The sequence below is a fragment of the Thermococcus sp. AM4 genome (genome assembly GCF_000151205.2).
Taxonomy (GTDB): domain Archaea; phylum Methanobacteriota_B; class Thermococci; order Thermococcales; family Thermococcaceae; genus Thermococcus.
On record NC_016051.1, the window covers coordinates 1 to 441513 of the forward strand.

Consider the following 441513-nt stretch of genomic DNA (forward strand, 5'->3'; position numbering starts at 1 on the left):
CCCCCGGCAACCTTTGCTTGCGCAAAGCTTGACCAAAATAGTTTAACTGTCCAGAAGGGCAGAGGGAAAGTTGCATGCGTTATTAAAAAGTCGAATGGATTCAGGTTTACTCTCATGATAGCGTGTGGAGGGAAGTTTTTAGTTTTAAACAGCGCCCGGAGGGCGCTAACGGGAGGAAAACACATTCAAAACTGGCAGGTTTGGAAGTAAACCCCCTGAGAACAAACTATTCAAAAGGCATGCCAACTTTGATGAAACTTTGCTTGGCAAAGTTTCTTAACGTGGGGCGAAGCCCCACTCCGGGGGTTTGAGAGTACAGAGAGATAAGGGGGCGGAGCCCCCCTTGTCTTTCGTATGGCGGGCCGGGCGGGATTTGAACCCGCGGCCACGGGGTTAAAAGCCCCGCGCTCTAACCAGGCTGAGCTACCGGCCCACCCGCGACTGATATTCCAGGAGCTTTTATAAGCTTTGCCCCATCATTTGAAGACCCTGACGTCCACTACGACGTGCCACACTCCCGGAGCGTAGCGTTTGATGATCAGCTCGTTCAGCTTTTCGACCTCAACCCCGTATTCTCGGGCGATCTCCCTGAATGTCTTAAACGGCTCCTCCGGCATTAGCCTCTCTGGGACCGTGTTGTGGTAGTGAATTACCGCCCCGCTCTTGGCTATGCTCAGAGCTTTGGGAATGAACTCGTGAGTTCTTACAACGTAGCCCATGATCACCCTATCCGCAACGTTCTCGCCGGGAAAATCCCTGTTGTCGATGTTGTATGCCGTCATCCGATCCCAAACGCCGTTGAGCTCTATGTTCTCCACGAGGAATTTGAACGTGTAGGGACTTTTCTCGATCGCAATAACCCTCGCACCCCCATGAACGGCCATGGGAAGACTCAAATGTCCAATCCCGGCGAACATGTCCACGACCATCTCACCAGGTCGAGCGACCTTTGCCATCCTAACGCGTTCTTTAACGTTCGCCGGCGAGAACATTATCCTCGCCACGTCGAGCTTGTATTTAACGCCGTTTTCCACGTGAACGGTTATCGTATCGCTTCCGTAGAGAATTTCGTAGTTCGTCTCCCGGAACTCCCCCGAAATCCGCCCTTTCCTGAGAACGGTTTTAACCCCAAGTACCTCGGCGTAGACTTCGGCTATTCTGTGCTTGTAGGGTTCAAGCTCCGTCCTGAGGGGAAGGATGAGAACGTCCCCTATCCTGACCCAGTGCTTTGGCAGGAGATCCATGAGCTCACCGGGAAGCTCCCTGCCCAGTATCTCGCGTATCCTTGGTTTTATTACCTGCGTCCCCCTCTTCATCGAGTTTAACTCCCCTATGCAGGTTATTATGCTTTTCTGTCGCTTCGTCAAAAAGCGATGAGAAAGCCTTAAAAAGGAAAAGGCCGGAGTTAGTGTGAGAACGTATCGACCGGAGGTCGATGAGGAATATGGATGAAGACCCCTCAGGCAGTAGTTGGTTTTCGAGACTGTTTGGTGGAAAAAAGGAGTTCCTTCTTGAGCAGGATCTCAGCAGCAGGGCGTACGAGGAATACCGCAGGCTTCTCATGAAAGCAAGACCCGAGGTTAATGGAAAAGAGCTCCGCCTTCAGCTCCCCAGCGGCGAGGTTGTTCTCTCCGAAGGAAAGCTGAGGATAAGGGCGCGCGACAAAAAAACCGCCGAGAAGATCCTGAGGAATCTCCACCACTACGAGCAGCCCCCGAGTCTCTGGCCGGCCTACGGGCTCAGCTACTCTCTGAAAAAACACGACAAACCAAGGGTTCAGACCTAAGGGGCTAAGGTTTTAAAATGCTTCCTCCATCCTATTTTGGATGACGACCCTTGCCCAGTCTGATCTGTGATGACGTCGGTATTAGCTGACAGCGGGCGGGGAGGTTGCGGGCCGATGAACCGCCCGACGGAGGGAAGGAAATGGACGGGGAGCTCATTGAGTTCTATGCAAGCGAGGCGTTGAGCTGTCCAAGGCGTATTTACTTCCGGCTGATGGGTTATCCCGAGAGGTGGCCCGAGTTTGTAAAGGTCAGGCTGAACCAGGGAGTAAACACGCACGGTGTCCTCGGGGAGATACTGAACAAGAGGTTCGGCTTTGAGCTGGAAAAGCACCTCGTCTTGAGATCGAGAAAGCTTGGGTTTGAAATCCACGGCAGAATAGACGCCTTTCGGGAGTTTCCAATCGAGATCAAGGGCAAAACGAGCCTCCCCCGGGTTCCCTACGAGTCTCACCTTGCTCAGCTCAACGTGTACCTCAGATGGGCTGAGGCCGAATACGGGTACCTCTACTACGTCAAACTCCACGAGAGGCCTTTAACGGTGATAAGCAAGCTTGACTTCTCCAATTTCCCAGTCATCAAGGGGCCCAACTTCAGGGCGTTTGAAATCCCGTACGATGAGAAGCTCTTCAAGGAGACTCTGCGCCATTTCTATAACGTCAAAAAGGCCTATGAGCGGGGTAAACCTCCCAAGGGGGAGTACTCTTACCTGTGCCGGTTCTGTCCATACAGGTATCTGTGCTATCCCGACGGAAACGGGTTTGAGAAGGATTGACTCGTCTCGGTTTTTGATCCCTGATCCGCCCGCTGGAGGGCAAAGCTTATAAAAGACATCCCTCTCTATGAGTTCGAGGGCCCGTAGCCTAGCAGGATAGGGCGCCGGCCTTCTAAGCCGGAGGTCGCGGGTTCGAATCCCGCCGGGCCCGCCATACCCTTCGAAAGTTCCTGAGGGTTCTCCCCTGGAACTTTAGAAGAATTAATCTCATTCTTTGAGGCCTTTAAGATAGGTTTTCTTGGAAGTTAGCCTTCTTTAACGCAAAGCCACTGACAGAACAGCACACGGAAGAATTCTGGTGCCCCGGCCGGGATTTGAACCCGGGGCGCGGGCTCGAAAGGCCCGCATGTTTGACCGGGCTACACCACCGGGGCTCGATATTAGGGAAGGGCGAGCGTTTAAAAATCTTTCGTCAGGTCTCGGCAAACCTTTTTAAACCTCCACCCGAGCCTCAAGCGATGGCCATGAAGACCCTCGCGGACGTTCTCAGGGATGCACTGAGGGAGAAGGGCATAGAGAGCATCGGAACCCTCTCGAAGCGTTTCCGAAAGTCTAAAAACAAGCTCCAGGACATTGCGATTGAGATAGTCCACGGCAAGGGTGCAATCTTCCGCGTTCCGGAGAAGACGGCAGTTGCGTGGGACCTGAACGGAAACCGCGTTGAGGGCTCTTACTACGCCTACGCCCCCCTCTGCATGGCAGATAAGTTCGAGATGGTTCTCTCCCCGGAGGAGCTCCGCTCGAAGCTTCCGGAGTGGCCCTACTTCATAATCGACCTCCAGCTCTGGGATAAGCACACTCAAAAGGAGAAGGGCAAGGTCTGCCTCCAGATTAACCAGAGCTACGGCCTTCTACGCGACTACTTCACCGGGAGAGAGCTGGCCGTGACGTGGGCCAACGAGGAGTTCCGAGAGATGTTCCACGGCCCCCTTGACAGGATTACCTCCTACGAGGGTCCGACTGCCGAGTTTTTAAAGGAGAAAGGAATAGATGAGGTCGTTCTCCTTGACCCCTGGGCGGACGAGGTTTTAAGCGAAAAAGACTTCGACGTTAAGGCCTTTGTAATCGGCGGAATCGTGGATACTGGTCATGATAAAAAGCTGACGCCGAAAATAGGCGAGGAGCTTGAAAGGACAGGGATAAGAGTTAGGCGGAGGAAGATAGTCCTCAGGGGCGACATCACAGGCGTTCCTGATAGAATAAACAGAATCCTCGGGATAATTCTCAAGATGATGGTGGAAGGAAAGTCAATGGACGAGGCCGTTTACGAGTTCCAGGAACCGCTTCACGCGCGCTGGAGGCTCAGAAAGGAGCTTCCTAAGAGGGCAACCCGCTACATGGTGGACGGAAAGACCTACCGCGTCGTCGAGAAGGAACTCTTCAACGAGTACTCGAAGTGGCTCAAAATCCGCTGGGAGGACTTTGTTAAAGTTCTTAGGGAGCTGGACCTGATAGCGCTTGAAAGGAAGAGGATTCACCACCTCAACAAGATTTCGAACGCGAGGATAATAAAGGGGAAGCTCTACCGCGTGATTCTGCTCAAAAAGGCCGCGATGTTATGCTACAATTGTTGAGATCACTTTATGTATCCCCTTTTGATTCCAATGATGAGCGTCAACATGATTACGATGATCTTGCTGAGAAAATGCGTTTTGTAGGAACTTCCGGCAGAAGGTTCATCACTGACGACTCCAAAGTGGAGGAGAATAACCAAAAATACAACCGCGACTGCAAAGAGCTTGGCTTTTCTAATCCACCATGGTTCGCCGACCTTTATTTTTCCCTCGAAAAGATCGTTGACGAAGTTTTCAAGGCCTTTCTCACTTGTTATTAGAACCTCCTCAACTCTTGCTTTTAACAGTTTAACAGTGGTATCCTTCAGGGTCTTTTTCTTTTCTTCGGGCGTACTCAGCTTGAGGTTGGGAATCACATAGAGGCTCTGACCTATTCTTAAAACGATGATTTCATCGTATTCTCTACACAAATTCATCAAAACCCTCTTCATTTCGTGGCGTTCGTACACTGGTAGGGGTTTTATCTTCATACCCTCAAGTTTGCCTGAGAGAGAAGGCCATTCCTCAGGCCTTTTCGCCTTTTCGATTAAATAAATGGAGCAGATTCCCATACCCACCCCCCAGGTATGGGGATCAACCCTCTTAAAAAATTAATTCTTCAGTAAAATTGGGAAATCAAAAAGAACTTCAGAAGAACACTATAACCGCGTCCCCAACGACGGCAGTCTCGACCTCTTCTCCTTCGCTGAACACCGCCTTTCTGATGACGACGTCGTCCTTGCCGAGCTCGACCTTTTCTCCATCGACCTCGAACTCGACCTTTCCGGTCTCCTTGAGGGCCTTCGCCACCTCATCGGCGTGCTCCTTGAGGTAGGCGGTAATCTTCGGCACGAGCTTGCCGTATCTCGGCCCAACGGTTCTGAAGTTGGGCTTTATCTCGGTTATGCGCTCCTCTAAAGCCGGCTCGCCCCTAATGACCTCAAGCCTCTCGATGTTCATCGTTCCGGCTATGTCCCTCTCGATGGTCTTGAGCTTCTCGTAGGAGTCTGTTGCGTAGATGGCCACGTGCTTGAGCTTGGCGTTGAGGGCGAGGCCGTGAGAGTTCTTGTAGCGCCTTATCGCGCCGACTATTTCCCTCGCCAGCTCGCCGAGCTTCTCGGCCTCTTCGTCAATTCTGTCCTCCCTGAACTTCGGCCAGTCGAGGAGGTGGACGCTTTTAGCGCCAATCTGCTCGCGGAAGAGGTTCTGGTAGAGCTCTTCGGTGATGTGCGGGACGAACGGCGCCATCAGGAGCATCAGGTTGTAGAGGAGCTCGTAGAGCGCCGTCTTAGCCTTCAGCTTGCTCTCCTCGTCGTCGCCGTAGAGACGGTACTTAATCATCTCGATGTAGTCATCCGCCACCTCGTGCCAGACGAAGGTTATCAGCTCGCGCGTGAGCAGGTTGAAGCGGTAGCGCTCCATCTCCTCGGTGGCGAACTTGATGAGCCTGTGGAGCCTGCTGAGAATCCAGCGGTCGAGCGGTTCGAGCTCCTCGGGCGCTTTGGCCGGGTCAAAGTCGGCCAAATGGCGCTCGGCGAAGCGGTAGATGTTCCAGACCTTCTGCAGGAAGCGGTAGTTGTAATCGACGGTCTCCCACTTGAAGGGATGGTCTTCTCCGGGCGGCGCTAAAGCAGTCCAGAGGCGGAGAGCGTCGGCGCCGTACTTCGGAATGACCTCGTCTGGGGCAACGACGTTGCCGTAGCTCTTGCTCATCTTCCTGCCGTCGGGCCCGGCAACCATTCCGTTGATGAGAACGTCGCGCCAGGGCTTCTGGCCGGTGAGCATGTAGGTCCTGAATATCGTGTAGAATGCCCACGTCCTTATGATGTCGGTTCCCTGGGGCCTGAGCGCGGTCGGGAAGTTGTGCTCGAACCAGCGCTTCGCTTCCTCGTTGCCCTTAATCGCGTCGTGCCACCTGCTTATTATCAGCGGGGTTATGCTTGAGTCGACCCAGCAGTCGAGGACGTCGGTGACGGGCTTCGGTTCGCTTCCGTCGGAGCACTTCCTCGGAGGCTTATCAAAGCGCGGGTCAACCGGAAGCTTATCCTCGTCAGGCAGTATTATCTCGCCGTTATCGCAGACCCAGAAGGGAATCGGCGTTCCAAAGACCCTCTGCCTGCTTATGACCCAGTCCCAGTCCATTGACTCGGCCCAGTCCTTGAGGCGGAGGAACATGTCCTCGGGATACCAGTTGATTTCCTTTGCGACCTTGACTATCTCGTCCGTGAAGTCCTTGACCTTTATGAACCACTGCTTCTTGGGCAACAGCTCAATCGGGGCCATACAGGAGCTTCTCTCGGTGTGTCTCAAAACTCTGTGCCTTATCTCCTCCTTCTTGTACAAGAGCCCCATCTTCTCAAGGTCTTCCGCAATCTTCTTCCTCGCTTCCTCGGTCTTGAGGCCCGCATAAGGCCCGGCGTTCTCGTTCATCGTTCCATCTTCGTTGATGGCTATGATGACAGGCAGGTTGTAACGCTTCTGCCAGACGACGTCCTGCTCGTCACCGTAGGTACAGTTGTAGACCGCTCCGGTTCCAAAGCTCGGGTCAACGTCCTCGTCAGCCAAGACCGGCACCTCGCGCTCGAATATTGGCAGTTTAACCTTCTTGCCGACGACGTCTTTGTAGCGCTCGTCCTCGGGATGGACGAAAACTGCCACACAGGCGGGCATGAGCTCGGGCCTCGTCGTCGCTATCGGAACGTAACCGGAACCGTCAGCGAGCGGGAGCTTGATGTAGTAGAGGAAGCCGTCCTCCTCGACGTAGCCGACCTCAGCCTTGGCAAGGCTCGTCCTACAGCGCGGGCACCAGTAAACGGGGTGCTCGGCCTGGTAGAGGAGGCCCTTCTTGTAGAACTCGATGAGGGACTTCTGGACGGCTGCCTTGTACCAGTCGTCCATCGTGTGGTATTCCAGGTCCCAGTCGGCCGAGTAGCCTATCCTGATGAACTGGTTGCGCATGGCCTCGATGGCCTGCCAGGTCCACTCAACGCACTTCTGGAGGAACTTCTCGGGCTGGTCCTTGCTTATTCCGAACTCCTTCTCGACCTTCAGCTCGGTCGGAAGCCCGTGGTTGTCGAAGCCCTGCGGGAAGAGCACGTTGTAGCCGGTCATTCTCTTATAGCGCGCGATGATGTCAATCCACGTGTGGCTGAGCACGTGACCGAGGTGGAGCGTTCCGCTCGTGAACGGGGGCGGAGTGTCAATCGCGTAGCTCGGCCTCTTCTCGTCGAGCTCGTACTTGTAGATTTTCTCATCGAGCCAGAACTTCTGCCACTTGGGCTCAATCTCGTTCGGGTCGTAGTTCTTCGGGAGCATCCTATCACCTTCCACCGGGTTTTTCCGGGATGTTACACCCTTCGCAGGGGGCGCTTAAAAAGGTTAATCCCCAGATTGGCAGGGCCGAAAGGGCCCCGGTCAGGCCGGCCACGAGGTAGGCCGTGCCGAGTCCGGACTTTCCGGCGAGCAGGCCTACCGCGACGTTTGCAATCGCCGTGAACCCGCTTCCTAAGGTGCTCAGCGTCGAGCTGACCGTCGAGCGGACTTCCGAGGGAATGAGGTCGTTCCTGAGGACTGCCATCAGCGGTCCCCTCGCCCCGAGGGTAACCTCTACCGCGAAGAGGAGAGCCACGCTCTCCCAGAGGCCGGGGGTGAGGCCGAGGAGGGCAACCTCAACGCCGAGCAGGGCAGACGTCAGGGCGACTGTTTTCGGGGACGGTTCGAGTTTCCTCGCAAGCAACGCACCGAGGGAAGTCGAGAGCAACATCGTCGCGAAGAGAGGTCCAAGGGCTTCGTCCGGCAGTCCCCGGCCCTTCAGCAGGAGCATCCAGAACGTGAAGAACGCCCTGCCCGTGAAGCTCAGCAGGAACGAAGAGAGGAGGAGCAGGTGCAGTCTCCTGTCTCCAAGGACCACATGCAGGCCCCTGCGCAGTATTCCAGAGTAGCCGAGTTCCGCCTTACCCCTGTTGTCTGGCAGAAGGATGACCGCCATAACGCCGGAAGCCATCGCGAGAAGCCCCGCGATGACCACCGGGGCGTTCGGAGCGAATCCAGCGAGTGCACCGCCGAGGAAGCCACCAACAAACCTGACCGGCCCGGAGAGGGCCTTCAGCCTGCTCAGGACGTCCTTTACCCGCTTTCTATCTCCAAGGGCATCGTAGAGCCAGGGGACCATCGTTCCGCTGACGAGGGCGCTTCCGAGGCCGGAAAGGGACGCGCCAGCGAGAACGCTCCAGAGCCCTCCTGAGAGGCCCACCACGACCAGTCCGAGGCCGAAGAGGGAGCTTCCTAGGGAGTAGACCCTGACCCTGCCGTACCTGTCCGCGAGACCGCCGGTCGGGAAGTCCGTGAGAAGCTGGGCAATCTCTGAAACGCTCTGAGCTAATCCAATCTCAGAAAAGCTCAGGCCAACCGACTTAAGCCAGAGGCTCAGGTAAGGCCCAAGAACCGCTGAGCTCAACGAGCCCACTAAAGCCGTCGCCGTGTAGCGCCATTTCAGACCACGCTCCCGTCTTTCCGTGGACGATAGGCATCACCCGTGCACTGAAATGGGGAGGGGTTTAAAAAGGTTTTTCACTTTCGGGCAAGGTAGCATCGAGCTCCTTTGCAAGCATGGTGATAAGATCCTCTTTGCCCATGAGGCTGGATAGCTCTCCATTCCCGTCCCTTAGCTTCTCTATTATCATCCCAACTGTATTTGCCGCCACACTCTCCACCTCTTCTTTCTTTACCCCAATGACGGAGCCCGTTTTAACGTTCACAAAAACAAGCTCACTACCCTTCTTGAACACAAACACCGTTCCCGGCCACTCTGCCCCAAACCAGAGCACGAGGTAGTCGGAAACCTTCTCATCGCCAACTAACGACATTGCCCTTTCAACGATGTCATTATACGGCGTCATGTCAACCTCACATCCGACTTCTATTCCCTTAGCGAGCTTCAGGAGATTTATCAGGGCTCCGGCAAAAGCTAAGGGTTCGACGAGCCCGCTGAATATTTCCCTTCCACAGCTCACAACGGTGTAGACCAGCGGGAGCCTTTCTCTCCTGCAGTTAACCTCTCCAAGCCATTCGACCTTGATTTCAAACTTTTCCTCAGCAGGAAGCAGGCCCTCCCTCCTCGCCAGCTCCTCTGCAATTTCAAGCTCCCTCATTAATTCCTCATCCGGAAACGCCTCAAGGGAAGAACGAAGGAAGCTCAGGGCAGATGAAACGAACTCTCCACGGGGGATTTCCACAGTTTCAATATCTTTTCCCTCCTCCCAGTATATCTCAAGCCTGAGGAGGTCGTCCACAATTTTAAAGCGGACGTGGGATAGAGGTTCATAAGTGCCGAACTTCAGGACAATGCTATTGTCATGACAATACTTACCGGGGAATAACAAAACGTCACACCGTCCACTTCTTAGATACAGCTCCTTAACGCCCCTGCATGAACCGGCTGCAAAGGCCGTTGCTTCAATAACATCCTTAACTGCGTCCCTGGTAAAGCATTGGCCCAGGAGTATGGTCCTGTCTCCGTATTTAATAGCGATGGTTAGTGTGTCCTCCGAAATTTCCCCACGGAGAGTCTCTTCCAAACCGAAGAAAATAAAGGAGAAAGACAACACGGCTCACCTCCCTAACCACTCTAAGTACGCAGTAATAATTTCATATTGACCTATGCATCATTTCACCGCCACCAGCCAGTACCTTCTGTCGTTGGGCCTCGGCTCGTGAAGGTTTCCGTAAATTTTAACCCGCCTGAAGTGCCTCTCAGCTAAAAGCCTCATCTCCCTCGGCGTGTAAATGTTGAGTTCATCGTCCACCATGAACGCTTTAATGCTCCCGTTGGGCTTCACTATCTGCACGAGTCTCTTAAATCGGAGCTTCTGGAAAGCCGGCTCCACCTCACGCCAGTCGGTTATGACCAGCCTTTCTTCGCCCCTTCTCTCATCCCATACTATTGGACCGTCCCTTCCGCCGTAGTACCAGCACGGGAAGTCCGCTATGAAGATTCCCCCGGGCCTTAGGGCACGAGCTATGGCTTCAAATAACCTGTGGAGGAGGGACTCGTCAAAGTACATGATGGACGAGAAGAAGGTCGTTACCGCGTCGAACTCCTCCTCGAAGTCGAGCTCAAGCGCGTTTCCCCGGATAAACTCGATGCTGAGCCCTTCCCTTTCGGCCTTTCTTCTCGCAACTGCCAAGCATCTCCTCGTGGAGGTCGAGGCCCATAACTTCGTAACCGTGCCTCGCGAGTTCGAGCGTAGGAATCCCGGTTCCGCAGGCCAGGTCGAGGATTTTCTCTACTTCCCTTTTGGCCTCTTTCCGGAACAGCTCCTCCACGAAGTCAATCTCCTTACCAACCCGCTCGGCCCTTCGCCTGTAAATCGCGTCGTAGTACTCGGCCAGAACGGTGTAGAGCTCGTGCATGGCACCACCAGAAAAGTTTCAGCGTTTCCCAATAAAAAGCCTGTCTTGAAATTGACGGAAAACAAAAAGAGGGGAAAGGCTCACTTTCTCCTCCTGAGGAGGAGCGGGATTATTGCGAGGCCGACTATGGCGGCCGGACCGCAGAAGCCCTTGCCACCACCGGTAGTGGTCGTGGTAGTGGTAGTCGTTGTGGTGGTTGTGGTCGTCTGGAGCGGGGTGAGTTTGTAGTTGAGCTTGAGCTCCTTCCCTGCCTCAACGGTTATCTCGTGGGTCTCCTCCTTGTAGCCGTCCTTCTTGATGACAATAGTGTGCTTGCCGACGGTCAGGACGTACTGCTCAAGCGGTGTGGTTCCAACTTTCTTGCCGTCAATGTAGACTTCAGCACCGCTCGGGTCGGTGGTTATGGTCACCATTCCGGTCTGCGGGGAGAGCTCAACGTTGAAGGTGAGCTCCTTGCCCTCCTGTATTGACACGTTGAAGACCTCGTCCTTGTAGCCAGGCATCTTGACTATGACCTGGTGGAGACCGATCGGGAGGACGTAGTGCTCGAGCGGGGTTGTTCCGACCTTCTGACCGTCGATGTAGACCTCGGCACCGGTGGGGGTGCTGTTGATGGTTATCATTCCCGTCTTTGGAGAGAGCTCGACGTGGAAGGTCAGCAGCTTTCCGGCCTGTATTGACACGTTGAAGACCTCGTCCTTGTAGCCAGGCATCTTGACTATGACCTGGTGCAGGCCGACGGGCAGGGTGTAGTTCTCGAGCGGGGTCTTGCCGACCTCTTTACCGTCGATGATCACCGTGGCGTTAGTGGGTTTGCTTGTTATGGTGAGCTTACCGGTGAGCACCTTGAGCGTGGCGTTCACGAGGGTAACTTCCTTGGGCTTGACAGTAACGGTCTCCTTGTACTCGTGGTAGTTGTGCATGCTCACGGTTACGTTGTGCTCTCCAGCCGGGACGAGGTAGTACTTGAGGGGTGTGGTTCCGACGCTCTTGCCGTCAACGCTGACGTCGGCCCCGCTCGGGGTTGAAATGACCGTGAGGAAGCCGTAGTTCTCTGAGACGGGTATCATGTCAACGGTGGCAAGCTTCTTGTCCTTGGCATCGTAACTGCTCAGCTGCTCCTCCTGGGTTGGGTGGAACCAGCTTGGGACGAGGAGGTCCATGACGCGCGGGGCAACGCCAGCTATAATAGCGTCAGCGTCACCACCACCAATCCTCCACTGGGAAGCGTTAACCTGAACATCACGCCACTCGTCAACGCCGTAACCGTCCTGGCTGCCAACGAGGACTGCGTAGAAGGTGTCCGGGGTTATGTTGAGGTACTCCCTCGGGACCTTGACGATAACGGTGTTGGTGGAAAGGTCGGCACTGGCCTCAATATCGACGGTGCTCATGTTCGGGAGGACGAGCTTTGACGTCCAGCCGGTTACCCTGAATGCGACGTCCCAGGGCCTGTTGAACTGCACGTTCGCTCCCGGCCCGTTGTCGGCCAGTTTGATGGCTGAGGTGTTGCCTCCGTCCTTGAAGTCGAAGTAGGCTTCGATTATCTGCAGGCTGAAGCCGTTCGGTCCGTTCCACGGGTTGCCTCCGAGGTTCTTGAAGTGGAAGTAGAAGACGTAGTCGTTTGGAGTCTCGTAAACGTCCATTCCGGTTATGTCGAAGAGTCCGGTCTTGTTGAAGACGGGGTCGGTCGGATAGGTGTAGGTTCCCGGACCGTGGTCGTCACCAACGGGATCTGAAACGCTGAGAACAGGCGCTATCGCCTTCAGCGAGTTGAACTCCGCGGTGGTGTTCACGAACTCGGCACTGGTTTCAACGACGCTTGACTCAACGGGGCTGAGGATCAGGTGGGCTTTGCTTACGCTAACGTTGGCGTCCTCAACGGTTACCTCGACCGGGGCGGCGAGTCCGCATGCGGGTATGGTGAGATCGCCCGCGGGAACGGCCATGGCGAGGGCGTTGTCGTTCATTACACCCGCGAGGAAGACCTTACCGCCAATGGTCACTCCGTTGAAAGCTCCGGTGCCGTAGGTGACGGCCTTTATGACGTTTCCGTCCTCATCGAGCTTCATAACGAGGGCCTTTCCGTCCATCTCGCCCGCGGCAATGATGTAGTCACCGTCCTTGTAGAGGGCCCTTATCTGAACGCCCTTGTAGAGCTTCTCCCACTTGAGGTTTCCGAAGTAGTCAAACTTGATGAGCATGCTCCCATCGCCGGTTACGGCGGCGGTGATGGTTCCCTTTGTTGCAGGGACTATTGCAACGGCCTTTCCGCTGGTCTCGATGACGTTCTGCCAGTAGGTCCTGCTCCCGTCTCCCTTGAACTTGACGACGAGAGGAGCACCGTTGAGCCAGCCAACGGCGTAGTAGTACTTGTAGTCCTTGAGAACGTTGGTGAAGCCGTAGCTTCCCTCTCCCTTGAGGACGGCCTCCCAGTTAACGCTTCCGTTCTCGTCGAAGGTGACTATCCACGGGAATCCGTTGTAGGTTCCAACGAACGCGTCTCCAGAAACCGCGACCGCCTTCTGGTCTCCATCGCCGCCGATGGCCTTCTGCCACACCACGTTTCCGTCCTTGTCGAACTTAACGATCCAGGCATCGTTCTGTGCGATATCGGCTCCGTTGGCCCAGCCAACGGCTATGTACCCATCTCCAGCCGCTTCAATATCACTGAAGCCGTAGTTTCCACTCGCAGCCTTCTGCCAGGCTATGCTTCCATCGTCGTTGACCTTGACTATCCAGGCGCTGGAGTGGTCAACACCGGCCCCGTTGAGCCAGCCGATGAAGGCCAGGCCCGAATCAGAGTAAGCCAGTGAAAGTGCTTCGCTCCTCTCGGCCGTGTACGTGGCGGCCCAGAAGAAGCCCGTTGATCCGGAGGCGCTGACGAATCCGGTATTCGCTCCGAACCCTATAATACCTCCAAGCAGCAGAAGCATCAGCGGAAGCGCTTGTAATTTCCTGCGCCAAATCTCTTTAAATCCCTTCTTGGATTTCACGACACTTCACCTCCCCTGAGGGGTTCAGTTCTCTTTAAGGGCGTTTGTGCTTTTAACTCTATTGCCCATGGCCAGCTGGGCCGGACTAAGGTTTGGGGACGACCTAAATAAAATTAACGTTCTTCGGAAAATTTTGACGTTCCGGAGGAAGTTATAGCCGAACCGCAATCCCTTAAAACCCTCTCGCGGTAATTCCTCAGGTGAATGAAATGGAGATAGGCGTTGTGGGAAAGCCAAACGTCGGAAAGTCAACGTTCTTCTCAGCGGCGACGCTCGTTGACGTTGATATAGCGAACTACCCCTTCACCACCATCGATGCCAACGTCGGCGTGAGCTATGCCATAGCGGAGCACCCCTGCAAAGAGCTCGGCTGTAAGCCGAACCCCCAGAACTACGAGTACCGCGATGGGAAGGCCCTGATTCCGATAAAGATGATTGACGTCGCCGGTCTCGTGCCAGGAGCTCATGAGGGGCGCGGTCTGGGCAACAAGTTCCTCGACGACCTGAGAATGGCCTCTGCCTTAATCCACGTCATAGACGCCACCGGAAAGACCGACGCCGAGGGTCAGCCGACGGATTACCACGACCCAGTTGAGGACATCGAGTTCCTTGAGAGGGAGATAGACTACTGGATTTACGGAATCCTCAAGAAGGGCTGGGAGAAGTTTGCGAAGAGGATTAAACTCCAGCACATGAAATTAGAGCAGGCAATAGCCGACCACCTCTCCGGAATTGGTGTAACCGAGGAGGACGTCTGGGAGGCTATCCACAAGGTGGGCCTTCCGGGCGACCCCACCAAGTGGAGCGACGAGGATTTGCTCGCCTTCGTCCGCGAGCTGAGAAAAATCAACAAGCCGATAATAATAGCCGCGAACAAGGCCGATGCCGCCACAGACGAGCAAATCAAGAGGCTCATCGAGGAGGGAAAGAAGAGGGGCTACATCGTCGTCCCCACTTCAGCGGCAGCGGAGCTGACCCTCAGGAAGGCGGCAAAGGCGGGCTTCATCGAGTACATTCCGGGCTCGAGCGACTTCAAAATCGTCAAGAAGATGAACCCCAAGCAGGAGAAGGCCCTTCAGCTGATCAAGGAGAAAGTCCTCGACCGCTTCGGCTCGACCGGCGTTCAGGAGGTCATAAATCGGGCCGTCTTCGAGCTGCTCAATCTCATCCCGGTTTACCCTGTTCAGGACGAGAACAAGCTCACCGACCAGTTCGGCAACGTCCTGCCCCACGTCTACCTGCTCCCGAAGGGCTCGACGCCGAGGGATTTGGCGTATAAGGTCCACACCGACCTTGGAAGGACTTTCCTCTACGCGGTGAACGCCAGAACGAAGAGGCGCGTCGGGGAGGACTACGAGCTTCAGTTCAACGACATAATCAAGATAGTCGCGACGGCCAAGTGACCTCCAAACCTTTATAAATTTCCCTTTTCTATGCCCCTCGGCGAGAGAATAGGGGTGATGCTCATGTCTCACAAGTCAGCGGAAATGTACGAGCTCAAGAAGAAGGTTGAGGAACTCAAGAGCTATCGAGGTCGAGCGACCGAACTCGTGAGCCTCTACATCCCGGCGGGCTACGACATCAACAAGGTCATGCAGCAGCTTCGCGAGGAGTACGGAACGGCCCAGAACATCAAGAGCAAGTCCACTCGAAAGAACGTTTTAGGAGCGCTTGAAAGGGCGATGCAACACCTCAAGCTCTACCGCAAAACTCCGGAGAACGGCCTTGCCCTGTTCGTTGGTAACGTCAGCGAGCAGGAGGGAGTCAGCGACATAAGGCTCTGGGCTATAGTCCCGCCGGAACCGCTCAAAGTCCGCCTCTACCGCTGTGACCAGACCTTCGTCACCGAACCGCTTGAGGAGATGCTCCGCGTTAAAGATGCGTACGGCCTCATAACCGTCGAGAAGAACGAGGCAACGATAGGCCTCCTCAGGGGCAAGAGGATTGAGGTGATAGACGAGCTCACCTCGAACGTCCCGGGAAAGACGAGGGCCGGTGGTCAGTCGGCGAGGCGTTACGAGAGGATTCGTGAGCAGGAGACGCACGAGTTCATGAAGCGCATCGGAGAGCACGCCAATCAGGCATTCCTCCCGCTCCTTGAGAAAGGTGAGCTGAGGGGAATCATCATAGGCGGTCCCGGACCGACCAAGGAGGAGTTCGTTGAAGGTGATTACCTCCACCACGAGCTGAGGAAGAAGATTATCGGTGTCGTCGACATAAGCTACCACGGCGAGTACGGCCTGAGGGAGCTCGTTGAGAAGGCCAGCGATATACTCAGAGACCATGAGGCGGTCAAGGAGAGGAAGCTTATCCAGGACTTCTTCAAGCACCTCGTCAAGGACACGGGGATGATAACCTACGGTGAGAAGGAAGTTAGAAACGCCCTCGAACTCGGCGCCGTGGACACGCTCCTCATCAGCGAGGGCTACGACAAGGTCCGCGTCAAGGCCAAGTGCAACAACTGTGGCTGGAGCGAGGAGAAAACGATGAGCGAGCAGGAGTTCCACGTCTACAAGAAGAAGCTGACCCACTGCCCGAAGTGTGGTAGTCAGAACATAACCTTCGAGAAGTGGGACGTCGCGGAGGAGCTCATAAAGATGGCGGAGGAAGCCGGCTCGAACGTGGAGATAATCTCCCTCGATACCGAGGAGGGCCAGCAGTTCTATACGGCTTTCGGCGGGCTTGGAGCGTTCCTGAGGTACAAGATTCATTGAGCTACCTGCGGGCTTCTTTTTTACACCTTCATTATATATCGCTGTTGTTTGTCTCGTTTGTCTCAGCAACATTTAAGTATCGGTACCGATACTTAGTATCGGGGGCGATACCTATGCTGTTTGACCCGAGGCCGAAGAGCAGGAGGGAGGAGATTTTCGACAGGGAGAAGGAGCTGAACTCGCTGATTAAAGGGGTTGAGGAGTATCCAATAACGGTTCTCATCGGAATCCGGAGGGTGGGGAAGAGTTCCCTCCTGAGGGTGACTCTTAATGAATTTGACGGTCTCGGCCTTTACCTCGACGCGAGGAGACTCTATGCATCCGGTGGAGGGATGATAAGCCCCGCCGTTCTTGTGGATGAGATTAGAAAGATACTCCTTGGAAAGGGCAGGTTTGGTTTTCTGAGCGGGATAAAGCTTGAGAGCGTTAATTTGGCCGGGATAAGACTCAAACCTAAGGAGACAACGATAATAGATGTCTTTGAACTCCTGAACGGCCTCGGGGAGAAGTTCGGGAGGGTCGTCTTGGCTTTCGATGAGGCCCAGTATCTTCGATTCTACGGACCGAGGGGTGGAAAAGACCTCTTAGCGGGGATAGCCTACGCCTACGACTCCCTGCCAAACCTCGGGTTCGTGTTTACCGGCTCAGAGGTCGGCCTCCTCCACGATTTCATAGGTATAGACGACTACTCAAGTCCGCTCTTCGGCAGGGTCTACGAAGAAGTTGAAGTTAAGCCATTTCCGAGGGAACTCTCAGAGGCTTTCCTGCGGGAAGGATTTGAAGAAGTCGGCTTAAGAGTTCGGGAAGAAGAAATAAAGAGAGCTGTCGATGAGCTCGACGGCATTCCGGGCTGGCTCGTGGAGTTTGGGTTTAACTACTGGAAGAGCGGAAGTTTCGAGAGGGCCATGGAGAGAACCGTTGAGAGGGCCCGGGCAATGATACGGGAAGAGCTCCTTGAACTCGAAAAGCGCTCTCCAAGGTACTCCCTAATCCTCAGGGCGATAGCAATGGGCCTCTCACGCTGGAGGGAGGTTAAGGACTACGTGGAAGCAAAAAGCGGGCCGGTAACGAACGCGAGACTATCTGCGCTCCTGAAGAACCTTGAGAAAATGGGCTGGGTGAGGAAAGAAAACGGGGAGTACAGGATAATAGACCCCCTAGTGGAAAAAATATTGAAGGGCTAATCACATCTTCTCCGGCGCCTCTATGCCGAGTAACTCCAGCCCGTTCCTGAGCACCTGCTTCACAGCTAAAACGAGGAGCAGGCGCTCCTCTTTTACGCCCTCCTCGGCCTTGAGCACCGGGTGGTCCATGTAGAACTTGTTGAAGAGTGAAGCCAGCTCGTTGAGGTAGGCCGGAACCAGGTGGGGCTTGATGTCCCTGCCCGCGCTCTCTATTACCTCCGGGAACTTCGCGAGGAGCTTGATGAGCTCCTTTTCGCGGAGGGTGAGCTTTGAAAAGTCAGCCTTCTCAAGGAGAGCCTTCCAGTCGGTCTCGACTCCGCTCTCCCCGGCCTTCCTCAGGATTGACGCACAGCGGGCGTGGGCGTACTGTATGTAAGGCGCGCTCTCCCCCTCAAAGTTAAGCACATCCTCCCAGCGGAAGGTTATGACCTTGTCAGGGCTGTACTTGACGAGGTTGAAGCGAACCGCGCCGACTCCAACGGCTTCGGCTATCCTATCCTTCTCCTCCTCGCTCAGGTTCGGGTTCTTCCCCTCAACCAGTTCCCTCGCCCTCTGAACGGCCTCGTTGAGAACCTCGTCAACGGTGAAGCCGACCCAGGTTCCCTTTCTGCCCGAGAACTTGCCCTCTGGCCTAACGACGTGCTCGTAAGCTAAGTGGTGGAAGTTCTCCGCGCTTTCCTCGAAGCCGAGGAGCTGGAGGGCGTACTTAATCGCCATCTGGGGGTGCCTCTGCTCCGCTCCGATGACGTTTATCACGATGTCCCCCCTGCCGAACCTGCCGGGCATCTTCTCTCCGTCAGGGGCGGTGGTCCAGGTCTCATGGCTCTCCGTTTTGTCCCAGAGCTTGTAGAGCATGTCAGCCTTTACCTTGCCGAACTTCCAGAGGTGATAGGCTATGTCCTTGCCGGTGTAGGTTGCCGTTCCATCGCTCCTTTTGAGAACGAGGAAGGGGTTCTTCATCTCCGGGAAGAGCTTCCTGAGGTCCATTACAAACGCTCCCTTGTACTTGCCCTCTTTCCCCCAGAAGAAGTTCTCGTTGGACTCGATTAGTTGGTAGGCCTCCTCGAAGATTCCGCTCCGCATTATGTCGCTCTCCCAGCTGAGCAGGTCGTAGGCGATGCCCATTCTGTAGGTCGTGAGCATCTGAGCTTTAACGACGCGCTCCGCCAATTTTCTTCCGATTTCGGCTATCTCGTTGTTTCCCTCTTCGAGTTTCTTCATAAGCTCACGAACCTCTTTATCCACCTCTGGGTTCTCCTCGATGCGCTTGTTGACCTCGACGTAGAGCAGACCCATGACGTGGTCTATGAAGTCCTCCTTCAGGCCCTTCTCCCTCAGCTCTGCCTCAATCCTCTCGAACTCCTCCTTCATGTTGAGGTAGCCCCAGAGAACCTGCGCGAACTGCACTCCGAGGTCGTCGATGTAGTTCTGGACTTCAACCTTGTAACCGAGCCTGCGCATAATCCTCGCCATCGTGTCGCCGAGAACCGCGTTCCTCGCGTGCCCCATGTGGAGCGGTTTGGTCGGATTGACTGAGGTGTGCTCGACGATGACCTTTTTGTCCCTTCCGATTTCGCTCTCACCGTAGGCTTCGCCTTTGCCGAGGATTTCCCCAACCAGCTCGCGCCCGAAGTAGGAGTAGTCAACGTAGAAGTTAATGTAGCCGTTAACCGCCTTAACCTCGACTATGCCCTCGGGCTTCTCGATGCGCTCGACGAGCTCCTCCGCTATGAGCTTCGGGGCCTTCCTGAAGACCCTTGCGAGCTGAAACGCTATGGCCGTTCCGAAGTCGCCGAGCTCGAGGCTTGGCGTGTCATCAAAGGTTATCTCGCCGTCCCACTCCTTTCCGGCCTCGGTGAGCATCTCGTCGAGTGCCTTCTTCAGAGAAAGCCTCGCCCTCTCCTGTATCTCCTTATAGACCATCTTCACCACCGCCGGCACTACTACCTAACCTTTAAAAAGTTCTCCCGCGAGTTTACAACGGGGATGGGTATGAAGCACCACGTCGGTGAGCACAAGGCCAAGAAGGGTCTCATTAGGATTGAGTTCGACGAGGAGAACGGGATAGCCGAGCACGTTAAGATTACGGGGGACTTCTTCGTTCACCCGGAGGAGACCGTCCACGAGCTCGAGAAGAAGCTTGAAGGGCACCGCCTTGACGAGCTCGAGCACCTGATTGACGAGTTCTTTGCTATGCGCCTTGACGTTGAGATGCCCTACGTGAACGTCGAGGACTTCAAGATTGCCCTTAAGAAGGCACTGGAGGGGTGAGGGTGAGGCTCTCGCTGGGAGAGAGGGCCAAGGAGCTGGTCATAAATCAGCTCATTCGACTGGCGATCGGGTTCGTGGTGAGCGCCTTTCTGGGCGTTCTTGTTGCTGTCGTTTTTCCCAAAACCGCTACGAACCTCTTCGTTGATATCGGGAAGTCTATAGCCGGTAAAGTTGGAGATCGGGAGGGTTTTGGCGCTTTCCTGTCGATATACGTCAACAACCTCACCGTCGCAACCTCCGCGTACGCCCTCGGTATATTCTTCGGCATCGTGCCCTGGATCATCGTTCTGATAAACGGGTTCATCCTCGGCCTCGTTTTGGCAGTCGTCGTATCAATGGGTCTCATCAGTCCGGTAACGGCGATGCTAGCCGTGCTCCCCCATGGGATACTCGAAATTCCCGCGATACTGCTGGCAGCGGCGGCTGGAATTCTGGTTTACAGGGGAACTTTGAAAAGGGAGGGCCTTGATGTTGTTTACGACTCGCTGAAGCTCTACGCCCTCTCCGCCGTCCTGCTCCTCGTGGCGGCGTTCATAGAGGCGTTCATAACGCCCAGGGTCGCCGGACTCTAAACCTCTATGGTGAGGGTGGCGTGAGGATTGGATTCCAGCAAGAAAACGGAAAGACGAGGACGGGAACTCAGGATCCCTTAGGGTGTAGGGTTTTTGCCCACCCTTCAATTTCCTTCCCGATTTTCTCTGCAAGGGCGCTCCAGCATTTCTCCTCGGAGGTACCTGCCGTTCTAACCTTCAGCTCCTTCCAGTAAACCACCTCCAGGGAGTAGGGCCCGACCTCTCCCATCTGCGCTCTTTTGAACAGCTCCTCCGCTAAGCGCTCCAGATCGTGGTCGCTTGAGGAGTAGTCACCCGCCATACTGAAATAGTAGCTGTCCAGATCGGGGTTGGAGTTCATGTATAGTAAGACGGTTGCGTGGCACTCTTCGTAGAGAACCATGCTCTTTCTGCCATAGGAAGGAATGAAGATGACGACCACGGGCCCCTCAGGCTCTGGCAATTGAACCCCCGGGATGTAAAGGTTGAGGGCCTCTCCCCGGAACTCTGCTTTGAGACCCCTTGATTCTAGCGTTCCGTTCACCTCGCTGAGGATGGTGTGGGAGAACTCATCGAGTGTCCCCTCGTCCATACCTGCCGAGAGCGTTACAACGGGTATGAACACCGAAACGTTGCCATCGACCGTTACATTTTCGTAGTGTTTAAAAACGACCTTGGAGTCCTCGGAGACGTTAACAGTCACATGTACCGCGGCAAAAACGAGGGAAACGACCAAACCGAGGAGGATCAGGGTTTTCGGCTTCATGGTATCCCCCGGATTCAGGAGCTTTTAAGGAAGTTATCGAGCTGGGCCGCTATCTCTTCCGCTATCATTTTGTAGGGATCCCCGTCTTTGAGTTTTCCTACCTTGGCCTTCAGGTTCCACCAGTAGGCTACGGAAACCGTCTGGTTGAGAATGTGCTCTTTGTTAAGCCTCCTAACGCTCGAAAACTTCAACTCAAGGGCGAGCTTTTCGAGTGTATCCGCTGTTTCCTCAGGGACATTCCGCTTCATCATGATATCGACGAAAGTTTTGGCGTCGCCGGGGTAGGAGTAGTAGAGGATTCCCGAAACGCCGCACTCACGGGAGAGGAGGTCATCTCTTGAAAAGGCGTGGGGCAGGTAAACTACAACGACCCTGCCCTTCAGGTCGTAGTCCTCTATTGAGCCGTTGACGTAAACCGGCTTTAGGTTGTGGGCGCGGATCACGTTGGTGAGGGCCTCTCTAATGGCCTTCTTAAGCCGAACGTTTGGGGCGACGATTTCAATGTAGACCGTTTGCGGATCCTCCGGAGCGCTCCTCCATCCGGATTTGTTGAGGATTAGAGAACCACCGTACTGGGATTCCCCAGAGAACTCGGAAACAACGGTCGATTCACTGGCGACTGCCACGGCGAGGATGGAGAGGACTATCAGGATTGAGATGCCTATGGCAAGGATTACGCGTTTCATACGCCCTCACCGGGAATAGTCGAAAAAATTACTTTAAAAAGTTTTTCAGACTTCCCTTCCGATGTAAATCCCGTGCCTCGTCCTCACTATCCGCACCCTTATCCTGTCGCCGACCTGAGCCTTCGTTCCAACGACCTCGATGAGCCTGTTCCTGGCTTTTGCGAGCATTTCACCTTCAATCCTTCCAGGGAGGACGACCTCCGCCTTGACGACTTCTCCGGGCCGGAAAGCGAGGGGAATGAACTCCCGCTTTTCCATGCCGAAGTGGCTCGGCTTCAGGACGAGGGGCCTCATCCCGGTTTTCTCCTCCAGTCCTCTCAGCCAGGCGTAGAACTCCTTGAAGGGGACGGTCTTGGCTATGACGGGGTTCCTGCCGAACTTGTAGGGGACGTAGTTCTGGAAGCCGAGGGCAGGCCAGCGCTTTCCGGCACCGATTTTTCTGGCGAACTCTATGAAGGCCTCCGCCTCGTCGTCGTTGATCCCGAAGATTATGACCGGGGCGATGAGGACGTCTATTCCAGCATTCACAAGAGCCTCGGCCATCTCCAGAACGTGCTCCAGATCATAGCTCTTCATTCCCATTAGCATCTTCGCCTTTTCAGGGTCGAGGGAGTGGATTGACAGGTTCACCCTGTCGAGGCCCGCCTCGGCTAGCTCTTCAACGAGCTTGTCAGTTAAAAGCGTCCCGTTGCTCTGCATGGAGATTACTGAAACGTTCGGGTGCTCCCGCAACGCCTGAACGAGCTCGACGCGGAAGGGGTAGATAAGAGGTTCCCCTTGACCGTCGAGATGGGCCTCCAATCCCTTTCCCTTTATCCTCGCGACCTCGTCGAACCACTTCATCAGGTAGTCGATATCGACGACGTAGTCGAGCTTTCTGGTTCGCGAATACGGCCCCTCATCAACGGAGCAGAAGATGCAGCTCAGGTTACAGCCGCTCACGCCCCTTATCTGGATGAGGTTCGTTCCCCGGTCTATTAGGCCAAAGGCGTTGTAGCCGAGGAGCGGGACATCAAGCCCTTCATGGATGTAGAGGACCTTTCTCTTCGTGTAGCGGTTCCTCAGCAGGGCTCCGAGGTTGTTCTGGATGTAGAGCGCTATGAAGCCTTCAACCTTCTCGTAGTCGGTGTCTATGATCAGCGCGCCTTCTCTGGCAGTTATTTGGGGCGAGACGCGGTACTTCTTCCGAATGACCCGTTCAAGCTCTCGCTTTGGGAAGTCGGCGTAGAGGGTCTCGCGCCAGATCAGCCTTACGCTATCACCGAGATCCTCAAAGCGTGAGTTCGGCAGGCGGAGCTCTATCATGGCCCTTGTTCGGGGACGGGGACTTAAAAAGCAAACGATGGATGAAAAATCCATCACTGTCACCGCTGGATGCATGTGAGCATGGAAACATTTTAATATCAGTGATGCAAAACGGTTAGTGATGAACTACTATGGGTGATGAGTATGTGGGGAAAGATCGAGCACTACTTTGACGAGTACCCCGTGAGGAAGCTCATAGCGAAGACGCTCCTTAAGTATGGCCTCAGGGTTTCGGACGACCTCAAGATAAAGGCCGGTGACATCGAGGTGCCCTACACGAAGATAGCCAAGGCCCTCGACGTCGACAGGAGAGTCGTCAAGGAGACCGTCAGCATGATACTCAAGATCCCTGACTTGAGGGAGATCTACACGAACCTTGAGCCAACGGTCCATATGAAGCACGTTAGCAGGCACGTTGGCTACGGTGTCATCGAGATCGAACCCGAGCCGAGGGCCGTGGGGATACTCGCCAAGATAGCACAGAAAATAGCGGACAGGGGGATAAACATCGTCCAGGTCGTTGCGGAGGATCCAGAGCTCTATCCCGAGGCGACGCTCACGATAATCACGGAGAAACCGATTCCGGGCGATCTCATCAACGAGCTCTCCAAACTTGAGGGAGTGAAGAGGATTTCGATATACTGAGCTCCCGTTCTTTTCTTCCAGCCCTTGGTTTAACCATGGAGCCTGAAGAACCCTCCGATGCATTAAAGGACAAATTTGCTTCCTCCAATCAAACCAAAAGTTTCAAACCTTTGTTCTCCTCAAGCAAGGTTTATAAGCAATTGTTTTCAACCCTCGGTAGCTCACGGTTAAACTTCCACCACCTCTGGAGGGTTGATAAATGGAAGAAGCGGGCAAAATAAGCAGGTACCTGTACACAGTGATCGTCCTGTTCTTGATATGGCTGTTCCTAACGGCAAGCACGGATCCACAGGAACTTGCGATGGGATTGGTGTTTTCCCTGCTGATAGGGGCCTTCACGTATCCGATCTTCACGACCAGAGGCCTGGCAAACCTCCATCCCCGAAGGGTCGCCTACGCGATAGCGTACGTACCCTACTTCCTGTGGGCCATGATCATGGCCAACCTCGACGTGGCTTACAGGGTTCTCCATCCGGCAAGGCCGATAAGGCCGGGCATAGTCCACTGTAAGACCGTCCTGAAGACGAACCCCGGCAAGCTCGCCCTGGCCAACTCGATAACCCTCACGCCGGGAACCATAACCCTCGACGTCGACGGTGAAAACTACTTCATCCACTGGATCTGGGTTCCTGATGAGGTTCTCCACGCGGAGAGCGATGAGGAGCACGTTGAGAGGGCCTCCTCCAGCATAACGGCCCCCTTTGAAAAGTTCCTGAGGGTGATCTTCGGATGATAGGGATAAACGTCTATCTCGCACTCATAGCGATTGCAACGCTCCTGAGCATGTACAGGGTCTTCAGAGGGCCAACGACCGTGGACAGGCTCGTGGCGGTTGATATAATGACCACCATAACCACGGGCCTGATGGTGCTATTCGCCCTCTACTACAAGCGCATGATCTTCCTGGACGTGGCTCTGGTTTACGCAGTTCTGGCGTTTGGAGGCGTTATAGCCTTCGCGCGCTACATGGAGGGAGGCCTATGAACGCTCTCGCAATCATCGGTGAGATCCTGGTCCTCATAGGAACGTTCTTCTACTTCCTCTCGGCGCTCGGTCTGATCAGGATGCCCGACGTTTACAACAGGATGCAGACCTCGACGAAGAGCGCGACCCTCGGAAGCCTCGGCGTCATGATAGGCGTTGGCCTCTGGGCCCTCGGAAGCAGCTTCGGAAGCGTTGCCTGGCTCACCAAGACGATAGTCATCGCGGTTTTCCTGCTCCTCACCAACCCGATAAGCGCCCACGCGCTCATAAGGGCCGCCTACAAGAGCGGAATTCCCCTCTGGCACGGCAGCGTCGTTGACAAGTACCACGAGTACATAGCGAGCAAGACCGGGGCCGAGAATGCTGAAGAGACTGCTGAGGAGGTGAGCGAATGAACTGTATCACCTGCGTTGAGTACATAATCGTCGCCCTCATGATCCTTTCGGCGGTTCTCGCGGTCGAGTGGCGCGACCTCTTAGCGGCAGCCGTTGGAATGGCCGCGGTTAGCCTCTTCGCGTCGATCCTGTTCTTCATGCTCCAGGCCCCGGACGTGGCAATGACCGAGGCTGCCATAGGCGCTGCCCTCAGCGGTGCCGTGTTCATCTTCGCAATCAAGAGAACCCAGCGCTTTGAAACCGAGGATGAGGAGAAGCCCGGCTGGTGGGTGAGGTGGTGAACATGATCAAGCGCGCACTCGCGATAATCACCCTGCTCATAATCGGTTATTGGCTTGCCCAGGGTTTGGCAGGCGTTCCCTTCGGGCAGGACAAGATGCTCGTTGGCAGGTACTACCTCGAACACGTTAAGGAGCAGACCGGTGCGGTAAACGCAGTTACAGCCGTTGTCGTCAACTACCGTGGTTTCGATACGCTCGGTGAGGTTACCGTGCTCTTCATAGCATCAACCGGTGTTGGTGCACTTCTCTGGAGGAAGAAGAAAAAGAGAACTGCCAGAACAGAGGGTTCCGTTGTCCTGACGACGGGGACTTCTCTGCTGTTCCCCTTCGTGGTTCTCTTCGGTGCATACATCTTCATTCACGGACACCTCACACCGGGTGGAGGATTCCCGGGAGGAGCGACCATCGCCACCGCCTTCCTGCTGCTCTACATGGCCTTCGTCACCTACGAGATCCCGCACAAGGTCTTCGAGAAGACCGAGGGGCTGGCGGGAATGGGCTACGTTGCGGTCGGTCTCATAGGCCTAGCCATAGGCGGCTACTTCCTCTTCGACTGGATATGGCAGACCTGGGGCTGGGGGCAGAGCAACATCGGCAGGCTCTTCAGCGGCGGCTTCATACCGATAATCTACACGCTGATAGGCATCAAGGTGGGAACTGAACTGAGCGGCATCATCGACAACATGCTCAAGGAGGGGGTGAGCGAATGAACGTTCCCCACATAAGCGTCTACTACTTTGGCGCGATAGCCCTCGTGCTCATTGGCCTCTACGCGGTCCTCGTCAAGAAGAATGTCCTTAAGATGCTCATCGGGCTCAGCATTATGGAAACCGGCGTTAACCTGCTCCTCATAAGCATAGGCTACGTCTCGGGCAGGAGTGCGCCAATCCTGAGCGAAGGAATAACGGCTTCAAAGGCCGTCGATCCGATTCCGCAGGCGCTGGTTCTCACGGCGATAGTTATCGGTGTTGCCACGACCGCCATGGCCCTGAGCGTTGCCATAATCCTGTACGAGAAGTACGGAACGCTTAACGTTGAGGAGATAAGGAGGTTGAGAGGATGAACGCGCAGTACGCTTCGCTCCTCATCGCGGTTCCGCTCATAAGTGCCTTCTTCGTTCCCCTGATCAAGGGATTCGGCAAGAGGGCGGTTAAGTACTACCTCATAGCGGTAACCCTGATCCAGACCGCAATCGCTGGAGCCGTCTTCGTAAACGTCTACCGCACCGGCAAGCCAATGATAGTCATGGCGGGCGGATGGAAGCCACCGGTTGGAATAAACCTCTACGTTGGTTCCTTCGCGGCACTCTTCGTCCTCATCGTCGCGATCATAAGCCTTTTCATGGCCGTCTTCAGCCTCGAGGCGATTGAGACCGAGCCCATCGACAAGTACGCCATGCTCTTCCTCCTGCTCATGCTCGGTTCGACGGGCATGATAGCGACCGGCGACATCTTCAACCTCTTCGTCTTCATGGAGATAACCGCAATAACTGCCTACGCGCTGACCGCCTACAACAAGACCGGTGAGGCGGCCGAGGCTTCGCTCAAGTACATGATCCTCGGTGGAATCGGCTCGAGCTTCTTCCTCATCGGCATAGCCCTGATCTACGGCGCGACCGGGACGCTCAACATGGCCCAGCTGGCCCAGCTAATCGGGGGAGTAAACGGCACGGTTGCCCAGATAGGCCTGGCCCTCCTCATCTTCGGCTTAGCGGTTGAGGCCGAGCTCTTCCCGCTCAACGCGTGGGCGCCAGACGCTTACCAGGCCGCCCCTCATCCGGTAACGGTCATGTTCTCTGCCTTCGTCGTCAAGGCCGGCCTTTACGCGGCCGCGAGGCTGCTCTACATAATGCAGAACGCCAGCGGCTGGGGTTCAGTGCTCAAGATGGTCGTCATAATGGCGGCGCTTACGGTGTTCGTTGCCGAGTTCTCGGCTCTGAGGCAGAAGGACGTCAAGAGGATGATAGCTTACTCCTCGATAAGCCAGGTTGGAATGATAGCCTTTGCCCTAGCCTTGGGCACGCAGGCGGGCGTCGAGGCTGGAGTCTTTCACATGATCAACCACGCCATAGTTAAGGCCCTCCTCTTCCTGACGGTCGGCTACGTTGGAATAACCCTCGGCGGAACCGGGATCGAGAAGTTCTCCGGCCTCGGCAGGAGGATGCCCCTGACGGCCTTCGCAATAACGGTCGGCTCCCTTGCCGCCGTTGGAATACCGCTGTTCAACATCTTCTGGAGCAAGATCAGGATCCTCATAGCGGGCGTAGAGGCGGGCTACACCTGGGGAGTCGCTTTGATCCTCGGTGCGAGCGTCGTCGAGGCCGTCTATTACATCAGGCTGATACACACGATATGGTTCGGAGAGGGCGAGGGAAGGATCAGGGAGAACCTCGCGATAGGCACCATCGCGCTCTTCCTGGTGCTGCTGATACTCTTCATAGGAATCTACCCCAACTACTTCTGGACGGTGTCCCAGAAGGCTGGAGAGGACATCTTCAACGTGGTTAACTACGTCAAGAACGTTCCGTTGATGGGGGTGGGACCATGATGTTCGTTGACTGGATAGTTGGACATGCCATCCCTCTCCTCCTCTTCATCCCAGCGGTCAGCGGAGTCATCGCCTGGCTCCTTGACAGGGATTCATTCGGAGAGCTTAAGGACGTCTTTGGGCTCATCGGTGGCCTTTCGCCGCTCGTGATCATAGCCATCACCTACGGAAGGCTCGGGGACGGAATAAAGTGGACCGTTGACACCGGCGTCTTCAAGCTGTTCTTCCACCTCGGCTACATGTCGTGGTACCTTTCAGCGGTTGCCGCCGTTGTCGCCGCCGCCATGGCCTTCGGCATGGTCTCGACCTCGAGGAGCGGCTACGAGTGGATGTTCGCCCTCTTCAGCGTCTCCGGACTGCTAGGTGTGTTCCTCAGCGGGGACTTCGCGGGCTTCTTCCTGTTCTGGGAGCTCATGACCTTCGCGAGCTTTATGATGGTGCTCCGCTACAACAAGGGGGCCTCGCTCAAGTACTTCGTGCTCAGCATAATCGGCGCCTACGCAATGCTCCTGGCCATAGCGATCCTCTACGCCAAGACCGGAACGCTGGAGTTCCAGTCACTCAGGGGGATGATCTACAACTCCATCTACGGCATGGTTCCACTCACCAAGACCGACACGATACTGGTTTACGCGCTATTCCTCCTTGCCTTCGGCGTTAAGGCCGGGACCTGGCCGCTCCACGTCTGGGCGCCCGATGCCTACAGCGAGACCAACCAGAGCTACACGAGCTTCTTCAGCGGCGCTTTAAGCAAGGCCGGTGTCTACGGTTTCGTCCTCATGTTCATACTCCTCGGCATCAAGCTCTACGTCGACATGGGAACCTTCCATGGGCATATGGTGTTCACGTACATCCTCGCGTGGCTCGGAGCGATAACGGTTGTAGTCGCGGGTTTCTTGGCGGTTCTCCAGGAGGACCTCAGGAAGCTCCTCGCTTACTCCTCTGTCAGCCAGGTCGGTTACATAGTCCTCGCCCTTGGAATCGGAAGCGGGATCGGTTTCGCCGGGGCGTTCTTCCACATCCTCAGCCACGCGGTCTTCAAGGGCCTCTTCTGGCTGATCACCGCCGCCTTAATCCTCCGGACGGGCAAGACCAAGTTCGAGGACTTCGGCGGCTTAGCTGAGAAGATGCCGGTGACCTTCGCCATGGCCCTGATAGCGGTTCTCAGCCTGGCGGGAATTCCGCCGATGGCGGGCTTCGCCAGCAAGTGGCTGATCTACGAGGCAGCGATCAGTGCACACATGCCGCTCGTCGCCGGCGCCATATTCCTGGGCAGCGGTTTAGCTTTTGCCTACGTCGTCAGGTTCCTCTACTCCATCTGGTTCGGCCAGAGGCCCAGCGATCTTGAAGACGTTGAGGAGGCCCCGCTCCCGCTCCTCATAGGCATGGCGATACTCGCGATCCCCAACATCGTCTTCGGCATAGCCCCAGGACTTGCGGTGAAGCTCATCAACAAGTTCATCCCCAACAGCGGCGTTGCTGCCAACGGCTACTACTCGATAAGCACGGGAGTTGGAACCTACAACGCGCTCAGCGTCACCCTGATCCTCGTTGTCGGCCTCGCCATAGCGGGACTGATCTACATCTACGGCGCTAAAGCGAGGAAGATCCCGGTTACCGACACATACCAGTCTGGTAACCCCGTAACGGAGGACTACAACCTCAGCATAAGGAGGAACTTCTACAGGCCTCTAGCCGAAGCCCTTGAGTTCTGGCTCAGATACAGCTTCGACAGGTTCTACGCCAGGCTGGCCAGGATGGCGGAGGACTTCGCAGACTCACTGAGGGAGGGCTTCTACAACGGAAACGTCCAGAGCTACTCATGGTACCTCGCGATCGTGCTGCTGATCTTAGCGCTGTGGGGGGTGTTGTGAATGTTCGACTGGAAGCTGATCCTCGAGGCTATAGGCATGATAATCTACGCGACCTTCGTGGGCTTCATCTTCATGGGTATCGAGAGGAAGGCCATGGCGAGGATACAGAGGAGGATCGGGCCACCGATCTACCAGCCCATAATAGACACGCTTAAGCTTCTCGGCAAGAAGGAAAGCGTCAGCCACGGCTTCATCTACGACTTTGGGCCGATATTCGCCCTTGGGGCTAGCATAACGGCTTTACTCTTCCTTCCGATAGCCAACTTCCAGCTCTTCAGCAGCAACGCCGATTTAATCGTCGTTGCCTACCTCCTCGAGGTGCCGATGCTGGGAATAATGCTCGGTGCCATGAGCTCTGGAAACCCCTACTCTGCCGTCGGTGTCCAGCGTGGCCTGCTCACGATGGTGGCCATGCAGTTACCGTACGGCCTCGCGCTGATAGCGCTGATCCAGTACTACGGCAGCTTCAAGCTCAGCGACATCGTCGCCCTCCAGAGCCTTCACGGCTGGAGCATTCTCGTCCCGGCTCTCCTGATAGCGATGGTGGTCTTCGACATAGTCTTCCAGGCGATGCTCGGCCTCGAGCCCTTCGACATAATCACAGCTCCCGCGGAAATCTCGATGGGTCCGATGGTCGAGTACGGTGGAAAACACGCCGCTTTGCTCTTCACACAGCACGCGGTTCAGCTGTTTGCGGAGACTGCCTTCTTCGCGATACTGTTCCTCGGCGGGGCCAGTAACCTGCTCGAGCTCCTCGTGAAGCAGATAGCGGTGCTCTTCATCGCGATATTCATAGCCAGCATCTACCCGCGCTTCACCATCGACCAGGCCGCGAAGTTCTTCTGGAAGTGGCCGACGATACTGGGAATAATAGCCGTGTTGCTGACGATGTGAGGTGGTGTGGATGAGCGAGAACGATGGTTTCATAAGCTATGAACTTCAGGAGTTCAAGCTATTCGAGCCCCTGTTCAGGTGGGCGAGAAAGAAGAGCCTCTGGATAGTGGCGTTCTGTACGGGCTGCGGCGGTATAGAGATGCCGCCCCTCTTTACAGCTCGCTACGACCTCGAGAGGTTCGGTATGATGCCCAACCCCGCCCCGAGGATGGCCGACCTGTTCCTGATTACGGGCTACGTCACTCCAAAAACGCTGAAGAGGATCATCATAACCTACGAGATGATGCAGGATCCCAAGTACGTCTTAGCTCATGGCTCCTGCCCGATCAACGGCGGCGTCTACTGGGACTCCTACAACGTCGTCAAACAGCTCGACAAGTACATCCCGATCGATGTGGCGATAGCCGGCTGCATGCCGAGGCCCGAGGCGGTGATGGACGGTATCAGGGAGATAATGAGGAAGATAGAGACCGGGGAAGCCGACGGCTGGAAGAGGTATAGAGAGAACTACGAGTGGTACAGGAAGAACCAGGACGAGCTCTTTGGAGAGGGATGGCGTGAGAAGGACGCCAAGAGGTGGTTGGCATGGCTGTGAACGATAAGGAAGTTAAGAACAAGGTTGAGACCGTTGAGGAGGCTCCTCAGGAGACACAGGAGGCCAAGCCCGAGTTCCCGGACACCAAGGAGGGCAGGCTCGTGAGGGAGCTCCTCGGAAAGGCCCCTTACGCTGAGGGAAGCGTCAGGCGCGAGAGAAGGGTGGAGTTCAGGGTCCCTGCCGAGAAGATACACGAGTTCCTCGAGCTGGCGAGCGAGAGGTTCGAGATGCTCATTCAGATAAGCGTTGTCGACTGGCTCAAGGAGGGTGAGTTTGAGCTTGTCTACCAGCTTTGGAGCGTCAGCGAGAGCGTTCACGCCTTCGTCAAGACGAGGATTCCAAGGGAGAACGCGGAGATGCCCACTGTAATGGACATCTGGCCGGTGGCGGAGACCTACGAGAGGGAAGCGCACGAGTTCTTCGGCATAAACTTCAAGGGCAACCCGAGACTTGGGCCGTTCATCCTCGAGCCGCGCGAATACGAGAAGCACCCGTTCAGGAAGGACTTCAACACGCTGAGCTACGTCAAGGCCATCTACGGTGACGATTTCGACAGGTACGACGAGAGTAAGACGAACTACGTGATATGAGGTGATGCTCATGGCGAATTTGGAGGTTCCAAAGGAGCTTAGGGAGGAAGCGAGAAAGCACGACATGTATCTAACACCCATAGCGAAGGACACCTACGAGTTGTTCTTCGGTCCGCAGCACATGGCCACCGAGAACTTCAGCATAATCCTCAAGATGGACGGCAACAGGGTTGAAAAGGCCATAGTCAACCCCGGATTCCTTCACAGAGGTTTCGAGAAGCTCGCCGAGCAGAGGCCCTACTTCACCAACATCGCCCTACTGCTTAGAATCTGTGTTCCCGAGAGCGACGTGCCCGAGAACATCTACTCTATGGCTGTCGATGAAATCATCGGCTGGGAGGTTCCCGAGAGGGCGATATGGATTAGAACGACCGTTCTCGAGATGGCGAGGGTTTCAGCCTGGATGTTCTGGATAATGGGCTTTGGAAACGAGATAGGCCTCTACACAGCGGGTCAGTGGGCGGCCGCCTACCGTGAGAGGTTCATGCGCCTCTTCGAGGAGCTCACCGGCGGGAGGGTTTACCACATCTACACCGTTCCCGGAGGAGTCAGGAGGGACATACCGGGTGACAAGTGGCTGAGGCAGTTGAGGGACACCGTTGAATACGTTAAATCCAAGCTCAAGGACTTCGATGAGATACTCTTTGACAACTACATAACCTTCGAGAGGACTGAGGGCGTTGGCGTTATGGACAAGAAGTTCGCCCTCAAGCACGCCGTCACGGGTCCGAATCTTAGAGCTGTCGGCGTTCCCTACGACGTCAGGAAGGACGACCCCTATTACCTCTACCCCGAGCTCGACTTCGAGGTGCCCGTTCTCAAGGAAGGCGACAGCCTCGCGAGGGTTCTCGTCAGGAGGTACGAGCTGGAGCAGGACCTCTACATACTGGAGCAGCTCCTCGACATGGGGCCGCCGAGCGGGCCCTACATGGTAAAGGACCCCAAGCTCAAGAACCTGCCGAGGTTCAAGGTTCCGGCAGGAGACGCCTACGCCCACGTCGAGAGCACAAAGGGCGACTTCGGAGCCTACGTCGTCAGCGACGGAAGCCACAAGCCCTACCGCGTCCACATACGCGGACCGAGCCAGAGCCATGGGGTTACTGTGCTTGAGGAGCTCCTCAAGGGAGCCCGCCTCGCCGACGTGCCGGTCATATTGAAGACCCTTGACAACTGTCCGCCCGACATAGACAGGTGATGAGTATGGCGAGAGTCGTTGGTGAGGAAAAGGTCAAGCTCAAGAAGTCCTTCGTCAAGCCCTGGATGGGCATCAAGTACCTCTTCAAGAAGCCGGTAACGATAAAGATACCCTTTGAGAAGATAGAGCCGGCTCCAAAGTACAGGGGATTCCACACGCTCGACTGGAAGAAATGTGTAGGCTGTAACTTCTGCGGCCAGATATGCCCGGCAAGGGCAATAGAGATGACCTGGCTCGAAGTGGACGGCAAGATGGAGAAGAGGCCCCACCCGAAGGTCGACTACGGGCGCTGTACCTTCTGCCAGTTCTGTGTAGACGTCTGCCCGACGGGGGCGCTCGGCTTCAGCGAGGCCTACATCCTGACGACCGACGGAACTGAGGATGCCCTTGAGCTCTTCAACTGGGTGCCGATTCACCCGGACAAGGTCAGGGAGCTCAACGAGAAGTACGGCGACTACCGCTTCCCGGTCGTCAAGATCGAGAGGAAGGCGGACGGAACCTACGTCTACCACCTCCGTGACGGCGAGACAATAGAGTTCAAGATAATCGGCTACGGCATAAGGCCGCCCAAGAAGCCCACCCCCGCCAAACCCGCCATCAAGTCCACTGCAAAGAAGGAGACCAGCAAACCCGCCGAAAAGAAGGAATCAAAGCCGGCCGAGAAGGAAGAGAAATCCTCCCAGTGAGGCTTTTTCTTTTGCCGGCAAATTTTTAAATCGTTCTTTTTTCGTTTTCCGGGGATGGCGAATGGTAAACGTGAGAACCGAGAAGATGCTCGGTGTCTCTGGTTTCAGCCTGATGCTCCTCACCAGAATCGCCCCTCCTGGAATGGATCTTCTCCTCTACATAGCTGGCGTTATCGTTCTGCTGATGGCCCTCAGGGATATAGGGAACAAACTCGACGACGGGCGACCCTTCCGCTACGGGCTCATTGGTTTTGTCGGCCTGTTTGTGCTCGCGATTGTCTTTGCGGTGGCCCTTCTCTTCACTGGCTACCTGGACGAGTTCCTCGCCGATGTGCCGCCTGACGTTAGCTGGGGGGCAATAGTCGCGATGTTCCTTGGGATGTTTTCGCTGATTGCCCTTCATTCCTACTTCCTGATGAAGAGTTTCTCGGCGATGCACGAGATCACGGGAGTGGGGGAGTTCGGATGGGCCGCGAGGCTCTTCAAGTGGGGTGCCGTGTTGATATTCGTGATCGTTGGGGCGTTCCTGATCCTGCTCGGCTACGTCTTTGCCCTGGTTGGCTTCGCAAAGATGCCGGATGAAATAGAAAAGGTAGAAAAGGGCTCACCCGAGAACCACCTGGAGGATGGCCTCTCCCCCGGGTTCCAGCTCGTCTATGCTCCAGACGACCTTTGATCCCTCGATCTTTGCGTTTCCTTTCGTCGCCCTGACCTCGACCGCGTTCATCCCCTTCTCCCACCGGAAGTTCCGTAGGGGGACGAGCCTCGGTGCCCTGAGCTTCACGAAGTAGTACTTCCCAAGCTCCTCCTCTATGATATGGGGCCTCAGGAAGGCCAGGTAAAAGCTTCCACCGAACACTGCCAGTCCAAGGAGAAGTGAACCTACGAGACCCCAGCTGATGCCGGCCTGCTTTTCAGAAGTACGCCCGGAGGGAAGTCCCGTTTCAGTTGTTGAACTGCTCTCTGATGTGCTCGTGGTGCTTGATGATGTCGTCGTGGTGGTTCTGATGGAGGTCGTCGTCGACGAGGGGGGCGGCACAGCGATGGTCAGGCTGGATCCAACGTAGTTCTCGGCGCTGGCGGTTATCGATATCGTGCCGTATCCGAGCGCGCTGAGAGGGAGCGACGCCCTGCCTTCTCCGTCCGTTACGGCCTGGTACTCCCCCTTGGGGCCGGCTATGCTAAGGGTTACGTTGGGGACTGGGTTTCCGTTGGAGTCGAGAACCCTCAGTTCAAGGGTGCTGCCTTTCACCTCGTAGTTTATGAAGAGCCTCCCCACGTAGAGGGCTGTTTTCTCGACGACGCCGTCGAGGTTGAGCTCTATCTCGTAGAGGCCGGGCGAAGTGGTTGGATACCGAACGAGACCGTTCTCATCGGTCTTCAGCTTTAACCCGTTCACGGTGACCTCGATGCCCTTCACGGGCGAGCCGTTGATGAGCTTGACCTGAACCTTCAGCTCGCCGTCGGAGTACCAGGCCCGGTAAGTGAACCTCCGCCGGTAGACCACGAAGGTTTTCTCGACCTTCCTGTAAACGCCGGACATGTTCGCAGACAGAGTGACGCTGTAGATGCCGATCTTGGGCTTGGTGAGCACGAGGGTGTAGTTCCACTTCTCTCCAGGGTCCAGGTACGTTATCTCCGTCTTCTCGGCGACGATAGTTCCGTTCCTGTAGACCTTCATCCATATCGGCCCGATTATCCTATCGTTGGAGTGGGAAACCAGTGAGAACCCTATCTTCACGTTGTTCCCGTAGATGTAGCGCTCTCCGACGTCGATTGACAGGGTGTAGAGGATCTCCTTCTCAACGCGGAGGACGAGCTTTCTCTCGACGCTGACGTTTCCGAGGGTTCCGCGGACGGTCACGTTGTAGTCCCCTGAGGGCAGCTCGGGAACCTTCAGCGTCAGGTCGAAGACCCTGCTCTCGTTCACCCCCACGTAAACGGTCTTGTTCACCACGTAGAGGCCGTTCTCCATGTTCCAGACGAGGGACAGCGTCAGGTTGCTCAGCGGCTCGCTCCCCGTGTTGGTAACCCTTACCGGGACGGAGACTATTGACCCAGGCGGCGCGCTGATGACCTCCTTAACGGGTGAAACGTCGAAGGACACCGAGGCGGCAACGCCGCTCAGGGGAACCATCGAGGCGAGGAGGACGATCAGGAGGATCGAGGCTTTAACCTTCATTCCCACCACCCTTTATTACATCGAGAAGGCTCTTCTGCTTTCCCACAACCTCCTCCAGGCTCATGCCGGCATCACCGTAGTCTATGCGGTAGTTCTTGCCCGTTCTCTTTCCGGAGATGTCCTCCGCCCGGAAGAACCTCCACTCCCGTCCGATGAACTTTACCGCTATGTAGGGCTTTCCCCCGAACCTTTGCGAGAACGAGAGGAGCTTTTCGAGGTCTTCCCCGCTTAGGTAGATTCTCCTGCCCTTGGTGCTCTTGACCTCTATGCAGAGGTACAGCTTTCCGTTTCCGGCTATAACGTCAACCTTCTTGCTCCCCGCGGATCTGACGACCGCGAAGCCGAGCTCTTCAAGTTTGTGTATGAGTTCCCTCTCCGCGCTGGCCCCTCTCCTGTACCTCATGGCTCAACACACCCCTATTCGATCACCCGGCCTTATATACCTGTTCCCGGTTAGGTTTATAAGCCGTCCATCCAACTCACGCGGGGGTGGGTGAAATGGCCGTTTACGAGCTGGAAGGAAAGAAACCCAAGATTCATCCGACGGCTTTTATCGATGAGAGCGCTTCCATCATAGGCGACGTTGTTCTTGAGGAGAAAACGAGCGTCTGGCCTTCCGCGGTTCTGAGGGGGGACATAGAGCAGATATACATCGGCTGCTGCTCGAACGTTCAGGACAACGTGAGCATACACACCTCCCACGGCCAGCCGACGATAATAGGCAAATACGTCACCATAGGCCACAACGCCGTCGTTCACGGGGCCGAGATAGGTGACTACGTCATCATCGGCATGGGCGCGGTCATACTCGACGGGGTCAAGATAGGCAAGCACGTGGTCATCGGCGCGGGAGCGCTGGTTCCACCGGGCAAGGAGATCCCCGACTACAGCCTCGTCATAGGTGTCCCAGGGAAAGTTGTGAGGCAGCTCAGCGAGGAGGAAATCGAGTGGACCAAGAAGAACGCTGAGATCTACATGGAGCTGGCGGAGAAGCACCTCAAATCAAGGAAGAGGATCGAGTGAGGGAAATGCTCTACAGACTGCTCTCCCACGTTCCCCACGTTGTTTTCAAACCCTTTTACGACTTTTACGAGAGGTACCTGTTTGAGAGGGTCAAATCGGGGAACATTCCGAGGCACGTGGCAATAATCATGGATGGAAACAGGAGATGGGCGAGAAAGCTCGAAAAGCCGCCCTGGTACGGCCATTTCTTCGGATCGAGGAAGCTTGAGGAGATCCTCGACTGGTGCAGGGAGCTCGGGATAAGGACGCTGACCGTCTACGCCTTCTCAACCGAGAACTTCAAGCGCTCCCGGGAGGAAGTTACCGCGCTTATGAACCTCTTCGAGGAGAAGTTCAAGGAGCTGATAGAGGACGAGAGGGTTCACAGGTACGGAATAAGGGTGAACGTCCTCGGAAGGAAGGAACTCCTGCCCGAGAACGTTAGAAAAGCTGCCGAGGAAGCGGAGAGGGCAACCAGGAAGTACAACAATTACACCCTCAACATTGCCCTGGCCTACGGCGGGAGGAGCGAGATCGCCGATGCGGTGAAGGACATAGTTAACGACGTCTTAGCCGGAAGGCTGAAGCCCGAGGAGATTGACGAGGATCTGATAAAGCGCTACCTCTACTACCCGAACATGCCCGACCCGGACATCGTGATAAGAACCGGCGGGGAGGTCAGGATAAGCAACTTCCTCCTCTACCAGATAGCCTACAGCGAACTCTTCTTCGTGGACGTCTACTTCCCGGAGTTCAGGAAGATAGACTTCCTCAGGATAATCAGGGAGTACCAGAAGAGGCAGAGACGCTTTGGGCGCTAAAGCTCGACGGATATGTTGAGCTTCTTTTCCTCTTCGAGCCTTACGAGTATCTCGTGGGCCTTTCTCTGTTCCAGGGGAATTCTCTTGAGCTGCTCGTAGGCGGCCATTATCTCCCTCTTCTCGTCCCCAAAGGCCTTCTGTCCCATGTAGAGCAGAACCGCGAGCAGGACGCCCTTCATTGTCCTCTCCGGGAGGGGGAGCAGCTTCCAGCCGTTGTCGTAGACGTAGGCGACCTTCGGGTTCTCGTGCCCCTCCAGCAGGTGTATCGGAACTATTCTCTTCCCCCGATCGACCTTGAGGTACTCGAAGAGGGCCTCCCTCGGGTAGCCTTCCTTGACGAGCCCCATGAAGCTCAGCTCAAGGGCCTTTAGAAGGGAGGAAATGCGCTCCATTTCGAGGATCCTCGACTTGGAGAAGAGGGAGAGCTTGAGCGCGGCCTTCATCGGGGGTTCGTTGAGCAGGTTCACCTTGACGAGGATTCTCTCCCTCAAACTCGAGCCGACTTCAAAGGCCTTAACCCCTATCCACACCGCTCCATTGGTGAGTATGCCGTACCTCACGCCGGTGTTGAAGCAGTACTTGGCGAGCTGTCTCAAAGGCTCCTCGCGCTTCTCTATGTTCACGCCGAGGTTCTTGGCCTCGACGTACGCCACTATCTCCCCGCCTAGGATGAGCGCGTAGTCGGCCCTTCCCTCCTCAGTCCTCGATTCGGGCCTTACCTCCTCCGGGTTGTCCCACTCCCAGCCGAGGGTTCGCATTATCTCCCCTATGAGGTGCTGCTTAACCGCCTCTTCGTTCGACTCGTAGAGCTTCCTGTGGGCGTTTATCTTCTTCAGAACCTTCATTATGCCCTCGGCTATCGGCCCGATGTCGGAGGATCCAGTTTCAATCCGCGCCAGTTCGTGGGTTGAACTCAACGCGTCAAGGTTGCTCTCGGCCATGGTTTCCGTCCCATAAACTGTACCCCTCCCGCTAAAAAACGTTTTTGGTGGGAAACCTTTTATCCACTCCCGAGTACTGGCGAAGGTGATCGTGGTGTGCAGAGTTCTCTTCGCGGTTGGAGACGGGGACAAACTGGTCCCCCTCGTTGAGGCCATCGTCCGTGCATCCGAGAACGATCCCTACAAGGAGGCCAGGGGGAGGGGAAGCCAGCACCGCGACGGCTGGGGCTACGTTCTCCTTGGAGATGGTTCCGTTCGCCACTACCGCTCGGTCAGGCCCGTTTTTGAGGATGAACCCGGAGTGGAGGGGCTCGTTGGATCGCTCGACGGGTTCTCGGTTCTCCTCGTGCACACGAGGGCCGCGTCCCAGGGAAGCAAAGGACTGCTTAACACCCAGCCCTTCGCGCTCTCTTCAGCCGGATTCTCGTGCTGGCTCTACCACAACGGCGACCTCAACAAGTCCGGTCTACTCGAGAGGATGGGCCTTGATAGAGGCTCCCTGGAGAAGGCCTCGGACAGCTACGTCATGGCCCTTCACGTTTGCGGGGCAATCCGCTCGGTTGAGAGGGACGAGCTCCTCCGAGTCTACTCCTCGCTGATGCCCCTGGTCAACACCAGCCTTAACACGGGTTCGCTCTTCCTCGGCCCCGACTGGGTGAGGGGCTTTATAACCGCCTACTCCCGGCCCGAGTACCTGCTGAGAAGGGAGAACTGGGACTACGTGAGGCAGATGCTCCTCAGGGGTGAAGACCTCTTCGCGGTCGCTTCTTCGACCCTCGAACTGTATCACCGGGCCGAGTGGAGCCCCCTGAGGAACGGAACTGCCCTTTACCTTGAGATCTCGCCCGGGGAGGAACGCTTTACCGTCGAGGAGCTGGTGATGGGATGAGCTACCGTTTTATACTTTCGTGCCCTATTCCCTCGGGTGATCACGGTGGACATGAAGGCCCCCATCAGGGTTTACATGAGCAGGAAGCTCATAGGCATAAGGCCCGACGACACGGTTAAGAGGGCCGGCGAGGTCATGACCGAGTTCGAGATAGGCTCCCTCGTCGTGGTGGACGAGAACGACAACGTCGTTGGATTCCTCACCAAGGGAGACATCATAAGGCGCCTCGTGGTTCCCGGCCTTCCGAACACGACACCGGTTAAGGAGATCATGACGAAGGACCTCGTTACGGTGCCCGCTGAGACACCCCTCCAGGACGTCCTCGACATAATGGCAAAGAAGGGGATAAAGCACATCCTCATAGAGGAAAACGGAAAGATAGTCGGGATATTCTCGATAACCGACCTCCTTGAGGCGAGCAGGAGAAAGCTTGAAACGGCGATAGCAACGGAGTGATGGCGATGATAAAGATAGCGCACATAAGCGACACCCATATAACCAACGAAGGGGCCTTCAAGGGCTACGCCTTCGACCTCATCGTCGAGGAGATCAACAGGGGAGACTTCGATTTCGTCGTCCACACCGGGGACATAACCAACCAGGGGCTGAGGGAGGAGTACGAGCAGGCCGCCTACCAGCTCGGCAAGATTAAGAAGCCGCTCGTCGTCATCCCCGGCAACCACGACGTCCGGAACGTCGGCTACAAGCTCTTCGAGAAGTTCATAGGGCCCCTAAACGGCGTCTACGAGTTCGACAACGGGGTTCTGATCTGGGTTGACTCAACGATCCCCGATCTGAGCGACGGCAGGATAGGCGGCCATAAATTCCGCTGGCTCAAGGCGAAGCTTGAGGAATATTCCAGCAAAAAGTTCAAGATAGTCGCCGCCCACCACCACCTCGTGCCCCTCCCCGATACGGGAAGGGAGAGAAACGTCCTGTTCAACGCGGGCGACGTCCTCGACCTTCTCCTACGCCACGAGGTGACCCTCTACACCTGCGGCCACAAGCACGTCCCCAACGTCTACCGCGTCGAGGATCTAGTCATCGACAACGCGGGCTGCACCTCCTGCCGGAAGACGAGGAGGGGCGACGTGAACAGCTACAACATCATCCGGCTCCACGACGACGGAAGGGTTAGCGTCACGATAAGGCGCGTTACCGGCGACGAGGAGAGGAAGGAGCACAGGCCCATAAGGCCGAAGATCTTCGTTCCCTCCGGAAAGAGGGTTCTCCGCATCGTCCAGATAAGTGAGAGCAACGTTTCCGACAGGGTTTACTTCAGGAGGAAGGTCTTCGAGAACGTCATCCGGATGATCAACGAGAGGCTTAAGCCAGATCTGGTCATACACAACGGCGATGTCGTGGATGCCGGCATAGAGAGGTACTACGAGCGGGCCTACGAGTACTACCGCGCGATCTCCACGGAGAAACTCGTCGTGCCGGGCCACAACGACATAACCTACCTCGGTCACGAGCTCTTCGAGGAGTACTTTGGGGAACCCCAGCTCATTGAGTTCGACGGGTACGTTATAATCCCCGTTCTGAGCGCCCAGTACGAGACTCCCATCGGGGTCGTCGGCAGGATGGGCCAGAGAAAGCTGGAGAGAACGCTCGAGGAGTACAACGACAGGTTCCGCATCGTCGTCATGCACCACAACGTCATCCCCATCCCGAGGAGCAGGGAGATCGGCTTCCTCGAAGACGGAGGGGATGTACTCAAGCTCCTCACCAGGGAGCGGACCGAGCTGGTTCTCACGGGTCACGGGGGCAACGCCTACGGGGTTAAGGTTGAGGGAACGCCCATAGTCAACGCAGGCTCCGTGAGCTGGGAGCTCCACAGAAACCCCTTTGGAAACAGCTTCAACCTGATAGACATCTACGAGGACATGGTTGTCGTCTGGCAGGTTCAGGCCACGTGGGGCAGCAGGAAGCTCCTGGGAATATGGAAGAGGAAGGGCAACTAGGCTTTTCCTTTCAGCCTTTTCATCAGATCCTCCATTATCGTTGCCACAGCCCTCTCCAGCTCGACGTTCTCAACAACGGGGATTCCCATTTCCCGGGCCCGATCGACGACGTAATCCTGGATGCGCATGATCCGCTCAAGGTTCTCGACGTACCTCTCGGCCCCCCTCGTGGAGTACCTGGCCCTCTCGTAGAAATGCGCGAGTAAGCTCTCCCTCCCCGGGACGGTGATAACGTACATGAACTCGTTCTCCTCGAGCTCTATGAAGCCCGGAACCACGTGGATACCTTCTATGATGGCGTTCAGGCCTTCCCTCCTCGACCGCTCAAGAACCGCTTTAATGCCAACCGATACGTGCTTCACCTGCGTTTCAAAGCCGTAGATGAGCGGATCGACGCCCCTCGGCGCGTTCACCACGTTGCCCGCCATGAACGAGGACACGTGTATGTCGGGCAGGAGCTCCCTCGCTATAACCTTTCTGAGGACCTCCCGTATCGTGTCGGTTCCGATTATGCTCCTTATACCCAGCCTGAAGGCCAGCTCCGTTGCTATCGTGGACTTCCCAACACCGGTCGCTCCCCCTAGGAGAATCGTGAGCCTCACCTTCCTCCGCCTCAGGTTGCGCCAGAAGAGGTACCTCTCGGCCTCTTCCTTCAGTCCCCGCTCGAGGAGGGTGGAATAGGTCAGTTCTCTTATCTCATCGGTCGTCACGAACCGCTTTCCCCGCCTTATCAGCTCCTTCTGAACCTCGGAGGCTATCGCGTAGGCGACTCCAACGTCCACTCCCGAGAGCGTTATCGACCTGGTCAGTATTCCCCTCGAAAATGGCAGCTTCGCCCCGGTTTCCCTGTCAACGACGATTATCATCGCCCCGCCTCCCTAAGACGTTCCTGCCCAGCCTCAAAACGGCCTCACGGAGGTTCTTCCCATCGACGTTAACCGGCTCGTTGTCGAGATAGATGACCTCAACTCCACGCTCAAGGGCCCATCTGGTGACTACATCGACCGCGGCCGCCTTGAGCTCCACCGCCACCGCATCTATCCCCCTGAATTCCTTGAGATCCTCGAGCAGGGCCTTTCTCCTCGACAGGTTTCCAGATAGGTGAAGCACCTCCGCCCCCAGCGATTCCAAGTGCCTCGCGGAGCTCTCGAGGGCCTCTTTGGACGTCATGACGAGCCCTATTCTCTTTCCCGAAACATCCCCCAAGGGCCTCGGCCTGAAGGCCGTTACGTGCACCTCTGCCCTAGGGTTCACCCCTTCAACGACCCCCAGTATCTTCTCGATCTTCTCCTCAGTCACGAGATCCGCCATCGTGACGACGACGAGATCGGCGAGGGAAATCCTGAAGGGGCCGAAGTAGTTCGCTATCGAGCTGAGCTCCTGCTTCGCCCCGACGACCACGATCGACGCATCGGCCCTGTACGGGGGGAACGTTGCCCCGCTTCCCTCAAGGACTATCAGCTCGTGGGGGAGCGATTCCGCGAGGGAAACACCCTTCTCAACGGCATCGAAGAAGGGAAAACCGGCCATTCCCCCGCCGCATCTCCTGCACCCTATCGTCGTAACTCTCGCCGTAAGGGCGTCCTCGAAGTGATCCGATGCCGCGTGCCTTCCGCTCTCCGCTATCCTGAGGAGGAACTCCGGCGTTATCTCGAGCTTTTCTCCATCTATAACTTCCGGCTCCTCAGGTCCTCCCCTGCCCATCGTGACAACTACCGGTCTGGTTATCTCCTTGAGGGTTCTCGCGACGAAGCCGCTGACGGCCGTTTTTCCCACCCTCTTCCCGGTTCCTATGACGGCTATGCTCGGTTTTGAAGTTCTCCGCAGGGGCCGGGGTTTGAACACGAAATCGGCCCCCCTGTAGGCAACGCCGTGGAGTAGGCAGAGAGAGGCTATCCTGAACCGATCCTCGTAGCTAACCACCGGCTCGTCGCTTAGATCCACAACCTCCTCAACTCCAGGGTTCTCCGCGAGGGCCTTAGCAAGGGCCGTTAGGTAGTCATCATGACGGTAGAGGGGTACGCCGAGGCGCCTTTCAACTTCCTCCAGACTGCCTATTTTCTCCGAACCTCCGAGGAAAACCGCGCAGCAAACGTTTCCAAGCTTCTCAAGGGCCCATTCGACAACATCCGGGTAGTGCTCGCCGTCTATGAGTGCCATCCTCATGGGGCCCACCAATGGGGTTACCGGGGGAGAAGATTTAACCTTTTGTGTTGCGAGACCTTAAGGCCCTGCCTCCTCCAATGGGAAGAGTTATAAACTCTCCGTGCCAGATATAGACGGCGCTGTCCACTGGACAGCCCGCAAAGGAGGTGTTGAGAAATGGCCGAGATTATAGTTAAGTCAAAGGTTAAGGAGTTCGTTAAGAGCCTCGACGCCGAGATGAGGGTCAGCCCGGAGTTCTACGACGCCCTCGAGGCCGAGGTCAAGGCTCTCATCGAGAAGGCCGTCAAGAGGGCCAAGGAAGAGGGCAGAAAGACCCTCTACGCCAGGCACGTCTGATTTTGGATACCCTTTTATTCTCCCTTTCCAATATTCTCCGGTGGTTTCATGGCCCTGAGAAAGTTGTCCGATTTTGCCTACCTTTACCCCGGCAGTCCCTCAACGCTCCTCCGCGTCCATGAAGGGAAGCTCGTGATCGTTGATCCCGGGCACGGAAAGGGAAGGCACAAGGATCTGAGAAGGGAAGCTAAAAAGCTAGGCCTTGAGCTCAAAGCCCAGCTCGTCACCCACGGGCACGCGGATCACGTTGCGGTTGCGCCGAGACTCGATGTTCCTCTCTACGCCCACAGGTTCGAGTTTTCGGTTGCCGAGAGCCCCCTCTCCCGTGAGATCCTCACCTTCGGTTCGAAGGCACCTAAGGGGTTCCTCGCCTTCCAGTTCCCCGGGGAGGTGAAGGTCCACGCGGTTTTCGAGTGGGGCGATGATCTCTTCGGTCTCAAGGCCCTGAACCTTAGCGGCCATTCACCGGGAATGACCGGTTTCTTGGACCGGGAGAGCGGGCTGGTCTACGCGGGCGATGCCTTCTTCGGGGAGAGGGTTCTCGAAACCGTTGGCCTTCCCTACTTCGTCGATCTGGCCGGGTTTAAGGACTCCCTCGGGAGACTACTCCGCTACGCCGATGAAGGCTGCCTCCTGATACCCTCCCACGGCAGACCCGTCGATGGGGAGGAAGCGCGATCCCTGATCCGGAAGAACCTCGAACGGGTGGAGGAGATCGAGGAACTCATTCCAGAGCTTCTTGAAAGTCCGATGGGAATCGACGAGATAGCGTTCAAGCTGATGCGCCGTTATTCTATCGAGGTAACGCCCCAGAAACTCGCCCTGAACCTCGTCCCGGTTAGGGCCGTTATAGCGGAACTCTACAACGGTGGAATAATCGAGGCGGTTGTGGAAAAGGGGTTGAAATGGAAAACCGTGAGGAACTGACCTCACGGATACAGCCTGCTCGGCGTCCTCGGGAAGAGCGTGGCCCAGCGGATGTGGTCGAGCTTGAGGACCCACGCGACGAGCCTCTCAAGGCCGAGACCGAAACCGCTGTGCGGAACGGAGCCGTACTTCCTGAGGTCGAGGTACCACTGGTAATCTTCGGGGTTCATTCCCTCCTCCAAAATGCGCTGCACGAGCTTGTCGTAGTCGTCCTCACGCTGGGAGCCACCGATTATCTCGCCGTAGCCTTCGGGCGCGAGCATATCCGCCGCGAGAACCTTCCTCGGGTCCTCCGGGTCCTCCTTCATGTAGAAGGCCTTGATACCCTTCGGATAGCCGTAGACGAAGAACGGGGCCTCGAACTCCTCGGTAAGAACCCTCTCCTCGTCGGCACCCATGTCCTCGCCCCACTCTATCTCGACGCCCTTGCTCTGGAGTACCTCTATGGCCTCGTCGTAGCTTATCCTCGGGAACGGCGGAACGGCGTTCTTGAGCGTGGTCAAATCCTTTCTAAAGGTCTCAATCTCGCTCTTCCTGAGCTCAAGCGCGCGCTGAACCATGTAGCTTACCAGCTCCTCCTCGACCTTCATGATGTCCCAGAGGTCCATCCACGCGGCCTCAAGCTCGAGGTGCCAGAACTCGGTGAGGTGCCTCCTCGTCCTGCTCTTCTCGGCCCTGAAGCTCGGCGTGAGCGACCAGACCTTTTCGAGGCCAAATATTGCCGCCTCAAGGTAGAGCTGGGCCGACTGGCTCAGGTAGGCGTAGCGGTCAAAGTACTTGAGCTTGAAGAGCGTTGAGCCGCCCTCCACCGCCCCGGTGACGAGTATCGGCGGGAAAACCTCGTACCAGCCGTCTTGGAGGAGCCACTCACGAGCGGCCTGAACGAGCGTGGCCTTCACCTTCATTATGCTCGCGACCTTGGGCGAGCGGAGGTGCAGGTGCCTGACGTCGAGCAGGAACTCCGGGCTCGCGTCCTTCGTTATCGGGAAGAAGTCAACGTTCTGGAGTACCTCGAGCTTGTCGGCCCGAACCTCGGCGCCGGTTGGGGCGCGCGGGTCAGCTTTGACGGTTCCCTCGATGATGACGCTCGACTCGATGCCAAGCTTCTTGGCCTCCCTGTAGGCCTCTTCGTTGAGTTCCTTGGAGAAAACCACTTGGACGATTCCACTTGAGTCCCTGAGCACTATGAAGACCTTCTTTCCGACTTCCCTCTTCCTGTAAACCCATCCGGCGAGCTTAACCCTCTTCCCTTCCATTTCGGGCTTAACGTCGGCACAGTAAACCTTATCAATCACCTTTACCACCTCCAAAAGCTTTTCAGCGGGGTTTATAACGCTAACCCAATCAGAAGAGGCTATTCAGCCAGAGCGACAGGACCCTTAGCCTTGACTCAATCCGAACGAGCCGGGGCATGGTAGGGATTTTTCGTTTTGGGATTTAAATCCTTTGGGCGTTTGAATGTCACAACGTCAAAAGGTTTAAGTTCTTCCCTGCCGTATGTTCAACGGTGGAGGATGTTCGCGCTGGTCGGAAAGCTCGTCGATTACCGCTCCGTTCGAGATGGGGCCGTCATCGTTGAGGATAACGTCATTCGGGCCGTCGTTCCGGTGGGAGAACTGGGGGAGTGGGGCGTTGACGAAGTTTACGGCGGAGAGAACTACCTCGTGATTCCCGGCCTAATCAACGCCCACACCCACGTGGCGATGGCGCGCTTTAGGGGTCTCGGTGAGGACCTGCCGACGGAGGAGTGGCTTGGGAAAATCATCTGGCCGATGGAGATGGAATGGACGCGGAAGGAAATCCGCGAGTGGGCTGAAATCGGCCTTAGAGAGGCTTTGATGAACGGCTCGACGACGGTAAACGACCACTACTTCTTCGCGGACGAGATAGCAAAGGTCGCCGAAAGGCTTGGCGTAAGGGCCTTCCTCGGGCAGACGGTTATGGACGAGGTCGATTTCCCTCTCGCGAGTCCTGAGGAGGGCTTCAGATTCTTCAAGCGCTGGAGCCGGAGCGAGCTCGTAACGCCCACCCTGGCACCTCACGCAACGAACACCGTCTCGCCTGAGCTGATGAAAGAACTTGCCGAACTCTCCCGGGAAAGCGGCGCGAGGGTTCACATCCATCTCGCCCAGAGCAGGGCGGAGGTTTCCGAGGTTAAAAGGCGCTACGGCCTTTCGCCCGTTGGCCTCCTCGAAAGGGCCGGGCTTTTGAACGAAAGTTTAATCGGCGTTCACGGCGTTTACCTGAACGATTCTGACTTCGAGAGGCTGGTCGGGGCCGGCTCGACCCTCGTTCACTGCCCGACGAGCAACGTCAAGCTTGAGGCCCGGACGGTAAACCTGAGGAAACTCCTTGACCTCGGTCTCAACGTGGCTCTGGGCAACGACTCGCCGAATCCAACCGGAATCCTCGACCCCTTCCTTGAGATGAGAACCGCCGGAATCATCGCGAACCTGACAGCCGGAAAGGCGCATGCGGTTCCAGCTCGGGAGCTCTTCGGAATGGCGACCGTTGGAGGCGCGAGGGCCCTTGGATTAAAGGCCGGACTCATTGAGCCCGGCTATCTCGCGGATTTGCTCCTGATAAACGCCAATAAGCCTTGGTTCAGGCCGCTGGAGAACGTTTACTCGCTCATCGTTTATTCCACGAGGGGAAGCGACGTTGAGATGACTGTGGTTAACGGCCGGGTTGTCCACCGCAAAATTTATTAACCTTAATTAACTAAAATCCCCGCGGTTGCAAAGGTTTAAATCCCCAGAGAACCAATATATAAATTGCAGGAGGTGGCAGAAATGGTCGGAATTCAGGTGCAGGAGGTAATGACGGACAGGTTCCAGAAGATAGACATCGACGCCCCCCTTTCTGAGGCGATAGGAATCTTCGAGAAGGAAGACCCCGACCTCATTCTCGTGTTCGATGGGAACCTGTACAAAGGTGTCCTAACGCAGGATTTGATCATACGCTCCCACCTCAAGTGGGACCCGACCAAGGCCAAGGTTAGGGACGTTTACAAGCCCGCCCCGGTCATAAAGCCGGATGAGGACCTGAGCAAGGCGGCAAAGCTCATGATGGAGGTTGACCTCCGCTCCCTCCCCGTCGGGGAGAGCAAGGCTGAAATCATCGGTGTTATAAACGATATAGCCCTCCTCGAGAGGGTTGCCGAGGGCGATTTCGGAAAGAGAAAGGTTGAGGAGTTCATGACCAAGGAGGTCATAACCCTCGGACCTAACGACACGGTCGCCAAGGCCCTCGCGACGATGCGCGACCATGCTATATCGAGGATTCCGATCGTTGACGAGGAGGGCAAACTTGAGGGCCTCGTAACGCTCCACGACCTAATCGTCAGGTTCATAAAGCCCCGCTTCAGGGCCAAGGCAGGTGAGCTGGCCGGCGAGAAGATCCCGCCCTTCAGCATGCCCCTCCGCGATGTTATGATCCGGGGCGTCATAACGATCCTCCCGGACGCGAAGGTCAGGGAAGCCGTTGCCACGATGAGGGACAACGATATAGACGGCCTCGTCGTCGTCAACGAGAACAACAAGGTCGTCGGAATACTCACCGTCAAGGACCTGCTCCTGCCGATTTCGAAGATGACCGAGAAGGAGGCTCGCTTCTACCTCCAGCTCGGCGGTGACGCGGCGATACTCAGCGACTTCACGAGGGAGAGAATAATAAGCGACATCAGGCGCTTCGTCGACGGCTACGAGGACCTGCTCGGTCAGGAGGGCATAATCTACCTCCACATCAGGCGCTTCAGGGAGAAGTTCAGGGGAGTGCACCTCTATCAGGCCAGGATGAGGGTCGTTACAGACAGGGGCGTCTTCGTGGCGACTGGCGAGACATGGGGTGCGATTCAGGCGGTTCACGACGCCCTCCGTGCCATCGAGAGACAGCTCCTTCAGAAGGCCGAGCTCGAAAAGGACATCAGGTACGCCAAGAGGTTCCTTGAGAAGCTCGAATTCTGATCCCCTTTTCTTTTGGGCTTAACTTTAATAACCCCTTCTTCCCTATCACCCCCGGTGATAGGTATGAAGAAGAGGAAGGGACTTCTCATAATCCTCGACGGTCTCGGCGACAGACCGATTAAAGAGTTTGGAGGAAAGACCCCGCTGGAGTACGCAAAGACCCCAAACATGGACAAGCTTGCGAAACTCGGAATCCTCGGCCAGCAGGACCCGATAAAGCCCGGCCAGCCGGCAGGGAGCGACACGGCACATTTGAGCATCTTCGGCTACGACCCCTACAAGGTCTACCGCGGAAGGGGCTTCCTTGAGGCCCTCGGCGTCGGGTTGGATTTGGATGAGGACGATTTGGCCTTTAGGGTTAACTTCGCAACAATCGAGAACGGGATAATCGTTGACAGGAGAGCGGGAAGGATAAGCACCGAGGAAGCCCACGAGCTCGCGAAGGCGATACAGGAGAAGGTAAAGCTCCCGGTTGACTTCATCTTCGTTGGGGCCACCGGTCACAGGGCCGTTCTGGTCCTCAAGGGCATGGCCAAGGGCTACCGCGTCGGCGAGAACGACCCCCACGAGGCCGGAAAGCCACCCCACAGGTTCACCTGGGAGGACGAGGAGAGCAAGAAGGTCGCGGAAATCCTCGAGGAGTTCGTCAGGCAGGCCCACGAGGTTCTTGAGAAGCACCCAATCAACGAGAAGCGCAGGAAGGAAGGAAAGCCACCGGCGAACTACCTGCTCATCCGCGGTGCCGGAACATACCCGAACATCCCGATGAAGTTCACCGAGCAGTGGAAGGTCAGGGCCGGAGCCGTCATAGCGGTCTCGCTCGTCAAGGGCGTCGCGAGGGCGATAGGCTTCGACGTTTACACCCCAGAGGGAGCAACTGGAGAATACAACACCGACGAGATGGCTAAAGCAAAGAAGACCGTCGAACTGCTCAAGGAGTATGATTTCGTGTTCCTCCACTTCAAGCCGACAGATGCTGCCGGCCACGACAACAACCCGAAGCTCAAGGCTGAGATGATTGAGAAGGCCGACAGGATGATAGGCTACATCATCGAGCACGTTGACCTTGAAGATGTCGTGATAGCGATAACCGGCGACCACTCAACTCCCTGTGAGGTCATGAACCACAGCGGGGACCCCGTTCCGGTTCTCATAGCCGGCGGTGGCGTCAGGCCGGACCACACCGAGAGCTTCGGCGAGCGCGAGTGCATGCGTGGCGGACTCGGCAGGATAAGGGGCCACGACATAGTGCCGGTAATGATGGACCTCATGAACCGCTCCGAGAAGTTCGGGGCTTAAGTTGGTTCGCCCTTCACTCCTTTTTTCATCAAATACAGGGACATCGGGATAAGGGTCAGGGTGAAGGCCCATATTATCAGGGCATAGATGCCCACGCCGATTCTGTTCTCCCTCAGAAGAAAAGTTAGTGCTCCCAGGGTTATCAGATACGCTCCCAGTTCCAGAGTGAAAAGCCATGAAAGCCGGGATGCCCTTTGTGGAGTAGAGAACTTGTGTTTGAGCTCAACCAGGAGATAAACGGCCCCCATGAGCACGGCAAGCAGTGCGGCGAGCAGACCCGTGTCCATTATCTTTCCCCTCAGGCTCTTTCTCGCGATCCGTTAAAAGGTTTCCCGACCGAAAACTTTATAAACTCTGCATGCATATGTAATATTGAAGTTACACATGCAGAGGTGAAGAGACATGCGGAAAATATGGATGGGTGTGGGGCTCATTGCCCTCCTTATAGGTACGGTGTTTGGACTCGCGGCGGCGTGGAGGGGCCAGCCGGGACCCAGTCCCTACGCGGCAGTGGATTCCCAGCAACTCAACGGAACGGTTAGCACCTACTACTCCGATCTCAGCCAGGATGAGATCGACGGCCTGCTCTACATGGTTGAGGAAGAGAAGCTCGCCAGGGACGTTTACATTACCCTCTACAACCTAACGGGTCTTCAGGTGTTCGACAACATCGCCAAGAGCGAGCAGAGGCACATGGATGCCGTGCTAAGCCTGATAGAGAAGTACAACCTGACCGCGCCGGACACGCTCGACCAGGTCGGGGTCTTCCAGAACGAGGAGCTCCAGAACCTCTACGACCAGCTCGTCCAGATGGGAAGCCAGAGCACCGAGGACGCCCTTAAGGTCGGTGCCCTCATCGAGGAGACCGACATAAAGGACCTCGAGGACTGGATCGCCAAGACCGACAACGAGGACATCAAGACCGTCTACAGCAACCTCATGGCCGGCAGTGAGAACCACCTCAGGGCCTTCGTTGGCCAGCTCGAGAGGCTCGGTGTGGACTACACGGCCCAGGTGCTTCCTCAGGAGCAGGTCGATGAGATCCTTTCAAGCGAGTGGAGCCACGGAAAGGGCATGGGAATGGGAGCCGCTCAGGAGATGAGGAAGAATGGAATGAGGGGAGGTGATGCCCCAGGACATGGAAACGGAATGTGCGATGGCCAGATGGAGATGAAAAAGGGTGGACATGGAGGACACGGAAAGGAACACACCTGCGGATGCGAGGATCGTGCCTTCAGGGGGCACCGCTGAACCCCTTTTCTTTTCTTTGGGGTGATGGAGATGATATGCCGATTTAAATGCCCACCGGAGGTGGTCCCATGAGGGCATCTGCGCTGGTGAGGAGCATCGTCGATCTCCTGCTCACCGTAACGTTCATCGTTATAGCCATCACGGGTATAGGTCTGTACCTTGCCCCAAGCGGAAGGATAGCCCACACCGTTAACTGGACCTTCCTCGGAATGGATAAGGATACCCTTACCCTGATCCACACGTACTTCGGGTTCGTGATGATCGCCCTGGTGGCGGTTCACCTGATAATAGGTTTCCGCAGCATGCTGATCATGCTCAAGTCCGCCCTGCGGAGTTCAAAGCTGAAGGTCGTTGCCGCCCTGCTGGTACCCCTCCTGCTGATAGCGGGCGGTTATTCGGTCTTCGCGGCCTACAGCGGGGAGGAAGAGGAGCAGTCCACAGGTCTGGAGGAGTACAACACTACCGAGGGCGTCGAGGGAGTGTATATTACCGGCACCATGATGAAGTACTACACCGTTCAGGAGCTCGCCGACGAGTTCCACGTTCCCGTCGATGGCCTCATCGAGAAGCTGAAGGAGAGGGGAATCGAGGCAACGCCCGACGAGAGCCTCGCCGAGATCGAGTACAAGTACGATCTGGACAGGGAGGAGTTCAAGGCCATGCTTGAGGAGATAATAGCGGAGCTTGGAGGGGGTGGTTCATGAGGAAGGTACTCGGCATCCTGCTGGTCGGTTTGATGGTGTTGGCCGTCTTTGGAGCGGGATGCATCACGGGGGAAACAACAACGACCGGTGAGGGAACGGGTTCCTCGATGGGGCACGGTCCCCCGGAGGGTAAGGGATACGGGGGTAGGGGACCAGGATCATCCACCCAGGAGGTCACCAACGTATCCTCGTATCCGGCTCAAAACCTGAGCCAAGATGAGATTGAGGCAATCCTCTACATGAGGGAGGAAGAGAAGCTCGCCAGGGACGTTTACCTCACCCTCTACAACCTGACGGGCCTCCAGATATTTGACAACATAGCGAGAAGCGAGCAGACTCACATGGACATGGTGCTCGGCCTCATCGAGAAGTACAACCTCACGGACCCCGTTGCCGGTATGGGAGTCGGGGAGTTCAACAGTACTGAGATGCGGGACCTCTACGAAAAGCTCGTTGCGCAGGGAAGCAAAAGCGAGGTCGATGCCCTCAAGGTAGGGGCCCTCATAGAGGAGATCGACATCAAGGATCTCGACGAATGGCTTGAGAGGACTGACAACGAGGACGTAAAGGTCGTCTTTGAAAGCCTCAGGGAGGGCAGCGAGAACCACCTGCGGGCGTTTACGCGGATACTCTCCAACCGGTACGGAGTGACCTACGAGCCCCAGGTGCTCAGCAAGGATGAATACGAGTCCATAGTCGGTTAGTCGGAAAGCTTTTATCTCCCTTTTCTTATTCCCTCCAAGGGAACCAGCGGTGTTGAAAATGGTGCAGAGTGTCGAGGAACTTGCAACGGTTTGCGAGGCATTGGCCAATCCCGTTCGAATACGGTTACTCAAGCTTCTCTCCCAGAAGGAATGGTACGTCTACGAGCTGGCCAAAACCCTCGGGATATCGCGGCAGCTTCTCTACCTTCACCTGAAAAAGCTTGAGAAGGCGGGACTCGTTGAAAGCGAACTCAGACTTGAGCCGGACGATCCCAGAGCCAAGAAGTACTACCGAGCAAAGCCCTTCAGGCTGGTTATAGACAACCAGACGATAATGAATTTGGAGGGATGAAAATGCCTTGGGGAGGTGAGCACATGTCCACGCCAAGCGGATGGATAAGCATAATCCTCGGTTTGATCATTCTCGTAGTTCTCGTGTTCGCGTTCTACCAGGTGAACAAGACGCTGAACGAGTTCAAGGTTGAGATTGAGCGGCTTAAGAGCGCCCTCGAGGAAACAAAGAGGAACACCGAAGAAGTGAAGAAAAAGCTCGAAGAGGTTTAACTCCTCAAAAGCTCCAGCTCCTTTTTCATTATGCCTCTGTTCATGATCAGATGGATAATTATCAGAGCCATCATGATCAGGCCGTACTTCGACCTGAGCTTGAGGAAGTCCATTTGGGTCATCCCCATAAAGCTTCCATGCTTCGCCGAAATGAACGTCCCGATCGTTATGAAGATAACGCCGAGGAACGCCACGAGCAGTATCAAGGAGAATGTGGCCTTGATCTTCAGCTTCTTTTTCATTTTCGGGTTTTTCTTCGCCTCTTCAAACACCTTCGCCATTGGATCTACTTGTATCACCGGAAGGTTTACGGGGCCGGCTTTAAAAAGGTGCTGCTACACGTTTCTGTCCATCTTAGCGTTCAGACCCAAACTTTAAAAGGATTAAATGCCTCTATCTTACCAAGGTGATAGCGTGGGCGTTTTTAGGGACTTAAAGGTTATAGGCTCGGACAGGGTAACTGCGATAGGCCTCGGCACCTGGGGAATAGGTGGCTACGAGAGCCCTGACTACTCGCGGGACGAGGAGAGCGTCGAGGTTCTCCGCTACGGCCTCGAACTCGGCATAAACCTCATAGACACCGCCGAGTTCTACGGCGCCGGCCACTCGGAGGAGCTCGTCGGAAGGGCCATCGAGGGCTTTGACAGGGACGAACTCTTCATCATCAGCAAGGTCTGGCCCACGAACTTCGGCTACGAAAGGGCGAAGAGAGCGGTAAGGGCGAGCACTAAGAGGCTCGGCACCTACATTGACCTTCACCTTCTCCACTGGCCCGGCGAGAGCTGGAGGAAGATAGAAGAAACTTTACACGCGTTGGAGGAACTCGTTGATGAAGGCCTCATCCGCTACATCGGCGTCAGCAACTTCGATTTGGAGCTTCTGAAACGCTCTCAGGAGGCAATGAAGAAGTACGAAATCGTCGCCAACGAGGTAAAATACTCCCTCCGCGACCGCTGGCCCGAAACGAGTGGACTTCTCGACTACATGAAGAAGGAAAAGATTGCGCTGATAGCTTACACCCCGCTGGAGAAGGGTTCCCTCGCGAGGAACCCATGCCTGGCCGAGATTGGGAGAAAATACGGAAAAACATCGGCCCAAGTCGCGCTAAACTACCTGATATGGGAGGAGAACGTTATAGCGATTCCCAAAGCCAGCAGGAAGGAGCACGTGGAAGAGAACGCCGGAGCTATGGGCTGGAGATTGAGCAGGGAAGATAGGGAGAAAGCCCGGAGGTGCCTTTGATGTATGGATACAAGAACAGGATAGCGAGAGTAAACCTGACCGAGGGAAAGGTCACCTACGAGGAACTGCCCGACGAGGTGATAAGGAAGTTCGTCGGCGGAAAGGGCCTCGGCTACTACCTGATTTATCGGGAGGTCCCGCCGGGAACCGACCCGCTCAGCCCGGCCAACAAGTTCGTTTTCGCCACCGGTGGATTGACAGGCCTGATTCCGGGTTCGAGCAAGGTCATAGCCGTTAGCAAGAGCCCTGAGACGAGACTTATAAGCGATTCAAGCGGTGGAGACGCCTTCGGACCCAAGCTCAAGGGGCACTTCGACGCGATAATCATCGAAGGTAAGGCGGAAGAGCCGGTTTACCTCTACATCCATGATGGGGAGGTCGAAATCCGGAATGCGAAGCACCTCTGGGGCAGGGGCAACTACGAGGTTGCCAAGGAACTCTGGAAGGAGCACCCGAAGGCAAGCCTAGCTTTAATTGGCCCGGCCGGCGAGAGGCTCAGCAGAATTGCCAACGTGATTTACGACACCGAGCGCGCGAGCGGAAGGGGCGGTCTTGGAGCCGTCCTCGGGAGCAAGAAGGTTAAGGCCGTTGTGGTTGAGCCGGGGGAGAAGCCAACGGTTGCCAGCCCGGAGGAGTTCCAGAAACTGTGGCAGGAGTTCTACGAGCACTTCGCGACAGACCCGAAGTACGAGCACCTGAGGAACTACGGGACGAGCGACGGAGTTAGGAGCTCCGCCTCGCTCGGAATGAGCCCGGCCTATAACTTCTCAAGGCCATACATCCCGGAGGAGCTGGCGGAGAAGCTGAGCGGGGACGAGGTCAAGAAGTACGAGGTAGAGCCGGAGTGGTTCGTCCACGGCAAGAGCTGTCCGATTAAGTGCGCCAGGTATGTAGAGGTCGAATACAAGGGCAGGAGAATCCGCGTCAAGCCCGAGTACGAGAGCATCGCGATGCTTGGAGCGTCAACGGGCGTCTTCAACTTTCCAGCGGTAGCCTACTTCAACTGGCTCGTCAACAACCTCGGCCTCGACAGCATAGCGACCGGCAACACAATAGCCTGGTTCTTTGAGCTGGTCGAGAGGGGCCTCATAAGCGAGGAGGAGATAGGGTTCCCTGTCAGGGGCTTCGGCGACGAGGAGGCCGAGGAGAGGCTCATCAAGCTGATGGCCGAGAGGAGGGGCATTGGAGCGATTCTCGCCGATGGCGTGAAGAGGGCCTGCGAGAGGCTCGGCAGAGGTTGCGAGTTCGCCGTGCACGTGAAGGGCATGGAAGCGCCCGCATGGGACCCGCGCGGAAGGAGGACCTACGCCCTCAGCTACGCCACCGCCGACGTTGGAGCGTCTCACCTGAGGGGCTGGCCGAGGCCCCATCAGCTACCGAACCAGGGGCCGGCGAAGGAGCTCGTGCCGTCGATGATAGAGGGCAGGGACGAGAGCTACATCACCGACATGCTCGGAACGTGCAAGTTCGTGTCCTACAAGATGGAAGACCTGGCTAAGTTCTACTCGCTCGCGACCGGCGAGGAATGGACGGTCGAGAGGCTAAGGAAAATTGCTCAGGCCGTTGAGAGCATCGCGCGCATACACGACGCCCTCGACTGGGTGACGCCTCCGCTCGACGACACGATTCCACCGCGCTGGTGGGAGCCGGAGCCGGACGGGCCGGCCAAGGGCAACAAGGCCTTCATCGACTACAACGACTTCCTTGAGGCGAGGAGAGAGTTCTACAGGCTCAGGGGATGGCACGAGGAGCTCGGCGTCCCGTTGCCGGAGACGATGGAAGAGCTCGGCTATCCGGAGTTCAGGGAAGATGCCGAGAAGGCTTTGGAAGTCGTAAAGAAGAGGGCTGGCATCCAGATCTCCTGAGGTTTTGTTTTTGTTATTTTTATGCGTGGAGAACCTGGTTCGGCTGGATAAAAAGGGAAAAACTCAATCTTCTTCCTCTACCTCTTCACCGGCGAGCTTTCTGAGCTTGTCGAGGTCGGGGCTGACGGCGATGAGGACGTCGCCTTCCTCTATAATGTCGTCCTTTCCGGGGTTGTAGATGTACCTGCTGCCCCTCTTTATCGCCAGGATTCTCGTTCCGATCTTGCTGGGGAGTTTGAGCTGCTTGAGGGTTTTGCCTATGAGTATCGAGCCGGGCCTTACCGTAACGCGGCCGAGTTCCTCCTCGGTGTCCTCCATTATGACGCGGATTATCGGGTGGGGCTCTATATCCCTCAGGATTATGTCCGCTATCGCGTAGGCCGCGTCGCTGATGCGCTCGTTGATGTCCGCGAGGTCGATTATGCTGAGCAGGCTCTCGGGGTCTTCCTCGTGTTTGGCCGCCCTGAGCGCCAGCCTCTTGACCTTCAGCGTTAGATCGTCCATCTTCTCCTCCAGCAGGTAGACCTCCTCCGCTATGTCCTCGCTGTTGTACAGCACCGAGGAGAAGGCGAGATCGACCATCAGAGCGGATAGATCCTTCATCTCTATCAGGCAGTTCCTGATCTCGTCGAGCTCATTCATGTTTCATCACCTTCAGGATCCCCCTCGCTATCTCCTTCAGGTAATCGAGGGCCGTTCTCGTGCCCCTGCCTATGATTATGTCCCCGGGCATTATCTTGGTGTCCTCGTCGGGGTCGAATATCCAGCGCTTGCCTCTCCTTATCGCCGAGACCCAGACGCCGGTGTTCGTCGCCAGGTCAAGCTCCTCCAGGGTTTTGCCGACCAGTATCGAGTCAGGTGACACCTGCACCTTTCCGATGGTCTCCTCGCTTTCGAGGATAACGTCCCTGACCACGGGATGGAGCTTCTCTTCGAGCACCATCTTGGCGAGGTCCGCGGCCGCGTTGGAGATGTCGTCTATGGCCCTGCCCATCTGCAGGATCGCCGTTATCTGCTCCGCTTCCTTCGGGCTTCTCGCCGCGAGCACGGCCTTTACCATGAGGTGGTAGTTGAGCAGGTCGAGGTACTCCTCAAGCTCGAGAACCTCCTCCGCTATCTCCTTCTCCTGGAACAGAACGGAGGAGTACGCCAGATCAACCATGAGCTCGGCGGTGTTCTTCATCTCTATGAATATCTCCTTGACGTTGTTGGGAACCTCAATCTCGTCCCATTCTTCCATTCCCGTTTTCACCAGACTGTGAAAGGGGTGAAATCTTATTTATTTTTCGCTTCGAAAGGTTTAATACCTGCCTTGGCCGTTAACCTTTGGGTTTCAACGGTGTCTTCGATGGATGGTGAACTGAAGGAACTGAAGTCAAAGGTCAGAACCGCCTACAGGGTAACCCTGCCGTCGCTCGTTACGTCCCAGGTGTTCGGGTTATTCGGGGGTACCTTCCTCGGCAAGTACTTCGGCACAATTCGCAGCAGGTTCCCCGGCCTTCTCGTCGTCCTGCCCGGTATAATGGGCCTCCGCGGGAACGTTTTTGGATCGATGGCTTCCCGCTTCTCCACGATGCTATACCTGGGTGAGCTCAGCCCCTCGATCAGGGACAGGAAGGTTCTCAAGGAGATAGTCCTCAGGATGCTGCTCTCCCTCATACCAGTGATCCTGCTGTGGGGAATTGGCGTTCTAACGGGCATAAAGAAGAACGCCTTCGACGTCCTGCTAATAGTCATAACCTCGACGATACTCGTCTCTTTCATCCTCGGCTACTTCACTTCCTTCGTGACCATATTCTCCTTCCGGAGGGGCACCGACCCGGACAGCGTCGCCGCTCCCCTCGTTGCCTCGATGGGCGACTTCCTGACGGTTCCGTCCCTCGTCCTCTTCATTCTCCTCATCGAGGACTCGCCAGCCCTGTTCAGGACCTTCAACTACGTCATGATAGCGTTCTTCCTGTTCGTCACAGCTCTGAGCAGGGTCCGCTTCCACGAGTTCATGGAGCTGAAGCAGGTTTTCGTGACGATAACGGCACTCGCACTCCTCTCAACGATCTCCGGCTCCCTGCTGGCCAAGTTCGGCGGAATAATTCAGGCCTCGGGGATACTGAGCTTCATATACCCCTCCCTCCTGAGCTCCTTCGGGAACTACGGTTCTGTTATAGCGGCGAAAACGTCCACCAAGCTCCACCTCGGTGAGATAGAGGAGTTCCTTTCGATCAGCGCGCTCACCGACGTTTTAGCTCTTCTCTCGACGACCCCGGTCATAGGCCTCCTGATGGTTCTCCTCGGTGGCGGGCTCATGCACCTCACCACCGGTGCTCCGATACCTTCCAGCGTCATCTGGCTGCTCCTGACTTACCCCCTCATGGCGCTCTTCATAATGGCCTACGCCTACACGCTCTCCTACTTCATGTTCAAATACAACATAGACCCCGACCACGTGGCGATCCCCCTCATCTCCAACAACAGCGACATATTCGGAACCCTCTACGTGGTTTTAATGGCCAAGCTGATGGTGGGAGCATGATCGGGCTCTCCATGACCGCATTCAGGGGAAAATGGCCCGGGGACTTTGAGGAGTGGCTGAGCGGGGTTGAGGGGCTCGGCTTCGAGTTCGTCGAGCTGGTCAGCGAGTGGCCGCACTACCTGACTCCTGAGACGAAGGCCCTCTTCGAGGATGCCCTCGGCTCCCACAACCTCAAACTCACCGTCCACGCCCCCTTCAGCGACCTCAACATAGCCTCCTTCAACGAGAGTATCAGAAGCGCTTCCCTGGGAATTCTCAGGGAAACCCTCTCACTGGCGTCGGAACTCGGAGCTATGGTGGTTACCATTCACCCCGGGCACTGCTCGCCCCTCAGCAGGAGGTACAGCGAGGAGTACCTCACCATCCACCGGCGGTCGCTCGAAATGATAGCGGAGTGGAGCGAGGAGTTCGGCGTTAAGGTCGGCGTTGAGAACATGCCGAGCTTTCCGATACTCGATGCACAGACGTGCCTCCGCCTCGCTGAGCTCCTCGATGGGGTCGATCTGGGGGTTACTTTCGACGTGGGGCACCTGAACACGACCACCCGCGACTTCCGGGGGTTCCTCAGGACTTTCGGGGACAGGATAGTGCACCTTCACCTCCACGACAACCACGGCGATAGGGACGAGCACCTGCCGCCGGGCGACGGAACGGTTCCCTGGGGAGAGCTTCTCCCCCTTTTACCGGAAGCTCCCATTGCTCTGGAGGTTACGGATCTCCCCTCCGCGGAGAGGGGGCTCGCGTTCCTTAGGCGTTCAATGAAGCTCTAATAAGTTCATTGAAGCTCGTTTTTACAAAACGCAACCCTTTTATACATTCCGGGCGAATTTTTCACGAGAACGGGTTTTTGGAGGGATAGGAATGGTGGAACGAATAGTCGAGGAGCTCAGGCCCTTCTTCGACCCGAAGGCGGTCGCTATCATCGGTGCAACCAACAAGAAGGGGAAGGTCGGCAACGTCATCTTCGAGAACTTCAAGATGAACAAGGAGAGAGGCATCTTCAAGGGGAAGGTCTACCCCGTGAACCCCAAGCTCGATGAGATTGACGGATACAGGGTTTACCACAGCGTTAAGGAGCTTCCCGATGACACTGATTTGGCCGTCATATCGATTCCAGCTCCCTACGTCCCGGCCACGATGAGGGACATAGCGGAGAAGGGCATAAAGGCCGTCATCATCATCACCGGCGGTTTCGGAGAGCTTGGCGAGGAAGGAAAGAAGCTCGAAAGGGAAATCTACGAGATAGCCAAGGCCAACGGCATACGCGTCATCGGTCCGAACTGTGTTGGCGTTTACGTTCCAGACACCGGCGTTGACACCGTCTTCCTACCGGAGAGCAAGATGGACAGGCCCGAGAGCGGGCCGATAGCGTTCGTCAGCCAGAGCGGTGCCTTCGCCGCTGCGATGCTCGACTGGGCGGCAGGAGCGGGCATAGGTATCGGCAAGATGGTCAGCTACGGAAACAAGCTCGACGTTGATGACGCCGATTTGATGGACTACTTCATCCACGACGACGAGATAAACGTCGTTACGTTTTACATCGAGGGCGTCAAGGACGGAAGGAAGTTCATGGAGAGCGCCAAGAGAATAACGAGGGTCAAGCCCGTCATCGCTCTCAAGAGCGGAAGGACCGAGTACGGAGCCAAAGCGGCATCGAGCCACACCGGTTCTCTGGCTGGAGCTGACACGATTTACGATGCAGTCTTCAAGCAGACGGGCATTATAAGGGCTGAGGACTTCGAGCACATGTTCGACCTGGCTAAAGCCTTTGCCCAGCTCGTTCACAAGCTCCCGAAGGGCGACAGGATAGGCATCATCACCGACGGCGGTGGCGCCGGAGTCATGGCCAGCGACGCGGTGGCGAAGTTCGGCCTCAAGATGGCCGAGCTGAGCGAGGAAACCGTCAAGTTCCTCAAGGAGAAGTTCCCACCGCACGCGGTCGTTGGCAACCCCACTGACGTCGTTGGAGACACCGACGCGGAGCGCTACAGACTCGCTTTGGAGGCCTTCACCAAGGACCCGAACGTTGACGCGATACTCGTCATAGTACTCTTCCAGGTTCCGCTCCTCGAGGAGGAGAAGGTCATCGACATCATAGCGGACTACCAGAAGAAGAGCGACAAGCCGATTGTGGCCGTTGCGATGGGCGGTAAGAAGACCGACCGCTACGCGAGAATGCTGGAGGAGAAGGGCGTTCCCGTTTACCCGACCCCCGAGAGGGGCGTCCGCGCCTTAGCGGGCCTCGTTAGGTACGCCCAGTACCGGGAGAAGGTGAAGGAGTAAACCCGGTGGTGGTAGCATGAAGGAGGAAGCCCTTAAAGTTATTGAGTCCGTCCTGTCCCAGGGCAGGACGGCCATGGTTGAGTACGAGGCCAAGCAGGTTTTAAAGGCTTACGGCCTCCCCGTTCCGAACGAGAAGCTCGCCAAGACCCTCGATGAGGCTCTCAAGTACGCGGAGGAGATAGGCTACCCCGTTGCCCTGAAGTTGATGTCGCCCCAGATACTCCACAAGAGCGACGCGAAGGTCGTCATGCTGAACATAAAGAGCCCCGAGGAGCTCAAGCAGAAGTGGGAGGAGATACACGAGAACGCAAGGAGATACCGCCCAGATGCAGAAATCCTCGGCGTCCTCGTCGCCCCGATGCTCAGGCCGGGCAGGGAGATAATCATAGGCGTCACCGAGGACCCGCAGTTCGGCCACGCGATAATGTTCGGTCTCGGCGGAATCTTCGTCGAGGTTCTCAAGGACGTGACCTTCCGCATTATCCCAATTACGGAGCGCGACGCGAGGAAGATGATTAGGGAAATCAAGAGCTACCCGATTCTGGCAGGAGCGCGTGGAGAGGAGCCAGCTGATATAGACGCCATCGTTGACCTGCTCCTCAAGGTCAGCCAGCTCGTCGACGAGCTCAGGGACTACATCAAGGAGATGGACCTCAACCCCGTCTTCGTCTACGAGAAGGGCAAGGGCGCGGTCATAGTCGATGCGAGGATTATCCTCAAGGAGCCGAAGGAGAAGAAGCCCGAGATAAGCTCGGAGTACAGGGAGAGGTGCGCCTGAGCCTTTGTTTTACCATTTGCGATTATTTTTCCTTCAATATTCTCGTCTCTATCTGGCCTTGACTTCTTCTTCAGACCCTGGGATCGATCTGAGGTAGTGGAATCTGTTTTTATAATTTTTAGTAATCGAGACATTATGCACAACAAGCCGAAAAGTTTTTGAAATATGCCGGGTTACAGATTAATGTGCCCCTGGAGGTGAGGGCCATGGGAAGAAAAAGGACTTACCTCAAAGCGGGACTCATCATGCTGGCTCTTGCATTTCTGATAATCATTTATCCCGTAGCTTCATACTACTTTGGCATCTACCTCGGATCAAATCACACAATTCATAAACCGGGGTCCTCTTTCACCTATGCCGGGGGATTGATGACAAAGAATTATGTCTATCACTTCGAGGTTCTCAAGAACGGGAGCTATAACTTCACGGCTATTCTCTATGGAGGGAAGCCCCTCCCCGGCTACGGATTTGGCCACCATGGGAGACCTCCCAGGGACTGGAGGTGGCCTTTCTTCGGGAAAATGAACTCCTCCGTTGTCAAGATCTGTGAGGTAAACCGCATACTCCCGCCCAACGATCCGCTTGTTCAGTTCCTGTTCCCCAAGGATCGGGTTTACATATTCAACAAGACAAGGGACATAGTTAGGTTGCCCGGTCCCGATGAGGGCGTTTTAGTTGTGAACTGGTACTTCCTTCCCCACTACCTCGGATTTCCCCGGCTTTATGCTCCACAGGGATTGGAGCGCTTTGACCGCAACCTGGCGATTAAGTTTGGAACTTCCCTTTACTTCCCGGTCGTTAAGTACGTGAAGGGAAGTGATGGCTATTATGCACTTGAGGTATACCCTAGGTTCTACGGAACAGTTGAGTTGCTTCAGCTGGAGCGCTTTTTCAACTCCTCCTGTCTTGGAAACGAAATTGAAATGTACGGAACGGAGCCCGGCGGTTTTCCGCCGTTAATGCTCGTCAAAACTAACGTACAGCCAGTCTCACAGGATTGGTTTAGGGCCATTAAATGGAGTGCAACACAGTATACAGCCCCGGTGGATTACGTCTTTGCTCTCGTTGGGCTCGTCTTACTGATACTTGCTGGGAGGGTGAAGAATTAATGAGATTAACCGGGGGTGCCGCAATGAGAAAGAAAAAACTGTATCTCAAAGCCGGCCTGTTTTTCTTGGCGTTCTCCTTTCTCATCGTGATGTATCCCATAGCGTCATACTACTTCAGTATCTACCTCGGGTCAGATCATGCCGTTCACAAACCCGGATCATCCTTCACCTACGCCGGCAATTTAATAACACGGAACTACGTCTATCACTTTGAAGTGCTCGAAAATGGGAGTTACAACTTTACGGCGATAATGTACAGGGGACTTCCCCTTCCCGGGTATGGCTACAGTCAGAGAAAAAGTCCCCCAAAGGACTGGAGATGGCCGTTCTTCGGCCCGAAGAATCAAAGTGTCATCAAGGTGTGTGAAATAAACCGCATACTCCCACCCAATGATTCACTTGTGCAGCTCCTCTTTCCAGCCGATGATAGTGTGTACATCTTCAACAAGACTCGCAGGATAGTTAAGCTTCGAGGCTTCAGCGAGGGGGGCTACATAAACTGGTACTTCCTTCCCCACTACCTTGGTTTTCCCCAGCTTTATGCCCCAGAGGGTTTGGAGCGCTTCAACAGGACGCTGGCTCTCAAATTTAATACCACCGAGTACTTCCCTGTAATCAGGTACCTCAAAGGAAGTGATGGCTACTATTCCATAGGTGTTGTTCCATCAACTCCGGAGAACCTCAAGCTTCTCCAGCTCCAGAGGTTCTTCAACCAGAGCTGTATTGGGGTTAACCTCTCAATGTACCTCCGCGGAGGCTTTCCGGAGATGATGCTCGTTAAGACCAACGTACAGCCAGTCTCGCAGGACTGGCTCAGGGCAATTAAGTGGAGCGCTACCCACTACACGGCCCCGGTGGATTATGTCTTCGCACTCGCGGGGATCGTGCTCCTAATCCTCGCCGGGAGGGTGAAGGGTTGAGGCTCAGCGTTCAGAACCTCGGGGTAAACTACGGAAGGGTCTGGGGAGTTAGGGGGTTGAACTTTGAAGCCAAAGCCGACAGGATAGCGATAGTCGGCCACAACGGAAGCGGGAAAACTACCCTCCTTTCGGTTCTTTCTGGCCTCAGGAAGCCGACGGAAGGGAAAGCGTTCATAAACGAATGGGAACCGTACCGCAGGGACGACAGGTGGACGGTGATAAGGTACTCCTTTGAGAAGCCTCAGTTCTCAATTCCTGTCAAGGTCTCGGACCTCGTTGAGGTTTTGGAGGCCAATGAAAGCTGCGACCGTGTCGATGATCTCGTGGATATGCTGGGCATACGCGAATTCCTTGACCACCGTCTCGACGGACTTTCCAGCGGTCAGGCCCAGCTCTGCAACCTCCTAACTGCCCTCGCATGCGATTCGGAGGTGTTGATACTTGACGAACCCACAAGTCACCTCGACGCCTACCGCGCCGGACTTATCGACGAGATGCTGTCAAAGAGAAAGGGCCTCATCATAGCCACCCACGATCCAGAGGAAGGTGAGGCGGTCGCGGACTACTTCGTGATCCTCAAGGAGGGCCGGATCGTCTGGGAAGGGAGCAGGAGAAAGCTGTTTGCCGAGGGCATCTACGAGGTCACCCTGAGTGGAATCGACGAGCCCATGCCGGGCAACGTGGAGGTTCTCCATCGCTTTGGGGCAATTGTCGTCGTCAGGACGGGAGAAGACGAGCTGACCGAACTTATGAGGAGTGGAAAAATAGCGGGGTTTAAGAGGGCGGGGTTGCGCTATGCCTACGTGGAAAGCCGTTAAATGGTACTTCCGGGGCCTGTTTCCCCCGGTTACCACGGCGGTCCTCTTCCTGTTCATGTTAGCGGCCGCTTACTCTTCCCTCGGCTCAATCAAAAATCAGGGCCCGGGTCAGTTCGTCACTCTCATGGAGTACATATTCCTCCCGGTTTACGGCGTCCTCATCGCGTCCCACATAATGAGGGACTCAAAGACGACGGTTTTTGAACTGTCGATATTCAACGGACCGAGAACTGTTTACTGGGTTAGGGTTTTCATCGTTGCTCTTGGCCTTGCACCGGGCATCGTTGGAATTGCAGCGATGACATGGCTCAGGGGATACCACAGCTTCGCTGTTTCACTTCTCCTCAAGCTTCCGGCTTACACGGCCTTTGCAGCGATCATAGCCGCTGTCCTCGACTCCCTCGCCGGCTCGATAACCTTCTTCATCCTGACCTCGGCCATCCCCATGTCCTTCAGGGTTCTTCTCCAGAGCAACGGGAGCACTGGAGGGATAATGGCCGCGCTCTCGTACGTCTTCGCCCCCATGACCACCGTGGAATTCAGGAAAGCAATTTTAATGCCCAGAACAACCGGTTACGTCATCTTGATCAGCCTTTCGGCACTTCTGCTCCTTTTAGGATACGCGATGTTCGAGAGAAGGGAGTACTCGCCCTGATCTCCTATCTTTCTGCATTTGAACGTGCCCTCCGTGGCCGATTTACTCGCCAAGATCACCACGATCTCCCTTGATACCGATCTTATCCCCTCGAACTTCCCGTGCTTCCTACCGATCCGGGCGTAGATGTATCGAACCCTCAAAAACCATTCCTCTCAAACTTTGGCATCTGGAGAAATAAGCCTTTCGAAGTCCAGCAGATTGGGGAAATTCAAAAGCTATACAAGCTTCAGAGCCTCGTTCAGCGTGAGGATTTTTATTCTTCCCTCGAGGCGATCAATCAGCTTCTTATCTCCGGTTAAAAGCGGTGTGGCCGTCGCCATGGCGAGGGCAACGTAGGGGACGTCCTTTGGGTCGGGGCATATCCTTTGAGCCTCCGGCAGAAAGTCCCTGTAAACTCCAATCTCAACGGTTGTTATCTGCCCCCCAATCTTCTCCAGGACGAACTCCATTTCCTCCGGGCTGAGTCGTGTTATCCGAACTAATTTGTCCTTTAATCTCTCCAGCTCCTCCCAGAAGTAAGCTGGTACGAGGAACTCGAACGTCCTCGACACGTGGTTCTTTACAAAGAGCTCTTGGGCGGTTCCCCTATTGTAGAGGGCGGAGAAAACGATGTTGTAGTCGAGGACTGCCTTCATCACAACACCCCGTGTCTCCTCGCTACAGCCTCTGCTAGCTCCTCGGCCAGCTTTCTGCCTTCTTCCTCGGACATCCTGGACTTTTGGAGAATCTCCATGAGCCTCTCGGCTTCCTTTACCTTCTCCTCTATTCTTTCGGCTATCTCAGTGGCTATCATGCGTCTCACGATTCCCTCGAAGTCCTTTCCAAGTCCTTCGGGAATCCTAACCTTGATAACAACCTCAACCTCCCCCATGCCGTAACCTCCAGTGAGAAATCACAAGGCATACTCAAATACCTTTCCCCGTTTTCTCCAATAGAAGATAAGCCTTTTCGAAGTTCACCAAATCCCAGACCAGCCAAAACCCTCATTCCTTAAACTTCTCTTTCCTCTTGCGCCCTTCTCCACAATTCCATCTCCCTTCTCTCATCCTTCCAGCCCCACGAGCTCGGCTTTCCTCTCCAAAACTTCAAGCCCTTAAGTGTTGAAGGATTAAGAAAAAGAAAAGCCTCACTCGATCTTCGCGCCGCAGACTGGACAGAACTTCGCACCCTCCGGAACGATGTGGCCGTTGGGGCAGCGCTTGATTTCGTGCCCGCAGTAGGGGCAGAAGCGTGCCCCCGGCGGAATGGGCTTGCCACAGTAGGGGCAGATCTCCTGCTGCCCGGTCTGCGCAGGTGCCGCCTGCTGCGGGGCTGGCGGTGCGGCGTAGGGCTGTGCCGGGGCCTGCTGGACGGGTTGTGCTGGCTGTGCCGGTTGCTGGAAGAGCTGGGGGACGAGAACCATCCCGGTTCCCATTCCGGCTCCTGGGCTTTTGCCGAGCTCCGCCGCGACCTGCTTCACCGTGTCCATCTGCATTACAGCTTGAGCGTTGCCCGTCTGCATGAGCCAGAAGAGCCTCTGGCGCCACTCATCGGTGGTGTTGACACCTTCAATCTTGACATCGACCAGTTCTAGGCCCAATCTGCGGAAGTCCTCCATGAGCTTTACCTTAACCTGGGTGCTCACCATGTCGAGGTTCTGGAAGAGGTCGACGATGGAATAAGTCGAGAGGTGCTTCATCATGCCCTCGTTGAAGTAGGCCCTGATGAACTTCGTAACGTCCTGGGCGTCGTAGAGGCTCTGGCCCCCGACAACCTCGGTGATGAAGAGAACCGGATCGGCGACCTTGAACCAGTAGACGCCGTAGTACTTTATCGGTGCCAGCTCTCTCGTCTGAGTTTCTCCTCCGTAGCGACCCTGGAACTGCTTCATGCTGACGAAGATTACCGTCGCCTTGAATGGACTGTTGCTCCCGCCGACCAGCTTGTAGAGGAGCGGCAAATTCTGCGTCGTCAGCGTGTGCCTTCCGGGGCCGAGAACGTCGTAGATTTTGCCGTCGCGCATGAAGACGGCCACTTCGTACTCGTGGACTATTAACTGGGCGCCCCACTTTATGACCTCGTTCGGGTAGCGCCAGATTATCTCGTCCTCTCCGGGATTCACCCATTCTATGACCTGCACCATCTCACTCACCCACCGCGAAGCTCATCCTCTGGCCCAGAACCTCCTCGAAGTTCACGAGCTTGTCGTCAAGGCTTAAAACAGCCATGCCCAGAGCTTGAGGATTGGCGATCTGGGAGTTTAAGGCCTTTGCCTCGTTGAGTATCTCCTCGGCGAGCTCGATCATCTTTGCGTCGTACTCTATCAGCCTCTTCAGTTCTTTCTCCTTGAACTTGATCCTGTCGAAGTAGCCGCGGTAGCCGGCCTCGGCGTGCCTGACCCTGCTCTCCAGCATCATGAGCTTCTTTCTCATGCCCTCTATCGCCATCAGCTGCTGGCAGTTCACCATGGCGCATCTCTGAAGGGCCCTTTCCAGCTCTCTCTTCGCCTGGCCCAGGAGGTCGGCCACCTTTCCCCTGATCAGCCTGTCGTCTTCCCTCAGGAGCTCCTTCTTCTTGTAGCCGTGGAAGCCCGGAACCAAAAGCTCGAGCTTTTCAACTATCGACGTTTCCTTTCCCATGCTATCACCTCAAACGGGCTGGAAATAAACGTTACCCCTACCAGCTTTCATAACCTCGCTGACGGTTCTCTTCTTGACAGAGCCCTTCATGAAGATTCCAATCCCTCCGGCGATTCCTCCTGCAAGGCCTCCGATGATGCCCCAGGGGGTGCTTCCCATCGCCGATGCGACGATTCCCAGCACGAGGCCCGCCCCTATCACTCCGGAGCCGAGCATGGTTGCCTTTTTCCGGGCCTCGCTCATGAGTGGATACTCTCCCCTGATTACCCTTCCATCGGTTCCGTCCACGAAGTTAACGAACCTCTCGCCCCCGTACTCGTAGTGGATCTCCCAGAGGGGGTAGTGAACCAAACCCTGGAACTTCACGTTGAGCTCCAGCTCCCCGGCGTAGGCGCCCTCCTCGCTGGCCTCTTTCTTCAGCGCGCTTTCAAGCCTCGAACGCGCTATCCGCTCCGCTTCCTCCCGGCTCATGTCGGGCTCGTAGTACTTCCCCTTCTTCACGACGGCCTCATCGAAGAAGCGTTTCCCCCTGATCGGGAAGGGGTAATCCATGAGCAGGGTCTTGAAGGGTGAACCCGCCGGGATGCCGAGGAACTCGACCTCCTCGACCGTTTCCCTGCTCTTGCTCCTCCCGTGAAGGTAGAAGAAGTACACGGGAACCCAGTGGAGTTCCTTTTTCGTAACCTTCGCATCGACGATGTCAGCTGGGGCTCCGTACTGCCTTGAGAGGAACTTCAAAAGCTTTCCGGCCGGGTCTTCCCTCATCGGCGGGAAGAAGAAGTGGTCGACCTCGCTCTCCTCGCCGGTGTGGACGTGGAACGTGGTGCCGCAGTAGGGACAGGTTGCTATGCTGACGGTGTCGGGAACCTTGAATTTGGCCGAGCACGTGGGACAGGTAACCTCCATGCTATCACCCCAGCAGACCCCTCTTTTCCCTCTCGATCCTCTGCCCTTCGAGCACCTTGCTTCCGGCCAGCCAGCTCACGGCCGAACCGCCGACGATGGCCAGAATGGCGAAGACCGGTGAACCCGAGAAGAACGCCGCGCCGAATGAGGCTATGGCCATGCCAACGCCGGCCCCTGCCAGGTACTGGGCCTGTCTCAGCACGTTCATCGGCTCTGTTGCGGCCACCCTCTTCCCGTCCCAGCCCGCAAAAACCGTCTGGAATATCGAGTTGCCGTAGCGGTAGTAAACCGTCCACATTGGCAGAAGGATCAGCCTGACGTTTTCGGGCTCGTCGGCGTGGATGTCAAAGAGCTCTATCCTGTCCGACTTGGCCAGGAAGCGGTTTCTGATAACGTCTATCGCGTCCTCGCGCATTATCAGCTTTGCCTGCCTCTCGTCCATCTCTGTGTTCAGGATCTCAAGTTTTATCCGCTCCCACTCACCCTCTTCCAGATCGAGCAGTCTCTTACCTTTGGGCCACGTCTTCGAGTAGTGGGTTATCAGGTCGTCGACGCCGAAGCTCTTCACCTGCCTTCTGGCCGATCCGAGCAGTCTCATGTTCTCATCGACCCTCTCGGTGTAGTGCCTCTCCACCGTGCGACAGCGGGTGTTTCCCTTTGAGTCCGTGTGGCACTCTTCTTCCCTTCTCATGTAGCGAACGGTTCCGTAAACGTGAACCAGACCGCTCCAGTAGGGGGCGTAGTGGCCCTCTATTCCGACTATCTCGATCTCGTCCTTTATTCTCTTGAGGTCGAAGTCGCTCTCAACGTTCTTCCAGAAGGCCTGGGCTATGGCGTTCTTGTCGAGGGAGGGGATGATGTGGATTTCATCGGTTTTGATGTTGCCGCTAACGTGGTTCGGAAAGCCGCAGTAGGGGCAGACCGCAACTATCGTCTCGGGCGACACCTCAAGGGGCGCGCCGCATCTTTCACACTTAAAGGCCAGGGCCTCCATCGGCATCACTCACAATTATTACGTTGTTTGAGTATTTAAGAGCTCTCCTCGTGTTTATTTATGAGGATCGTTCGACAATCGATCTATACTTTATTTAAGGGACCATGATTACAAGGCACAACGGAATCTGAATAGCAAAATCAGAAGGTTTAAAAAGCGAACTTCCTGATTTTGCATAACATTCCACAGGTTTGGTATGGTGATGGATAATGATGGCGACTGAAATGAAATCGGCTGGGAAAGAGGCTTTCATCTGGAGCATCAACCCCTTTGAGAGTATTGCCGCAGTATGGAAAGACGTGGTTGCTGGCTCTAAACTTGCAATTCCTCATGTAGTGGGGGTTATGAAAATGCACCACAATACAATCGTTGAGCTGGAACTCGATGCGGTTCCTCACTCTTTCGAGAGTAGAGTCATAGTGAAAGATGTTGATTCGATTTACTTCCTGTTTCCTGTAGATCCCGCTGAGGGGCCAGAGGGTATCTATGTGAAATTGATAGAGAGCCTGGGGATGGGAATATGAAAAGAAGGGAAACAACCATTGAAATTGGGACTGCGAGGAGGGCAGTTGAAACGATTCTCCAGGATCCCGCTCAGTTCATAACAAACTGGCCGTACGTGGTTAAGGTTAGGGGGAAGAGCCCCGTTGTGGCCGAGATAATGCTGCCCCGCTTTGTGTTCAAGTTCCGCGATACCTACGAGTTTGAATTTCACGAGGACTACAACAGCCATATCTACGAGGGAACGGGCAGGAGAGGAACACTTACCGTGGCCATAACCCTCAAAGAGTGGCAGAAGAAGACTGCGGTAAGCGTGGAGCTTTCGTATTCCGGCAAACGGGAGTTTCTGCTGGGAAAACCCCTGGAACTGCTGACCGAAGGGATAGCAAAGTCCCTTAAAGAACTTGCCGAGAGCTTCGGTGTTCACCGGCTCTCGGAGAAGACAGAAGAAGCTATCGTTGAGGTCGACTTCTCGGACCCCATGAGCGTTGCAAACTTTCTCGCCAAGGCGAAGATGTTCCACAGCGGGCTTCACGTGATAGCCGAGGGCAGAATCTTTGAGTTGCTCCACGATCTCATGGAAAAAGCCGGCAGTGAAGTTCTGTACGTCTCGGGGGTTACCTCCGATGGAACTAAGGGGTTTAAGGTGCTCATGAGGGGCACCCAGATAATGGCCGTTGAGGTCCGCGGGGGCGAGGTCAGGACGATAAAGGTGGTTGATGAGAAGAGTGCCAGAGAAGCGGTGAGTCTTCTATCGGGCATCTCTGGTGCATACATGCTCAACGCTTGGATTCCTGCGGGAGGTGTTTGAGTTGATCCGGAACATGAACAGCTATCCCCTCTACGATGACGGGGATCACAAGGTGTACTGGCTTGGGATAGAGGAGAGCGAAGACGAACGCGGAATACTGACGAACCAGTACCTTATCATCGATGGAGACGAGGGGGCTTTGGTGGAACCCGGGGGATTCTTCGTCTTTTCGAGGGTTCTGAAGAACGTGTCCTCCCTGATCCCTCCAACCCAGCTCAGATACCTACTCTACTCCCACCAGGATCCTGATGTTGTGGCCGGCTTGAACCTGTGGTTTGAGTACGCCCCTCTGGCAAAGGTCGTCATTTCCGACCTGTGGGTGCGGTTCATTCCCCACCTGGCCGTTATGAGCGCCGGCAGGACCTTGGGAATACCAGATGAGGGCATGGAGCTCAAGCTGGGCGATTCAACCATACGGGCCGTTCCGTCCCACTACCTTCACAGCCCCGGAAACTTCTCGTTCTACGACGAGAAAAGCGGGATTCTATTCAGCTCGGACATAGGCGCCGCCGCGTTTTCAAAGGATGAGTGGTACCTTTTCGTAGAGGACTTCAACGAGCACACTGCTCACATGGAGGCGTTTCACAGGCGCTACATGAGTTCGACGAAAGCCCTTCAGGCGTGGGTCCGCTCCGTTAGGCGGCTTAAGCCCAAGATTATAGCGCCCCAGCACGGCGCGATTTTCAGGGACGAACACGTTGGCAGATTCCTCGACTGGCTTGAGAACCTCGAGGTGGGGATAGACGTTTTTGAAAAGAAATTCTACGGGGATTAGCCCCGCATTTTCTCCCTGTATTCTTTGAGCTTTTCCCTCAGTCCTTCATCCTTCAGCGCGAGGATCTCTATGGCCAGGAGGGCCGCGTTCTTTCCGTTGTCTATTCCCACCGTCGCCACGGGAACCCCCGGTGGAAGCTGTGCTATACTGAGGAGCGCGTCGAGGCCGCCCAACTTGGCCGAGACCGGAACGCCGATGACGGGCTTAACCGTGTGGGCGGCGATGACCCCCGGTAACGCGGCACTCAGGCCGGCTATCGCTATGAACACGTCGTAGTCCTTCTTTGCCAGCTCCTCAACTTTTTTCGGGTTTCTGTGGGCAGATGCGACCTCAACGTCGTACTCCACGCCGAACTCATCGAGAACAGAGGTTACCTTCTCTGCGATGTGGCTATCGCTCCTGCTTCCCATAACCACCAGAACCTTCACCGAAACCACCGTTTGCAAAAACATGCTCAAAACTTAAAAAATTTGCGAGTAAGTTGACGTAAAAGTGTTAAAATCATCCGAAGCGAATCCGCCCGTTCTTGAACCTGTACTCCAGCGTTTTAACGTTTCCAAGCTCTGGGGCCTTGATGAGGTGGAGGTACCTCTTCGTCTCTCCGTCCTCAACTCTGCTCTCCGTCTTGAGAACGTAATCGGCCTTGCGGTAGAGGAGGGGCAGTACTATCGTATCCTCGCCGGTGTAGGTCCAAACGTTCGTTCCGGCGGGGTACTTCCTGTACACCTCGGACCTGCTCCTCTGGAGATCAGAGATCTCAAGGTACCGCTGGGTTGCCTTGGGGGTGAATATCGAGAGGTAGTCGGACATGGAAACCGTAATCCCCCACAGTTCCCTTCCCTCGAACATTCCCATCTCCGCCCACTTCTGCTTGTGGGCGCCGATTACCTTGATGTACTTCTCGTTCAGGGTGTCGATGTCAATTGGCTTCCTTAGATACCACACGTTCTCAAGATCGCTCTTTATGTCGTAGATGCTCCCGAAGGTGTCGATGATCATGAGCCTGCCCTCGTGGAGGTGCCTCCTCCAGTCGATCCCGGCCTTTTCCATAACGCTCAGGACAAGCGAGAGGGGCGTGCCTATGTTGAAGTATCCCACGAGGTTGTCGGAGTCGAGCTTCTCCCTCATGATCTCGAAGGCCAGAAACTTTCCCAGGGAGCGGGGATCGGCCTCGTGAATGAGAATAAGGCTCTTCTCGACCACACCCCCGAGGATCTCATCGAGTTCCTTAATTCCAAGCGCTAAGGTCATTCCCCATCACCCTTTGTCATTATAACCCTTCTGAGGCCGTTCTCGATGACGCCCTCAAAGACGTAGTCGGAGTAGAGGTAGATGAACTCCTCGAGGGCTGGGCACTCGGACTTGATGTAGGTTATTATCCCCGCGGTCCTCACACCAGACTCCTCCCGGAGGCTCCAGAGGAGTTTCTGAGTCCTCACTGGGTTGTCAAAGAGTCTGCACATCCCGGATTCGAGGTAGCCGACAACGATTACCTCCTCTGGACTCAGCTCCGCCAGCAGGTCCCTTATCAGCGTCCTGTACTTAAGGATGAACACCCTGTCATCAAGATACCCCGATAGAACGAACACTCCATCGACACCAGAATCTATGTGCCTCATCGATCCAAAAACGTCCAGAACGTAGAGGTTTTTGCCGAGATGGCCTTCGTAATCCAGTCCCGCCCTCCTGAAATCCCTGAAAAGGCTCTGAAGGGGTTCATAAGACACTATCCATACGTACTTGCCCTCCTCCAGCGGTTTTTCGAGGCTTCTAAGGGCCGGTACGTAGGTGAATGATGAAAAATCCTGGTCCACGATGCCCACGATCTTACCTTTGAGAAATGATTCTGATATTATCGCCATTAGTTTCTCCTCGCCGTCCATAGTTTGTCCCTCCTGTAATGATCAGTCTAAATACCTAAATACTTTATGGTGGATGAAAAGATCTTTTGGTGTTGCTCCGGCCCCGTTAATTGACTATTTACTGTAAAAACAAACCTTAAAAATCCAAATTTTTGACAAATAAATGGTGAAGTTCATGAGGGTTCTGCTCGTTGGTGGAGGAGGGAGGGAGCACGCGATTGGGGAGGCCCTCGTAAGGGGAGGCGCCGAACTCTACGTGGTTTCGAAGCACAGAAATCCGGGCCTCGCGAGGCTCGCGAAGGGCTATGGTCTGGCAAAGGAGACCGACGTCGAGAAGGTTCTGGACTACGCCGAAAAATTTGGCGTCGAGCTGGCGTTCATCGGCCCCGAGGCGCCCCTGGAGAAGGGCATCGTTGACACCCTCGAGGAAAACGGGGTTCCAACCGTCGGCCCGAGCAAAGAGGCCTCTAAACTTGAAACCGACAAGGCCTTCGCGAGGGCCTTCATGGAGCGCAACGAAATCCCCGGAAGAAAGGCCTTCAGGGTCTTCACGGACGTTGAGGAGATGAAGCGCTGGATTGACGACTTCGGAAGGCCCGTCGTTGTTAAGCCCATCGGCCTGACCGGGGGAAAGGGCGTTAAGGTCGTCGGCCACCAGCTGAGGGACAACGAGGAGGCCAAGGCCTACGCCGCGGAGCTAATCAGGCGTGACGGCAGGGTTCTCATCGAGGAAAGGACAGACGGCGTCGAGTTCACGTTACAGGTCTTCAGCGACGGAAAAAGGGTTCTCCCCATGCCCCTCGTCCAGGACTACCCCCACGCCTATGAAGGTGACGAAGGTCCGATAACCGGCGGAATGGGGAGCTACTCCTGTTCCAACGGCCTGCTTCCCTTCGTGACGCGGGAAGACTACGAGAAGGCCCTTGAGACGCTCAAGGCAACTGTCGAGGCCATGAGGAAGGAGGGAACGCCCTACAAGGGACTCCTCTACGGCCAGTTCATGCTCAGCAAGGACGGGCCCGTTCTCATAGAGTACAACGCCCGCTTCGGCGACCCTGAGGCGATAAACGTCCTCCCGCTCATCAGGACGAGCCTCGTTGAAATAGCCGAGGGAATAGTTGACGGCAACCTTCGGAGGGCAGAGTTCAAGGGCAAAGCGACGGTCGTCAAGTACCTCGCGCCGAAAGGTTATCCAACGAACCCCGTCAAGGGTGTGAAGGTAGAGGTCAACGAGAAGGCCGTTGAAGAGGCCGGTGCGAGGCTTTACTACGCTTCAATTGATGAGAACTACACGCTACTCGGCTCAAGGGCCATAGCGGTCGTTGGAATCGCCGATAGCCTTGAAGAAGCAGAGAGAATAGCGGAGAGCGCGGTTCCCCACATAAAGGGTGAGCTGTTCTACAGGCGCGACGTCGGAACCCGGGAGAGCGTTGAGAGGAGGATTGAGCTGATGCGGAAGCTTGGAAGGGACTTTGAGCCGAACCCGTGCTGAGGTGGTGGGAATGATAAGCCGGAACGAGATTCTGGAAATCCTCGAGAGGTACGACCCCGAGAAGATAACCGTCGGCGTTCTCGGGAGCCACTCCGCCCTGGACATAGCCGACGGTGCCAAGGAGGAAGGTTTGCCCGTTCTCGTCGTTGCGCAGAGGGGCAGACACAGAACTTACGCCGAGTACTTCAGGCTGAGGAAGACGAAGGACGGCCTGACCAAGGGCTTCATCGACGAGGTCATCATCCTTGAAAAGTTCGCCCAGATAATAGACGTTCAGGATGAGCTCGTTAGGAGGAACGTCATCTTCGTCCCCAACCGCTCCTTCGTGGTCTACACCGGCATAGAGGGGGTTGAGAACGACTTTAAGGTTCCGCTCTTCGGGAGCAGGAACCTGCTCAGGAGCGAGGAGAGGAGCGAGGAGAAGAGCTACTACTGGCTCCTTGAGAAGGCTGGACTCCCCTATCCGGAGCCCGTCAAGCCGGAGGAGATTGACGAGGTCGGCCTCGTCATAGTCAAGCTTCCGCACGCCAAGAAGAGGCTCGAGCGTGGATTCTTCACGGCCGCGAGCTACAAGGAGTTCCGCGAGAAGGCCGAGAGGCTCATTAAACTCGGCGTAATCACGGAGGAGGACCTCGCGAGGGCCAGAATCGAGCGCTACATCATCGGGCCTGTGTTCAACTTCGACTTCTTCTACTCGCCGATTGACGGTGAGATTGAGCTTCTGGGAATAGACTGGCGCTTCGAAACGAGCCTTGACGGCCACGTAAGGCTTCCCGCTTCCCAGCAGTTGACCCTCCCCGAGTGGCAGTTCGAGCCGGAATACACCGTAACGGGCCACGCATCATCGACCCTCCGCGAGTCGCTTTTGGAGAAGGTCTTCGACATGGCTGAGAAGTACGTTAAGGCGACGCAGGAGTATTACGAGCCCGGAATAATCGGGCCGTTCACGCTTCAGACGGCGGTTGACAAAGACCTCAACTTCTACATCTACGACGTCGCCCCGAGAACCGGCGGTGGAACGAACATTCACATGGCGATGGGACACCCCTACGGCAACGCCCTCTGGAGGAAGCCCATGAGCACCGGACGGAGGGTCGCCCTCGAGATAAAGCGCGCTATCGAGCTGGACGAGCTTGAGAAGGTGGTAACCTGATGGTTCAGATAGCCGTTGCCGGTTCCGGCGACTCGGAGCTCATCCCAGAGGCCGAGAGGAAGGCGAGGGCCTTCGCCAGGGCCCTTCCCCTCGACGTCATACTCCTAACGGGTGGAAAAGGAGGAATAATGGCGGTCGTCTCGGAGGAGTTCAGGAAGCGCGGTGGGACGGTCGTGGGAATTCTCCCGGGGGACGAAGAGGGGAACCCGTACAGCTCGGTGAGGATAAAGACGGGCTTCAATCCGGTGGGCAGGAGCGTCGTCCTCGTTACCTCGGCCGACGTCCTCGTCGTTCTCGGCGGCGGCTCGGGAACGATGGTCGAGGCTCTTATGGCCTACAACCTCGGAATTCCGGTTGTTGTCCTTATCGGAACCGGCTACAGGAGCGATGAGCTTAGGGCCCTCGCGAAGGACGGCTTCTTCGACCACAGGAAACGGGCGAAGGTTGCCTTCACAGGGAGCCCTGAGGAGGCAGTTAGGCTGGCGATGGATTTGGCTGGAAACCGTTAGGTGTATCGGGACGAATTTCGAACCCATTTCTGTTTTGTTATTTTAAACCGTACTGCCTTCGGGAAACGTTTTTAAGAGAGAAGAGGCCGCTTTTCCTGTCGATCAACGATCTGGGGGTTGAAACCATGGATAACCGCTGGAGAACGGTCATTCTCAACACCCTCGTTGTTGCCTCCGGTTTTGGAACGATGCACATGCTCGAGAAGTTCAAGGACGTTGTTTTAACGCACTACGGTATTACAGAGGCAATGATGGGCTATCAGCAGACAGCCTACGTCGTCGGCCTCTTCGTCGCATTCCTCCTTGGCGGGACGAGCCTGTTCAAGGGCTCCTTCAAGAGGAGCGTTGCTTTGATCGTCAGCTTTGCCGCAATACCCCAGCTCCTGATTCCCTTCATGCCGAACTGGTGGGGAGTCGTTGCCTTGCGCTTCTTCCAGGGCTTCATCGTTGCTCTCATAGCGGTCTTCAGCAACCAGATTGGAAGGCTGTTCGTAGCTGAGAGGCCCTTTGCAAAGGGCATAATCCTGTCGGGAATCTTCTGGGGCGGAATCTACGGCATAAGCCTTGCCAAATGGGCCGGCGGAAACGAGGCGAACTGGTCATCGGTCAGGGAAGCTTTCGTGATCTCGGCGGTTCTTATGTACGTTATGCTCGCGATCTGGTGGCTCTTTACTGAAGACTTTGAGATCCCCAAGGAGAAGCGCTCGTCCAGGGCCAACGTCTGGAAGATGCCCTTCACCTGGGTCTTCGGCTTCACGTTCTTCCCGGCCCTGTGGATCATCTTCACCCTGGGTTCCTTCACGCTCCACAACGTGGACTTCAGTGATGCTCAGGTTTCCAACCTCGTCATGGCCCTCGAGGTCTCGATGGGCCTCTGGTCGATAATAATGGGCTACCTCGGCTACCGCCTCTCGGTTAAGAACACCAGCAACCGCGGTCTCTTCAGGGCCATCGTCAGCGTCATGACGCTCTCCTACGCGGTAACATTCCTCGGAATCTTCATCGTCTGGAAGGCGATACTCGCGAACGACTACACCCTCGCACTAATCGGCATAGCTGTAACGGGAATCGTCCAGGGAACCGGCCCGGCCTTCTGGACGACGGCCCCAGCCGCCTATCCGAAGGAGATCTACCCGGAGGCCAGCTTTGCCCTCGGCCTAATCTCGAACTCCGCCAACGCCGTCGCTCCGAACGTCATGTTCGTCCTCGTTCACAGTGTGAACACGGGAATGATAATCTACCTGGTCATGGCGGCGCTCGGCATTGTAACACTCCTCGTCTCGAGCAGGATGAAGCTCCCGGTTGAAGAGCTCTCGGCATGAGCGGTCTTTTGTTTTTCATTTTCTTGTCAAAATAAGCCTTAAAAACTCTCAATTTTTACACTTTTCTGGCAAGGGTGGTCGCTATGAAGTGGAAGGTTACCGTCACCGTTCGCCTCAAGGAGGGACTCAACGACCCTGAAGGGAGGGTCATAGGGAAGGCCCTTAGAAACCTCGGCTACGCGGTTGAAGGCCTGCGTGTCCCGAAGTGCTTCGAGTTCGAGCTTGAGAGCGAAAAACCTGAGGAAGAGGTCGAGGAGATGTGCCGGAAGCTCCTCGCCAACCCGCTCATCCACAGCTGGGAGTACAGGATAGAGCCGGTGAGCTGAGATGGTGCGCTTTGCCGTGGTGGTGTTCCCGGGAACCAACTGCGACTTCGAGACAGAGAGGGCCATAAGGAAGGCCGGAGCCGAGGCAGAGCGCGTCTGGTATAAAACGAGCCTCAAGGACTTCGACGGTGTCGTCCTTCCAGGGGGCTTCAGCTACGCCGATTACCTTCGCGCCGGTGCGATAGCCGCCCGTCAGGAGATAATGGAGGAAGTGAAGGAGTTCGCCGAGGAGGGACGGCCTGTCCTTGGAATCTGCAACGGCTTTCAAATCCTCACCGAGGCGGGCCTTCTGCCCGGGGCTTTGAGACCCAACAGGGTTCCGCGCTTCCTCTGCAGGTGGGTTCACCTCCGCGTAAACGACGCGGAAACACCGTTTACTTCCCTCTACGAGCCGGGAGAGGTCATAAGGATGCCGATTGCCCACGCCGAAGGAAATTACTACACAGACGACCCCTCGAAGGTCAGAATAGTCTTCCAGTACAGCGACGAAAAGGGAAACGTGAGCGAAGAAGCCAACCCCAACGGCTCGGTTCTGAACATAGCGGCGATAGCCAACGAGCGTGGCAACGTTCTCGGGACGATGCCCCATCCTGAGCGCGCGAGCGACCGCTTTCTGGGGAGTGAGGACGGCCTGAGGCTGTTCAGGAGCATGGTTGAGTGGGCGAGGAGGTGAGGAAATGTTCCCGCACGAGGAGAAGCTCATCCGTGAGCGCCTGAGGAGGGAACCGAACGAGCTCGAGTGGGCGATGCTCGAAGTTATGTGGAGCGAGCACGCCTCCTACAAGTCGAGCAGGCCCTGGCTCAGGCTCCTCCCGACGGAGAACGAGCACGTGATTTTAGGCCCCGGCGAAGACGCAGGAATAGTGAAGTTCGACGACGAGACGTGGATAGCCGTTGGAATCGAGAGCCACAATCATCCGAGCGCGGTCGAGCCCTATGGCGGTTCTGCAACCGGAGTCGGCGGGATAGTGAGGGACATACTCTGCATGGGCGCGAGGCCAATAGCGCTTCTCGACCCCATACGCTTCGGCCCGCTGGAGAAGGAGCGCAACCGCTACCTCTTCGAGGGGGTCGTTAAGGGTATAGCCGACTACGGCAACAGGATAGGCGTTCCGACCGTTGGGGGCGAGACCGAGTTCGACGAGAGCCTCGATAACTACACGCTCGTCAACGTCGCCTGCGTTGGCATCATGAGGCCGGAGCACCTCGTCCACAGCTACGTAACCGAACCTGGCCTCAAGCTAATCCTCGTCGGCAACAGAACCGGGAGGGACGGGATTCACGGGGTTACATTCGCGAGCGAGGAGCTGGGCGAGAACGCGGAGGAAGAAGACCGCTCGGCCGTTCAGATTCCCGACCCCTTCACGGAGAAGCTCCTCATCGAGGCCACCCTCGAGGCCGTTTACACCGGCAAAGTTAAGGCGCTCAAGGATTTGGGAGGCGGGGGACTGACCTGCGCCTCCTCTGAAATGGCGGGCAAGAAGGGCTTCGGGGCAGTAATATACGCCGACAGGGTCCCTCTCCGCGAGCCGGGAATGAGCCCGACCGAGGTCATGATTTCCGAGAGCCAGGAGAGGATGCTCTTCGCGGTTAGGCCAGAGGACATCGAGGAAATAGGCAGAATTTTCGAGGAGTACGAGCTCGAGTGGACCGTCGTCGGCGAGACGATTGAGGAGCCACGCTTCGTCGTCTACTGGAGGAGTGAGAAAGTTGCGGATTTGCCTATAGAGCTTTTGACTGAAGTTCCAACGATAGAGTGGGAGCTGAAACCTTACAGCGCCGAGAGACCGGTCGAGACGCCGGACGTTTCCTTTGGAGAAGCCTTCGACCTCGTCTGGGGCAGTCCGAACATCCTGAGCAAGCGCTGGGTCTGGGAGCAGTACGACCACGAGGTTCAGGGGAGAACCGTTCTTAAACCGGGTAGGGACGCGGCGGTTCTCAAGATAAACGACGAATATGGTTTGGCTTTCGTTGCCGACGGGAATCCGAACCACAGCTACCTGAACCCCTACCACGGCGCGATGGGGGCCGTTGCAGAGGTGGTGAGAAACCTGGTCAGCGTTGGGGCCGAGCCTCTGGCTCTGGTTGACAACCTCAACTTCGCCTCGCCCGAGAGGCCCGAAGTTTATTGGAGCTTTGCCGAAACTGTTAAAGGCCTGGCGGACGCGGCGAGGGCCTTCGGCCTGGCGTACGTCAGCGGGAACGTGAGCTTCTACAACGAGGTCGTTGACAGGCCGATAAAGCCGACTCCCGTCGTAGCTGGCCTCGGGAAGGTGAAGCTTGAGGAGATTCCATCCGGGGCTTTCGAGGAGGGCCTTCTCATTGGAGTAGTTGGCCTCACGAAGCCCGAACTCGGCGGCTCCGAGCTCTTCGCGAGGCTCGGCGTTGAAGGTGGCCTCGCACCGCGCGCGGACCTTGAGGAGGAAAAAGCCAACGCGAGCGGAGTCCTCGAGGCGATAAGGAGGGGCCTCGTCAAAGCGGTTCACGACGTGAGCGGGGGTGGACTCGCGGTCGCTTTGACGGAGATGGCCGTTGCCGGGAATACTGGCTTCACCATAGACCTCTCGAAGGTTCCCTCTGAAACCTCCAGCCCAATCGAGGTCGCCTTCAGCGAGAGCCACTCAAGATACATCGTAGCGTTCCCCGAAGAGAACCTTGAGGAGCTTGAGGGCCTCTTCAAGCACTTTGCCATCATTGGAAGGACCGGCGGGGGCGACGCGGTCTTCCTCTGGAACGGGCGGGAACTCCTCAGAAAACCCGTTTCGGAGCTCAGAGCCGTTCACGAGTCCCTACCAAGGCTTTTGGGTGAGGAGGAATGAAGGTAGCAACGTATGCCTCCCACTCGGCCCTTCAGATTTTGAAGGGGGCGAAGCAGGAGGGCTTTGAGACTATAGCTTTCGGAAAGGCCCGGGTTAGACCGCTCTACACAAAGTACTTTCCGGTTGCCGATTACTTCATCGAGGGGAGCTATCCCGAGGAAGAACTCCTCGAGCTTGACGCTGTGGTTATTCCCACCGGTTCCTTCGTGGCGCACCTCGGCGTTGAGCTCGTCAAGAAGATGCGCGTTCCCTACTACGGCAACAAAGAGGTGCTGAGGTGGGAGAGCGACCGCTCGCTTGAGAGGAAGTGGCTCGAGGAGGCGAAGCTACGCCTTCCGAGGGTCTACGACGACCCCGACGACATAGAAGGACCGGTAATCGTCAAACCCTTTGGAGCCAAGGGCGGGAGGGGCTACTTTTTGGCCAAGAATCCAGAGGACTTCTGGAGGAAGGCCGAGAGGCTCGGCATCAGGGACAAGGAAGACCTGGGCGGAATCCAGATTCAGGAGTACGTAATCGGAGTTCCGGTTTATCCGCACTACTTCTACTCAAAGCTGAATCGCGAGCTTGAACTGATGAGCATTGACAGGCGCTACGAGTCGAACGCCGACGCAATAGGCAGGATTCCAGCGAGAGAGCAACTGGACATCGAGGTAAACACCAACTACACGGTCATCGGCAACATTCCACTCGTCCTGCGCGAGAGCCTGCTCATGGACGTCATCGAGGCGGGTGAAAGGGTAGTGAAGACTGCTGAAAGGCTCATGGGCGGTCTCTGGGGTCCTTTCTGCCTTGAAGGCGTATTCACCGAGGAGCTGGAGTTCGTAGTCTTCGAGATTTCGGCGAGGATAGTTGCCGGAACGAACCCCTTCGTCCACGGCTCCCCCTACAGCTGGCTCCGCTATGATTTCCCGGTGAGCACCGGCAGGAGGATGGCGATGGAGCTGAGACAAGCCGTTGAAGAGGACAGGCTCGGCGAGATCGTTACGTGAGGATTCTCGTTAAAAGACTGAACTCCTTCTTTTCCCATGCCTTTTCGTCCAGCACAACGATTAGGGTCCCCTCGTTAACGCTCACGTAGTCCTTTAGAGTCGCGAGGAACTTGGCTATGCTGCTGAAATCGTTGTAGAGCCTCAAGTACTCGAGACCCTCTATCAGTATAACGGGTCTGAAGGAATCCCCGTTTTCCCTTGCCCTCTTCATGTACTCAACGGCGGTCTCTAGGATTCTGGGCAGGTTCGTGGGCTCTATGGTGAGCTTTCCCGGGACGTTGCTCAGCTTAAACGTCGTCCATTTCTCGGGAGTGCTTATGGTTCTGACGAACGCGAGGACAGGATAATCGTTGAGGAGATCAACGTATCCCCCAATTGAGTCCGGCCTGAGTATCAGAACTCCTCTCTGGATTTTCTCCCGAACTCTGGGCGATTTTGAGCCAAGGGGGATTACCAGAACGAACTGGATCATTAGGAGCGCCGAGACCACAGTTAAGACCAGTCCGAGGGCAAACCCTATCGTGACGAACCACTGCTCGTTCCTCAGCGCAAGGTAGTCGACCTGATGAATGCCGTAGATTATCAAAGTGATGCCGAGGTTCTTGGCCTTCTTTCCGTATATCTCCCTGAGCTCAAGGAGGAGAAAGCCTGAGAGTATCATGAAAAGGCCGGAAACGGCATGGGAGACGCCCATTATCAGAAGGTTGAGGTTCCTTGGGAACATTAACGCACCCGACACTAGGAGAATGACGAAGAACACGGGGAGTAACGCAATGATTCGCGAGACCTTTCCAATGTAGAACTCTGCCCCTATGAGCCTGGTTGTTCCATAGAATATGAGCGAGGCAAAAATCGCGACGGAGAGGGCACCCAGGATGTAGTTTCCCGATATATCCCCTGCAATTGCGTAGGCGTACGCTATCCAGGCCAGTCCCCAGGGAATAGCGGTCTTTCTGTGTTTTATCTCCGCGAAGAAGAGGATCATTCCCCCGGCGACGAGCTTGATGGCTATGCTGAAGGCCGCCGCTACGAACCCATAGTCCATCTTTGCCCCCGGGGATGTTGGAAGAACTGCCTTTAAAACCTTCCGCAAACCTTAAAAGATATGTACTTCTTCAAGTCAAAAAGGACGCGGAGGTCCGGCGAAAATGGGAAAGTTTGAACACAAACTTGTTAATGCCCTTAAGGGCTACACCTTCGACGACGTTCTTCTTCTGCCACAGCCGACAGAGGTCGAGCCGAAGGACGTTGACGTCTCGACGAGGATTACGCCGAAGATAAGGCTCAACATTCCGATTCTCAGCGCCGCGATGGACACGGTGACGGAGTGGGAGATGGCCGTCGCGATGGCCCGGGAAGGCGGCCTCGGGGTAATCCACAGGAACATGAGCATAAGCGAACAGGTCGAGCAGGTCAGAAAGGTCAAGAGGGCTGAGCGCTTCATCGTCGAGGACGTAATCTCCATTTCACCCGACGAGACAATTGACTACGCCCTCTTCCTCATGGAGAAGAACGACATCGACGGCCTGCCGGTTGTCGAGGATGGAAAAGTAGTTGGCGTCATCAGCAAGAAGGACATAGCCGTCAAGCCCGGGAAGCTCGTGAGGGAAGTGATGACCGGCGAGCCGATAACGGTTCCCGAGAGTGTAACGGCCGAGGAAGCTCTCAATCTAATGTTCGAACACAGGATTGACAGGCTTCCGGTTGTGAACTCGGAAGGGAAGCTCGTTGGCATAATCACGATGAGCGATTTGGCGAAGAGGAAGAAATGGAAAAACGCCGTCAGGGATGAAAACGGTGATTTGGTGGTTGCTGCCGCCGTTGGTCCATTTGACCTTGAAAGGGCGAAGGCCCTCGATAATGCCGGAGTAGACGTCATCGTCATCGATACAGCTCACGCCCACAACCTCAAGGCCATTAAAGCCATGAAGGAGATAAGGAACGCGGTCGACGCCGATTTAATCGTTGGAAACATCGCCAACCCGAAGGCCGTTGACGATTTAACCTTCGCCGACGCTGTTAAAGTCGGAATAGGGCCGGGAAGCATATGCACCACCCGCGTCGTCGCTGGCGTCGGCGTCCCGCAGGTTACTGCAATAGCGCTCGTCGCCGACAAAGCGAGCGAGTACGGGCTTCACGTTATCGCTGACGGCGGAATCCGCTACTCCGGCGACATCGTCAAGGCGATAGCTGCAGGAGCCGACGCGGTCATGCTCGGCTCTCTCCTCGCTGGGACGAAAGAGGCGCCGGGCAAAGAGGTCGTCATCAACGGACGGCGCTACAAGCAGTACCGCGGAATGGGCTCGCTTGGAGCCATGATGAAGGGCGGGGCCGAGAGGTACTACCAGAAGGGTCATATGAAGACGAGGAAGTTTGTGCCCGAGGGGGTTGAGGGTGTTGTGCCCTATAAGGGATCGGTTAGCGATGTTCTCTACCAGCTCGTGGGTGGTCTGCGCTCGGGAATGGGTTACGTTGGCGCCAAAACCATCGAAGAGCTGAAGGAGAAGGGCGAGTTCGTGGTCATAACGCAGGCCGGCGTTAGGGAGAGCCACCCGCACGACATACTCATAACCAACGAGGCCCCAAACTATCCGATTAACAAGTAAATGCTAAAATCGCCAAATTTTTAAGCCATTTTTGCCATTTAAATGCGAAAGGTGATGATCATGTGGGAGGACTTCATCAGGGAGAAGGTTGAGGAGATAAGAGAAACCGTCGGCGATGGGAAGGCAATTATAGCGCTCAGCGGTGGTGTTGACAGTTCAACTGCCGCGATACTCGCTCACAAGGCAATAGGGGACAGGCTTCACGCGGTGTTCGTGAACACGGGCTTCATGAGGAAAGGCGAGCCGGAGTTCGTGGTGAAGACCTTCCGCGACGAGTTTGGCCTCAACCTGCACTACGTTGACGCGAGCGAGCGTTTTTTCAAGGCTTTGAAGGGTGTTACCGACCCGGAGGAGAAGAGGAAGATAATAGGGCGCGTTTTCATCGAGGTCTTTGAGGAAATAGCCAAGGAAATCAACGCCGACTTCCTGATTCAGGGAACCATCGCACCAGACTGGATTGAGAGCAGGGGGAAAATCAAGAGCCATCACAACGTCGGAGGCCTGCCGGAGAGGCTCAACCTCAAGCTCATCGAACCGCTCCGCGACCTCTACAAGGACGAGGTTCGGGAGCTGGCGAAGGAGCTCGGATTGCCTGAGAAGATTTACAACAGAATGCCCTTCCCCGGACCGGGGCTGGCCGTTCGCGTCCTTGGGGAGGTCACGCCGGAGAAGATAGCGATAGTCAGGGAAGCCAACGCGATAGTCGAGGAAGAAATCGAGAAAGCCGGCTTGAAACCCTGGCAGGCCTTTGCCGTGCTTTTAGGCGTCAAGACAGTTGGCGTTCAGGGCGACATAAGGGCCTACAAGGAAACGATAGCGGTTAGGGTCGTCGAGAGCCTCGACGGAATGACCGCTAATGCCATGAACGTCCCCTTCGACGTCCTCCAGAGGATAGCGTTCCGCATAACCAGCGAGATTCCTGAGGTCGGAAGGGTTCTCTACGACATCACCAACAAGCCTCCGGCAACGATTGAGTTCGAGTGAAGGCTTATTTACCTTCGTTTCCAACTTTATGCGGTGGGAGCATGGGCGAGATTATTGAGGTGGTTTACGAGAACGGCGTGCTGAAGCCTCTCAAGCCCCTCAAGCTGAAGGAGGGGCAGAAGCTCAGGGTGAGGATTTACCACGAGGACTTCCTTGAGCTGGCAAGGGAGATGAGGAAGAAGGTGACGCCCGAAAAGTTCAGGGAAGACCCGACGGACTATCTCCTTCGCTTAAGGGAGGAGGAAACATGAGGGTCGTAGTTGATACCTCCGTTGTTTTCCACCTGTTTTCCAGCTTCTATCCTGAGAGAGCAGAAGTCGCTGAAAGAATCATAGAGCATGCACAGTTGGGCTCGCTCGAGCTTTACGCTCCCCGCTTGGGGGAAGTTGAGTTCGTTGCTGTTCTCTCAAGGTATTTCGAGCGAGAGCAGGTTGAAAAGGCGCTAACCTACTACAGCGAAATAGTTGCGTGGGTTCCTGAGGAACTGCTCATCGAAGAGCTCCGAGAAGTGGCCTTTCAGACGCATCACAAGGCTTCTGATATCTATTTCATCGCGACCGCCCGTTACCTTGACGCGGGTCTTGTTACGAACGACAGGAAGATGGCCGAGCTGGCCAAGTCCCTCGGTTTGAGGGCTTTTTATCTCGTTGAGGAATCAGATGCCTTCTTCAAACTCCTGGAGGTGGGCTCATGATAATTATAATGGACAACGGGGGCCAATACGTCCACAGGATTTGGAGAACGCTCCGCTATTTGGGAGTTGAAGCGAAGATAATCCCCAACACCACCCCGCTCAAGGAAATCAAGGCAATGGAGCCAAAGGGGATAATCTTCTCCGGCGGGCCAGATATAACCAAAACGGGCAACTGTGAAGCCGTTTTGGAGCACTACGACGAGTTCAACGTCCCAATCCTCGGGATCTGCCTCGGCCACCAGCTCATAGCGAGGCACTTCGGCGGGAAGGTCGGCAGGGGCGAGAAGGCCGAGTACAGTCTTGTTGAGATTGAAATAATCGAGGAAAACGACCTCTTCTCCGGCTTTCCAAGGAAACTGAAGGTGTGGGAGAGCCACATGGACGAGGTGAAGGAGCTCCCGCCGGGCTTCAAACTGCTCGCGAGGAGCGAGACCTGCCCGGTTGAGGCCATGAAGCACGAGAGCCTTCCAATCTACGGCGTCCAGTTCCACCCGGAGGTTTCCCACACCGAGCGCGGGGCCGAGGTTTACAGGAACTTTGCGAGGCTCTGCGGAGAGCTCTAGCTCAGCTAGTCGGTCCTCTCTTCACCTTTCCGCAACGGATTCACTCATCATCGCATCCCATGCTCCTGCGAAAACTTTTTAAGGTTTGCTAATTACTATTTTTGGTGATAGTTTGGGACACACTATCTACTATAAAACCTCGATCCATCGGTGGGAGGATTTCCTGGGTTTCATGCGCAGGATCTGCTGGGGACTTGGGTACGAGCTGGTATCCCTGGGTGAGGCCGTTAGAGTACTTCCCTCCTGTCCCCTGGTCGAGCCCCTCTTCATCCCGCGACGTGGAGAAGGCTTCACAAAGACGAATCTCGTTGAGCCCTGCCACTCGATCTATCTCCTTATCCTTCACTCGGCCTCGTCCTTTGGCTCGGTCTCGGTGTGGGAGGACTGATCCAGGTAAACTTCGAGAACCCTAACCGGGACGGAGCCCTTCAATGTTCTCTCCTCAACCAGTAACTTCACGACCCTTCCGGGCAGGGCGTCGGGAACCGCGGGAACCCAGTACCTGCCGGGCTTTACGTTCGCCGCGAGATCGTCGTTCACGAAGACCCTTATGAGATCCCCTCTGATTTCCTCGACGATCCCATATGTGTACTCCCTTCCGTACCGCTCCTTAAAGTACCATCTGAAGAGCAGGACCACTATCAGAACGCCTATGAGGTAGCCATAGTAGTAGTAAACGCTCGTTGCAAGCTTTCTCAGGAGGAGGTATCCCAGAAACGAAAGAAACGATATCACTGAAATCACGCTGTAAAAGAAGTAGTACGGCTCGGCCTCAACGAAGAAGTTCCAGTTCCTCTTTATCAGGTACCTTACGTAGGCTATCTCTCCGATGAACAGAAGGACAAGGAGGTACGGACTCCGTGAGGTCAGGACTATCAGGAGGGAGAGCAGGAGATACCCAACGAGCACGAGCTGGAGCTTGAGGCTGAGGAGCTCATGAACCGTTACCTCCCTCCTCACGAGCCGCCGTAGGATTCTGAATTCCGGTGGTTTGGACTGGGGGGTCGGGCTTACAAGCTCTCTGATACTGTGAACGGCTTTTCTGGAAAGCCCCTCTACAGCCTCGCCGATTGAGTAAAAAAGATCCAGGGGGGACATTTGATCACCTCACGGACAGGTGTATCCTTCTAATAAATCACATGTTCCTTCCGTGCCGAGGATTTCTTGAGCAGTTTGGGGATCTATGTAAAAGTTCATATCGTTGGATATTCCGATAACTTTATATCCCTCTTTCTTTGGGGCGTTTTTGAAGTAATGGAGCATAAAGTAGTAGTCTGTGCTCGTTTGATTATCTTCAAGCCCTATCCCAAGTGATACCATCAGCGAGACAAGTTTTGGATCATACGTGGTTTGTGGTATCATGAAACTTACCAATCCGATTGGCCTTCTTGAGTAACCCATTTGGTTTTGAATTGTATAGGAGACGTTGACGTATTCATCATGGTTTGTATTTGTCCCTTCCAATCTCTCAAAAAATGACCAGCCGTCTTCTATAGCAAAGTATCTCATTCCCTCAAGGCAATCTTTGAGTGGTTGTATATCATAGACGTGGGCAGTGGAACTTGAGCTTGGAGTGGGCGAGGAGCTTGATGATTGTGGTTTATTTTCGACTGTACTAGAGTATTCCAAAGTGGGGGTATTGGGGGAGTACTTTCTGATTCTCAAGGAGTCTACATAGTAGACGTACCCTCCGTGGATTACCACCCTATCAAATGTGTTGTATGTTGTATCTGAAACACTTACACTGGCATCGGGTACAGCTCCTAGTTCATATCTGTTCCATGTATTTTTATTATAGACTTCAAGTATGAGGTCACTTTGTTTGATTATCATTCTGAAGAAGTACCAATCGTCCTCGGGGGGATTCCAATATTTCCTTGATGAAATTATGGTTGGGATTCCCTTGATTCTCTTATCTATCCAAATGTCATCCTTGCTGTGCCTAATAGATATGGAGTATCCATTAAAGTTGTCATCCTCTAAACCAATTCTGTCAACTGGTCCTCCCTCCCACTTTTTCGGCCGGTATACGTAGCCCTCTAAAATTATGTCACGTCCCATATTTTTGCCTATGAGTTTATACCCTCCATTGGGGTCATTATATTCATCTTTTCTGAGTGAGTATCTACCAGTGTAAGCTACATCACTGGATTGTTGCACACTTCCATGGTTATACTGGTTCCATCCTTTCCAATTTTCAAAATCCTCATAAAAATCAAACACAGTGTAGGGATCGCCTTTAGTCTCCGTACCCTGTGAATCAAAGTATATTTCCAATGTAATCTGAGAGTACTGCGGAATCGTGACTTTTACCCACAGCAAAGCCTGCATTGATTGAGTGTTCCAAGTTTCTACCCAGAAGCTCACGGGATTGCAATTCTGGTCATAGACTGCCAGTATTGGGATGTTATCCCCATCCGCATCTGCTGTGTTGAATAATTTGTTCAAAACGTCTGACGTCAGGTGGGAACTATCCAAATAAATTGGAATCTGAAAATCAGTTAATTGCGGGCCGTTGTTCTTTATTGTTATGTTAAACCTGTACCTTAACGAGGAGCACCAGCCAGAGATTCCTCCAGAACTACCCCCATTATTGGAAGTGGTGTTGAACATAACTACCCCTAAGTCCCCGTCCTTGAGTACGATTGCATCAGTTGTCACGGGGGTTCCACCGATCGTGAAGTTGGTCACACTGAACTCACTGCTCCATATGTGAGTTAAATTATAGTTGAACTCCTGTCCAAACCTGCCGATGTAATATCCACTACCCGTACCTGAAGCGTTTGCAAATGTTATGGGGCGTATTCCAAGCGTTGGAAACGCGAACTTACACGATCTTATTGAGCGATGATACCTTCCTCCTGTTATGGCCGAGAAGAATGGATCTTCAAGATCACGTATGTCCACTGTCGCATATATGTATCCACCGTTTGAGGGTAATGGCCCATCATAAACAACAGTCCTTGATGAGTCCATTATCCTGATCTTTGGAATACGAGCTTTGATAACTACAGTGAATGCATCAAGAAGGGCCACTTCTATGTCCATTGACTTTACGATATCATCAACAGAGGGTGAAATCGTAAATCCCTGTTCATTCAAGAGTTTGCTGACGTTGGATAACCAAGTTTTCATAGTTTGTTTGCCCATTACCCGTAGGGTATCATATCCCTCTGTTGATGGGGAAGTTCCTGTTTTCATGAAATCGCGGATGGTGTTGTTCGCCTTGTACGTTGGGCTTATGAAGTTGCCAGTAACGGCCACGTAATCGACCGCGGCAACAACGGCCCTCTTTCCTGACAGCTCTAACGCCTTCTGGAATTCGAGGTTCAGGAAGTTGATGACGTCATAGGTTCTTTCAAACTGGGTTCTCTCACTCTGAGCTTTGATTATCGAGGAAGATACGTCCTCGTAAGTAGCTAGGAGAAGGAGGAGGGGAATAAGGAGCACAATGACAGCCGAATTAAGAAGGAATCCTCTCCTTTTCATTAACCCTCCCTCCACACGCGCAGGGTTATCTGAATCGGTTTAAAGAGACCCGGTATATTCCCCATTGATGCAAAGTCTATGTTGACCGTTGAGGGAAGCTCCACAAGGATGGGATTGTCTTCGGTTCCATCCCCGCCAAGGTTGTTGAAAAGCCTTACTATAGCGTCATCAACAGCGTAGGTAGTTCTATTCTTCAGGAGATCCTCTGCAGTAACGTCGCAGTATGGGGGATCCCCTGCAGTGATGTAGTGTGGGTTCGAATCCCCAACCCAGTAGTAGGTTATGTTGTACCCCTTGCACCCGTCGCGGATGTATTTGGGAAAGACGTCGCCGTAGCCGGCGTATGCCTGTATCAAGTAAGTGTACGATCCTTGGGAAAATTCCTTTGAAATGTCATAGCTCCCCGTTAGAGATACATCAATGTAATTATCGCCAGATGCGAATGTTGGAATTACAAGTCTCCCAGTGGTATCTCTTGTGGGGTTAGGTATTCCCATGTACCAAATTCTATAGTTTTCATTGAAAATTTCCGTCCATGGAATTTCGCTATTTTTAATCTTAACTTTCATGGTTCCTCCAGAATAACCGGTGTATACATCGAAATACATCAGGGTCCAAACTGGGATCACATTTTTAGGAATATCATATCTCCAAGTTAAACCTGTACAAAGTGTTAATCCCCCAGATGGAGCCGAACATCCAGTGCTTGAAACGATATTATTTTGATTGATTTCTTTGGTTATGTCTATGGTGTAAGGTGTTAAAGTAGCCAACTTGTAAGTGTAATCTATCTTGATAAATGACAAAGTTTTGTCGTAAACTATCTGAACCGGAGGATTAATGGCTTTATCAGTGTAATCATGGGTGTTGCTATTAATGTAGATTTCTACAAAAGCATAGTGTCCAGAGAGTGTGGAGTAATTCAAAACGTTCGCTATGGTACTGTTTGACCATGAGAACACACCATTTGAGTTAGGGGACACCACAGATATCTTTTTATTGTTGATGTAAAGAGTGGCCTTGGCGTCAGAGGGTAAATTCTTTACATGAATACTAACCTCAAAATTTGTGAGGTTTCCCGGAATGAAAACGTGCTTTCCAACGACTATTGGCAGATAGTAGGAGGAGAAGCTATCAAAATACGTTACTTTGGGGTACCTAAATGTGGAAAGCTTGGACGTGGTATAAGTTAAAGTTATAAACTGAAAAACAGGACCTATATTTATATCGTCATAATAGGGTAAATATTCTTTAACTTCAAAGACATGATATCTCTGGCTGCTGTGTCTTTTTATTATGTCGAGCATGTTGCACGAGTTCGAAAGAGAATCATCGACAAGAATTTCTTGTTTCGTAACCTTAACCCATGTGTTTGCTTTATACTGCCCACATGTTACCCCCTCTCCGTCTATGTATAGTTGAACCTTACCTCCAAACATGGGATCAACGTAGGGCCACCATTTTACCTCGATTATGTTAGCATCGTCCGGTAGAAGTTTCTCGTTAGGAACAATCATTTTAACGTCAATTGGAGTGTTGGAGTTGGTATAGTATCCGTATCCCATATATTCCATGCCTGTGTAAATATAGCTTGTTTCCTTGCTACCTAATTTTGTCAGATACGCCCTCGCCATATAGCCCCTAGGCGTTTGGTTGTAGGCGTAACCGCTCATCACCAGCGTCGCCGGGGAAACCTCCGGAACTTTCGAGGGATCCGCACCGACTTTTCTCAGGTAGGGACTTGTGTAATTGTTTATCAGCAGCTCGTAATCGTAGCCCTTAAGCGTGCTGTTCAGGATGTATCCAAGGATTATCTCCGCCTTATGCCTCAGGTCTCTCTTTGGATAAAGGGGCCCCGTTGCCCAGTAGGTTGCCACTATCTCAAGGGGGCTCATATCTGGGCTTACGAGATCGGAATAAAGAACGGCGCTTTTCTCATCTCCCGAAGACCAGTTCTCTATAATATCGGGGGGAACCAAATTGCGTAATGGGACCGTTCTAAGAATCTTGAGGGTATTCTCGGCGGTGTACTTGCTCTCCCCCCTAAGATACGTCCCGTAGACGTTCTGACTCTGATACAGAGACGCAACGATCCCCACTAAAAAGAAAGATATCAGCACAAGTGATAGCAACGCATCCAATGTGAAGACGAATCCCCTCCTCATAGTTTCATCACCTCTCCCACATTTTGAGATCAATCTCCATGACCGAATACCTACGGTCGAGAACCGCGTTGAGGTTGCTCTCGTCCTCTACCCTTACCCAGGAGAATCCATCAACGCTGTAAACCCACAGCGCGAACTGGATGGGGGGATTCACATCTGCGATCAAACAATCAATCGGGATTTCAATAACGCCGCCTCCTCTGAAGGCTACCCTGCATACGCTTGGATATTCCGCGTATATTTCGCCGCTTTCGTTAACTAGGAACTGTTTGCTGACAACCTTTATCCTCTCTCCGTCTCTGACTATATAGACCGCAGTGATCCCGCTTTTCACTGATGAAAACGCAGATACTAGCAGAAGGTTTCCATCCCCTGTGGGGGGTAAGATTATTCTTAAATTGCCCTGAATGCGATCGGTTATAGTACCGTCGTACAGTCTCAAAGGAAGTTCCTGATCGGGTGTCACTGTGTACGAACGGTTATAAATCCGTATCGAAGCTGTGACGATTCTCTTTGTGGTTTCAACCCATGATGCGTTTTTCATGGAGTTCTCCGCGATGGTCTCCGTTGCAATCTTTTCATTCACTATTATTATATCTCCTATGGAGGCAAAATCCGCTGGGTAGAAAATCTGAGAGAGGGAACTAGGGGAGGAGTTTATCTCGATTGTAGGTTCTCCCGATGCCGCTATGCACGGGGGCAACTTTATAGGTGGCATCTGAGCGTCAAAACTTGGTTTTGTTGCCCCTGATGGAATCGAATGAGATAGGTTTCCTCCAATTGAATAAAACCTATCGGGATTGCTGTTATCGGGTATAATTATTGAGCCTGTTACGTACAAGTTGCCATCAACCTGAAGTTGTCCACTCCAAGTTATAGTTATGCTTCCTTCAACATAGAGATCGCCGTGGACTATCATTTTCCCGTTGTTTATGTTCAAGTTTCCAACAATGTACGCGTCTCCATTGACTTCGAGAGTTTTCCCTTCATCTATAGTGAGCCCGTTCCCTACGTAGAGTTCACCAACTGTTGTGTCTCCTATCACCCTCATGCTATCCCCTACGTACATTAGTCTGTTTACGTTGACAGTTCCTCCGGGGAACATGTCATAGCTACCTTTCACGTAAAAGTCTCCGTTCAAAGTAAGTCCCTGTGTCCCAATTTTAGCATCACTGAACACGTATATTGAATCCTCAACCGAAACTGAGGATCCACCTTCCAGAGTGAGTTTTCCCCGTGAGTACAGGTTCCCCGATACGTAAAGGTGTCCACTATCATGGACATATGTTTGCCCACCAACGTAGAGGCTTCCATCAACGGTGTAGTAGCCGCTACGCTGAATCTCTAGGTCGCCTCCTATGTATGCGTTGCCGTGAGATGTGGCATAACCGCTATTGCCAATATTAGTGTCGCCTGTTACATACCATTCTCCTGCGGTAACGTGACCGTCGCTTCCAACCGTTAGACTCCCGTTTACTCCAAAGTAATCTCCGATGTTTAGATAAAACTTGCTACCTACGAAGGTATCTGATAGAACACAAACGAAGTACTGGTTCGAGTAATTATTCAACCACCATGGGGGTGGATTTAGGGGCTGATATCCCGAGAATTCGAATTCTCCATTTTCACATTTTACCGTTACAGGGCTGTCCGTTGGAAGACCTGCAGGGGAACAAGCGGGAACGTAACTGGGAGTCCCTGGATTTGTAACTACCTCAACATTGGGAGGTTTCGATAACGTTCCCTTGACTCTGAACGAAAGCCACGAATTCTTTCCTCCAGTGAGGTTTATAAGGGACGAAAACACACTTTCTGAGTTCCTTTCGTGGAGAAGGGCCATGACCTTGTTGTACGACAGGAAGTTCCCAGTTTTTTCAGCCAGTCCAACAACTACTACTCTGCCTGGATTTTTATCCCAGTCCACCGGATCACCCGGACTTCTCGTGAGGACGTTGAGCATGTTGTCAGCTACGTTCGACCTCTCGTACCAGCCGATCATCGATGTTATCTCGCCCTTTAACATGGTGGACGTGTTTATAACCGCGGCGAACACGAACATCATGATTATCAGCGACAGCATCGCGTCGAGGGATAACAGCTGGGCCCTCCTCATGCTCTCACCGCCTTCACGGTTATGCTCATGGTTTTACCCCCGTAGGTAAGGGCCCCTCCCACCAGAGAGAATCCCTCCGATTCAAGCCGGTTTTTAATGAACTCCGAGACCGCGCTCTCAACATCTGCCGCGCTCAGCGGTCCGGAGTAGATCACGGTAACGTTGAGGCTTATAGAGTCGCCCGTCGAGGAGACAATGAAAGTTCTCTCAACCCGGCACTGAATCGACGAGTAGTTGACCTCTTCTATCAGCGTGTTGAGGGGGGAATAAGCCGGATCCTCGACCTCGACGCCGGTTCCGAGGTATGAGCAGGCGTTGTCGGCCGCGTTCTTGACGTGCATCAGGACAACCGTGTCGGTGTTGGTGTTCATGTACCCCGGAAGAATTATGGCCGCGCCGATGAGGATGATCCCCGCTATGAACAGGACCTCAAGGGCCGTCTGGCCTTTAGCCCTGAAGGGTGACATAGATCTCACCCCCCACGCTCCGGGCGGTCACGTTGAAGGCCCTCTGGCCTGGCCCTAAGGTTATTGAGCTCGTTGTGTATAGCGGAACCTGCAACCTCTGCGCGACTTTGAAGGTCTTGCTCCCGAGCGTTGCCGTTATCTCAACCCTGTTGGTCGTCGAGTTCAGGGTTATGGTTATGCTGTCTCCGGTTTTGAGCTCAAATGGGAGCTCCTTCCTCACCGTGAAGCCGTCGCCGGCCGCGTAGACCTGGGCGACTGTATCCCTCAGATCAACCGCGAGGATCTTCAGCTTGGCCGCGCTGTCGAAGGTTCTGGCGTTTGCAGTTTCTCCCGATGCAACGGAGACAATACCGGCTACCGTGACGGTTATGAGCATTATTGCAATGAGGAAATCAAAGGTTATCTGGGCCGGCCTCATCTCACCCACCGGGGTTTATGTTTATCCTGAGCTCTCCGGACGTCGAGTTGAACGCCCACGAGTTCGGAAGGTCAGGATTCCACTCCACCACAACCTTGATGACAGGGGGAATTGTTGAGGGGTTCAGCCTGAGGCCGTAGACGGTCGTTGCCCCGGTGCCAAAATCAACGCTGGCACTCGATCCGCCCCAGACCGTTGAGTTCCACATGAGATCCCTCTGGTAGAGCGCCCTCGTCCAGAAGGCGTTCTTGTCCCCACCGGTCAGGACTACGTTCGTTGTTCCCGTGCCGTTGATGACGATCACGTACGTTCCGTTTCCGTCGGTGAGGTGCTGGCCGTACGTTACGAAGACAACTGGATCGGTGACGCCCCACACCTTTTCCAGGTAATACGGCTTCCTGAGGTAGACGAGCTTCACGTAAACGGTCGTCTTGGAGCCCGGGCCCTGGGAGTACGCCTGGCTTATGGCCCCCGAGATGGTGTTGGCGAGTTCCTTTTCCTCGAGGGCGATCTGTACACTCAGGGTTTCGATCGACTGGGAACCCTGCTGGAACGTCGTGTTTCTGACGGAGTAGGCTAACAGGATGAGCAGGATTGCGAAGACGAACAGGAATTCGAGGGAAACCTGACCCTTCTTGCCCATAGTCCTCACTCTTAGTATGTTATGGATTTTGCCTATTTAACGCTTGCCCAACAAAAATGAGGGATCATTCCACATCATTGAGGGGTTCGGCCACGGCAAAGGACTCCCTGCCGATTTTAATCCGCCTAACGCCGAAATAATCATCGTTGAACAGCTTGAACCTGTACCTCTCTGGCTCGAGGTTGTACCTGCTCAGAAGGGCCCTCATCTCGTCGATGAAGAACTGGGTCAGCTGGTGGTATATCAGGTCGCTCTTCTCCCCCGCACGGTCAAGGACCCAGACAACTAAGGGCAGTATCGCCAGTCCGGGAATGGCAAAGTACCACGAGAGGAACGCCCCGGCCGCTATTGAGAGGACGACTCCAATTCCTATGAGTGACAGGAGGAAGTACTTGGCCTTTCTGACGTCCTTCAGCTCCTCGACCTTGGCCTCCCATATGTCCAAGAGGGCCGGGTTGTAGAAATCGAAGGCGGTGTGCCTCTTTCCCTTCCTGATGCGCTCCCTTATCAGGTTGTCCCAATCGTCGTGGTAGTAGACGAAGAAGCCCCTCTTCTGGGCCCGTTCGGCGTCTATCGACGAGATTATCCGCCTTATGTCCTCGGCGCTCTCGTGGGCTATGTGGGAGTACACCTCCCTTTCGTCGAGCTCCAGCGCAACCTCCACTGAGTCCCTTATCTCCTCAGTCGGCATCCTCACCACCGGGGTAGAGGTCATCGAAGTCCGGAAGACCGGAGAGGAGCTCCTTCTTCTTCTCCTCGGCTTCCTTCTTTGCCCTCATGAAGGAGCTCGCGTACTCCTTGGCGGTTCTGATGATGCGCTCAATGCTCTCGCTGTCGTAGATACCGCTGAGCAGGGTTACGACCTCAACCTCTCTCGTCCTCGGGTCCGGGTAAAAGCCCCTGAATATCTGCTTCCCCTTGATCCTGTCGGTGAGCTCGTCAAGGGCCTCGAAGATCTCCTTCGCCTTGAGAACCTCCGGCGGGCCGTGAACGGCAACGAGGCCGTAGAGGGCCGACTCGACGTTGGCCTCTAAGTAAAGCCCCTCGCTCTCGAACGACCGGACTATGAGCTTTGAGAGGCTCTTGAGCTGATCGGCTCTCGCTTTGGCGTAGCCAACCGTCGCGAAGCTCCCAAAGGCTTTGAGGACGAACTTCAGGTCGCTCGCGTCGAGCGTCTGCTCCCCGGGAACGTCGATCAGGGCGAGAAGGGACGCTATCCTCTCCACGATCGTGTAGTTTATCCTCTCGTAGGCCTGGGAGATGTCCAGATCGCCTTCTTTGAGCTTGTTGTTGTCTATCGCTATTATCGAATCGGCCACCTTGGAGAGCTTGTCTATGGTTATCGCCGCGTTGATCGTCGGTCTTATCCCCTCCTCCCTGAGGGGGAGCGCACCGATGGCAACGACGAGAGAATCCGGGTACTCTTCCGTGAGGGCCTCGGCAAGGACCGGCGTTCCGCCGGCACCGGTTCCGCCGCCGAAGCCGAAGGTCAGGAAAAAGATGTCAACGTCCTCGTAGCCGACCATCGAGGAGATCTTCCTCATGACCATTGGGAGGTCCCTCTTCATGGCCTCCCTGCCGAGAACCGGGTTCGCGTTGACGCCCTTTCCTCCCGTCAGGCTCTCCCCGATGAGGATCCTCCTGTCCGGGGGAATGTGCTTGAGGTAGTCGAGATCTCCCCGGGACGTGTTTATAGCTAAAGCCTCAAAATCGACGAGGGAAAAGAGGTCGGCTATCTTGGTTCCGCACTGGCCGACCCCTATGATTATAGCCCTCACGCTCTCACCTCATCCCACCGTCTCGGCGGTTACCTCGTTGAGCTCTATCTTTCCATCCCCGTTCCTGTCCTCGTAGTGGATCACTACAGCTGGCCCCTGCATGTACTTGACGTAGCCTATCTTGAACACGAGCTTCGCGATCTCCGAGGAGTCCTCGTCGTACAGGACGAAGAGTATAACGCCCTTAGCGGTTCTTCCCGGGATCAGGAGGACCGTGTTCTGGCGCGGGTAGGTGGAGTTGTTGAGCTCCACGGTGTTTCCTGCCACGTCCAGGGCTATGTAGCGGTTGTAGCGGGAGACGTTCACGTCGCTAAATCCGGCGAGCACTATGGCGTTGCCCTCTTCGATCAGCGAGAGGGGTCCGAGATCGAAGCGGTAGCCGAAGGTTTCGCGGAGGTAGTTCAGTATCTCCTTGGCGTCCCCAATCCTGTCCTCTGAACAGAGCACGTTGAAGGTCGACGTCTCAAGGGCGTTCCTGACGTCCGAGAGATCAACCATCGGCATCTTGTTGAAGCTTGAGAGGTATATCACCGCGAAGGCCGTCTCCAGGGTATCGTTGGCGATCAATCCTGAATCCCTGGCCTTCTTCACGAAGTCGAGCGTCTGCTGGCTGTAGTCAAAGCCGTAGTGCAGGAGGAGAAGGGTTGCCTCGACGGTCAAATCCACGCGGGGCCTGCCCATGAGTTCCGTCCCGTTGATGTCGGTGTACTCCTTCGCGTAGGGCCAGCCGCCATCGACCCTCTGGGATATGAGCCAGTTTAGATGGCTCTCAACCTCGGGTTTGGTCGCTATTGGCTCCAGCGCCTTCAGAACGGTAAGCGTGTCGAGGACGTTCACGTCGAGCATGAAGGGATATATCCCGCTCTGGTAGTAGAGGCCCCATCCCGTTGAGCTTATCGAGAGGAGCCAGTTCTTGGCGGCAACTACGTCGGGATCGGATTTATTGACGCCAAGGGCCAGTAGAGCGCTCAGGGCCATTGCCGTCTCGGCCGGCTGGGGACCGAGGTCCTTGATCCCCCACTTCCCGGTGTCCATCCTGATGGACTTTATCACCTCTATCGCGTGCTCCCTCTCGCTCTCGTTGAGCCTGTTGAAGTGCAGGAGCGTCATCAGGGCGTAGTAATACCCAACCGTGAGCCTGCTCTCGTTCAGAACAACGCGTTCGTCTTCTTTAAACCTCTTCTCGGTCCAGTTCAGGGCTTTTTCAACCACATCCGGAGCAGGATAGCAGGCCTCGACGGCGAGGAGGGCGTAATAGGTTGCCTTTTCGTTGGACGGTGAGCCGCGGTAGATTCCCCATCCACCGTCCGGGTTCTGGTAGGAGATAAGCTGGTCGCAGGGCATCTCGTTGGGGTTGACCCTAACCTCCCTTATTGGGGGCACGAGCTTGGAAACGGCAAGGAGCGCGTAGGCGGTCGGCGTTACGGTGTCGGTTACCGAGATCGGGTACTTTGGCGTGTCCGCCCAGAAAACCATGTTTGCCCCGGTGTGCTTTATCTGATCGAGCCTCGCTATCGTCGCCACGACCTCGAAGGTCGGCTCGGAGTAAAGGGTCAGGGCGTAGGTCAGGAGCGCCCTCTGGGTCGGCGAAAGCTCTTCCCCGTTGAGGATCCCTATGAGCTCGCTTACCTCGGACCTGTCAACGGGCTCTCCCACTGCCTTGAAGGCTATGAGCCTGAGACCGAGGGCGGTGTAGTCGTCGATGTACCTCGGCAGGTCACCGAGGGATGAAATCGCGGACGAAACCACGGGGCTGGACGAGTTGTAGCCGTTCTCCCCCAGGGCCCAGAGTGCAAGAACCGTCGGGTAGAACATGGGTGTGCTGTCCGGGATGTAGCCCCAGGCGTTGCCCGTCTTGGAGTTCAGCAGGAAGTTAATTCCCCTCTTACGGGCGTCGTCTACCGTGAAGAGGTCGTCGGTTCCCTCAAAAAACTTCTCCGCCTTTGAGAGGGCTATCAGGGCGTAGGAGGTATCGAGGACGTTGCTCACGCTCTCCGGGAAGTAGCCCCATCCACCGTCCGGGTTCTGATAGGAGAGCAGTTCCCTCGTGAACTCCCTGATCTTCGGCGTCAGATCCTCGTTTACCTTGCCGCTCGCCTCGGCGAGGGCCACTATTGTCAAGCTTAGAGTTCTTACCTGCCCGCTGCTGTCTCCAAACTTCTTGAGAAAGTTCACGGACCCTTCCGTCATGGAAAGGGCCGCGGTGAGGGGGGCGAAGACGATCACACCGATGAGAATCAGGGGAATAATTTTCAGGGCCCACCGTTTCATCATAGTCCACACCTCTAAAATCGCTAAACGGCGGCGGAATAAATAAAGTTTTCCTCGGGGCAAAAAATGGAGGTTCAATCGGCGATGAACCTTCCGGTCAATCCCCTTCCCCTTGGATCTACGTCGTCGCGCATGATTAACACGACCCTGCTCGGCTCGTACTCGTCCTCGATGTGGTAGCCGGGCAAATGCTTCACGAGCTCCTCGGCGAAAGCTTTGATTTCCTCGTGCCTCGGCATGTTGTTGATTGTGAGCCTGTTCCGCGAGAAGCCGACGAACATGTAGGCTTTGGCCTCGACGAACATCGGGTTGGCTATCTTAATCAGCTTGGCGTACTTTTCAGGACTGTGCATGTTCTCGCCCTTCACGAGGGTGAGCCTTATTACCGTCCTTGTTTCCGCGTCGCGCATGAGCTTGAGAGTCTCCTTTATCTTCTCCCAGCCGTCGGGAATCATCGGGACGTTGACGCGGTTGTAGGTCTCGATGTCAGGAGCGGTCAGCGAGACGTAAAACTGCGTTGGAAGTTTGTCCTCCCTAATCATCTCCTCCAGCCTCTCCGGAACGGTTCCGTTGGTGACTATGAAGGTCGTGAAGCCCCTCTTGTGGAACTCCTCAACAAGGTCGCCCATGTACGGATAGAGCATCGGCTCACCCGATAAGCTAATCGCCGCGTGCTTCGGGTTCCACGCTTCCTCGAACTTCTCCTTCGGAACTTTCGGGTTGCCCTTGTAGCCAACGAGAAGCTTCCTCTGGGCCTTTATGCTCTCCTCGACGATGAAAGCCGGGTCGTCCCAGGGCTGGGGCAGTTCAGTTCCGAGGAAGCCCTCCATCGGGCGCCAGCAGAAGATGCAGTTGTGGGTGCACCAGGCCAAGACCGGCGTCATCTGAAGGCATCTGTGGCTCGCTATGCCGTAGAACTTCTGCTTGTAGCAGAAGCGGCCCTTGGTAAGGCTCTCCTTGAGCCAGTGGCAGAGCTTAACGCCGCTGTGCCTGCCGACGAGCTCGTAGTGCTGTTTCCTAAAGAGGAGCGCGATTTCCTCGGGCATGTTCGGGTTTGCCTTAACCACTATCGCCATTAGTCTCACCTAATTCTCTTCTCTGGCCTAAGTGCGCGGAGCGTTTTAAAAATCTGATTGGTCAGTATTGTTCAGGGTGTTACCAATGGTCGTGAGCGAGCTCATCAGCGCCGCCCTTAAGGCTGCCGATCCCTATTTGGCCGTGATTGAGGCCCTCAGGTTTCGGAAAGGGACTCTCTCCATTGGCGGCGAGAGTTTTCCGGTGTGCGGAAGGGTCCACGTTCTCGCGGTTGGTAAGGCCTCCTGCAGGATGGCGAAAGCGGTCTTCGAGACCCTTCCCCGTGAGCTGATCGGAGAAACGCTTGTGGTTACAAAGCACGGCTACGCTATAGACTGCGAGGGAATTGAAGCGAGGATAATCGAAGCAGGTCACCCTATTCCGGATGAGAACTCCCTGTTGGCCGGAAAGCTGGGCCTTGAGCTCGCGGAGAAGGTTGGTAGAGACGATATCCTTCTCACCCTCATCTCGGGAGGTGGAAGCGCTCTCTTCGTTTACCCTGCTGAAGGGGTAAGCCTCGAAGACCTCATCAGGACGAACGAGCTCCTTTTGCGGAGCGGGGCGACGATAAGGGAAATCAACACCGTCAGAAAGCACCTGTCTAAGGTCAAGGGAGGAAGGCTTGCGAAGGCCGTGAAGGGAACCGTGGTAAGCCTAATCGTCTCGGACGTCGTTGGCGATGAAATCAGCTCGATAGCGTCCGGAATAACTTCCCCGGACCCGACAACTTACCGCGACGCCTACGAAGTCCTCGTGAGGCGCGGAATCTGGGACAGAGTCCCGGAGAGCGTGAGAAGAGTCATCGAGCGGGGCATGCGCGGGGAAATCGAGGAGACACCGAAGGAACTCGGCAACGTCCACAACTTCCTAATCGCGGGCAACTCAAAGGCGTGTGAGGCCGTCGCAAGGAAAGCTGAAGAGCTCGGCTTCAACTCGACGGTGATAACAACCACACTGGAAGGCGAAGCTAAGGAAGTCGCTTTGGCGGTCGGCTCGATAATAGAGGAGATAGTGAAGCGGGACAGGCCTCTCAAAAAGCCCGCCGTCCTTGTCTTCGGGGGCGAGTGGACGGTGACCGTTGGGGATGCGAAGGGCCTCGGCGGGCCCAATCAGGAGTTCGCGCTGAGCATCGCCCGGAAAATAGCGGGACTCAACGTTACCGTTGTGGCCTTTGACACCGATGGAACGGACGGGCCGACCGACGCGGCCGGGGGAATAGTGGATGGAGGTACTTTGAAAAGGCTTGAGGAAGCGGGCGTTGACGTTGAGGAGGCCCTCAGAGACCACGACAGCTATCGCGCTCTCGAAAGGGCCGGCGCGCTTCTCAAGACCGGCCCGACCGGGACGAACGTGAACTCGATGGTCATAGCGATTATACCAGATCCTTCCATTCCCTCTGGAGGTACAGGATTGCGAGGGCCAGAATTATCACAGGGCCGTTGAGGATCAGAAGGACTACCAAAAAGTCCCGGGGGTTCCCTGTATCGCGGTAGATTTTTTGGAATTCTGGGATCAGTGATGTAAGGTACAGGCCCGCCCAGATAAGCGATCCAATTTGAACGGCCCGCTTGTTTCTTTTGAATACCGTGATCTTCTCGCCTTTCCTTAATACGAATTTTGTATCTCCCGGAATTGCCCCAAGAACTGTTAGTAGAACGGTAATGCCGAAAAGGTAAGGGTTGATCCACAGAAGGGCTCCGGATAGAACCGCTACAATGGAAAGCCTGATGAGATCAACCCGGATGTTCTTCTGAATGCCAATCCTTCTGTTCAGGGGGTCAATAAAATGGAGCTTTGTCCTCTTTGCAACGGATTCTCGGTTTCCCTTCAGGATCAAGAGTTTCCTGTTTAGTAGTGGAATTTTAAGCGGAACGGTCGAGGCCAGCAGAAAGCTCTCCCCATCGAAATCCACCAGATAAAAGTGTCCCTCGTAGCGCTCCCGGATAAAGTTTGGTGCAAGGTTCCATATCTCCCAGTTGGGTCCTTTAACCCAGTAGACGAAGCTGTTCTCTCCGAGGAACTTTTCGAGCTTTTCTGGACCTCCTTCGAGGACAATCATGCGCTCAAATGTTACTCGCATATGTGTCGATTTGATTATTCCTTTTTATAGTTAACGCCCAGCGAGAAAACCGATAAATACTCCAGCCCCGATTATGGTGGGGTGCAATCAATGGGATTGAGCAAGAGGGAGCTAATAAGAAAGCTCTGGCACGTTTCGCCCGGAATCCTCGGGGCGCCGATAATACTCTTCACGCCGAGATGGGTCACTTTACTCGTCGTCTGGTCGCTGGCTTTCCTCTACACGCTCCAGCACCTCAAGCTCCTCCGGGGATGGAAGTTCACCGTTCCGGTAGCTGACCTCAGCTATCGAACGATGGCGCGGGAAGACGAGCGTGACAACTTCCTCGGAAGCTTCCTCTTTTGGGTGACGATGGGAATCATCTGCACGGTCTTTCCAAAGGTTTCTGCCCTGGGAGCGCTCTGGGTCTCGACCTTCGGCGACTGCTTTAACGCCATAACCGGGCAGGCCCTCGGCGGACCGAGGATTCCTTGGAACCCTCGGAAGACCCTAATCGGAAGCGCAACGATGTTCATTGTTTCAGTTCTGGCCCTCTGGGGTGCACACAGGGTCCTCTCGCTCGACCCGAGCTGGGGCATTATCGCAGGCGTCGCCCTCGTCGCCACTGCCCTTGAGAGCCTTCCCCTCCGCTCGGCCTACGACGAGTTCACGGTTCCCTTCGCGACAGCTCTCCTCCTGTGGCTCGCTTACGGCGGACCCCTGCTGTCGCCGGTGTGGTGATGTTTGTCCTCACGCAGGGACGGAATGCAAGCGTATCGTTCTTGTCAGAGGACAAACTTGCCATCAGACGCTCAAAATAGGAACAAAATTAGTCAATAATAACCAAAGTTTGGTAACGCTGTCTAAGAAAGAAGGAACTCAACGATGGAATGACCTCCTAACTATGTGCATTCAAATTCTCACAAACCCCCAGCCCCTGAAGTGCGTCTCTATGCCCTCTGTTTTTATCCCCAGCGAACGAACCTCGTCGCGGAGCTCCGAGATGAAGGCCCTGAAGAGCTCCTCTCTGGTTAGGACGCTGTAGCTCTCGGGAAACTCGGAGCGGAGCGTTTCCCGAAATTCGTTTCCGGCATTTCGGAGGTTTAGCACCTCGAAGAAGTAGTAATCGACAAAACCTTTCGTTTCTTCAACAATCCGTGAAACGTCTGTGACTCCGGGAATTATCGGGCTGACGAAGGCGTACGTTCTTATTCCATCATCGTGAAGCCTCTGGAGGGCGTTAATGCGGGCCTTCATGGTTGGTGTCAGCGGTTCGAGTACGGTCTTTTCATGGTCCTCAAAGGAGTTGAGCGTCAAACCGACCTCAATCGAACGGAAGAGCTTGAAAAGGTCTATGTCCCTCGTCACGAGGGGCGATTTGGTGAGTATTGAGATCTCGTTCCTCTTGTCCATGAAGCGGAGCGTCGAGCGGGTGAGCTTCAGCCCGGCTTCAACCGGCTGGTAGGGGTCGCTGACGGTTGACATCACAACTTTCCCCTTCACGTGCTTCCTCGCAAGTTCGGGCGCGTTAATTTTGGCTATCACCCAGCTCCCCCATTCCCTCTCTCTGAACTCCCGAACGACGCTCTTGGCGTAGCAGTAGGGGCAGGCGAAGGAACAGCCAACGTACTGGTTGACGCTCCATGAAACGCCGGGAATCCGCGAGCGCGTGTAGAGGTATTTGGCCCTTCGCCTTACGACCTCAACCTTCATAAGCACGGGTAGGGACTACACCTTAAAAGGTGGTCCCATGGAAGTCGAGGTTCGCCACAGGCCCGTCCGCTATGCGAGGCTCGAAATCAAGCCCGACGGGAGAATCGTCGTGACGGCGCCGAAGGGCTTTGACGTTAGCGCTTTCCTCAAAAAGCACGAGAGGTGGCTGAGCAACCGGCTGAGGGAGCTCGAGGAAGTCAGGAGGGAATCGGCGAGGGGCTTTCCATTCTTCGGCGAGTTCTATCGGCTCGAGCTGGGGAACGTTCGGAAAGTCACGCGCAGGGACGATAAGCTAATCCTCCCGGCCGAGCGTGAGCGGGCGCGGAAGGTCCTGAAGGAGCTCCTGCGGGGCAGGGTAACGGCGCTCGTCGCTCTATACTCTCCCCAGATGGGCCTTTCCCCCGGCAAAATCTACATCAGGAACCAGAAGACGAAGTGGGCGAGTTGCTCAAGCAGGGGAAACCTGAGCTTCAACCTCCGCCTCGCGGCCCTTCCTGAGAATCTGGTCGAGTACGTCGTAATCCACGAGCTCGCCCACCTGCGCTACCTCGACCACTCCAGGGCTTTCTGGAGGCTCGTGGGGAGATTTTATCCGGACTACAAAATGGCCAGACGAGAGTTGAGGCGCTGGTGGGGGATAATCGAGGTCAACGAGGGGTGGAGATGGCTGGAGGGAAGGGAGTAAGACTGCTTAAGCTCATCGCACTGATGGCGGACGAGATAATCGTTGCCATAGTTCTGCTCGCGGTTCTGCCCGCCCTTGGGATAGAGGTACCCATCTTTATAACTGGCTTCATTCTGGGAGTTCTCATCGTCAAGGACGTTTTGGTTGCCCCCTACGTTCTCGGGGGAGGCCTCGAAAGGAAGCCATCGACGGGAGCCGAGGCGCTCGTTGGGCGGACAGCAGTCGTTGTCGAAGACCTATTACCGGAGGGCCTTGTGAAGCTCGACGGCGAACTCTGGCGCGCGAAATGCCTTCACGGGACGGCGAGGAGGGGCGAGAAAGTGAGGGTTGCGGGTGTTGAGGGGACTAAACTTATTGTCGAGCCCTGAACTGTTGCTGTACTTCGGCATAACCCTGTTCGTCCTCTACGGAAAGCTCAGGTTGCTAACAGAATGACAAATTATGAATCCAAACTTTAACAAAAGGTTAACAGCGACAACGGCAAGGTATATTTATTCCGCAGAAAACGGCGTTTGTACTGCGAGGGAAGGCTCATGGTTCACCTTTACATCATCCTCGACGAAGCGGGCGACATGGGCTTCGCAAAAGGCAGTAGCAGGTACTTCGTTATGGGTGCCATCGTAGCTAAAGTGGAAGACGTTAAGAAAATCCGCAGGATTCCCAAAAAGGCCAGAAAGAAACTCGGCAAGAAGAAAAAGGACATACCTGAACTCAAGGCCTCAAAGAGCAATGACAAAATAAGGAAATTCGTTCTTGATGAGCTTTACAAGTGCCAGAGCGCTCACGTCTCGGCGGTTTACATAAACAAGGCGAACACTTACGGCTACATCAGGGAAAACAGTTTCCAGAAGGCAGTTCACTACAACTATCTTGCGAGGGTTCTGATAGTCGAGTCGCTAAAGAGCTACCTCGAGAGCATCGGTTACACCTCTGACAAGGCCCTAACCGTTGAGATATTCCTTGACAGGTACCACACAACAAAATTCCGGAAGAAGAATCTGGAGGAGTATATCAGAAAGATGATAAGGGACGCATTCCCCTACGAAGTTAACGTGCTCGTGCATCAGAAGGACTCCCAGGGAGAACCGCTGATTCAGGTTGCGGACTTCGTTGTCAACGCGTTTTACAGAAAGCTCAACGGAAAGGGAAACCTCCTCACAAAGTTCGAGAGTTCAGGAAGAGTCCTAAAGTTCAAGCAAATCTACTGAAACCAAACGAGAAGCAGGAATCGGACCCCGGGCCGCCGTTTGCGCGTACCTCAGGGTACGCGGCGGACACCGGGACTTACCCTCATCTCCATACGTACTTTACGTGCACTTTCTTTTAAAATTTTGGGTGCAGGTTTGTGTAGCTACGCTCCTCGTTGAACGCCCAGCGAGCGGAGAATCTCGGTGATTTCCTCAGGCCGATTGGTCGAGAAAGAGACGTCCCAGCCCTTCCGCCTCTTGAGGTAGACGCAGGCTCTCGCAGGCAGGGTGAAATGAATCTTCGCCGGACAGCCCGTCCAGCCTTCCCTGACCGCGAACCACTCGATTTCGTCAATCCTGATGGTTTTTCTGATGAAGAGGCCGAGGAAACCGCTGAGAAAGATTACCTCCTCGTAAACCCTCACACGGAAGGCCATCGCCTCAAGGATTACCGCTATCGTGAGGGTCGTTGCAACGGTCATTATGAGGACGCCCTGGCCGGTGGCGAAGCTCTCGTAGAGGCCAATGGGCATGATGACCAACGGCGGGAGGAGCAGGAGGATTATCCACTTGGAATAGAGCGTTTCCTCGTAGAGCATGGCTCATCGGTAGAAGTTCCCGCCAACGCTTTAAACCCCTTCTCAAACCTATGGTGGTGATACGATGGTTAGGGTAATGCCCGTTGACAGGCTGACCGACGATGACGTGAGGGAGATTCTGGCGAAGTACCGGAAGATAGCCCTCGTTGGAGCTTCTCCGAAGCCCGAGCGCGACGCGAACGAGGTCATGCGCTACCTCATCGAGAAGGGCTACGAGGTCTATCCCGTCAACCCCCGCTACTCCGAGGTTCTCGGGCGGAAGTGCTACCCGAGCGTCCTCGACATTTCCGACGAGGTCGAGATAGTTGACCTCTTTGTAAGGCCGGAGTTCGCGAAGGACTACGTCGAGCAGGCGATAAAGAAGGGCGCGAAAGTTGTCTGGTTCCAGTTCGGGACCTACGATAGAGAGGCCTTCAGAAGGGCAAAGGAGGCGGGCCTTATCGCTGTCGCCCACCGCTGTATCAAGCAGGAGCACGCGAGGCTCATCGGTTAGCTCCTCTTCCTTATCACGTAAATGTCCCTGACGAGCCTGTGCCTCTCCTCGTAGTCGAGGTATCTCCCCAGAACCTCGAAGCCCAGCTTCCCGAGCCACCTCCTCTCCTTCCGGTAGATGCTCCCGTCCCTCAGCCTGTAGGCGGGGAAGACGAAGACTATCCTTCCGTTCCTCTTGAGCACATCGCTAAAGCTCTCGAAGACCGAAAAGTACAGCCTGTCCAGCTCGTTGGCCAGCTTTATTGCCTCACCCCTGCCAGGGTTCCTCTTCAGGGGCTTCCCGAGGTAGGGCTCGGTAACTATCGCGTCAAAGCGCTCGCGGAAACAGCGCTTCAGCTTCCTCGCGTCGCAGACCTCTATCCTCGCCGAGTTCCTGAGCCTGAACTCTTTTCTGAGCCACTCGATGTTCCGCCTCGCTTCCCTGACCCTCTCGGGGTCGCGGTCGCTCCCGTAAGCGGGCAACCCCTGCAGGACGAACTCCTGAAGGACCGTTCCGATACCGCAGAAGGGGTCGAGGAAGAGGCCCTTCCTTATCTCCGTGAGGTTCACCATTATTCGAGCGAGCCTCGGCGGAATCGAGAGGATTGGCCTCTGAACTGGCCTTTCCACGTCGAGCTTCTTCAGCTCGAAGGGGTTGGTAACCTTGACCGTCTCGCCCACGAGGAAGCTCCCGTCGTCCCTGAACAGGAAGACGATGTCCTTGACCTCGGGAAAACCCTTCAGAATCAGCTCTGCCGGCATGGAGTAGACCTTTGCCGGCTTGAAGAACTTGGCCGGGCCTGCCCTCTTGAACTCCCTCTTTACGGCGCTCCCCAGCTTCCGCCAGAGCCTCCAGTCGTCCCTTCCGTAGAGGCTGACCGTGAAGAGCTTAGCGTATTCGAGGTTCTTTATCGCTTCCTCTCCCTCGCCGACGATTCTCACGAGCTTGAGCGACCCGCCGAGCCAGCGGAAGTGCCTCTCTATCGAGGGCTTCGCCTCGACGAGCAACCAGTTAGGGTGTTCCTCAAATGGTTTAACCTTTAGACCGAATCTCCTGCCGAAACTGTAAAATTCCGCCCTGCTCAGCTCTGGATTCTTGCCAAGAATTACCCCGTACATGAAAAAGCCTTTACTCGGGCTTTTAAAAGCCTTTGGGCCGATAACGTTAAGAACCTTAACTCCGTAGGGATTTTACGGGGGTGTTTTGGTTGCTCATCCGTGAAATAATCGAGACCGTTGAAGTCATCCGCGATCCCTATCTCCGGGCAACCACCTACGCTAAAATCGGAGAGCGCCTCGCCCGGGTTAGGGACGCGAAATTCAAGCTCGTATTTCTCAAGGCAATCGAGACTACGAGAGAAATAGACGATCCCGTCAAGACCTTCAGGGCGCTTCTCTCGATAGGCTACTCCATGAAGAAGGCCGGCCTCCGTTCGGCGAAGAAAATCTACCAGCGGGTTCTTGAGGACTCCCGCGAGCTTCCCGATCCGGTTAGGGACGAGCTCATGGTTCTGGCTGCGAGGTACATGCTCGGCCTTGGCGAGATAAACGAGGCGATAATCTACGCGATGGAGGTCAAGAACCCCTCGCTCAGGGACACGGTTCTCCTCCAGATAATAAGGAGAAACACCTCCCTCATAGGCACCGAGAAGGTCAGGGTTGCCTACAGGATACGGAAGAGCAAGATGGCCCTCGAGAACATCTCCACTGAGCCACACCGCTCAAAGGCCCTCATCGAGATAATGAAGTCCTACTTCCTCATGGGCAGCTACGAGAACGGTATAGCCACCATCAGGGAGATCGAGCAGAGGGAGTGGGCCAAGTACGCCTTTAAGGAGGCCCTCTTCTTCCTCAAGGAGAGGGGTGTGATAGAGAAGTACGTTCCGAACCTCAAGGAGCTCGCCAAGTACCTCGTCGAGAAGTTCGGGGACGAGTTCAAGATAGAGCTGGGCGTTGCCTTCGCGCTGGCGGAGGAGCCGGTCGAGGCCGCCGACCTGCTGAGGAAGCTTGATGGGGACAAGGCCCTCGTTGAGGTTGCGATAAGGCTCCTTGAGGTCGCTCCGAGGTATCTTCCAGCGTTCATCCGCGTTCTGAACGAGCGCGAGGCAACCGAGGTTGGAAGGGCAGTTATGAACCGCTTCCTTGAGAACCCCGATGAAGGTGACTGGGAAACGATCAGGGCGATATGGGAGCGCTCCCGGAGCGAGGAGGTCAGGGTTAAGATAGCGCGCTACTCACTTGTTAAGGGGGACATAGACGGGGCAATGAAGGTCGTTGAGCACATAGAGAACGAGAGGCTTCGCTCCATAGTCTTGGCGGATATAGCCCACAGGCTCCTCAAGATGGGGGACGTTTCAAGGGCCATCGACGTTGCCCTCGAGGTCAGGGATCCGAAGTTCTCCTCCATCCTGATAGCCGAGATTCTGATCGGTGCCCTCGACAGGGAGATAGAGGCCAAGGTGGTAGTCAATGGAAAGGCTAAGAATCACTCTTAGGCGGAAAAAGAGCGATCCCGTTGATTACGTCAGGGACCTCGCGGCAGCTCTGCTCGAGGGGAGGGTCATCGGCGAGGACGTTCTCTTCAGGGACGCCGTAAACGAGATCTACACGACCCTTAGGGAGGTTCTCTTCAAGGGGAAGGGCGGAAGCGAGAACCTCATCAGGGCCTACGAGCTCGCCGTCATACTCCGCTACCTCGTGCAGGACGGTGTTAAGACTTCGAGGGAGATACTCGAGGAACTGGTTCAAACCCTCGAATGAGTTTTAAGCTCTTTTTCCAAACTTCCCCCGGTGGTTCCATGCTGCTGAGTTTCGAGGTGCCGACGAGCGAGAGGTTTCAGATCGTAGACATCACCGACGAGGTTCAGCGGCTCGTGTGGAGGGGAAAGCTGAGGCACGGCATAGCGGTCGTGTTCACCAAGCACACGACGACGGGCCTGATGATAAACGAATCCGAGGAGGGTCTTCTCGAGGACATAAAGGCCAAGATGAAGGAGCTCGTCCCCAAGGGGGCAGGTTACAGGCACGACAGAATAGACAGCAACGCCCATTCCCACCTCAGGGCGAGTCTGTTCCTCAACACCGAGCTTGTCGTCCCGGTTGATGAGGGCGAGCTGGTTCTCGGCACCTGGCAGAGGATACTCTTCGTTGAACTCGACGGACCGAGGCACAGGAAGGTTATGGTGATGCTCTGCCCCTGTCCAGAGTATCCGGAGGAGGAGTGAAAATGAGGGCGTTTATTTCGGTCGATCTTGAGGGTCTCCCGCATATCGTCAGCAGGGAGCACCTCTTCGTCAAGGGGGCACTCTACGGTGAGGCCCGCAGAATAGCGACGGAAATCGTCAGAACCGCCGCCGAAGCCCTCTACGAAAACGGTTTTGACGAGGTCGTTGTGGCCGACAGTCACGGCCCGATGGTGAACGTCATCCCGGAGGAGATGCCCGATTACGTGGAGCTCGTGAGGGGCTTTCCAAGGCCCCTGAGCATGGTGGCCTTCGCGAAGGGAAGTGACGCGGCGGTTTTTCTTGGCTATCACGCTAAGGCGGGAACCGGCTACGCGACCTTCGACCACACCTACAGCAGCTCGACCATAGATCGGCTCGAGATAAACGGAGTTGAGGTCAGCGAGTTCCTCCTCAACGCCTACCTCCTGGGAAGCTGGGACGTCCCGGTGATCCTCGTCGGAGGGGACGCGAGGCTCATGGGGGACGTCGGGAGGTTCACCCCCTGGGCGGTCGGGATAACCTTCAAGGAGAGCCTCTCCCGCTACGCCGCCAAGAGCCCGAGCCTTGGAAGGGTGAAGGCCCTCCTCAGGGCCGGCGTCACCGAGGCGGTAATCAAACTTGAGGAAGGTGAGGCGAAGCCCCTAAAGGCCAAAGAACCCGTTGAGGTTAAGCTTCGCTTCCTGAGCAGTGCCCTCGCCGATGCTGCCGAACTGTTGCCCCTCGTTGAGCGCCTCGATGGAAAGACCGTCAGGTTCGAGGCGGGGACGATCGAAGAGGCCTACAAGCTGGTCGAACTGCTCATCCTTGCCGGGGCGGGCGTCAACGCCATAGTGCGTTAGCGAAAAGCTTATGCGGTGAAGTGGGTAATTCGAACCGATGAGGATAGTTAAGGTTCCGCGCGACGATCGGGTTGGTGTCATTCCCTACGGCTCCGTTCCGGAGGTCGAGCTGATCATCGACGTTCTTCCGAGGAAGGGTGAGCTGCTGATCCGAACAACGAACCCAAACACCGTGAAGGTCGAGATAACCAACGAGGTCGAGCTGTATTACTTCGGGGGCTTCTGGCAGAGGCTCGATCCCGGGATAGTTTTCATCGAGCGCAGAATAGTCCTCCTTCCCGGCGAGACCTACGAGCAGAGGCTTCCCGTCGATTTAAGCCCCGGCCGCTACAAGGTCGTCAAGTTCGCCTACGTGAACGGGGCCAAGGTCAGGGTCGAGAAGGAGTTCACCGTGAGGTGAAGGAGAGGGAGTAGAGGTTCCTGAGCGTTTCCTCCATCTCATTAACCCCTCCCTCGGCCACCAGTTTCCCGCCGGCTATCACGTAGACCCTGTCCACTAGGGGCAGGAGGGGCTCCCAGATGTGGCTTATCAGCAGGAAGTTGGTTTTCTTCCTCAGGGTTCTGATTATCTCGACGACCCTGCCCATCGCCTCGAAGTCGAGGTTAGCGAGTGGTTCGTCGATCATAACGAGCTCTGGAGAGCCGATCAGAGCCTGAGCGAGGCTCAGCTTCTTCCTCATTCCCGAGGAGTACTCCCTGATTCTTCTGTCGAGGAAGTCGATCCCGAGCAGTTCTGCCACCCCGTCGGGATCGCCGCCCCGATACTCCGCGAAGAGCTCCAGCCACTCCCTGCCGGTAACGAGCGGTGGAAAGCCTGCTGGATCGAAGGAAATGCCGACCTTTCTCTTGAATTCCGCGTCCTTCCAGGGATCCTTCCCGAGAACCAGTATTCTGCCGGAGGTCGGTCGGTAGATCCCGGCCGCTATCTTGAAGAAAGTGCTCTTTCCGCCGCCGTTCGGGCCGACGATGAGGTTAACTCCCTCCGGGATCTCAACGGTGATTCCATCGAGGGCCCGTATGCTCCCGAAGTACTTCTTCAGCTCAACCGCCTCGATCAACGGGACCACCTCCTTATTGCGACCGCGAGCAGGACCGAGGCAGTTATTCCGATAAGGGAGTAGCGCTCTTGGGTTCTTTCAGGCGCGTGGAAGTCGGTCACCACGAGACTGCACGTGGCAGAGCCGTTGCCCTCAATGCCGAGGGTGTAGGTGCCCTCATAGGGGACCGGGAAGCTGGCCTTCAGACTGCCGTGAACCGGGGCCTCGAAAACGACCCTTCCAGTGAAGGCGTTTTTGATGTAGATCCTGCCTTCCCCGTTTCCGCAGGTGAGGTTCACCCTCGACCACGCGGGGATGTGGAGGGAGAGCGTGCTCTTCATGGTGTAGTTCCCGCCCTCGGCTCTGCTGATCCGAACAGGAGGGACCGTTATCACATCGCCCGACTTGAGGGGGTAAACGAGGGCAACCGCGAGGGCCGAGAGGATGAGCGTGAGGAGCAACCCTGCCAGAAACCGTTTCAAGTTACATCCCTCCTTTCGACCAGTGCCAGTGAGAGCGTTACAAAAACAGCGGGGATGACGATCCCCTGGAGGAGGTAACCGGGGCTGAAGACCTCGTGGAGGTGCATGGGAATGGCGCTGACGAAACTGAAGGGTGGAACGTTGAGACCGAGGAAGCTGGGGAGGATGAGGAGTACGAACGAGGCCATTATTGCCTGGGAGGAGTTGGGGAGCACGAGCGAAACGAGGACCGAAAGGGAAGCCGAGTAGAGGACGAAGTAGAGGGCAAAGATCAGAAGGTACCTGAAGCTCCCCCAGCCAAAGAGCGCGGGGAAGAGATGAGGTACGCTGGCGAAGGCTGTCGCGAGGAACAGGAACATGGGAAGGTATAGGAGAAGGAGCGAGTGCACGAGGAGAGCTAAGAACTTGGTTCCAAAGATCTTTTTCTTCGAGAGGGGAAGGGTGAAGACCGCCCCCGCGTAGCCGCCCTCTCTGTCGGCCCGGAAGATCATGGCGCTCATGACGATCACGAAGATCGAGAGGAGGACCCAGAAGTGGTCCAGCCCGAAGGTGGAGAGTATGACGCTCCCGGTGGGGCTCTTGGGGAGTGATATGGCCTCGCTTCTCCCACCGAGATACCCGGTGGTTGAGTAGGAAAACGCCCCGCCGTGACTCAGCAGATCTGAGATTAAAACCATGAGGAGGACCGGAACCCCGGCGACGAGCATTGAAACCCTCAGGTGCTCGGAGAGCTCCCACTTGAACAGTCCCTTCAAGCTCTCACCTCCTCGTATAGGCCACGAGCGGAAGGATCATGGAGGCGAGGAAGATGTAAACCAGGGGCGTCCTCGGAGGTTTGCCGGGGATATAGAGGCTGCCGATGTTGATGTTTGCGTCGTAGAGGCTCAGGCCCTGCGGTCTAATCGTCTTCAAAGTCCCCCTAGCGAGCTCGTTCCTGTGGAGATGGGCGTAGCGCTCCGCCTCGGCGTCGTTCGGGGATATTGAGACTATCCCGATGGCCCTGAGATCCGGGGAGGAGCCCATTATGACCTCCGTGATGTCGAGGGCCGGGTTGTAGTAGTAGATGTCCGCGAAGCTTGTCTTGTAAAAGGGCAGGGTGATGTGGGACCAGTTGGTTATGAGGTCGCCGTTGGGGCGCTGGAACGTCTTCCAGTAGGTTATAACGTCGTAGTCGGTGTTGTCGTTTCTAACGACAGTCACGGCGCTTCCGTTGAGGATAGCGAAAACGTCCCCGGGTTTGAGCTCCCGCAGGCCCCAGAGGACGGTGTGGCCGAGGTATGTTCCCGAATGGCTGTAAACCTTCCCGTCGGGCGTCACGGTGTAGGTTCCCCTCAGAGTTAGTGCATGGTCCACTATCACCGTCGTCATGTTTGTCGAGACGTTTTTCCCGTCTTTTTCAAGTGGAACCTGCCCGATTAGGGTCTCCCCGGATCCCCAGAAGTTGCAGTGCGCTTTTCCCGTTAGAAACGTAATGTGAAGACCCGGACTCCTGGTCGTTGAGTTTCTGGAGGGTCTGAGAAGAACGGTAATCCCTACTTCAACTCCCTTCTTGGAGACGTTCAAAACCGAGAAGTTCACGGTGATGCCCGAGATCCCAACTATCAGGAATTCCGTCCCGTTGCAGGAGTAGAGGAGCAAAGTCCCGCCGGCTGGATCCTCGGCGTGATAAACCAGGTAAGTTCCCGGTCTCAGCCATGAGGGATAGGCGAGAACCCCGGGAAGGAAGAGGAGGGGGAGGAGCAGGAGAAGGCGTTTCATAGGCTTCCCCGGACAACTTTGGAGAAAGTCCTTAAGTACTTTTCCCCGGTTGAAGTATTTAACCCTTCGCGGGGGTTCCCCAAAATCTTCTCAGGTAAAGCCGCATCCTCGCCAGATCGACGGGTTTCATCGTTTCTACCATCCAGTCGGGGAAGTCCTTTCTAACGTTCCTCCACAGAACCCTGTAGTCGAGGATTATTATCGAGCCCTTCTCCTCCGCCGAGCGGTGAACCCTTCCGGCGGCCTGGACGAGCTTCCTGTGGGCCGGCAAGTAGTAGCCGTAGTATCGGCCCTTTCCCGGGAACTTCCGCTCGAAGTACCTTATCTGGGCCTGGACGCGCGGAGTTGGCCTCGCGTAGGGAATCCCGACCAGTATGACCCCGTTCATCTCGTCGCCTGAGTAATCCTGTCCCTCGCTGTTCCTCCCGCCCATGACGCCGAGCAAAACCGCTCCTCCGCTCCTCGCGTGGGCCTTGAACTGGGCAACGAGGAGGTCGTTCTCCCTTGAGCTCGCCCCCTGCTTCTCGATAAAGACCGCCTTTCCCGTCTCCTCAAGTCTGACCTGAAGGTTCGCCGAGAGCAGGCCCTGGAGAACCTCATAGGAGGCGGTGAAGACGCCGACGTTCTTGGGGATCAGCCGAACGGCCTCGACGATATAATCGCCCATCTTTCTGTAGAGCTCCATCGAGCGCTCCTCGCCGCGCGTCGAGACGTCCTTGGCCACCAGAACCTGCGCGTTTTCGCGCTTCACCATTCTTGGAAACTTCTTCAGCCTGGCTTTTTCGATGCCCATGACGTCGCGGAATGCTTCCAGAGGTGTCAGCGTGCCGGACATGAATATCGCGCTCTGAACGTCCCGGATGAAGCTCAATGCCCTTGAGGGATCCAGAGCAACGAGCTCAAGGCTTAAGCCCTTCTCCCTGCTGAGAAGGAAGAGGTAATCGTCCCTGCCGATGAGGGAGAGCCACAGCAGGAGGAACTCCCCGACCCTTCCTATGTAGCTCCTCGGCGGCTTGTTCTTGTTTATCCTGTCTTCCCTTATCGCATCCCCAACGGCCACCATCTCGTTCAGGGTTTTGACGAGCCACCTCGTATCGAGGCCGAGGACGTTCATGAGGTGGCCGAATATTAGCTCGGGCGCTATCGGTGTTTCCTCAACATCCCTGTTGCCGAGCTTCTCCGAGTAGAGGATCTCAAGGCCCTTCCCGAATATGCTGAGGAAGTTGGCTATCTCGTGCTCCCTGTACTCGTCGGCCTCTTTGATCGCCCTGTTCACCGTGTGGATGCTCATCCTGTCGCTTAAGGCCGAGATCGCCTGGTCGGGCAGGTTGTGGGCCTCGTCAAAGATCACTATCAGGTCGGAGTAATCGAGGTCGAGGTATGTCAGGAAGTTCTCCCTTATTGTGGGGTTGAGGGCGTAGAGGTAGCTCGCGACGATTACATCGGCTTTGTAGGCTACCAGCCTGGTAACGTCGTAGGGGCATATCTCAAGCGTTTCCGAGTAGTTGAGCACCTCGACCGGACTGGCCGGGGTTTCGAGGAAGAAGTTAACCAGTTCATCGAGCTCGGCCTTTTTCTTCTTCTCGTTCTCGTAGAAGGGGCACTTCCCGCTCTTACGCAGGTTCTTGCAGACCACCATGGCGGTGTAGGCGTCGGTGGTGTACTCCCTCAGGTAGCTGTGAAGGCACAGCTCCTTCCTGCTCCTCATCTCGACGCCCGAAACCTTCGCCTTCCCGTTTATCGCCTTGAGCTCCTCTATAACCCTGTCCATCTGCCTGTGCGTCCTTGCCAGGTAGAGGACCTTTAAACCGAGCTCTTTGGCGACCGGGAGGACGCCCGCCAGAACGCTGACGGTCTTTCCAAAGCCCGTCGGCGCCTCGATGATGGCGTTCTCGCCCCTCTCAACTGCGTCCCTAACCAGTTCGATGAACTCCAGCTGATGCGGCCGGGGCCTGTAGGGCAGGTACTCGAGTTCGGTCATGGTTCTCCCGGGGAGTACGTCCGGCGGCTTTTAACCTTTCCCGCTCAGCCCTTCCATATGTAGAACCTTATCTCGCAGGGGAAATAGCTCTCGGGGACGGGAGTCCAGTAGTTGGCCCAGTAGTTGACGGGTTCGAGCGGCCCCTCGTGGGTGATGACCTGATAACCCGCCACGTCGGGGGGCTTGTTCATGCAGATCAGAGCGAGCTGGGCCTTTCTGATCGGTGCCTTGAGCGCCCAGATCTTGTACTCGACCTTGTAGGTTCCGTCGCCGTTGTCAACGAGGTACGCGTCTATCCTCACGTCGCCGTAGTTCGCGGTGGCGTTCTTGAAGATCAGCGGATCGAGGACGAGCTGGTTGTAGTAGGGAACGTCCTTCGCGGTGCCCCTGAGGTAGTGAACGCCGATTCCTATGATTATCAGAACCGCAACCGCAACCAGGAGGTACTCGAGGGCCGACTGTCCCCTCCTCAAGCCGCTCACCAATCGGAGTACGGTGAGGTGCCCTTAAATTTACCGGGGCCAAGTTTTTTAAGTGCCTGCCCCACTCAATACGGCGATCAAAAATGGACGAGGAAAAGGCACTGGAGCTCGTTGAGTACGGGGTTGAGGCACTTCTCCTCGGGGCGTTCACATACCTCTTCGCCTACCAGAACTACCTCCTCTACCGCTGGCACAGGGGCCTTCCCCTTCCGGCTAAATGGCCCTTCATCCTCCTAGGACTGGCGGTGGGCCTCGGGTTCTTCCTGTATAAATCGTGGCGCATCCTGGAGGAGAACGGAGAAAAGCCAGGAAAAGTGGAGCCAGAACCTGAAACCACGGACAGCGGGCAATCCCCTCAGGGGCCGGCGTAGTAGAGGTTCCTCAGCACTTCTTCCATCTCATCGGCCTCGCCGTGGGTTACGAGCCTTCCATCGGCTATCACGTAGACCCTGTCCACCAGGGGCAGGAGGGGCTCCCAGATGTGGCTTATCAGCAGGAAGCTCCGCTCGTCCCTCAGTTCTTTGAGGATCCTGACGACGTCCCTTATCCCGTTGAAGTCAAGGTTTGCGAGTGGTTCATCGATCATAACGAGCTCGGGATCGCCGACCAGAGCTTGGGCGAGGCTCAGCCTCTTGAGCATTCCGGATGAGTAGGAGAGAATCCTCCTGTCGAGGAAGTCGATGCCGAGAAGCTTGGCAACCTCGTCGACGTTCTCCTTTCCCCTTGCCCGGGCGAAAAGGGAAAGCCACTCCCTGCCCGTCACGAGGGGAGGGAACTTGGGAGGATCAAAGGAAACCCCGACGCGTTCTTTAACCGAGCCGTCTCTCCAGGGGTCTTTTCCGAGAACCCTCACGGTTCCGGCGGTGGGGCGGTAGACACCGGCAACTATCTTCAGGAAGGTGCTCTTTCCGCCGCCGTTCGGGCCGACGATGAGGTTAACTCCCTCAGGAATCTCAACGGTGATTCCGTCGAGGGCCCGTATGCTCCCGAAGGTCTTGGTGAGGTTTCTAGCCTCTATCACCACCTCCACCCCCTCAGGAGAAGGGCGGAGAGTAGCAGGCTCGATGCCACGCCAAGGGAGTAGTAAAACCTCTGGGTTCCGAGCGGCGCGTGGACGTTCCGCATAACGAGGGCGCAGGTCGGCGTTCCCGAGCCGTTGAAGGTGATTTCGTAGATGCCCGCGTGGGGGAAGGCGAACTCTGCTGTTAGCTGGCCGTCTATCGGCACTTCTAGGAGGGTTTTGTTCAACGCCTGGTCGGCGATTCTCATCGTTCCCGTCCCGCCGGAGCAGGTCATGTTTGCCGCCATCCACCCGGGGACGTAGAGTTCCAGGGCCTCATAGTGGCCGGACCTCAGGCTTCCTATCGGCGTCGGGAACGTGTTTATCTCCACCCCGGACTTCAGGGGATAGGCCAGCATCGGGGCAATGGACGAGAGCAGGAGGGCGAGGACGGCGGTGAGGATGAACCTCCTCATAGAACATCCCTCCTATCCATGAGGACGAACGCCGCCAGGAGAAGGAGCACCGGAAGGATCATGCCCTCAAAAAAGTTGGCCTTCAGGGGCTCGTAGGGCCTGAAGTAGGTAACCGGCAGTTTCCTTATTGCGTCGGAGAAGCTGAAGGGCGGCGCGTTTATCCCGATGAACTTCGGGACGGCCAAAAGGAAGAAGGAAGCCATGAAATCGAGGAAGGCGTTCCGGAAGAGGAGCGAGACGAGTATCGAGACGGAAGCCGCGTACAGAACGAAGTAGAGCGTCAGCACCATGGCCGAGATAAAGATCCCCCCGCTCATCGCCTCCCTGAGCGCCGGCCAGATGTCGGCGTGGGTTCCGGCGATGGCAATGAGTATTGGGACATATGCAGTCAGGAGGCTCAGCAGGAGGACGACGGCGGTCTTGACGAGGAAGATCCGCCCCTTTGAGAGGGGAAGCGTGTAGAGGGACTGCGCGTAGCCCATATCCCTCTCGTACCTGAAGGTCAGGATTGCAAAGATCGGGATGAGAAGAGCCAGCATCGTCCAGGGGGAGGGATCGCCCAGGGGCGAGAGGATCGCGTGGGTTAGCAGGTTAGGGCCGAGGAACCTGCCCGTCCCGCTTGGCACGGCTGAGACCCTCGTTTCAAGAACTTTAGCCGTGAGGACGAGGGTCAGTCCAGAAACCGAGAGGGCAAAAACGATCAGGCGGACGTGGTCGCCGAGCTCCCACGCGAGCACGTCACGCAGCCTTCCCATTGAGAACACCTCCCTTGAGCAAAGCTACACCGAGAACTATCAGTGAGACGAGGAAGGCAACTCTAAGGCCGCTCCTTGGCGGCCTGGCTGGAAAGACGGCCCTGTTCTCGCGGACGTTCGTGTCGTAGAGGGAAAGCCCCTGCATCCTCATGAGGGGTATCTTCGTGAGCTCGTTCTTGTGCTCCAGGTTGAACCTCCTTGCGGCCCCGTCCGATGGATCGACAAAGATAACCCCAACCGCTATCAGGTCCGGAACAGGCCCCAGAAAGGTCAGCGTGAGGTCGAGCTGGGGGTTGTAGAGGGCGAAGAACACCGCCTTCCATGCCGTCCAGAGTTCGTCGTGGCTGCAAAACTCACTAAAGAACATGCCGTTCGGTCTTTCAAAGCTCCCGTAGTAGGTCAGGACGGTCTTGTTGATTATCCGGTTTGAGGCGACCCTCACCGGCGTGCCGTTGAAGACGAAGAGCGTGTCGTTAACCTTCAGATCCCTGAGTCCCCAGAGGATGGTGTGGCCGATGTACCTTCCGTCAAGCGTGTAGACGCTCCCGTTGCCGAGCTTGATGAAGTATTCACCCTCTATCACGAGGGGCTTTTTCGTTCTCGCCACGGCGCTCAGCAGGGAGACGTTTCCCTCGTGGATCCAACCCTTCCTCAGGCCGGAGTAGTTGAGCCACGAGAAGAGCGGCTCCGGGTCCTCCCCCCTGGTTGCAGTGTACACCATTACGGAATCGTTGACTCCCTTCCCGGGCAGGAAAACGAGCTTGACCCCAACCCGCGCCGTGTTTCCGGTAACCTCTAAAACAGTGAAGTTCACCAAGAGCCCGTCCGCCCCTATGGAGTAGTAGGTTCCGTTTCTGATGTAGTCCGCTATGGGCCCCTGGCTTTCATCATCGAAGGCGTAGTAGGAGAGATAAACCCCCTCCCTGAGCCAGAAGGGTTTTGAGGCGGTAACGGGGGACGATAGCAGAACGGCGAGCAGAGCTACGAATAGAAATCGCTTCGTCGGGCTCACCCCCATATCACGTTTGCTTTGCCAGTACTTAAAATTTTCGACAGGAGATAGTTATGAAGAAGAAAAGCCTGCATAGTTGGGGACAACAACGGCAATGAGGAAAAAGAGGGATCAGAGCTTCAGCCCCGGAATCTCCTCAAGAATCTTGACCGTGAGCTTAACGGCCGCATCGACGTCGCGCTCGTCAACGACCTCGGTGTTGGAGTGTATGTAGCGCGCTGGAATGCTTATGCCGCCCGTTGGGACGCCGGCCTTGTTGAGGTGTATGGCTCCTGCGTCGGTTCCTCCGCCGGTGAGGATGTCCCACTGGTAGGGTATCTCGTGCTTTTTCGCGAGCTCTTCCATCCACCTGACAATCGTCGGGTGGCAGATGACGGAGCGGTCCATTATCTTAATCGCGACGCCCTTTCCGAGCTGGCTTATCTGCTTGTGCTCCGGGGTTCCCGGGACGTCGGCCGCTATGGTGACGTCGAGGGCGAAGCCGTAGTCCGGGTCTATGCCGAACGCCGAAACCTTCGCTCCCCTGAGTCCTACCTCCTCCTGAACGGTTGCGACGAAGTAGACGTCCGCGTCGGTCTCGCTCAGCTGCCTGGCCGCCTCAACGAGGGTGTAAACGGCTATCCTGTCGTCGTGGGCGATGCTGACGAGCCTGTGCTTTCCAAGGCGCTCCAAGCGACCGTCCCAGGTGATGACAGTGCCTATCCTAACGCCCATCTCCTCGGCTTCCTCTTTGCTCTCTGCACCGATGTCGATGAAGACCTGCTCCCAGGTCGGGGCTTTTTTCCTGTCCTCGGGCTTCTGGATGTGAGGGGGAACGCTTCCACCGACGCCGTAGATGAACTTGTTCTTGCCTATCCAGACCTTGAAGCGCTGGGCTATCAGCGTCCTCGGGTCAACGCCGCCAACCGGTGCCACCCTTAAGAACCCGTTCTTCTCGATGTGGGTCACCATAAGGCCGATCTGGTCCATATGTCCGGCGAGCATGACCTTCGGGCCCTTCCCTTCCTTGTGCGCTATGACGTTTCCGAGCTTGTCGACCCTGATCTCGTCGACGTAGGGCTTGAAGGCCTCGATTACAACGTCCCTAACTCCCAAAAACTCGTAGCCAGAAACTCCCGGGGCTTCAACAATCTTCTTCAGCAGTTCGAAGTCAACCATCGGCACCACCGTTTAGATAGTCATCGTAATGGGCTTTTAAGGGTTTAGGTGGGTGAGCAGTTCCTCAACCGTTACGCAGTCCTCGCACCTGCGCCGGAAGCCCCTCGCGATCAGCAGGTAATTCCTCTCACCTTTCCACGGGGCCAAGCTGGCCTTGGCGATTAACCTGCCAAGCTCCCTCGGACCATCGACAGACGTTCCCCACTTGGTCTCTATGAAGGTCGCCCTCTTCTCCGCTCTATTGATTGCCACGAGGTCAATCTCGTAGTTCCTTCCCCACTGGGGACCGAGCTCGTCGAAGGTCAGGAACTTTCCGTTCAAATCCCACAGGACGTCGGCAACCGCCCTCTCAAAGACCCTTCCAAGGAAAGAGGCCAGGTTTTCATCGAGAAAGCGTTCGAAGGAACCGATGTCGCCGGCTTCAATGTTCTTGAGCTGGGGTTCAATCATGCTGAACCAGAAGTTAAGGAAGTTGTCCCGTATTACGTATCTCGAGCGCCTGCCCCCCAGCACCGGAACCTCGCGGGCAACGATGCCGTAGTAGCCGATGAGGGAGTCGAGGTACTTCGAGAGGCTACCCGGTTTTGTCCCGAGAACGTTTGCAATCTCCACGAGCCGGTTCTTTCCGCTCGCTATCGCCCGGAGTATCGAGTAGTAGGTCCTGTACGCCCGTCCGAACTCGTCCATCAGAAGGCCTTCACCCTCCGAAACAAGAAACGTGGAGTATCGAACCGCCTCAAGGAGGAGCCCCCGAAGGGTCTTCTTTCCGAGGAGCTCAACGAGCTCGTAATATTTGGGAACCCCTCCGAAGACCGAGTAGAACGCCAGCTTCTCCCCCGAATCCTCAACGCCGAGGTCGTCGAGCATCTGGAAAACGTGGCGCGGTCGAAGGGGCTTCAATTCCATGAAAACGGTGCTTCTCCCGTAGAGGGGCGCCTTCTTAGATGCAAAGAGGCGCTTCATCATGCCGATGTACGAACCGGAAATCACCATGAGTAACGGCTTGGACTCGTTGCGGTCTACGAACCTCTGGAGGTCAAAGGCCATCGCCGGGTTCACTCTGAGAACGTTCTGGAATTCGTCGAAGAAGACCGCCCTCACATCGAGGCGCTCTAAATATTTCAGGAACTCTCCAAAGTTCTCAAACCTCGGCGAATAGCCAGTTAGTCGCTCGACTTCACTGGCAAAGTCTTCCATAAGGAGCTTTTCGCTTTTAACGCTGACGAACAGGTCCAGGAAGTCTATCCCCTCCCGCCTGAAGAACTCCCTCACGAGCCTCGTCTTTCCAACCCTTCTCCTGCCCGTGAGGACGACGAGGACGAGCCTTGAATCCGAAAGTGCGAGGGCTTTCCTCAACGTTTCCATCTCGCTGGCCCTGTCGTAGAACCTCATTATTATCCACCAACTGGATTATCCTGTTTCTGGATAAAAATGTAGCGGTCAAAGTTTATATCCCACCCCTCAAAGGTTGAAGCATGAAAGGGGTCCTGCTGAAGCTCAATGTGGTTCCTTGTAAGTTTGTGGAGAGGCTCAACCGCTTCGTTGCTCTGGTCGAGGTGAACGGCGAAATCAGGAGGGCCCTCCTCACCAACACCGGTCGTCTGGAGGAGTTTATGATTCCGGGACGAAAGGCCTTCTGCACGCCTAAGAGCGGGGGAAAGACCGACTTCGTTCTGATAGCCTTCGAGGATTTAGACGGAAAGGGAGCGATAGTGGACACGCGGACTCAAGCTAAAGCCTTTGAAAGGGCGGTTGAGCTCGGCCTCGTTCCCTGGCTGAAGGACTGCTGGATAAAGCGGAAGGAAGTCCGCGTCGGCAACTCCCGCCTCGACTACCTCTTCGAGTGTCCCGGTGGAGAACTCTACGGCGAGATGAAGAGCGCCGTCTTGAGGGGAGGAGATAGGGGCGAATACGCGATGTATCCCGACTGCCCGACTTTACGCGGACAGAGGCACGTTAGGGAGCTAATCGAGCTCGTCAAAGCCGGAAGGGACGCGATAATCTTCTTCATCGGGGCGATGCCCGGCGTTGAGAAGTTCCGGCCCTACGAGAAAGGTGATCCCGAACTCGCGAAGCTTTTGAGGGAGGCGAAAAAGGTTGGAGTTAGAATCGAGGGCCTCTCGATTTCGCTCCTGGCCGACGGGAGGGTGATTTTAGAAAAGCCAGAGCTCGAGGTTGAGGTTTAGATCGCCTTAACCCTTCTCGCCACCCTCGGACGGGGCTTGTAGAGTATTTTGCTCCCGCAGTAGGGGCAGCGGACTTCCCTGGTCGTCTCGAGGTCGAGCTCGACCTCCCTACCGCACTTGGCGCAGCGGTATGTGGCCTTGACCATTCTATCACCCCAAAATGGGAGAATCAGGCCTTGGAAGCGACGACGCGCTTCGCGACCTTTCCGGCCGGGGTGGTCGGGAGATAGGCACCTCCGGCGAAGGTGGCACCGCACTTCTGGCACTGCCATATGCCCGTGCTTATCCTCCTGACGGCCTTCCTTCCGCAGACCGGGCAAACGTGCTTCTGCTTCATCTTGGCCTCAACGGCCGCGACCCTTCTTCTGATCTTGAGACCGTACCTCGGACCGAACCTTCCGGCTGAACCGACCTTAACAGTCCTTCCCATGAGCATCACCCCTGATTAACTCCACTCCTGAGACTGTTGGGTTTTTTAGGGGACGTTTTATAAACCTTTGCATGATCCGAAACCGCCACTGGGTTTATAAATGCTCCAGAGCAGGGAGGGGAGGTGAGCGGGATGATAAGGGTTAAAGTCCTCGGAAGGGGAATCGAGAGGGAGCTTGAGTGGAGGAAGGGGATCCTCGTTAAGGACGTTCTCAGGGAGGTTGGCTTCAACACGGAGAGCGCGATAGCGAGGGTAAACGGAAAGGTAGCCCTTGAGGACGATCCCGTTGAAGACGGGGACTACGTTGAGGTCATTCCCGTCGTTTCGGGCGGCTGATCGACGAGTTCCGAGAACAGCTTCGGGGTGTAGACGTTTGCCAGGATCGTGTAGTGGCTGACGACGTCGCTTCCTATCATGAACTCCTCTATTTTCTCCTTGAGGACCTTGTAGTTCCTTTCGAAGAACCTGAAGAGCAGATCGTACTCCCCGATGTACTCACTGACCTCGTATATCCTCGGCTCCTTCAAAGCCCGCTCAATGAAACCCTTTACCGCCTCCGAGGAGCAGCCTGGCTTGAGCTTCACGAGGACGTCTGCCGATGCGAGCTTGAGTTTGTCGAAGACGAGAAAACCCCTGACCCTGATGAAGCCCTTCTCCTCGAGGGCCATTCTCCTTCTCCTCGCTGTTGGTACCGAGACCTTCGCGATTCGCGCCAGATCCGTGTCCGAAATTCGCCCGTTCTCGCGGAGGGCGAGCCATATGAGAACGTCCACCTCGTCCATGTAGTCCTTCAGTATCTCCCTGAAGAACTCGAACTCCCCGTTTGCTTCCACCAAATTTTTCACCTCCGCCTTGGTTGAAGGTCATGCCCTCGATTGAGCTGACCAATTTTAACGCATATAGGCCCGGGATTTAAAAAGCTATTGGGGCAAGGCTTTTATTCCCGGGTGGAGATCCGGAATCATGCAGGTGTTCATCCCCCTTCTCGCGGGCGTTTTGCTTGGCTACATCCTTCGGCGACTCGGGAAACGGCCAAACCTCTCGAACCTGACGAGCGCGGTTCTCCTGCTCATGATATTCTTCCTCGGCGTTAAGACGGGGGAAGTAAGGGTAAACGGCCTCTGGCTCCTCTCCGTTTCCTTGGCCTTTGCGGTTCTGACGATAGCGGGGAGCCTCTTGATGGTGGTGAGAGCGTGAGGTTTCTCTACCTCCTCCTAACGGCTCTCGTTGCGGGGATCGTCCTCGGGCACTACCTTGCCCCGGATTTCGGCAACGCGTACGAGGTCATGCTCTACGTCCTCATCTTTCTGATAGGTCTGGATCTGGGCGTGAACTTCAGGGTTGAAGATCTCAAACGGGTCGGGCGAAGGGCCCTCGTCCTGCCGTTTCTAACCCTCGTTGGCTCCCTCCTCGGGGCGCTGGCTGCATCGCTTCTCCTTAACGTGCCGCTCCGCTGGGGTATGGCCATCGGGGCCGGTTGTGGATGGTACTCACTTACAGGCCCACTTATAGCACAGTATTCGGCGATTTACGGTGCAATTGGCTTTCTGGCCAACCTGGCCCGGGAGATCCTTACGATTTTGCTTTACCCTGTTCTATCGAGGAGGATCGATCCGGAAAAGGCCGTTGTCATAGGGGGAGCGACTACAATGGACACTACCCTTCCGATCATAGCGAGGTTCGGGGGCAGGGATGTAGCGCTCGTTGCCTTCGTTCACGGCTTCATCCTGACCGCGATCGTTCCGTTCGTGGTTCCCATTTTCCTCTCGCTCTTCGACTATTGACGAGTTCGATATTGGCATTAAGCGAAAACCTTTTAAGGTTCGAGGCGGGTATAGTTCTTCAGGTGAAGGCGTATGGAGTCGGGAATAAAGTTGCTGAAGCGCAGGCTTGATGTGGTCAAAAAGCAGAAGGAGTACCTGATTCTCGAGGAGGCCAAGCTCGTCAGGATGGCCCGCCAGAAGAAGAAGGTTGCCCACAAGCTTGAGAGGGTCAAGAGGGAGAAGTTCCGCATTCTCGCCGAGGAGGCAAAGCTTCTCAGGGTTATAAAGCAGAGCGCCAAGCCGGCTTGAAGTCTTTCCTTTTAGAGCTCGCTTTTCTCCACTTCCACCAAGCTTAAAAAGGTCTTTTCCATAGACCTTCCGGGATAAAAAGGAGAGGTGATTCTCATGCCAAGGAAGGCCAGAGAGTATCCTGAGGAGGGTGAGTTCGTCGTCGCCACCGTCAAGAACATTCACCCGTACGGAGCGTTCCTGATACTTGACGAGTATCCCGGAAAGGAGGGCTTCATGCACATAAGCGAGGTTGCACCGACCTGGGTCAAGAACATCAGGGACTACGTGAAGGAGGGCCAGAAGGTAGTCGTCAAGGTCATCCGCGTTGACCCCGAGAAGGGGCACATAGACCTGAGCCTCAAGAGGGTGAACCAGCAGCAGAGGAAGGCCAAGCTCCAGGAGTACAAGAGGGCCCAGAAGGCGGAGAACCTCCTAAAAATGGCCGCCGAAAAGATAGGGAAGGACTTCGAGACGGCCTGGCGCGAGGTCTGGGTTCCGCTCGAGGAGGAGTACGGCGAAGTTTACGCCGCCTTCGAAGATGCAGCCCAGAACGGCATCGAGGTTCTGAAGGGCCTCATTCCAGATGAGTGGCTCGACGCGCTCAAGCCAATCATCGAGGCCTACGTCGAGATTCCGACAGTTACCATCGATGCGGAGTTCGAGATAACCGTTCCAAAGCCCAACGGAATCGAGATAATCAAGGAGGCTCTGATTAGAGCGCGCGACAGGGCCAACGAGGAGAAGGACATAGACGTTAAGTTCACCTACCAGGGCGCTCCCCGTTACAGGATTGACATAACCGCCCCGGACTACTACAAGGCAGAAGAGGTTCTCGAGAGCATAGCCGAAGAAATCCTCCGCGTCATAAAGGAAGCGGGCGGAGAGGCGACCCTCATTAGGAAGGAGAAGCGCATAAGGAAGATTAAGAGGAGGTAACCATGAAGTTCCGCATAAGGAAGTGCCCCGAATGTGGCAGGTACACCCTGAAGGAGACCTGCCCGGTCTGCGGGGCCAAGACCAAGGTAGCCCACCCACCGCGCTTCTCGCCGGAGGACCCTTACGGTGAGTACAGGCGCAGGTGGAAGAGGGAAGTCCTTGGGATAGAGGTGAGAAAATGAAGGAGACGATGATCTACCTCCTTGAGAGGCCCCAGCTCAGGGACCCGGTGTTCATAGAGGGGCTCCCGGGCATAGGCCTCGTTGGAAAGCTCGCCGCGGAGCACCTCATCCAGGAGCTCAACGCGGTGAAGTTCGCCGAGCTCTACTCACCGCACTTCATGCACCAGGTCATCATAAAGAAGGGCTCAATCGTCGAGCTCATGAAGAACGAGTTCTACTACTGGGTCAATCCCGACGAGAACGGAAGGGACCTAATCATCATCACCGGCGACCAGCAGGTTCCGCCGACGGACAGCCCCGGCCACTACGAGGTGGTCGGCAAGATGCTCGACCTCGTTCAGGAACTCGGCGTCAGGGAGATAATAACGATGGGCGGCTACCAGGTGCCGGAGCTCCAGGGCGAGCCGAGGGTTTTGGCGGCTGTAACCCACGAGGAGCTCGTTGATTACTACAAGGAGAAGCTCAAGGACTGCTCCGTCGAGGTGGTCTGGAGGGAGGACGAGGGCGGGGCCATAGTGGGAGCGGCCGGCCTTCTCCTCGGCATGGGCAAGCTCCGTTCGATGTACGGCATAAGCCTGCTCGGTGAGAGCCTCGGCTACATCGTTGATCCAAAGGCCGCAAAGGCCGTTCTGACTGCAGTTACTAAGATACTCGGCATTGAGGTCGATATGACGGCCCTGGAAGAGCGCGCCAAAGAAACTGAGGAGATACTCAGGAAAGTCCAGGAGATGCAGAGGGCGATGCTCGAACAGACGATGCCCCCGGCCCCCGAGGAAGAGGACAGGGGCTACCTCTGATACCTTTTATTTCCCGACTTCTCCGGGCATCTTCTGAACGCCGCCCTTCTCTTCCCGTTGTAAACCTGAGGTTGGTAACACTCTTTTCAAAAAGTTTTTTATAGAATAACACCATTTTAGCTTTTGATAACACCAACCGGGAATGAGGGGTGGTGAAATTGCACATACCGGACGGATACCTTGGGCCGTACACATGTGCGTTTTTCTATCTGATTATGATACCCGTTTGGTACAGGGCCTTCAAGTGGCTCAAGAACCTCAAGCCAAGCCAGGTGCCCCTGCTGGGAGTGCTGACGGCCTTTTCGTTCCTCGTGATGATGTACAACATGCCGGTCCCCGGAGGAACAACTGCCCACATCGTCGGCGGAACGATAATAGCGATACTCGTTGGCCCCTGGGCCGCAACGGTGTCGCTGACAATAGTCCTGCTCATTCAGGCTCTGTTCTTCGGCGACGGCGGAATAACAACCTACGCAGCCAACGTCTTCAACATGGGCGTCGTCCTGCCCTTCGTCGGCTACTACACCTACAAGTTCCTCACCGAGAAGTTCAAGCTCAACGAGGTCCTCTCCGCTGGAATCGGTGCCTACGTTGGACTCGTCGCGGCGGCGATAGTGGCGGGCATCGAACTCGGAATACAGCCCTACATTCAGCCCGGCTACTGCCCGTATCCCCTCAGCGTCTCCGTTCCTGCGATGGCGATAGCACACCTCGTCACAGCGGGCCCCGCCGCGGCGGTCGTTACCGCGGCGGTCGTGTGGTACGTCAGGAAGAGCAGGCCAGACCTCTTTGAGATGAGGACGATCCTCCATTCACGGGGGTGATTGAATGGACAGGGTAACAAAGACCCTCCTCGCAATCGTCGGCGTCATGATAATCCTCTCCCCGATTGGAATACTGCTCGTGTGGAACTACGACGATGCCTGGGGCGAGTGGGACGTCCAGACAGTGGAGCACATGGTCGGCCACAAGTTGCCCGGCATGGAGAAGCTCGCGGACGCCTGGAACCATGCGATTTTGCCCGACTACAACATCCCGGGCTGGGAAGACAAGCTCCACGCCTCGATAGGCTACATAATCTCCGCGATAGTTGGAACGGCACTCGTCGTTGCCTTCTACTACGCCCTCGTCAAGTTCGTGGTCGGCAAGGGCGCCTCCTCCTGAATTTATTTTTTGGTGGTGGGAATGGGGTTCCTCGAAGAGACCGCCAGGGAAGTCCTCGAGTTCACGGTAAAGGCAGTCTTCTCCGAGAGGTACGCGAGAATGGACGGCCTGCTTCAGAGAATCGACCCAAGGGTTAAGGTGTTCTCGCTCGTTGCGATAGTCGCGACGGTGGTTTCCCTCGGGAGGATTGACGTCATTCTGGCCTTCTACTTCCTCGCGCTGGCCCTCGCGGTTCTCTCCAGACTGCCGGTAGTCGAGTTCACGAAGAGGGTCTGGGTCTTCATTCCGATTTTCACGGGGGTTATAGCGCTCCCCTCGATATTCATGATTCCGGGCGAGCCGGTTTTTCATCTGTTCGGCCTCACCGCGAGCAGGGAGGGAATACACTGGGCGGTTCTCTTTACGCTACGCGTCGCGACTGCGGTTTCCTACGCGATACTCTTCACGATGACGAGCCGGTGGAACGATATCGTCTCGGCCCTCGCGTTCTTCAGGGTTCCCGGAATGGTGATAACCATAACGACCTTAACCTACCGCTACATATTCCTCCTCGCCAAGCTCCTGCTCGACGCGATGCACGCGAGGAGGGCGAGGTTAGCTGGAGAACTCGGCATGGTCGAGAGCTGGAAGGAGGCCGGAAAGCACATCGGGGCAACCTTCATAAAGGCCAACTCCCTCGGCGAGGGCCTCTACTACGCCATGCTCTCCAGGGGCTACGCCAACGAAATCGAACCGCTGAGGGAGTTCAAGGCTGGAAAGGTTGACTACGCCTTCTCGGCTTTCACCGTTCTCCTCGTCGTACTAACGTTTGCCTTCACGAGGGGATTGCTATGAAGGTTTACGAGCTCAGAAACGTTTCCTACCGCTATCCAACAGGAGAGTGGGCGCTCAGAGGAATAAACATGGAGGTTGAGAGGGGAGAAACCCTGGCCATAGTCGGGCCGAACGGCGCCGGAAAGACCACACTGCTCAAGCTGATGGACGCGCTGGTCATGCCAACGGAGGGCGAGATACTGTTCGAGGGAAAGCCGATAACGGAGGACACGATGACAGACAGGGAGTTCCGGCGGAAGGTCGGCTTCCTGTTCCAGAACCCGGACGTGATGCTCTTCAGCGCAACCGTTCTGGAAGATGTAGCTTTTGGACCCGTTCACCTGTGGGGCAAAGAGAGGGGCCTTGAGAGGGCGCGGGAGGAACTCAAGAAGCTCGGAATCGAGAAGTTGGCCGATAGACACCCGTACAGCCTGAGCGGTGGCGAGAAGAAGAAGGCTTCGATAGCCTGCGTGACGGCAATGGAGCCGGAAGTTCTCCTCCTCGACGAGCCGACGAGGGATTTGGATTTGAGGAACAGGAACTTCGTGCTCGATATGATTCGGAGCTGGAAGGGGGAAGGAAAGACCGTCGTGGTGGTTACCCACGACCTGAGGCTGATTCGCCTCGCCGACAGGGTTTACGTGGTGAACAAAGAAATCCTCTTCGAGGGAACGCCGAGGGAGCTGTTCTCAAGGCCGGAACTCATAGAGAGGGCGAACCTTGACGTGCCCGAAATAGTGAGGCTCTTCCACGAGCTTGGAATCAACGAAATCCCGTTGAGTGTAGAGGAGGCGGTGGAGATTCTAAGGGGCCTCCTCCGGAGGTGAGAAGTCCACTCACCGCCTTCCCGGCTCCGGCGCCCCGGGAACGTCCCTCAGCTCCCTCCCCAAAATCCTCTCCATGAGCAGGCCCATTGCCAGCACGAAGACTATCGTGAGGGCCAGCCTCGTTACCATGAACCTCAGCCCAAGGAACTGCAACTCAACCAGCTCCTGCGGAATCTTTATGCAGGCCCAGGCCGAGAGGAAAACAACGACGCTCGCGACGCGGGCGCCTTTCCTGAGCAAAGACGCCGCTATAGGGAAGGCCACGTAGAGCGGTCCGGTCGGGAAGGTACCGATGAGTATCGCTATCAGCATGCCTTTAAGCCCGGAGCTTTTCCCGAGATACTTCACGATTAGTTCATCGGGGACGAAAACCGAGAACAGGCCCATCAGGACCATTACCGCCGGCATTACGAGGAGCATCTCCACGAGGTAGTCCTTCGACGCCGAGAAAACCGGGGCCCTCTTCTCCGGGAACACGAGGAGGAGCACCGCGGTTATCGCCACGACGGCACCGAGGAAAGCCAAATCGCGCAGAAGGGCCTTCTTCTGGTTTTTCATTGCCCCCTTCCCCGGACCCTTTGGAACTTTGCCGTCGGCCCTCAAAGCAACACCCCCATTAAAAGACCTATCAGAATCGCGATTGCGAAGCTGAGGGCGTTTCTCAGCAGGGTGAAGCGCTTCCCGAGGATTCTAATCTCGAGCGGCAGCATCACGAAGCCAATCATCGTCAGCGTCGTTATGAAGACCGCCACCGAGGTTAGCGAGGCCCCCATCTTGAGCAGGGAAGCGGCGAGGGGGAACGCTATCAAGGACGGTATCTGGAGTATCGCCCCAAGAACCGCTACCGTTAAAACGCCGATGAACCCCGCTTCCTGGCCGACGACACGGGAAATGGTCTTCGGAGGCACGAAGCCGGACATAAGGCCGATTATCAGGATTATCGCGAGCATCGTCGGAAGAATCCGCACGAAAAACTTCACGGAGACCTTCAGAGCCTGCCTTGTCTTTGCCCGGTCCTTCATGAAGCCGAGGGCGAGGCAAGCAAGGGCGAGGGCGTTTATGAAGAGCGTCGTTCCGTTCATGGCTTTCCCCGGAAAAGTTGAAAAAGAGTTTATAAAAACCAACCGGTGGCTCAGCTCAGAGCTTCTTCAAGCAACTTCAGCCCGAGCTCGAGGTACTCCTTGGCCTTCTCCTCGCTCTTGGCCTCGCTGAAGACCCTTATTATCGGCTCGGTCCCGCTTGCCCTGACGAGGACCCAGCCGTCGGGGAAGAGTATCTTCGTTCCATCGGTCGTGTCTATCTCGTAGCCCCTTGCCCTTGCAAGCTCCGCTACTTTTTCAACTATCGCCTTCCTGTCGCCCTCCACGTGCCTCTTCGTCTTGAACTGGTAGTACTTCGGCAGTTCATCAATCAGCTCGCTGAACTTCTTTCCGCTCTTCGCGAAAATCTCGACCATCTTTGCCACGGTCATTGCCCCGTCCCTTCCAAGGACGAAGTCCGGGAAGATAACGCCACCGTTCTCCTCGCCACCGATGGTTCCGTTGTGCTCGAGCAAAGCCCTCGCGACGATGAGGTCGCCGACTTTGGTTCTCATGACCTTCGCGTTGTTCCTCTTCGCGATGTCATCAAGCAGATTCGAGGTCGCAATGGTAGTAACGAGCAGTCCACCGCCGTTTTCCCTGAGAACCGCGTCGGCAACGAGGGCGAAGGTCTTGTCGCCCTGGATGAAGCGCCCGTTCTCGTCTATGAAGACGGCCCTGTCAGCGTCGCCGTCCTGGGCAACTCCGAAGTCGGCACCGAGGGCCTTCACAATCTTCATGAAGTCCTTAAGGTTCTCCTCGTTAGGCTCCGGGTTTCTGGCCGGGAAGTGACCGTCCGGGTGGGCGTTAACGCTCACAACTTTACAGCCGAGCTCGCGCAGGAGATACGGGAGTGTTAAGCTTCCGGCGCCGTTGGAAGTGTCAACGACGACAAACGGTTTTCTCTTCCTGATTGCCTCAACGTCCACCCTGCTCTTTATCGCCTCGATGTAGGGCTTGATGATGTTCTCCTCGCGAACCTCGCCGATTTCGTCCCACTTCGCCCTGTCGAAGTCCTCCTTAAAGAAGACCTCCTCAACGACCGCTTCGCGCTCCTTCTTGAGGCCCATTCCGTTCGGTTCGAGGAGCTTTATGCCGTTGTACTCCGGTGGATTGTGGGAAGCGGTTATAACCGCCCCGCCGTCGGCCTTGAAGTGGTTGGTGGCCCACTGTATTGCAGGGGTGGGTGCTATTCCCACGTCGATGACGTCACAGCCAACGCTGAGGAGTCCGCTGATGAGGGCGTTCTTCAGCATCTCACCGCTCACCCTCGTGTCCCTGCCGACGACGACCAGCGGTTTCTCCCTTCCCTCGCGCTTGAGCATCGTCCCGAAGGCCATACCCATCTTGAGCGCGAACTCGGGCGTTATCTTCTCGTTAGCTATCCCGCGGACGCCGAAGGTTCCGAACAGCTTTCCCATGTCCATCACCTCACGTTAGGGAGCTTGCGAACTTGATTATCACGGAAACGAAGATGTAGAGCCCGTAAACGAAGGCACCTGCCTGAACGAGGCTGACCAATATCTTCAGGGGCTTGAGCTTTCCGGAGAGCAACGGGACCGGAAGTCCGATAAGGATTGCCCCGAACAGGTAGAGCACCGCGCTCTTTATCGCGCCGTAGTCAATCGGTATGCTCACGTTGGGGTAGCTGAAGGTCACCTGCTGACCATTGACCATGAAGGTGAAGTTGGCGTTCTTGAGGCCGACGACGATGACGTAGGACATTATGAGGACGAAGAGCAGTGTCGGGAGCAGGCTGAGGGAAAGGGAGGAAACGGAGGAGCTGAAACGCTCCCAGGAGTCCGAACAGTTCTTGTCACCCATTTCAAACCCTCCCAAACTCGTCGTCAAACCTTACAATATCGTCCTCACCAAGGTATTCGCCAATCTGAGTCTCTATGACCTCCAGAACGACCTTTCCGGGGTTCTCAAGGCGGTGCTTAACGCCAGCGGGAATGAACGTGCTCTCCCCGGGCCGGAGGAGTATCTCCCGGTCTCCGACGATGACCTTGGCGGTTCCTCTAACAACTACCCAGTGCTCGCTCCTGTGGTAGTGCATCTGGAGGGAGAGCTTCTTGCCCGGCAGAACGGTCAGGCGCTTTATCTTGTAGCGGTCGCCCTCTTCAAGCACTGTGTAGCTTCCCCAGGGCCTGTAAGCGGTTCTGTGGACGATGACGCGCTCGTCGCCGAGCTCCTTAAGTGCCTTGTAGACCTCCTTAACGCGCTGGCTCTCGCCCTTCTTCGCCACGAGCAGGGCGTCGCCGGTGTCTATGATTATCAGGTCTTCAACGCCGACCGTCGCGGTAAGCCTTTCTGTCATTATGAGGTTGTTCCGTGAGTTCACACCTATGTGGTAGCCCCTCTTTCCGCGAATCCGAACCGCGTTCCCGTCGGAGTCCTTCTCAAGGACCTCGTAGATGGCGTCGAAGCTTCCGAGGTCGCTCCACTTCGTGTTGAGGGGAACGACGGCCGCTTTGTCGGTCTTCTCCATGACGCCGTAGTCTATGCTTATCTCCGGGACGCGGTTGTAGGCTTCTTCAACGTCGCCGCTCTCCTCAAAGGCCTCCCAGACGTCGGGGGCGTGCTTCTGAACCTCCTCGATGAAGAGCGAGCTTGAGAAGGCAAACATTCCGCTGTTCCAGTAGTAGCCACTCTCGACGTAGCGCTTTGCCGTCTCGAGGTCGGGCTTCTCCTTGAACTCCGCAACGGTGTAGCCGATTATCCTTCCGTCCTCTTCAATCTTCTCGCCCGGCTTTATGTAGCCGTAGCCCGTGTGCGGTCTGGTCGGCTTGATTCCGAAGGTGACGAGGTGGTCACTAGCTAACTTCTCAGCGTTCTCGAAGGCCCTCTCGTAGGCCTCGTTGACCTCTATGAGGTGGTCGCTGGGCAGGACTGCAACGACCGAGTTCCCGAACTCCTCCTCTATCCTGAGCGTCGCCCAGAGGATAGCAGGTAGGGTGTTCTTGGCGCTCGGTTCAAGGAGTATGTTGTCCTCGGGGATTTCAACGCCCAGCTCCCTTAAGTCGTCCAGAACGCGGAAGCGGTAGTTTCTGTTTGTTACAATGAATATCTCGCTCGGCTTTGAGAAGAGAAGTGCCCTTTCAACGGTCTTCTGGAAGAGGCTCCTATCGTCGAGGAAGCGAACGAACTGCTTCGGCATCAGCTCCCTGCTCAGGGGCCACAGCCTCGTTCCCTTTCCTCCCGCAAGGATTACGGTTTTCACGGTATCACCCCCAGGAGTTCTTCAATCGAGCTTATATGCTTAGCCTTTGGGTGGGAGAGGTTCCCAACTATGAAAGCGTTATCAACGACCTCAAACAGGGGAAAGTCGTTCTCGCCGTCCCCGAGCGCGTAGCTCTCAACCTCGTCGAGGAGGGAGTAGAGTTCGAGGAGGGCCCTGGCCCCTTTGCCCTTGTCGGTGTTGCCGGTGACGTTCAGGAACCTCGTCCCCCTGCTTACTCTAAATCCAATCTTTTCAAGCTCCTCCTCGAACCCATCTTTCGTCCACCTGAATATCGTCTCGCTGTATTCGCGCTTCATCGCGAGCTCTGCAAGCTCCTCGGGCAGGCCCGTGAAGGCCCTAACCTCGTCGAGGGTTGAGTTGCCGTAGTACTTGAGCCCGTACTCAGGGGGCAGTTCGTCGAGCGCGCGCTTTATCTCCGAATAGGGCCTCCCGAGCTCAATCACGCGGTACTTTCCGCGTCTCACCCCGAACTCGCCGACGACCGGGGAGGGGAAGTAACCGGCGGGAACGTATACCGCGCTCCCGTTTTCAACCACGAAGGGCTTCTCAAGGTTCCAGGCCTTCAAGTAGTACTCGACCTCGTAGCGGGTCTTTGAGGTGTTCACGACGACCTCGTAGCCCCGCCCCAGGAGTTCCTCAATGAACGGGCGGGTTCTCTCGGGCGAGTAATCGCTTCCCAGGAGGGTTCCATCAAGGTCGAGGAAAATGACCCTAATCAACGCTCACACCTCGAACTCGAGGAGCGTCTCGGCCTCGTCCTCAAGCGTTCTCATCCACTCGTTCACGTCTATTCCCTCAACCGGTGGCATCACCCTGGGCTTCGGAGGCTCCTCGTTCTCACCGAGTAAACCGTGAATCCTGAGCTCGTGGAGCACCTTTTCCCTGAGCTCCTCCGTGGCGAGCTCGGAGTGGTATATCGTGCCGAGGGAACTCAGCAACATCGACCTCACGTGCTCCTTGCCCTTGTCCTCGTGGAGGTGCGGGTTCAGCGTTTCAATCTGGAAGACCTCGACGCCCTGGTCGTAGACCTCTTCCCTGCCCCTGCCCCACCTTCCGAAGGTCTCGAAGAGGTAGACCAGCTCGTAGGGCTCTATGGCGTAGCCCGTTGCAAAGGGCATTATCTCGGCGAGCTTTATGCTCATCGCGTGCTCGCCGGCGTTGGCGGTCGCTATGATGTTGGTCTCGAAGTTGGTGGCAACCCCAAAGAGGGCGTTCATGTAGCGGTTGGTTATCTCGCTTACGCGCCCCCACTTCTTGAAGTAGAGCCCCTTCGTCGTCACCTTGGGCTTGTGGCGCCAGCTCAGCCTGACCATCGTGTAGTCGCTCTCGCTCATGAGAAAACCAGCGGCGTAGTCCTTGACGTACTCGTTCACGGAGCCGGGGATGTAGTTGTCGGCATCAACGAAGCCGACGTATTTTGCCCCAATCGCCTTCGCGAGGAGCAGGCCGATTAGCATGCCCTCCCCCTTACCGCTCCTCACCGAGTCGCCGTCGAGTATCTCGGTGTAGCCCGTCCTTTTGAAGGCCTCGGCCAGGCCCGGGTCCTTCTGGTGAACCATGATTATCCGCGAGCGCGTGAGGTTGTAGAAGTGCTTTACCAAATCCACCTCCTGCTTGAAGAGGTTCGGCCCCTCCCTCTTGCTGTTCGAGACGATTATTATCGGGCACTGGTGCGGAATCGCTTTGAGCACGCCGTCGACGAGCTGGAGCTTCTCGTCCTTCATCGGGACGACTATCGCTATGTCCTCGAGGATTCGGTAGATGTCCTCCCTCGGAACGTTTCTGACGGTGAAGGTTCCAACGTCCCTCGTCTCGCTGTCCAGCTTTATGACCTTCTGAACCTCGTAGATTTCAACAGCCCCGAAGAGCTCCTTATAAACCGGCGCCTCAAGTAGCAAAGCATCACCTCCAAAATCCTTTCAAATGAAAAATACGGCGGGGAAAATTAAAAGCTTGCCCTCAGCGGAGGGCGAACTCCCCGACGAAGGCCGAGCTCGATATTGTGTCGCCTATACCGACCGTTGACTTCGGCTTGACCACTATCTTTGTCGGAACGAAGGCGAGCTGGTAACCGTTGACCTCAGCTATGCCGTTTCTCATACCGTACTCACTGGCGAGGGCTTCCTCGACAGGTTTTGCCCTCCCGTTCACGGGCACGTCCATGGCCCTGACTATCTCGTCTATCGAGGGAACGTCACCGAGCTTGGCCTTCGCGGCCGCCGCTAAAGCCGCGAAGAGCAGAGCATCGCGGACGAACTCGCCCCTGTAAGCGGTCAGCGCGAGGTAGTAACCGTAGGTGTGGAAGTGAATCCTCCTAACGCCAAGCTCAGCTAACTTGAGCATCGCCTCGGTAACAGCTATCGGGTCAACGGGGTCGTTCGCGAGGAGCTTTTCCGCCAAATTCCTCTCGCCCATCACTTCCATTATCGAGGCCAGCTCGACCTCGTTGAGGCCGACGCTCCAGAAAGCGGGAAGCAGGTCGAGGATGGCCTTCCTAACCGTCTCGTCCGGTGTAAAGGCGAACTCAAGGTGAGCGGGAATGCCTTTCTCGTTGAGGACCTTCAGGTGCTCCCGTATCACCTCGAAGGGCTCGCGATAGTTGTCCTTGGTCAGAGCCTGAAGCCCGCTGATTATCGCGAGGCTGACGCCGGATGCAATCTCGTCAAAGCGCTCCCTGAACTCGTCGCGGATGAAGAGGTTCGTGTTGTAGTCGTCGGCCGCTCCAATAAAGCGGTTCTCCCTCGGAGCCTCGAAGTCGAGAACCTTAAAGCCCCTGGGAAACTCGTAGATGTAGTGGAGACAGCTCTCCTCGTCGCCACCGAAGTCCCTCGGATGGACGAGCCTGAGCCCATCGTTTTCGACCTTCGGCACGTAAATCGGCCCGTCCTTGAAGAGGCCCGCCTGGAGCTTCGAGAGCTGGGGAACGTGCGCCACAACAGGAATCCCGTAAACTCCGCCGAGGAGGTTGGCCATTATGCCGACCTGACCGCCCATCCTGAGCTCGTCCCATCCCCAGCGCCTCATGTAGAAGCGGACGGGACAGCTCTCAACGAACAGCTCAGCCGCCTTGCCCCTCCTGACGCTCCAGAGGATTGAGCCGAGCAGCTGAGGAACGCTCGTTATCTTCTCGGGCAACTCCTCGGAGTAGCGAAGGACCTCCTCTTTTCCGGCCCTTTCAATCCTCGCCTCGAGGTCGCCCCTCTCAAGGTATTTGATGGCGTCGATGTTGGTGTTGTAGGCCAGGAGAACGCCCTTAACGTTGCCTACCTTAGCCCTAACCCTCTCGAAGGCAGAAGCGTAAAGCCCGTCCCACATTATGTATCACCGAGAGTGAAAAGTGCTGAAAACTAATAAGGGTTTCGTTTCAGCCTACAGAGGAACCACAACCGGAACTCCCCTTACCTCCCCTATCTCCACCTTAACGCCGTAGACTTCCTCAAAGAGCTCCTCGCTCAGGACTTCAAAGTTACCGTCCGCTATTTTTCTCCCGTCCTTCATGAAGACGAACCTCTTCGCGAAGCGCAGGGCAAGGTTCACGTCGTGCATGACCGTTACGACCGCCTTCCCTTCCTTCGCCAATTCCCTTGCGAGCCTCATCACCTCAAGCTGGCTCTTGAGGTCGAGGTTGTTGGTCGGCTCGTCCATCAGCAAGACTTCCGGTTCCTGAGCCAGGGCCCTCGCTATGCTGACCTTTTGAAGCTCTCCACCGCTTATCTCGTTCGTCCTCTTGAGGGCTAACTTCTCAATGCCGAGCCTCTTTAGGGCTTCTTCAACGACCTTCAAATCCCTCTCCGACGGCGTCAGCCCCATGTAAGGTCTCCTGCCGAGGAGGACGGTGTCGAAGACCGTCAAAAACCCTGGCTCGACCCTCTGCGGGACGTAGGCGAGAACCCTCGAGAGCTCCCTCGGAGGGTAGTCGTTAATCGGTCTGCCCCTGACGAAGACACCGTCGCACTTCAGGATTCCTGCGAGACATCTGAGAAAGGTACTCTTTCCAGCTCCGTTCGGGCCGAGGATTGCCACGAACTCACCCTCGCCGACTTCCAGGCTTATCCCCCTCAGGACCTCCCGCTCGCCGTAGGAGAAGCTTATGCCTTTCGCCTCAATCATCGCCGGCCCTCCATCTTCACAAGGAGGTATATGAACGTCGGCGCGCCGAGGAACGATGTTATGACGCCAACGGGAAGGTTCATGGGCGAAACTATAAGCCTCGCGACTGTGTCAGCCGAAACGAGGAGCAGTGCCCCTGCTAACGCCGAGAGGGGAATGAGCGAGCGGTAGTCGCCTCCAGCAATTAGGCGCATCGAGTGGGGGGCGATTAGACCGATGAAACCTATGACACCAACGAAGGCCACCGTTACGGAGGTTATGAAGGCCGAAAGCAGTGTCCCGATTAGTCTCTCCCTCTCGATGTTGACTCCAACGCTCTTGGCTATCTCATCGCCCAGCGTTGAAGCGTTCAAATCCCACCGCTTGACGAGGAAGTAGGCGAAAACGAAGGCGAACGCGACGGCCATTATGGCGTTCTCCCGCCACGTTGCCCTCGCGAGGTTTCCGAAGCTCCAGTAGACCATCGCCGAGAGCTGGAGTTCGTTGGCGAAGTACTGGACGAGGGTAGTTAGAGCAACGTAGAGGGAGCTCATAGCGACTCCGGCCAAAACTATCGCCTCCGGACTCAGACCGCGGAGCCTCGCCAGAGCGAGAATGACGAGGGTAGCGCTTATCGCCCCGAGGAACGCGAAGAGAACGACGGCGTAGGGGTTGTTGAGGAAAACCTGCCCCGAGTTGAGGGAGTAGCCGGCACCGAGGATTATGGCCAAAGAGGCGCCGAACATGGCGCCGTTCGAGACCCCCATAGTGAATGGCGTGGCGAGGGGATTTCTCAGGTAGCCCTGAAGAACCGCTCCGGCAACTCCCATCGAAGCCCCTACGAGGATTCCGGCGACGATTCTCGGGAGCCTTATGCCGAGGATTACGAGGCGGTCGTCCTTGGTTCCACCGCCGAGGAGAACCGCGAGGACTTCCCTAACCGGAACGTGGTAGGGTCCGCTCGAGAGGGAGAACAAAGAGACCGCTAACAGGGAAAGGAAAAGGGCGAGGCCTATGAGGAGCTTTCGCCTCAGGTACGCCCTGTAGTCCATGACCATAGGCATCACGGGTTGGTCGGCAGGCCGTAGGTGACGTTCCCGCTGGCGAGGTCTATCTTTCCGAACCCGCCGAATTCCTCCGCGAGCTCGCCGTAAACCGGCTTCCCGACGAGGAACGTGAATATTTCGTTGGCCTTCTTAACGGGGTCTATATTCTTGAAGCGCTCCGGGTAGATAACCTTTCCGATGTAGTAGGCGTCAGCTATGGCAATTCCGATGTTGGTGTTGTAGAAGTTGTAGGGCAGGACTCCGTAGACGTGACCCTCCTCCACGGCCTTGAGCGAGTTGTAGAAGTCGGGATTGCTCCTGTAGTCCTCGAGGATTATCTTCAAACCACCCTCGTCGATGAAGATGTAGTCCGGGTTCTCCTTCAGCAGAAACTCCTTGTCCACCTGCACCCAGCCGTTTTTACCCCTCAGGTTCGAGGCGACGTTGTCGAGATGGAGAACAGTGAAGGGCGCGTAGTCGGTGAAGGTGCTCGTTATCCCGTGGGCGCCCTTGAAGCCTATTCCACCGACGTAAACCCTCGGACTCTTCAGGCCCTTCGTGAGGTTCTCAAGGTAGCTCTGCTGCTCCTCGATGAACTTTATGACTTCCTCGGCCCTCTTCTCCTTTCCGAGGATTTTTCCGGCCAGGAGGAGCGACTTGAAGAAGACCGGGTCTGTGAAGTTCTTCAGCGTTCCGTAACTGAGGACCACGACGGGGATTCCCGTCTTTTCCTGAACCTCATCGGCGGTCTGCCTGCTCACGAATACCATGAAGATGACCTGTGGGTGGACCTTAATCAGGGCCTCCATGTCCGGAAGCTTTCCGGGACCACCGGGGCCGATGACCGGCAGTTTGAGAAGCTCGGGGTGGGCCAGTATGTATGGCCTCCCGTAGGGGAAGCGCTTCTCGAACTCCTCGATTCCGACGACGTCTTTGGTAGCGTTGAGGTAAACGAGGATTCTCAAAGCTCCCGGCCCAACGGCAACGACCTTGCTAACGTTTGTCGGAACCTTCACGGTTCTTCCGAGCATGTCGGTGACGGTGATGTAGCCCTGGCCCGTGCTTGAGCTCGTCATCGTTGAAGAGGAGCTGATTGAGGAAGTTGTGTAATTCGATGTTGATGTCCCTATGCATCCGGCAACCGAAACGACCAGCAGGATCACGAGGAATGCCAGAGCTTTCCTCATCTGTATCACCAATATTGAATTTAGTGTTACCCTTTAAACCATTTTTGGCCAGTGGGGTAGCAAACAAAGAGAAAAGTTCAGTCGGCGTACCTCAGGAGGATCTCCTTCAGCTCGAGGGCCTTTCTGTAAGTCGGGGAGTCCGGGTTTCCAAGTATGGCCTCGATTTCGGGGTCGTATTCCTCGACAAGCTCATCGTACGGGATTATCGTTTTCGTCGTGAAATCGTTGAATCCAAGCTCGTCGAGTATCCTCTCGACCTTCTCGATCTGGCTCTCCTTCTTCACCTTGTTTATCACGAGGTGGACGTGCTTAATGCCGAGCTGCCTCGCCAGCTTAGCCGCATCAACCGCCACCTGGACGGAGTTGTAAGTCGGCTCTGTGAGGACAACCGCCTGCTTGAAGCCCTTGGCGAGGGCCCTTCCAAAGTGCTCCAGTCCGGCCTGTGTATCCATCAGGATGATCTCGCCCTTCCTGAGGTTTATGTACTTGACGACCGCGTCGAGGAGGGCATTTTCAGGGCAGAGACAGCCGGCGGCCGCCTGAACAACGCTTCCCATGACGAGGAGCATGACGCCATCCGGTCCGACGACGCCGAACCTGTCAACCACGTCCCTCACATCGGGGGTCAGCGAGAAGTACAGTCCCCAGTTGGTCCCGGGCCTCGCTCCAGTTTTCTCCTCGATGTAATCGAGGTTCTTGTTGAGGGGGACTATCTTGTCCCTGATCTCCTTGGGGACACCGAGGGCATGCGCGAGGTTCATCTGGGGGTCCTCATCAACAGCCAAAACGCGGTAGCCGTCGCGTGCGAGCAATCTTGCGAGGAGGGCGGTCATGGTGGTCTTCCCGACTCCACCTTTCCCCGTTATCACGACCCTGAACCCCTCCTCCGGGGCCTGTTTTTTGGTTCGTTCTCGCAACTCTTCGGCTATCTGGAATAGCTTTTTTCGTCTTTCGTCTTCAACCGATTTGAGGGGTTTCCCCATGAGCAACACCGGAGGATTTTGGAAAGCCCGCGTATAAATGCTTTTAGGTTTGGATATAAAACCTGAGGATTACCCATTTTCGTGGAGTGGAAGGAACGTATCTGACCTTCAATGTTCATTTATGTACCGATGATTTTTTTCATGCATTGGTGTGTAACCTTGGGTTTCACACTTTTGGATAATTTGACCTCTGACTGCTTGGTCAGTCAAGGAGAGGGGACAGTACTAAATAAAATGTGCAGATTATGTTACATTCTGTTCTTTATTATCCCGGTTTTTACCTGAAACGGAAACCCATTTATATATAAACCTGTTACATATGTTCCGGTGATCCCTATGCCACCCGATTCAAAGCCTACTATCTTCATAAACCCAGCGAAGTGCATTGGCTGCCGGCACTGTGAAATAGCCTGTGCAGTGGAGCACTCACAGAGCAAGAACCTCTTCTCAGCGATCTTCGAGGACCCGCTGCCAAAGCCGAGAATACACATCCTCCCGATGGGGGCCTACAACGTCCCAATGAACTGCCGCCACTGCGAAAAGGCACCCTGTATGGAGGTCTGTCCCACCGGGGCGATTTTCAAGGACGAAGATGGTGCCGTTCTCGTCGATGTGGACAAGTGCATCGGTTGCAAGATGTGTGCGATAGTCTGTCCCTTCGGTATCCCGGAGTTCGACGCCCTCAACGGCGTGATGTTCAAGTGCGACATGTGCCCCGACAGAAGAGCCGAAGGAAGGCCCCCAGCCTGTGTTGAGGCCTGTAAGACCGGCGCACTTATGTTCGGAACCATAGACGAGGTGGTCTCAAAGGTCAGGAAGGAGACCGCCGAGAAGATAATCAAGCTGAAAGAGGGCGAATACGGGGAGGAATACAACGGTTGGGACCTGTTTAGGTCTTTTCAGGCCGAGGTTATTCGGATTAATGAGGGGGAGTCGAAATGAAGAAGTATAAGGAAGTATCGATAGACCCCACCACCCAGAAGATGTATGAACGCGCCCAGGAGCTGGGCATCGAGACCGTCTGGGAGAGGCTCGAAAAACAGCAGCCCCAGTGCGGTTACGGCCTGCTTGGAATCTGCTGTAGGAACTGTCTAATGGGTCCGTGCAGGATCAATCCCTTCGGCGGTGAGCCCAAGAGGGGTGTCTGTGGTGCCGATGCAGACACGATCGTTGCCAGGAACCTCCTCAGGATGATTGCCGCCGGTGCGGCCGCCCACAGTGACCACGGGAGGCACGTGGCTTTAACCCTTCTCGTCGCGGCCGAGATGGCCGAGAAGTTCAAGAAGGAAGGAAAGCCCGTCCTTGAGCTCGACAACATGGCCTCGAACACCCTGCCTTATCAGGTCAGAGACCCTGAGAAGCTCAAGGCGGTTGCGAAGAGGCTCGGAATCGAGACCGAGGGCAAGAGCATAAGGGAGCTCGCCAAGGAAGTCGCGGAGGTGGCCCTCAACGACTTCGGAAAGCAGGATGAGGAGCCCTTGGCCTTCCTCAAGGCTTACCTCAACCCGAAGACCTACGAGATATTCGAGAAGGCCGCTGAAAAGGCCGGGATGCCGTGGTTTGAAAGCGGTATTCTCCCGAGGAGCATAGACAGGGAGATAGTCGAGAGCCTCCACAGGACACACATCGGAACCGACCACGACCCGGTTAGCATACTCCTCCACGGACTCAAGACGGCCCTCGGCGACGCCTGGGGTGGCTCGCTCATAGCAACTGAACTCCAGGACGTCCTCTTCGGCACACCGAAGGTTATAAAGGCCGAGGCCAACCTCGGCGTCCTGAAAGAGGACTACGTCAACATAGTCGTCCACGGCCACGAGCCGGTCCTCTCGGAGAAGATAGTCGAGGCGGCCCAGGACCCCGAGCTGATAGAGCTCGCCCAGAAGCTTGGAGCCAAGGGCATAAACGTCGTCGGAATGTGCTGTACCGGCCTTGAGGTCCTCATGAGGCACGGAATTCCGATAGCGGGCAACTTCCTCCAGCAGGAGATGGCCATCGTTACAGGTGCCGTCGAGGCCATGGTCGTTGACGTGCAGTGTATAATGCCCGCAACGGTCGACGTCGCGAGGTGCTTCCACACCAAGATAATAGACACGAGCCCGATAGCGACTTTCCCAGGGGCAATTCACATCAAGTTCGACGAGAGGAGGGCCGACGAGATAGCGAAGGAAATCGTCAAGACTGCAGTCGAGAACTTCCCGAACAGGTCGAAGCAGAGGGTCGAGATACCGAAGGAAAAGATGTCGGGCTACGTCGGCTTCAGCGTCGAGGCCATACTCGAGCACTTTGGAGGCTCCCTCAAGCCCATCGAGGAAGCCATCGTCGAGGGCAAGATAAAGGGCGTCGCCGGCCTCGTCGGCTGTAACAACCCGAAGGTGAAGCAGGACCACAACCACATAAAGATAGCCAACGAGCTCATGAAGAGGGACGTCCTCCTCATTGGAACGGGCTGCTGGGCCACCGCGGCGATGAAGTACGGCATCTTCCTGCCCGAGTACGCAGACACAGAGAACGTCGGTCCGGGCCTGAGGGAGTTCGCCAAGGAGTGGGGCATTCCACCGGCGCTCAACATGGGATCGTGCGTTGACTGTACGAGAATGCTTGTCTTGGCCGACCTCATAGCGAGGGACCTCAATGTGCCCATCTCGGCACTGCCGGTCGTTGGTTCGGCCCCCGAGGCAATGACCGAGAAGGCGGTCTCAATAGGAACCTACTTCGTCGCCAGCGGAATAACAACTCACCTTGGCGTCGTTCCGCCGGTTCTCGGCGGGCCCAAGGTCGTGAAGATTCTCACACAGGACCTCTACGACATCGTTGGAGCGGCCTTCATAGTGGAGCCAGACCCGTACAAGGCGGCAAAGCTGATGTACGAGCACATCATGAAGAAGAGGAAAGAGCTTGGAATTTGATTTCTCCTTTCTTCACTCTTTTTGAGGTGATACCATGGGGGAGGAATTCGAGGGGGTTAAAGCCGACGCCTGCATCGGCTGTGGACTCTGCGCTCAGGTGTGTCCACACAACGCGATATTCGTTATGGATAATGATAAACGGGTCGTTTCCTTCCACCCAGAACTCTGCAAAGAGTGCAACTACGAGTGCAACAGCATCTGCCCCACTCAGGCAATCAAAGGAAAGCCCATGAGAATTGACCTTGAATTTGAATACGCCCATTGTCAGGTCTGCGGTAAAAAGCTCGACTACACGGTCAAGACCGCGGAGTTCCTTTACCGCAAGCTGGAGAGGTTCTACGAGCATCCGGAGATAGTTTTCATGTGCGACAGGTGCAAGCATGAGCGCGTTAAGGAGTTCCCGAGTGAGTACCTGAAGTTCTTCGGAGGGATGCTCAAATGAGGGGCATGAAGTTTTCGTTTCTCTGCAGGAGCAAACCGGAGAAAACCGGCAAACGGGTGGCGATAATCGGGGCCGGCCCCGCGGGATTGACGGCCGCCGGTTACCTTGTCTGTAAGGGCCATGACGTTGATATCTACGATAAAATGCCGGAACCCGGCGGGCTCATGCTCTTCGTTATCCCGGAGTTCAGGATTCCGGTTGAGAGGGTTCGCCTCGGAGCTAAAGAACTTGAGGAGGAGTTTGAGGTAACATACTATCCAAAAACGAAGGTCATGGAGGGTGAGAGACAGGACGAGGGCGACGAGTTCTACGAGAGGATTGTCAAGCTGAGCGAGCTGAAGGAAAAGTACGACGCGGTACTCATAGCGACGGGAATATGGAACGTTAGAAGGATAGGAATTCCCGGAGACGACCTCGAGGGCATACTCTCACCGCTCGAGCTGCTCTTCTGGATAAAGGGGCACGAGCTGGGTTACGTACCAAAGGAAAAGGTTCCTGATTTAAAAGGCAAGAAGGTTGGCATCATAGGAGCCGGACTGACCGCGGTCGATGTTGCCTTTGAGTGCAACCGCCTCGGAGCCGAGGTTGAGATATTCTACCGCAGGACGATAAGGGAAGCTCCGGCGGGAGCCTACGAGATAAACATTTTGAGAAACAGGGGAGTTAAATGGTTCGAGCTCGTAACACCGAAGCGCGTTATAGGTGAGAACGGCAGGGTTAAAGCCATCGAGCTCCTGAGGACGAGGCTCGGTGAACCGGACGAAACCGGAAGGAGGAGACCCATTCCCATTCCCGGCTCCGAGTTTCAGGTCGAGCTCGACTACCTCGTCTTTGCCATAGGAATGGTTTCAACTCCACCGGTGAACGGGGGTTACATAGCAACAGACAGGAGGGGAAGGATAGTTGTGGATTCGAGGCACATGACGAGCGCCGAGGGAATCTTCGCGGCCGGTGACGTCGTCAACGGCCCGACGAAGGTCGGCAGGGCCATAAAGGACGGCCTGTACGCGGCGGTTTCAATAGACAAATGGCTCAGGGGGGAGCTCTGATGGAGCGAAAGTACCTCTACCTCGACTACCTCACCTGCATCGGATGTGAGACCTGCGAAACCGTCTGTGCATTCATTCACGATGGCAATCCCAACATCAGGATTTACGTGACCGAGAACAAGCAGTACGTCCCGATAAACTGCAAGCACTGCGACGATGCCCCCTGTCTCAGGGTCTGCCCAACCCACGCGATATACCGCGACGAGGACGGTGCAGTTAGAATCCACGAGGAGAAGTGCATCGGTTGTCTAGCCTGCCTGCAGGTCTGCCCCTACGGCGTCCCCTTCTACAGCCTCAAGGTGAAGGCGATAACCAAGTGCGACATGTGCGCCGACAGACGCGAGGAGGGACTCGAGCCGGCCTGCGCCCTTATGTGCCCGGCAGAGGCGATTCAGTACGGCCCGCTTGAGATGGTTCTCGAACTCGTTAAGGAGAGGCGCGCCAAGAACATTCCGGAGCACCAGCGCGAGCTAAGCGACGAGGAGCTGAAGAGGAGCGTTACCTCCGGCTACTCCGTTCTCTGACACCTTTTTGTTTCGGTGGGGTGAAAATGAAAAGGATAGGGCTGAGTGACGTTATCGGAAATGCAAGGAGAGTAGTCCTGTGGGGGATAGGAAACGAAAAGCGGGGCGACTACGGCTTTGGGGCCTACCTTGCCGAGGCCCTTATGATAGCCATTAGAAACCCGAACTTCCTCGTCCTCAACTGCAGGGAGGTCCCGGAGAGCCAGGCCGGGGTCACGGTTAGATTCGCCCCTGAGCTTCTTATCATCGCAGTCCCCCTCGAGCTCGGTGAGGAACCAGGAAAGCTCGTCGTTGCCGGGCCCTGGGAGGCCATTGAAGACGTTCCTGAGGAGTTCAGACCGCAGCTTGAGGTCACCCTGAGGCATGTGAGCGAGCTCTTACCTGAGACGAGAATACTGATCCTCGGCTGCCAGCCCGGCAGTGAAAAAGAGGTAACGGAGCCCGTGAAAACCTGCGTGCGGGCCCTTTCGATCTCCCTCCACGAGCTCTTTGACTAAGCGATATTTTTATAGGTGAACAGTGTTTCATTAATTCTGGTGGTGACCTTGAGGATCGCGGTCCCCCTTGAAGAACCGGGCTTTGAATCAAAGGTTTCGGAGCACTTTGGACGGGCGAGGTACGTTGCGATATTCATGGTGAGCGGGAGCAAGTTGAGCGGCGCTGAGCTCGTTGAACTGCCCGAGACCCACGAACCCGGCGATCTCCCGGCACTCCTCAGGGAGAAAGGTGCCGACGTTGTCCTCGCCTACGGGATAGGGAGGAAGGCGATTGCCCACTTCGAGGCCCTCGGCATTCGTGTGGTTGCGGGGGTGCGTGGAAGGGCGGTGGACGTGGTCAAGGAGTTCCTTCAAGGAACGATTGCGACCGATCCCAACTGGGGAGAGCGCATAGTCCGGGAGCACAAAACATGATAAAATTTTTAAATGAACTTTTCTTCACTTCTTTGGTGGTCGCATGGGAGTTAAGGACTTCGCCCCGAGCTGGTTTGCGAGCGTGATGGGAACCGGAGCGCTGGCTTTAGTCAGCAAAGTCTACTCATCGAGGCTTTCGGCGTTAAACGGTTTCGCGGAGTTCCTCGTCTACCTCAACACGCTCCTGTTCTTCGTCCTCCTGATTCCATGGACGCTGAGGTGGGTAAAGTACCGCGAGGAAGCTATGAAAGACCTCTACCACCCTGTCCTCGGCAACTTCTACGGCACGATAGGCGTCGCCTCGCTCGTCCTCTCGGCCGACTGGCTGTTCATCTTCGGGAATGAAAGGCTCGCCTGGGCCTTCTGGCTCTTTGGAGTGCCCTTCGTCCTGCTCTTCGCCTTTCTGATTCCCTACATCGTATTCACAGGAGACGGAATTGACACCAAGAACATAACGCCCGCCTGGTTCATTCCCCCGGTCGGGCTCATAGTAATCCCCATCAGCGGGGCGAAGCTCATGGCACTCTCCCCGGGAACGGTAAAGGAGCTGATGGCCTTCATCAACTACTTCGCCTGGGGCGCGGGCTTCTTCCTCTACCTGGCCCTCTTCGCGATAGTCCTCTACCGCTTCATAAAGCACGAGCCGATGCCCTGCGGGATAGCTCCGTCAATCTGGATTAACCTCGGACCGATAGGGGCCGGGACGAGCACGCTATATTCTCTCGTGAAGGCCAGCGACTTCCTAAAGATAAAGGAGCCGTTCCTGGCGTTCGGGTTAATCTTCTGGGGCTTCGGCGTCTGGTGGTTCGTCATGGCGGTAATACTAACGCTCCACTACATCAGGAAGCTCAACCTGCCCTACAGTCTCGCGTGGTGGGCCTTTATCTTCCCACTTGGAGCCTATGTGAGTGCGACCTTCAAGGTCGGGGCGACCTTCGGGATAGGGGCCATAGGAGACTTCGGCTTCGCCCTCTACTGGCTCCTGCTGGCGATGTGGCTGGCTACCGGAGCCTTAACGCTCAGGAACTTCGTCTTCAGAGGCCCAGCGCGACGAGGAGCGTCTTGAGGGCTATGACGTACATTATAACTCCTATTACCTTTTTTACCTGCGCCGAGCTCATCTTGAAGTGCATCAGGTGGGTTCCCAGCCAGCCACCAGCTATAGCAGGAAGCGAAACCCAGAGTAGCAACTCCCAGTCAAGGGTCCCGAGCTTCCAGTAGGTCAGAAAACCGCTCAGCGAGGAGAAGAACACTATTAAAGCGGTAGTGCTGGCGACTTTCTTCGGCTCGTAGCCGAGGAGGATTAGGGCCGGGCTGATTATCCCGCCTCCGCCGACGCCGAGGAGACCGCCGAGGAAGCCCGCGATTCCACCGATGAGCGAGCCCTCAACGATGTGGTTGCCCTTTCCTTCTCGCTCCTTTGGCCTGAAGAATATCATCATCGTCCCGGAGTAGATGAGAAACGCCACAAAAACCCACAGAACATATACTTTGGGGATGAACTTACCGGAATACGCTCCGACAGGGGCCATCAGGGTTGCAACTACCAAAATCGGGAGCCCAAAGCGGTGATCGAGCTTTCCGTGGCGTATGTTCTTCAGCGTGGCGGAGAACATCGAGAGGGTGTTGATGAAGAGACCCGTTGGCTTGGCCGTCATTAACGGCACACCCAGCCAGCCCATAACTGGGACTATGGCTATGGCAGAACCCACGCCGCCTATCGAAAAGACGACGCTCAGGATGAAGGCTATGAGCGCTAACTCCGGGTAGTTCGTTTTAGGTCACCCGAAGAAAATGAGAAGAGCCTCATTTAAAAGGTTTTTCATCTTTGAGTTCGTCGCGGAGGTAGGTCTTCCTGAGCTCCTCGGCCTCAATCTCTATGAGCCTCAGGAGGGCGTATTCGAGGAGTCTTAACTCCACGAGGAGCTCAACGAGCTTTTTACGCCTTCCCTCCGAGGATTCTCCCTCGAGAAGTTTCCTGACGGTTTCTTCAAGGGGCATTACTTCCTTCTCAAGGATTATCTTTGGCTGTTCAAGGAACTTCTCGAAGAGGGCAGGAATCGCCGTGAAGTACTTCGTCCGCCCCTTCTTTTGAACCTCAACGAGGTAGTCCCTCTGAAGCCTGCTCAGGGCCGTTGACACCGCCGACCTGCTGAAACCTGTTTCCTCGACGAGCTCAGATATCGTCATGGGTTCTCCGCTCAGGAGGAGCAACGCGTATATCCTCCCCTCAACGTGAGAGTACTCCCAGCGTATCATGAGCTTCTCAACGAGATGAACGAACGCCTCTTTATCCCCCACAGAGCCCACCAAGGGGTGGATAGGGCGCGGAATCTTAATAAGTTTGCTATTGTTATGTCAGAAATTTCTGACATTTCCGAAAACTTTAAACGCATTTTGCCGAACCCATAATCGGGGGTGGTGGAGATGAAGACTCCGAAAGCGATAAAGGAGCCGTTTCCAAACGCTATGAACCCTTCAACCGATGTCGGGGAGGTTGAATCCGAAGAAAACGAAGGGAACCAGCTCACCACCGCGCTGAAGGCCTTCAAGCTCATACTCGGAAACCCGATAGCGAGGGCGCTGATAAGGCCGACCCTGAGGAAGTACGAAATCAACGGACGAGAACTCCCGGCTCTCTACTGGGCCCTCAGCATCTACGCGGGCGAGAGCATAAACGCGCCGATGATGGTCCGCTTCCAGGCGGACACGATAAAGCTCCTGCTCAAGCTCGGCATAAAGCTCGCCCACGGCGATGAGGAGGCCGTCAAGGAGGCCCTGCTGAGGGACCCCCACATAAGGCGCGGAATCTGGGTCGTCCTCGAGGGCATAGCGAAGTACGGCGTCACCGTTCCCCAGCGCCTTGCCGGGCCGTTCCTGATAGTCTGGAACTTCACCAACATGTGCAACTTCCGCTGTCAGCACTGCTACCAGAGGGCCGACAAACCGCTCGCGAGCGAGCTATCCCTCGAGGAGAAGCTGATGCTCGTTGACCAGCTCGACAAGGCCGGCGTCGCGGCGGTTGCAATAAGCGGGGGCGAGCCGACGATACACCCGCATTTCCTCAGAATCGTCAAAGAACTGTCGAGCAGGGGAATTCACACGTCGGTGGCAACCAACGGCTGGACGTTCGCGAAGAAGGAAGAGCTTGAAAAGGCCGTCAAAGCTGGAATAAAGTACGTCGAGGTCAGCGTTGACTCGGCGAAGCCGGAGAAGCACGACAAGTTCCGCGGGATTCCCGGGGCGTGGGAACACGCGGTAAAGGCCCTGGAGAACGCGGTCGAACTCGGGATAAGCCATGGAATGGCCACGATAATGGACAAGGAGACCTACCAGGAGATAGACGACATACTCGACTTGGCTGAGAGCATAGGCGTGAGGCGCGTCATCTTCTTTAACCTCGTGCCGACGGGAAGGGCCGAGGACATGGTTAAGGTGGACCTCTCACCTGAGGAGCGCGAGGAGTTTATGAAGGAAGTTTACCGCCAGATGAAGAAGCGGAAGCTCGAGATACTGACGACCGCGCCACAGTACGCGCGCGTCACCCTGCTCATGAGCCAGGGCAAGAGCGTCACGCCGGCGCACTTCTACATCGGTGAAAACAACTCCGTGAAGACTCTCGCCGAGTTCATAGGCGGTTGCGGTGCCGGCAGGATTTACGCCGGAATCGAGCCCGACGGAACGGTAGTTCCCTGCGTCTTCCTCCCGCTCCCCGTCGGAAACGTCAGGCACAGACCGTTCAAGGAGATATGGGAGAACAGCAGGATATTCAACCTCCTCCGCGACAGGGATAGCTGGGAGGGCCAGTGCGGGAGGTGTCCCTACAAGTACATCTGCGGGGGCTGTCGCGCAAGAGCGTATCACTACACGCTGGACATTGCGGGCGATGACCCCGGGTGCGTTATCAACAGACGCCTCTGGGAGGAGATCGTTAAGCACGGAAAGCCGAAGGCCCTCACCGAGGTCAACTGGGTGGACGAAACGGTTGTTCTCCGCGGGCCGAGCCTCTACGTGCCGAGTTACTATCTTGCCGTTGAACGCGTTGCTGAAAAACTGATTGGAACCCGGGGAAAGCAGGAAGTTCACGCCTGATTCCGTTTCCTGAAGTATTTTCTTCCCTTCACCTCGACCATCCTGTAAACCTCTCCCTCGCCAACCTCAAAGGGCGGTCTGTTGAGTTCATACGTCTCGTAGCTCTCCATGTCCATCAGCTGAACCTCACCGGGAGTAACGCTCGTAACCATCGCCTCGCTCTCCTCGTGCTCGACGGTGTCAACTTTCTCCCTCTTCGCGGTCTTCCAGTCAAGGTGCTCGCTCTCCCAGTTCTCGAGGTTTTTGAGCGTTAAGCCCTTGCCGTCAACGCGCTCGACCTCGTAGACGTTGCCCCTCCTGTCGGTCACTATATCGCCCTTCCTGAACTTCGGAATCCTCACGCTCACGCTCGTCCTGTAAACTTCCCTGCTCGTCTGTCTGTCGAGGCCCACCAGTTCATAGGCCTCGCTTATCGTTCCCCCGAACCTCTCGCGGATTGCCTGCGCTATCTTCCTCGCCGAACTGGTGGAGCCCATGTAGAAGTCGAGGCCTTCCTCCTTCTCTATGGTGTCCTGGATGAAGCCCATCCTGTCCTTCCGCATTATCTCGTCCACCTTCTCCTCGACGAGCTTTCCAATGGCCTTCCGTTCCTCCTCGCTCAGGGGCCTCCCCTCGGCGCGGACCTGAAGGATGGCCTCGAAGTAACCACCGAGGAACTTCTGACAGCGGGGACAGACTGTCTGGCGGACGTAGACGGTAACGCGCTTCCGCTCATCGTGGAGCTCCCTCTGTAGCTCGTGGGTCCGGGCCTTAACGCGAACCTCGTAGACGATTATCGCCGGAAAGTGCTCGATGTGGAAGTCCAGGGGCTCGAAGGAAACCACCGCCCTGCCGACGGGCAAATCCTCTATCTCCTCCAGCTCCTCGGGCAAAACGACCTCGTACTCCCTGATTTTCTCGCTGAAGGAATCCTCAAGCTCCTCGAGAAGGGCATTTTCGGCGACCTCGAAGATGAGCTCCTCAAGCTCGTAGCTCTTTGGGTCAACCCACACTCCCCTCTTCTTGTAGCTCCCGCAGTTCTGGCAGAGCTCGGTGTTCACCTCTTCCCCTGTGAGCAGGACCGGGTTCTCCTTGCGGTAGCAGACCTGACAGAGGCCCTCGATGAGCGGACCGCCTTCCTCCTCGCTTATCCCACAGCGGTAGCAGAACCTCATCTCTCTCACCCGTTTCGAGTTGGGCTGAGGGTTTAAAAAGTCTCAGAAGAGGAGCTTCGCCATCTGCGCGTGGGGAACGCCTTCAATCCTGAGAACCCTCTCCGGGTCGACGTAGCCGAGCTCGATTGCCTTGGCGACACAGCGCTCCCCGGTTAAGTTAGCTATGGTTGCCTCTTCAAGGAGTTCCTCAAGTTTCTCCTCCTCAACGAGTTCGCCCTTGTAAAAGCGCTCCTTGACCTCGAGCTTGAGCTCACCCTCGCGGAAGGTCTTCCCGATTAGCTCCTCGTCGCAGGCCGCGAGGAGAACCTCCCCCTGGACGCGGTAGATTTTAACGTATATCATCCCCATCCCCCGCTGTAGTGTGCGGTGCGTCTTATAAACCTGAGCCAACCAAAAAACTTAAAGGCACTTTTTCTAACATTAAGTTAGTAAGTGGGTTGGGGGTGAGATGATGGAATCAGAGATGGGAAAGCTCCTCGATATCCTCGGAAACGAGACGAGAAGGAGGATACTCATCCTTCTCACCAAGAGGCCCTATTTCGTCAGCGAGCTGAGTCAGGAACTTGGTGTCGGCCAGAAGGCGGTGCTGGAGCATCTGCGGATACTTAAGAGCGCCGGCCTCATAGAGGAGAGAACCGAGAAAATCCCCCGGGGGAGGCCCAGGAAGTACTACACCATAAGGCGCGGCTTCCGGCTTGAGGTGATGCTCACCCCGTACATCTTCGGAACCGAGCTGTACGAGCCCAAGGAAGTCAGGAAGACAAGCGTTTATTCAGAGGCCCAGAGGCTGATAAAGTCAACGGAACCAACGGAAGAGAAGGTGAAAGAGCTGGTTGAGTTCCTCGACAGCCTTGAGGCGAGGCTCAACGAGATGCTTGAAGTCAAGAGGGAGCTCGAAGAGGTCAGGCTCATGGTCGAGACCTACATCGAGAACCTCCTCAGAAGGGTTGCTCAGGAAGACGAGCGGCTCTTCGAGGAGATAATGCACGAGCTTGGTCCAAAGCTTCCGAAGAGAATCGCGGCGAACCTCAACGATTTTTAGGAAGCGGAAAAAGCTGAAAAGCAAAGAAACCACATGATCCAGATCAGAGGATCTTGCCCTCTTCCTTCATCCTGACGAGCCTGGTTATGTAGCCCGCTATTCTGTTCCTTATGGTCTTGCTGGTGACGTTGGTGAGCTCCTGGACCATCCTCTTGTTGTGCTCGAAGTCCCTGGTGAACTTGTCCGGATACCTGTCAAAGAGCTCGCGAGCGGTTCTCTTGATGAAAGCCTGCTTTATGTTCCCCATTCTCATCACCTCGATTAGCCTAAGCCGTAACCCAATCCGGAGAATCTTTTTAAAAGTTTTCCCCGCGGAAAGAAAAGGCGCCGTTTTCTCAGCCTCTCTCAAATCCATCAATTCCTTTTGGGTTCTCGTTTCAGCCTCTAAACTCACCATGTTCCGGGCCTAAAAATTTATAAACTCCCTCCCTTTTCTCGTCATTGGTGAGCGCCGGGGTAGCCTAGCCTGGGAAGGCGCGGGACTCGAGATCCCGTGGGCGTCCGCCCACCAGGGTTCAAATCCCTGCCCCGGCGCCAAACAAACTGCCGAGCCCGTGGGGGTTCCTTCCCACACTTCTCTTACATCCCCAATAGAAGCACGGGACTCGAGATACCGTGACTATTTTCAAGCAAACAAAAGAGAAGGGAGTTCACGTCGTTATGTAAGCCCCGTCCTTTTCGACTATGACCGTGTGCTCGAACTGGGCCACCGTGCCTCCCCTGACCTCGCGCAGTATCGGGTAGCTGTATATCGCGCCGACCTTGTCAAGCTGTGCCAGTGCCATCTTGAGCTGTCCCTCTGGCAGAAATCCCTGAAGCCAGCGGTACGCGAAGGGGAGCGTTTTGTACTCGCGCTTGATGTGCATGAGCAGTCTTCTCGCCTGGAGCATCCTGACCGGCCTGTCGCGGACGTACATGAAAATCAGCGCCGGCGGGACCTCTATCACCTGCCCCGCGCCGGTCGTCGCGAAGGGCTCTATCGCGAAGACGTCTCCTTCCTGGAGGACGTACGTGTCCGCCTGCCTGTAAACGTTCGGAATGCTGACTCCAGCGTGGAGCTTGTAGCGCTCGACCTTGTGACCGCTGAGATTGACTATCGGGTTGAAGCCCTTGCCGCGTATCGTTTCCTCGATGGCCTTCGCGACGTCCCTGACCATGACTCCTGCTCTGACGGTTGCTATGGCGTTCTCAAGGGCTTCCCTCGCCGCTTCCATTAGCTCGTCTTCCTCCATTCCGACGCGGAACGTCACTGCCGTGTCCGCTATGTAGCCGTCAACGTGAACGCCGAGGTCGAGCTTGAGGTAGTCTCCCTCCTTGAGGGCGGTATCGTCGCCCCTGTACGGGGTGTAGTGCGCCGCCACCTCGTTGAGCGAGAGGTTGCAGGGAAATGCGGGCTTCCCGCCGAGTTCGACTATGCGCCTCTCGACGAACTCCGCTATGTCGTAAAGCTTAGCTCCGGGTTTGATCAGATCAACGACCTCTTCCTTGACCTTTCTCGCTATTTCGCCAGCCTTCAGCAAAGCCTCCATGGCGTCCATCTTTCAGCACCGCCACTCTTAGGAGGACCTAACCCTTAAACCTTTTGATCTCGAAAACCTTTTATTCCGGCCCTTCCTCTATATCCCGGTGGGCGGATGTTTGAATTCAAGAGGTACGTTAATCTCGGCGAGGATCTCTTCGTCGTCAGGAATCTAATCGGGGCCATCCTTGAGGGCGTTGGAATAGCATATTTGATCCCCGTCCTGCTGATCTGGTTCTATCCGTCCGAGGTCAGGTACGTTTACTACTTCGCCATACCCGGCTTCATGAGCATTCTCCTCGGGGCATGGCTTTCGAGGCATCAGGAGAGCATCGAGGACGTTAACCTGAGGCAGGCCATGATATCGGCAGCCTTCATCTGGCTCTTTGCTTCCCTCGTCAGCGTCGTGCCCTTCATGAAGATAGCCGGAATGAGCTTCATAGACTCGTACTTCGAGAGCATGAGCGCATGGACCGGAACGGGTTTGACCATGATGAGCCACCTTGAGAGCTATCCCAGGGTTCTCCTCTTCTGGCGCGCGTGGATGCAGTGGCTTGGTGGCATAGGCATTGTCCTCGTCGCCCTGACGGTTCTGATCCGCCCGGGGGTTGCGGCGGCAAGGCTCTACAAGGCGGAAGCGAGGAGCGAGAGAATCCTCCCGAACCTCGCGAACACGGCGAAGGTTATCTTCCAGATATACTTCGTCCTGACCCTCGTCGGTGCTTACCTCTACTACATCAACGGCATGAACCTCTTCGACGCGATAACGCACTCGATGACCGGCCTCGGCACCGGTGGAATGAGCAGCCACGACGCCAGCATCGGCTACTTCCACAGCATGAGCATAGAGGCCATCACGATCTTCCTCATGATCCTCGGTGCCGTTAACTTCACCGTCCACTACAAGGTCTTCAAGGAGAAGAGGCTCGGGCCCTTCTTCGACGATATCCAGGTTCGCTACATGTTCATTTTCCTGATCCCGGCGGTGTCGCTCATAGCCTACGGCCTGATACAGTACGGCGACAGCATTGCAGAATCCCTCAGGCAGGCGATCTTCCATGCAGTTTCGGCGATAACATGCACCGGTTTTGGCATAGCGGATCTCTCTAAGTACCCCGAGCTGTCCAAGTTCATCATCGCCCTCCTTATGGTCATCGGCGGTGGGGCCGGAAGTACGGCGGGTGGAATCAAGCTCATCCGCTTCACCCTAATGTACGAGAGTCTGAAGTGGACTGTTCAGCAGTCCCTCCTTCCCAAGGGTGCAGTTATCAAGAGAAAGGTCGGAAACTACGTCTTTACCGTGGAGGACCTCCAGGAGGTTACCAGCTTCACGATGACCTACCTCGCCTTCCTGCTCATGGGCACGCTTTACGTCATGATTCGGGTGAAGGCCTCGCTCGTGGACGCGTTCTTTGAGGTTGCCTCCGCCCAGGGAAACGTTGGCCTGAGCGTTGGCATAACCTCGCCCCTCCTTCCTCCGGACGTTAAAACCGTCCTCATATTCCTAATGTGGGTCGGAAGGCTTGAGATATTCTCAATCCTCGTGTTCCTCGTCAGCGTTGCTGCCATCTTCAGGAGGAGGTGACGATCTTAGGATATCCACGAGGCTTATCCCTTTTCCCGTTAGCTCGGCCTTGAGATCGTTCAGCTTTATCAGAAGCTCCAACCTCGCGTGTCTGTTCTCTATCCTCTCCGCGTTCTCTATCGCCCCCTCAAGGAACGCGAGGGCTTTGAGCCTGTTCTTCGGAGCCTCGTGGAGGGCCAGCCGGTACAGGGCAACCGCCTTGTGGAACGGGTCTTCGATCGCGTTGAGGGCTTTTCTGGCCTTCTCGTAGTCGCCGGAGAGGTAGAAGAACTCAACGAGCTGGCTGAGGAGGAAGTCTATCCTCTTCCTGTCCCTGACGAGGGAGAAGGCGTAGGCCCCTTTCTCCAGGAGGCCGTTTCTTATTAGCTCTCTGAGTATCTCAACGAGCACGTCTTCCCCCGATGCGTAGGCGAGGTTTATCGCGGTTTTCAGTGCCAGATCCCCGTTGAAGTCGTCTCCTGCCCGGTAGAAGGCCATTGCTATGTCCGCCATGAGGATCGCTCTGTACCTCCAGCTTGAGAGCCCGTTGACTATCGGTATCAGTGCCTTCAGGTATCCAACGACTTCTCCTTGCTCGAGTTCGAGCTTTGGAAGGCTCCTTATGATCATCTCGGCACCAACGTAGACGTTCTCGTCCTTACGGACCTTTTCGAGCTCCTTTATGGCCTGCTCCACCTCACCGGCATCCAGCATGTCCTCTATCCTTTCGAGTCTGTCCAGATCGGAGCCTTCGTTCGAGAGGCCGAGGAGCTTTTCAAGGGGCTTCATCCCCAGCTCTCCCGAGGAGTAGCTCAAGGTAGGAGCGCCTCTCGAACCTCTTCACCCCGAGACTCCGGAGGAGCGAGGTGAGCTTTTCCACCAGCTCGGGAACCCGCTCTGCCTCGTCGGTCAGAGCCTCCGCCTCTATGAACTTTCCGAGGCCCTCAACCTCGTCGAGGGTTATCGTGATGCCCTTCTCGACGTAGTACTTCTCCCGAACCTTCTCAACCGTTAGGACCTCGGTAAAGCCCAACGCCTCCAAGATGCGGGCGTGGCCGTCGGGATCGCTTATCTGAACCTCTATCTCCTCCCTCGTCTTCGAGACCGAGTCGAGCTTCGGCCCCTTGTAGGTCAGAAACGCCTCGAAGTGGCCGTTGAAACGCCTTATCCTGATCCTCAGCGCCTCGTCGGTTTTTGAGAAGTCCCTGCACGGATGCTGATAGTATGTGTCCTCGTGGTACTCCTTCCTTATCAGTCTGAACTCCTCGCGAACCCTCTCAAAGACCCTATCGTCAGCGTAGCCCTTGACCTCAACTTCGATCATGGGAGCACCCCCATTTTCTTCAGGTTTTCCTCCAGTTTTCCCTCGCACCTCGGGCAGTAGAGGGGACCCTTGATGTCAGTGTCGTGGATTGAGTTTGAGAAGTGCATAACGCACCTCCGGTCAGGACAGTGGTCCAGGCCGAAGACGTGGCCCAGCTCGTGCATCGCCTCCTTCACCGCCCTCTCGAGGAGGAGATCCCTGTCTGGAGGCAGGCCGTAGAACTCGTTTCTCAACCGCCGGGTGGAGATTACGGCGCTTCCGAGGGAGCGGTTGGCGAGCCCGAAGATGAAGTTCAGACCTTCCTCGTAGAGGTCGAGGTCCGTAACTCCGAGTATGGCCTTGGCCCCCAGCTTCCGCCGCAGGGTGGCAAGGGTTGGTAGAAAGACCCTGCCGAGGTACTGTCCCCTGGAGGGATCCAGTGCAACCGAGAAGGGCTCCCCGGGAAGCTTGCCCGAGAACTCAGCCCTGAGGTTAAAGCGTGAGTAGTAATCGCCAACGAAGTCGATTATCCCCTCTATGAGCCATTCCTCAACCGGACCGATAGAAACGACCGCTATCATTCGCCTCCCCAATAGGAAGAAGAAGGAAAGGCCAATAAACCTTTCCCTCAGGGTATGAGCTCCATCGGCCTGAGCTCCTCAAGGAAGTGCTTGGCGAACTCTATCGTCTTGTCGATGTCCCTTATGTCCGCGGTCTCGACCTGGCTGTGCATGTACCTTATCGGTATGCTGAGAACGGCAGTGGCAACGCCCTCCCTGTTGATCTGCATTATGTTGGCGTCCGTGCCCGTCGGTCTCGGTGACGCCTCGACCTGGAGCTCTATGCCGTACTTCTTGGCGACCTCGTCGGCAAAGGCCCTAACCTTGGGGTTGATGTTCGGACCGACGTCCATAACCGGTCCGCCGCCGAGTTTCGGAACGATCTTGCCCTTGTCGCCGACCTGCTTGGCGAAGGTGACGTCCATCGCTATGCCGATCTCTGGATCAATCGCGTAGCTCGCGACCCTCGCACCCCTGAGTCCAACCTCCTCCTGAACGCTCGCGACGAAGTAGATGTCCGCCTCGTGGCTCTCGAGGGCCTTGGCGGTCTCTATCATTGCGTAGAGGCAGACGCGGTCGTCGAGGTAGGGAGTAGCTATGCGGTTCTTGGTGAGCTGAACGAACGCTGGAGCGAACTCGCCGACGGTCCCAACGCGGAATCCCATCTCCTCGGCTTCTTCCTTGCTGTCCGCACCGACGTCAACAACAACAGTGTCCCAGTCAGCGGCCTTCTTTCTGTCCTCCGGCTTCTGGATGTGGGGCGGTATGTGGCCGACGACTCCGTAGCGCTCACCCTTCTCCGTGAAGAACCTTATTCTCTGGGCAACGAGCGTTCTCGGATCGACGCCTCCGATTGGAACCAGGTGAAGGTAGCCGTTCTTGTCGATGTGGTTCACCATGACGCCGATCTTGTCCATGTGGGCCGCGATCATGATCCTCGGCCCGTTCCCCTTCTTGTGGGCTATTACGTTGCCCAGCTTGTCCACCCTGATCTCGTCCACGTAGGGCTTGAGCTCCTCTATAACGACGTCCCTTATCCCGAGGAACTCGTAGCCAGAAACGCCCGGGGCTTCGACGACCTTTTTGAGCAGTTCGAGGTTCACCATGGCTTTCGCCTCCTTTAGATAGTCATCTGAATGTGTTCGGCTGGCTTAATAAGGTTTACCTTTGAAAATTCAGTGAAAATGCGGAAGCGAATCAGAAAAGGGAGAGATCAGGCTTCCGGCTCGGCCAGAACCTTGATCTTCCTGATCTCCGCTCTCTTGATCGGGTAGATCTTCCTCGCTTCCTTGGCTATCTCGCTCGCTATCTGGCCGTTGACCGACTGGAGGACGAAGTCGGCGAAGTTGAGCTCTTCAGCTTTCTTGTATATGATGTCCTGGATGATCCTCCTGATTGCCCTCTCCTGGCTGGTCTGAATGCGCCTGTAGGCGATGACCATGCCCATAACCCTCAGCTTGTAGCCGTCCTTGGTGGTGATGTTGAATATTCCGTCAACGCGGGTCGTCCTCCTCCTGACGAGCGAGCGGATGTAAGAGCGGGCGAGGGTGTGGCCCTTGAACTTGGTGTAGGCGTTCTGGCCCTTGACGTCGTAGACCTGGAAGTAGAGCTTGACGTGGCCCTTGGTGAAGTCCCCGGTGAGGTCCTTCAAAGTTGTCTCGACAACCCTTCCTATAACCTTCTCCGGTTCGTCTGCTGGGGTTAGGCCGATCTCCTTGCTCCCGAAGAAGTCGGGAGCGTAGACGACGAACCACTCTTTCATCTTCCACTTATCCTTGGCCGCGGTGGCCCTTCTTCTCGGGTTAGCTCTTGCCATCTTAACACCTCCACTTCACACCTTTTCGGCGATTTCCTCGGCGATCTTGACCGAAAACACAAGGTCATCGAGGGCTTTGATGAGGGTCTCAATCTCCCCCGAGTATTTAATCTTTGTCCTTACGATCCCATCAACCCATCGGGTTTCCACATTTAAACTTTTCTTTAGTTGAGCTGGCATGGACTCGTTATCGACCTGAACGGCCTCGGCAACGGCCCTCGCGGTTTTCCCGTTCCCGTATCTCCAGGTGATCTCGACCCTCGCTTCAACCTTCACCGTCCTTTCCTCCAGCCACTTGCTTCGCCAGAACTTCGTTGAACAGCCTTATGAACTCGTCTATCCTGCCCTTGGGGAACCGTATCCCAGCCGCGATGGCGTGGCCGCCGCCCTCACCGCCGAGCCTCTCAGCAACTTCCCTCAAGGCCTCTCCGAGGTGATAGCCCTTGGCCAGGGCCTTCTCCGTAGTCCTCGCCGACGCTTTAACGAGGCTCTCGTCCTCCTCGCTGTCCGCTATCACAACAACGGGCTTCTCAGGATCAGCCAGGCCCGCGTTTATCGCTATGTTGGCCGCTATGCCCACCAGTGTATCGCGTATGTTTTTGCCGGCGTAGAAGACGTAGGCGTGCTCCCCCTCCTCGACCATGCTCCAGTTCTGGATTATGAACTTCCTCGCCTCTATCTGCTCCCTCTTGTAGTCATCGAGCATCTTCTTGGCCTTTCTGTATGCATCCTCGTCGCCGAGGCATATGGCAACTCCGAGCGTTCCGGCGTTTAAGCGGCCGGTCGCGTTCAGGAGCGTTGCGAATTCCCTCGCCTCGTGCCTGACGTCGCCTTCCGGGTAGAGCGGGCTTATCACAACGTCGCCTATCAGCCGGTCTATCGTCTCCTTGGGGGCCCCGTGCTTTATCAGGTGGAGGACGAGGGCGTCGTGGAGTCTTTTCTTCTCCTCCTCGCGGAGCTGCCAGTAGTGCCTGTCGGGATCAAAGCCCTTGGCCCGGAGCCATTCGATCGCCTTTCTCTCGTCACCGGTTATGCCGGGCAACTCGGGGTTGGTGGCGTAGGCGAGCATCTGTCTGAGCGGCCTGCTCTCCCGTCCGAAAAGGCGGAGCTCCTTCCTGACCTCGAGTATTCCGAGCTCTTTGCCGTCCTCTATTATATCGAGGTTCATCCCGTGAAAGGTTCCGTCTATCTCCTGCATGTCCCCGACGGCGCCGACGATCGCCACGTAGGCGAGCTCCCTGTTGGCCCTGTTCATCTCTCTGGCCACGAAGTAAGCTGCCCCGGAACCGCTTAGATCGCGGACGCTGTTGGCTCCAAAGGGCACGGGGTTGACGAGAAGGTGAGAATCAACCGAGAACTTCTCCCTCTCCGGGGGATGGTGGTCGATAACGACGACCGTTGCAAAATCGAGGTACTTGTCTATCAGCTCGATTGAGCCGCTTCCGAGGTCGCTGAATACGTAGATCTCCCTCCTCTCCTCGGCGAGCTCTTTGAGGAGCTCCTCGCTGACCTGTTTGACGATGCTGAGCTGAAAACTGCCACCTTCCCTCGCGATTGCCTTGGCGAGAATCGCCCCGGCGGTTATGCCGTCGGCGTCGCGGTGGGAGATGAGCCTTATCGTGTGCCCTAACTCGATGTGCATTTTGATTAGCTCGGCCCCTTCCCTCGCCCGCTCCAAGAAGGCGTTCTTATCCACTGGGCATCACCGAGAAGAAGGAAAGGGATCAGCGGACGAGCAGCTTGGCCTGCTCCGGATCGTAGCGCCACTTCGCCGGGAGCTTTCCGGTTCTCCTGTAGTACTTGACGAGTCTCCTGATCTTGCTCTCCGTGAGCTGGAGGCCCCTCCTGGAGTGCTTGTCCTTCGGGTGCTGCTCCAGGTGCTTCCTGAGGTTGACGGCCTTCCTGATGAGGGCCATCAGGTCCTCCGGGATCTCGGGCGCGAGGCCGTTCTCCTCAAGGATCTTGGTGATCTTCTTTCCGGTTATCAGCTTGACGCTCGGTATCCCGTACTGGTCGCGGAGAATCGTCCCTATCATTGCCGCGCTGTAACCTTCCTTCCTGAGCTTCACAACCAGAGCCTCGACCTCCTCCACCGTGTACTCAACCCACGCCGGCGGAGCGCTCCTTGGAGGCTTCTTTGAGCCTGACTTACCCCTCTTTCTCGCGTGCATTCTTGCCATACAACCACCTCCCGGTGACGGCCAGCTCCCGCCAGCCGCCCCTTCGGCTCAGAAAGTGGCCGGAAATTTAAAAACCTTTCTCCTCACTCAATCGGCACGCCGTCCTTGGTCCTGGGGGCGAGCCACTTCATGAGCTTCCTCGGGTTCTTCGTGCGGATTATTATCGTTATGGGGCCCAACGGGGATTCCTCGTTGAAGTTCACAACTCCAGCGTAAGCGGCCTGCTTGTTCACCTTGACGATTATCTCCTCACCGAAGTAGCCCTCCTCGAGGAAGGAGCGCGCGGTGTCGAGTATCGCCTGCCCGCGGAACAGCTCGTAGAGCCTGCTCAGCGCCTTCCTGCTCCTCGTCCTCCCGGTGAGGATTACGTAATCGCCCCGGTCGAAGGCCTCGAACTCCAGATCCGGCACGAGGTTCAGCATGGCCCTCTTTACCTTCTCGATGTCCTCGGTCGGGTAAACGTACGCCTCAAGCTCGACTTCCTCAAACAGCTCCTCCATGCTCCCACCGGGCTAAGGTCGAAAGAAGGCTTATAAACCCAACCGCCCAGATAATTAGGGTGGCCTAAATATGTTAGAAGGTTTCATCGAGGGGCTCGCGAAGTACCTCCTCGAACTCAGCGGGGGAAGCCTAATCTGGGTGTCCTTCTACGCGGGCCTCTTCGTGGCTTTGATGACATCACTCGGTGCTATGGTGGCCCTCTTCGCCAAAAAGCTTCCGGCTGAAGGCGTTGACTTCTCGCTCAGCTTCGCGGCCGGGGTTATGATTGTCGCCTCGTTCACCTCGCTCATTCTGCCGGGAATAGAGAGCACCGGGTTTCCGCCCGTGGCCCTGGGAATAGCCCTCGGCGTCCTACTGATTTACGCCGTTGACAGGCTTCTGCCCCACGAACACCTCGTCAAGGGTTATGAGGGGCCGAAGGGGATGAAGGAACGCCTCAGAAAGGTCTGGCTCCTCGTTTTCGCACTAATAATCCACAACCTACCCGAGGGGTTGGCGGTTGGAACGTCCCTCGTCTACAACCTTGAGGTCGGCCTCATCACGGCCATAGCGATAGGTATACAGGACTTTCCGGAAGGAACCGTTGTCTCGCTCCCGCTCGCGGTCATACAGAAGAAGAGCCTCGGCCCCGTTCTCATCGGCGTCCTGAGCGGTTTGGCCGAGATGGTCATGGTAATCCTCGGCGCGGTCTTCTTCACTTCCTTCGCGTGGACGCTACCGTATGGCCTCGGCCTCGCAGGAGGGGCAATGCTCTACGTCACCGTCAAGGAAATGATTCCGGAGATATACAGGGGAGAGAAGAGCGAGACCCTCGTCACGCTGGGCTTCTTCGCTGGTTTTTACGTCATGCTCCTCCTCGATTCAGCCCTCGGATGATTTCCCCGACGAGGGCCTCTACCTTTTCCTCGTACTCCTCCCTGCTCCCGTCGTTTATCAGCATATAATCGGCCATCGCTATAACGCCACCGATTCCAAAGCGGAGCTCCTTCCAGTCCCTCTCCTCGAAGTCCTCCCAGCTCTGAGGGTCGTCGTGCCTTCCCCTGGCCTTCAGCCTCTCGAAGCGGAGCTTCGGCGGTGTGTGGACCGCGACGAGGATGATTTCTTCCTCAGGAAAGGCCCCCCTGAAGGTTCCCACCTCGTCGAGGGAGCGAACGCCGTCTATGACCACGAGCGGGCTTTTCTCCAGAAGGGCCCTCACCTTCTCGACCGCGAGCTTGGCAACGGCGTTCTGACCGAGCTCCTGCCTCAACCTTATACTCACCTTGGCGACGTTCTCCTTGGTGAGCTCGAGGCCCCGCTTTAGGGTCTCCTCGCGGACGATGTCTCCGAGAGAAACGCTTGGAAATCCCCTCTTCTCGAACTCCTTCACGATCCTGCTCTTTCCAGAACCTGGCATTCCGGTGACTATTACTATCATTGAGCCCACCCCGAGTAGCTCGAATGGGATTTAAAAACCTTGAGTTTTGTTAGGGTAGCAAAACTTTTTAAGGTTCAACCTGAAAACCGTTATGGTGAGAAAGATGAACGTGAACTGGTTCATCATCGGTCTCGTAGTGACGTTCCTTGTAAACATACCGTTCGGCTTCTGGAGGGCCCACGCTAGGAGAACCGGGGACAAGCTTGAGTGGGCCCTGGCGGTTCATCTCCCTGTCCCGCTGGTCGTGCTGATGCGCTATCTGGCAGGCCTCAGCTGGAATCTAAGCGGGGCACCGCTGATACTCGTCTTCGTCCTGGCCTACTTCCTCGGCCAGAGGACGGGTGGAAAGCTCTACTGGAGGGCCCACGAGAGCGGTTTGAACCCGGGCAGAAACGTTTTCGTCCTCTGGAGTGGAAGGGGAGAGGGGGAGGCTATCTGAGGAAGTCCTCCAGCGTCCCCTTTCTCTTCGGCTTTTCTTCAGCAACTCTTTTCTCGATTCCGAGGTAGCGGTAGATTCCGTCGAGGATTTTGGCACCTATGCCCTCGACTTCGAGGAGTTCAGCGGGCTTCGCGTTCGCTATCGCCTCAACGTTCTTAAAGCCGGCGTTGTAGAGAGCTCTCGCCCTCTTCCTTCCGATGTTCGGGAGTTTAACAAGCTCCAAAAGCTCTTCCCTAACGCCGTGCCTCAGGCGAAGGTGAAGGTCGCGGAGGTAGTTAAGGATTTCCTCCTTCGGCTCGAAGAGCTTGTAGAGCTCGATGAGCGAGTACATGAGCCAGTCGGCAAGCTCAAGGAGCCGGTAGAGGTCGCCGGGGTCTATGAGGTATGTCTCGTAAATCCTCGCCTCGGGAACCTCGTTAATCCAGTCGAGTAGAACCTTCGCCGTCTTCACCTGCCCGAGGAAGCCCTGGAAGCGCGAATCCTCGTAGTAGGGTATGCTCGCGTAGAGCTTGTCCTCGAGCTCGTAGGCCAGGTCAAGGTAGTCCTCCATCTCGCGCCTCCTCGCGTTCAGGGTTGCCATGTCGGGGGTTGAGGCTATGAGCTGGAAGATTCCGAAGGGGTTCGGATTCCGCTCGATTGCCGGAAAGGCGTCTTTAAATTTTTTCGCAGTGAGCGGGTCTATGTAGAGCTGAGAAGTTCTCTTGCCGAAGGGCAAAGGCATGAAGCTGTCGTCGAGGTCAAGGTCGATAAACTCGTTCTCTATGAGGAAGTAAACCACCTCTTTCGCCTTGTACTCGAGCGAGCTCAAATCCTTCCTCTGGTGGGCGTAGAAGGTTTTCTCAAGGAAGCGGACGAGCTCGGGGAAGCTTTTGATTCCGAAGTTGGTGATTAAAGCCAAGACCTGACTCCTGAAGGCCTGCTCGTTGGCGAGCATCGAAAAGAGCTTCTCGGGCTTCCCGCGGATGTAGCGCTCCATAAGCTTGCCCGGCTCGTCGGTTCTCGCAATGATTATCGCCTCGCCGTACTTGTCGTACCTCGGTCTTCCTGCCCTTCCCATCATCTGCTGGATTTCCAGAACGGGAATGTCCGTCCAGCCGAAGCCGGCGTAGCGCTTGGTGTCGCGGATTATTACTCTGAATGAAGGGAGATTGACACCCGCTGAGAGGGTCGGCGTCGCCGTGATTACCTTGATTAAACCTTCCCGGAAGGCGTCCTCGATGAGGGTTCTCTCAACCCTGCTCAGACCGGCGTGGTGGAAGGCGACGCCACCGCGTAAAGCCTTCTTCAGCTTCTCGCTCGTGGGGTTGTCCTCAAGCTGGCTGGCGAGACTTTCTAAGGCTCGCTTCTCGGGCTTGGTAAGGTGAGAGGATACGAGCTTCGAAATTGCTAAAGCTTCCTTTTCAGCGGAGCGCCTCGTGTTGACGAAGACGAGCGCGCCCTTGCCCCTCTTTACGGCATCGGTGACGAGGGAGTACCAGTTCTCGGGATAGCTTTGAACCTTCCCGTCCTCCCAGATGAGCGTTCCAAGGTGGAAAACACCTCTTCTCAGCTGAACCGGTCTCCAATCGCTGACGACGAGGGAAGCGTCGAGCCACTCAGCCAGCTCCTCCGCGTTGCCGACGGTGGCGCTCAAGGCCAATATCTGCGCCCTGCCGAGCATGTGCGTTAGAATCATCTCGAGCGTCGCTCCTCTATCGTAGGAGCCGATTAGGTGAACCTCGTCGGCAACCACGAGCTTAACGTCGTCAATCCACCTCGCGCCGTGCCTTAAGAGGGAGTCGAACTTCTCAGCAGTGGCGACTATTATGTCGTACCTCCCGAGCCAGTCGTCGGTCGAGTCATAGTCTCCTGTGGTTGCCGCGACCTTCAGGCCCAGCTTCTCCCACTCCTTGAACTCGCGGTACTTCTCCTCGGCGAGGGCCTTGAGGGGGACGAGGTAGACTGCCTTGCCTCCCTCACGGAGGAGCTTGTTCACCATGACTATCTCGCTCACGAGGGTTTTTCCGCTCGCCGTTGGAATTGCTAAAACGAGGTTTTTACCTTCTAATACACCACTCTTCAAGGCTTCAGCCTGCGGTGGGTAAAGCTCCTCTATGCCCCTCTCCTTGATGACGGCCTTGAGTCTCTCGTCAACGGGAAGTTCGTCGACCCTCATTTGCCCTCAGCTCCACATCCCTTTGACCGGCGGTTTTATATGTCTATTGTCCTAAACGCGATGGGATGAGGGATGGAGGTTGAGGTGCCCTACGTGCTCTTCAGAACGAGATCCGGGGTCTATGGAATCGACGGCTACTTCTACCCCGCCCTCGAGAGAGTCGAGCACAGGGCGGCCCTTCTGAGGAAGATGGAGCCGAAACCTCTTCCTCGGGAGTTGAAGGGAGCATACGTAACTCCTGACAACGTGCGGGAAATCCTCAGGGGGCTGGCCCTTGAGCTGTACGAACTCACCGGCAGGAGTTTTGAGGAGAGGAGCAAGCACATGAGGCGTTGGAACATACTTCGCTTCCTTGGAATCCCATCTGGATACGTTAAGAACCTGAAACGGGATGAGGAGCTTGCCGGGAGGGTAAGGCGGGCCCTGCTGGCCCTTTCGATAGTGGAGCACGTTCTCGGAATAAAGGGGCCCTCCGATCTGGGTGACCTTTTCGTTGAGCCCCTTGGATGGGCGGTTTTCAGGCTTGAGGTTGTGAACGGAAAACCCGTGGATCCCCTCTATTCACAGCTTTACGAGGATGACGCGGGCTTTAGAAGGGCTTTATCTGAGCTGTTGAAAAAAGAAAGGGGATCATGACCTGGCGTAGAGCCAGCAGGCGACGTAGTGGTCCTTTTCGACCTCCACAAGCGGAGGCTCTTCCCTTCTGCACCTGTCCATGACCCTGGGGCACCTCGGGTGGAAGCGGCAGCCCTTCGGCGGGTTTATCGGGCTCGGCGGTTCGCCTTCGATCTTCATGCGCTTCTTCTTGAGCTCCCGGGCCAGTTCAGGATCGGGAACGGGAATAGCGGACAGGAGCATCTGGGTGTAAGGATGGAGCGGGTTCTCAAAGATCTTCTCAGCTGGACCGACCTCAACGAGCTTTCCGAGGTACATCACGCCCATTCTGTGACTCATGTACTTAACGACGCCGAGGTCGTGGCTTATGAAGAGGTACGTGAACCCGTACTTCTTCTGGAGATCCTTGAGCATGTTGAGTATGTTCGCCTGAACCGAAACGTCCAGAGCTGAGGTCGGCTCGTCGAGCACAATGAACTCCGGCTTGAGGGCCAGGAGCCTTGCGAGGGCAATCCTCTGCCTCTGTCCGCCGCTGAACTCGTGGGGGTAGCGGTAGAGGTGCATCTCGTTGAGGCCGACGCTCTCGAGCAGGTCTATGACGAACTCCTCCGGGTCGTCAACGGGTATGCCGTGAAAGCGAACGGGCTCCATTATTATCTCAAAAACCGTCTGCCTGGGGTTCAGCGAGGAGTACGGATCCTGGAACATTATCTGGGCCCTTCTCCTGAAGACCTTCATCTCCTCGCCGCTCATCTTGGTGACGTCCTTTCCGTCGAAGATTATCTTTCCCGAGGTTGGTTCGATGAGCCTCAGTATCGTCCTTCCCGTTGTGGTCTTTCCACAGCCGCTCTCGCCGACGAGTCCGAAGGTTTCACCGCGGTTTATCTCGAAGCTCACTCCATCGACGGCCTTAACGTACCCTATGGTCTTGAAGAGCCCCCTGACGGGGAAGTACTTCTTGAGGTTTTCAACCTTGAGCAGGGGTTCCATCGTCATCACCTCAGTACAGGTGGCAGGCCACGAAGTGACCCGGTTCGATCTCCTTCAGTTTCGGAACTTCCTTTCTGCAGATCTCGGTCGCGTAGGGACACCTCGGGTGGAAGCGGCAGCCCTTCGGCGGCGTTATCAGGTTGGGCACGGTTCCGGGTATCGCTTCGAGCCTCTCAATCTTTGCCAGCGGGTTCGGAACGGCCCTCAGCAGTCCCTTTGTGTAGGGGTGAAGCGGGTTCTTGAATATCTGATCCACCGAGCCTATCTCCACGATCTTGCCCGCGTACATGACCGCGACGCGATCGGCCATCTCCGCGACGACTCCCATGTTGTGGGTGATCAGGATCACCGTCGTGTTGTACTCCTTCTTGAGCTTGTTCATGAGGTCTAGGATCTGGGCCTGAACGGTAACGTCGAGGGCCGTCGTCGGCTCGTCCGCTATGAGGATCTTTGGATCGTTTGAGACGCCAATTCCAATGACGACACGCTGCTTCATACCACCGCTGAGCTCGTGAGGATAGTTCTTGACCCTGTTCTCCGGATCTGGAATGAGAACGCGCTTGAGTATATCGACGGCCCTCCTGAATCCCTCCTTCCAGTCCTTCACTGTCTTGTGAACCACCATCGCCTCCGCTATCTGGTAGCCGACGGTGTAGAGGGGATCCAGCGAAGCGTGGGGATCCTGGAAGATGTACGCTATCTCCTTGCCCCTGATCTCCCTGATCTCCTCCTCGCTGAGCCTGAGGAGGTCCACCTCTGAGCCGTCCTCCCTGTGGTAGATGACCTTTCCCCTGACTATTCTTCCGGGGCTCTCGATGAGCTGGGTCAGCGCCCTCGAAGTCACGCTCTTTCCGCAGCCGGTTTCGCCGACCAGGGCGAAGGTTTCTCCCCTGTAGACGTCGAACGAAACGCCCTCTATCGCCTTGACTATGCCGGCGTAGGTGTAGAAGTGAACCGTGAGATCGCGAACTTCGAGAACCGGTTCAGGCATTCTCCTCACCCTCCTTCTCCTCCATCTGCCTCTGTTTCTTCACCTTGAACTCTATGCTCCTCCTCATCTTGGGATCGAGGATGTCCCTGAGCGTGTCACCGAGGAGGTTCCATCCGAGGGCAACCAGCATGATCATCAAGCCCGGATACGTCACGAGCCACCAGTGCTCCGGGAAGTACTGGGAGCCGTCGTAGACTATCCTTCCCCAGTCCGCTATGGGCGGCGTTGCACCGAGGCCAAGGAAGCTCAGGCCTGCCTCCATGAGGATGACTCCACCGAAGTCGAGGGTTATGTAGACCAGGATCGGCCCGATGATGTTGGGCAGTATGTGTTTGAACATTATCGTCCGGGAGCCGAGGCCGACCGCCCTCGCGGCCTCCACGTAGAGTTTCTCCCTCTCCGTTAGCGTCGATCCCCTCGTTATCCTCGCGTACGCGGGCCACCAGACTATGACCATTGCCAGTATAACCGCCAGCAGTTTTCCGAGGTTCCCCGCTTCCTGGGGCTTCAGCGCGAATATCGTGAGGAACAGGTGCTCGAAGAACTTGTGGGTGCTGATGAAGGATTGAAGCCTCTCAGGCAGAACGGCCGAGAACGCTATGGCAAGGATCAGGGCGGGGAAAGCTAAGAACATGTCGGTTATACGCATTATCAGCTCGTCGATCTTTCCTCCGTAATAGCCGGCTATGAGGCCGAGGATTATGCCGAGGGGCACTCCGAGGACTATGACTATGATTGAGATCACGAAGGAAGTCCTCGCTCCGTAGAGGATGAGGCTCAGCAGGTCCCTGCCGTAGTCATCGGCGCCGAGCGGATAGGTGATCGTCTTGTTGGAGAGGGGGAGGTAGGCGTGGGAGCCGGGGGGTGCTAGGTAGGTGGACATGTTCTCGAGGGCCGGGAAGTAGCGGTAGCTCCAGGGCGCGAGGGTTGGGCCGAAGATGCCGAGGAAGATGAACATGCCGATCAGGGCCAGGCCTATCAGTCCCGGGGGTGAGCGGTTGAGGGCGTAGAGCATCAGCTTCCATTCTTCCATCTTCGAGCGGTTTTTCTTCTTCCAGTCCTTCTTGAAGAGACTGATGAACGAGCCTATCCCCTCGACGAGCTTATCCGCAAACCTGTCGAGGATTCCCCTCTTGTACTCTTCCTGTGCCATTTTATCACCACCTCAGTACCTCACCCTCGGGTCTATGACCGCGTACAGTATGTCCACTATCAGGTTGGTCGTCACGAAGATCAGGGCGAAGATGAAGGTTATCGCCACCACCGCAGGGAAGTCGAGGTTGCTGATGGCGTCGAGGACGTAGGAACCCATTCCGGGCAGGCCGAAGACGGTCTCGGTTATCGGCGTTCCTCCGAGCAGTCCACCGAACTGGAGACCGAGAACCGTCACGATCGGCACGAGGGCGTTTTTCAGGGCGTGTCTGTATATCCTGAGCTTTGGAACACCCTTCGCCTTGAGGAAGCCCACGTAGTCGCTGCTCAATGCCTCGAGGAACGAGTTCCTGACGAACCTCGCGAGAACGCCCGAACCGGTGAACCCGAGCGTGAGGCCCGGAAGCCAGAGTCTGTGGATGTGCTGGCTGAAGGTCTTGAAGTCGCCGGTGAGCAGGGCGTCTATCATCGGGATGTGTGTTATTTCATGGGCAGGGGGTGCGGGAAATCCTGCGAGGGTTATAACACGCCATTTAACGAAGAAGATGTACATGAGCATGTAACCGAGCCAGAATATCGGCATGGAAACTCCGGTCAGGGCGAAAATCCTGACGAGGGTATCAACCCACGTGTTCCTCTTGAGGGCGGCCAGTATACCGAGGGGGAGGCCTATTATCAGAATGAAGAAAAACGCCACCAGCGTCAGCTCAAACGTCACCGGGAACCTTTTTCCTATATCATCAAAAACGTAGTTCGAAGTTCTCGGATCAACGATTTTGTTTCTTGCGAGCCCGCTGATGAGGAACCAGTACTGCTTGTACCAGGGGTCGTTCATGTGGTACTGTTCCCTTATCTTCTGGATTGCCTCGGGGGTGGCCTTCTCTCCACCCGCCCACGCCCTTGCCGGATCGGCTGGGATGACGTAGGCGATTATAAACACGATGAGAGTAACTCCGATGATCGTCGGAATGAAGGTCAGAAGTCTCCTCACAAGGAACTTCTTAAGGTTCGCCAACTTTGCTCACCTCTCTGGTTTATTGTCCCGATAAGAAGGGGAAAGAAAAGAAACGCATCATCCGGAGACGTTGATCTCGAGGCTCTTGAACTTGGTGTCTCCGTAGAGGAACGGCCCAACCCAGTTGTCCGAGTCGAGGTAGTCCGGGACCCAACCGACGATGTAGACGTCGTAGTCGCCGTGCTCGGTCTTGCTGAGGTAGGTGGGCCAGTTGTAGCTGTTCACTGTGACCTGGAAGCCGAGCTGGCTCCAGATGTTCTGGAGCAGGGTCATGATCCTCTCACGGGCCTTGTTGCCCTCGTTGTAGATGAGCTCGATCTTGTACTTGGTCGGGTCAATACCCGCCTCCTTGAGGAGCTCCTTGGCCTTGGCGACGTTGTAGTTGTACTTGATTATTCCCTCGTCCATGTAGCCCGGCCACGGCTTGGGTATCGGACCGTAGTTCCTCTCGAGGAGTCCCCTGTAAACGAGCTTAGCGATCTGGTCGTACGGAACCGCGTAGGCGAGGGCCTCCCTGACCTTCGGGTTGTTGAATGGCTCCTTCTGGGTGTTGAAGACGAGGAACGTTAGCACGGGCTCGAGGATGTCGGTCTTGACGACCGAGTGGAAGCCGTTGAGCTCAAGTCCCTTCACGCTGTCCATCTTCTCGGGCGGTATGGCGACGGCATCGGCAGTTCCAGTCTGGAAGAGGTTGATCCTCGCCTGCGGGTCCTTGTTGATGATGTAGATAACGTACTTGTGGCCTGGGTTGCTGGTGGCGTTCCAGTAGTGCGGGTTGTACTCGAGGACTATGTAGCTGTTCTCCTGGTAGTCCTTGACGTAGAACGGTCCGGTTCCAACGGGCTTCTGGTGCATGAGCTGGTGGGTCGGGTCGTCCTTACCCTGCTTGAGGAACTTCCACCACGCGCTCGGGTCGTGGCCGTTGTTGCTGGCCTGGAGGGCCTCCTGGTACTTGTCGCCGAGGACGTACTGCATCGAAACGACGCTAAGGAACGGGTCGGCGAGTATGCTCAGGACTGGGGCGTACGGGTTCGGAAGGACGAGCTTGAAGACACCGGCGGTCTCGCCGTTGTAGCCGAAGAACTGCTTGAGCTCGTCGAGCGAGTGGATCTCCTTAACCTTGCCCTTGTACTCGGCGACGAGCGGGTGGTCCTTGAGGTAGTTGTTGAACTCCTCCTCGGTCATGGCCTGGGAGTGGTTCACGTCCATGAAGCTGCTGACCATCCAGCTGACGCTGTGTCCAAGCCTCTGGACGCGGAGGAACGTGAAGGCAACGTCAACCGCGCTTATCGGGTAGGTCTTGTCGTCCCACGGGTCGTAGGCCTTAACGCCGCCGCGGATGAGGAAGTACCACTCGGTGCCGTCCTTGTTGTGGGCCCACGCGACGGCCAGATCGGGGCTGACTTCCTCGGTGTTCTCCTTCCAGTAGGTGACGAGGGTGTCTCCGATCTCGTGCCAGATCTCCCATCCGAAGGTCTCGTAGGTCATGGCCGGGTCAAAGCTCTCCGGCCAGCCAAAGGTGGCTATGACGTAGGTCTTCGGGTCGTTCTTGTAGTTCTTGATTCCTATGTTCACAACCGGGGCGTTCGGGTCCTCGCTGAGGAGGTCGTAGCGCTCCGCGAGGGTCGGGTGGTAGTAGCGGCCCTTCACCCAGTCCCAGTAGACGCGGAGCTGCTTGTTCTGACCGAGGATTACCTCCGGCACGAGCTTGTTTCCGAGCATGTAGAGGGCCTTGAAGATCTCAGTTCTGATCTCGGGGTTGGTCTCGCGCCTCGCGGCTATAACGAGGGCATCAACGTGCTCGTCACGGAAGAAGGCGGGATCAATGGCACCGAATCCCTGACCCTGATCCATGAGGGTCTTAATATCGGGGGTGTTCTCGGTGTCGACCTCGTACTGGATCTTTATGGTCTTCACGCCGCTGGGGATCTGGACGGTTGGGCTCTCGCCCTTCGGACCGACGATTACAACGCTCTTGTCAGTCTCTATGACGTAGACCTTATCCATTTCAAGGATCTTGGGGGTTATCTTTGCCTGGGTCGTTGTGCTGGAGGTTTGAGTCTGGCTTGGGGTTGAGCTCTGCGTTGGGCTTGAGGTTGTACCTCCGCCGCCCCCACCGATACAGCCGCTGGCCACGACTGAAAAAGCCACCAAAAACACTACCAAAACAGCCAGTACCTGGCTTTTGGTTTTCATTGGGCATCACCTCAGGGGTATCTGCACTATAAATGTGCCTCATGACTATAATAAATCTTTCGATGCGCACATATGGATATAAGAGCCGGTAATTTGACACGGAGATGTAACCTCCCCTCGGTGAAAGCTGTGTTCCAGTAAGTTCTCGCTTCTCTGCACTCCGGGAAGAGATTGCGAAAAGCTTAAATTGCTCCCGAGACAAAAGAATACCGTAAAAACTCTGCGGGTGGTTTGATATGGTCAAGGCCTATGTTTTGTTGACGATTGAGATAGGAAAAGTTGAAAGCGTTATAGAGGCCCTGAAGCAGATACCCGGCGTTCTCAAGGCGGACGCGGTTACGGGCCCGTACGACGCGATCGTCTACATCGAGGCGAACGACCCCGGAGAACTGACCAGAAAGATACTCCACGACATCCACAACATCGACGGCGTCATAGACACGACGACCGCGATAGTAGTCGAAATGGAAGAGGAGTGATTCAGCGCTTCTTCCGCTTGCGTTTCCTTACCTCTGTCCGTTTCCTTAGTTCGCGTATCTTTTCGGCGATCATTTTGAGGCTCTTCCCCTTTCCGTGCGGCGCCTCTATAACGAGAACGCCCCTTGAGCGGTACTCCTCGTCGAGGCCAGAAAGCCTGGGGTTGAGCTTTGAGGGATCCTTCTCGACAACCCTGAAACCCAGGGCAACTGCGGCGTCCTCAACTTCCCTGAGGGTCGGGGACTTGAGGGCGATGTTCCTGGGAACGCTCCTCCCGTACTTCCTGGAGAGCCTTTCGTCAAACTCGCTGGGCCACACTACGAACCGCGGCATTTCACCACCCAAACTTTTAAAATTTCGAAGCTTTAAAAACCATTGTGGTGAGGGCGATGCTAAAATATGAAAAGATCTCCAAGGTGATCCCCCTCTTCCAGCCGGGCGATAGGGTTCTGGTTGAGTACACCTCAAACGTTCCCATCTCCAGGATACTGTGGCAGAGCATAACCCGCCACATTCTGGACGATGAAACCGTCATAATCTTCGACTTCTACGGGATAGGGGACATCACCTTCCGGAACTACCTCAGATCGGCCGTTGGTGAGGAGTACAAAAAGCTGATAGAATCAAAGAAAAGCGTCTACATCTTCAAGATTGGACCCGGAGGGGCGAGCTACGGCGAGACAGTTGGCCAGGAGAAGGTTTACACTGACGCCGAGAGTTTCCTCAAGGCTTACTACTCCATGATCCACAGGGCGTTGAGCCTGCCCAGAAAGCCGAGGTACGCCGTTGTCTTCGGCCTGTCGGAGTACCTCTACTTCACTGGCGCTTCCGGCCTCTTCAACCTCCTGAACGTCGTCAGCACGATTCCAATCGAGGACTGGGTAACCGTGGTGCCCCTCAACATCGACGCGATAGACGAGCGCCAGAGGGCGATACTCGAAGAGATATCCTCCTGGGTCATCAGGATAACAGAGGAAGGCTGCCGGATCATAAAGGGAGGTAACGAGTGTGACGATACGGAGCGGTGACAGGGTTCTGCTCGTCGATAAGAGGGGAAAGCGCTACCTCGTTAAAGTTGATGATAGGGAGTTCCACACCGACCTCGGAATCCTCAAGCTAGGAGAGCTCATAGGAAAGCCCTACGGGAGCAGGATAGAGAGCCACAAGGGTGAGACCTTCGTGGCCCTCAAGCCGGACATCAACGACATCATAGCGAAGATGAAGCGCGGACCGCAGATAGTCCACCCCAAGGACGCGGGCATAATCATAGCCTACACCGGCATTTCACCCGGCGACACCGTCATAGAGGCCGGCGCCGGGAGCGGGGCATTGACGATATTCCTCGCCAACGCCGTCGGGCCGGAGGGAAAAGTAATAAGCTACGAGGTCAGGAAGGACTTCTACGAGATAGCAAAGAGGAACATCGAGTTAGCGGGTTTCTCGGACAGGGTTATCCTCAAGAACAAGAATATCTACGACGGCATAGAGGAGGAAACCGCCGACCACATCGTTCTCGACTTACCGCAACCGGAGAACGTCCTTCCTCATGCGATCGATGTCCTAAAGCCCGGGGGCTACTTCGTTGCTTACACGCCCTGTATGAATCAAGTCCACCGCTTCTTCCAGGCTTTGGAGGACTACAGGGAGCACTTCATGAGGCCGAGGGTCGTCGAGGTTCTCGTCAGAGAACACGAGGTAAAGAGGGAATGCATGAGGCCGAAAACGACGATGCTGGCCCATACCGGCTACATAACGTTCCTCAGGAAGCTGTGACCTCTTCTCTTTCGCCGTTTTCGTCGTAGGTTGCGTACGCGAGCAGTCCGAAGACGAGGGTTCCTATCACGGCCTGGAGGGTCGGGTTCCCTGGGATTCTCCTGAGTGCCTCCAAGCTTCCGTAGAGCACGGGCCAGAAGATGAATATCGCGGTGAGGATTACGAATATCCTGTAAAGCTCACGCATCCTTCTCCCCCAGCACTCCTCTCAATCAGGCTTTTAACGTTTACCGTCCCGGCGGTCTTTCCTTATCTGGTCCGAACTTCTTCTCGTACAACTCCTCAACTTCTCGGTAAAGTTCCCAGAGGTAGTCGTACCTCTCGGGAGTTTCCCCATGCTCAATCTGAATTTTTGCAATAAGCGGAGCGTACTTCTCCAAATACTCCCTGCTGATTTTCAAAACGTCCTCAACGAACTCTTTGAGGGGAACTTCAACAACACCCTTATGCTTACCCCTGTATTCCGGACAATCAGTGAATTCGAGGAGTTCATTGTGGTAGTAGATTCTTGCAAGGTCTTCAGTGGCACAGAAGTAATACAGTCCTCCCTCCGAATTAAGGGTTGTCCCAAACACTACTGGCTCGTTCCCCAGCTGGAACTTATCCCACTCGGCGAGTTTTCTCTCAGACTGAGAGTACTTTTGAACTTCTGGATCTTCTGGCCTTAACATGTGACTGCTTGCCATCAATAACTCCTGGAAAAACCCATGAACGGCCACGTTTGCCCCGTCGAGTCCATTTTTCCAGCAGGCTCCTAAGAGTAAGTGCTCATCAACAGTAAAAATCAAAAAGAAGGGAGAGGGAGTGCTAACATACCTATCAAGGTCTATTTTTACGGTCAAGTGTTTTCCCTTCATTGTGACCCACATTTTCCCCACCTCACTGCCAGCCTCCCCTGCCCGGAATGAACGTCTCAACAGCCCAGCCCTCCTTAGGATACGCAGTCCTTAAGACAAACACCCCATCCTCAAAGCTCAAGACTCTGGCTTAAACCTCTTCTCATACAACTCTTTCACTTCACTGTAGAGCCCCCAAAGGCTATCGTAATTATCAGGCTCTTCTCCATGCGCAAGCCTGATTTCCTCAATAACAGGAACGTACTTCTCCAAGTACTCCCTGCTGACTTTCAAAACATCCCCAACGAACTCTTTGAGGGGAACTTCAACAACACCCTTATGCTTACCCTTGAATTCTGGGCAATCGGTGTAAGATAGAAGCTCGTTATTGTAATATATCAGCAAACTGCTCTCATCCTCACATTTAAATAGATAATCACTGAAGTATATGAACAATGTTGTTCTATATTCGGCTTGTTTTTGTAGCACTGACTTCAATACGTTTAGGAGTTCTTGGAGTAACCCGTAGGGGTCCCCGGGCTGTCCGGCTAGTTTCCCACCTTCCCTGCTCCAGCATGTCCCGGCCAAAATTTGTCTGTTTACGATCAAAATAATTGGAAAGGGAAAGGCAGGCTCTGCTGTGTTAAAGGTTGAGATGTCTATGATTATCTCGATATGGGTTCCCTTGAGAGTTATGGAATTGGCTAGATTTTTCATGTTTAGCTCACCCACCTACCAATTGTTGAGACGTACTTTGCAACCGCTTAACCTCACCGTTCACCATGATTTTTTCCAGACTTCTCCCTCAGTGCCCTCAGTTCTTTCAAATACTGCTGGTACTCCATTAGAAACTCCTCATAAACGTCCATTCTGTTGTATCCGTAGGCTTCTTGTCTGACTTCTTCAACGTGCTTGTAATGCTTCTCCAGGTACTCGCCAAAAACCCTCAAAACATCCTCCCCAAACTCGATTAATGGAACCTCAACAGTACCCTTGTACTTACCCTTATACTCCGGACAATCAGTCCCCTCAAGAAGACCATTATAATAATGGATTTTCACAGTATCCCCAATCCTCTCAAAGAAAACCTCCGATTGTATAGCTAAAGAAGCACAGTATAATGGGCTGTCATCGGCAACGTTGAAACCCATATCCCTGGCCATTTCTCGAGGGCTACTACAGTCTCCTCGCTCGTCTGGTTCAGTTAATAAAGCTTCATCAAAGCCAAAGATTAAACCGTCAAGGACTTTCAATGGGTCTGTGTATGTTCCTTGGAGTTTTCCGCCCGTTGGAGTCCAGCATTCCCCAACGAGAACATGATCGTCAAAAAGCAAAATAACGGGGAAGGGCCAGTAAACTTCAGCCCCCTCAAACCAGCCCAAACCAACCTCAAAGTAAATATGCTTACCCTTAACTGTGATCCTCTCCACAAGCATCACCCGTCTCCACTCAAGACAAACACCTCATTAAATCACATTTGCCTTCAAAATTTCAATTCTTTTTTGTGTGACTCTTTGATTTCTTGGTACCATTTCCAGAGGACATCGTGATCATATGGTTCCTCCCCTCGCTCCATCATGATCTGTTCTATTATACTTGCATAGTTTTTGAGATATTCCTCTGAAATTCTGAGTACATCTTCGATAAATTCCGCAAATGGTAGTTCGATGGTGCCTTTTTGCTTTCCCTTGAATTCCGGACAGTCAGTTTCGTCAAGCAGTCTGTTGTAATAATGCACATTCACGATATCCTTCGTTCTTTCGAGGAAAATGTAGACAGAGTCCGCTATGGATGTTGCGGAGTAAATTAGAGAGTCTTCTTCCACATGAAAGCCGTATTCCCTAACTGTGTCCCTCTTTACACCCACAAGCTCTCCTGGTTTTGCCCTCATAAAGAACCTGATGCTGTCAAGCAAGTCCTGCACAATCCCGTAAGGATCCCCGGGTGCTCCAGTCAGCTTTCCAGAACTCCATTTTTCCCAGCACATACCTACAACAACGTGACCGTCCAGTAACATAACAACAGGAAACGGATACGCTCCTCCGTAAAACTTCCTTAAATCCACTTCTATATGGATGTGTTTGCTTGATAGTTTAAGTGTGCTCGTATTATCACCCCCATATCGATGAAATAATGAAATGAGGGTCTATCCAGTTACTACCCATTCACTGCTCCATTTCCGATATTCGAGAACTTTGTTGCCTCTTGTGGGATATGCTGTCTTAAGGTAGTAGTTGGAGGAGCCTTTTGCTTTTAGGAACACTAATTCGACTTCTTCGATTCCTTCTACATTTATTCCAAGCTTTTTAAGATCAACTGTCAGTACAACCTTCCCTCCACCATTGAACTTACTTGCATAATCTGGATCCTTGAGCGCCTTGTTCACCACTTCCTTCAAAAACTCCACCAGCTCCTCCTCACTGTTAAAGACCTTCGGCAACTGCTTAACCTCACCGTTCACCATGATCCTCTGACCCAATGGCCAGAAAGCTGTAACGGGCTTCTTTGGACTTGTCATCTCATATCCCCAAACGTGCCTCAGGAGTATGTGAATGAGGCCCTTTTTCTGATCCCCCTTTATCGTGCCGACGACGTATTTTGTGGAGTCATCAAGTCCGACTTCTCCCAACTTGTACAGGGTCGTTTTCTTGCCGTCCACCGTGATCTTCAATTCACCGAGGCTGATGTCCTCGAGGGTTTCGAGCGACATCCCAAGCCCCTGAACCAGGCTGCTCGCCGGGGTTCCGTGCTTCGCAGTCTCCTCGATGACGTGCCCGACCTGGTCCCTGGAGACGCCCATCTCGACGAGGTCGTCCGCGTAGCGCCTCAGGGCCTTTATCGTGATCCCGTGCTCGGCCTCGTACTTCACGACGGTTCCAACGCTTTCCTCCTTCATTCCCGTGCTAAGAAGGTACTTCACGTTCTCGACGGTTTCCTCGATGGTCGCCCCGTGCCTGACCTCGTTGTTTATGACCTCCGGAGGAATGCCGAGGTCGAGGAGGTAGTCTATCTTCTCTTTGAGTTCACTTACCGGCACACCCCTCTTGGTCTCCCTGGTTATGGTCTCCTTGGAGATGCCCTTTTCGAGGAGCTCGTGGACCTCGTCGTCGACGGCCTTCGATGTCAGACCTTTCTCAACGTCCTTTTCGATCGTGTCCAGCGAAATACCGATGCTCTTCAGGTCCTCCAGTGCATCCACTGCCTCCCTGCCGTTCTTTGCAACGTCGTCAAAGACTGGACAGTAGCCGCCGGGAACTACGTTCACGCTCTTCGTGAGTTCCGGAAGGTTAGTCACGACGGACGCTTAGCACAATGGAACAACGATAAGATTGAAATCCCCACATTTCTCGCAGCCCGAGCTTTCGGTGAATCATCTTTACGTTTCCGGCCGATTGGCTGAAGAGATATCACAATTTTGAACCTTTGGTTGAGCACATCTTTATAAACACTAAAGGTTCTGAACCTTTAGATGTCCAACTTTGGGCTCATGCACGGAGGTGTTCATCGTGTACCGGATACTCGAAAAGAAAGAGCTCGCAATGAGGAATATCTGGTATAAAATCGAAGCCCCCCACGTGGCCAGGAAAGTCCAGCCCGGCCAGTTCGTAATCGTCAGGGCCTTCCCGAACGGCGAAAGGATCCCCCTCACGCCGGTCATCTGGAACCGTGAGGAGGGCTGGATCGTTCTGATAACCTTCATCCGCGGGAAGACAACCATGAGAATGGCCAACGAGCTCAAGCCCGGCGATTCAATCCTCAACGTGGCCGGCCCCCTCGGAAACCCGGCCGAGATGGAGAAGTTCGGCAAGATTCTCGCCATTGGAGCCTACACCGGAATAGTCGAGACCTTCCCGATTGCGAGGGCCTGGCACGAGCTCGGAAACGACGTCACGACGCTCCACGTCACCTTCGAGCCGATGGTAATCCTCAACGATATGATTCCCGACTACGTTGACAGGCACATCGTCAAGCCCGTCCCGCTCGACCCGAAGGAGGACTTCCCGACCAACATGAAGAACGTCACCAAGGTCCTTACCGAGACAGTCCGCGAGATGCTTGAGAAAGAGAACTACGACCTCGTCTTCATGGTCGGCCCAGCCGGCGATCAGAGGGCCGTTTTCAACGTTGTCAAGGAGTTTGGAATCCCGATGAAGGCTGACCTGCACCCGATTATGGTGGACGGAACCGGTATGTGCGGTGCCTGCCGCGTAACAGTCGGCGGCGAGGTGAAGTTCGCCTGCATAGACGGTCCCGAGTTCGACGCCTACCAGGTCGACTGGGACGTCCTCATAGCGAGGACCGGTTACTACACGGACATGGAGAGGAAAGCCATGGAGGAGTACATGAAACTCTTCGAGCAGGCCCTCCAGGGAGGTGAGCAGTGATGCCGAGGAGGAAGCTCATCAAGGAGCGCGTTCCGACGCCGGAGAGGCCGGCAGAGGAGAGGATTAGGGACTTCAAGGAGGTCAACCTCGGCTACACCTTCGAGCTTGCCGTCAAGGAGGCTGAGCGTTGCCTCCAGTGTCCGGCAAACTACGCGCCCTGTATAAAAGGCTGTCCCGTCCACATAGACATTCCGGGCTTCATCGGAAAGCTCGTCCAGTACCGCGACGACCCGGATAAGGCTGTAAAAGAGGCCCTCCAGGTCATCTGGGCCTGCAACTCCCTCCCTGCCACGACCGGTCGCGTCTGCCCGCAGGAGGACCAGTGTGAGATGAACTGTGTTATGGGCAAGGTGGGAGACAAGGTCAACATCGGCAAGCTTGAGCGCTTCGTTGCCGACTACGCCCGCGAGAACGGCATAGACGAGGAGCTCCTCTTTGAGATGGTGCCGAAGATAGAGAAGAAAGGACAGCGCGTAGCAATCATCGGAGCTGGTCCGGCCGGACTTACGGCAGCGGGAGAGCTGGCGAAGCTCGGCTACGACGTTACAATCTACGAGGCCCTCCACGAGCCCGGAGGAGTCCTGATGTACGGAATTCCCGAGTTCAGGCTGCCAAAGAGCATCGTTGAGAGCGAGATTGACAAGCTCAAAAAACTTGGCGTCAAAATATTCACCGACCACATCGTCGGAAAGACCGTAACCATCGAGGAACTCCTTGAAGAGTACGACGCCGTCTTCATAGGCTCGGGCGCAGGAACCCCGAGACTTATCAACGCCCCCGGCATAAACCTCAACGGAATCTACACGGCCAACGAGTTCCTGACGAGAGTTAACCTCATGAAGGCCTACCTGTTCCCCGAGTACGATACTCCGGTCAAGGTCGGGAAGAGGGTAATCGTCATCGGAGCCGGAAACACCGCTATGGACGCGGCTCGTTCAGCGAGGCGCTTCGGCGCCGAGGTCATCATCGCGTACAGGCGCGGTGAGGAGGACGTTTCCGCCAGGGAGGAAGAGGTCGAGCACGCCAAGGAGGAGGGCATAAAGTTCGAGTACTTCATCAACCCGGTTGAGTTCATCGGCGACGAGAAGGGCAACGTTAGGGCGGTCAAGTTTGAGAAGATGAAACCGCTCGACGAGCGCGACAGCAGGGGCAAGAGGAAGATAGTCGGAACCGGCGAGTACGTGACGATTGAGGCAGATACAGTCATAATAGCAATCGGCAAGCATCCCAACAGGCTTATCATCAACACGCCCGGCCTGAAAGTCGAGCGCGGAAGAATCGTCGTTGACGAGAACCTCATGACGAGCATTCCTGGAGTCTTCGCGGGTGGCGACGCAATAAGGGGAGAGGCGACGGTTATCCTCGCGATGGGCGACGGAAGAAGGGCCGCGAAGGCAATCCACGAGTACCTCACGAAGAAGAGAAACGAAAACGCGTGAGGGTTTCGCCACACCCTTCCTCTCTTTTCCCGGTTTTCATAATCTTTCCCGAAAGTGTTTTTAGGGGCTGTGCTTCAGTATCGAACATGGGAAAGCAAGAGGCCGTTGAGTACTTCGTGGAGCTCCTGAAAGAGAGGTTTGGAGAAAGAATAAAGGAAGTTATCCTCTTCGGCTCCGTAGCGAGGGGAGACGCCGAGGAGGACAGCGACATAGACGTTCTCGTCATAGGAGAGGGGATAACCCAGAGAGAAATCTCGGAACTGACGTGGGAGGTTCTAATGGAAACTGGGGAGGTCGTGTCCGCCATAGTGGAAAGCCCAGATGAGTTCGAGCGGACGAAGAACAGTTCGTTTCACAGGACGGTTCTCAGGGAGGGCGTTCCAGTTGGATGAGGTTTCCAGGAACCTGGCTCTCTCGGAGGAGAACCTCAGCGAAGCGAGACTCCTCTTGGAGCACAGCTACTACAGGGGAGCGGTTTCACGGGCCTATTACGCCATGTTTCACGCCGCAAAGGCGCTCCTCCTGATGAAGGACTACAACCCCAGAAAGCACGCGGGAGTTCTGAAGATACTTGGACTGGAATTCGTGAAGGAAGGCTACATTGAGGAAACCTACGCAAAGGCCTTCAAGTACGCCTTTGATATGAGAAGCAAGGCGGACTACAACGTGATGGTCGAGATTGACGAAGAGACAGCGGAAGAGATAATCGAAGAAGCCGAGAGATTCATTGAGGCAGTTAAAAAAGCCCTGAAAAAGCTCACTTGAACACGGCTCGGAATGCTACTACTGCCCCAGTAGTTAACTTCTGCCCCAGAAGTTGGCGCTATGTTTTTCAGTCAAAGTTCCCAGTCTTGGTGGCGATGACGAGCCTCACGGTAGCTGAAGAATGATGAGGGGTATACTGACCGAGCCGTTAGGCTTTTATCCTTCCCTTCTTGAAAGAAACCGAGCGATGACGACCTCTAGGGTATCTGACAAAATGATGAGAGCCAAGGGCCGAGCTCACTCCTCCTCAAGCTCTTCAATTTCCTCAAGGATTTCCTCAAACTTCTTGAAGTCCTCGGTTTGGGCGAGGAGCGTTATGAAGTCGTCTATCTCCCTCTTCTCGAGGAACGCTCCGGCAAGGAGCTTTCCGGTGTAGCGGTTGTTCTTAATCTCCCAGAACATGTAGAACTCGGGGAAGTTCTCCTTTATCTTCCTGTAGGCGACGCCGTACTTTGAATCTTTGAGCGGGTTCTGTTCGAGGTAGAAGTGCCCCGGCTCCAGTTCAATCATGTGGAGAATCGCTCCCCTCTTTGTCCTGACAAGCTTCACCTTAACGTCCCATTCCTTCAGAACCTTCATGGCAATCACCGGAAAGAATAAGCAAGAAAATACTTAACAGTTGCGTTCAGAGGCTCAAAGGCTCTCCAGGTACTTCGCGTAGGCCTCGGCGTCCATGAGCTCCTTGAGCTCTTCCTCGAGGTTGCTGGGCTTTATCTTGGCGATCCAGTGCTCGTAGGGGTCCTCGTTGAGGAGCTCGGGGCTGTCTTCGAGTTCTTCGTTGACCTCGATTACCTCGCCACTGACCGGGGCGTAAACCTCGCTGACGGCCTTGACGCTCTCTATCTCACAGAGAACGTCGCCCTTGCTGACCTCGGTTCCGACCTCGGGAAGCTCGACGTAGGCCAGATCGCCCAGCTCCTTCTGGGCGTAGTCGCTTATGCCGACGAGAACGGTTCCGTCGTCGAGGACCTTCGCCCACTCGTGGTCCTTCGTGTAGTAGAGGCCTTCCTTAACCTTGTAGTCTCCGACTTCGATCATGAACATCACCGCTTGAGGTAGCAGGTTTGGGCATTTAAACCTTTCTCGAAACGGAAGGCTTATAAAACCGTCTCCGAAAAATTTTCACCGGCTTTTGGAGGTAGAGTGATGAAAAACGTTCGAATTGGCCTTGTGGTGTTACTGCTCCTTGCTGTTTTGGTTCAAACGCCCATGACTGCTGGAGAAGGCTTCGTTGATGTGAATCTGAAGCTCAGTGATTTCAGCTCGGTGGAGCCTATAACCGCGGTTCAGGACGGAAGCTCGATTGTAATCGTGGGAGAGGGACAAAGAGTCGATGAGCTCAAAAGGTATTTCCTGATAAAGCTCGATAAAGACTGGAACCTCGAATGGGTGTTTTCGCTTCATCATGAGGGGGCCGATGTTGTAATAAACGACGTTGCCGTTGTGAATGGCGACATCATCGTGGTTGGAACATTCGAAACCGGTCCCTCCCGCGACCCAACGATGTTCGTCGCCAGGTTCTCGGGAGACGGAAGGCTGAAGTGGGCAAAGCTCTATGGAATTTACGACGGAGAGAAAGACATGAGCGTTCTCTCAAGGGGACTTGCCGTTGATGTACAGGGAAACGATATCCTTGTGGGCGGGACCTACGGTTACCCCGGCATCGGCGATGCTTACGGGTGGATCCTTCACCTGGACGGGAGTGGAAACGTTCTCAGGTCAAAAACGTTCCGGAGCATGGTCTATAGAATTCACCCAGCTTTCGTAAGGCATCTTGACGACGGGAGAATTCTCGTGGGAGGGGCCTCCCGAGGGGGCTTCCTGATGGTGCTCGATAATGACAGCGTCCAATGGGCCAGGTTATACGGGGGTGTTCTATCGGTTAATGCGGGCATTAAAACCGAATCCGGCTTTCTTGTGGTTTTCACGGCTCCCGGAAAGAACTGGCAGGGAAACGGCGAGAAAAAGATCGTTCTGGCTGGTCTTGGCAGTGATGGCAGCGTCCTCTGGGCCAAAGGCTACGGCGTTGAGGTGATGGTCAACAGGAAGTCCCACCTGCTCCCGTTTTCAGGGGAAGTACTTGTGCAGACGCCCAGATGGATTGCAGGGGTAGATGAAACCGGAAACCCCTTGTGGTTCTGGAAGACCTACGCCTGCGCCGTCTTAATCCAGGAGGATAAAATCGTCTCAGTTAACAATCCCTCCAGGATTACGTTGCTTGACATTGTCCGCAACATGACCCACTTTCCAGAGATCAGCGAGATTGAAATACCCTCCGAGCCGCTCGGGCTCAAAGAGGTTGTTCCGAACTTTACTGTCAAGGAAACCGGGCTCGAACTCGTGGATGAGAACATAGACGTCGAGAAGAAGGGCTCCATCCAAAAGGTCGTGCCAAAGGTTCTCGGCCGCGAATACAAGTTCACGGGTAAAAGCGCCAGCAAGTTCGGTGGAACGGACATAGAGGGCATCGGGCGCGTTGATGTCGGCACGGAGATAAGTGCTATCTCCATAAAGCTCGACGACGGCTGGAGGGACGCGACGCTCGTGAACTTCAGCGTGAAGACGGGTTACACAGGAAGGCTCAAAATTGACGTGGTGTTCTACGATGCATCTCCAGATGATCTCCTCGTTCCCGATGACGCAAAGGTGACCAGCGACGGAACTTTTACGCACGTTGAGCTCACGAGGCAAGGGGACTCGAACTTTGCGGTGGTTTACCTGAAGGACACCGACCCGATGGAGTTCGGCACGGAGTTCGAGGTCAGGGTGGAGAAGTTAGTGGAATCCAGCGAATCTCAAATCGAAACGTACCCGTCGCACACAACGGAGAACCATACTCCTGACGTCGAATCTCAGGACAAAGGGAACGACTCCCAGAAGAGCGAAGGGTCTGGGGGCATATGCGGCCCTGGCATGATACTGTTTGGATCATTTGTTCCCGTGCTTTTGCTATCGCGCCGGCGGTGATGGCTTTTCTCTCTTTCTTCCTTCATGGAAGAAGCCGTTCCCTCGAAGGTAAACCTCGATGTCGAGGACTTCCTCCGGAGAGAGCTGAAAGACGCGCTTTTCAGCGTGGGGAAGTGAGGGGAGATAGCTTTTGATCGATCTTTTGTCGGTCCCGAGCATGTGGGCCGACTTCCTGAGGGCGGAGGAAACGGTGCTCCTCCTGTGCTGAAAGAGCGCTTTAACGAGGTTTTCGTTCAGTTCTATTCGCTCTTCCTTTGGCTTGGGTTGGATCAGAACGACGGCGGAATCGACCTTCGGCCTGGGCCAGAATGCTCCCCTGCCGATCCTCTCCACGAGCTCGACGCTGGCCTTGGCCTGAACCATCAGCGAGAGGCGCGAGTAGTTCTTGTCCCCGGGCCTCGCGATCATCCGCTCCGCGAACTCCAGCTGGTAGATGAGGACGGCCCGCTCGAAATCCCTTCTCAGAAGCTTGAAGGTAACGGGCGAGGATATCTGGTACGGAAGGTTGGAGACCATCTTGTTGAACTCGGGCCAATCGACTTTGACGGCGTCGCCCTCGATAAGCTCCACGTTGGGCCAGGAGTACTCCTTCCGGAGGATCTCGATCATCCTGTTATCGGCTTCGATCGCGTACACCTTCCCAGCCCTTCTGGAGAGTTCGTCGGTTAGAACGCCTAACCCGGGTCCTATCTCCAGGACGGTATCTCTTTCGCTCAGTTCCGCCCTCTCAACGTTTCTCTCGATGATATCGGGCACTATCAGAAAGTTCTGGCCGAGGTTCCGGTTCGGGCGGAGGTTGTATTTGTAAATAAAGGAGAAGAGACGATCCCTCATTCCCTAAAGAGCCTCCTTGAGCCCACGAAGAGCCTGTACCTGTCCTTCCCCTGGAGCTCGTCGATCACGCGCTTGGCGATCATGTCACAGGGGTCGTGAAGGCCCTTGACCCTTGATTTGAGATCCTCGAAGCTTTTGAACGGCTCTTTCCTCCTCTCCTCGAGGATCTCCCACATCAGTTTTTTCCCGATGCCGGGCAGCAGTTCAAGGCTGTGGAGTCTGTTGGTTATTGGGGGAGCGATGTTGAAGAACTTCACGAACCTCTCTTCATTGTTCTTGACGATCTCCTTGACGACGTAGGGGAGCTCGGCCTTCGCCGTCGCGGTCAGATCGTCGTAGCTTATCTTCCTGTTTATCATGAGGACCTTGTCGCGGTTCCCTTTGCCTATGAAGACTCTCTCGTAGAGCATTAGATCAACCTTTGGCGTGACCTCGAGGAGCGTGAAGGCTTTCTCCCCAATGACCTGGGCAACGGGCTTGCCTGTTCGCCTGCCGGTCTTCAGGTCAGTGTAACCCTCGGGAAGGTAATCGAGCACGTAGGCGTACTCCTCATACTCCTTGTTGTGCCTCTTCTTCTGGAGGCTTTCCCTATAGGGATGACGTCTCGTGTAGTCCATCTTCTCTCCCCCAGAAATCTACTCCCCGGAAGTTTTTATACTTTGTGAGGAAAAAGAGAAGAGTTACTCGAGGGGTCTGTACTCGTCTATCAGGCCGATTATCTCCTCGGCCTCTTCCCTTGTGGGCATGTGCTCCTCCTTGGCGAAGATGACCCTGATGTCGAAGTAGTCCTCAGGGAGCAGGTCAACGAGCTTGGCCGCGATCCTCTCGTCGATCCAGTCGAAGAGGTTAACCAGCTTCTCCTTGAGCTCCCTCGCCTGCTCGGGCTTCAGTTTGGCGAAGCGCTCCGCGTGCTCCAGGCTAACCCTGGCCTCATAGAACATCGGCTCCTCTGGGTTCTCCTCCATGCCCTCCTCTTTCCTGCGCTCGAGGAGCTCCTTGGCCTCCGCCAGCGTGACGTAGTGCTCCTCAAGCTTCTTTCTCCCGATCATGCTCATCCCTTCTGGGGCCTGAGGTGGACCGGGTGTATGAAGAAGGTCTTAACCTTGCCGCCGTCCCTTATCTCGACGATGTAGGCGTCGCCGCGCTTTCCGACGACGGTTCCGGTCCTTCCGTGGAACCTCGGGTCGGGCATGCCCTTGTGGTAGCTCGGCTCGATGACGATGTGAACTCTCTGCCCGACTTCAAACTCCTGGAGGAACCTGGTGAGCGGGGGAAGGCCCCTTCTCCTCGGGTGCTTGCTGAGCTTTCCCCTCGTCTTTCTCCTGAAGCTGTGCGCCTTCTTAACCATTCCAACCACCTCTCAACGTCCGGTATTATCCAGCGGGATCAACCAGGGATCTAATTTTTCAAAGGGGGAACCTTTTCGCTCCGTTTAGACCTACGACTAACCCCCTTGAGTCACTAAAAGCCTCTTCGACCAATTTATAAAACTTTGCCCTCAGTCGAGGATGTTCAGCACGTCGAGCCTTTCGCACCAGGCTTTCTTTCCGAGCAGATCGCTGACACTCGGCTTTGTTCTTCCCCTATCCCCCGAAACCAGCTCCTTGATGTAGAGCCCTCCGTCTGTGATAAGGCGAAGCTCGAAGTGCTTCTCGTCGATCCACCTCGCCTCGGCCTCGTGAACCTTCCTCACCCGAACTTTGTCTGCCCTCGCCTTTCTGACGCGCCAGGGCGTTCTCTGATGTATCTCAAGGCCCATTAGCTTTCTCGCCACTTCCTCTGCTTCTTCTGGCGTTACGCCCTCCTCAACGAGAACGAGCGCGAGGTATTCCTTCATGTGGTTCTTCGTGAGGACTTCCTCGGCCTCCTTCGCCGAGACGAAGCGAAGATTAAGAACCTCCACCTTTCCGCTCGCGTTTATCTCCTCCGCTATTTTCCCCAGATCGACTTTCCTTCTCTTTGGGCTCTTAACCTCGACGATGAAGGGTCTTCCATTGCCGAGCATCCTAACATCAACGTCCTCCCTTCCAGCGCCTTTGAAGACGCATTTGCCTTCAAAGGCCTTAGAAAACGCCCGGCAGATTATCGAGGCTACGCTGTCCTCGAAGTCGGGTAGAGGTGTCTGAGGAATCCCGCGCACGAGCTTCCTGTAACGCCCGTAAACATAAACCGGGTTGATTTGAAGCTCTATCTCGCCAGAGAACGGCTCGACTATGAAAACAAGGTCGGGGTTCTTCGAGGTCTCCTTTCCCGTTGCCTTCCCGAAGGCCTTGCCGAGCTCGCGGTTGAACTCACGGTTTATCGGCTCCGCGGTTTCGACCTCGAACTCCTCCCAGATGGCCTTTTCCTTCTCCCTGATTTCCTCCGGGAAGCGGGAACCGACGAGAAACGTCTCGAACTCGATTCCTTCGCTGGCTTTCTTCATGGCCTCTACGAGCTCGGGAATTCTCTCAAAGACGTTGTGGCAGAGCTCGCACTCCTCTGGCTCAGCTATTGGATCCAGTCCCCTCGCGGAGCGCTCCATGTTGAGGACGAACCTTATCGCCTTTCCACGCTCCTCGTTTGTCCCCTTACCGAGCTTGGCGAAGAGCCTGCCGAGGCAGTGATCGCAGAGTTTGTGCTCCTCAAGAACCCTTTCGGCCTTCTCGACTATCATCGTCCCACCCTAAAGCTTTTTATTCCTCCGCCCAAGTTCCTTCGATGGCCACTCGACGGGAACGGATAATAAGCCTTTTGGAGGAGCGGGACTATTCCGTGAGCGAGTTAGCCCAGGTTCTTGGTATCAGGGGCAAGGGTAGCAAAAAGCTCATCTTAGAGGACCTCAAGGCGATTCAGAAAATCCTGAAGCGTGAGGGAAAGGTTCTGCTCGTCAAGCCAGCCGAGTGCAGGAACTGTGGCTTCGTTTTTAAGCCGGAGATAAAGATCCCTTCCCGCTGTCCGCGCTGTAAGAGCGAGTGGATCGAGGAGCCGAGGTTCAAGATCGAGCCGAAAGGCTTATAACCACGACGTGTTTTCTACCTAAGGAGTAAAAAGAACATCCTGCCGAGGGGTACTAATGTCCGCGGTGAAGTATCTCCTCGTGTTTACCATCGTGCTTGTTTTCGTCGCCCCTACGGTCAACGCGGCGAAGGTCGTGTGTCCAAGGGAGATAGACCTTGAGAAAACCTCCGAGCTTATCTGCCACGTCTACGGTAAGGGTAACGCCTCCGTAAGGGTAATTTACATAAACGGGGTAAACCTTTCACGTTCAGGATCTTCGTATCTTTACGCGTACGATTTCAGAGGTGAGTACCTGGACAGAGGGGAAGCGGGGAAAATGCCCTTAAAGCTCAGGGTTTTTATGAGCTGGCTGATTGAGTTATCCCCTCCTAGAACGGCTGAGGGGCTGTATTGGGTCTACTACAACAAGGTTAACCACGTTGGGTTTTTAATCTCGGAGGAAAACGGAAGCGAGATAGTTGACGTTCCGGTGTACGTGAAGGGAAGCGTATGGGATGAACTCAGGTATTTTCTGTACATAGGATTGCTTGGGGTTCTCGTCCTTCTCGTTCTTTACCTAATCTCCCTGCTCAGGGGCAGGAATAAGAAGGCCGAAAAGGCCGCCGAGTCCATAACGAAGATTGGCTATTTCTTCCTCGTTATGGGTTCAACTAAAATCCTCAAGGTCTTTGCCGCAGGTCTCGTTTACTACCTCGGCAGGTCCGGGCTTGATGTCCCCTCCGATCTTGTCCTGAGCTGGTCCTCGGTAATCCTTGGCATGCTACTTTTAACAGTCCTTGATCTGGCGAAGACACCTCCGGAACGTAGAAAACAAACGTGGCTGACTGGTCTTGAGTGGATTCCGGTTTCGCTGTATATGCTAAGCATTAAAATGGCCCTTCTCAGCTTCCTGTTTCTGGTGGTCTACCTCGTGCTGGTCAGGATAAAACCCCTTGTCGAGGGTATGAGGAGGGTTTCTCTCCTGGCTTCACCGCTGTGGGCAATTCTCCTCTACGGGTACGTTGGAGGAGAAGCGGTGTTCTTCGGTCTGTTACTGTTTTTGTCCCTTCTGATACCCTACTTGATTCACGTTCTCATCCCCGGGGAAGATGAGGGGTTCGTGGAGGAGGACGGCATCATAAGGGTTTACGGCACTTCTCCAACAGTGATCGCCGAGAGCCTTCCGGTTAGGGATGAAATCCCGTTGATAGACGAGCCCAAGAAAAAGAAAGTGCTGAACACTGAACCCCCGACTGCTAAAGAACTCGTGGCCCGATTTGAGTGGGTTATCCGGGACAGGGAGTTCGAAAACAAGTATCTGAAGAATAACCGAACTTCTGAGGATCTCCCGGACGTTCCTGAGAGTTCTCCCGATTCAAACAGGGTCTTTAGCCTCGAGCACTATACGGGATACCTCGGAATTGGTGGGGAAAGGGGGGAGTAGTCAGTCCTCTTTGGCCTTAACGAGGATTATATCGCCGATTGCAATGACCCTCTCGTAGGGGATGCCCACCTTCTCCCCCGGAAGCGCTAGGGCCAGAACCCTTCCGTAGCCGGTGTCTATCTCTATCAGAACCTCATCAACGTAACCGACGTAGTTCCCCTTGGTGTTGTAGATCTGCTTTCCGTATATCCTCGACAGCCTCATGACCATTTAAACCACCCCCTGGATTCTGCTTTTCAATCGTATTTAAGGTTTCGGTTTCGCGAAGAGCAGCCTCGCGGCGGCACCGGTAACGACGCCTATCATCCCGAGGAAGCCTATGAAGACGGTTGCCATCGCAGTCCCCAGCATGCTCCCAAAGAGGTTTAGCGCCCCTCCAACGGCCAGAACGGTCATCGCTCCTGAGAAGTACAGGGGCCCCGCGAGCAGGACGTCAGCAACACCACTCGGAGTGGGGTAGAGCACAACCAGCAGGGACAGTGCAATAACGAGTAGGATAACCCCCATCCCAACGTCCACGTGCCGTGAGAGAACCAGCACTAGGCTCACTCCCACGAGTCCAGCGAGGTAGCTCAGCGCGGACGTCCTGAACCGCCATTCCCTCGTTGAAAAGACGAGAGCGAAAACCGCCATCAGGGCAAGGTACATTCCAAGAACCGCGTGAACGTCCGTCTTGTCGGGCAGGACTGTGACGGCAAGAAGGAACGCCACCAGCGCTCCGGTTCCAGCTCCGGTTATTGCTTTAAAGAGTTTCTCCAACTTCACCTACCTCCCAGGGCCTTTATCCTGATTTTACTGCCATCCTTAAGGTTGAGGGCCTCCCTGAGGTTCACGGGAGCTATTATCTCGGCTATCTTCGGCGGATGAACACTCCGGGAGGGAACAACGATTGCGCCTTCAACGTCCTCTATCTTCACGGGATAGGCCTTGACGTCCCCGAAGGTTCTGCCGTCCCGAACGAAACCGGGAATGAGGATCGGCCTCACGTCCACGAGGGCGTCGAATATAGTCTTGGGAAAGAGCACCCTCACGTTGAGCGTTCCGGGGAATGGATCGAAGCCGAGGTACTCCCTGATCCTATCCCGGTAAAGCCTGACGTAGTACGAGCCCTCCCCGAGGCCGGACACCACCTCCCCGAGGATGAGGCCGCAGTAGAGGGCCCTTTCGAGCCTTTCGTAGAGATCCTCAAGAACTCTCAGCCCCTTCTCCGTCAGGCCAACCCGGGTCTTCCTACCGGAGGTCTCCCGGGAGATCAGCCCTTCCATCTCCATTTCTCGGATGAGCCTGAGAACACTCTGGGGTGAGGTGTTGAGTAGAGATGCAAGTTCCCTGAGCGTTACCTCCTTCTTCCGTCCGATCGCGCCGAGTTCGGCCAGCTTAACCAGAAGTTCAATTCTCTCGCCCATTTCGCTTCCCCTTGGAGAGTTCGTCCGCCAGCTTCAGCGGTAGTGGATAGCCTCCCCGGCTTAAAGCCTTAACTATGGCAACGGCTGAGGGGAGATCTATGAGGTGCCCCACGCTCACGTAGGCCTTGCCGACCTTTGCCAAGGATCCCTCCGGGGCGCCCCTGAGGGGCCTCTTTGCAACTCCTACCGTGGGTATTCCCGTGATCAGACCGATGTGGGAAGCGAGTCCGTATCCCCGGGGATGCGCCCGCCCGTGCCCCTCGACGATCAGAACGTCTGGTCTCTCCTTCCCAAGGGCCATGAGAACCGGTTTGGTTTCGCGAAGGAAGAAGAAAGTGGGAACGTACGGAAATTTAACGGTCGTTTCGATGGTCCGGACTTTTAAAAGCCTGCACTCCGGAAAACTGCAGAGGACGAAGGCGCCCCTGGCCTTCTCTCCCCGGTATGAAACGTCAACGGCTCCAACTGTCGAGATCACGTTCGGATCCACAGGCTCTTCCACTATCCTCTTGGCCAGTCTGAGCTGAACCTCCGCAATTCGTTTCAGGATCTCATCCATTCCCCATCGCCGCTTTCAGTTTTTCCTCCAGGCTCTTGTTCAGTTTTGCCCTCGTGAGGTCTTCAAGGGTTCTTTCAAGGGCGTATCTGGCCTGATCCTGCTTCACCCTGACGTTCACGACGCCCTTCGGGTATTCAAGCGTCATCAGCTCACCGTACAGCTTTTCCATAAACTCGTACACACCCTCTGCCCTCTCTATCTCGCCCCTCAGGAGCAGGTGGAGGAAGTGCCTCCTCAGCTCGCCTATGAAGTCTCCGAGACCCAGTAGGTAGTCGGCCTCCGGAACTCCTAAGTCCCACGGGGAAGGCAGTTCTTCCTCCGTCAGGTACGCCAGCAAAAGGCTTGCCTCCACAAACTCCTGATGGGCGCTCTGCACGTAGCCGGAGTAATAGAGCATCGGATAGGGGGATAACAGATCCCTCAGCTCGCCAACGAGGTTTCCGGCCAGTTTAAGCCTTTCCCGGGCTTTGTCAACATCTCCCCGGTGGAGGGCCTTGACCGCATCGCCGCTCAACCGGACTATCTCGCGCGTTATCCTCAGGGCCTCCTCCCTTGCTCCATCAACCTCATCGAGCCTCTTCCTTATGCCCTCGATTATCTCCTCGATCCTCATGTTCCCACCGGTTCACATTCGAAAAAGAACTTATAAGGGCCCCGGCGTTGTTTATACTGTGTTGAGGGCAAGTGCGGGGGAAGGAAGATGAGGAAGGTTGAGGAGTTCATGAAGAGACATGGACTTGAGGTAGGCGACCTCGTGAGGGTCGTCAAGAAGGAAGGGGACGAGAGAATTACCTTTGAGGGCCTCGTGATGCCACCCTACGAGCTTTCGCCCGGCGAAACGCTGACTATAAAGCTCGACAACGGCTACAACGTCGGCGTTCTCATCGATGCGATTGAAAGCGTTGAAATCCTTGAGAAGGCCGCTGAGAAGCCGAAGATGGAGTTCAAGGAAGTTCTCCCGAGGAAGGAGGGCCTCCCGAACGTCAGGATTCTCGGAACCGGAGGAACAATAGCGAGCAGGATTGACTACAAAACCGGCGCCGTTCACCCTGCTTTCACCGCTGAAGAGCTCGCCAAGGCCGTTCCCGAGATATTCGAGATGGCCAACGTTACGCCCGAGCTCATAATGAACATTTTAAGCGAGGACATGAAGCCGGCCTACTGGGCGAAGATAGCCGAGGAGGTAGCCAAAGCCCTCAATGGCGGTGAGGACGGCGTTGTAATAGCGCACGGAACTGATACAATGGCCTACACCGCCTCGGCCCTGAGCTTCATGCTGAGGAACCTTACGAAGCCGGTCGTCCTCGTTGGCGCGCAGAGGAGCTCCGACAGGCCGAGCAGTGATTCGGCCATGAACCTCACCTGCGCGGTCAAGATGGCGACGAGCGACGTTGCCGAGGTCATGGTTGTGATGCACGGCGAGACGAGCGATACCTACTGTTTAGCCCACCGCGGAACGAAGGTCAGGAAGATGCACACCAGCAGGAGAGACGCCTTCAGGAGCATCAACGACGTCCCGATAGCGAGGGTATGGCCCAAGGGCGAGATAGAGTTCCTCAGGAACGATTACAGAAAGAGAAGCGAGGGAGAAGTCATAGCCGACACCAGGATGGAGGAGAAGGTTGCAATCCTGAAAATCTACCCAGGAATCAGCGGAGAGCTCCTTGACTTCCTCGTTGATAAGGGCTACAGGGGTGTTGTGATAGAGGGAACGGGTCTCGGTCACGTTCCGCAGGAGTTTATCCCCCACGTCCAGCGCGCGGTCGAGGAGGGCGTGGCAGTTTGCGTCACGAGCCAGTGCCTCTACGGCAGGGTGAACCTCAACGTCTACTCCAACGGCAGGAAGCTCCTTAAAGCTGGAGCGATACCCTGTGAGGACATGCTCCCGGAGACGGCCTACGTCAAGCTCATGTGGGTCCTCGGCCACACCGATGACCTGATCGAGGTAAGAAAGATGCTCCTCACGAACTACGCCGGTGAGATTACGCCCTACACGAGGTACGACACGTTCCTGAGGTGATTGGGATGGGAATCCGGGCCGTTTACAAGAACGGCGTTTTCAAGCCCCTCGATAACGTCAACCTGCCCGAGGGGACCGAGGTTGAGGTGGTTATAGCAAACCCCCTGGAGATTGTGAGAAAGTACGCGGGGGCACTCAGGGAGCTTAAGGACACTCAGGACGTTGATTGGGAGGAGGCGTACCATGAGTATGTTCTCAAGAGAGCCAGTAATGGTTGATTCAAACGTCTGGATAGACTATCTGCTTGGCGAAGAGCGTGGAGTTGAGCTAATGGAACGTTTGGTTAGCGAGTATAGCCTTGCAATAACCCCCACAATATACGGTGAGGTCGTCTTTCAGCTACTCGCGAGGAACTACACGAAGCTCAAGGGAAGCTACAAGTTCTACTCGCTCAGAAAAGAGCTTTCCAAAAACCCCGACCTCTACAAGCCAGTGGATACCTTTGATGAACTCCTAACCTCGCTCTTGGCCTCGAATGCTTTGGTTTTCCTCGATGAAACCTGGGAAGTAGTGCGCCTCTCCCGCGAAATACGGAAAAAGTTTGGTCTGCTCCCGAACGATTCCCTGATCGCGTCCGCCTGTGAATACTACGGGATAGGTAAGATTGCAACCTTTGATGATGACTTTTTGAGAACCAATCTGGAGGTGTTGAGATGACCGAGAAGTTCGATTACAGGGAGCTCGGCCTTAAGGTCGGCCTTGAGATTCACAGGCAACTCGATACCAAAAAGCTGTTCTCGCCCGTTCCGAGTGAGCTGACCGAGAAGGTTGACTTCACCTTTGAAAGACACCTCAGGCCCACGATGAGCGAGCTCGGCGAAATTGACCCCGCGGCACTTGAGGAGTTCAAGAAGGGAAGGAAGTACATCTACGAGGGCAACTACGAGCTGAGCGACCTCGTTTACATGGACGAGGAACCGCCGAGGGGACCTGACAAGGAGGCTTTGGAGGTTACCCTCCAGATTGCCTACCTGCTGAACGCTAAGCCCGTTGACGAGGTTCACTTCATGCGTAAAATCGTCATTGACGGCTCGAACGTCTCCGGCTTCCAGAGGACGGCGATAATAGCGCTCGACGGAAAGGTTGATACTCCGTGGGGAAGCGTTGGAATCCCGACCATATGCCTTGAGGAAGACGCCTGCAGAATCGTCGAGAGGAAGGAGAAGGAGGTAATCTACCGCCTCGACCGCCTCGGCATTCCGCTCGTCGAGATAAGCACGACCCCCGACATACACCACCCGGAGCAGGCCAAGGTGGTCGCGAAGTACATCGGAGATGCCCTCAGGGCGACGAGAAAGGTCAAGCGCGGCTTAGGGACGATAAGGCAGGACCTGAACGTCTCGATTAAAGGCGGCGCCCGCGTCGAGATTAAGGGAGTGCAGGAGCTCGACATGATTCCGCTTATCATCGAGAGGGAAGTTGAGAGGCAGCTCAACCTGCTCAAGATAAGGGACGAGCTCCGCGCGAGGGGCGTTAAGCCCGAGGACATCAGGGAGGAGTTCTACGACGTTACCGACGTCTTTGAGAACACCGAGTCCAAGATAATCGCCCGGACGATAAAGAAGGGCGGTAAGGTTTTGGCAGTCAAACTGCCGAAGTTCAGGGGTTTAATCGGCAGGGAAATCCAGCCCGGCAGGAGGCTCGGCACTGAGATGGCCGACAGGGCTAAGAAGTACGTGAAGGGCATCTTCCATATCGATGAATTGCCGAATTATGGAATTACAGAAAAAGAGGTTAATGCAGTTATTGAAAAACTCGGCCTCGGAGAGCTCGACGCATTCGTTCTGGTCGCGGCGGACGAGGAGACTGCAAAGAAGGCCCTCCGCGAGGTGATTAAGCGCGCGAGGGAAGCCATTGAGGGCGTTCCAGAGGAGACGAGGAGGGCTCTACCGGACGGAAACACCCAGTACATGCGCCCGCTCCCCGGAAAGGCCAGAATGTACCCTGAAACGGACATACCCTCGATTTTCATTCCGCCGGAGGAGAAGAAGAGGATTAAGGCGAACCTGCCCGAGCTCCCGCAGGAGAGGATTGAGCGCTACGTGAAGGAGTACAAGATTGACAAAAGTCTTGCCGAGACCCTCGTAAACGACGAGCGCGACGAGCTCTTCGAGGAGCTCGTGAAGAAGGGAGTTAAGCCGTCTTTAGCGGCTTCAATCCTCGTGGTCGTCCTCAAGGGCCTCAAGAAGGAGGTTCCGATTGAGAACATCACGGACGAGCACATCAGAGAAGCATTTGAGCTCTACCTCGACGGTAAGATTGCCAAGGAGGCCTTTGAGGAGATATTCAAGGAGCTCGCGAGGAACCCGGAGAAGACCGCCGAGCAGGTGGCAGAGGAGAAGGGCCTGACGCTCCTCAGCGAGGAAGAGGTTGAGAAAATCATCGACGAGGTAATTCAGGCAAACATAGACGTCATCAAGGCCAAGGGAATGGGCGCGATGGGCATGATAATGGGAAGGGCAATGGCGAAGCTCCGCGGAAGGGCCGACGGCAAGCTCGTGAGCTCGCTCGTTAGGAAGAAGATTCAAGAGCTGAGCTAATCTTTTTATTCTTCTCTTCGAACTTCTTCCATGAAGTACCGGTACCGAGTGCTCTATTACACCTATCCCTCGGAGCCTGAAGTTCTCTCGCGGCTGAAGGAAAAGCTCAAAAACTACACACTCCTCATTAACCCCGACAAGACTTCCCTCTATGATGCCCTTCTAATGACGGCCGCGACGAGCGGAGAAGTAATCATCGTGAAGTCTGGGGAGACGTTTCTCGTAGCACCGTTTCAGGAGGTTCCGCCCGGCTGGAGCTCGGGTGAGGAGTTTCTGGTTGGGAAGGAGAGGGGCCTTGAGAAGGTGGCGGAAGATATTGTCGGGAGAGACCAGAGAAGCACCGCCGTGAAAGGCTTTGTGATAGCTGGCCTCGTTCTCATCGCCCTCTACGCTAGCTACCTCTATCACGTTCTGGATCTCGTCAACAACGTTTTCTTCCTCGTCGGTCTCATTCTAAGCCTCTTTGGTGGTCTGTTGCGGGGCTATCGGAAGAGAAGGGTCAGAGCATCGGCTCCTCATCACACCTCAGAGTGAGGGAAACTGCTCATCATCCCCCACAACGTTGGAGTAGCCTTTTAAATGCCTTTGCCCGAGGTTGAGTGATGCTGGTCGAGATCCTCCTCTCCCTCATCCTGCTCTGGGACGGCTACTTCTTCCTCCGATACCTGTTCAGTCTCAGAAAGGCCTACCCCACGCGGGAGTGGAGGCCGAGGGTCAGCGTTCTCATCCCAGCCTACAACGAGGAGGAGAACATCGAGGATGCGGTTAAAGCTGCCCTCTCCCAGGAGTATCCAAGCTTCGAGGTAATCGTGGTGGACGACGGCAGCACAGATGGAACTTACGAGAGGGCCCTCTCGATCAATGATGAGCGGCTCAGGGTCATCAGGATTGACCACGGGGGAAAGACCAGGGCTCTGAACAGGGGGCTCCAGATTTCCGGGGGAGAGATTGTAGTCACGACCGACGCTGATGGCATCCTCGAGAAAAACGCCCTTTCCCGGCTTGTTGAGAGGTTCTACTCCGATGACGTCGTCGCGGTTGGCGGCCAGGTGAGGGTTCGGGGAAAGACTTTCCTGGAGCTCGCCCAGGACATCGAGCACCTGAGAATAGCGACCTTCAGGAGGGCAAAGGAGCTTGATGACCTCAGCCTTGCCCCAGGACCCATCTCGGCCTTTCGGAGAGAGGCCCTGCTTAGAATTGGGGGCTTCGTCGATGATCTCGTGGAGGACTACGCGACCACGCTGGCCCTGAAGAGAATTGGCCGGGTGGTCTACGCTCCAAAGGCGAGGGTGTGGGTTAAGATGCCCTCCAGTCTCGGGGCCCTGTGGAGGCAGCGGAAGAGGTGGTTCCTCGGCGATCTGCCGAAGCTCTCGTCAAAGCCCCTCAAAGAGAAACTCGTCTTCGTCATGAGCGATCTGGTGGCCCTCTCGGACGTTCTGTTTCCCCTGGCCGCGATCCTAACGGGAAAGTTCCCCCTGCTGCTGTTCTTTCTGGTTCTTGAATGGGCCATGATGTACCTTATAGTCCGGGAGGAAGGGGGCACCATCTTGGAGGTTCTCCTCTTCCCAATTATCCTCTGGTTCTGGGCGGCCTTTTACCTCAGCCTGCACATCTACGGCCTGATCCGTTATACCTTCGGAAAGGAAACCAAGATTCGGTGGAATTGATCCGGGAAACGGTTAAAAACCCTTAGTTTGGGAAACTCTTTTTATGGGTTTACCGAAGTGTCCATGGTGAGTACGATGAAAACAAAGACGTGCGAAGTCGAACTTCCCTACGGCTGGGACGTGGTCGTTGGTGTAATCAGCAAACCCGAGAAAACGCTTCCCTTCTTCCCCTACTTCGAGAGCCTTGAGGGGGACACCGTCAGGTTCAAGGTCTCCCGCTTCATGGCGAAAATAGGTTATGAATTCAAGCTCAGCGTGGCCGTTCAGGAGAACCGCGCGGTCTACACCTTCACCGGAGACAGGGGTATACTGACGGTAGTCTTCGAGATGAAGGGGAAGCGCTTGAGGGTCACCGCCAGCTGGTCCGGGTTTGCAGAGCTCATTATGGGGAAACCCCTCCAGAGGTTTGTGGAGGGAATTGCAAACGCCGTGAAGGAGTTCTGCTCCGCGGAGACGTGTCCGCTTGCCCCCACGGGAGGCGAGGGTTATCTGGATTTTAGAACCGTGTGCTCCCTCTTCAAGAAGACAGCCATGGAAATGGGCGGCGACTTTGAGGTGGAGTGCACCTCGGAAGACGGCACGGTTCTCAGGGGCAAGGTTCGCGATGGAAACCTCGTTGAGGTCGAGGTAATTGAACCCTCCGGCAGGAAGACGACGATCCAGGCGGAGATACCGGTTCTTGAAGTCGATGCCGATATGTTCAGGGATCTTCCCCTCGATAAGAGGTTCAAGATAAGGGTGAAAAAGGACTAAGCTTCCTCCCTCAGGACCTCTTCTATTGCTTTTTTCAGCTCATCGTACGCCTCCTGCAGCGACTCTGGAATTACCTTGGTGTCCGCTATTACCGGCATGAAGTTCGTGTCACCGTTCCAGCGCGGCACTATGTGCAGGTGGACGTGGTCGTCGATCCCGGCCCCGGCAACCCTGCCGAGGTTAACCCCCATGTTGAAGCCATCGGGATTCATGGCCTTTCTTATCGCCTTGATCATGAGCTGTGAAAGCTTCATTATCTCAAGCAGCTCCTCGTCACTCAGCTCCTCCCATCTGCCGACGTGCCGGTAGGGGGCGATCATGACGTGGCCGGGGTTGTAGGGGTAGTTGTTCATAATGACGAAGCTGTGCTCTCCCCGGTAGAGAATGAGCCGCTCTCTGTCGCGGTTTTCCCGGGGGAAGTCGCAGAAGATGCAGCCATCGTGCTTGGGAGACCGGATGTACTCGATCCTCCAGGGAGCCCACAGTACCTTCAACCTCTCACCTCCGGTGGGAAATAAATGGAGGGGTTAAAAAGTTTCCTGGGATCCGCGAACCCTGCGGAGGATAGGTGCTATTGCGAGGAAAAGGAACGCCGCCGGCCCGCAGATCCCGTGGGTGCTTTTCCTCCGGGTCTTGGCCTGATAGAGCAGCGTTCCGTTTTTGAAAGAGACTGGGGTAAACCTTACCATAACCTTCGTGCCGTTTGCGGGAACGATCTTGAGCTGCGGTTTGAATTCACGCTCTATCACTCCCGCGATCTTTGTTGTGGTGACGTTGCCAAGTTTGCGGTAGTAGGCATCCCGGTAGAACTCCTCCGGTGGGATTTCGCTTAGGCTCGTCTTGGACCCCCGTAGGTTGCCGCTTTCGATGTCAACATGAATCGTGTCTTCGGACACTTCTACCCACTTGCATTCCGGCAGGGCTGGCAGTTTCTTCCCGGGTTTAACCTCCACGATCCCATCCCTGCCGTAGGCAACAACCGTTGAGTCCGTGACATTTAGGATTCCCAGGAGGGGCAGCTCAACCATTGCTTCGTTTATACTCCCTTTCTCGTGGATCAGGATAATCTTCGTCTGATTTATGCCCAGAACCGGGTTGTAACCCCTCGCCAGAATTGCCAGCGATCTCCGAGCCATCGCGATGGAGACGTTCCCGCCCCATCCCAGTGTTGTGGTCCTGTACGTGCCGTCCTTTTCAACCGTCACGAGACAGAGCATTCCCCCGCTTTCCACGAGGACATCTAGAGTCCCGTTGAACCTGAAGGCCCCCAAGACAGCACCCCCGGAGATGGAGTACCTCCTGGCAGTGCCTGGTTTCTTCTCTCCCACTGCTATAACGTACCCGCTGCCCCAGAGCACCGTCTGGTTGCCCCCTATGATTCCTCCCGCTATGGGACCCTTGAGAAGAGCCTCAAGGGGCATCACGAGTTCCTTGAAATTGCTGGGGGATTCTATGTAATACGGCCAGTAAAAGGAGTGGAATTTCACGAGGAGTCCATCTCTCGTGCCGCTTAGAAAGCTCCCCCCTACGGGGTACGGGCCGGAGGTTTCCCCTCCCTGAGGCGAGTAGGATTTTCCTTCCGTCAAAACCTCAAGGGTTTCGCTCCCGTTGCGCGACAGCAGAACGTAGACGTCACCCCCGTAGTGAGCGATCCCCTCAACGACGCGCCCTTCGGGTATTTTGAAGACGTTCTCAACGGTGCCGTTGGAGGAATAATGAACCACATAACCCCAGGGCCAGGAGTTGGTCTTCAGGTACGCCCAGTAGCCATTGTTGTGGACAACCCCTTCCAGGATAAGCTCCTTCATGAACGTTCTGGCCCATTTCAGCTTCATATCCCTGGAGAGCAGGTAGACGTTTATCCCGTCCCGGGAGGCCGAGGCGATTGCGAGGTAGTCTCCGTATCTGCCCAGCTTCCCGGGGTTTTTCACATCGAGGGAGATTCCCCTCAGGAAGTCCCCTCTCTTCGAGAACTCCATGAGGTATGTCTTGTTATCGTTCCCCCGCAGGAGTATCGCGAGGTTTTCGCCGAGGAGCGTGAGGGACTCGGGGATTGGGTTTATGGAGCCTTTGCTCCCTGATCTGATGAGGTAATCCATGCTAAACTTTACCTGGGGTTTTCCTGTTGGAGTTCCTGTCATTATCGGTCCGAAATCGTTGGGCTGGAAGGCAACGATTCCAAGGGCGGTGCCCTCATCTGAAAAGGCAGTGCCGATTAGATAAACGAAACCTTCCATTTCCACCCCGTAGAAACCTGCTATCCCGTCCATTTGAACGCTCCAGTTGACTTCTCCGCTGGGTGTAACGAAGACGAGTCTTGTGAAAATCCCCGGAACGCTCTCCAGAACGTATGCTCCAAAGGGCGTTGGGATCACGTCAAAGGTTGAGCCCACCCAGTGTGTTGCTAGAATGCCGTTCCCCTTTTCTAGCTCAACGGTCCATTTCGTTCTCAGATCCGGTAGCAACTGGCTGAGGTACAGGCCGTCTCCAGCCCAGAGAACGTACAGAAAGTTACCAGATTTGGCCACGGTTATGCCATTAACGATTGCATCACTAACGGGTTTGACGGCACCAACAATTCCGCCGGTCTCGTTTATTTCGATTATCTTCCCATCAACCGTGAGCACGTAGAGGTTTCCTCCCAGAACGACCGCGTCCTCTGCAATGAAGTTGTCATAAGCAAGGGCCTTTCGGAGTATTCCATCTTCGGAGATCAGCAAAAGGAGCGTTCCCTGGCCGGATGTGAGAACCGCGAGATCGTCCCCTAGTTCGCCTACCCACACCACCTGGCCCTCGTATTTGCCCGGGTTTTGAAGTGGGGGCAGGTGTCCGGCATTAACACTGGGAATGAGTGTTCCAAATACGATCAGGATCCACGCAATGGCAGTCACTCCACGTCTCCCCATTATTTCCACCACAATTAGTACTCCCATGTTCTTAAAAAGCTTTTCACGACCAAACGTTCGGTTGCATTCTCGGGGATTGCGGAGAAGAGAAGACGTAACTACAACATGCTGCTCAACGAACTGGTGGGCCCGCGGGGCTTCGAACCCCGGACCTCCGCCTCGTGAGGGCGGCGTCATAACCAGACTAGACCACGGGCCCGCCCGGTTATGGGAGGAAAGGCCGGGTTATAAATTTTTCGTCAGCTGGCCTCAACTTTTTAAAGGCCCCGGGCGATTTTCCTCCGATGCTCGCCGTCAGAGTCCCAAAGAGAGAGGCCGAGAAAGTGCGGAGAAAGCTCCTCGAGCTCGGCGTTTTAGCTAAGGAATACGCCGTCAGACGAGAAGGTGAGTTCGTTCTGTTTCCCGTGACGGAGGAAGTTGAGGGCTTTGAGCTGGTCGAGGCCGAGTTCGAGAGGCTTGAAAAGCGGCCCCACAGCTACCGCGAGGTCGTTGAGGTTCCCGACGGAGTTAGACCGCTCCTCCCGAGCTCTTTCGACATAATCGGCGATATTGCAATAATCGAGCTCCCCGAGGAGTTGATGCCCTACGGAAGGGCCATCGGCGAAGCAATCCTCAGGGTTCACAGGCACATAAAGGCAGTCTTCGCCAAGGGGAGCAAGGTTGAGGGCGAATACCGCGTTAGGGAGTTAATTCACCTCGCTGGGGAGAAGAGAACCGAAACCCTCCACCGCGAGAACGGGATACGGCTCAGGCTCGACGTCGCCAAGGTCTACTTCTCGCCCCGCCTCGCCACCGAGAGAATGAGGATTTTCAGGAAGGCAAAGCCCGGAGAAGTCGTTTTTGACATGTTCGCCGGTGTTGGGCCGTACTCAATACTCCTCGCGAGGAAGGCCAAGCTCGTCTTCGCCGTTGATTTGAACCCTTGGGCGATTCGCTACCTCGAGGAGAACATCAGGCTGAACAAGGTTTACAACGTCGTTCCAATCCTTGGAGACGTGAGAAAAGTTGCCGGAAAGCTCATGGCCGACCGCGTTATAATGAACCTGCCCAAGTTCGCGGACCGATTTTTGAGGGAGGCTATGCTGAGCGTTAGGAACGGGGGTGTTGTTCACTACTACGGCTTCGGCCCGGAGGAGGACCTCTACTCGGAGCACGAGGCGAAGATTAAAGCGGTTGCCCGGGAGCTGGGCTTTTCGGTCGAGTTCATTGAGCGGAGGAAAGTCCGCCCCTACGCTCCGAGGCAGTTCAACATCGCGATTGACTTCAGGGTTCTGAAGTGATGTTTTGCGTGGAGAACAAAGTTTTTAAAAAGAATGTTTTATATATAAAACATGATTGAACGCGAGACGTGGGAGGAGGTCATAGCGGACTACCTTGAGCTCAGGGTTGATTACGTTCCCCGGCAGGTTGAGGTCAAACTCCCCCTGTCGAGAGCTCTAACAATCGTTGGACCGAGGAGAGCGGGAAAGACCTACTTCCTCTTTCAGCTGTGGGACGAACTCGACGATGAGAGGCGGAAAAGCCTGTACGTGAACTTCGAGGACCCCCGGCTGATTGGAGCGACTTCAAACGACCTCATGGAAATGCTCAGGGTCTATTACTCCCTCGTCGAACTCCCGAGAAACGAAAAGCTGACCTTCCTGCTTGACGAGGTTCAGGCGGTTGAGGGCTGGGAGCGCTTCGTCCGCTACCTCCTGGACAGGGGGCACAGGGTTATCCTGACCGGCTCATCTTCAAGGCTTCTCTCGAAGGAGATAGCGACAGTCCTGAGGGGAAGGTCTGTAACGCTGAATCTCTATCCCTTTTCCCTCCACGAGGTGCTGAAACTCAAAATCGGAAACGAACTGCCGAGCCTTGAGGTAAGGGGAAAGGTCCTCGGCGTTTTAAGGGAGTGCCTTGAGTGGGGCTTGTATCCGGAAGTCGTTCTTCAGCCAGAGCTCAGGAGAGAGCTCCTCAGGGAGATTCTCGACGTGACGATTTACCGGGATATTGTGGAGCGGTGGCGCGTGGACAACATCAAGGCCCTCCGCTTCCTCTTCAGGCTTCTCGCAAGGTCGAGCCACACCTCGGTAACGAAGCTCCACTCCACGATGAAAAGCCTCGGGATAGCGGTTGGAAAGCCGACGCTCGCCAACTACATTGAGTACCTCAACGATGCCCTCGTCCTTTTCCCGCTCAGGGCTCACGTCAAGTCCGAGAAGAAAAGGGAACTCCTCGGTTTCAAGCCGTACTTCGTGGACAACGGCCTTCTTGGCGTTTTGGGAGTTACTGACCGGGGCAGGCTCTTTGAGAACCTCGTCTTCACGGAACTTCTCAAGGCCGGCCTTGAACCCAACGAGGAGCTGTTCTTCTACGTCACCGAATCCAAACGAGAGGTTGATTTCATAATTCCCGGGGAGGAGCTAATCCAGGTGACGTGGAAGCTCTCACCAGGGAACGAGGGCAGGGAGCTCTCGCCTCTAATCGAGGCCTCAGCTGAGACAGGGATTGAAAGACTAACCGTTGTCACGTGGGAGGGCAGAAAAACGCTCGAAATCGGGGGAAAGATAGTTCAGGTAGTCCCACTCGATAAATGGGTGAAAGAGAAAAGGGTTACTTCCCCGCTATCTTCACGTTCTCAAACCTTATGAACGGCGTCGTTATGGTGTTCATGAAGGGCATCACGGTCTGCTCCCTGCTTACCTCGCTCGCCTGCCTGAGGAGCTCGTAGACGTTGCCGGCGATGAGGAAGACGCTTGAGCCGACGACCTCACCGTCCTCGATGAGGAAGGCGGGGTTGGCAGTTACGGCAAAGTTTCCGTTATCTGGGTTGCTGGAGTGTGCGCCCTGGAAGCCGTCCACAAAGTAGCCGCGCTCGATTTCGGCTATCATGTCCTCAAGGGAGCGCTTGCCCTTCTCTATGACGACGTTGTGGAAGCCGATGTTGATTCCACCGCTCCTTAAGTCCCTCTTCCCGTTTCCGGTGCTCTCGGTTCCGTAAACCTTCGCCCAGTAGTTGTCCCAGACGAAGCCCTTGAAAGTTCCGTTTTCGATTAGGACGTTCTTCCTCGTCGGAACGCCCTCGCCGTCCGCTATGACGGGCTCAAGCGACAGCTCGTGGAAGGGGTCGTCGTAGAGCGTTATCACGTCGCTCGCAATCTTCTCGCCTACCTTTCCAGCTAAGGGCGTTGTTTCCTTGACCAAGCGCTCGCCGCTGAAGGCCGGAAGGAGAGCGTAGCTGAAGAGGCCTGCAATCGCCCATGGACCGAGGATTACCGGTACTTCCTCGTTCCTGCTCGGCTTGACGCTGTAGGCCCACTTGACCTTCTGGACGGCCCTCTCGACAACCCCTTCAACGTCGAGGTTCAAATTCCTCTTCGCGTCGAAGTCGAAGATGCCCGGCGTTACAACGTCGCCCTTCCTGCCTACCAGCTCAACGAAGAAGAACGCCGCGCCGCCCTCCTGAAAGACGTCTATCCCGTGGGAGTTCACTACATGCCTCTCCTCCCAGCTTACGCCGCCTTCCCCGCCGGCCACGACCGCGTGGGGATCCTTCTCGCGGGCGAGCTTTATGGCCCTGACGAGCATCTCAACGAGAACGTCGGGAGAGGTTTCCTTCAGCTCGTAGTTGGACTTGGGCTTCTCCCTGTATTTCCCCGGCTCCGGCAGGGAGACCCACTTCTCGTCCCTGCTGTTGAGCCTCGCCATCTTCGCGGCCTGCTCTATCGCCTCCTTAACGCGCTTCTCCTCGTCGCTGTCCACTATAGCCAGACCGAGGCGCTTGTCCTTTATACCGCGGATTATCGTTACGGCACCGCTCCTCGTCGAGGCCATTGAAATCTCGTTGAGCTCGACGCTTGCGCTCACATCCCTTGAGCGGTAAACTGCAATCTCAACCTCGTCGAAAAACTTCTCGGCGTAGCGTATGAGGTTCTCCATCGTCACCACCTCACCCGATGAGAATTCCCCCGTCAAACCTCATGTGCGGGCCGCCGGAGCTGACGAATGCCGTCTGTCCCTTGCCGCAGAAGCCGACCTCGAGGCCGAAGTCCTTGCCGACGGCGCTTATCTTCTTGAGGGCCTCTATCGCGACGCCGGTAATCGAGGTGTCCCTTATCGGCTCGGCTATCTCTCCGTTCCTGATGACGTAGCCCTCCTGGATTCCGACCTGGAAGGCGCTGTTGAGCTGGGCCTGCCCGCCGCGGAAGTCGACGACGTAGTAGCCGAACTTGATGTCCTCAATGAGCTCCTCAAAGGAGTGGTCGCCCGGCTCAAAGACTGTGTTGCGCATCCTGATTATCGGCGGGTAGCGGTAGCTCTCGGCCCTCGCGTGGCCATTCGGCTCCATGCCCCACTTGTGGGCGTACTCGCGGTTGAGCATTATCTCCTTCAGGATTCCGTTCTCGATGATGTGAATGTCCTTAACCGGAACGCCCTCGTCGTCGTACTTGTCGTTTCCGAAGCCGCCCTCAACGTAGCGCTCGCTCATCATGACGTACTCCGGTGCAATCTGCTTGCCTATGAGGTCCTTGAAGGGCGAGTTTATCGTAAGGTCTGCCTCTGCGAGGTGCCCCAAAGCCTCGTGGGCGATGATTCCGACGACTATCGGGCCGGCCACGATCGGCCACTCACCGCGCTTTGGAGCTACACCTTTCAGCTGGCTGTGCATCTTCCTGAGGAGTCTCTCCTTCACCTTCTCGTTCGGCTCTATCTCGGTCATGAGCTCCCAGCCGTAGTCAACGGCTCCAATGCTGTCCCTCGCCATCGCGAGCTTTCCGTCGGCCTTACCGGTGACGTATGTTCCCTGGTAGAGGTAGTTGTAGTCCCACTCTATCCTCGTTCCCTCGTTGGTGAGGAGGATTTTCCTTCCACCGCCGTCCTCGTAGCGAATCTGGACGCTTTTTACGGCTTTATCCTCCTTGAGGAGTCTCTCAAGCTCCCTGAGGTGGGAAACCTTCTCCTCGATGTCCACTTCCCTTGGCTTGATGCGCATCTTGCTCTCCACGAAGTCCTCGACCGGCTTTATCTCGGCCAGCTGGATTTTCTCCTTCTTCGTCTGCGCGGCCGCTCTGGCGAGCTTGTAGGCCTCTTCAATCTTCTTCTCGAGGTTCTCAAGCTCGCTCGTCGAGGCGAAGCCCCAGGCACCGTCCGCCAGAACCCTTATGGCAACGCCCCTGTGAAGTTTCCCCGTGAAGCTCGTGAAGACGCCGTCCTTGAGGCCGAGCGTGGTCTTCCTGAGGTCCTCGTAGCGTAGCTCGATGTACTCAGCCTTCAGGTTTTCCTCAGCCCACTTAAGGGCCCTTTCAAGTGCCTCCATGTTCACCACCGTTGACGTTTGTCCAATCCCTTGTGGGGTGGACAACTATAAAAGCCTTTTGAGCATTTCGATGAGCATCTAAACTTAGTCAGGACGTTGGGGAATAAAGTTTTTAATGGGGTAAGAACTAGAACGCTGGGGATGCCATGATGAAAAAAGTTGTACCATTGGTTATCCTAGTCGTTGCCCTTTCCCTCGTTGCTGCCGGTTGTGTGTCCGTTGAGGAGCACGTGAAGGTAAGTTCCGACGGGAAAATAGCTCTCCTCAAGATGACCATCAACATGAGCAAGGATGTGTACTCTCTCGCGCTCTCCAACACCAGCGAGGGCTCCTTCTGCGCGGACTTCAGGAAGAACCTGACGGATTACGAGAGGGAGCACTTCACCTGCGAGGAAAAGGTTTCCGGGGAGACAGCGACGATCGTTATAACGGGGAAGGACATAGACCCCTCCAAGCTCACGGGAGACACTAAAATGAAAGTGGAGAGGCAGGGCGATTACATTGAGTTCTGGGACTACACCTGGTACGATGAGGGCAAAAAAGAGGAGAAAAATGAAACCGACTGGGATAAAGAGATCGCAAGCCTTTTCACGATAGACTACTACCTTGAAATGCCTGGAGAGATCGTCGATTCCAACGCTCAGGTGGTTAACGGGAACAAGGCCGAGTGGCACTGGAACCTGTACGTGGCCTCAAAGCATCCGATCTACGCCAAGGCAAAGGTTGAGGAGAAGAAGGGTCTCTGCGGGCCGGCTTTCCTCGTGGGTCTGGCAATAGTGCCGCTTCTCTTCAGGAGGCACTGATGGCTTCCTTTTCTCTTTACCTGGAACGGCACTCAGCTGGAACAGTTCAGGGAAAGGGCCTTCCTCAGCTTCTCAATCTCGCTCTGGCTTAATTCGTGCTCAAGGTATTTGAAAGCCTCGCAGGAAACCCGTTCCTTGTGGGAGTACGTGTACTCGAGTGATTCATCATAGAGTTTCTCATACAACTCATAGTAGCGAACTCTGAGGCATTCATGGTTATGGGTGCTCGTCCATCCGTCATTTTCTCCCAAAACGGCCTTTGCCACTTGGACAACTCCCCAGCCCGCGGCCGTGGAAATTAGGACGAAGAGGGCAAACGCGACAATCTGTTTGAGCACCCTGGGTCTGATCCTCATTTTGGCCACGATGATGAGCCAGAGGAAGAACGCTGCGAATATCGCAAAGGTGAGGAACGTTGCCAGGAACACGACTTTCAGCCCCATGAGGGAAGCGAGCTCCCTGAGGCCCTCTTTTCCCATCAAAACCCATCCGAGTGGGGGAGATGGCTTTAAAATGACCTCGGTGAGGTTCCTTCTTCCGTATTCGCGGGCGAGCTTTAGGACGACGTAGTTCCTCTGGAAAAATTCAAAGCTAAGCCTTATGTGGTCGGGATCCCCCTTCGCGATGTTCTGCCTGAGGGATTCAATTGAAGCGTTCAGGTAAAGCGATGCCGCGTACAGCAGGTCATCGTACCCGGGGCTTTTTCTACCCAGTTTTTTCGCGATCACGAACTCAAGCTCACCAGAATAATCGTAGCGATGGCCGATGCCCTTCTTCAGGAGTTCCTCCGGCGGCAGGAAGGATGTAACCTCGGCCCGGTAGGGGGTCACGTTCGGATCGCAGGGCAGCGATAGGATCTCTTTTTTCGCGTTCTCGTAGGCCCACCACTGGACGGCTGAGATGATAAAGATAAGCACGAGGGCCATCAGCAGAAGTGCGGGGACAAACCTCGAGGTGGACCTCATGGACTATGGATCGGGTTTGTATTTATTACTTTTTTGGTGAGGATTTATGTTAGATTTCGGTCGAAACGCTAAGCTTTTATACGAAAAGAGCCGATTTACCTCGGTGGTTTTCATAGCCAGGGGATTGAGTGTTAAAGACCTCGGAAAGTTCAAGCTCGTCGGCAACCTCGACGCCTTCAGGCGAAAAGTGGTTTTTCAAGTTACCGAGATAAGCGTCGAGAAGGACGACTACTTCTCAAAGCTTTACCTCTACGACGGCAGAAGGGTTAGGCCCTTCACATCGGGGAAGAAGGACTCAAACCCGAGATTTTCGCCAGACGGGAGGCTGATAGCCTTCACCTCCAAGCGCGATAAGGAGGGCAAGGAAGCCGAGCTCTACGTTATCCCAACCGACGGCGGCGAGGCGAGACTCTTAGCGAAGTTCAAGTACGGTATTAAGAACCTCCGCTTCACCGAGGACGGCAAGAGCATAGCTGTTATAACGCCGATAGACATTGAGAAGAAGCCAAAAGATGACGTTCACCTTATCAAGGAGATTCCCTTCTGGTTCAACGGCGTTGGCTGGGTCTACGGGAAGAGGAGCGTCGTCTATCTGGTGGACGTTGAGACTGGCAAAAAGAGGCGCGTAACGCCCAAGAACCTCGACGTCTCGCAGGTCCGCTTCCACAAAGGGAAGCTTTACTTTATCGCCCAGGAGGACCGCGAGAGGAAGCCGATGGTGAGCGACCTTTACCTGCTCGAAGGCAGGAAGGCGAAGCGCCTGACTCCAGGAAAATGGAGCGTGAGCGACTTCATTCCGCTCGACGACGGCACTTTCATCCTCAAGGCCAACACGCGCGAGCGCGGGATTCCGACGAACACGCACATCTACCACTACAACCCCGAGACGGGAGAGATGAGAAAACTCACCGCTGAACTCGACCGCTCGGCATACAACTCCCTCAACAGCGATGTAAGGGGAAGCCAGAGGGCCGAGCTGGTCTTCAGGGACGGCTGGGTTTACTACGTCGCAACCGACGGCCCGAGGGCGAACCTCTTCAGGGTAAACCTTGGGGGGGAGATAGAGCGCGTCATAGGTGGAGACAGGAGCATCGAGAGCTTCGCAATCGGCGACTACATAGCCTTCACCGCCCAAGACGCGGTCACCCCTCTGGAACTCTACGTCCTCCGCGACGGCAGGGAGAAGAAAATCACGGACTTTAACGGCTGGATTAGGGAATACAGGCTCTCCAGACCGGAGCATTTCACGGTTAAGGCCAGCGATGGAGTAGAGATAGATGCCTGGATTATGAAGCCCGTTGACTTCGAGCCTGGAAAGAAATATCCGGCCGTTCTCGAAATCCACGGCGGGCCGAAGACGGCCTACGGCTACGCCTTCATGCACGAGTTCCACGTTTTGACGGCCAAGGGCTTCGTGGTAATATTCTCCAACCCGCGCGGTAGCGACGGCTACGGTGAGGAGTTCGCCGATATAAGGGGCCACTACGGGGAGAGGGACTACCAGGACCTCATGGAGGTCGTTGACGAGGCCTTAAGGAGATTCGACTTCATCGACGGGGAGAGGCTCGGCGTTACGGGCGGTTCCTACGGAGGTTTCATGACCAACTGGATAGTCGGCCACACCAAGCGCTTCAAGTCTGCTGTAACCCAGCGCTCAATCTCCAACTGGGTGAGCTTCTTTGGCACAACGGACATCGGCTACTTCTTCGCCCCAGACCAGATAGGGGGCGACCCCTGGAGCAACGCCGACGGCTACTGGGAGAAGAGCCCGCTGAAGTACGCGCCGAACGTCGAGACTCCTCTGCTCGTCATCCATTCGATGGAGGACTACCGCTGCTGGCTTCCGGAGGCGTTGCAGTTCTACACCGCTTTGAAGTACCTCGGCAAGACCGTTGAGCTCGCCCTCTTCCCGGGCGAGAACCACGACCTGAGCAGGAGTGGAAAGCCGAAGCACAGGGTCAAGAGGCTCGAACTCATCGTAGAGTGGATGGAGAGGTGGCTGAAGGATTAACGATTAACTTTTCTCCATTTCCCTCTCCTTTAGTACTCTCTCGAAGGTGTTTAGGATTCTCTCGACTTCAGGACTTCTGAAGACGGGCTGAACCTCTTCTAAACTGGGAGCAGTTTCTGCTTTCGACTTAATCAGGTATGGATAGAGGTATGAGAGCAGGAGAATTCCGGCGATGAAGGTGAAATCTCCTGTAAAGCAGACGATAAGGAGCAGAGCAGTGATGGGAGATATTATCACGGCTACCTTAATGAGTTGCCTGCTGAGCTTTCTGTTCATGCTGAGTGCAAAGGTGGCGAGATACCCAAAAAATCCAGCGAGGACAACCCAGCCCCTGAATGAAAGGAGCGCAAGAGGTATCCATTCGATTCCCGTAACAGGTGGAGTCCTGAGCAGATAAGCCCTGCCACTCTTCTCGGCTACGCTTGTAAATGCCCTCCATTCAATGATAAGGCCGAGCATAGCCGTGATTGGGATGTAGAGAACGACATCGCTCACCATCTTTGGTGGGGTTGCAAACAGGTACAGTGCCCACGGGAGCAGGAAAAGTCCGAAACCAACCCCTATAAGACCAGAAAATGCAAAGGACGTTCTCAACTTCCCAAGCTTCGGTATTTCATCGTCTTCCTTTTCCTCACTCTCCTCGCTTTCAAGGGAATTCCATCGAATAAACCTGTAGACCTGATACGCAAGAACTATGAGCAACAACAGAATGTATGGAAGAGCCAAATGAAGTAAAAAATCTCTCGTTTCCCTGTCTCTGAGTGGAGAGGGCACCTTCCCGGAAATGTAAACTCCAACCTGTGTTTCTTTGGCCGTCCCGTTTGGATAGCTGAGCTCAAAGGTCAGCGTACTAACCTTGTTGTAGAGAATCCACTTATTGCTTGAATTAAGGTAGAGACGGTCCATGAACTGCTCTATGGGGGAGTTTAAACCCAGCGAGATACTAAAGGGCACTTCTACGAATTCTTTTTCGGGGTTAATTTGAACTTCCTGGCCATTTACAAGTTTTGTTCCTGCGAGTTTGAAGTGAACTGGAACACCGTTGAAGGACTTTAATTTAACCTTAACTTTCTCCACTGGACTTCCCGAGATTGTGCATTCTAAGACGGGGTGGGTTGCGTTTATCATTTGAGAACACACAATATCCGCTCCAAACACGGGTTTAGCAGATGGGACGGCTACCATTATGACAATTAGCGTTACGACAAGCTTCCACCAGTTTCCTTTCTTCATATCTCCCACCTCTTATCACTTCCCAAGAAGAATGGAATGTCCTTGCCAGCAACCATTGCACACAGGATCAAAAACGCCGGCCCGAGCCAGAGAATGGCCATTGGTGGGAAGGCTCCCATTACGAAACCGAGACCCAACCACAGGGCTGATACAATCGGTGAAACTTTTCTCAGGGCAGTTCTCGCTCGGTCGAATCGTCCTAAGAGCACAAGTAAGGGAAATCCCATCGGCGCTCTCCAGGTACAGCTTTCCCGTTCCGTTGCCCTCCAGCCTGCAGACTACCTTCTCGGCCGGGGCTTTGGCGGGACAGTTCAGAGTTGCACCCTCAACGAGCGGGAGGAACATGAGGAGCAGGATTACCACTACGAAGGGGCTTCGTCTCACCCAATCACCGCTCGGGGTATGCTGTGGTGCTTATAAATGTTTCTCCCCAAGCGCGTAAAGAATGGTAACTCGAAAACAGAAGAAAGCCTCAGAGCGGGTAGTTCAACTTGGGGCTTGTGAAACCAAAACTTAAATACGTGAACTCACATAATTCCGTGCGGTGATGACATGCCGAACATAACCCTCTCAGTCCCGCCCGACCTCTACCGGAGAATGAAGAAGCACCCGGAAATAAAGTGGAGCGAGGTGGCGAGAAAGGCCATAGCGGAGTATCTGGCCAAAATCGAGGCCGAAGAACTCAGTTCGGACGAACTGCTCTCGCTCCTTGGTGAGGACTTCAGGAAAGAGCTCGAGAACACGCCAGTTGATGAGTACGAGAAGGCGCTCAAGAAAACGAGGGATGTCGAATGGAAAAGGCTCTCTACGACACCAACGTCCTGATTGATGCCCTAAAATCTCGCAGGAAGCTCGAAGGGTACACAACGATTCTCAATGTCGTGGAGTTTCCAAGGGCGCTTGAGCTCGGTCTGACCGTGATAACGCCGAGCCTCGAAGACTACCTGCTGGCAATCAAGATATCGCAGGCGATGGTCAAAAGAGGAACGCCCGTTCCGGCAGTGGATGCTATAGTTGCTTCGGTTGCGATAAACAGGGGGCTAACTCTTGTTGCACGAGACAAACACTTTAAGTGGATAAAGGAAGAGTTTGGAGAGCTAAAACTTCAAAGCGTGTAGTCCAGAACCTTCTTGGCCTCCTCGATGTGCTCGGGGTAGACGTTCTTAATCTCCGGGTGGAGGGCCTTGATGACCCTTCCGATGAGCACGAAGAGGGTTCCCGCGATAATCGGGAGCTCGTTGACTACATCTTCCTCGAGCGGGATGTCGCCGGGTATCTTCTTCAGCAGGAACTTCCTGATGGGGTCTATCTGGACCTTCTCGTCCTCGATGACCGCTCTAAAGAGGTTCAGGCTGTTCTTGAAGCCCTTGGTAATCGGTATGTGGCGCATCTTTATCGTGCTCGAGCGCTCGGCCTTGGCGTTCTCGTAGGCAACCTCAAAGAGGTCGCTGAGCTTCTTTTCGACTATCTCCATCATCTCCTCTGCCCTCGGCTTGATGACCGCGAGCTCGCAGGTCCTCTCCAGGATCTTCTGGAGCTGTGGGTAGGGTATTATCATCTCTGCCATTTCCCATCACCTCCGCGTTCTTGCCGGTGAATTTTAGTAACCCGGGGTATATAAAACTTTCGGGCCGGGAGATTTTTAAAGAAAACCCTTTAGTTCGCACCATGCTCGGCGTTATACTGGCGTTTCCGGAGAAGCGGTGGGAGAACTACACCCTGCCCGTGAATGGAGAACCAGTCGTCAGGCTCACCGAGAGGAGGCTTTTGATGAGCAAGAGAATCAACGAAACGCTCACAATTGTTAGAAAGGACAAGCTGAAGACTTACTCCCTCCACGTTTCCAAACCCATTCCCGTGACCGCGAGAAGCAAGATGGAAGCGCTCCTCAAAGCCCTTCCTGACGAGCCCTTCTTCCTGGTCGAGGGCAACATGCCCCTGATAATGCCCTTCCTCGTAAACTACCTCATAGGTCTCTTCTACGAAAGCGAGCCGGAAGCTCTGATCCCCGTCTGGAACGATGGGAGCACCGAGGTATTTCACGCGGTCTACGAGCCGGACGCGCTGAGGGATGCAATAGAATCGGCCCTCGCCGAGGGCTATCGGAGTTTTTCGAGGGTTACCGAGTTCCTCGACTACGAGCCGGTTTCGATAGAGGAGCTGGCGAGGAGGAACCCCAAGGTTACGCTGAGCTTCTTCAGGGTGAGGAGCGGGCTCGACATCAGGTTTGCAGAGGAGACCCTGATGTCTGGAGTTTAGCGACCATAACGTTTAAGGCCTCCCCGCTTGAGTTTCCCCGGTGGTTGGGTTGAAGGGTGCGTACCTCACGGCGATAACGTTCATGCTGCTCTTCTCTACCTTGGCAGGGGCCTCCGACTACTGGGTGGGCTTCTACGGCACGACCGGCTACGACGAACTCAGGGCAGTTTCGGTCATGCCGAACGGGGACATCGTGGCCGTTGGAAAGGTTTCCCTCAACGGCACAACCGCTCCCTGGGCGATACGGCTCGACCGTTACGGAAGGGTTCTTTGGTCGAGGTATTATCGGATCCAGGGCGTGGAGGCCGATCTTAGGGCGCTCGCGGTGGATAACGACGGCAACATCGTAGCGGTTGGGTCGGTTAGAAGGAAAGTCGGCGAAACGCTGACCTCTGACATGCTCGTCATGAAGCTTGACGGAGACGGAAACGTCCTGTGGGCGAGGGATTACGATGCGGGATCGCTTGAAGTCGGGAATTCCGTCGTGATCGAGAACAACGCAATCTTTGTCGGCGGCTACGCGACGCCCGAAAGTCCCGAGCTCTGGGTTCTCCGCCTGAATCCCTACGGCGACGTTGTCTGGGGGAAGCTCTATCTGGGGGTATACCCTACCTTCAAGCCCTTCCTCGCCCTCGACGGGAGCGAGGTTTTAGCCCTCGGCATTCTCGGATCGGGAAGTCCCGTTTTGATGAAGCTCAACCCCCTCAGCGGGGGAGTAACAACTGCCATGGAGTACCTGAACCTATCCCTCTCATCGCCCGTCCTCGCAGTTGGAGGAAACCCCTCGATACTGAACGGCAACGGAACCTGTTTGACAGTTCTCCTCCCCTCCGGAGAATGGAAGTGCTACAATCCGGGCTTTGGGGGCGTTGACGTTGTCGGCGCCGCCTATTCCAGCGGGGGAACCCTCTACACCCTTAGCGTTGCGAAGCCCTGGCCGGGCATCAACTTCTACATTCTGGGCCTCAGCGGCGGCTCGGTTGCGGTCAGCAGGGCCTATCGGCTGAGCGATCTCGACGTTCCGAGGGGGATAGATGTTTCAGCAGATTCCATTCTCGTCGCCGGTTCAAGCGAACGCTTCTCTTCTGCCGTCAAAACAGAGGGTTTCGTAGCGAAGCTGCCCTTCAACGGGGCCATCGGAAACTACGAGTCAAAGGACGTAAGCCCGGCTGTTTTCACAGGGAGTTCTGAAGTCCGGGCGATAAGGGTCTCGTCCAGAACGCTCCTGCCAAAGGTCTCTTCCCTCGAGGTCAGGGCCCGGAACGTCAAACCCGTTGGGTTCCTGAGGGTCGAGGTTGGAATAAACGAACCCGTCAGGCTTTACATCGACGGAAACTTCAGGGCGCTCCTGAGCGGGGAAGGGGTTCTCGCCCTTAGCCCTGGGGAACACGTGGTGAAGCTTACGGCCAATGGATACAGGGACTACGAGGCGACGGTTTCGATACGGGACGGGATGGAAACCCTTCTCAAGGCCGAACTCGAAAAGAAGATCGAGCACGGCACGCTCATCGTCAATTCAAGCCCGTCTCACGCGGCCGTTTACCTCAACGGCACTTTAATCGGGTGGACACCCATGGAGATGAACCTCACTCCCGGTGCGTACGTTGTTGAGATCAGCAAGGGAGGATACCGTCCGTACAGGGAGACCGTGAGGATTTCGCCGGGTGAGAAAAAAGTACTCTCTGTGGAGCTTGAAAAGATCCCGGTTTCGAGCACTTCAACCACCAGCGTCCCCACTACGACCTCAGCAACGAGCACGAGCAGGACGACTTCATCTTCGACAATTCCAACGGGCACCCGGGAGGGGACGAGTTCATCGACGACCAAAGGGAAGGGGGGCTTCTGCGGGCCCGCGGCAATCGTTGCCCTCTCGGTTTCCCCACTCGTGCTGAGGAGGATGTTTCGGAGGGAGGACCGGTAGAAACTCTTTTAACGAGGGGCAGTTTATGTAACCCAAGCGTAAGGGACAAAAGGTGAGATCATGTGCGGGATCATCGGTTACATAGGCGATAGAAAGGCCTGTGAGGTCATAGTTAAGGGTCTGAAGAGGCTTGAGTACCGGGGCTACGATTCTGCAGGCGTCGTTACGGCCAGCGGCGACAGGATTGAGGTCAGGAAAGGTGCCGGCAGGATAGACGAGCTGACCCAAAGGCTCGGCTTCCTTGAGATGGAGGGCAACAGGGGAATCGGCCACACCCGCTGGGCGACCCACGGCGTCCCCAACGATGTAAACGCCCATCCCCACACCGACTGCACTGGCAAAATAGTCGTCGTCCACAACGGCATCATCGAGAACTTCGCCGAGTTACGAGAGGAACTCCTGGCAAAGGGTCATACCTTCAAGAGTGACACCGACACGGAGGTCATAGCGCATCTCATAGAGGAGGAGCTAAAATCGAGCGGGAACTTTGAGGAAGCCCTCAGGAGGGCCCTCAAGCGGCTGAAGGGTTCCTTCGCCCTGGGCATAATCTACGCGGACGAGCCCGACAGGATATACGTCGTCAGGAACGAGAGCCCGCTCGTGATCGGGGTCGGAAACGGGGAAAACTTCGCGGCAAGCGACGTTCCCGCCTTTCTCGAGTACACCAACAGGGTGGTTTTCCTCGACGACGGTGAGTACGCGATCCTCAAGAAGGACTCCTATGTGGTCAAGAGACTCGACACGGGCGAGATCGTTGAAAAGCCGGTTCACGAGATAGAGTGGACGCTCGAAATGGCCGAGAAGGCCGGCTATCCTCACTTCATGCTCAAGGAGATATACGAGCAGCCGAGGGCAATCAGAGACGCGATACACGGCAACAGGGAGGTAATAGGCAGGGTAGCGGAGGAAATAGCGAACTACGAGAGGATCATCTTCGTTGCAATGGGGACGTCTTATCACGCGGCCCTCGCGGGCAAGTACCTTTTCCAGAGGCTCGTCAAGAGGGTCCCCCTCGTGGAGGAGGCCAGCGAGTTCCGCTACGAGTTCGAGGATCTGATAGACGAGAAGACTCTCCTGATAGCGATAACACAGAGCGGGGAAACGGCCGACACGCTCGCGGCGATGAGGCTGGCGAAGAGAAAGGGGGCAAGGGTGCTGGCGATAGTGAACGTCGTTGGAAGCATGGCCACGAGGATAGCCGATCTGACCCTCTACACCCATGCCGGACCGGAGATAGGCGTGGCCGCGACAAAAACCTACACGACCCAGCTCACGGTTTTGACCATGCTCGCAATGGAGCTCGCCAAAAGGCTCGGCACCGCGGACGAGGACTATCTCAAGAAACTTGAGGAGGATCTTTTAAGGGTCCCCGAGCTCGTTGAGAGGGCTCTGGCCCATGACGAAGCCCTAAGGGAGCTTGCCGAGTCCCTCGCTGACAGGAGGGATTTCTTCTACATAGGCAGGAGCATAGGCTTCCCAACGGCCTTAGAAGGGGCGCTGAAGCTCAAGGAGATCAGCTACATCCACGCGGAGGGCCTGAGCGCCGGAGAGCTGAAGCACGGCCCGCTGGCGCTCCTTGAGGAGGGCGTTCCCGTCGTTGCGATAGCACCGAGCGGTAGGACCTTCTCCAAGATGGTGAGCAACATAGAGGAGGCCAAGGCAAGGGGTGCCCTCATAATAACGCTCTCCGACAGGGACGATGCCAAGAACTTCTCGGACGTTTTGATCGAGATGCCCCGGCTTGATGAACTCCTAACTCCGATTACCTACGTCGTCCCCCTCCAGCTCCTCGCGTATCATCTGGCCGTACTGAGGGGCAACGACCCCGATAAACCGAGAAATCTTGCCAAATCCGTTACCGTTGAATGAGGTGATCGAGATGGTTAAGAGCAAGGTAAAGAAGAAGGAAAAGGTCAAAAAGTCAAAGGGGGCGCGTAAAGAGCCCGAGAGCCTCAAGAAGATAGCCTCCGTTTATCCCAAGCTGAAAACCTACGGCCTGGCAATAGTCACGCTGATAATCGCCTACTACGGCTACATCATAAGAATGAAGACCGCGAAGCTCAAGTACTTCATCGACCCCGATACCTTCTACCACTTCGAGATCTTCAGGGAGGCCGTTAAGCACGGCATACCGAGCTACTTCTCCCGCGCGAATCCCCCAACGGGCATAAAGCTGGGTGGATCTCTCGGTCTTTACGTCATCCCGGCCAAGGTTTACAGCTTGATCTTCAGCCACCTCGGCTACACTGAGCTGGAGTTCTTCAAGATGTGGACGCCGCTCGTTGGGGCCATAACGATAGTCGGAATATACCTCCTCGGGCGCAAGCTCCACTCCGACTGGGCGGGGTTCTGGGCTGCGGCGTTCCTGGCTTTCTCCTACGCCAACTACTCCAAGACCTACTCCGGAAACGCCAGGGGTGAGGCACCGTTCCTCATGTTCTTCGTCTTCGCCCTGGTTGCGATGACCTACTACCTCGACGAGAAGGCAGACTGGAAGAATCTCTCCAGGTCCTGGAAGAAGATCCTCTGGGGAGCCCTATTCGTGATCCTCAGCTGGCTCTTCATGATGAGCTGGCAGGGAAGCGAGTTCGGTCTCGGTGTGCTGCTCGTCTTCATGGGCCTCTATCCGATACTCCTCTTCGTCTTCGGGAAGATGGAGGAGCTCAAACGCTTCGCCTACGAGTTCTACCCGCTGATGCTGATCGTTCTCTTGGGCGCGCTTCCGCTGACGGGAATTCCCCTCATAGGGTACAGGTCCTTCCTGATCTTTGCGCTCGAGGTCTACCTAGCGATAGCGGCACTCACCGCGATAATGCTCTTCGGCGAGAGGATAGGCCTCAACTACTCGGACAAAAAGCACAGGTTCGGAACCGTTCTGGCGATCGGCGTTCTGGGCTTCGCCGGGGCTTACCTCTACTTCGGCCCGGACCTCTGGAAGTTCCTTGCCGGAGCCTATCAGTCGAACCCGCTCTACCAGACCGTTGCAGAGCTGGCCAAACCCAACTGGGCGTACATTAAGAACGTCTTCAGCATACACTACGTCAGGGGCGCGGGTCAGGACGGAATGCTCTACGTGTTCTCGATCGTTGGCTTCCTCATCCTCCTCAGCAGGATTTCCTGGAAGCTCTACCGCGGGGACGTTACCGGCTACAAGGAGGTCTTCTTAGCTGTCTACTACGGCGCGGCCACTTACTTCCTCTGGACTGCCGTCAGGTTCAGCTTCCAGGCTTCCGGAGCGGTCATACTCCTCGCGGGCGTTTTCCTCGGGGAGATAATAGTGGCCATCGAGAGGATGGAGGAAACCCTCGGAACCAAGGCGATGTTCGCGGTTGTGCTCATCCTGCTCTTCATCCCCCTGCCGGTGATAGCGGCGAGGGACATGGGCACGCTCGCAAAGGCTCAGGCTTCCGCCGAGGCCGTTCCCAAGTCCTGGCAGGACACGCTACTCTGGCTGAAGAACAACAGCAACCCCCTCGACAGCGCGACCAGCTGGTGGGACTACGGCTACTGGATTGAGTCGAGCCTCCTCAGCGACAGGAGGGCCTCAACCGATGGAGGACACGCCTACGACAGGAGGTACATCCTAGCGAAGTTCTTCTCCCACAGCGGGGATAAGGGCGAGGTGGACTTTGAGGCGTGGGGTCTCAACTACCTCATAGCCTGGCAGAGCGACATCTTCAAGTTCAACGCCATAAGCTATCTCGGCGGTGCGATTACCTACGGTGAATACCGCGGAAACCCAATGTTCATGCCAGTAGGCCCGCAGTACGGCTCGACGATAGTCTACGACAACAAGACCAAGACCTACTACGTGCAGGTCTCCTACGGCGGCAGGGTCTACCAGTACATCCCCGACACGATAATAGACATGGGGACCGGTTCCGTTTACCAGAACAAGCAGCCGAACGTTCCCTACGTCCTCTACAAGTACCCGGGCAACTGGGGCGTTCTCGCCTACGACAAGATAGCCTTCAGCAACTTCGTCCAGCTTGCCTTCAACTACCTCAACCCCAAGAACATAACCGAGTCCATGAAGCTCCGCTCCAACTTCGTCCCCGTGAAGATGGAGAACGGCGTCAACACCTACCGCTTCAGGCCCTTCGCGGTTTACAAGATAGACCTCCTCGTGAACGGTACCCCCTCAAACGGAACGTGGAGGCAGGTCTATTCCCCGTTCTTAGCCATGAAGCTGCCCGTCGGCAACCACACCTTCAGGATCTACATTTCGGCCTTCGGAAGGGACGTGAAGAACGCGACCCTGATCTTTGAGGCCTACAGGAACGGAACCCTCGTGAAGAGGGAAACCCTCGCCGAGAACCTCTACATAAACCACCTCCACGAGACCCCGATCACAGTGAGCATGGACATCCCCAACGCCACGAACTACCGCATGGTTCTCATCCAGAAGGGACCAGTCGGAGTGCTCGACGGCCCGGTTAAGGTCGATGGAAAGGAGGTCAACCCGAGCTTCCCGATAGCCCCGGGCAGGAGCGGCGACATCGATCTGAGGGCGGCCTTCAGAAAGGACTACAACGTCACCTTTGCCCTCAGGGCGATGGTCACCTACTACGTCACTCCCAACGGAAGGGACATCTACAAGAAGGACTTCTACCTCGAGCCACACCAGGACATCATCGCCTACATCCCGATCAAGGAGCTGAGCGTCAGAGCCGGCGACAACAGGATAAGCGCCCACGTCAGCGTTCCGAGTGACGTCTTCAGCAATTACATCGAGAAGCTGAAGCAGAAGTACGGCGACAACTTCGTGGTTTACAGGAAGAGGCTCGAACCTGTCTTCATAACGGAAAAGGCCTACGTGATATGGAACGGGAGCTAAGGCCTGACTCCCCGGACGGCTATGAAGGCCCCGAGCCCCTTACATTTTTTGTAACATTTTTTATCCACCCTTTCCGCGAGATCTAGAAACGGCCAGAACGATGGGAAGAATATCACCCCGGCGCTCTCGATGTTCTTAAAACCGGCGTTTGTTAAGAGGGCCTCCAGTTCTCCGGGCGTGTAAAAGCGGGCGTAGCGATAGGCCGTTTCAACGAAGAGGCTTTTGAGGCGTTTGAAGAGGAACCACGCGCTCCTGCCGTTCATCGTGCCGATGAGCGCCTCGCCGCCGGGTCTCAGAACCCGGTAGATCTCTTCCAGAACTTTCTCCGGCTCGTGGATGAACTCAAACATTGTAACGCTCAGCACGAGGTCAAAGCTCTCGTCCGGAAAGGGAAGAGAGTAGGCGTCTCCTCTGATGCAGTTCAGCCCCTTCGAGCGCGCTATCCTGAGCATCCCCTCGCTCGCGTCGAGGCCGATCACGTCGAAGCCCCTTCTCCTGAGTTCGAGCGTGTAGTTGCCCGTTCCGCAGCCGAGGTCGAGCGCTTTTCCCGATCTCGTTCTGAGCATGGAGAAGACCAGCCACTTCTCAATCCTGTCCACGTACCGTCCGGTTCTCGTCCTGTACCAGGCATCGTATCTATCCGCGATCCTGTCGAAGTACTCCATCTACCTCCCCAGCTTGCCCTCTATGCTGAGGGGTTTATCAACCCTGTCGTCTATCTTCAGGCTGATGACGACGCGCTTCGCTCCGGCCTTCAGTATTGCCTCGTGGCATTTTTTGACGAGCTCAAGTATCTCCTCAATGGACCCCTCGACCACCGTCCCCATGGGGCACACCATGTACTTCAGGCCGCTCTTTTCTATGACCTCGATGACAGGCTCCAAGTACTTTCCGACGCTCGGACTTTCGGTTCCCAGGGGGAAGAGGCATATCTCCGCAACGGCCATAGGTATCACTCGTGCTCCTTTCTCTTCTTCTCCCTCTCGTGGATGTAGTCGAGGAGGGGTTGTATTCTCTTCCACACGTCGGGGATGAGGCCGTGACCGTCGACTCTAACGTAGATGCCCTTGGCCCGGTAGAACTTGATTATCGGCTCCATGTTCCTGATGTAGATGCGGTAGCGCTTTCTTACAACCTCCTCCCTGTCGTCAGCCCTCTGCACGAGCTTTGAGCCACAGAGGTCGCAGACCCCCGGAACCTTCGGGGGATTGTACTTGACGTGATAAACAGCCCCGCAGTTCGGGCATATCCTCCTGCCGGAGATCCTCTCCACGCTCGCCTCCTCGTCGATGAATATCTCCAGGGCCAGGTCGAGCCTTATCCCGTGGTCGTAGAGGTAGTTTTCGAGGGCTATGACCTGCTCGGGCGTTCTCGGATAGCCGTCCAGGATGAAGTTCTCCCTCTGGCGCCTCAGGCGGGAGATGATGAGAGTGTTCACTATCGTGTCGGGGATCAGGTCGCCCCTGCTCAGGTAGGCGGCCATCTCGACTCCGAGCGAGCTTTTTCTCTCGATTTCCCTCCTGATCAGGTCTCCGGACGATATGTACGTGAGGCCGTACTCCTCCACGATCCTCCTCGAATGGGTGCTCTTTCCCGAGCCAGGGGGTCCGAAGATCAGAATGTTCATGGGTAGCCACCAATAAGCATTTATGCACTGAAGTTGAATAATCTTTTGGTGATCGCTATGAAGCTGAGCACCGGTTACGTCCGGGCATCTGGCTACGCCCACAAGGTCAGGAGGGTTCTCTTCGCCCTTACCCGGGGAAAAGTTGACCCCAAGGAAGTTGTGAGGGCGGCCGGGGAGCTGAACCAGTACATCTTTGAGAAGTTCCAGGAGCTGAAGGTTGATAAGGCCGACGTCGTGAGGATAACGGTTCCCTTCGAGATCAGGGACGGGAAGATCGTCTGGGATTACGAAAGGCTCAACATAGAGGTTTACAGAAAGAGCGAGGAGGAGAGACTGGCGAAGGCCCTTGAGGAGGTGGAGGAGAGGGAGAAGGAACTGGAAGAACGCATCAGCGAGATCGAGAAAACCGCGGTAAAGCTCAGGGACCTCGCTGAGGAGCTCCTCGAAAGGATAGAGCGGCTGAAGGAGGAGCACACATCGCTCAGACTGAAGGCGGAGGAGTGACCTTTTATCCAATTTTGGCTTTCTTACTCTGGGAGAGTTCAATTTTCAAACTAAAGTCCCTCATAGGAAAGGCCTATCGCCAAAATACACCGTGAGGTTCTTTAAAATCCAACTCTAAGTTTAAAGCCGAGGTATTTTCAGTTTTTCGCCGAAAAGCATTTATATTTCAAAAATGTACATTGGAGTGCAAAACTTTAATGGAGGTGCAGAGATGAACTCCGCTGTTATAATCTTGATAGCGGCGGCCATATACGTCGGTATGTACTTTACCTACGGCAAGGCCCTTCAGAACAAGGTCGTTAGGGCCGATCCCAACAGGCCAACTCCCGCCCACAGGCTCTACGACGGTGTCGACTACGTTCCAGCGAACCCGATAGTGCTTTACGGCCACCACTTCGCTTCTATAGCCGGTGCCGGACCGATTGTCGGTCCAGCGGTTGCGATGGCCTGGGGATGGCTTCCGGGACTCCTGTGGGTCTGGTTCGGAAACGTCTTCATCGGTGCGGTTCACGACTATCTGGCCCTGATGTCATCGGTTCGCTACGATGGAAAATCAATACAGTGGATTGCAGGAAAGCTCATGAGCAGGAGAACCAGCCTTGCATTCGAGCTCTACGTCTGGTTTGCTCTTGTCCTCGTTGTGGCTGCCTTTGGCTGGGTTATCAGCAGTATATTTGTTGGCAAGCCGGGTGCTGCGACTGCCTCATGGCTCTTCATGCTGGTGGCAGTGATCCTGGGACTTCTCCTCTACAAGTGGCAGGTTGACTTCAAACTTGGAACTGCTATCGGAATAGCCTTGCTCATACTGGCAATATACATTGGCTTTAAGTTCCCGATAAATGCCAGCTACCACGCCTGGCTCATTGCCCTCGGAATCTACGTCATCATAGCCTCTTCCCTCCCGGTGTGGATCCTTCTTCAGCCCAGGGACTACCTTAACGCCTACATCCTGTGGTTCGGCCTTATACTCGGTGGCCTTGCATTCATTGTAGTTGGGCTGAAGGGCACCGGGACGTTTACTGCCCCCGCATTTACGACCTGGAGTGCCAGCGTCGTCGGCGGAAAGCCCTCACCGTTCTGGCCAACAATCCCGCTCGTCATTGCGTGCGGTGCTCTCAGCGGCTTCCACTCAATCGTCGGTTCTGGTACAACCAGCAAGCAGCTCGACAACGAGCTCCACGGCCTTATGGTCGGCTACGGTGGAATGTTCACCGAGGGCTTCCTCTCAACGCTTGTCATATCCTCAATAGCGGTCTACGGTCTCCAGATCTTCCAGCAGAAGGGAATCCCCGTTAACTACAACAACTGGGGAAGCCAGTATGCCATTCAGGTCATTGCCCACAAGCTGAAGGTTGGAATATTCTCACAGAGCTACGCTATGGGTGTCCACGATGCCTTCGGAATCTCAACCTCCGGAGCGGCGCTCTTTGCCAGCCTCTGGGTTGCAGCTTTTGCACTGACGACCCTTGATACCGCCACCAGGCTTGGAAGGTTCACCTGGCAGGAAGTCATGGACATGGTCAACGCCCCGGAGATCCTTAAGAACAAGTGGGTTGCCTCCTTTATACTTGTGGCATTCGGCATCTACATGGCATGGGGTAAGGACTTCCTGGTTCTCTGGCCGGCCTTCAGCGGAATGAACCAGATGCTCGCGAGCATTGCTCTAATGACTGCTTCCCTCTGGGTTGCAAAAGTTCAGAATCCGAAGGGGGCATGGAAGTGGGCAGTGCTTATTCCAGCGCTCTTCCTCTGGATTACGGTGACAGCAGCACTTATATGGTTCCTCGTCTACGTGGCCCTTCCGAAACACCTGATCTGGGTCAGCATAATAACCTTAATTGGCCTGCTCCTGAACATAATGCTGGTCATCGACTGGTACGCGGCATGGAAAAAGCCGGCTGAGGAGTACGCCGCGATGGCCAGCTGAAGCTTTCGTTTTTTCATTTTCCTTCTGGGGGTGAGAACTTGCAGAAGATTCGGGACTTCTTGAAGGGATTCGGTGAGGCCTTCAAGCATCAGTCGACTGAGTATATTGAATTCGAATTGCGGGAGCTTGAGAACGTCTTCGCGCTCATCCTGATGGGCTCGTTCATAGGAATACCCAGCCCGCCGACCACGCTTGTTATGAGACTCATGCCTCATATGGTCAAGGAAATCCGGGTCATGGAAAGTCGAGCGATAAATCTCGACGACGTCTTTGCTGAGGTTGCCGGAATGTTCGATATAGACTGAGGTGGTATCATGAGAGAGTACCTTATCCCCAAGGAGGGTTTCAGGGTTCTGTTCGTGATAGGAAAGGGTGGAGTTGGCAAAACCACGACGAGCGCTTCAATAGCCGTTGGGCTGGCCGAGAGGGGATACAAAACACTGATAGTTTCCCTTGACCCCGCCCACAACCTCGGCGATGTCCTCATGGAGAAGCTGAGTGATAAGCCAAAGAAAATCATCGACAACCTCTACGCGAGCGAGCTCGATATGGAGAAGCTGATTAAGGCCTACCTCAAGCACCTTGAGAAGAACCTCAAGAACATGTACCGCTACCTTACCGTTATAAACCTTGAGAAGTACTTCGAGGTCCTCAGCTACTCGCCGGGGATAGAGGAGTACGCAACGCTCGAAGCCATAAGGGAGATCCTAACAGAAGGTGATCAGTGGGACGTTATAGTCTTCGACACGCCCCCCACGGGTTTAACGCTCCGCGTTCTGGCCTTGCCGAGGATTTCTCTTATCTGGGCCGACAAGCTGATTGACATAAGACGCAAGATACTCCAGAGAAGAAAAGCGATAGCGAATATCAAGGGTGAGGAAGAGTACGAGATTGAGGGTGAGAAGTTCAAGCTTCCGAAGGAGGAGGCTGAAGATCCGGTTATGAAGGAGCTCCTCCAGTACAGGAGCGAGGTTCAGTTCGTCGAGGACGTTATAACGAATCCGAACAAGACGAGTGTCGTTGCCGTTATGAACCCAGAGATGCTCCCGCTCTACGAGACCGAGAGGGCCTACGAGAGCCTGAAGAAGTTCAAGGTTCCTCTGCGGCTAATCGTTGTGAACAAGGTAATTCAGCTAAGGGAAGAAATTCCTGAGTTAAAGGTTAAAATGGAAGCCCAGAGGAAGGTTCTCGAAGAAGTCGAGAGAAAGTTTAGAGGGGTAGACGTGATAAAGCTCCCGATGTTTGCAGAGGAACCCAGGGGAATTGAGTGGCTGAGAAAGCTTGGAGGTATGGTTCTTGAGGACTGATGCCATACTAGAACTCCTCAGATCCGTGAAAAATCCATTTACGGAGGTTGATATAGTCAGTGAGGGACTGGTTTCAAAGATCCAGGTTGATGAGGAGGGTGTGAAGATTTACCTAGCGTTCGCTAGAAACACCCCCCCAGGTCCAGTTTCAAGTGCACTAGCTTGGCCCGTTCAGGCTAGGATAATTCGAGATATTGTGAAAGTACTTGAAGGAGCAGGAATCGGAAATCTTGAAATACTTGACGATACAACCCTTCAGAGGTACTATCCGGAGGGCGATTGAAATGGAGATAACCTCAACCCTCTTCCTTGCCATCATGGTTGTGGCAGCTTTAACCTCCATTCAGTTCTACAAGGGGCGGAAGCTCAACCTCCAGCTGATGCAACACTATCTCCGCACTATTGAGGACGTTGTGAAGCCCAAGGACAAGGACTACGTTTGGCTCGGTGGTTATATCGGGTTCAGGGCTAGCTATAAAGTCAACCGGGATAACATTAGAAAGTTTGAGTACACTCTGACACTCCTTCCGAGACAGAGCCTCCTCTACTTTCCTATAGCCCTGCTGACGAGCAGGCACGATAAGATTTACTTCGTTATAAGGCCTGAAAGTCAGATAAAGCGCGAGGCCCATTTGATTCAAAAAGGTTACTACCGAATGAAACCCAGCATTGAAAACGAGGATTTTCTCCAGAGGGAGACGATTGAGATAGCCGGCAAGGAGTACGAGGCCCTCTACGAGAAAAAGAGGGATATTGTCAAGCTCAAAGAGCTCGTTCAAAATCTTTCAAAGCCCCACAACGTCAAGCACGTCTCACTAACTCCAAAAACCAACGTCTTCTACGTTCTCATGAAGCCCGAGCCCGAGACGATTGGAAAAGACGTCGAAAAGCTCGTCCGCTTCACCAACGAGAAGCTCAGGGAGAGCCCGTTCTCCTGAACTCTTCCTTTCTCCGCTTTCTTCGAAAGCTTTATTTTGTTGAACCGTGAGTTATACAAGGTGATACCTTTGGTTAGCATACGCCTGAAGGTCGGCCCCAAAGGACAGATCGTCATCCCCAAGGTCTTCCGCGAGGCCTACGGCATAAAAGAGGGAGGAGAAGTTATAGTCGAGCCGACGGAGGAAGGCCTCGTCATCAAAAAGCCGCCGAGCAAAGAGGAACTCCTCAGAAAGCTCAAAGAGTATCACGAGAAGCGGAAAGGCACCAAACCGGCGAAACTGGGGGAGCTGAAAGGGATAAGCCTCGAAGACGAGTTCGACGAGGTCTGGGGGATTGAAGAATGAAGCTCTTCATCGATACAAACCTTTTCGTTTATCTCAACTCGCGGATTCCAGAAGACATTGCCAACGAGCTCGATGAATTCTATGCCGATCTTACCCAGAAGCATGAACTCTACACGGACATGCTGGTTCTCGATGAGTTAATCCATGTCTCAAAGCGCAAGTATGGAATAGCTTACAAGGATACAATCGAGTTTATAGACGACATCGTTCTGCCCGCGGTTAGAGTTCTTCCACTAACGTTTCAGGACTACTTAACAGCCAAGGGGGTTATCTTCCAGTACAACCTCCGTCCCTCTGACGCCCTTCACGTTGCGGTTATAGAGAACAACGGCCTGCAAGCGATAGTTAGCGAAGATGAAGACTTTGACGTTCTCCCTCTCAAACGGGTCTGGCTGGGTGATTGAAATGGAGGTTTACAAGGCCAAGTTCGGCGAACCGGAGCTCGGTTGGGTCGTTCTCGTTCATGGCCTTGGGGAGCACAGCGGGAGGTACGGACGGCTGATTAGGGAGCTCAACGAGGCCGGCTTTGCCGTTTACACCTTCGACTGGCCTGGACACGGCAAGAGCCCCGGGAAGAGGGGGCACACGAGCGTCGAAGAGGCTATGGAAATAATTGATTCCATAATTGAAGAATTAGGTGAGAAGCCCTTCCTCTTCGGCCACAGCCTCGGCGGTTTAACGGTTATCAGATACGCTGAGACGAGGCCCGATAAGATTAGGGGAGTAATCGCTTCGTCGCCCGCCCTTGCCAAGAGCCCGGAAACGCCTGGCTTTATGGTGGCCCTCGCGAAGTTCCTCGGAAAGGTAGCTCCTGGCCTTGTCCTCTCCAACGGCATAAAGCCTGAGCTTCTCTCAAGGAACAAAGATGCCGTGAGACGGTACGTTGAGGACCCGCTCGTCCACGACAGGATTTCGGCGAAGCTCGGCAGGAGCATCTTCGTTAACATGGAGCTCGCTCACCGAGAGGCTGAAAGAATAAAAGTTCCTATTCTCCTACTCGTTGGAACAGGGGACGTGATAACGCCTCCAGAAGGCGCGAGGAAGCTCTTTGAAAAGCTGAAGGTGGGGGACAAAACGCTCAGGGAGTTCAATGGAGCCTACCACGAGATATTCGAGGATCCCGAGTGGGCGGACGAGTTCCATCGTGCAATCGTTGAGTGGCTCGTGGAGCGTTCGAAGTGAAAAAACGTCCTCACTTTTGTTTTTCCGGTGTTTCAATTTGGAGTGCTCCCCCTAACGGAACGCGCCGACACAGTTTTATCCTTCCGGGCACTATTAAATGCTGTGATGCCCATGAAGTGGGACGAGCAGGTAATCCTCATGGCTCCAAAGGACGTCATTCTCGAGGGCCTCGTTGAGCTCCTCTCCAGGGCGGGCTTCACCGAGCAGTCTAGGGAGTACAAACGGAAGGGCGGTCTTGAACTGGTCGTTCTCAGGGGGGTTCGTGAAAACCCCTTCACGGGCAGGGACGTTATGAGCGTTGCCTTACTCAGCGGAAGGGCAGATGAAAAGGCCCTGGAGGAGCTTTTGCCGGTAATAAAAGACTCCGGAGTTGTGGTAAATCTGATCCCGGGCCTGGTTCTTTCAGAGGGAAGGGCGATAGGCCCAAAGGAACTTGCGGAGGTCTTCAACCGCTACTCGATCAAACCCCCTGTGAGCCTCGTTGAAAAGCTCCTGCCTGACGTCGTGGAGGGTGAGGAGGAAGGCTTAAAGGAGTTCGTGCTCGACGGCCCCCTGCTGGAAGAGGTTAAGCATGGAGAACTGCTTGAGAGGGTCAAGAGGGTGCTGGGATACAGATACAAGATACCGGGGGAGCGCGTGCACCTTGAGAAACTCACGATAAAGCTCCGGCCCCTGTACGTGACATCCTGGACGCTGGGGGACGGTAAGGTAAGGAGATCCCTTGTGAACGGCGAGAAGGTCAGGCTAAACGCCGAGATCGGAAGGCTCAAGGGGCTCACAATGAGGATCCTGCTCGAGGAGGACGGTAAGGTTCTTGCCTCCGGGCTGGAAGTTGAGGGGCCCGGGGCAAAGGGGGCCGAGGCACTTCTGAGGGAAGAACTCGGTAAAAAGTACGATGACGTGAGGATCCTCGAGACCAAAAGGGCCTACGTGCCGGTTGAGGCTTTCATCGAGTTCTCGGCCGGAAGGAACCGGGGGTCAGCGAGGATAAGGCTTCCGAAGGGAGCTCCATCCGTTTCCCTCAAGAAACTGGAAGAGCCGATCCTCAGGGAGATCGTCTTGGAGCACGTTAAAGGGGTTACCGGTGAAAAACCGCTCAGCCTCACGGTCAAAAACGACAAGAGGCGGCTCCTTAGGGAGTTCATTGGAAAGACCGAGCGCTATCTTTTCGACGTTGCGGTGAACTCGTATTCCGGAGAGGTGGTTGCATCGACGATTTCCCTAACCGAGGAAGCGGTGCTGGCGATAGTTCACTCCAGATACCCCGGCGCAAAGGTCATCGGCGTTGAGAGAAGAAGGGGCGTAACCCTCGTCGATCTGCTGGCGGATGGAAGCCTGTACGTTGTCAGGGTGAACTCCCTCACCGGTGAAGTTGAGGACGTCAAGGCCCTCTACCATCCGAAGGAGATCCTGGAGGAGGGACTCAGGGAGCACGATGGCGTTGTAACTCCCGGTTCCCTCGATCTGGCCGAGTGTCAGGTTAAGAACCACGAGATCGTGAGGGCGGTTTTCAGGGGCGGCGACGGGATCGTTGAGTTCACGTACAACGGGCATAGCGGCGAGATAATTGAGTGGAAGCTGGAGATAAGCCAGGATAAGGCCCTTGAACTGGTCTCGTCCGCGTACCCGGAATTCAAGCCGGTTTTCACCGGCGAGTTTGGGGACCATTACATGATGACCCTCGAGAGCGAAGACCGCATCCTGAAGCTGAGGGTTTTCAAGGACGGAAGGATGGAGAAGCTCGACGAGTTTCTCCGCGAGGCCGCCGTTGAGAGGCGTGCCCTCGAGTACCTCCGAGAAATCGAGCCAAAACCCGTCATAGAGAGCCTCAAGCTTGAGGAGAACTGGGTGGTTGAGTTCACGGGAACGAAGTGGACGGGAACGCTCGTTCTTCACAGATCGAGCGGTGAGCTCTTGAACAGGGAACTTAACCTCACCGAGAAGTTCATGGTGAAGAGCTTCCTCGGCATGATCGCGGAGGAGTACGGGGACAGCGCAAAGGTCGAGGTCGTTTCCCATCACGTTGAGGAGGGCATAGCCGGTCTGAAGGCGGTTGGGGAGAAGGGCTACTACTTCGCGAAGATCGACGTAAGGAGCGGCGAGATAATTGCCCGGGACTTCGTTCCCAAGGGATTGAAGTCGAAGCTGAAGCTCTCGCAGGTGGAGGGGAGATACGTGCGGTGATAGCATGAGGGTGCTCGTTTACAGGAGGTACTCAAAGAGGTACGTGCTTTTCCTGTTCTCACTTCTTCTGCTCGTCGCGGTGATCATCCTCAAGCTCGCCCTTTCCGCGCCTCCTCAGGCTTCAGCTGCCTTCCGTGCCCTTGCAACGGCCCTTGTGGTGGTCTCCCTCTCGGTTTCTCTGTTCGCGGTCAGAAACTACCTCGCCGAGGATCGTGCGCTCAAGGCCTTTCCAGATCAGATGATTGATGGAAAAATACCGTTCCCCACACAGGTTGAGTACGAGCTCGGTGTCTACCGGAGCAGGGGAGAGTGGAAGAGGGGCGGAAGGGGAAGCTACGTAAGTTCACACTCTTTCGACGTCCGGTCGAGGGGCAGTGGATCGGTGATAGAGCTCCCGGAGGGGCCCTTCATCGTCACTATCAAGAGAAACGGCGACGGTTTTATGGAGTTCCCGGCTCTGAGAATTGTTTCCGGCCCGGCTAAGGATCTGCTCTTGCTCGTGGCAACAAAGGATGGGGAAGTTACCGGCTCGGGCAGGATAACACTCACCTGGGAAAGCGACGGGGCGGAGCTCGTGTTCGAGGGTAGGGGCAAGCTGATAGAGGGCAGGGTCTACGCGAGCCTCGTGAGGGCCCGGAAGGCCAAGGCTGAGATCTTCCATTCGGCACTTGAGTCGAACGTTTTCGGGCTCGGTGGGGGGATAAACTTCTCCTTTTCGAGGGAGCTTCTCCCTGAGGAGGACGTGCTGATAGTTGCACACCGCGCCATCTCTCCCAGGGAGCTCCTTCGCCTGCTCGTGAGGGAAAACCCCTTCGGAGGGGAGGGCTTCGAGTGCATCGCCGGTCACGGGAGGTACGGAATACGGCTCGCACTCGACGCCCCCATGAGGCCGGACGTTGGCGAAGAGGGCCACTTTGAGGTGGTGTTAAAGAAAAGGAGCTAAATAACCTCTCTCCTGTCGATGATGTGCCCCAGCTCGGGCCCGGTCTTTATGAGGGCCACTGGAACTCCAACGCGCTCCTCTACCTCCTCCACGAACTCCTTTGCCTTTTTCGGCAGTTTGTCGTAGTCTGTCACGCCAAAAGCATCTTTGTCGTACTTGTCAAGCATCGTTAAAGCGAGCATCGTTGCCCCGTTGATCCTGGCGGAGTAGCGGGCGAACTCGAAGTCGAACCAGCCGACGCGCCTCCTCCTGCCTGTTACAGTCCCGTACTCGACGAGACCGAGCTTCTCCGCTTCCTCCTGGCTCATCTCCGTCGGAAACGGCCCGGCACCGACCCTCGTCGGGAAGCTCTTGAAGACGACTATGACATCATCAACCCTCGTCGGTCCCACTCCGACGTCGCTCGCTATCGCTGAGGCGGTTGTGTCCTTGGAGGTAACGTAGGGATAGGTGCCGTAGTAGAGGCTCAGCCCGAAGCCCTGCGTCCCCTCGATGAGGACGAGCTTCCCCTCGTCGAGCGCGTCGTTCACTTCCGCGGCAACATCCGTCAGGTAGGGCTCAAGCTCGGGAATATCCCTCGCGAGCCTTGCCTTCCTCATGACCCTGTCCGCGTTAGCCGGCCCGCAGCCGCTTCCCGTCGTCCCTATCTTCTCATGTAGGTGGCTGTTGGAGCGGTCGAGTTGCCTGTGCCTCTCCTCGATTATCGCGCAGCGGTGGTCTATTCCAACCCTCTCGGCGACTTTGAAGTCCCCGAGGTGTTCGAGTTCGTGGAAGAAAACCTCCGGGTCAACGAGAACGCCGGCCCCGACGAGGAGCCTCGCCTTGGTCTGCATGAAACCCGTTGGAAGCTGTCTCACCGCGTACTTCTTTCCGTTGATAAAAACGCTGTGGCCCGCGTTCGTCCCAACGCCGCCGCGCGCTATGACCTCGGGCTCGTCCTTCAGGGCGAGGTACGCTATGATAGAACCCTTGCCCTCGTCACCCCATTGACCGCCAACGACTATGTAGCTCGGCATGGCTCCTTACCAACGTTTAAGTCAAGAGGGCCCTTATAATGCTTTCGAATTAGGCATTTTTGCGTCAATGCCTGAGGCGGAACACCTGAAAAAGGTTAAAACTCTTGAGTAACACCAACGGTTGGGGATCGGAATGAGGAACAAGCTGATCGTCGTCACCGGCGGGGCTGGATTCATAGGTTCTCACATCGCCTGGGAGCTCGTCAAGGACAACGATGTGATCGTTATCGATAACCTTTACACCGGCAAGCCTGAGAACGTTCCGCCCGGGGCGAAGCTGGTTAAGGCCGATATAAGGGACTACAGCGCAATAGCCGAGCTGATAAGCCAAGCTGACTACGTCTTCCACGAGGCGGCGCAGGTTAGCGTCGTTGAGAGCATTCGCGACCCTGTTTTCACGGAGGAGGTAAACGTTCTCGGAACCCTCAACATCATCAGAGCTCTCCTCGAAGGGCACGGAAAGCTCATATTCGCCTCCTCGGCCGCCGTCTACGGCGACAACCCCAACCTTCCGCTGAAGGAAACCGAACGACCGAGACCGCTCTCGCCCTACGGCGTGACGAAAGCTACCGCTGAAGAGTACCTTCGCGTTTACCACGAACTCTACGGTTTGCCCGTCGTCGCGCTCCGCTACTTCAACGTCTTCGGGCCGAGGCAGAGCTTTAATCAGTACGCGGGAGTGATAAGCATATTCATCAACAGGGCCTTGGCAGGAGAACCGCTCGTAATCTTCGGCGACGGCAAGCAGACGAGGGATTTTATCTACGTGAAGGACGTCGTCAGGGCCAACCTCCTCGTGGCCGAGAGCAGGAAAGCGAACGGGAGGGTCTTCAACGTCGCCACAGGAAGGCAAACGAGCATCCTCGAGCTCGCGATGAAAATAATCGAGATAACCGGGACGACGAGCTCGATAATCTTCGACAAACCGAGGCCTGGCGACATAAGGCACAGCCTCGCGGACATAAGCGAAATCAGAAAGCTAGGCTTTGAGCCGGAGTTTTCACTGGAGGAGGGGCTTAAGAAGACTGTCGAATTCTTCCGGGAAACTGGGAAACGTGCTGAGTGAGGTTTATCCGGGTGGTGAGGGGTAGAATACCAGTGCCCCATACCAGTGGCCAACTGTGACAGTCGGTTCGGGGGAGGCATGCTTCCTTATGGCTATCCAATCGTACTCGCTTGGGGTTCTTCCCGTTATTTGACCGAAGCCGAAGGGCCCGCTCATTACGTACGAGGAATTTAGGGTGTACCCGACTACAAGAGTTCCATCTTGATACGTATATACTGTACCGTTTGAGTTTACGTAGATTTCAAATATGCTCCATGTGTTGAGGGAGTAGGGATTGTTTATATAATCCAAAACTGTCCCGCTTCCATTTATTATGCTCCTCCTGGTCAGGGCATCGTATTCGTTCAGGTTATTGTCGTACTCTATGGTTTCACCATATCCTATCCCGGAGGTTGTATTTATATAAATCGCGTAAAAAGGGCCCGGGGTAAAGCTAGTACTGCCAAAGGCAATCCACCCGTCAGGATAAGAAAGACTCGCATTCATTATAACTTCATATGAGGTGGGTAGGTTTATCTTGGTCCAAATCCACGTAGGGCTCCCATACGCCCACCACAATATTTTATAAACACCGCTCATGTAAAGGATCCCGCCACTCACTGAGGGGGTTCCATGGACGTTCCATATAGTTGTGTTTACGCTGGTTCCATCGAAGTCGTCGAAGAGCAGGAACGTCCTGTACGGGTCATTGTAGGATGAGTATGGATTGGTGCCACCGTAGTGCATGCACACCACAACGCTTCCACCCGCTGGTATGTAGGGAACCTTCACCCAGATGATTGCCTGCTCGTTTGTGGAGTCCAGCTGTTGCACCCAATAATAGAGGGGACTTCCCGCGGATGTCGTGAAATATACGTTTGTCGAGTTGATATAACTCCAGAGAACGTCGGAGGTTGAGTTGAGGACAACCTTTAGGGTGTAGTTGTAGAGAGGGGTTATACCCGGGTTGTTTACGGCTATTGGATTGCAGATATCCCCTGTAAACAATCCAGCTCCTATCTTCTTAACCACAAGCTGGAAACTGCCGGAACCGGAAACGTAGTCTGGAGAATTGAGAACGACGTGAATGTCCGAAACGTCGTAGATGCTGACTTGACTGGATGGGGAGACGTTGATCTCTTCCAGAGCTGGGAGAACCTGCGTCAAAGTTCTGCTCCAGACCGCTATTAAGTCCCCGCTCGAGTTGTAAAGCTTGACGTATATCGTCGTTCCAGCACTCAGGTTGTCGGCAAACATCAGTGTAACGTTCAGGATGTTATACGTTGCCGTTGAGATCCAGAAGTAGAAGCCCCCTGAACCCGTGGGGCTGTACACTGGTGTTGTTGAGCTTCCAATCCCCTGAACCTGAACGCTGATGTTGGGCACGGCTAACCCGAGAACGGCAATGGCTGTGAGAATGAGCATCAGCACTGTTGCGGATTTTAGGGCCCTCATTAATTACGGATATGGATCGAGGGTCTTAAAACGATTCCTCAAGGTTTATTAACCCAAACCCCGGAATATAACCGGTGGTCATTACGGTGATCATACCCCGGCCCATCGATCCCTCAGTGATCAGGAAGATCAGAAAGGAACTCGGGATAACCCAGGAAGAGCTCGCCAGAAAAGCTGGGGTTACGCAGGCGTATATAGCGAAGCTCGAGAGCGGCAGAGTCGATCCCCGGCTGTCCACGTTTAACCGAATTCTCCAGGCCCTCCTTGAGTGCAAGAAGGCCCTCCCAAAGGCCCGCGATGTAATGTCATCCCCGGTTATATCGGTCAAGCCCTACGAAAAGGTCGAGACCGTGATAAAGCTCATGAACTCCCACAACATCTCCCAGATCCCCGTCATAAGCGGGAACAAGGTCGTCGGTTCGGTTACGGAGCGTTCCCTCGTCCGTCGAAGCCTCGAGTACGAGGACATCTACGACAGGAAGGTTCTTGAGGTAATGGACGAACCGTTCCCCATCGTGAACGAGGAGGAGGATCTGGAGGTCGTTAAGTACCTCCTCGAGGAGCACCCGGCCGTTCTCGTCCAGGACAGGACCGGCAGGATCGTGGGGATAATAACGAGGGTTGACATCTTCAAGGGCAGAACCGCTGCGGAAAGCCTTTAAACCACCCCTCCCAATTTCTGGAGGTGATTCGGATGGAAGAGAACGTGAAGAAAAGGGAAGAGCTTGAGAAGCTCGCGTACGAGTATCAGCTCCTTCAGGCTCAGGCTCAGCTGCTGGCCCAGAACCTCGAGCTCCTGACCCTCGCGAAGAACGAGCTGACAGCCCTCAAGGAGACCCTGGAAGGGTTGAAGAGCATAGACTCCGAGAACCCGGAGATCCTCGTGCCTATCGGGGGCGGTTCCTTCCTCAAGGGAACCATAGCGGACAAGGAGCGGGCTATCGTCAGTATCGGAGCTGGCTACTCCGCGGAAATGCCCGTTGAGAACGCCATAGAGTTGATTGACAGGCGGATCAACGAGTACGATACAGCTATCCAGAGAACCCAGGAAGCACTCAGAAGACTTGAGGGACAGCTTCAGGACCTGGCAAAGCGCGCCCAGTCACTCGAGAAGTGATTTTTCCGTTCCATTTTCAAACCTTTGTAGAAATTCTAATTGTTCTTGATGGCTGGACTGGAAATGTTGGATTTATCCTAACGGGCTGGCCGAATATGTAGGCATTTATGTAGGTACATGGTGAATTTCCAAAGAAAATCCTTTTGCCCTGGATATCTCGAACAAAAAAGCTTATATAGAGCTTTTTCTACCGTTTTGCGACTGAGTAATCCTTAAAATCAGAATCTCGATAAAATTGGCGGCGATCCCACCCTTACCGGGGTGGCATGATCTTGGTGGATCAAATAAGGGGCTAAAACTCACGATCCGTTAGAATAATGAAAGCTCAACTGCGTCCTTTTGTTTGCTTTTGTCTATCATTTCATTCGTATTTTTCCGAGATATATCCCTTCAGGTAGGAAAACGTCAACGTATTCAACGTCCTTTAGAAACGGCACCATTCTCAGGCCCTCTTCGATGGGGAACCCCTCTATGTACGGGTTCACCGTCGGCAGCACGAGGTAACTTCCAACCCTCGCGAAAACTTTCACCTTTCTCCTAACTCCCCGATCCTTGAACACGTACGCGGGATGGATGTGCCCGAGGTAAACCTCCCTGAACTCGCCCTCCGGAAGCTGAGTGTGGCCGTGGAGGAACAGCATCCCGTCGAGGGTGAAGTACTGAACAACCCTGACGTCCCTGAAGGCCCCAACGGCATCCTCTATCCTGCCGTCGTGGTTTCCCTTCGTGATGATCGTTGGAATTCCTTTAAGCTCCGAGAAGAATTCCATGAGGATCTTTTTGAGCCCGAAACTGAGGCCCAATGGTTCCTTAACGTCCCCGAGGAGTATCAGAAGGTCAGGATCTTTCTCCACGATAAAGCCGGCGAGGAGTTCCTCAAACCTCGTTCTGATCCGCAGTCCCCGGGAGAACTCGAACCCGATGTGAAGATCCGCGAGGAGAAGGGTTTTTCCGCGCGAAGTCCGGAGCTCAAGTGAGAGGTCATTGAAAGAAAAGGGAGAAATCCCCATACCACCACCGGGAAGCGGGATCAGATGAGACCGCGCTCCTTCTTCCTCTGCCTCTTGAGCCTGCGTATCCTCTTCTTGATCCACTTCCACCTCATCCTGCCCTTCTTCTTCCACTTCCTTGGACGCCTCTTCATGATCGTCACCAGCTCCGGGTTCCCGGGAGGGTTTTTAAGCTTTTTCCCTTTGGCTTTTCCCCGCGTATCCTCACGGCCCTCTAAACCGGAAAAAGCCGCCCATCCATCCTTTTACAGTCGGCCGAACAAAACTGAATTCAAAGGCTCAATCCTTGATTTTTTCCGGTAAAACGCTCTATATTAACCAATGCGTTGAGATATAAAACGCACTCATGGTTTAATGCCGTTATCTTGGCTGAAAATCTAATTTGCCCTGTTAAAACCTTTTCAGCAATCCCTTTCCTTCCACGACAACTTTATTTACTCCAACCGCGTAGGTGCTCAAGGTGGGAGAAATGGTAAAGGTCGCTTTCGGCCAGATGAGACCCGTCCTTCTCGATCCCGAGGCAAACTACTCCAAGGCGGAGAGACTGGTTGCCGAGGCCGCTGAGAACGACGTCAGGCTCATAGTTCTTCCCGAGCTCTTCGATACTGGCTACAACTTCAGCAGCAGGGCCGAGGTGGAGGAAGTCGCCTCCCCCATACCCGACGGCAGGACGACGCGCCTTCTCTTGCGCCTCGCCAGGAGGTACAGGATCTTCATAATCGCCGGAACGGCCGAGAAAGATCGCTTCGGCAGGCTCTACAACTCGGCGGTTGTGGTTGGCCCGGCCGGATACCTCGGGAGGTACAGGAAGGTTCACCTCTTCGCCAGGGAGAAGGAGTTCTTTGAACCCGGGAACCTCGGTTTTGAGGTTTTTAACCTGGGCTTTGCCCGGGTAGGGGTGATGATATGCTTCGACTGGTTCTTCCCGGAATCGGCGAGAACACTCGCCCTTAAGGGGGCCGAAATAATAGCCCATCCCGCAAACCTCGTCATGCCCTACGCTCCCAGGGCCATGCCGATAAGGGCCCTCGAAAACCGGGTTTACACGATAACCGCGGACAGGGTTGGTGAGGAGAGGGGTCTCAGGTTCATCGGCAGGAGCCAGATCAACTCCCCCCTCGCCGAAACCCTCGTGGAGGGAAGCGAAGACGGGGAGGAACTCGGCATAGCTGAGATAGACCTGTCCCTAGCCAGGAACAAGAGACTGAACGACTACAACGACGTGTTCCGCGACAGGAGGCCCGAATACTACGCCCGGTGAGGGAATGTTCCGTAGATCACATCGTCCACTCCAACGATCCCGTGTTCGCTCTTCGAGACGATGCCAACCCGCTCAAAGACCATCGAGAGCATTCCCGCGATTCCCGCCAGATCCCAGAACCTGATCTCGATTTTCTCAACGGGCTCCCAGCCGGGGAGTTTGTAGAACCCAACGAGGGCGGTTCCCTTTTTTCTGGAATAGCCCTCGTCGAGGGAAACTAAGGTCCAGTCGTCTCCCCTGGCCTCGACGTGGGGACTGCGGTACCTCCCCCGGTAGAAGAGCCTCTCGAAGTTGTCGGTTTCCTCTATCAGGAACACCCCCTCGGGACCGAGAGCTTTAGCGACCTTCTGGAAGAGCTCCGCCGCCTGGAAGGGGTTGAAATGGGCCATGCTGTGTCCCCACAGCAGGGCAACGTCGTAGTCCCTCAGCTTCGGAAGCTCGGTGAGACAGTCCCCGATGATTCCAATGACTTCCCTCTCGCCGGGCAGCCATTCCTCCACGAGGAGCAGGTCCTCTTTCCTCCTCTCGATCAGGGTCAGCGAGGCCTCAACGCCCCATTCCCAGAGGGTCTCCAGAAGGGCTGCTCCCGCTATACCGGTTCCCGCACACAGATCGAGGATTCTGAGCTCCCTCTTCCTCGGTACGAGCTCCTCCTTGAGGGCCCAGTTGAAGAAGCTCCTTATGGCCACGTACCTCCTCTGGGCGAGCTCGCTGGACGGATCCATCGGCCGCCTCATGTAATCGTACAGGGAAGTCATGGAACCACCGGATAAATTTGGAGAAAAGGGTTAAAAACTCAACCCATCTGGAGCGCCTGCCCGCGCAGTTCTCCGCGCTCGAAGCGGTACGGGTCGTACCACTCGACTGGCAGGTCTGTTCTGCCCCTCGTAATAAGGTCCGCCACCATCTCTGCCACAGCCGGGGCCATCATGAAGCCGTGCCCGCTGAAACCCGCGGCAATGTAGTAGTCGCTCAGCTCCTCGATTTTCCCTATGGCTGGATTGCTGTCGGGTGTCTTTGCGTAGTAGCCGGCCCAGGTTCTCAGGATTAGGAGCTCCCTTAAAGCCGGAATAATCTTGGTGAAGTAGTAGCTCACCTCGCGCAGGAACTCGTAGGTCGGGCTGAGGTCGTAGGTTGGCCCGAGCTCGTAGCCGACTCCGCCGACGACGCCGCCGTGGGCGGTCTGGGTGAGGTAGGCGTGCCCGTACTTGAAGGATATGACCATCGGCTTAATCGCTCCCTTCTTTATGGGCTGCGTGATAACAGCTTGATGCTTGTAGGGCTCTATCGGAATCCTCGTGCTTATTCCTGCCATCGCGTTGATGAGCTTGGCCCAGGCGTTGGTGGCGTTGACGACTATGCCCGTCTTTATGACTCCCCTGCTCGTCTTCAGCCCCTTAATCTCGCCGTTCTCGATGATGAAGTCCTTGACCTCGGTATACTCGACGAGCTTGGCCCCGAACTCCTCGGCCTTTATCGCGAACTTCGCGGTGGAGTGGAAGGGGTCCGCCTTTCCGTCGGTTGGGTTCCAGGAAGCGGCAATGACCTCGCTGATGTCGAGGAGCGGCACTATCTCCTTGGCCTCTTCCGGCGTTATGAGCCTCGTCGGGACGCCGAAGCGGTTCTGTATCGCGATGTTGCGCCTGAACTCCTCGACCTCCTCGTCGTCGTAGAGCAGGAAGAGGTAGCCGGTCTGCTCGAAGGAGAAGCCGTACTCCTCGCTGTACTTCTTCCACAGCTCGACGGAGCGCTTCATAACCTGGACGTTGGCCTCGTCGTTGAACTGCTGTCTTATTCCTGTTCCGCAACGGAAGGTGGAGCCCGAGCCGATGAAGCGCTTCTCTATTACAGTGACCTCCTCACCGCGCTTAGCTAACTCGTGCGCTATTGTAACGCCGACTATTCCGCCACCGATAATCGTTATCTCGCTCCTCTCGGGAAGTTCCCTCGTCGGCATCTTCAATCCCTCCTCGCGGGAACCTTCATCTTGATGTTCTTGAGCGGGGGCCTCGCGACGGGAATGTCGAGTTTATCCATCGGCGTTCCGGTTCTCTGGGATACAACGATGGCACCGTTGAAGAGGCAGAAGCGTCCCTGGCAGAAGCCCATGGCGAGGTGGGTCAGCCTTTTGATTATCTGGAGGTCGGTGATGCCGGACTTCACGACGTCGTCGACCTTTCTCAGCGTCACGTCGCAGCCGCAAATCTGGACGTCCTCGCCGTTGAACTCGTCGAGCGGAAGCCTGTGGACTGGGACAGCTATCGGCTCGTAGTTCTTCAGCCTCTCCTCGTATATGCAGGGCTCGGCCTCGAAGCCGAACTCCCTGAGAATGTAAGCACCTACGAGCCTTCCCTCGAGGTAGTTCGCGTAGTGGGGCTTTATCGAAACCGCACTGCCTGCAACGTAGATTCCCTCGCGGATTCTGTGGTTTGAGTCGAGAACCGGACGGTAGTAACCGCGCTTGAAGTACAGCTTTCCGCCGGCCTGGGTTACGGGGTTTATGTCGGGTCTTCTGCCGTCGGAGACTATGACGGCGTCGACCTCGTAAACGTTGCCGTTTGCGTCTATGAGCCTCTCGACCTTCTCTTTACCCTCAACGCGCTTCGGGTTGGGCACGACGACGTACTCAATCCCCCAGCGGTCGAGCTCGGCCGTCAGCTCCTCCGGAAAGGCCCCGACGACGGCCACCTTCTTTCCTGGCGCAACTCCCCAGACGTTCATGACTTCGAGCGCGTCGCTCCTCCTGAAGACGCCGGGATAATCGTTGTTCTCGAAGAGCATGATGTTGTCAACGGCTCCGGTAGCCAAAACCACGCGCTTGGCGAGGAGCTCAATCAGCTGGTCGCCCCTAACGATAGGCACGAGGAAGTACTCGCCCTTGTCGAAGACACCTATCGCGACGCTCTTCAGGAAGATGCGGGTGTTCTCTGGCAAATCGGTGAGCTCCTTCAGGGCCTCCATGGGGTCTCCAAAGCCCTCCTGCTCGACGCCCTTGAGCTTTAAGTCTCCGCCGAGCCAGCCCTTCTCCTCGATTATCGCCGTCGTGAGCCTTCCGCCGATTTCCTTGACGACGCCAAGGCCAGCCGGACCGGCGCCGATAACGGCCACGTCAACAACATAGCGGAGAACGGGCTTGCTCTCGTCGATTTCTACAGTCTCCTGGAAGTCGCCGTAGCCCTGCTTCTCAAGCCTCATGCCGTCTCTAACCGTTGTCTTCCTCGCGTTGACGTTCTTGACGCCGTTGACGACCATCGGAACCGGGCCGAAGGTGAAGGCACCCCTCTTTCTGCCCTCGGTGCTCGTCGTGAGCCAGTAGACCCCGTTCGCGAGAAGCGCGACGGTAATCTTCTCGCCCTCGTAGGCCTCCAGGGGTTGTCCCTCAAAGTAAATCGTGACTCTCTTAGAAGGGTCCTTCTCGGTAAGGTCGAGCTTTCGCATGCTCCCACCCCGAAAATTTTACGGTAAGCGTTCGACCTTATACACCAATGCTTATAAACGTTAGGTTGTACACTTAAGGTGGAACAAGATAGAACGCAGGAAGAAATGGCATGTTTGAACATCCGAGGGAGATAGAATACAGTAAAATAAAAACTCACCCAACAATGGCCTCGTGTACCAGTATCTCCGCCTTCTCGATAAGCTCAACCGGGAGTTCAAGGCCCTTCTCCATGCGGAGCTTTATCTGCTCCCTCACCTCTTCGAACTGGACTTTTGAGCTAAAGTTCTGGGAATGGAAAAGATTGAAGAGGGATGATGAGACGCTTTGATAGTCGCTTTATGATTCTAGTATCTCTCTTATCGCGCTGATGATTCTATTCTTAGTGCTCAGGTACTCGTCTCGGAGTCTTGTCACTTCGTGAAGCTTTCTTTCGATGCTTTCGAGGAGTTGCACGGCCTCTTCCTTTTCCTTCTTCCTGCGTACCTTCTCGTCTGCGATCTCTATCATCGACTTAAGCTCTTCGTAGACGGACAAAGCCTCCTCGGGAAGTTCCAACGGCGAGATTCTTGAGTATTCTTTCCTGAGAACTTTCAGCCGTTTTTTGGGCGGCAACTTACTCAATTCCGTCTCACTTTCTTTGGAATCTTCCACTTGAAACGTTGTGAACATGTTGGGAGACAACACAAGGAGAAGAACTGAAGGCAAGAGTACCATGAGAACTCCGAAAATAATTCCCTCGATATTATACTCGCCATAATGGAAAACACTACTGGAGAAAATGATGGGGAGAATGAGGGTTGTGTACTTTATTCTGGAGTTGCGCACCGGGATGATGGAAAAAGCAGGCATCGTCATAGGCAAAATGATCCCGAGTATACCTTTTACATCTCCCATTAAAACGGTGAACAAAACGGAGGCTAGGAAGGAAACAGTAAATAGGGTTAATAGGATCTTGGTGGATGATTTTAAAGCTCTCCAGTGGAGAATTTCTTCAATCATCGGCAATTCCCAAGCCAAAAACATCAAAGAAAACAGCATTAGCTCAACTATCGAATTCCTCGTGAGGTGGTATTTCCGGAATGTAATAACAATGAGCATTTGGAAAGCCAATGCAATGACGGCCAAAAGGAGCGCGGCGATTCTTCTGGCTTTTGACCCTATTTCTAACATGTAACACGCCACAAAACCAAACACACTCATAAAGAATGCAATGTAACCACTCCAAATTGGCAATTCCCACTCTACTGTATGTATAATTGAGAACCAAATAATCCACATAATCCGCCAGTGATAGACCGTCCACCAGTAAACGATCAGCACGTTGGTTATAGCCAGTGCAATTACTGGTAGATACTTCGAAATATTTTTTGCTCGATTGGTAAGTTTAAGAACCGGATAGACAAACATAAGAATAGTCACAAGATAGAATGTAAAATCTACCAACTTTTCGAGTTCTCCCCAATAGCTAAGTTCTATGAAAATTTTAAACACCGTAAGGAAAGTTAGAATGGAAAAATATCCAAGCACGATGTTTTTTCTGTTTGGTGTGTCCTTAGACAGCACAAAGAGGAAAACTGGGGGCAGTAGTGTCATAAAACTCCCGAAAAGGATTGTCATTGCAGTGTACCAGTTCCATTCTTTGGGCATGAAGAAAACATTAATAATGAAAAAAAGTGGAAAAATAAGGGTAGTGTACTTTATTCTGGAGTTGCGCACTAGAGTAACGGAGAAGACAGGCATCATCATTAGAGCGAGTGTAATTCCTAGTGCAATCTTACTCACAGAGTAACAGTATAAATAAGATGGGGTTACTAACGTAATATCGGCTTTATTCGGTCCTTGAGCTACGAAGAAAACAAGAACCAAGAAAGAAACCCCAAAGAGTACCAACAGAATCTCAGTGGTGAATTTTAAAGCTTTCCAGTGGAGAATTTCTTCAATCATCGGCAATTCCCAAGCCAAAAACATCAAAGAAAATAACAAGAGTCTCCCCCAATCCAGCCACACATGCTCTTTCCATGTGATAATAATAGCGAGCACTTGAAAAACCAAAGCGAAGACAGCCAAAAGGAGCGCGGCGATTCTTCTGGCTTTTGACCCTATTTCTAACATGTAACACGCCACAAAACCAAATGCACCAATGAAAAACGCAATAGAGAGAAATGCAACAGAAAAATAATCTACAAAGTACAATGGGTGCCAATATTGTAACGATGGTGAATGCAGATCGCCAAAAAGTACTGCACTAAGTACTTTAAGCCTGATTAAGTTTATATGATGGGGATTGTAATAACCCTTGGCTACCTGATAGGCTTGGTACCATCTGTAAACGACCAGCACGTTGATTATGGCCAGTGAGGTTACTGGTAGATACTTCGAAACGTTTTTTGCTCTATTGGTGAGCTTGAGGATTGGAAAGAGGAACATTAGGATAATTGTCAGGTAGAACGCAAATATCATCCAAGTTATGCCCTGACTTTTGAATTCCTCGAAAATTTCAAGCACCGTAAGGAAAATTAGGACGAAAAAGTATCCAAGGGTGACGTTTTTCCGGTCCATCTTTATTCCTCCATTTGGACGCTTTGTCTCTTGAACTTCTCTACCCATCTTTCTCCCTCCTTATCATCTTGGAACTACAATCGATGATAGGATGAGCGTTATGAACAGTGCCGCCTTATTCACAACCACCACCCAAACTTACCATGACGTTTAAAAACATAAGAGATTTTCGATCGACTCAGCGTCATCCCCAGCACTTTTAACATACCTCCCAATTTTTAGGTTTCTTTTCGTTCATACACTCCAACGTGCCATCTCAAAAAGTTCAAGAAATTATTCTCCAAACTCCTCCGCCCACTTCTCGTATTTCTCGATGTTTTTCCGCGTCAGCGGGCTCTTAATTCTCCTAAAAGATGTCTCAAAATCCTCCATTTCAAGGGGCCTGACCTTCAGCCTGAGATCCTTGACTTCCATGCTCGAGAGCCTTTCCAGGTCGGCGAGCTCTGGATTGACGTCTTCGAGCATGTGATGAATGGCCATGCTACACAGGTTGGCTATCTCCCTGCCCGAGTACAGCCGTCTAACGCTCTCCTCAGCTATGACATTGAGGTCAAGCTTTGAGATGTCCAGCCCCCGGGTGTGTATCTTCACGATTTCCCTGGCGGCTTCTTTGTCCGGTAGGGGCACGTATATCCTCAGCGGAAACCTGCTGAGTAAAGCCTCATCTAAGTCCCACGGCGTGTTCGTCGATGCCAGTGTGAGAACGAACTTTTCTTCCCCTCCCTTGAAGCCGTCTATCTCTGCCAGAAGAGTGGCCAGAGTCCTCCGGGTCGCCTCATGGACGTTCTCCCTTTTTAGGCTCAATGCATCAACCTCATCGATGAAAATTATGCTCGGTGCTTTTTCTTTTGCAATCCCATAGAGGGCGCTTATCAGTTTCGATGACTCACCGTAGTATTTACTCAGAACGTCGCTGGCCTTGACGTTGAAGAACGTCGCCTTCAGGCTTCCCGCGGCTGCACTCGCTAGGAGGGTCTTCCCCGTCCCCGGCGGGCCGAAGAGCAGGATGCCCCTCCAGGGCTTTATTGCTTCAGGCTTCTTCGCGAAGGCGAGCGCGACGTTTTGGGCCAGAAGCTTTTTCACCTCGTAGAGTCCACCGATGTCCTTCCACGTGACGGCCGATTTTGATATGAGCCCCTCAACGTAGGAACGGTACTCATCTTCGAGGCCCGTCCGCTGAACGTTGCCAGGGGATGCCGTGCTTGGAGGCTTTGATTTAATCTCTTTAGCAGCCCTCTCCCAGCTCTCCGCCTTTTCCAGGTAGAACTCCCTCTTCCCCGGGACTTTCTCGGCGAGAACCCTGAGGATCCGGGCGCACTTGAGGGCGTATTCCCTCGCGGCCTCAAAATGGCCCCGCCCGAGGGCCCTTTCGTACTCCCTTTTGCACTCCTCAAAAAGGGATAGGTAGAGGGACTGCATGTCAACCCCTCATCGCATCTTCGATCTGCTTCAGCCTGCTCTTTGGCTCGAGATCAGAAGACGCCGAGGCTTCAAACAGTGCCGTTGCCTCCTCCACAGTCTCGGCGTCAAAGTCTCCCGTCAGGATGCTCTCGCTCGTCAGGTCGAGCATCGTGCTCAAAGCCTCATCCAAACCTTCAACCTTCGTCATGGCCTTCTCGAACTCCACCTGCATCTTTGCTATGTCCTCCGCCCCGGGCCCCTCCGCTATGCTCTCCACGATGTCCCTGCTGAACTGGATGAAGTTGGCAGAGACCTTTACGAGCTCCCTCTGGATTTCCGCCTCCTCCATGAGGAGGAGCAGCCTCTTCGCCTGTTTTATCCTCTCCTCAAGCGCGAGGTACTTCATTGCGCTCCGCTTTAGGAGAGCCTCGTCACCGAGTTTCGCCGCCTCCTTTCCCTGGAGGAAGACCTTCCTTTTCAGGGCTTCGAGGTTGTTGATGTACTGTTTGAGGGCCATTTTGGCCTTCCTCATCCTGACCTTGCGCTCGATCTCCTTTTCCTCTTTGGACTTCCAGAACCGAACCACGCTATCACGCCCCGTTCTCCCTCTTTATGTTGTGAACCAAAACCTTAAGCCTTTCTATGAGGTCGTCGCTCAAGGGGAGGTTCTCTTTGATGAGAAGCTCCACCGTGCTTATCGCGTTGGTAAGATCGGCAAGGTTCTGAACCGTGTAGAACTTGAGGTCGTTGAGGGTGTTCAAAAGCTCGGCCTTTCTGTTGAGCTCTGCGTAAGCCAAAGCCAGCCTGCCGAGGGTTTCGACCACGAGCCTTCTGTTCCTGAGGGCCTCTTCCGGAGTGGTGCTCCGTTTGAGGGCCTGAATGCTCTTTGAGAGGGTCTTCTTCAGCTCCTCAACCTCCTTCTCCAGCTCGGCCCTCTTCCTCTCGATCTCCTCAAGTCTTTCGAGGTCCCTCAGGAACTCGTCAACGGACTGGTAGCGATCCTCCTTCCTCTTTGCCAAAAGCTTCTCGAAGATACCGTCGTACTTGGCAAGAGCGGGGTTGATCTTCGAGGGCGGCGTGAAGCGGTAGCTTTCATCGGTTATCTTGCCGAAGACCTCCTCGTAGGTGTAGCCCTCGAAGGGCAGTTTGCCGGTTAAGAGTTCGTAGAATGTAACGCCCAATTGCCAGATGTCCGTTCTATGGTCTGTGTGCCCGTACTTGCCCGGCATCAGGTGTTCGGGAGAAGCATAGAGCGGCGTGTAGCCGAGGACGCTCCTGCTTGAGCTCATTGTCCCGAGCTTCGCCAGCCCCCAGTCGGTTATCTTGGGTGTTAGGTCGGCTTTGAGAAGGACGTTGAGCGGTTTGAGATCACGGTGATAGATGCCCTTTGAGTGCGCGTGCCTGAGTCCCTCGGCGATGCCCCTGATGAGCTTTAGGGCAATCTTTTCGTCTACAGGCTTGGGGTAACCTCCGAGATCCCTGACGGTTTTTCCATTAACCTTCACGCCCTCGACGTACTCCATCTCAAGGTACGGGATGGGGAGTATGTCCACGTCGTAGAGTTTGACAATGTTCGGGTGATCAAGGTGGAGCCAGGTTGAGACCTCTTTGATGAAGGTTTTGCTGGTTCTCTCGTCTATGCGCGGGATTTTCAGGGCGACGATTTTACCGTCTTTCTTCTTCTTGGCTTTGAATACTTTGGCGAAGCCTCCTTCGCCTATGAATTCGAGGGGTTCATATTTATCCAAGAGCGCAGACGGGAAGCCGGGGATGGGTGATTCCTTCCGTGGGACTGGCTTTGAACTTCCTTCTGTTCCATCTCTTTCTTGTTTTTCTGCTGTTTCTTTTGTCTCTTTTGGAGGTTTCTCAGGTTTCTTCCTCACGGCTTTTGCTGCTATGCCGCCGATGAGGATGAGGCCGATAAAGGCTCCTGCAAGGTAGAGGGGGTTAAGTTTTGATCCTCCTGAGGTTTGGGCTGGTAAAGTTTCTGAACTGGAGGCAGGAGGAATCGTTGTAGTGGTAGTTGTTGGTGTCGAGCTTGTGGTGGTAGTGGTTGTTGTTGAACCGGTAGTGGTCGTAGTTGTAGTGCTTGACGTGGTTGTAGTTCCTGAGGTTGTGGTGCTTGAAGTTGGTGGAGAGATGAGTACGAGGGAAGCACTCAACGTTTTCTTTTCTCCTGCCGTGATGGTTACGATTTTCGTATACTCCTTGTAACCGTCCTTTTTGATCTTCACTTCATGCTCGCCTGGAGAAAGCTTGTAATCGGTTATGGGGGTCTCGCCGATGGAGTTACCGTCAACGTAAACTTCTGCACCAGAGGGGGAGGAGTCAACACTCAGATAACCATATGCTGGCTTTAAGGTCGCCGAGATAGCTTTTGTTTTCCCGGGGGAGATGGTTGTTGTCGTTGTGTAGTCCTGATAACCGTTCAGGGTGAGCCTTATTGTATAACTCCCGGGTTCGAGTTCTAAAGTCAATGGAGTCACGCCCTTGTAAGTGCCGTTGATGTAAACTTCAGCCCCACTGGGCTGGCTGGTGATTTTTAGCGTTCCAGGAAGGAGTGTTAGGGTTGCCTTCACACTGGCGGTTTCACCGGGTTTGATGGTCACGCTCTTTACGAACGGCTGATAACCACTCTTCTCCACTTTCACCTCGTGCTCGCCAGTGGGGAGTTTGTAATCCTCCAAGGGTGTTTCTCCGATGTAATTCCCATCAACGTAGACTTTAGCGCCTGAGGGTTCTGACGTGACGCTCAAAAATCCGAATTTCGGAGTTAGCGTTATTGATAGGCTCTTAACATCTCCCGGCGAGAGGGTTACAGTTTCAGTGTAATCCTTGTAATCTTGCCTGGAGAGTTTTATCGAATAAGAGCCGGCCATTAAATCAAGAGTCAAGGGTGTTTCACCCTTGTAAGTACCGTTAACGTAAACACTCGCTCCAGATGGGTCAGATTCAATAGTTAAGTGTGCATAATTTGGATTTAGGGTAATGTTTAGTGTTTTAGTCTCGTTTGGCTGGAGGGTGATGGTTGTTGAGTAATCGTAGTATCCATATTTGGTGAGTTTTATCGAGTAAGTCCCCGGCTGGAGTTCGTAGTTTGAGAGGGGGGTCGTGCCGGCGTAAGTTCCGTTGATGTAAACTTTGGCTCCTGGCGGGTTTGAGTTAATCGTTAAATGCGCTGGAAGGAGTGTTAGATTGACGTTGAGGGTCGTCTCCTCTCCGGGTTTTATCGTCACGGTTGTGGTGTAGTCTGTATAGTTTTCTTTTTTGAGCGTGACCTCGTAGGTTCCTACTGATAGGTTCGTGGTGAGTGGGGTTGTTCCGGCGTAGGTTCCGTTAATGTAAACTTCAGCTCCAAGGGGATTTGTGGTGACGCTGAGGGTTCCGATGGAGATGTATTGAGTCTTCACTGTAGGATTCCACGGGTTGAAATAGGCATAGGTGGTTTGCACGTTTGCGTTGGTATCTTGAACTGTCGCGCTGGAATCACTCACCTGAACACTCGGAGTGGTAATCCGTGCATTGTAATTCCCGCAGAGGTTGCAGTAGAGCAGGTTTCCATCCGGCGGGAGACGGAGAACCCAAACGTCATAACCACCAGCGCCGAAGCTCCAAGTTTCACCTGCGGCAATAATATCCCCGTTTTCTGCAATGGCAACCGCGTTGGCCCGATCATAATCGCTTCCGCCGTAGGTTTTTTGCCATTTGATGTTTCCGTTCTCGTCAAGCCTAAGAACCCAAAAGTCATAATCGCCAGCGCCAAAGCTGTTAGTGTAGCCAGCCACTATAATGTCCCCGTTTGGCGCGATAGCAACCGCGCGAGCCTCATCCCCCCAGCTCCCGCCGTAAGTCTTCTGCCATTTTACGTTCCCATTCTCGTCCAGGCGAAGAACCCAAACGTCGCCACCATAACCGCCAGTAACGATTATATCCCCGTTTTCAGCTATTGCAACCGCGTTGCCATTAATATTTTTTGTCCAGATTACGTTTCCGTTCGCATCAAGTCGCATCGTAAAAGAACCCGTGACAACAATATCTCCGTTCTCAGCGAGAGCAACCGCAGAAGCCCCACTTCCTCCGTATGTTTTTTGCCATTTCACGTTTCCCTCGCTGTCAAGCCTGAGAACCCAAATGCCTCCAGCACCGAAGCTGTAAGTTCTTCCAGCCACGACGATGTTCCCGTTGGGAGCTATAGCAACGGCGTGGGCGCCATCAATATGACTTCCTCCGTATGTTTTTTGCCATTTCACGTTACCATTCTCGTCCAAACGAAGAACCCAAACATCACTACTAGCGCCGAAGCTGTCAGTGTAACCAGCTACTATAATGTCCCCGTTCTCTGCAATGGCAACCGCGAAAGCCACGTCTCCCCTACTTCCGCCGTAAGTCTTTGCCCATTCCACGTTACCCTCAGACGAAAGCTTCATTACAAGGACATCGTCGCTACCAGCTCCATTTGAATCAGTGGAACCCACAGCGATAATGCTCCCATCCGGTAGAACCTTAACGTCATTGATAACGTCATCACCGCTACCGCCATAGCTCTTGACCCAGTAAACCTGACTCCCATCGGCTTTAATCCCGGGGGCACTGACTCCCAACAGGGCAACCGCGATCAGCAGGACCAGCGCAACTGGGAGTTTCCTCATACCACCACCCCCTGACTACTGTCATGGAGGATAATAAAGCAAAAGCGAAAATGCTCATTCCTCCGAATTTTCAGGATTTGCGGTTTCGGTGGCTGCCTGTCCGGGGTTCAGGATGGAGTCTATCTCCCTGAGGATGGCCTCCTTGAGCTTCTGGTATTCCCTCCTCTTCTCCTCAATGGCGTTGATCTGGGTCAGAACCTCCTTCCTAATGCGCTGGAGCTCACTTCTGTTCTTTTTCCTGTACTCACGGTTTGCCGATTCCAGGAGGGATTCAAGCGCTTTCCTGTTCTCCTCGGCTTCCTCAGGGATGAGGCCGGCGAGGGCCGCGTTCACCGTTGCCACAATGCTCCTGTGGAGTCCTCTAAGGCGCTGTCTTCTCACGAGGAGTGCCCCAAGGATTATCAGCAACAGCAGAACAACCCCAGCCGCACCGTAGACGACGTAGTTGTTGATCGACGGGAACGGGTCCTCATCATTGGGAATACCATCTCCGTCAACGTCGCGGGCCTTCTCCGCCGCTTTTAGTGCGAGCGACTTCGCCCCGTTGAAGTCTCCGCTCCGCAGTTTTCCAAGCGCCTCGTTCAGGATTTTCTCTGCTTCGGAGGGATCAAGCCCTAAGGACTTTGCGGAGTCTATTGCCTTCCTCGCCTGATCGATATCGGTCAGTACCTCGTTGCACCTCTTTTCTCTCTCGCTGAGCATACCCTCGGCGTTCTGGAGTTCCTCCTTTGATGCGTTGAAGTTCCCCACTTTGAGGGACTCAAGGGCCCTGGTCAGGCTCTCCTCAACGTCCGAAACGGGGCAGCCCTTCCCCTTCATGTCCTCTGCCTTGGAGAGAACGCTTTCTATGTCCCCCTTTATTGAGGTGCCATCATCTCTGCATCTTTCAATCTCATCAAGGGCCTTCATCGCAAGGTTGAGGGCCTCCCTGTAATTCCCTTCATTGAAGCGTTCCACCGCCAGTTTTAACGTGGAGTTTCCGAGGGGACATCCGATACCGTCTTTCTGAAGGGATGTGAGGTTTGCGGTAGCTCTCTCAATAACGTTCTTTGAGTAGGTTTTCTCAACTTCCCCGAGCTCTTCCAGTATTGAGAGTGCCGCGTTCCTGGCCTTTACCGCGTTGGTTACTGCGTCAGGGTAGTTTCCTTCGTTGTACAGGGTTCTGGCGGAATCGAGCTCTGATACGGCTAGCTGGAGTTTGTTCCTTTCTTTATCCACGGGGAAGCCGAGCTTCTCGAGCGTTGATAGTGTTTTTGACACGTTTTCTATAGTCTCGTTGGCGAGATCGATCGCGTTTTTGGCCTCGGTCTTGTGGCTCTCTATCGTATCCCGTGCCATGTTCAGCGCCTGTTTGGCCAGGTTGGAGGCCTCAAGGTACAGACCCCTCTTAAGTTTCTCAACGGCCTCACTTAGGAGGTTCTTCGCGTTCCCAACGTCGAGTCCGTGCTTCACAGCCCATGTTATGGTCTCGTTGGCCTCGGCTATGCTGTTAAGGGCTTCTTCCCTGTACGACTTGAGCTTATCGTTGAGTGATGATACCACGGCCTCAGCCTTCGTCCTCGCGTTCTCGGCCTTTGTTATGGCGTCGGTGTACCTGCCAGCGTTGTAGAGATCTACGGCCGTTCTGAGGATTTCCTTGGCCTCATTGAGCGTATCCTCGTACGTTTTGGTATCAATGCCTGCGTCCTTGGCCGAGGAGATCAGGCCTTCAGCCTTGGCGATTGACTGGTTCGCCGCGTTTATCGATTCTGTGGCATGAGTCCTAACCTGAGCGACCGTGTTCAAACAGCTTTCCTTGGCCTTTTGGGCATACTCCTTTGCCTGCTCGTATTCACCGTTGTTGAAGGCTGCCTTTGCCTGACTCAGTAATGAATACGCCTCAGAGACATCTATCCCCTTTTCAACGGTTTCGTTTATTGTAACTTCAGCGTCCCGAATCGCGGCCGCTGCCTCCGCCCTTAGGGCTGCGAGTTCAGCCTCTTGCTTGGCTCTATTTGCCTCTTGGGCCGCCCGTTCCGCCAGTTCTCTGGCCTTTGTGTAGTTTCCGCTGTTGAAGGCTTCCCTTGCCTGGTTTAGGAGATCCTCGGCGGGGGTTGTGTTCGCTCCCGCTGCCTTGGCCGCTTTTATCATCTCCGTTGCGTTTTCTATGGCAACAGACGCGTTGTATCTCTCGATGAGATTCATCGCTATGTTCTTTGCCTCTTTGGCATTCTGCTCTGCCGCGGGGTAGTACTCCTTCGTGTAGTTCTCAAGGGCCTTCGAGAGAAGCGACTCCGCCCTTGAGGTGTTGAGACCGAGGTTTCTGGCCTGGCTTATGGTTTCGTTGGCGTCCTCAATCGCGCTCCATGCGTCCGTCCTCGCCTTGGAAATTGCCTCCTGAGCCAGGCTGTATGCCTGGTCCGCATGGTCCTTCGCAGCGGAGTACAGACCGGAAGAGTACTCACTTTTTGCAACGTTGAGCATGTTCTCTGCGTCGGTCACGTTTATCCCGTGATCCGCGGCGTATGTTATGAGGTTCTCCGCCCGCTGAATGGCGTTTTCGGCGTCCACCTTCATCTGGATCTCTTCGATCGGGTTCATGTAATACACTTTGTCCGCACCTATGACGACGTTTCCGGTTTCCCTGGCGAGGGCCATGTCCCACACTCTTGAACCGAGGGTGTTTGCCCAGATTCTGTTTCCGTCTGAGTCAAAGAGGGCAACGAGTCCACGCTGCGTTCCTGCAATGGCGTATTTCCCATCAGGAGTCAGCAGCACTTTGGTAACGCCGCCGCTGTTGAGGTTCTTCTCCCACAGTAGCTTCCCGGCCTTGTTCAGCTTGTAAACGTGGCCGTTCCAGTTCCCCGCGAAAACTTCACTTCCGTCTGAGGTTATCGCCACAGTCCCAACGTCGTTCCCGGTGTAGTATGTCCACAGGAGACCTCCGGATCTCGTGAACAGGTATACGTAATCGGAGTATGAACCAACGGCGATGTACTCCGCATTGCTCGAGAGGGCGATGTCCTTAACCTCTCCCGGGAGCACGCGCGACCACAATAAGGTTCCGTCCGTCTTCAGGAGGTAGAGCTTACCGTCCTGCGTTCCGGCGGCCACGTAATCGCCCGATATCTCCACGTCGAGAACACCCGCGTTCGATGGTATGCCCCCTCCTGATGGGTACCTCCACAGCAGCTCCCCTGTTCTACCGTCGAACATGTACACCGAAGCGTCGCGGGAACCCGCGGCCACGTACCTTCCATCGTCAGACACCGCGACGCTCCACACCTCCCACTTGGTTGTGCCTTTCCAGAGGAGCTCTCCGTTCCTGTTGAAGGCGTAGACGTTGTGATCCACCGAACCAGCGACGACCATCGACCCGTCGGGTGTGATGGCGACGTCACTTATTGCGTCCCCGGCTCTGAAGCTCCACAGGGCCGACCCGTTGCCGTCGAGAAGATAAACATCGTTTCCAGAACCCACCACGACGTACTTTCCATCCGGGGTAGTGGCGACGGCCGAGACGGATGAGGGACTCGGCCACTGCCATGATTCATTTTCAGGACTGTCTCCATTAGTGATATACTCGCCACTTACATTGTACATGCTCACCCTGTAGTCTCCAGAATTTTGAGCCTTAACTGGATGTGGGGAGAGGAGACTCAGCAGTAGAAAAACGAGAAGAAGAGTGGAGTACCTCATATCACCATCCCCCAAACTCCTCCGCCCACTTCTCATAGCGCTCGATGTCCTTCCGCGTCAGCGGGCTTTTGATCTTCTTGAAAGCGGCCTCGAAGTCCCTCATCTCAAGCGGTCTTGTCCTCAGCGAGCGCCTCCTGAGCTTCTCGTAGGGCAGTTCCGCCAGCTTGTGGAGGTCCGGGTTCTCCTCGCGGATCATGTTCCATACCGCCTCCTGGCAGAGGTTCTTGATGTCCCTTCCGGAGTAGAGCCTTCTGACGCTCTCCTCCGCTATGGCATCGAGGTCGAGCCGGCTTATGTCGAGCCCGCGTGTATTGATCTTGATGATCTCCTTCGTGGCTTTCTTGTCGGGCAGGGGAACATAGATCCTCCTCGGAAACCTCGACAGTACGGCCTCGTCGAGATCCCAGGGCGTGTTGGTTGCCGCCAGCGTCAGGACGAGTACATCACTTCCCTTGTCCTGGAAGCCGTCGAGTTCAGTCAGCAGGGTGGAGAGCATCCTCCTGCTCGCTTCACTCTGATCGCCGGAGCGCTTCGTCGTCAGCGCGTCTATCTCGTCCATGAAGACTATGCTCGGCGCCCTCTCCCGCGCCACCTCGTAGAGGGCCGAGATTATCTTGGTGGACTCGCCGAAGTACTTGCTCAGAACGTTGCTGGCCTTAACTGAGAAGAAGGTCGCGTTCAGGCTTCCGGCGGCGGCGCTCGCGAGGAGAGTCTTACCGGTTCCAGGCGGACCGAAGAGCAGAATACCCTTCCAGGGCTGGATGGACTGGGGCCTCTGAAGGGCCGAGATGACGACGGTCTCCATTATCAGCCTTTTCACCTCATCAAGCCCACCGATGTCGCTCCACTTGACCTTCGACCTTGCGATGAGGTTCTCCACGTAGCGCTTGAACTGGTCTTCCTCGTCCACGCTCGCCTCACTTCCTCCTTTGCCGCCTTTCCCGCCTTCCTTCACCGGCTTGTGTTTCCTCTTCGCCCCGTAGCGGCCCTCCTCGACCTCCTTCGCTATCACCTCCCACTTCTTCGCCTTCTTCAGGTAGCTCTCGCAGTTGAACTCGTCGTACTTCGAGAGCTGCTTCAGTATCCTCGCGCACTCAAGGGCCTTCTTCCGGGCGGTTTCCTTATCCCCTTTCTTTATGGCATCCTCAAACTCCCTCTTGGCCTTCCTAAACGCTGACAGCAGGGGTCCGGACAGATCGACGGGCATCTCAAACACCTCCTTCGTCAGGGCTTTTAGCTTATTTGAGCGGCTTATTCCACTAAATCTGCTCAAAGCCCAGGCCCACCTTGTGCGCTATTACCTCGGCCTTCGCGAGGAGTTCCTCGCCTGCGAAGTTCAGCCCCTCCTCAAGGCGGACCTTTATCTGCTCCGCTAAAGCTTCCACGTCCCCGCTGAGCTCTCCTCGCGCGTAGAACTTCAGATCGCTCGCGTACTTGTAGGCTTCCCTGAGGTTGCCCATCTTGAGGAACATCAACATCAGCTTGCCCGCGTAGAAAGCCGCCCTTGGGGCGTCGTTTAGGGTTATTGAGCGCTTCAACGCCTCTTTATAGCGCACGCCGAGGTAGGTCGCCAGCTCGAACTGGAGCTCGGCAACTGACTGGTAGCGCTCCTCCATGTCCTTTCGGAGGCAGGTGAGGATGATGTGCTCGACGTCTTTGGCCTCCGGATTGAGCTCGCCCGGCGGGATTGGCTCGTCGGTGGCTATCCTCGAGACGACCTCAATCAGGTCGTCGCCCTCGAACGGCAGCCTTCCGGTGACGAGCTGGTAGAATATTACTCCTAACTGCCAGATGTCGCTCCTGTGGTCGGGCTTTCCAAAACGGCGCGAGGTCTGTTCAGGAGAGGCGTAGAATGGAGTGAAGCTGGCCAGGGTTGTTGAATGGGTCTCGGCCATGGCCTTGCTCAGTCCCCAGTCGGAGATTTTTGGTGTGCCGTTCTTGAGGAGAATGTTTGAGGGCTTTAAATCGCGGTGGATTATGCCCCTGCTGTGGGCGTACTTCAGGCCTTCCGTTATGTTGAAGACGATGTATGAGGCGACATCAACGGGTAAAGGCTTGGGGAGCTTTTCAAGTGAAGATTCGCAGTACTCCATCTCGAGGAATGGAATCGGGAGAATGTTGGCATCGTAGAGGCGAACTATGTTCGGATGCTTCAGGTGGAGCCAGTTGGTTATCTCTCTGAGGAACGCCCTTCCGGTGTTCTCGTCGAGGCTGAGCGGGATTTTGACGGCGACTATCTTTCCGTCCTTTCTCTTTGCCTTGTAAACCCTTGCGAAGCCGCCCTTTCCTATCAGCTCGACGTCGGTGTATCTGTAGGCCAGCTGGGGCGGGAAGTCGGCAGGAAGCTGAACTCCAGCGGGGGAAGGTGTTGGAGTTGGGGTGATTGGCTGGGGTGTCGGCGTGGCCGGGGTGACGGGTGTTGGTGGTGTGGCATAGGCTTGAGCCGTCCTCTCTGCGACCTCAACTGGAATGACCTTTTCAGTTTCAAGCTCGATGCCGTCCGCGATGGCTTTGATTTTAATACGGAAGTCGAAGTTGCCGGCGTACTTCGGCGTTACGGCGAGGCTCTTAGAGACCTTTTGGCCTTTCTTCAGCTCGGGGAATTCCAAAGTTGTGGTTTCGAGGTCGAGGAAGTCGTTGGCTGAGAGGTCAAGGGTGAGTTTTAGGGATTTGGCAAAGTCGTTTTTTGCAGTGAGCTTGAGGATTGAATCAACGCCTTCGACGAGCCCCGGAACCGAGAGGGTGAGGGAGTTTTGAACGTTTTGTTTGAGGGGTTCCAAATCGAGGTAGTACTGGACATTGGGGGTTACGTTGAGGGATTTAACGACGGCTTTTGAGTCCATGACGATAAGAGAGACCTTCTTGGTGCGCCACTCTTTTCGTTTTTTCATCTCTTTCTTTGTTCGTTTGAAGATTGTTCCAACTTTAACTTCAACTTCGTATTCCACTTCAACCTGATACTTACTGACACCGCTCAGGACTTCACAGTGGGTGTTGTGAATTTGGACATTAGTGTCCATTACTTGAGCGTCAGAATTACCACAAAAGTCACACTCAGGCAGGTTTCCGTCCGGCGGAAGCCGAAGAATCCAAACGTCACCATAACCAGCGCCGAAGCTTTTAGTCCAGCCTGCTACGATAATGTCACCGTTCGGTGCAATGGCAACCGCGTGAGCCTCATCCCCGTTACTCCCGCCGTAGGTTTTCTGCCATTTCACGTTACCATTCTCATCCAAACGAAGAACCCAAACGTCACTCCTACCAGCGCCGAAGCTGGTAGTGCCTCCAACCACGATGATGTCGCCGTTAGGAGCTATTGCAATCGCTTTAGCCTTATCGTACCATTCTCCTCCGTAGGTTTTCTGCCATTTCACATTACCATTAGCATCAAGCCTGAGAACCCAAGCATCATCTTTGCCAGCGCCGAAGCTGTCAGTCCAGCCGGCCACGATGATGTCGCCGTTAGGAGCCAAAGCGAGAGCATACGCCTCATCCCACTTAGAGCCACCGTAGGTTTTCTGCCACTTAACGTTACCATTATTATCCAACCGAAGCACCCAAACATCATACTCACCAGCGCCGAAGCTTTTAGTCCAGCCTGCTACAATAATGTCCCCGTTTGGGGCAATGGCAACCGCGTAAGCCTCATCATAATCGCTTCCGCCGTAGGTCTTCTGCCACTTCACGTTACCGTTGGAATCCAACCTAAGAATCCAGGCATCCCAACCACCGGCGCCAAAGTGATCAGTATAACCGGCAACTATAATGTCTCCGTTCGGAGCAATGGCAACCGCCTCAGCATGATCGGTGTAGCCTCTCCCGTAGGTTTTCTGCCACTTAACGTTACCATTATTATCCAACCGAAGAACCCAAACGCTGCCGGCAGCGCCGAAGCTTTCAGTGTAGCCTGTTACTATTATGTCCCCGTTTGGGGCAATCTTCACATCATTGAACCAATCATTTTTGTCCCCACCGTACGTCTTGAACCATTTCACGTTCCCGTCCTTGTCAAGCCGAGCCACGAAGCCGTCTCCTTCCCTTTCCCCAACAACAATAATGTCCCCGTCCATATCAACAGCCACAGCCTTAGCTTCGCCCGGCCCGTACGTCTTGGCCCAGTACGACATCAAACCACCTCCAGCCCAAGGGCCTCTTTAATCTCGTCAATCCTCATGAGAAGGCCTTCCCTATCAAAGGGAAGACCGACGTGGTTCATGATGACGGTTGCAACGTCCATAAGCTCCCTGCTTTCCCCTGAAAAGAACCTCTCAACGTGCTCGAATGAGAACGGCTTAACCCTGTAAAGCTCCTTAAATACATCGAATTTCAGCTCTGGAGCGCCCATTAATAGCGAGTACAGGTCAACCATGTCCTTCCAGTGTTTCTCCCTCTTCTCGTCTGGATATGCGGGGTTGGAGTATATGTCGAGCTTTAGAACTATGAGCGCTTCAGGGAGAACCATGTTAAGGTCTCCGGAGAGAGCCTCAAACTTGAAGGTTTCGAGGGAATAGTACTGCTTTTCAAATATCGGCCCAACGTAGGGACTCTCGAAGCTCAGCTCGCTCGGCTTCCTGTCAAAGAGCAAATCAACGTTAAGTCTCTCTTCAAGGAAAGGAAGCTCTTCATCTCTAATTGCCTTGAAGTACCTAAAGCCCGAACTTTGATAGCCAAGCTCCCTTAGCCTTGAATCAACTCTCTTGAAGTCCTCCAGCCTAACGAGGAAGTCCACGTCAATCGAGGGAACTCCTGTTAAGCCCCACTTGGTGACCCAGTGATAAACCCCCCATCCCCCAGCAAGCAGAATGTTCAATCCCTTGGCTATACTGAGCATGTCCTCTATCGAAGCCCTGATTAGGGGACTGCTGGGGTTTCTCAAGGTTTTAATCTCCTCCATCCCTTACAACCTCCTCAAACACCTCATCGAACAGCCGCGTGTACATGCCCTGGGCGAGCAAATCTGCCAAAACCATCCCCCAGGGCGGCACCCTAAACCTCCCCACGGCCTTTGCAAAGCGGAAGGCAAAGTCGTCGTAGGCGTAAACCGAGAGGACGTAGCCCCTCCCCAACCTCATTTCCAGAGCCTCTTCCGGCGTTTTTACGTACGCTATCCCTCCCGCCGGGCTGAGAACCTTCCCAATTGCCCAGAGGGCGGCGGAACCAGAGAGCAGGACGTCGGGAGAGGGCATAATCTTCACCCTAACCGGCTTAACCCTCTCGAATATCCTCCTCTTGTCCTCGGCCCAGAGCATCACGAAGGCTTTCCTGTCGAGGATTTCAACGGTTCCGGCGTTGTTCACCACCACTCCCTGCTCCTCAAGCCTCCTGACCTCGCGGTGAACGTAGGGATACTTCAGCTCCGTAACCCGCGAAAGCTCCGCTACCCTAACCTTCCCGAGTTCCCAGAGCGCTATGTATATCCTCTCCCTCCTCGTCGGCGGACGCATCTCAACCACCACAACAAATATAACAAAACTTTTTAAGAGATTTGTTAGTTTTGCTATGGCTAGTTTTTGAGTCCCTCTGCCCTACCCGTGGAGACCCTCCCCACGTCAGCGTTCCGATGGCGTTCAGATCCCGCATCCAGCCCCTTGCCATACGAACCACCCAAACGTTTCACGATGAAACGTTTATGAAATGTTTATGATATGTTTGAAATGTTTAGCTCGTACCTGACGCTCCTCCCGGTTCCGCCCATTCTCTTGAGTATCCCTTTTTCAACGAGGTCTTTCAAATCTCTGGCCGCTGTAACCGGCGAAACTTCAAACATCTCCCTGTACTCCCTGTTCGTTATGCTTCCCTTCTCCTTCACGTAGAGAACGGCCTTAACCTGCCTCTCGTTGAGCCCAAGCTCCCTCAGCCTCTCCTCGGTCAGCCAGTCCCTGTAAAAGACCACCTGAAAGCCCCCGAAGGCCTCCTTAAACTCTGGCCTCGGCAGTTTGGCCTTCTCAAATGCCCTCAGAATCCTCAGCGTTCCGCTGCCCCACTTCTCAACGTAGCCGGCAAGATGGAAAACCTCGGCGATGAGCCTGTTCCTCGGCTTCGATGGGTGCTCGCGGTAGAGGTCTTCCTCGGTCAGACCGATGGGAAGACCGCCGGGGTTCCAGAAGATTATCCTTTCGTCGAGAATCTTTATCTGCACCTCCTCGGGCATCCTGTAGTCCCTGTGCATCACGGCGTTTACCACTGCCTCTCTCATGGCCTCAAGGGGATAGTCCCAGATCTCTTCCCTCACCAGCCCCCTTATCACGTACCTTCTGCTCATGTGCTTCTTTATCGCGCTCACCGCTCCCTCGACCTGCTCGAAGAGGTTTCCTTCAACGTCAACCGAGTCGAGGATTTCGCTGCCCTTAAACCTTCCAACCCTCACCTTCGCCTGCGGGAAGAACCACTGGGGGTCTCTGCCGAAGAGCAGAATCAACGCCCTCGTAACCTTCCCGTCCCTAATCGGCCTGAGCTTTTTGAGAACCTCAATCTCGTCGTCGCTCGGCAGGTTCGCCCTTCTGATGAACTCTCTCACCTTATCCAAATCAACGTCGTCGAGCGTGGCATCAACCGGATAGGCATCCCAGCTCAGCCCGACGCTCTCCTCGAACAGCTCCGAGATTTCCTTTGGGGTGAGCTTTCTGTTCGAGTTGCCAACCCTCCTGTAGGCTCTGCCCTTCACCATCACGGGCTTCACGGGATGCTCATCAACCTCTATCACTATCACGTCCTTACCGCCGCACCTCTCGACCCTGAGCCTCGGTATAACCTCCGGTTCGGTGTTCTGGGCTATCTCGTTGGCGAGCTTCGATAGCGTTTCCTTTCCAAGCTGAACGCCCATCACTTTCTTATCTTTATCGCGGACGCCGATGATTATCACGCCGCCGTGAGTGTTGGCGAACGCCGAGACCGTCTCCAGTATGCGCTTTACGTCGATGTTTTCCTTGAACTCGACCCGCTCATTTTCTCCCGGTTTTATAAGCTTGCACACGTTCATTTCGACAGCGCCTCCCCCTCAATCCTCAGCACAAGCGCCCTTACCTTCTCTTCAACCTCCGGGCCTATTGGAATGCCCTCTTTGAGAAGAAGCTCCACCTGGGCTATCGCACTCAGCAAATCGTCGAGGTTCTCGCGGGTGTAGAACTTTAGATCGTCCAGCGCCGCCAGAAGCTCCGCCTTGTCGTTCAGCTTGGCACTTAGAATGGCAATCTTCACGGTTTTGCGAATGCTCTCAATCCTCAACCTTTCAAACTCTTCACGTGAGCGGCTTTTCTTCATGGCTAAGCTCGTCTTCCTAAGCTCCTCTTTCTCCCTCTCCAGCTCTGTTAGGGATTCCAGAGCGGACAGAAACTCCTCAACGCTCTGATAGCGCTCTTCCTTCCTCTTCGCTAGGAGCTTTTCAAAGACTCCGTCAAACCTCTTGAGCCCCGGCTTGAGCTCGGAAATGGGCTTTGGCTTTGCGTAGAGGATTTTACCGACGAGGGCACCGGGAGAAGTTGCCCTATACGGGAGTTCGCCTGTCAAGAACTCATAGAGAATTAGACCAAGCTGGTAGATGTCAGTCCTGTGGTCCGGCTCCCCGAAGGTCTCCTCGTCAAGCTGTTCGGGAGCGGCGTAGAGCGGGGAGTAGCCGTAGTGCCTGCTCAGCGAGCTCCTCGCGCTTATCTTCGCCAGTCCCCAGTCCGTTATCTTGGGCGTCAGGTCGGCTTTGAGAAGGACGTTGAGCGGTTTGAGATCGAGGTGGTAGATGCCCTTTGAGTGAGCGTGGGCTAATCCCCTGGCAATGTCCGTGATGAGCTTTAAAGCGGTCTTCTCATCAACGGGCTTTGGATACTTCTCAAGGTCTCTGACGAGCTTCCCATCAACCTCAACGCCCTCGATGAACTCCATCTCAAGGTACGGAACCGGCAGAATGTCTGCCCTGTAAAGTCTTACTATGTTCTCGTGGTTAAGGTTGTACCATGCAGCAACCTCCTTGATGAACAGCCCGCTGGTCTTCTCGTCTATTCTGGGTATCTTGAGGGCAACGATTTTGCCGTCCTCTTTTCTGCGAGCTTTGAAAACTTTTGCAAAGCCGCCTTCACCGAGGAACTCAAGGGGCTCATAGCGTGAGAGAAGGGCAGAGGGGAAGCCTTCCACCGTCTTGGTCTCTTTTGCTGGCTTTGATTTTATGGCTTCATCAAGTTTAGCCTTGACCTCCGGCTTCTCAGCTCTAGCTTCGGGAAGAGATTGAGCAAATGCCTCTGCAACCCTCTCCGGCACCTCAATCTCCGGGATTACGGCCTTCTTTATCCAGTCGAGAATTTCTATGAGCCACTCTGATGGGATAATGCCGCTCTCTCCCGGCCCACGGGAGACTATGTTCCGCGTCACGAAGAGGTTTTCGCCCTCGATGATGTCCTTGAAGGGATGAACTGTGATTTCGTCGGGAAGGGGTTGGATGAAGTCAATACTGCTCAGCTCTTTGTCCAGCTCTTCCAGCGCCGACTTCAGACCGGCTTCGTCCATAACCATGGCCTTCACGATGTAGCAGCGATTGTTGATGAGGTAGCCGGGGCAGGGTTTTTTGATCGATTTTTGTTTCTGTGGGTGTATTACTTCTGTTTCTTTAATACCTTCTACCTCGATTCTTTTTGGGACATTCTCTAGATCCTTTAACAGCTCGTTCACGTTTTTGTATCCAAGTCTTATTTTGTGGGTTATTATTTCGGCTTTTTCTATTATTTCAGGCGGTATTGTCAAACCATCTTTGAGCCTGAATTTGATTTGCTCGACAAGTTTTTCCACTTCTTGCTTTAACTCGCCCCTTGTATAAAAAACTAAATCACTCGCGTACTTGTAAGCCTCACGAGCATTGTTCGTCTTCAAGTTAATCAGCAAGAGCTCAGTAAGGTAGAAAGTAATCCTCCCGACATCACCCTTGCTCTTTCTCAAGCTTTCAGAGTAAGTCAAGTTCAAAATCCTCGCAAGGTCACGCTGAAGCTCTTCAACACTCTGATACCTCTTACTCTTATCCTTCTCAAGCATCTTCATTATGATTGGCTCAACTTTCTTTGCCTTGGGATTAATTTGGCTTGGTGATGTTGGCTTTTTGCTCAGAATCCCGTGCAGAACTTCACTCAATGAACCCTCAAAGGGTAACCTGCCAGTAACCAGTTCATAGAAGATTACTCCAAGCTGCCAAATGTCCGTTCTCTCATCGATCGAGCCAAATCTTCTGTTTATCTGCTCTGGTGCGGCATAGAGTGGCGTGAAGGAAGTGATTGTGGAGTCGCTTTCTGTGACGACCTTGCTGAGTCCCCAGTCACTTATCTTTGGAGTTCCATCCTTGAGAAGAATGTTGCTGGGCTTTAAATTACCATGAATTATACCTTTCGAGTGAGCGTACTTTAAGCCCTCGGCAATGTTAAAGACGATGTAGGAAGCTACCTCAACGGGTAAAGGCTTGGGGAGCTTTTCGAGAGAGCTTTCGCAGTACTCCATCTCAAAGAACGGGATTGGAAGGATGTTGTAGTCATAAACCCTGACGATGTTCGGATGCTTGAGCTTAGTCCAGTTCCCTATCTCACGAAGGAAGGACTTTCCGGTTGTCGGGTCAAGGCTTATTGGGATTTTTACAGCCACTACTTTGCCGTCCTTTCTCTTTGCCTTATACACGCGAGCAAAACCACCCTCGCCAAGGAATTCTAGCGACTCATAGCGGAAGAGAAGGGCCGATGAAATGTTGTCCTCGACTTCAACCTTTCTGGCTGAAGGGGAGAGGGAGAGCCTCCCTTCAGGCTCCCACTCGCAGAGGATTTTGACCTTTGGAATCGCCGTTCTGATGGTGGCGGTTGTGTTGGTGATTTTGACGTATTCCTTGCGGAAGAATCCGGGCTTGAGCGGCGGAACGGTTACCTTGCATTTTGTGTTCTTGACGACAGCGTTGGTGTCCATGACTATTGCGTTCGAGTCTTGGCAGAGCTTACAGCTGGGCAGGTTTCCATCTGGTGGAAGGCGGAGAATCCAAACATCGTCACCGAAGCTCCGAGTGTAGCCAGCCACTATAATATCTCCGTTCTCAGCTATTGTAACCGCATTGGCCTCATCGTAATCGCTTCCCCCATAGGTTTTCTGCCAGATTACATTACCATTCTCATCAAGCCTAAGAACCCAAACATTACCCTTTCCAGCTCCAAAGCTTCCGGTGTGACCTGCTATGATTATATCATTATTTGGAGCTAAAGCAATAGCATTAGCTACATCATAATTGTTTCCTCCGTATGTTTTTTGCCATTTCACATTACCATTCTCATCTAGGCAAAGAACCCAACTATCCCATTTTCCAGCTCCAAAGCTTCCGGTGTGACCTGCCACAATAATGTCTCCGCTAGGAGTAACAACAGCCATAGAAGCCTCGTCTTGATTACCCCCGCCATATGTTTTTTGCCATTTTATGTTCCCATTACTATTCAGCCTGAGAATCCATGCATCCAATGTTTTAGCCCCAAAGCTGTAAGTGTATCCTATCACAATGAGGTCTCCATTTGGAGCTAACACAATGGAATTAGCAAAGTCATCTTTATTCCCACCAAAAGTCTTCTGCCACTTAATGTTTCCTTCGCTATCAAGCCTGAGAACCCATATATCACAATTCCATCCAGTACTAAAGCTCCAAGTATAACCAGCTACAATAATGTCCTCGTTCTCAGCTATTGTAACCGCATTGGCCTCATCGTAATCGCTTCCTCCATAGGTCTTCTGCCATTTTACGTTGCCATTCTCATCAAACCTAAGAACCCAAACGTCACTTTTTCCAGCGCCGAAGCTCTCAGTGGAGCCAACAATAATAATGTCTCCATTTAGAGCTATCTTCACATCGTTAAACTTATCATCCTTGCTTCCCCCTAGAATCCTCACCCACTTTACGTTCCCCTCTTTATCAAGCCTTGCCACAAGCCCGTTGCTCTTAGTGTTTTCCTTTTTCGGCTTAATGCTCCCGGCAACCACTATATCCCCATTCGGCATCAGCGCAACGGCCTTAGCTTCAGCTTCCATCCCCTCAAACTCATACGCCTTAATCCAGTACTTCCTATCGGCGGTCTCCGAGATTGTGACGGGCTTCATCCCTCCGACCCCCTAACGAGCCTTTCCAAATCCGCCAAATCCATCATCTCCCCGGTTTTGTCCCCGATCTTCTTGGCGATGAGCGTGAAATTTCCAAATGATGTAGACAAAGTATAATACTTTTCCTACAGCGTCTCATCTTCAACCAGCACCACCCCCAACCTTTCGGCGGCCTTCCTGGCTTTTTCCGTGAAACTGTAGAAAGAACTGAGAGCCTGCGGGTGTGCATTACAGTTTTATGCGTTACTGTTTTATGTGCTGAGGTCATGCACGAGCACCTCCACGCGCTCAATCAGCTCTTCGGGAATCGGAAGCCCCTCTTGGAGCCGGATTTCAAGCTCTTCAATGAGCCTTTCAAGTTCCTTCCTCGCTTCTCCTCTCGCGTACCTTCTCATTTCGAGGGCGCATTTGAGGGCCTCTTTCGTATCGTTGAGCTTCATGTGGAGGAGGAGCAGCTGACCCGCGTAGTAGGCCGAGCGTGAGAAATCAACGCTTTTCCTGAGCTTCTCGCGGTATCTGCCGCCTAAAAGATCTGCCAGGTCCTTTTGGAGCTCCTTGACCGATTGATAGCGCTCCTCCTTCCTCTTTCTGAGGCACCGTAGTATTACCGGCTCGAGGGGCTTTGCGTCGGGGTTCAGCTCGCTCGGCGGCACTGGGTCTTCCATCGTGATTTTCCCGGCTATCTCGACGAAGTCCTCGCCGTCGAAGGGAAGCCTTCCGGTGACGAGTTCGTACATGAGAACACCGAGCTGCCATATATCGGTCCTCTCGTCGGTTTTTCCGAAGCGTTTGCTTATCTGCTCCGGAGCCGCGTAGAGGGGTGTAAACGACGTTGTCGTTGAGCTGCTCTCCGTTACGACCTTGCTCAGTCCCCAGTCGCTTATTTTGGGAACGCCCTTCTTGAGCAGAACGTTGCTCGGCTTCAGATCACGGTGGACTATGCCCCTTGAGTGTGCGTACTTCAACCCCTCGCAGATTCCGAAGGCAATTTCCGCAACCTTCTCCCAGTGAAGGGGTTTCTCCAGTCTCGCGAGCGAGCCCTCGCAGTACTCCATCTCTAAATACGGGATTGGAACGATGTTTGCGTCGTAGAGCTCCACGATGTTCCTGTGTTTCAGTCCGCTCCAGATTGATACCTCGCGCAGGAACGTTTTTCCAGCCTGCTCGGTTAGATGGTGGGGGATCTTGAGGGCGACGATCTTACCGTCCTCTTTTCTGGCCTTGAAAACCCTCGCGAAGCCACCCTCTCCTATCGGCTCGACCTCTGAGTAGCGGGAGAAGAGTGCCCGCAGATCCGGGACGACGTAGCCCTCTCCCCCTTCTATCGGGACTTCACGGGCCTTTCTCCTCACCTTCACGCTCTTTTCCGTCTCGACCCCGATCACGACGGGAACCCTGACCCTTGTACTCCCGGATCTCACCTCAAGGTCCACCGTGAGCGTTCCCCCGCTCCTTGGAGTGAACCTGACGAAGGAGTACTCCATCTCTCCCGGCCCCAGCGAGAACCTCAGCCGGGCCGGGAAAACCTCGCCGTACCCTTTGAGGCGTTCGAGGTTGATCTCAACGTCTATTCTCCTGGAGGAGCTGTTTCTAAAGCCCACCTTGAGCTTCCCCTCGTTTCCGGCCCTGAGCCCGCGAGCCTCGAATATCAGGCCCCTTCTCAGCAGGGCCGGAAGGGTGACGGCGGATAGAACGTCCTCGACCGGGGAAAAGCCGGATCTCTCAAGCTCCCGGATGATCTCGCGGATGAGCGGCATAAAGATGAAGATCGAGATGAGTAAGCCTAACTCCTTCAGGAGGTACACGAGGAAAATGGAAATGAGGAGGCGACGGAGGAAGTCTTCTCCAAGGTTTTGTTTTTGTGGCATGTGGTTCCCCCACTGAACTGTAAGGATAAACAAAAAAAGAAATCAGTGGATTGCACTTCATCTTTTGAGTCTTGGATGTTTATAAAGCACGACAGTGATGTTGTCCGTGCTACCGAAGCTGTAAGCCTTTTCTATTAGCGTCTGCACGGCTTCTTCTAGCGATGGAGAAGTAACAACGGTTTTTGCTATCTCCTCGTCTGTCAAAACGTCACTGAGACCGTCCGAGCATAGTAGAAGGTAGTCTCCCTCCTTCAGTTGAATTGTGTTGATATCCCCTGGATCGATTCTTATTTCTGGGGAGATCCCTATGGCTTTTGTTAAAACGTTCTTCTGGGGGTGTACCCTCGCCTCGGCTTCGGTAATTTCTCCTCTGTCCACGAGCTCTTGAACAAATGAATGATCCTTGGTCAGCCGTTTGATCGTTCCATCTTTTTTGATCAGGTAGGTTCTGCTGTCTCCAATATTTCCAATAGTTGCGTTATTTCCCCTGATGATTGCGGCCGTTAGCGTTGTCCCCATGTTGTATCTCTCCGGGTGATCCGGATCGTGGCCCATAATGTATATCTCATCGTTGGCCTTTTTGATGGCCTCTTTCAGAATCTTTTCTGGATTCTCAGCCTTATTGCGCTCTAAGGTTTTCTCCAAAATTTCAATGGCCTTTCTGCTGGCGACCTCTCCTGCGAGGTGTCCACCCATTCCATCGGCAACTGCAAGGAGGATATTACCGCCAATTTTCTTGGCGATGTAGTAGTCCTCGTTATTGTCTCTCCTTCCAATGTAGCTTTTGGCTGCAACGTGCTTCTTAAACTCTTCGTCTGTGAGGCTAAATGTTGTCTCGTAGGCCGCGATTATTGAGTTTAGCTTGGCAGCCTTGACGCTGAATGTGTCCCGTATCCTCGTTGGCGTCACGTAGTCCCCCCTCCTAAAGCTGGAGACCGCCCGGGAATAGAGTTGTTGCATTTCGTTTAGCAATCCGTATACTGTGGGGGAATCTGTTATCCCCAACTGTTTTGCTTTTTTCTGTAAATCCCTTAGGATTTCACCCATTATCTTCACGGCCTCTTCCGCAGCCTTTATCCTGGCTTTCTGCTGTCTCTGTTGTTTGTAATTGTAGTATACTTCCGGCCCGAACCATGCTGCGGCCAAAAGTACCAGTATTCCCAGTAGAACTAAGATTACAATTTTCAGAATTGACGTCCAGTTAATCCCCCCAGAATGCTTGGCGGAAGTAGTAGAACCGGTCATGTTTCCGGCTGTTGAGTTCGTTGTCGTGGCGTTCATGGACGGTTTTGTAGTTATCGGAGTTGTTGTAGTTGTGGTGTTTATGCTGGTAGTCGTGGTTGTGGTAGTCGTTGTCCCTCCCGGGAAGGGAGTGGGTGAACCTGAGAAGGTCATACTCAGCACATCATCAAGTTTCTCGGTAACAGAAGGGTAGTTTTTCTCCATTATGCGCCAGGTCAGCTGCTTTAGCTCTTCTCTGATTGTCCGGTTCTCTGTTTCCGCGGCAAGTTTATTTAAAGAATCCGCCGTGGTATTCCAGAACCGTTCCAGCATCAGCTGGCTTAATGTCAAGTTGCCCCCTTTTATCCCGTTGAGGGCCTCGTTGAAATAGCCCTCCAGAATTGTCATGTTGAGTTTGAGGTTGTTCTGGTATTTTTCGAGTATTGAGAGGGTTCTGTTCGCCAGTTTGATATTTTCTTGTAGGGAGATGCATTGCTCAAGCTCATCTTTGGTCCTGTTAATCTCCCGTATCCTGCTGATCACTAAACTCCGGTTATTACTATTCATGACTTCTCGGATGTCTATGGTCAGGAGGGGTTTGATGTACGGACAGGAAGATTTAATTTTGCCGTTGAGGTTCTCTATTTTTTCGTTGATCAAGCTAAGTAGTTGTTTCTGCTCTGCGATTACATCGTTGAAAGCCCTAGTTATATCTCCGGACTTAATGAGTCCGTCTATCTCTTTCAGCTGGTTTATGAACTTCTCACTTTCGTTCTTTGATAGAAGCCCAGAACTTGCTTTTAATACCATGTCTATGAATGTCTCCTTGGTTTTTATCCTCCTAATTTTGTCAACTCTTTGAATGCACGAATTTAGTTCATTTCTAATGTCCTGGATCTTCGAGTTGAGTGAAGCGAGTTGTTTTAATGTTTCGTTAACTTCCGTAACGTTATAGAACGTTTTAGGTAAATCTGCAAGCTTTTCTGTTTCGTTTTGGATCTCTTTCATGACACTAGAACATTCCATGGAGTAATTCAATGCCTTCTCTTTCAGTGTTGAGAGGCTTTCATTCAATGCTCTCACTTTCGAGTTTATGATACTGGTTATGCTGTTCCATACCGAGGAAATCGTTTCATTGGCGAGGGTGACGTTTCCTTGTGTCAGGAGTATCCTGGCCCTGAGGGTTTCGTTGCGAAGCTTTTCGATTTCAGTTATATTGAATTCAAGTGTGGGTGAATAGTTCTCAAGCAGTATCAGGCTTAAGTTTGCTTCCGAGATGCTTTGGTTTACCTTCAAGGCGAGATCTCCAGAGGAGGCAGGGGCAGCAACCGCTGGTGTGGACGGTACCAGACTGGAGATGACCAAGAAGATAAAAAACCATGTCCAGTTCTGCTTAAGATTTTCCGCATCTTTTTTCAGTATCCTCATCTTTTGGCACCCCCTTTATACCCACCTCTTGAGTATCAGCTTGGCTTCCTTAAGAGTCTCCTCTGAAGGCTTGGCCTCCATCTCTGCCATCGTTTTCAACTGTTCCATCAGGTTTTTGATCGATGGATCCCCTGTCTCAAGGTGCAGCTCTTCAAGCTCTTTCACTATGTCAGCGAATTCCTCGGTGATGTTCTTTGCTGATCCTTCAATAACTGTGGTCAGTCTGAGCATAACGTTTTCAGCGATAATCCTAACACGCTCCCTCGTCCCCAAGCTCGCCTTTATTCTCACCCCCATTTTGATGAGGACGTCCTTTATGTCATTCTGGAGTTCCTTAACTGTCTGGTAGCGTTTTTCTGGATCCTTTTCAAGCATTTTCATGACGATATCGTCGAAGGGCAGTGACTTGGGGTTGTGGTGGGATGGGGGAACGGGATTCTCGTTGAGTATCTTGTGCATAATGGTACCCTCGTAATCAGCGCTGAACGGGTGAATGCCCGTTAGGAGCTCGTAGAATACTATGCCCAGCTGGAAAATATCGCTCCTCGCGTCCAGATTCTCTGGGTTGACTATCTGTTCTGGGGATGAGTAGAGTATGGTCTTGTGCCTGACCAGCGAAGACTTTCTCGTGGCCCGGGATGCCAGTCTCGCCAGTCCCCAGTCTCCCAGCTTTACCCTTTCAATGGAGCCAAAGAACAGCATGTTGCTTGGCTTTATGTCTCTGTGAATTACGCCGTTGGAGTGAGCGTGGTGGAGTGCCCTGCTGACCTCAAATATTATTCTGCCCGCAATCACGGGTTCCAATGGCTTCCGCACGTCATCTATGTTGCCGCTTGCGAGTTCCATTTCAAGATATCCCAGTCTCGGGTCGGCTCTGTAAACTTTGACGATGTTTTCATGGTTCAGTTTCTGTGCTGCTGCAAACTCACGCATAAACGATGATGTTGATTCCTTGTCGAGATACTTCAACACCTTTAGGGCTATCCGCTGACCTCTCGGATTTTTAGCTTCATAGACGTAGGAGAATGCACCCTCACCGATGAGCCGCGTTATTACGTACTTCTCTTTGATCTGCTCCAAGCGGGTCTCGAAGTTTATGGAGTGGTCGAAGAACTCCTCTTCAATGCTTTCCTCGGTTACCTTAAAGCTCTCCTTGCTCGGGATGCGCAGTTTCCAGCCGTTGGGGGCTTCACCGCTGTACAGAAGTTCTTCAATTCCACGGAGGTCTTCATTACATGCTTTCAGGAGTTCGCCGATCATGCCAACTTCTTCCTCGAGCTGGTACTTCTTGGCGGTGGTGAGAAGGTTCTCGAGTATTTGTTTGGCCTTTTCGAAGGCTTTCTTGGCCGAATACCAGTTTTCCTCCCTGAACTTTGATGCGGCATCGGTCATGAGGTCTACAACACCTTGGAGCTGGAGGCGGATTATCTTCTTGTGTGCCGTTAAAATTGCATCAAATCTGTCGTCCTCCATGGGGACTTCTGCTCTTTCAAGTTCTTTGAGCGCATCCCATAGCTCCTTCTCGGTTTTTGCATCTTTTATCTTTTTGAATATCATTCTGAAGTTGGCTATGTTGCGAAGATTTCTTGTGGTTTCAAGTGTGTTCTGTAGTTTTCTGGCTCTTTCTCCGTTCTCTTCTTCTTTTATAGATACAATTTCAATTGCCTCTAAGTATCTGGTTATTGCCTCGTCAAATTTCGCAATGGCATCTTTGAACTTTTTTGATCTGAGAAGCTTTTCCCCATCGTGCCTTAACTTTAGAGCATTGCTAAGGATAAACTCCGGATCTGGAGCAACGTGGTAGAAAGCCTCTCTGGCGAGTTTAAGCGCGCGCTCCGTATCATCGAGCTGAAGGGCGGCTTTTATGTCCTCAAGGTATTTTTTTGAGGTTTCTGGATCTGAACCCGGAAGGTCAAGCCGCATATAGCGGGCTATTCTGGGAAGGTATTTCTCCACCTCTTTCAGCTGTCCCAAACTTGCCATTCATATCCCCTCCATATAAAAATTAACCTTCACGATTTTCACCTCCTCCCGAGGCTTCTATCTTGGGAGCGGAGCCTATGCTTAGTATGTTGGTTATCTGGTTAATAACCTCTTCCTTTGTTGTATTGTACTTGGAATATATTTCCTTTACCATGGAAACATATTGAGATAGCTCCTCTCGTATCTGCGATATTTTTTCCTTATCCTTACTCCAATACGCATTGTCAAGCTCGGCACGAAGTTCCCTCAGTTTTGTGAGAACTTCCTTGGTTTCCTCGATAAAGACGGATTTTTCGGCTTCTTTAATGAGTTTTATTGATTCAAGATAGCTTGCCTTTAGAGCCCTTCTCTGGTTAAGCCTCAATCCAATTCCGCCAAGTCCAATAAGTAGTAGTACTACACCTATCAATGGAAATTCCGAATTTTCTGAATTGAGATCGGACTGGGCAGATACAGTTGGCAATTTAAATCCAAATGTCAAGATCATTGCTCCTAGAAGGATAATCGATATCATTGCTATAATCTTTCTTCTCATGCTCTCACCGCCAACTCCGAAGATGTTTAGCTGATTTAATATGGGGCTTATTTCAAATCTCCTCTTCAAGAGAAATAAAGATCAAAACTCCTCCATCCACTCCTCCTTTTTCTTCTCGCGCTCCTCCCCCGTCACCTTCTCGGCCGCGACCTCTGGCTCAAGTTCACCCTCTTTGACCGCATGGATGGTCTTCATGATCTCCGCTAATTCTTCGTCCTCCTCGAACTCAACGCCCGCCCCGATCGTCTGGTCGGTCATACCGAGCATCTGGTTGAGGTTCTCGTTGAAGTTCTGGGCGTCGAGCTGCATCTCCGCCAGGTGCCTTTCGAGTTCCTCAGGGGACATGTTCCTAAGCAGGTCCCAGGTCGGTGTTCCCTTCAGTAAGGCCTCGTTCTCCTTGATTATCGCGAGGTTGCTGACCAGCATGAGCTGTTTGTTCAGTTGCATGTGCGTCTTCTGGAGGTTCTGCTTGCGTCTGTTGAGGGTCTTGATCTTGGTCGCTATCGTGAGTTCCTCACTCTTGGTTCTGGCTCTCTTTGCCTGTTCGAAAAGCCGGGCTATCTCGCGGTCTATCGCGGCTATTTCCTCCTCAATCTTTTGGATCTGGTATTCCAGCTTTATCCTGCTCTCGTTGAGCTTGCCAAGGGGTATGTCGAGGGGGTTCTTCTTTCCAAAAAATCTGGAGAAGAAACTCATAACTCCTCTTCCTCCTCAATGCCCCTGTCGAGCGAAACGACTTTCTCCGCGACTTCCTCTACGTCGGCCTCCCCTGCCTCGACCTGGCTCCAGGCCTTCATGAGCTCCCTCTCGGTCTCGTCTTCGCCCTCCTCGAACTCCGCTATCTCCATCTCGAAGACCCTATTGAGACCCTCGACCATCTCGTCGAACTCCTTGCCGTCGAGGTTGATCTTTATGAGCGCCTGCTCAAGCTGCTCGGGCTCCACCTTGCTGAGCTTCTCCCAGAGGCCGACCTTCCTGAGCTCCTTTTCGTACTTCTTGACGATGATGAGGTTCTTCACGAGGGTGTACTGCTTCTGGGCCATTGTGAAGTCCTTGAGCTTGAGCTTCTGCTCCATGTCGAGGCTCTTGATCTCCTGAGCCAGCATCTTCTTCTTGAGCTTGTCCGCCCCGATGCCCTCCTGGAAGAGCTGCTTCTTTTTCTTCTCGATCTGGTTGAGGTCCTTCTTAAGGCGCTCAAGCCTGTTCTTCAGCCGTATCTCCTCTGCCTGGAGTTCCCTAAGGGAGAGCTTCTCGATAGTGTTTTTCCTTCCAAACATGTCCCGGATTCTCATTTCAAACACCTCCATGAGCGTTAGGGTGAAAAACGAAAGCTTCACCCGGCGAGGAGTTCCTCCTTGCGGCCCGTTCGAGGGGCTCGAAGTCGAGGTACTCTTCAACAGTTCTCTCGACGAAGTTCAGCCTCCTCTCCTCGTCCCTGCTCTGGATCACCTCTCCCCTGCTCACAACCCTGTACCGGAAGGCGGGCGGCGTGTCGTTCAGTATCCTGAAGTCCGGGTGCTTTTCGAGGGCTCTCCTGAGCCTTTCCTTAACCTCGATGACGCTCGGCATGCTCAAAACCCCTTTCACCTCAGAGGAACCCCTCCTTCACGAGGACGTAGCCGACCCCCTCGATGAACTTCGTGAGGTAGCCCTTCTCGTTCCTGAGCTCCTGGAAGGCCCTTTTCACAAGGTCCTCGGCGAAGTGCTCAACGGCCTCCTCAAGCCTGACGTAGCCCCTCTCCAGAATTCTGCCCTCAAGGAACTCCTTGACCTTGGCGAGGAGCTCTTCATCGCGCTCAAGGCGGAGCATCGGTTCGAAGGCTTTGGCGTACTCGTCGTGCGGGTTGTAGATCAGCTCCCCGCTTTCGAGGTCGAGCAGGGCCAACGAGACGTTCTCGGAGATGAAGTTCCTGTGGAACTCGTTCGAGTTGATGTAGTTCGCGATTCTCTTCTCGAAGCCAGTCGGGGACGCAACGAGGAGGACGACGCGGCCGTTCTTGGCTTCCCTCTTCGCGTCCACGAGGAGGGCGTTGATGTCCGCCAGTTCGAGCGGATCGGTGTCGAAGCCGACATCGGCGTAGCGCTCCGGCCTTCCGTAGAAGCGCGCCCTGACTGTTATTTCCTCCTTCTTGCCGAGGAGCTTCTTCTCCCTCAGCCTGACGACGACCTCGGTGTTGTCCGGGAGGTTCTTGATGTCCCTCTCGCTCAGCTTTCCTTCGTAGCGCCCCTTGTCGAAGGTCGCCCTCTCCTCAACGGCCTCGACCTTGAACGTCCTCCCGAGGAGCTTTACCTCATCCTTGAACTTGGCCAGCATTCTGCCCGTGAAGTTCATCTCCAGCATCTTGGCCTCGTCGACCTTCACGAAGCGCGAGCCCTTCTCGACCTTTCCGGCGAGCTCCATTACCTCCCTGATCCGCCTCGAAACCTCGTCCTCCTTCTCCTTCAGTTCGAGCTCCTTCCTGCGGAGCTCCATCTCCTTCTGCCTGAGTTCGAGCTCTCTTCTCCGTATCTCCTCCTCCATGGCCTTAACGCTCGCCATCATCTCCTCCTGCATCCTGGCCAGCTCTTCCTCAAGGGTTCTCCTCGCTTCCTCGTCCTTCATCCTGCTGATCTCCTCGATGAGCCTCGCCTTCTCCTCCTCGAACTGCCTCCTGAGTTCCTCTTTCTCTCTCTTCAGTCTCTCGATTTCCTCGGCCTTTGCGCTCTCTATCTTCCTCCTTATTTCCTCTTTCTCCCTCTCGAGGTTGCCCCTGAGCTCTTCAAGCTGTCTCCTCAGGTTCTCCACCTGACGCCTGTAGGTTTTCTCAACAGCTTCAGTCCTCTCGTCCTCCATCATGAGGTAATCTCTCATCCAGTCGAAGCGCTCGATCGCCTCGCCGAGGGCGGCGTTTACCTTGCCCCTGTAGGAGTCCCACTTGGATTTAAGGAAGGACCTCAGCGCCAGCCTGACCTTTGGATCCCTGAGGAACTCGTCTATCCACCTGTCCACGCCCCGGTAATAGTCCCTCAGAAGGTTCAGGACGTTGGTGTCCCTGTGCATTATCATCTTCATGATGTCTTCCTTTGTGTAGATTTCGAAGACGTTGTAGCTGAGAACCCTCTCAACCGCGTCGAGCTCCTTGTCCTTGTACCTCCTGCTGGCCGGAAGGTAGGTTTCCCCGTTTTCTCTGAAGGCCCAGGCGAGTATCGCCAGGGCCCCCTCGAACTTGGCCTGAAAGTGTCTGTCGAGGTCTTTGAGAAAGTCGCCGCATTCTCCGTCAAGATAACGGTCGTAGTTTTCCTTTATCTGCCTCCAGAGCCTTTCCCTTCTCCCGTAGTCCTCGGTTGCGATGTCCAGCCCTTCCTTCAGAACCCTCTCCGCCGGGCGGAGCAGTTCCTTAACGCAGTCAGTCCTTCCTTCCTCGAACAGCCCCATCTCAACCACCCGCGAACAGCCTCATTTCCTCATCTATCCTATCTGCCAAAAGATCAACAACATCTCCATACCCCTCGATCTCGAAAAGCACAAATGTTCTTCCCCCATTTTGGATCCTGAGCCTTATTGTCCCCCTGCCTTTTCGGGTGTAGACGCTGTACGTCTTCTCTTCCCCGCTCGATTCCACCTGGGTCGCGTTCATCTTGGAGAGCAGGTAGTCTAAGAAGCGCTCAACGACCTTCGGTTCCTCCTCTATGGTGTATTCAAGCCTTCTCTTCCTCGCCTTCACGGTCTTCCTTACCTCTTTTGCCTCGTAGACTTCAACTTTCTCCTCGGCGTTCCCTTCGAGCCTTGAGAAGAGCTCCTCAAGGAAACCCTGGGCTTCGTCGGTTTCAATGTAGAAGACCATGCCCTTTGGCTTTTTGACGGTGGCCTTAGATGACCATTTGTCGAGGAGGTAGTCGATGCGCTTCCTCTCGGCGTCGTTATCGTACGCGACAAAGAGGATGTATCCCATACGCACCACTGCCACTTATTTGTTGTTCATCCTATTTAAACTTTTCTCCATTTTGGAGATATTTGGTTGTGGGCTTTTGGCACTATATCTGGATTTCGCCAAAGCCCTTCCGCCATGACGAGCGGGTTAGGTTCCTGAGTATTATGGCGTTAGAGAATAAATGGTTTTTGCTTTCCGCCGGTTGAATCAGTCCTTCCGGGACATTTTAACTCGAAATCGAGCGGAGATGTTCAATAAAGTATCAACAAAGTACGGGAGATCCACATGGTTAAAAATCTGCCAAAAACGTTGCGATTTTTAATTAACTCGAAGGAGTAAAAAACGGGAGTGAGGGCTCAGGGCTTTCCGAAGCCGAGCCTGATCCTGTGGATTATTATCCCGGCCTTCTCGACAAGCTCGGGCGGAACCTCAAGGCCCTCCTCAAGCCTGAACCTGATCTGATCCGCGAGCCTCTGGACCTCATCCCTCAGCTCACCGCCAACGTAAAACGCTAAATCGCTCGCGTACTTGTAGGCTTCTCCCGCGTTGTTCGTCTTCAGGTTGATGAGGAGGAGCTCCGTGAGGTAATAAACCGCCCTCCTCCTGTCGCCGAGGGTCTTGCTCTTCCTCAGGCTCTCGGAATATGTCATGTTGAGAACCCTCGCGAGGTCGCGCTGGAGTTCCTCCACCGACTGGTAGCGATCCTCCTTCCTCTTGGCGAGCATTTTCATGATGATCTGCTCAACCTCCTTGGCCGCGGGGTTAATCTGGCCCGGCGGAACCGGATCGTCCCTGAGGATGCCCATCATAACCTGACTGAGCGAGCCCTCGAACGGGAGCCTTCCAGTTACGAGCTCGTAGAAGATCACCCCGAGCTGCCAGATGTCGGTCCTCTCGTCCGTGTGGCCGTACTTCTTATCGATCTGCTCCGGGGCGGCGTAGAAGGGGGTAAAGCTCGTCGTTGTCGTCGCGCTCATGCTCTCCTCAAGAACCTTGCTCAATCCCCAGTCGCTAATCTTCGGCAGGCCATTCTTCAGGAGGACGTTGCTCGGCTTTAGGTCGCGGTGAACGATCTTCTTGGAGTGTGCGTACTTGAGACCTTCGGCGATGTTGAAGACGATCAGCGAAGCTTCATCAACCGGCAGGGGCTTCCGGAGTTTTGCGAGGGAGCCCTCGCAGTACTCCATCTCCAGATAGGGAACCGGGATGACGTTCACGTCGTAGAGCTCGACGATGTTGGGATGCTTTAAGTGGAGCCAGTTGGTTATCTCGCGCACGAACGCCCTTCCAATAGCCGGGTCGAGGGTCTTCGGGATCTTGAGGGCGACGACTTTACCGTCCTTGCGCTTGGCCTTGTAAACCCTCGCGAAGCCGCCCTCTCCAATGTACTGGAAGTCGGAGTAGAGCTCTTGGAGTGCTTCAACCGGGTTGAGGATGGGCGTGCTCGTTAACGGCGTTGGGGTTCTCGCGGAGACCCTGGCGGTCCTGCTCACCCTCACCGGGAAGGTGTGGGAGAGCGAGCCCTTCTCCGATTCGACCTTCATCGTGAAGTCGAAGTCGCCGAGGAACTTGGGCTTAACCGTCACGCTCTCGCCTATCGTCTTGCCGGGCCTTATCCTCGGGAACTCTACTCTTTCCTCGCTCAGCTCGAAGTAGTCGGTGTTCTCGCTCAGATCGACGGTTAAGCTCAGCGGATCCGAGAACTTGTTCGTCACTATTATCGAGACCTCGTTCTCGGCCTTATGGAGCATTTCCTCCGGAACGGTGATCCTGACGCTCTCCCTGAGGAGTTCGAGCTTCCTCTTCTCTTCGAGCTTTGAGAGGCGATCCCTTATGGCCTCTTCGCCCTCGCCTATTGCCTGCGCTATCTCAAGCGCCTCGGTGTAGAGTTTCTGGGCCCTCGTGAGGTCGTTCTCTTCGAGGGCCCCGTCCCCCTGCGAGACGAGGTTGTCCATGCGCGTCCGGAGGGAGTCGAGGAGCGACTCCACCTCCTCCGCCCTTCCGAGGGCTGGAGCAAGGACCATCGCCTCGTTGAGGACCGAGACGGCCTCGCCGTAGGATCTCCTCTCGATGAGCTCTTTCGCCTTGTTTATGAGTTCTGAAAGCTTTTCAAGGTCTCTGGCGAGCTCTTTCTGGGCTTTCACCCTGTCAATTCTCTCTTTGATCTCTTTCTCCTTTCCGAGGAGTTCGGCCAGGGGCATGGCCTTCAGGTATGTGGAGACAGCCCGGTCGTATTGCCCGCTTGAGGCCAGTGCATCCCCCTCCTCAAGGAACTTAGAGATCACCGAGTTCACCGCGTTGTTGAGCTCCTTCTTGAGGGAGGGGTGCGAGTTTGCTATCCTGAGGGCTTTCCTGTACTTTCCTTTTGCCTCCTCAACCATTCCCCGGGCGGTTAAGTTCTCGATTTGGGCTGTTATCTCTTTGAGTTGTTTTTCGAGCTTGAGGAGGAGGTTTTCTTCGATCCTGCGGGCGCGCTTCTCCATTCCCGCCCCGGTCAGTGCCTTTTTGAGCCGGTTCAGGTTTTCTAACGCCTCCTCCGGCTTTTCTCCGGCCATTGCGAGGAGGAGTTCCTCGGCCTCGTCGAGGGTACTCGTGAGGTTCGCCCTGATCTCGGCCTCTTTTTCGGGTGAGGTCTTTCTGGCCACCGGGAGGGCTTCCGCGAGGGCTATGGCCTTTTCAACTGGGTCGAGGGTTTCCGCCCTGGTGAGAAGTCTTTCGAGGTCGTTTTCCCTTGGCGCTGGTTTCTGGGGTTTTGGTTTTCCGCCTCTGGTTTTAGCAGCGACGCCGCCGATTAGGAGGAGTCCGATGACGGCGGCGATGTAGAGGGGGTTGAAGCCTGAACTGTTGGAGGTTTGGGCTGGAGAAGTTTCCGAGCTGGGGGCGGGGGGAGTTGTGGTTGTAGTAGTTGTTGGGTTTGTGGTGCTCGATGTGGCTGTGATTCCCGAGGTTGTTGTGGTGCTTGAGGTTGGTGGGGGTAGGAGTACGAGAGAAGCGCTTAACGTTGTTGTCTTGCCAGCTGTAATGGTTACGGTTTTTGTGTACTCCTCGTAACCGTTCTTTTTGATTTTCACTTCATGCTCGCCCGGAGAAAGCTTGTAATTGGTTATGGGGGTTTCACCAGCGTAAGAGCCATCGATGTAAACCTCTGCTCCAGAAGGATCACTCTCAATGCTCAAATAACCGTAGGCTGGCTTTAGGGTCGCTGAGATTGTTTTGGTTTCTCCGGGTGAAAGGGTTATTGTCGTCGTGTAATCCTCGTAATCGTCCTTGGTGAGTTTTATTGTGTATGTTTTGGGAGTCAGGTTGAGGATTAAGGGTGTTGTTCCGGCGTAGGCGCCGTTAATGTAGACTTTGGCTCCTGAGGGGTTGGAGGTTATTTTCAGCATTCCCGGCTCTTTTGAGAGCGTCACCTCAAGCTTCTCAGTTTTGCCCGGTTCGATAGTTACCGTTGTTTTGTAATCCCGGTAATCGTCCTTAGTGAGCTTTACGGTGTAAGTTCCCGGCGTTAGGTCAAGGGTTAGCGGTGTTTTCCCTTTATAATCCCCATCAACGTAGACCTTCGCTCCAGAGGGATCTGAGGTAACTTCGAGCGTTCCCGTCCCCCACAGCGTTGTTACCTGAGCGTTCGTGTCGGTGATTACGGCGTTAGTGTCGTGTATTTCGGTGTCGCTTTCTTTCACCTCAGCGTCCGTTGATTCCACTTGAGCGTTTGTATTCTTAACTTGGGCGTTTGAATCTTGGCAAAAGTCACAGTTGGGCAGGTTTCCGTCCGGCGGGAGGCGGAGAACCCAAACGTTATCCCAGCCAGCGCCGAGGCTATCAGTGTAGCCTGCCACAATAATGTCCCCGTTTGGAGCTATGGCAACAGCGGTAGCCCAATCCCAACCATCCTCACCGTAGGTTTTCTGCCATTTAACATTACCATTCTTGTCCAAACGAAGAACCCAAACGTCAAAACTCCCAGCGCCGAAGCTTTTAGTCCAGCCAGCGACAATAATATCCCCGTTCTCTGCAACGGCAACTGCATGAGCCACATCACTCTCGCTCCCGCCGTATGTTTTCTGCCATTTCACATTACCATTCTCATCAAGCCTAAGAACCCAAACGTCTTTATTGCCAGCGCCGAAGCTTTTAGTTTCTCCAGCTACAATAATGTCCCCGTTTGGGGCAATGGCAATCGCGTAAGCCTCATCCCAATCACTCCCGCCGTAAGTCTTCTGCCATTTCACGTTACCATTAGCATCAAGCCTGAGAACCCAAACGTCTTCTCTACCAGCGCCGAAGCTGAAAGTGTAACCTGCCACAATAATGTCCCCGTTTGGGGCAACGGCAACCGCATTAGCCCACTCCAAATCGCTCCCGCCGTAGGTTTTTTGCCATTTCACGTTACCATTCTCGTCTAGGCGAAGAACCCAAACGTCATAATAACCAGCGCCGAAGCTATCAGTGTAGCCTGCCACAATAATGTCCCCGTTTGGGGCAATGGCAATCGCGTAAGCCTCATCCCAATCACTCCCGCCGTAAGTCTTCTGCCATTTCACGTTACCATTAGCATCAAGCCTGAGAACCCAAACGTCCCTACCACCAGCGCCGAAGCTTTCAGTTCTTCCAGCCACGATAATGTCCCCGTTTGGGGCAACGGCAACCGCATTAGCCCACTCCAAATCGCTCCCGCCGTAGGTTTTTTGCCATTTCACGTTACCATTCTCGTCCAAGCGAAGAACCCAAACGTCATAATAACCAGCGCCGAAGCTTTCAGTCCAGCCTGCCACAATAATGTCCCCGTTTGGAGCTAAGGCAACCGCAGTAGCTTCATCATGGTTAAAGCCGCCATAACTCTTAACCCACCACGGCCCGCCATCACTCGCTTTAACCACGGGAGAACTCACTCCAAGGAGGGCCGTTAGGAGCAGAAGGATAAGAAACAGCGACCCCTTATTCACAGCACACCACCCGGCCTACTACGGCACTTCAGGATAAGAGGTTTTCGGCTTCCTGATGATGTCCTCAAGATCGCTTAGGTCGTAAACCCCTGCCGGCTTCCTCCCCCTTATCCCCCTCGCCACGAGGTAGAGGTGGATTCTCTTTTTCGTCCCGAGAGCCTTTGCCTTCTCCCTCAACCACTCAAGCTCTCTCCTTGCTTCTTTTCCGCTCAGCGTCTCCCACTTGACCTCGAAGAGCGCTATATCTTCCCTCCCAACCGCCACAACGTCTATCTCGAAGGAGTCCCTTCCCTTCTCCCTGCCCTTGAACCTGCCCCAGACCTTGCCTGTCGAGAGCACTTCGAAGGGAACCATCCTCGGAGCCAAGAGCTCCACGAGGGACTCGAACTTCCTGCCGATGTAGGAGTTGAACTCCCCCCGGTCGAACCTCAGTTCGCCGCGCTCAAGCTTCGAGTAGTTTCTCCAGAGGAAGCGGAACCAGAACTCGACGAGGCTCTGAACTATGTAGTACCGGTTCCTCCCCCTGCCGAAGGCGTCCTTCCTCTTGGTTACCAGCTCGTAGTCCCGCTCAAGCGAGTGCAGGTACTTGGTCAGGCTCGTGCTCTTGACTGAGAGGTGCGACGCTATCTCCCCGAGGGTGTGCTTCCCCTCGCTCATTGCCTGAAGGATGCTGAAGTAAGTCCTGTATTCCTTTCCTAACTCCTCCTTGAGCATCATCATTACCTCTGGGAACATTGGATATGGCTCCTCGAAGAAGAGCATTCTGATGAAGTCCTCAACCGGGAGGCGGAAGCGCTCAAGCGTCTCGTAGTACTTTGGCAGGCCGCCGAAGACAGACCACATCACCACGGCGTCTTCGATGCCGTAGCCTAAATCCTTCATAATCTCTAAAACCGTCCCGAAGTCCAGTTCCCTGAGCTTTATTACGAAGTCGAACCTCCCGTAGAGGGGGCTTGAGTAGTCCTCGATGAGCTTCTTGCTCATGGCTATGAGTGAGCCGGTGACGACGAGCTTGGCCTCGCGGTATTTGTCGAGGAGCCTCTGGAGGTCGTAGAGGAAAGAGGGGTTCACCTTGAGAACGTTCTGGAGCTCGTCTATGAAGACCGTTTCTCCCTCTCTCAGGAGGAACTCCACTATCTCCTTCATCGAGGTCAGCTCTGGAATGTAGCGCCTCTCCCTTACCTCCTCAATCCAGTCACGGCATATCAAGGCCTCGCTCTTCTCAGCCGGGACGAAGAGCGTTATCGGGTTTAGGGCTTCCTCAACAAGCCTCGTTTTGCCCACCCGTCTCCTGCCTATGATCGCTATTCTCTTCGCCTTTCTCAGGAGTTCAATCTCGCGCTCCCTGTCGTAGAACCTCATAGTTATACCCCACAGGTATTATACCTGTCAGGTATAAAAAGGTTTTGAGTTTCATGCACTTGCCGGTCAAGAACCGACAAGGGTTTATAAACAGGTGGCGATCGTCATTCGGCAAGACTTTATAAACCCTTGCCGAACGGCGTTCCGCAAGGTATATAAACCACGGGGCGTACGTGATCTCATGGTTGATCTCGAAGAGTACAACCCCTGGTGGGTGCACGAGGAAGACCCCGACGTCGAGGAGTGGATAGACTTAGAGTACCGCTACGTCCCCTCGTGGATAAATGACCTCTCGCTCGAACCCTTCTCGGTGAACTTCCTCGTCGGGCCGAGAAGGGTCGGCAAAACCCTCGGGGTGAAGCTCCTCATAAAAGAGCTCCTCCGTGAGAGGGAGAACCCCTACGAAATCTTCTACTTCGACTGCACGATGCTCGACGACCAGAACGACTTATCAGAGGTCCTCAGGGAGTACCTGAAGCTCAGAGACGCCAAGGGGATAAAGGGCTCCCTCATATTCCTCGACGAGGTGACCTCGGTCAGGAACTGGTGGAAGGCGATAATAGACCTGATAAACAGAAAAAAGCTCATGAACGACGTCGTCACCGTTATGGGCTCCGTCTCCGTCAACCTCGACCGGGCGGTTGGCCGTTTCGCCGGCAGGAGGGGTAACGGGAGGATCCTTGAGGTAATGCCCCTCGGCTTCAGGGATTACTACAAGCTGGTTGCAGGCGTTGAGGACTACTTCGACGGGAAGGGCCGGGACGCCTTCGAAAGCTACCTCCAGACCGGCGGCTACGCCGCTTACCTGAACAGGAGAATCAGGAAGGGTGACATAGTCGGCTCGCTAAAGGCCGACCTGAGGAGCCTGGAGAAGGAGAAAGACCCCGAGATAGCGAGGGAGATACTGGGGGCCATCATATCCAAGGCACCCAGCCCGCTCTCGTACCGCGAGATCGGTGAGGAAGCCGGAGTCAACAGGGACACCGTGAGGAGCTACGTTTCCGTTCTTTCCGAGCTCAAAGTGCTCTTGGAAATTCCCTTCTCCCAGTGGGGAAGGGAAGTCGTCCCGAAGAAGAACAGGAAGTTCGCCATCAGGGACCCGCTGATGGCGAGGGCCTTCGCCGAGTGGAGCAGGGTTAGGATCGAGGACTCGGTGCTCTACGAGTGGGTCGTTCAGGAGCACCTCTACCGGAAGTTCAGGGAGGTTTATTACTTCAGAACCGGCGAATACGAGATCGACGCCGTTGTTCCTGGGATGAGGGTCGAGGTGAAGTCCGGGAAAAAGAGCGGCAGGTATCCAAAGGACGTCATCGTGCTCGGCGGGAGAGACGTTCCCCGCTTCCTCTACGGCATAGATTACAGCCCCATCATCGAGTACGAGAACGTTTAAGGGAACTTATCTCGCGTGAATCTCCACTATGTCCCCATCTTCAAGCACGTGGTCGGCACCAACCCTCTGGCCGGGGAACTTGACGCTCTTGCCCCAGACCCTTGCATAGCGGAAGTTCTTGGCGAAGTCCTTGTGAATCCTCTCGGCCAGGTCCATAACGGTGGAGCCCTTCTTGAGGGCGACCGGCGGGTAAGCCGGCTCCTCGCCGGGGCTCTTGGTGAAGACGCGGATGATTCCGGCCAAATCGTAGAGCTCGTCCTTCAGCTTGTCGAGGTTTATGCCCTTCTTCGCCGATATCGGGATTATCTTGAAGCGGTCGCCGTAGGCCTTGACGAGCCTCTCGTAGTTCTCCTTACTGCCGGGAGCGTCGCCCTTGTTGGCTATGATTATGGCCCTCCTCCAGACGAGGCTCTCATCTATGGCATCGGCGAACTCTTCAAGCGTTACGGGCTCCTTGACCGTTATCTCAGCCGAGTGTATGCGCTCCTCGCGGAGCATCTTCATAACTTCCTGAATGTCGCCCTTTATGTTCTCCTGGCCGTTGATGACGATTCCGCCCATCGCTGTTCTCTTGATTTCGACCCTCGGCTTCCTCTTGTTGACCTTTATTCCGGCCCTCTCGAACTCCCTCAAAAGAATCTCCATCTGCTTGACCGGGTCCTGGGAGAGGTCAACGACTATCGCTATGGCATCGGCGTTCCTTATGACGCTTAAAAGCTGTGGGCCCATTCCTTTACCCAGAGCGGCGCCCTCAACGAGGCCGGGAACCTCAACGAGCTGGATTTGAACGTCCTTGTGGTGCATCATTCCCGGAATCGGCTGAACGGTTGTGAAGGCGTAATCTGCAACGTCCGCATCGACGTTTGTTAAAGCCTTGAGGAGGGAGCTCTTGCCGACGTTTGGCAAGCCAGCTAAAACTATCTGCGCCGCGCCCTCTTTCCTGATGGCCATCGAGGGCCCGCCACCGCCCTTCCTCATCTGCCTCTGCTTCTCCAGTTCCTTCCTGAGCTCCGCTAACTTGCGCTTTATCTGGAGGCGGAGCTTTTCAGTCCCCTTGTGCTTTGGCACGGTAGCGTACATCTTTTCAAGGGCTCGAATCTTCTCGGGAATTGTCTTTGCGTTCCTGTATTCCTCCTCCGCGGCAAGGTACTCCGCTGTTACGTTCGTTGGCATCCTACCCCTCCCGGGATTATGGGAGGGGGCGGTTTTATAAAAGTATGGCCTTTCGATGATCGGCAACTTTATATAGCCTTTCGAAAATTTTTTAGGGGTGGTCCCTATGCGCGGCAGGATGGATGAGATAGACCGGAAGATACTCATGATCCTGCAGAAGAACAGCCGGTCTTCCCTCAGGGAGATCTCCAAGGAGGTTGGCCTCGCGGAATCGACCGTTTACGAGAGGATCAAGAAGATGAGGGAGCGGGGGATAATCAGACGCTTTACGGTTCTTCTGAATCCCGAAGCGCTCGGCCTGGGGATGCTCGCCTTCGTTCTGATAAAGACGAAGGCCGGAATGTACGCCAAAGTTGCCGAAGAGCTCAGCAAGTACCCCAAGATAGTCGAGGTTTACGAAACGACCGGTGATTACGACATGATAGTTAAAATAAGGGCCAAGGACAGCGATGAGCTCAACCGCTTCCTCGATGCGATAGGTGATATAGAGGGCGTTGAATCGACCCATACAATGGTCGTCCTCGAGGTTCACAAGGAGAGCAGCGAGCTGCCGATCGAGGAGTCCGCAACCTTTTAAACCGCTGACCGTAATCTATTCCGCCGACGGCGAGGGTACAATCCCTCGCACGGGCTCGGTCAACCCGCCTCCGCGAGGTGGTCGGGTTCGATGAGCGGAGCGTGCTCACGCCGAGCCCACAGGGCCGGGAGCATCCACCCGCGTGAGCGGTGAACGCGGGCCTCTGTGCCCGGCCCACACTCAGGCCATCTTTCGAGAAATCCTCCGAGAATTGAAAACCTCTTCAGAAAACCGCTGCCTTTTCTCAATCCCTTTCATAAAAGCCCTTAACTCCGCAAGCCTTTTAAGGGTCATGAAGCAAAAATTTCATAGGGGTGAATACATGGCTGCAAGGGACGAGGTCTACGAGAAGCTTGAGGGCCTGCTGAAGAGCCTCGGTTTCAAAAAGACCGAACTCAGGGTGTACAGGCTTTTGCTTGAGAAGAAGAGGCCCATGAGGATCACGGAGATACAGAGGGAGCTGGGCCTCAGCGAGCGCTCGGTCAGGGAACACGTCCTCAGCCTCTACCGGAAGGGGGTCCTCAAGAGAACCCTGATCGAACAGGGCTGGCTCGGGTACGTCTATACCGCCGCCTCTCCAAAAGAACTCATAGAGCGCATTAAGGAGGGCATAATGCAGCGGATAAACGAAATAGAGAAGGAGATCTCAGACTAAGCTTTCTCCACGATTCCCGTTTCAAAGAGTATCCCCATAAGCCTTTCCAGCTTCTCTCCGTCGATCTCGCCGTATTCCTCCCGGAGGGCTTTGTAGGCCTTCTCCTCGGGCAGTTTCTCCCCGAGCATCACGAGTTCGTGAAGGGGAGTTATGATCTTCCTGTACTCGGTAAGCCTCTCGAACTCCTCTGAGAGGGGAGCGCTCCTGCTCCTTATGAACTCAGCGGAGATCCTGCCGCGGACGCTCCACCTGAGCCAGGGCTTCTCCTCGAAGTCGTGGCCGAGTTCTATACCGAGGAAGCCCGAATCCCTCGCGAGCCCCTTCATTACTAATCTCTCGGCCACCTCGGTTTCCCTCTCCATCGCCAGCTCTCCTAAGTACTTCATCGCGTAGCCCCTCGCGAAGCGCTGGAGGTCGCTTTTCTCACCCTTGGCCAGGAAGAGAACGGCCGAGAGGACGCCCCGCCCGATTACATCGAGCGTCTCCCTGCTTATCTTCTCGGGGCTGTCCTCGCTGGAGTGGTAGAAGCGGTCCGGCCACGTTATTGGCATCACCGAGGGAACGCCGAAGAAGTTGAAGACGTCGTGGTCGCTCCCCATCTCGTAGGGGTAGGCCTTCATCGGGAGCAGGGGCATTGGAGAGCCCGAAAAGCTCCTTCCCCCTCTCATGTTCGCAAGGGAAAGCGAGGCCTCGAGCACTCCAGACAGGATCGAGAAGTTCGAGAGGGGCGTTCTAACGACCATCACCGTCGAGCCCGAGCGGTCAACGCTTCCGCCGACCATGTCGAGGTTTATGACGGCGTAGTAGTCTTCCACCCTCGCGTGTTTCTCAAGGAAAGCCTGTGTGCCGTAGTACTCGGGGATCCAGAGGAAGGCGAAGCCAAAGCGGAAGGAATCGTTCCAGAGGCGGCTCAAAATCCTCGCGAGTTCTATTAGCATTGCGCTTCCGGAGGCGTTGTCGTTGGCGCCGGGCTTTGGATGGCAGATGTGGGCCGTGAACAGTACGTAAGGCGGCTCCCCTATCTCGGCGTAGAGTATCGGTAGGGTCTCCCTCTCCTTGGCCTCGGCATCAACGCGGAACCGTACCTTAGGGGATTTCCCGGAGAGGTGCTTTCCTATCGCCTCCTCCGCCCACGTTTCCGGAACGGCCAGGGCAGGAATCCTGGCCCACTCGAGGTCGTCCTTCGAGAGGAACAGGCCTATGTACGGGAGAGCCTCCCCGGTTCCCTTCCTGTAGGCGAGAAACGCCGCCGCCCCGCTCTCGTTGGCTCGTTTGTAGGCCTTCCTCCAGTTTTTCCCGACGAGAACAACCTTCCCCTCAGCCCTTTCCCAGTCCTCTTCCCGGATTATCGGCAGGATCTCGCCCTCTCCTTCTCCAGGGGGACTGTGGGCCATGGCCACGAGGGGCGTCTTTGATGAGTCCAGTCTCTTTCCACCGAACTCGATCTCTGCCCCAACGAGATCCCACGCTATCGGGGATCTAAGGGTTAGGTACCAGCTCTCTCCGTCGTATTTCTCGCGGATGAGCCGGCCTGAAACTCCCCACGCGGACAGCTCCTCCTCGATGTACTTAACTGCCTCAACGAGCTCTTTCGAGCCCTGTATCCTGTGGAACTGGCTTATCTCAACGATGTCGTGAAGAACCCGCTCGGAGCTCAAAACTTCAGACTCCTTGAGGAACGGCTTAATTCCCATACCTCATTCCTCCCCCAGCTTGAGCATCCTCGGTATTTCGAGGTGTTTGAGCGTGTCCAAAAACTCCGGGGGAAGTATGAGCCGGGTCGTCTGGAGGAAGCGGGCGAACTCCACCTCGAGCGGCTCCCCTTCCTCCTCCGCTTCCATCACCTCGACCCTGGGCTTAACTTCCTCCTCTGTTAGCTTACCCTTCTCGATGAGGCCGAGGTTTATCTCCTCCTGCCTCCTGTTCGAGCCCTCCAGCTTTCCCCTGTTGTAGGCGCTCTTGACGAGATCGTAAACCCCGAGCTCCTTTGCCCTGCGGTAGATCTCCTCTTTCCTGTCCCTCACCCAGGAGATCCACTCACTGTGCCCCCGGTAACCGATGAAGTAGCCGAACTCGTAGGCCTCCTGCAGGAGCTTTCTTATCTCCGCCTTCTTCCCCATGCTACCACCTCAGAACGGCGCCTCGTTGTACACCTTTATTCCCTCGTCCGTGAAGCGTATCCTCTTGAGGTTGCTGTCGTGGGGGACGCCCCTCATCTTCAGCACCTGCATCGCCCTGACCATCTGGTAGTTGCGCATGAAGTGGTGGATCACGAGGACGCCGTCCACTAGGTAGTGCTCATCGGTGTACCTCTCGCCCTGGAGCATCTCTGAGGTTATCAGCGTTGTCGTTTCGAGCTCCTGGAGGGCCCTTATGAACCTCCCCAGGGCCCAGCGCTTGTTTTCAGGATCCTTGACGAGGTGCTCCATCGAGGTGAACGAGTCGATGACGGCCCTCTTTATTCCCTCTTCGCTTATTATCTGGAGGATGCTGTTGAAGAGCTCGTTCCAGGTCAGGCGGTACTCCGTTCTGAGGAGGATCCGGCCCAGGTCGTGGAAGGTTATTGTCTTCGACTTGACGTAGCCGAGCAGACCGAAGTTGTACCTCAGCATGTCCTGGAGGATCACCCTCGGGTCCTCGACCAGGGACACGAAAACGCCTTTCTCACCGTTTCTTGCACCCTCAACTAAGAACTGAACTCCCATCGTAGTCTTTCCGCTGCCGGGAGGGCCGGTTATCAGGTAAACCCTTCCCGGGAGAAAACCGCCGCCTATTATCTCGTCGAGGCCCGGCACTCCAGAGGGAACGCGATCGAGGCTCTTGAGAATCTCACCCACGTACAATTCACGTCACCGGTTTGAGATACGCACTCCACGTATTTAAGCTTAAGCTCCGCTCGGTTTATAACGCCAAGCCCGGAAAGGGTAGGGGGTGAGGGAATGCCGGTCAGGTTGATAGCCTTCGACCTCGAGGGAACGCTCGTGAAATCGGTCTCGGGATGGGTGGAGCTCCACAAACGCTTCGGCACGTGGGAAAAGGGCCGCGAGTACGCCGAGATGTTCTTCAGGGGTGAGATCGACTACCCCACGTGGGCGGACCTCGACGCCTCCCTCTGGCGGGGGCGGAGACGGGAGGAGATAATGGAGTGGGTGGAGAGCGTTGAGTACATGGACGGGGCCTTTGAGCTGATCGAGTTCCTCAGGGAAAGGAACTTCAGGATAGCGATACTGAGCAGCGGGCTCATGTGCCTGGCCGAGAAGGTGGGGAGGGAACTCGGGGTCGATTACGTCTTTGCCAACGAGCTTGAGTTCGACGAAAACGGCGTAATAACCGGAAGGGTGAGGCCGCACGTTGATTTCCAGGGCAAGGGGAGAATACTGCGCGAGCTCAGGGAAAAGCTGAGGCCAGAGCTCACCGTTGCGGTCGGGGACGGCTACAACGACCTGTCGATGTTCCGCGAGGCCGACGTGAGCATAGCGATAAACCCCCACGAGGGCGTTGAGGGTGACCACGTGGTCGAGAGCCTGCACGAGGTCAGGGAGATAATAGAGGGCCTGCTCGAGGAGTGAATTTTTTAAGGCCAAGCCCCAATCCCCGTCGGGCCCGGCTGCCCGCCCTCTCCGCTGAGGAGTGATGCGGGGGTTCCGGTCGGGCCTACAGGGGATGATGACCTTTTGCTTTGCCGAGCGGTGACGATCACGCCCTTCCCTGACCCCTAAAGTCCGGCCGTCTTCAGCACTAGCCACCAGAACACGTCGCCCCAGAAGAACGCTATCAGGAAGCCGATGAAGATGCTCGGGGCGAAGGGCATGGCCTTTTTCCTGAGGAACCTGTTCTCGATCTTTCCTTCCTCAACGAGTTTCCTCAGCCTTTCAATCTGCTCCCTGGAGAGCCCCTCGGCCGTCGGGGACGCTATAACCTCCTCTCCGGCGGGGGAGGTGAGGGCCCCCAAGTTGCCCTCCTTCAGGGCCCTAGAGAGCAGCTCCAAAAAGCCCGACCGGTCTCGCTTAACCTCGCCGTTCTCGAGGTAAATGGTCTCGCCGAGGATGTCCCACTCCCTGAGCTCCTCAACGGTCACCTCCTCAACGAGGGCCTCCTCGCGGAGAACCTTGACGATCGAGAAGAAGACTTTGAAGAGGTAGAGAACCACGAGGAGCTTGAGGAAGCTGTAAACTGCATCGGCCCCGATGAGGTAGGTGAGGTAGGCGAAGGAAACCAGACCGAGGGCATCGCCGACGCGCCGGTACTTTCCAAAGGCTATCAGGAGAACCACCGTTATGAGGTAGCGCACGGGGGATGGAACGCTCATCCCGGCCTTCTGGAGGAGGACCGAAACCCCTATTCCGGCCATGAGCCAGAGGGCGACTTCAACGGACAGGTTGGCCTTCTCAAAGAGAACCTGTTTGAGTTTCTCCGTCTTTCTCCTCGCTATCAGTACGCCCAGGGCGTAGACGAAGAGGAACGGGAACACCGCGAGGATGCTGTTGAAGAGTATCGCGATCGGATAGAGTGGATACCTGACTTCGTAAGGTGCCACAACGCCCGCGTAATGGAGAGGGTACGGTAGGAGGGCTGAAAATCCGGCCAGAACGAGAACGTCGCCCGATGCCCATGCCCCGGCGTAGTAGAGTATCAGACCGAGGATCAGGCCAACGAAAAAGCCTATTATCCCTGCCAGCGCCAGCAGGACATCGCCCGATCTAATCCCCAGGTACAGGTAGAGGAGTATTCCAACCTCAACGGCCGGAACCGGGATCCTGGTTAGGATGGGGTTCAACGGGACTTCTTCCTCTTCCTCAAGCCCCTTGAGCCTCTCGATCAGGGCTAAGAGGGGAAAAACGTGGTTGTCGAAGATGAAACCGGTCTTGAGGTCGGTGTAAGATGTTAGAAGACCCGCCAGTGACCCAACTAACAGAACGAGGAAGTCCGCGTTCATGCCTTTACCTCCGGATCAGAGGTCTTCCAGAACGTTCTCGCGAACGGCCTTTGCGTAGCTCGAAACCGTCTGCTGGAGCTGCTTCGTCGTGTTGAGCACGGTTCTAAGGGCTATCGCCACGAGTATCAGCGCGGCCGCGAGCATGAACAGGTATTCCAGAGCGGTCTGGGCTCTCCTCATACTCTCGCCTCCACTTCTATTTCGGGATCATTAGATTTAAAAGTTTCCCCGAAACTCTTTCCGGGGGCAAAGATGAAAGTTTACAGACTGTTCGTTCGCGATGAGTACCTCGACTTCATAAAGTCCGGGGAGAAGAGGATAGAGGTTCGCGTTGCCTACCCTCAGCTCAGGAAGATCCAGCCCGGGGACAAGATAATCTTCAACGACTCCGTTCCTGCCGTTGTTACCGAGGTCAAGCGCTACGAGACCTTTCGACAGGTTCTCCGGCAGGAGCCGATAAAGAAAATCTTTCCCGACGAGCCGAGCTTCGAGAGGGCGGTAAAGAGGTTCCACAACCTCTACCCCAAGTGGAAGGAGAACCGCTACGGCGTCATAGCCATAAAGTTCAAGCTCATCGGTGAGGGGCGATGAGGCACCTCGAGTTCGATGGTCGCTATGCTGATGCGATACTGAAGGGGAAGAAGAGGGCGACCGTCAGGCTGGGTAGGAAGCCGAACCTCAGGGAAGGCGACACCGTCCTAATCCACGCCGGTGGCTACGCCCTCGGAAAGGCCGTAATCGAGAGGGTCGAGAGCAAAACGGTGAAGGAGCTCACCGACGAGGATGCCTTCCTCGACGGCTTTTCCAGCAGGGAGGAGCTTATTAGGGCTTTGAAGGAGCACTACAAGTACGTGAACGACGACTCCAAGGCCCACGTTATAGTCTTCCGCCTCGTGGAGAAGTTTGACAAACCGGTTATGAGCTCGGACTACGCCTACGAGGGCAACCTGCCGGTCGAGATAGCCGAGAAGGCGTTAAAGTACCTCGACCTGCCAGAGGAAGATAGGAAGCTGATAGAGCTTTTCCTCAAAACCGGGAGCCTTAGGAAAGCCGCCTACAGGCTTGGCGGCCTGAACAAGCGCTACCTGATAAGGGACGCGCTGAGAAGGGCCTACGAGGAGCTCAAAAAGAAGGGCATCATGGGGCCGAGGGTTTAGAGGGACAGCCGCTCCCCTATGAGCCTCAGCAGTTCCCCCAGGGCCAGGCCGAGGGCTTCCTTGCCCCGGTAAGGGTGCAGAACGTCCTCGGTAAAGCTGGCCTTCAGAACCTCAACGGCCTCTTCTATCGTGAACGCTCCCTCCAGCCACGCGTACGCTATTATCGCCTCCGCTATGTCGCCCCTTCCGTGTTTGTCGGTTCTCGGAGGGACGAGGTGCCGCAGCTTGGCCCGCTCTATCGCTATCGCCAGGGAAGCGTTCGGAACCCTTCCTCCGGTTGGCCGGCCCGTGAACTCGCTCAGGGCTAGGGAGTAGATGAGGTTGACGAGGGAATCGCCGAGCGTTGCGAGGCCCTTATCAGTGAAGTCACGCCGGTATTCCATTTGCCTTCACCCGAAGAAAGCCTTCATATGCCATAGCCCAGTGTAGTGAATCGTTATGAGCAGGAATATCACGACGGGGATAAAAAGGTAAGTCTTCCGCCCAAGTTTCTCCCCAAGGACGCACCATGATGGAAACGCTGGAAGGAGGAGTCTTGAGGCACTGACGGAGGGGATTCCAGTAATGAGGTACTCCAGCAGTATTGTAGGGGCGGAGAGTAGGGCCTCCTGAAATCTCTTTTCCCAGATTAACAGAAGAAGACCTATTGTGTACGGGATAACAAAAATCCAGTGGAACACCAGCCATCTGAATCCCGTCAGCTTGAAGTCGTCTATGTGCCAGTTCTGGTTTGAGAACCAGCTGTCAAGGAGCCATTTTGCCTGTTTTATCGGCCCCGCGAGTTCTGAGCCCCATCCCTTTTCTAGAGAAAAATACACGAAGGGACTGCCTGCTTTTAGAGTGAAGAAGATTGCTATCACCAGTCCAGAGGCTGCAACGGGGGCGACAACCTTGATCATTTCCCTAAGGGGCTTTCTATCCATTAAGAAGGCCGGGAATAGAAGCACCATGGAATATTTCGTCAATATGGATAGCCCAAGCACAGCACCCGCGGCTATAGAATTTCTGTCTTTTAGCAAGTACGCAAGGATCGCAAATGTAAGGGCCATTGATTCACTGTAGGGTGCAGTCGTGAAGAGCACGTAGGCTGGGTTAAGGGCAAAGAATATCGCAGGTTTCAGACCATACTTCCTTAGGATAAGTAATGGGGGCCAGATGCTGAAGAAGTTCGCCACGATGAAAGCTGCCTTCCAAGTTGCCATTCCGATTGAGCTCACCAATCTTACCGAGAGGGGGAATGCCGGGGCAAAAACGAGCTGGTAATCCTCTTGGTATCCAGATTTAGCCAGGCGTATAAAATGTTCTCCATCCCACCTCATACAGAACTTCTCAATTTTAAAGTCCGCTGCATGAAGAAGTACGAGCTTGGATATGAGAACTATAACAATGATGATGGCAATGTCTCTCCAACGTAAATTGACCATGATTCTCACCGCTAGAAGGAACAATGAGAAAGTTAAAAATTTTTCTATTCCGCTTCATAAGAGGAGGTATCACCCTCCCTGCTCTCCAATCGCGGATTTCCACGCTTCGAGTACCGCCCTGGCCCTGTCAAAGATCCTCTGGGCGGCCTTTTCGAGCGCCTCCTCCGGGCTCTCCTTTCCGTCGGTCACGATCTTGAAGCGCGGCTTTCTGGCCATGAGGATCGGGTGGTCTATCGAGTAGGCCGCGAACTTGACGTGCTCGTCCTCGTGAAGGGTTTCAACCAGAAGGTTCGCGAAGGTGTGGTCTTCCCCCTCAAGGTAGAACTCGAAGGTGTTACCTTCCCTCTTGATGACCTCAATCTTCATCAGCATCACCCCTGAGATGCTTTAATACCTCCTCCAGAGCCTGCTCCTTGTTCTTCACCAGTTCGTATTTAAACTTATCCTCCTTCCATTCCGCCACTCCGAGATCAACGAGCAGCTCAAGAACCTCCTCAGGCTCCATATCGAACGCAACCGAGACGGGAAGGACCACCTCCCTGATCTGCCTCGTTGTCTGAAGGGCTATCTCCGACAGTGCCAGGCCCAGCCTGCGCACGAGCTCAACGATCTCGTTCCAGGGCAAAGAGGTAACCAGTTCCCCCTTGGCCTCGTCGAGTTCCGCCTTCTCCCCGAGAAGCTCCAGGGTTTTGAGTATGACCGGTAGGGACACGCTCGTTCCCGCCTCGCGGAACACGTCGTCCGGGGAGTAGTGGTAGAGGCCGCGCCTGTCCGGATAGAGCTTTGCCTTCACCCTGTTGTGTATGGCCCTGATTTTGGCTATCGCCTCCCTGATCTCGTCCTTTGTTCCCTGCACGTTCACCTTAATGGAGTCGAGCTTGCCGTGGACGTAGATGAAGGCCGGAAGGGAAAGCCTCTGCAGTTCCTTCATGAACTCCTCCTTCTCGAGCTCGCTTTTCACGTGTATCGTTATGACGCGCTTTGCCCTCATTCAGATCACCATCTTGCGGTAAAGCGTTGACAGTTTTCTCGTCTCGACGTTGCCGCACTTGGGACAGATGAGCTTGTCGCCGCGCCTTATGAGCGGTGTCCTGCAGCGCGAGCAGAAAGCGTAAACCACGCCGAGCTCGGGGGCCCGCGTCGTTAGCTGGATCGGGCTCTTCTCGTTCGAGATGACCCTCGCCCGGACTATGTCCCCCACCTTGAACTCTTTGCCCATGTCCTCGACGAAGCCGTTCTTCACCTGCGAGACGTGTATCCCCGCGAGCTTGGACGTTGCTATCTCCCTGCTCCCCTTCCCCTCGATCCTGAGGAGCTGGACTATAACGACCTGCGGCTTTACCTCAAGAACCTGCGCCAGAACGGTGTCTCCAACCTCCGGAAGCGGCGGCGTGTCGGTCACGGGTTCAACGCTTATCTCCATCCGCTCCCTGTTTATCCTGACCTTCCCCGCCCGGGTTGCGATGAGGTTTCCGTTCTCCTCCTTAACCCCCTCACCGGGCAGGTACTCCTCGATTACACCCAGATAATCCCCCGGGAGAACAAGCTCTCCTTCTTTGGCCGGTTTTTTAGCTTCCATTCCCCCACCTCCGTTGGAATTCCCCCAAAGATCTTTTAAGTCTTTGCCAGCCCGATAACCTTAAATCGTCCCCCGCCAATTAGAGATCATGTTCGGATCCCATGAGCTGAAAACCCAGTTCATAAAGGTTCACGGGATAAAGATTCACCTGCTCGAGGATGGCGAGTTCGTAAGGTACCGGAGGGGGGAGGTAACGAGGGCTATTAAAAGAACCCCCGGCGGCAGGATAACCCTTCTTCCGGCCCCGGCGACCGGTTACGGGGTTGGACTTCTGATGATCCGCCTTAAGAGTCCCCTCGTCGTCCCCCCCGGCGAGAGAGTTGAGGGCTACGTCAGCGCCCCGGTCGAGCTCGACGTCCGCGTGGGGGGCCTCTCTATAGACCGGTTCTCCTTGACCCGGGAGAAGTACGCCCTCTACGGCACGATAGAGACCGGGGCGATAGCCCGCTACTGGATCTCGGACTTCTCGGAAAAAGAACCCGAAAGCGTTTGCGTTGCCAAATTGAGCGTTGTGAACGTTTCCACCGACTGGAAGGCCATAGACAAAGTAGTTTTTCCGATAAACGGCAGCACAATGTACTATCGGGGGGATAGAGCTTACTACCCCCTCATCACAGTCAAGCTCGGTAACGGCTTTCCTGAGATTGACAACACCGGCAGGGCCCCGGAGGATAACCTCGTACGGGTTGGAAAGCTGAAGGACTTTCCAGACTTCCTCATGAGGTGGTGACCGTGTTCTCGAACCTCAGCAACGCGACCAACATAACGATAAGCCTCGGTCCGACGAAGATAACCATAAGCCTCTGGTCCGCCTTCGAGGCCGTGCTGATACTGGCCATAGGTTTCGTTATCGCGAGGATCCTGCGGCACCGCATAGTTGAGCTCTCCTCCAGCGTGAAGCACGTGTGGATAATCAACGAGGACACCGCCAGAACCGTTCACAACATGGTGGTTCTTATAGCGCTCTTCTACGCCCTCAAAGTCCTGGGACTGCTCAATTACAAGGTCGGCGGTTCATCGATCAGCGATATCCTCACCTCCTTCGTGGTCTTCTACTCTGTCTACGTTCTGGCGAAGAAGTCCAAGGATTACCTAATCATGCACGCCGTCCCCTCTGAGCTCCCGGAGATCCAGATAAAGGCCAAGATCCTCTACTACACCCTCATAACCATAGCCTTCTTCATAGCCCTCAACATAGCCGGGCTGAGCGGCAGGCTCACCACGATAATAGCGGCCGCTGGAATTACGGGTATCGTCCTCGGTTTTGCATCTCAAACGGTCATAGCGAACTTCATTTCCGGCCTCTTCCTTTACTCAGACAAGCCTTTGAAGATAGGCCAGGCCATACGGCTCGACATGGGGGGCACTGTAGTCGAGGGCGTCGTGGAGGACATAAGGATACTCTCAACGAGGATACGGCAGTGGGACGGAACCCTCGTGAGGGTCCCGAACGAGAAGCTCTTCAACAGCAACATAATAAACCTCCAGAAGTTCCCGGTCAGGAGGGTGGACATCGTCGTCGGCATCGCCTACAAGGAGGACACTTCGAGGGCGATAGAGGTCATCAGACAAACCCTGGACGGAATGCCGCTCGTTCTGGCCGAGCCGGAGCCCTGGATTTACGTTACGGATCTCGGCGACAGCAGCGTGAACATCTCGGTCAGGGCGTGGGTCCCGAGCGAGAGGTGGTTCGACGTCCGGAACGAGATCGTCGAGAGGATAAAGCGCGCGCTCGACGAGGCGGGAATAGAGATACCCTTCCCGCAGAGGGTCAACTGGTTCCCCGAGCCCATACGGATAAAGCTCGAAGAAGGGGAGGAACGCTGAGCCAATTTCCTTCTTTTGGGCAGGCTTTATAAGCCCAGGGGAAAACTTTTAGTAATTTGCGTCCAGCTATGGGTGGTGGTAGGAATGAGAATGCTTCTGATACACGCCGACTACCTCGAGTACGAGGTCAGGGATAAGGCCTTGAAGAACCCCGAGCCGATAAGCGACGAGCAGAAGAAGGGCAGGCTCGACGAAGTTTTAGCGGTTTTCATAAGCGTTGAGAAAGTTGACGAGGCAAACCCCGACGAGGTCGTCGAGAAGGCCATAGCCGAGATAGAGGACGTTGCGAAGCAGGTCAAGGCCGAGAGGATATTCGTTTACCCCTTCGCCCACCTCAGCAGCGAGCTTGCGAAGCCGGGCGTCGCCCTTGAGATACTCAAGAAGATAGAGGAGAAGCTCCGCGAGAGGGGCTACGAGGTCAAGCGCGCTCCCTTCGGCTACTACAAGGCCTTCAAGCTGAGCTGCAAGGGACACCCATTAGCTGAGCTCAGCAGGACCATAGTCCCTGAGGAGGGCGTTTCAAAGGAGGAGCGCAACATAGCCCTCGAGAAGGAGGAGAAGGAGCTCGTCAGCTACTGGTACATTCTCACCCCCGAGGGAGAGCTCATAGAGGCTGATAAATTCGACTTCACCGGTCACGAGAACCTGAGGAAGTTCGTCAGCTATGAGATACACAAGAACAGGATAGCTGACAAGGAGCCCCCGCACGTCAAGCTCATGCTGGAGCACGAGCTCGTTGACTACGAGCCGGGAAGCGACGGCGGAAACCTCAGGTATTATCCAAAGGGACGCCTTATAAAGGGCCTCCTCGAGCAGTACGTCACCGAGAAGGTCGTCGAGTACGGCGCTATGGAGGTCGAGACCCCGATTATGTACGACTTCGAGCACCCAGCTCTGGAGAAGTACCTCAACCGCTTCCCCGCGAGGCAGTACATCGTCAAGAGCGGTGACAAGAAGTTCTTCCTCCGCTTCGCGGCCTGCTTTGGCCAGTTCCTCATCAAGAAGGACGCGATAATCAGCTACCGCCACCTTCCGCTCAGAATGTACGAGCTCACCCGCTACTCCTTCAGGCGCGAGAAGAGCGGCGAGCTTTCCGGCCTCAGACGCCTCAGGGCCTTCACGATGCCCGATATGCACACCGTTGCCAAGGATCTCAAGCAGGCGATGGACGAGTTCAAGAAGCAGTACAAGCTCAGCATGGAGGTTCTCAGGGGCGTTGGACTCACCCCGGATGACTACGAGGTTGCCATAAGGTTCACCCGCGACTTCTGGGAGGAGAACAGGGATTTCATCGTTGAATTGGCCAAGATAATCGGCAAGCCTGTCTTGATAGAGATGTGGGACCAGAGGTTCTTCTACTTCATCCTCAAGTTCGAGTTCAACTTCGTTGACAACCTCGACAAGGCGGCCGCTCTGAGCACCGTCCAGATTGACGTGGAAAATGCGGAGCGCTTCGGCATAACCTACTACGACGAAGAAGGCAAGGAGCGCTACCCGCTCATACTCCACTGCTCGCCGAGCGGAGCCATCGAGCGCGTTATGTACGCAATCCTCGAGAAGCAGGCCAAGCTCCAGGCCCAGGGCAAGAAACCGGCCTTCCCGCTCTGGCTCAGCCCGATACAGGTTAGAGTGATTCCCGTCAGCGATGACGTCATGGACTACGCGCTCTACGTGGCAGGAAAGCTCGAAGGGGCGAAAATAAGGGTGGACGTTGACGACACTAACGACAGGCTCAACAAGAAGATAAGGAAGGCCGAGAAGGAGTGGATTCCCTACATCATAGTCGTCGGCAAGAACGAGAAGGAGCAGAACACAGTAACGGTCAGGAGGAGGGAGGACGGCAAACAGCTTGAGATGCAGTTGGAGGACCTTATCAGGGAAATCCGGCAGAAGACCGAGGGCTTCCCCTACAAGCCGAGGCCCCTGCCGCTTCTTCTCAGCAGAAGGCCCAAGTTCAGGGGCTGAAACTTTCGATTTTTCTTATTCCAAACCTCTCCCTTCCCGTCTTTCCAGTCTTGATAAGGAGGTACTCCTCCGGCCTGAAGTCACGGATCGGGGCCTTCAGGAAGTAGAGATGCTCCTCTATCCGGTTTCTCCCGATGAAGACCTTTGAGAGGAGAACGTAATCGCTCAGCTCGACGACCCATGCGGTGAAGCTCTTGGAGACTGTATCCCTGTTCAAAGAAACCACCATGAAACTTTCAACTGGAATCTTGGAGTAGTGCGCTAGGACCTGGCCGAACATTTTGACTGTTGGCTCTTCGCCCGCTATCTGTGTGACGCCGTGTAGGGAGTAGACGATGCGGAGCAGCCGCTTTCCTTGAGCCCGGGGGATTATTCTCTCCCGGTATATTCGGAAGATCTTCGGGTTGAGGGTTTCCGGGTCAACTGAATCAAGGTAGAAAACGTTCTTTCTGTCACTTCTCAACCCGTAGCGGGATCCAAAGACGTCGATGATGAAGAGCCTGTCCTCGTTGAGGCTTTCTTCGGCGTTTAGACCAGCCAGCTTGAGGTCCCGGAGGAGGTACTCAACGGGCCGGATGTAGTTGGTGATAACCACGGCCCAGTCGCGCTCAACGAACTCCTTGGCCATGACGAAGGGGAGCTCCCAGACGTTTGAGTACGTCTCGTAGATGATCGCGAGGGTGGAACCCGGCATGAAGTTCTTCATGAAGTGCTCCAGGGGGAACTCTCCCCCTTCACTCATAGGCACCCCCACTTGAATGTTAGTCCTTTCATCCTAAAAAGATTTTGAATATGTGGCCAAAACGATAGAAAGAAATGGCAATCCGTTCAGGTCATGAGCATATTCTCGATTATCTTTATGGCCTCTGCTATTCTCCTGTCCGGCCGCTCGTCGTCCTTCGGTATTTCAAGGTTTATGACCAGCCTCTCGTCCCGCTCGTCTTCGAGGTCGTAAACCTCCAGCTCTTCAACCTCAACGTCCCCGAAGACGCTCTGGATCTCGGGGCCGAGGATCTTGCCCTCGTTGCCGTACACCTCAACCCTCACGACGTTGTCCGTTGTGGAGACGACGACCACTATCTCGTACTCGCCAACGCGCTTTATGAAGCGCAGGGCGTTACCGTAGCCTATGACCTCCTCCTTAAACCCCATCTGGAGCATTGTGCTCCTTATTGAAGCTGTTTTAACCTTAATCCGGTTCATAATCCTCTCGCGAAGCTTGGCGCTCTCCTCAAGGGCCTTCTTAATACCCTCTCCCGCTCTCTCAACCGGTCCCTCCCAGATGCCAACTATCTTTATCCCAGAAGAGGTCGGCCTGAACTCCAGCCGGAGGGAATCGACGTCAAAATCGCGTATGTCCTCTACCCTGAGCTCGCCGAGGGTCATTATGTCGAACTCTATCCTCGCGGTGCCCCCGAAGGCCCTTCCTCTGAACTTCAAGCCCATCACCACTCACGGCTCACGGCCATTCCTTTAAAAACCTTCCTCTGCCCCACTCAGATCTCGATGTATTTACGGATTATCCTCTAGTTTTGTGAAATTTTTCCAAAATTTTCGGTGAAAATTGAAGGAACAACGGGAAACCATCGGGGTCATCAAAAACGTTCAGCCTAACCAGCTTCTCTCCCTGTACCGGCCCCTGCTCTCTATCTCCTCTATCTTCTCCTCGATTTCCTTCCTCGCTCCATCGCCGAGCACATCCCCATAGCCCTCGAGAACAGCCTTAAAGCCCTCCTCGAACCAGGTGTAGTGCGTGCTCTCCATTGCCCTCTTGAGGAGGTGAAGATCAACGCCCCTCGCCTCGAGCGTCGAATCGAAGTCCGCTAAGCCGAAATCTATGAGGTAGACCCTTCCGTCGCGGAGGATCATGTTGCTCGTTGTCAAATCGCCGTGAACGATGCCGGCCTTGTGGAGCCTGCCTATCTGTCTTCCGATTTCCCGGCAAAGTTTCAATCTCTCCTCCATCGGAACGCTTTCAAGGTGCTCCTTCAGGCGTTTTCCCTCTATGAACTCCATCACTATTACCATGTCGCGCAGGTTGACCTCGTAGACGTACGGGCAGTTCACGCCGAACTCCTTGGCCCTGTGGAGGATCCGGGCTTCCCTGACGGTCCGTTCCTTTCTCAGCCTAATGTCTATCTCCGGAATTCTGTACCTCTTCGGGATTCGATGCTTCACAATTACCTTCTCCCTCAGCAGGTCAACGCCAAATACCTCTTCAAAGCTCCCCTCGTAGATTCTCGCCTCGGCACCCTGTGCTATGAGCTTCATTCCACCACCGCTTTTAGCTCTCGGTCGGGGTTTTAGCCCTTTCCATAATCACTCCAGCTTTTTTCTGTCGATTGACCAAAATTAAACTGAAAATTTGAACAATTTGAACCAAAAGTTTATATAGAGCACTGACGAACTGATCCCGCAAAAAGGTAAAAGGTTTGGAGGAATGTCAAAATGAGCATGAGCGGACAGCCCGTTATAATACTCCCGGAGGGAACCCAGAGGTACGTTGGAAAGGACGCCCAGAGGCTGAACATCCTCGCCGCGAGGATTGTCGCCGAGACGGTTAGAACAACCCTCGGCCCAAAGGGAATGGACAAGATGCTGGTTGACAGCCTTGGAGACATCGTCATCACCAACGACGGTGCCACCATTCTCGACAAGATCGACCTTCAGCACCCTGCCGCCAAGATGATGGTTGAGGTCGCCAAAACCCAGGACAAGGAGGCCGGTGACGGAACTACCACCGCCGTCGTTATTGCCGGCGAGCTTCTGAAGAAGGCTGAAGAGTTGCTTGACCAGAACATTCACCCGAGCATAATCGTCAAGGGCTACACCATGGCGGCCGAGAAGGCCCAGGAGATACTCGACGAGATAGCCATCAAGGTCAATCCGGACGATGAGGAGACCCTCCTCAAGATAGCCGGCACCTCAATCACCGGAAAGAGCGCCGAGGCCCACCGCGAGCTCTTGGCTAAGCTCGCCGTTCAGGCGGTTATGCAGGTCGCCGAGAAGGAGGACGGAAAGTACAAGGTCGACATCGACAACATCAAGATAGAGAAGAAGCCCGGCGAGAGCGTTGACGAGAGCGAGCTCATTCGCGGTGTCGTCATCGACAAGGAGGTCGTTCACCCGAGGATGCCAAGGCGCGTTGAAAACGCCAAGATCGCCCTCATCGGCGACGCCCTCGAGGTCAAGAAGACCGAGACCGATGCGAAGATAAACATCACCAGCCCGGACCAGCTCTTCGAGTTCATCGAGCAGGAGGAGAAGATGCTCAAGGAGATGGTCGATGCCATAGCCGCAACCGGGGCCAACGTCGTCTTCGTCCAGAAGGGCATCGACGACCTGGCCCAGCACTACCTGGCCAAGTACGGCATAATGGCCGTTCGCAGGGTCAAGAAGAGCGACATGGAGAAGCTCGCCAAGGCCACCGGCGCCAAGATAGTCACCAACGTTAAGGACTTGACTCCTGAGGACCTTGGTGAGGCCGAGCTCGTCGAGCAGAGGAAAGTGGCTGGAGAGAACATGATCTTCGTCGAGGGCTGCAAGAACCCGAAGGCGGTAACCATACTCATCAGGGGCGGTACTGAGCACGTGGTTGACGAGGTCGAGAGGGCGCTTGAAGACGCCATCAAGGTCGTCAAGGACGTCATGGAGGACGGTGCGATACTCCCGGCCGGCGGTGCTCCTGAAATCGAGCTCAGCATCAGGCTCGACGAGTTCGCCAAGCAGGTCGGAGGTAAGGAGGCTCTGGCCATTGAGGCCTTTGCGGAGGCCCTCAAGATAATCCCGAAGACCCTCGCCGAGAACGCCGGACTCGATCCGGTTGACATTATGGTCAAGGTCATCAGTGAGCACAAGAACAAGGGCCTCGGAATCGGCATAGACGTCTTCGAGGGCAAGCCTGCGGACATGCTTGAGAAGGGTATCATCGCCCCGCTCCGCGTCCCGAAGCAGGCCATCAAGAGCGCCAGCGAAGCTGCCATAATGATACTCAGAATCGACGACGTCATCGCCGCCAAGCCCAGCAAGTCCGAGGGAGGACAGGCCGGCGGAATGGGCGGTATGGGTGGAATGGGCGGCATGGACATGGGCATGTGAGGCCCTTTTCTACCCAATTTTGACCAAAAGGTTTTATTTTCCACTTCTTCCACTGTCTTTGGGGTGAGAGCTATGGGACTTGAGATGTGGCTCAGAACCGGTTTGCTCATGGCGATCCTCACGGGTCTGCTGATGGGGATAGGCTACGTCTTCGGCGGGCCAAACGTTGCGTTCATGATGTTCCTCTTCGCAATGATCTTCAACTTCATCACCTACTGGTACAGCGACAAAATCGTGCTTAGCTGGTACAACGCGAGGATAGTCGATGAAACAGAGGCGCCGGAGCTCTACGCGATTGTGAGAAACCTCGCCGAGAGGGCCGGCCTTCCGATGCCCAGGATAGCGATAATCCCGACCGAGACGCCGAACGCCTTCGCCACAGGAAGGAATCCGAAGCACGCGGTCGTCGCCGTAACTAGGGGGCTTTTGAGGATCCTCGACAGGGACGAGCTTGAGGGCGTTCTCGGCCACGAGCTGACCCACATCAAAAACAGGGACATACTCATCGGAACCATCGCGGCCGCGATGGCCGGAGCGATAATTCAGCTCGCCTACTGGGCGCGGTGGATAGCGATATTCGGCTCCTACGACGACAGGGACGGCGACAACATCCTTGCGGCGATTCTCATAGCGATACTCGCGCCGATAGCGGCGATGCTGATTCAGGCAGCGATAAGCCGTTCGAGGGAGTTCTTAGCGGACGAAGGGGGCGCGAAGCTCAGCGGAAAGCCCTGGGCCCTGGCAAGGGCTCTCCTCAAGATTGAGCAGGCCGTTCGCTACAGACCGATGCGCGAGGGCAACCCGGCAACGGCCCACATGTTCATAATCAACCCCTTCAGGGGAATGAGCATAGCCAGCCTCTTCTCAACGCACCCGCCGACGGAGGCGAGGATCGAGAGGCTCAGGAAGCTCGCGGAGGAGATGGGCTACGTCCCCAACTTTTGATTTCTCCCTTACGTTTTTGTGTCGAATAATAACACAATTAGGTAAAGCTTCAATTAAACAATTGTGCAAATGTGAAAAAGGTCAGGAAAGCCTCACGAGCACACCGTGGGTTATCCTCAGGTAAACTTTGCTCCCCTCCGGGTGGATTTTCGTCGCTTTGGTCTGCACCCTTATCGTCTCCCCCTCGACCTCAACGAGGTAGTCGACTATGTCCCCGAGGAATGTTGCCCTCTTTACCGTCCCCTCAACGGTGTTATCGGCCGGACTTTCGAGGAGGTCTATTTCGGAGGGCCTCACGACGAAGATCAGCTTCCCGTCTTTCTTCAGCGGTGGGGCGCAGATAACCCTCACCCTGCCCCCGAAGAGCACCACCTCGGCCCTCTCTTCCTCGATCCGGGCCTCGTCAAACTCCAGGAAATTGGCCAGTCCGATGAAGCCCGCAACGAACGCGTCGGCCGGCCTCTTGTAGATCTCCCACGGTGAGCCGGTCTGGTGTATTACACCGCTGCTCATGACCGCTATCCTGTCGCTCATTGCCATTGCCTCCGCCTGGTCGTGCGTAACGTAAACTATTGTAATGCCGATCTTCCTCTGGAGTTCCTTTATCTCAAAGCGCATTTCCTCCCTCAACTTGGCGTCCAGGTTGCTCAGGGGTTCGTCGAGCAGCATGACCTCCGGTTCCATGACGAGGGCCCTCGCGAGGGCGACGCGCTGCTGCTGGCCGCCGGACAGCTGGTGGGGATAGCGGTTCTCAAAACCGCTCAGCCGAACCATCTCGAGGGCGTGTTTGACCCTCTTCTCTATCTCCTCCTTTGGCAGCTTTCTGATCTTCAACGGATACGCGACGTTGTCGAACACCGTCATGTGGGGCCAGACCGCGTAGTTCTGAAAAACCATCCCTATGTTTCGCTTTTCAGGTGGCACAAAGACCCCCTTGGCCGGTGAGGACACGAGTTTGTCCCCTATGTAGATCTCCCCGTCTGTGGGCTCCTCCAGGCCGGCTATCATCCTGAGCGTCGTGGTTTTTCCGCAGCCGCTCGGCCCGAGGAGCGTCATGAATTCCCCATCCTTAATATCGAGGTTTATCCCCTTAACGGCGGTAACCTCTCCGAACTTTTTAACCAGATTAACAAGCCGTATTCCCGCCAATTTCACAACCCCCTTGCCCCCATTTTTCCCGTGATCCTGTTAACCGCGAGCTGGACCAGAATGACGACCACCGCGACAACGGCTGAGAGGGCGTATGCCGCGGTGTACTGGCCCTCCTCCATGAGGTTGTAGGTGGCCACGCCTATGGTCGGGTGGTTCGGTGGGTAGATTATGATCGAGACCGTCAGTTCGCTCAGGGTGGGCATGAAGACCAGTATCCAGGCCGCTATGAGGCCGGGCTTGATGAGGGGCAGGACTATGTTCTTCATCGTCGTGAGCCAGTTCGCTCCGCACATCAGCGAGGCTTCCTCGAGGGTTTTGTCTATCTGGAGCAGAGAACCCACCGTTGTCCTGACGCCGTAGGAGAGGTAGCGGATGAAGTAGGCGAAGGGTATGATCCACAGCGTGTTGAAGATGGGCGTCTTAATGAAGGCGAGGATTATGGCCACGCCGACCACGGTTCCGGGAAGGGCGTAGGGAACCGAGGAGAGCCAGTCCATGAAGAGGCGGCCCTTCACGTTGGTTTTCACGATCATGTACGCTAACAGGGCCCCGAAGAGCGTAACTATCGTTGAGGCCGTGAATGCCGAGAAAACGCTGGTTTTCAGCGCCGCGGTTGTGGTTTCATCTTCGAGCAGAACGAACTTGAAGTTGTTGAGGGTGAACGACGAGAGGCTGGTGAGGGGTGAGTATAGGTTCTTGAGGAACGCGCTGAAGAACAGCGAGAGCAGGGGAATCACGGAAGTCAGGGCCAGGAACAGGAAAACAAAAAGTGCCACAAGCCCCTTACGCCGGCCGAGAGCTATAACCGCTGGACGCACGGTCTTTCCTGTGAGGGTTGTGTACCTCTTCCGCCCGAAGGATCTCTTCTGGATGAGGAGGGCAAACCCGGTTATGATGACGAGTATCAGGGAATAAGCTATGGCGCGGTCTATGTCTGGGATCGAGAGCGTGCTGTAAATCCTCGTTGTCAGGACGTAATACCTGGCCCTATCCCCTATGAGTGCAGGGATGCCGAAGTTCGCACACGTGGCTACGAAAGCCAACAGGGCCCCCGAGGCAATGCTGGGCATGACCAGTGGTATGGTAACGTCCTTCGCGACTTTGAAGGGGCCCGAACCGCTCATCCTCGCCGCCTCTTCGAGCGATGGATCCATCTGCTCAAGGGCCGCCGCCACCGTGAGGAAAACGTACACGTAGAACTTGAGCGTCATGACGAGAACGAGGCCGGGGAAGGAGTATATGTTGACCAAGTTACCGCTTCCCCCCAGCCCGTTCCAGATCCGGTTTATGTAGCCCACGTATGGAGCCGCCAGCTGGATCCAGGCTATGGCGCTGACGTAGGGCGGCAGGATGAAGGGCAGAACCGCGAGGAAGCGAACAACCTTTCTCCCGGGCAGGTTCGTCCTGACGACCAGGAAGGCCAGCGGGACGCCTATGATGACCGCGAAGAACGTGACTATCACGGCGAGTTTGACGGTGTTGAAGGTGTAGACCCACGTGTTGGGGTCGGAGGCGATGACTTTGTAGGCGTAGCCGAAGCCCCTCTCGCCGAAGAGGCTCTTGTATATCAGCACCGCGAGGGGATACGCTATCGTGATCAGAAGAACCAGGAGGGACAGCAGCCACATGGCCTGGGTGAACGTTATCTTCCTCTCCATTTTAGCCCCCTCCAAGAAAGAAAAAGGAGATCAGCCCATGATCTGGGAGAACTGATTCCTGACGTCCTCAAGCTGGGAGGAGAGCTTTTCCCAGTCTATCTTGATCTGGGGTATGTTCTCTATGCTCGGCGTTCCCTTCGGGGGTGTCACATCGGTTCTGGCAGGAATTATGCCGTACTGAACCAGCAGTTCCTGAACGTCCTTTGAGAGGAGGAAGTCCACGAAGGCCTTGGCCGCCGCCGGATTTTTCGTGGTCTTCATTATCGCTATCGGGCTCGGTATCACAACGGTGCCGTCCTCGGGATAGACGTAGTTTATTGGAGCCCCATCCTCCATCGATTGTCTGACCATGTAGTCGAGCGTCACGCCGATGGGATCCTGGCCCTCTATTATGGCGTTTTTAACCGCGCCGTTGCTCTTCAGGACGACGATTCCCATCGACCTGGCCTTCTTGAAGTAGTCCCATCCGTACTTCTGGCTGATGCCGTAGACCCACGCCGTGGCGGCGCCCGAGTACAGCGGGTTCGGAACCGCCACCCAGCCCTCGGCGTTGTTCCACGGGCTCGGGAGGGAAGACCTGTAGTTGGGGTCGATGAGATCCGTCCACTTCTTGGGCGGGTTCTGTATTATCTTCGTGTTGTACGCTATAACCGGGGCTATGAACCTGCCGGCGATCCAGTAGCCATCCGGGTCTTTGGCGAAGTTGGGAACCTTGTCGGCATCTTTGGGCGTGTACTTCATCAGAACTCCTTTGTTCTTCAGGTAGATCGTGTTTCCGGGGTCGGCGAGCCACACAACGTCGGCGATGATCTTCCCGGACTCAATCTCTGCGTCCAGCTTGGTCATGACCTTTGAGGCCCCGCTCCGGTAGACCTCAACCTTGACGTTCGGGTACTTCTTCTGGAACTCGTCGGCTATCTTGATGGCAATGTCCTTGGGAATGGATGTGTAGAAGTGGATCGTTCCCCTTATCTGGGTTTCACTTCCGCTCGGCGAGGAAGTCGAGGTGCCGCTGCCCCCGCTTATGCAGCCGCTTCCGGCTAACCCAAGCGCCAGAACAAAAATTAACAGAGAAACAAATAGCTTTTTCACTGGGATCACCCAAAACGTATGGAAGTTTTAACAATATAAAAATTTTGGAAACCTTACGTTCTGGAGCTAGGGTTTGGGGTCATGGTGTATCCTCTACGAACTCGAGAACTGTCCGATGCCAGTTTCGCGGAGTGTGAGCTTATTCACGAGGCGGACTGGTGAGTTAAAGCCTTTTACCTCTTTTATTCTGTTGCTTCAGAGGTCAACGCTCCTCGTCATCGCGCCGTCTATGACGACGGTGGAGCCGAGCATGTATTCGGCATCATCGCTGAGCAGAAAGGCCACGAGCGAGCCGAGTTCTTCCCACCTCCCGGTTCTGTGGAGGGGTGTCCTGCCGAGCACCTCGCGTTCCCATGTCTTCTCGAAGGGCTCTCCCCTCGCCTCGGCAACCGCCCTGAGGTTCTCCCGCGCACCGGGCGTGTCGAAGCTGCCAAGCAGAACGGAGTAGGCCCGAATTCCCTTACCCCCGTATGTCCTCGAAACGCTCTTGGCTAACTGAACCAGCCCAGCGCGCGTTACATCGGCGAGGACGAGCGGCGGCATGGGCTCCTTTATCGAGACGGAGTTAAGGTAGACGAGAACACCCCTCCGCTTCTTTTCGAGCCATTCCCTGATGAGAAGGGTCGTTAGATAACCAGGAGCCACCGTGTGGAGTGCCGAAGCCTCAATCCAGTCGAGGTAAGTGGCTTCGTGGAGGAGGCACGGCTCACAGCGGACGTTTCCGGCGTTCCAGACGAGGGCGTCAACCCCACCGAGGAGCTCCCAGCCTTCTTTCACAATGTTCTCAAGGTCCCCCTGGTCAAAAAGATTGGCCTCAACGGCGTAAATCTCACCGTAGCTCGAGAGCTCGTCGAGGGCCTTTCTCAGGTTTTCCCGGCTTCTGGAGCTTATAACAACCCTCGCGTTCCTCCTCAAGAGCTCCCGCGCGACGTTGAAGCCTATTCCTCGCGAGGAGGCCGTTACTATTATGCCCATCCCCTTCAGGTCGACCTCAATCATGGTAGCGCATACGGGGACGGGCTAATAACCTTTGTCCCGATGACGAATTAGGTTTCCCGAATTTGGGAAATCCCTGTCATTGTGGCAACGTTTTCGGGAAAAGAAACTTAAGGTGCAAAACCTTCGGTTTTCAACAGGTTTCTTGAAAAACTTTGGGGGTGATACGGTGAAGTTCTACATCTGCAGGGAGAAGAGCGAGCCGAAGCCCTTCAAAATAGCAATCATCGGAGCCGGCCCGGCTGGGCTGACGGCCGCCGGCTACCTCGCGTGCAGGGGCTACGAGGTTCACGTCTACGACAAGATGCCAGAGGGCGGTGGAATGGTGGCCTTCGCGATTCCAGAGGCGAGAATACCGATAAAAACCGTTAGAGAAGGTGTCAAGGACCTCGAAAAGCTCGGCGTGAACTTCCACTTCAGGACGAAGGTAGTCTATGACTCCCCCCGGGAACTCGGGGACGAGTGGGCCGAGCACTTCGTATCGCTCGAGAGACTGCTCGGCGAGTTCGATGCCCTTCTCATAGCCACGGGCGCCTGGCGTCCAAGGAAGCTGAAGGTTCCGGGCGTTGATTTGCCGGGCGTTTACGATGCGCTTAAGCTACTCCACCACATAAAGATGGCCAGGATAGGCTACTATCCCTGGGACAGCGTTCCCGACTTGAAGGGCAAGCACGTCGTCATAATTGGAGCGGGCTACACCGCGGTTGACGTTGCCCTCGAATCGAGGCTCCTCGGCGCTGAAAAGGTCACGATGGTCTACCGCCGCTCCCTGGAGCAGAGCTACGCAAAGGCCGAAATCAGGAAGCTCATCGAGGAGGGTCTTGAGTTCATTGAGATGGCCTCGCCCGTGAGAATCATCGGCGAAAATAGGGCGGAAGGGGTCGAGTTCGCGAGGACGAAAATCGTTGAGGGAAGCGTCGTTACAACGGACGAAAGGTTCATCGTTGACGCCGATGTTGTGGCTTATGCCATCGGCCAGTTGCCAACGAGTCCGATTCGCGAAGTCGTTTGTGCGAACGAGGAAATCCTGAAGGAGGCCGGGATTTTCTTCGCCGGAGACGTCGTCGCGCCGAGGAACATCGGAACGGCGATGCGTGAAGGGAGAGCGAGGGCGAAGGAGATAGAGGAGTGGCTCACAAAGAAGGCGCCGAGAAAGGTCTTCCCCGTCCCCGTTACCGCCAGGCTGATAGGCTCAGTCCTAAGCGGGAAGTGCTGACGAAAGCTTTAAACGCCCCCCTTCCAACCCCTCCCCATGACGGAGCCGAAGGACATCGTGCTTAAGGAGAGCGAAGAGGTTGAGGGAGTTCCGATTGAGGGGCCGTGGCTCGACGACGTTTCAAGCCTCGAGGATGTTTTGGATTATTACGAGCGCATAGGTTTCCAGGCGACACACCTCGGACGGGCGATAGAGATATGGCGGAAGGTCGAGGAGAAGCGGGCAAAGGGAGAAGAAGTCCGCGTTTTCCTCGGCTACACTTCCAACATAATCTCCTCCGGTTTGAGGGAGATAATCGCGTGGCTGGTCAAAGAAGGCAAGGTTGACGTTATCGTAACCACCGCCGGCGGAATCGAGGAGGACTTCATAAAGGCCCTCAAACCCTTTATCCTGGGCGACTGGAACGTTAACGATGCCCTAATGCGCGAGAAGGGCATCAACAGGATAGGCAACATCTTCGTGCCCAACGACCGCTACATTGAGTTCGAGAAGTACATGATTCCCTTCTTCGAGCGGGTCCTTGAGATTGAAAAGGAGCGTGGGGTTTTGACGGCGAGCGAGTTCATCTACGAGCTCGGTAAATACATGGACGAGAAGCTCGGGAAGGAGAAGGAGAAGAGCGTTATCTACTGGGCCTACAAAAGGAACGTCCCGATTTTCTGTCCCGCTATAACCGACGGCTCGATAGGGGACATGCTCTACTTCTTCAAGGAAGAACACGGGGACAGGGAGCTAATCATAGACATCGCCAACGACATAGTGAAGCTCAACAACTTAGCGGTTACCGCAAAGGAGACCGCCTCGATAATCCTCGGCGGTTCGTTGCCGAAGCATGCGATAATCAACGCCAACCTCTTCAGGGGCGGAACGGACTACGCGATTTACGTGACGACCGCAATCCCCTGGGACGGCTCGCTGAGCGGTGCACCGCCGAGCGAAGGCGTCAGCTGGGGCAAGATAAGGGCAAAGGCAGACTACGTCGAGATATGGGCCGATGCGACGCTCGTCTTCCCGCTGCTGGTGTGGAAGGTGATGAAGGGGTGAACCTCAAACAACTTTGACTCAATGCTCTGCGGAGATATCTGCCCGTTAGGTCCAAGACACGGAGAAAGAAAAAGCCCGCAATTGAAGCTTACATGGGAATATTCGGTGAGGCCTCCCCTGGGGAGCTCGATAAATACGCCCTTGAGCTCTGGTTTTTTGGATAGTTTGCACTCGCACTGCAAACTCTTTTTAAATTCCTTTGCAGTAGAAATGCAAAATCTTTATAAACATCTTTGCACTACAACTGCACATGCTTGAGATACAGAACCCGTGGTGGTTTGGCGAATCTGACAGAGACTGGGAGCTCTTCGAAAAGCTCACCTATAAGGTCAGGCCGAAATGGCTCGACGAACTCTCATTGGAGCCTTTTTCGCTCAACTTCGTCGTCGGACCGAGAAGGGTCGGGAAAACCATCGGAATAAAGCTTCTCATTAAAGAGCTCCTCAAAAAAGTCAGTACTCCCTATGCCGTCTTTTACTTCAGCTGTGACGTGCTTGAGGACTACAAAGAGCTTTTGGAGGTTCTAAACGAGTACCTCCAACTGAAGAGACGAAAAAACATTAAAAAAGCTTTCATATTCCTCGATGAGGTTAGCTTAGTTGAGGACTGGTGGCGTGCCCTGAAGTTCCTCATAGACAGGGGCGAGCTGAGGAACGATGTCGTCACCGTAACGGGCTCGATTTCCCTTGCTCTTGGACGGCACTTTGAGACGTTTGGGGGCAGGCGGGGGAAGGGAAAGACCGTCGAGGTCATGCCGCTGAGCTTCCGCGATTATTACCAGCTCTTTTACGAGGACTTCTTTCCGTTGAAGGGGAACGAGGTCTTCGAGAACTACCTTGAAACCGGCGGCTATTTGGCCTATCTAAACGGCACCCTTAAGGTTGAGGAGCTCGTGGGCTTCCTGAAGGCGGACCTGAAAGCTTTAGAGCGCTCGACCGACCTCGCGAGGGACGTCATGGGCGCTATACTCGATAAAGCGCCATCACCGACTTCCTTCAACGCGATAGCGAAGGCCGTCGGGGTTTCGCCCCACACCGCGAGGGATTACGTTGAGCTCTTCGAGGCGCTTCACGTCCTCCTGCAGGTTCTCTACCTCGGAGGCGATGGGAAGGTCTATCCGCGGAAGGAAAGAAAGCTGATTCTCCGTGACCCGTTAATCGTGAGGGCCATGGAGCTCTGGACGAGGAGAAAGGTTGATAGGGCCGCTCTCTACGAGTGGCTCGTTCAGGAGCACCTGCACCGGAAGTTCGGGGAGGTTTACTACTACCGGAACTCCTACGAGGTCGATGCAATCGCTGGAAACCTGAAGGTCGAGGTGAAGTCGGGGGAGAGAAGGGGAAGGTACCCGAAGGACGTTAAAGTCCTGAAGGGCCCGGAGGTTCCGGGATTCCTTTACGACCTCACTTAGCGAACTCCCTTATCCCCTCCACGTCCCTCCGCTGAACCAGCCTGAGGAGCTTAACCGTGTAGGCTATCTCAAGCGCGTTCTCCTCAGGGTTTTCGAGGAGTTCGTCAAGTCGATTGAGCAGGTCTCCCTCCGCCCGCTTCATGGCCTCGCCCGAGAACCCCGCGTATTCGAGGGCCTTTGCTATGGTGATGAGCTCAGTGAAGACTTTCGTTCCCTTCTCCTCCGGAATCCCTGCCTTTCTGAGTTCCTCCTCGACGGCTTTCTTCGTTTCGGGGAAGGTTGGTTTCGCCGGTTCTTGTGACGGTCTGACTGCCGCAGATGGAATTGCTGCTCGCGTCGCTGTGGTGCTTCTCGGTTTCGCTCCGTACTCTTCCCCGAAAAGTGTGTCCAAGTACTTGTTAAGTTTTTCCAAGTTTTTATACTCCTCCGTCTCTATCCAGTTCCTTCCTTCGGGTCCCAAGTACTTTACCAGTTCTTCGACCGCTTCCATTGCAAGAGGGAGATACTTGGTGAGTATGCGGCTCTTCTTTATCCAGATGTTGTGGCTGTCGACGAATCCCGTTACGAACCTTTTTCGGAACTCCGGATCCTTCAGCTTCTCGTACTTTGGGAGGATGTATCCCTCATAAGGGAGCAAGTTCTTTGGCAGTTCTATTTCACCTGCTATTTCCTTCACGTTTTCCTTGTGGTAGTATGCGACCTCCTCCTCCGCGAGATTCTTCAACAGGTGTTCCTGCCGCTTCCCGAGCTCCTTCCATCTTCTTATTTTGTTTTCCATTGCCGGCAGGATGCTCAGCAGCTGGAGGAGGAGCGTCCAGCGCTGGGCGTCCTCCTTCGTGGGGGCGATGTACTTCGCGTGCTCCTCGCTTATCAATCCACCGAAGTAGTTATGTGTGTGTTATGGCGTTCACCAGTGCATCATGCCTCACGTCGGCACTGGCGTCCTTCGGCCCGGGTACCTCTCCGTAGCGCCTTATGATATGCTTTTTTAATGTAGCATTGTGCCTATGTAGTGTGTGTGTTATCGAGGGAGTCCACCACCACGATCTCCCTCGATGTAGGCTTGATTCCCTCGAACTTTTTATGCTTCTTGCCCGTCCGGGCATAGACGTATCGGACTACCAAGGAAACCACCCCTCAATCTTCGCCCTTGGAAGAGATAAGCCTTTCGAAGTCCTTCAAGTCCCAGATCAAAAATCCTTCTTCTCTCAGATCCTCTTTCCCCTCAACGTTCTTCGCCACAAGCCCGTAGCGTTTCTCCCAGTCATCAAGTCCCACCAGCCCAGCCTTCCGTTCCAAGTCCTTCAAAACGCCCCGCGCTTCCCTCTCGCTCAGGCTCTTCCACTTCACCTCAACAAAGAGCGCTTTCCTCTCGCGTTCGTTCAAAGCAACCAAATCAATCTCCTCGCCCTTACGCCACCACCTGCCGATTTTTGTAAAGCGGAACGGCAGCTTTCCAGCTTTATTGAGTTCGACGAGGAAATGCCGAGCAACTTTCTCAAACACCGGGCCAAGGTAATGGTCGTAGTCTCGCTTGATCTCCTCAACGTCAAAGATGCCCTCCTCGATGGCCGAAAGGTTTGGATAGACGAAGCGGAACCAGAAGGCGAGGAAGTTGTCGGCCACGTAGTAGCGACCCCTCTTTGAGCTCGGCTTTTCCGTTATCGGGACTTCCCTCACCACCAGCCCAGTTTCGATGAGGTTTCTCAGGTAGGGCGTTACATCCGAGTGTCTCATGCCGATAAAGTCCCTTATCTCCTTTGGCGTCGTTTTGCCCAAGGCTATTGCCTCCAGTATGCGCCGGTAGGTTCTCGTCTCCGTAAACTCGTACCTAAGCAGAAAATCAACCTCGTCGCGGAAGAAGCTCACCGGGTTCCTCAGCTCATTATTGAGCCACTCCCAGAAGGGCAACCTAACCTGCGTTATGTAGAACGGAATTCCATCGGTCATGCCGTAGACTTCTACGAGTTCCTTCCAGTCGGCATCAGGGAAGAACTCCCTCAGATGGAGAAATTTCAAGGGCTTGAGCTTCATTGAGCCTGTTCTCCTGCCGTAAAGAGGGCTCTTGTAGCTGAGAACTTTCTCCGTCATCATGCTCACGGAGGAGCCGAGGAGAATGAGTTTTGTGTTCGAATCTGAAAGTTCCGTGTCAATAGCCCTCTGAAAAACGCTCAAAACGGTGGGGTCTTCCTTTATGATGTTAGGGAACTCGTCGATGACAATAACCTTTCCCCTGAGGGCGTGGAGAAGGCCCTCCCAGTCTCCCCGGGCGTATCTCACCTCCGGAAAAACTCTCTCAGCAGTCCCCCGGAAGTGCCTCAGGTTACCCCCCTCGACGGCGAGGTAGTAAACGTGGGGAACGTCTTTCACGGCTTCGAGGACGAGACGGGTCTTCCCAACACGCCTTCTCCCATAGATGATGATTAGCTCGAAATTCTCGCTTGAGAGCCGTTCTCTCAGTGCCTTAAGCTCCTCATTTCTATTTACGAACTTGGTCATGTGATAATCACCGTTATGATAATGGTGATTATCACTTTAAGCCTTTCGCTTACAGGAGTTCTAAAACCCTCTCCTCCCCTCCCGGTAGCACCAGCGGCCTCGACAGGTGCTTCCTCGCATCTGGAGGAACCTCGTAAATCTTCCTCTCCAGCTCGCGCGGGACTTCAACCGGAACCAGCTTCTTCGGCATCTTATAGCCGCAGCGCTTGCACTTCAGGTAGTCGCCCTTGCTCTTCATCGTTCCCCCACAGCGCGGGCACCTCGGCTTTCTGTATTCGATTTTCGGGACGAGCTTCACCAGATAGAACTTCTCAAGGTTGAGGGTCAAGATTCCCTCGTGCTCCTTAACCCCTCCAGCGGCTATGATTTCATCACCGGGCAGGAGCTTCCGAACGTAGTTCCTGAACTTCTTCGTCGGCTCGAAGGCTGCCACCCTGATTTTCCCGGTCTCGTCCTCAAGCTCGAAGAAAACGTGCCTCCCGCGCTCCCAGTATGGCCCGGAAACCCTTCCCCTGACAACCGCGCTGTCGTATAGCCTCAGCTCGCCAATTTTTTTGGGAGTCAGATGGTCGTCGGTGTTCTGGTTCGTCTTGTAGAGCTGGTAGAAAGCTATCGGCTCCCCAAAGCGGACCATCTCAAAGGCCTGGAGAACCTTTCCCCGGTCAATTCCCCTGATTCCGACGAGAACGGGGTCCTTGCCGTGGGGGGCTATGAGGACGGTTCTCTTGTAATAATCCACGTTATCGTAGGTGAAGGGGTAGCTCCACCTGTCGGCCAAAAACACGCTTTCGGCGTCGACTTTTCTCGGCTTTCCCCAGTTCTCCGGTTCGCGGTAAGCTAAAAGCTCGTAGGTGAAGGTCTTTAAGGGATAGCCGATTGAAGCTAAAGCTCCGATTATGCCCCTGCCGAGCTTGAACTTAAAGATTTCAGCTCCTACCTCCCTCGCAACATTCTCAGCTTCCTCGATGGTAACGTGCTCCCTCAAAGCTTTGAGCGAGAACTCCCTCAGTCTTTCGGGGATTTCGCCCTCGAGAAAGGCGACGCCGGGGTTGGTGTTCTCGTGTGTGAAATCCGCAAGCTGATTAACGTAGAACAGCACGAGGTCCTTAATCTCTGGAAGGGCCTCCTCATCGACCTCGAACGTCATCGCAACCGCTCCGTTCCCGCGCGTCTTGTAGGGGATGTTCGGGTTCAGTCGTATAAGCCTCGGCAGGTCGATGGGCTCAGCTAAGCGCGACAGCTCGCGGTACAGGAGCGCGCCGAGGTAGGTCGTGCACATGCCGTTGGGTGAATCAGTGTCATCGATTCCGATGTGGAGGAGCATGGTTGGAGAAAAGAGTTGAGGCTTAAAAATTAAACGCCTCCGCGAGGGCTTTCCTGAACTCCTCCCTGCTCATGCACGGCCCGTTCCTCTTCAGCCTGACCGCGGCGATCTTGTAGTTGCCCTTTCCGACGAACCGGCAGGCCTTCTCGGGCTCATCAACCAGTCTCGCGACCGCGTAGGTTACCCCGTCGCGCTCGATGTAGTCTATCACCGTGTCCTGGAAGCCGGTGAAGACTACGACGCACTTCCTGCCCGGGTTGAGGGGCTTTAAGTCCTCGTCGATTGGAGGAAGTCTCTTGACGACGCACTCGCCCGGGAAGTCGTGGGCCTTGAGCCTTCTTATGAGCTCGGGCATCTCACCTGTTTCCTCGAAGCGTTCGAGCTCTTCCCTTGAAACCTCGACGGGCTTGGTCGAGTAGCAGAGGAACTCCTCGTCGTGGAACATCAGGTAGGTTCCGTCCTTCAGGAACATGAAGGCTATCCTCTCCCTCGGAAGGTCGAAGATGTAGCCTGATCTGCTCTTCTTGACCTCGTACATCCGAACCACCGGCCCAACTGCGCGTGGACACTTATAACCCTAACTGGTCATTTTTGTTTAATCTTCTCCACGACATGGACGTCATCTATCCTCGTCACCGGGTACTGGCCGTTCTCGTCCTTCTCGACGGCCTTCACCATGTCCCATATCGTGAGCAGCGCGACTGTTACGCCCGTTAAAGCCTCCATCTCGACGCCGGTCTTGTAATAGGCGCGAACCTCGCAGGTTGCCTCGATGTAGTCATTACCAAACTCGAAGGTTATGTCAACGCCGGTCAGCGGTATCGGGTGGCAGAGGGGTATCAACTCGGGCGTTTTCTTGACCGCTAAAATCCCGGCAATCTGGGCCGTCGCGATGACGTTGCCCTTCTTCGTCTTGCCGGCCTTTATGAGCTCTATCGTTTCCGGTTTGAGCCTTATCCTTCCCTTCGCGACGGCCTTTCGAAAAACCACGTCCTTGTGGCCGACCTCGACCATCTTGACGCCCCGCTCATCGACGTGGGTCAGCTCCATTCCGATCACCGGGGTGAGTTCGCTCCGCCCCACTAAAACCTTTGGGTTAACGCTATAAACGACTTTGGCGATCTGTTTGAGGTGGTGGAGTTGAAGAGCACGAAGGCCCTCACGCTGTTCATCGCGATCCTTCTCATCGCGTCCCTCGGATGCATAGGTGGCTCAAACGGCGGGGTGTCCTCCACGCAATCTCCATCGACTTCGGCGGGAACTCATTCAAGCCTCTGGACGAGTACGCGGGCGACCTCAAGCGTTTCAAGCACCTCAAACACCGAAACAACCGCCTGGCACCCGCCCCAGGGGGAAAAGAACGTGACGGTAACTTTCATCGTTTCCGTGCCCGGCTACACGCCTCAAAACGCCAGCGTTTACATAGCGGGCGACTTCAACGGCTGGAATACGGAGGACGAGCGCTTCAGGCTGAAGAGACTTCCGGACGGGAGGTGGGCGATAAACCTGACCTTCCCCTACGGGACCGTTATAAGCTTCAAGTTCACGCGGGGCTCGTGGGAGACCGTGGAGGTCGGGCCAGCCGGTGGAGAAATCCCGGACAGGCACTTCGTCTTCAGGAAGAGCGGGGTGTACGAGCTCAGGGTGTACAACTGGCGCGATCACTTTGAGAAGGCTACCCATACGATAAGCGGCAACGTGAAGGTATTCAAGATGTTCTCCCCCCAGCTCAACAGAACCGTCCGCGTCTGGGTCTACCTTCCGCCGGACTACGGCAAAAACGAGAAGAAGAGGTATCCGGTTCTCTACATGCTCGACGGCCAGAACATCTTCGACAACGCAACGGCCTTCGCAGGCGAATGGGGGGTTGACGAGACCCTCGAAGAGCTCTACAACAAAACGGGGTTCTCGATAATAGTGGTTGGGATCGACAACGGCGGGGAGAGAAGGATAGACGAGTACGCCCCTTGGAAAAACGAATGGTACGGGAAGGGCGGCGAGGGAAACGCCACGCTCGAGTTCATAGTGGAGAACCTCAAGCCCTACATAGATGCCCTCTACCGCACGGAGCGCGGGGAGACGGGGATAATGGGTTCATCCCTCGGTGGACTTCTTGCCCTCTACGCAGGCTTTGCATACCCCGACACCTTCCGGTACGTCGGAGCGATGAGCCCCTCGCTCTGGTTCAACCCCGAGATATACGGGTTCATCGAGAACGCCGAGCGGGGCCCGGAGAAGATCTACCTCTACTGGGGAACCAGCGAGGGGAGCAATCCTCAGAAGATGATGGAGGACGGCCGTAAACTCGTGGAGGTACTGAAGGAAAAGGGATACGTTGAGGGACGGAACCTCAAGGTGGTCGTCGAGGAAGGTGGCGAGCACAACGAGCGTTACTGGGGCAGACACTTCGCTGAGGCCGTGACCTGGCTCTTCGGCGGATAAACTTTTTATCCCCTTTCCCGTCCTTTTAACGATGAAGCTGAAACTCAACCCGGAGGCTAAAGCCGTACTGCGGGCGATAAAGGAGGAGATAAAGAGGAGAACGCTCCTCCCGGAGAGTTCGGCCCTTCTTGAAAGATTCGAGCCCACCTCCGATCCGGAGGAGATACGGAGGAGGCAGGAGTATTTTCGGGGGATGCTCCCGCTGATCCGCGAGGACATTGGGGAGCACATAGCGCGCGTAAAGCCGATCCGCTTTAAGAGGGACTACCTCCACGACAGGATTCTGGTGGTTGATGAAAATGAACTCGAGAGAGCGGAAGAGCTCGGCCTGTGCGGGGTCACCACCGAGCCGGTTGAGCCCGGGGAGTACCCCATCGTCCTCAGCACCGTTGGTTACGGCATCGACGTTGAGTTAAGTCCCGCGCAGATAGCACCGGAACTCTACGTCCTGCCCCTCTGGGAGAACAGGGAAACCCTGAGGGCTCTATCGAGAATAGGGGAGATCCTGGGGAGAAAAAGCGTTGCAGGCGAAATCCTGCGCGAGCTCAGGCCTCTCGGAGAGGTGATGGAGAGGAGGAAGGTCCTTGAGGCCCTCGAAGAGATCGTGGCGGAGAAGGAAAGGGAGCTGAACGAGAAGATCTCCGAGAGGCTGGAGCGCTTCAGTCTGACCCTGACGGGTAAGGAGCTCGTGGCGTTTCTGAGCGAGCTGAGGGCCGGTAATTACGAGGCAATATTCAGGCACTTCGGGGGGATCGAGGGCGAGATCCTCGACCTCATCAACGAGGCTGAGAGGGAGCTGAGCGAGAGGCTTGGAGTTGCGGTGGAACTCTTCTCCCGGGACGAGATGTACCCCGTTCGTGCGGTTCCCGAGCGCGTTGAGGCCCTCTACCGCGAACTCGACGGAGAGCTCAAGGTTGAGCTCTACATGAGGGGCAGGGAGATCCTGGAGAGAATAGCCCCTCTCCTTCCCGAGCTCAAGAGGGAACTCGAATCCGTCAGGGAGCTCGACTTTCTGAGGGCCGTCAAGGATTTCGCGGGGGACTTTTCGTTTCCCGAGCTCTGGAAGGGCGGCATCGCCTTCGTAAACGGGAGGCACCTTTTCATCGAGAACCCTCAGCCCGTCAGCTACGTTATCGGCGCCAAACCGGCGGACTTCAGCGTTCCCGGTTCAGAGAGGATAGCCGGCGAGAGAATAGTCATCCTCACGGGCGCCAACAGCGGCGGAAAGACGAGCCTGCTCGAGCTGATAACCCAGATCGAGGTGCTCTTCCACATGGGCTTTCCGGTTCCAGCTGAAAGGGCGTGGCTCGAACCCCTCGACGAGGTTTTCTTCTTCAGAAGGAAGAGGAGCGCCTATGGGGCCGGAGCCTTCGAGACCGCGCTCAGGTCATTCGTTCGGGCGCTCAGGGGAGGCGGAAAAAAGCTCATACTCATCGACGAGTTCGAGGCCATAACAGAGCCGGGCGCGGCTGTTAAGATAATAGGCGAACTCCTGCGGATAGCCCATGAGAGGGGCTTTTACGTGGTTATAGTGTCCCATCTCGGCGAGGATCTGAAAAAAGAGCTCCCCTTCGCTCGGGTGGACGGAATAGAGGCCAAAGGGCTCGACGAAAGCCTGAACCTGATAGTTGACAGGCAGCCGCGCTTCGGGAGGATAGGGAGGAGCACTCCGGAGCTCATAGTGGAAAGGTTAGCCCGGAAGAGAAAGGGGGCCGAGAGGGAGATATTCGAGAGGATTCTGCGGGCCTTCAGACCTTGACGTACTTCCAGCGCCCCCTTCTGAATATCCACCAGTACATCGCGGCGCTCGTGAAGGTTTCGAGGCTCATAGCTATCCACGCCGCTATGACGCCCAGCCCCTCGAAGGTAAAGCCCGGGAAGGTAAAGCCGAGAACCCTGAAGGCCGGGATCTCGAAGCCGAAGCCGAGGAGGTAAGCCGGGAGGATCCTGAAGAACAGCTTGCTGACGGCCGTAACGTACATCGGGCTTTTGGTGTCTCCGGCACCCCTCAAAGCCCCGCTGAGAACGAAGACCCACCCGAGGGGAATCTCACTTATCCCAACTATTATGAGGTATATGCTCGCCAGCCTCAGAACCTCGCCGTAGTGCGGATCGTTCGGGTTGAGGAAGGGCATGACGAGGTAGCGCGGGAAGAGTATGAGAACCACCGCCATAACGCTCATGAAGGCCGTTATCATTTTGAGGGCTTCCTTCACAGTTTTTTCAGCCAAATCTGGCCTTTTTGCGCCGAGACTCTGGCCGACGAGAGCTGAGGAAGCCACGTTGAAGCCGAAAGCCGGCATGTAGGCGATGCTCTCTATCCTCAGGCCTATCTGGTGGGCGCTGAGGGCTATGCTTCCAAACCTCGTGACTATCGTCATGTACAGGAAGTTGTAGAAGCTGAAGAGACCGCGCTCCACCAGGGCGGGGATTCCGATCCTCACGATCCTCTCAATAAGGGGTAGGTCAAGCCTCCAGCTGGGCCTCAGGTGGAGCACGAGCCGGCCGGTGAGAAGCAGGTAGAAACCGATGAGGAACGATACGGTTATTCCAATTCCTGAGGCCCAGGCTGCACCCACAGGGCCGAGCCTCGGAAAGCCGAGCTTGCCGTAGATCAGCAGGTAGTCGAGGACCGCGTTTATGACGTTCATCACGATGCCGAGTTTCATCGGGGTTTTTGTGTCCCCCGCTCCCCTGAGGGCGGAGAAGAACGTGAACCCCACGAACCTTATGGGGTAGAACAGGAAGAGAACCTTGAGGTAGGAGTAGGCTATGCTGAAGGTTTCCCCCTTTGCGCCCATTATCCTCAGCACGTCATCGCCGAGAAACCAGCCGAAGAGAAACACGGGGATGCCGAGGAGGAACGCAAGGTAGAGGCTCTGCTCCAGAACGAGCTCGGCCTTTTCAAAGTCCCTCGCGCCCACGAACCTTGCGACGAGGGCGAGGGTTCCAACGGAAACAGACATCATTATCGGGAACATGAACCAGCTTATCTGCCCCCCGAGGCCGACCGCACCGACCGCTATTGCGCTGACGTGGCCGACCATTAAAGTATCGACTAGGTTGAGCAGGGTCTGGGAGATGTTCCCGAGTATTGCAGGCCACGCCAGGGACCACAGCTTCCTCCGGAGGTTCTCTTCCATGGCGATCTAAACGATAAAAGAAGGGTTGATATTTAAGGCTTTCTGAAGAAGCGAGAAGAGAGGGGCTCACTCGCCCCTGACCTTCTTAATCTGGATCCTGCCGAGGGTCTCCCAGTACTCGACGGTGATTCCTTCCTTGAGCTGGTCCTTGACCTCGTCCTCGACGCCGGTCTCGATCGGGACGTCGTAGAGCTCGTAGGTCTCCATGTCCATAATCTGGACCGTGTCCGGGGTTATCGCTATGACCTGGCCGACGCGCTTGTCGATAATCGGAACGTCAACTTCCGCGCTGGTCGGCTTAACGATGCTCCTGACCTTTCTGTCGAAGATTCCAACGGCCTCAATCCTGGCCTTGGCGGAGCCGTGCTTTCCTGGCGAGGAAACGGTTATGTTCACGATCCTGCAGGGCTCGCCGTCGATGATTATGTACCTTCCGGGCTTGAGCTTGCTGACCTGAACCTTGGTCTTGTCTCCCATCTTCCATACCTCCCGTAAGCGTTCTATTCCAACTCGGAAAGGCCATTTAAAAAATTTTTGAAGGGCTCAGCGGCCCCTCCTGGAGCCCGCCAGCAGGTAGTTGTTGAAGAGAACCGGCAGGAAGAGGAGCAGGCCAACCAGTATGCCCAGCTTCACGTAGGAGCTCGGGAAGCTCAGCATCGTTTTCAGGGCCATCAGGCCTATAACCACCGAGGCCAGCACTCCAACTCCTATGAGCCTCCTGTCGACGGGGGACACACCGATCAACAGGGGCACGCCTTCGAGGGCTATTATCAGCCCGCCAACGCCCAGGAGAGCCCCTAGGAAGAGCACCTTGATCCCGCTCACCATCATCGCGGCGGAGAGAACTAGAATCGCCCCGCTGACGAAGGAGACGCTCGTGTTCCTCTTCATCTGGAAAGTCTCAGCCGAGATCTGGGCGCCTATCTCGACGAGCACTATGAGCGTTGTGAACCCTGCGAGGAAGAGCGAGCCCATGAGGAGGAATATTATCGCCGAGCTTCCGCTTATTCCGCTCTCGCGGATTATGTCGGGGATGAGGTAGAATGTCTCGATTGCCCTTATGGGGTTCTCATCGCTGAAACTCGCGTACCTCCTCACCTTCTGGAAGTTGCTGAGCGTCTGGTCAATGCCCTTTAAAACCTCCTGGAGCTGGTTGTACTTCTTCATCGCCTCCTCCGCCGTGAGGTTGGGGTTGGCGAAGACCTTACCGAGTTCCTCGTGGATCTGCTTGTACTTGATCTGGTTGTTTTCGTAACTCTGGTAGGCCGCCCCAATCGCGTAAACCGTCGTGAATGCGGCCGCAAAGCTCAGAAGTATCTGGAGGAGCAGAACGACACCGAGGAGTTTCCGGAAGTCCAGCTCAGAGGGGGCAAAGCTTCCGAGGACGTAGTAAACTCCCGCTCCGAGACCGAGGCTCAGCAGAACGGTTATCAGCATGGTTATCGTGCCCTTGGCCGTGAGGGAGTGGTCGAAGGACAAAACCGCGTGCCTGTAGGAGTTGAGGTAGTTGAGAGCGGCCTCGCTCTTGACGAAACTGTAAACCTGCTCCCTCATCAGGAAGAGCGAGACAAAGGCGAATATTATAAACAGAACAGCGAGGGCCCCGATGAACTCAACGGAGCGGCTCCTCAGTATTATCAGGAACAGCCAGATCAGTGCTATAACCACCAGGAGGATCCCGATGAGGGCCGTGGTTCCGAGGTTGAGGAGCTTCAGAAGGGCGAAACCGGAGTAGTAGAGGTTTATTGCACCGAAGAGCATCAGAAACATCAGCAGGACTATCGTTATCGCCGGGAGCCGCGAGACCTTCACCATGAACTCGTGGATGAGATAGCGCGTCTTCCTCGTTGCCTCAAGCTCGCCGTAGATCAGGATCAACCCAACGCCCAGTGCCAGGAGCGACAGAACGAAGCCCTTGAGACCGAAGGCGATGTAGTACTTCGGCATCAGCAGGAAGTTCAGCACCCCCAAAATGTATCCAGTTATTAAGAGGGCCATCAGGGTTGACATCTTTCTCATTTCAATCCCTCCCTTCGAACAGACTGGAATTAAAACGTTCCAAAAATATAAAAGGGTTGTGGGCTATGGGGCGAATTCGGGGGATGGGAATGCTCGCGGTGGCCGTAACCGACATACACGGGGATTCAAGGGTCACGAGAGAGCTCGCCCGCAGAATAGAGGCCATGGAGAGGAAACCGGACGCGATACTCATAGCCGGGGACGTGACCAACTTCGGCACAGCCGGCATCGCGGAGAAGGTTCTAAAACCCCTGCTCGGGCTGGGAATAAGGGTAGTGGCCGTTCACGGCAACTGCGACGGCAGGGACGTTCCGGAGTACCTTGAAAGTCTGGGAATAAGTGCGCACGACAGGAGGATCGAGATTGAGGGGATCGGGCTGGTCGGGATTGGGGGCTCGAACGTGACGCCATTCCACACGATATGGGAGCTGAGCGAGGAGGAGATCGAGGCGATCCTGCGGAGGAACTACCGCCCGGGGGACATAATCCTCTCCCACGCTCCGCCCTACGGAACCAAAGTGGACTTGACCCGCTCCGGCCTCCACGTCGGAAGTAAAGCTTTGAGAAAGTTCATCGAGGAAAACCAGCCCCCCATAGTGATCACAGGCCACATCCACGAGGCGAGGGGGGTTGACAGAATAGGCGGGACCATCGTTGTGAACCCCGGGCCGCTGTTCAGGGGCTACTATGCGGTCGTAGATCTCGAAAAGCCCAGGGTGAGCCTGCTTAGCCTTTAGCAATTCTTTTATATCCACTGTGCTAACGTTAAGACGGTGATTTTCATGGACGAGTACATCTGGGCCGAGAACCTGAAGGACGAGCGCGTTCTGAAGCTCGTCGAGGAGGAGAATAAACGCTTCAGGGAGTTCATAGGAGGGCTGAGCGACGAACTCTTCCCCGAGGTCTGGGAGTACTACTCGATTCCAACCCTTGTTTCTGCGAAGCTGACGGAGAAGGGCGTTGTGGCGATGTACCGCGAGAGGGACCGGCAAATCATCAGGTGGCTCGGCGGAGAGGTGATAGTTGACTCGAAGGAGCTTGAAAAGGAGCTCAACGACGAGGTTCTCCTTCAGGGCTTCACCGCCGATGAGAAGGGCAAATTTTTGGCCTACAGCTTCTCGATAGGCGGTGCCGACGAGGGGATAACGAGAATAATAGACCTCGAGACCGGCGAGCTAATCGAGGAGTTCAGGCCGTCGGTGTGGAACGTTACTTTCCTCGATGACGGCTACTACTTCGCCCGCTTCTACAGGCATGGAGAAACACCCGACGGAGTTAAAGCCCCCGCCGTGAGGCTCTTCAGGAAAGACAGGAGCGGAGAAAAACTCGTCTTCGGCGAGGGCCTCGGATCGGGCTACTTCATCGGACTAAGTAAAAGCACCGACGGAAAGTGGGCGATGATCACGGTAACCTTCGGCTGGAACAGCGCGGAAATCTACGTTGGTCCAATAGACGAGCCCGAGAAGTGGGAGAAGGTTTACTCGGCGGACGTTCCAGTTGAGCCGGTTGACGTCCGCGACGGCAAACTATACCTCCTAACGAGGGAAGGGAAGGGCTTAGGAAAGCTCATCGCAGTCGGTGAAAAAGTCGAGGAGGTAATCCCCGAAGGTGAGTTCCCTCTTGAGTGGGCCGTTCTGGTCGGGGATAAAATCCTCGCGGGCAGGCTCGTGCACGCGAGCCACAGGCTTGAGGTCTACTCGCTCGACGGGGAGAAGCTCGACGGGATAACCTTTGACCTCCCGGGAAGCGTCTACCCGCTCGATACCGATGGGAAGAGGGTTTTGCTCCGCTACGAGAGCTTCACGGTTCCATACAGGCTCTACGAGTTCGACGGAGAGCTCAAGCCCGTCGAGGGGCAAGAAATCGAGGGGAACTTCAGGGTCGAGGAGGACTTCGCCCTCTCGAAGGACGGGACGAGGATCCACTACTTCCTCGTGAAGGGCGAGAAAGATGAGAAGAAAGCCTGGGTCTTCGGATACGGAGGCTTCAACATCTCGCTGACGCCGCGCTTTTTCCCGCAGGCGATTCCCTTCATAAAGCGCGGGGGAACCTTCGGAATGGCCAACCTGCGCGGTGGAAGCGAGTACGGCGAGGAGTGGCACAGGGCGGGAATGAGGGAGAACAAGCAGAACGTCTTCGACGACTTTATAGCCGTCCTTGAGAAGCTCAAGCGCGAAGGATACAAGGTTGCCGCTTGGGGCAGGAGCAACGGTGGCCTCTTGGTTTCGGCGACCCTCGTCCAGAGGCCGGACGTCATGGACTCGGCGCTGATAGGCTACCCCGTTATAGATATGCTCAGGTTTCACAAACTCTACATCGGCAGCGTCTGGATTCCGGAGTACGGCAACCCCGACGACCCGAGGGACAGGGAGTTCCTGCTGAAATACTCCCCATACCACAACGTGAAAAAGCAAAAATACCCGCCGACGCTCATCTACACAGGTTTGCACGACGACCGCGTGCACCCGGCCCACGCCCTCAAGTTCTTCCTGAAGCTGAAAGAGGTAGGGGCGCCGGTTTACCTCCGCGTCGAGACCAAGAGCGGGCACATGGGGCGCTTCACCCGAGACGAGGGCGAGAGAGCTTACCGATTTGCTCGCCTTCGTGCTCAGGACCCTTGGTTGAGCTATTCTTCCTCTATTATCCTTTTCATCCAGCTCCCCTGAGGACCACAGGAGGGCAACGAGGGCCGCTAAAAGTTGCTCATTCCCATCCCGAAGAACACGCCTTTGCTGCTCATCCGAGAGCTCTGCCAGGGATCCTCACGCTGATCTCGTGACGAGTCTGCAAGGAGAGCATACCGCCGGGACGTAGCGAAGCGTAGCTGAGGGGATCTCAACCCAGAGCGAGCATGCTGAGGATCATGCTCTCTTGTGTGCCCGCGGAGCTGAAGGTTCTCGTCACGACTACGAAAATTCCGTTGAAGAAGGGAACCGAGATGAGAAAGTACTTGAGCACGTACTCGCTCTGGGCTATGACCGCGGGATCGTTCAGGAACACCTTGAAGACGGGCACCCGAAAGATCCCGATTATGAGAATAGCTGAAGAGGCTATGAGGAAGTTGACCACCATAGTCCTCTCCGCGATCCTCTTGGCCCTTTCGTAGTTCTCGGCACCGACGTTCTGGGCTATCATCGTTCCCATGGCCATGCTTATCCCGCGGGAGATGCTGGTTATGAAGTTGACGAGGCGGGTGGTTATGGTGTAAGCAGCGTAGACGACGTCGCCGTAACCGTAGATTATCCTTGTTAGAACGACGAAACCGAAGTTGTTGGCGGACTGGCCGACGGCCGAGGGCAGGCCAACCCGGAATATCCTGGAGTAGAACTCGAAATCCGGTTTCAGAGCCTCGCGAGTGAGGTGAAGGCCGGCTTTCCCGCTGGTAAGCAGCCTTAGGCCTATTAGAGCACCGGTCCCGTTGGACAGAACAGTCGCTATGGCGGCTCCCTCAACTCCCAGACCGAGGAGGAATATGAAAATGGGGTCCAGGATTATGTTCATGAAAACCGTCAGCATGCTGACCTTGACGGGCGTTTTTGTATCCCCCGCGGCCCTCATGAGCGCTGAGAAGGCCATGAAGGAGAACGATAAAGGAACCCCTGCAAAGACGACGGTGGCGTAGACCTTTGCGTAGGGGTAAACGTTGGGAGTTACCTTCATGAAGCGGAGCGCGTAGGGAAGGACTGCGAGGCTTACCATAGCAGTAAGCGTGGAGAAGATCAGCATGAGGGAGTAGAGCGCTCCAGCCGAGCGGTTGGCCTTTTCGTAGCGTCCGGCCCCTATGTACTGGCCGACCAGGGCAAAGCCTGCCATTGCAAACCCCATGCCGAGGGCCATGAGCGTTCCTATTATCGGCCAGCTCGTTCCAGGGGCCGCGAGCGCTGCACGTCCTATTTTGCCTAGCCAGAAGGTGTCGGTTATGTTGTAGAGGACCTGCACGAGGTTGCTCACTATGAGAGGATAAGCTAAGCGGAGAAGCGTTTTCTCTATGGGGCCGTTGAGTATCTCCTCGCGCATTCGCTGAACCTTTCCCCGCTCCATTAGTATCACGGTGAGACCATTGTCGAAACGTACCTATAAAAACTTACTCCTCTATTATCCTCTTCATCCAGCTTCCCCTCAGAAACCAGGCGAGGGCAACAACAGCGCCGAGGACGTTGCTCAGGCCCATACCGAGCCACAGCCCAGCGGTATCCCTCGTTAAGACGCCGAGACCGTAGCTGAGGGGGAGCCTGAGGGCCCACAGACGGATCAACCCGAGTATCATGCTCTTCTTCGTGTGGCCCGAGCTCTGGAAGACGTTGTTGACCGCTGAGAATATTCCGAAGAAGGGGAGCGAGGCGGAGAAGTACTTGACGACCTTCGCGCTCTCGGCTATTATCGCGGGATCGTTTATGAAGAACCTGAAGATCTGGACGCGGAAAAGGGCGAAGAGGAGCGTTCCAACGCCAAGGATCGTGAAGTTTATCGCCATCGTCTTCTCCGCTATCTCCTTCGCCCTGTCGTAGAGTTTCGCGCCGACCGTTTGGCCCACCATGGTTCCCATGGCCATGCTTATCCCGTCGGAAAAGGCGAACATGAAGTTGGTTAGCCTGTTGGTTATGCTGTAGGTTGAAAAAGCAACGTCCTGAAAGTCCTTTATGCCGTGGCTCTGGCCGTAAAGCCCTCCAATCGTGAAGATTATCCTGGCGAGGATTACAAAACCCAGGGCGGTCGTCGAGGAGCCCACGCTGGAGGGCAGGCCGACGCGGAAGATGCGCTTGTAAAATTCGGGGTCCGGTTTTAGGTTCTCAAGGGTTAGATGTATACCCACCCTGCCCGTGAAGAGTAGATAGCCGCCGACCAGGGAGCCGAGGCTGTTGGAGAGCATGGTCGCGACGGCCGCGCCGACGACGCCGAGCCTTGGAAACGGGCCGATGCCAAAGATGAAGAACGGGTCCAGGATCAGGTTCAGGAGAACCGTGCCGATGTTTATCTTAACCGGTGTCTTAGTGTCGCCTATCGCCCTCAGGAGGAAGTTGAAGGCGAACAGCGTGAAGGCAAAGGGTATGCCGCCAAAGATAACGCGCGTGTAGGCGAGTGCGTAGGGATAGATGGTCTCGCTCACGTTCATAAACCTCAGCAGATAAGGCGCCGAAAGGATTCCAAAGACTCCAACTCCCGCCGCGAATATCAGCATGAGGGAGTAGAGCGCTCCAGCCGAGCGGTTGGCCTTCTCGTAGTTTCCAGCGCCGACATACTGGCTCACGAAGGCGAAGCCAGCCGTTGCGAACCCCATTCCCATTGCCATGAAGAACCAGACGAGGGGCCAGGCAGTTCCCGGCGCCGCCAACTCCTCCCTGCCGAGCTTTCCGAGCCAGAAGGTATCTGTGAGGTTGTAGAGGACCTGCACAAGCTGGTTTATGATTAACGGGTATGCTAACAGGATGAGCGTCTTTACAACGGGTCCCTTGAGGATCTGCTCGCGCATTGCCTCGACTCGCTTCATTGAGATACTTGTCGAAACGTTAGTATAAAAACCTTAGCATGGATAAAGGAGCCACCCTATGGAAGAACGCGAACGTTGAGATTCAAGAAATGCCTGTCAAACGTGTAGATTTCGCCAATGTCAAGTTCAATCATCTTCAGGTATGCGAGGGCATCGTTTATACTCACTCTTTTCTCAGACGCAACGATGGTTGCCTTAATGTAGTCCTCTGCGGTGGCCGAAAGAACCCGAACGTTTTCGGCCGTTAAGAGTTCTTCAATGAAATCTATCGCCGTGGAGAGATTCACCTTGGCTTCGATTATGTTGGCGACCTCACTTAGGTGCACAACGGTTGTTGCAACTTCCTCCCCGTTTTCAATCTGTCTCAGGATTTCCATTGCCCGCTTCTTCTTTTCAATGACTTCTTCCGGTAGGTTCGGCTTTGGCTTTAGCAGGGCGTACAGGAAGACGTTTGCGTCTATGAACCTCATAAGAACACCTCAGTAGGGACTTTCAAGCAGTTCTTTTTCGATGTCCTCCCCTTTAACATCTGCATCGATTATGTCAAAGAACCTTGAGAGTCGCGGTCGTTTTCGGGGGATTATCTCTATCCGGTCGTCGAGCTCTATGAGAATAACTTCGTTCCCCCACCTCTCGCGCCACGACTTTGGTATAACGAGCCTTCCCTGGGAGTCGATTTTCTTAACTTCCACAGAGGACATCTTATCACCATTTAAGAATAGGAAATGGCATTAAATAAACCTTGTGCCACAAAACCGGGAGTTGCAAGAGAAACTAAGAGATGAGAAAAGGAAGGAAATCAGAAGTCGAGCTCGTCCTCATCCTCGAAGAGCCTCTTGCGAGCGGCCTCGAGGATGAGCTTCTGCTCCTCCTGGGCGACGGTCTTCCTGATGAGCTCGACCGCATCCGGGTTGGCGCTGATGCTGTCGATGCCGAGCCTGACGAGGATCTTGGCCATCTTCGGGTCACTGCCGGCCTGTCCGCAGATGCTGGTCTCGACGCCGTACTTCTTGGCGACCTTGATGACGTGCTTGATGAGCTTGAGCACTGCCGGGTGCTTCTCGTCGTAGAGGTAGGCAATCCTGTCGTTGTCCCTGTCGATGGCGAGGGTGTACTGGGTGAGGTCGTTGGTACCGAAGCTGACGAAGTCAAGGCCCTCCTTGATGAGGTCCTCGATGATGAGCGCGGCCGCTGGAACCTCAACCATGATTCCCCACTCGACGTCCTTGTGCGGCTCAAGGCCAACTGAGCGGGCTATCTCCTTGGCCTTCCTGATCTGGTCCGGGTTGGCGACGAGCGGGAGCATGACGCCGATGTTGTCGTAACCTTCTTCGACGACCTTCTTGATGGCCTTGAACTCGGCCTTGAGGAGCTCCGGCTGATCGAGGCTCCTCCTGATTCCGCGCCAGCCGAGCATCGGGTTCCTCTCGTCCGGCTCGTCCTCTCCACCTGGCATCTCCTTGAACTCGTTGGTCGGGGCGTCAAGGGTCCTGTACCAGACCGGCCTCGGGTAGAATGCAGCTGCAACGGTCCTGATGCCCTCGGCGAGCTTCTCGACGAGCTCCTCTTCCTTGCCCTCCTTGATGAACTTGACCGGGTGCTGGCCGATGCTGAGTATCATGTGCTCAGCGCGGAGGAGTCCGACACCGTCGGCTCCGGTGGCGGCGGCTCTCTCGGCGACCTCGGGCATGGAGACGTTGACCTTGACCTTGGTGGCGGTGACGAGCGGGGCACCGGCAACGACGACCTGTCCGCCCTCGGCCTTCTCCTCCTTCTTCTCGACGAGGCTCTTGACTATGCCCTTGTAGACGACACCGCGGGTACCGTCAACGGTGACGTAGTCGCCGGTCTTGAGGACCTTAGTGGCGACCTTGGTACCGACGACGGCCGGGATACCGAGCTCCCTACTAACGATGGCGGCGTGGCTGGTCCTTCCACCCTCGTCGGTGATGATGGCGCTGGCTCTCTTCATGGCCGGAACCATGTCCGGGTTGGTCATGGTGGTGACGAGGACGTCTCCTTCCTTGACCTTGTCGATCTCGCTGGCGTCGAAGATGACGACGACCCTACCGGCGCCGATGCCCGGTGAGGCACCGAGACCCTTGAGAATGACCTCGGCCTCCTCGGTGACCTCCTGAGCCTCTTCGCTCTTCTCCTCCTTGAGCGTTGTTATCGGCCTGCTCTGGACGATGTAGAGCTTGCCGTCGTCCTTGTCGTAGGCCCACTCGATGTCCTGCGGCCAGCCGTAGTGCTCCTCAATCTTGGCACCGAGCTTGGCGACCTCGACAATCTGCTCATCGGTGAGAACCTGCTTCTCAACGTATTCCGGACCGAGGTATTCTGCCACCTTGACGTAGACGGTGCCCTTGCCGGTCTCGGGGTTCCTGACGACCATAACTTCTTTCTTGGCGATGAACTTCTCCTTTATCTTCCAGGTGCCCTTCTCGACGATGTACTCATCGGGGGTGACGCTTCCGCTGACGACGGCCTCACCGAGGCCCCAGCTGGCGTTGATCATTATCTCGTTCCTGTCGTTGGTGACCGGGTTGGCGGTGAACATGACACCGCTCTTCTCGCTGTTGACCATCTTCTGGACGACGGCGCTGAGGTAGACCTTGCTGTGGTCGAAGCCCTGCTTGGCCCTGTAGAAGGTAGCCCTCGCGGTCCAGAGTGAAGCCCAGCACTTCTTGACCTTGTCTATGACGTCATCAACGCCGTAGACGTCGAGGTAGGTCTCCTGCTGGCCGGCGAAGGAAGCCTCCGGAAGGTCCTCGGCGGTAGCAGAAGAGCGGACGGCGACGTAAACGGCCTCTTTACCAAAGCGCTGGCTGAGCTTCTTGTAGGCGTCTTCAATCTCCTTGGCGATCTCCTCCGGCATGGGCATCTGAATGATCTTCTCCCTGATCTTGGCGGTGTTTTCCTGGAGTTGCTTGGAGTCATCAACGTTGGTCTTGCTTATGATGTCCATAATCCACTCCTGAAGAGTTCTGCCGTCCTCGACCTTGACGTTCTCAACAAAATACTTGTAGGCCTCAGCGGTGACACAGAATCCGGGCGGGACTGGGATTCCCGCGTTGGTAAGCTCACCGAGGTTGGCTCCCTTGCCCCCGACGAGGGGGACGTCCTTCTTGCTGAGCTCCTCAAACCACTTTATAAACCTGTATTCGCTCATGGCGATTCCCTCCTTTAGGTACTTACCGGAGGTGATATACAGAAACCCTATTTAAAATTAACCCCCAAAAGGGCGAGGGATATCTTTTTAAAGCGATTGAGGAACTCATAGGAAAAATCTTAGGTAGATCTAACTACCCATGCCTGCTCTTTTGTATCCACCAGTTCTGCGTCAAATTTTAGGGGATTGATGAATTACTCTTGACGCTAATGGATATAGTAGTTCTGCGAGCTGGATCCTGTACAGTTCACGATGGATGTAATAAGTAATTTGGATCAATTGAGAAGTATTTGGAGCGTTGCCGGGACAACAGGAAAAATTTAATAATCCCCTGTGTGTATACACCATTGCACAATACCGCATGGAGGTGTCCTGAGTTATGAACAGAAAGACTCTAAGTGTCTTGATTGTTTTAATTATGGCCTTGGCCATCGTTCCAGTGACCTCAGCGCCGGTTTCAGCCACATCCGTTGGCACAACTTCACCGCAGGTCTCAAATAGTGGTCTTCTTCCGGTTGACAAGCAGGTCGAGAAACTTCTGAATGGCAACGAGAAGGAAGTGAGGCTGATCATCGCACCGGCCAGGGACAAGGCTATGGAGGTTTACAAGGAGATAGCCAAGATCGGTAAGATCGACCCCATAAGCAGGCCGGAGGACAGCTTTATCGTCGCGACCATCCCGAGGGAGAACCTTGTCAAGCTGAAGTCGATAAACGGCATCGTGGGAATTTGGGAGGACAGAATGGTTAAACTCCCCGAGCCCGTTAAAGAGCCCGATCACCCCGCGGTCATCGGTTCCAACGTTCCGAAGCCCGACATGTTCTTGAGCATCTACACCACCCAGGCTTACAACACTTGGGTTGACTACGGCGTCTACGGTGACAACGTCACCGTCGCTGTTCTCGACACCGGCGTTGACGTCGGTCAGCCCTTCCTCCAGAGAACCCTCGACGGAAAGAGGAAGATCATCGACGTCTACGATGCCAGCGACGAGGGATTCGCCAAGATCTACTACAGCACCAACGCCACCGACAACGGCTACATCGTCGTTAACAAGACCGTCCAGGTTTACTGGGGTGCTTATGCAAGGTACTATGGACACAAGCCGTATACCAACTATACCATGACCGAGTACTACGTTGGAAACATCAGCGGTGACGAGTACTACATCGGCCTCCTACCCGAGAGGTACTTCGACCTCAACAACTTCAACGGAAAGCCCTATGACCCGTACGACCTTCACCTCTTCGGAGACCTCAGCGACGTTTACCCGGTTCTCGTCGTTGAGAAGAACGGAACCTACACCGTTTACCTCGACATAGACCTCGACAACAACTTCACAAACGACCAGCCGCTCACGCTCTACGACCAGACCGGGGCCTACATCCAGGTGCCGACGACCAAGGTTGACATAGCCCTGGCGGAGGTTGAGCCTGAGTACGGATACGTTAGCTTCATGTGGGATGCCCACGGCCACGGAACCCACGTCAGCGGAACGATCGCCGGTGTCGGCCTGCCAACCGACCCCGTCTTCAACGGAACCTACGGAATGGCCCCCAACGCCCAGCTCATAGAGGTCAAGGTTCTCCCAGGCGAGAAGGGCTTTGGTAGGCTGAGCTGGATAATCTACGGAATGATCTACGCGGTCCACCACGGTGCCGACGTCATAAGCATGTCCCTCGGATCCTCCCCAGTCTACAACGACGGTCTCGAAAGCCCCGAGAACTACTACGTTAACTACCTCACCGACTACTACGGAGTTACCTTTGCAATAGCCGCAGGAAACGACGGTCCAACCACCAACACCGTTGGATCGCCCGGCGACAGCGACCTGGCCATAACCGTTGGAGCCTATCGCTCAAGCCTCAGGTGGAAGATATTCTACGACGTCGATGGTGTTGCCGACACCGTTGCCAGCTTCTCCAGCAGGGGACCGAGGATGGACGGTCTGCTCGACCCGGACGTTATCGCGCCGGGTGAGATGATATTCTCGAGCCTCCCGCTCTGGTACACGGTTCTCTACAACAACCCGTACCGCTACTACGGCATCTGGGATGGAACCTCGATGGCCACACCTCACGTCAGCGGAGCCGTGGCTCTTCTCATAAGCTACGCCAAGGAGCACAACCTTACCTACAACCCGATCATGCTCAGGCGCGCCCTTGAACTCAGCGCCAAGCCCGTTGAAGGTGCAACCATGATCGACCAGGGCTTTGGACTCATACAGGTTGAAGATGCAATAAAGGTCCTCCAGAACCTCAGCAAGGAGCAGACGATCTACATCTACGGCGGAACCACGTACACCGGCTTCAAGGACCTCCTTGGAAAGAAGAAGATCCCGCTCAGCCCCGCTTACGTTCAGTTCAACAGCTACTTCTACAACATGTTCGATCTGCCGTACCTCTACCGCGGCGTTTACATCAGGAACGAGAGGCCCGAGGGAATACCGCTGTACTTCTACCCGCTTGAATACTCTGAGTGGGGCCTCTGGTACACCGAGACTCCCAAGATGTACCACATAAGCACCAACGTCGACTGGATCATACCCAACACCAATGAAGTCGTCGCCGGTGGATGGGGCAAGGGCGGTGTTACGATCGGTTCATTCAGCATCCAGATAGACTACTCCAAGCTCAAGCCGGGCCACATCTACATCGGCCTCGTTTACATCGACGATCCGAACACCTCTGTCATCGACGGATTCATCCCGGTCATCGTTGACATGCCGATGAACCCGAACGGCGAGAGCGAGGCTTCACTCAGCGACACGGCTCTGCCGGGCGTTGCCAAGCACTACTTCTTCCAGGTGGCGCCGGGAACCAAGGAGCTCCGCGTTACCCTCAAGGTCCCGCTCGACGAGAACGGCACCCCGATGGGCAGGACAACTCTCATGATCGCCAAGCCCGATGGAGAAGTCGTTGCGGCCTACGTGCCGAAGTACTGGTTCGTCGGTCCAGGTCTCCCCGAGTACACCTGGGTTATCAAGGATCCCGAGCCGGGCAACTGGGAGATAACCGCCTACACGAGCACCTTCACCAAGGCCAGAACCGGTTACGACGAGTCCCACTACAAGATCTCGGTCAAGGCGGTCTCGGTTACCCTCAAGCCTGAGAGAATACAGATAGACACCCAGACCGGCGGAACCCTACACACCTTGGTCACGGTCAAGAACGACAACTACGGAACCTTCATGGCCAAGGTCTATGGCCTCGGTATGGGCAGGCTCGATAGGGTCAACGCAATGATCAGGAACGTCAGCCAGGATGAGTTCGATGTAATCGGTGTCATACCCATAACCTCAAGCGACTACTACCTCAGAGTCGGTATAACCAATCCAGAGAACTCCAGTGCAGATCTTGATCTGTACGTGTTCTACTTCAAGACTTACGAGAGCCTCCTCAAGTTCATGAGAGGAACTGGCCAGCCAGATGAGACATACACCGACCAGATCGGGCCGACCTCGTACGAGGAGTTCGAGAAGTTCATGCCAGAGCCGGGCTACTACCTCATCGCGGTTTACGGCTACGACACAGTTGGCTACAACCCGATACACTACGTCTTCTACTGGCAGATCCTTGGGGACAACGGCGATGTGACCGCAACGCCCAGCAACATAGTAGTTTCCAACAACCAGGTGACCTCAACTTACCTCAACATCAAGGCTTACGATGCCGGCACCTACCTTGGTGTCGTTGGTGTCAAAGACGCATCGAGCGGAGAGCTGCTTGACTATGCCCCGATCATCGTCCAGGTCGGCATGCCGAAGATGGTCATGATGGCCTACGCTGAGAACCCGATAACCATCGGACAGCCCACGAAGATCAAGGTGCTCCTCTTCGACGCAACCATGATGATGCCGGTTTACGGCGAGACCAAGGTCATAATCAACGGCCAGACATACTACACCGACAACGGTGTCGTTGAGTTCTACTTCACCCCGAAGAGCCTCAGCGACGTGCTCAGAATAAAGGTCATCAGCCCGAACTACCAGGATATGGAGAAGACTTTCACGCTCTCAGATCTTGATCAGGCAGCGGAGTTCAGGTACTACTCGGCCCTTTACTCCAGTGAGGTCTCCCAGTACAACCAGCTCGTTCAGGAAGTCCAGAAGATACTGCCAGACCCATACAGGACGATAGCTCTCCTGGTCGCGGGCAGGTACCACAACAAGGCAGCCTACTACAAGAGCAAGGCTTATGACGCCCTTGACAACGACCCGGCAAAGGCAGCGTACCTGATGAAGAAGGCCTACATCATCGAGAAGAGGGCCAACCTGATCCTGAACGTGTTCCTGAACAAGTTTGGCAGGGCGTGACCTTTCCTTCTTTTCCATTTCCTTGAGTTTTGCAGGCTTTATTAAAAGTTAAAATGTTATGCGAATTTTATGGGCGACTCCCCTCTTGAGGAGAACCTCACCAACGCTCTTTGGCAGAACCGCTATATCGCCGGCTTTGATCGGTCCGTACTCCCTCAGCTTCTCATCGACTATTCTCGGCAGATCGATGGAAACGAGATAAGCCTCTGAAACCGGGTTTCTCGTCCCAGCCTCGCGGTCCGGCTCAGGCTCCTCCGCGAGCTCTTCCTTTGCCTGTTCGGGGAGTCCTACCTGCTGAAGGGGAACTTCACCCCTCTCTATAAACTCCTTTAAAATGAGAAAGATCGCCCTTTCCTCTTCAACGAGGTCGCTTAAAACCCCAGAAAAGGCCATGTCAACGAGTTTGTGAAGCCTTATCCTCAGGATCTCCCGCATAAGTCCTTCGGCTATCTTGAGCTGTTCCAGGTAGAGCATCTCCTCGACGCTCTCACCCCTCTCCCTCGAACTCTCGGCACCGATGCGGAGAACCTTGAGGAGGCTGTCGTAGTCGGAGTAAAAGCTCTCGTCGATCGGAGAAAGTTCCGGGTTTGAGAGCTCCGCTTCGAGCATCTCCCTGAGCTTAACGATGTCCATGGGCAACACCCTAAGAAATAGAAAGGAAATCACTCCTCAACGCGGGGCGCCAGAAGGAACGTCAGCTTGCCCTCGTCCCTTATGAAGTAGTCCATCTGGAGGGGCATCTCGGTTCCAAACCTCAGAGTGACCTCGTCGGCCTTGCCGATTCCCTTGACCATATCGGCTAGGTAGCTTATTCCGTAGGCGCTCCTCGTTTCCTCCTCGACCTCAAGGTCGAGTAAGCCCTCGTCCTCCAGCGTGAGCTTGATCTCGACCTCGTTGGTCTCGCCCTCTGCCCTCATCGTGAACTCGTCCTCTTTGGCTATGAACTTGATCGCATCGCTGACGAGGGAGGCGTCCTTGATTGCCTCCTTCAGAACCTCGCCGAGGAGAACGACCTTCGCGGTGAAGGGGAGCTCCGGAAGTTCGAGCTCAAGCTCCTCAACGTCTATGAGCGGAAGGCGGAACGTTCTCTTCGCCGTCCCCTCAAAGGTTATCTCGAGGAAGTTCTCGTCGCCCTTCCTGAGTATGAGCGTGTCCTTGCTCTTGCCCCTCTTGAGGATCTTCTTGAAGTGATCCATGTTGACCCCTATCGTTTCGGGCTCCTCGACCTCGTACTTGGAGAATATGCTCTCCGGGAGGTTGAGGTCTATGAGAACGACCCTGCTCGGGTCCATGGCGCGCATGCTGACCCCTTCCTCGGTGATCTTAAAGGCGGCCTCGTCAATGAGGTTGCTGGCCGTCGCTATAAGGTCCGCAAACTCCTTCGCTCCGTCAAAAACGATCTCGAACGGCATCTTTACACCCCCTTATTGAGCACCTCAAGCATGAGCCTAACCCTTTCTTTTCCCCGGAATAGATAAGCTTTTCCATTGTCCACATCAGGTATCCTGCGGTAGGCCTCCTCCAGCTCTTTGAGGGCCTTCTCAGCGAGCCTCTTCACGACCTCACGCTCAAGCTCGTTCACTCGTAAGACCTCCAGACGTAGCCGCACTTTGTGCACTTGTAGAATATCGTGCTCGGCTCATCGCCGGCCCTCGTCTGGAGCTCCCACCAGTAGGCGGTGTCGTTGCCGCACTTCGGGCAGGTTACCTTCGTTGTTGGGAGCGTTTTCACGTCCTGCTCTACCACGATGATGCCCTCGTCCGGCCTGTGCTCCACCTTCTGGGTTATGCGGGTCTTTTCCCTGTCCTTTTCCTCGTCGAAGGGCTCTTCGTAGCCACATGAGCGGCAGACCCACACCTTCCTCTTTCTGTCCGGGAGCATGAGATTACCGCACTTGGGACAGAACTTCATCCTCTCACCCCCGCCGGGGGTGGTATATGGGAAGGAAATAAAAACCTTTGCAACGATCGTCTTACGGTGGTGGTTATGGACGAAGTGGACGTTTTTGAGCTGGCGAGAAGGTACCACCGGGAGCTCAGGATAGAGGAGCCTAGTTTAGCAACCCTCGCGGCCGAGCTCTTTGGCGATCTGGGCCTGAAGATGAGGGATTTTCTGGAAAAGGAGGGCTACTCCCTCACCGGGGCGAAGTTCATAGACTACGATAAAAGCCTCGTGCTGGGAGTGATGAAGGGCGACAAAACCTATGAAGTCATACTCAGAAAAACCTGAGACAGATTTTTAACCTAAGGTTTTGAACCTTTCCTGGTGATCCGAAAATGGGAAAGAGAGTTGTTATCATCGGCGGCGGAGCCGCTGGAATGAGCACCGCCTCACGCGTCAAGAGGCTAAAGCCGGAGTGGGACGTCAAGGTGTTTGAGGCAACGGAATGGGTCAGCCACGCGCCCTGCGGAATCCCCTACGTCGTTGAGGGCATCTCGCCGACGGAGAAGCTCATGCACTACCCGCCGGAAGTCTTCATCAAGAAGCGCGGCATAGACCTTCACCTTAAGGCTGAGGTTATAGAGGTCGGCCAGGGCTACGTCAGGGTCAGGGAAAATGGAGGGGAGCATACCTACGAATGGGATTATCTCGTCTTCGCCAACGGGGCCTCGCCCAGGGTTCCAGCGGTTGAGGGGGTCAACCTGCCCGGCGTCTTCAAGGCAGACCTCCCGCCCGATGCCGTTGCGATAAGGGAATACATGGAGAAGAACCGCGTGGAGGACGTTGTAATCATCGGGGGCGGCTACATAGGCGTTGAAATGGCTGAAGCGTTTGCCGCCCAGGGCAAGAGGGTTACCCTCATAGAGCGCAACGAGAGGGTCATGGCGAAGGCCTTCGACAAGGAAATCACGGACGTCCTCGAGGAGGAGATGCGGAAGAGGATAAACCTCAGAACCCAGGAGATAGTCCTCAAGATCGAAGGTAGCGAGAGGGTCGAGAAAGTACTCACAGATGCCGGCGAGTACAAGGCCGATCTCGTAATCCTAGCCACCGGAATAAAGCCCAACGTCGAGCTGGCGAAGGAGATAGGCGTCAGGATAGGCGAGACCGGAGCGATATGGACGAACGAGAGGATGCAGACGAGCGTTGAGAACGTCTATGCAGCGGGAGACGTCGCCGAGACGAGGCACATCATAACCGGGAGGCGCGTCTGGATTCCGCTCGCTCCCGCTGGAAACAAGATGGGCTACGTTGCCGGGAGCAACATAGCGGGCAGGGAAATCCACTTCCCCGGTGTGCTTGGAACGAGCGTCACCAAGTTCTTCGACGTCGAGATAGGCAAGACCGGTCTTACGGAGGCCGAGGCGATAAGGGAAGGCTACGACGTCAGGACGGCCTTCATAAAGGCCAGCACGAGGCCCCACTACTATCCGGGGGCGAGGCCGATATGGCTGAAGGGCGTTGTGGACAACGAGACCAACAGACTTCTCGGCGTTCAGGCGGTGGGCGCTGAAATCCTCCCGAGGATTGACACGGCGGCGGCGATGCTGACGGCGGGTTTCACAACCAGGGACGCTTTCTTCACGGATCTTGCCTACGCACCGCCCTTCGCGCCGGTCTGGGACCCGCTCATAGTCCTTGCAAGGGTCCTCAAGTTCTGACCCTCTTTTCTTACTCCCCTTTAACACCTGAAAACCTTAAAAGGAGCTTTTCCATTTCAGCCCGGGTGGTGATTATGACCAAGGTGAAGCGTGAGAAGTGGAGCAACGAGTTCAGCGAGTGGTACAACGAGCTCCTCGAAACGGCTGGAATTATCGACAAGCGCTATCCGGTCAAGGGAATGAACGTCTGGCTTCCGTACGGGCTGAAAATCATGCGCAACATCGAGGCCTTCATAAGGGCCGAGATGGAGCGAACAGGCCACGAGGAGGTTCTGTTTCCGGCGCTCATCCCCGAAACCGAGTTCCAGAAGGAGGCTGAGCACATAAAGGGCTTCGAGGACGAGGTTTACTGGGTAACGCATGCAGGTCTCGACCCCCTCGACGTCAGGCTCATTCTGAGGCCCACGAGCGAAACTGCCATGTACTCGATGTTCTCCCTCTGGATTCGCTCCCACGCGGATTTGCCCTTCAAGGTCTACCAGATAGTCAACGTCTACCGCTACGAAACCAAGCACACGAGGCCCCTCATTCGCGTTAGGGAAATCAGCAGGTTCTTCGAGGCCCACACGGCTCATGCCGACTTCGAAGATGCCGAGAGGCAGATAAAGGAGGACCTCGAGATATTCGACCGCCTCGCGAAGTTCCTCGCTTTACCCTACATAATCTCCAAGAGACCCGATTGGGACAAGTTCCCCGGCGCCTTTTACTCGCTCGGCGCCGAGATAATGATGCCCGACGGGAGGACGCTCCAGATAGGCACGATGCACAACTACAAGCAGAACTTCGCCAAAGCCTACAACATCCAGTACGAGACCGAAACTGGAGACCACGAGTATGCCCACCAGACGACCTTTGGAATGAGCGAGCGCCTTTTAGCGGCGGTCATAGCGGTTCACGGCGACGACAGCGGAATGGTTCTCCCGCCGACGATAGCGCCGATTCAGGTCGTTATCGTGCCCATTCCGAAGAAAGACGCAAACGTTGACGTCTTCGCCTACGCGAGGGAAATTGCTGAAGAGCTGAGAAAAGCGGGCTTCAGGGTGCATGTGGACGAGCGCGACATAAGGCCCGGAAGGAAGTACTACGACTGGGAGCTTAAGGGCGTTCCCCTGAGAATAGAGGTCGGCCCCAGGGATGTGGAGGGAAGGAAAGCCGTCCTCGCGAGGCGCGACACCTTCGAGAAGGTAACCGTCGAGCGCGATGCCATCGTCGAGGAAGTGAAGAAGACCCTCGACGCGATTCACGAGAACCTCTACAACCGCGCCAAGGAGTTCCTTGAGAGCCACATCAAGCGCGTTGACACGATTGAGGAAGCCAAGGCCGTCTTCGAGGACAGACGTGGCATAGTCGAGATTCCCTGGTGCGGTGACGAGGAGTGCGGGCTTAAAATGGAGGAGGAGCTCGACGCAAAGATGCTCGGAACGCCCTACCCCGAGGAAAAGGCCAGAGAGGGCATCGAAGGCAAGAAGTGCCCGGTCTGCGGCAGGGAGGCGAAGTTCATAGCAAGGTTCGCGAGAACCTACTGATTCTTTTTCCCTTTCGGTGGTTTCCAATGATTCTCGGAGTCCACGACGGCCACGACGCCGGGGCTGTTCTGATAGACGGCGAGAGGATTTTCGCGGTGAACGAGGAGCGCCTAAACCGGGTCAAGAAGTACAGGGGCTTCCCCGAGCTGAGCATCAAGGCCGTTCTCGAGATGGCAAACGCCGACCCGGAGGACGTTGAGGTAATAGCCGTCGCCGGGATTTTCAGGAAGCAGAAGCGCCTCGTCGAGCTTGAAAGAAGGTTGAAGGCCATCTTCGGCCCGGAGTTCAAGAGAAAGGTTCTATTCGTCGAGCACCACTTGGCTCACTCGGCGAGCGCCTACTACACCTCTGGCTGGCGCGAAGCTTTAGCGGTTAGCATAGACGCGGCCGGAGACGGTTTAAGCTCCTCGATTTACGTGGCGAGGGACGGCGAGATGATTAGGATAGCCCAGAGCACATACATAGACTCCCTCGGCGACTTCTATGCCTCGGTTACGGAGCTTTTGGGCTTCAAGCCGATGCGCCACGAGGGAAAGGTTATGAGCCTTGCCGCCTACGGGCGGCCGACCTACGATTTGAGCGCGATAATCGAGCTCAACGGACTGACCTTTGAAAACCATCTCAAGGTCATCGGCGTCGAGGCGACCAAAAAGCTGGCCGAGTTCTTCGGCTATCCCCTCTCAAAGGCGAAGGAGATAGCCAGCCAAATGAAGCGCGGAAAGCTCGACGGCGAGCTCCAGAGGAAGGCCATTGAGATAGCGGCGAGCGCGCAGAGGCACCTTGAGAAGCTCCTCGAGGAGCTCGGCGTTAAGCTGAGTTCGAAGGGCCTTCCTTTAGCCTACGCCGGCGGTGTTGCCCAGAACGTCAAGGCCAACGCGGTTTTGAGAAAAATCTTCGGGGACGATAACCTGTGGGTCTTCCCCGCGATGGACGACGGTGGGCTGGCCTTTGGAGCGGCAATCTTCGTCAAGGCTCAGCTCGAGAGGCTCGACGGAAGATGGAAGCCCTTCAAGCTCAAGCACGTCTACCTCGGCCCGTCCTATGAGAGGACTTACGTTGAGGAGCTCCTGAAAAAGGAGGGGCTCGAGTTTGAGGAAGTCGACGAAAAGTTCGTTGCCGACGTCCTGAGCGAGGGGAAGCTCGTCGGCTTCTTCCAGGGGGCGATGGAGTTCGGACCGAGGGCCCTTGGCAACCGCTCGATTCTGGCGAATCCTTCCGACGAAAAGGTTAAGGAGAGGCTCAACTTAGCTCTCAAAAGGGACATCTTCCAGCCCTTCGCGCCCTCGCTCCTCTGGGAGAAGGCCGAGGAATACCTTGAAGACCTCGAAGGCAGGCCGAACGAGTTCATGACGATGAGCTACACCGCGGGCGAAGAGTTCCAAAAGCTCGCTCCGGCTGTCGTTCACGTGGACGGCACGACGAGGCCTCAAGCTGTGAGGAAGGATGTGAATCCGAGCTACTACGAAGTCATTAAGGCCTTCGAGGGGAGAACCGGCATCGGGGCCGTGCTGAACACGAGCTTCAACATGCACGGCGAACCGATAGTCTGCTCGCCAGGGGACGCGCTGAGGACGTTCAGGAAGGCCGGACTGGACGTTCTGGTTATAGAGGAGTTTGCCATCGAAGGGCAGTGAGGGAGAGCTCTCCGTCCCTATCACTCGAAATTGACAAATTCAAGTCCAAACGCGATTAGTTAACTTTTTAAACCCGCCCCTTAAGTTATGGACGGAACTCGTGAGGTCCCCCCGAAAAAGGCGGGTTTCCCGCCCGAGGGGACCGAGGTTCGAAAGATTTAAAAAGCCATCCTAGTCAACGAGACTAGACCAAAATCTGGAGGTGTTTGGAAATGGCTAAGGAGAAGCCACACGTTAATATAGTCTTTATAGGCCACGTCGACCACGGAAAGAGCACCACCATCGGAAGGCTGCTCTTCGACACCGCCAACATACCGGAGAACATCATCAAGAAGTTCGAGGAGATGGGTGAGAAGGGTAAGTCCTTCAAGTTCGCCTGGGTCATGGACAGGCTCAAGGAGGAGCGCGAGAGGGGTATCACCATCGACGTCGCCCACACCAAGTTCGAGACCCCGCACAGGTACATCACCATCATCGACGCTCCGGGCCACAGGGACTTCGTTAAGAACATGATTACCGGTGCCAGCCAGGCCGACGCTGCCGTTCTCATCGTCGCTGCCACCGACGGTGTCATGCCCCAGACCAAGGAGCACGCCTTCCTTGCCAGGACCCTCGGTATCAACCACATAATCGTGGCCATCAACAAGATGGACATGGTTAACTACGACCAGAAGGCCTTCGAGAAGGTCAAGGCCCAGGTCGAGAAGCTCCTCAAGATGCTCGGCTACAAGGACTTCCCGGTCATCCCGATCAGCGCTTGGGAGGGCGACAACGTCGTCAAGAAGAGCGACAAGATGCCCTGGTACAAGGGTCCGACCCTCATCGAGGCCCTCGACCAGATACCCGAGCCGCCGAAGCCGACCGACAAGCCGCTCCGCATCCCGATCCAGGACGTCTACTCAATCAAGGGTGTCGGTACCGTTCCGGTCGGCCGTGTCGAGACCGGTGTCCTCCGCGTTGGAGACGTCGTCATCTTCGAGCCGGCCTCAACGATCTTCCACAAGCCCATCCAGGGTGAGGTCAAGTCCATCGAGATGCACCACGAGCCGCTCCAGGAAGCCCTTCCGGGTGACAACATCGGATTCAACGTCCGTGGCGTTGGTAAGAACGACATAAAGCGCGGTGACGTCGCCGGACACACCACCAACCCGCCGACCGTCGTCAGGCCGAAGGACACCTTCAAGGCCCAGATCATCGTCCTCAACCACCCGACCGCCATTACCGTCGGCTACACCCCGGTCCTCCACGCCCACACCACCCAGGTCGCCGTCAGGTTCGAGCAGCTCCTCGCCAAGCTCGACCCGAGGACTGGAAACATCGTCGAGGAGAACCCGCAGTTCATCAAGACCGGTGACTCCGCCATCGTCATCCTCAGGCCGACCAAGGCCATGGTCATCGAGCCGGTCAAGGAGATCCCGCAGATGGGCCGCTTCGCCATCCGTGACATGGGCCAGACCGTCGCTGCTGGTATGGTTATCTCCATCCAGAAGGCCGAGTGAAGGCCTTCTCTGACTTTTCCTATCCTTAACTTTTAGGAGGGACGGAAATGCAGAAGGCAAGGATTAAGCTCGCGAGCACGAACATCAAGGCCCTCAACGAGGTCACAGACCAGATCAAGCAGATCGCCGAGAGAACCGGCGTCAGGATGAGCGGTCCGATACCGCTCCCGACCAAGAGGATAAGGATAACCACCAGGAAGAGCCCCGACGGAGAGGGCACCGCCACCTTCGACAGGTTCGAGCTTCGCGTTCACAAGAGGCTCGTCGACATCGAGGCCGACGAGAGGGCCATGCGCCAGATTATGCGCATCCGCGTTCCTGAAGACGTTACCATCGAGATCGAGCTCATCTCCTGATCCCTCTCATTTATGCGCCGGGGTAGCCTAGCCTGGGAAGGCGCGGGCCTGGAGAGTCCGTGGGCGTTAGCCCGCCAGGGTTCAAATCCCTGCCCCGGCGCCAAAACCCTTCTTCCTCTGCTTATAGTCTTTGATGCTCCCCTTTTGTGCAGAAATTGTTCATCGTGGGCTTTCTCTGTCTCTTGAGGGATTTAAGCGGACACTTGTGTCTCCGGAATTATTTCCGTCCTTTACTTTACAAACAGAAAGATTAGGTCGCCCTTTTGAAGAAAAGTTTATAACCCTTGGGTCCGAGTTACCTATGTACAGCTCCGTACTAATGAACTTGAATGATCATTGAGGTGGTGGGTATGCAGAAAAAACTCGAAAGGAAGCTCGCGTCCGAGCCCCTCAATTTCGAGTCCTTCTTCTCCGAGAAGGCCCTCGGTATGAAGGCCTCGGAGATTAGGGAGCTCCTCAAGCTCGTCGAGACGAGCGATGTTATCAGCTTGGCGGGAGGTTTGCCCGCTCCCGAAACGTTTCCAGTTGAGGTCATCAAGAAGATCGCCCAGGAGGTTCTCACGAAGCACGCCGACAAGGCCCTGCAGTACGGAACGACAAAGGGCTTCACGCCCCTCCGGCTTGCCCTCGCCAAGTGGATGGAGAGGCGCTACGGCGTTCCGATGAGCAAGGTCGAGATAATGATGGTCGCAGGCAGTCAGCAGGCCCTCGACCTCATCGGAAGGGTCTTCATAGATCCCGGCGACATCGTGGTTGTTGAGGCGCCGACTTATCTCGCGGCGCTCAACGCTTTCAAGTACTACGACCCCGAGTTCGTGAGCATTCCCATGGATCACGACGGAATGAGGATAGACCTACTCGAGGAGAAGCTCGAGGAGCTGAAGAGGGAAGGCAGGCGCGTTAAGTTCGTCTACACCGTCTCGACTTTCCAGAACCCGATGGGCGTCACCATGAGCCTCGACAGGAGGAAGAAGCTCATAGAGCTCGCCAAGGAGTACGACTTCCTCATCGTTGAGGACAACCCCTACAGCGAGCTCCGCTACTCGGGTGAGCCCGTTCCGCCGATAAAGCACTTCGACGACGAGGGCCGCGTCCTCTACCTCGGAACGTTCTCCAAGATACTCGCCCCAGGCTTCCGTCTCGGCTGGATCTCGGCCCACCCGCACTTCATAAGGAAGATTGAGATAGCCAAGCAGGCAGTTGACCTCTGCGCCAACACCCTTGCCCAGGTCATAGCCTGGAAGTACGTTGAGGACGGCCACCTCGACGAGCACATACCGGAGATAATCGAGTTCTACCGGCCGAGGCGTGATGCAATGCTTGAAGCCCTCGAGGAGTTCATGCCAGAGGGCGTCGAGTGGACAAAGCCGGACGGAGGAATGTTCGTTTGGGTCACCCTGCCCGAGGGGATAGACACCAAGCTCATGATGGAGAAGGCCGTCGCTAAGGGCGTCGCCTACGTTCCCGGTGAGGCCTTCTTCGCCCACCGCGACGTCAAGAACACCCTCAGGCTGAACTTCACCTACGTCCCCGAGGAGACCATACGTGAAGGCGTCAAGAGGCTCGCGGAGACGATTGAGGAGGAGCTTAAGAGGCTCAAGAGGGTCTGAGGCAACGTTTTTATAACCCTTTTTCTATTTGGTTATCCTGTGGGGGATGCTTATGAAACCTGTGATCGTGATAATAGCGGGCAGTTTCAACGATGTTAAATCGAAGTGGATCCTCCACCACTCCCGTGCCATCGACCGCGCCGGTGGAATCCCCGTGATTTACACGAGTCCGGGGGATCCAAGGGACGTTGTTGAGATAGCGGACGGAATTCTGCTGACCGAGGGGCCGGACATACATCCATATTTCTACGGTGAGGATCCCTCCCCAAACATCAAGAACGTCGATTACAGCAGGGACAAGTTTGAGATAGAGCTCTTCCGCAGGGCCCAGAGCATGGACATTCCCGTCCTCGGCGTGGGCAGGGGAATGCAGATAATGAACATCGCAATGAACGGAACCATGTATCAGGATCTCCAGCGGGAAATTCCCAAGGCGATAAAGCACGACTGGGATCCCCTGACCGTCGATCCGGGCCAGAGGCTTCACAGCATAAGGCTGAAAACCTCATCAAAGCTCTACGATATACTCAAGGATAAGCTCGACGTGTCGAGCACCAACGAGGTGTTCATCCACGTCAACAGCTTCCACCACCAGGGCATAAAGCGGGTGGGAGAAGGCTTCAGGGCCGTCGCTTTTTCAATAGACGGTATTGCCGAGGCTATTGAATCTAAAGAAGGTTTCTACATAGGCGTCCAGTGGAACCCCCAGTTCCTCCCGGAGATGATAGCCCTCTACGAGGCCTTCGTCAGGGCCGCAAAGGAGAGTCAGAGGAGGAGAATAGAGAGGGAGCAGATTGAGGTAGAGGCAGAGGATCAGGGCACTAGGTGAGACCCATCGCAGCTCGGATACGAGCGGTAGCCCTCCCTGCACGAACCGAAGGTTATCCCCAGTTTTGTTATCTCCCTTTCCGCCTCGCGCAGGATACGGAAGCGTAGCTCCCTCGGCAGGTAGTAGTAGCCGCCGATTCTTTTTCCCTTCTCGTACAGCGGCCACAGCCTTTTCATTAACTCGGGAAACTTGGCGAACATTCTCGCCTTGGAGTCGGGTCTAAGCTTGAGGGTTGAAACCGTTATGTGGCTGACAAAGCTCAGGGCCTCAAGGGTCTCTTTGAAGTCCTCCCACGTGTAGAAGGGTATTATCGGATCGATTCTCGCGTAAACCGGTATTCCCGCCTTTTTGGCCTTTTTTAAAGCCCGTATTCTGGCCCTCGGTGAGGGAGCGTTTGGTTCGAGGAGTTTAGCTTTTCTCTCGTCAACCGTCGTCACGGTGATTCCGACGGCACAGCGGAGCTCGCTCAGAAGGTCTATATCCCGCTCGAAGACGTCCGATTTGGTGAGGAGCAGACAGCGGACGTCGTAGCGTTTGAAGAGCTCAAGGACCTTCCGCGTTATCCCGAGCTCGCGCTCGATCGTTGGATATGGGTCTGATGAGTAGGAGAGGGCTATGATGTAGCGCCTGTCGAACTTTCTGAGTTCCCTCTCCAGCTTTGGTAAGAGGCCCTCCTTCGTCCTCACGCGGAAGGCGTTGGGGATATAGCTCGTTATGTAGCAGTAGACGCAGGCGTGGTCGCAGCCGGTGTAGACGTTCAGGGTGTACTTGAAGGGGCATGTGCAGAGCTTCGCCTTCCAGGGGTCGAAAGGACGGATGTAGCCCATGACAGGAAATACGAAAACACCTTAAAACCCCTATCGATACCCCTACGGTGGTTGAAATGAGCGAACCTGTTAGGGGAAGGGTGGAGTGGTTCAAGGACTACCAGTTCATCGGCAGGATAGAAGACGACAAGTGTTCCGTGATTCTCGGAGAAGGAGGAATAAGCCCCATGAAGCTCCTTCTCCTGAGCGTTGCCGGCTGCACCGCCTACGATGTGGTGATGATCCTCAAGAAGATGAGGGAACCGGTTGAGGGGCTTGAGGTTGAGATATCGGGCGAGAGGAGGGAGGAGCACCCGAGGGTTTACAGAAAGGTTCACCTCCACTACCGCATTTACGGAAACGTGCGGGAGGAGAAGGCAAAGCGCGCGATAGAGCTCAGCCAGGACAAGTACTGCTCGGCCTCGGCCCACATGAAGCTCAGCGGCACGGAGGTTACCTATTCGCTCGAGATAATCGGGCGGTAGCTTTTTAAACCCCCACCTTATCCGGGGCTGGTGAAGCTCATGATCGAACTCCTCAAGACATTCATAATCCTCTACGGCGGTCTCTTCGCGATAACCAACCCGGTCGGGGCGGTTCCGGTCTTCCTCAGCGTCACCCACGACCTCTCGTGGAGGGAGAGGAGAGAGATAGCCACGAAATCGGCCATAACCGTCGTGGTGACCCTCATCGTCTTCGCCCTCATAGGCCAGTGGATATTCCGGTTCTTCGGATCAACGACCGATGCCTTCGCCATAGCCGGGGGCATACTCCTCTTCAGGATGGCAATGGAGATGCTCTCGGGAAAGCTGTCGTCGGTTAAGATAAGCAGGGACGATACCGAGGAGCTGGACGATGAAACGGTAACTCTCGAGGAAGTTGCGGTGATCCCGCTCGCCATCCCCCTCATCTCGGGTCCGGGTGCGATAACGACGGTGATGCTCTACATGGCGAACACGAATACAATGGCCGAGCGGGCGGTGCTGATCCTCGTTATACTCGCCATCGGACTAACGGTGTGGGTCACTCTTTGCTCGGCCAACAGGATAAAGCGCGCTCTCGGCCGGGTGGGGATAAAGGTCATGACGAGGATGATGGGTCTCATATTGACCTCGATGGCGGTTCAGATGATAATCAACGGGATAAAGGGGGCCTTCGGGCTGTGAACTTCCTTTACTCTCCAAGCTATTGTTTTAGTTTTAAATAGAAATAGCCTAAAACTTGGTTGATCATCTAAAGTCTTAGTTGTATGATTCTCCATTAGTTAAGTTATCACTTCGAATGATAAAGAAATCTTTAAATAGGATAAAGTTCAACCCCGTAGTGAAGTTCCCACAGGAGGTGTGTAAGGTGAAGAAAAAATTCTTGGTTGTATTGTTTCTTGGAGTCCTCCTGTTGGGGGGGGTCGTGATCTCGACACCAGTCAAGGCAGGAGGGAATAACAGGAAGGACATTCTACCGGTTGTCCGGAAACTTGCAATTCGAGAACTCCATAAGTTCCCGGAATTTTCAGGTGCGATTCCTACAAACCCAGTGCCTCTGTACTTTCCAGATGGTGAACTCGCGGCATACGAGTTCAAGGTTGTTAGGAGAGGGCAAACTATTGGTTACATAATAGTTTCAGCCAACAAAAAGCTACCCCCCACAATTCTAGAAGCCGGGATGGGCCCAGAAACCCCAAGTGAGATCATGAAAAAGCTTGCCAAGAAAAAAGGTCTTCACAACTATAAGGTTGTTTACTTCGCAGGGCTCGAGTATGGCCTCCTCTCAAAAGACAAGGTCATTGACTCAAGAGGAATGGAACATAGGAAACCCAACTACTACCAGTTCATCGCTGGTGCCTCTCCAGACAGCATCAACAAGTGGGCCACTATAGAATCTACTTCATACTCATCATCCTACACGTCAACTTCCACTATAACCTCGGAAAAGATACTTTATGACGTTCCAGCTTGGACCTCAACCGATGAAGGCGGTGCAAGTGAGCCCCTGCCGCCGGGGGCCAATTCAATCAATCCCAATTTGATGTCAGTTTACTCGTCAACCTCGAATCCATATGATTACATAGGACCTAACCCTGATCCATGGAAGGAGTATGACGGATGCGCCCCAATAGCGGCATCAATGGTAGTGGCGTACTATGATACTCAATACAGAAACGACTGGTACAGGGAAGCGATAATAGACATTCTGCACGAGACAATGAAGACTGACTATGAGGGATGGACCGATCCAAGTAACATTGGGCCGGGTATTGAGGACTTCTATGATCGTGCAATGTACCTGTACCACGAGGGGGTTATCGGGATTGCGCCCACCTACTCATACACAACAAGTACAATTACAGACCCAGACAATTCTCTTATCTTCACTTATGTATGGCTGGAAATCTCAACTGATACCCCATTGTTGCTTACCGCTAGTGCTGCTAATGGATCCGATTTTAAATGGGCTGGTGTTCTGCATACGGTAACTGTCACAGGATACCGCACTTACAGTGACGGCGAAAAGTACCTTCTAATTCACACAACCTATGGTTCTCCGTATCCATTGAAGGCATGGATACTGTTAGACAGCATTGGTGAAGTGAGATCTCTTACACTAATCAACCCGGTTAAAATGGGATAATATTATGGAGGTGCTGTCCATGAAAAAAGTCCAGATACTTGCCGCCCTCCTGGTTCTTGCCCTCCTCTCGGGAGTGGTAGCCATTCAATTTAAGGGAGGATCCGGAAAGAAGGCGACGACAGAGAATATATCCTCCCCAGGAACCAACCCTCAGGACTCAACTCCGATCGAAACTGAAAACCCGAAGTTCCCACCTGCACCCTCATCTCAAACACGAGCTTCAAGCCGATAAACGGGGTCGTCGGATGGTGGATAAAAGACATGACCGGGAGGGCAGTCTACGGCAAGGACATTGAGATCACTCCAAAGGTGAACCTCAGCGAGATGAAGAGCTACGGTAAGTTGCTGTGGGCTGACTGGCCGGCGGAACTCGGTATAAAGCCGCCCTGCCCTCTGGCGGGAGATGCCTTCATCTCGGTAAGCGAGGCAGAGGTCAATGCTGATTTCAAGCCTCCCTGCCATTCCCTGAAGAGGTCGGCCAAGTTGCCCCCTGGGAAGGTCTATCTGGCGAGCTACGTTGTCCCGGTCAGGAACTCAAGCTGGACCGTCTACGAGAACATCCCAATTGGCAACGGAACTGATTTCCTGAAGACGGGCGGTATACAGGGTGGAAAGGTGACAAATCTCACCGCCGTCTGCTCCTGTGGAAGCGAGGGTCTTATTGAGGCCCTTAAAGCGTCTATACAGGCGGCTGGTTTTGAAGAGGTTCCCCTATGGAGGACACCGAGGGAAAACGACTGCTTCAAGCCGCTGATGGCTGGACTTTACAGGAAAGGTAGCAGGTACCTCTACGTCGAGGTGGCCGAGGTAAAGGGCCGCGGTCTGCTCAGGATTTTCATGGCAATGGGAAAGGAGGAAACCCTAAAACCCTACGTTGAGGTTTTCTCGGCAGGGTGAGCAACCCTTTTAAGGCCGCTTCCCCACTTTTTTCGGTGTTCAAAATGCGCGGTGATCTGATACGCGTTCTGAGCGATATCGAGGAGAAGGCCAACGAGCTGAAGCTCGACGGCTACGAGCCAGACGTCGTTCTGGTCGGCCTGGAGGCCTACGACTTCATAAAGGAGCAGGTGAAGGAGGAGTTCGGGGGAGACGAAGAAGTGCTGGAGCTTTCCGGGGTCAAGATAAGGCTCCTCGAAGAGCTCGGCGGCGATGCGGTGGTTATAGACACGAAGGCACTCGGCTACGCTCCAGCTGCGAAGAGGCTCAGGATCGTCCAATAACTCCAAAAACTCTTCCGTTTCTCATCTCTATTCTCAGCCCAGAGAGGGCCAGGAGGCTGAGGGAGACGGCCATTACATCGGCCAGACTGCCGGGGTTCCTCAGATCGCCCTTCTCGGCCATGAATGACTCAAACTCCTCCGGGCTTATCTCCCCCTTCAGGAGTCCCCGTGCCTTTTCCCGCACCAGCTCTGCTTCCTCTTTTCCGGCCTTCCTCTCGATGAGGGTGTCCCTCCGCTCAGCCAAGAGCTCAACGAAGGCCGTCCTAACGGCATCTTCAAGCGGCTTCTCTGAGAAAAGCTCCACGAGCCTGTCGGCGGTTGAGTATGTGAGTTTATAGCCGTTGATCCACTCGCAGAAGATCAGCTCCCGTTCGCAGCTTATCTCGGCCAGTTTCCACAGGTTCACCCTGTCCTCGAAGAGCTCCCGGAACGAGTCGTCGCTGTACACGTCGTACTTCTCGGCCTTCCCTATTCCCTTTGGGTTTATTGTCCTGATCGCCCGGTAGAGCTCCATCGTGTCCCTAACCGTGGATTCACGGAGGAGAAGTAGGGCTTTTTCCCTGCCCTCAAGAACGTTCCTTCCCATTGCGAGGCCAGCCATTAGGGGAATTGAGAGAGCTATGACGCCGAAGTTCGGGTTTGCGTCCTGAACCCGTTTAACCGCCTCGGTTGCCCTCCTTATGAGATCCCCCAGTCCCGCCTCAGAGGGAGAGAGGATTCCCTTACGCACCAGCTCGCCAACCTTAACCGCCTCGTGATAAACTGGAACGACGGCGGTGTTCCCGAAGAGGAAATGGTATATGCTCAGGTCCTCAAAGTCCCTATGCCTGCTCACGTTTCCGGGTTTTGGAACGGTGGCCTCGATAAGCGGTCCCAGCAGAAAGGCCTTCACGATGCTCCATCTCTCCATCGGGATCACCGCTTGATGAGCAATACCAGGACTAGCGCGGCCAGGAGAAGGCCGAGGGGGATCGAGATCATCACGACCGTCCTGGAGGGAAGGACGAGCATGAGGGGCAGGAAGAACGTGATGAGGTACAGGGCGGCGATCACAACGACGACAGCTATGACGGCCTTTATCAGGCTGTCGTCACTCGACACAACGCGGTTTACCTCCTCTCCGATGTCCTTGATGCCCTCGCTCAGGGGTTTCTCTTCCTCACCTTCCTCGGGTATCACGAGGGCCGCAAGGAGGTACAGGAGCGTCATCGTCACCGGATTGAACACGAGCAGAACCACGAAGATTACCCTGAGGATCGTTGGATCGACGTTCAGGTACTCCGCCAGTCCCCCCAAAACACCGAGGAACATCCTGTTCGTTTTTGACCTCTTCAACTTTTTGCCGCCCTCTGTCATCGTAACCACCATCCTTCCATCGTTACCACAGGGAGTATTTAAAAATTTCGAGGCATTAATGACTTCACACGGTTGCGGAGAAGAGCTTATTCAAGCCCCTTATTCGAGCGAACGCACCAGAAGGTCTGATTTGAGGGAGGTGGGGGAGGACTGCCAGAGTTTCGGTGAGAACAGCTCGAAGAGGAGAACGTGTGGAGTTTCCTCGTACAGTTCAAGGTTGGAGAGCACGGTTCTCTTGACTTCCTCGTCTCCCAGGGAGTACACGTCGGCGATCACGGGAAAGCTCAGGACGTCAAGGAGGTACCTGATCGCGGATTCTCCCCTGAGCCTGCCCCCTGTTCGTATGAAAACGACCTCCGCAAGGAGGAGCTTCTCCTCGTCGAAGAGCAGGTGGACGTAGGCGCTTCTCTCATCCTTTGAAAAAATTCTAACCAGGACTCCCCTTCCGAGCCTCAGGGCCTCCTGAATGAGCAGGAACAGATCCTCAGGGGATTTGCAAACTATGTTCTCGAACAGCCTTATGCCTTCCCATACCCTCATCTTCATCACCGATACCCATTGCTCCCTCATCCTATTTAAAGATTTTCCAAAATTTTTGGTAAAATCTTGGATTTATTCCATCGATCAATAATAGAAATTGCAAAAAATCCAAATATTGTTAGAGAAAATCCAAAAACTTGAAAGTGCTTTGGAATTGTGAGAATTTATGAAAACGCCAAAAAAGTTTGGAAAGCCATCAGGCGGAGTCGTAGTATATGACGTAGGTGTCGCCGTCGTCGTAGACTTCCTGCGGGGCGACGCCGTAAAGGTACTTCCAGCTGAAGCCGGGGTTGGCGTCTATGTCAGGCCCTCCGACGGCCATGTATGAGGCCCAGACCAGCTCGGAGCAGTAGTACTTGTCCCCGTATACGTGCTTGGTGTACCAAGCCCAGTCGTAGGGCTTTCCAAGCTGCTGGAGGGCAAAGTTAACGGCCGCCTGCCTGACCGCATCTGTCGTGGCGACGCGGAGAACCGCAACGGCATCGTACCTCTGGAGGAAGTCCGAGAGGTAAACCAGCCTGACCTCGCTGGGGTTGTCCCAGGCCTCGATGACTATGTACTCTCCAACTGAGGCATCGTAACCGACGATCATCCCGGTGTGGGTCCAGTAGCCGGGAATGAAGAGATCGCTTATCGGGTTGTGGCCGATAACGATGTCACCCGGTTTGAGGCCCGTTGGATACGGGTGGTAGTAGCCACCGCTGCTCCCAATGGCTCCGGCCGGCTGGAGGCCAATCGAGAACACAACAAACATGGCCAGTATTGCCATCAACCTCTTCATTTTAGGCACCTCATGGAGTTGTTCGTACACAATAGGCGTTTGATACTTATAAATGTTTCTTTCTGTACATTAATGAACGTTGAGAGACACCACAGAAGGGTACACCATTGGAATGTATTCAAAAATTCACAGAACAGTTATCAGATTGAATAAAATGAAAAACACTTCAGCGAAGAAGTCTCACGAACTCCCTCATCCAGGCGTAGAGATCACCGGGGTGCCTTGAGCTGACCCAGTTTCCATCGACAACGACCGGTTCATCGATCCACCTGACGCCGGCGTTTATCATGTCGTCCTTTATCCCGGCGTAGCTTGTTCCCGTTCTGCCTCTGAGAACTCCCGCCGAGATGAGTATCTGCGGCCCGTGGCAGATTGTGGCCACTGGCTTTCCGTCCTCGAACATCTTCTTTGCTATGGCAACTGCCTTCTCATTGAGCCTGACCCTCTCAGGCGCCCGACCACCGGGGAGAACGAGGGCGTCGAACTCGTCGGGATCCACCTCCTCGAACCCCAGGTGAACCTCTACGGAATAGCCGTGCTTGCCCGTTATGGTCCCCCTCTCGAAGCTCGCTATGTAGACCTCGTGTCCATCCTCCCTTATCCTGTGGAGGGGGTATATCAGCTCAACGTCCTCGAAGTCGTTGGCACTCAAGAACAGCACCTTCATTCCCATCACCGGACTCAATTTCGCGGGCATGTATTTAAAATTTCGGCCGCAAAGCCCTTAAACCGATCCTCGTTTTTACAGTAGGTGGAGCGAATGGACGTGGAAAGGAAGATAGAACTGATAAAAAGGAAACCAACTGAGGAGCTTTTGACGGAAGAGAACCTCAGGCACCTCTTCGAGGTTGGAATTCCGATGCAGCACTACATCGGATTTGAAATCAGCGGTTACATTCACCTCGGAACCGGACTCATGGCTGGGGCGAAGATAGCCGACCTCCAGAAGGCCGGGATAAAGACGAGGATTTTCTTAGCCGACTGGCACAGCTGGATAAACGACAAGCTCGGTGGCGATTTAGAGACCATACAGAAGGTCGCCCTCGGCTACTTCAAGGAGGGCATGAAGCAGAGCATCAAGGTCATGGGGGGAGACCCCGACAAGGTCGAGTTCGTCCTCGCGAGTGAGATACTGGAGAAAGGTGATTACTGGCAGACGGTGATAGACATCTCCAAGAACGTAACCTTAGCGAGAATGATGCGCTCGATAACGATAATGGGACGCCAGATGGGTGAGGCCATAGACTTCGCCAAGCTCATCTACCCAGCGATGCAGGTTGCCGACATCTTCTACCAGGGCGTTACCATAGCCCACGCCGGAATGGATCAGAGGAAGGCCCACGTCATAGCCATCGAAGTGGCCCAGAAGCTGAAGTACCACCCGCTCGAGTGGAAGGGCGAGAAGCTCAAGCCGGTCGCTCTGCACCACCACCTCCTCCTCGGCCTGCAGGAGCCGCCGATCTGGCCGATAGAGAGCGAGGAGCAGTTCAAAGAGCTTAAGACCCAGATGAAGATGAGTAAGAGCAAGCCCTACTCGGCAGTTTTCATTCACGACACGCCGGAGGAGATTAAGCAAAAGCTCAGGAAGGCATTCTGCCCGGCGAGGGAAGTTAGGTACAACCCCGTCCTCGACTGGGCCGAGTACATAATCTTCCGCGAGGAGCCGACCGAGTTCACCATACACCGCCCGGCCAAGTTCGGCGGCGACGTCACCTACACCACCTTCGAGGAGCTTAAGAGGGACTTCGCGGAAGGAAAGCTCCACCCGCTCGACCTCAAGAACGCCGTCGCCGAGTACCTCATCGAGCTCCTCAAGCCGGTTCGCGAGTACTTCGAGAGGAATCCGGAGCCGCTTGAGCTCATGAGGCAGGTAAAGATCACCCGCTAACGACCGGTGGAAGGAATGGTCCGCTTCGACGAGAAGGACAGGGAGATCCTCGAAACTCTCAGGAAGGAAGGCAGGATAACGCTCACGGAGCTGGGGAGAAGGCTAGGCCTCTCCCCAGCCAGCGTCAAGAACCGCATTGATAAGCTGAAGAAACTCGGGGCAATCAGGGGATTTTCGGCCGTTATCGATCCCTCTTTTCTTGAGAGGTACGTGAAGGTGTTTATGCTCCTCAAGCTCAAGGCTGAGGATCCTGAGGTCGACAGGATACTCTCCAAGTTCGCGGCTCTGGACAACGTTCAGGCCGTTTACAGGACCACCGGGAGAACGCAGGCACTCATCATAGCGGAGTTCGAGGACATGGACGAGATGAAGAGGTTCGCCGGAAGGCTGAAGGGTTCCCTCGGTTCGCTCCTCGAGTACATAGAGTGGGGCACGATCTACGATTCGCTCAAGGACTGCTGGGTGAGCACGGGCAAGAGGGGAAGTTCCAATGGACGTAAGGGCGGTTATATTTGACCTCGACGGCACACTCGTGGGGGCACCGACGCCGTTTTCGGAGATAAAGGAGCGCCTGAGAGAGCGCCTGCTTGAGATGGGCGTAGAGGAGAACCTCTTAGGTGAGCTCACACCCATGTACGAGACCCTGCTGAAGGTCTCGGAGAAAACGGGAATCGACTTTGAGAGGCTTCACTCGGTTCAGGTGGAGCTCGAAACGGAACGCATGTGGGAGAGCTTTCTCTTCAAAGGCGCTCTTGAAGTTCTGGAGTACCTCAGGGGAAAGGGAGTTAAGCTGGCCCTCGTGACGAGGAGCTCCAGAAAGGCGGCCGAGCTGGCCCTGGAGAAGAACGGCATAGTCGATTACTTCGATTCCATCGTTGCGAGGGAGGACGTTAAACCGGAGGAGCTGAAACCAAACCCGGGGCAGATTCTTAAAGCTCTCTCCGAGCTTGGCGTTCCGCCTGAAAAAGCCATAGCCGTCGGCGATCACGGCTACGACGTTTTAGCCGCAAGGAAGGCGGGAGTGCTGAGTATCTTGGTGACCGGCCACGACTCCGGGAGGATGAGCTTCTCCGTGGATGCGGAGGCGGATTTCGAGGTCTCCAACCTGAACGAGCTGAGAAACCTGTTTGAGAGGCTGTTCTCGACTTACGTAGTCGTTCCGGCCTACAACGAGGAAAAGACCCTTCCGGCTGTTCTCAACGATCTGCTCAGGTACTTCAGAAGGGATGAGATAGTAGTCGTGAACGACGGATCGCGGGACAGGACTAGAGAAATTGCCGAGTCGTACGGGGTCCACGTCCTGAACCATCTCGTCAACAGGGGCCTCGGGGGAGCGCTCGGTACGGGGATAGCGTTCGCGGTCAGGAAGAATGCCGAGCTGATTTTGACCTTCGATGCGGACGGCCAGCACCTGCTGAGCGATGCCCTCAGGGTCATGAAGCCGGTCGCCGAGGGGAAGGCTGACTTCGCAGTCGGCTCAAGGCTGAAGGGTGACACGAGCGAGATGCCCTTCGTCAAGAAGTTTGGGAACTTCGTCCTCGACGCAATAACGGCCCTCTTCGCCAGGAAGTACGTGAGCGACAGTCAGAGCGGGCTGAGATGCTTCAACAGGGGCTGTGCATCGAAGATCCGCATAACGTGCGATCGCTACGCCGTGTCGAGCGAGATAATAATAGAGGCCGCGAAGCACGGCTGCAGGATCGTTGAGGTTCCGATTAAGGCAGTCTACACCGAGTACTCCATGAGGAAGGGAACCAACGTGCTTGAGGGTGTAAAGATCGCGCTGAACCTGCTGTTTGACAAGCTGAGGTGATGGGTATGTACGTGGCTCAGATAATAGCCCTCGCGGCGATAGCTTACCTCCTCGTGAGGATGGTCAACGACTACAGGCGGGGAAGAATAGACTGGTACGGCTTCGTTTCGTGGCTCGTGATATTCGGCATCTTTGCCGTTATAGCGGTCTTCCCGGTCAGACTGTCCCAGGAGATCAAGGACGTTCTGGGCTTGAAGAGGGGCCTGGATGCGCTCTTCGTGGTCTCGATAGGCCTGATATTCCTGCTCATGTTCCAGCTCTACGTCGAAATAGACCGGACCAAGCGCGAGATAACGGAGCTCACGAGAAAGGTTGCCATAGAACTTGAGGAGATAAACGAGCGCCTCAAAAGGCTTGAAGAGCGCTAAAAGTCGTCCCCGAACAGCTCCTCGAGGAAAAGCCTCACCCTGTCCTTGGGCAGTTTGAACTGCTTTATCTTCACTATTCCCTTTTCCTGCGCCTCCTTCAGCAGTATCTCGGTGGCCTCATTGGGGTACATCTCCTCGTAGACTATCTCCTTGATTCCAGCGTTGATGACGAGCTTGAAGCAGGTGTCGCAGGGGAAGTGCGTGACGTAAAGCGTGGCCCCTTCGAGGCTTATTCCCTTCCTTGCTGCCATCGCTATGACGTTCTGCTCGGCATGGACAGCCCTGTGGCAGTGACCGTCAACGATTAGGCAGCCAACGTCAATGCAGTGGTCCATTCCCCTCGGCGCGCCGTTGTAGCCGGTGGCGAGGATGTAGCCGTCCTTCACGGCCACCGCGCCAACTCTAAGCCTCGGGCAGGTTGCCCTGAGCGAGACGAGCTTCGCTATGAGCATGAAGTACTCGTCCTTCGTTGGTCTGATCTTTTTTATCCTCTCGGCTTTCTCCCTGTCAAGAAAGATCTCGACTCCCAAAGCGACACCCCCTCAGGAGGAGATGCTGGAGTAGGCCACTATCCTGAATATTCTTTCCTCGTAGGTCGGGTGGGTTGGGAATATCAGGAAGCTCGGCCTCCAGTAGTTGCGCTTCTCTTGGGAGGGCCTGTCTATGGTGGGCTCTATCCCAGGAAGGGTGTGGCTCTTAACCCTCGCCCTGAGGTCCTCGTAGTACTTCAGCTCCTCCAGGGCGGCTTTCAGTGAGAGGGGCTTCTCAAGAAGCCTGAGGGCGACGTCGTCGGCCTTGAACTCCCTGCTCCTCAGGAACTTCGATCTCTCCAGCTCGAACCACAGGTACAGGGCAAAGCCGCCTATCGTTATCCAGAAGCTCTGGGTCAGGGCGAGCAGGAGGAACGGCATCAGGAACGCGAATATCCTCACGTAGGCGACGAGCGGGAAGAGGAAGGTGTCCCTGTTTTTGATGTGGCCGAGCTCGTGGGCGACGACGGCAGCTATCTCCTCGTCGTCCAGTATCTCAAAGAGACCGAGCGAGAGGACTACTCTCCTGCCGTAGGAATAGGCGTTGGGGATGTATTCCTCGAGGGCGTATATCTCGACGTCCCGGAGGTTCGCCCGTTCGAGGATGGAGTGGAGCCTCTCTATGAGCTCCTCCGAGGCGGCGTGGATTATGGGGTGGCAGTTCTGGCACTTCCCCCTGAGGGAGAGCCTGCCGAGAACCACGAGGCCGGTGAAGAGGAGACCCGCTAGGGCCAGGCCGATGTAGCCCGATACGGCGTAGGTTAGGAGGAGCATCACCGCGAGGGGAACGAGCATCATTTCCTACCCCTCACTCCTTCCTGATCCTGGAGAGGTAGGCGTAGGTGGCTTCTCTGAAGTTGCTCATGAGCGCGTCGAGGATGCGCTGGACGACTTTCTCCTCGAATTCCTCCCTGGTCGTCGTTATTGAGTAGACGTACCTCATGCCTCCCCGTCCGTAGTCCACGCTCCTCGAGAGGAGGCCCTTCTCGCAGAGGCGGTTCATCAGTATGCTCACGGTGGAGCGCCTCATCTCTGGATGGCTCTTTTTCATGTGCTCGTAGACCTCACCCGCGGTTGCCACCTTAACCTTCCACATGTACTCCATTATCTCGGCCTCGAGGGGGGGAAGAACGGCCTTTATGCCCTCCTCGGTGAGCTTGAACTCGTGGGGTTCCATTCCCAACCCTCCGGAACAATATCGACCGGCAACAATAAAAGCTTTTCTGGGATCATAAAAACGGCCGATGATGAGCGGTTGGCCCGGCACCGAGCTGTGCGGAGGGCCACCACTCCTGAGGCCATGTAGAAAGAAAAGGGCTCAGCCCAGCCTCTTCCTCATGAACTCCTCAAAGCTGTCCATGGCCTCCTCGAGTATCTCAACCGGCGGAAGGAAGACGATCCTGAAGTGCCAGTCGCCGGCCTTTCCGAAGCCCGAGCCGTGGACGAAGAGGACGTGTGCCTCGTGGAGGACATCGAGCACGAACTCCTTGTCGTTCTTCCACTTCCTCTCCTCAATCCGCGGGAAGATGTAAAAAGCCCCCTGCGGTTTGACCGTGCTGACGCCCGGAATCTCGGTCAGGCGCTTGTAGATGTAGTCCCTCCTCTCGCGGAGCTTTTTCATGTACTCCTCAAGGTAGTCCATCGGACCGGTTAAACCCGCTATCGCCGCGAACTGGGCCGGAGTGCTGGGGCATATCCTTATACGCATGAGCTTGTCTATCGCTTCCCTCACCTCTTCGAGCTTGCCCTCCGGATCAACGTAGTAGAAGTAGCCCAGACGCCAGCCTGTGGCGAAGTAGACCTTGGAGAGGCCGTTCATCACTATAACCGGGACGTCCTTCGTGAGCGAGCCGGGGGAGACGTGCCTGCCCTCGTAGGTCATCAAGTCGTAAATCTCGTCGCTTATAACCGGCAGGTCGTACTCTCCAGCTAAATCGAGTATCGCCTTGACGGTCTTCTTCTCGTAGAGCGCCCCTGTCGGGTTGTTGGGGTTGATGACCGCTATGGCCTTCGTCCTCTCGTCTATCAGCTTTCTGATGTCGTCGATGTCCGGCTGCCAGCCGTTCTCTTCAACCGTCAGATATTCGCGCGGCTCTGCCCCATAGAACTTGACGAGGCCCACGTAGGGAGGATAGCTCGGGCTTGGAACGAGTATGTTGTCGCCGGGGTTGAGGAGCGAGCCGAATATGAGCTGGAGTGCCTCGGTTACAGCGGTGGTGACGCGAACATCCTCGGACGTTATGTCTACCCCGTTCTTCCACTTCTCCCTCTTGACAACGGCTTCCCTCATCTCCGGCAAACCTTCACTCGGTCCGTAGTAGTTGTGACCTTCCTTTATGGCGCGACAGTAAGCTTCCTGCATGTGAACGGGCGGCTGAAAATCGTACTTTCCGGGGTCGCCGATGTTGAGCCTGATGACCTTTATACCCTTCTTCTCAAGCTCCCTCGCGGGAAGGACAACGTCTCTAATCGCGTACTCAACACCCATTGCCCTCTCGGACGGACGAATCATTACGATCACCGTTCAAATGTTGAGAGGCAGTTCATAAAAACCTTTTCATAAGAAAAGAAAGGTCAAACCTTCCAGCGCGGGTTATCGACGAGCTTTACCTCTCCCCCCTCGTCGATCACTATCTTTGAGAAGCCCTTCTCCTTTATGCTCCCGTAGTCGTGGCCCGCATCCGCTGGATAGATTGCGAGGAATATGAAGGGCTCGTCGCCCGTGTTCACGGTTCTGTGGGCCCAGTAGGGGGGAACGTAGACGACCGTTCCCGGCTCCATCGGTATCCACTCTGCCTCACCCTCGGGCGTCTGGAGGAGCATTCCTCCCCTGCCTTTGAGGGCGTAGTATATCTCAGCCCTGTCTGCTTTGGCGTGGTAGTGGCCCTTGGTGAAGAAGAACTCCTTTCCGACCTTGCCGGGATATAGGACGGTGGTCGCGAAGTTGAGGTCCCCCTCGCGCTCCTCCTGCTCAACCGCGTAGACCTCGTAGACAACTGGATCCTCCCTGAGGAGCTCCTCGTAAGCTTTCTCGTCCACGAAGTAGCCCTTCATGTCGCTCAGCTTTCTCACGAGCTTCTTGGCACCGGGGATGACGCCCGTTTCAAGATCGATCTTAACGCCAAACGGCCTCTTGTACTCCACCGCGATCACCGGTGAGAGTAGGAGAACCAATATTTAACTTTTCCCTTCTGTATCACCCTGAGTGTTACACGAGCATGTTGAGGGAGTAGGCGATGCCTATGCTTATGGCCCAGTAGCCGGCGCTCCAGCGGAGAACCTTGTATCCGTCCAACGGGGGGATGGGCCAGAGGTTGAAGAACGCCAGCCAGAGGTTTATGCTGGCCGTTAGCGTGAGAACCTGCCCGACCGTCCCGGAAACGAGCTGTGAGCCGATGAGCGCGATAACGCCAACCGCTATGTTGGTGAGCGGGCCGGCGAGGGCTATCTTCCCAAAGGCTTCCCTGTCGGCGAGCATGTATGGGGCGTATATCTGCACCGCGCCGAGGGCCGCGAAGATCCACGCGTTTCCCGTGAGGGCTCTGGTCAGAAGGCCGAGAAGGAGCGCTATCACTATGCCGGTGTCCCACCTCTTGTAGAACGCCCTGTAACCGTACCTCTCGGCAGCCCAGCGATGGGCCAGCTCGTGAAACACGAAGGCCGTTAGAATGGCGGGAGCTACAAAGGGCATGAGCTTTATCTCGAAGTTCGAAAAGAGTAGCAAGAGGATCAGAAAAGACAGGAGGAGATCCTCCAGCTCGTGGGGATTCATCTAGCTCTCACCTCTATCTTGCGCCCGAGCACCAGCTCCGCCGCCTTGACCGCCGCCCCTCCTGTGCCGACTGCTATTCTGACCTGATCCTCCGGAACGTAGACCACTATCGTGTCCCCGTCGTACTCGACCTCCAGTATCTCGACGTTGAGCATCTTCCTAAGTCTTTCGAGGGTGTCTGTCATGGCCTCTCCCTCAGATTCTACCCGTTTCCCGGTTATAAAGGTTGCCCAGTTCCGGGTGGATAAATAAGCCCTCTTTTCGGTTTCCACGAGTTGAGAATTCTCTCGATGCCCTTCTTGTGGCCCATACCCACTACCGCAACGATCTTGGGCTTCTTAACGCCCCGCAGGAGCATGTCATCAACGGCCCTTCTGAGGTTCATCGCCATTATCTCGTTCCTCTCCTCAACCAGAACGCGGTAGAGGTACGGATACCTGAGCCGGAACTCCCTCATCATGTCCTCATAAGAGGCCATCACGTCCGAGTCCGCTATGGCCTCCTCCCCGAGCCCAGGGATGAAGAAGAGCGACCCCTCAAGGGCCAAGAGAAGCTTCTCCCTGAAGGGAGCCTGGAGGATCTTGCCCATTATCACCCTGATGTCCTCGTCTATGAGGACTATGGGAACCCCCAAAAGCCTCGCGCTCTCTATGGCAGCTAGCATCTCCCCTCCCGGAGCCATTCCGAACTCCTCGCCGAGCCGTTCCTCGAACTTCGTCAGCAGGTAACTAACGATCCCCGCCCTTCCCAGGGTCAGGCTCTCCTTGAAATCCGCCTTCTTACCGCTTAAAAGGCCCTGGAACCTGAGAGGATCGAGCTCAACCGCTATGGCGTTCGGCCTGATTTTTTCTATCTCCCTCCAGACCTCCTCCCTGCTCCTCGGCGAGACGTGCATCGTGCCTATTAGCTTGACGTAGCGGAGGTAGCTCATCTTCCTGCCCCCAGAAGGTTTTCGAGCTTCCATTCGCCGGATTTGTATGTTAAAACGTCGAAGTCCCTCGGAACGACGAAGTTCACGCCAGATTCCCGGCATATCCGCGATGCCTCGCTCAGATATTCGTCGTAGGTGTAGCGGAAGGCCCTGTGGAAGAGGGCTAAGAGCTTTACCTTTGCCTTCTTCGCGGTCTCGCAGGCCTCCTCAACTGTGGAGTGGTAGCTCTCTCCCCGGTCCTCATCGGTAAGGTAAGTGGCGTCGTGAATCAGCAGATCGGCCCTCTCGGAGAAGAGTTTAACTCTCTCTACCGGCTCGGTGTCGCCGGTGTAGACTATCTTAACTCCCCGCCTTCTCGGTCCGGTAACGTCTTCAAGGCGGATTATCTGACCATTCCACTCGATTTGGCCTTCCCTCTCAAGCTTTCCGAGCATCGGCCCGGGCTCGAGGCCGTACTGCTTAAGCTTCTCGGGCAGGAACTTTCCCCTCTTATCTTTCTCCCTGAAGACATACCCTAAAGCCGGAATCCCGTGCTCGACCTTGAAGCTCCAGATTTCATAACCTTTGAACTTAAGCCTCGTTTCGCCGAGCTCGTGGACGTGTATATCGAAGACCGGCCTGAAGAAACCGCTGTTAATGAAGTTCTGCACGAACTCGAAGGTGTACTTTGGCCCGTAGATGTGGAGGGGCTTTTCCCGGTTCCAGAGGTTCATCGTCTGAATCAACCCGCCGAGCCCGAGGTAGTGGTCGCCATGGAAGTGGGTGATAAAAATCTTCTCGACCTTCATCGGGCTGAGCTTTGCGGTGTTCATCTGCCTTATCGTGCCCTCGCCGACGTCGAAGAGTATAACCTCTCCATTATAGCGGAGCGCTATAGCTGGAACGTTCCTCTCGCGCGTCGGCATTATCCCGCCCGTGCCGAGAAAAATCACCTGGAGCATGTTCAGCCTTAGGGTGGGGGGTTTAAAAAGAGTGCCTCTCCGGCCAGTTGTTGCGCTTGAACCTCTCAACGTGCTCCCTCCGGAACACGAACCTAAGCCCGTACCTCTTCTTGAAGGGGAGTTTGAGGGCGTTGTACAGGAAAACGAGCACGGGATGCCTGACGGGTCTCTCCACCGGCCTGAGTGCCCCTGTGGGGCAGGCCTCAACGCAGATGTAGCATCTCCTGCAGTTCTCCGGATGGGTCATGAAGGGCCTCAGCCTGACCCTGTACCCAACCCCGAAGAGACCGACCTTCATGGGCACGACCTCCCATATTTTCTCGCCGAAGGGGCAGACCGATATGCATTCATCTCCTCCACCGCACAGGGGGTAGTGTATCACCAGCGGGGCCTTTTCCTTCATTCTTTCGTGGTAAACCCTCCAGTCCTCGGCTTCCATATGATCACCCGTATATGTCTGTGTTCGACATATCGTTGGACATATCGTTTATAAGCCTTTGCATAAGGAAAGGATTAAAACCCCCGCGACGTAGTTAAGGCGGTGAAGCGAATGGAAGAACTTCTGAAGGCTTTGGAAGAAAAGGACACGAAAAAAGTTGCAAGCCTGCTCTACTACAAGATCGACGAGCTGAGCGATGAACAGCTTGAGGAGATCCTGGAAAAGGCCGAAAAGCTCGCCCTTGAGAAGAAGGACTACGAGCTCTACAAGCTGGTCGTCTACTACTACCACGAGTTCCTGGATGTGGACAAGATAAGCGAGTTCGAGGAGCTGGCCGAGAAGGAGGGAAGCTTCGAGGCAAAGTTCCACTTGGCTGATCTCTACTTCCTGATCGGCGAGCTTGAAAAGAGCCTCGCGATGTACCAGGCCCTCATCGAGGAAGAGATCACCAAGGGCAACCTCGAGCACGTGGCAGAGATCTACCACAACATGGCCCTCATCGAGGAGGAGCTCCAGGACTACGAAAAGGCCTACGAGCTGCTTGAAAAGGCTGAAAAGCACTACCGTGAGCTTGGGGACGAGGAAAAACTCCTCCATGTCCTGATCTACAAGGCCTACGTGAAGTTCGAGATGGGGGAAACCTATGAGGCAAAGGCCATGCTCGCGGAACTGCTCCCGCGCATCATGGAGCTCGGGGACAGAAGGCTGCTCACCGAGGTTCACCTGAGCTTTGAGGAGATGTTCGAGGAAGAGGACAACTACGACGCCGCCCTGCAGGAGTGCCTGTATTCGATGCTCTGGGCGCGCGGAACCGAGTACTACGACGTTGCATTCGATGCCCTCGTGGACGTCCTCTGGCAGCTCTTCCTCGAGGACGACTTCGAGAGGATATACAACAACGCGGACATGTTCATCAGAGCCTTTCCAGATTTGGCAACGTTCTTTGAGGGCGTTAAGTACCTGGCCCTCTTCAAGGACGGCAAGGTTGAGGAGGAAGAGCTCAAGAAGGTCCTCGAAAAGGTCGAGGACAGGAGACTACTTGATCTCCTTGAGTTCCTCGGAGAGGCCGAGCTCTGAGGCCCACTCCACCATCTTTTTTGCGATCCAGTCCCTTCCGCCAAGGCGGCGGTAGAGGCGGTAGCTGGCGAGCATCCTTGTGTGGAGTTCCCGGGCCTTTTTTCCCTTCGCAGCCCTGAGCCTTGTGAAATCCACCGCCATCTCGATCAGCGCGCAGTCAGCCCGGCTCATCGGCCTGGGCGGGAGGGAACCTTCTATCTCCCCTAGGGGAGTGATAACGCCTTCGAGAACCATCGCGGTTCCGATTTCATCGGAGTGCTCCCTCATCTCCCACTCAACGTCCCCATAGAGGCCAGGAAGACCCTTTATCCAGCGGTATTTGCCCGATTCAACGAACTCAAGTTTCTCCGCCGGCGGAACGTTGAGCGCCAGCCGAACGATCAAACCGGCGTCGTTGGTGAACTGAATTGAAACGTGGGGGTGCTCCCTTATCTCCTCGGCGCTCCTTCCCCCAAAAAGTCGGAAGTGAAGCCCTGGACCCTTCCTGACGATGCCAATGGGTGCAACGTTGCCCCTCGTCACAAGGAGAACCTCGTAGACCTGCCCCTCAATGAGAAAATTTAGAAGGGAGGGCATTGAAACACCGTCAGAGCTGTTTTGGAAGAACGAGGATGTCCTCCCTCTTTATGTAGAACTTCACGGGCATCGTCGGCCTGAGGTTCTCGACGTCTCTGGTGCTTATGGTCCTCGCTATCAGCCTCGTATCGTCGAAGATCCCCACGACCTCGACGAAGAAGCCGTAGTACTCAACGAGATCGACCTTGCCCTCCATCTCGACGGCGTCCTCAACTGGCTTGAGGTGTATCCTCTCCGGCCTTATGACGAGCGCGACCTCGTCCTTCTCCCCGGTGTAGTGGAGCCCCTCGAAGCGGAAGCTGCCGAATTCAACGGTAACGCGGTCGCCGTTTCTCTCGACGACTTTGGCAGGGATGACGTTGGTCTTACCCATGAAGCTCGCAACGAACTCCGTCCTCGGCTTCTCGTAGATCTCCCTCGGCGTTCCAACCTGCTCGACGGTTCCGACGTTCATCACCGCTATCCTGTCGCTTATCGCCATCGCCTCCTCCTGGTCGTGGGTAACGTAGATGACGGTAATCCCGAGCTCGCGCTGGATTCTCCTGATTTCCGAACGCATCTCAAGGCGGAGCTTTGCATCGAGGTTGCTCAGCGGTTCGTCGAGGAGGAGCAGCTTGGGCTCAACCACGAGGGCCCTCGCTATGGCAACGCGCTGCTGCTGGCCGCCGGACAGCTGGGTTGGGTAGCGGTCCTCGAAGCCCTGGAGCTTCACAAGCTCAAGGGCCCACTTGACCCTCCTGTCTATCTCCTCCTTGGGGAGCTTCTTCAGCCTGAGGCCGTAGGCGACGTTGTCGTAGACCTTCATGTGGGGCCACAGGGCGTAGTTCTGGAAGACGAGGACGGCTCCCCTTTCACTTGAGCTGAGGTTCGTCACGTCCTGATCGTCGAACCACACCTTACCCGACGTCGGGTAGTCCAGGCCGGCTATGATCCTCAGCGTCGTTGATTTACCGCAGCCGCTCGGTCCGAGGAGCGTGAAGAGCTCCCCGTGCTTTATGTGAAGGTTTATGCCCTTGAGGGCGACGGTATCACCAAACTCCTTAACGACGTTCTCAAGTCTGACCTCAACCATATTATCACCTCACGAGAGGCCTATGAAGGAGTACTTCTGCTTGGTTATTATGTTCACGAGCACTATGGAGATTATCTGCACCGTGATGAGGAGCACACCCAAGGCTGCCGCTATGTTCACGCTTCCGACGGCTGACATCATGATCTCCTTCATGTAAGCCGTTATCGGCGCGTTGGCCATCTTCAGTGAACCGAGGGTAATGCCCACGCTGGTTTCGCTCATTGAGTAGACGAAGCTCAGCATTGCTCCACCGAACACGTTGAGCGAGATGAGGGGCAGTATTATGCTGGTTATCGTCTTCCACCTGCTGGCGCCGAGGTTCATCGCGGCCTCTTCAAGGGACACGTGCACCTGCTGAAGGCCCGCGTAGACTGACCTCGCCGCGAAGGGCAGACGCCTTATCGAGTATGCCAGTATGAGCACGTACGCCGGGTTGAAGTGCTTTGGATCTATTGGATCGAGCGGTGTCCCTGGGAAGACCTGGTGGAAGAAGTAGAAGTATCCCATGGCGACGACGATTCCCGGAACTGCCATCGGCAGGATGACTATGCTCTCGAGGACCGGCGTTAACGCCCCCTTGAACCTGCTCGTCGCGTAGGAGGACGTTATGGCCAGGAGGACTATGAGCACGACCGCCGCCGCGGAATAGGTGAGGCTGTTCACGATGTACCTCCTGACGTCGGGCGTTGTGAGCATCTCTTTCACGTACTTGGCCGTGATCTCGACCTTCTTTCCGACGGGTATGTTGAACATCGTCGCCTTGAAGGTGGAGGAGTTCAGGTTGAGCATGCCCGCGCTTACGGTACCGCTTCCCGTTATCGGGCCGAGCATCTGGGTGTGTATCGTTCCGTTGTACTTGCTGGCCGTGCCTTGGAAGTCGGCGTAGAGGACTTTGCCCTCAACGGTGAACTTTCCATCCTTTATCGTCACCTTGCCAACGATGAAGCCGCTTAGACTGCCGTTTATCACACCGAGGGTATTGGAGTGACCGTGGACTTCACCCTTGAAGAACCAGCCGTTCTTGGAGGTCTCAACGACGCCGTTTTCCGGTAACTGGACGTTGAAGTCTGGATAGATGGTCCCGATGATCTGGGCGTTTATGTCGGTCACGTTGGTGACAACCCTCTGCTCCTGCGTGAAGGCGAGCTTTACAACACCGGCCTGCGGCGTTATCGTGAACACGAGGAGGGGCAGGAGAACGAGGTAGATTATGAGAGCCTGGCCGAGCCTCGGCTTCCTTACCCTCGGGGACCACCTTCCGCCCTTGCTGAGCATCGCGTACTGCCTCAGTCCAACGTACTTCCTGATTCCGAGGAAGGCTATGATCGCGAGGGTTAGCATGACTATGGCCAGGGCCGCTATGAGCGGGCTCCTCTCGCCGGTTCCGTAGAGGAACTTGCTGAACACCTGGTAGGAGATTATCTTCTTGGCGAGGTTGTTGCTGTGGAAGACGATTGGCGCGGCGAGGTCCTCGAGACTGAATATGAAAACGAGCGTGGCTCCAGCGGCTATTCCCGGGAGGGCGAGCGGGAACGTGACAGTTCTGAAGAGGTGGAAGCCCTTGCTTCCGAGGTTTTCGGCCTGCTCCTCCAGGCTCGGGTCGATGTTGATGAAGCTCGCGTAGGCGTTGAGGTAAACGATTGGGTAGTACGTTATCGCCTGTGCGAGCGTTATGCCCGCCAGACCGTCTATCCTGACCCTGAAGCCGAAGAGGGCGTGGAGTATTGAGCTAACCAGTCCGTACTCGCTGAAGAGCTGCTGGACGACGTAGGCGCTCACGAAGGGGGTAACGAGCAGGGGAATGAAGAGGAGGATCCTGAAGACGTTCTTACCCGGGAACTCGTAGCGGGCCATCACGAAGGCGAAGATTGTGCCCATTATTGAAGCCAATAGAGTAACGAAGGCGGCAACGATTATCGAGTTCAGGATTATTCCAAAATCGAGCCCCTCGATGAGGTACAGAGTCTCACCCGTACCGGGCATCTTCACGGTTTGAACGAGATCCCACGAGGAGGGCAAACTCATATAGTCCGAGTTCCACGTGAATATCTCCTTAAACCAGTGGAGGGATATACTCCCGTTGTACGTGAACGCGATGGCCAGCATGGCCAGAACTGGGATTATCAGGAAGAACACGAGGTAGAGCAGCGGGAAAAGATAGGAAGAGATGACGAGAGGCTCCGGCTTGGGGACGCCGAAGAGCCTCTCGATCCACTTAGAGCTCATCCATTCACCTCCTTGAGGACCTTCTCGTATTTTGCCCTAGCAGCATTGCTCCATTCTTTAAGTATTGTGTCCTTAAAGTCTGGATCGTTTAGGATCTTCTCGTTGATCTTCTTGGCGTACTCCTCGGTGAAGGTCACGGTCTGCCCGGTTTCGGGGTCCTTGAACTGAATCGGAGCGGTCAGCTCGTCCTTGAGCCTCTCAAAGGTCTGGTCGTCTATCTTGCCGGACTTGTGGGCGTTCACGATGGCCATCCAGGCCTGGTGGAGCTCCTCGTTGGTGTCGACGAGGGTGGCCTTGAAGTACTGCTGCATGGCGTAGATGGTCTCAAGGGCCTCGGTGTCGTTGAACGGTATTCCCCTGGTGTGGAGGGCGAGATAGTAGGCGGTCCTGAGGTCGGGCCTCTTCTGGCCCTCTGGGGTGTTGAAGATCGACGGGTTGACGGGGAGCCTGTTGACGTCCTTGTTTAGCCAGATCTTCTGACCCTCGGTGAGGACCCAGTAGATGAAGGCCTGCGCCGCCTCGGGGTGCTTGGACGACTTGAGGAGTGCTATCGGGTCACCGTTTATGATGCTCTCCCCCTCGGGGATGATGTAGACACAGTCCGGATTTTTCTGCATCGCGGTGTAGCCGTAGAAGTCGATCGTGTTTCCAGCCGCTATGTCGCCCGCTATAACGGCCTCCCTAACGGAATCGCTTGACTCATAGATCCTGGAGTTGGCAGCGATGAGGGTTAGGATTCTCCATCCCTTATCCCAGCCGAAGGCCTGGAGGATGATCTGGTAGATCCTGGTGTTCGAAGTGCTCCTGGTCGGATCGGCTATACCGTACTGCGGTGGATCCCTGGCCCAGGCCTCGCTCGCTATGTCCTCCCACTTCTTGGGCTCGGGAAGGCCCCACTTCTTCAGGGCGGCCTTGTTCTCGGTGAATCCGAAGGACGAGAGGGCAGCAGCTATCCAGTAGACCTTACCGTCCTTGTCCTTCCTGACCATCGGCATTCCGGCTATGGTCTCGGAGATGTTCTTGCCTAGGAGTGAGAGTATCTTCTCGTCGGTGATGGGTGCGAGGTAGCCCTCGGTGTAGAGGGTGTCGAAGAGGGTCGGACCTCCACCCCAGCCGACGTCTCCTCTACCGTTCTTGATAAACTCAATCCATTGGGATCCAGTTGCCTTGATGAAGCGGATGTTGGTGATGTGGTACTCCTTGGCGATCTCGCTCTTGAGGAAGTACTCCTTGGCTAAGCTCTGGATCGTCGTGTCGTGCCTGGTGAGAACTATGAGCTCAACGTTGGTGGGCCTGGAGGTAGTGGTCGTTGTGTGGGAAGCGGTTGTGGTTGTCTGTGCAGCTGAGGTCGTTGTCTGGGCCTGAGAGGTGGTCGTTGATTGGGTTTCGCTCTGGGTTGAGCTGGAAGTCGTGGTTCCTGAGGGGGATACGGTGTACTCGTTGCTGGTGGTCGTCTGTGACGCCGAAGAAGTCGTGGATTTGGTGGGGCTCTCGCTTGAGCTCGTGCTCCCTCCTCCACCGCCGATACATCCGGCGGCCACAACACTAAACAGAACCAAGAACACAACAAGGAAAGCGGCCGTCTTTCTCATTGCCTTCACCCCTGCATCATTCTTGCCACTCACTTTTAAGGTTTTGTCACTAACTTTGGTTCAATTTCGGGGAACTATCGGTGTGTTTTTGCACCACCGTGTTAATATCGCTTTTGGTTCGGGCACAGGTTTAAAAGGTGTGGGGGATCTTTAGTGGAATGGATGGTGAAGATGGAGGCTTCGGTTGAGGCGAGGAACCTGACGATATACTACGGGAAACAGGTGGCCCTCAGAGACGTGACCTTCCAGCTTGGAATCTCGGAAACGCTGCTCCTCCTCGGACCGAACGGGGCGGGCAAGACGACCCTTCTCAGAACCATAGCCGGCTTTCACACGGAATACACGGGTGAGCTCCTGATATTCGGGAAAAAGCCGGGAGAAGCCAGGGATCTCGTATCTTACGTCCCCCAGAGCCATTCTCTGAACGAGAGCGTCCCCCTGACGGCCCTAGAGGTAGTTGCGATGGGCGCGATCTACAAGAGGGGTTTGATCCATCGGAGGATTCCCCCTGAGGTCGAGGAAAGGGCCCTCAAGGTGCTCGGCTTCGTGGGTCTTGAGAACGTTGCCAACAAGCTCTTCCGGAACCTCAGCGGTGGTCAGAAGCAGAGGGTTCTCCTGGCGAGGGCACTGGTGAGCAACCCCAAGTTACTCCTCCTCGACGAGCCGCTCTCCGCCCTCGATCCCTCGGCCAGGGCGGAGGTAACGTCCGTCCTTGACAGGATAAAGAAAAAGAAGAGGATAGCAATGATCATAACGACCCACGACATAAACCCCCTCCTCGAGATAGGCGACAAGGTCATGCTCATCAACCGGCGGATGATCGCCTTTGGAAAGCCGGACGAGGCTCTGAGGGACGAGATAATCAAGAGCGTCTACGGGCCGATGGCGAGGGCGATAAAGGTCGAGGACAGGCTCTACTGCATAACCGGGGACTTCCACATCCACCTTGCGAGGGGTGAGGTCAGGTGATCCCCGAGTTCATGCTCCGAGCCATACTCGCGAGCATCACGATAAGCGTCCTCTTGGGCCTTCTGAGCCCCCTGATAAACATGAAGGGCCTCGCCTTCCTCACCCACGCGCTCTTCCACGCCCTCCTCTTCGGAGCGGTTCTGGGAATGATCCTCGGCCTCGTTTTCAACAACCTGTCCCTCGTCATGGCGGTCGCGACCCTGATAACGATCGTTATAGTGCTGACGATAGCCGAGCTTGAGCGCCTCGGGTTCTCCTCCGACTCCGCCGTTGGGATCGTCGCCAGTTTCGTGGCGGGCCTAACTGTTCTTGGCTTTGGCGTGCTCTACAAGGTCATGGCGGGCAGGCCGTACTTCCCCCTCACCGAGAACGTCGTTTCCTACCTCACCGGCGAGCTCTTCCTGATAACGAGGGAGAACCTGCTGGCCTTGACGGTCCTCGGGTTCGTTATCCTCATCGTGCTTCTCCTGTTCTACCGCGACTTCCTCTACATAAGCTTCGACATGGAGGGCGTCGAGAGCTACGGCGGCAGGGCGAGGTTTTACCTCGTTCTCCTCTACGTCCTCGTCGGTCTGGTGGGTTCCCTCATAGTTCAGAGCGTTGGTCTCGTTACCCTCCAGGTCGTAGCGGTTCTGCCGGGTGCGATAGGGCTCATGGTGAGCGACAACCTGAAGAGGGTCGTCCTGACGAGCCTGCTGGTTACCCTAACTGTTCAGCTGTCTTCAGTCGTCATAGCGTACTTCACATCCATCCCCCCGAGCGGAATAGCCACGATAATCCTCGGCCTGATCTACGGAGCCCTGCTGATCAGGAAGTGATGGGAATGGGGAGGAAGTTGGCTGGAATAGACGAGGCCGGACGGGGACCGGTCATCGGGCCGATGGTCATAGCGGCCGTCGTCGTTGATGAGGATAAGCTTGGAAACCTGGAAGAGCTGGGCGTCAAGGACTCGAAAAAGCTCACCCCCCGGAGAAGGGAGCGGCTCTTTGACGAGATAATTGCACAGTTAGACGATTATGTAATCATCGAATTATGGCCAGAGGAGATAGACTCAAGGAAAGTTACCCTCAACGAGTTCGAGGTGGAGAACTTTGCAAAAGCCCTGAACTCCCTGAAGGTCAGGCCGGACGTTGTTTACATCGACGCGGCCGACGTCAAGGAGGGGCGCTTCGGCGAGGCAGTGGGCAGGTTGCTCAGCTTCAAAGCCGAGATCGTGGCGGAGCACAGGGCGGACGATAAGTTCGTCCCGGTTTCGGCGGCTTCAATCCTCGCAAAGGTCGTAAGGGACAGGGCAATTGAGAGGCTCAAACGCGAGTACGGGGAGATCGGCTCTGGCTACCCAAGCGACCCAAGGACGAGGGAGTTCCTGGAAAAATACTACCGAGAGCACGGTGACTTTCCGCCGATCGTCAGAAAAACGTGGAAGACCGTGAAAAAGATACGGAAAAAGCTGGAGTCTAGGGATAAGGAAAGGGGATCTCAGCTAACCCTCGACTCGTTCGTTGGCTGAGGATTCATCTCGTGCTTCTTCGGGAGGCCGCCCGGCCTCGGTCTCCTCTCCCTCCTGCCCCTCGCGAGGGGTACCTTCTTTGGAAGTCCCCTCTGCTCCACGTAGACCGTTGGGGGCAGGGGTATCGTTGGAATCAGCGCTGGTTGCTCAACTTTCTCGGCCTCTTCCTGCTTCTTTCTCCTCTCCTCGACGTACTCCACGAACCTCTTTATCCTGAGCCCCCTGCCGATCCAGTAGAGGTAGTCGAGCAGCGACTCCCTGAAGGCGTCCCAGCTGACGATCTCGTAGACGACCACGCCCATGACCACCGCGGCCTCCGGAACCAGCGCTGTCGCGTAGAAGCTGAACTGGGTCTTGCCGCCGAGGGCGTACTGGAGGGCGAATAGGCCGACCGTGCTCCAGAATATGCCGAAGGGCACTATGACGAGGTTCCTCCTCTTCCAGACGTAGGGTATTGCGAATACAGCGACCACCATGAAGAGCAGGAGCGTTGGATTGGTGTTCGCAACTATGTCGGGGTTGAAGTGGAAGTGGAATGAGTTGCCGTTGTAGAACCACTCCCAGAACGGTGCCGTCCAGGGGTTGGGACCCTTGTAGCTGAGATGCCACTTGAAGCTCCCGAGGAAGTTCCTCAGCCAGTCGTTGAAGCCCACAACCTTAATCGCCGGGATCTCCGGCAGGAGGAAGCCGAGTAACGGCAGGGACAGACCGGCCGTCAGGAAGGCGAGGAGGAGTTCCAAGCTCTCCCTGCTGGAGTACACGAACTCCGCAACCGCCAGAATCGTCAGGAGGGCCAGTATCTGGAAGTACTTGGCGTCCCAGTAGTCGGCGAGGTACTCGGAGTAGGCGACCACCGTAAGGCCGAGAAGGACCACTATAACGACCATCCTCAGGGCTTTTCTCCATCCGGCTTTCTCCTTGGCATCGGCCAGCAGGCGGAGGAAGAGAACCGGATAGCCGAATGCACCGCTCAGCTTCGTTGCACCCGCCAAACCCACTCCAAAGCCGGCCCAGTTCCTCCAGCCGTAGGTCAGGAGAAACGTGAAGAGCGCGACGAAGACGCCGACGTATATGTCCAGCATCGCGGTGACGGCGGTTGCCTGAAGGGTCGGATCAACGGCAACGAAGAAGAGGGCTATGAGGGACGCGAGGTAGCTCTTAGTTATCCTGTAAGCCGTGAGGAGAACGAGGAGCTGGAGGAGGCCGTAGAGTATCAGCCCGGGGACGCGCCAGTAGAAGGGCTTATCGCCGAGGAGGAGCATGGAGAGCATTATGAAGTCCTTGCCGAGGAAGGGATGCTCGAGGTTCAGATAGTTCTGGATGTTGTCCTTGTCGGGATACCTGAAGCCCGTTACGGTGTAGTACGCGTTCTCGGGGATGTTGTCCCTGAGGTAGTTCATGAAGTCCCTCAGCCTTTCCCTCGGAATCTCGACGTATATCGCCGGAAACTTCTGGTAGTTTACGGTTGCCGACATGTTGCCGTCGTACATTATGACGGCCTCGTCTATAACGTGCTCGTACTTGGCCTTGTCATCGTCGTTTGAGAAGATAACGTTCACGCCCTCGTACCCGTTGTGGATGTAGTGCGCCTCGAAGCCGAGCCGGTGGAGAACGTTTCTGCTCGCAGGAACGTACCAGACCTCGTCGCCCACGTAATCGTTGAGGTCGGCCCGGGAGGCGGTGTCAAAAGCGTACCACAGCGAGGCTCCGATCATGCCAACCGCGAACAGAATGAACAGAACTAATTTTACCTGCCTCGTCGTTACCATCCTACCACCCGCCGATATTGGGTTCATCCCCTTTTAAGCTTCTCCATGCCTCAACTTTTTAAACGCTCCCCCCAACTAATGCCGATGAGCTGGGTTAATGAGGTCACCGAGGATCAGGTCGAGCTCGCGGTAGAGCTCGTTAAAAAGGGTCTGGACGAGAGAAAGCTCCGCTCAAAGCTCGGGCCCCACTGGAAGGAGCTGGTCGAGGTAGCCAAGGCCAGGCTGAGGGCGAAGGACAAGTTCTCCAGGCAGGATCTGTGGATGGACCTCGAGGGCCTTCGCTACGCGACCCACGAGATCGTTGCCAGATACCGGGCGAAGAGACTGAGGGAGCTTGGAGTGAAGAGCATAGCGGACGTCTCGTGCGGGATAGGGATACAGCTGATCTTCTACGCGATGGAAGTTGAGAGGGCTTACGGCATCGATATCGACCCGGTCAAGATAGAGTTCGCGCGAAGGAACGCGGAGAAGTACGGCGTGAACAACATCGAGTTCATAAACGCGGATTCCCTCTCTAAGGAGGTTGTGGAGAGGATAGATGCAGAGGTTGTCTTCTCCGATCCAGCAAGACCGCCGGAGGCACCGGAGAGAACGCTTGAGGGTCTTTTGCCCAGCCCGCTCAGGGTTTATGAGGTTTACAGGTCAAAGGTAAACGCCTTCATCTTCGACCTTCCCCCGCAGATGAGGAGGGAGAGGGTTCCCTGGAAAGGGGAATTCGAGTACATCGACCTCTTCGGGGCGATAAACCGTCTAACCTTCTACTTCGAGCCCCTCGCGAGGGCAGAGAGGAGTGCGGTAACGCTTCCAAAGGGCGCGCGCCTTGAGAGCGACCCCAACCTCGAAGACATAGTTGAGTGGACCGAAAGGCCCGGGCAGTACCTCTACGAGATCCCGCAGAGCATAGACTACGCCGACCTGATAAACGAGCTCTTCCACAGGGTAAACGGCGAGATGAAGATGCTCCTCAGGGAAAAGAGACGCGTTCTGGCCACAGGAGAGGAGGAACTGAGAAGCGACTACTTCAAGAGGGTTTACTCCGTCGTCGCGGTTCTGCCCTTCCATCCGGTCCGTATCAACGACTTCCTGAGGAGGGAAGGCTTCGGAAGGGCGACCCTCAGGATTAGCCTGCCCGATTCCGAGTACTGGCGCTTCAGGCGGAAGGTCGAGACGGGACTGAGGGGCGAAAGAAGGGCCTTCGTCTTCCAGCTGGGGAGAAAGGCGATCATCGCGGAGGAGCTATAGCTCTTCGATCCTCGCGTTCCTGATCTTCTTGGAGCCTATTCTGAGGCTCTTGAAGTAATCAACGTGTTCCTCTGGCAAAAACAGATCCAGTCTCGTCTCCCTTAAGCGTTTCTTTTTCTTCCTCGTTTCGGGTTCCTTCTTCGCAGTGCCTTCCCGTCCAAGGAACTCGTCGATTTTGCGGTACATGGTTTCAGCCGGTGAGAATAGGCGGAACGGTATAAAACTTTTGCCGACGAAAGGATTTTATTGAGCCTGCCTGACACACATCAGGTGAGTCAGATGAGGATCGAAAGGCTGAGGGAGTTCATAGCGGAGAAGGAACTTGACGGCGTGATAATAACACACAGGCCGAACCTCTACTATTTCACAGGTTCCGCCCCCGTTCTCGGCGGCTACCTGCTCGTAACGGCCGACGAGGCGCTCTTCCTCGTTCCCCAGCTCGAGTATGAAGAGGCAAAGGAAACCTCGCGCGTCCCCGTTGAGGCCTTCAAGCGCGGGCCGGAGCTCTTCGACAGGCTCAAGTCCTTCAAGCTGAGGAAGCTCGGAATCGAGGGGAGAACCGCCTACTCAACCGTCCAGAGCTACCGCGAGAAGCTCGGCGTTGAGGAGTTCGTGACCGTTGATGACGTCATCAAAGAGCTGAGAATGATCAAAACTAAGGAAGAACTCGAGGTCATCCAGGCCGCGTGCGAGATAGCTGACCAAGCGATGCTCGTTGCCATAGAGGAGGTAAGCGAGGGCAGGCGCGAGAGGGAAATAGCCGCCAAGATGGAGTACGTCATGAAGATGAACGGTGCTGAGAAGCCTGCCTTCGACACGATAATCGCGAGCGGCCCGCGCTCCGCTCTGCCCCACGGCGTCGCGAGCGACAAGAGAATCGAGAGGGGAGAGCTCGTCGTCATCGATGAAGGCGCGCTCTACAACCACTACAACTCCGACACGACGAGGACAATCGTGGTCGGCAGTCCCAACGAGAGGCAGAAGGACATCTATCAGGCGGTTCTCGAGGCCCAGAGGAAGGGTGTCGAGAGCGCGAGGCCGGGAATGACGGCGAAGGAGCTCGACACGATCGTCAGGGACGTCATCAGGGAGTACGGCTACGGCGACTACTTCATTCACTCAACCGGTCACGGTGTTGGCCTTGAGATACACGAATGGCCCGGCGTGAACCAGAGCGACGAGACCGTCCTCAAGCCCGGTATGGTCGTCACAGTCGAGCCGGGCATATACATTCCAAAGTTCGGGGGAGTCAGGATAGAGGACACGATAGTCATAACCGAGAACGGGGCCAAGAGATTAACGAGGACGGAGAGGGAGCTTATCTGACCCCCAAACTTTTTATTCACCTGTGAGCATTGCAGTTGAACGGTGGTAATGATGGAGAGCGTTGAAAAGCTCATCCTTCAGGAGCTTCGCGAGATCAAGGAAGAGCTTAGGGCCCTAAACTCAAAGATTGACAACTTCGCAGGCTATTTCGAAGCCGATGAGGACGAGATTAAGGAGTTAATGGAGGAGTTGAAAGGCGCAAGGAGAAACGGAGTGAAGCTAGAGGAGGTTCTCCATGAGCTATGAGGTCATTCTCTCGAGAAACGCCCTGAAGTACATCAAAAAACTGCCTCCCGAGGACAGGAAGCGGATAAAAGAGGCCCTTCTTAAACTCAGCCAGAACCCCTGGTTCACACAGTACAAAAAGCTTAGGGGTTATCCTTTCTACCGCATAAGGGTTGGAGATTATCGCATAATCTACAGCGTTGATGATGAGTCCAAGACTGTGTACGTTGTGAAAATCGGGAAGAGGGGAGAGGTTTACAAGAACATAGGGTGATGCTCATGCAGATACTCGAGGAGAAGCCCAAGGAGGGCATAGTGAAGGTAAAGGCCGAAACGCTGGACGACCTTTGGCACCTCTACCACGTCATAGACCCGGGAGATATAGTTTACGCTAAAACCCTTAGAAAGCAGGCCCAGAGGGCCGACGCGCTGAGGGCCGAGAAGGTCGAGGTCATTCCGGTCTACCTTGGCGTCAAAGCCGAGAAGATAAACTTCCACAAGTTCGCGAACCAGGTCCGCGTTACCGGGCCGATAGTTTACGCGAGCAGAGAGGATGTTCCCCTCGGCAAGTACCACACGATAACGATTGAAGAAGGAACGGTCGTAACAATCCAGAAGCCCCGCTGGAAGGAGCACCACATAGAGCGCCTTAAGGAGGCGATAGAGGCGTCAAAGCGGGCAAAGGTCATGATTGTGGTGATAGACGAGGGAGAAGCCGATATAGCGCTCGTCCGCGAGTACGGCGTCGAGATGGTCGCTAGCATAAGGCGGAACCTCGGCGGGAAGCGCTATAACACCGACCGCGAAAGCGAGGAGAAGCGCTTTTTCCACGACTTGGCCAAGACTATGGCCGAGCTCATGGAGAGGGAGAAGATTGAAAAGGCGATTGTAGCTGGCCCGGGCTTCGTCAAGGAGGACTTCCACAAGTTCCTGCGCGAAAACTACCCCGAGCTGGCCAAGAAGGTCGTCATCGAAGATACGAGCGTAACCGGAAGGACGGGCATCTACGAGGTCATCAAGCGCGGAACCGTTGATAGAGTTTACCACGAGAACAGGGTTGCCAAGGAAGTCCAGCTCGTCGAGAAGGTCCTTGAGAACATCGCGAGGAACAACGGGCTGGCCACCTACGGCCTCAGGGAAGTGGAGGAAGCGGTGAACTACGGGGCCGTTGAGACGCTTTTGGTCCTCGACGAGCTGTTGAAGGGCGACCTAAGGGAGAAGGTCGAGGAACTCATGGACGCGGTGCGCTATTCAAGGGGTGAAGTTGTCATCGTCAGCTCTGAGCACGAAGGAGGAGAAAAGCTGAAGGCCCTTGGCGGCCTCGCGGCGTTGCTGAGGTTCAGGGTGAAGTGAGCTTGGAGCGCACGAAGGAGAGGGCGAGTTCGGCGAGCTTTATCGCGTTCTCAACCTCTTCTTTATCCGGCTTGTGGAGGGTTGGATACCTCGCCTCAACGGCGTAGGCGGTCAGAACGTCAACATCATCATCGAAGAGCTTTAGGAATTCCGAATCCACTTCAGCGCACAGGAGTATGAGCTCCCCAATGTCATGGGTTCGCTTGATAGGCATTCCCCTCGATACTAAAAACGCTTTTAGGGCTTTCTCTGCACACTGCTGGGCGTGAAAAGTCGCGTAGTCGTAGAATTTGAGGGAAAGGCTGTTCTTGGCCAGCACGAGGTCTTTCTCGGCCTTCTGGAGCCACTCTCTGAAGCTCAAATTTTCACACCCTCCCTGAGGGCGTAGTAGTAGAGGAAGCCCGTGTCGTCTTTGACCTTCTCCAGCTCGTCCCTTGAGATGAAGAGAATATCCGCCTTGATCCCCTTCAACAGAAGCTCCCTGTGCATTCGTTTGTAGGCTTCGAGTTCCATTTTCCTTCCTACCTGCTCCGACAGAACAACCAGAACGTCCCAGTCGCTGTCGGCTCTAAAATCCCCCCTGGCACGGGAGCCGAAGAGGATTATCTCATCAACTTCAAGACCAAGTTCGCGTGATACCCTCAAAATCACGTCGCGGATAAGCTCCGAGCTCATGGGTGATACTACACCTTCCCTCTATTTATCGTTTGCCATAGAGCTCCGCGTAGGGGTCGCCCTCGAACTCGGGGAAGGGTCTCTCCTCGCTACCCTCCATGAGAACCCTCTCTTTCTCCTCGGTGAACTCGCCGAGCTCAAACGCTAGAATTCCATTTTTAAGTAATTCGACAATTAAAGCATCGCTTTTCTCGGGCGGCGTGATGGCTATCAGCGTCCCGGTTGAGGAAACGCTCCACGGTTCCAGATTATAGAAATCGAGAACCTTCTTGACCAGTGGATCGAGGTGGAGCTTATCGGCGTAGACCCTGAAGCCCACCCCGGAGTTGTCGGCTATCTCATGCAGAGCTGTTAAGCCGCCTTCGGTTGCATCGTGCATTCCCCTCGCAAAGTTCCTCGCGATAAGGGCCTCTGGAACGACGGTTTCGAAGTAAAAGGAGCGCTTTAGCCTCATGAGTTCCTTCTTGGTGAGCTTCCCGAGGAGCTCCTTCTCCCTGAAGTACGCCGCCGAAACCGCGAACTCTAGACCGACCTTGGCGGTCACGACTATCCTATCTCCCGGTTTCGCTATCGGCAGCTTGAGCTCTTCCTTCCTCACCGTTCCAGCGACCGTTGAGGTGCCTATGGGCTCCGTTATTGAGGGATAGACGCCGGTATGCCCCCCGATGATTGAACCCCCGTACTTGAGGCACTCCTCGTGCACGTCGCCCATTACCTCCCCGACGTACTCCTCCGGCGTACCCTCGGGAAAGAGGAGGTTGAGCACGAGCCACCTCGGCTCTGCACCGAAAACGGCGACGTCGCTGGCCGCGAAGTGGTAGGCGAAGAACCCGAAGGCCTCTCTCGGGACGCCGATGACTGGGTCCGTTGCAACGACGAGATAGTTCTCACCGTCGTACTCGAGAACGGCGGAATCAAAGCCTTCCCTCGGCCCGTAGACGACCTTCTCATCCTCAACGCCCAGATACGGGAAGACGACCCTTTTGAGGACATCGTTCCTGAGCTTTCCGGGCTTTAGCATCACCACCACCTGTATAAGATGATAGTGACGTTGTCACGAGTTACCCCGAGGGCCTCCCTCAGGAGTTCCATAACGGCTTTCCCGGGCTCTTCGTTCCTGGAGAGTACATCAAGGATAGCCTCTGCATCAAGGTAGTCGTGGAGCCCGTCGGTGCTTAGGAGAAGCCAGTCCCCGGGTCTGGCCTCCCAGCGGTAAAGATCGACCGCAAAGCGCTTTCCTCTACCCCCGATAACGTGGGTCAGCCTTCTGGAAGCTTCCATGGCTTCTGCCTTTGTTAATGCAATCCCCTTGTCCAGAAGTTCCCTGAGCAGGTTGTGATCCCTCGTTGAGGCCACCACGTCTCCATCCCTTATGAGCTGAGCCCTGCTGTCCCCGGTGTTGGCCAGAAAAACCTCCCGTCCCCTGATTACCGCGCTCAGGAGCGTGGTCCCCATGCCTTTTCTCTCGCCAACTGCCTCCTCCAGAACGGCCGAATTCGCCAGCTCGTGGGCTTTCCTCAGGAGGAGCCTAAGGAGCTGTCCATCTATCCCGTCCTCGTATTCATCCACAACGACCCTCTTCGCGGCGGTCAGGGCGATCTCAGAGGCCACTTCGCCAGCCGCGTGCCCGCCCAGGCCGTCGGCTATCCCAAGGTAATAGCCCGAGGGCAGTTTTTCAACTATGAACCCGTCCTCGTTGTTGGATCTGGCACCAACGTCGCTCACGGCGCAGAGGTACGGAAGGCAGAGCCACTTCGCGTCCATTCCTATCACCGTTTGAACTTTTCGATGAGCTTTTTAATCTCTTCCATCGTTTCCGGATCGGGATCCCAGGCCATGACCTCAAAACTGGGAACGCGAACGCTCACCCTCACCTTTCTCCTCCTCGCGATCCTGCTCACCTCGTAGTTCACTCTGTAGGCCAGGTCCATTAGTTCCGGTTTTATCGTTTCTTCCGTATCTATGTATTGGAGCGGGCACCCCTCGCGCCACTGCCTCCTCCTCGCGTGCTCGTACATGCGGTAGGGCTTTATCCCGACTTCGTCTGCGAGCTCCTCAACTTCCTCCGCCGTGTACCTAATCAGGGGACGGAGTATCGGAAGCCCAATCCTCGGAAGCTCGCAGAGCCTTATGTCACCGGAACACTGGTCGAGCAGTGCCCCGATTATCTTGTCGTTGGCGTTGTCGCCCTTCGCTAAGACGTCAAAACCGTTGTTGATGGCAAACCACTTGGCGTTCCAGAGCATGACCTTCTTGCAGTGGATGCAGACCGGCCCCTTCCTGCCAACGGCCTCGCGGAGGAGACCCTCTGTGATGTCCACGAGGTAGTGCTCGACGCCGAGGTTTTTTGTAAACTTCATCGCCCAGTTGAGCGTTTCGCGCCAGCTCCAGCGGTGAAAGAACGTTAAAGCGGAAACGTTGAGCTTAGCCTCCTTCAGGAGGTAGAGAGCGAGGGAGCTGTCCTTACCGCCCGAAAAAAGCATCAGTATTTTCCTGTCCCTTAAGCCGGTTTTCCGGGCGAAGTTCCGGAGATCCTCGATAACCGTCCCGATTTCCACCATGTTTCTGAATACCCTCCGGCCTTAAAAACGTTTGAGAAACGCCCTGCAAACCCGGGATGCGGTTTTTAGAACTCCCCTGTTTTACATTTCGAACCTCTGAGTTTTGTTAGGCTCACCAAAGCTTTTTAAGTCTCCTGAGCAAACTGAAGTGGAATTAGGAAAACCTAACGGTGATGAACATGATTGTGCCTTTACTCTCATTGAATCCCGGCGAGAGGGGCGTTGTAATCGATCTGCGAGGGGGGCCGAACTTCCGGAGCAGGCTCTACGCAATGGGCCTGGCGCCGGGTGCAATCGTCAGGGTTCTCGAGAACTATCCCAGGGGACCGGTTATAGTCGAGGCCGGCGGAACGAGGCTGGCCCTCGGCAAGGGAATGGCGGCGAAAGTGCTCGTGAGAAAGCTCTGAGGTGGTAGCATGGCGATGAGAGTTGTCGCCCTGGCCGGCAACCCCAACGTTGGAAAGACGACGATATTCAACGCCCTAACTGGCATGCGCCAGCACGTCGGCAACTGGCCCGGCGTTACCGTCGAGAAGAAGGAGGGAGTTTTTGAGTACAAAGGGGAGCGCTTTCTCGTCGTTGATCTGCCCGGAACCTATTCTCTCACCGCCCACTCCGTTGACGAACTCGTCGCGAGGAACTTTCTCCTCAACGGAAACCCGGACGTAGTTGTGAACGTTGTAGATGCCACTTCTATTCTGCGAAACCTCTACCTCACGATGGAAATCTTCGAAATGGGACTGAAGAACGTAATCATAGCCCTCAACAAGCTCGATTTGGCAGAGAAGAAGGGAATCAAGATAGACCCCGTGAAGATGTCCAAAGCCCTGGGCGTCCCTGTCATTCCGCTCAGCGCCAAGGAAGGGGCAGGAATCGAGGAGCTCAAGGAAAAGATATGGGAGATGGCGCACGGGAAGATAAAGACGAACCCCGTTCTACCGCGCTACGACGAGGCTGTGGAGAGGGAAATCGAGCACATCTCCAAGTGCCTTGAGGGAACAAAGTTAGCGGGCCGCTACCCGCTCCGCTGGCTGGCGATAAAGCTCCTCCAGCGCGACGATGAGGTCATGAAGCTCGTTCTCCGCTATCTCGGCGAGGAGAAGCTGAAGGAGATAATGACCCACATAGGCGAGGCCGAGGAGCGCTACGGGCGGGCGATGGACCTGATCATAGCCGGCCAGAAGTACGAGTTCATAGACGGCCTTACCCATGAGTTCATGAGCTACGGGAAGACAAAGGAGACGCTCACAGACCAGCTCGACAGAATCCTCGTCCACCCCGTTTACGGCTTCATAGCGATGGCCTTCGTCTTCTACCTCGTCTTCAAGTTCGTCTTTGCCTTTGGAATGCCCCTTCAGGGGATTCTGGACGATGCCTTCAGCAGGTTCGGCGAGTGGCTCGCTCCCCACATAGCGAATGAAACCCTTCGCGGCCTCCTCGTGGACGGCATAATCGGCGGTGTCGGCTCCGTCTTGAGCTTCTTCCCCCTCGTCTTCCTCCTGTTCCTCGCCTTATCTTTCCTCGAAGACCTCGGCTACATGGCGAGGGTAGCTGTGCTGATGGAGGGCATCCTCAGGAAGTTCGGACTGCCGGGCAAGGCTATAATACCGCTCATCCTCGGCCTCGGCTGCAACGTTCCAGCCGTTATGGCCACGAGGACGCTCGACGAGGAAAGGGACAGGCTCGTTGCCATGTTCGTGAACCCGTTCATTCCATGTTCCGCACGTTTGAGCGTCATCAGCTTCCTCGTCGGGGCGTTCTTCGGTGGGGACGCCCTCGTCGCTCTGACAATCTATCTGCTCGCCTTCGCGGTGGCGTTGCTCTCTGCCAAGCTCGTGAGCAGGTTCGTTTCGGGCGAGGAGAGCCCCTTCGTCATCGAGCTCCCTGAGTTCCTCCTTCCAAGCTGGAGGAGTCTGCTCCTCCACTCGTGGGAAAGGAGCAAGGAGTTCGTCCAGAAGGCCGGAACGGTTATCCTCGTCGGTTCGATAGTGATATGGTACCTCAGCAACTACCCAGTGCCGATGGGAACCGGGAAGAGCTACGCCGAAAAGCTCGGCCACCTCGTTGCGCCTTACCTTCACCTTATGGGCCTCGACTGGAAGGCCGGAGTGAGCTTAATCTTCGGAATAATTGCCAAGGAGAACGTAATCTCGACGTACAGCATCCTCTACAGCGGCTTGAGCGGTGATGCTCTCAAAGAAGCCATGATGTCCTCGATGAGTCCCCTGCAGGGCTTCGTCCTGGCGGTCGTTACGACGCTCTACATACCGTGCATAGCCACCATAGCGGCCATAAGGGCTGAGAGCAACTGGAAGTGGGCGCTCGCTGTAACTGCATACATGATAACCGTCGCCTCGCTCCTCGGAATCCTGATATGGCACGTCGGAACGGCGCTGGGGTTGTGAAGATGGGGAAGCTGGAGGAAGTGCTGAGGCTCATCAACGAGGGCAAGCGGTTTCCCCAGGACATCGCGAGGGAGCTCGGGATTACGGTTGGGGAAGTCGAGGGAATAATCGAGCTCCTCAAAGGCCTCGGCTACATCGAGGAGGTTGAGAAAGGCCCGGCCTGCGAGACCTGCCCGCTAAGGAAGGTCTGCTACGGGAAGTGCCTGCTGCCCAAGGTGAAGGTGCTTAGGCCGAGCTTTGACCTTCGAGAGGATTGATCGTGAAATGAATTTCTCAGGCTTTCTCCCTCCTATTTTACGCCCGTAAAATATTTAAGCTTCCAGCCTTAGATGATGATGGTGATACCATGAAAGCGGTTATTCTCGCCGGAGGATTTGGTACGAGGTTGAGGCCAATCTCATCGACTAGGCCGAAGCCGATGGTCCCTGTTCTCGGCAAACCAAACCTCCAGTACCTGCTGGAGAGCCTCGAAAAGCTCAAGGAGATCGACGAGGTGATCCTCTCCGTCCACTACATGAGGGGAGAGATCAGGGAGTTCATTGAGGAGAAGATGGCGGATTACCCCAAGGAGATAAGGTTCGTCAACGATCCGATGCCCCTCGAGACCGGCGGCGCGCTCAAGAACGTTGAGGAGTACGTGGGCGAGGACTTCCTCGTGATCTACGGCGATGTTTTCACGAACTTCAACTTCGGGGAGCTCATCGAAGCCCACAGGAAGAACGACGGCCTCGTTACGGTCGCTGTTACAAAGGTCTACGACCCGGAGCGCTACGGTGTCGTTGAAACTGACGAAGATGGAAGGGTCGTTCACTTCGAGGAGAAGCCCCACAGGCCCAAGACCAACCTCGTCGATGCCGGAATCTACGTCGTGAACAAGAAGGTCCTTGAGGAGATCCCCAAGGGCAAGGAGGTCTACTTCGAGCGCGAAATCCTGCCGAAGCTCGTGTCCAGGGGGCTCGTTTACGCGTACAGGATGCCCCGCGAGAACTACTGGGTCGACCTCGGAACGCCGGACGATCTCTTCTACGCGCACCAGATCGCGATGGACGAGATAGCGAGGGAGAACGGCTACATGGTCATCAAGGAAAGCGCCGAGGTTCCTGAGGACGTTGAGATACAGGGGCCGGTTTACATCGATGAGGGCGTTAAGATCGGCCACAAGGTGAAGATCAAGTCGTACACCTACATTGGCCCCAACACGATCGTTGAGGACAGGGCGTACTTCAAGAGGGCCATCTTGATCGGCAACGACATCGTTAAGGCCGAGGCGGAGATCAAGGACAGCATCCTCGGGGAGGGCGTCGTCGTAGGGCGAAACGTCATCCTCAAGGAGAACGCGGTCGTCGGCGACTACGCCAGGATCTACGACAACCTCGTTATCTACGGTGCCAAGATACTGCCATGGAAGAAGGTCGAGGAGTACGAGGCCTACATCAAGGTAAAGCTCGACCCGACGAAGGTCAGGCCCGGCCAGTACCCGGACCGCTGTCCGCTCGGCCTGCCGGAGTGCATCTACAAGAAGTTCAAGTCCATAGCCGGCGAGAAGCCGCCGTGCGACGAGTGCATCGAGAACCAGTGGCTGTTCTGATGCCGTTGTACATTCTTATTTTTTAAGCCTCGCCCGTTAGGACGGAGAGCGATGAACGTTTTTGTCCTCAATATTTCATCCTCGGGTTATACTCGAGAAGCATCATCCCGTTTTTGAATATCCTTATGGTTCCGCTCTCAGAGAGGCTTATGGCGGTTGCCTTGGTCAGCTTGGTTATGCCCGCCGCGGCTATGTGCCTGCTTCCCAGACCGGGGGGAAGTCTCAGATCGAGGCTCTTAGGATCCACCTCAAGGTAAACTCCCGCGGCCAGTATCCTTCCCCTGGAGCTCACTATGAAGGCCCCGTCCAGCTGGGCGAACTCCTTGATGATCTCCTTGCTCTCCCGGTCAAGGACGTTTATCCTGTGGCCCTTGAAGGGATTCGGCAGCATGCTGTGGGAGTGCTTCATGACGTTCTTGACGTCGCCGACGACGAAGATCGTGCCGATCGGGTGCCCCTCCCTCCCCTCGATGCTCAGTTCAATGGCTATCTCGAGGAGCCTCTGGACAACTGATTGGGACTGGGAGAAAAAGCCGTTGACCGCGAAGAGGTTCTTTTTAACGGATTTGATGCCGAGCTCGGAACTCGACACGTAGACGAACGATTCTCCCTCCTTTATGAGGCCCTGCTCTATCAGGAAGGCCGAAACGAGGTTGAGAACGCTCTCCCTGTCGAGGGTTGGGGGAATGCTGAGGCGGATTAGGCGCCTGTTGCGCACGTCGAAAACGGGCCCTATGACGACAACTGTAAACTTTGTGTTGAGGAGAAGTGCCGACTCAACCTCCTTTGGAGGGGCCTCTAAGAAGACTATTATCCGGGCCTTTATCCTCTCGGCAACGGCAACCGCTGTCTCACTAAGGACATTAATTGTCATTTTTTCGACCCTTAGGGGGATCTTCCCGTTGGATTATTTAAAATTTTTGTTACCAACCGGGGATCCTTGCGGGGAATTAGGTAAGCTTAAAAAGGGTAAACTTGTATAAATGGAGGGAGATTGATGAGGGGAAAGCTCAGGGTAGTGGTCGCGATAACCGGAGCCAGCGGCAGCGTTTACGGTGTGAAGCTAATCGAAACACTCAGGATGCTTGGACATGAGGTTATAACCCTGGCATCGAAGAGCGGAATGGCTGTTGCAAAGCACGAGCTCGGGGTTGATCTAAAGCCGGATTACGACGAGGATGACCTATTTGCCCCCGTTGCCTCGGGTTCTTATCGCTTCGACGCGATGGTTATAGCTCCGTGCTCCATGAAAACCCTGGCCTCGATAGCCAGCGGTATAACGGACAACCTGATAGCCCGGACGGCGGACGTGGCGCTAAAGGAGAGGCGGAAGCTGGTGCTCCTCATCCGCGAGACCCCGCTGAACGTGATACACATCGAGAACATGCTCCGCGTTTCGAGGGCAGGCGCGATAGTTATGCCAGCTTCTCCAGGTTTTTACACAAAGCCCAAAACATTGGATGATATGGTAAACTTTATAATATGGAGAGTCCTAGATCAGATCGGGGTAAATGTAAACTATCCAAGGTGGGGTGAAGGGCCATGATACAGCTCGACGACCTCGATAGGGCTATACTCAGGTTGCTCAAAAAGGACGCGAGGCTTACGATCTCCGAGATAGCCGAAGCGCTTAACAGGCCCGAGTCCACTGTTCACTTCAGGATCAAAAAGCTCATTGAGAGAGGAGTTATAGACCACTACACGATACTCCTTGGACCCGAACTAAGGCCCAAGAGGACCGCTTTGGTTATCCTCCAAGTTGAAACGCCCATAATTGAGGACTTCCTCGAGCGCTACGTTAACCATATAATGAAGACCCTTTCGATGCTTCCCAACGTCCTCCTCGTTGCCAAGAGCGGTAGGGACACTGTTATAGCCCTGCTCGGCGACGAGAACGAGGAGAAACTCAACGCCTTCATAGACGAGAACATAAGGACCCTGCCGACGCTCAAGTCGGTCAACGTTTACCCGATAGACGACGTGAAGAAGGGCGAGGAGCTGGTGGGCTTCCTCGTGGAGGTGTAGCCAGGGCATGGAGATCGAGGTGAAGTTCCGCGTGGATTTTGAGGAGACAAGGAAAAAGCTTGAATCCCTCGGTGCTGAGCTTGTCAGAACCGAGGAGCAAGAGGACCTCTATTTCTCCCTTCCGCCGAACGAGCTGCTGAGGCTTCGACTGATACGGAACCTTGGGAAGGCGTACCTCACCCACAAGATAATTACAGATCCCGGCAGGAACGAGGAGTTCGACGAGATCGAGGTCGAAGTTTCGAGCTTTGAGGGGGCGAGGGAGATACTGAGGCGCCTCGGCTTCCGGGAGGACGTGCTGATAAGGAAGCACCGCCTCGTTTACAAACTCGGAAACGTTACCTTCGAGCTCAACAGAGTGGAATGTGTTGGGGATTTTCTGGACATCGAGGTGATCTCCGAGAACCCGGTGGAAGCAAAGGGGAAAATCTGGGAGCTCGCGAGGAAGCTTGGGCTGGGTGAAAACGACGTCGAGCCCCGGCTTTACACCGAATTGATAAAGGAAAAAGGATGCTAAACCAGCTTTTCGAGGGTTTCCCTCGCTATATCGCCGAGCTTTACCCACTTCTTGCCCTCGAAGGGGAGTATGACTTTATCCTCAACGTCAACGAGCTCCTTCACGAGGCCCTCAAGCTCCTTTATCCTGAACTCGCCGATGAGAACCAGCATAAAGCCCTTCTGGTTGAGGTCGCCCTCCCTTAGAACGCGCTCCGCCTCCTTCATGAACAGCCCCCAGTACTTCCTCGCCACGTCGGGGAGGTCCTTTGCGAGGCGGTAGAGGAGTATCATTGCGTTCTCGCGGACGTAGGGGTTGCGGGACTCCACGAGGCTGAGGAGCCTTTTAATCGTTTCCTCGTTGAGGTGGGGCTTTATAACGTCGGGGTTGTTCTCCATGACCATGACTATTGTGAGGAGGGCGTCGCCAACGATGCCCGGGTTTGAATCCTGGAGGAGCTCGAACAGCGCCTCCCTGACTTTCTTGTCCTTGACGGCATCCTCCACGACCAGCTGTATCTGATCCCCCTCAAGCATCTTCTTGACTTTACCCTTCTTTGATCCGAATGACAGGAATCCCATTGATATCACCTTCTTTCAGTTTGGTTCCGAACGGTTAAATCCTTTTTGGAACCGGGCCTAAAGTTTTAAAGAAAGGGTCTTATCTTGGTGGGGGGATTGAATGAGGCCTCACCGTTTCCAGTCCCGTGACGCTACCGTCATCGCGCTCCTCGCCGTTCCCTACCTCCTGCTCAGGATCATGGTCATTCACGGTGGGATGAACGAATACTTCGACTACGACGAGGGCACCTATCTCATGATAGCCCGCTTCATAAACCACGGAATACTGCCCTATCGGGACGTTTTCGCGGTGCATCCTCCCCTCTACTACTACCTCCTCGCCCTGTGGCTCAGGATCTTCGGTGACAGCTACGTCGTTGGCAGAACCCTCTCCGTTGTCCTCGGTCTCATCGCGATGGTCTTTGCATACCTTACGGGAAAGGAGCTGAAGGACTGGAGGCTTGGCGCACTCTTCGCCTTCATTCTGGTCTTTGATCCGACCATGGTCCAGATGAACTCCCTCGTGTTCCACGAGACCTCGATAGAGCTCTTCACGGCGCTCTCGCTCTATCACTTCGTCAGATACTTCAAGACGGGTGAAATGAAGCAGGCTTACCTCTCGCTCTTCTGGGCCGGGCTGGGAACCACCTCCAAGTTCACGATAATCCCCTACGCTGTGGCGCTCTACGTGACGCTGGTGCTTTCCCTTGACGGGGAAACGCGCGGGTACGTGGAAAAAGCCGCGTCCCTTCTCTTTAACAGGGTTCAAACGTTCATACTGGCCGCCACGACGCTCTTCTTGGCCGTTATCATAGTTGATGCAATAGTCTCTTATCCTTCCGATTTTCTGAGGAGCATATTGATCGTTCCCGGGATACATCCCATAAACACGATAGGTCAAATCTTCTCCGTTGGTCTGTTCCTGGCTGTGTGGGGGGTTCTGTTTCTCCACGTCACCGGGGTGTCCTACGTGGGGGCAATCAGGAGAACCGTTGTAGTTCTCGCAAGGAACCTCAAACCCGCCCTCAAGATGGCCCTTGTTCTACTTGCCCCCAAGGTGGTGGTCGAGGGTGCTCTCGGCCTCGCGGTTTCCAAGTCATACATCTATCAGACGTATCTTGCACAAAAGGGACGCTATGCCCCGATAATCAACCCGTTCTCCTACGTTAATCAGATCATGAAGCACCTGTACTCGGCCAAATCTCAGGATTATCTGGTCTTCTACGTTCCGGCGATGGTTCTGCTCGCGGTGCTGTTAATTGAATGGGCGAAGGGGCGGAGGTTCAGCCTCGAAAAGGCCACCGGATCGCTTCTCCTCATGAACTTCCTCATGTACTTCCTGGTGTTTCCCATAGTTCCGAATCAGCGCTTCCTGTACTCGTTTTTCATGGTATTCTACCTCGTCCTGTTCTACGCACTTCTCGGTCAGCTTGAGCGTGAAAAACATGGGCGGGCGCTCCTTGGGGGACTTTTGGTGGTGATGGTGCTTGTTGGGGTTTCCGGGATTGGAATGGCCTACAGGTATCCCAGGGGTGATCTGCTCATCGCGTGGGAGTCCCATGGCAAAGAGCTCAGGGATGACCTCGGAAGGTACATAACCCAGCACAACATTTCAAACGGACTGTACTTACCGATGAATCCCTTCAACGCCTACTACCTTCATTTGAGGATAAACCCATGGTATCTTGACGTCTTTGGAATTACCTATCTGTGCAATTCAACACAGTTCTGGGTAGCTGTCAACCAGAGCGATTACGTAATCTTCAGCACGTGGATGTACGCGATGGAGATGGAGTCTCACGTTTTCAAAACCACGTTCGGAAAACTCGAAAAGATCGCCCACATGAACTATACGGTGATGTTTTCCAAGTCGTACTTCAGGGGGGACGTGATAACCCTTGTGAAGAGATCCGGCTCCAGAAACGCCGTCTCATTCGATGCCTACCTAGGTAGGATGAGGGTGTGGATAAACGGATCTCCCATTTTCTTCCTGCATGCGTTGAGTGGATCCCTGAAGAACGATGACTTCACTGATATAGAGCTGATAAACGGCAGGTATTCGGTGACCCAGAGGGTAAACGGAACCGTGATAAAATTCTCAATGTACCATAGTGAGAACGGTGTGGATCTTCGGTTTTCCAGAACCCTTAACGTGACGCTGGAGTTCCTTGAGCCCGTTGCTGTCCTCAACGCCACCGGGAACTACGCAAAACCCGGTTATAATGGCGTGCTAAGGGTATACGCCCCAGAGCAGGGTGTTGAGTTTAACCTTGATCTCGGGGGTGGAAAGATAGTCTCGATGTCCCCGAAGGAGGTTGTTATCGAATGCAGGGAACTAAGAATTCTCTTGTCCGGCTGATAGAACTCGTCGCCCTCCTCGCTCTGGGATTGGTTAGCCCGTACTTTTCGATTCTGGTTATCTGGTATCTGGGTTTTCTCGTGCTGGACTGGCTCCCGCCGCTGTGGAGGCTTGCGCTCGGGCCGGCGGTGGGGATGGGGATAGTTATTTTTGTAGTCCACATAACTAGCATTGTTGGGTTTTCTATCTGGCTCACAGTACCAGTAGTTTATCTTATAACGTTGCTTCTCTGGTGGAAAGATTCCAAAGGATCTTCGTTATCCAGCATGTGGAATGAAATTCCATTAATTGACAGGTTATTCTTGTCTATCTCAGTTTTCCTGTCTGCAGGATTGAAGATACCCTTCTTGAGTATTCCTTCTTATTCAAGTGCTCCTAAGGATCCCGTGTTTCATGCGTATAAAACTTGGGAGATCTTGAAAGAAGGAACGATATTTATCAAACATGCACCAATATCTTTCTCTGGAATTTTGACGTATCCTGCGGGGTATCACTCACTTGTTGCTTGGATATCTCTAGTAAGTGGAGTTAAAGTGCCATTTTCCATGATGAGTTTGCAACTTTTCACGTGGATATTCCTTCCATTAGGTACATATCTCGCTTCTTGGAGTATGTTTCAAGATAAATGGGTCTCTCGTATATCCGCCGCGGTGATGCCTTTAACGTATCTTTACTACTATTATCTTCATTACTCATTATTGCATTTGTTTCTTGATTACTATCTTCTTTTAGCTTCCATAGCGGTTTATACCCAGTTGATTACTGAGATTACCAAAGATTCCGTCAAACAGTATCATGTATCTTGGTTTGTGATATTGTTTTTACTGACATCCTCTCTTTTAATAGTACATCCATACCCCTATCTACTATTCCAGGCCTATGCGCTTTTTTTAGCTGTGTTAATTATTCCAGGCATAACTACCTCTCAAAAAATGAGAACATTGTTTTTATTTTTCTTTCAGGCAGCGGGTAGTTTCTTGGTCTATTATTTTATTGAAGCTCCAAATCGCCTTAACGTTGAAAGATACTCCAAGCCCTTGTTTCATATTAGCAAATACTACCTTAAGGATAATCCGCATTGGTTCTATTTTATATTAAAACAAACGTTTTGGGCCAATGGCCAGTTTGTCTTCTTGCCATTTTTTATAGTTTCGACGTTCTGGATACTTCACAGGAAAAACAAACAAGGACTTGCTTTGATATCGACATTGTTGTTTTTTATCTTCTTAATTTTTGATAAAATATGGTTTCATGTTAACGTTCCATATTATTCGGCAATATGGAACTCAGAGCGTATTTATATCCTTCTAACACCCTTATTTCCTCTATTGCACGGTCTAGGGATTTCTTTGGTTAAAAGACACATTGAAGCGAGAAGAAAAGTAATATTGGCTATTACACTAACAGCACTTTTTGTAATTCCCGGAACATATGTTAATATAGATAATTATGCTAGGGAACTTTGTGTTACCGTCGACAATAATACATTGCTAGCATTTAGATATGTTGACTCTCTCACGGGCCCGATCTATGTACAAAACTCCCTGATGGACTCGGGAATTTGGATTCCCATTTTTACGGATAAGGAAATAATAAGAGTGACCACTCCTCCAAAAAAAGGCATCTTGTACGTGGACTCCAGAGGTTATGGAGATATCCATGCACCTCCACTAAATCCTCTTCAGTTAGTGAATAAGTCAGCGTTGATTTCATATTATAATGGAATCTGGATTTTTAATCTTTCCCAGACGTGGCGTGATTCTAGAGAGGACGCACTTAATGATCTCTATCGCCATCTTATGCTTCGCAGGAATTCTATCAAGGCTTACAATTTTGAGGACTGGAGATATTTTGTCTACGGCTTCCTGCTTAGACACCCCGTTGTCGTCAGGGGAATCCTCCTTAAACAGTGGAGTGGCGTATTCTCGATTGTGAACGACTCGTATATAGTGTTCATCCCCGATCAGAACTATTCTTCCCTACGGATAATAGGTCTCGGTGAGCCTGCCAGGGTGTACCTGAACGGGGTTTACCTTGGGGTTCTTGACAGGGGATCCGTATCCTTTATGACAACGCTGGAAAAAGGGAAGTTCTATGTCTTGAAGTTTGAAGGAAAAGTGTACATAGAAAGGATCATCCTCCGAGGTTAGAGGAAACCTCGCTCAGAACTCTCTGATTGAACTGACTCTCGGCATTTGAGAGCGAATCCGCGAGGTTCTCCTCCCCTCCCTTGATTATCTTCGCATAGTGCAGGCCCCAAACAACTATTATCAGTATCAATGCAAGCATAAACAGGTATTCGATTGTACCTTGGGCCAATCTTCTCATTATATCACCTTCCTGAAGAAATTGCGAATGGGTAAAAAAAGGTTAGAAATCAACTGCTAAGAGCAGAACTGAGCTCCTTGCTAACTGCGGTATTAAGTTGCTCCTGCCCCTGCTGGATGGTCTGACCGGTGCTCTTGCTTGAGCTCTTGAGGTACTTGATCACCACTGCAACGATGATGAGCGCCGCCGCAATCATAAACAGGTACTCGATTGCACCCTGGGCCTTCCTCATCATTCACATCACCTCCGGGAGGTCTTGTCAAAATATTTAGCCTGAAACCCCTTTAAATAGGTTTCTCCATAATTTTGTCGGATTTCCTAGCAAAATTGGGGGATTGTTGGGGAGCATTAACGAGGATGTAAACGTATTGAATATATCACAAAATAGCCCCGGCTGGATTAAAGTTAATACAATAAGATTTGAGGTGGCACATTTTGACATGATTTTACTACTGCATTTTAACGGATGGAAAAGCGTGAAGAGGAAGGGTTTATATATTTTACGCCCCTACATAGCTTCCGGGGAGGAGTATGAGGCTGTTCCACGTCTCCTGTGAATCCGCCAGCGTTGAGGATTGCATCGAGGAGTTCACATCGAAAATAAACCAGGTATTATCAGGTTCTGGATGTTACATAAAATCAGCAGACCTTAACCTGACGTTCGGTGCGTTTATGCACCTATCGGCGGGACTGCTGGTTGATCCCTCAACCCCGGGCGGAAGGGTCGTGGCGAAGTATTCCGCAGGAAGGAGCAGGGAAAGTGCCATTGAGGGCGTCCTCGCGGAGATAAACCCCCTGATCGAGAACGCCGAGGTTGTCGCGTTTAAGTTTGGAACCTACACAACGCCGGTGACGAGGCGAACCTACGCTGTGGGCGTCGTTGCCTACAACCTCCCTATGAAGCCAGCGAGCCAGATAAGCGAGACCGCCGACAGAAGAAAGCTCCTCGCTCACGTGCTCTCCCTGTTTGAATACAACCCCAAAGTTCTCAACATCTCAGAACTCGCAAGGGTCTTCGGCGTTTCGAGGGATACTATCTACTACGACATTCAGCAGATACTGAAGGAAAAAAAGTGATCACCTGACGAAGAACGGCACAGGGGTTGCGGTCAGCACGAATATTATCAGGGCGAGGATTGCCAGAGCCTTTCTGCTCCACGAGATCGGGCTGACCTCGTCCAAAGCCCCGGGGTTTCCGGAGCCACCGATGAAGAGCACGAGCAGACCCCATATCATCCATCCGCTCCAGAGGTAGCTCATTAGTATCAGTGTCAGTCCTATCCCTATCGTGAAGTACCTGTGAAGCCTCTCGCTCATGAAGGCCCTCGCTATGTGCCCCCCGTCTAGCTGTGCGGCCGGGATAAGATTGAGGAACGTGACGAGGATCCCAACCCAGCCCGCTATGGCAACGGGATGCAGGAACACCACGTAATCACCGCCGGCGACGTTTTCACTCAGTATGAGCTTCTCAAGTATCGTGAAGAACAGGTTCGTGCCGAGGTAGAGCCCCTTGCCGGAGCTTGGGACAAGGGAAGCCGGAACCACCGGGGAAAGTCTGAGCCCGATTATGGTGACGGGAATCGCCACCAGAATGCCCGCTAAGGGACCGCTGACACCGAGGTCGATGGCGGCGTTTCTGGTTGGAACCGGGGACTTTACCCTTATCACTGCCCCGAGCGTTCCGAGCAGGTTGGGGAAGGGAATGAAGTAGGGGAAGGTTGCCTTAACGTTGTGCATCGTTGCGGCTATCTTGTGGCCCATCTCGTGTGTTCCCAGGATCGCCAGCACGCTGAGGGAGAAGGCAACGGCTATGACGTACGGATTCCGGTAGCCCGGCAGGCCCAGCTGGTCGAGCGTCGCTATGTACTGGATCGCGAGAACGTAACCGGCCCAGAGTGTGGAGAGCAGGGTGAGGATGAAGAGCGCTATTCCTACCTTCGGGTTGTCCGGCTTAACCTCGCCGGCCGGAAAGACGTACAGAACGACATCCCCTCCGGCCCTCTTTAATGCGGCCCAGTAGCCGCGGCCTTCAAACTCCTGCAGAACGGTCTCAAAATCCCGTTCGAGTATTTCTAAAACCCTGAAAACGTACACCTCGCCCCTTTTTTCAACGAACTCCGCCCGGTAGAACCTCGATACAAGTTCTTCAACTCCAAAGAGGTCCTCACCCGCAGAAGGTGCCTCTCCGGCATCGATGGCAAAGCCAACAAGAACCATGTCGCCGCCGCATTTGGGGCACGCTCCTTCAAGGAGGGCCTCGTTTGACTCGATGATCTCCCTGTGCCCGCAGTTGACGCACTCGTAAATTCCCTTCGGCATCTTCTCCCCCAGTATGGAGGGAAGGGAAAGGTTAAAAATCTACCCGTCGATGATTTCGATCTTGCCTTTATCGGTGTGCATCTTTCAGCGAGGGCATCATTGTATCCTCGAGAAGCTTAACTTGTTCTGGCAATACTAATTAAGTGATACAAGACAATAGCTTTTTATCCTACCATGATGAACTACACTTGGTGGTGGCCTTGGAAGAAAGACTGATTGAGAGCCTCGTGAGGAGGACCATCGACACAGCCGAGGCAAGGCTCAGAAAGTACGTGTTCACTCCAACCGGAGAAAAAAGACCTGAAAGGAAACCCCTCACGAAACTCAAGGAGAATGTTGAGTTGTTTCTCCAAACCCGGGAAAACAGCCTTCTGGTTCTCTACGGTCTTCGCGGTGTCGGAAAGACCACCATGCTCGCTCAAATCTACTTCAAGCTTCTTCCCCAGATTCCAAGGGAGAGACTTGTCTACGTCTCCCTCGACAAGCTTCGCTCGCTGGGAATAAGCCTGAATGACTTTGTCCGAGCCTACGAACGCCTCCTCGGTGAGAGGATTGAAGAGCTGAGTCAGCCGACCTTCCTATTCATCGACGAAGCCCACTATGACGAGAACTTCGGGATTACGGTGAAGGACCTTCATGACTCCGTGAGTAACCTCATGATTGTGGTCACTGGATCTTCTTCACTTCCCCTTAAGCTCGACCCCGACCTGATGAGAAGGGCCAGAAAGCTCAGGGTGCCGCCTTTAACCTTCACAGAATACCTACTTTTAAAGAAGAAAATACAAATCCCCGAGGAGCTCAGTGCAGCTTTAAAGAGGGCATTCCTCAGCTGTGATTTCTCAGAAATTGAAGAGCAGCTTGGGGGAGTGCTCCTGAAGTTTACTGAAAAAGACGTCGAGGATTACCTCATCCAAGGCTCGCTCCCCCTTTACCTCGCTTCGCCAAACCCGCTTGAGGATGCCTATGAGATACTGAGGAAGATTGTCGAGGTTGATTTAATGCACGAGGGTCTTTCCGAGACGACGAGAGAAAAGGCCCTTGGATTGTTACTCCTCCTTGCTTCCGGCGAGAGCTTGGCTTACGATGACCTGAGCTCGACTCTGGGGCTCGCCAAGGCGACCGTGGAAAAGATGATTGAGAAGCTTGAGGACCTCGAAGTCATCTTTCCGGTAAGGGCCTACGGCTCTCTGGGCAAGGTCGCCCGAAAGACCCCAAAATACAAGTTCCTGGCACCAATGTTGAGGAGCGCGGTGCTTTACGAGTTCGGACTCTTTGAGAGGGATTCAAAAACGCTCGGTATGCTCCTTGAGGACGCGGTTGCTCTTTATCTCCATCTGCTCGCTAGGGAGCACAAACTCGGCCTTCACTACGATGCCCAGAGGGGCGGTGCGGACTTCATCTTGAAGGGACACGGCGAAGGAGTCGTGGTTGAGGTTGGTTGGGGGAAGAAGGGCGTCCGTCAAGTTCTCAGGACCATGAAGAAGACTGGATTAACCTGCGGCGTCGTGGTTCACAATGGGCCGTTGAAAAAGAAAGGAGACGTGTGGTTTGTGCCGAGGGAGCTCTTTTTGCTGATGCTTTGAATTCTTCTGAATTCTTTGGTTTTAAGAGTGAGAAAACTGCTCAACCTTCCTCGACCTCAACCTCGCCCAAATCGGCATCAACCTTAACCCTCGCCCCGCTCCTCAGCTTGGACACGTCTATCCCCTGAACCATTGGAATGCCGGCTATTATCGCACCCGTTGCCACTATCGTCTCGGCTTCGCCGACGATTATCGCCTTCGGTGCCTTTCCGTTCTTCTTGAGGGCGTAGATTACGTAGGAGCCGACGGTTGAGCCCTTCCCGCGTGGGAAGGCGAGGATTTTGCCCGCTATGCTCTGACCCCTTATGTCGCTCTCCGCGTCGGTGACGATTCCAGTCTCGGGGTCAACTCCACCGAGGAAGGAGAGCGGTTTCTTTGACACTATCAGCTCGCCCTCAGCCTTTCCGCCGACGACCTTCCTTCCCTTCAGCTTCATTCTACCACCTCACGGGGCTTTTTTTATGAGTCTCTCGGCGTCGTCAAGCCTTACGCTAAAGCCGAAGGAGCGGAAGTAGAAAGCCGACTTTCCGCTGTTGGTGGCGATGCCGTTGTACCAGCCCTTAATCGGCGACACGACGAAGCACGAGTCCGCTATAATCCGCCCGTTGTAGCGCTCTATCGTTTCGGTGTAGCCGAGCGAGTCGGATAAAGCCTTAACGGCCCTGCTCGCGGTTATGAAGAGCGGTATCTTTAGGGGCCTTCCGCGCATTCTCAGAAGTTCGGCTATCTCCTTGATTTCCACCAGGGAAGCGTGCGGACAGCCTATGAGAATCATGTCTATCTCGCTCCAATCGTCGGAGAAGCTCTCCCTGACGGCCCTCAGGTCAGCTTCCTCAACCGTCACCGTCTCTATCCCGTCGGAAATCGCGTTCCTGTATTCGGGCGTTTCGCCTTCGACGTGGTAGAGCGCTATCGAACCGGTAGCGGCCATAGAAGCGCCGAGCTCCTTGAGGTAGTCTAGGCTTTCCGGTTTCAGGCCGGTTATGTAGGGCACGTCGTTTCCGAGGGCCTTTCCAAGATGGTAGCCGAGGGCGGAGTAGTCCACAAAGGTCTTGACTTTAGCTTCTACCTTCACCTTCACGGTCGCCTTCCTGTTCTCGTCGAGGTGAAGTCCGTATTCCGGCGTTTTGCCGACTATGGCTGATGCCAGGCTCGACGGCCCGCCCTCGCGGTTGGTTCTGGCCCCTATTATAGAGTTTGCGAAGGAAACCGCCGAGCTCTCGCTCCAGGCAAGGTGGTCGCCGAACTTCGGAAGGTTCGCCCCGTAGTAGGGGGTGCAGGTCGAGGTCACCTCTATCCCCATCGCGCGGTAGAGCTCCAAAACCTCCCTCTGCTTCTCCATGAACTCGTCGTCGCCTATTCCCGCCGGGTTGAGGGTCGTGTAGACGCTGACCCTCGCTCCAGCATCCACGAAGTCCCTCAGGAACTCAATGCCGGCCTCGCCGAGGTTTTTGTAGGAAACTCCAGCAATCTGGGCGCTCTTTATGGGAATCAACCGCTCCGCCCCGTAGATGTCGCCGAGTGCGACGAGGATTTCCATCGCCTTCTGGAGTGCGTAGCCGTACTCGCCGGCCAAGATAAGCTCCTCTTCCTTCGTCAGGTACATGACACCACCGAACTAAAAACGACCTTGAAGAATATAAAGCCCGCTCCGAAAGATTTATAAACTTCCTTCGGTTCACTAACTAACGGGTCGAGCAGCGGGGTGGGGCAGCTAGGAGTGCCCGCCGGGCTCATAACCCGGAGGTCGGAGGTTCAAATCCTCCCCCCGCTACCAGATTCGGTTTTCTCGCCTTTTGCTCAACCACCGCGCCTTTTCCTGCCCCATCTGATCCTCGCGGTTAAAACTTTCTCGCTCGCGAATATTCTCGCGGTCGCGTACAGCGTAACTCCCGCAGCGATTCCCAGGTACAGGATGCTCCACGCGACCGATCCGTAGTCCCCCATGAGGATGTAGCGGTAGTCAAGCGTCGGATGGGTGAACGGACTCGCGAGAAGCAGGTATCTGCCAAGGGGCGGGAGCTGGGTCACGTCCACGAAGCTCAGGATGAAGGTGGGGAAAGCCAGCGGCAGGATCACCGAGCTCACAACTGTGTTGGCGCTCTGGACGTCTTCGGCGAAGACAGCCAGGAGCATCGCCAGGCTCAGCGAAAAGGCTATCGTCAGGAAGACGACGACGCCGAAGAGGGCCAGTCCGGCGGGTGTTACCGAAAGGCCGAGCTCGCTCAGCGAAACCCCGGTCTGGGCCCCGAAGCTCGCCATGTACTGTTTGAGGCCGATCATGTAGGCTAAAGCCGCTATCACACCCATAACGGCCGTTCCGGTTATCTTTGACGCGACTATCGTTGTTCTCTTTACCGGGAGCGTCAGGAGGGTTTCGAGGGTCTTGTTTTCCTTCTCGCTGGCCACAGCGCCGGCGGCCATCTGCGACGTTATCATGACCATGAGGAAGACTATCAGGGGCAGCCCGTAGGACTGCGAAGCCAAAACCTGCGAAACGACAGTTGGAGGAACGTTGATTATCCTGTCCATGAAGTACGATCTGCTCTCCGCCCGTATGGGGTGCAGTATCGCCTCCGGATCCCTGGCGCCGAGGGACCTGACCTTCAGCCTCGCTATCTCCTCGGAAAGGACGCTTATAACTGCGTTGATCCTGCCCTCGCTCACGCTCTCCCTCATCCCCGAGCTAAGTCCCTTGAAAACGCCGTACACCTCGACCGTCGCTATCCTGTCGGACTCTATGCTCTCACTGAAGTTGGGAGGGATAACAACCAGAACGTTTTGATTCTCCTGAAGTGCCCGTTTTAGCGCTTCCTCGACAGACGGGGCAGTTATAACGGTTACACTCACGTTGGGACTCGCGTTGAGGGCCTTTATCAGCAACTCGCCGTACTTTCCGTCGTCGAAGTTGACTATCGCCACGTGCGTTTCCTTCGTCGCGCTCTCGAAGCCGAACTGCATCATCCTGCCAAGGGCCGGGTAAACGATGAGCGGCACTATGATCAGGCCGAAGAGCAGTTTTTTATCCCGGATCAGGTTCTTTACCTCCTTCTTTGCCAGGACGAGGAAATCGCTCACGAGCCCTCACCTCCAACCGGCTCGGGGACGCTGACGCCGATGGCCCTCATGAAGACCTCCTCCAGGTTCTCGGCGTCGTACTTCTCCTTCAGCTCTCCGGGAGTTCCAATCTCGACGATCCTTCCGTCCGCTATCATGGCAACGCGATCGCAGAGGAACTCGACTTCGAGCATGTTGTGGCTTGAGATCAGAAACGTGGTATCCATCTCCCTCGCGAAGCGCCTTATCGTCTTTCTGATCTCGTAGGCGTTCACTATGTCGAGCCCGCTCGCCGGCTCGTCGAGAATAGCTAACTTCGGCCTCACCATGAGGGCCCTCGCTATCAAAAGCTTGCGGGTCATGCCCTTGGAGTAAGTCGAGACCTTGTCGTCGAGCCTCTCTCCCAGACCCGAGAGCTCAACGCCGAGCTCGAGCATTTCCCGGGCTTTCCGCTCGTCTTTGGCGTAAAGTTTCGCCATAAACTCCAGGTACTCCCTTCCGGTAAGGTTTTTGTAGGCTCCTGCTTCCTCGGGCAGGTAGCTGATGAGAGCCCTTACCCTGTCGGCCTCCTTAACCACGTCATGGCCGCCCACTCTCGCCGTCCCCCCAGTCGGCTTCAGCAGGGTGGCGAGGATTTTGAGGGTCGTGCTCTTTCCGGCACCGTTTGGCCCGATGAGGCCGAAGATCTCGCCCTCCCCGATGGAGAAGCTTATCCCCTTCAGGGCCTTGACCTTCCCGTAGTCCTTCTCAAGGTTCTCAACCTCGACGAACATCTCAATCACCGTCGTAGATGAAGATGTCCTCGATTTTAGCACCAAAAAAACGGGCGATTTTGAAGGCGAGCCTGAGGGAGGGGTCGTATTTACCTTTCTCAATCGCTATAATGGTCTGCCTCGTAACTCCTAGGGCCTTTGCGAGCTCCTCCTGGGTCAGTCCTCTCGCCTCCCTCAGCTCGCGCAGGCGGTTCTTCATCGCTACATCCTCCGGGAGTAGTAGGCCCTCGCTCCCATCATCGAGATGCTCCACGTGAGCATGAGAAGAAAGGACAGCGTTTCCGCATTGGGGTTCCAGAGGTGGAAGAGTGCCAAGAGCAGAGTTATCGAAGCCACCGTCGTCATGTTCCTGCCGGCGAGCGCCCAGGACTTCAGCTCTATTAGCTCAGTCCTCTCGTCCACAACGGGCCCCTCTGGCCTTAACCGTTCGGCGTTCATCCTCGCAAGCAGGGCCCACACACCGAGAAAGACAGCCCCGGCGAGCAGTCCCTCAGCCTTTGAGAGGTATCCGGTCATAACGAACGCACTCACCGTTGAGAGGCCGGCGAAGAGCAGGGAAAGCGCGAGGAGCTGGGGAACCGCCCTGCTTTCACGGGCTTCCTCCGCTCCCTGGAAGGCCAGCAGAATGGAGCCACCTGCGAAGGAGAATACGAACACGAAAATTCCGGCTATGAACGGGAACGTCCACTCGGGAGGTTCGTACCTTACAACCATGGTGCCGTTGCTCGCCCGGTAGAGCCAGAGGAAGTAAACCGCGTAGAGAAGGCCCGATATGGCAACTAGGCCGAGAAGGTTCTTCTTTCCCATTCACATCACCCGCGAGTAGTAGTGTCTGAGAAGGAGGTGTAACATTGAAATACCAACAAGGAAAACGCTTAGGGCCTTGAAGGCTCCTTTTATCTCCGGGGCCGATGTCCACTGTGAGAGAACCAGCACCGAGAAGCCGAGGGCTATCACCGCGATTTGGAGCGTTCTCCTCGAGGCAATTTCGTTTATCCTGATCGTTCTTTCGTCCTCGAGGACAACGCCCCTCTCCCTGAGCCATGACGAATACCAGTTTGCGAAGAGCATTGCAAGGGCCAGGGACGCAACCGCGAGCTCCCAGTGTCCGGAACGGACGGAGAGGAACATCACGAACCCGGCGGCGATCCCCACGAGCAGGGTCGGAACCCTTGACCACTGCCCCATGCTCTCACCATGTAAAGTTTCCTTTACGTAAAGCTTCCTTTACATCCTTATAAGCTTTGCTCCTCGCGGTAGAGCTCCTCGATGTAGGACACCATGTCGTGGATTGCAAGGAAATCCAGGAGGGCTATAATCCCCTTCAGCAGCACCCCCGAGATGAGGTAGAATATCGCGAGGAACAGGTCAATTGCTAAATACACCAGGGAAACCTTGATCGCCGTCTTTCTGCGGGTATAGGTCCCCCACGCGAGGAGGAAGTCGAGAAGGGCAAAGGGAAGGTAAACGGCCGGGAACTTCGTCCCCTGATAGAGGCCTAGAAACCCCTGAAGAACCAGCACGAACGTCGTGACCTTCAGCTCCCCGAACTTCATTCCCATCCCTCAGTACAGGTGGCTCTTGCTCTCCCGGAGCAGTTTGAAGTACTCGAGAAGTTTCTCAAGATCTTCCCGTTCAAAGACTTCCTCTACGTTCGTCTCCGGGTCGAGGGTGAGCAGATAATCACGCAGTTTTACCAGCTCATCCAGATCCTCCTGAAGCTCCACCGCCCTCTGGGTGAACTCCAGACTTGTGTAGGGGCTCTCAAAGGACCTCGTTTGATTGGCCACTATCGCAACTTTAAGGTCTCCAATCGCTTCCTCAACGAGTTCAAGGAGCTCTCCAACCTTCATGGAGAAACCTCAGCGTTTCCCTTAATAACCTTGTCCCAAAACGTTTATAGTGACGTGGGTGAAATTCCAAACGGGGATCGCTATGGACTTCGCCCTCTTCATGGAGAGGTACGGGTACAAGATACTCCTCGGTGTCTTCGCGATAATCCTCATCGGCTTCTTTGCCGTCCTCGGTTTCTGGATCTACGCCATGTTCAAGGTCTTCGGCTCGATCGCGGCGATAGCGATCGTTGGCTACTTCATATACGCGTTCGTCGTTAAGAGGCGCGTTCTCGACGCCCAGGCGGAGGCTCATGGGAAGTACTTCTACGACCCGAACTACGGAAAGAAACGCTAATAGTTCTCTGAAAATCCTTTGGGTTTTGGGTTATTTTTTCGAGCCATAAGTTTTATATCCTTCCTCCAACTCCCCAGCGGTGGTTGCATGGATGCGGTTAAATCTTATCCTTCTGACCCAGCCGAAGTGAAAGGCGAGAGGCGAGAGAAGAAGCTTCTCATGGGAAACGAGGCGATAGCCTACGGCGCCCTCGAAAGCGGTGTCGTTTTCGCCACAGGCTACCCCGGGACACCCTCAACCGAAGTGATAGAGACGATAGCGAGGCTCAAGCCTGAAGTTTTTGCCGAGTGGGCCCCCAACGAGAAGGTCGCGCTGGAGGAAGCGGCTGGAGTTGCCTACACCGGACTGCGGGCGCTCGTGACAATGAAGTGCGTCGGTTTGAACGTGGCAGCGGACCCGCTTATGAGCCTCGCTTACTCTGGCGTAGAAGGTGGCTTAGTAATCCTCGTGGCGGACGACCCTGGACCTCACACGAGTCAAACGGAACAGGACGACCGCTACTACGGCAAGCTCTCGCTTCTGCCGGTCCTTGAGCCTGCCGACCCGCAGGAAGCTCACGACCTCATCAAGTACGCCTACGAGCTGAGCGAGAGATACAAAGTCCCGGTTATCTTCAGGACAACCACGAGGGTTAACCACACGACGGCCGACGTGGAGGTTAGCGAGTTCATCGAACTCGACAGGAAGCCCGTCTTCAAGAAGGACATCGAGCGCTACGTGCGCGCGAGCATGGAGGGCAACAGGAAGAGGCACAAGTGGCTCAACGAGACCCTTGCCAAGATAGAGGAGGAGTTCAACTCGATGCCCTTCAACTGGGTCGAGGGGAGCGGTAAAATCGGAATAATCGTCGAGGGCGCGCCCTACAACTACGTGAGGGAGGTTCTCCCGGGAATCAGCGCGGACTTCAAGGTCCTCAAGCTCTCAACGCCCCACCCGCTCCCGAGGAAGCTCGTCGTTGATTTCCTCAAAACCGTTGATTTCGCGATTGTAATCGAGGACGGCGCGCCGTTCCTCGAGGAGGAGGTCAAGATAGCCGCCTACGAGGCCGGGATCAACGTGCCGATCTACGGCAAGAGAACCGGTCATTTACCGCTTGAGGGCGAGCTCACCCCGAGCCTCGTCAGGAACGCCCTCCTCAGGCTAATGGGTGAAAGCGAGGAAACCTACGAGAAGCCGGAGGAGGTAAAGCTCGCCGAAAGCCTCGCCCCGAAGAGACCGCCGGTAATGTGCCCCGGCTGTCCGCACAGGGGAAGCTATAGGGCCGCTTTGGACGCCCTCCGCGACCTCAAGCTCGGCCGCTACTCGGTCCCCATTCACGGCGACATAGGCTGTTATGCCCTATCGCTCCTCCCCCCGCTCGAGGCCATCTGGACCGAATACGTCATGGGCGCGAGCATCAGCTTAGCGAACGGCCAGAGCGTCGTTATGAACAAGAAGATAATCGCGACAATCGGTGACTCGACGTTCTTCCACAATGGAATTCAGCCGCTGGTGGATGCAGTTTACAAGAACCTGAACGTTCTGGTGATGATACTCGACAACAGAACCACCGCGATGACCGGCCATCAACCGCACCCGGGAACCGGTGGAAGTGAAACCGGCAGGAAGTTCAACGAGATTGACATCGAGGCCCTCGTCAAAGCTTTGGGAGTTAAGTACGTCAAGACCGTTGACCCATACGACCTCAAGGCCACGAGGGAAGCGATAAAGGAAGCCATGCAGGTTGAGGGGCCTGCAGTCATAATAGCGAAGCGCGAGTGTGTCATTCCCGTCATAAGGCGCGGTGAGATAGGCGAGATACCGAAGGTTATAGAGGACAGGTGCACCGGCTGTAAGGCGTGCATACTCCTGACCGGCTGTCCGGCGCTCGTTTACGACCCGGAGACCAACAAGGTCAGAATAGATGGCCTGCTCTGTACGGGCTGTGGCGTCTGCAACCAGACGTGCCCGTTCGATGCGATAAAGTTCCCGAGCGAGCTGGAGAAGGGGGCTTAGCCCCCTTACTCCCTCCAAACCTCGAGAACCATGAAGCGCCTCACGAGCGGGTTTGGATACAGCTCCCAGCCGATTCCCTCTGTTTCCGCCTCAATTTCCCCGAAGAGACCGCCCTCGCGCGGGTCGAGGCTTTCCCCGTAGATTTTTCCGGGCCTTATCTCGACCTTCATGTAGCGCGGGAGGCCGACGATGGCTTTTCCCTCTTTCCTCGCGTACCCGATGGCCCACTTCGCCGTGTACAGGCCAGCGTAGATTTCCGCTATCCTGACCGGGACGCTCGACTTGCCGATGGCGATTATCTCTATCCCGGTCTCCTCCCAGAACTTCTTGGCTAAGGGCTGGAGGTCCTTCGCGAGGTCCTTCCACACCTCCTTCCCGCGGTCGGTTATCGTTAGGGCGTCAATCGTCGGCTCGTCGAGCTTTCTCACCTCTATCCCGCCGATTGTCGAGTCGAGGTGGATAACGTCGGGCTTAACTTCCCTCGCGAGCTCGACCGCGAGCAACGCCTCGTCCCTTATTGCCTGCCTTCCGCTCATGTCATAGTTGAATGGGTCCGCGTACTTCACCCTGCTGAGCGTCGCGGTTTTATACGGCTTCTCAACCAGCACTGCAGCAGTTGCAATGAGCCCTATCGGCTCGTAGTCCTCGGTTAGTAGGGCCCCACCCGTGTCGGCTGAGACGATCCTCATGAGTTCACCCCCGGTAACGACCAATTACCTATGATCCTCTTCACCCTATGAAATGATGTGATGGGGTATGGATGGATCAGCTTATGAAATTTTGGGGCATTACCTGGACAGCCTGTCGGGCTCGATATACCTGGGGTCGGCCAAGGGGTTCGTGTTCGTTGAGCATGATGAAAAGGTGTACGTTATAAGTCCCGTTGAGTGCACGGAGTACGTGTCGATATTCTACTCCGACGGTTTCCTTGAGATCTACACGATCTGGGGAAGGGGAGGTGAGAACGGGGTCAGACTGCTCGCCGACACGAGCAGGGTTTCGGTGTTCTCCAAGGGCGACGATCTCTACATACTCATCGAACCGCACGGTTCCTACGAGATGGTCAACGGCGTCATAGGCGTCTTCCTGAGGGGAGCAAAGGACATGGAGCCGACGATCCGGAGCACGATAGACCTCGTGGATCTGAAACGAAAGGGGAAGGAGGGAGTTATAGAGGTGGTGCAGGGTCAGGGGCTTTGAGTCATCACCGCTCAGCACTCGGCAAACTCTTCATTCCCAGCATCTCGTAGATCCTTCTTGCGACAGTACTTATATCTTCTTCCCCTTCGATCGATTCGAGTTCCCGGCTCCCAGGGAACCTGACCCTCAGATAATCGAGGGCCTCCGCGGGGGCCATCAGCACTCCGCTTTCCCTGTACGCCCACGCGGTTAGGAGTACGTTCACGGCTTTTTTGGCCTGTCCATCCCTCAACAGCTCTTCCGCCTCATGAAGGAGCTCTTCGAAAACTCCCACGTTCCTCACCCGGTCAGGGTTCCATGTCAACATTTATAACCGATTGGGTGTATATCCGGAAAGTATGAGGGGAAGGGCCGAGATCGCCGTCTGGACGGTCGTGAGTCTGGTAATCCTTTACCTTTCCTGGAGAACGGTTAGACCTCTCGTTACACCCCTATTCTTCGGGGTTCTGCTGGCTTACATAGTCTACCCCCTCCACATGCGCCTCAGGAGAAGGTTTTCTGCCCACGAATCTGCTCTAGTACTGACCGCGATCATGATCGGACTCGGCACGGCCCTCCTCGTGTTCTTCACGCTGATCTCGATAAAGCTCGTCAACAGGTTCTACATGAACGTGAAGGACGTTTTGGTCTGGCTGTCCTCGCTCCAGTTCTCCGGGACGCTCCAGACTTTCTTCGAACAGGTGCAGTCCCAGATAGTCCCCAAGCTCACGGACTACGTCTCCTCCTTCACCTTCTCCGTTCCCAAGTACCTCCTCCAGCTCGTCGTCTTCCTCTTCGCCTTCTACTACGCCCTCGTCTACGGTGAGAAGCTGAGGGGGTTCATCCTCTCCCTCGTCCCTGGAAACCAGGCCCCCTTCATGGTTGAGATCCTCGACAGAACGGACAAGACCCTCGACGCGCTGGTCAGGGCGTGGCTCCTCCTGAACGTCGCCAAGGGCTTTCTGATGACCATCGGCTACGTTATCTTTGGCGTGGGGGATGTATACACTGCGATGATAGCAGGTTTCCTGACGTTCCTCTTCAGCTTCGTGCCCCTCCTCGAGGGATGGATGCTCTGGGTCGCGGGCGCGGTGTACCTTTACATGAGGGGGTCCCTGCTTGGGGCGATTGGGATCTCCGTTTACGGTGCGGTTCTGGTTTCCCCACTGCCGGATTACACGATAAGGCCTATGCTCGTTGCCAAAGACGCGGAACTGGACGAAACGCTCGTTTTCATAGGCATGCTCGGCGGAACGTGGGCCTTTGGGCTGAAGGGCCTTCTGCTGGGCCCGGTGATACTGAGCATTGCCCTCGTTCTGCTGAAGGAGTGGAAGAAGAGAAACTCAGAGGGAGGAGCAGCGGATTAGCTTCACTCCCGCGCGCTGGAGCTCTTCGAGCGCTTTTCTCTCGTCCTCGGGGTTGATGCCCTTGACGGCGTCGGTTAGGAGGTAAGTTTCAAAGCCGTGTTTTACAGCATCTAAAGCCGTCGCCTTCACGCAGTACTCCGTGGCAACCCCGCAGACGTAGACACGCTTAACACCCTTCTCCCTGAGTACCTCCGCTAGGTTCGTCCCCTCGAAGCCGGAATACGCCTCCTTGTCGGGTTCCGTTGCCTTCGAGATTATGATCGCGTCCTCTGGCAGCTCCACAACGAACTCCGCGCCGGGCGTGTTCTGAACGCAGTGTCTCGGCCAGGGGCCGCCCCGTTCTCTGAAACTGATGTGATCCGGTGGATGCCAGTCCCTGGTGGCGACTATCAGGGCTCCCCTCTCCCGGAATTTCTTCACGCACTCGTTCACGATGGGAATTATCTCGTCTCCCCCGGGAACGGGAAGAGCTCCCCCGGGCATGAAATCCCTCTGCATGTCTACAACTATGAGGGCCTCCTCCGGCATGGGCACCACCGATTGAGTTATCGATTTCCGGCTAATTAACCGTTTCCTCCTGCACTTATTTTCAATCCCTGGCCAACTATCACCAGCGAGTTTTTGTGGTGCAGGAGGTTGGCCTTAACCACCAGACTCATCGAACTCACCGAGCCCTCAACTGGTAGTTCACGGGCCTTCGGGCTGAACGGAAACAGCCCCAACAAGTTCAAAACCGCAACAAAATCCCTATCCAAAGAAAACCCACAAACAGGACACTCGAAAACCCTCTGACGCAGAGCGTCGTCATCAGGCTTAATCTTAAACGCACCACAGTGCGGACAAACCTGAGAAGAATAAGAGGGATTCACGAAAACCACAGAAACACCATATTCAATCGCCTTTTCAAGGACAAACCGCTGAAACCCGTTCATACCAATATTGTGGAGAGTATCCCTCAGCCTTCTCTCGTTCTTCCTTCTCCTTTTAGTTACCCGCTGGTTGAAGTTCTTGGGAACGGCCTCAAGGACAATCGTAGCGTTCAACTCCTTGGCAAGTTCAACGAGTCTCTTCGCCAACTTCCTCTGCAAGTCAATTCTCTTATTCATTTTTCTCCGTCCAAACTTCCTGAGGAGTTCCTTCCCCTTTCTTGAAGATGGTTTCCTCTTCCAGCCGACCAGATGCGATTCCTGAATCCTCTTCCTCACGTTAGAATAGAACCTCGTCAATCTCCCTAATTCAGTCCGAACCTGAATCAAGAATTCGTGCGTGCCGAAGGAAACGTTATCAGCGTTGTAATCCACGCCGAGAAAGTTCCCACTCAAGCCTTTTTCATCAAACTCTTTCTCGAAGACGAAATACGCAAGAACCTTCCTCTCTTTCTCGATAATACGGAGTTTCACGCCAGCCTTGACCTTCCATCTATCGTTGAGATATTTAAAAAAGAGTTTGTGCGGTTTTAGTGGGAGTTTTATTCGTCCCAGTTTGGTAGTCAAGCCAATTACAAGAATTTTTCTTCCGCCTTTAAGCGTGTTAAATTTTGGGAATCGTTTGTAGTCCCATAGAACATCGTCCAGCCAGATGGAGACTTTTCTTACCTCAGGTTTTCCAGTTCTGGCTCTTCTCTTCTTTTTCAACTCAAGAAAACTCTTCGCCCTCGTTACGGCATCCTGACAAACCGTGTAGTAATAGTGAGTTGGCAAGTCGTGCTCTTCCTTGAGTTTCGCATAAAAGAGTTTCCTGAGTTTCAAGTGGCTCTTTATCCTGTTCTCGACGGCATATTCAGTTAGAAACTCAAGAATTTCTGAGTATTTGTCATACACTTCTTTTATCGCTCTGAACTTTCTCCTCGTGAGTGGGTAACTTTCAAGGACTACTGTTCTGGTCAATTTCAATCGTTCTCAACCTCCGTGAGGAGTTTTTTGACTCCTTAACCCTTTTGAAAGTCTAGCCCTTTGGGATGGGATCAGTCCAGCTCAAGCCTATCCCTAAAGCGGGACATGTCGAGGCCCTTCTCAACGCCGAAGAGGTAGAGAACCAGTCTCCGATCGAGGTTGCCGTACCTTCTTGAGAACTCCTCGAGTTCATCTAAAACCTCTGATTCATCGAGGCCCAACTGAGAGGCCACAAAGGACAGCATCTCCCTGAAAAGATCTTCCTCCCCTTCCTTCCGCGCCAGCGCCTCGATGTTTATCCTCAGGAGGTCTCCTTCCTCGATGAGAAGGCCTTCCTCTATCCACTTTGAGATGGCTTCCTTGGCCTCGCCAACACCCATGAGCCTGAGTTTGAACGTAAGCAGTCCGACGAGCTCGCTCCTCGAGAGCTCTCCGCTTCCCTTAACCTTGAGCACGCTCTCTAAGGGGTGCACGGAACCACCCAAAGTTTTTCGCAAAAGGGGTATAAAAACGTGGTGGAGCCGGGACCGGGATTTGAACCCGGGACCTGGGGATTACGAGTCCCCCGCCCTGCCGAGCTAGGCTACCCCGGCACCGGAGGAGAGAAAGTAGGGGAGGTTTATAAGTTTTCCGCTACGGCTTGGGCATCGTTATGGCCAGTATGAGGAGGAAGCCGCCGGCGAGGAAGCCGAGCATCGTGACGTGCTTGATTATTGAGACGTTGACGCTCCTGAACGTCGATGGGACCCGGATTTTCTTGCCCTCAACCAGCCTGCCCACGATCACGGCCAGTACGATTCCGGAGAGGGCGTCGTAGATCCAGTGGTGACCGAGCAGGAGGGTTGCGAAGGGGACGAGGGAGTTGAGGGCTATGATGAGCTTGGCCGTGAGCTCCCGCCTGTACTTCCACAGGATGATTATGTTAAACGCCGCAACGGTGTTGTGAAGGGAGGGAAGGACGAACTCCTGTTGAGTTAGGTAAGTTCTGTCCGGGTAGAACCCGGGCAGATTGTAGACGTAGTGAGGTGCGTAAACGTGGACGAGGGTGTAGATGGCCCCGCAGATTGAATATATCACGAGGTAGCCGAGGGCCAGCTCATCCGCCTTCTGGAGATCCCGCTTGTATATCAGGACGAAGAAGACCGTCAGCGCTATCGAGCCAGAGAACCCGATGTAGTAGATGGCCTTCATTAGGAAGTAAATCGGAAGAAAATCCTTCGTGAGATCAAGGGTTGTGACAACGAACTTATACGACGTGAAGGGGAGCTTGAGGAGGAGGTACGTAACGTCCCTGCTGTGGGATTTAATGTGGTCGTAGAGAACCGTAAACCCGATCCACCCGAAGTACAGCACGAGAAACGTGTTGAGTCTTATGAGCACCTCGTGATCGTTGAGGGACTCCATGAGGTTCTCGGCAAAACGTCTTTTCATCGGACTCCCCCACCGGCTATGAGTAATGGGATACCCTATTTAAACTTTTCACTTTTTCCGTCATCGGAGTTGAAATAAAGCCAAAGGTTTTTCTGGTCAACGGTCAATCTCCACCGGTGAGCTGGATGAGAGTTGAGGTTCCGGGCCACGGACGGATCGAATTCAACGCCGTGCTTTTCGACCTGAACGGCACGCTGGGGGTCGAGGGAAGGGTTCCTGATGATGTTAAGGAACTCCTTGAAAAGCTCGCCGGCCGCTGTACCGTTGTCGTTCTGAGCGCGGACACGTTTGGAACGCTTGAGGAAGAGCTCAAAGGCCTGCCCGTTAGGATCGAGAGGGTCTCAAGCGGTGCCGAAAAGGCCGAGATTGCCGAGGGTTACGCTCCTTACGTCGCGGTGGGTAATGGAAACAACGACGTTGCCATGCTTGAGAAGGCGGAGCTGGCCTTCTGCGTGATCGGACGGGAAGGGGCGACGGTTGATGCGCTCCTCGCGAGCGATGTAATCGTCACGGACGTTAGGGACGCGATAGAGATGCTCCTCAACGAGAAGAAGCTCATAGCGACGCTGAGGAGGTAGTCATGGGCTACAGAACCCTGAGGGGCGTTGGCACTGCCCGGCTCGTGATAAAGAAGTCTGTCTTCATAGGCTACGCCTCCCCTGCAAGAACGGAGGAAGAGGCAAGGGCGTTTATTGAGAAAATTCGGGCTTACCACAGCGACGCTAACCACAACGTCTCGGCCTACGTCATAAACGACGGGCGGAACTTCGCGGTCCGCTACGATGACGACGGCGAGCCGAAGGGGAGCGCCGGAAAGCCTGTCCTGAAGGTGATTCAGAACAAAGGCCTGAGCAACGTGGTCGTCGTGGTCACGCGCTACTTCGGCGGGATAAAGCTCGGCTACGGCGGCTTGGTCAAGGCTTACAGCGAGGCCGCGAGTCTTGCTATTGAGAACGCTGGAATCGTTGAGGTCTATGAGACGGAGCGCTTTCAGGTTACATTTCCCTACAGCCTGTTCCACACTGTTAAAGAAGCCATTGAGAAGGCAGGTGCGAGGGTCGTCGGCGAGAACTACTCCGATAACGTTACCTTTACCGTTGAGACGAGAAAAGGCGAAGCTGAAGGGCTGATGGAGCTTTTGAAGGAGAGGACGAGAGGCAGGGCTAGGTAGGAACACTCTGTTTTAATGGCATCCGGGGAAACCCTTAAATTTACACGGCATGTAATTTACATTGGGTGTAAATTTCATGGTGTGTAAAAATTTCTTCAGGACGAGGCCGGTTATGGAGGAGGAATGTCTCTGGGGAAAGGGCCATAGAAAAGCCGTTGAGGATATCCTTGGCGCAGTGTTACGGGGAAACACCGCGGTTCTCCTCGGCCCGAGGAGGGTCGGGAAAACAAGCGTGGTTAGTGTAATGGCGGAAAAACTGAGGCGAAAGAGGGGTTACCATTACGTTTATTTCAACTTTTCTCGCTTCATAGGCTCCCGGGCGATATCAATAGCCGACATAGAACCCAAGAGGACGTCACTCAAGATGATAACGACGAGCAAAAGCTACAAAATATCATTTCGGGGGGTGAGTGTTGAGGTAAGAAAGACCAGCATTGAGGAGTTCAGCAGGGACTTTTCAACGCTGGTCCGGGTTTTGTCCCAGAATGCCGAGTTGGGTGTTTTGATATTCGACGAAGCCCAGGTTCTGGCCAGGCTGAAGAATCTCGACTTCAGGGGGCTACTGCAGGAGATAACAGACAGTTATCCAAACATCTCTCTCGTTTTCACGGGCTCAATGCCGGGTATGCTGGTCGAGTATCTAAACCCGGGCGCCGAAAAGCCAAACTTCATGCGCTCGGCGGAAATTTTCACCCTTCCACGGTGGAGCATCGAAGAGGGAAGGGGATATCTCCTCGAGGGCTTCAGAAGCTACGGAATAAAGGTAACGAACGAGCTGGAGCTCTCAAGAGCCGTTGAAGAGCTGGGAGGAGTTCCCGGGTTTATCTCTCACTACGGCATTACGGCGGTTAACCTCATGAGGACTGAAAAAAGCCCAGAAGAAGCCCTCCCAGTGGCCCTTGAGGAAAGCAGGAGGTATGCGCTTGAGGAGTGGAGAAAGGACATAGAGGCTTTTCTGAACGTCTACAACAGCAGGGTTTATATCGGTGTTCTCAGAGTTCTGGCCGAGGCATATCCGAGCGCCCTCCGTGGGGCGGAAATCTACAGGAGGCTTAAAATTCTGGGTTTAGCACCTACAAGGATTCAGCACATCTATAAGTACCTTGAAACTCTTGAAAAAGCCGGTTTTATTCGCTCGTCTGAAAGGAAGTACTGGATTGAAGACCCCCTCCTTAGGGAGGTCGTCAAGAGGTTTAACATTGACCGGGTCACTCCTGCCCTTTAGAACTTTTCCCGGAGAAATAAAGGAAAACATCAGCGGAGCCTTTCGGCCTCCGCCTCGAGCTTCGCCTTCTCAACCAGAACCTTCAGGAACTCGAGGAGCTCGCGGGCGTTTCTCTCGGAGTAGGGCAGGAGAACCGAGAGCGGGCCGGTGAACCGGGCGTGGTCCTCGAGCAACGTAAGGGTGAGCTCCACGGTTTTGGAGCCGAAGGAGAGACTATCTCGGGTGCTCTTCAGGTGAACTTCATACCTCTTACAGACCTTCACAACACCACCTCCCGTGCGCGCCCCAAGGGGGGCAAAAAAAGAAAGCTCAGAGCAGGGCCCTTATTTCATCCTCGCTCAGGGCCTTCTCGATATACTTGGAGAGGATGTAAACGAGGAGGAAAACGTTTTCCGGCGTCAGGTCAACGGCGGAGTAAAGGTAGCGGTCGTAGCCTTCGGCGATGATGAAGCGGAAGCTCCCGGGCCCGAACTCGACCTCGAGCCTGAGCGGGCCGTCAACGCCCTCCAACTCCAGAACGTAGTAATCAAAACCCATCGCGTACATGAGCATCACCTCGAGAAGGGTTGTGATCCCAGTAAGTCAGTATAATCTGAATTCCTAAAAAGCCTGAACTGGTATTGTTATGTTCACTTTCAGTCCAACTAAAGTCCTGCAGTAAAAGGATTAGGGCAAGTTGACATTTATAAATCTTTTGGAAACCTGTAGGGCTTAATCATTCTAATCATTCTAGAGAAAAACATTCCAAGATTATGATAATATACTTTGTCTCTATGATTGTTTGTGTTCATTAAGGTGAAGATAAAAACCAAAATTCAAAGGTCACCATATTCCAACTCGTCTACTATCTCGTCTATGTCTTTGAGAGGGTACTTCTTAGCCAAATATTTTTTGACGCTTCTTTTAATGGCTGAATCAAGGAAGATATCGTCTCTAACCAATACATACCCGCCTGAATGGTCCCGTTTTAGATATCCTTCGAATTCTAAGTCCTCCAAGATGTCCAGAGGAATATCTGTTGTGAATACACGGTTTGTTATCGTTAGTCTATGTTGAATGTCTCTCACAAGGTTTTCATACTCTTCTTTAATTTCGTTGTTTTCGTTAAATTGTATCTGGGATGTGTGCTCATATTCGTATGTGTTTGTAGAACCAGATGCGGCAGCCATAATCAACAGGAGAAATAGTATCGTAACTATTGTCCCTTTAACTCCAAACCAGTCAATCAAAGTGAATATGATATATAGGCCTATCATTAGCATAAAAATCAGAAGGATTATATCGACGATAATCGAAATAATCCTCCAAACTCCCATTTTTTCATCACCTTTTTGACTCATCAGTCAAACATAAGTCCACTCTAGTTACTCCGCAACCCTTTAAAATCCTCGCCCTCAGCTTAGCCCGGTGGTGGAGATGAGAATCGCGGTCATCGACTACGACAAGTGCAACCCGGACAAGTGCGGTCACTTCCTCTGTGAGCGAGTCTGTCCCGTCAATCGAATGGGCGGCGAGGCGATAATCATAGACGAGGAGAACTACAGGCCAGTCATACAGGAGGCCAGCTGTACGGGCTGTGGAATCTGCGTCCACAAGTGTCCCTTCAACGCGATAACTATAGTCAACCTGCCGGAGGAGCTCGAAGAGGGCTGCGTCCACCGCTACGGAATCAACGGCTTCGTCCTCTACCGCCTACCGGTTGTCAAGGAGGGAATGGTCGTCGGAATCCTCGGTCCCAACGGAACCGGCAAGACGACGGCCGTCAAGATACTCTCCGGCCAGCTCTTGCCGAACCTCTGCGGTGACAACGACTCCTGGGACAACGTGATTAAGGCCTTCCGCGGAAACGAGCTCCAGAACTACTTTGAGAGGCTGAAGAACGGGGAAATACGGCCGGTTGTGAAGCCCCAGTACGTTGACCTGATTCCCAAGGCAGTTAAGGGGAAGGTCCGCGACCTGCTCAGGAAAGCCGACGAGAGCGGAAAGTTCGACGAGGTCGTCAAGGAGCTCGAGCTCGAAAACGTTCTCGACAGGGACATAAGGCACCTCTCGGGCGGTGAGCTGCAGAGGGTGGCCATAGCGGCGGCCCTCCTGAGAAACGCGGAGTTCTATTTCTTCGACGAGCCGTCGAGCTACCTCGACATAAGGCAGAGGCTCAGGGTTGCGAAAATCATAAGGAAGCTCGCCGAGTCGGGCAAGAACGTTCTGGCGGTCGAGCACGACCTTGCTATTCTAGACTACATGAGCGACATAGTTCACGTCGTTTACGGCAAGCCCGGAGCCTACGGTATCTTCTCCCAGCCGAAATCGACGAGAAACGGCATAAACGAGTTTCTCAGGGGCTATTTAAGGGACGAGAACGTCAGGTTCAGGCCCTACGAGATAAACTTCAGCAAGAAGAGCGAGAGGAAGAGCCAAGAAGGCGAAATCCTCGTCGAGTATCCGAGGCTCGTGAAGGACTACGGCTCCTTCAGGCTCGAGGCCGAGGGCGGCGAACTCTACATCGGCGAGGTCGTTGGAATCGTTGGCCCGAACGGAATCGGTAAGACTACATTCGTGAAAATGTTGGCGGGAGTCGAGAAGCCAACGGAGGGGGAAATAGACTGGTCCCTGACCGTAAGCTACAAGCCCCAGTACATAAAGACGGACTATGAGGGAACCGTTTACGAGCTCCTCAGCAAGATTGACGCGGGCAAGCTCATGAGCAGCTTCTACAAGAGCGAGCTCCTGAACCCCCTTGGAATTCCCGACCTCTACGACAAGAACGTCAACGACCTTTCCGGCGGTGAGCTTCAGCGCGTTGCCATAGTGGCCTGCCTGATAAGGGACGCCGACCTGTACCTCCTCGACGAGCCCTCCGCTCATCTCGACGTCGAGCAGAGGCTGGCAGTTTCAAAGGCAATCCGCTCGCTCATGGCCAAGAACGAGAAGACGGCACTTATAGTCGAGCACGACGTCATGATGGTTGACTACCTGAGCGACAGGCTGATAGTCTTTGAGGGCCAGCCCGGCAAGTTCGGTAAGGCGAGCAAGCCGATGGGCATGCGCGAGGGAATGAACAGGTTTTTGGCCTCGGTAGGCATAACCTTTAGGCGCGACCCCGACACAGGAAGGCCAAGGGCCAACAAGGAAGGCTCGGTGAAGGACAGGGAGCAGAAGGAGAGGGGCGAGTACTACTACACCTAAAGGCTTTTCTTTTCCTCCTCCAACTCCCTTTGGTGGTTGTATGAAGCCCGGAAAACTCCCGCCGGAACTCCTTGAGAAGCTCGTTCTCTCAAGGCTTCCATCAAAGGGTAAGGGCGTCATCGTCGGCCCCGGGACTGGAATAGACGGGGCTGCCCTAAGGGTGGATGGAACCCTCGTTGCCTCCAGTGATCCCATAACCGGGACAACGAGGAGAATCGGCTTCTATGCAGTCCACGTCAACGCGAACGACGTGGCGGTTATGGGCGCGGAGCCGAGGTGGTTCCTGACGACGATACTCCTCCCTGAGAACGCTGACGAGGGACTTTTAAGCGAGATAATATACGAAATCTCGCGTGAAGCCAAAAGGCTCGGCGTTGCGGTCGTCGGCGGTCACACGGAAGTAACCCCGGGCCTCGACAGGCCCATAGTGGTTGGAACGATGCTCGGCGAGGCCGAAAAGCTCGTCAGGCCCGATGGGGCCAAACCGGAGGATGCAATAATCATGACGAAGTGGGCCGGCCTCGAGGGAACGGCCATAATAGCGAGCGAGAGGGAAGACGAGCTGAAGGAAATCTTCGGGGAGGCCCTCGTGGAGCGGGCAAAGAGCCTTCTGGAGTACCTCAGCGTCGTTCCAGAGGCCATGCTCCTGAGGAACTTCGCGGACGCGATGCACGACCCGACCGAGGGTGGAATCCTCAACGGCCTCCACGAGATGGCCGATGCCTCGGGGCTTGGGCTCAGGATCTTCGCCGACAGGATACCCGTAAGGGAGGAAACGGAGCGGATATGCAGCTTCTATGGCATTAACCCCCTTGCCCTGATAAGCTCGGGCTCTCTGCTGGCGGCGGTTCCGAGGGACAACGCGAGGTTCGTCGTCGAGAGGCTTTTGGCCAGGGGTATAAACGCGGCCATCATTGGGGAGTTTCTCGCCGAGAAAAAGAGGATCATGATAAAGGGAGGAGACGAACTGCCGCTCCCCCGGCCGGTCAGCGACGAGCTCTGGAAAGTAGTCTAGCCTTTCTCTATTCCCCTCCTGACCTTCACGGCCAGCCCGCTCTGGAAGACCTTCAGCTCCTCCCCGTTCAGGAGGGTCTGCCCGGTTGCGAGGAGTTCATCTTTTTCGTTCACCACCAGAACCTCGTCGTAGGGCCTGATTGAGGGGTCGGCATCGACTACGAACTTGGCGAAGACGTTTTTTCCGCGCTTCGCGAAGGGTTCGGCATCCTCGTTCACAACAACGCGCATTCTCGGGAACGGCAGGAGCGCGTGAAGTCTCTTTGCCCCTTCGATGCCGAGCGTTAACAGGCCGTCCTCCGCTCTAAAGGTCGCGAGGTGCCTGCCCTTCGCCTTTACCTGCCTCGGCATGCCAGTCTTCCGCGATAGCTCCACGAAGGCGTCTTTGAAAGCTTCACTTGCCTCTTCGCCGAACTGATATTCAGCGACGGCCATGACGTATTTCCTCGCTTCCCCTTTCCTCGGCTTCTCTATCGTGAAGTCCTCCTCGCCCTCGCTCTGGGCGAAGGGGTAGCTCAAACTCAGGTACTTTGGAATCTCGCCGAATATCGGGTGTTTTACCTTCTCGGGGAACTTTCTGGCGACGCGCTCGGCCCTCTCTTTGGCGCGATAAACGATAGGCCAGTGCATGGCTTCCTCGCTCACCTTGAAGAAAGCGCTGGACTTTGTAACTGGCTCGTTCTTCTCAAGGTAGTCCCTGTACTCGAGCAGTCTCTTGTAGGCGGAGTAAAGCTTCGGGTGGCTCCTTGCCCTCTCGTCAACGAGGCGCCAGAGTTCCCCTTCCTTTATCGCCCCCTTGACCCTGTTGAGTTCTTCGCGTATTACCCAGAGGTTGTGGATGGCCAAAAGCCTCGTCCGCTCTTCCTTCGGCATCTCACGCAATTCCTGCGGGGTGTAGTGAGAGCAGACCGGGCAGGAGCAGGGGAAGTACTCAAGCTCTTCGAGCCTTTTCGTTCCCTCAGGTGTCAGATAGCGGTCGTCTTTAGCGTACAAAGCGTAGCTCGCCGAGTCGAATAGGTCAACGCCCATAGCGACTGCCAAGGCGAAAATCATCGGGTGGCCCGCCCCAAAGAGGTGAACGGGCCTGTCCGGTCTTAGACCGAGCTTGGAAGCCACCACAACGTCCACCAAATCGCGGTAGCGGTAGCTCTCCATGAGAGGAACGACGGCCCCAATCGGGTGGATTTCAAAGTTCATCTTACTGAGCTCCCGCGCGGCGTAGGTTCTTAAGTCCGGATAAGTTGAACCCTGGACAGCAGCATTCATGGCAATGTTCTTTATGCCTTCGGCTTCCCTCGCCCGCTCGAGGGTTATCCTGAGGTCCTCCTCGGCCTTCTCCCTCGGCGCGTCTGGAGGAGTAGGAATGTCGAGGAAGGTGCCTATATCAACGCCGATTTTCTCCTGGAACTCGATTATCTCTCGGTTTGTAACCTCAACCTCGCCGTAGCGCATGAGCTGGAAACTGCCAGAATCAACCTCGATTATCCCGTCGTAGTCGAGGAGTCTATGAATGCCCAGCTTTAGCGCTTTCTCCCTCAATTCCGGCGTCTTGTAGATGATGTAGGAGTTGGTGATTATCATTCCAAAGCCCATTTCCCTGAGTTCCTTCGGCGTTACGATGAGCTGTTTCGGGTTGATGACGGGCATTATGGCGGGAGTTTCGATGCTCTTGCCGTTGACGGTGAGCTTTCCTATTCTTCCGGCCGCGTCTCTGGCCTTGATCTCAAACCTGAACTCCATGCTCTCACCTCTAGGGGAGCTATATCTTGAACTTAAAAGCCTTAGTTGACTGTTTTTGAGCAAAATGTTTAAAAGTTTTTGTGATTAAATGTGAGTATATGGTAGTAAAAGAGAAACTCTATACGCTCAAACAGGCGAGCGAAATACTCGGAGTTCACCCAAAAACAATCCAGAAATGGGATAGGGAAGGAAAAATTAAAGTCATTAGAACGCCCGGCGGACGAAGAAGAATCCCCGAAAGCGAAATCAAACGCCTCCTCGGGATAAAAGAGGAAAACGGCCTCATCATAGGCTACGCAAGGATTTCCAGCCACACTCAAAAAGACGACTTGGAACGACAAATCGAGGCGATAAAAGAATACGCAAGAGAAAGAGGCTGGCAAGTTAAAATCCTCAAGGACATTGGCTCCGGACTGAGCGAGAACAGGAAGAACTACCGGAAACTCCTTGAAATGATCGCCAAAGGAGAAGTTTCAAAAGTCATCATCACTTACCCCGACAGACTCACCCGTTTTGGGTTTAAAACACTCCAATTCTTCTTCCAGCAACATGGGGCAGAGATAATAACAATCCACGAGAAGGACAAAACCCCAAGAGAAGAACTAATTGAGGACTTGATGGCCGTAATCAGCCATTTTGCAGGCAAACTCTACGGAATGCGCTCTCACAAATACAAAAAACTCAAGGAAGGCTTGAAAAAACTCATAGAGGAGGTTGAAGACGAGTGAAAATCGTTCTCACCTACAAAATGATGCACGACTGGAACGTCGGAGAACTCCTCACTGAGTATCAAAAACTTCTCCAGCGGGCGATTGACGAGATTTGGGAACACACGACTTGGAAAGAGAAGAAAGTCAAACACAGATACTCCATCGGGAACGGAAGATACAAGTATTATGAAACTACCCGACTAATCCCATACTTTCCAAAATCAAACGAGTTCAAGAGGGAACTCAGGAACAAACTCCTCAAGAGCTGGCCTTTTGCCAAACACTACGTTGATTCCACCATAAAAACGGCATACTCAATCCTTGAGAGCTGGAGACAGAACTACCTGAAGGGAAGGCGGAAAAAGAGAAAACCGGTCGTAAAGAGGAAATTTGTGCGGGTCAAAACCACGTTGATGAAGGTTGAAGGCTCAAAAATCAGAATAACCGTCAAACCGAGGGAAGAATACCTCGAACTTGACTATTCTGGCGAGTGGTTTTATGAGAGGATTAAGGACTGGAAGGTTGGCGAGTTGATAATTAGAGAAGAGGAAATTTACCTGACCTTCTCGAAGGAAGTCGAGTTTTCGAGAAGGATTAAAATCGGAATTGACAGCAACTTAACGAGCCTTGACGTTTATCACCCTGAGAAGGGCTGGATTAAGGTGGACTTGAGTGAACTCCACAGGATTGCGGAGACTTATGACGAGATTATCGACAGACTCAAGAGCATTCAGAGGAAGGCTCCGAAGAGAATTTCAAGACTGCTCAAAAAGTATTATGCTCGCAGGCGGAACAGGATTGAGGATTACCTTAACAAACTCGTAGTTCAGCTCTCAAAGGAGTTTCCTGATGCGGTTTTCGTCTTCGAGGACTTGAACAAGTTCAGCATGTTCAACGGAAATGGTAGAAAGTTCAACCGGAAACTCTCACGCTCAACTTGGAGTAAGATTGTCCAGAAACTCTCCTATCATGTTCCGGTTGAGTTCGTCAATCCCGCTGGCACTTCCTCCACCTGCCCGAGATGTGGGAGTAGGTTGGAGTCCCGAAACGGGCTGGTGGAGTGTTCTAACTGTGGGTTTAAGGCGGATAGACAGTTTGTTGGAGCGTTCAACGTTTTCGTGCGGGGACTTGGGGTCGCCCTGAGCGGGGGCGAGGCCGGTGATTTACTCCCCAATGAACCCGGAGGGGAGTTGAGGCTGATGAACCCCAAGTCCGTCGTGAGGGTTGACTTGAACGGGAGAACACTCACTTACCCCCCTAAAACTCACGACGGACAGACCCCTGCCGAGAAGAGCTTGATGAGCAGGAAAGCGAGGATTCCGGCGAAGAGCGGCGCGCGAACCCAGCTCTTCACGATGTCCACGAGGAGCTTTTTGTTCACGTGCTCCCCCTTGTAGGCGCTCAGCCCGCTTATCGCCCCGACTATCGCTTGGCCCGAGCTGACGGGCAGACCGAAGAGGTTCGCGGTGCTGACCGCTATCGAGGCCCCGAACTGACTCGAGAAGGCCGAAGTCGGGCCGAGGGGTGCTATGTCCTTTCCTATCGTCATCATGACCTCGTAGCTGAAGGTGAGCGTTCCGAAGGCCATCACAAGGGCGAGGAAAGCGTTCGGGTCGGACATTCCGCCGGCCTTTGCGAGGCCTATGACGTTCGAGACCTCGTTCGTGCCGAGGTTGAAGGCCGAGAATGCCGAGGCGAGAAAGACGAGCCACTTCTGGGTGAGTTCAAGGTTCTTGAGGCACTTTATCCTCCGGAGGAGAGGCTTATAGAGCTTGTACACCGCTATGGCCAGGAGGGAAGCAAGAACTGGAGAAAAGAACCACGCCGAGACGATTTTACCGATTGTCCACCAGTCAACGGGGAGACCGAGGGCGAGGGAGGAACCTATGAGCGCGCCTATTATGGACTGGGTCGTCGAGATTGGCCGTCCCCAGAGGCTCGCGATTGTGACGGCCGATGCCGCGCTGAAGAGGGCGAGGGCGATTATGCCTGGATAAAGCCCGCTCGCTAGCCCCGTTATCGTCCCCGAAACGCCGGAACGTCCAATGACCGCCCCAAGGGTTGTGAACACCGCTATTATGAGCACCGCACGCCTGAAGCCCACTACACCGGAGCCAACGGCCGTGCCGACTGCCTTTGCGCTGTCGTTCGCTCCGACGGCCCATGCCATGAAGAACGCCGCTGCGACGACCTCGATCATTCCCTCACCTCTCTATAGTCTATATAGTCTATGTGGCACAGAGTTGAGCATTTAAAAGGGTTTCGGATGATAAAACTTTAAAGCATCGTTGCGGAGTTACTCACCATGAGAAAGAAGATCCTGAAGGCAATGACCAACTTCGGCACCGGCACGTGGCTGACCTACGCTCTCTTTCGGGGCAACCCCTCTGAGCTGTCCAGAGAGATCGAGACGGCCCTTTCCGGGATGGAGATCCGGTACAACCGCCTCGTTGATCCCGACTGCTACTCGCTCAGGGCTTACGTCACGGAGCACTTTGGAGAGGGCATTCTCCTCATCGAGATACGGGGAGCTGAGGGGAAGGTCTTCTACATTGTTCCAAATCTCTCAAGGGTGGAGTTCAAAAACCTCAGGCCGGAGTTCGAGCTCAGATTCATGGTCACGAAGAGAGCGGGCCTTGAGGCGCTCACAGACTACATCTGCAGGGGTAGGATAACGAAGCGCCACGCCTACCGCTCGGCCGCGAGTTTCGTTGTGAGCATGCTTGCTGGCTTTCTAAGCTCTGCATTAGGCGGAAGCTTTGGGCCCTTTGCTCAGTTCGTGGTTGGACTGCTCGTTCTCTTCACGGTGCTCTTTCTCCTCGAGTATCCCCTGTCCGTTCTAAGCCTCAAGGGTGTTAAAACAGTGGAGGAGAAGAGGAAGGTCAAGATTCTGGTTGTGAGAAAGAGCGGCGATCTTCCTAATGGTGGCACGAAATTGAAATGAGAGGATTGACGGGATAGTGCTTGAGGCTCTTGGTGATAGCTATGGGCGTTGATAATAGCATTTACTTTGTGTTTGATAAAAAGCCGGAGGAGGTTGAAGACTTCCTTAAGAGGGAGTTTGAAGTTGATGTTCGGGACAGGGAGTGGGATGATCCTTGGATAGATTACCTCAAGGAAAAGGGCCTCTTGGGAGAGGATTTTCAGCTCGTTGTCTCAGGCGAACTGCTTTTTGACCCTCCTTTGAGGACTGATGAAGGGGAGACTGTATCCAATGCAGACTTCTATATTTACACTGTCGAGGGTTACACAATCCTCGAAATTCACCCCGTTCTGAGGAGCAGGTGGTGGTTCGTCCTCAGTTCGGAAGTTATCAGACTCCTAAAACAGTTCATGAAGGGGGAGCCACTCCTAATATGCGGCTACCGGGATGATACAGACCTGACGAAACTCGGCTTCGAGCACAACATGTCCTACCTGTTCATAAACTGGCTTCCAGAGGCAATTAAAACCGGAAAACTCGAAACCCTACCCTCAGCCCTCACGGCAATTAGGAAAGAACTCTTAGACTTGGAGAATGGTCTCTACGAGCTTATTGAAAGGCCTGGGAGAGAAGAAAAGGAGTACGTGCTGGTAAAGAGTCTTGGGGACTACAAAATACTCGTTGCGGTGAAGGAGATTGATCTAACGGATGAGGAGTGCTATCTCGAACTTTTGGAGGACAGAGCATGGTTCAGCTTGGAAATCGTTGGGGTTATCTTCAAGCGCATTGGCAGGAGAATTGAGGATGAGCTCCTTCTAAAAAGGGCCGAAGAGTTCTTCAGGGAGCAGGTGGGGGAAGATGGGCATTGAGAACTACATTTACTTCCTGTTTAGTCATTAAGTTGCTGGAGGATATCAATATCCTTAAAAAGGCCAGTGCCGTGGAGTTTAAGCCCATAGACTGGGAGTTTGAGGAAAAAGTGAGGCAGAGAATAGTCCGAGAATGGTACAGGCACGGGATAAAACTACCCGCTCCCGTTGGGGTCTATTCCGGCGTGCTCTTTCCGAACTATCGCGTCAAAACAACGGAAGGGAAATAACCAGTATGGACTTCACAATCTACCGGGCAGGCTGGCTCTCGGTCATTGAACTCCATCCAAACCCAAGGAGCTGGTGGTGGGAGGCCTACAGTCACGAGGTTGTTGCCTTTCTGAGGCAGTTCTTCAAGTGGGATGTTCTCCTAATCGCGGGCCTGAACGACTGGACTGATTTAAGAGGTACATTGACGCTTGACGATATGGAGCTCTTCATAGCCAAGCTCGCCGAGTGGATCACCCTTAGGAGCCTGCCCGCGATCCCCTCTGCCTTTACGCTGGCCAAGGAGGATCTTTTGGATATTGGCTACGGTCTCCACCGGGTTTTCACGTCGGAAAGGGGGTACTACAGTTATGTTCTGGCAGAACCCCTGGATGATTACACCGCGATTTGGATCATCGGGCGTGTGGACTTCAACGATCCGATGGAGTTATGCGAGACCTTTGGCGCCGAGGTTGAGCTGACCCTCTCACTAACTGGAGCATCACTCCTTCCGCTAACAGAACTGAGGCCTTCTGAAGATGGCGCCTCCTCCAGATTGAAAGAATGACCTTCAAAGCCCAGATAACCGGTGGCTATGACCTGTTCCGCTGTCCTGAGAGGCAGTAGTGGAGAATAGAAAGGACGAAGGAATAAAAAACCCTCAGCGCCCCAGCTCTTTATGGGCCTTCGCGAGGTGTTTCGCCGCTATCGCCGCGAGGAGCGAGAGTTCCCCAGCGAGAACCGCTCCGGCAACTATCTCCGCGAACTTCTTGGCGTTTGTGCCAGGTGGGTCGCCTCCTCCAGCGACGCCCATAATGCTTAAGGCCTCCCTCTGGGTCGGGACGCGCGTTCCTCCTCCGACGGTTCCGATTTCGAGGCTCGGCATTGTTATGCTGATGTAGAGGTCTCCCTCAGGCGTAACCTCCGCGAGGGTTATGCCGTGAGAGCCTTCTGTAATCTGCGCCTCGTCCTGGCCCGTGGCGAGGAAGATTGCTCCGACTATGTTGCCAAAGTGAGCGTTGAAGCCGTAGGAACCGGCCTGGGCCGAGCCGACGAGGTTCTTGCGGTAATTCACCTCGGCTATGAGTTCCGGCGTGGTCTTGAGCTTCCTCTCGACTATCTCCCTCGGCACTATCGCCTCGGCAATGACAGTTTTCCCGCGCCCGTTGATGAAATTCATGGCGTTGGGCTTCTTGTCAACGCAGAGGTTGCCCGAGAGCGCCAGATACCTAACGTCCGGAAACTCCTCTCCGATGACCTTCATTATCTCCTCGCTCGATATCGTTACCATGTTCATTCCCATGGCGTCGCCGGTCTCGAACTCGAAGCGCAGGTAGAGGTTGTTGCCCACTATGAAGGGCTTAACATCGCGAAGCTTTCCGTGTCTGGTAACCTTGCTGACGGCCTTCTCTTGCAGGTAGTCTATGTTCTCTTTCACCCACTCCGCGACTTCTCTCGCTCTCCTCGCGTCGGGGCACTTGAGGAGCGGTGCGCGGGTCATTTTGTCGTCGATGAGCGTCGTCTTAACACCACCTGCCTCGGTGAGGGCGGAGCAACCGCGGTTCACGCTCGCAACGAGCGCACCCTCGGTGGTGGCGAGGGGTATGTAGAACTCACCCTTTGCATATTCTCCGTTGATTTTGAGGGGCCCTGCAACGCCCATCGGTATCTGGACGACGCCTATCATGTTCTCGATGTTCCTGCCGATGACCTGCTCGGGGTCTATGCTGTAGTGCCCGATGTGGTCGAGCTTCACGCCGAGCTTCCTCTCGAGGGCCTTCCTCCTTACTTCCGTTGCGGTCCTCTTGTCGGTGTACTTCTCAACCTGGTGGAGCTTCACCTCTCCCTTAACGACCTTCTCAACGAGCTCCTCAAACTCCATTTCAACACCCCCAGAATCAGCCGAAGATCCACTCCTCAAGAACCTCCCCCGCTTCGGCGAAGGCTAAAGCTGCGTCGCTCTTCGGTTTGTAAGCGAGCACTGGGATTCCGACGTTTATCGACTCGGGAACCGCGTCATCGAATGGCACCCAGCTGAGAACAGGAACGCCGACCTCGTTCTCTATCACGTCTATGATCTTGTCCACCACGTCGGCGCTCTCGCGAACCTTGTTGAGGACGACGCCGATCTTGAGCCCATACTCCTCGCCGAGGGCCTTAAGCTTGTTTACCTCGTTCTCGACCATCGTCTCAAAGGAGTAGATCGGTGAACGCTCTATCTCCACCACGATTATCTGGTAATCCGCCACCTCGAAGGTGGGAAGGGTGTCAAAGGGAACGCCTGTGGGGGAATCGACAAAAACGACACCGAACTTGTACTTAACCCTCTCCACAAGGTCCCTCAGGCCCTGGGGAGAGATTCCGATTACATCGTGGAGGTTTGAGCTCCCGGGCATCACATAAACTCCCGTCTCCCGATGCTTGTAGATCGCCCACTCCGGATCGAGGCTTGGATCCCTGAGAAGCGAGTGAACAGTGTACTTGACGTTGTCCATGCCAAAGTGGAACCCGAGGTTCGGGAGGTAGAGGTCGCCGTCTATTGCAAGAACCCTGTACTCCCTCCCCGCCAGAAAAGTGCTCAGGTTGGCGGTGGTCGTGGTCTTTCCGGCACCACCCCTGCCCGTCATTACGATCACTGCCATTTTATTCCCTCCACCCCGAAGTTTTTGAAATTCCTTTTTATTAACTTTTCCACGGTTGAACACGTATCAACATTGCCGCCGTCAGGTGAGACATCTTCAAGCACTCATTTAGGTTGCACTCTACCAGAAAAAGTTTATATCTAAGCACATCTACGAAAATCTGTAGGGGATGGTTGCCATGACAGAGAAAATGCCCGCTATTATGAAGACCAAACCCGCTTACGGTGCCGAGCTCGTTGAGGTTGACGTTCCCAAGCCCGGGCCGGGCGAGGTTCTCATCAGGGTTCTCGCGACGAGCATCTGCGGAACCGACCTGCACATCTACGAGTGGAACGAGTGGGCGCAGAGCAGAATCAAGCCGCCCCAGATCATGGGGCACGAGGTCGCTGGAGAGGTCGTCGAGGTCGGCCCAGGCGTCGAGGACCTCCAGGAGGGCGATTACATAAGCGCCGAAACCCACATCGTCTGCGGCAAGTGCTACGCCTGCAAGCACAACCGCTACCACGTCTGCCAGAACACCAAGATTTTCGGCGTCGATATGGACGGCGTCTTCGCTACCTATGCCATCGTTCCGGCCCAGAACGCCTGGAAGAACCCCAAGGATATGAAGCCCGAATACGCCTCACTCCAGGAGCCCCTTGGCAATGCAGTTGATACCGTTTTAGCCGGCCCGATAGCTGGAAGGAGTACGCTCATAACCGGGGCCGGCCCGCTCGGACTGCTCGGCATAACCGTCGCGAAGGCGAGCGGTGCTTACCCGGTCATCGTGAGCGAGCCGAGCGACTTCAGGAGAAAGCTCGCCAAGAAGGTCGGTGCCGACTACGTCATCAACCCCTTCGAGGAGGACCCGGTTGAGGTCGTCATGAGCATAACCGACGGTGCCGGGGTTGAGGTATTCCTTGAGTTCAGCGGTGCGCCTAAAGCTCTGGAGCAGGGCCTTAAGGCGACGACCCCTGGAGGAAGGGTCTCCCTGCTCGGACTGTTCCCGCGCGACGTCACGCTCGACTTCAACAACCTCATAATCTTCAAGGCCCTTGAAGTTCACGGCATCACCGGAAGGCACCTCTGGGAGACCTGGTACACGGTCTCAAGCCTGATTCAGAGTGGAAAGCTCAACCTCGACCCGATTATCACCCACAAGTATAAGGGCTTTGACAAGTTTGAAGAGGCCTTCGAGCTGATGAGAGCAGGAAAGACCGGCAAGGTCGTCTTCTTCCCGAAGGAGTGATTTTTCCTCCTTTTCTTTCACCGCAATTCTTAAGTAAGCCCTTCCCCACTTCCCCCGGAGGTGTTGGAATGGAGCTGAGTTATGGGGAGAAGCTCACCCTCATCAAGCTCAACGAACTGAAAAAAGCGAAATTCGAGGAACTCGTTAAAGAGACCGGTCTCGAGCAGGTAGCGGTCATGAGGGCCGTTCTCGGCCTGCAGGCGAAGGGTTTGGCCAAGCTTCACGAGAGGAGTGAGAGGGTCGTTAAGCTCACTGAGACCGGAAAGAAGTACGCCGAAATTGGCCTTCCAGAGTGGAGGGCCCTAAAGCTCCTCCGCGAGAGGAGAAAGGTTACGCTCGACGACCTCAGAGAAGTCCTCAGCGATGACGAGCTCAAGCCGATAGTGGGTCTCCTCAGGAAGGAGGGCTGGGCGAGCGTCAGGAAGGAGGACGGTAAGCTCGTCCTTGAAATCACGGAGAAGGGGCTTGAAGCTGAGGAGAGGCCCATTGACAGGGCCCTAAAGCTCCTCGCCGAGAAGGGGGTTGTCCCGGTTAAGGAAATCGAGAAGCTCGTCCCTGTCAAGGAGCTCAAGAGGAGGAAAATCGGCGAGGAGGAAACGGTAACCGAGAGGGAAGTCGAGATTACTCCGGAGGGCGAGCAGTTAGCTCCGAAAGTCGAGCTGAAGCGAGAGGTCTCGGTTCTAACCCCTGAACTCATAAAGTCCGGCAAATGGAGGGAAGTTGAGTTCAGGAAGTTCGACATAAAGGCCCCGGTGAGGAGGATTTACCCTGGCAAGAAGCAGCCCTATAGAGCTTTCCTCGACAAGATAAGGAGAAGGCTCATCGAGATGGGCTTCATCGAGATGACGGTTGAGAGCATGATTGAGACCCAGTTCTGGAACTTCGATGCCCTCTTCCAGCCCCAGAACCACCCGGCGAGGGAGTGGACCGACACTTACCAGCTCAAGTACCCGAAGAGCGGTTTCCTGCCCGAGGCGGAGCTCGTTGAGAGGGTTAAGACCGCCCACGAGCGCGGTCTGGCCGGCTCGCGCGGCTGGGGCTACGTCTGGTCTCCGGAGAGGGCGATGCTCCTCATGCCGAGGGCGCACGGAACTGCCCTTGACGCGAGACAGTTAGCTAAGGGCGTCGAGATTCCGGGGAAGTACTTCACGATTCAGCGCGTTTTCAGGCCGGACGTCCTCGACAGGACTCACCTCATCGAGTTCAACCAGATTGACGGCTTCGTCGTCGGCGAGGAGCTGAACTTTAGACACCTCCTCGGAATCCTCAAGCGCTTCGCGGTGGAAATCGCCGGAGCGAAAAAGGTGAAGTTCCTACCCGACTACTACCCGTTCACGGAGCCAAGCGTCCAAATGAGCGCATACCACCCTGAACTTGGCTGGGTCGAGTTTGGCGGTGCCGGAATCTTCCGCGAGGAGATGACCAAGGCTCTGGGCATCGACGTCCCGGTCATCGCGTGGGGAATCGGAATCGACAGGTTGGCAATGTTCAAGCTCGGGATAGACGACATACGCTACCTCTTCAGCTACGACCTCCGCTGGCTGAGGGAAGCGAAGCTGGTGTGGTGAGTAAAATGGCGAAGAACGTAAGGTACGACCCCGACGTTGATATCCTTTACGTTCAGCTCTCGAAGAAGAAGCCCGTTGATGCCGACATGAAAGGAGATGTAGTCATAGACCTCGACGAGAACGGAGAGGTCGTTGGCTTCGAGATTTGGCGCGCGAGGGAGCTAATCCTGCCGGAGTTCATGAAGTTCATCGAGAAGATAAAGGCTGAGAAGGCCCACGTGGAGGGTTGAAGATGCCAAAGTTCGACGTGTCAAAGCGGGATTTGGAAAGGCTCGTCGGGAAGGAGTTCACGGTCGAGGAGTGGGAGGACCTCTTCCTCTACGCCAAATGCGAGCTGGACGACGTCTGGGAGGAGAACGGTGAAATCTACTTCAAGGCCGACTCGAAAGATACGAACAGGCCCGACCTCTGGAGCGCCGAGGGGATAGCAAGGCAGATACGCTGGGCGCTCGGCTTCCAAAGAGGACTGCCGAAATACGAGGTCGAGAAAAGCGACGTTGCCGTTTACGTTGACGAGAGGCTGAAGGATATCCGTCCATACGGTGTTTACGCAATCGTTGAGGGCCTTAAACTCGACGAAGAAGCGCTCAAGCAGATGATTAACCTCCAGGAGAAGGTGGCTCTGACATTCGGAAGGAGGAGAAGGGAGGTAGCGATAGGCATCTTCGACTTCGACAAGGTGAAGCCCCCGATATACTACAGGGCAGGGGAGAAAACCGAGAGGTTCGTCCCGCTCGGCTTCGAGGAGGAGCTTACGCTGGAGGAAATCCTTGAAAAGCACGAGAAAGGGAAAGAGTACGGCCATTTGATTAAGGACAAGCCCTACTACCCTCTCCTCGTGGACAGCGAGGGTAAGGTTCTCTCGATGCCCCCGATAATCAACTCCGAAACGACCGGAAGGGTGACGACCGAAACGAGGAACGTCTTCGTTGACGTCACCGGCTGGGATTTGAACAAGGTCATGCTAGCCCTTAACGTTGTCGTTACTGCTTTGGCGGAGCGCGGAGGAAAGATTAGGAGCGTTAAAGTCGTTTACCCGGACTTCGAGATTGAAACGCCCGATTTAACTCCCAAGTCCTTCGAGGTCGAGCTGGACTACATAAGGAAGCTGACCGGCCTCGAGCTGAGCGACGGCGAAATCAAGGACCTCCTCGAGAGGATGATGTACGAGGTGAAGCTTGAGGACGGTAAAGCAAAGCTCCTCTATCCGGCCTTCCGCGACGACATAATGCACGCCAGGGACGTTTTAGAGGACGTTCTCATCGCCTACGGCTACAACGAGATTGAGCCCGAGGAGCCGAAGCTTGCCGTCCAGGGCAGGGGCGATAAGTTCGTTGAGTTCGAGGACGCCGTCAGAGAGCTGATGGTCGGCTTCGGCCTTCAGGAGGTCATGACCTTCAACCTGACCAACAGGGAGGCCCAATACGAGAAAATGAATCTCCAATACGGAAGGGACTACTTCAACAACCCACCGGCTGAACTCGTCGAGATAGAGAACCCGATAAGCCCGAAGTGGTCGGCGCTGAGGAACTGGCTTCTGCCGAGTTTGCTCGACTTCCTGAGCCAGAACACCCACGAGGAGTACCCGCAGAGGCTCTTCGAGGTCGGCAAAGCGACGCTCATCGACGAGGGTAGAGAAACGAAGACGGTCAGCGAGAGCAAGCTTGCCGTCGTGCTGGCCCAGCCGAGGGTTACCTTCACCGACGCGAAGGAAATCCTTGACAGCGTGATGAGGCATCTTGGCTTCGAATACGAGCTTGAAGAGGTCGAGCACCCGAGCTTCATTCCGGGCAGGGTTGGAAAGGTAATCGTAAACGGCCAGACCATCGGCGTAATCGGCGAAATTCACCCTGCGGTCTTAGAAAAGTGGGGAATCGAGATGCCCGTTGCCGGCTTCGAGCTGTTCCTAAGGCCCCTCTACACGGAGCCCTACCTTTAGTCTTCCTTTACCCTTTTCTCCAGCCCAATGCACATGAGCTCGAAGTTTGTAACGCTTATGAGCACCTCAACGTCAAAGACTTCCTCCATCTTCACCACCAATGACATGATATGCCAACCTCTTTATCAATATTTTCGCTAAAAAGCTGTCATTTTGTCAATATCGGGGAAAAATAGGCGAGAGCATTAGCTCTCTGACGGATTTTTACCCCCATGCCCCCTGCCAAATTCGCCAGAAACGAGTCCCTGCCACTTCTCCTTTGTCCTCTTCCAGCAGCCCGGCGGCATGAGTTCCCGCTCAGGACAGTAGCCGAGCTGAATGCACCTCGGTCCGAGCCTCGCCCATTTTATAATCGGCCTGAGCTCTTCGTTTCTCGCGATCTCCTCCAGCATCTTCCAGGCAACCTCTCGGAGCTCCCACTGGGTCCTCTCGCATAGCCTCAGACCGAAGAAGTGCTTCAACTCGCGGAGGTTCATGGTTACGACTATCTTCGTTTTCACCGCCTGCGGAAGGATGAAGCGCGCGTCCTCCTGGTGAACCCCTGCTTTGTAGCTCTCCTCGTACAGCTCGATGGCTTCGCGCATAAGCTTCCTCCACTTTTTATAGAGTTCGGGTCTCTCCCTCACGCTTTCGGGAATCACGAAGGTATCCTCAACGTCTTCCGGGTTTAATTTTATGTAGCGCTGTGACTGCTGGGTATAACTTGCAAGTCTATGCCTTACGAGTTGGTGCGAACATGTTCGAGAACAGCCTTCGATCGAGAACGTCAGGACCGCGTGCTCTAAAATTGACTCGTGGCCGTAGCCGAGAACCCTTGGCAGATGCCTCTCAACGTCATTCTCTGTCATTCGCTCGAAGGCTTCACTCTCCCAGCCGTCCCAATAGCTTATTAGTGCCGCCCAGGTGACAGTTTCAAGGGGCCTCTTCGTATAATTGACGAGTCTGACCTTTATTCTATTCCCCATCCGGGCCACCAAGAAGAGAGGGACGAGGGTTTTATTAGTGTTACTAAGGGGTTGGCCAACTAAAAGGACGAGAAGAGAGGAAAAAGAAACTGTCAAAACTCCGCCGTTGGCGTGGGGGAGCTCTTCTCGAGGGTATCGGGCAGGGAGAAGTACGCAACTATCTCAAGGATCGCGGCGATTGCAATCAGCAGGCCACCGATCAGGAATATCATCAGGATAGCTCCAACTATGTAAAGCAGGGCCACGGTGTGGAACATTCCCACGCCCGTTTCCTCGGCTATCAGGTCGTAGCTCTGCTTCATGAACCATGCACCGACTATCAGCAGAACAACGGCTATGAAGCCCCCGAGACCAAGAACACCAACTCCGAACTTCCCGCTTCTGATCGCGGCCATGAAGCTACCGAACACTATGATGCCACCGATGATGTTGGTAATCGCCGCCCAGAGGTACTTGTTGAAGATATCTTCGTTGCCCGTTGCCTCGGAGATCTGCTTCACTGCCAGGAGCTTCAGGATAAATCCAATAAACCCCAGTCCAATAACGCTCAGTATTGCTCCAATTCCACCCAGCATTTTTGCGTTTTTAAGTTCCGCCATAGGATCACCTCAAACTACTAAGGGGACAAGAATGTATAAAAAGGTTTTCGTTTTGGCGGTCACCCATGGGGTTTTTAGGGTGCATACTCTCCAGTGGTTTAGTGACATTTGGAAAGTGTTACGGGCGGAATTCTCAAAATGATTCAATGAACTCGGGAGTAATCCGACGAAAGGGTTATTAAATTCCGGAAACAGCCTTAAACGGTGATGCGCATGGTGGTTAGCCTTGCCGGAAGGGACGTTCTCTGCCTTCAGGACTTCACGAGGGAGGAGCTTGAGACTATTCTCAAGACGGCTGAGATGATGAAGATCTGGAACAAGATTGGAAAGCCGCACCGCGTTCTCGAGGGCAAAACGCTCGCCATGATCTTCCAGAAGCCCTCGACCAGAACCAGAATTTCCTTCGAGGTTGGAATCTACCAGCTCGGCGGCTACGGCCTCTACCTCAACGCCCAGGATCTCCAGCTCAGGCGCGGCGAGACCATCGCCGACACCGCGCGCGTTCTCAGCAGGTACGTCGACGGAATAATGGCCCGCGTTTACGCCCACAAGGACGTTGAAGACCTCGCCAAGTACGCGAGCGTCCCGGTCATCAACGGTCTGTCCGACTTCAGCCACCCGTGCCAG

General features: G+C 54.9%; 463 protein-coding genes, 8 tRNA genes and 3 pseudogenes (1 of these 474 only partly in view). 227 read left to right on the plus strand and 247 right to left on the minus strand.

Translation table 11 applies throughout. The features are described 5' to 3' along the window. Positions 1-355 precede the first annotated feature (355 nt). Together TAM4_RS00010 and TAM4_RS00015 are read right to left on the minus strand one after the other, a co-directional pair. Positions 356-433, minus strand: a tRNA-Lys gene (locus TAM4_RS00010). Between the two features lie 43 nt (positions 434-476). Continuing rightward, a complete protein-coding gene (locus TAM4_RS00015) occupies positions 477-1316 on the minus strand; it encodes a class I SAM-dependent methyltransferase family protein (RefSeq protein ID WP_014121182.1) in 840 nt (279 codons plus the stop codon). Positions 1317-1444: 128 nt separating this feature from the next. On the opposite strand from TAM4_RS00015, the gene TAM4_RS00020 reads away from it, so the two are divergent. From TAM4_RS00020 to TAM4_RS00030, 3 genes are all read left to right on the plus strand, one after another. Beyond that, entirely contained in the window at positions 1445-1786 is a 342-nt protein-coding gene (locus tag TAM4_RS00020) for a hypothetical protein (protein ID WP_014121183.1), read from the plus strand. Positions 1787-1926: 140 nt separating this feature from the next. Continuing rightward, entirely contained in the window at positions 1927-2559 is a 633-nt protein-coding gene (cas4, locus tag TAM4_RS00025) for a CRISPR-associated protein Cas4 (RefSeq protein WP_014121184.1), read from the plus strand. 77 nt (positions 2560-2636) lie between these two features. Next, positions 2637-2713: transfer RNA gene (locus TAM4_RS00030), tRNA-Arg, on the plus strand. 142 nt (positions 2714-2855) lie between these two features. On the opposite strand, the gene TAM4_RS00035 is transcribed toward TAM4_RS00030, so the two are convergent. Next, positions 2856-2933: transfer RNA gene (locus TAM4_RS00035), tRNA-Glu, on the minus strand. 90 nt (positions 2934-3023) lie between these two features. Between TAM4_RS00035 and trm10 the strand changes: the two genes are divergently transcribed. Continuing rightward, complete coding sequence (gene trm10, locus TAM4_RS00040) at positions 3024-4133, plus strand: tRNA (guanine(9)-/adenine(9)-N1)-methyltransferase (RefSeq protein WP_048149483.1); 1110 nt, start codon at positions 3024-3026, stop codon at positions 4131-4133. Positions 4134-4135: 2 nt separating this feature from the next. On the opposite strand, the gene TAM4_RS00045 is transcribed toward trm10, so the two are convergent. The 6 genes and pseudogenes from TAM4_RS00045 to TAM4_RS00070 form a co-directional block, all read right to left on the minus strand. Next, positions 4136-4684 carry a hypothetical protein gene (locus tag TAM4_RS00045; protein WP_048149497.1) on the minus strand — a complete coding sequence of 183 codons (549 nt, stop codon included), beginning with the start codon at positions 4682-4684 and terminating at the stop codon, positions 4136-4138. 76 nt (positions 4685-4760) lie between these two features. Beyond that, a complete protein-coding gene (locus TAM4_RS00050; protein WP_014121187.1) occupies positions 4761-7427 on the minus strand; it encodes a valine--tRNA ligase in 2667 nt (888 codons plus the stop codon). Positions 7428-7431: 4 nt separating this feature from the next. After that, positions 7432-8577, minus strand: coding sequence for an MFS transporter (locus TAM4_RS00055; protein WP_237702099.1), 1146 nt, complete (start codon positions 8575-8577; stop codon positions 7432-7434). A 91-nt stretch (positions 8578-8668) separates the two neighbouring features. Then, positions 8669-9715: a hypothetical protein gene (locus TAM4_RS00060; protein WP_048149502.1), complete on the minus strand. Its 1047-nt coding sequence runs from the start codon at positions 9713-9715 to the stop codon at positions 8669-8671. 60 nt (positions 9716-9775) lie between these two features. Next, positions 9776-10523: pseudogene (locus TAM4_RS00065) on the minus strand (class I SAM-dependent methyltransferase). Between the two features lie 80 nt (positions 10524-10603). Next, complete coding sequence (locus tag TAM4_RS00070) at positions 10604-13459, minus strand: PEGA domain-containing protein (protein WP_237702100.1); 2856 nt, start codon at positions 13457-13459, stop codon at positions 10604-10606. A gap of 269 nt (positions 13460-13728) precedes the next feature. Here TAM4_RS00070 and TAM4_RS00075 point away from each other — a divergent pair, with 269 nt between their 5' ends. From TAM4_RS00075 to TAM4_RS00085, 3 genes are all read left to right on the plus strand, one after another. After that, positions 13729-14922 (plus strand): redox-regulated ATPase YchF, encoded by a 1194-nt coding sequence (locus TAM4_RS00075; protein ID WP_014121191.1) that lies wholly within the window; start codon positions 13729-13731, stop codon positions 14920-14922. A 63-nt stretch (positions 14923-14985) separates the two neighbouring features. After that, entirely contained in the window at positions 14986-16233 is a 1248-nt protein-coding gene (gene prf1 / locus TAM4_RS00080) for a peptide chain release factor aRF-1 (RefSeq protein ID WP_048149507.1), read from the plus strand. Positions 16234-16346: 113 nt separating this feature from the next. Beyond that, positions 16347-17417 (plus strand): ATP-binding protein, encoded by a 1071-nt coding sequence (locus tag TAM4_RS00085; protein WP_014121193.1) that lies wholly within the window; start codon positions 16347-16349, stop codon positions 17415-17417. Here the strand turns inward: TAM4_RS00085 and TAM4_RS00090 are convergent, their stop codons facing one another. Beyond that, complete coding sequence (locus TAM4_RS00090; protein ID WP_014121194.1) at positions 17418-19340, minus strand: arginine--tRNA ligase; 1923 nt, start codon at positions 19338-19340, stop codon at positions 17418-17420. A 69-nt stretch (positions 19341-19409) separates the two neighbouring features. Between TAM4_RS00090 and TAM4_RS00095 the strand changes: the two genes are divergently transcribed. After that, positions 19410-19688, plus strand: coding sequence for a lipoate protein ligase C-terminal domain-containing protein (locus tag TAM4_RS00095; RefSeq protein WP_014121195.1), 279 nt, complete (start codon positions 19410-19412; stop codon positions 19686-19688). A gap of 2 nt (positions 19689-19690) precedes the next feature. Next, entirely contained in the window at positions 19691-20260 is a 570-nt protein-coding gene (locus TAM4_RS00100) for a stage II sporulation protein M (RefSeq protein WP_014121196.1), read from the plus strand. A 67-nt stretch (positions 20261-20327) separates the two neighbouring features. Here the strand turns inward: TAM4_RS00100 and TAM4_RS00105 are convergent, their stop codons facing one another. The 3 genes from TAM4_RS00105 to TAM4_RS00115 are packed head-to-tail and all read right to left on the minus strand — an operon-like array spanning position 20328 to position 22996. Then, complete coding sequence (locus TAM4_RS00105) at positions 20328-21005, minus strand: hypothetical protein (protein ID WP_014121197.1); 678 nt, start codon at positions 21003-21005, stop codon at positions 20328-20330. Between the two features lie 14 nt (positions 21006-21019). Further along, complete coding sequence (locus TAM4_RS00110; protein WP_014121198.1) at positions 21020-21691, minus strand: hypothetical protein; 672 nt, start codon at positions 21689-21691, stop codon at positions 21020-21022. Between the two features lie 45 nt (positions 21692-21736). Then, on the minus strand, positions 21737-22996 hold the full coding sequence (locus TAM4_RS00115; protein ID WP_014121199.1) for a radical SAM protein: 1260 nt from the start codon (positions 22994-22996) through the stop codon (positions 21737-21739). Positions 22997-23140: 144 nt separating this feature from the next. Here TAM4_RS00115 and TAM4_RS00120 point away from each other — a divergent pair, with 144 nt between their 5' ends. The 15 genes from TAM4_RS00120 to TAM4_RS00190 all read left to right on the plus strand — a co-directional run bounded on the left by TAM4_RS00120 (position 23141) and on the right by TAM4_RS00190 (position 34358). Beyond that, complete coding sequence (locus TAM4_RS00120; RefSeq protein WP_014121200.1) at positions 23141-23641, plus strand: ACT domain-containing protein; 501 nt, start codon at positions 23141-23143, stop codon at positions 23639-23641. A 199-nt stretch (positions 23642-23840) separates the two neighbouring features. Further along, entirely contained in the window at positions 23841-24374 is a 534-nt protein-coding gene (locus tag TAM4_RS00125) for a Na+/H+ antiporter subunit E (protein ID WP_014121201.1), read from the plus strand. Next, entirely contained in the window at positions 24371-24625 is a 255-nt protein-coding gene (locus TAM4_RS00130; RefSeq protein WP_014121202.1) for a monovalent cation/H+ antiporter complex subunit F, read from the plus strand. The genes TAM4_RS00125 and TAM4_RS00130 overlap by 4 nt, the downstream gene beginning before the upstream one ends. Continuing rightward, positions 24622-25020, plus strand: coding sequence for a monovalent cation/H(+) antiporter subunit G (gene mnhG, locus TAM4_RS00135; RefSeq protein ID WP_014121203.1), 399 nt, complete (start codon positions 24622-24624; stop codon positions 25018-25020). Before TAM4_RS00130 ends, mnhG begins: the two co-directional genes overlap by 4 nt. Then, positions 25017-25301 (plus strand): DUF4040 domain-containing protein, encoded by a 285-nt coding sequence (locus TAM4_RS00140; RefSeq protein ID WP_014121204.1) that lies wholly within the window; start codon positions 25017-25019, stop codon positions 25299-25301. The genes mnhG and TAM4_RS00140 overlap by 4 nt, the downstream gene beginning before the upstream one ends. A gap of 2 nt (positions 25302-25303) precedes the next feature. Then, complete coding sequence (locus TAM4_RS00145) at positions 25304-26011, plus strand: Na(+)/H(+) antiporter subunit B (protein WP_014121205.1); 708 nt, start codon at positions 25304-25306, stop codon at positions 26009-26011. Further along, the gene (locus tag TAM4_RS00150; protein ID WP_014121206.1) at positions 26008-26364 is read left to right on the plus strand and encodes an NADH-quinone oxidoreductase subunit K; all 357 of its coding nucleotides are present in this window, start codon (positions 26008-26010) and stop codon (positions 26362-26364) included. The genes TAM4_RS00145 and TAM4_RS00150 overlap by 4 nt, the downstream gene beginning before the upstream one ends. Next, positions 26361-27848, plus strand: coding sequence for a proton-conducting transporter membrane subunit (locus TAM4_RS00155; RefSeq protein ID WP_014121207.1), 1488 nt, complete (start codon positions 26361-26363; stop codon positions 27846-27848). Before TAM4_RS00150 ends, TAM4_RS00155 begins: the two co-directional genes overlap by 4 nt. Beyond that, entirely contained in the window at positions 27848-29722 is a 1875-nt protein-coding gene (locus TAM4_RS00160) for a proton-conducting transporter membrane subunit (protein ID WP_014121208.1), read from the plus strand. The genes TAM4_RS00155 and TAM4_RS00160 overlap by 1 nt, the downstream gene beginning before the upstream one ends. Continuing rightward, a complete protein-coding gene (locus TAM4_RS00165) occupies positions 29723-30616 on the plus strand; it encodes a respiratory chain complex I subunit 1 family protein (RefSeq protein ID WP_014121209.1) in 894 nt (297 codons plus the stop codon). It begins immediately after the preceding gene. Between the two features lie 10 nt (positions 30617-30626). Further along, positions 30627-31211: an NADH-quinone oxidoreductase subunit B family protein gene (locus TAM4_RS00170; RefSeq protein ID WP_014121210.1), complete on the plus strand. Its 585-nt coding sequence runs from the start codon at positions 30627-30629 to the stop codon at positions 31209-31211. After that, positions 31202-31801 carry an NADH-quinone oxidoreductase subunit C gene (locus TAM4_RS00175; RefSeq protein ID WP_014121211.1) on the plus strand — a complete coding sequence of 200 codons (600 nt, stop codon included), beginning with the start codon at positions 31202-31204 and terminating at the stop codon, positions 31799-31801. The genes TAM4_RS00170 and TAM4_RS00175 overlap by 10 nt, the downstream gene beginning before the upstream one ends. A gap of 10 nt (positions 31802-31811) precedes the next feature. Next, the gene (locus TAM4_RS00180) at positions 31812-32996 is read left to right on the plus strand and encodes an NADH-quinone oxidoreductase subunit D (protein ID WP_014121212.1); all 1185 of its coding nucleotides are present in this window, start codon (positions 31812-31814) and stop codon (positions 32994-32996) included. A gap of 5 nt (positions 32997-33001) precedes the next feature. After that, complete coding sequence (gene nuoI / locus TAM4_RS00185) at positions 33002-33682, plus strand: NADH-quinone oxidoreductase subunit NuoI (RefSeq protein WP_014121213.1); 681 nt, start codon at positions 33002-33004, stop codon at positions 33680-33682. 61 nt (positions 33683-33743) lie between these two features. Further along, positions 33744-34358 carry a DUF996 domain-containing protein gene (locus TAM4_RS00190; RefSeq protein WP_048149517.1) on the plus strand — a complete coding sequence of 205 codons (615 nt, stop codon included), beginning with the start codon at positions 33744-33746 and terminating at the stop codon, positions 34356-34358. Here the strand turns inward: TAM4_RS00190 and TAM4_RS00195 are convergent. Together TAM4_RS00195 and hjc are read right to left on the minus strand one after the other, a co-directional pair. After that, positions 34287-35864, minus strand: coding sequence for a carboxypeptidase regulatory-like domain-containing protein (locus TAM4_RS00195; protein WP_014121214.1), 1578 nt, complete (start codon positions 35862-35864; stop codon positions 34287-34289). The two genes, TAM4_RS00190 and TAM4_RS00195, sit on opposite strands and share 72 nt — an antisense overlap. Then, positions 35854-36267 (minus strand): Holliday junction resolvase Hjc, encoded by a 414-nt coding sequence (gene hjc / locus TAM4_RS00200; protein ID WP_014121215.1) that lies wholly within the window; start codon positions 36265-36267, stop codon positions 35854-35856. Before hjc ends, TAM4_RS00195 begins: the two co-directional genes overlap by 11 nt. Positions 36268-36362: 95 nt before the next feature. Between hjc and TAM4_RS00205 the strand changes: the two genes are divergently transcribed. Both TAM4_RS00205 and uppS read left to right on the plus strand, forming a co-directional pair. Continuing rightward, on the plus strand, positions 36363-36887 hold the full coding sequence (locus TAM4_RS00205; RefSeq protein WP_014121216.1) for a gamma carbonic anhydrase family protein: 525 nt from the start codon (positions 36363-36365) through the stop codon (positions 36885-36887). Positions 36888-36892: 5 nt separating this feature from the next. Beyond that, entirely contained in the window at positions 36893-37687 is a 795-nt protein-coding gene (gene uppS, locus TAM4_RS00210; RefSeq protein WP_048149523.1) for a polyprenyl diphosphate synthase, read from the plus strand. Here the strand turns inward: uppS and TAM4_RS00215 are convergent. Beyond that, positions 37684-38628 (minus strand): type I restriction enzyme HsdR N-terminal domain-containing protein, encoded by a 945-nt coding sequence (locus TAM4_RS00215; protein ID WP_014121218.1) that lies wholly within the window; start codon positions 38626-38628, stop codon positions 37684-37686. The two genes, uppS and TAM4_RS00215, sit on opposite strands and share 4 nt — an antisense overlap. Before the next feature lie 94 nt (positions 38629-38722). Between TAM4_RS00215 and TAM4_RS00220 the strand changes: the two genes are divergently transcribed. Genes TAM4_RS00220 through TAM4_RS00230 form a run of 3 tightly spaced genes read left to right on the plus strand, consistent with a single transcriptional unit; the run spans position 38723 to position 41481 of the window. Then, complete coding sequence (locus tag TAM4_RS00220) at positions 38723-39517, plus strand: class II glutamine amidotransferase (RefSeq protein ID WP_014121219.1); 795 nt, start codon at positions 38723-38725, stop codon at positions 39515-39517. A gap of 45 nt (positions 39518-39562) precedes the next feature. Then, positions 39563-39973: a cyclic nucleotide-binding/CBS domain-containing protein gene (locus TAM4_RS00225; protein ID WP_014121220.1), complete on the plus strand. Its 411-nt coding sequence runs from the start codon at positions 39563-39565 to the stop codon at positions 39971-39973. 5 nt (positions 39974-39978) lie between these two features. After that, positions 39979-41481 (plus strand): metallophosphoesterase, encoded by a 1503-nt coding sequence (locus TAM4_RS00230; RefSeq protein WP_014121221.1) that lies wholly within the window; start codon positions 39979-39981, stop codon positions 41479-41481. Here TAM4_RS00230 and TAM4_RS00235 read toward each other — a convergent pair. Together TAM4_RS00235 and TAM4_RS00240 are read right to left on the minus strand one after the other, a co-directional pair. Next, positions 41478-42347: a 2-phosphoglycerate kinase gene (locus tag TAM4_RS00235; RefSeq protein ID WP_014121222.1), complete on the minus strand. Its 870-nt coding sequence runs from the start codon at positions 42345-42347 to the stop codon at positions 41478-41480. The genes TAM4_RS00230 and TAM4_RS00235 overlap by 4 nt on opposite strands. Then, entirely contained in the window at positions 42331-43647 is a 1317-nt protein-coding gene (locus TAM4_RS00240; protein WP_014121223.1) for a 2,3-phosphoglycerate synthetase, read from the minus strand. The genes TAM4_RS00235 and TAM4_RS00240 overlap by 17 nt, the downstream gene beginning before the upstream one ends. 156 nt (positions 43648-43803) lie before the next feature. Here TAM4_RS00240 and TAM4_RS00245 point away from each other — a divergent pair, with 156 nt between their 5' ends. Both TAM4_RS00245 and TAM4_RS00250 read left to right on the plus strand, forming a co-directional pair. Further along, a complete protein-coding gene (locus TAM4_RS00245) occupies positions 43804-43983 on the plus strand; it encodes a hypothetical protein (protein ID WP_014121224.1) in 180 nt (59 codons plus the stop codon). A 48-nt stretch (positions 43984-44031) separates the two neighbouring features. Further along, complete coding sequence (locus TAM4_RS00250) at positions 44032-44910, plus strand: MBL fold metallo-hydrolase (RefSeq protein ID WP_014121225.1); 879 nt, start codon at positions 44032-44034, stop codon at positions 44908-44910. A gap of 2 nt (positions 44911-44912) precedes the next feature. Here TAM4_RS00250 and asnS read toward each other — a convergent pair whose 3' ends face one another. After that, positions 44913-46205 (minus strand): asparagine--tRNA ligase, encoded by a 1293-nt coding sequence (asnS, locus tag TAM4_RS00255; RefSeq protein ID WP_014121226.1) that lies wholly within the window; start codon positions 46203-46205, stop codon positions 44913-44915. A gap of 219 nt (positions 46206-46424) precedes the next feature. On the opposite strand from asnS, the gene TAM4_RS00260 reads away from it, so the two are divergent. From TAM4_RS00260 to TAM4_RS00270, 3 genes are all read left to right on the plus strand, one after another. After that, positions 46425-47621 carry an amidohydrolase family protein gene (locus TAM4_RS00260; protein WP_014121227.1) on the plus strand — a complete coding sequence of 399 codons (1197 nt, stop codon included), beginning with the start codon at positions 46425-46427 and terminating at the stop codon, positions 47619-47621. 81 nt (positions 47622-47702) lie between these two features. Then, positions 47703-48875: a CBS domain-containing protein gene (locus TAM4_RS00265; RefSeq protein WP_014121228.1), complete on the plus strand. Its 1173-nt coding sequence runs from the start codon at positions 47703-47705 to the stop codon at positions 48873-48875. Positions 48876-48938: 63 nt separating this feature from the next. Then, the gene (locus tag TAM4_RS00270) at positions 48939-50174 is read left to right on the plus strand and encodes a 2,3-bisphosphoglycerate-independent phosphoglycerate mutase (RefSeq protein ID WP_014121229.1); all 1236 of its coding nucleotides are present in this window, start codon (positions 48939-48941) and stop codon (positions 50172-50174) included. Here the strand turns inward: TAM4_RS00270 and TAM4_RS00275 are convergent. Beyond that, positions 50171-50461 carry a hypothetical protein gene (locus TAM4_RS00275; protein ID WP_014121230.1) on the minus strand — a complete coding sequence of 97 codons (291 nt, stop codon included), beginning with the start codon at positions 50459-50461 and terminating at the stop codon, positions 50171-50173. The two genes, TAM4_RS00270 and TAM4_RS00275, sit on opposite strands and share 4 nt — an antisense overlap. 115 nt (positions 50462-50576) lie before the next feature. Here TAM4_RS00275 and TAM4_RS00280 point away from each other — a divergent pair, with 115 nt between their 5' ends. The 5 genes from TAM4_RS00280 (at position 50577) to TAM4_RS00300 (ending at position 53397) form a co-directional block, all read left to right on the plus strand. After that, complete coding sequence (locus TAM4_RS00280) at positions 50577-51425, plus strand: DUF2202 domain-containing protein (protein WP_014121231.1); 849 nt, start codon at positions 50577-50579, stop codon at positions 51423-51425. Between the two features lie 68 nt (positions 51426-51493). Continuing rightward, the gene (locus TAM4_RS00285) at positions 51494-52129 is read left to right on the plus strand and encodes a translation initiation factor IF-2 N-terminal domain-containing protein (RefSeq protein ID WP_014121232.1); all 636 of its coding nucleotides are present in this window, start codon (positions 51494-51496) and stop codon (positions 52127-52129) included. Further along, positions 52126-52833, plus strand: a complete 708-nt coding sequence (locus TAM4_RS00290) for a DUF2202 domain-containing protein (RefSeq protein WP_014121233.1) — start codon at positions 52126-52128, stop codon at positions 52831-52833. The genes TAM4_RS00285 and TAM4_RS00290 overlap by 4 nt, the downstream gene beginning before the upstream one ends. A 58-nt stretch (positions 52834-52891) precedes the next feature. After that, positions 52892-53185, plus strand: coding sequence for a winged helix-turn-helix domain-containing protein (locus tag TAM4_RS00295; protein WP_014121234.1), 294 nt, complete (start codon positions 52892-52894; stop codon positions 53183-53185). Positions 53186-53208: 23 nt separating this feature from the next. Then, positions 53209-53397 (plus strand): hypothetical protein, encoded by a 189-nt coding sequence (locus TAM4_RS00300; RefSeq protein ID WP_014121235.1) that lies wholly within the window; start codon positions 53209-53211, stop codon positions 53395-53397. On the opposite strand, the gene TAM4_RS00305 is transcribed toward TAM4_RS00300, so the two are convergent. Further along, positions 53394-53678 (minus strand): hypothetical protein, encoded by a 285-nt coding sequence (locus TAM4_RS00305; RefSeq protein WP_014121236.1) that lies wholly within the window; start codon positions 53676-53678, stop codon positions 53394-53396. The two genes, TAM4_RS00300 and TAM4_RS00305, sit on opposite strands and share 4 nt — an antisense overlap. Positions 53679-53784: 106 nt before the next feature. Here TAM4_RS00305 and TAM4_RS00310 point away from each other — a divergent pair, with 106 nt between their 5' ends. Further along, positions 53785-54639, plus strand: a complete 855-nt coding sequence (locus tag TAM4_RS00310; RefSeq protein WP_048149529.1) for an aldo/keto reductase — start codon at positions 53785-53787, stop codon at positions 54637-54639. Further along, positions 54639-56504 carry an aldehyde ferredoxin oxidoreductase family protein gene (locus TAM4_RS00315; RefSeq protein ID WP_014121238.1) on the plus strand — a complete coding sequence of 622 codons (1866 nt, stop codon included), beginning with the start codon at positions 54639-54641 and terminating at the stop codon, positions 56502-56504. The genes TAM4_RS00310 and TAM4_RS00315 overlap by 1 nt, the downstream gene beginning before the upstream one ends. Before the next feature lie 63 nt (positions 56505-56567). Here the strand turns inward: TAM4_RS00315 and TAM4_RS00320 are convergent, their stop codons facing one another. Both TAM4_RS00320 and TAM4_RS00325 read right to left on the minus strand, forming a co-directional pair. Beyond that, positions 56568-57146: a potassium channel family protein gene (locus tag TAM4_RS00320; protein ID WP_014121239.1), complete on the minus strand. Its 579-nt coding sequence runs from the start codon at positions 57144-57146 to the stop codon at positions 56568-56570. Continuing rightward, a complete protein-coding gene (locus TAM4_RS00325; protein ID WP_014121240.1) occupies positions 57139-57744 on the minus strand; it encodes a potassium channel family protein in 606 nt (201 codons plus the stop codon). Before TAM4_RS00325 ends, TAM4_RS00320 begins: the two co-directional genes overlap by 8 nt. Positions 57745-57852: 108 nt before the next feature. Between TAM4_RS00325 and TAM4_RS00330 the strand changes: the two genes are divergently transcribed. From TAM4_RS00330 to TAM4_RS00365, 8 genes are all read left to right on the plus strand, one after another. Then, on the plus strand, positions 57853-59034 hold the full coding sequence (locus TAM4_RS00330) for a magnesium transporter (RefSeq protein WP_014121241.1): 1182 nt from the start codon (positions 57853-57855) through the stop codon (positions 59032-59034). Beyond that, positions 59031-59804: a sugar phosphate isomerase/epimerase gene (locus TAM4_RS00335; RefSeq protein ID WP_014121242.1), complete on the plus strand. Its 774-nt coding sequence runs from the start codon at positions 59031-59033 to the stop codon at positions 59802-59804. The genes TAM4_RS00330 and TAM4_RS00335 overlap by 4 nt, the downstream gene beginning before the upstream one ends. Positions 59805-59895: 91 nt before the next feature. Beyond that, the gene (locus TAM4_RS00340) at positions 59896-61317 is read left to right on the plus strand and encodes an acetate--CoA ligase family protein (protein ID WP_014121243.1); all 1422 of its coding nucleotides are present in this window, start codon (positions 59896-59898) and stop codon (positions 61315-61317) included. Between the two features lie 16 nt (positions 61318-61333). Next, a complete protein-coding gene (locus TAM4_RS00345; RefSeq protein WP_014121244.1) occupies positions 61334-62095 on the plus strand; it encodes an acetate--CoA ligase family protein in 762 nt (253 codons plus the stop codon). Between the two features lie 206 nt (positions 62096-62301). Next, positions 62302-63204 (plus strand): hypothetical protein, encoded by a 903-nt coding sequence (locus tag TAM4_RS00350; protein ID WP_014121245.1) that lies wholly within the window; start codon positions 62302-62304, stop codon positions 63202-63204. Positions 63205-63227: 23 nt separating this feature from the next. Further along, complete coding sequence (locus TAM4_RS00355; protein WP_048149539.1) at positions 63228-64124, plus strand: hypothetical protein; 897 nt, start codon at positions 63228-63230, stop codon at positions 64122-64124. Further along, on the plus strand, positions 64121-64942 hold the full coding sequence (locus tag TAM4_RS00360) for an ABC transporter ATP-binding protein (RefSeq protein ID WP_014121247.1): 822 nt from the start codon (positions 64121-64123) through the stop codon (positions 64940-64942). Before TAM4_RS00355 ends, TAM4_RS00360 begins: the two co-directional genes overlap by 4 nt. Then, entirely contained in the window at positions 64920-65597 is a 678-nt protein-coding gene (locus TAM4_RS00365) for a hypothetical protein (protein WP_014121248.1), read from the plus strand. Before TAM4_RS00360 ends, TAM4_RS00365 begins: the two co-directional genes overlap by 23 nt. A 218-nt stretch (positions 65598-65815) precedes the next feature. Here the strand turns inward: TAM4_RS00365 and TAM4_RS00370 are convergent, their stop codons facing one another. The 6 genes from TAM4_RS00370 to TAM4_RS00395 all read right to left on the minus strand — a co-directional run bounded on the left by TAM4_RS00370 (position 65816) and on the right by TAM4_RS00395 (position 70118). Then, a complete protein-coding gene (locus TAM4_RS00370; protein WP_014121249.1) occupies positions 65816-66235 on the minus strand; it encodes a PIN domain-containing protein in 420 nt (139 codons plus the stop codon). Next, positions 66235-66471 (minus strand): hypothetical protein, encoded by a 237-nt coding sequence (locus TAM4_RS00375; protein ID WP_014121250.1) that lies wholly within the window; start codon positions 66469-66471, stop codon positions 66235-66237. Before TAM4_RS00375 ends, TAM4_RS00370 begins: the two co-directional genes overlap by 1 nt. Positions 66472-66726: 255 nt before the next feature. Beyond that, positions 66727-67722 (minus strand): SPFH domain-containing protein, encoded by a 996-nt coding sequence (locus TAM4_RS00380; RefSeq protein WP_014121251.1) that lies wholly within the window; start codon positions 67720-67722, stop codon positions 66727-66729. A 1-nt stretch (position 67723) separates the two neighbouring features. Beyond that, the gene (locus tag TAM4_RS00385; protein WP_014121252.1) at positions 67724-68218 is read right to left on the minus strand and encodes a hypothetical protein; all 495 of its coding nucleotides are present in this window, start codon (positions 68216-68218) and stop codon (positions 67724-67726) included. A 9-nt stretch (positions 68219-68227) separates the two neighbouring features. Beyond that, entirely contained in the window at positions 68228-69124 is an 897-nt protein-coding gene (locus tag TAM4_RS00390; protein ID WP_014121253.1) for a hypothetical protein, read from the minus strand. 4 nt (positions 69125-69128) lie between these two features. Further along, entirely contained in the window at positions 69129-70118 is a 990-nt protein-coding gene (locus TAM4_RS00395; protein ID WP_014121254.1) for a membrane protein, read from the minus strand. A 209-nt stretch (positions 70119-70327) separates the two neighbouring features. On the opposite strand from TAM4_RS00395, the gene TAM4_RS00400 reads away from it, so the two are divergent. The 3 genes from TAM4_RS00400 to TAM4_RS00410 are packed head-to-tail and all read left to right on the plus strand — an operon-like array spanning position 70328 to position 72205. Then, positions 70328-70642 carry a hypothetical protein gene (locus TAM4_RS00400; RefSeq protein WP_048149543.1) on the plus strand — a complete coding sequence of 105 codons (315 nt, stop codon included), beginning with the start codon at positions 70328-70330 and terminating at the stop codon, positions 70640-70642. Continuing rightward, on the plus strand, positions 70639-71430 hold the full coding sequence (locus TAM4_RS00405) for a hypothetical protein (protein ID WP_014121256.1): 792 nt from the start codon (positions 70639-70641) through the stop codon (positions 71428-71430). The genes TAM4_RS00400 and TAM4_RS00405 overlap by 4 nt, the downstream gene beginning before the upstream one ends. Next, positions 71423-72205: an MBL fold metallo-hydrolase gene (locus tag TAM4_RS00410; RefSeq protein ID WP_237702101.1), complete on the plus strand. Its 783-nt coding sequence runs from the start codon at positions 71423-71425 to the stop codon at positions 72203-72205. Before TAM4_RS00405 ends, TAM4_RS00410 begins: the two co-directional genes overlap by 8 nt. Here the strand turns inward: TAM4_RS00410 and purE are convergent. The 3 genes from purE to TAM4_RS00425 all read right to left on the minus strand — a co-directional run bounded on the left by purE (position 72202) and on the right by TAM4_RS00425 (position 74088). After that, entirely contained in the window at positions 72202-72633 is a 432-nt protein-coding gene (gene purE, locus TAM4_RS00415) for a 5-(carboxyamino)imidazole ribonucleotide mutase (RefSeq protein WP_014121258.1), read from the minus strand. The two genes, TAM4_RS00410 and purE, sit on opposite strands and share 4 nt — an antisense overlap. A gap of 73 nt (positions 72634-72706) precedes the next feature. Then, entirely contained in the window at positions 72707-73456 is a 750-nt protein-coding gene (locus TAM4_RS00420) for a hypothetical protein (RefSeq protein ID WP_014121259.1), read from the minus strand. Then, a complete protein-coding gene (locus TAM4_RS00425) occupies positions 73453-74088 on the minus strand; it encodes a hypothetical protein (protein ID WP_014121260.1) in 636 nt (211 codons plus the stop codon). Before TAM4_RS00425 ends, TAM4_RS00420 begins: the two co-directional genes overlap by 4 nt. A 154-nt stretch (positions 74089-74242) precedes the next feature. On the opposite strand from TAM4_RS00425, the gene purD reads away from it, so the two are divergent. The 8 genes from purD (at position 74243) to TAM4_RS00465 (ending at position 82680) form a co-directional block, all read left to right on the plus strand. Next, entirely contained in the window at positions 74243-75559 is a 1317-nt protein-coding gene (purD, locus tag TAM4_RS00430) for a phosphoribosylamine--glycine ligase (protein WP_014121261.1), read from the plus strand. Between the two features lie 10 nt (positions 75560-75569). After that, positions 75570-76712, plus strand: a complete 1143-nt coding sequence (locus tag TAM4_RS00435) for a formate--phosphoribosylaminoimidazolecarboxamide ligase family protein (RefSeq protein WP_014121262.1) — start codon at positions 75570-75572, stop codon at positions 76710-76712. Beyond that, positions 76712-77221 (plus strand): TIGR00725 family protein, encoded by a 510-nt coding sequence (locus TAM4_RS00440; RefSeq protein WP_014121263.1) that lies wholly within the window; start codon positions 76712-76714, stop codon positions 77219-77221. The genes TAM4_RS00435 and TAM4_RS00440 overlap by 1 nt, the downstream gene beginning before the upstream one ends. 125 nt (positions 77222-77346) lie before the next feature. After that, a complete protein-coding gene (locus TAM4_RS00445) occupies positions 77347-78543 on the plus strand; it encodes an MFS transporter (protein WP_014121264.1) in 1197 nt (398 codons plus the stop codon). An 83-nt stretch (positions 78544-78626) separates the two neighbouring features. Beyond that, positions 78627-78869: a phosphoribosylformylglycinamidine synthase subunit PurS gene (gene purS / locus TAM4_RS00450; RefSeq protein WP_014121265.1), complete on the plus strand. Its 243-nt coding sequence runs from the start codon at positions 78627-78629 to the stop codon at positions 78867-78869. A 1-nt stretch (position 78870) separates the two neighbouring features. Further along, entirely contained in the window at positions 78871-79542 is a 672-nt protein-coding gene (gene purQ, locus TAM4_RS00455) for a phosphoribosylformylglycinamidine synthase I (protein ID WP_014121266.1), read from the plus strand. A 4-nt stretch (positions 79543-79546) separates the two neighbouring features. After that, a complete protein-coding gene (gene purL / locus TAM4_RS00460; RefSeq protein ID WP_014121267.1) occupies positions 79547-81688 on the plus strand; it encodes a phosphoribosylformylglycinamidine synthase subunit PurL in 2142 nt (713 codons plus the stop codon). Then, positions 81685-82680 (plus strand): formate--phosphoribosylaminoimidazolecarboxamide ligase, encoded by a 996-nt coding sequence (locus tag TAM4_RS00465; RefSeq protein WP_014121268.1) that lies wholly within the window; start codon positions 81685-81687, stop codon positions 82678-82680. Before purL ends, TAM4_RS00465 begins: the two co-directional genes overlap by 4 nt. Here the strand turns inward: TAM4_RS00465 and TAM4_RS00470 are convergent. Further along, the gene (locus TAM4_RS00470) at positions 82673-83725 is read right to left on the minus strand and encodes a DUF835 domain-containing protein (protein WP_014121269.1); all 1053 of its coding nucleotides are present in this window, start codon (positions 83723-83725) and stop codon (positions 82673-82675) included. The genes TAM4_RS00465 and TAM4_RS00470 overlap by 8 nt on opposite strands. Positions 83726-83828: 103 nt before the next feature. On the opposite strand from TAM4_RS00470, the gene guaB reads away from it, so the two are divergent. From guaB to TAM4_RS11560, 6 genes are all read left to right on the plus strand, one after another. After that, positions 83829-85286, plus strand: a complete 1458-nt coding sequence (gene guaB, locus TAM4_RS00475; protein ID WP_014121270.1) for an IMP dehydrogenase — start codon at positions 83829-83831, stop codon at positions 85284-85286. 60 nt (positions 85287-85346) lie between these two features. Further along, positions 85347-86270, plus strand: a complete 924-nt coding sequence (gene guaA, locus TAM4_RS00480; RefSeq protein ID WP_014121271.1) for a glutamine-hydrolyzing GMP synthase — start codon at positions 85347-85349, stop codon at positions 86268-86270. 41 nt (positions 86271-86311) lie between these two features. Further along, positions 86312-86521: an antitoxin AF2212-like protein gene (locus TAM4_RS00485; protein WP_014121272.1), complete on the plus strand. Its 210-nt coding sequence runs from the start codon at positions 86312-86314 to the stop codon at positions 86519-86521. Then, a complete protein-coding gene (locus TAM4_RS00490; RefSeq protein WP_014121273.1) occupies positions 86518-86964 on the plus strand; it encodes a type II toxin-antitoxin system VapC family toxin in 447 nt (148 codons plus the stop codon). Before TAM4_RS00485 ends, TAM4_RS00490 begins: the two co-directional genes overlap by 4 nt. Then, complete coding sequence (locus TAM4_RS00495) at positions 86961-87527, plus strand: GMP synthase subunit A (RefSeq protein WP_014121274.1); 567 nt, start codon at positions 86961-86963, stop codon at positions 87525-87527. The genes TAM4_RS00490 and TAM4_RS00495 overlap by 4 nt, the downstream gene beginning before the upstream one ends. A 172-nt stretch (positions 87528-87699) precedes the next feature. Continuing rightward, entirely contained in the window at positions 87700-87915 is a 216-nt protein-coding gene (locus TAM4_RS11560) for a TonB-dependent receptor (protein ID WP_237702102.1), read from the plus strand. On the opposite strand, the gene TAM4_RS00505 is transcribed toward TAM4_RS11560, so the two are convergent. The 11 genes from TAM4_RS00505 to twy1 all read right to left on the minus strand — a co-directional run bounded on the left by TAM4_RS00505 (position 87870) and on the right by twy1 (position 101947). Further along, on the minus strand, positions 87870-88625 hold the full coding sequence (locus tag TAM4_RS00505; protein WP_014121275.1) for a DUF2101 family protein: 756 nt from the start codon (positions 88623-88625) through the stop codon (positions 87870-87872). The genes TAM4_RS11560 and TAM4_RS00505 overlap by 46 nt on opposite strands. Positions 88626-88634: 9 nt before the next feature. Beyond that, positions 88635-91016, minus strand: coding sequence for a DUF2341 domain-containing protein (locus TAM4_RS00510; RefSeq protein ID WP_014121276.1), 2382 nt, complete (start codon positions 91014-91016; stop codon positions 88635-88637). Next, on the minus strand, positions 91016-93181 hold the full coding sequence (locus TAM4_RS00515) for a hypothetical protein (RefSeq protein WP_014121277.1): 2166 nt from the start codon (positions 93179-93181) through the stop codon (positions 91016-91018). The genes TAM4_RS00510 and TAM4_RS00515 overlap by 1 nt, the downstream gene beginning before the upstream one ends. A 7-nt stretch (positions 93182-93188) precedes the next feature. Continuing rightward, a complete protein-coding gene (locus TAM4_RS00520) occupies positions 93189-95294 on the minus strand; it encodes a hypothetical protein (RefSeq protein ID WP_014121278.1) in 2106 nt (701 codons plus the stop codon). Beyond that, complete coding sequence (locus tag TAM4_RS00525; protein ID WP_014121279.1) at positions 95291-95761, minus strand: hypothetical protein; 471 nt, start codon at positions 95759-95761, stop codon at positions 95291-95293. Before TAM4_RS00525 ends, TAM4_RS00520 begins: the two co-directional genes overlap by 4 nt. Then, positions 95742-96179: a hypothetical protein gene (locus TAM4_RS00530; protein ID WP_014121280.1), complete on the minus strand. Its 438-nt coding sequence runs from the start codon at positions 96177-96179 to the stop codon at positions 95742-95744. Before TAM4_RS00530 ends, TAM4_RS00525 begins: the two co-directional genes overlap by 20 nt. 1 nt (position 96180) lies before the next feature. Beyond that, positions 96181-96822: a class III signal peptide-containing protein gene (locus TAM4_RS00535; protein WP_014121281.1), complete on the minus strand. Its 642-nt coding sequence runs from the start codon at positions 96820-96822 to the stop codon at positions 96181-96183. A 64-nt stretch (positions 96823-96886) separates the two neighbouring features. Continuing rightward, positions 96887-97513, minus strand: a complete 627-nt coding sequence (locus tag TAM4_RS00540) for a hypothetical protein (RefSeq protein WP_014121282.1) — start codon at positions 97511-97513, stop codon at positions 96887-96889. Continuing rightward, the gene (locus TAM4_RS00545) at positions 97503-98600 is read right to left on the minus strand and encodes a hypothetical protein (RefSeq protein ID WP_014121283.1); all 1098 of its coding nucleotides are present in this window, start codon (positions 98598-98600) and stop codon (positions 97503-97505) included. The genes TAM4_RS00540 and TAM4_RS00545 overlap by 11 nt, the downstream gene beginning before the upstream one ends. A gap of 9 nt (positions 98601-98609) precedes the next feature. Further along, positions 98610-100874: a prenyltransferase/squalene oxidase repeat-containing protein gene (locus TAM4_RS00550; protein ID WP_014121284.1), complete on the minus strand. Its 2265-nt coding sequence runs from the start codon at positions 100872-100874 to the stop codon at positions 98610-98612. Positions 100875-100945: 71 nt separating this feature from the next. Then, positions 100946-101947 carry a 4-demethylwyosine synthase TYW1 gene (gene twy1 / locus TAM4_RS00555; protein ID WP_014121285.1) on the minus strand — a complete coding sequence of 334 codons (1002 nt, stop codon included), beginning with the start codon at positions 101945-101947 and terminating at the stop codon, positions 100946-100948. Between the two features lie 85 nt (positions 101948-102032). On the opposite strand from twy1, the gene TAM4_RS00560 reads away from it, so the two are divergent. Further along, positions 102033-103388, plus strand: coding sequence for a glycerate kinase (locus TAM4_RS00560; protein WP_014121286.1), 1356 nt, complete (start codon positions 102033-102035; stop codon positions 103386-103388). Here the strand turns inward: TAM4_RS00560 and TAM4_RS00565 are convergent. Continuing rightward, a complete protein-coding gene (locus TAM4_RS00565; RefSeq protein WP_148258556.1) occupies positions 103318-104004 on the minus strand; it encodes a hypothetical protein in 687 nt (228 codons plus the stop codon). The two genes, TAM4_RS00560 and TAM4_RS00565, sit on opposite strands and share 71 nt — an antisense overlap. Positions 104005-104115: 111 nt before the next feature. Here TAM4_RS00565 and TAM4_RS00570 point away from each other — a divergent pair, with 111 nt between their 5' ends. Further along, positions 104116-104745 carry a diacylglycerol/polyprenol kinase family protein gene (locus TAM4_RS00570; protein WP_014121287.1) on the plus strand — a complete coding sequence of 210 codons (630 nt, stop codon included), beginning with the start codon at positions 104116-104118 and terminating at the stop codon, positions 104743-104745. 171 nt (positions 104746-104916) lie between these two features. Here the strand turns inward: TAM4_RS00570 and TAM4_RS00575 are convergent, their stop codons facing one another. After that, positions 104917-105717: a radical SAM protein gene (locus TAM4_RS00575; RefSeq protein WP_193386082.1), complete on the minus strand. Its 801-nt coding sequence runs from the start codon at positions 105715-105717 to the stop codon at positions 104917-104919. 37 nt (positions 105718-105754) lie between these two features. On the opposite strand from TAM4_RS00575, the gene TAM4_RS00580 reads away from it, so the two are divergent. The 3 genes from TAM4_RS00580 (at position 105755) to TAM4_RS00590 (ending at position 107610) form a co-directional block, all read left to right on the plus strand. After that, positions 105755-106402 carry a M48 family metallopeptidase gene (locus TAM4_RS00580; RefSeq protein ID WP_014121289.1) on the plus strand — a complete coding sequence of 216 codons (648 nt, stop codon included), beginning with the start codon at positions 105755-105757 and terminating at the stop codon, positions 106400-106402. Continuing rightward, on the plus strand, positions 106381-106770 hold the full coding sequence (locus TAM4_RS00585) for an NfeD family protein (protein WP_048149560.1): 390 nt from the start codon (positions 106381-106383) through the stop codon (positions 106768-106770). Before TAM4_RS00580 ends, TAM4_RS00585 begins: the two co-directional genes overlap by 22 nt. A 165-nt stretch (positions 106771-106935) precedes the next feature. Beyond that, positions 106936-107610 (plus strand): DUF3800 domain-containing protein, encoded by a 675-nt coding sequence (locus tag TAM4_RS00590; protein ID WP_148258558.1) that lies wholly within the window; start codon positions 106936-106938, stop codon positions 107608-107610. A gap of 143 nt (positions 107611-107753) precedes the next feature. Here TAM4_RS00590 and TAM4_RS00595 read toward each other — a convergent pair whose 3' ends face one another. Further along, positions 107754-108188, minus strand: coding sequence for a hypothetical protein (locus TAM4_RS00595; RefSeq protein ID WP_014121292.1), 435 nt, complete (start codon positions 108186-108188; stop codon positions 107754-107756). A 64-nt stretch (positions 108189-108252) separates the two neighbouring features. Between TAM4_RS00595 and TAM4_RS00600 the strand changes: the two genes are divergently transcribed. Then, a complete protein-coding gene (locus TAM4_RS00600; RefSeq protein WP_014121293.1) occupies positions 108253-108681 on the plus strand; it encodes a CoA-binding protein in 429 nt (142 codons plus the stop codon). Here TAM4_RS00600 and TAM4_RS00605 read toward each other — a convergent pair. Further along, complete coding sequence (locus TAM4_RS00605) at positions 108678-109778, minus strand: TRM11 family methyltransferase (RefSeq protein WP_014121294.1); 1101 nt, start codon at positions 109776-109778, stop codon at positions 108678-108680. The two genes, TAM4_RS00600 and TAM4_RS00605, sit on opposite strands and share 4 nt — an antisense overlap. A gap of 80 nt (positions 109779-109858) precedes the next feature. On the opposite strand from TAM4_RS00605, the gene TAM4_RS00610 reads away from it, so the two are divergent. From TAM4_RS00610 to TAM4_RS00630, 5 genes are read left to right on the plus strand one after another with little or no spacing between them, the layout of a single operon-like run. Further along, the gene (locus tag TAM4_RS00610; RefSeq protein ID WP_237702103.1) at positions 109859-111154 is read left to right on the plus strand and encodes a prenyltransferase; all 1296 of its coding nucleotides are present in this window, start codon (positions 109859-109861) and stop codon (positions 111152-111154) included. Continuing rightward, positions 111129-111419, plus strand: coding sequence for a hypothetical protein (locus TAM4_RS00615; protein ID WP_014121296.1), 291 nt, complete (start codon positions 111129-111131; stop codon positions 111417-111419). Before TAM4_RS00610 ends, TAM4_RS00615 begins: the two co-directional genes overlap by 26 nt. Positions 111420-111457: 38 nt before the next feature. Further along, complete coding sequence (locus tag TAM4_RS00620; RefSeq protein ID WP_014121297.1) at positions 111458-111883, plus strand: secondary thiamine-phosphate synthase enzyme YjbQ; 426 nt, start codon at positions 111458-111460, stop codon at positions 111881-111883. 2 nt (positions 111884-111885) lie between these two features. Further along, entirely contained in the window at positions 111886-112722 is an 837-nt protein-coding gene (locus tag TAM4_RS00625) for a M55 family metallopeptidase (RefSeq protein WP_014121298.1), read from the plus strand. 37 nt (positions 112723-112759) lie between these two features. Next, complete coding sequence (locus tag TAM4_RS00630) at positions 112760-113122, plus strand: hypothetical protein (protein WP_014121299.1); 363 nt, start codon at positions 112760-112762, stop codon at positions 113120-113122. Here the strand turns inward: TAM4_RS00630 and TAM4_RS00635 are convergent. Genes TAM4_RS00635 through TAM4_RS00660 form a run of 6 tightly spaced genes read right to left on the minus strand, consistent with a single transcriptional unit; the run spans position 113109 to position 118453 of the window. Next, positions 113109-113780: an ABC transporter ATP-binding protein gene (locus TAM4_RS00635; protein WP_014121300.1), complete on the minus strand. Its 672-nt coding sequence runs from the start codon at positions 113778-113780 to the stop codon at positions 113109-113111. The two genes, TAM4_RS00630 and TAM4_RS00635, sit on opposite strands and share 14 nt — an antisense overlap. Continuing rightward, positions 113777-114241 carry a hypothetical protein gene (locus TAM4_RS00640; RefSeq protein WP_014121301.1) on the minus strand — a complete coding sequence of 155 codons (465 nt, stop codon included), beginning with the start codon at positions 114239-114241 and terminating at the stop codon, positions 113777-113779. Before TAM4_RS00640 ends, TAM4_RS00635 begins: the two co-directional genes overlap by 4 nt. Then, positions 114238-114996 carry a hypothetical protein gene (locus TAM4_RS00645; RefSeq protein ID WP_014121302.1) on the minus strand — a complete coding sequence of 253 codons (759 nt, stop codon included), beginning with the start codon at positions 114994-114996 and terminating at the stop codon, positions 114238-114240. Before TAM4_RS00645 ends, TAM4_RS00640 begins: the two co-directional genes overlap by 4 nt. Before the next feature lie 4 nt (positions 114997-115000). Beyond that, a complete protein-coding gene (locus tag TAM4_RS00650) occupies positions 115001-115999 on the minus strand; it encodes a hypothetical protein (RefSeq protein ID WP_014121303.1) in 999 nt (332 codons plus the stop codon). Between the two features lie 58 nt (positions 116000-116057). Then, positions 116058-117980, minus strand: a complete 1923-nt coding sequence (locus tag TAM4_RS00655) for a helicase C-terminal domain-containing protein (RefSeq protein ID WP_014121304.1) — start codon at positions 117978-117980, stop codon at positions 116058-116060. 44 nt (positions 117981-118024) lie between these two features. Then, a complete protein-coding gene (locus TAM4_RS00660) occupies positions 118025-118453 on the minus strand; it encodes a hypothetical protein (RefSeq protein ID WP_014121305.1) in 429 nt (142 codons plus the stop codon). A gap of 92 nt (positions 118454-118545) precedes the next feature. On the opposite strand from TAM4_RS00660, the gene TAM4_RS00665 reads away from it, so the two are divergent. Next, positions 118546-118833, plus strand: a complete 288-nt coding sequence (locus TAM4_RS00665) for a hypothetical protein (protein WP_014121306.1) — start codon at positions 118546-118548, stop codon at positions 118831-118833. Here the strand turns inward: TAM4_RS00665 and TAM4_RS00670 are convergent. The 6 genes from TAM4_RS00670 to TAM4_RS00695 form a co-directional block, all read right to left on the minus strand. Then, on the minus strand, positions 118818-119483 hold the full coding sequence (locus TAM4_RS00670; protein WP_014121307.1) for an ABC transporter ATP-binding protein: 666 nt from the start codon (positions 119481-119483) through the stop codon (positions 118818-118820). The genes TAM4_RS00665 and TAM4_RS00670 overlap by 16 nt on opposite strands. Then, a complete protein-coding gene (locus TAM4_RS00675) occupies positions 119480-119938 on the minus strand; it encodes a hypothetical protein (RefSeq protein ID WP_014121308.1) in 459 nt (152 codons plus the stop codon). The genes TAM4_RS00670 and TAM4_RS00675 overlap by 4 nt, the downstream gene beginning before the upstream one ends. Beyond that, on the minus strand, positions 119935-120693 hold the full coding sequence (locus tag TAM4_RS00680) for an ABC transporter permease (protein WP_014121309.1): 759 nt from the start codon (positions 120691-120693) through the stop codon (positions 119935-119937). The genes TAM4_RS00675 and TAM4_RS00680 overlap by 4 nt, the downstream gene beginning before the upstream one ends. Further along, positions 120677-121705, minus strand: a complete 1029-nt coding sequence (locus TAM4_RS00685; RefSeq protein WP_014121310.1) for a hypothetical protein — start codon at positions 121703-121705, stop codon at positions 120677-120679. The genes TAM4_RS00680 and TAM4_RS00685 overlap by 17 nt, the downstream gene beginning before the upstream one ends. Positions 121706-121816: 111 nt before the next feature. Continuing rightward, on the minus strand, positions 121817-122863 hold the full coding sequence (locus TAM4_RS00690) for a M42 family metallopeptidase (RefSeq protein WP_014121311.1): 1047 nt from the start codon (positions 122861-122863) through the stop codon (positions 121817-121819). A 36-nt stretch (positions 122864-122899) separates the two neighbouring features. Continuing rightward, complete coding sequence (locus TAM4_RS00695; protein ID WP_014121312.1) at positions 122900-124255, minus strand: ATP-binding protein; 1356 nt, start codon at positions 124253-124255, stop codon at positions 122900-122902. A gap of 83 nt (positions 124256-124338) precedes the next feature. Here TAM4_RS00695 and sfsA point away from each other — a divergent pair, with 83 nt between their 5' ends. Beyond that, the gene (gene sfsA / locus TAM4_RS00700; RefSeq protein WP_014121313.1) at positions 124339-125049 is read left to right on the plus strand and encodes a DNA/RNA nuclease SfsA; all 711 of its coding nucleotides are present in this window, start codon (positions 124339-124341) and stop codon (positions 125047-125049) included. On the opposite strand, the gene TAM4_RS00705 is transcribed toward sfsA, so the two are convergent. After that, entirely contained in the window at positions 125046-125195 is a 150-nt protein-coding gene (locus TAM4_RS00705; protein WP_014121314.1) for a DNA-directed RNA polymerase subunit P, read from the minus strand. The genes sfsA and TAM4_RS00705 overlap by 4 nt on opposite strands. A 23-nt stretch (positions 125196-125218) precedes the next feature. Next, positions 125219-125479 (minus strand): 50S ribosomal protein L37ae, encoded by a 261-nt coding sequence (locus TAM4_RS00710; protein ID WP_014121315.1) that lies wholly within the window; start codon positions 125477-125479, stop codon positions 125219-125221. 132 nt (positions 125480-125611) lie between these two features. Here TAM4_RS00710 and TAM4_RS00715 point away from each other — a divergent pair, with 132 nt between their 5' ends. Then, positions 125612-125815, plus strand: coding sequence for a MoaD/ThiS family protein (locus TAM4_RS00715; RefSeq protein WP_014121316.1), 204 nt, complete (start codon positions 125612-125614; stop codon positions 125813-125815). Here the strand turns inward: TAM4_RS00715 and TAM4_RS00720 are convergent. Further along, positions 125779-126312, minus strand: a complete 534-nt coding sequence (locus TAM4_RS00720; RefSeq protein WP_014121317.1) for an Lrp/AsnC family transcriptional regulator — start codon at positions 126310-126312, stop codon at positions 125779-125781. The two genes, TAM4_RS00715 and TAM4_RS00720, sit on opposite strands and share 37 nt — an antisense overlap. A gap of 130 nt (positions 126313-126442) precedes the next feature. Between TAM4_RS00720 and TAM4_RS00725 the strand changes: the two genes are divergently transcribed. The 10 genes from TAM4_RS00725 (at position 126443) to TAM4_RS00770 (ending at position 132252) form a co-directional block, all read left to right on the plus strand. After that, the gene (locus TAM4_RS00725) at positions 126443-126676 is read left to right on the plus strand and encodes a hypothetical protein (protein ID WP_014121318.1); all 234 of its coding nucleotides are present in this window, start codon (positions 126443-126445) and stop codon (positions 126674-126676) included. Continuing rightward, a complete protein-coding gene (locus TAM4_RS00730) occupies positions 126673-127263 on the plus strand; it encodes a lysine exporter LysO family protein (RefSeq protein ID WP_014121319.1) in 591 nt (196 codons plus the stop codon). The genes TAM4_RS00725 and TAM4_RS00730 overlap by 4 nt, the downstream gene beginning before the upstream one ends. A gap of 72 nt (positions 127264-127335) precedes the next feature. Further along, positions 127336-127551: a hypothetical protein gene (locus tag TAM4_RS00735; protein ID WP_014121320.1), complete on the plus strand. Its 216-nt coding sequence runs from the start codon at positions 127336-127338 to the stop codon at positions 127549-127551. 96 nt (positions 127552-127647) lie between these two features. After that, the gene (locus TAM4_RS00740; protein ID WP_014121321.1) at positions 127648-128469 is read left to right on the plus strand and encodes a translation initiation factor IF-2 subunit alpha; all 822 of its coding nucleotides are present in this window, start codon (positions 127648-127650) and stop codon (positions 128467-128469) included. Between the two features lie 2 nt (positions 128470-128471). Further along, the gene (locus TAM4_RS00745) at positions 128472-128651 is read left to right on the plus strand and encodes an RNA-protein complex protein Nop10 (protein WP_014121322.1); all 180 of its coding nucleotides are present in this window, start codon (positions 128472-128474) and stop codon (positions 128649-128651) included. Further along, positions 128648-129448: a proteasome assembly chaperone family protein gene (locus tag TAM4_RS00750; RefSeq protein ID WP_014121323.1), complete on the plus strand. Its 801-nt coding sequence runs from the start codon at positions 128648-128650 to the stop codon at positions 129446-129448. Before TAM4_RS00745 ends, TAM4_RS00750 begins: the two co-directional genes overlap by 4 nt. A gap of 152 nt (positions 129449-129600) precedes the next feature. Further along, on the plus strand, positions 129601-130272 hold the full coding sequence (gene cbiM, locus TAM4_RS00755; RefSeq protein WP_202795680.1) for a cobalt transporter CbiM: 672 nt from the start codon (positions 129601-129603) through the stop codon (positions 130270-130272). Positions 130273-130276: 4 nt separating this feature from the next. Then, entirely contained in the window at positions 130277-130612 is a 336-nt protein-coding gene (locus TAM4_RS00760; protein WP_014121325.1) for a PDGLE domain-containing protein, read from the plus strand. A gap of 21 nt (positions 130613-130633) precedes the next feature. Continuing rightward, positions 130634-131446 carry a cobalt ECF transporter T component CbiQ gene (cbiQ, locus tag TAM4_RS00765; RefSeq protein ID WP_014121326.1) on the plus strand — a complete coding sequence of 271 codons (813 nt, stop codon included), beginning with the start codon at positions 130634-130636 and terminating at the stop codon, positions 131444-131446. Beyond that, positions 131443-132252: an energy-coupling factor ABC transporter ATP-binding protein gene (locus tag TAM4_RS00770; RefSeq protein ID WP_014121327.1), complete on the plus strand. Its 810-nt coding sequence runs from the start codon at positions 131443-131445 to the stop codon at positions 132250-132252. Before cbiQ ends, TAM4_RS00770 begins: the two co-directional genes overlap by 4 nt. A gap of 9 nt (positions 132253-132261) precedes the next feature. Here TAM4_RS00770 and TAM4_RS00775 read toward each other — a convergent pair whose 3' ends face one another. From TAM4_RS00775 to TAM4_RS00830, 12 genes are all read right to left on the minus strand, one after another. After that, entirely contained in the window at positions 132262-132855 is a 594-nt protein-coding gene (locus tag TAM4_RS00775; RefSeq protein WP_014121328.1) for a permease, read from the minus strand. Next, on the minus strand, positions 132852-133334 hold the full coding sequence (locus tag TAM4_RS00780) for a permease (RefSeq protein ID WP_014121329.1): 483 nt from the start codon (positions 133332-133334) through the stop codon (positions 132852-132854). The genes TAM4_RS00775 and TAM4_RS00780 overlap by 4 nt, the downstream gene beginning before the upstream one ends. Positions 133335-133384: 50 nt before the next feature. After that, positions 133385-134752 (minus strand): phosphoglucosamine mutase, encoded by a 1368-nt coding sequence (glmM, locus tag TAM4_RS00785; RefSeq protein WP_014121330.1) that lies wholly within the window; start codon positions 134750-134752, stop codon positions 133385-133387. Between the two features lie 10 nt (positions 134753-134762). Further along, positions 134763-135155, minus strand: a complete 393-nt coding sequence (locus tag TAM4_RS00790; protein WP_014121331.1) for a hypothetical protein — start codon at positions 135153-135155, stop codon at positions 134763-134765. Position 135156: 1 nt separating this feature from the next. Continuing rightward, positions 135157-136554, minus strand: a complete 1398-nt coding sequence (locus TAM4_RS00795; protein ID WP_014121332.1) for a mannose-1-phosphate guanylyltransferase/mannose-6-phosphate isomerase — start codon at positions 136552-136554, stop codon at positions 135157-135159. Beyond that, on the minus strand, positions 136551-137294 hold the full coding sequence (gene mpgP / locus TAM4_RS00800; RefSeq protein ID WP_014121333.1) for a mannosyl-3-phosphoglycerate phosphatase: 744 nt from the start codon (positions 137292-137294) through the stop codon (positions 136551-136553). Before mpgP ends, TAM4_RS00795 begins: the two co-directional genes overlap by 4 nt. Positions 137295-137297: 3 nt before the next feature. Beyond that, positions 137298-138473, minus strand: coding sequence for a mannosyl-3-phosphoglycerate synthase (gene mpgS / locus TAM4_RS00805; RefSeq protein ID WP_014121334.1), 1176 nt, complete (start codon positions 138471-138473; stop codon positions 137298-137300). Positions 138474-138534: 61 nt separating this feature from the next. After that, a complete protein-coding gene (locus tag TAM4_RS00810) occupies positions 138535-139890 on the minus strand; it encodes an ADP-specific glucokinase (RefSeq protein ID WP_014121335.1) in 1356 nt (451 codons plus the stop codon). A gap of 54 nt (positions 139891-139944) precedes the next feature. Next, a complete protein-coding gene (locus TAM4_RS00815) occupies positions 139945-140685 on the minus strand; it encodes an ABC transporter ATP-binding protein (RefSeq protein WP_014121336.1) in 741 nt (246 codons plus the stop codon). Further along, positions 140682-141716, minus strand: coding sequence for an iron ABC transporter permease (locus TAM4_RS00820; RefSeq protein ID WP_048150785.1), 1035 nt, complete (start codon positions 141714-141716; stop codon positions 140682-140684). Before TAM4_RS00820 ends, TAM4_RS00815 begins: the two co-directional genes overlap by 4 nt. A gap of 11 nt (positions 141717-141727) precedes the next feature. Then, complete coding sequence (locus tag TAM4_RS00825; RefSeq protein WP_014121338.1) at positions 141728-142897, minus strand: iron ABC transporter substrate-binding protein; 1170 nt, start codon at positions 142895-142897, stop codon at positions 141728-141730. A 77-nt stretch (positions 142898-142974) separates the two neighbouring features. Next, the gene (locus TAM4_RS00830; RefSeq protein WP_014121339.1) at positions 142975-143880 is read right to left on the minus strand and encodes an AAA family ATPase; all 906 of its coding nucleotides are present in this window, start codon (positions 143878-143880) and stop codon (positions 142975-142977) included. A gap of 327 nt (positions 143881-144207) precedes the next feature. Between TAM4_RS00830 and TAM4_RS00835 the strand changes: the two genes are divergently transcribed. From TAM4_RS00835 to tdt, 8 genes are read left to right on the plus strand one after another with little or no spacing between them, the layout of a single operon-like run. Beyond that, positions 144208-144822: a 4Fe-4S dicluster domain-containing protein gene (locus tag TAM4_RS00835; protein WP_083820392.1), complete on the plus strand. Its 615-nt coding sequence runs from the start codon at positions 144208-144210 to the stop codon at positions 144820-144822. Then, positions 144819-146789 carry an anaerobic carbon-monoxide dehydrogenase catalytic subunit gene (gene cooS / locus TAM4_RS00840; RefSeq protein WP_014121341.1) on the plus strand — a complete coding sequence of 657 codons (1971 nt, stop codon included), beginning with the start codon at positions 144819-144821 and terminating at the stop codon, positions 146787-146789. Before TAM4_RS00835 ends, cooS begins: the two co-directional genes overlap by 4 nt. A 34-nt stretch (positions 146790-146823) precedes the next feature. Further along, positions 146824-147231, plus strand: coding sequence for a 4Fe-4S dicluster domain-containing protein (locus tag TAM4_RS00845; protein ID WP_014121342.1), 408 nt, complete (start codon positions 146824-146826; stop codon positions 147229-147231). After that, positions 147228-148280 carry an FAD-dependent oxidoreductase gene (locus tag TAM4_RS00850; RefSeq protein ID WP_014121343.1) on the plus strand — a complete coding sequence of 351 codons (1053 nt, stop codon included), beginning with the start codon at positions 147228-147230 and terminating at the stop codon, positions 148278-148280. The genes TAM4_RS00845 and TAM4_RS00850 overlap by 4 nt, the downstream gene beginning before the upstream one ends. Beyond that, positions 148280-148804 (plus strand): 4Fe-4S dicluster domain-containing protein, encoded by a 525-nt coding sequence (locus TAM4_RS00855; protein WP_014121344.1) that lies wholly within the window; start codon positions 148280-148282, stop codon positions 148802-148804. The genes TAM4_RS00850 and TAM4_RS00855 overlap by 1 nt, the downstream gene beginning before the upstream one ends. Before the next feature lie 26 nt (positions 148805-148830). After that, on the plus strand, positions 148831-149301 hold the full coding sequence (locus tag TAM4_RS00860; RefSeq protein ID WP_014121345.1) for a hydrogenase maturation protease: 471 nt from the start codon (positions 148831-148833) through the stop codon (positions 149299-149301). A 42-nt stretch (positions 149302-149343) separates the two neighbouring features. Further along, positions 149344-149715, plus strand: coding sequence for a NifB/NifX family molybdenum-iron cluster-binding protein (locus TAM4_RS00865; protein WP_371136993.1), 372 nt, complete (start codon positions 149344-149346; stop codon positions 149713-149715). A 43-nt stretch (positions 149716-149758) separates the two neighbouring features. Continuing rightward, positions 149759-150781 (plus strand): tellurite-resistance/dicarboxylate transporter, encoded by a 1023-nt coding sequence (tdt, locus tag TAM4_RS00870; protein ID WP_014121347.1) that lies wholly within the window; start codon positions 149759-149761, stop codon positions 150779-150781. Here tdt and TAM4_RS00875 read toward each other — a convergent pair. Then, a complete protein-coding gene (locus TAM4_RS00875) occupies positions 150750-151466 on the minus strand; it encodes a sulfite exporter TauE/SafE family protein (RefSeq protein WP_048149585.1) in 717 nt (238 codons plus the stop codon). The two genes, tdt and TAM4_RS00875, sit on opposite strands and share 32 nt — an antisense overlap. Before the next feature lie 55 nt (positions 151467-151521). Next, positions 151522-152016 carry a GbsR/MarR family transcriptional regulator gene (locus tag TAM4_RS00880; protein WP_014121349.1) on the minus strand — a complete coding sequence of 165 codons (495 nt, stop codon included), beginning with the start codon at positions 152014-152016 and terminating at the stop codon, positions 151522-151524. Between the two features lie 126 nt (positions 152017-152142). On the opposite strand from TAM4_RS00880, the gene TAM4_RS00885 reads away from it, so the two are divergent. Further along, positions 152143-153807: a radical SAM/SPASM domain-containing protein gene (locus TAM4_RS00885; protein WP_014121350.1), complete on the plus strand. Its 1665-nt coding sequence runs from the start codon at positions 152143-152145 to the stop codon at positions 153805-153807. On the opposite strand, the gene TAM4_RS00890 is transcribed toward TAM4_RS00885, so the two are convergent. Both TAM4_RS00890 and TAM4_RS00895 read right to left on the minus strand, forming a co-directional pair. Next, the gene (locus TAM4_RS00890) at positions 153798-154961 is read right to left on the minus strand and encodes a 60S ribosomal export protein NMD3 (protein ID WP_014121351.1); all 1164 of its coding nucleotides are present in this window, start codon (positions 154959-154961) and stop codon (positions 153798-153800) included. The genes TAM4_RS00885 and TAM4_RS00890 overlap by 10 nt on opposite strands. Positions 154962-155003: 42 nt before the next feature. Next, complete coding sequence (locus tag TAM4_RS00895) at positions 155004-155303, minus strand: DUF424 domain-containing protein (protein WP_014121352.1); 300 nt, start codon at positions 155301-155303, stop codon at positions 155004-155006. A 109-nt stretch (positions 155304-155412) separates the two neighbouring features. On the opposite strand from TAM4_RS00895, the gene TAM4_RS00900 reads away from it, so the two are divergent. Then, the gene (locus TAM4_RS00900) at positions 155413-156003 is read left to right on the plus strand and encodes an ArsR family transcriptional regulator (RefSeq protein WP_014121353.1); all 591 of its coding nucleotides are present in this window, start codon (positions 155413-155415) and stop codon (positions 156001-156003) included. Between the two features lie 43 nt (positions 156004-156046). Here TAM4_RS00900 and TAM4_RS00905 read toward each other — a convergent pair whose 3' ends face one another. Further along, positions 156047-156250, minus strand: a complete 204-nt coding sequence (locus TAM4_RS00905) for a 30S ribosomal protein S17e (RefSeq protein ID WP_014121354.1) — start codon at positions 156248-156250, stop codon at positions 156047-156049. A gap of 203 nt (positions 156251-156453) precedes the next feature. On the opposite strand from TAM4_RS00905, the gene TAM4_RS00910 reads away from it, so the two are divergent. Next, positions 156454-156540, plus strand: a tRNA-Ser gene (locus tag TAM4_RS00910). A 113-nt stretch (positions 156541-156653) separates the two neighbouring features. On the opposite strand, the gene map is transcribed toward TAM4_RS00910, so the two are convergent. Continuing rightward, on the minus strand, positions 156654-157541 hold the full coding sequence (gene map / locus TAM4_RS00915; protein ID WP_014121355.1) for a type II methionyl aminopeptidase: 888 nt from the start codon (positions 157539-157541) through the stop codon (positions 156654-156656). A 96-nt stretch (positions 157542-157637) separates the two neighbouring features. Between map and TAM4_RS00920 the strand changes: the two genes are divergently transcribed. Continuing rightward, positions 157638-159107 (plus strand): TrkH family potassium uptake protein, encoded by a 1470-nt coding sequence (locus tag TAM4_RS00920; protein WP_014121356.1) that lies wholly within the window; start codon positions 157638-157640, stop codon positions 159105-159107. Here TAM4_RS00920 and TAM4_RS00925 read toward each other — a convergent pair. The 9 genes from TAM4_RS00925 to TAM4_RS00965 all read right to left on the minus strand — a co-directional run bounded on the left by TAM4_RS00925 (position 159057) and on the right by TAM4_RS00965 (position 165445). Continuing rightward, positions 159057-159902 (minus strand): hypothetical protein, encoded by an 846-nt coding sequence (locus TAM4_RS00925; protein ID WP_158306669.1) that lies wholly within the window; start codon positions 159900-159902, stop codon positions 159057-159059. The genes TAM4_RS00920 and TAM4_RS00925 overlap by 51 nt on opposite strands. Further along, the gene (cyaB, locus tag TAM4_RS00930) at positions 159862-160410 is read right to left on the minus strand and encodes a class IV adenylate cyclase (RefSeq protein WP_014121357.1); all 549 of its coding nucleotides are present in this window, start codon (positions 160408-160410) and stop codon (positions 159862-159864) included. Before cyaB (TAM4_RS00930) ends, TAM4_RS00925 begins: the two co-directional genes overlap by 41 nt. Beyond that, the gene (locus tag TAM4_RS00935; RefSeq protein ID WP_014121358.1) at positions 160407-160970 is read right to left on the minus strand and encodes an archaemetzincin family Zn-dependent metalloprotease; all 564 of its coding nucleotides are present in this window, start codon (positions 160968-160970) and stop codon (positions 160407-160409) included. Before TAM4_RS00935 ends, cyaB (TAM4_RS00930) begins: the two co-directional genes overlap by 4 nt. Before the next feature lie 47 nt (positions 160971-161017). After that, positions 161018-162055 (minus strand): lysyl aminopeptidase, encoded by a 1038-nt coding sequence (locus TAM4_RS00940; RefSeq protein WP_014121359.1) that lies wholly within the window; start codon positions 162053-162055, stop codon positions 161018-161020. A 107-nt stretch (positions 162056-162162) separates the two neighbouring features. Continuing rightward, entirely contained in the window at positions 162163-162765 is a 603-nt protein-coding gene (locus tag TAM4_RS00945) for a 30S ribosomal protein S3ae (RefSeq protein ID WP_014121360.1), read from the minus strand. 15 nt (positions 162766-162780) lie between these two features. Beyond that, positions 162781-163041 carry a KEOPS complex subunit Pcc1 gene (locus TAM4_RS00950; RefSeq protein WP_014121361.1) on the minus strand — a complete coding sequence of 87 codons (261 nt, stop codon included), beginning with the start codon at positions 163039-163041 and terminating at the stop codon, positions 162781-162783. Then, positions 163031-164461 (minus strand): DHH family phosphoesterase, encoded by a 1431-nt coding sequence (locus TAM4_RS00955; RefSeq protein WP_014121362.1) that lies wholly within the window; start codon positions 164459-164461, stop codon positions 163031-163033. The genes TAM4_RS00950 and TAM4_RS00955 overlap by 11 nt, the downstream gene beginning before the upstream one ends. A 28-nt stretch (positions 164462-164489) precedes the next feature. Then, positions 164490-164945: a 30S ribosomal protein S15 gene (locus tag TAM4_RS00960; protein WP_014121363.1), complete on the minus strand. Its 456-nt coding sequence runs from the start codon at positions 164943-164945 to the stop codon at positions 164490-164492. Positions 164946-165028: 83 nt separating this feature from the next. Then, on the minus strand, positions 165029-165445 hold the full coding sequence (locus TAM4_RS00965; protein WP_014121364.1) for an RNA-binding domain-containing protein: 417 nt from the start codon (positions 165443-165445) through the stop codon (positions 165029-165031). A 70-nt stretch (positions 165446-165515) separates the two neighbouring features. On the opposite strand from TAM4_RS00965, the gene TAM4_RS00970 reads away from it, so the two are divergent. Next, positions 165516-166322: a ZIP family metal transporter gene (locus TAM4_RS00970; RefSeq protein WP_014121365.1), complete on the plus strand. Its 807-nt coding sequence runs from the start codon at positions 165516-165518 to the stop codon at positions 166320-166322. Here TAM4_RS00970 and TAM4_RS00975 read toward each other — a convergent pair. Next, positions 166291-166863 (minus strand): dephospho-CoA kinase, encoded by a 573-nt coding sequence (locus TAM4_RS00975; RefSeq protein WP_014121366.1) that lies wholly within the window; start codon positions 166861-166863, stop codon positions 166291-166293. The two genes, TAM4_RS00970 and TAM4_RS00975, sit on opposite strands and share 32 nt — an antisense overlap. A gap of 103 nt (positions 166864-166966) precedes the next feature. On the opposite strand from TAM4_RS00975, the gene TAM4_RS00980 reads away from it, so the two are divergent. Next, entirely contained in the window at positions 166967-167302 is a 336-nt protein-coding gene (locus TAM4_RS00980) for a hypothetical protein (protein ID WP_014121367.1), read from the plus strand. Here TAM4_RS00980 and TAM4_RS00985 read toward each other — a convergent pair. After that, positions 167295-169457: an ATP-dependent DNA helicase gene (locus TAM4_RS00985; RefSeq protein WP_014121368.1), complete on the minus strand. Its 2163-nt coding sequence runs from the start codon at positions 169455-169457 to the stop codon at positions 167295-167297. The two genes, TAM4_RS00980 and TAM4_RS00985, sit on opposite strands and share 8 nt — an antisense overlap. Before the next feature lie 72 nt (positions 169458-169529). Here TAM4_RS00985 and TAM4_RS00990 point away from each other — a divergent pair, with 72 nt between their 5' ends. Next, on the plus strand, positions 169530-170093 hold the full coding sequence (locus tag TAM4_RS00990; RefSeq protein WP_048149603.1) for a hypothetical protein: 564 nt from the start codon (positions 169530-169532) through the stop codon (positions 170091-170093). Here TAM4_RS00990 and TAM4_RS00995 read toward each other — a convergent pair. From TAM4_RS00995 to TAM4_RS01015, 5 genes are read right to left on the minus strand one after another with little or no spacing between them, the layout of a single operon-like run. Continuing rightward, on the minus strand, positions 170088-171062 hold the full coding sequence (locus TAM4_RS00995; RefSeq protein WP_014121370.1) for an ABC transporter ATP-binding protein: 975 nt from the start codon (positions 171060-171062) through the stop codon (positions 170088-170090). The genes TAM4_RS00990 and TAM4_RS00995 overlap by 6 nt on opposite strands. 10 nt (positions 171063-171072) lie before the next feature. Beyond that, a complete protein-coding gene (locus TAM4_RS01000; protein WP_014121371.1) occupies positions 171073-172053 on the minus strand; it encodes an ABC transporter ATP-binding protein in 981 nt (326 codons plus the stop codon). Next, on the minus strand, positions 172046-173206 hold the full coding sequence (locus TAM4_RS01005; protein ID WP_014121372.1) for an ABC transporter permease: 1161 nt from the start codon (positions 173204-173206) through the stop codon (positions 172046-172048). The genes TAM4_RS01000 and TAM4_RS01005 overlap by 8 nt, the downstream gene beginning before the upstream one ends. Positions 173207-173218: 12 nt before the next feature. After that, positions 173219-174220: an ABC transporter permease gene (locus TAM4_RS01010; protein ID WP_014121373.1), complete on the minus strand. Its 1002-nt coding sequence runs from the start codon at positions 174218-174220 to the stop codon at positions 173219-173221. Positions 174221-174277: 57 nt separating this feature from the next. Further along, positions 174278-176416 carry an ABC transporter substrate-binding protein gene (locus tag TAM4_RS01015; protein ID WP_014121374.1) on the minus strand — a complete coding sequence of 713 codons (2139 nt, stop codon included), beginning with the start codon at positions 176414-176416 and terminating at the stop codon, positions 174278-174280. A 236-nt stretch (positions 176417-176652) separates the two neighbouring features. Here TAM4_RS01015 and TAM4_RS01020 point away from each other — a divergent pair, with 236 nt between their 5' ends. Next, positions 176653-176895 (plus strand): Lrp/AsnC family transcriptional regulator, encoded by a 243-nt coding sequence (locus TAM4_RS01020; protein ID WP_014121375.1) that lies wholly within the window; start codon positions 176653-176655, stop codon positions 176893-176895. Between the two features lies 1 nt (position 176896). Here TAM4_RS01020 and TAM4_RS01025 read toward each other — a convergent pair whose 3' ends face one another. After that, a complete protein-coding gene (locus TAM4_RS01025) occupies positions 176897-177226 on the minus strand; it encodes a signal recognition particle protein Srp19 (RefSeq protein WP_014121376.1) in 330 nt (109 codons plus the stop codon). Between the two features lie 56 nt (positions 177227-177282). Between TAM4_RS01025 and TAM4_RS01030 the strand changes: the two genes are divergently transcribed. Together TAM4_RS01030 and TAM4_RS01035 are read left to right on the plus strand one after the other, a co-directional pair. Continuing rightward, positions 177283-177921, plus strand: coding sequence for a DUF257 family protein (locus tag TAM4_RS01030; RefSeq protein WP_014121377.1), 639 nt, complete (start codon positions 177283-177285; stop codon positions 177919-177921). Further along, positions 177902-178666 (plus strand): tRNA (adenine-N1)-methyltransferase, encoded by a 765-nt coding sequence (locus tag TAM4_RS01035; RefSeq protein WP_014121378.1) that lies wholly within the window; start codon positions 177902-177904, stop codon positions 178664-178666. The genes TAM4_RS01030 and TAM4_RS01035 overlap by 20 nt, the downstream gene beginning before the upstream one ends. Here TAM4_RS01035 and TAM4_RS01040 read toward each other — a convergent pair. The 6 genes from TAM4_RS01040 to TAM4_RS11775 all read right to left on the minus strand — a co-directional run bounded on the left by TAM4_RS01040 (position 178653) and on the right by TAM4_RS11775 (position 182797). Then, positions 178653-178853: a hypothetical protein gene (locus TAM4_RS01040; protein ID WP_014121379.1), complete on the minus strand. Its 201-nt coding sequence runs from the start codon at positions 178851-178853 to the stop codon at positions 178653-178655. The genes TAM4_RS01035 and TAM4_RS01040 overlap by 14 nt on opposite strands. A 40-nt stretch (positions 178854-178893) precedes the next feature. After that, positions 178894-179535 (minus strand): hypothetical protein, encoded by a 642-nt coding sequence (locus TAM4_RS01045; RefSeq protein ID WP_048149606.1) that lies wholly within the window; start codon positions 179533-179535, stop codon positions 178894-178896. A gap of 105 nt (positions 179536-179640) precedes the next feature. Beyond that, entirely contained in the window at positions 179641-180219 is a 579-nt protein-coding gene (locus TAM4_RS01050; protein ID WP_048149608.1) for a hypothetical protein, read from the minus strand. Between the two features lie 53 nt (positions 180220-180272). Next, a complete protein-coding gene (locus tag TAM4_RS11855; RefSeq protein ID WP_148258562.1) occupies positions 180273-180938 on the minus strand; it encodes a hypothetical protein in 666 nt (221 codons plus the stop codon). 47 nt (positions 180939-180985) lie between these two features. Next, complete coding sequence (locus tag TAM4_RS01060) at positions 180986-181489, minus strand: hypothetical protein (RefSeq protein WP_237702104.1); 504 nt, start codon at positions 181487-181489, stop codon at positions 180986-180988. A 159-nt stretch (positions 181490-181648) separates the two neighbouring features. Then, positions 181649-182797, minus strand: coding sequence for a hypothetical protein (locus TAM4_RS11775; protein ID WP_014121382.1), 1149 nt, complete (start codon positions 182795-182797; stop codon positions 181649-181651). 211 nt (positions 182798-183008) lie between these two features. Between TAM4_RS11775 and TAM4_RS01070 the strand changes: the two genes are divergently transcribed. From TAM4_RS01070 to TAM4_RS01085, 4 genes are all read left to right on the plus strand, one after another. Then, on the plus strand, positions 183009-183887 hold the full coding sequence (locus tag TAM4_RS01070) for a sulfide/dihydroorotate dehydrogenase-like FAD/NAD-binding protein (protein WP_014121383.1): 879 nt from the start codon (positions 183009-183011) through the stop codon (positions 183885-183887). Beyond that, the gene (gene gltA, locus TAM4_RS01075) at positions 183887-185326 is read left to right on the plus strand and encodes an NADPH-dependent glutamate synthase (protein ID WP_014121384.1); all 1440 of its coding nucleotides are present in this window, start codon (positions 183887-183889) and stop codon (positions 185324-185326) included. The genes TAM4_RS01070 and gltA overlap by 1 nt, the downstream gene beginning before the upstream one ends. 86 nt (positions 185327-185412) lie before the next feature. Next, entirely contained in the window at positions 185413-185718 is a 306-nt protein-coding gene (locus TAM4_RS01080; RefSeq protein ID WP_014121385.1) for a nucleotidyltransferase domain-containing protein, read from the plus strand. Further along, positions 185711-186091 carry a HEPN domain-containing protein gene (locus tag TAM4_RS01085; protein ID WP_014121386.1) on the plus strand — a complete coding sequence of 127 codons (381 nt, stop codon included), beginning with the start codon at positions 185711-185713 and terminating at the stop codon, positions 186089-186091. The genes TAM4_RS01080 and TAM4_RS01085 overlap by 8 nt, the downstream gene beginning before the upstream one ends. Before the next feature lie 237 nt (positions 186092-186328). Here TAM4_RS01085 and TAM4_RS01090 read toward each other — a convergent pair whose 3' ends face one another. Both TAM4_RS01090 and gcvH read right to left on the minus strand, forming a co-directional pair. Beyond that, positions 186329-186670: a hypothetical protein gene (locus tag TAM4_RS01090; RefSeq protein WP_014121387.1), complete on the minus strand. Its 342-nt coding sequence runs from the start codon at positions 186668-186670 to the stop codon at positions 186329-186331. A gap of 54 nt (positions 186671-186724) precedes the next feature. Continuing rightward, positions 186725-187129 (minus strand): glycine cleavage system protein GcvH, encoded by a 405-nt coding sequence (gene gcvH / locus TAM4_RS01095; RefSeq protein WP_014121388.1) that lies wholly within the window; start codon positions 187127-187129, stop codon positions 186725-186727. Positions 187130-187237: 108 nt separating this feature from the next. Between gcvH and TAM4_RS01100 the strand changes: the two genes are divergently transcribed. Continuing rightward, positions 187238-189058 carry a CGP-CTERM sorting domain-containing protein gene (locus TAM4_RS01100; protein ID WP_014121389.1) on the plus strand — a complete coding sequence of 607 codons (1821 nt, stop codon included), beginning with the start codon at positions 187238-187240 and terminating at the stop codon, positions 189056-189058. Here the strand turns inward: TAM4_RS01100 and rsmA are convergent. The 5 genes from rsmA to TAM4_RS01125 form a co-directional block, all read right to left on the minus strand. Beyond that, a complete protein-coding gene (gene rsmA / locus TAM4_RS01105; RefSeq protein WP_014121390.1) occupies positions 189041-189892 on the minus strand; it encodes a 16S rRNA (adenine(1518)-N(6)/adenine(1519)-N(6))-dimethyltransferase RsmA in 852 nt (283 codons plus the stop codon). The two genes, TAM4_RS01100 and rsmA, sit on opposite strands and share 18 nt — an antisense overlap. After that, the gene (locus tag TAM4_RS01110) at positions 189889-190509 is read right to left on the minus strand and encodes a DUF655 domain-containing protein (RefSeq protein WP_014121391.1); all 621 of its coding nucleotides are present in this window, start codon (positions 190507-190509) and stop codon (positions 189889-189891) included. The genes rsmA and TAM4_RS01110 overlap by 4 nt, the downstream gene beginning before the upstream one ends. 63 nt (positions 190510-190572) lie before the next feature. Beyond that, entirely contained in the window at positions 190573-190941 is a 369-nt protein-coding gene (locus TAM4_RS01115; RefSeq protein WP_014121392.1) for an RNA polymerase Rpb4 family protein, read from the minus strand. Between the two features lie 2 nt (positions 190942-190943). Next, positions 190944-191240, minus strand: coding sequence for a 50S ribosomal protein L21e (locus TAM4_RS01120; protein ID WP_014121393.1), 297 nt, complete (start codon positions 191238-191240; stop codon positions 190944-190946). Between the two features lie 150 nt (positions 191241-191390). Further along, entirely contained in the window at positions 191391-192548 is a 1158-nt protein-coding gene (locus TAM4_RS01125) for a tRNA pseudouridine(54/55) synthase Pus10 (RefSeq protein ID WP_014121394.1), read from the minus strand. Between the two features lie 44 nt (positions 192549-192592). Between TAM4_RS01125 and TAM4_RS01130 the strand changes: the two genes are divergently transcribed. Both TAM4_RS01130 and TAM4_RS01135 read left to right on the plus strand, forming a co-directional pair. After that, a complete protein-coding gene (locus tag TAM4_RS01130; RefSeq protein WP_048149624.1) occupies positions 192593-192892 on the plus strand; it encodes a transcriptional regulator in 300 nt (99 codons plus the stop codon). A 55-nt stretch (positions 192893-192947) separates the two neighbouring features. After that, complete coding sequence (locus TAM4_RS01135; RefSeq protein ID WP_014121396.1) at positions 192948-194315, plus strand: hypothetical protein; 1368 nt, start codon at positions 192948-192950, stop codon at positions 194313-194315. On the opposite strand, the gene TAM4_RS01140 is transcribed toward TAM4_RS01135, so the two are convergent. From TAM4_RS01140 to TAM4_RS01160, 5 genes are read right to left on the minus strand one after another with little or no spacing between them, the layout of a single operon-like run. Then, positions 194316-194525 carry a PRC-barrel domain-containing protein gene (locus TAM4_RS01140; RefSeq protein WP_014121397.1) on the minus strand — a complete coding sequence of 70 codons (210 nt, stop codon included), beginning with the start codon at positions 194523-194525 and terminating at the stop codon, positions 194316-194318. A 36-nt stretch (positions 194526-194561) separates the two neighbouring features. Next, the gene (locus tag TAM4_RS01145) at positions 194562-195080 is read right to left on the minus strand and encodes a hypothetical protein (protein ID WP_148258565.1); all 519 of its coding nucleotides are present in this window, start codon (positions 195078-195080) and stop codon (positions 194562-194564) included. Beyond that, positions 195077-195721: a DUF120 domain-containing protein gene (locus TAM4_RS01150; protein ID WP_014121399.1), complete on the minus strand. Its 645-nt coding sequence runs from the start codon at positions 195719-195721 to the stop codon at positions 195077-195079. Before TAM4_RS01150 ends, TAM4_RS01145 begins: the two co-directional genes overlap by 4 nt. Next, the gene (locus TAM4_RS01155; protein WP_014121400.1) at positions 195705-196280 is read right to left on the minus strand and encodes an endonuclease V; all 576 of its coding nucleotides are present in this window, start codon (positions 196278-196280) and stop codon (positions 195705-195707) included. Before TAM4_RS01155 ends, TAM4_RS01150 begins: the two co-directional genes overlap by 17 nt. Further along, positions 196273-196893 (minus strand): haloacid dehalogenase, encoded by a 621-nt coding sequence (locus TAM4_RS01160; RefSeq protein WP_014121401.1) that lies wholly within the window; start codon positions 196891-196893, stop codon positions 196273-196275. The genes TAM4_RS01155 and TAM4_RS01160 overlap by 8 nt, the downstream gene beginning before the upstream one ends. Before the next feature lie 87 nt (positions 196894-196980). On the opposite strand from TAM4_RS01160, the gene gatD reads away from it, so the two are divergent. The 7 genes from gatD (at position 196981) to TAM4_RS01195 (ending at position 203260) form a co-directional block, all read left to right on the plus strand. Beyond that, positions 196981-198300: a Glu-tRNA(Gln) amidotransferase subunit GatD gene (gene gatD, locus TAM4_RS01165; RefSeq protein ID WP_014121402.1), complete on the plus strand. Its 1320-nt coding sequence runs from the start codon at positions 196981-196983 to the stop codon at positions 198298-198300. Positions 198301-198305: 5 nt separating this feature from the next. Beyond that, complete coding sequence (locus TAM4_RS01170) at positions 198306-198518, plus strand: antitoxin family protein (protein ID WP_014121403.1); 213 nt, start codon at positions 198306-198308, stop codon at positions 198516-198518. Continuing rightward, positions 198484-198957, plus strand: coding sequence for a type II toxin-antitoxin system VapC family toxin (locus tag TAM4_RS01175; RefSeq protein ID WP_014121404.1), 474 nt, complete (start codon positions 198484-198486; stop codon positions 198955-198957). The genes TAM4_RS01170 and TAM4_RS01175 overlap by 35 nt, the downstream gene beginning before the upstream one ends. Beyond that, positions 198954-200840: a Glu-tRNA(Gln) amidotransferase subunit GatE gene (gene gatE, locus TAM4_RS01180; RefSeq protein ID WP_014121405.1), complete on the plus strand. Its 1887-nt coding sequence runs from the start codon at positions 198954-198956 to the stop codon at positions 200838-200840. The genes TAM4_RS01175 and gatE overlap by 4 nt, the downstream gene beginning before the upstream one ends. Positions 200841-200870: 30 nt before the next feature. Continuing rightward, complete coding sequence (locus tag TAM4_RS01185) at positions 200871-201374, plus strand: hypothetical protein (protein ID WP_237702105.1); 504 nt, start codon at positions 200871-200873, stop codon at positions 201372-201374. 68 nt (positions 201375-201442) lie between these two features. After that, on the plus strand, positions 201443-202507 hold the full coding sequence (locus TAM4_RS01190) for a glycosyltransferase family 2 protein (RefSeq protein ID WP_014121407.1): 1065 nt from the start codon (positions 201443-201445) through the stop codon (positions 202505-202507). Between the two features lie 75 nt (positions 202508-202582). Further along, a complete protein-coding gene (locus TAM4_RS01195) occupies positions 202583-203260 on the plus strand; it encodes a hypothetical protein (protein ID WP_014121408.1) in 678 nt (225 codons plus the stop codon). Here the strand turns inward: TAM4_RS01195 and TAM4_RS01200 are convergent. From TAM4_RS01200 to TAM4_RS01210, 3 genes are all read right to left on the minus strand, one after another. After that, positions 203257-203754: an HIT domain-containing protein gene (locus tag TAM4_RS01200; protein ID WP_014121409.1), complete on the minus strand. Its 498-nt coding sequence runs from the start codon at positions 203752-203754 to the stop codon at positions 203257-203259. The genes TAM4_RS01195 and TAM4_RS01200 overlap by 4 nt on opposite strands. A gap of 33 nt (positions 203755-203787) precedes the next feature. Then, complete coding sequence (locus TAM4_RS01205) at positions 203788-206166, minus strand: hypothetical protein (protein WP_237702106.1); 2379 nt, start codon at positions 206164-206166, stop codon at positions 203788-203790. Positions 206167-206287: 121 nt separating this feature from the next. Continuing rightward, positions 206288-206365, minus strand: a tRNA-Val gene (locus TAM4_RS01210). A gap of 85 nt (positions 206366-206450) precedes the next feature. On the opposite strand from TAM4_RS01210, the gene TAM4_RS01215 reads away from it, so the two are divergent. After that, complete coding sequence (locus TAM4_RS01215; RefSeq protein WP_014121411.1) at positions 206451-207446, plus strand: class I SAM-dependent methyltransferase family protein; 996 nt, start codon at positions 206451-206453, stop codon at positions 207444-207446. Between the two features lie 51 nt (positions 207447-207497). Continuing rightward, complete coding sequence (locus TAM4_RS01220) at positions 207498-208796, plus strand: ATP-binding protein (protein ID WP_014121412.1); 1299 nt, start codon at positions 207498-207500, stop codon at positions 208794-208796. On the opposite strand, the gene TAM4_RS01225 is transcribed toward TAM4_RS01220, so the two are convergent. After that, positions 208759-210084 (minus strand): TldD/PmbA family protein, encoded by a 1326-nt coding sequence (locus TAM4_RS01225; protein WP_014121413.1) that lies wholly within the window; start codon positions 210082-210084, stop codon positions 208759-208761. The genes TAM4_RS01220 and TAM4_RS01225 overlap by 38 nt on opposite strands. Positions 210085-210094: 10 nt before the next feature. Next, the gene (locus TAM4_RS01230; RefSeq protein WP_014121414.1) at positions 210095-211462 is read right to left on the minus strand and encodes a TldD/PmbA family protein; all 1368 of its coding nucleotides are present in this window, start codon (positions 211460-211462) and stop codon (positions 210095-210097) included. 149 nt (positions 211463-211611) lie between these two features. Between TAM4_RS01230 and TAM4_RS01235 the strand changes: the two genes are divergently transcribed. Then, a complete protein-coding gene (locus TAM4_RS01235) occupies positions 211612-212265 on the plus strand; it encodes a CGP-CTERM sorting domain-containing protein (protein ID WP_014121415.1) in 654 nt (217 codons plus the stop codon). 32 nt (positions 212266-212297) lie between these two features. Here the strand turns inward: TAM4_RS01235 and TAM4_RS01240 are convergent, their stop codons facing one another. Continuing rightward, positions 212298-213191: a hypothetical protein gene (locus tag TAM4_RS01240; RefSeq protein ID WP_048149638.1), complete on the minus strand. Its 894-nt coding sequence runs from the start codon at positions 213189-213191 to the stop codon at positions 212298-212300. A gap of 151 nt (positions 213192-213342) precedes the next feature. Here TAM4_RS01240 and TAM4_RS01245 point away from each other — a divergent pair, with 151 nt between their 5' ends. Continuing rightward, positions 213343-215241 (plus strand): S9 family peptidase, encoded by a 1899-nt coding sequence (locus TAM4_RS01245; protein WP_048150800.1) that lies wholly within the window; start codon positions 213343-213345, stop codon positions 215239-215241. A 3-nt stretch (positions 215242-215244) separates the two neighbouring features. Here the strand turns inward: TAM4_RS01245 and TAM4_RS01250 are convergent, their stop codons facing one another. Further along, on the minus strand, positions 215245-216474 hold the full coding sequence (locus tag TAM4_RS01250) for a hypothetical protein (protein WP_014121418.1): 1230 nt from the start codon (positions 216472-216474) through the stop codon (positions 215245-215247). Positions 216475-217026: 552 nt separating this feature from the next. Here TAM4_RS01250 and TAM4_RS01260 point away from each other — a divergent pair. Both TAM4_RS01260 and TAM4_RS01265 read left to right on the plus strand, forming a co-directional pair. Further along, positions 217027-217299: a hypothetical protein gene (locus TAM4_RS01260; protein ID WP_014121419.1), complete on the plus strand. Its 273-nt coding sequence runs from the start codon at positions 217027-217029 to the stop codon at positions 217297-217299. Next, entirely contained in the window at positions 217266-217592 is a 327-nt protein-coding gene (locus tag TAM4_RS01265; RefSeq protein WP_014121420.1) for a type II toxin-antitoxin system VapC family toxin, read from the plus strand. Before TAM4_RS01260 ends, TAM4_RS01265 begins: the two co-directional genes overlap by 34 nt. Here the strand turns inward: TAM4_RS01265 and TAM4_RS01270 are convergent. Beyond that, the gene (locus tag TAM4_RS01270; protein WP_014121421.1) at positions 217580-218041 is read right to left on the minus strand and encodes a DUF1931 family protein; all 462 of its coding nucleotides are present in this window, start codon (positions 218039-218041) and stop codon (positions 217580-217582) included. The two genes, TAM4_RS01265 and TAM4_RS01270, sit on opposite strands and share 13 nt — an antisense overlap. Before the next feature lie 101 nt (positions 218042-218142). Between TAM4_RS01270 and TAM4_RS01275 the strand changes: the two genes are divergently transcribed. From TAM4_RS01275 to TAM4_RS01290, 4 genes are read left to right on the plus strand one after another with little or no spacing between them, the layout of a single operon-like run. Next, positions 218143-218733, plus strand: a complete 591-nt coding sequence (locus TAM4_RS01275) for a molybdopterin-guanine dinucleotide biosynthesis protein MobA (RefSeq protein WP_048149644.1) — start codon at positions 218143-218145, stop codon at positions 218731-218733. 40 nt (positions 218734-218773) lie between these two features. Then, a complete protein-coding gene (locus TAM4_RS01280; RefSeq protein WP_148258568.1) occupies positions 218774-220654 on the plus strand; it encodes a PEGA domain-containing protein in 1881 nt (626 codons plus the stop codon). Between the two features lie 60 nt (positions 220655-220714). After that, positions 220715-222523, plus strand: a complete 1809-nt coding sequence (gene glmS / locus TAM4_RS01285; RefSeq protein ID WP_014121424.1) for a glutamine--fructose-6-phosphate transaminase (isomerizing) — start codon at positions 220715-220717, stop codon at positions 222521-222523. A gap of 10 nt (positions 222524-222533) precedes the next feature. Then, positions 222534-225491: a peptide transporter gene (locus TAM4_RS01290; RefSeq protein WP_014121425.1), complete on the plus strand. Its 2958-nt coding sequence runs from the start codon at positions 222534-222536 to the stop codon at positions 225489-225491. Here the strand turns inward: TAM4_RS01290 and TAM4_RS01295 are convergent. Genes TAM4_RS01295 through TAM4_RS01305 form a run of 3 tightly spaced genes read right to left on the minus strand, consistent with a single transcriptional unit; the run spans position 225488 to position 227118 of the window. Beyond that, the gene (locus tag TAM4_RS01295) at positions 225488-226156 is read right to left on the minus strand and encodes a class I SAM-dependent methyltransferase (protein ID WP_014121426.1); all 669 of its coding nucleotides are present in this window, start codon (positions 226154-226156) and stop codon (positions 225488-225490) included. The two genes, TAM4_RS01290 and TAM4_RS01295, sit on opposite strands and share 4 nt — an antisense overlap. Then, on the minus strand, positions 226157-226438 hold the full coding sequence (locus TAM4_RS01300; protein ID WP_014121427.1) for an MTH1187 family thiamine-binding protein: 282 nt from the start codon (positions 226436-226438) through the stop codon (positions 226157-226159). It lies immediately after the preceding gene. A 5-nt stretch (positions 226439-226443) separates the two neighbouring features. Then, entirely contained in the window at positions 226444-227118 is a 675-nt protein-coding gene (locus TAM4_RS01305; protein WP_014121428.1) for an adenylate kinase, read from the minus strand. Between the two features lie 57 nt (positions 227119-227175). On the opposite strand from TAM4_RS01305, the gene TAM4_RS01310 reads away from it, so the two are divergent. From TAM4_RS01310 to TAM4_RS01360, 11 genes are all read left to right on the plus strand, one after another. Next, the gene (locus tag TAM4_RS01310; RefSeq protein ID WP_014121429.1) at positions 227176-227622 is read left to right on the plus strand and encodes a single- stranded DNA-binding family protein; all 447 of its coding nucleotides are present in this window, start codon (positions 227176-227178) and stop codon (positions 227620-227622) included. 211 nt (positions 227623-227833) lie between these two features. Beyond that, positions 227834-229549 carry a carbon starvation protein A gene (locus TAM4_RS01315; RefSeq protein ID WP_014121430.1) on the plus strand — a complete coding sequence of 572 codons (1716 nt, stop codon included), beginning with the start codon at positions 227834-227836 and terminating at the stop codon, positions 229547-229549. 38 nt (positions 229550-229587) lie between these two features. Then, on the plus strand, positions 229588-229854 hold the full coding sequence (locus tag TAM4_RS01320) for a hypothetical protein (RefSeq protein ID WP_014121431.1): 267 nt from the start codon (positions 229588-229590) through the stop codon (positions 229852-229854). A 9-nt stretch (positions 229855-229863) separates the two neighbouring features. Further along, on the plus strand, positions 229864-230856 hold the full coding sequence (locus tag TAM4_RS01325) for an ArsA family ATPase (protein ID WP_014121432.1): 993 nt from the start codon (positions 229864-229866) through the stop codon (positions 230854-230856). Further along, a complete protein-coding gene (locus TAM4_RS01330; RefSeq protein ID WP_048149650.1) occupies positions 230846-231139 on the plus strand; it encodes an iron-sulfur cluster assembly protein in 294 nt (97 codons plus the stop codon). The genes TAM4_RS01325 and TAM4_RS01330 overlap by 11 nt, the downstream gene beginning before the upstream one ends. A gap of 1 nt (position 231140) precedes the next feature. Continuing rightward, complete coding sequence (locus TAM4_RS01335) at positions 231141-231794, plus strand: hypothetical protein (RefSeq protein WP_014121433.1); 654 nt, start codon at positions 231141-231143, stop codon at positions 231792-231794. Positions 231795-231854: 60 nt separating this feature from the next. Beyond that, positions 231855-232139 carry an AbrB/MazE/SpoVT family DNA-binding domain-containing protein gene (locus tag TAM4_RS01340; protein ID WP_237702107.1) on the plus strand — a complete coding sequence of 95 codons (285 nt, stop codon included), beginning with the start codon at positions 231855-231857 and terminating at the stop codon, positions 232137-232139. Beyond that, complete coding sequence (locus TAM4_RS01345) at positions 232136-232543, plus strand: type II toxin-antitoxin system VapC family toxin (RefSeq protein WP_014121435.1); 408 nt, start codon at positions 232136-232138, stop codon at positions 232541-232543. Before TAM4_RS01340 ends, TAM4_RS01345 begins: the two co-directional genes overlap by 4 nt. 1 nt (position 232544) lies before the next feature. Continuing rightward, entirely contained in the window at positions 232545-233321 is a 777-nt protein-coding gene (locus tag TAM4_RS01350; RefSeq protein WP_014121436.1) for an alpha/beta hydrolase, read from the plus strand. Positions 233322-233426: 105 nt separating this feature from the next. Then, entirely contained in the window at positions 233427-235505 is a 2079-nt protein-coding gene (locus TAM4_RS01355; protein WP_158306670.1) for a hypothetical protein, read from the plus strand. Between the two features lie 4 nt (positions 235506-235509). Continuing rightward, positions 235510-236448: a hypothetical protein gene (locus TAM4_RS01360; protein ID WP_014121438.1), complete on the plus strand. Its 939-nt coding sequence runs from the start codon at positions 235510-235512 to the stop codon at positions 236446-236448. On the opposite strand, the gene TAM4_RS01365 is transcribed toward TAM4_RS01360, so the two are convergent. Continuing rightward, positions 236445-237464, minus strand: coding sequence for an adenylosuccinate synthetase (locus TAM4_RS01365; RefSeq protein ID WP_014121439.1), 1020 nt, complete (start codon positions 237462-237464; stop codon positions 236445-236447). The genes TAM4_RS01360 and TAM4_RS01365 overlap by 4 nt on opposite strands. 133 nt (positions 237465-237597) lie before the next feature. Here TAM4_RS01365 and TAM4_RS01370 point away from each other — a divergent pair, with 133 nt between their 5' ends. Next, entirely contained in the window at positions 237598-238530 is a 933-nt protein-coding gene (locus tag TAM4_RS01370; protein ID WP_014121440.1) for an SDR family oxidoreductase, read from the plus strand. Positions 238531-238533: 3 nt separating this feature from the next. Here the strand turns inward: TAM4_RS01370 and TAM4_RS01375 are convergent, their stop codons facing one another. Further along, on the minus strand, positions 238534-239934 hold the full coding sequence (locus TAM4_RS01375) for a DUF2341 domain-containing protein (protein WP_237702108.1): 1401 nt from the start codon (positions 239932-239934) through the stop codon (positions 238534-238536). 104 nt (positions 239935-240038) lie between these two features. Here TAM4_RS01375 and TAM4_RS01380 point away from each other — a divergent pair, with 104 nt between their 5' ends. Continuing rightward, entirely contained in the window at positions 240039-240626 is a 588-nt protein-coding gene (locus TAM4_RS01380) for a CBS domain-containing protein (RefSeq protein ID WP_083820394.1), read from the plus strand. Positions 240627-240658: 32 nt separating this feature from the next. Continuing rightward, positions 240659-241081, plus strand: coding sequence for a prefoldin subunit alpha (pfdA, locus tag TAM4_RS01385; protein ID WP_014121443.1), 423 nt, complete (start codon positions 240659-240661; stop codon positions 241079-241081). Positions 241082-241437: 356 nt separating this feature from the next. Here pfdA and TAM4_RS01390 read toward each other — a convergent pair whose 3' ends face one another. After that, complete coding sequence (locus TAM4_RS01390) at positions 241438-242091, minus strand: metallophosphoesterase (protein ID WP_014121444.1); 654 nt, start codon at positions 242089-242091, stop codon at positions 241438-241440. Positions 242092-242560: 469 nt separating this feature from the next. On the opposite strand from TAM4_RS01390, the gene TAM4_RS01400 reads away from it, so the two are divergent. Next, positions 242561-243352, plus strand: a complete 792-nt coding sequence (locus TAM4_RS01400) for a nitrilase (RefSeq protein WP_014121445.1) — start codon at positions 242561-242563, stop codon at positions 243350-243352. Here the strand turns inward: TAM4_RS01400 and TAM4_RS01405 are convergent. The 25 genes from TAM4_RS01405 to TAM4_RS01540 form a co-directional block, all read right to left on the minus strand. Next, a complete protein-coding gene (locus tag TAM4_RS01405; RefSeq protein WP_014121446.1) occupies positions 243340-244110 on the minus strand; it encodes a class I SAM-dependent methyltransferase in 771 nt (256 codons plus the stop codon). The two genes, TAM4_RS01400 and TAM4_RS01405, sit on opposite strands and share 13 nt — an antisense overlap. 38 nt (positions 244111-244148) lie before the next feature. Continuing rightward, positions 244149-245309: an FAD-binding oxidoreductase gene (locus TAM4_RS01410; protein WP_014121447.1), complete on the minus strand. Its 1161-nt coding sequence runs from the start codon at positions 245307-245309 to the stop codon at positions 244149-244151. A gap of 2 nt (positions 245310-245311) precedes the next feature. Continuing rightward, positions 245312-246790: an FAD-dependent oxidoreductase gene (locus tag TAM4_RS01415; RefSeq protein WP_014121448.1), complete on the minus strand. Its 1479-nt coding sequence runs from the start codon at positions 246788-246790 to the stop codon at positions 245312-245314. Positions 246791-247127: 337 nt separating this feature from the next. Then, positions 247128-249398: a hypothetical protein gene (locus TAM4_RS01420; RefSeq protein ID WP_014121449.1), complete on the minus strand. Its 2271-nt coding sequence runs from the start codon at positions 249396-249398 to the stop codon at positions 247128-247130. A 225-nt stretch (positions 249399-249623) separates the two neighbouring features. Then, positions 249624-250769: an ATP-binding protein gene (locus TAM4_RS01425; RefSeq protein WP_014121450.1), complete on the minus strand. Its 1146-nt coding sequence runs from the start codon at positions 250767-250769 to the stop codon at positions 249624-249626. Between the two features lies 1 nt (position 250770). Then, positions 250771-251337, minus strand: a complete 567-nt coding sequence (locus TAM4_RS01430) for a hypothetical protein (RefSeq protein ID WP_014121451.1) — start codon at positions 251335-251337, stop codon at positions 250771-250773. A 4-nt stretch (positions 251338-251341) separates the two neighbouring features. Next, the gene (locus tag TAM4_RS11570) at positions 251342-255400 is read right to left on the minus strand and encodes a PEGA domain-containing protein (protein ID WP_083820395.1); all 4059 of its coding nucleotides are present in this window, start codon (positions 255398-255400) and stop codon (positions 251342-251344) included. Between the two features lie 54 nt (positions 255401-255454). After that, positions 255455-259078: a PQQ-binding-like beta-propeller repeat protein gene (locus TAM4_RS01445; RefSeq protein ID WP_158306671.1), complete on the minus strand. Its 3624-nt coding sequence runs from the start codon at positions 259076-259078 to the stop codon at positions 255455-255457. Position 259079: 1 nt separating this feature from the next. Continuing rightward, positions 259080-260285, minus strand: a complete 1206-nt coding sequence (locus TAM4_RS01450; RefSeq protein WP_014121457.1) for a 26S protease regulatory subunit — start codon at positions 260283-260285, stop codon at positions 259080-259082. 52 nt (positions 260286-260337) lie between these two features. Then, the gene (locus tag TAM4_RS01455; RefSeq protein WP_048149655.1) at positions 260338-263205 is read right to left on the minus strand and encodes a protein kinase; all 2868 of its coding nucleotides are present in this window, start codon (positions 263203-263205) and stop codon (positions 260338-260340) included. Next, complete coding sequence (locus TAM4_RS01460; RefSeq protein WP_014121459.1) at positions 263205-263972, minus strand: hypothetical protein; 768 nt, start codon at positions 263970-263972, stop codon at positions 263205-263207. Before TAM4_RS01460 ends, TAM4_RS01455 begins: the two co-directional genes overlap by 1 nt. Further along, complete coding sequence (locus TAM4_RS01465) at positions 263959-264522, minus strand: hypothetical protein (protein ID WP_014121460.1); 564 nt, start codon at positions 264520-264522, stop codon at positions 263959-263961. The genes TAM4_RS01460 and TAM4_RS01465 overlap by 14 nt, the downstream gene beginning before the upstream one ends. A 194-nt stretch (positions 264523-264716) precedes the next feature. Next, the gene (locus TAM4_RS01470) at positions 264717-266057 is read right to left on the minus strand and encodes a helix-turn-helix domain-containing protein (RefSeq protein WP_014121461.1); all 1341 of its coding nucleotides are present in this window, start codon (positions 266055-266057) and stop codon (positions 264717-264719) included. After that, complete coding sequence (locus TAM4_RS11860) at positions 266054-270166, minus strand: protein kinase (protein WP_237702109.1); 4113 nt, start codon at positions 270164-270166, stop codon at positions 266054-266056. Before TAM4_RS11860 ends, TAM4_RS01470 begins: the two co-directional genes overlap by 4 nt. Positions 270167-270417: 251 nt before the next feature. Continuing rightward, positions 270418-272034, minus strand: a complete 1617-nt coding sequence (locus TAM4_RS01485) for a serine/threonine-protein kinase (RefSeq protein ID WP_014121464.1) — start codon at positions 272032-272034, stop codon at positions 270418-270420. Positions 272035-272091: 57 nt separating this feature from the next. Beyond that, a complete protein-coding gene (locus TAM4_RS11485; protein WP_014121465.1) occupies positions 272092-274683 on the minus strand; it encodes a Stp1/IreP family PP2C-type Ser/Thr phosphatase in 2592 nt (863 codons plus the stop codon). Positions 274684-274698: 15 nt separating this feature from the next. Further along, positions 274699-276666: a serine/threonine-protein kinase gene (locus tag TAM4_RS01495; protein ID WP_014121466.1), complete on the minus strand. Its 1968-nt coding sequence runs from the start codon at positions 276664-276666 to the stop codon at positions 274699-274701. Between the two features lie 22 nt (positions 276667-276688). Further along, on the minus strand, positions 276689-277201 hold the full coding sequence (locus TAM4_RS01500) for a hypothetical protein (protein ID WP_048149668.1): 513 nt from the start codon (positions 277199-277201) through the stop codon (positions 276689-276691). Positions 277202-277282: 81 nt separating this feature from the next. Continuing rightward, positions 277283-277897 (minus strand): hypothetical protein, encoded by a 615-nt coding sequence (locus TAM4_RS01505; protein ID WP_014121468.1) that lies wholly within the window; start codon positions 277895-277897, stop codon positions 277283-277285. Continuing rightward, a complete protein-coding gene (locus tag TAM4_RS01510) occupies positions 277894-278493 on the minus strand; it encodes a hypothetical protein (RefSeq protein ID WP_014121469.1) in 600 nt (199 codons plus the stop codon). The genes TAM4_RS01505 and TAM4_RS01510 overlap by 4 nt, the downstream gene beginning before the upstream one ends. Position 278494: 1 nt before the next feature. Next, positions 278495-278770 (minus strand): nucleotidyltransferase domain-containing protein, encoded by a 276-nt coding sequence (locus TAM4_RS01515; RefSeq protein WP_048149671.1) that lies wholly within the window; start codon positions 278768-278770, stop codon positions 278495-278497. Positions 278771-278789: 19 nt separating this feature from the next. Further along, positions 278790-280616 carry a hypothetical protein gene (locus TAM4_RS01520; protein WP_014121471.1) on the minus strand — a complete coding sequence of 609 codons (1827 nt, stop codon included), beginning with the start codon at positions 280614-280616 and terminating at the stop codon, positions 278790-278792. A gap of 1 nt (position 280617) precedes the next feature. Then, a complete protein-coding gene (locus TAM4_RS01525) occupies positions 280618-281133 on the minus strand; it encodes a hypothetical protein (RefSeq protein WP_014121472.1) in 516 nt (171 codons plus the stop codon). 335 nt (positions 281134-281468) lie between these two features. After that, complete coding sequence (locus tag TAM4_RS11865) at positions 281469-286055, minus strand: PEGA domain-containing protein (RefSeq protein WP_083820397.1); 4587 nt, start codon at positions 286053-286055, stop codon at positions 281469-281471. Between the two features lie 18 nt (positions 286056-286073). Continuing rightward, positions 286074-287417 (minus strand): ATP-binding protein, encoded by a 1344-nt coding sequence (locus TAM4_RS01540; protein WP_014121474.1) that lies wholly within the window; start codon positions 287415-287417, stop codon positions 286074-286076. Positions 287418-287598: 181 nt separating this feature from the next. Here TAM4_RS01540 and TAM4_RS01545 point away from each other — a divergent pair, with 181 nt between their 5' ends. Further along, entirely contained in the window at positions 287599-288807 is a 1209-nt protein-coding gene (locus TAM4_RS01545) for an ATP-binding protein (protein WP_014121475.1), read from the plus strand. Between the two features lie 6 nt (positions 288808-288813). On the opposite strand, the gene TAM4_RS01550 is transcribed toward TAM4_RS01545, so the two are convergent. Beyond that, positions 288814-289980 (minus strand): GTP-binding protein, encoded by a 1167-nt coding sequence (locus tag TAM4_RS01550; RefSeq protein WP_014121476.1) that lies wholly within the window; start codon positions 289978-289980, stop codon positions 288814-288816. Between the two features lie 106 nt (positions 289981-290086). Here TAM4_RS01550 and TAM4_RS01555 point away from each other — a divergent pair, with 106 nt between their 5' ends. Continuing rightward, on the plus strand, positions 290087-290557 hold the full coding sequence (locus TAM4_RS01555; protein WP_014121477.1) for an Lrp/AsnC family transcriptional regulator: 471 nt from the start codon (positions 290087-290089) through the stop codon (positions 290555-290557). Positions 290558-290879: 322 nt separating this feature from the next. After that, complete coding sequence (locus TAM4_RS01560) at positions 290880-291212, plus strand: transcriptional regulator (protein WP_014121478.1); 333 nt, start codon at positions 290880-290882, stop codon at positions 291210-291212. Here the strand turns inward: TAM4_RS01560 and TAM4_RS01565 are convergent. From TAM4_RS01565 to TAM4_RS01575, 3 genes are read right to left on the minus strand one after another with little or no spacing between them, the layout of a single operon-like run. Continuing rightward, entirely contained in the window at positions 291209-292906 is a 1698-nt protein-coding gene (locus TAM4_RS01565; protein ID WP_014121479.1) for a DUF4910 domain-containing protein, read from the minus strand. The genes TAM4_RS01560 and TAM4_RS01565 overlap by 4 nt on opposite strands. A gap of 3 nt (positions 292907-292909) precedes the next feature. Further along, positions 292910-293332 carry a hypothetical protein gene (locus TAM4_RS01570; protein WP_014121480.1) on the minus strand — a complete coding sequence of 141 codons (423 nt, stop codon included), beginning with the start codon at positions 293330-293332 and terminating at the stop codon, positions 292910-292912. A gap of 9 nt (positions 293333-293341) precedes the next feature. Then, positions 293342-294055 (minus strand): ATPase domain-containing protein, encoded by a 714-nt coding sequence (locus tag TAM4_RS01575; protein WP_014121481.1) that lies wholly within the window; start codon positions 294053-294055, stop codon positions 293342-293344. A gap of 96 nt (positions 294056-294151) precedes the next feature. Here TAM4_RS01575 and TAM4_RS01580 point away from each other — a divergent pair, with 96 nt between their 5' ends. After that, positions 294152-294781 (plus strand): HAD-IB family phosphatase, encoded by a 630-nt coding sequence (locus TAM4_RS01580; protein WP_014121482.1) that lies wholly within the window; start codon positions 294152-294154, stop codon positions 294779-294781. A 146-nt stretch (positions 294782-294927) separates the two neighbouring features. Here the strand turns inward: TAM4_RS01580 and TAM4_RS01585 are convergent, their stop codons facing one another. Together TAM4_RS01585 and TAM4_RS11580 are read right to left on the minus strand one after the other, a co-directional pair. Further along, positions 294928-296148 carry an A24 family peptidase C-terminal domain-containing protein gene (locus TAM4_RS01585; protein ID WP_014121483.1) on the minus strand — a complete coding sequence of 407 codons (1221 nt, stop codon included), beginning with the start codon at positions 296146-296148 and terminating at the stop codon, positions 294928-294930. Positions 296149-296163: 15 nt separating this feature from the next. Further along, positions 296164-296328: a class III signal peptide-containing protein gene (locus tag TAM4_RS11580; RefSeq protein WP_014121484.1), complete on the minus strand. Its 165-nt coding sequence runs from the start codon at positions 296326-296328 to the stop codon at positions 296164-296166. 72 nt (positions 296329-296400) lie between these two features. Here TAM4_RS11580 and TAM4_RS01590 point away from each other — a divergent pair, with 72 nt between their 5' ends. Together TAM4_RS01590 and TAM4_RS01595 are read left to right on the plus strand one after the other, a co-directional pair. Beyond that, a complete protein-coding gene (locus TAM4_RS01590) occupies positions 296401-296739 on the plus strand; it encodes an ASCH domain-containing protein (protein WP_014121485.1) in 339 nt (112 codons plus the stop codon). Further along, complete coding sequence (locus TAM4_RS01595; RefSeq protein ID WP_014121486.1) at positions 296736-297305, plus strand: ASCH domain-containing protein; 570 nt, start codon at positions 296736-296738, stop codon at positions 297303-297305. The genes TAM4_RS01590 and TAM4_RS01595 overlap by 4 nt, the downstream gene beginning before the upstream one ends. On the opposite strand, the gene TAM4_RS01600 is transcribed toward TAM4_RS01595, so the two are convergent. The 5 genes from TAM4_RS01600 to TAM4_RS01620 all read right to left on the minus strand — a co-directional run bounded on the left by TAM4_RS01600 (position 297302) and on the right by TAM4_RS01620 (position 300308). Then, the gene (locus tag TAM4_RS01600) at positions 297302-297688 is read right to left on the minus strand and encodes a ribonuclease III family protein (RefSeq protein WP_014121487.1); all 387 of its coding nucleotides are present in this window, start codon (positions 297686-297688) and stop codon (positions 297302-297304) included. The genes TAM4_RS01595 and TAM4_RS01600 overlap by 4 nt on opposite strands. Positions 297689-297694: 6 nt before the next feature. Continuing rightward, a complete protein-coding gene (locus TAM4_RS01605) occupies positions 297695-298729 on the minus strand; it encodes a hypothetical protein (protein ID WP_014121488.1) in 1035 nt (344 codons plus the stop codon). Positions 298730-298798: 69 nt separating this feature from the next. Then, positions 298799-299095, minus strand: a complete 297-nt coding sequence (locus tag TAM4_RS01610; protein ID WP_014121489.1) for a DNA-directed RNA polymerase subunit L — start codon at positions 299093-299095, stop codon at positions 298799-298801. Continuing rightward, complete coding sequence (locus tag TAM4_RS01615; RefSeq protein ID WP_014121490.1) at positions 299085-299720, minus strand: DUF2067 family protein; 636 nt, start codon at positions 299718-299720, stop codon at positions 299085-299087. Before TAM4_RS01615 ends, TAM4_RS01610 begins: the two co-directional genes overlap by 11 nt. Then, positions 299721-300308: an exosome complex RNA-binding protein Csl4 gene (locus tag TAM4_RS01620; RefSeq protein WP_014121491.1), complete on the minus strand. Its 588-nt coding sequence runs from the start codon at positions 300306-300308 to the stop codon at positions 299721-299723. It abuts the gene before it with no gap. A gap of 88 nt (positions 300309-300396) precedes the next feature. Here TAM4_RS01620 and TAM4_RS01625 point away from each other — a divergent pair, with 88 nt between their 5' ends. The 3 genes from TAM4_RS01625 to TAM4_RS01635 all read left to right on the plus strand — a co-directional run bounded on the left by TAM4_RS01625 (position 300397) and on the right by TAM4_RS01635 (position 304100). Continuing rightward, complete coding sequence (locus TAM4_RS01625; protein WP_014121492.1) at positions 300397-301038, plus strand: DUF432 domain-containing protein; 642 nt, start codon at positions 300397-300399, stop codon at positions 301036-301038. A 2-nt stretch (positions 301039-301040) separates the two neighbouring features. Further along, positions 301041-302135 (plus strand): mechanosensitive ion channel family protein, encoded by a 1095-nt coding sequence (locus tag TAM4_RS01630; RefSeq protein WP_014121493.1) that lies wholly within the window; start codon positions 301041-301043, stop codon positions 302133-302135. A gap of 84 nt (positions 302136-302219) precedes the next feature. Further along, positions 302220-304100 (plus strand): threonine--tRNA ligase, encoded by a 1881-nt coding sequence (locus tag TAM4_RS01635; protein WP_014121494.1) that lies wholly within the window; start codon positions 302220-302222, stop codon positions 304098-304100. Here the strand turns inward: TAM4_RS01635 and TAM4_RS01640 are convergent. The 3 genes from TAM4_RS01640 to TAM4_RS01650 all read right to left on the minus strand — a co-directional run bounded on the left by TAM4_RS01640 (position 304090) and on the right by TAM4_RS01650 (position 306371). Next, entirely contained in the window at positions 304090-304842 is a 753-nt protein-coding gene (locus tag TAM4_RS01640; RefSeq protein WP_014121495.1) for a hypothetical protein, read from the minus strand. The two genes, TAM4_RS01635 and TAM4_RS01640, sit on opposite strands and share 11 nt — an antisense overlap. 86 nt (positions 304843-304928) lie before the next feature. Beyond that, positions 304929-305540: a hypothetical protein gene (locus tag TAM4_RS01645; protein WP_048149681.1), complete on the minus strand. Its 612-nt coding sequence runs from the start codon at positions 305538-305540 to the stop codon at positions 304929-304931. 165 nt (positions 305541-305705) lie between these two features. Continuing rightward, a complete protein-coding gene (locus TAM4_RS01650) occupies positions 305706-306371 on the minus strand; it encodes a Kae1-associated kinase Bud32 (RefSeq protein WP_014121497.1) in 666 nt (221 codons plus the stop codon). Between the two features lie 177 nt (positions 306372-306548). Between TAM4_RS01650 and thsB the strand changes: the two genes are divergently transcribed. Then, positions 306549-308198 carry a thermosome subunit beta gene (gene thsB, locus TAM4_RS01655; RefSeq protein WP_014121498.1) on the plus strand — a complete coding sequence of 550 codons (1650 nt, stop codon included), beginning with the start codon at positions 306549-306551 and terminating at the stop codon, positions 308196-308198. A gap of 72 nt (positions 308199-308270) precedes the next feature. Continuing rightward, positions 308271-309143: a zinc metalloprotease HtpX gene (htpX, locus tag TAM4_RS01660; protein WP_014121499.1), complete on the plus strand. Its 873-nt coding sequence runs from the start codon at positions 308271-308273 to the stop codon at positions 309141-309143. A gap of 81 nt (positions 309144-309224) precedes the next feature. Here the strand turns inward: htpX and TAM4_RS01665 are convergent, their stop codons facing one another. The 4 genes from TAM4_RS01665 to TAM4_RS01680 form a co-directional block, all read right to left on the minus strand. After that, positions 309225-310292 (minus strand): ABC transporter ATP-binding protein, encoded by a 1068-nt coding sequence (locus TAM4_RS01665; protein ID WP_014121500.1) that lies wholly within the window; start codon positions 310290-310292, stop codon positions 309225-309227. Positions 310293-310294: 2 nt separating this feature from the next. Next, positions 310295-311953, minus strand: coding sequence for an iron ABC transporter permease (locus tag TAM4_RS01670; RefSeq protein WP_014121501.1), 1659 nt, complete (start codon positions 311951-311953; stop codon positions 310295-310297). A gap of 30 nt (positions 311954-311983) precedes the next feature. Next, a complete protein-coding gene (locus tag TAM4_RS01675; protein ID WP_014121502.1) occupies positions 311984-313045 on the minus strand; it encodes an ABC transporter substrate-binding protein in 1062 nt (353 codons plus the stop codon). A gap of 195 nt (positions 313046-313240) precedes the next feature. Beyond that, positions 313241-314020 (minus strand): SDR family oxidoreductase, encoded by a 780-nt coding sequence (locus tag TAM4_RS01680; RefSeq protein ID WP_048150817.1) that lies wholly within the window; start codon positions 314018-314020, stop codon positions 313241-313243. A gap of 190 nt (positions 314021-314210) precedes the next feature. Here TAM4_RS01680 and TAM4_RS01685 point away from each other — a divergent pair, with 190 nt between their 5' ends. The 3 genes from TAM4_RS01685 (at position 314211) to TAM4_RS01695 (ending at position 317709) form a co-directional block, all read left to right on the plus strand. After that, the gene (locus tag TAM4_RS01685; RefSeq protein WP_014121504.1) at positions 314211-315257 is read left to right on the plus strand and encodes an FAD-dependent oxidoreductase; all 1047 of its coding nucleotides are present in this window, start codon (positions 314211-314213) and stop codon (positions 315255-315257) included. A gap of 36 nt (positions 315258-315293) precedes the next feature. Continuing rightward, positions 315294-316301 (plus strand): deoxyhypusine synthase, encoded by a 1008-nt coding sequence (locus TAM4_RS01690; RefSeq protein WP_014121505.1) that lies wholly within the window; start codon positions 315294-315296, stop codon positions 316299-316301. Positions 316302-316551: 250 nt separating this feature from the next. Next, positions 316552-317709 carry an ATP-binding protein gene (locus tag TAM4_RS01695; RefSeq protein WP_014121506.1) on the plus strand — a complete coding sequence of 386 codons (1158 nt, stop codon included), beginning with the start codon at positions 316552-316554 and terminating at the stop codon, positions 317707-317709. Here TAM4_RS01695 and TAM4_RS01700 read toward each other — a convergent pair. From TAM4_RS01700 to moaC, 5 genes are all read right to left on the minus strand, one after another. Continuing rightward, entirely contained in the window at positions 317702-318583 is an 882-nt protein-coding gene (locus TAM4_RS01700; protein ID WP_014121507.1) for a hypothetical protein, read from the minus strand. The genes TAM4_RS01695 and TAM4_RS01700 overlap by 8 nt on opposite strands. A gap of 263 nt (positions 318584-318846) precedes the next feature. After that, positions 318847-320208 carry an ATP-binding protein gene (locus TAM4_RS01705; RefSeq protein WP_014121508.1) on the minus strand — a complete coding sequence of 454 codons (1362 nt, stop codon included), beginning with the start codon at positions 320206-320208 and terminating at the stop codon, positions 318847-318849. A 49-nt stretch (positions 320209-320257) separates the two neighbouring features. Further along, positions 320258-321532 (minus strand): tRNA(Ile2) 2-agmatinylcytidine synthetase TiaS, encoded by a 1275-nt coding sequence (tiaS, locus tag TAM4_RS01710; RefSeq protein WP_014121509.1) that lies wholly within the window; start codon positions 321530-321532, stop codon positions 320258-320260. Positions 321533-321554: 22 nt separating this feature from the next. Then, a complete protein-coding gene (locus tag TAM4_RS01715) occupies positions 321555-322070 on the minus strand; it encodes a hypothetical protein (protein WP_014121510.1) in 516 nt (171 codons plus the stop codon). A gap of 47 nt (positions 322071-322117) precedes the next feature. Beyond that, on the minus strand, positions 322118-322582 hold the full coding sequence (gene moaC, locus TAM4_RS01720) for a cyclic pyranopterin monophosphate synthase MoaC (protein WP_014121511.1): 465 nt from the start codon (positions 322580-322582) through the stop codon (positions 322118-322120). 84 nt (positions 322583-322666) lie between these two features. Here moaC and TAM4_RS01725 point away from each other — a divergent pair, with 84 nt between their 5' ends. Further along, positions 322667-323974: an alpha/beta hydrolase gene (locus TAM4_RS01725; protein WP_237702110.1), complete on the plus strand. Its 1308-nt coding sequence runs from the start codon at positions 322667-322669 to the stop codon at positions 323972-323974. A 31-nt stretch (positions 323975-324005) separates the two neighbouring features. After that, a complete protein-coding gene (locus TAM4_RS01730; protein ID WP_014121514.1) occupies positions 324006-325733 on the plus strand; it encodes a DNA mismatch repair protein in 1728 nt (575 codons plus the stop codon). Here TAM4_RS01730 and TAM4_RS01735 read toward each other — a convergent pair. The 3 genes from TAM4_RS01735 to TAM4_RS01745 form a co-directional block, all read right to left on the minus strand. Continuing rightward, positions 325723-327117, minus strand: a complete 1395-nt coding sequence (locus tag TAM4_RS01735) for an MATE family efflux transporter (protein WP_014121515.1) — start codon at positions 327115-327117, stop codon at positions 325723-325725. The genes TAM4_RS01730 and TAM4_RS01735 overlap by 11 nt on opposite strands. A gap of 66 nt (positions 327118-327183) precedes the next feature. Further along, complete coding sequence (locus TAM4_RS01740; protein WP_014121516.1) at positions 327184-327594, minus strand: translation initiation factor IF-5A; 411 nt, start codon at positions 327592-327594, stop codon at positions 327184-327186. A 66-nt stretch (positions 327595-327660) separates the two neighbouring features. Then, entirely contained in the window at positions 327661-329136 is a 1476-nt protein-coding gene (locus TAM4_RS01745) for a sodium-dependent transporter (protein WP_014121517.1), read from the minus strand. Positions 329137-329225: 89 nt separating this feature from the next. On the opposite strand from TAM4_RS01745, the gene TAM4_RS01750 reads away from it, so the two are divergent. Next, positions 329226-329873 carry a metallophosphoesterase gene (locus tag TAM4_RS01750; RefSeq protein ID WP_014121518.1) on the plus strand — a complete coding sequence of 216 codons (648 nt, stop codon included), beginning with the start codon at positions 329226-329228 and terminating at the stop codon, positions 329871-329873. Between the two features lie 45 nt (positions 329874-329918). Then, positions 329919-331761, plus strand: a pseudogene (locus tag TAM4_RS01755) (prolyl oligopeptidase family serine peptidase). Positions 331762-331971: 210 nt separating this feature from the next. Here TAM4_RS01755 and TAM4_RS01760 read toward each other — a convergent pair. The 5 genes from TAM4_RS01760 to ppsA all read right to left on the minus strand — a co-directional run bounded on the left by TAM4_RS01760 (position 331972) and on the right by ppsA (position 337796). Then, positions 331972-333177: an MATE family efflux transporter gene (locus tag TAM4_RS01760; protein ID WP_014121520.1), complete on the minus strand. Its 1206-nt coding sequence runs from the start codon at positions 333175-333177 to the stop codon at positions 331972-331974. A gap of 43 nt (positions 333178-333220) precedes the next feature. Further along, the gene (locus TAM4_RS01765) at positions 333221-334624 is read right to left on the minus strand and encodes an MATE family efflux transporter (protein WP_014121521.1); all 1404 of its coding nucleotides are present in this window, start codon (positions 334622-334624) and stop codon (positions 333221-333223) included. A 56-nt stretch (positions 334625-334680) separates the two neighbouring features. Next, the gene (locus TAM4_RS01770; protein WP_014121522.1) at positions 334681-335094 is read right to left on the minus strand and encodes a type II toxin-antitoxin system VapC family toxin; all 414 of its coding nucleotides are present in this window, start codon (positions 335092-335094) and stop codon (positions 334681-334683) included. Between the two features lie 9 nt (positions 335095-335103). Further along, positions 335104-335325, minus strand: a complete 222-nt coding sequence (locus tag TAM4_RS01775; RefSeq protein ID WP_014121523.1) for an AbrB/MazE/SpoVT family DNA-binding domain-containing protein — start codon at positions 335323-335325, stop codon at positions 335104-335106. A 98-nt stretch (positions 335326-335423) separates the two neighbouring features. Next, positions 335424-337796 (minus strand): phosphoenolpyruvate synthase, encoded by a 2373-nt coding sequence (gene ppsA, locus TAM4_RS01780; protein ID WP_014121524.1) that lies wholly within the window; start codon positions 337794-337796, stop codon positions 335424-335426. 379 nt (positions 337797-338175) lie between these two features. On the opposite strand from ppsA, the gene TAM4_RS01785 reads away from it, so the two are divergent. Then, the gene (locus tag TAM4_RS01785; protein ID WP_014121525.1) at positions 338176-342111 is read left to right on the plus strand and encodes a S8 family serine peptidase; all 3936 of its coding nucleotides are present in this window, start codon (positions 338176-338178) and stop codon (positions 342109-342111) included. Positions 342112-342159: 48 nt separating this feature from the next. Here the strand turns inward: TAM4_RS01785 and TAM4_RS01790 are convergent, their stop codons facing one another. The 4 genes from TAM4_RS01790 to TAM4_RS01800 are packed head-to-tail and all read right to left on the minus strand — an operon-like array spanning position 342160 to position 344022. Then, on the minus strand, positions 342160-342744 hold the full coding sequence (locus TAM4_RS01790; RefSeq protein WP_014121526.1) for a hypothetical protein: 585 nt from the start codon (positions 342742-342744) through the stop codon (positions 342160-342162). A gap of 29 nt (positions 342745-342773) precedes the next feature. Continuing rightward, positions 342774-343523: a DNA polymerase sliding clamp gene (locus TAM4_RS01795; RefSeq protein WP_014121527.1), complete on the minus strand. Its 750-nt coding sequence runs from the start codon at positions 343521-343523 to the stop codon at positions 342774-342776. Between the two features lie 2 nt (positions 343524-343525). Beyond that, positions 343526-343693: a hypothetical protein gene (locus TAM4_RS11780; RefSeq protein WP_014121528.1), complete on the minus strand. Its 168-nt coding sequence runs from the start codon at positions 343691-343693 to the stop codon at positions 343526-343528. After that, positions 343690-344022 carry a transcription factor S gene (locus TAM4_RS01800; protein WP_014121529.1) on the minus strand — a complete coding sequence of 111 codons (333 nt, stop codon included), beginning with the start codon at positions 344020-344022 and terminating at the stop codon, positions 343690-343692. Before TAM4_RS01800 ends, TAM4_RS11780 begins: the two co-directional genes overlap by 4 nt. A gap of 75 nt (positions 344023-344097) precedes the next feature. Here TAM4_RS01800 and TAM4_RS01805 point away from each other — a divergent pair, with 75 nt between their 5' ends. The 9 genes from TAM4_RS01805 to TAM4_RS01845 all read left to right on the plus strand — a co-directional run bounded on the left by TAM4_RS01805 (position 344098) and on the right by TAM4_RS01845 (position 353167). Then, positions 344098-344340, plus strand: a complete 243-nt coding sequence (locus TAM4_RS01805; RefSeq protein ID WP_148258731.1) for a hypothetical protein — start codon at positions 344098-344100, stop codon at positions 344338-344340. Positions 344341-344387: 47 nt separating this feature from the next. Then, positions 344388-345713, plus strand: coding sequence for a CoA-disulfide reductase (gene cdr, locus TAM4_RS01810; RefSeq protein WP_014121531.1), 1326 nt, complete (start codon positions 344388-344390; stop codon positions 345711-345713). Positions 345714-345787: 74 nt separating this feature from the next. Then, positions 345788-347239 carry a proline--tRNA ligase gene (gene proS, locus TAM4_RS01815; protein ID WP_014121532.1) on the plus strand — a complete coding sequence of 484 codons (1452 nt, stop codon included), beginning with the start codon at positions 345788-345790 and terminating at the stop codon, positions 347237-347239. Between the two features lie 26 nt (positions 347240-347265). After that, complete coding sequence (locus TAM4_RS01820; RefSeq protein WP_014121533.1) at positions 347266-348873, plus strand: carbamoyltransferase; 1608 nt, start codon at positions 347266-347268, stop codon at positions 348871-348873. Between the two features lie 212 nt (positions 348874-349085). Next, complete coding sequence (tuf, locus tag TAM4_RS01825) at positions 349086-350372, plus strand: translation elongation factor EF-1 subunit alpha (RefSeq protein WP_014121534.1); 1287 nt, start codon at positions 349086-349088, stop codon at positions 350370-350372. 47 nt (positions 350373-350419) lie between these two features. Next, positions 350420-350728, plus strand: coding sequence for a 30S ribosomal protein S10 (gene rpsJ, locus TAM4_RS01830; RefSeq protein ID WP_012571711.1), 309 nt, complete (start codon positions 350420-350422; stop codon positions 350726-350728). Positions 350729-350744: 16 nt separating this feature from the next. After that, positions 350745-350831 (plus strand) — tRNA-Ser (locus tag TAM4_RS01835). A 247-nt stretch (positions 350832-351078) separates the two neighbouring features. Further along, the gene (locus tag TAM4_RS01840; RefSeq protein ID WP_014121535.1) at positions 351079-352338 is read left to right on the plus strand and encodes a PLP-dependent aminotransferase family protein; all 1260 of its coding nucleotides are present in this window, start codon (positions 351079-351081) and stop codon (positions 352336-352338) included. Between the two features lie 52 nt (positions 352339-352390). Then, positions 352391-353167 (plus strand): gamma-glutamyl-gamma-aminobutyrate hydrolase family protein, encoded by a 777-nt coding sequence (locus tag TAM4_RS01845; RefSeq protein ID WP_014121536.1) that lies wholly within the window; start codon positions 352391-352393, stop codon positions 353165-353167. On the opposite strand, the gene TAM4_RS01850 is transcribed toward TAM4_RS01845, so the two are convergent. Next, positions 353152-353994, minus strand: coding sequence for a radical SAM protein (locus TAM4_RS01850; protein WP_014121537.1), 843 nt, complete (start codon positions 353992-353994; stop codon positions 353152-353154). The two genes, TAM4_RS01845 and TAM4_RS01850, sit on opposite strands and share 16 nt — an antisense overlap. A gap of 56 nt (positions 353995-354050) precedes the next feature. On the opposite strand from TAM4_RS01850, the gene TAM4_RS01855 reads away from it, so the two are divergent. The 6 genes from TAM4_RS01855 (at position 354051) to TAM4_RS01875 (ending at position 357821) form a co-directional block, all read left to right on the plus strand. Next, on the plus strand, positions 354051-354458 hold the full coding sequence (locus TAM4_RS01855; RefSeq protein WP_014121538.1) for an OsmC family protein: 408 nt from the start codon (positions 354051-354053) through the stop codon (positions 354456-354458). A 39-nt stretch (positions 354459-354497) separates the two neighbouring features. Further along, a complete protein-coding gene (snatA, locus tag TAM4_RS01860; RefSeq protein WP_014121539.1) occupies positions 354498-355139 on the plus strand; it encodes a neutral amino acid NAAT transporter SnatA in 642 nt (213 codons plus the stop codon). 184 nt (positions 355140-355323) lie between these two features. Continuing rightward, positions 355324-356601, plus strand: a complete 1278-nt coding sequence (locus TAM4_RS01865; RefSeq protein ID WP_014121540.1) for a C39 family peptidase — start codon at positions 355324-355326, stop codon at positions 356599-356601. A 19-nt stretch (positions 356602-356620) separates the two neighbouring features. After that, positions 356621-356833: a hypothetical protein gene (locus TAM4_RS11670; protein ID WP_148258577.1), complete on the plus strand. Its 213-nt coding sequence runs from the start codon at positions 356621-356623 to the stop codon at positions 356831-356833. Between the two features lie 29 nt (positions 356834-356862). After that, positions 356863-357498, plus strand: a complete 636-nt coding sequence (locus tag TAM4_RS01870; RefSeq protein ID WP_014121541.1) for a hypothetical protein — start codon at positions 356863-356865, stop codon at positions 357496-357498. 44 nt (positions 357499-357542) lie between these two features. Further along, positions 357543-357821: a family 4A encapsulin nanocompartment shell protein gene (locus TAM4_RS01875; RefSeq protein WP_014121542.1), complete on the plus strand. Its 279-nt coding sequence runs from the start codon at positions 357543-357545 to the stop codon at positions 357819-357821. Here the strand turns inward: TAM4_RS01875 and TAM4_RS01880 are convergent. The 5 genes from TAM4_RS01880 to pfpI all read right to left on the minus strand — a co-directional run bounded on the left by TAM4_RS01880 (position 357805) and on the right by pfpI (position 361165). Then, on the minus strand, positions 357805-358731 hold the full coding sequence (locus TAM4_RS01880; protein WP_014121543.1) for a triphosphoribosyl-dephospho-CoA synthase: 927 nt from the start codon (positions 358729-358731) through the stop codon (positions 357805-357807). The two genes, TAM4_RS01875 and TAM4_RS01880, sit on opposite strands and share 17 nt — an antisense overlap. A 5-nt stretch (positions 358732-358736) precedes the next feature. Then, positions 358737-359177 carry a PspC domain-containing protein gene (locus TAM4_RS01885; RefSeq protein ID WP_014121544.1) on the minus strand — a complete coding sequence of 147 codons (441 nt, stop codon included), beginning with the start codon at positions 359175-359177 and terminating at the stop codon, positions 358737-358739. Positions 359178-359276: 99 nt separating this feature from the next. Further along, positions 359277-359723 carry a hypothetical protein gene (locus TAM4_RS01890; RefSeq protein ID WP_237702112.1) on the minus strand — a complete coding sequence of 149 codons (447 nt, stop codon included), beginning with the start codon at positions 359721-359723 and terminating at the stop codon, positions 359277-359279. Between the two features lie 190 nt (positions 359724-359913). Then, entirely contained in the window at positions 359914-360498 is a 585-nt protein-coding gene (locus TAM4_RS01895; protein WP_014121546.1) for a YiiX/YebB-like N1pC/P60 family cysteine hydrolase, read from the minus strand. A gap of 166 nt (positions 360499-360664) precedes the next feature. Then, positions 360665-361165, minus strand: a complete 501-nt coding sequence (gene pfpI / locus TAM4_RS01900) for a deglycase PfpI (RefSeq protein ID WP_014121547.1) — start codon at positions 361163-361165, stop codon at positions 360665-360667. 93 nt (positions 361166-361258) lie between these two features. Between pfpI and TAM4_RS01905 the strand changes: the two genes are divergently transcribed. The 4 genes from TAM4_RS01905 to TAM4_RS01920 are packed head-to-tail and all read left to right on the plus strand — an operon-like array spanning position 361259 to position 364567. Further along, the gene (locus TAM4_RS01905; RefSeq protein ID WP_014121548.1) at positions 361259-362386 is read left to right on the plus strand and encodes a tyrosine--tRNA ligase; all 1128 of its coding nucleotides are present in this window, start codon (positions 361259-361261) and stop codon (positions 362384-362386) included. Positions 362387-362401: 15 nt separating this feature from the next. Continuing rightward, a complete protein-coding gene (locus tag TAM4_RS01910) occupies positions 362402-362902 on the plus strand; it encodes an Lrp/AsnC family transcriptional regulator (protein WP_014121549.1) in 501 nt (166 codons plus the stop codon). Then, positions 362877-364199 carry an HAD-IA family hydrolase gene (locus TAM4_RS01915; protein WP_014121550.1) on the plus strand — a complete coding sequence of 441 codons (1323 nt, stop codon included), beginning with the start codon at positions 362877-362879 and terminating at the stop codon, positions 364197-364199. The genes TAM4_RS01910 and TAM4_RS01915 overlap by 26 nt, the downstream gene beginning before the upstream one ends. Further along, positions 364199-364567 carry a DUF2304 domain-containing protein gene (locus tag TAM4_RS01920; protein WP_237702113.1) on the plus strand — a complete coding sequence of 123 codons (369 nt, stop codon included), beginning with the start codon at positions 364199-364201 and terminating at the stop codon, positions 364565-364567. Before TAM4_RS01915 ends, TAM4_RS01920 begins: the two co-directional genes overlap by 1 nt. Here the strand turns inward: TAM4_RS01920 and TAM4_RS01925 are convergent. The 10 genes from TAM4_RS01925 to TAM4_RS01970 all read right to left on the minus strand — a co-directional run bounded on the left by TAM4_RS01925 (position 364564) and on the right by TAM4_RS01970 (position 371180). Next, positions 364564-365097 carry a cytidine/deoxycytidylate deaminase family protein gene (locus TAM4_RS01925; RefSeq protein ID WP_014121552.1) on the minus strand — a complete coding sequence of 178 codons (534 nt, stop codon included), beginning with the start codon at positions 365095-365097 and terminating at the stop codon, positions 364564-364566. The genes TAM4_RS01920 and TAM4_RS01925 overlap by 4 nt on opposite strands. A gap of 12 nt (positions 365098-365109) precedes the next feature. Continuing rightward, positions 365110-365895 (minus strand): M48 family metallopeptidase, encoded by a 786-nt coding sequence (locus TAM4_RS01930; RefSeq protein ID WP_014121553.1) that lies wholly within the window; start codon positions 365893-365895, stop codon positions 365110-365112. Between the two features lie 10 nt (positions 365896-365905). Next, positions 365906-366274, minus strand: a complete 369-nt coding sequence (locus TAM4_RS01935) for a BlaI/MecI/CopY family transcriptional regulator (protein ID WP_014121554.1) — start codon at positions 366272-366274, stop codon at positions 365906-365908. Between the two features lie 141 nt (positions 366275-366415). Next, positions 366416-367609: a pyridoxal phosphate-dependent aminotransferase gene (locus tag TAM4_RS01940; protein ID WP_014121555.1), complete on the minus strand. Its 1194-nt coding sequence runs from the start codon at positions 367607-367609 to the stop codon at positions 366416-366418. A 62-nt stretch (positions 367610-367671) separates the two neighbouring features. Further along, positions 367672-368241, minus strand: a complete 570-nt coding sequence (gene pgiA / locus TAM4_RS01945) for a glucose-6-phosphate isomerase (RefSeq protein WP_014121556.1) — start codon at positions 368239-368241, stop codon at positions 367672-367674. A gap of 64 nt (positions 368242-368305) precedes the next feature. Further along, positions 368306-368869 carry a site-2 protease family protein gene (locus TAM4_RS01950; protein WP_014121557.1) on the minus strand — a complete coding sequence of 188 codons (564 nt, stop codon included), beginning with the start codon at positions 368867-368869 and terminating at the stop codon, positions 368306-368308. Continuing rightward, positions 368866-369054: a transcription elongation factor NusA gene (locus TAM4_RS01955; RefSeq protein WP_014121558.1), complete on the minus strand. Its 189-nt coding sequence runs from the start codon at positions 369052-369054 to the stop codon at positions 368866-368868. Before TAM4_RS01955 ends, TAM4_RS01950 begins: the two co-directional genes overlap by 4 nt. A gap of 32 nt (positions 369055-369086) precedes the next feature. Continuing rightward, a complete protein-coding gene (locus TAM4_RS01960) occupies positions 369087-369800 on the minus strand; it encodes a TraB/GumN family protein (protein WP_014121559.1) in 714 nt (237 codons plus the stop codon). Beyond that, positions 369797-370741 (minus strand): ribonuclease Z, encoded by a 945-nt coding sequence (locus TAM4_RS01965; RefSeq protein WP_014121560.1) that lies wholly within the window; start codon positions 370739-370741, stop codon positions 369797-369799. Before TAM4_RS01965 ends, TAM4_RS01960 begins: the two co-directional genes overlap by 4 nt. 22 nt (positions 370742-370763) lie before the next feature. Then, positions 370764-371180 carry a ferredoxin family protein gene (locus TAM4_RS01970; protein ID WP_014121561.1) on the minus strand — a complete coding sequence of 139 codons (417 nt, stop codon included), beginning with the start codon at positions 371178-371180 and terminating at the stop codon, positions 370764-370766. A 111-nt stretch (positions 371181-371291) separates the two neighbouring features. On the opposite strand from TAM4_RS01970, the gene TAM4_RS01975 reads away from it, so the two are divergent. Next, positions 371292-372257, plus strand: a complete 966-nt coding sequence (locus TAM4_RS01975; protein ID WP_014121562.1) for a tetratricopeptide repeat protein — start codon at positions 371292-371294, stop codon at positions 372255-372257. On the opposite strand, the gene TAM4_RS01980 is transcribed toward TAM4_RS01975, so the two are convergent. From TAM4_RS01980 to TAM4_RS01995, 4 genes are read right to left on the minus strand one after another with little or no spacing between them, the layout of a single operon-like run. Beyond that, positions 372216-372833 (minus strand): DUF447 domain-containing protein, encoded by a 618-nt coding sequence (locus TAM4_RS01980; RefSeq protein ID WP_014121563.1) that lies wholly within the window; start codon positions 372831-372833, stop codon positions 372216-372218. The genes TAM4_RS01975 and TAM4_RS01980 overlap by 42 nt on opposite strands. Positions 372834-372843: 10 nt before the next feature. Further along, entirely contained in the window at positions 372844-373905 is a 1062-nt protein-coding gene (locus TAM4_RS01985; protein ID WP_014121564.1) for an ABC transporter ATP-binding protein, read from the minus strand. Positions 373906-373914: 9 nt separating this feature from the next. After that, on the minus strand, positions 373915-376131 hold the full coding sequence (locus TAM4_RS01990; protein ID WP_014121565.1) for an iron ABC transporter permease: 2217 nt from the start codon (positions 376129-376131) through the stop codon (positions 373915-373917). Then, positions 376128-377723 carry an ABC transporter substrate-binding protein gene (locus TAM4_RS01995; RefSeq protein WP_014121566.1) on the minus strand — a complete coding sequence of 532 codons (1596 nt, stop codon included), beginning with the start codon at positions 377721-377723 and terminating at the stop codon, positions 376128-376130. The genes TAM4_RS01990 and TAM4_RS01995 overlap by 4 nt, the downstream gene beginning before the upstream one ends. A 171-nt stretch (positions 377724-377894) precedes the next feature. On the opposite strand from TAM4_RS01995, the gene TAM4_RS02000 reads away from it, so the two are divergent. From TAM4_RS02000 to rnhB, 3 genes are read left to right on the plus strand one after another with little or no spacing between them, the layout of a single operon-like run. Further along, positions 377895-378692, plus strand: a complete 798-nt coding sequence (locus TAM4_RS02000) for a metal ABC transporter ATP-binding protein (protein ID WP_048150831.1) — start codon at positions 377895-377897, stop codon at positions 378690-378692. Next, a complete protein-coding gene (locus tag TAM4_RS02005; protein WP_014121568.1) occupies positions 378689-379510 on the plus strand; it encodes a metal ABC transporter permease in 822 nt (273 codons plus the stop codon). Before TAM4_RS02000 ends, TAM4_RS02005 begins: the two co-directional genes overlap by 4 nt. Before the next feature lie 5 nt (positions 379511-379515). Then, positions 379516-380202, plus strand: coding sequence for a ribonuclease HII (gene rnhB / locus TAM4_RS02010; RefSeq protein WP_048149691.1), 687 nt, complete (start codon positions 379516-379518; stop codon positions 380200-380202). On the opposite strand, the gene TAM4_RS02015 is transcribed toward rnhB, so the two are convergent. Beyond that, positions 380172-381971: a membrane protein gene (locus tag TAM4_RS02015; RefSeq protein ID WP_014121570.1), complete on the minus strand. Its 1800-nt coding sequence runs from the start codon at positions 381969-381971 to the stop codon at positions 380172-380174. The genes rnhB and TAM4_RS02015 overlap by 31 nt on opposite strands. 84 nt (positions 381972-382055) lie before the next feature. On the opposite strand from TAM4_RS02015, the gene TAM4_RS02020 reads away from it, so the two are divergent. Beyond that, entirely contained in the window at positions 382056-383213 is a 1158-nt protein-coding gene (locus TAM4_RS02020; RefSeq protein ID WP_148258581.1) for a methyltransferase domain-containing protein, read from the plus strand. Here the strand turns inward: TAM4_RS02020 and TAM4_RS02025 are convergent. Then, a complete protein-coding gene (locus TAM4_RS02025; protein ID WP_014121572.1) occupies positions 383208-383399 on the minus strand; it encodes a PCNA-inhibitor in 192 nt (63 codons plus the stop codon). The two genes, TAM4_RS02020 and TAM4_RS02025, sit on opposite strands and share 6 nt — an antisense overlap. Before the next feature lie 93 nt (positions 383400-383492). Between TAM4_RS02025 and pepQ the strand changes: the two genes are divergently transcribed. The 4 genes from pepQ to TAM4_RS02045 are packed head-to-tail and all read left to right on the plus strand — an operon-like array spanning position 383493 to position 386117. Further along, entirely contained in the window at positions 383493-384539 is a 1047-nt protein-coding gene (pepQ, locus tag TAM4_RS02030; protein ID WP_014121573.1) for a Xaa-Pro dipeptidase PepQ, read from the plus strand. Positions 384540-384590: 51 nt separating this feature from the next. Further along, the gene (locus TAM4_RS02035; RefSeq protein ID WP_014121574.1) at positions 384591-384785 is read left to right on the plus strand and encodes a hypothetical protein; all 195 of its coding nucleotides are present in this window, start codon (positions 384591-384593) and stop codon (positions 384783-384785) included. Beyond that, a complete protein-coding gene (locus TAM4_RS02040) occupies positions 384775-385038 on the plus strand; it encodes a type II toxin-antitoxin system RelE/ParE family toxin (protein ID WP_014121575.1) in 264 nt (87 codons plus the stop codon). The genes TAM4_RS02035 and TAM4_RS02040 overlap by 11 nt, the downstream gene beginning before the upstream one ends. Positions 385039-385043: 5 nt before the next feature. Further along, positions 385044-386117, plus strand: coding sequence for an mRNA surveillance protein pelota (locus tag TAM4_RS02045; RefSeq protein ID WP_014121576.1), 1074 nt, complete (start codon positions 385044-385046; stop codon positions 386115-386117). On the opposite strand, the gene TAM4_RS02050 is transcribed toward TAM4_RS02045, so the two are convergent. The 5 genes from TAM4_RS02050 to TAM4_RS02070 are packed head-to-tail and all read right to left on the minus strand — an operon-like array spanning position 386104 to position 389353. Continuing rightward, positions 386104-386478: a HEPN domain-containing protein gene (locus TAM4_RS02050; protein ID WP_014121577.1), complete on the minus strand. Its 375-nt coding sequence runs from the start codon at positions 386476-386478 to the stop codon at positions 386104-386106. The two genes, TAM4_RS02045 and TAM4_RS02050, sit on opposite strands and share 14 nt — an antisense overlap. After that, positions 386475-386792, minus strand: coding sequence for a nucleotidyltransferase domain-containing protein (locus tag TAM4_RS02055; RefSeq protein ID WP_014121578.1), 318 nt, complete (start codon positions 386790-386792; stop codon positions 386475-386477). Before TAM4_RS02055 ends, TAM4_RS02050 begins: the two co-directional genes overlap by 4 nt. A 25-nt stretch (positions 386793-386817) precedes the next feature. Next, positions 386818-387813 carry an AIR synthase family protein gene (locus tag TAM4_RS02060; protein WP_014121579.1) on the minus strand — a complete coding sequence of 332 codons (996 nt, stop codon included), beginning with the start codon at positions 387811-387813 and terminating at the stop codon, positions 386818-386820. Next, the gene (locus TAM4_RS02065; protein WP_014121580.1) at positions 387813-388556 is read right to left on the minus strand and encodes a PP2C family serine/threonine-protein phosphatase; all 744 of its coding nucleotides are present in this window, start codon (positions 388554-388556) and stop codon (positions 387813-387815) included. The genes TAM4_RS02060 and TAM4_RS02065 overlap by 1 nt, the downstream gene beginning before the upstream one ends. A gap of 5 nt (positions 388557-388561) precedes the next feature. Beyond that, positions 388562-389353 (minus strand): 7-cyano-7-deazaguanine synthase, encoded by a 792-nt coding sequence (locus TAM4_RS02070; RefSeq protein WP_014121581.1) that lies wholly within the window; start codon positions 389351-389353, stop codon positions 388562-388564. Between the two features lie 179 nt (positions 389354-389532). Here TAM4_RS02070 and TAM4_RS02075 point away from each other — a divergent pair, with 179 nt between their 5' ends. The 4 genes from TAM4_RS02075 to TAM4_RS02090 all read left to right on the plus strand — a co-directional run bounded on the left by TAM4_RS02075 (position 389533) and on the right by TAM4_RS02090 (position 393346). Beyond that, positions 389533-389760: a FeoA family protein gene (locus TAM4_RS02075; RefSeq protein WP_048149699.1), complete on the plus strand. Its 228-nt coding sequence runs from the start codon at positions 389533-389535 to the stop codon at positions 389758-389760. 9 nt (positions 389761-389769) lie between these two features. Then, positions 389770-391758, plus strand: a complete 1989-nt coding sequence (feoB, locus tag TAM4_RS02080; RefSeq protein WP_048149702.1) for a ferrous iron transport protein B — start codon at positions 389770-389772, stop codon at positions 391756-391758. 2 nt (positions 391759-391760) lie between these two features. Further along, positions 391761-392015, plus strand: a complete 255-nt coding sequence (locus TAM4_RS02085) for a helix-turn-helix domain-containing protein (RefSeq protein ID WP_014121584.1) — start codon at positions 391761-391763, stop codon at positions 392013-392015. Between the two features lie 89 nt (positions 392016-392104). Then, positions 392105-393346: a sugar phosphate nucleotidyltransferase gene (locus tag TAM4_RS02090; RefSeq protein WP_014121585.1), complete on the plus strand. Its 1242-nt coding sequence runs from the start codon at positions 392105-392107 to the stop codon at positions 393344-393346. Between the two features lie 67 nt (positions 393347-393413). Here TAM4_RS02090 and TAM4_RS02095 read toward each other — a convergent pair whose 3' ends face one another. Continuing rightward, positions 393414-394220, minus strand: coding sequence for a diadenylate cyclase (locus TAM4_RS02095; protein WP_014121586.1), 807 nt, complete (start codon positions 394218-394220; stop codon positions 393414-393416). 123 nt (positions 394221-394343) lie between these two features. Between TAM4_RS02095 and TAM4_RS02100 the strand changes: the two genes are divergently transcribed. From TAM4_RS02100 to cyaB (TAM4_RS02110), 3 genes are read left to right on the plus strand one after another with little or no spacing between them, the layout of a single operon-like run. Further along, positions 394344-394892: a UbiX family flavin prenyltransferase gene (locus tag TAM4_RS02100; protein WP_014121587.1), complete on the plus strand. Its 549-nt coding sequence runs from the start codon at positions 394344-394346 to the stop codon at positions 394890-394892. Further along, positions 394889-395371, plus strand: a complete 483-nt coding sequence (locus TAM4_RS02105) for an Lrp/AsnC family transcriptional regulator (protein WP_014121588.1) — start codon at positions 394889-394891, stop codon at positions 395369-395371. Before TAM4_RS02100 ends, TAM4_RS02105 begins: the two co-directional genes overlap by 4 nt. Before the next feature lie 7 nt (positions 395372-395378). Continuing rightward, positions 395379-395888 (plus strand): class IV adenylate cyclase, encoded by a 510-nt coding sequence (cyaB, locus tag TAM4_RS02110; RefSeq protein WP_014121589.1) that lies wholly within the window; start codon positions 395379-395381, stop codon positions 395886-395888. On the opposite strand, the gene TAM4_RS02115 is transcribed toward cyaB (TAM4_RS02110), so the two are convergent. Beyond that, positions 395885-396448, minus strand: coding sequence for a hypothetical protein (locus TAM4_RS02115; protein ID WP_014121590.1), 564 nt, complete (start codon positions 396446-396448; stop codon positions 395885-395887). The two genes, cyaB (TAM4_RS02110) and TAM4_RS02115, sit on opposite strands and share 4 nt — an antisense overlap. Positions 396449-396548: 100 nt before the next feature. On the opposite strand from TAM4_RS02115, the gene TAM4_RS02120 reads away from it, so the two are divergent. Next, positions 396549-398786, plus strand: a complete 2238-nt coding sequence (locus TAM4_RS02120; RefSeq protein ID WP_014121591.1) for a glycosyltransferase family 39 protein — start codon at positions 396549-396551, stop codon at positions 398784-398786. Continuing rightward, positions 398753-400936 carry a hypothetical protein gene (locus TAM4_RS02125; protein ID WP_014121592.1) on the plus strand — a complete coding sequence of 728 codons (2184 nt, stop codon included), beginning with the start codon at positions 398753-398755 and terminating at the stop codon, positions 400934-400936. Before TAM4_RS02120 ends, TAM4_RS02125 begins: the two co-directional genes overlap by 34 nt. Here the strand turns inward: TAM4_RS02125 and TAM4_RS02130 are convergent. Both TAM4_RS02130 and TAM4_RS02135 read right to left on the minus strand, forming a co-directional pair. After that, entirely contained in the window at positions 400920-401114 is a 195-nt protein-coding gene (locus TAM4_RS02130) for a hypothetical protein (protein ID WP_048149704.1), read from the minus strand. The genes TAM4_RS02125 and TAM4_RS02130 overlap by 17 nt on opposite strands. 49 nt (positions 401115-401163) lie before the next feature. Beyond that, positions 401164-401349 (minus strand): class III signal peptide-containing protein, encoded by a 186-nt coding sequence (locus TAM4_RS02135; RefSeq protein ID WP_014121594.1) that lies wholly within the window; start codon positions 401347-401349, stop codon positions 401164-401166. Positions 401350-401452: 103 nt separating this feature from the next. Here TAM4_RS02135 and TAM4_RS11675 point away from each other — a divergent pair, with 103 nt between their 5' ends. Continuing rightward, positions 401453-401671 (plus strand): hypothetical protein, encoded by a 219-nt coding sequence (locus tag TAM4_RS11675; protein WP_148258583.1) that lies wholly within the window; start codon positions 401453-401455, stop codon positions 401669-401671. After that, positions 401646-402191, plus strand: a complete 546-nt coding sequence (locus tag TAM4_RS02140) for an HTH domain-containing protein (RefSeq protein WP_048149706.1) — start codon at positions 401646-401648, stop codon at positions 402189-402191. The genes TAM4_RS11675 and TAM4_RS02140 overlap by 26 nt, the downstream gene beginning before the upstream one ends. Here the strand turns inward: TAM4_RS02140 and TAM4_RS02145 are convergent, their stop codons facing one another. Next, positions 402192-403433, minus strand: a complete 1242-nt coding sequence (locus tag TAM4_RS02145; protein ID WP_014121596.1) for a site-2 protease family protein — start codon at positions 403431-403433, stop codon at positions 402192-402194. It abuts the gene before it with no gap. A gap of 194 nt (positions 403434-403627) precedes the next feature. Here TAM4_RS02145 and TAM4_RS02150 point away from each other — a divergent pair, with 194 nt between their 5' ends. Then, entirely contained in the window at positions 403628-405016 is a 1389-nt protein-coding gene (locus tag TAM4_RS02150; RefSeq protein WP_237702114.1) for an ATP-binding protein, read from the plus strand. 40 nt (positions 405017-405056) lie between these two features. Here TAM4_RS02150 and TAM4_RS02155 read toward each other — a convergent pair whose 3' ends face one another. Both TAM4_RS02155 and TAM4_RS02160 read right to left on the minus strand, forming a co-directional pair. Beyond that, a complete protein-coding gene (locus TAM4_RS02155) occupies positions 405057-405452 on the minus strand; it encodes a DUF126 domain-containing protein (RefSeq protein WP_014121598.1) in 396 nt (131 codons plus the stop codon). Between the two features lie 9 nt (positions 405453-405461). Next, positions 405462-406622, minus strand: coding sequence for an aconitase X catalytic domain-containing protein (locus TAM4_RS02160; protein WP_014121599.1), 1161 nt, complete (start codon positions 406620-406622; stop codon positions 405462-405464). A gap of 93 nt (positions 406623-406715) precedes the next feature. Between TAM4_RS02160 and TAM4_RS02165 the strand changes: the two genes are divergently transcribed. After that, positions 406716-406793, plus strand: a tRNA-Met gene (locus TAM4_RS02165). A gap of 23 nt (positions 406794-406816) precedes the next feature. On the opposite strand, the gene TAM4_RS02170 is transcribed toward TAM4_RS02165, so the two are convergent. Genes TAM4_RS02170 through TAM4_RS02200 form a run of 7 tightly spaced genes read right to left on the minus strand, consistent with a single transcriptional unit; the run spans position 406817 to position 410699 of the window. Next, entirely contained in the window at positions 406817-408094 is a 1278-nt protein-coding gene (locus TAM4_RS02170; RefSeq protein ID WP_014121600.1) for an ABC transporter permease, read from the minus strand. Beyond that, complete coding sequence (locus TAM4_RS02175; protein WP_014121601.1) at positions 408091-408846, minus strand: ABC transporter ATP-binding protein; 756 nt, start codon at positions 408844-408846, stop codon at positions 408091-408093. Before TAM4_RS02175 ends, TAM4_RS02170 begins: the two co-directional genes overlap by 4 nt. Position 408847: 1 nt before the next feature. Further along, positions 408848-409045 (minus strand): helix-turn-helix transcriptional regulator, encoded by a 198-nt coding sequence (locus tag TAM4_RS02180; RefSeq protein ID WP_014121602.1) that lies wholly within the window; start codon positions 409043-409045, stop codon positions 408848-408850. Positions 409046-409047: 2 nt separating this feature from the next. Then, the gene (locus tag TAM4_RS02185; protein ID WP_014121603.1) at positions 409048-409653 is read right to left on the minus strand and encodes a hypothetical protein; all 606 of its coding nucleotides are present in this window, start codon (positions 409651-409653) and stop codon (positions 409048-409050) included. Further along, complete coding sequence (locus tag TAM4_RS02190; protein WP_014121604.1) at positions 409654-410034, minus strand: DUF2178 domain-containing protein; 381 nt, start codon at positions 410032-410034, stop codon at positions 409654-409656. A gap of 47 nt (positions 410035-410081) precedes the next feature. Further along, complete coding sequence (locus tag TAM4_RS02195) at positions 410082-410402, minus strand: hypothetical protein (protein WP_014121605.1); 321 nt, start codon at positions 410400-410402, stop codon at positions 410082-410084. 9 nt (positions 410403-410411) lie between these two features. Continuing rightward, positions 410412-410699, minus strand: a complete 288-nt coding sequence (locus TAM4_RS02200) for a hypothetical protein (RefSeq protein ID WP_014121606.1) — start codon at positions 410697-410699, stop codon at positions 410412-410414. Between the two features lie 82 nt (positions 410700-410781). Between TAM4_RS02200 and TAM4_RS02205 the strand changes: the two genes are divergently transcribed. Together TAM4_RS02205 and iorA are read left to right on the plus strand one after the other, a co-directional pair. Continuing rightward, on the plus strand, positions 410782-411036 hold the full coding sequence (locus TAM4_RS02205; protein ID WP_014121607.1) for a hypothetical protein: 255 nt from the start codon (positions 410782-410784) through the stop codon (positions 411034-411036). An 87-nt stretch (positions 411037-411123) separates the two neighbouring features. Then, complete coding sequence (gene iorA, locus TAM4_RS02210) at positions 411124-413031, plus strand: indolepyruvate ferredoxin oxidoreductase subunit alpha (protein ID WP_014121608.1); 1908 nt, start codon at positions 411124-411126, stop codon at positions 413029-413031. Positions 413032-413036: 5 nt separating this feature from the next. Here iorA and TAM4_RS02215 read toward each other — a convergent pair whose 3' ends face one another. Then, positions 413037-413720, minus strand: coding sequence for a DUF4152 family protein (locus tag TAM4_RS02215; protein WP_014121609.1), 684 nt, complete (start codon positions 413718-413720; stop codon positions 413037-413039). A gap of 67 nt (positions 413721-413787) precedes the next feature. Here TAM4_RS02215 and TAM4_RS02220 point away from each other — a divergent pair, with 67 nt between their 5' ends. Continuing rightward, the gene (locus TAM4_RS02220) at positions 413788-414231 is read left to right on the plus strand and encodes a hypothetical protein (RefSeq protein ID WP_048149710.1); all 444 of its coding nucleotides are present in this window, start codon (positions 413788-413790) and stop codon (positions 414229-414231) included. Between the two features lie 4 nt (positions 414232-414235). Here TAM4_RS02220 and TAM4_RS02225 read toward each other — a convergent pair whose 3' ends face one another. After that, positions 414236-414505, minus strand: coding sequence for a hypothetical protein (locus tag TAM4_RS02225; RefSeq protein WP_014121611.1), 270 nt, complete (start codon positions 414503-414505; stop codon positions 414236-414238). Between the two features lie 64 nt (positions 414506-414569). Between TAM4_RS02225 and TAM4_RS02230 the strand changes: the two genes are divergently transcribed. Then, the gene (locus TAM4_RS02230) at positions 414570-415577 is read left to right on the plus strand and encodes an AI-2E family transporter (RefSeq protein WP_014121612.1); all 1008 of its coding nucleotides are present in this window, start codon (positions 414570-414572) and stop codon (positions 415575-415577) included. Here TAM4_RS02230 and TAM4_RS02235 read toward each other — a convergent pair. From TAM4_RS02235 to TAM4_RS02255, 5 genes are all read right to left on the minus strand, one after another. Then, positions 415554-416105 carry a nicotinamidase gene (locus tag TAM4_RS02235; RefSeq protein ID WP_014121613.1) on the minus strand — a complete coding sequence of 184 codons (552 nt, stop codon included), beginning with the start codon at positions 416103-416105 and terminating at the stop codon, positions 415554-415556. The genes TAM4_RS02230 and TAM4_RS02235 overlap by 24 nt on opposite strands. A 35-nt stretch (positions 416106-416140) precedes the next feature. Then, on the minus strand, positions 416141-417463 hold the full coding sequence (locus TAM4_RS02240) for a transposase (protein ID WP_237702115.1): 1323 nt from the start codon (positions 417461-417463) through the stop codon (positions 416141-416143). Between the two features lie 77 nt (positions 417464-417540). Further along, positions 417541-417942 carry a DUF2240 family protein gene (locus tag TAM4_RS02245; protein ID WP_014121615.1) on the minus strand — a complete coding sequence of 134 codons (402 nt, stop codon included), beginning with the start codon at positions 417940-417942 and terminating at the stop codon, positions 417541-417543. Between the two features lie 43 nt (positions 417943-417985). Continuing rightward, positions 417986-418062, minus strand: a tRNA-Thr gene (locus TAM4_RS02250). Between the two features lie 40 nt (positions 418063-418102). Beyond that, the gene (locus tag TAM4_RS02255) at positions 418103-418900 is read right to left on the minus strand and encodes a phosphatase PAP2 family protein (RefSeq protein WP_014121616.1); all 798 of its coding nucleotides are present in this window, start codon (positions 418898-418900) and stop codon (positions 418103-418105) included. 125 nt (positions 418901-419025) lie between these two features. On the opposite strand from TAM4_RS02255, the gene TAM4_RS02260 reads away from it, so the two are divergent. The 3 genes from TAM4_RS02260 to TAM4_RS02270 all read left to right on the plus strand — a co-directional run bounded on the left by TAM4_RS02260 (position 419026) and on the right by TAM4_RS02270 (position 421296). Beyond that, the gene (locus TAM4_RS02260) at positions 419026-419478 is read left to right on the plus strand and encodes an HAD family hydrolase (protein WP_014121617.1); all 453 of its coding nucleotides are present in this window, start codon (positions 419026-419028) and stop codon (positions 419476-419478) included. 2 nt (positions 419479-419480) lie between these two features. Beyond that, on the plus strand, positions 419481-420071 hold the full coding sequence (locus TAM4_RS02265) for a YigZ family protein (RefSeq protein ID WP_014121618.1): 591 nt from the start codon (positions 419481-419483) through the stop codon (positions 420069-420071). Between the two features lie 112 nt (positions 420072-420183). Beyond that, complete coding sequence (locus tag TAM4_RS02270) at positions 420184-421296, plus strand: ATP-binding protein (RefSeq protein WP_256359057.1); 1113 nt, start codon at positions 420184-420186, stop codon at positions 421294-421296. A 29-nt stretch (positions 421297-421325) separates the two neighbouring features. Here TAM4_RS02270 and TAM4_RS02275 read toward each other — a convergent pair whose 3' ends face one another. From TAM4_RS02275 to TAM4_RS02285, 3 genes are all read right to left on the minus strand, one after another. Further along, entirely contained in the window at positions 421326-421559 is a 234-nt protein-coding gene (locus tag TAM4_RS02275) for a hypothetical protein (protein ID WP_014121620.1), read from the minus strand. A 46-nt stretch (positions 421560-421605) separates the two neighbouring features. Beyond that, positions 421606-421848 (minus strand): hypothetical protein, encoded by a 243-nt coding sequence (locus TAM4_RS02280; RefSeq protein WP_237702116.1) that lies wholly within the window; start codon positions 421846-421848, stop codon positions 421606-421608. Positions 421849-422111: 263 nt separating this feature from the next. Then, positions 422112-422612, minus strand: a complete 501-nt coding sequence (locus TAM4_RS02285) for a hypothetical protein (protein ID WP_048149717.1) — start codon at positions 422610-422612, stop codon at positions 422112-422114. Positions 422613-422712: 100 nt separating this feature from the next. Here TAM4_RS02285 and TAM4_RS02290 point away from each other — a divergent pair, with 100 nt between their 5' ends. Further along, a complete protein-coding gene (locus tag TAM4_RS02290) occupies positions 422713-424482 on the plus strand; it encodes a ribosome biogenesis/translation initiation ATPase RLI (protein ID WP_014121623.1) in 1770 nt (589 codons plus the stop codon). Between the two features lie 40 nt (positions 424483-424522). Further along, on the plus strand, positions 424523-425497 hold the full coding sequence (locus tag TAM4_RS02295; RefSeq protein WP_014121624.1) for an AIR synthase family protein: 975 nt from the start codon (positions 424523-424525) through the stop codon (positions 425495-425497). On the opposite strand, the gene tgtA is transcribed toward TAM4_RS02295, so the two are convergent. Then, positions 425494-427236 (minus strand): tRNA guanosine(15) transglycosylase TgtA, encoded by a 1743-nt coding sequence (gene tgtA, locus TAM4_RS02300; RefSeq protein ID WP_014121625.1) that lies wholly within the window; start codon positions 427234-427236, stop codon positions 425494-425496. The two genes, TAM4_RS02295 and tgtA, sit on opposite strands and share 4 nt — an antisense overlap. A gap of 98 nt (positions 427237-427334) precedes the next feature. Between tgtA and TAM4_RS02305 the strand changes: the two genes are divergently transcribed. Beyond that, the gene (locus TAM4_RS02305; RefSeq protein WP_014121626.1) at positions 427335-427964 is read left to right on the plus strand and encodes an IS607 family transposase; all 630 of its coding nucleotides are present in this window, start codon (positions 427335-427337) and stop codon (positions 427962-427964) included. 23 nt (positions 427965-427987) lie between these two features. Next, a pseudogene (locus TAM4_RS11585) lies at positions 427988-429055 on the plus strand (RNA-guided endonuclease TnpB family protein); the annotation flags it as partial. Between the two features lie 155 nt (positions 429056-429210). Here the strand turns inward: TAM4_RS11585 and TAM4_RS02310 are convergent. Next, positions 429211-430146 carry an inorganic phosphate transporter gene (locus tag TAM4_RS02310; protein ID WP_014121628.1) on the minus strand — a complete coding sequence of 312 codons (936 nt, stop codon included), beginning with the start codon at positions 430144-430146 and terminating at the stop codon, positions 429211-429213. A 105-nt stretch (positions 430147-430251) separates the two neighbouring features. Between TAM4_RS02310 and TAM4_RS02315 the strand changes: the two genes are divergently transcribed. From TAM4_RS02315 to TAM4_RS02330, 4 genes are all read left to right on the plus strand, one after another. Then, positions 430252-430890, plus strand: coding sequence for a hypothetical protein (locus TAM4_RS02315; RefSeq protein WP_014121629.1), 639 nt, complete (start codon positions 430252-430254; stop codon positions 430888-430890). 41 nt (positions 430891-430931) lie between these two features. After that, complete coding sequence (locus TAM4_RS02320) at positions 430932-431738, plus strand: hypothetical protein (protein WP_014121630.1); 807 nt, start codon at positions 430932-430934, stop codon at positions 431736-431738. Between the two features lie 71 nt (positions 431739-431809). Then, positions 431810-431968, plus strand: coding sequence for a hypothetical protein (locus tag TAM4_RS11710; RefSeq protein WP_014121631.1), 159 nt, complete (start codon positions 431810-431812; stop codon positions 431966-431968). Between the two features lie 5 nt (positions 431969-431973). Beyond that, the gene (locus TAM4_RS02330) at positions 431974-432513 is read left to right on the plus strand and encodes a hypothetical protein (protein ID WP_014121632.1); all 540 of its coding nucleotides are present in this window, start codon (positions 431974-431976) and stop codon (positions 432511-432513) included. 93 nt (positions 432514-432606) lie between these two features. Here TAM4_RS02330 and hmgA read toward each other — a convergent pair whose 3' ends face one another. Then, positions 432607-433827 carry a hydroxymethylglutaryl-CoA reductase (NADPH) gene (gene hmgA, locus TAM4_RS02335; protein ID WP_014121633.1) on the minus strand — a complete coding sequence of 407 codons (1221 nt, stop codon included), beginning with the start codon at positions 433825-433827 and terminating at the stop codon, positions 432607-432609. A 16-nt stretch (positions 433828-433843) separates the two neighbouring features. Further along, entirely contained in the window at positions 433844-434587 is a 744-nt protein-coding gene (locus tag TAM4_RS02340; protein WP_014121634.1) for a MinD/ParA family protein, read from the minus strand. 178 nt (positions 434588-434765) lie between these two features. On the opposite strand from TAM4_RS02340, the gene tdh reads away from it, so the two are divergent. The 4 genes from tdh (at position 434766) to pheT (ending at position 439322) form a co-directional block, all read left to right on the plus strand. Continuing rightward, the gene (gene tdh, locus TAM4_RS02345; RefSeq protein WP_014121635.1) at positions 434766-435815 is read left to right on the plus strand and encodes an L-threonine 3-dehydrogenase; all 1050 of its coding nucleotides are present in this window, start codon (positions 434766-434768) and stop codon (positions 435813-435815) included. Between the two features lie 68 nt (positions 435816-435883). After that, positions 435884-437383 carry a phenylalanine--tRNA ligase subunit alpha gene (locus TAM4_RS02350; RefSeq protein ID WP_014121636.1) on the plus strand — a complete coding sequence of 500 codons (1500 nt, stop codon included), beginning with the start codon at positions 435884-435886 and terminating at the stop codon, positions 437381-437383. A gap of 5 nt (positions 437384-437388) precedes the next feature. Continuing rightward, entirely contained in the window at positions 437389-437613 is a 225-nt protein-coding gene (locus TAM4_RS02355) for a DUF2283 domain-containing protein (RefSeq protein ID WP_014121637.1), read from the plus strand. A gap of 2 nt (positions 437614-437615) precedes the next feature. Next, positions 437616-439322, plus strand: a complete 1707-nt coding sequence (gene pheT, locus TAM4_RS02360; RefSeq protein ID WP_014121638.1) for a phenylalanine--tRNA ligase subunit beta — start codon at positions 437616-437618, stop codon at positions 439320-439322. A 185-nt stretch (positions 439323-439507) separates the two neighbouring features. Here the strand turns inward: pheT and thyX are convergent, their stop codons facing one another. After that, the gene (gene thyX / locus TAM4_RS02365) at positions 439508-440287 is read right to left on the minus strand and encodes an FAD-dependent thymidylate synthase (RefSeq protein WP_014121639.1); all 780 of its coding nucleotides are present in this window, start codon (positions 440285-440287) and stop codon (positions 439508-439510) included. 92 nt (positions 440288-440379) lie between these two features. Then, entirely contained in the window at positions 440380-440886 is a 507-nt protein-coding gene (locus TAM4_RS02370; protein WP_014121640.1) for a DUF996 domain-containing protein, read from the minus strand. A 213-nt stretch (positions 440887-441099) separates the two neighbouring features. Between TAM4_RS02370 and argF the strand changes: the two genes are divergently transcribed. Beyond that, positions 441100-441513, plus strand: partial view of an ornithine carbamoyltransferase gene (gene argF, locus TAM4_RS02375; protein ID WP_014121641.1) — the start only. The gene runs 534 nt beyond the window's last position; the window shows 414 of its 948 coding nt (coding positions 1-414); its start codon is at positions 441100-441102; its stop codon lies off the right edge, out of view.

What these genes read in the sequence shown, in the direction of transcription:
- TAM4_RS00015 (WP_014121182.1), bottom strand. Translation starts at nt 1,316, where the DNA reads ATGAAGAGGGGGACGCAGGTAATAAAACCAAGGATACGCGAGATACTG.
- TAM4_RS00020 (WP_014121183.1), top strand. Translation starts at nt 1,445, where the DNA reads ATGGATGAAGACCCCTCAGGCAGTAGTTGGTTTTCGAGACTGTTTGGT.
- cas4 (WP_014121184.1), top strand. Translation starts at nt 1,927, where the DNA reads ATGGACGGGGAGCTCATTGAGTTCTATGCAAGCGAGGCGTTGAGCTGT.
- trm10 (WP_048149483.1), top strand. Translation starts at nt 3,024, where the DNA reads ATGAAGACCCTCGCGGACGTTCTCAGGGATGCACTGAGGGAGAAGGGC.
- TAM4_RS00045 (WP_048149497.1), bottom strand. Translation starts at nt 4,684, where the DNA reads ATGGGAATCTGCTCCATTTATTTAATCGAAAAGGCGAAAAGGCCTGAG.
- TAM4_RS00050 (WP_014121187.1), bottom strand. Translation starts at nt 7,427, where the DNA reads ATGCTCCCGAAGAACTACGACCCGAACGAGATTGAGCCCAAGTGGCAG.
- TAM4_RS00070 (WP_237702100.1), bottom strand. Translation starts at nt 13,459, where the DNA reads ATGCTTCTGCTGCTTGGAGGTATTATAGGGTTCGGAGCGAATACCGGA.
- TAM4_RS00075 (WP_014121191.1), top strand. Translation starts at nt 13,729, where the DNA reads ATGGAGATAGGCGTTGTGGGAAAGCCAAACGTCGGAAAGTCAACGTTC.
- prf1 (WP_048149507.1), top strand. Translation starts at nt 14,986, where the DNA reads ATGTCTCACAAGTCAGCGGAAATGTACGAGCTCAAGAAGAAGGTTGAG.
- TAM4_RS00085 (WP_014121193.1), top strand. Translation starts at nt 16,347, where the DNA reads ATGCTGTTTGACCCGAGGCCGAAGAGCAGGAGGGAGGAGATTTTCGAC.
- TAM4_RS00090 (WP_014121194.1), bottom strand. Translation starts at nt 19,340, where the DNA reads ATGGTCTATAAGGAGATACAGGAGAGGGCGAGGCTTTCTCTGAAGAAG.
- TAM4_RS00095 (WP_014121195.1), top strand. Translation starts at nt 19,410, where the DNA reads ATGAAGCACCACGTCGGTGAGCACAAGGCCAAGAAGGGTCTCATTAGG.
- TAM4_RS00105 (WP_014121197.1), bottom strand. Translation starts at nt 21,005, where the DNA reads ATGAAGCCGAAAACCCTGATCCTCCTCGGTTTGGTCGTTTCCCTCGTT.
- TAM4_RS00110 (WP_014121198.1), bottom strand. Translation starts at nt 21,691, where the DNA reads ATGAAACGCGTAATCCTTGCCATAGGCATCTCAATCCTGATAGTCCTC.
- TAM4_RS00115 (WP_014121199.1), bottom strand. Translation starts at nt 22,996, where the DNA reads ATGATAGAGCTCCGCCTGCCGAACTCACGCTTTGAGGATCTCGGTGAT.
- TAM4_RS00120 (WP_014121200.1), top strand. Translation starts at nt 23,141, where the DNA reads ATGTGGGGAAAGATCGAGCACTACTTTGACGAGTACCCCGTGAGGAAG.
- TAM4_RS00125 (WP_014121201.1), top strand. Translation starts at nt 23,841, where the DNA reads ATGGAAGAAGCGGGCAAAATAAGCAGGTACCTGTACACAGTGATCGTC.
- TAM4_RS00130 (WP_014121202.1), top strand. Translation starts at nt 24,371, where the DNA reads ATGATAGGGATAAACGTCTATCTCGCACTCATAGCGATTGCAACGCTC.
- mnhG (WP_014121203.1), top strand. Translation starts at nt 24,622, where the DNA reads ATGAACGCTCTCGCAATCATCGGTGAGATCCTGGTCCTCATAGGAACG.
- TAM4_RS00140 (WP_014121204.1), top strand. Translation starts at nt 25,017, where the DNA reads ATGAACTGTATCACCTGCGTTGAGTACATAATCGTCGCCCTCATGATC.
- TAM4_RS00145 (WP_014121205.1), top strand. Translation starts at nt 25,304, where the DNA reads ATGATCAAGCGCGCACTCGCGATAATCACCCTGCTCATAATCGGTTAT.
- TAM4_RS00150 (WP_014121206.1), top strand. Translation starts at nt 26,008, where the DNA reads ATGAACGTTCCCCACATAAGCGTCTACTACTTTGGCGCGATAGCCCTC.
- TAM4_RS00155 (WP_014121207.1), top strand. Translation starts at nt 26,361, where the DNA reads ATGAACGCGCAGTACGCTTCGCTCCTCATCGCGGTTCCGCTCATAAGT.
- TAM4_RS00160 (WP_014121208.1), top strand. Translation starts at nt 27,848, where the DNA reads ATGTTCGTTGACTGGATAGTTGGACATGCCATCCCTCTCCTCCTCTTC.
- TAM4_RS00165 (WP_014121209.1), top strand. Translation starts at nt 29,723, where the DNA reads ATGTTCGACTGGAAGCTGATCCTCGAGGCTATAGGCATGATAATCTAC.
- TAM4_RS00170 (WP_014121210.1), top strand. Translation starts at nt 30,627, where the DNA reads ATGAGCGAGAACGATGGTTTCATAAGCTATGAACTTCAGGAGTTCAAG.
- TAM4_RS00175 (WP_014121211.1), top strand. Translation starts at nt 31,202, where the DNA reads ATGGCTGTGAACGATAAGGAAGTTAAGAACAAGGTTGAGACCGTTGAG.
- TAM4_RS00180 (WP_014121212.1), top strand. Translation starts at nt 31,812, where the DNA reads ATGGCGAATTTGGAGGTTCCAAAGGAGCTTAGGGAGGAAGCGAGAAAG.
- nuoI (WP_014121213.1), top strand. Translation starts at nt 33,002, where the DNA reads ATGGCGAGAGTCGTTGGTGAGGAAAAGGTCAAGCTCAAGAAGTCCTTC.
- TAM4_RS00190 (WP_048149517.1), top strand. Translation starts at nt 33,744, where the DNA reads ATGGTAAACGTGAGAACCGAGAAGATGCTCGGTGTCTCTGGTTTCAGC.
- TAM4_RS00195 (WP_014121214.1), bottom strand. Translation starts at nt 35,864, where the DNA reads ATGAAGGTTAAAGCCTCGATCCTCCTGATCGTCCTCCTCGCCTCGATG.
- hjc (WP_014121215.1), bottom strand. Translation starts at nt 36,267, where the DNA reads ATGAGGTACAGGAGAGGGGCCAGCGCGGAGAGGGAACTCATACACAAA.
- TAM4_RS00205 (WP_014121216.1), top strand. Translation starts at nt 36,363, where the DNA reads ATGGCCGTTTACGAGCTGGAAGGAAAGAAACCCAAGATTCATCCGACG.
- uppS (WP_048149523.1), top strand. Translation starts at nt 36,893, where the DNA reads ATGCTCTACAGACTGCTCTCCCACGTTCCCCACGTTGTTTTCAAACCC.
- TAM4_RS00215 (WP_014121218.1), bottom strand. Translation starts at nt 38,628, where the DNA reads ATGGCCGAGAGCAACCTTGACGCGTTGAGTTCAACCCACGAACTGGCG.
- TAM4_RS00230 (WP_014121221.1), top strand. Translation starts at nt 39,979, where the DNA reads ATGATAAAGATAGCGCACATAAGCGACACCCATATAACCAACGAAGGG.
- TAM4_RS00235 (WP_014121222.1), bottom strand. Translation starts at nt 42,347, where the DNA reads ATGATAATCGTCGTTGACAGGGAAACCGGGGCGAAGCTGCCATTTTCG.
- TAM4_RS00240 (WP_014121223.1), bottom strand. Translation starts at nt 43,647, where the DNA reads ATGAGGATGGCACTCATAGACGGCGAGCACTACCCGGATGTTGTCGAA.
- TAM4_RS00245 (WP_014121224.1), top strand. Translation starts at nt 43,804, where the DNA reads ATGGCCGAGATTATAGTTAAGTCAAAGGTTAAGGAGTTCGTTAAGAGC.
- TAM4_RS00250 (WP_014121225.1), top strand. Translation starts at nt 44,032, where the DNA reads ATGGCCCTGAGAAAGTTGTCCGATTTTGCCTACCTTTACCCCGGCAGT.
- TAM4_RS00260 (WP_014121227.1), top strand. Translation starts at nt 46,425, where the DNA reads ATGTTCGCGCTGGTCGGAAAGCTCGTCGATTACCGCTCCGTTCGAGAT.
- TAM4_RS00265 (WP_014121228.1), top strand. Translation starts at nt 47,703, where the DNA reads ATGGTCGGAATTCAGGTGCAGGAGGTAATGACGGACAGGTTCCAGAAG.
- TAM4_RS00270 (WP_014121229.1), top strand. Translation starts at nt 48,939, where the DNA reads ATGAAGAAGAGGAAGGGACTTCTCATAATCCTCGACGGTCTCGGCGAC.
- TAM4_RS00275 (WP_014121230.1), bottom strand. Translation starts at nt 50,461, where the DNA reads ATGGACACGGGTCTGCTCGCCGCACTGCTTGCCGTGCTCATGGGGGCC.
- TAM4_RS00280 (WP_014121231.1), top strand. Translation starts at nt 50,577, where the DNA reads ATGCGGAAAATATGGATGGGTGTGGGGCTCATTGCCCTCCTTATAGGT.
- TAM4_RS00285 (WP_014121232.1), top strand. Translation starts at nt 51,494, where the DNA reads ATGAGGGCATCTGCGCTGGTGAGGAGCATCGTCGATCTCCTGCTCACC.
- TAM4_RS00290 (WP_014121233.1), top strand. Translation starts at nt 52,126, where the DNA reads ATGAGGAAGGTACTCGGCATCCTGCTGGTCGGTTTGATGGTGTTGGCC.
- TAM4_RS00295 (WP_014121234.1), top strand. Translation starts at nt 52,892, where the DNA reads ATGGTGCAGAGTGTCGAGGAACTTGCAACGGTTTGCGAGGCATTGGCC.
- TAM4_RS00300 (WP_014121235.1), top strand. Translation starts at nt 53,209, where the DNA reads ATGTCCACGCCAAGCGGATGGATAAGCATAATCCTCGGTTTGATCATT.
- TAM4_RS00305 (WP_014121236.1), bottom strand. Translation starts at nt 53,678, where the DNA reads ATGGCGAAGGTGTTTGAAGAGGCGAAGAAAAACCCGAAAATGAAAAAG.
- TAM4_RS00310 (WP_048149529.1), top strand. Translation starts at nt 53,785, where the DNA reads ATGCCTCTATCTTACCAAGGTGATAGCGTGGGCGTTTTTAGGGACTTA.
- TAM4_RS00315 (WP_014121238.1), top strand. Translation starts at nt 54,639, where the DNA reads ATGTATGGATACAAGAACAGGATAGCGAGAGTAAACCTGACCGAGGGA.
- TAM4_RS00320 (WP_014121239.1), bottom strand. Translation starts at nt 57,146, where the DNA reads ATGAATGAGCTCGACGAGATCAGGAACTGCCTGATAGAGATGAAGGAT.
- TAM4_RS00325 (WP_014121240.1), bottom strand. Translation starts at nt 57,744, where the DNA reads ATGGAAGAATGGGACGAGATTGAGGTTCCCAACAACGTCAAGGAGATA.
- TAM4_RS00330 (WP_014121241.1), top strand. Translation starts at nt 57,853, where the DNA reads ATGGATGGTGAACTGAAGGAACTGAAGTCAAAGGTCAGAACCGCCTAC.
- TAM4_RS00335 (WP_014121242.1), top strand. Translation starts at nt 59,031, where the DNA reads ATGATCGGGCTCTCCATGACCGCATTCAGGGGAAAATGGCCCGGGGAC.
- TAM4_RS00340 (WP_014121243.1), top strand. Translation starts at nt 59,896, where the DNA reads ATGGTGGAACGAATAGTCGAGGAGCTCAGGCCCTTCTTCGACCCGAAG.
- TAM4_RS00345 (WP_014121244.1), top strand. Translation starts at nt 61,334, where the DNA reads ATGAAGGAGGAAGCCCTTAAAGTTATTGAGTCCGTCCTGTCCCAGGGC.
- TAM4_RS00350 (WP_014121245.1), top strand. Translation starts at nt 62,302, where the DNA reads ATGGGAAGAAAAAGGACTTACCTCAAAGCGGGACTCATCATGCTGGCT.
- TAM4_RS00355 (WP_048149539.1), top strand. Translation starts at nt 63,228, where the DNA reads ATGAGAAAGAAAAAACTGTATCTCAAAGCCGGCCTGTTTTTCTTGGCG.
- TAM4_RS00365 (WP_014121248.1), top strand. Translation starts at nt 64,920, where the DNA reads ATGCCTACGTGGAAAGCCGTTAAATGGTACTTCCGGGGCCTGTTTCCC.
- TAM4_RS00370 (WP_014121249.1), bottom strand. Translation starts at nt 66,235, where the DNA reads ATGAAGGCAGTCCTCGACTACAACATCGTTTTCTCCGCCCTCTACAAT.
- TAM4_RS00375 (WP_014121250.1), bottom strand. Translation starts at nt 66,471, where the DNA reads ATGGGGGAGGTTGAGGTTGTTATCAAGGTTAGGATTCCCGAAGGACTT.
- TAM4_RS00380 (WP_014121251.1), bottom strand. Translation starts at nt 67,722, where the DNA reads ATGGTGCAGGTCATAGAATGGGTGAATCCCGGAGAGGACGAGATAATC.
- TAM4_RS00385 (WP_014121252.1), bottom strand. Translation starts at nt 68,218, where the DNA reads ATGGGAAAGGAAACGTCGATAGTTGAAAAGCTCGAGCTTTTGGTTCCG.
- TAM4_RS00390 (WP_014121253.1), bottom strand. Translation starts at nt 69,124, where the DNA reads ATGGAGGTTACCTGTCCCACGTGCTCGGCCAAATTCAAGGTTCCCGAC.
- TAM4_RS00395 (WP_014121254.1), bottom strand. Translation starts at nt 70,118, where the DNA reads ATGGAGGCCCTGGCCTTTAAGTGTGAAAGATGCGGCGCGCCCCTTGAG.
- TAM4_RS00400 (WP_048149543.1), top strand. Translation starts at nt 70,328, where the DNA reads ATGATGGCGACTGAAATGAAATCGGCTGGGAAAGAGGCTTTCATCTGG.
- TAM4_RS00405 (WP_014121256.1), top strand. Translation starts at nt 70,639, where the DNA reads ATGAAAAGAAGGGAAACAACCATTGAAATTGGGACTGCGAGGAGGGCA.
- TAM4_RS00420 (WP_014121259.1), bottom strand. Translation starts at nt 73,456, where the DNA reads ATGACCTTAGCGCTTGGAATTAAGGAACTCGATGAGATCCTCGGGGGT.
- TAM4_RS00425 (WP_014121260.1), bottom strand. Translation starts at nt 74,088, where the DNA reads ATGGACGGCGAGGAGAAACTAATGGCGATAATATCAGAATCATTTCTC.
- purD (WP_014121261.1), top strand. Translation starts at nt 74,243, where the DNA reads ATGAGGGTTCTGCTCGTTGGTGGAGGAGGGAGGGAGCACGCGATTGGG.
- TAM4_RS00435 (WP_014121262.1), top strand. Translation starts at nt 75,570, where the DNA reads ATGATAAGCCGGAACGAGATTCTGGAAATCCTCGAGAGGTACGACCCC.
- TAM4_RS00440 (WP_014121263.1), top strand. Translation starts at nt 76,712, where the DNA reads ATGGTTCAGATAGCCGTTGCCGGTTCCGGCGACTCGGAGCTCATCCCA.
- TAM4_RS00445 (WP_014121264.1), top strand. Translation starts at nt 77,347, where the DNA reads ATGGATAACCGCTGGAGAACGGTCATTCTCAACACCCTCGTTGTTGCC.
- purS (WP_014121265.1), top strand. Translation starts at nt 78,627, where the DNA reads ATGAAGTGGAAGGTTACCGTCACCGTTCGCCTCAAGGAGGGACTCAAC.
- purQ (WP_014121266.1), top strand. Translation starts at nt 78,871, where the DNA reads ATGGTGCGCTTTGCCGTGGTGGTGTTCCCGGGAACCAACTGCGACTTC.
- purL (WP_014121267.1), top strand. Translation starts at nt 79,547, where the DNA reads ATGTTCCCGCACGAGGAGAAGCTCATCCGTGAGCGCCTGAGGAGGGAA.
- TAM4_RS00465 (WP_014121268.1), top strand. Translation starts at nt 81,685, where the DNA reads ATGAAGGTAGCAACGTATGCCTCCCACTCGGCCCTTCAGATTTTGAAG.
- TAM4_RS00470 (WP_014121269.1), bottom strand. Translation starts at nt 83,725, where the DNA reads ATGGACTATGGGTTCGTAGCGGCGGCCTTCAGCATAGCCATCAAGCTC.
- guaB (WP_014121270.1), top strand. Translation starts at nt 83,829, where the DNA reads ATGGGAAAGTTTGAACACAAACTTGTTAATGCCCTTAAGGGCTACACC.
- guaA (WP_014121271.1), top strand. Translation starts at nt 85,347, where the DNA reads ATGTGGGAGGACTTCATCAGGGAGAAGGTTGAGGAGATAAGAGAAACC.
- TAM4_RS00485 (WP_014121272.1), top strand. Translation starts at nt 86,312, where the DNA reads ATGGGCGAGATTATTGAGGTGGTTTACGAGAACGGCGTGCTGAAGCCT.
- TAM4_RS00490 (WP_014121273.1), top strand. Translation starts at nt 86,518, where the DNA reads ATGAGGGTCGTAGTTGATACCTCCGTTGTTTTCCACCTGTTTTCCAGC.
- TAM4_RS00495 (WP_014121274.1), top strand. Translation starts at nt 86,961, where the DNA reads ATGATAATTATAATGGACAACGGGGGCCAATACGTCCACAGGATTTGG.
- TAM4_RS11560 (WP_237702102.1), top strand. Translation starts at nt 87,700, where the DNA reads ATGCGCAGGATCTGCTGGGGACTTGGGTACGAGCTGGTATCCCTGGGT.
- TAM4_RS00505 (WP_014121275.1), bottom strand. Translation starts at nt 88,625, where the DNA reads ATGTCCCCCCTGGATCTTTTTTACTCAATCGGCGAGGCTGTAGAGGGG.
- TAM4_RS00510 (WP_014121276.1), bottom strand. Translation starts at nt 91,016, where the DNA reads ATGAAAAGGAGAGGATTCCTTCTTAATTCGGCTGTCATTGTGCTCCTT.
- TAM4_RS00515 (WP_014121277.1), bottom strand. Translation starts at nt 93,181, where the DNA reads ATGAGGAGGGGATTCGTCTTCACATTGGATGCGTTGCTATCACTTGTG.
- TAM4_RS00520 (WP_014121278.1), bottom strand. Translation starts at nt 95,294, where the DNA reads ATGAGGAGGGCCCAGCTGTTATCCCTCGACGCGATGCTGTCGCTGATA.
- TAM4_RS00525 (WP_014121279.1), bottom strand. Translation starts at nt 95,761, where the DNA reads ATGTCACCCTTCAGGGCTAAAGGCCAGACGGCCCTTGAGGTCCTGTTC.
- TAM4_RS00530 (WP_014121280.1), bottom strand. Translation starts at nt 96,179, where the DNA reads ATGAGGCCGGCCCAGATAACCTTTGATTTCCTCATTGCAATAATGCTC.
- TAM4_RS00535 (WP_014121281.1), bottom strand. Translation starts at nt 96,822, where the DNA reads ATGGGCAAGAAGGGTCAGGTTTCCCTCGAATTCCTGTTCGTCTTCGCA.
- TAM4_RS00540 (WP_014121282.1), bottom strand. Translation starts at nt 97,513, where the DNA reads ATGCCGACTGAGGAGATAAGGGACTCAGTGGAGGTTGCGCTGGAGCTC.
- TAM4_RS00550 (WP_014121284.1), bottom strand. Translation starts at nt 100,874, where the DNA reads ATGATGAAACGGTGGGCCCTGAAAATTATTCCCCTGATTCTCATCGGT.
- twy1 (WP_014121285.1), bottom strand. Translation starts at nt 101,947, where the DNA reads ATGGCGATAGTGGTTAAGGCAAACCCGAACATGCCCGAGGAAATCGCG.
- TAM4_RS00560 (WP_014121286.1), top strand. Translation starts at nt 102,033, where the DNA reads ATGGTCGTGAGCGAGCTCATCAGCGCCGCCCTTAAGGCTGCCGATCCC.
- TAM4_RS00565 (WP_148258556.1), bottom strand. Translation starts at nt 104,004, where the DNA reads ATGATTGTCCTCGAAGGAGGTCCAGAAAAGCTCGAAAAGTTCCTCGGA.
- TAM4_RS00570 (WP_014121287.1), top strand. Translation starts at nt 104,116, where the DNA reads ATGGGATTGAGCAAGAGGGAGCTAATAAGAAAGCTCTGGCACGTTTCG.
- TAM4_RS00575 (WP_193386082.1), bottom strand. Translation starts at nt 105,717, where the DNA reads ATGAAGGTTGAGGTCGTAAGGCGAAGGGCCAAATACCTCTACACGCGC.
- TAM4_RS00580 (WP_014121289.1), top strand. Translation starts at nt 105,755, where the DNA reads ATGGAAGTCGAGGTTCGCCACAGGCCCGTCCGCTATGCGAGGCTCGAA.
- TAM4_RS00585 (WP_048149560.1), top strand. Translation starts at nt 106,381, where the DNA reads ATGGCTGGAGGGAAGGGAGTAAGACTGCTTAAGCTCATCGCACTGATG.
- TAM4_RS00590 (WP_148258558.1), top strand. Translation starts at nt 106,936, where the DNA reads ATGGTTCACCTTTACATCATCCTCGACGAAGCGGGCGACATGGGCTTC.
- TAM4_RS00595 (WP_014121292.1), bottom strand. Translation starts at nt 108,188, where the DNA reads ATGCTCTACGAGGAAACGCTCTATTCCAAGTGGATAATCCTCCTGCTC.
- TAM4_RS00600 (WP_014121293.1), top strand. Translation starts at nt 108,253, where the DNA reads ATGGTTAGGGTAATGCCCGTTGACAGGCTGACCGACGATGACGTGAGG.
- TAM4_RS00605 (WP_014121294.1), bottom strand. Translation starts at nt 109,778, where the DNA reads ATGTACGGGGTAATTCTTGGCAAGAATCCAGAGCTGAGCAGGGCGGAA.
- TAM4_RS00615 (WP_014121296.1), top strand. Translation starts at nt 111,129, where the DNA reads ATGGAAAGGCTAAGAATCACTCTTAGGCGGAAAAAGAGCGATCCCGTT.
- TAM4_RS00620 (WP_014121297.1), top strand. Translation starts at nt 111,458, where the DNA reads ATGCTGCTGAGTTTCGAGGTGCCGACGAGCGAGAGGTTTCAGATCGTA.
- TAM4_RS00625 (WP_014121298.1), top strand. Translation starts at nt 111,886, where the DNA reads ATGAGGGCGTTTATTTCGGTCGATCTTGAGGGTCTCCCGCATATCGTC.
- TAM4_RS00630 (WP_014121299.1), top strand. Translation starts at nt 112,760, where the DNA reads ATGAGGATAGTTAAGGTTCCGCGCGACGATCGGGTTGGTGTCATTCCC.
- TAM4_RS00650 (WP_014121303.1), bottom strand. Translation starts at nt 115,999, where the DNA reads ATGAAACGCCTTCTCCTGCTCCTCCCCCTCCTCTTCCTTCCCGGGGTT.
- TAM4_RS00655 (WP_014121304.1), bottom strand. Translation starts at nt 117,980, where the DNA reads ATGACCGAACTCGAGTACCTGCCCTACAGGCCCCGGCCGCATCAGCTG.
- TAM4_RS00665 (WP_014121306.1), top strand. Translation starts at nt 118,546, where the DNA reads ATGGACGAGGAAAAGGCACTGGAGCTCGTTGAGTACGGGGTTGAGGCA.
- TAM4_RS00675 (WP_014121308.1), bottom strand. Translation starts at nt 119,938, where the DNA reads ATGAGGAGGTTCATCCTCACCGCCGTCCTCGCCCTCCTGCTCTCGTCC.
- TAM4_RS00680 (WP_014121309.1), bottom strand. Translation starts at nt 120,693, where the DNA reads ATGGGAAGGCTGCGTGACGTGCTCGCGTGGGAGCTCGGCGACCACGTC.
- TAM4_RS00690 (WP_014121311.1), bottom strand. Translation starts at nt 122,863, where the DNA reads ATGGTTGACTTCGAACTGCTGAAGAAGATTGTTGAAGCCCCGGGAGTT.
- TAM4_RS00695 (WP_014121312.1), bottom strand. Translation starts at nt 124,255, where the DNA reads ATGAGGTTCTACGACAGGGCCAGCGAGATGGAAACGTTGAGGAAAGCC.
- sfsA (WP_014121313.1), top strand. Translation starts at nt 124,339, where the DNA reads ATGAAAGGGGTCCTGCTGAAGCTCAATGTGGTTCCTTGTAAGTTTGTG.
- TAM4_RS00705 (WP_014121314.1), bottom strand. Translation starts at nt 125,195, where the DNA reads ATGGTCAAGGCCACATACCGCTGCGCCAAGTGCGGTAGGGAGGTCGAG.
- TAM4_RS00710 (WP_014121315.1), bottom strand. Translation starts at nt 125,479, where the DNA reads ATGGGAAGGACTGTTAAGGTCGGTTCAGCCGGAAGGTTCGGTCCGAGG.
- TAM4_RS00715 (WP_014121316.1), top strand. Translation starts at nt 125,612, where the DNA reads ATGATAAGGGTTAAAGTCCTCGGAAGGGGAATCGAGAGGGAGCTTGAG.
- TAM4_RS00725 (WP_014121318.1), top strand. Translation starts at nt 126,443, where the DNA reads ATGCAGGTGTTCATCCCCCTTCTCGCGGGCGTTTTGCTTGGCTACATC.
- TAM4_RS00735 (WP_014121320.1), top strand. Translation starts at nt 127,336, where the DNA reads ATGGAGTCGGGAATAAAGTTGCTGAAGCGCAGGCTTGATGTGGTCAAA.
- TAM4_RS00740 (WP_014121321.1), top strand. Translation starts at nt 127,648, where the DNA reads ATGCCAAGGAAGGCCAGAGAGTATCCTGAGGAGGGTGAGTTCGTCGTC.
- TAM4_RS00745 (WP_014121322.1), top strand. Translation starts at nt 128,472, where the DNA reads ATGAAGTTCCGCATAAGGAAGTGCCCCGAATGTGGCAGGTACACCCTG.
- TAM4_RS00750 (WP_014121323.1), top strand. Translation starts at nt 128,648, where the DNA reads ATGAAGGAGACGATGATCTACCTCCTTGAGAGGCCCCAGCTCAGGGAC.
- TAM4_RS00760 (WP_014121325.1), top strand. Translation starts at nt 130,277, where the DNA reads ATGGACAGGGTAACAAAGACCCTCCTCGCAATCGTCGGCGTCATGATA.
- cbiQ (WP_014121326.1), top strand. Translation starts at nt 130,634, where the DNA reads ATGGGGTTCCTCGAAGAGACCGCCAGGGAAGTCCTCGAGTTCACGGTA.
- TAM4_RS00770 (WP_014121327.1), top strand. Translation starts at nt 131,443, where the DNA reads ATGAAGGTTTACGAGCTCAGAAACGTTTCCTACCGCTATCCAACAGGA.
- TAM4_RS00780 (WP_014121329.1), bottom strand. Translation starts at nt 133,334, where the DNA reads ATGAACGGAACGACGCTCTTCATAAACGCCCTCGCCCTTGCTTGCCTC.
- glmM (WP_014121330.1), bottom strand. Translation starts at nt 134,752, where the DNA reads ATGGGAAAGCTGTTCGGAACCTTCGGCGTCCGCGGGATAGCTAACGAG.
- TAM4_RS00790 (WP_014121331.1), bottom strand. Translation starts at nt 135,155, where the DNA reads ATGGGTGACAAGAACTGTTCGGACTCCTGGGAGCGTTTCAGCTCCTCC.
- TAM4_RS00810 (WP_014121335.1), bottom strand. Translation starts at nt 139,890, where the DNA reads ATGTGGGACGGGCTTTACGCTTCTGCCTTCGAGAGGGTTAGGGCTAAG.
- TAM4_RS00815 (WP_014121336.1), bottom strand. Translation starts at nt 140,685, where the DNA reads ATGATTGAGGCGAAAGGCATAAGCTTCTCCTACGGCGAGCGGGAGGTC.
- TAM4_RS00820 (WP_048150785.1), bottom strand. Translation starts at nt 141,716, where the DNA reads ATGGACTACAGGGCGTACCTGAGGCGAAAGCTCCTCATAGGCCTCGCC.
- TAM4_RS00825 (WP_014121338.1), bottom strand. Translation starts at nt 142,897, where the DNA reads ATGAGGAAAGCTCTGGCATTCCTCGTGATCCTGCTGGTCGTTTCGGTT.
- TAM4_RS00830 (WP_014121339.1), bottom strand. Translation starts at nt 143,880, where the DNA reads ATGGGGAAACCCCTCAAATCGGTTGAAGACGAAAGACGAAAAAAGCTA.
- cooS (WP_014121341.1), top strand. Translation starts at nt 144,819, where the DNA reads ATGAAGAAGTATAAGGAAGTATCGATAGACCCCACCACCCAGAAGATG.
- TAM4_RS00845 (WP_014121342.1), top strand. Translation starts at nt 146,824, where the DNA reads ATGGGGGAGGAATTCGAGGGGGTTAAAGCCGACGCCTGCATCGGCTGT.
- TAM4_RS00850 (WP_014121343.1), top strand. Translation starts at nt 147,228, where the DNA reads ATGAGGGGCATGAAGTTTTCGTTTCTCTGCAGGAGCAAACCGGAGAAA.
- TAM4_RS00855 (WP_014121344.1), top strand. Translation starts at nt 148,280, where the DNA reads ATGGAGCGAAAGTACCTCTACCTCGACTACCTCACCTGCATCGGATGT.
- TAM4_RS00860 (WP_014121345.1), top strand. Translation starts at nt 148,831, where the DNA reads ATGAAAAGGATAGGGCTGAGTGACGTTATCGGAAATGCAAGGAGAGTA.
- tdt (WP_014121347.1), top strand. Translation starts at nt 149,759, where the DNA reads ATGGGAGTTAAGGACTTCGCCCCGAGCTGGTTTGCGAGCGTGATGGGA.
- TAM4_RS00885 (WP_014121350.1), top strand. Translation starts at nt 152,143, where the DNA reads ATGAAGACTCCGAAAGCGATAAAGGAGCCGTTTCCAAACGCTATGAAC.
- TAM4_RS00890 (WP_014121351.1), bottom strand. Translation starts at nt 154,961, where the DNA reads ATGAGGTTCTGCTACCGCTGTGGGATAAGCGAGGAGGAAGGCGGTCCG.
- TAM4_RS00895 (WP_014121352.1), bottom strand. Translation starts at nt 155,303, where the DNA reads ATGATATACGTTAAAATCTACCGCGTCCAGGGGGAGGTTCTCCTCGCG.
- TAM4_RS00900 (WP_014121353.1), top strand. Translation starts at nt 155,413, where the DNA reads ATGGAATCAGAGATGGGAAAGCTCCTCGATATCCTCGGAAACGAGACG.
- TAM4_RS00905 (WP_014121354.1), bottom strand. Translation starts at nt 156,250, where the DNA reads ATGGGGAACATAAAGCAGGCTTTCATCAAGAGAACCGCTCGCGAGCTC.
- map (WP_014121355.1), bottom strand. Translation starts at nt 157,541, where the DNA reads ATGGACGCCATGGAGGCTTTGCTGAAGGCTGGCGAAATAGCGAGAAAG.
- TAM4_RS00920 (WP_014121356.1), top strand. Translation starts at nt 157,638, where the DNA reads ATGTTTGAATTCAAGAGGTACGTTAATCTCGGCGAGGATCTCTTCGTC.
- cyaB (WP_014121357.1), bottom strand. Translation starts at nt 160,410, where the DNA reads ATGATCGAAGTTGAGGTCAAGGGCTACGCTGACGATAGGGTCTTTGAG.
- TAM4_RS00935 (WP_014121358.1), bottom strand. Translation starts at nt 160,970, where the DNA reads ATGATAGCGGTCGTTTCTATCGGTCCGGTTGAGGAATGGCTCATAGAG.
- TAM4_RS00940 (WP_014121359.1), bottom strand. Translation starts at nt 162,055, where the DNA reads ATGGTGAACCTCGAACTGCTCAAAAAGGTCGTCGAAGCCCCGGGCGTT.
- TAM4_RS00945 (WP_014121360.1), bottom strand. Translation starts at nt 162,765, where the DNA reads ATGGCAAGAGCTAACCCGAGAAGAAGGGCCACCGCGGCCAAGGATAAG.
- TAM4_RS00960 (WP_014121363.1), bottom strand. Translation starts at nt 164,945, where the DNA reads ATGGCAAGAATGCACGCGAGAAAGAGGGGTAAGTCAGGCTCAAAGAAG.
- TAM4_RS00965 (WP_014121364.1), bottom strand. Translation starts at nt 165,445, where the DNA reads ATGGAGGAGCTGTTTGAGGAAGTCGAGCTTGAGGCGTACGTTTACCCG.
- TAM4_RS00970 (WP_014121365.1), top strand. Translation starts at nt 165,516, where the DNA reads ATGTTAGAAGGTTTCATCGAGGGGCTCGCGAAGTACCTCCTCGAACTC.
- TAM4_RS00975 (WP_014121366.1), bottom strand. Translation starts at nt 166,863, where the DNA reads ATGATAGTAATAGTCACCGGAATGCCAGGTTCTGGAAAGAGCAGGATC.
- TAM4_RS00980 (WP_014121367.1), top strand. Translation starts at nt 166,967, where the DNA reads ATGAACGTGAACTGGTTCATCATCGGTCTCGTAGTGACGTTCCTTGTA.
- TAM4_RS00985 (WP_014121368.1), bottom strand. Translation starts at nt 169,457, where the DNA reads ATGAGGGTCGACGAACTTCCCGTTGACGAGAGACTCAAGGCCGTCATC.
- TAM4_RS00990 (WP_048149603.1), top strand. Translation starts at nt 169,530, where the DNA reads ATGGAGGTTGAGGTGCCCTACGTGCTCTTCAGAACGAGATCCGGGGTC.
- TAM4_RS00995 (WP_014121370.1), bottom strand. Translation starts at nt 171,062, where the DNA reads ATGGAACCCCTGCTCAAGGTTGAAAACCTCAAGAAGTACTTCCCCGTC.
- TAM4_RS01000 (WP_014121371.1), bottom strand. Translation starts at nt 172,053, where the DNA reads ATGCCTGAACCGGTTCTCGAAGTTCGCGATCTCACGGTTCACTTCTAC.
- TAM4_RS01005 (WP_014121372.1), bottom strand. Translation starts at nt 173,206, where the DNA reads ATGGCACAGGAAGAGTACAAGAGGGGAATCCTCGACAGGTTTGCGGAT.
- TAM4_RS01015 (WP_014121374.1), bottom strand. Translation starts at nt 176,416, where the DNA reads ATGAAAACCAAAAGCCAGGTACTGGCTGTTTTGGTAGTGTTTTTGGTG.
- TAM4_RS01020 (WP_014121375.1), top strand. Translation starts at nt 176,653, where the DNA reads ATGGTCAAGGCCTATGTTTTGTTGACGATTGAGATAGGAAAAGTTGAA.
- TAM4_RS01025 (WP_014121376.1), bottom strand. Translation starts at nt 177,226, where the DNA reads ATGCCGCGGTTCGTAGTGTGGCCCAGCGAGTTTGACGAAAGGCTCTCC.
- TAM4_RS01030 (WP_014121377.1), top strand. Translation starts at nt 177,283, where the DNA reads ATGCTAAAATATGAAAAGATCTCCAAGGTGATCCCCCTCTTCCAGCCG.
- TAM4_RS01040 (WP_014121379.1), bottom strand. Translation starts at nt 178,853, where the DNA reads ATGCGTGAGCTTTACAGGATATTCGTAATCCTCACCGCGATATTCATC.
- TAM4_RS01045 (WP_048149606.1), bottom strand. Translation starts at nt 179,535, where the DNA reads ATGTGGGTCACAATGAAGGGAAAACACTTGACCGTAAAAATAGACCTT.
- TAM4_RS01050 (WP_048149608.1), bottom strand. Translation starts at nt 180,219, where the DNA reads ATGAAAAATCTAGCCAATTCCATAACTCTCAAGGGAACCCATATCGAG.
- TAM4_RS11855 (WP_148258562.1), bottom strand. Translation starts at nt 180,938, where the DNA reads ATGCTTGTGGAGAGGATCACAGTTAAGGGTAAGCATATTTACTTTGAG.
- TAM4_RS01060 (WP_237702104.1), bottom strand. Translation starts at nt 181,489, where the DNA reads ATGTGCTGGGAAAAATGGAGTTCTGGAAAGCTGACTGGAGCACCCGGG.
- gltA (WP_014121384.1), top strand. Translation starts at nt 183,887, where the DNA reads ATGCCGAGGAGGAAGCTCATCAAGGAGCGCGTTCCGACGCCGGAGAGG.
- TAM4_RS01080 (WP_014121385.1), top strand. Translation starts at nt 185,413, where the DNA reads ATGGGAAAGCAAGAGGCCGTTGAGTACTTCGTGGAGCTCCTGAAAGAG.
- TAM4_RS01090 (WP_014121387.1), bottom strand. Translation starts at nt 186,670, where the DNA reads ATGAAGGTTCTGAAGGAATGGGACGTTAAGGTGAAGCTTGTCAGGACA.
- gcvH (WP_014121388.1), bottom strand. Translation starts at nt 187,129, where the DNA reads ATGATCGAAGTCGGAGACTACAAGGTTAAGGAAGGCCTCTACTACACG.
- TAM4_RS01100 (WP_014121389.1), top strand. Translation starts at nt 187,238, where the DNA reads ATGAAAAACGTTCGAATTGGCCTTGTGGTGTTACTGCTCCTTGCTGTT.
- rsmA (WP_014121390.1), bottom strand. Translation starts at nt 189,892, where the DNA reads ATGAGGGATCGTCTCTTCTCCTTTATTTACAAATACAACCTCCGCCCG.
- TAM4_RS01110 (WP_014121391.1), bottom strand. Translation starts at nt 190,509, where the DNA reads ATGGACTACACGAGACGTCATCCCTATAGGGAAAGCCTCCAGAAGAAG.
- TAM4_RS01115 (WP_014121392.1), bottom strand. Translation starts at nt 190,941, where the DNA reads ATGATCGGGAGAAAGAAGCTTGAGGAGCACTACGTCACGCTGGCGGAG.
- TAM4_RS01120 (WP_014121393.1), bottom strand. Translation starts at nt 191,240, where the DNA reads ATGGTTAAGAAGGCGCACAGCTTCAGGAGAAAGACGAGGGGAAAGCTC.
- TAM4_RS01125 (WP_014121394.1), bottom strand. Translation starts at nt 192,548, where the DNA reads ATGATAGTCGAGAAGGCCGAAAGGGTTCTTGAGGAGCACAAACTCTGC.
- TAM4_RS01130 (WP_048149624.1), top strand. Translation starts at nt 192,593, where the DNA reads ATGGCCACTCGACGGGAACGGATAATAAGCCTTTTGGAGGAGCGGGAC.
- TAM4_RS01135 (WP_014121396.1), top strand. Translation starts at nt 192,948, where the DNA reads ATGTCCGCGGTGAAGTATCTCCTCGTGTTTACCATCGTGCTTGTTTTC.
- TAM4_RS01140 (WP_014121397.1), bottom strand. Translation starts at nt 194,525, where the DNA reads ATGGTCATGAGGCTGTCGAGGATATACGGAAAGCAGATCTACAACACC.
- TAM4_RS01150 (WP_014121399.1), bottom strand. Translation starts at nt 195,721, where the DNA reads ATGGGCGAGAGAATTGAACTTCTGGTTAAGCTGGCCGAACTCGGCGCG.
- TAM4_RS01155 (WP_014121400.1), bottom strand. Translation starts at nt 196,280, where the DNA reads ATGGATGAGATCCTGAAACGAATTGCGGAGGTTCAGCTCAGACTGGCC.
- TAM4_RS01160 (WP_014121401.1), bottom strand. Translation starts at nt 196,893, where the DNA reads ATGAGGATCGAGGAGATAATCGAGGGCATAAGGAAGAGGCTCGATGAG.
- gatD (WP_014121402.1), top strand. Translation starts at nt 196,981, where the DNA reads ATGAGGAAGGTTGAGGAGTTCATGAAGAGACATGGACTTGAGGTAGGC.
- TAM4_RS01170 (WP_014121403.1), top strand. Translation starts at nt 198,306, where the DNA reads ATGGGAATCCGGGCCGTTTACAAGAACGGCGTTTTCAAGCCCCTCGAT.
- TAM4_RS01175 (WP_014121404.1), top strand. Translation starts at nt 198,484, where the DNA reads ATGAGTATGTTCTCAAGAGAGCCAGTAATGGTTGATTCAAACGTCTGG.
- gatE (WP_014121405.1), top strand. Translation starts at nt 198,954, where the DNA reads ATGACCGAGAAGTTCGATTACAGGGAGCTCGGCCTTAAGGTCGGCCTT.
- TAM4_RS01185 (WP_237702105.1), top strand. Translation starts at nt 200,871, where the DNA reads ATGAAGTACCGGTACCGAGTGCTCTATTACACCTATCCCTCGGAGCCT.
- TAM4_RS01190 (WP_014121407.1), top strand. Translation starts at nt 201,443, where the DNA reads ATGCTGGTCGAGATCCTCCTCTCCCTCATCCTGCTCTGGGACGGCTAC.
- TAM4_RS01195 (WP_014121408.1), top strand. Translation starts at nt 202,583, where the DNA reads ATGAAAACAAAGACGTGCGAAGTCGAACTTCCCTACGGCTGGGACGTG.
- TAM4_RS01205 (WP_237702106.1), bottom strand. Translation starts at nt 206,166, where the DNA reads ATGGGGAGACGTGGAGTGACTGCCATTGCGTGGATCCTGATCGTATTT.
- TAM4_RS01215 (WP_014121411.1), top strand. Translation starts at nt 206,451, where the DNA reads ATGCTCGCCGTCAGAGTCCCAAAGAGAGAGGCCGAGAAAGTGCGGAGA.
- TAM4_RS01220 (WP_014121412.1), top strand. Translation starts at nt 207,498, where the DNA reads ATGATTGAACGCGAGACGTGGGAGGAGGTCATAGCGGACTACCTTGAG.
- TAM4_RS01225 (WP_014121413.1), bottom strand. Translation starts at nt 210,084, where the DNA reads ATGGAGAACCTCATACGCTACGCCGAGAAGTTTTTCGACGAGGTTGAG.
- TAM4_RS01230 (WP_014121414.1), bottom strand. Translation starts at nt 211,462, where the DNA reads ATGGAGGCACTTGAAAGGGCCCTTAAGTGGGCTGAGGAAAACCTGAAG.
- TAM4_RS01235 (WP_014121415.1), top strand. Translation starts at nt 211,612, where the DNA reads ATGAAAAAAGTTGTACCATTGGTTATCCTAGTCGTTGCCCTTTCCCTC.
- TAM4_RS01240 (WP_048149638.1), bottom strand. Translation starts at nt 213,191, where the DNA reads ATGGCCCTCGTGCTTATCTTTATCATCTCAGCCGTCCAGTGGTGGGCC.
- TAM4_RS01250 (WP_014121418.1), bottom strand. Translation starts at nt 216,474, where the DNA reads ATGAAGAAAGGAAACTGGTGGAAGCTTGTCGTAACGCTAATTGTCATA.
- TAM4_RS01260 (WP_014121419.1), top strand. Translation starts at nt 217,027, where the DNA reads ATGCCGAACATAACCCTCTCAGTCCCGCCCGACCTCTACCGGAGAATG.
- TAM4_RS01265 (WP_014121420.1), top strand. Translation starts at nt 217,266, where the DNA reads ATGGAAAAGGCTCTCTACGACACCAACGTCCTGATTGATGCCCTAAAA.
- TAM4_RS01270 (WP_014121421.1), bottom strand. Translation starts at nt 218,041, where the DNA reads ATGGCAGAGATGATAATACCCTACCCACAGCTCCAGAAGATCCTGGAG.
- TAM4_RS01275 (WP_048149644.1), top strand. Translation starts at nt 218,143, where the DNA reads ATGCTCGGCGTTATACTGGCGTTTCCGGAGAAGCGGTGGGAGAACTAC.
- glmS (WP_014121424.1), top strand. Translation starts at nt 220,715, where the DNA reads ATGTGCGGGATCATCGGTTACATAGGCGATAGAAAGGCCTGTGAGGTC.
- TAM4_RS01290 (WP_014121425.1), top strand. Translation starts at nt 222,534, where the DNA reads ATGGTTAAGAGCAAGGTAAAGAAGAAGGAAAAGGTCAAAAAGTCAAAG.
- TAM4_RS01295 (WP_014121426.1), bottom strand. Translation starts at nt 226,156, where the DNA reads ATGGAGTACTTCGACAGGATCGCGGATAGATACGATGCCTGGTACAGG.
- TAM4_RS01300 (WP_014121427.1), bottom strand. Translation starts at nt 226,438, where the DNA reads ATGGCCGTTGCGGAGATATGCCTCTTCCCCCTGGGAACCGAAAGTCCG.
- TAM4_RS01305 (WP_014121428.1), bottom strand. Translation starts at nt 227,118, where the DNA reads ATGAACATTCTGATCTTCGGACCCCCTGGCTCGGGAAAGAGCACCCAT.
- TAM4_RS01310 (WP_014121429.1), top strand. Translation starts at nt 227,176, where the DNA reads ATGAAGCTGAGCACCGGTTACGTCCGGGCATCTGGCTACGCCCACAAG.
- TAM4_RS01315 (WP_014121430.1), top strand. Translation starts at nt 227,834, where the DNA reads ATGAACTCCGCTGTTATAATCTTGATAGCGGCGGCCATATACGTCGGT.
- TAM4_RS01325 (WP_014121432.1), top strand. Translation starts at nt 229,864, where the DNA reads ATGAGAGAGTACCTTATCCCCAAGGAGGGTTTCAGGGTTCTGTTCGTG.
- TAM4_RS01335 (WP_014121433.1), top strand. Translation starts at nt 231,141, where the DNA reads ATGGAGATAACCTCAACCCTCTTCCTTGCCATCATGGTTGTGGCAGCT.
- TAM4_RS01345 (WP_014121435.1), top strand. Translation starts at nt 232,136, where the DNA reads ATGAAGCTCTTCATCGATACAAACCTTTTCGTTTATCTCAACTCGCGG.
- TAM4_RS01350 (WP_014121436.1), top strand. Translation starts at nt 232,545, where the DNA reads ATGGAGGTTTACAAGGCCAAGTTCGGCGAACCGGAGCTCGGTTGGGTC.
- TAM4_RS01355 (WP_158306670.1), top strand. Translation starts at nt 233,427, where the DNA reads ATGCCCATGAAGTGGGACGAGCAGGTAATCCTCATGGCTCCAAAGGAC.
- TAM4_RS01360 (WP_014121438.1), top strand. Translation starts at nt 235,510, where the DNA reads ATGAGGGTGCTCGTTTACAGGAGGTACTCAAAGAGGTACGTGCTTTTC.
- TAM4_RS01365 (WP_014121439.1), bottom strand. Translation starts at nt 237,464, where the DNA reads ATGCCGAGCTACATAGTCGTTGGCGGTCAATGGGGTGACGAGGGCAAG.
- TAM4_RS01370 (WP_014121440.1), top strand. Translation starts at nt 237,598, where the DNA reads ATGAGGAACAAGCTGATCGTCGTCACCGGCGGGGCTGGATTCATAGGT.
- TAM4_RS01375 (WP_237702108.1), bottom strand. Translation starts at nt 239,934, where the DNA reads ATGCTCATTCTCACAGCCATTGCCGTTCTCGGGTTAGCCGTGCCCAAC.
- pfdA (WP_014121443.1), top strand. Translation starts at nt 240,659, where the DNA reads ATGGAAGAGAACGTGAAGAAAAGGGAAGAGCTTGAGAAGCTCGCGTAC.
- TAM4_RS01390 (WP_014121444.1), bottom strand. Translation starts at nt 242,091, where the DNA reads ATGGGGATTTCTCCCTTTTCTTTCAATGACCTCTCACTTGAGCTCCGG.
- TAM4_RS01400 (WP_014121445.1), top strand. Translation starts at nt 242,561, where the DNA reads ATGGTAAAGGTCGCTTTCGGCCAGATGAGACCCGTCCTTCTCGATCCC.
- TAM4_RS01405 (WP_014121446.1), bottom strand. Translation starts at nt 244,110, where the DNA reads ATGACTTCCCTGTACGATTACATGAGGCGGCCGATGGATCCGTCCAGC.
- TAM4_RS01410 (WP_014121447.1), bottom strand. Translation starts at nt 245,309, where the DNA reads ATGCCGACGAGGGAACTTCCCGAGAGGAGCGAGATAACGATTATCGGT.
- TAM4_RS01415 (WP_014121448.1), bottom strand. Translation starts at nt 246,790, where the DNA reads ATGCGAAAGCTCGACCTTACCGAGAAGGACCCTTCTAAGAGAGTCACG.
- TAM4_RS01420 (WP_014121449.1), bottom strand. Translation starts at nt 249,398, where the DNA reads ATGGGTAGAGAAGTTCAAGAGACAAAGCGTCCAAATGGAGGAATAAAG.
- TAM4_RS01425 (WP_014121450.1), bottom strand. Translation starts at nt 250,769, where the DNA reads ATGCAGTCCCTCTACCTATCCCTTTTTGAGGAGTGCAAAAGGGAGTAC.
- TAM4_RS11570 (WP_083820395.1), bottom strand. Translation starts at nt 255,400, where the DNA reads ATGAGGAAACTCCCAGTTGCGCTGGTCCTGCTGATCGCGGTTGCCCTG.
- TAM4_RS01445 (WP_158306671.1), bottom strand. Translation starts at nt 259,078, where the DNA reads ATGAGGTACTCCACTCTTCTTCTCGTTTTTCTACTGCTGAGTCTCCTC.
- TAM4_RS01450 (WP_014121457.1), bottom strand. Translation starts at nt 260,285, where the DNA reads ATGCCCGTCGATCTGTCCGGACCCCTGCTGTCAGCGTTTAGGAAGGCC.
- TAM4_RS01455 (WP_048149655.1), bottom strand. Translation starts at nt 263,205, where the DNA reads ATGTCGTACTGGGCCAAGACGTACGGGCCGGGCGAAGCTAAGGCTGTG.
- TAM4_RS01460 (WP_014121459.1), bottom strand. Translation starts at nt 263,972, where the DNA reads ATGGAGGAGATTAAAACCTTGAGAAACCCCAGCAGTCCCCTAATCAGG.
- TAM4_RS01465 (WP_014121460.1), bottom strand. Translation starts at nt 264,522, where the DNA reads ATGCGTCCGCCGACGAGGAGGGAGAGGATATACATAGCGCTCTGGGAA.
- TAM4_RS01470 (WP_014121461.1), bottom strand. Translation starts at nt 266,057, where the DNA reads ATGAACGTGTGCAAGCTTATAAAACCGGGAGAAAATGAGCGGGTCGAG.
- TAM4_RS11860 (WP_237702109.1), bottom strand. Translation starts at nt 270,166, where the DNA reads ATGAAGCCCGTCACAATCTCGGAGACCGCCGATAGGAAGTACTGGATT.
- TAM4_RS01485 (WP_014121464.1), bottom strand. Translation starts at nt 272,034, where the DNA reads ATGCCACAAAAACAAAACCTTGGAGAAGACTTCCTCCGTCGCCTCCTC.
- TAM4_RS11485 (WP_014121465.1), bottom strand. Translation starts at nt 274,683, where the DNA reads ATGAGGATACTGAAAAAAGATGCGGAAAATCTTAAGCAGAACTGGACA.
- TAM4_RS01495 (WP_014121466.1), bottom strand. Translation starts at nt 276,666, where the DNA reads ATGGCAAGTTTGGGACAGCTGAAAGAGGTGGAGAAATACCTTCCCAGA.
- TAM4_RS01500 (WP_048149668.1), bottom strand. Translation starts at nt 277,201, where the DNA reads ATGAGAAGAAAGATTATAGCAATGATATCGATTATCCTTCTAGGAGCA.
- TAM4_RS01505 (WP_014121468.1), bottom strand. Translation starts at nt 277,897, where the DNA reads ATGAGTTTCTTCTCCAGATTTTTTGGAAAGAAGAACCCCCTCGACATA.
- TAM4_RS01510 (WP_014121469.1), bottom strand. Translation starts at nt 278,493, where the DNA reads ATGAGAATCCGGGACATGTTTGGAAGGAAAAACACTATCGAGAAGCTC.
- TAM4_RS01515 (WP_048149671.1), bottom strand. Translation starts at nt 278,770, where the DNA reads ATGCCGAGCGTCATCGAGGTTAAGGAAAGGCTCAGGAGAGCCCTCGAA.
- TAM4_RS01520 (WP_014121471.1), bottom strand. Translation starts at nt 280,616, where the DNA reads ATGGGGCTGTTCGAGGAAGGAAGGACTGACTGCGTTAAGGAACTGCTC.
- TAM4_RS01525 (WP_014121472.1), bottom strand. Translation starts at nt 281,133, where the DNA reads ATGGGATACATCCTCTTTGTCGCGTACGATAACGACGCCGAGAGGAAG.
- TAM4_RS01540 (WP_014121474.1), bottom strand. Translation starts at nt 287,417, where the DNA reads ATGAGGTTCTACGACAGGGAGCGCGAGATTGAACTCCTGAGAAAGGCG.
- TAM4_RS01545 (WP_014121475.1), top strand. Translation starts at nt 287,599, where the DNA reads ATGGTTGATCTCGAAGAGTACAACCCCTGGTGGGTGCACGAGGAAGAC.
- TAM4_RS01550 (WP_014121476.1), bottom strand. Translation starts at nt 289,980, where the DNA reads ATGCCAACGAACGTAACAGCGGAGTACCTTGCCGCGGAGGAGGAATAC.
- TAM4_RS01555 (WP_014121477.1), top strand. Translation starts at nt 290,087, where the DNA reads ATGCGCGGCAGGATGGATGAGATAGACCGGAAGATACTCATGATCCTG.
- TAM4_RS01560 (WP_014121478.1), top strand. Translation starts at nt 290,880, where the DNA reads ATGGCTGCAAGGGACGAGGTCTACGAGAAGCTTGAGGGCCTGCTGAAG.
- TAM4_RS01565 (WP_014121479.1), bottom strand. Translation starts at nt 292,906, where the DNA reads ATGGGAATTAAGCCGTTCCTCAAGGAGTCTGAAGTTTTGAGCTCCGAG.
- TAM4_RS01570 (WP_014121480.1), bottom strand. Translation starts at nt 293,332, where the DNA reads ATGGGGAAGAAGGCGGAGATAAGAAAGCTCCTGCAGGAGGCCTACGAG.
- TAM4_RS01580 (WP_014121482.1), top strand. Translation starts at nt 294,152, where the DNA reads ATGCCGGTCAGGTTGATAGCCTTCGACCTCGAGGGAACGCTCGTGAAA.
- TAM4_RS01585 (WP_014121483.1), bottom strand. Translation starts at nt 296,148, where the DNA reads ATGAACGCGGACTTCCTCGTTCTGTTAGTTGGGTCACTGGCGGGTCTT.
- TAM4_RS11580 (WP_014121484.1), bottom strand. Translation starts at nt 296,328, where the DNA reads ATGAGGAGAGCCCAGACCGCTCTGGAATACCTGTTCATGCTCGCGGCC.
- TAM4_RS01590 (WP_014121485.1), top strand. Translation starts at nt 296,401, where the DNA reads ATGAAAGTTTACAGACTGTTCGTTCGCGATGAGTACCTCGACTTCATA.
- TAM4_RS01595 (WP_014121486.1), top strand. Translation starts at nt 296,736, where the DNA reads ATGAGGCACCTCGAGTTCGATGGTCGCTATGCTGATGCGATACTGAAG.
- TAM4_RS01600 (WP_014121487.1), bottom strand. Translation starts at nt 297,688, where the DNA reads ATGGAATACCGGCGTGACTTCACTGATAAGGGCCTCGCAACGCTCGGC.
- TAM4_RS01605 (WP_014121488.1), bottom strand. Translation starts at nt 298,729, where the DNA reads ATGGTCAATTTACGTTGGAGAGACATTGCCATCATCATTGTTATAGTT.
- TAM4_RS01610 (WP_014121489.1), bottom strand. Translation starts at nt 299,095, where the DNA reads ATGAAGATTGAGGTCATCAAGAGGGAAGGTAACACCTTCGAGTTCTAC.
- TAM4_RS01615 (WP_014121490.1), bottom strand. Translation starts at nt 299,720, where the DNA reads ATGAGGGCAAAGCGCGTCATAACGATACACGTGAAAAGCGAGCTCGAG.
- TAM4_RS01620 (WP_014121491.1), bottom strand. Translation starts at nt 300,308, where the DNA reads ATGGAAGCTAAAAAACCGGCCAAAGAAGGAGAGCTTGTTCTCCCGGGG.
- TAM4_RS01625 (WP_014121492.1), top strand. Translation starts at nt 300,397, where the DNA reads ATGTTCGGATCCCATGAGCTGAAAACCCAGTTCATAAAGGTTCACGGG.
- TAM4_RS01635 (WP_014121494.1), top strand. Translation starts at nt 302,220, where the DNA reads ATGAGAATGCTTCTGATACACGCCGACTACCTCGAGTACGAGGTCAGG.
- TAM4_RS01640 (WP_014121495.1), bottom strand. Translation starts at nt 304,842, where the DNA reads ATGAGTGAAGGGGGAGAGTTCCCCCTGGAGCACTTCATGAAGAACTTC.
- TAM4_RS01650 (WP_014121497.1), bottom strand. Translation starts at nt 306,371, where the DNA reads ATGAAGCTCATAGCACAGGGTGCCGAGGCGAGAATCTACGAGGGGAGC.
- thsB (WP_014121498.1), top strand. Translation starts at nt 306,549, where the DNA reads ATGAGCATGAGCGGACAGCCCGTTATAATACTCCCGGAGGGAACCCAG.
- htpX (WP_014121499.1), top strand. Translation starts at nt 308,271, where the DNA reads ATGGGACTTGAGATGTGGCTCAGAACCGGTTTGCTCATGGCGATCCTC.
- TAM4_RS01670 (WP_014121501.1), bottom strand. Translation starts at nt 311,953, where the DNA reads ATGGAGAGGAAGATAACGTTCACCCAGGCCATGTGGCTGCTGTCCCTC.
- TAM4_RS01680 (WP_048150817.1), bottom strand. Translation starts at nt 314,020, where the DNA reads ATGGGCATAATAGTAACGGCCTCCTCGCGAGGAATAGGCTTCAACGTC.
- TAM4_RS01690 (WP_014121505.1), top strand. Translation starts at nt 315,294, where the DNA reads ATGACGGAGCCGAAGGACATCGTGCTTAAGGAGAGCGAAGAGGTTGAG.
- TAM4_RS01695 (WP_014121506.1), top strand. Translation starts at nt 316,552, where the DNA reads ATGCTTGAGATACAGAACCCGTGGTGGTTTGGCGAATCTGACAGAGAC.
- TAM4_RS01705 (WP_014121508.1), bottom strand. Translation starts at nt 320,208, where the DNA reads ATGACCAAGTTCGTAAATAGAAATGAGGAGCTTAAGGCACTGAGAGAA.
- tiaS (WP_014121509.1), bottom strand. Translation starts at nt 321,532, where the DNA reads ATGCTCCTCCACATCGGAATCGATGACACTGATTCACCCAACGGCATG.
- TAM4_RS01715 (WP_014121510.1), bottom strand. Translation starts at nt 322,070, where the DNA reads ATGTACGAGGTCAAGAAGAGCAGATCAGGCTACATCTTCGACCTTCCG.
- moaC (WP_014121511.1), bottom strand. Translation starts at nt 322,582, where the DNA reads ATGGAGCTGACCCACGTCGATGAGCGGGGCGTCAAGATGGTCGAGGTC.
- TAM4_RS01730 (WP_014121514.1), top strand. Translation starts at nt 324,006, where the DNA reads ATGAAGCTGAAACTCAACCCGGAGGCTAAAGCCGTACTGCGGGCGATA.
- TAM4_RS01735 (WP_014121515.1), bottom strand. Translation starts at nt 327,117, where the DNA reads ATGGAAGAGAACCTCCGGAGGAAGCTGTGGTCCCTGGCGTGGCCTGCA.
- TAM4_RS01740 (WP_014121516.1), bottom strand. Translation starts at nt 327,594, where the DNA reads ATGGGAGACAAGACCAAGGTTCAGGTCAGCAAGCTCAAGCCCGGAAGG.
- TAM4_RS01745 (WP_014121517.1), bottom strand. Translation starts at nt 329,136, where the DNA reads ATGAGAAAGATGTCAACCCTGATGGCCCTCTTAATAACTGGATACATT.
- TAM4_RS01750 (WP_014121518.1), top strand. Translation starts at nt 329,226, where the DNA reads ATGCTCGCGGTGGCCGTAACCGACATACACGGGGATTCAAGGGTCACG.
- TAM4_RS01760 (WP_014121520.1), bottom strand. Translation starts at nt 333,177, where the DNA reads ATGGAGCGGGGAAAGGTTCAGCGAATGCGCGAGGAGATACTCAACGGC.
- TAM4_RS01765 (WP_014121521.1), bottom strand. Translation starts at nt 334,624, where the DNA reads ATGAAGCGAGTCGAGGCAATGCGCGAGCAGATCCTCAAGGGACCCGTT.
- TAM4_RS01770 (WP_014121522.1), bottom strand. Translation starts at nt 335,094, where the DNA reads ATGAGGTTCATAGACGCAAACGTCTTCCTGTACGCCCTGCTAAAGCCA.
- TAM4_RS01775 (WP_014121523.1), bottom strand. Translation starts at nt 335,325, where the DNA reads ATGTCCTCTGTGGAAGTTAAGAAAATCGACTCCCAGGGAAGGCTCGTT.
- ppsA (WP_014121524.1), bottom strand. Translation starts at nt 337,796, where the DNA reads ATGAGCGAATACAGGTTTATAAAGTGGTTTGAGGAGCTCAGCAAGAAG.
- TAM4_RS01785 (WP_014121525.1), top strand. Translation starts at nt 338,176, where the DNA reads ATGAACAGAAAGACTCTAAGTGTCTTGATTGTTTTAATTATGGCCTTG.
- TAM4_RS01790 (WP_014121526.1), bottom strand. Translation starts at nt 342,744, where the DNA reads ATGGACATCGTTAAGCTCAGGGAGATGCTCGAAGCGGAGCTCTCAAAC.
- TAM4_RS01795 (WP_014121527.1), bottom strand. Translation starts at nt 343,523, where the DNA reads ATGCCGTTCGAGATCGTTTTTGACGGAGCGAAGGAGTTTGCGGACCTT.
- TAM4_RS01800 (WP_014121529.1), bottom strand. Translation starts at nt 344,022, where the DNA reads ATGAAGTTCTGTCCCAAGTGCGGTAATCTCATGCTCCCGGACAGAAAG.
- TAM4_RS01805 (WP_148258731.1), top strand. Translation starts at nt 344,098, where the DNA reads ATGGACGAAGTGGACGTTTTTGAGCTGGCGAGAAGGTACCACCGGGAG.
- cdr (WP_014121531.1), top strand. Translation starts at nt 344,388, where the DNA reads ATGGGAAAGAGAGTTGTTATCATCGGCGGCGGAGCCGCTGGAATGAGC.
- proS (WP_014121532.1), top strand. Translation starts at nt 345,788, where the DNA reads ATGACCAAGGTGAAGCGTGAGAAGTGGAGCAACGAGTTCAGCGAGTGG.
- TAM4_RS01820 (WP_014121533.1), top strand. Translation starts at nt 347,266, where the DNA reads ATGATTCTCGGAGTCCACGACGGCCACGACGCCGGGGCTGTTCTGATA.
- tuf (WP_014121534.1), top strand. Translation starts at nt 349,086, where the DNA reads ATGGCTAAGGAGAAGCCACACGTTAATATAGTCTTTATAGGCCACGTC.
- rpsJ (WP_012571711.1), top strand. Translation starts at nt 350,420, where the DNA reads ATGCAGAAGGCAAGGATTAAGCTCGCGAGCACGAACATCAAGGCCCTC.
- TAM4_RS01840 (WP_014121535.1), top strand. Translation starts at nt 351,079, where the DNA reads ATGCAGAAAAAACTCGAAAGGAAGCTCGCGTCCGAGCCCCTCAATTTC.
- TAM4_RS01845 (WP_014121536.1), top strand. Translation starts at nt 352,391, where the DNA reads ATGAAACCTGTGATCGTGATAATAGCGGGCAGTTTCAACGATGTTAAA.
- TAM4_RS01850 (WP_014121537.1), bottom strand. Translation starts at nt 353,994, where the DNA reads ATGGGCTACATCCGTCCTTTCGACCCCTGGAAGGCGAAGCTCTGCACA.
- TAM4_RS01855 (WP_014121538.1), top strand. Translation starts at nt 354,051, where the DNA reads ATGAGCGAACCTGTTAGGGGAAGGGTGGAGTGGTTCAAGGACTACCAG.
- snatA (WP_014121539.1), top strand. Translation starts at nt 354,498, where the DNA reads ATGATCGAACTCCTCAAGACATTCATAATCCTCTACGGCGGTCTCTTC.
- TAM4_RS11670 (WP_148258577.1), top strand. Translation starts at nt 356,621, where the DNA reads ATGAAAAAAGTCCAGATACTTGCCGCCCTCCTGGTTCTTGCCCTCCTC.
- TAM4_RS01870 (WP_014121541.1), top strand. Translation starts at nt 356,863, where the DNA reads ATGACCGGGAGGGCAGTCTACGGCAAGGACATTGAGATCACTCCAAAG.
- TAM4_RS01875 (WP_014121542.1), top strand. Translation starts at nt 357,543, where the DNA reads ATGCGCGGTGATCTGATACGCGTTCTGAGCGATATCGAGGAGAAGGCC.
- TAM4_RS01880 (WP_014121543.1), bottom strand. Translation starts at nt 358,731, where the DNA reads ATGGAGAGATGGAGCATCGTGAAGGCCTTTCTGCTGGGACCGCTTATC.
- TAM4_RS01885 (WP_014121544.1), bottom strand. Translation starts at nt 359,177, where the DNA reads ATGACAGAGGGCGGCAAAAAGTTGAAGAGGTCAAAAACGAACAGGATG.
- TAM4_RS01890 (WP_237702112.1), bottom strand. Translation starts at nt 359,723, where the DNA reads ATGAAGATGAGGGTATGGGAAGGCATAAGGCTGTTCGAGAACATAGTT.
- TAM4_RS01895 (WP_014121546.1), bottom strand. Translation starts at nt 360,498, where the DNA reads ATGAAGAGGTTGATGGCAATACTGGCCATGTTTGTTGTGTTCTCGATT.
- pfpI (WP_014121547.1), bottom strand. Translation starts at nt 361,165, where the DNA reads ATGAAGGTGCTGTTCTTGAGTGCCAACGACTTCGAGGACGTTGAGCTG.
- TAM4_RS01905 (WP_014121548.1), top strand. Translation starts at nt 361,259, where the DNA reads ATGGACGTGGAAAGGAAGATAGAACTGATAAAAAGGAAACCAACTGAG.
- TAM4_RS01910 (WP_014121549.1), top strand. Translation starts at nt 362,402, where the DNA reads ATGGTCCGCTTCGACGAGAAGGACAGGGAGATCCTCGAAACTCTCAGG.
- TAM4_RS01915 (WP_014121550.1), top strand. Translation starts at nt 362,877, where the DNA reads ATGGACGTAAGGGCGGTTATATTTGACCTCGACGGCACACTCGTGGGG.
- TAM4_RS01920 (WP_237702113.1), top strand. Translation starts at nt 364,199, where the DNA reads ATGGGTATGTACGTGGCTCAGATAATAGCCCTCGCGGCGATAGCTTAC.
- TAM4_RS01930 (WP_014121553.1), bottom strand. Translation starts at nt 365,895, where the DNA reads ATGATGCTCGTTCCCCTCGCGGTGATGCTCCTCCTAACCTACGCCGTA.
- TAM4_RS01935 (WP_014121554.1), bottom strand. Translation starts at nt 366,274, where the DNA reads ATGGAACCCCACGAGTTCAAGCTCACCGAGGAGGGCATAAAGGCCGTT.
- TAM4_RS01940 (WP_014121555.1), bottom strand. Translation starts at nt 367,609, where the DNA reads ATGATTCGTCCGTCCGAGAGGGCAATGGGTGTTGAGTACGCGATTAGA.
- TAM4_RS01950 (WP_014121557.1), bottom strand. Translation starts at nt 368,869, where the DNA reads ATGAATCCCCACGAGCTGGAGGATCTCCTCCTGTCTTTTCTGATCCTC.
- TAM4_RS01955 (WP_014121558.1), bottom strand. Translation starts at nt 369,054, where the DNA reads ATGACAGACACCCTCGAAAGACTTAGGAAGATGCTCAACGTCGAGATA.
- TAM4_RS01960 (WP_014121559.1), bottom strand. Translation starts at nt 369,800, where the DNA reads ATGAGCTACCTCCGCTACGTCAAGCTAATAGGCACGATGCACGTCTCG.
- TAM4_RS01965 (WP_014121560.1), bottom strand. Translation starts at nt 370,741, where the DNA reads ATGCTCCAGGTGATTTTTCTCGGCACGGGCGGGATAATGCCGACGCGC.
- TAM4_RS01970 (WP_014121561.1), bottom strand. Translation starts at nt 371,180, where the DNA reads ATGGAAGCCGAGGACTGGAGGGTTTACCACGAAAGAATGAAGGAAAAG.
- TAM4_RS01975 (WP_014121562.1), top strand. Translation starts at nt 371,292, where the DNA reads ATGGAAGAACTTCTGAAGGCTTTGGAAGAAAAGGACACGAAAAAAGTT.
- TAM4_RS01980 (WP_014121563.1), bottom strand. Translation starts at nt 372,833, where the DNA reads ATGCCCTCCCTTCTAAATTTTCTCATTGAGGGGCAGGTCTACGAGGTT.
- TAM4_RS01985 (WP_014121564.1), bottom strand. Translation starts at nt 373,905, where the DNA reads ATGGTTGAGGTCAGACTTGAGAACGTCGTTAAGGAGTTTGGTGATACC.
- TAM4_RS01990 (WP_014121565.1), bottom strand. Translation starts at nt 376,131, where the DNA reads ATGAGCTCTAAGTGGATCGAGAGGCTCTTCGGCGTCCCCAAGCCGGAG.
- TAM4_RS01995 (WP_014121566.1), bottom strand. Translation starts at nt 377,723, where the DNA reads ATGAGAAAGACGGCCGCTTTCCTTGTTGTGTTCTTGGTTCTGTTTAGT.
- TAM4_RS02000 (WP_048150831.1), top strand. Translation starts at nt 377,895, where the DNA reads ATGGAGGCTTCGGTTGAGGCGAGGAACCTGACGATATACTACGGGAAA.
- rnhB (WP_048149691.1), top strand. Translation starts at nt 379,516, where the DNA reads ATGGGGAGGAAGTTGGCTGGAATAGACGAGGCCGGACGGGGACCGGTC.
- TAM4_RS02015 (WP_014121570.1), bottom strand. Translation starts at nt 381,971, where the DNA reads ATGGTAACGACGAGGCAGGTAAAATTAGTTCTGTTCATTCTGTTCGCG.
- TAM4_RS02020 (WP_148258581.1), top strand. Translation starts at nt 382,056, where the DNA reads ATGAGCTGGGTTAATGAGGTCACCGAGGATCAGGTCGAGCTCGCGGTA.
- TAM4_RS02025 (WP_014121572.1), bottom strand. Translation starts at nt 383,399, where the DNA reads ATGTACCGCAAAATCGACGAGTTCCTTGGACGGGAAGGCACTGCGAAG.
- pepQ (WP_014121573.1), top strand. Translation starts at nt 383,493, where the DNA reads ATGAGGATCGAAAGGCTGAGGGAGTTCATAGCGGAGAAGGAACTTGAC.
- TAM4_RS02035 (WP_014121574.1), top strand. Translation starts at nt 384,591, where the DNA reads ATGGAGAGCGTTGAAAAGCTCATCCTTCAGGAGCTTCGCGAGATCAAG.
- TAM4_RS02040 (WP_014121575.1), top strand. Translation starts at nt 384,775, where the DNA reads ATGAGCTATGAGGTCATTCTCTCGAGAAACGCCCTGAAGTACATCAAA.
- TAM4_RS02045 (WP_014121576.1), top strand. Translation starts at nt 385,044, where the DNA reads ATGCAGATACTCGAGGAGAAGCCCAAGGAGGGCATAGTGAAGGTAAAG.
- TAM4_RS02055 (WP_014121578.1), bottom strand. Translation starts at nt 386,792, where the DNA reads ATGAGCTCGGAGCTTATCCGCGACGTGATTTTGAGGGTATCACGCGAA.
- TAM4_RS02060 (WP_014121579.1), bottom strand. Translation starts at nt 387,813, where the DNA reads ATGCTAAAGCCCGGAAAGCTCAGGAACGATGTCCTCAAAAGGGTCGTC.
- TAM4_RS02065 (WP_014121580.1), bottom strand. Translation starts at nt 388,556, where the DNA reads ATGGACGCGAAGTGGCTCTGCCTTCCGTACCTCTGCGCCGTGAGCGAC.
- TAM4_RS02070 (WP_014121581.1), bottom strand. Translation starts at nt 389,353, where the DNA reads ATGGTGGAAATCGGGACGGTTATCGAGGATCTCCGGAACTTCGCCCGG.
- TAM4_RS02075 (WP_048149699.1), top strand. Translation starts at nt 389,533, where the DNA reads ATGATTGTGCCTTTACTCTCATTGAATCCCGGCGAGAGGGGCGTTGTA.
- feoB (WP_048149702.1), top strand. Translation starts at nt 389,770, where the DNA reads ATGGCGATGAGAGTTGTCGCCCTGGCCGGCAACCCCAACGTTGGAAAG.
- TAM4_RS02085 (WP_014121584.1), top strand. Translation starts at nt 391,761, where the DNA reads ATGGGGAAGCTGGAGGAAGTGCTGAGGCTCATCAACGAGGGCAAGCGG.
- TAM4_RS02090 (WP_014121585.1), top strand. Translation starts at nt 392,105, where the DNA reads ATGAAAGCGGTTATTCTCGCCGGAGGATTTGGTACGAGGTTGAGGCCA.
- TAM4_RS02095 (WP_014121586.1), bottom strand. Translation starts at nt 394,220, where the DNA reads ATGACAATTAATGTCCTTAGTGAGACAGCGGTTGCCGTTGCCGAGAGG.
- TAM4_RS02100 (WP_014121587.1), top strand. Translation starts at nt 394,344, where the DNA reads ATGAGGGGAAAGCTCAGGGTAGTGGTCGCGATAACCGGAGCCAGCGGC.
- TAM4_RS02105 (WP_014121588.1), top strand. Translation starts at nt 394,889, where the DNA reads ATGATACAGCTCGACGACCTCGATAGGGCTATACTCAGGTTGCTCAAA.
- cyaB (WP_014121589.1), top strand. Translation starts at nt 395,379, where the DNA reads ATGGAGATCGAGGTGAAGTTCCGCGTGGATTTTGAGGAGACAAGGAAA.
- TAM4_RS02115 (WP_014121590.1), bottom strand. Translation starts at nt 396,448, where the DNA reads ATGGGATTCCTGTCATTCGGATCAAAGAAGGGTAAAGTCAAGAAGATG.
- TAM4_RS02120 (WP_014121591.1), top strand. Translation starts at nt 396,549, where the DNA reads ATGAGGCCTCACCGTTTCCAGTCCCGTGACGCTACCGTCATCGCGCTC.
- TAM4_RS02125 (WP_014121592.1), top strand. Translation starts at nt 398,753, where the DNA reads ATGCAGGGAACTAAGAATTCTCTTGTCCGGCTGATAGAACTCGTCGCC.
- TAM4_RS02130 (WP_048149704.1), bottom strand. Translation starts at nt 401,114, where the DNA reads ATGAGAAGATTGGCCCAAGGTACAATCGAATACCTGTTTATGCTTGCA.
- TAM4_RS02135 (WP_014121594.1), bottom strand. Translation starts at nt 401,349, where the DNA reads ATGATGAGGAAGGCCCAGGGTGCAATCGAGTACCTGTTTATGATTGCG.
- TAM4_RS02140 (WP_048149706.1), top strand. Translation starts at nt 401,646, where the DNA reads ATGAGGCTGTTCCACGTCTCCTGTGAATCCGCCAGCGTTGAGGATTGC.
- TAM4_RS02145 (WP_014121596.1), bottom strand. Translation starts at nt 403,433, where the DNA reads ATGCCGAAGGGAATTTACGAGTGCGTCAACTGCGGGCACAGGGAGATC.
- TAM4_RS02155 (WP_014121598.1), bottom strand. Translation starts at nt 405,452, where the DNA reads ATGAAGCTGAAGGGAAGGAAGGTCGTCGGCGGAAAGGCTGAGGGCGAG.
- TAM4_RS02160 (WP_014121599.1), bottom strand. Translation starts at nt 406,622, where the DNA reads ATGTACCTGACGAAGGAAGAGGAGCTTATCTTGGCCGGCGAGTACGGC.
- TAM4_RS02175 (WP_014121601.1), bottom strand. Translation starts at nt 408,846, where the DNA reads ATGTTCGTCGAGGTTGAGAACCTTGAGAAGGACTACGGGAAGGTCAAG.
- TAM4_RS02180 (WP_014121602.1), bottom strand. Translation starts at nt 409,045, where the DNA reads ATGAAGAACCGCCTGCGCGAGCTGAGGGAGGCGAGAGGACTGACCCAG.
- TAM4_RS02185 (WP_014121603.1), bottom strand. Translation starts at nt 409,653, where the DNA reads ATGGGAAAGAAGAACCTTCTCGGCCTAGTTGCCATATCGGGCCTTCTC.
- TAM4_RS02190 (WP_014121604.1), bottom strand. Translation starts at nt 410,034, where the DNA reads ATGGGGCAGTGGTCAAGGGTTCCGACCCTGCTCGTGGGGATCGCCGCC.
- TAM4_RS02195 (WP_014121605.1), bottom strand. Translation starts at nt 410,402, where the DNA reads ATGAAGTTCGGGGAGCTGAAGGTCACGACGTTCGTGCTGGTTCTTCAG.
- TAM4_RS02200 (WP_014121606.1), bottom strand. Translation starts at nt 410,699, where the DNA reads ATGAAGGTTGGAGAGCTCCTTGAACTCGTTGAGGAAGCGATTGGAGAC.
- TAM4_RS02205 (WP_014121607.1), top strand. Translation starts at nt 410,782, where the DNA reads ATGGACTTCGCCCTCTTCATGGAGAGGTACGGGTACAAGATACTCCTC.
- iorA (WP_014121608.1), top strand. Translation starts at nt 411,124, where the DNA reads ATGGATGCGGTTAAATCTTATCCTTCTGACCCAGCCGAAGTGAAAGGC.
- TAM4_RS02215 (WP_014121609.1), bottom strand. Translation starts at nt 413,720, where the DNA reads ATGAGGATCGTCTCAGCCGACACGGGTGGGGCCCTACTAACCGAGGAC.
- TAM4_RS02220 (WP_048149710.1), top strand. Translation starts at nt 413,788, where the DNA reads ATGGATGGATCAGCTTATGAAATTTTGGGGCATTACCTGGACAGCCTG.
- TAM4_RS02230 (WP_014121612.1), top strand. Translation starts at nt 414,570, where the DNA reads ATGAGGGGAAGGGCCGAGATCGCCGTCTGGACGGTCGTGAGTCTGGTA.
- TAM4_RS02235 (WP_014121613.1), bottom strand. Translation starts at nt 416,105, where the DNA reads ATGCCGGAGGAGGCCCTCATAGTTGTAGACATGCAGAGGGATTTCATG.
- TAM4_RS02255 (WP_014121616.1), bottom strand. Translation starts at nt 418,900, where the DNA reads ATGAAAAGACGTTTTGCCGAGAACCTCATGGAGTCCCTCAACGATCAC.
- TAM4_RS02260 (WP_014121617.1), top strand. Translation starts at nt 419,026, where the DNA reads ATGAGAGTTGAGGTTCCGGGCCACGGACGGATCGAATTCAACGCCGTG.
- TAM4_RS02265 (WP_014121618.1), top strand. Translation starts at nt 419,481, where the DNA reads ATGGGCTACAGAACCCTGAGGGGCGTTGGCACTGCCCGGCTCGTGATA.
- TAM4_RS02270 (WP_256359057.1), top strand. Translation starts at nt 420,184, where the DNA reads ATGGAGGAGGAATGTCTCTGGGGAAAGGGCCATAGAAAAGCCGTTGAG.
- TAM4_RS02280 (WP_237702116.1), bottom strand. Translation starts at nt 421,848, where the DNA reads ATGCTCATGTACGCGATGGGTTTTGATTACTACGTTCTGGAGTTGGAG.
- TAM4_RS02285 (WP_048149717.1), bottom strand. Translation starts at nt 422,612, where the DNA reads ATGGGAGTTTGGAGGATTATTTCGATTATCGTCGATATAATCCTTCTG.
- TAM4_RS02290 (WP_014121623.1), top strand. Translation starts at nt 422,713, where the DNA reads ATGAGAATCGCGGTCATCGACTACGACAAGTGCAACCCGGACAAGTGC.
- TAM4_RS02295 (WP_014121624.1), top strand. Translation starts at nt 424,523, where the DNA reads ATGAAGCCCGGAAAACTCCCGCCGGAACTCCTTGAGAAGCTCGTTCTC.
- tgtA (WP_014121625.1), bottom strand. Translation starts at nt 427,236, where the DNA reads ATGGAGTTCAGGTTTGAGATCAAGGCCAGAGACGCGGCCGGAAGAATA.
- TAM4_RS02305 (WP_014121626.1), top strand. Translation starts at nt 427,335, where the DNA reads ATGGTAGTAAAAGAGAAACTCTATACGCTCAAACAGGCGAGCGAAATA.
- TAM4_RS02310 (WP_014121628.1), bottom strand. Translation starts at nt 430,146, where the DNA reads ATGATCGAGGTCGTCGCAGCGGCGTTCTTCATGGCATGGGCCGTCGGA.
- TAM4_RS02315 (WP_014121629.1), top strand. Translation starts at nt 430,252, where the DNA reads ATGAGAAAGAAGATCCTGAAGGCAATGACCAACTTCGGCACCGGCACG.
- TAM4_RS02320 (WP_014121630.1), top strand. Translation starts at nt 430,932, where the DNA reads ATGGGCGTTGATAATAGCATTTACTTTGTGTTTGATAAAAAGCCGGAG.
- TAM4_RS02330 (WP_014121632.1), top strand. Translation starts at nt 431,974, where the DNA reads ATGGACTTCACAATCTACCGGGCAGGCTGGCTCTCGGTCATTGAACTC.
- hmgA (WP_014121633.1), bottom strand. Translation starts at nt 433,827, where the DNA reads ATGGAGTTTGAGGAGCTCGTTGAGAAGGTCGTTAAGGGAGAGGTGAAG.
- TAM4_RS02340 (WP_014121634.1), bottom strand. Translation starts at nt 434,587, where the DNA reads ATGGCAGTGATCGTAATGACGGGCAGGGGTGGTGCCGGAAAGACCACG.
- tdh (WP_014121635.1), top strand. Translation starts at nt 434,766, where the DNA reads ATGACAGAGAAAATGCCCGCTATTATGAAGACCAAACCCGCTTACGGT.
- TAM4_RS02350 (WP_014121636.1), top strand. Translation starts at nt 435,884, where the DNA reads ATGGAGCTGAGTTATGGGGAGAAGCTCACCCTCATCAAGCTCAACGAA.
- TAM4_RS02355 (WP_014121637.1), top strand. Translation starts at nt 437,389, where the DNA reads ATGGCGAAGAACGTAAGGTACGACCCCGACGTTGATATCCTTTACGTT.
- pheT (WP_014121638.1), top strand. Translation starts at nt 437,616, where the DNA reads ATGCCAAAGTTCGACGTGTCAAAGCGGGATTTGGAAAGGCTCGTCGGG.
- thyX (WP_014121639.1), bottom strand. Translation starts at nt 440,287, where the DNA reads ATGGGGAATAGAATAAAGGTCAGACTCGTCAATTATACGAAGAGGCCC.
- TAM4_RS02370 (WP_014121640.1), bottom strand. Translation starts at nt 440,886, where the DNA reads ATGGCGGAACTTAAAAACGCAAAAATGCTGGGTGGAATTGGAGCAATA.